This is a genomic window from Streptomyces sp. NPDC085460, from assembly GCF_044541975.1.
GTDB lineage: Bacteria > Actinomycetota > Actinomycetes > Streptomycetales > Streptomycetaceae > Streptomyces.
Map to the genome: position 1 here is coordinate 114,381 of NZ_JBITTO010000009.1, position 355,361 is coordinate 469,741.

The window sequence follows — 355,361 nt, forward strand, 5'->3', positions numbered from 1 at the left end:
GGAGCCGGGCGCGACCCGCACGATTCCCTCGGTGCCGGCCGCCCGCTCGATGCCGCCGCAGCCGACCTCGGGGAGCGCCACCCTCCGCGACGAGCCCCGCTCGCCCGCCTTCCCCAGCCCGCGCAACGGCTGACCTCGCGGAGCCGACGACCGGCCGCCACCCCCTGGCTCACGGGGGCGGCGGCCGTCGTCGTGTCCGGGTCGTCAGCCGATGTCCGGCGGGTCCACCCTGATCCGGACCGTGTCGCCGGTCCCCCGGGCCTGGCGGCTCGCCCGGGCGTGCTTGAGCGCCTGGGCGAGGGCCGCTCCGCTGCCCGGCGGCACCCGCACCAGGGCGCGGTCCCACCGCTCGCCGGGCGGCGGGTCCCCGGGCCGGCGGACGGCACCGGGCCGCACCACCGGCAGCGGCACCGGGCCCAGGACCTCCGCGTCCATGGGCAGCGCGGCCGCGGCCAGAAAGGTCTCCACCGCCTCGGGCGGCCCGCTCACCGCCGCCATCCGGGAGACCGGCGGGAAACCCAGCTCGGCACGCTCGGCAAGCTCCCGCTGGGCGTGCCCGACCGGGTCCCAGCGGACGAGCGCCTGCACGGGCCGGAGCGTCGGCTCGGCGACCACCACGACGGTGCCGCCCTCGGCCTGGCCCCGCACCAGCGAGGCCGCGTCCATCCAGCGGCGCAGCGCCTCCTCGCCGGCCCGCAGGTCGGGGCGGCCGAGCAGCGCCCAGCCGTCGAGCAGCAGCGCCGCCGCGTAGCCGCCGTCGGCGACGGGTTCGGCGCCGGGGGTGGAGACGACGAGGGCGGGCCTATCCGGCACCCGGTCCAGGACGTGGTCGCGTCCCGAGGTCCGTACCGGCACGGCGGGGAAGGCCCGGCCCAGCTCCTCCGCGGTCCTGCGGGCGCCGACGACCTGGGCGCGCAGCCGGGTGGAACCGCACGCCTCGCAGTGCCAGGCGGGCGCCTCCCGCCCGCACCAGCCGCAGTGCAGCTCGCGCTGGTCCGGGGCCTCCAGCGGCCCGGCGCAGTGCCGGCAGCGGGCGGGCGTCCGGCACTGCTGGCAGGCGAGCCGGGGCACGTACCCCCGCCGGGGCACCTGGATCAGGACCGGTCCGGCGCGCAGCCCGTCCCGCAGGGTCTCCCAGGCGAGCGAGGGCAGCCGGGCGGCGCGGGCGGCCTCGTCCCGGGCGAGGAGGTCGTCGCCGACGGTACGGACGAGGGGCGCGGCCCTGCGGACCTGTTCGCGGCTCGCGGCGAGCGGCCGGGCCCAGCCGGACTCGACGAGCTGGGCGGCCTCCACGGTGCAGCCGGTGGAGCCGAGCAGGAAGGCGCACCGGTCGTGGGCGGCGCGCAGCAGCAGCACCTCGCGGGCGTGCGGCTGCGGGGCGTGCGGGTCGCTGTGGCTGCCGTCGCCGTCGTCCCAGAGCACGACGAGGCCGAGGTCCCTGACCGGCGCGAACATGGCGGCGCGGGTGCCGACGACGGCCCGCACCGCGCCGCGCCGGACGGCGAGCCACTGCCCGTACCGCTTCTCGGGTCCGGCCTCGGCGGTGAGCACCGCGTGCCGCCCCTCCCCCAGGGCGGCGGTGAGCGCCGCGTCGACCCGCCCGACGGCCCGCCCGTCGGGGACGACGACGAGGGCGCCGCGCCCGGAGGCCAGGGTGGCGGCGACGGCGCGGGCGATCTCCTCGGCCCAGTACGGCCCCGGCAGCGCCGTCCAGACGGCCCGGGGCGCCCCACCGCGCGCAAGGGACTCCAGGAACGCCGGCCCTTGCTCGTACCGCCCCCAGGTGCCCGGCTCGGGCGGCGGGGGCGGCGGCAGCGGCGCGGGCGAGGGGCGGCGCTCGGCGGCGGCGCTGCGCGGCGGCACGGCGAGCTGGAGCACGTCCGCGAGGCTGCCCGCGTACCGGTCGGCGACGGCACGGGCGAGCGCCAGCAGCTCGGGCCCGAGCACGGGCTCGGGCGAGACCACGCCGGCGAGGGCGGCGAGCGGGCCGGAGTAGTCGGACGCGGCCCTCCGCTCGACGAGGAAGCCGTCGATCAGCCGCCCGCCCTCGCGCCGCCCGCCCCGCACCTGACCGGCCCCGGCCCCGAACCGCACCCGGACCCTGACCCCCGGCTGCGCGTCGGCGTCGAGCTCCTCGGGCACGGCGTAGTCGAAGAACTGGTCGAGGTGGAGCGCCCCCTTGTTCACCACCACCCGGGCCACCGGCAGCTCCTTGGCGAGCGCGGCGTCCCGCCAGGTCCGCGGCTTCGCCCGCGGCACCTTCGCCTTCCGCACGGTCTCCCGGATGAGCGCGAGCTGCTCGGGCCCCTCGGGATTCTCCTTCTCGCTGCTCACAGCCCCATACCTACCAGACGGCTCGGACAGCGGGCGGACGGCGGAAGCCCGGCACCCCGTGGGGGATGCCGGGCTTCCGTGGCCGGTGCGCCGCTTACAGGCCGGCGGCCTTCTTCAGCGCGTCGACGCGGTCGGTGCGCTCCCAGGTGAAGTCGGGCAGCTCACGGCCGAAGTGGCCGTAGGCGGCGGTCTGGGAGTAGATCGGGCGGAGCAGGTCGAGGTCGCGGATGATCGCGGCCGGGCGGAGGTCGAAGACCTCGCCGATGGCGTTCTCGATCTTCTCGGTCTCCACGGCGTTGGTGCCGAAGGTCTCGACGAAGAGGCCGACGGGCTCGGCCTTGCCGATCGCGTAGGCGACCTGGACCTCGCAGCGGGAGGCGAGGCCCGCGGCGACGACGTTCTTGGCGACCCAGCGCATGGCGTAGGCGGCCGAGCGGTCGACCTTTGACGGGTCCTTGCCGGAGAAGGCGCCGCCGCCGTGGCGGGCCATGCCGCCGTACGTGTCGATGATGATCTTGCGGCCGGTGAGGCCGGCGTCGCCCATCGGGCCGCCGATCTCGAAGCGGCCGGTCGGGTTGACCAGGAGGCGGTAGCCGTCGGTGTCGAGCTTGATGCCGTCCTCGACGAGCTCCTTCAGGACGTGCTCGACGACGAACTCGCGGATGTCGGGCGCGAGCAGCGAGTCGAGGTCGATGTCCGAGGCGTGCTGCGAGGAGACGACGACCGTGTCGAGGCGGACGGCCTTGTCGCCGTCGTACTCGATGGTGACCTGGGTCTTGCCGTCGGGGCGCAGGTACGGGATGGTCCCGTTCTTGCGGACCTCGGTGAGCCGGCGGGAGAGCCGGTGCGCGAGGTGGATCGGGAGCGGCATCAGCTCGGGGGTCTCGTCCGACGCGTAGCCGAACATCAGGCCCTGGTCGCCGGCGCCCTGCTTGTCCAGCTCGTCCTCGTCGCCCTCGACACGGGTCTCGTACGCCGTGTCCACGCCCTGCGCGATGTCCGGGGACTGCGACCCGATGGAGACCGAGACGCCGCAGGACGCGCCGTCGAAGCCCTTCTTCGAGGAGTCGTACCCGATCTCGAGGATCTTGTTGCGGACGAGGGTGGGGATGTCCGCCCACGCCTTGGTGGTCACCTCGCCGGCGACGTGCACGAGGCCGGTGGTGATCAGCGTCTCGACGGCGACGCGGGAGGTGGGGTCCTCCCGGAGCAGCGCGTCGAGGATGGTGTCGCTGATCTGGTCAGCGATCTTGTCGGGGTGTCCCTCGGTGACGGATTCCGAGGTGAACAGACGACGGGACACAACGCTCCCTGGGGTTGCAGCGGCTGCTGGCTGTCTCTTCGCGGACCGGCAGGGGGCTGCGCCCCGCGACGTTCCGAGGACAGTCTATCCGGCGAGGTCGGACCTTGGACCAGGTGTCTCGCCTGACGAATGCTCGCGGGTGGCCGGATTCGGCCCCGGACGGGCCCGGAGGGGGGCGCCGGATGGGGCGCAGATCACTTCGGTGACGGCGTTTCGCGCGCCGTCGGCGGGCCCCCCGGTGCCGTGCGGGGTGTCCGCGCGCGACGGGGGGCCGTTCGGGTGGGCGCTCAGGCGGAGGGCTCGCGCAGCCGCGGCAGGACGAGGTCCCAGACGGTCTCGGCGAGGGCTTCCTTCGGGCCGTACGGGACGGGGGTCTCGGTGCCGTCGGCGGCGAGGACCACGGCCTCGTTCTCCTCCGAGCCGAAGGTCTTGCGCTCGCCGACCTCGTTGACGACGAGGAGGTCGCAGCCCTTGCGGGCGAGCTTGGCGCGGCCGTTGGCGAGGACGTCGTCGGTCTCGGCGGCGAAGCCGACGACGACCTGGCCGGGCAGGGCGCGGTCGGCGGACAGCTCGGCGAGGATGTCGGGGTTGCGGACCAGCTCGATGGTCGGGGCGCCCCCGTCGTCGGTCTTCTTGATCTTCCCGGTGGCGTACGAGGCGGGGCGGAAGTCGGCGACGGCGGCGGCCATGACGACCGCGTCCGCGTCGGCGGCGGCCTTGAGGACGGCCTCGCGGAGCTGGAGGGCGGTGCCCGCGTGGACCACGTCGACCCCGGCCGGGTCGGGCATGCCGGTGTTGGCCTCGACGAGGGTGACCCGGGCGCCGCGCGCGGCGGCGGCCCTGGCGAGGGCGTACCCCTGCTTCCCGGAGGAGCGGTTGCCCAGGTAGCGGACCGGGTCGAGGGGCTCACGGGTGCCGCCGGCACTCACCACGACATGGCGTCCGGCGAGGTCGGGGGCGGTGACTCCGCGGGCCAGGACCCTGCGGCACACCTCGAAGATCTCGCCGGGGTCGGGGAGCCGGCCCTTGCCGGTGTCGACGCCGGTGAGACGGCCGACGGCGGGCTCGATGACGAAGGCGCCGCGGCGGCGGAGCGTGGCCACGTTCTCCTGGGTGGCCGGGTGCTCCCACATCTCGGTGTGCATGGCGGGGGCGAAGACGACCGGACAGCGCGCGGTGAGCAGCGTGTTGGTGAGGAGGTCGTCGGCGAGCCCGTGGGCGGCCTTGGCCAGCATGTCGGCGGTGGCGGGGGCGACGACGACGAGCTCGGCCGCCTGGCCGATGCGGACGTGCGGCACCTCGTGGACGGTGTCCCAGACCTCGGTGGAGACCGGGTTGCCGGAGAGCGCGGACCAGGTGGCGGCGCCGACGAAGTGGAGCGCGGAGTCGGTGGGGACGACGCGGACGTCGTGGCCCGACTCGGTGAGCCGGCGCAGCAGCTCGCACGCCTTGTAGGCGGCGATGCCGCCGCTCACGCCCAGAACGACCTTCGGCTTGGTCACGGCTGTCACTCCCCGCGCTCGTACGCGTACTCGGCTGCGTTACGACTCCAGTATCCGAGTCCATGAGACACCACAGGCCCGGCGGAAGGACCGCCGGGCCTGGAGTGACGAACGCAACGCTTACTGAACGGGGCCCTCGACGGCCTCGGAGGTCAGCAGACCCGCGTTGATCTCGCGCAGGGCGATCGAGAGCGGCTTCTCGTGGACGTGGGTGTCGACGAGGGGACCGACGTACTCCAGCAGGCCCTCACCGAGCTGCGAGTAGTACGCGTTGATCTGACGCGCGCGCTTGGCCGCGTAGATCACGAGGCTGTACTTCGAGTCAGTGGCCTCGAGCAGCTCGTCGATCGGCGGGTTGATGATGCCCTCGGGCGCGGTGATGGAAGAGGACACGCTCTACCTTCCGAAGATGGATAAAAGATCAGACTACGTGCATCAACGTTAGCAGCTCGCGCGCGACGTCCTCGACGGAGGTGTTGACGAGCGTGGTGTCGAACTCCGACTCGGCGGCGAGCTCGACCTTGGCGGCGGCGAGACGCCGCTCGATCACCTCGGGCGACTCGGTGCCGCGGCCGGTGAGCCGGCGGACCAGCTCCTCCCAGCTCGGCGGGGCGAGGAAGACCAGCCGGGAGTCGGCCATGGACTCCTTCACCTGGCGGGCGCCCTGGAGCTCGATCTCCAGGAGCACGGGCTCACCCTTCTCCAGGCGGTCGACGACCGCGCTGCGGGGGGTGCCGTAGCGGTTGCCCGCGAACTCGGCCCATTCGAGGAGCTCGCCGTTGGCGATCAGCTTGTCGAACTCGTCGTCCGAGACGAAGAAGTACTGGACGCCGTGCTTCTCGCCGGGGCGGGGCTTTCGTGTCGTGGCCGACACCGAGAGCCAGACCTCGGGGTGGACCTTGCGCATATGAGCGACGACCGTGCTCTTGCCGACCCCTGAGGGGCCGGAGAGCACGGTCAGCCGCGGACGTACCTCTGCTGCCATGCAGCGATTATTCCAGCATCGCCGGGGTGCCCGGGACGCTTGTCCCGGATCGGGCACCGGGCCGGACGACGGTCCGGACGCCGGATCAGGCGCCGGCGCCGCCGAACTCGCGCTCCAGGGAGGCGATCTGGTTGGAGCCGAGACCACGGACACGACGGCTCTCGGAGATGCCGAGCCGCTCCATGATCTGCTTGGCGCGGACCTTGCCGACGCCGGGGAGGGACTCAAGGAGGGCGGAGACCTTCATCTTGCCGATGACGTCGTTCTCCTGGCCCTGCTTGATGACCTCGTGGAGGGAGGCGCCGGAGTGCTTGAGTCGATTCTTGACCTCGGCCCGCTCCCGGCGAGCCGCGGCGGCCTTTTCGAGCGCGGCTGCGCGCTGTTCAGGGGTAAGGGGCGGAAGAGCCACGCCTACGTCACCTCGGATGTCGATCTGTCGGATACGGACCGGTGAGGGACCTGGTCGACCCACACCAGTGGAGCAACGTCCAACGACGTGACCGTTGGACGTCTGCCCTGCCCCGGAGACTAGCGGCCAAGGCCGCTCCAGTCAGCGAGAACAGCATAAAAGTCCTGGTCAGCCTCTGCCGACCAGGACTTTTCCGGCATAACGCCCCGGATTTCTGCCAAGATTTCGTCAAGTGGGACGACGATCGGCCGTCCGGGGCCGCCGTCCGCTCCCACCTGCGGGGATGCCGGGACGGCGGCGGGAGCCCGTCAGCCGCCGACGGCCGCCCGGATCTCGTCCGCGTAGCGCGTCGCCGCGTCCCGCAGGGCGGACGCGTCGGGTCCGGCGCGGAGCACGCCCCGGCTCACGTTCGGGACGACGTTGCGGACCGCGTCCCCGAAGACGACCGGGAGGTCGGCCGGGGTCGCGCCCTGGGCGCCGATGCCGGGGGCGAGGAGCGGGCCGTTGATGTCGAGGTCGAAGGAGGAGAGGTCGCCGAGGGTGGCGCCGACGACCGCCCCGAAGGAGCCCATCGGGGTCTCCCCCGCGTTCTCCTCGGCGAGGTGGGCGAGCATGGTCGCGCCGATGGTCCTGCCGTCCTCGCGCACCGCCCGCTGGACCTCGCCGCCCTCCGGGTTGGAGGTCAGCGCGAGCACGAAGAGCCCGGCGCCGGACTCGCGCGCCAGGTCGACGGCCGGCTTCAGGGAGCCGTAGCCCAGGTACGGGGAGACCGTGAGCGCGTCGGAGAAGAGCGGGGAGTCCTTCCGCAGGAACGCCTCCGCGTAGGCGGCCATGGTGGAGCCGATGTCGCCGCGCTTGGCGTCCATGACGACCAGGCCGCCGGCCGCGCGCAGGTCGGCGGTGGCACGCTCCAGGACCGCGACGCCCCGGGAGCCGAAGCGCTCGAAGAAGGCGGCCTGCGGCTTGAAGACGGCGACGGTGTCGGCCAGCGCCTCGACCACGGTGTACGTGAAGCGCTCCAGGCCCGCGATGTCGTCGGCGAGGCCCCAGGAGTCCAGCAGGGAGGCGTGCGGGTCGATGCCGACGCAGAGGGGGCCGCGCTCGTCCATGGCGGAGCGCAGACGGGTGCCGAAGGAGAGAGTCACGAGGTGGTGGCCTTTCGGTGGTCGGCGCCGACGGCTTCGGCGAGGGTGGCGTACGGGGAGGCCGCGAGGCGGGCGGCGAGGCCCTTGTGGATCGCGCGGGCGTAGAACGGCCCCTCGTAGATGAAGGCGCTGTAGCCCTGGATCAGGGTGGCGCCGGCCAGGATGCGCTGCCAGGCGTCCTCGGCGTTCTCGATGCCGCCGACGCCCACGAGGACGATCCGGTCGCCCACGCGCGCGTACAGGCGGCGCAGGACCTCCAGGGAGCGCTCCTTGAGCGGGGCGCCGGAGAGGCCGCCGGTCTCCTGGACGAGGGCCGGGGCGGAGGACAGGCCGAGGCCCTCGCGGGCGATGGTGGTGTTGGTGGCGATGATGCCGTCCAGGCCGAGTTCGACGGCGAGCTCGGCGACGGCGTCCACGTCGTCGTCGGCGAGGTCGGGGGCGATCTTCACCAGGAGCGGGACGCGGCGGTCGGTGACCGTGCGGTCGGCGGCCTCGCGGACGGCGGTGAGCAGCGGGCGCAGCGACTCGGTGGCCTGGAGGTTGCGCAGGCCGGGGGTGTTCGGCGAGGAGACGTTGACGACGAGGTAGTCGGCGTGGGCGGCGAGCCGCTCGGTGGACTTCACGTAGTCGGCGGCCGCGTCGGCCTCCTCGACCACCTTGGTCTTGCCGATGTTGACGCCGACGACGGTCCTGAAGACGGGCACGCGCGCGTGGAGGCGGGCGGCGACGGCGGCGGAGCCCTCGTTGTTGAAGCCCATGCGGTTGATCAGGGCCCGGTCCGGGACGAGGCGGAAGAGCCGCTTCTTCGGGTTGCCGGGCTGGGCCTCGCCGGTGACCGTGCCGATCTCGACGTGGTCGAAGCCGAGCATGGCCATGCCGTCGATCGCGACGGCGTTCTTGTCGAAGCCGGCGGCGAGGCCGAAGGGGCCGTGCATGCGGAGGCCCAGGGCCTCGGTGCGCAGCTCCTTGTACCGGGGCGCGAGGACGGCCGCGACGAAGGTGCGCAGGACGGGGACGCGGACCGCGAGCCGGATCCAGCGGAAGGCCAGGTAGTGGGCCTTCTCGGGGTCCATGCGCTGGAAGGCGAGCTGGAAGAAGAGCTTGTACATGGTGGTGTCCTCATGAAGAGGGGGACACCGTTTCCGGTGTCCCCCTCGGTGGCTGCTAGTCGCGGGCCGCGGTCAGGTGTTCGGCGTGTTCCTGGAGGGAACGGACGCCGACGTCGCCGTGGTTGAGGGCGTCGATGCCCTGCACGGCCGCGGCGAGCGCCTGGACCGTGGTGAGGCACGGGACGCCGCGGGCCACCGCAGCCGTACGGATCTCGTAGCCGTCGAGGCGGCCGCCGGTGCCGTACGGGGTGTTGACGATCAGGTCGACCTGGCCGTCGTGGATGAGCTGGACGATCGTCTTCTCGCCGTCCGGGCCCTCGCCCTCGCTGAGCTTGCGCACGACGGTGGCGTTGAGGCCGTTGCGCCGGAGGACCTCGGCGGTGCCGGAGGTGGCCATCAGCTCGAAGCCGTGGGCGACCAGCTCGCGGGCCGGGAAGATCATCGAGCGCTTGTCGCGGTTGGCGACGGAGATGAAGGCGCGGCCCTTGGTGGGCAGCGGGCCGTAGGCGCCGGCCTGCGACTTGGCGTAGGCGGTGCCGAAGACGGCGTCGATGCCCATGACCTCGCCGGTGGAGCGCATCTCCGGGCCGAGGACGGTGTCCACGCCGCGGCCGTGCACGTCGCGGAAGCGCGACCACGGCATCACGGCCTCCTTGACGGAGATCGGCGCGTCGAGCGGCAGGGTGCCGCCGTCGCCGGTCTTCGGCAGCAGGCCCTCGGCGCGCAGCTCGGCGATGGTCGCGCCCAGCGAGATGCGGGCGGCGGCCTTGGCGAGCGGGACGGCGGTGGCCTTGGAGGTGAAGGGGACGGTCCGGGAGGCGCGCGGGTTGGCCTCCAGGACGTAGAGGATGTCCCCGGCCATGGCGAACTGGATGTTGATCAGGCCGCGCACGCCGACGCCCTTGGCGATGGCCTCGGTGGAGGCGCGCAGCCGCTTGATGTCGAAGCCGCCCAGCGTGATCGGGGGCAGGGCGCAGGCCGAGTCGCCGGAGTGGATGCCGGCTTCCTCGATGTGCTCCATGACGCCGCCGAGGTAGAGCTCCTCGCCGTCGTAGAGGGCGTCGACGTCGATCTCGATGGCGTCGTCGAGGAAGCGGTCGACCAGGACCGGCCGGGTGGGGCTGATCTCGGTGGACTCGGCGATGTACGCCTCCAGGCGGGCCTCGTCGTAGACGATCTCCATGCCGCGGCCGCCGAGCACGTACGAGGGGCGCACCAGGACCGGGTAGCCGATCTCGTCGGCGATCTTCTTGGCGCCGGCGAAGGTGGTGGCGGTGCCGTGCTTGGGGGCCGGCAGGCCGGCCTCCTCCAGGACGCGGCCGAAGGCGCCGCGGTCCTCGGCGGCGTGGATGGCCTCCGGGGAGGTGCCGACGACCGGCACGCCGTTGTCCTTGAGGGCCTGGGAGAGGCCGAGCGGGGTCTGGCCGCCGAGCTGGACGACGACGCCGGCGATCGGGCCCGCGAGGGACTCGGCGTGGACGATCTCCAGGACGTCCTCCAGGGTGAGCGGCTCGAAGTAGAGCCGGTCGGAGGTGTCGTAGTCGGTGGAGACGGTCTCCGGGTTGCAGTTGACCATCACGGTCTCGAAGCCGGCGTCGCTCAGGGCGAAGGAGGCGTGGACGCAGGAGTAGTCGAACTCGATGCCCTGGCCGATGCGGTTGGGGCCGGAGCCGAGGATGATCACGGCGGGCTTGTCGCGGGGCGCGACCTCGGACTCCTCGTCGTAGGAGGAGTAGAAGTACGGCGTCTTCGCGGCGAACTCGGCGGCGCAGGTGTCGACGGTCTTGTAGACCGGGCGGACGCCGAGGGCGTGCCGGACCTCGCGGACGACGTCCTCGCGCAGGCCGCGGATCTCGGCGATCTGGGCGTCGGAGAAGCCGTGGCGCTTGGCCTCGGCGAGGAGCTCGGGCTCCAGCTTCTCGGCGCCGGCGAGCTCGTCGGCGAGCTCCTTGATCAGGAAGAGCTGGTCGACGAACCACGGGTCGATCTTCGTGGCGTCGAAGACCTCCTCCGGGGTGGCGCCGGCGCGGATCGCCTGCATGACGGTGTTGATCCGGCCGTCGGTGGGGCGGACCGCCTCGCGGAGCAGTTCGGCCTTGTCGCCGGGCTCGCCGGTGAAGGCGAACTGGCTGCCCTTCTTCTCCAGGGAGCGCAGGGCCTTCTGGAGGGCCTCGGGGAAGTTCCGGCCGATGGCCATGGCCTCGCCGACCGACTTCATGGTCGTGGTCAGCGTGGAGTCGGCGGAGGGGAACTTCTCGAAGGCGAAGCGGGGGGCCTTGACCACGACGTAGTCGAGCGTGGGCTCGAAGGACGCCGGGGTCTGCTCCGTGATGTCGTTCGGGATCTCGTCGAGCGTGTAGCCGACGGCGAGCCGGGCCGCGATCTTGGCGATCGGGAAGCCGGTGGCCTTGGAGGCGAGCGCCGAGGAGCGGGAGACGCGCGGGTTCATCTCGATGACGATCACGCGGCCGTCCTCGGGGTCGACCGCGAACTGGATGTTGCAGCCGCCGGTGTCGACGCCGACCTCGCGGATGATCGCGATGCCGACGTCGCGGAGGATCTGGTACTCGCGGTCGGTGAGCGTCATCGCCGGGGCGACGGTGATGGAGTCGCCGGTGTGGACGCCCATCGGGTCGAAGTTCTCGATGGAGCAGACGACCACGACGTTGTCGTGCTTGTCGCGCATGAGCTCCAGCTCGTACTCCTTCCAGCCGAGGATGGACTCCTCCAGGAGCACCTCGGTGGTCGGGGAGAGCGTGAGGCCCTGGCCGGCGATGCGGCGCAGCTCGTCCTCGTCGTGGGCGAAGCCGGAGCCGGCGCCGCCCATGGTGAAGGACGGGCGGACGACGACGGGGTAGCCGCCGAGCGTCTCGACGCCCGCGAGGACGTCGTCCATGGAGTGGCAGATGACCGAGCGGGCGGACTCGCCGTACCCGATCTTGGCCTTGACGGCCTCGACGACGCCCTTGAAGAGGTCGCGGTCCTCGCCCTTGTGGATGGCCTCGACGTTGGCGCCGATGAGCTCGACGCCGTACTTCTCCAGGACGCCCTGCTCGTGCATGGAGATCGCGGTGTTGAGCGCGGTCTGGCCGCCGAGGGTGGGCAGGAGGGCGTCGGGGCGCTCCTTGGCGATGATCTTCTCGACGAACTCGGGGGTGATCGGCTCGACGTAGGTGGCGTCGGCGATCTCCGGGTCGGTCATGATCGTGGCCGGGTTGGAGTTGACCAGGATGACCCGCAGGCCCTCGGCCTTGAGGACCCGGCACGCCTGGGTGCCGGAGTAGTCGAACTCGGCGGCCTGGCCGATGACGATCGGGCCGGAGCCGATGACCAGGACGGACTGGATATCGGTGCGCTTAGGCACGCTCGGCCTCCATGAGGGTCACGAAGCGGTCGAAGAGGTACGCGGCGTCGTGCGGGCCCGCGGCCGCCTCGGGGTGGTACTGGACGGAGAAGCCGGGCTGGTCGAGCAGCTGGAGGCCCTCCACGACGTTGTCGTTCAGGCAGACGTGGGAGACCTCGGCGCGGCCGAAGGGGGTCTCGGAGACCTTGTCGAGGGGCGCGTCGACGGCGAAGCCGTGGTTGTGCGCGGTGACCTCGACCTTGCCGGTGGTCCGGTCCTGGACGGGCTGGTTGATGCCCCGGTGGCCGTACTTCAGCTTGTAGGTGCCGAAGCCGAGCGCGCGGCCGAGGATCTGGTTGCCGAAGCAGATGCCGAAGAGCGGGGTCCTGCGCTCCAGGACGGCGGTCATGAGCGCGACCGGGCCGTCGGCGGTGGCCGGGTCGCCCGGGCCGTTGGAGAAGAAGACGCCGTCCGGGTTCACCGCGTACACGTCGTCGGCGGTGGCGGTGGCGGGCAGCACGTGGACCTCGATGCCGCGCTGGGCCATGCGGTGGGGGGTCATGCCCTTGATGCCGAGGTCGATCGCGGCGACGGTGAAGCGCTTCTCGCCGATCGCGGGGACGACGTACGGCTCCTTGGTGGCGACCTCCTCGTAGAGGCTGGCGCCCTTCATGTGCGGCTGGGCCTGCACCCGGGCGAGCAGCTCGGCCTCGGGGGCCAGGGCCTCGCCGGAGAAGACGCCGGCGCGCATGGAGCCGCGCTCGCGCAGGTGGCGGGTGAGGGCGCGGGTGTCGATGCCGGAGATGCCGACGACGCCCTGGGCGACCAGCTCGTCGTCGAGGCTGCGCTTGGCGCGCCAGTTCGACGGGATGCGGGCGGGGTCGCGGACCACGTAGCCGGAGACCCAGATGCGGCTCGACTCGTCGTCCTCGTCGTTCCAGCCGGTGTTGCCGATCTGGGGGGCGGTGGCGACGACGATCTGGCGGTCGTACGACGGGTCGGTGAGGGTCTCCTGGTAGCCGGTCATGCCGGTGGAGAACACGGCCTCGCCGAAGGTCTCCCCCACGGCCCCGTAGGCGCGGCCGCGGAAGGTGCGGCCGTCCTCCAGGACGAGTACGGCGGGAGCCTGGGCTCCCCTTGTGGAGGTCGTCATCGTGCGATGCCTTCCGTCGTGCTTACGGGGGTGATGGAGTTGATGGCCTCGACCCAGGCCGTGTGCTCGGCCGCGCGGTCGGAGCGGAAGCCGGAGTCGAGGAGGGTGGAGCCGTGCTCCCAGGTGACGACCAGGAGCCCGCCCTCGGCGAGGACCTTGCCGGCGATGCCCTTGTCGAGGCGGGCCTCGCGCAGGGCGGCGGCCGGGATCAGGAAGTCGTTCGCCCCGGGGCGGACGACCGTGATGCCGGCGTCGGTGAGCGTGAGCTCGGCGCGGCTGCGGGTGCCGAGGCCGTGGGCGACGATGCGGTCGAGCCACTGCCCGGCGGTGGTGGAGCCGTGGTAGCGCCCGTCCATCGTCAGCTTGGCCTCAGCGGGCGCGTCCGGCACCTCGGGGAGCGGCGGCAGGTCCGACTGGAGGCTGCCGCGCCACTTCCAGCCCTGGCGCATGAGCCAGTAAACGAAGGCGACGAAGAGCAGGAGGCCGACGACCCAGCCGATGCGGCCGGCCCAGTCGGTCACCTCCGCCGACTTCTGCTCCGCGGCGAGGGCCGCGCTTGCGATGTGGTGTGTCACGCCAACTTCCCGTCCATGACCGTTGCCCGGCCCCGCAGGAAGGTGTGGGTGACGCGACCCGGCAGCTCGCGGCCCTCGTAGGGGGTGTTGCGGCTGCGGGAGGCGAAGTCCGCGGGGTCCACGGTCCCACGGTAAGCCGGATCGACCAGGACCAGGTTGGCGGGCTCACCAGCCGAGACGGGTCGTCCATGGCCGGTGGCGCGGCCGATGCGGGCCGGGGTGGCGGACATCCGGTCGGCGACGCCGGCCCAGTCGAGGAGGCCGGTCTCCACCATCGTCTGCTGGACGACGGAGAGCGCGGTCTCCAGGCCGACCATGCCCATGGCGGCGGCGGCCCACTCGCAGTCCTTGTCCTCGTGCGGGTGCGGGGCGTGGTCGGTGGCGACGATGTCGATCGTGCCGTCGGCCAGGGCCTCGCGCAGCGCCATGACGTCGCGCTCGGTGCGCAGCGGCGGGTTGACCTTGTAGACCGGGTTGTACGTGCGGACCAGCTCGTCCGTGAGGAGGAGGTGGTGGGGGGTGACCTCGGCGGTGACGTCGATGCCGCGGGACTTGGCCCAGCGGACGATCTCGACGGAGCCGGCGGTGGAGAGGTGGCAGATGTGGACGCGGGAGCCGACGTGCTCGGCGAGGAGGACGTCGCGGGCGATGATCGACTCCTCGGCGACGGCCGGCCAGCCGCCCAGGCCGAGCTCGGCGGAGACGATGCCCTCGTTCATCTGGGCGCCCTCGGTGAGGCGGGGCTCCTGGGCGTGCTGGGCGACGACGCCGCCGAACGCCTTCACGTACTCCAGGGCGCGGCGCATGATCACGGCGTCGTCGACGCACTTGCCGTCGTCGGAGAAGACGGTGACGCCGGCGGCGGAGTCGTGCATGGCGCCGAGCTCGGCGAGCTTCTTGCCCTCCAGGCCGACGGTGACGGCGCCGATGGGCTGCACGTCGCAGTAGCCGGCCTCCTTGCCGAGCCGGTAGACCTGCTCGACGACGCCGGCGGTGTCGGCGACGGGGTGGGTGTTGGCCATGGCGAAGACGGCGGTGTAGCCGCCGGAGGCGGCGGCGCGGGTGCCGGTGAGGACGGTCTCGGAGTCCTCGCGGCCGGGCTCGCGCAGGTGGGTGTGGAGGTCGACGAGGCCGGGGAGCAGGATCCGGCCCTCGGCCTCGATCACGGTGGCGCCCTCGGCGGTCAGGCCGGTGCCGACCGCCTCGATGGTCTCGCCGGCGATGAGGACGTCCTGCGGCTCGCCGCCGAGCACCTTCGCACCACGGATAAGGATCTTGCTCATCTTTACTTGCTCTCCTCGGTACGGGTGGTGGCGGGGGCGACGGCGGGCTCGGAGCCGCCGAGCAGCAGGTAGAGGACGGCCATCCGGACGGAGACGCCGTTGGCGACCTGCTCGACGACCGTGCAGCGGTCGGAGTCGGCGACCTCGGCGGTGATCTCCATGCCGCGGACCATGGGGCCGGGGTGCATGACGATGGCGTGCTCGGGCATCTTCGCCATCCGGTCGCCGTCGAGCCCGTAGCGGCGCGAGTACTCGCGCTCGGTCGGGAAGAAGGCGGCGTTCATCCGCTCGCGCTGCACACGCAGCATCATGACCGCGTCGGACTTCGGCAGCACGCTGTCGAGGTCGTAGGAGACGTCGCAGGGCCAGGTCTCGACGCCGACGGGGACGAGGGTGGGCGGGGCCACCAGGGTGACCTCGGCGCCGAGGGTGTGCAGCAGGTCGACGTTGGAGCGGGCGACCCGGCTGTGCAGGACGTCGCCGACGAGGGTGATCCGCTTGCCGTCCAGGTCCTTGCCGAGCCCGGCGTCGCGGCCGACGAGGCGGCGGCGCATGGTGAAGGCGTCCAGGAGGGCCTGGGTGGGGTGCTGGTGGGTGCCGTCGCCCGCGTTGATGACGGGGGCGTCGATCCAGCCGGAGGTGGCGAGGCGGAAGGGGGCGCCGGAGGCTCCGTGCCGGATGACGACGGCGTCGACGCCCATCGCCTCCAGGGTCTGCGCGGTGTCCTTCAGGGACTCGCCCTTGGAGACGCTGGAGCCCTTGGCCGCGAAGTTGATGACGTCGGCGGAGAGGCGCTTCTCGGCGGCCTCGAAGGAGATCCGGGTCCGGGTGGAGTCCTCGAAGAAGAGGTTGCAGATGGTCCGGCCGCGGAGGGTCGGCAGCTTTTTGATGGGCCGGTCGGCCACCCGGGCCATCTCCTCGGCGGTGTCGAGGATCAGGACGGCGTCGTCGCGGGTGAGGTCGGCGGCCGAGATGAGGTGACGCATCATCGGGGTTTCTCTCCGGGGTGGGGAGGCGTGAGGGCATGCGGGGGCACACGGGGGTGCCGTGGTCCCGCGGGGTGGCCGGTCCGGCTAGGCGGACTTGCCGCCGAGCAGCACGGTGTCGCGACCGTCCTCCTCGGCGAGCTGGACCTTGACGGTCTCCCGCAGCGACGTGGGGAGGTTCTTGCCGACGTAGTCGGCGCGGATCGGCAGCTCGCGGTGGCCGCGGTCGACGAGGACGGCGAGCTGGACCGCGCGGGGGCGGCCGATGTCGCCGAGGGCGTCGAGGGCGGCGCGGATGGTGCGGCCGGAGAAGAGGACGTCGTCGACGAGGACGACGAGGCGGCCGTCGACGCCTTCCGCGGGGATGTCGGTGCGGCCGATGGCGCGCGCCGGCTTCAGCCGCAGGTCGTCGCGGTACATGGTGATGTCGAGGGAACCGACCGGGACCTTGGTGCCGGTGATCGATTCGAGCTTCTCGGCGAGCCTGCGGGCGAGGTAGACGCCACGGGTGGGGATGCCGAGGAGGACCACGTCGTCGGCGCCCTTGGCGCGCTCGACGATCTCGTGGGCGATCCGGGTCAGGACCCGGGCGATGTCGGGGGCCTCGAGAACGGGCCGCGCCTCACCGGTGTGCTCTTGCGTGTCCATGAAGAAAGGACCTCCTTCTCCGCCTCACGGGACGGCTCTTAAAGGACGTCGGATGTACGGCGTCCACTTTAGCAGGGCGGCTCGCACGGGCTTTCCCCGGTTCCCCCTCCCCCGCTCCGACCTGCGGCGGACCGTCCCCCGGGAGGGGGTGGCGAGCCCCTTTCGGCTTGACGGGAAAGAGTAACGCTGCGTAACCTCACAGTGAGTTACCAGCCGCGCGGCGCAGCCGCATGTCGTCACAGCGTCCGGGAGCGTTATGTCCAGCGAATACGCAAAGCAGCTCGGGGCCAAACTCCGCGCCATCCGCACCCAGCAGGGCCTGTCCCTCCACGGCGTGGAGGAGAAGTCCCAGGGCCGCTGGAAGGCCGTCGTGGTCGGCTCGTACGAGCGCGGCGACCGCGCCGTGACCGTGCAGCGCCTGGCCGAGCTGGCGGACTTCTACGGCGTGCCGGTGCAGGAGCTGCTGCCCGGCACCACCCCGGGCGGCGCCGCCGAGCCGCCGCCGAAGCTGGTCCTGGACCTGGAGCGCCTCGCCCACGTCCCGCAGGAGAAGGCCGGCCCGCTCCAGCGCTACGCCGCGACGATCCAGTCGCAGCGCGGCGACTACAACGGCAAGGTGCTGTCGATCCGCCAGGACGACCTGCGCACCCTGGCCGTCATCTACGACCAGTCCCCCTCGGTCCTGACCGAGCAGCTGATCAGCTGGGGCGTGCTCGACGCCGACGCGCGCCGCGCGGTCGCCCACGAGGAGAGCTGACCCCCGGGGCAACCGCCTTGCAGAAACGTGCCGCCGGGCCCGTGGACGTCATCCGACGCCACGGGCCCGGCGCTTTCGTACCCCCGCCCTTCACCCGTTCGGGCTAATCCAGGGAACGGGCCGGCTGCCCGGGGGAACGGCGGCCCGGGACATGCGAAGGGGCCCGCGGCACCGAGGTGCCGCGGGCCCCTTCGACGGGCCGTTCGGGACTAGGCGTCCACGTCCCGGCGCAGCCGGGGCTTCAGGTCCTTGAAGCGCCCGAGAAGGCCGTTGACGAAGGCCGGGGAGTCGTCCGTGGAGAACTCCTTGGCGAGCTGCACGGCCTCGTCGATGGCCACCGCGTCCGGGGTGCCGTCCTCCCAGATCAGCTCGTACGCGCCGAGGCGCACGATGCTGCGGTCGGCGGCCGGCATCCGGTCGAGGTCCCAGTCCACCGCGTAGGTGGCGATGAGCTCGTCGATCCGGGCCGTGTACCGGGCGTACCCCTCGACCAGCTCCATGGTGAAGTCACCGACCGCGGGCTGACGCTCGTCGGCGCGGTGGAGCCGGATCTGGTCCGCGAGGACCTCCTGCACCGAAGTGCCGCGCTGGTCGGCCTCGAACAGGATCTGGAAGGCCCGCCTGCGGGCCTTGCTCCGGGCGGCCACGGTTAGCTGTTCACCCGGCCGAGGTAGCTGCTGTCACGGGTGTCGACCTTGATCTTCTCACCGGTGGTGATGAAGAGCGGGACCTGGATCTGGTGACCGGTCTCCAGGGTGGCGGGCTTGGTGCCACCGGTGGAGCGGTCGCCCTGGACGCCCGGCTCGGTCTCGGCGATGGTGAGCTCGACGGCGGCCGGCAGCTCGACGTAGAGGACCTGGCCCTCGTTCTGCGCGACGAGCGCGGTGAAGCCCTCGATCAGGAAGTTGGCGGCGTCGCCCACGACCTTGCGGTCGATGTGCAGCTGGTCGTACGTGTCCATGTCCATGAACACGAAGTACTCGCCGTCCATGTAGGAGAACTGCATGTCGCGCTTGTCGACGTTCGCGGTCTCCACCTTCACGCCGGCGTTGAAGGTCTTGTCGACGACCTTGCCGGACAGCACGTTCTTGAGCTTGGTGCGCACGAAGGCCGGGCCCTTGCCGGGCTTGACGTGCTGGAACTCGACGACGGACCAGAGCTGGCCCCCGTCGAGCTTGAGCACCATGCCGTTCTTGAGGTCGTTCGTGGAAGCCACGGTTGCGGAATCTCCTGGACTGACGTGGGGACCGAGGAGGCGTACGCGCTCTACAGCGCGAGCAGCTCCTTGGTCGTGATGGTGAGTAGCTCGGGTCCGCCGTCCGCCTCCTGGCGCACGACGAGCGTGTCATCGATCCGGACCCCGCCCCGGCCCGGGAGGTGGACCCCCGGTTCGACGGTGACCGGCACACAAGCGTCCAGTTTACCCATGGCCGAGGGGGACAGCTGCGGGTCCTCGTCGATTTCGAGCCCCACACCGTGTCCGGTGAGGGGGACGGCGGTCCCCGCGTGCCCTCCGGCGTCGAGGATCTGGCGGGCCGCGCGGTCCACGTCACGGTACTCCGCGCCGGGCACGAGGGACTCCCGGCCGGCCCGCTGGGCGGCGAAGACGAGCTCGTACAGCTCGATCTGCCAGTCGGCCGGCGCGGTGCCGATGACGAAGGTCCTGCCGATCTCACAGCGGTATCCGCGGTAGTCCGCGCCGAGGCAGACCGAGAGGAAATCGCCCTCCTCGACCCGGCGGTCGGTGGGGCGGTGGCCGCGCCGGCCGGAGTGGGGCCCGGTGGCGACCGAGGTGGGGAAGGCGGCCCCGTCGGCCCCGTGGTCGACCAGCCGCCGCTCCAGTTCGAGGGCGAGGTGGCGTTCGGTCCGCCCGACCAGGATCGACTCCAGGAGCTCGCCGAGGGCCTGGTCGGCGATCTCGGCGGCGATCCGCAGACAGCCGATCTCGTCCTCGTCCTTGACCACCCGCAGCTGTTCGACGGCGCAGGCGAGGTCGGCGAGGCGGAGCCCGGGGGCGGCGGCGCCGAGGCTGCGGTGGCGGGCCACGGTCAGGTGGTGCTCCTCGACGGCGAGCCCGTCCGCGCCGGACCGGCGCGCGAGTTCGGCGGCGGTGACCGCCGGATCACCGCCGCCGAGCGGGAGCTGCTGCTGCCGGAGGAGTTCGTCGAGACGCCCGTCGAGCGGCTCGCCCTCGCTCGCGGTGGGCCGGATCAGCACGTCGGCACCCGGCTCGGGGCCGACCATCAGAACGGCCCCGGGCGGGGCGCCGCCGGCGAGATAGCGCACATTGGCGGGACGGGACACCAGGGCCGCCGCGCTGCCCGCTGCCGCGACCCGGTCGCGCAGCCTGACCCGGCGGTCCGCATACACCTGTGACATGTATCCGAGCCTACGAGCGCGGCCCCGCCCCGGCCTGTCGGCGGCGTCCGACCGGGGAACGCCCGCCGGTCAGCCGGCGGGCGGCGAGGCTATCGCCCGGGCCAGCGCCTCGTCGAGGAGCCGGGCGGTGGCCTCCACGTCGAGCGCGGAGTTGTCGATGATCGGCAGGCCGGAGCCGTACCAGCCGGCCATCCGGCCGTGGATGGCGGCGACCTCCTCGTCGGAGAGGCGCCGGTTTCCGGAGCGCTGGGCGTTGCGCTCCAGGACGACATCCAGGCCGGGCAGGAGGACCACGGGCAGCAGCCCGGGGCCGACGTGCCTCTTCCAGCCGCCGAGGCCGACGACCGGGCGGTCCGGGAAGACGGCGTCGTCGAGGATGCAGGAGATGCCGTTGGCGAGGAAGTTGCGGGCGGCGAAGCCGCAGGTGCGGCGGGCCAGCCGGTACTGCGCCTCGGAGTGCTCGTTCCACCCCGACTGGGGGTCGGCGAAGCCGGAGCACACCCACTCGCGGACGTCGTCGAGGCTGATGTGGGCGGTGGGGACGGGCCGCCGGCGCGCCCAGTGCCGGGCGACCGTGGTCTTGCCCGCTCCGGCGGGCCCGATCAGCAGGACGGCGAGGGTCGCGGTGCCGGTCCCGGGCCCCTGCTCGTACAGCGGCATCGGGGGCGCCAGCGGCACGGCCCCCGTGACGTGCGGGGACACGCCCGCGGGAACGGACGGCGGTACGGCTCCTGGCGCGCCGGGCGGTACGGCTCCGGAGGCGCCCCAGCCCGCGCCGCCGGGCCCCTGGGCGGGCGGTGGCGGCGGGGGCGGGCCCGGCTGCACGGCGGGGTGCACGCCGAGCCGCCCGCCGGGCGCGCCGGACGGCGGTCCCGGGTAGGGCGCGGCCTGTGGGGCCGGGGGTGCGGACCCGTGGCCGCCGGCCGTGATCGGGCCGGGCGTCGGGCCCGGCTGCTCGGGCGATGGCAGCGGTCCCCCCACTGCGTGCTGCATCCGGTGCCACTCCGTCTCGTCGGCCTGGTGCGTCGGTGTGGGCGGCCGGTCGGTGCCGCCGTCGGCCCGCTCCGGTCGCCCGGGGATGCCAAAACGTTACCGCCCCGTCCCCCCGCTCGGGGAACGGGCGGGACCCTACCGAAAGTGCCCGCCCCGCCGGGACCCCTCCCGGCCGGGCCCTCCCCCGCCGCGCGACGGGGCGGCCGCCGTGCCGGCGACCGCCCCGGGATCCCGCGTACCGCTCAGCCCTGGGCGTCGAGCTCCTCGGCGAGGGCGCGCAGGGCGAGCCGGTAGGAGCCGATGCCGAAGCCGGCGACCGTGCCGGTCGCGACGGCGGCCACCACGGAGGTGTGCCGGAACTCCTCGCGGGTGTACGGGTTCGAGATGTGCACCTCGATCAGCGGGGCGGTGCGCTGCGCCGCCGCGTCCCGCATGCCGTACGAGTAGTGCGTGAAGGCACCGGGGTTGAGCACGACCGGCACGCGGCCGTCGGCGGCCTCGTGCAGCCAGCGGATCATCTCACCCTCGTCGTTGGTCTCACGGACCTCGACGTCGAAGCCGAGCGTGGCGCCGAGCTCCCGGCAGGACTCGACGAGCCCCTTGTAGGAGGTGGCGCCGTAGATGTCCGGCTCGCGCGAGCCCAGCCGGCCCAGGTTGGGCCCGTTCAGCACCAGGACGCGGCGCACCTCGCTCATGCGGAGAGCTCCCCGTAGGCGGCGATGAGGACGGACGGGTCCGGGCCCTCCAGGACCGAAGGCTTGGCCAGCCCGTCGAGGACGATGAAGCGCAGCAGGTCGCCGCGGGACTTCTTGTCCACCTTCATCGTCTCCAGGAGCTTGGGCCACTGGTCGCCGCGGTAGGTGAGCGGCAGGCCGACGGACTCCAGGATCGCGCGGTGCCGGTCGGCGGTGGCGTCGTCGAGGCGGCCGGCGAGGCGGCCCAGCTCTGCGGCGAAGACCATGCCGACGGAGACGGCGGCGCCGTGGCGCCACTTGTACCGCTCGTTCTTCTCGATGGCGTGCGCGAGGGTGTGCCCGTAGTTGAGGATCTCGCGGCGGCCGGACTCCTTGAGGTCGCCGGAGACGACGTCGGCCTTCACCTGGATCGAGCGGACGATCAGCTCGGCGGTGTGCGGGCCGGCGGGCGTACGGGCGGCCTGCGGGTCCTCCTCGATGAGGTCGAGGATCACCGGGTCGGCGATGAAACCGGCCTTGATGATCTCGGCGAGTCCGCTGACGAAGTCGTGGACGGGCAGCGACTCCAGCGCGGCGAGGTCGCACAGGACCCCGGCCGGCGGGTGGAAGGCGCCGACGAGGTTCTTGCCCTCGGCGGTGTTGATGCCGGTCTTGCCGCCGACGGCCGCGTCGACCATGCCGAGGACGGTGGTCGGCACCGCGATCCAGCGCACGCCCCGCAGCCAGGTCGCCGCGACGAAACCGGCCAGGTCGGTGGTGGCGCCGCCGCCGACACCGACGATGACGTCGGTGCGGGTGAAGCCGGTCTGGCCGAGCGCCTTCCAGCAGTACGCGGCGACCTCGGCGGTCTTCGCCTCCTCGGCGTTCGGCACCTGGACGGCGACGGCCTCGTACCCCTGCTCGGCGAGGTCCTCGCGGAGCGCCTCGCCGGTCTCGGCGAGCGCCTCGGGGTGGATCACCGCGACCCGCTTCGCCCGGTCGCCGATGAGGGAGGGCAGTTCGCCGAGCAGCTGCCGGCCGACCAGCACCTCGTACGGATCCGTGCCCGCGCTGCCGCCGACGTGGATGCGGGTCACTTCCTGGTCCGTGCTCATGCGTCCTTCAGCTCCAGTGCGTCGAGGATCGCCGCGGCGACCTCTTCGGGGGTGCGCGCGTCGGTGGCGACCACGACACGGGCGACTTCTTCGTACAGGTGGCGCCGGGCGTCCATCAGCTCGCGCCACTGCCGGCGCGGGTTGACGGCGAGCAGCGGCCGGGCCGCGCCGAGCCCCACCCGCCGCACGGCCTCCTCGATGTCCATCGAGAGGTACGCGACGGGACGGCCGGCGAGGAGGGCGCGGGTGTCCGCGTCGAGGATCGCTCCGCCGCCGAGGGCGAGGACGCCGTCGTGCTCGGCGAGGGCCTTCGCGACGGCGGCCTTCTCCAGGGCGCGGAAGTGCTCCTCGCCGTCCTCGACGAAGATGTCGGAGATCTCGCGGCCCTCGGCGGCGACGATGTCGGCGTCGGTGTCCCGGTAGGGCGCGCCGAGCCGTTCGGCCAGGAGCGCGCCCACCGTGGACTTGCCGGAGCCCATCGGGCCGACGAGGACGACCAGGGGGCCGCCGGTCACCGGATGCGCAGGTTGTCGACGTAGCTCTGGACGTTGCGCCGGGTCTCGGGCACCGAGTCGCCGCCGAACTTCTCGACGACGGCGTCGGCGAGGACGAGGGCGACCATCGCCTCGGCGACGATGCCGGCGGCGGGGACGGCGCAGACGTCGGAGCGCTGGTGGTGGGCCGCGGCGGCCTCGCCGGTGGCGACGTCGACGGTGGCCAGCGCGCGCGGGACGGTCGCGATCGGCTTCATGGCGGCACGGACGCGCAGCAGCTCGCCGGTGGTGAGCCCGCCCTCGGTGCCGCCGGAGCGGCCGGAGGTGCGGCGGATGCCGTCGTCGGTCTTCACGATCTCGTCGTGGGCCTGGGAGCCGGGCACCCGGGCGAGCTCGAAGCCGTCGCCGACCTCGACGCCCTTGATGGCCTGGATGCCCATGAGCGCGGCGGCGAGCCGCGCGTCGAGCCGGCGGTCCCAGTGGACGTGCGAGCCGAGGCCGACGGGCACGCCGTAGGCGAGGACCTCGACGACGCCGCCGAGGGTGTCGCCGTCCTTGTGGGCCTGGTCGATCTCGGCGACCATCGCCTTCGACGCGTCGGCGTCGAGGCAGCGGACCGGGTCGGCGTCGAGCTTCTCGACGTCGGCGGGGACCGGGTAGACGCCGTACGGTGCCTTGGCGGCGGCCAGCTCGACGACGTGGCTGACGATCTCGATGCCCGCGGCCTCCTTGAGGAAGGAGCGGGCGACGGCGCCGAGGGCGACGCGGGCGGCGGTCTCCCGGGCGCTGGCGCGCTCCAGGATCGGCCGGGCCTCGTCGAAGCCGTACTTCTGCATGCCGGCCAGGTCGGCGTGACCGGGCCGGGGCCGGGTCAGCGGCGCGTTGCGGCCGGTCTCCTTGAGCTCGGACGGGTCGACCGGGTCGGCCGACATGACCTTCTCCCACTTGGGCCACTCGGTGTTGCCGACCATCACGGCGATCGGCGATCCGAGGGAGAGTCCGTGCCGGACCCCGCCCAGGAAGGTGATCTCGTCCTGCTCGAACTTCATCCGGGCGCCGCGCCCATAGCCGAGGCGCCGCCGCGCGAGGTGGTCCGCCACCAGCTCAGTGGTGACCGGGACGCCGGCGGGAAGACCCTCCAGCGTCGCGACCAGCGCGGGTCCGTGGGATTCCCCAGCGGTCAGCCAACGCAACCTGCTCAACGATGCTCCTCATGCTCGCGCCTGGGCACTGCGACGGCAGGGCCGGGCGCGCGGCCCTGATCCGCCACCCCCGATCCTCCCACGTCCGGGCCCTGGCCTCGGCCTCCGGTCCAGCTATCGGACGGGTGCCTCGTCCGCGTGGACACCGTCGGCGGCCCCGGGCGCGTCGGCGGATCGTTTCCGCAGCCAGCTCACGAAGCCGTACACCACGGTCAGCCCGAAGAGCGCGAGCACGGTGTACCGCGCCCACGGCGGCAGCGAGCTGAAGAAGCCCACGTACAGGAAGCGCACGACGTCGAAACCGAAGTCCAGCTTCGACGCGAGCGCCACGTCCGCGTCCATGTCCACGTTCATCCCGTTCCCCCTCGGGCGTCACGACGCCCCGGGGCCGCCGCGCGGGGTCAGTGCGCGGCGAGCGCGGCCTCGCCGGCGGCGCGCATGGCGGCCAGCGGGGCCTTCGGGGTGCCTGTCATCTGCTCGACCTGGAGGACCGCCTGGTGGACCAGGAGGTCCAGGCCGCCGATGATCTTACCGCCGCGTTCGGACCAGGCGGCGGCGAGCGCGGTGGGCCAGGGGTCGTAGAGGACGTCGAAGAGCGTGCCGGGGCGGTCGGGGACGGCCGCGGCGAGGGTGTCGGTGGTGCCCGCCGGGGTCGTGGCGATCACCAGCGGGGCGGCGAACGCCTCCGCCGCGTCGTCCCAGGCGGCGGTACGGACGTCCACGGCGAGCCGGTCGCCCCAGCCGCGCATCTCCTCCGCCCGCGCCTCGCTGCGCACGTACGCCGTGACCGGACCCGCGCAGACCTGCGCGAGCGCGGCGAGCGCGGAGGAGGCGGTGGCGCCGGCGCCGAGGATCGCCGCGGACTCCACCTTCTCGACGCCCCGCTCGCGCAGGGCGGCGATCATGCCGGGGATGTCGGTGTTGTCGCCGACCCGGCGGCCGTCCTCGCGGAAGACCACCGTGTTCACCGCCTCGACGGAGGCGGCCGTCCCGCTGATCTCGTCGAGCAGCGGGATGATCGCCCGCTTGAGCGGCATGGTCAGCGACAGACCGGCCCAGGAGGAGTCCAGCTCCGCGACGAAGCCGGGCAGGGCGGCCTCGTCGATCTCGAAGCGGTCGTAGGACCAGTCGTCCAGACCGAGCTCCGCGTACGCGGCCCGGTGCAGGACCGGGGAGAGCGAGTGCGCGATCGGCGAGCCGAGGACCGCGGCACGGCGGCCCGTGCCGCTAGTTCGTGCTGGCATTGAACTTGTCCTTGAGCTTGAGGAACTCGGCGTGGGTCTTGGCGAACTCGGTCTTGCTCATGCCGTCCGTGGCCACAAAGTAGACCCAGCCGTCGTTCGTCGGTTCGAGCATCGCGCCGAGCGCCTCGTTGCCCGGGTTGCCGATCGGTCCCGGCGGCAGCCCCTTGTGCTTGTAGGTGTTGTACGGGTCGGTGTTCGAGTTCGCCTCGTCCTCGGAGATCTTGATCTCGCTCTGGCCCTTGAGATAGTTGAGGGTCGAGTCGAACTGGAGGAGCTGGAAGGTCTCACGGTTGTCCGGCTGGAGACGGTTGTAGATGACCTCCGCCATCTTGCGGAAGTCGTCGTGCGTCTTGCCCTCGGCCTGGACGAGGCTGGCCACCGTGATGAGCTCCCAGGGGCTCTCCAGGCCGTGCTTCTTCGCCTGCGCCTCCAGGTCCAGCTTCGTGTACTCCTGGTTGGCGCGGCTCACCATCTTCTTGAGGGCCGCCTCCGGCTTCGAGCCCTTCGCGACCGGGTAGCTCGCCGGGAAGAGGAAGCCCTCCAGCGGGTCCTTGAGCTTGTCGTGGCCCTTGGCCCAGTCCGGCAGGCCGAGGGAGTCCGCCTGGTTGACGGCGATCTCCTTCGTGGTGCCGGGTTCGAGGCCGAGGCGGGTGTCGATCTGCTCGTACACCCAGGCGTTGCGCTTGCCCTCGGGGATGATCAGGTTGGCCTGGCTCGCCGGGTCGAGCATCAGCGCGACCGCGCTCTCCGCCGACATCTCCTTCTTCAGCGTGTAGGCGCCGGCCTGGATCGACCTGCCCTTGGCGTTCTGGTTCTGGGCCGCGACGAACGCGTCGACGCTCTTCACGACGCCGGCCTGCTTGAGGATGTTGCCGATCTCGTTGCCGAACGCGCCCTTGGGGATCTCGACCTGGACCTCGCCCGAACCGGTGCCCGCGTAGTCGGGCGCCTCGCCGAACTGGCCCTGCCAGAACTGGTAGCCGAAGTAGCCGATGCCGCCGACGCCGCCGACGAGGACCGCGGCGACGACCAGGCAGGCCATGCCGTTCTTGCCCTTGCGTTTCTTCTCCTTGCCGCGGCGCTCGCGGTCACGGTCGTCACCGCGGCCGCCCCGGCCGCGGCGCGGGGGCGGTGCGTCGTCCTCGTCGTCGTCACCGGTGAAGAAGGGGTGCGACTCCTCGGGCTCCTGCCGGGCGGCGAGCTCGGGCTCGGGCTCCGGTTCCGGCTCCCAGTCGATCACCGGCTCCGGCGGCTGCTGCCGCCGGCCGGGCGGCTGGGGCGGCGGGTACGCCTCGGGGGTGCCGTAGAGATCGGGCTGCCCTCCGCCGTACGGGTCGGCGGGCGGCGCGTTGTAGGCCATGGCGGCCTGGTCGGTCTGCCAGTTGCCGTCGTACGCCTGTCCGGGATGCCCGGGCGTGTCGTACCCCTGCTCCCAGCCGTTCTGACCGTACGCCTGTGCGGGGGCGTGGCCCTGGTCGCCGTACATCTGCGCCTGCGGGTCCACGTACCCCTGCTGCTGGTACTGCTGCTGGTACGCGGCCTGCTGCTGGTACGGGTCGGTCCCGTAGCCCTGCTGGGCATACGGGTCCTGGTACGGCTGACCTGCCTGGTCGTAGGGCATCGCCTGCTGCGGCTGCTGCGGCTGCTGGTGGTACTGCTGCTGACCTTCCCACCCCTGGTCCCCGTAGAGCGGGTCCGTGGGGTGCCACGGTTCGGAGCCCTGGCCCCGGCCATACTCAGTCATCGATCCCCAAACAGCCGCGAGGCTTCCGGACGATCCGCCTCTACGTAGTGCGGCAGCTGTTCGAACACGGCCGCATCGCGCGGAACGTTACCGTATCGCGATCAGATGACCACTTCGACGCCCTCACCGGGCGGATTACCTGATACCCGTTCGGACTCAAGAGCGTTCTGAAGGATGATCACAGCGGCGGCCTGGTCGATGACCGAGCGGCCCTTCTTCGCCTTCACCCCGGAGGCCCGCAGACCCTGGGTCGCCGTCACCGTCGTCATCCGCTCGTCGACCAGGCGGACCGGTACGGGGGCGATCCCCTTCGCCATCTCCCGGGCGAAGGCGCGGACCTTGGCCGCGGCCGGACCCTCCCGCCCGCTGAGCGAGCGGGGCAGGCCCACGACGACCTCGATCGGCTCGTACTCCTCGACGATCCGGCGGAGCCGCCGGTGGGCGGCCGGGACGTCACGTCCCGGCACGGTCTCCACCGGCGTGGCGAGGACCCCGTCGGGGTCGCACGAGGCGACCCCGATCCGGGCGTCCCCGACGTCGACCGCGATACGGCGGCCGCGGCGCATCGTCACGCCGTCTCCACCACGAGCCGCTCGACGGCGGCGATGGCCTCGCCGACGGCCTCCGGGTTCTGGCCGCCGCCCTGGGCGACGTCCGGCTTGCCGCCGCCACCGCCGCCGAGGGTCTTGGCGGCCGTGCGGACCAGCTCGCCGGCCTTGAGACCGCGCTCGCGGGCGGCCTCGTTGGTGGCGATGACCGTCAGCGGCTTGCCGTTGGCCGTGGTGAACAGGGCCACGACGGCCGGGCGGTCCGACGGGATCCGGCCGCGCACGTCGAGGACCAGCCTGCGCAGGTCGTCGGCGCCGGTGCCGTCCGGGACCTGACCGGTGACCAGGGCGAGGCCGCGGATGTCCTTGGCGGAGTCGACCAGGCCGGCGGCGGCCTGGAGGACCTTCTCCGCGCGGAACTTCTCGATCTCCTTCTCGGCGTCCTTCAGCTTGCCGAGCATGGCCGAGATCTTCTCCGGCAGCTCCTCCGAGCGGCCCTTGACCAGCTCCTGGAGCTGGGCGACGACCGTGTGCTCCTTGGCGAGGAAGTTGTACGCGTCGACGCCGACCAGGGCCTCGATGCGGCGCACGCCGGAACCGATGGAGGACTCGCCGAGCAGCTTCACCAGGCCGAGGGCGGCGGTGTTCTTGACGTGCGTACCGCCGCACAGCTCCTTGGAGAAGTCGCCGATGGTGACGACGCGGACCTGCTCGCCGTACTTCTCGCCGAACTCGGCGATGGCGCCCTGGCGCTTGGCCTCGTCGATCGGCATGACCTCGGCGTGGACCTCCAGCTCGCGCGAGAGGACCTCGTTGATCTTCTGCTCGACGTCCATCAGGACCGTGCCGGGGACGGCGTTCGGCGAGCCGAAGTCGAACCGGAAGCGGCCCGGCTGGTTCTCCGAACCGGCCTGGGCGGCCGTCGGGCCGAGGGCGTCGCGCAGCGCCTGGTGGGTCAGGTGGGTGGCCGAGTGGGCACGGGCGATGGCCTGGCGGCGGCGGACGTCGATGGTGGAGTAGGCGGTGGAGCCCACGGTCACCTCGCCGACCTGGACGGCGCCCTTGTGCACCGTGACGCCCGGGACGGGCTGCTGCACGTCGCGGACCTCGATGACGGCGCCGGAGTGCAGCCGGATGCGGCCCTGGTCGGCGATCTGACCGCCGCCCTCGGCGTAGAAGGGGGTGCGGTCGAGGACGACCTCGATCTCGTCGCCCTCCGAGGCGGCCGGCGACGGGACGCCGTTCACCAGCAGGCCGACGACCGTGGACTCGCCCTCGGTGTTGGTGTAGCCGGTGAACTGGGTGGCGCCCGAGGTGTCGGCGATCTCGCGGTAGGCGGAGACGTCGGCGTGGCCGGTCTTCTTGGCCTTGGCGTCGGCCTTGGCCCGGTCCCGCTGCTCCTTCATCAGGCGGCGGAAGCCGTCCTCGTCCACGGAGAGGCCCTGCTCGGCGGCCATCTCCAGGGTGAGGTCGATCGGGAAGCCCCAGGTGTCGTGGAGCAGGAACGCCTTCTCGCCGGCGAGGACCGTGCCGCCGGCGGCCTTGGTCTCGGTGACGGCGGTGTCGAGGATGTTGGTGCCGCCCTTGAGGGCCTTGAGGAACGCGGCCTCCTCGGCGAGGGCGACCGTCTCGATCCGCTTGCGGTCGGTCTCCAGCTCCGGGTACTGCTCGCCCATGGTCGAGATGACCGTGTCGACGAGCTGCCCGACGACCGGGCCGGTGGCACCGAGCAGGCGCATGTTGCGGACGGCACGGCGCATGATGCGGCGGAGCACGTAGCCGCGGCCCTCGTTGCCCGGGGTGACGCCGTCACCGATGAGCATGACGGAGGTACGCATGTGGTCGGCGACCACGCGCAGCGAGACGTCGCTGTCGTGGGCCTTGCCGTAGGCGACGCCGGTGAGCTCGGTGGCCTTGTCGATGACGACCTTGAGGGTGTCCGTCTCGTACATGTTCTGGACGCCCTGGAGGATCATCGCCAGGCGCTCCAGGCCGAGGCCCGTGTCGATGTTCTGGGCCGGCAGGTCGCCGAGGATCGGGAAGTCGTCCTTGCCCGAGCCCGCGCCCCGCTCGTACTGCATGAAGACCAGGTTCCAGATCTCCACGTACCGCTCGTCGTTGACGGCCGGGCCGCCCTCGACGCCGAACTCCGGGCCGCGGTCGTAGTTGATCTCGGAACACGGGCCGCAGGGGCCGGGGACGCCCATGGACCAGAAGTTCGGGCCCATGCCCAGGCGCTGGATGCGCTCGGCGGGGACGCCGACGACATCGCGCCAGATGCGCTCGGCCTCGTCGTCCTGCTCGTAGACGGTGATCCAGAGCTTCTCCGGCTCCAGGCCGTAGCCGCCGTGCTCGACCGAGGAGGTCAGCAGCTCCCAGGCGAGCTTGATGGCGCCTTCCTTGAAGTAGTCGCCGAAGGAGAAGTTGCCGCACATCTGGAAGAACGTGCCGTGGCGGGTGGTCTTGCCCACCTCTTCGATGTCCGGGGTACGCACGCACTTCTGCACGCTCGCGGCGCGCGCGAAGGGCGGCTTCACCTCACCCAGGAAGTAGGGCTTGAAGGGCACCATGCCGGCGGGAACGAGCAGCAGAGTCGGGTCGTCCGCGATGAGCGACGCCGAAGGGACGACGGTGTGCCCGCGCTCCTCGAAGAAGCTCAGCCAGCGGCGGCGGATTTCAGCCGACTCCATCAGTGGTCCTCATTCCGGTTGTACGAGATCGTGCGCGACGAAAACGTGGTCGTGGTCTTGTGCGGGTTCGGGCCGAGGGCGGCCCGGCGGCGGGGCGCCGGCAGCTCCCGGTCCGCGGGAGGCGGTGCGTCGAGGCCGAGCACCTCGCCCAGCTCGGCCTCCCGCTGGACCATGCCCGCCCTCACGTCGAGGGCGAAGTCCTTGAGCCGGTGGCCCGCCTCGACCGCCTTGTTCGCGGCCTGCGCCGCGAGGCTCTCGGGGGTCAGCTGCTGGATCTTGCGGTTGACCTTGGTGGTGGCCCAGACGCCGGCGGCTGCGCCGGCCGTGAACCAGAACGTGCGGCGGAACATCGCGGCACTCAGCCCTTCTGCTTCCGGCGCCGTGCGAAGGGCACGGTACGGCCGACGATCACAGTACGTCGCCCGGCGGCGGGCGGCACCTCCTCGCGCTCCCGGCCCCTGCCGAGCGCCCTGCGGACCCCGTAGCCGAACGCCGCGACCTTGACCAGCGGGCCTCCGAACGTGGAGGCGACGGTCGTCGAGAGCGCGGAGGCGTTGGCGGTGACCTCCTGGACGTCGGAGGCGATCGCGTCGACCCGGTCGAGCTGGGTCTGCGCCGACCGGACCGTGGCCGACGCCTCGGCGAGCAGGGGAACGGCCTGCTCGGTCACGTCCGCCACGAGCCTGGTGGTCGCCCGGAGCGTCTGCGCCAGCCTCGCCAGCACCACGGCGAGGAAGGAGACGAGGATCGCCCAGAACACGGCCACCAGGATCCCGGCAACCTCTCCACCGGTCACTGCGCACCGCTCTCTGCTGTCGTCATCGGTCGTTCGGTCATGCGAAAAGTCGTCCCCCGACCCTATCGCGCCCCGGCTGTCACGCCGTACCGCATTACCGCCCGTGGGGCGGGAGTTACGCGATCAGATTGTACGGAGCGCGCGCGGATGAGTACGCTCCGTGTCCCATGCGACGCAGCAATCTCCCGGCGGAGCTCAGCCTGTTCGTCGGACGGACCGAGGAGCAGGCCGAACTGGCCGCGCTCCTGGCCGAGTCACGCCTCGTCACGGTCCTCGGCGTGGGCGGGGTCGGCAAGACCCGGCTGGCCCTGAGGGCCGCGGCGGCCGTGCAGAAACGCTACGGCGAAGAGGTCCGGCTCGCGGAGCTGGCACCGCTGCGCGACCCGGCGCTCGTCGAGCACGCCCTCGTGGAGGCGCTCGGCCTGACCGACCACACCCTCCGCGGCCCCCGCGAGGTCCTCCTCGAACACCTCTCCGACCGCCGGCTCCTCCTCGTGCTCGACGGCTTCGAGCACCTGGTGGAGGTCTGCGCCCCGCTCGTCCGCGACCTGCTCGCGGCGGCGCCCGGACTGACCGTGCTCGCCACCGGCCGCCGGCCGCTGCGGGTGCCGGGCGAGGCGGTGCTGACGCTGGCACCGATGGACGAACCGGACGGGCTCGCGCTGCTCGCCGAGCGGGCCGCCCGGGCCGGCGCGCCCCCCGTCACGGACGACGCGGCGACGCGCGAGCTGTGCCGGCGGCTCGACGGCATCCCGCTCGCCCTCGAACTGGCCGCGGGCCGGCTCCCGCTGCTCTCCGTGGAGCAGCTGCTCGTCCGCCTCGACGACCGCTTCCGGCTGCTCGACGACGGCGGGCGCGGGGTGCTCCCCCGCCACCAGACGCTGCGCACCGCGATCGGCTGGAGCCACGAGCTGTGCACGCCGCGGGAGCGGCTGCTGTGGGCGCGGCTCTCGGTCTTCGCCGGCCCGTTCGACCTGGAGGCCGTGGAGTACGTGTGCGGGGGCTCCGGTCTGCCGCAGGAGGGGATCCTCGACGTGCTCGGCGGTCTGCTGGCCCAGTCGCTGGTGAGCCGGGAGGACACGGCGGCGGGCCCTGGCTACCGGATGCTCGACACGGTGGCGGCGTACGGGGCGGAGTGGCTGGCGGCGCTGGGCGACACCGAGCGGATGCGGCGGCGGCACCGGGACTGGTACATGGGCCTGGCGACCTGGTGCGAGCTGGAGTGGTTCAGCCCCCGGCAGGCGGAGGTGGCGGCCCGGACGACCGCGGCGCTGCCCAATCTGCGGGCCGCTCTCGATCTGTGCCTGGAGCTGCCGGAGGACGCCCATCTCGCCCAGCACCTGGCGGGGACGCTCTGGTTCGCGTGGGTGGGGTGCGGGCGGCTCTCGGAGGGGCGGCACTGGCTGGACCGGGCGCTGGCCCTGGAGTCCGAGCACGAGGAGGCCCGGCTGAAGGCGCTCTGGGTGCTCGGCTACGTGGCCGTGCTCCAGGGCGATCCGACCGCCGCGGTGGCCGCGCTGCACTCCTGCCGGGAGCGGGCGCGGGCGTCGCGGAACCGGCTGGCGGAGGCGTACGCGACGCACCGGCTGGGCTGTCTGGCGCTGCTCTCCGACGACTTCCCGCGCGCCGAGGAGCTGCTGGGCCGGGCGCTGGACGCGTACGCGGAGCTGGGCGAGCTGAACAGCAACGTGCTGATGGGCCGGGTGGAGCTGGCGATGGCGCGGGCCTTCCGGGGCGACCTCGAGGGCGCGACGGCGATCTGCCGGGAGGTGCGGGAGGTCTGCGAGGAGCGCGGGGAGCGCTGGTCGCGGGCGTACGCGCTGTACGTGCTGGCGTTCTCGGCGTGGACGCGGGGCGCGCTGCCCGAGGCGCGGGAGCTGCTGGTGGAGTGCGTGACGATCAACCACCTCTTCCGCGACCAGGTGGGGGTGGTACTGGCCATCGAGCTGCTGGCGCTGGTGACGGTGAGCGAGGGCGACCCGGTGGAGGCGGCGGTGCTCCAGGGCGCGGCGGTGCCGGTCTGGGACACGGTGGGGATCCGGCTCTTCGGGTCGGACTCCTTCGACGGGCCGCGGGCGCTGTGCGCGGGGCGGGCGGTGGAGGAGCTGGGCGCCGAGGTGTACGGGGAGTCGTTCCGGCTGGGGCAGGGCCTGTCGCTGGACGAGGCGGTGGAGCGGGCGGTGGCCGACCGGTCGGGCGGGGTCGTGGCCGGGCGGCCGGGCGCGGTGGCGCCGCGGCCGTTCCGTACGGCGCGTCCGGCGGTGGTGCCGGGAACGCGGAAGCCCGCCGGCTCCCCCACCGGCAAGGGCGGGGAAGCGGCGGGCTGAACACCGCGAGGGTGAGTCCTACGGCCGCTGGATCAGCGGGCGTAGTACTCGACGACCAGCTGCTCGTCGCAGATGACCGGGATCTCCTTGCGGTTCGGGTCGCGGTCCAGGCGGAAGGCCAGGGCCTTGAGGTTCACCTGGAGGTAGCGCGGGGTCTCGCCGTCGGGGGCGAAGCCACCCTCGCGGGCGACCTGGAACAGGGTCTTCGCGCGGGACTTCTCGCGGACCATCACGACGTCGTCGGGACGGACGCGGAAGGACGGCTTGTCGACCTTGCCACCGTTGACCTGGATGTGGCCGTGGACGACCATCTGACGGGCCTGGTAGATGGTGCGGGCGATGCCCGAACGCAGGACCAGGGCGTCGAGGCGGCGCTCGAGCTCGACGACCAGCGCCTCGCCCGTCTTGCCCTCGGCCTTCTTGGCGCGGTCGTAGGCGCGCGCCATCTGGCGCTCGCTGATGTCGTACTGGGCACGCAGACGCTGCTTCTCGAGCAGACGGACCTTGTAGTCCGAGTTCTGCTTGCGGCCGCGGCCGTGCTCGCCCGGCGGGTAGGGACGGGCCTCGAAGTACTTGACGGCCTTCGGCGTCAGCGCGATGCCGAGGGCACGCGACTTCTTGACCTTGGGGCGGGCCTGGTTCGCCATGAACCAACCTCTCTATCTGAACGAATACGGCTTCACCAGTGGTTAGGGAGGTCGCAATCCGCAGCCGGGAAAACCCTCCGGGTCCGCGAGGGACCCGTCGGGCAGCCGCTTCCCGGTCTGGGCACGTACGTGCAGCACGCGAACGACCCACCGCCGGTCCCGGGAACCCGGGGGGTGGTGGGTGGCACGCGACACCTTCGAGGTGCGCGACGCTCCTGGAGACCCTGCCCGGGGGCCGGGGCTCCTGCTGACTGTCCCGCTCTGGTGGTGCCGGCCTGGGCCGGACACGGGACGCAGCGATCCCGACCAGTGTACCGGCTCCCCGGAGCGCCGCGGCCCGGGGGCGGTCCCGGCTCAGCGGCAGCCGGCGAGCAGGGTCTGGAGCGCCTTCTTCTCGGGCGGGGAGACGCTCAGGGCGTACTTCGTCTTGATGCCGGTCCAGCGGCGGGCGTACGCGCACCGGTAGGCGGCGCGGGGCGGCAGCCACTTGTCGGGCGTCTTGCTGCTCTTGTCGAAGTTGGCGTCCTTGTCGGTGGCGAGCAGGACGTCGAGGTCGTTGGCGTAGGCGAGCCGGCGCTGCGGCGTCCAGGCCCAGGCGCCGGCCCGCCAGGCGGCGCCGAGGGCGACCACGTGGTCGGTCTGGATCCGGGACGCCTTGCGGTAGCTGTAGGGCAGCCGCTTGCCGGTGTACGGGTCGTGGAGCACACCGGACAGGACGACGCAGGGGTTGCGGTCGCCGACGCGCAGCTCGACGAGGTCGCGGCGCAGGACGTCGTCGCGGGTGTCGCAGCCGTTGCGCCCGCCGGGGGCGTCGGTGGCGTCGGACCAGCCGTCGCCGAACTTCTTCCGGTCGTACGTCTGCCAGCGCTCGCCCCAGGCCACCTTCAGTCCGGCGAGCTGGGCGCGGGCCCGCTCGGCGGCGGGCGGGAAGCCGGCGGAGAGCAGCGGTGCGACGGCCCGGGGCGCCGGGGTGGTCGCGGCCGGTGCCGCCCCGCCGGCGGCGCAGCCGGTGAGGGCGAGCGTCCCGAGCGCGAGGAGGCGGACCGTACGGAACCGGATCATGGTCCGAGGGTAGGAGGCGGCGGGGCGCTCCGCCCGTCAGCCGCCGTCGCCCTTCAGCCGCTCGCGGACCTTCTCGACGACGTCCGCGTAGCGGGCCTCGGCGCCGTAGCGGGTGGGCTCGTAGTAGCGCCTGCCGTGGAGGGCGTCGGGGGCGTACTGCTGGGCGGCGATCGCGCCGGGCACGTCGTGCGGGTAGACGTATCCCTGGGCGTGGCCGAGTTTGGCGGCGCCCTTGTAGTGGCCGTCGCGGAGGTGGGAGGGGACGGGGCCCGCGAGGCCGTTCCTGACGTCCTCGCGGGCGGCGAAGATCGCGTTGGTCGCCGCGTTGGACTTGGGGGCGAGGGCGAGGGCGATGGTGGCGTGGCTGAGGGTGAGGGCGGCCTCGGGGAAGCCGATCATGGCGACGGCCTGGGCGGCGGCGACGGCGAGCGGCAGGGCCTGCGGGTCGGCGAGGCCGATGTCCTCGCTGGCGGAGATCATCAGCCGGCGGGCGATGAAGCGGGGGTCCTCGCCCGCCTCGATCATGCGGGCGAGGTAGTGGAGGGCCGCGTCGACGTCGGAGCCGCGGATGGACTTGATGAGCGCGCTGGCGACGTCGTAGTGCTGGTCGCCGTCCCGGTCGTAGGTCACGGCGGCGCGGTCGACGGCCTCCTCGACGGTCTGGAGGGTGATCTCCCGCTCGCTCTTGGCGAGGGCGCCGCCGGCGGCGGCCTCCAGGGCGGTCAGGGCGCGCCGGGCGTCGCCGCCGGCGATCCGCAGCAGGTGGGCGCGGGCGTCGTCGGCGAGCTCGACGGCGCCGCCGAGGCCGCGCTCCTCGGTGACGGCCCGGTCCATGAGACCGCTGAGGTCCTCGTCGGTGAGCGGTTCCAGGGTGAGGAGCAGGGAGCGGGAGAGGAGCGGGGAGATCACCGAGAAGTAGGGGTTCTCGGTGGTGGCGGCGATGAGGGTGACCCAGCGGTTCTCGACGGCGGGCAGCAGGGAGTCCTGCTGGGCCTTGGAGAAGCGGTGGATCTCGTCGAGGAAGAGGACGGTCTCCTTGCCGTAGCCGCCGGAGGCGCGGCGGGCGCCGTCGATGACGGCCCGGACCTCCTTCACGCCGGCGGTGATCGCGGAGAGCTCGACGAAGCGCTTGTCGGTGGCCTTGGAGACCACGTACGCCAGGGTGGTCTTGCCGATGCCGGGCGGGCCCCAGAGGATCACCGAGGAGGCCCCGGCGGGGCCGCTGCCCTCGCCGACGAGCCGCCGCAGCGGTGAGCCGGGCTTGAGCAGGTGGCTCTGGCCCACCACCTCGTCGAGGGTGCGGGGGCGCATCCGGACCGCCAGCGGGCTGCTGGACGGGTCCTTCTCCTGGCGCTCTTCGGCGGCTGCGGTAAACAGGTCGGGCTCCACGTCCATGAAGCCTAGGTCACGCCACCGACAAGCCGGGCGGGAGCGAGTCCCGTCAGCTCGTCCAGAAGTCCCACCAGCGGGTGAGGATCAGCATGCCGATGATCCCGAGGTGCAGGACGGGCAGGACCCAGGTGAACTCGGCGAAGAAGGTGCGCAGCCCGGCCGGGGCGGGGATCACTCCGGAGCGCACGTTGTGCGAGGTCACGTACCAGAACATGACGATGGTGGCGGCCCAGGCGAGGCAGCACCACAGGCAGAGCGAGTTGATCTCGTACAGGGACTGCTGCATGAGCCAGGTGCAGAAGCCGACACCGAAGAGCGTGCCGGCGTTGAGGCCGAGCCAGTACCAGCGGCGGAAGCGGGCGCCGGCGAGGAGGGCGACGCCGATGGCGATCACCATGCCGTAGGTGACCAGGCCGAGCATGGGGTTGGGGAAGCCGAAGACCGACGCCTGCTCGCTCTTCATGATGTTGCCGCAGGACACGATCGGGTTGAGGCTGCACCCGGGGACGAAGTTCGGGTCCTCCAGGAGCTTGAACTTGTCGAGGGTGATGACCCAGGCGGCGAGCAGGCCGGCCACGCCGGTGATCACCAGGAGCCAGGCGAGGCCCTTGCTCGCGCCGACGGTCCCCGTCCGCTCCGTCGTCTGCGTACCGGCGTTCGTCATGCCTGCCTGTCCTCATTCCCTCGCGCGCGGGCCCGGTGGCCCCGGCCATTCTGCAACAAGGCGTACGCCTTCGGCCGTTCGCGGGGCATAAGGAAGGGCCCGGCCGCGGGTGCGGACCGGGCCCTTCCGGGGTTCGGGCGTCAGCCGAGCAGGCCCCGGACGGCGTCCAGGACCTCGTCCAGGGCGACCGCGCGCTGCTCGCCGGACGCCATGTCCTTGAGCTGGACGACGCCCTCGGCGAGGTCCCGCTCGCCCGCCACCAGGGCGAGGCGGGCGCCGGAGCGGTTGGCGTCCTTCATGGACCCCTTGAGCCCCTTGCCGCCGAAGGAGAAGTCCGCGGCGATCCCGGCCCGGCGCAGCTCGGTGACCTTGCCGAAGAGGACGCGCCGCGCCTCCTCGCCGAGGGCCACCGCGAAGACGCTGGTGGGGGCGGGCAGGTCCAGCTCGACGCCCTCCGCCTCCAGGGCGAGGACCGTACGGTCGACGCCGAGGGCCCAGCCGACGGACGGCAGCGCGGGGCCGCCGATCATCTCGGAGAGGCCGTCGTAGCGGCCGCCGCCGCCCACCGCGGACTGCGAGCCGAGGCCGTCGTGGACGAACTCGAAGGTGGTCCGGGTGTAGTAGTCGAGGCCGCGGACCAGCTTGGGGTCGTCCTCGAAGACCACGCCGGCGGCGGTGATCAGCTCGCGGACCTGCTCGTGGTACGCCTTGCAGGCGTCGCACAGGTAGTCGCGGAGCAGCGGCGCGTCGACGAGCTGCTTCTGCACGTCGGCCCGCTTGTCGTCGAGGACGCGCAGCGGGTTGATCTCGGCGCGGCGGAGGGTCTCCTCGTCGAGGTCGAGGCCGCGCAGGAAGGACTGCAGGGCCTCGCGGTAGACGGGGCGGCACTCCTTGTCGCCGAGCGAGTTCAGCAGGATGCGGTACTGGCGCAGGCCGAGGGAGCGGTACGCCTGGTCGGCCAGGATGATCAGCTCGGCGTCGAGCGCCGGGTCCTCGGCGCCGATCGCCTCGGCGCCGACCTGGGAGAAGTGGCGGTAGCGGCCGGCCTGGGCCCGCTCGTAGCGGTAGTACGAGCCGGAGTACCAGAGCTTGACCGGGAGGTTGCCCTGCTTGTGCAGGTTGGCCTGGAGGGCCGCGCGCAGCACGGAGGCGGTGCCCTCGGGGCGCAGCGCGAGCTGGTCGCCGCCCTTCGTGGTGAGGGTGTACATCTCCTTGGTGACGATGTCGGTGGACTCGCCGACGCCGCGGGCGAAGAGGTTCACGTCCTCGAAGCCGGGGGTCTCGACGTAGCCGTATCCGGCGTTCCTCGCCTGGGTGGAGATGGCGTCCCGGACCGCCAGGAAGACGGCGGAGCGGGGCGGGATCAGGTCGTACGTGCCCTTGGGGGCCTGAAAGGTGCTCACGAGAGTCTCGTCACATTCCTCGTCGGGGAGCGTCCGTGCTCCCGAGGCCGGAGGCCACCTGCCGCAGATACGGGTTGGTGGCGCGCTCCTGGCCGATGGTCGTCTGGGGGCCGTGGCCGGACAGGACGACGGTCGAGTTGTCGAGCGGCAGGACCACGCGGGTCAGCGAATCGAGCATCTCGGCCATGTCACCGCCGGGGAGGTCGGTGCGTCCGATGGAGCCGGCGAAGAGCAGGTCGCCGGAGAAGAACACGGAGGGGATCTCCGTGGTCTCCGGCGTCCGGAAGGTCACCGACCCCTTGGTATGCCCGGGCGCGTGCGCGACGGAGAACTCCATGCCGGCGAGGCTCAGCGCGGCCCCGTCGGTGAGTTCGTGCACGTCGTCCGGCTCGCCCACGGTCAGCTCGCCCATGAGCGGCATCCCGATGGAGCGGCCGAGGGCCTTCTCCGGGTCGCTCATCATGTACCGGTCGGCGGGGTGGATCCACGCGGGTACGTCATGGGCGCCGCAGACCGGGACGACGGAGGCGACGTGGTCGATGTGGCCATGGGTGAGGACCACCGCGACGGGCTTGAGCCGATGCTTCTTCAGCGTCTCCTCGACTCCCTGGGCGGCCTGGTGGCCCGGGTCGATGATGACGCACTCCTCGCCTGCGGCGGGGGCGACCACGTAACAGTTGGTGCCCCAGGCCCCGGCGGGGAACCCGGCAATCAGCACGATCGTCCTTCAGTGTCGTCCGGCAGTGGGCTGCGGCCTTGTGGAATGCAGCAGATCAGAGCCTACCGGCGGTGCGTATTCCACAGCCAACCCGTATACGGTACGGGCACCCAGGACAGGAACACACGAACGAGAGGGAGCGGACCCGGTGGTCACCAGCGATCAGCGGCGGCGGCAGCTCGCCAGGGACAAGTACGCGCGCCAGCAGCAGCGACGGGCGGAGGCTCAGCGCAGGACGAAGCGCCGCAACACCGTGATCGCCGCCTCCCTCGCGGTGGTCCTCGCCGCCGGCGGGGCGGTGTACGCCTCGGTGCAGTTCCTGGGGGACGACGACGCCAAGAGCACCGAGAACGAGGCCGCCACGGGCGAGCCGAAGATGGCCATCGAGGCCAAGGGCACGTACGCCTTCGCCCTGAAGACCAACGAGGGCGACATCACCGTCGAGATGGACGCGGCGAAGACCCCGCGGACGGTGAACTCCTTCAAGCACCTCGCCGACAAGAAGTACTTCGACGGGACGAAGTGCCACCGGCTCACGACCGCCGGGATCTTCGTGCTCCAGTGCGGCGACCCGGAGGGCACCGGCATGGGCGGCCCCGGCTACACCATCCCGGACGAGAACCTCGACGCCCTGGGCAAGCCCGGCGCCGACGGCAAGGTCACGTACAAGGCCGGCACGGTCGCCATGGCCAACACCGGTCAGCCGGGCACCGGCGGCTCGCAGTTCTTCCTCGTCTACAAGGACTCGAAGCTGCCGCCGCAGTACACGCCCTTCGGCACGATCGACGCGGCCGGCCTGAAGGCGGTGCAGAAGGTCGGCGCGGCCGGGGCCGACGGCGGGCAGGGCGACGGCGCCCCCAAGAAGCCGGTGAACATCGAGACGGCGACCGTCACCGCGGAGTAGGGGCGGGACGCTCGGCGGGACGGCGGCCCGGAGGTCCGCACGCACGTGACCGTGGAATTTCGGTCGCGCTGAGTGCGGACAGCCGGGCCGCCGTTCGCCTAGATTGGCGTTGTGCAGCGCGGTCCGATCCGTCGGCCGCGCGGCGGAAGGCGGGCGAGGCCCGCCCAGGAACTGTGGACGATGCCCGGGGGTCACCACCCCGCATGGGCATCATGGTGAGGAGGCGCTGTGAGCAGCGACCCGTGGGGCCGCGTCGACGAGACGGGCACCGTGTACGTGCGGACGGCCGAGGGTGAGAAGGTCGTCGGATCCTGGCAGGCGGGCACCCCCGAGGAGGCGCTGGCCTACTTCGAGCGCAAGTACGAGGGCCTGGTTGTCGAGATCGGCCTCCTCGAGAAGCGGGTGAAGACCACCGACCTCTCGGCGAAGGACGCCCAGACGGCGATCGAGCACATCCGGCACCAGGTCGACGAGCACCACGTCGTCGGCGACCTGGCCGCGCTCTCGGCCCGCCTGGACAAGCTGACGGAGACGGTGGAGTCGCGCCGCGAGGAGCGCAAGGCGCAGAAGGCGAAGCAGGCCGACGAGGCCCGCTCCGCCAAGGAGGCTCTGGTCACCGAGGCCGAGGAGCTGGCGCAGAGCGAGCAGTGGCGGGCGGCCGGCGAGCGGCTGCGGTCGCTGGTGGACACCTGGAAGGGCCTGCCCCGGCTCGACCGCAAGTCCGACGACGAGCTGTGGCACCGCTTCTCGCACGCCCGCTCGGCCTTCTCCAAGCGGCGCAAGGCGCACTTCGCCCAGCTCGACGCGCAGCGCGAGGACGCCCGCAAGGCGAAGGAGCGGCTGGTCGCCGAGGCCGAGGCCCTGCAGAACTCCAGCGACTGGGGTGCGACCGCGGCCCGCTACCGCGAGCTGATGGCCGACTGGAAGGCCGCCGGCCGGGCGCAGCGCGAGCACGAGGACGACCTGTGGAACCGCTTCCGCGGCGCCCAGGACGTCTTCTTCGCCGCCCGCTCCGAGGTCTTCGCCGAGCGGGACGCGGAGCAGACCGAGAACCTCAAGCTCAAGGAGGAGCTCGCCGGCGAGGCCGAGAAGCTGCTCCCGGTGACGGACCTGAAGGCCGCCCGTGCCGCCTTCCGCTCCCTCAACGAGCGCTGGGAGGCCATCGGCCACGTGCCGCGCGACGCCCGTCCGAAGGTGGAGGGCCGGATGCAGGCGGTGGAGCGGGCGATCCAGGAGGCCGAGGAGGCCGAGTGGCGCCGGACCAACCCGGAGGCACGCGCGCGTGCCGCGGGTCTGACCGGGCAGCTCCAGGACGCCGTCGAGAAGCTGCGCAAGCAGATCGACGCGGCCCGGGCGGCGGGCAACGACGCCAAGGCCGACAAGCTCTCCAGGGAGCTGCAGGGCCGCCAGGCCCTGCTCGACCAGGCGCTGAAGGGCCTGCAGGAGTTCGGCGGCTGACCTCGCCGTCGTACGGACACGGGAAGGGCCCCCGGCGGATGCCGGGGGCCCTTCCTCGTACCCGCGCGGCTACGGCCTGCGCGCGCTGGTCACGCGGTAGACGTCGTACACGCCCTCCACGCCCCGGACCGCCTTCAGGACGTGGCCCAGGTGCTTGGGGTCGCCCATCTCGAAGGTGAAGCGGGAGGTGGCCACCCGGTCCCGGGAGGTCTGGACGGCCGCCGAGAGGATGTTGACGTGCTGGTCCGAGAGGACCCGGGTGACGTCCGAGAGGAGCCGGGAGCGGTCCAGCGCCTCGACCTGGATCGCGACCAGGAAGACCGAGGACTGGGTCGGGGCCCACTCGACCTCCAGGATCCGCTCCGGCTCCCGGGACAGCGAGTCGACGTTGACGCAGTCGCTGCGGTGGACGGAGACGCCGCTGCCGCGGGTGACGAAGCCGATGATCGGGTCGCCGGGGACCGGGGTGCAGCAGCGGGCCAGCTTGACCCAGACGTCCTCGACGCCCTTGACGACGACACCGGGGTCGGCGTTGGAGCGGCGCTTCGAGCGGCCCCGGGTCGGCGGAGCGACCTCCTCGATGTCCTCGGTGGCCGCGTCCTCGCCGCCGAGCGCCTGCACCAGCTTCTGCACGATGGACTGGGCGGTGACGTGGCCCTCGCCGATCGCCGCGTACAGCGAGGAGATGTCGTTGTACCGCATCTCGTGGGCGAGGGTGACGAGGGAGTCGCCGGTGAGGATCCGCTGGATCGGCAGGTTCTGCTTGCGCATGGCCCGCGCGATGGCGTCCTTGCCCTGCTCGATGGCCTCGTCCCGGCGCTCCTTCGAGAACCAGGCGCGGATCTTGTTGCGGGCGCGCGGGGACTTGACGAAGCCGAGCCAGTCGCGGGACGGGCCGGCGCCGGCCGCCTTGGAGGTGAAGACCTCGACCAGGTCGCCGTTGTCGAGGGTGGATTCGAGCGGCACCAGCCGCCCGTTCACCCTGGCTCCTATGGTGCGGTGGCCGACCTCGGTGTGGACGGCGTAGGAGAAGTCGACCGGGGTGGCACCGGCGGGCAGCGCGATGACGTCGCCCTTGGGGGTGAAGACGAAGACCTCGTTGCGGGAGAGGTCGAAGCGGAGGGACTCCAGGAACTCGCCCGGGTCCTCGGTCTCCTTCTGCCAGTCGAGCAGCTGGCGCAGCCACGCCATGTCGTTGAGGTGGTCGTCCTTGCCGGTGTTCTTCGGCACGTCGGTGCGGACCTTGGAGGCGCCGGCGACGGCCTCCTGCTTGTACTTCCAGTGCGCGGCGATGCCGTACTCGGCGCGGCGGTGCATGTCGAAGGTGCGGATCTGCAGCTCGACCGGCTTGCCGTTGGGGCCGATGACCGTCGTGTGGAGCGACTGGTACATGTTGAACTTCGGCATCGCGATGTAGTCCTTGAACCGGCCGGGGACCGGGTTCCATCGCGCGTGGACGGTGCCGAGGGCCGCGTAGCAGTCGCGGACGGTGTCCACGAGGACGCGGATGCCGACCAGGTCGTAGATCTCCGCGAAGTCACGGCCGCGGACGATCATCTTCTGGTAGACGCTGTAGTAGTGCTTGGGGCGGCCGGTGACGGTGGCCTTGATGCGGGCGGCGCGCAGGTCGGTCTGAACCTCGTCGGTCACTATGGCGAGGTACTCGTCCCGCTTGGGGGCGCGCTCGGCGACGAGCCGGACGATCTCGTCGTACATCTTGGGGTAGAGGATCGCGAAGGCGAGGTCCTCCAGCTCCCACTTGATGGTGTTCATGCCCAGCCGGTGGGCCAGCGGGGCGTAGATCTCCAGGGTCTCGCGGGCCTTCTTCTCCTGCTTCTCCCGCTTGAGGTAGCGCATGGTGCGCATGTTGTGCAGGCGGTCGGCGAGCTTGATGACGAGGACCCGGGGGTCCTTGGCCATGGCGACGACCATCTTGCGGACGGTCTCGGCCTGCGCGGCCTCGCCGAAGCGGACCTTGTCGAGCTTGGTGACGCCGTCGACGAGGAGGGTGACCTGGTCGCCGAAGTCGCGGCGCAGGTCCTCCAGGCCGTACTCGGTGTCCTCGACGGTGTCGTGGAGGAGGCCGGCCATCAGGGTCGCCGGGTCCATGCCGAGCTCGGCGAGGATGGTGGTGACGGCGAGCGGGTGGGTGATGTACGGGTCGCCGCTCTTGCGCTTCTGGCCGCGGTGCCAGCGCTCCGCGACCTGGTAGGCCCGCTCGATCTGGCGCAAAGTGGCCGTTTCGATCTTGGGGTCGTTGGAGCGGACGATCCGGAGCAGGGGTTCGAGGACCGGGTTGTACGGCGACGAGCGCTGCACGCCGAGGCGGGCGAGGCGGGCGCGCACCCGGTTGGAGGAGCCGCCGGAACGGGAGGGCGCGGGGGCCGGGGCGGGAGCGGGCGCAGCAGGCTTCGGCCTGTTCTCCGCGGGCTTGTTCTGGGGCGTGCCGGTTCCCTGCGCGGCCTGGTCGGCCTTGGGGTCGGGCTGCGCGGCGGAGAGTGACTGGGCCTCGTCTGGCAAAGAGCGCTCCTCTGGGGTCCCCCCGGACGGGGTCTGGGGGAGGTTCCGGGTCCCCCGGTCAGGCCCGGAGGGGCCATCGTATCGAGCCATGACGCCGGGTGCTCACGCGGCCGGGGGACGGACGGGGGCCGAGGGGCTGCCGCCGGGGGGCGGCGAAGCCCTCCATGGGGGCATACCGGGGCAAACGCGAGGGGCGCCCCGGGAATTCCCGGGGCGCCCCTCGCCGGAATCCGATGGATCGGTTCCGGAACGGCTCAGACGGTGATCAGCGCGGTGAGCGGAGCGCCCTGGAGGGCGGGCTCCAGCCGGGCGCGGCCCGGGAGGAAGCCGAGCTCCATGAGGACCGCGACGCCCGCGACGTCGGCTCCGGCGCGCCGGATCAGCTCCAGCGACGCCTCGGCGGTGCCGCCGGTGGCGAGGACGTCGTCGATGACCATGACGCGGTCGCCCGCGGCCAGGTCCTCGGCGTGTACCTCGATCTCGGCGGTGCCGTACTCCAGCTCGTACGCCTGCCGCAGCGTGGCGCCGGGCAGCTTGCCGGCCTTGCGGACCGGGACGAAGCCCAGCCCCGCGCGGACGGCGACCGGCGCGGCGAGGATGAAGCCGCGGGCCTCCAGGCCGACGATCTTCGTCGCGCCCTGCGCGGAGCAGAGGGCGGCGAGCGCGTCGGTGAGGGCCGTGAACGCCTCCGGGTCCGCGAGCAGCGGGGTGATGTCCTTGAACAGCACGCCCGGCTTCGGGTAGTCGGGGACGTCGCGGATCCGGCTGAGGAGCAGGCCGGTGACGTCCTGGGACCCGGCCGTCATCCTCGGCGCTCCTGGGCGCGGCCGCGGCGGGCGGCGGCGCGCGGGCCGACGACCGCGGCCTCGCCCGCTTCCACGCCGTCCTCGGTGCCGTCCTCGCCGCGGCCGGCGGAGGCGCGCTTGGCCAGGATCCGCTTCTTCAGCGCCTTGATGGCCGGCTCGCGCTCCTTGAGGTCGGCGACGAGCGGGGTGGCGATGAAGATCGAGGAGTAGGCGCCGGCGGCCAGACCCACGAAGAGCGACAGCGAGATGTCGTTGAGCATGCCGGCGCCGAGGACACCGCCGCCGATGAAGAGCAGGCCCGCGACGGGCAGCAGCGCCACGACGGTGGTGTTGATGGAGCGGACCAGGGTGCCGTTGATCGAGCGGTTGGCCATCTCGCTGTAGGTGAAGCGGCTCTGCTTCGTGATGTCCTTCGTCTGTTCCTTGAGGGAGTCGAAGACGACGACGGTGTCGTACAGCGAATAGCCGAGGATGGTCAGCAGACCGATCACCGTGCCGACCGTGACCTCGAAGCCGACCAGTGAGTAGATGCCGACGGTGATCGTGAGGTCGTGGATCAGCGCGATCAGCGCCGCGACGGCCATTCTCCACTCGAAGGCGATGGCCAGGTAGATCACCACGAGGATCATGAAGACGCCGAGGCCGGTCCACGCCTTGTTGGCGATCTGCTCGCCCCAGCTGGGGCCGACCAGCTCGGCGGCGATCTTGTCCTCGGAGACGTTCAGGTCCTTGGCCAGCTCGGTGCGGACCTGGTCGGACTGCTCGGTGTCGAGGCCGCCGACCTGGATGCGCAGGGAGCCGTTGCCGAGCTGCTGGACGATCGCGTCGTGGCCGGACGCCTCTTCCGCGTAGTCCTGCGCCTGGCTGACGGTGACGTCCGTCTTCGGGGTGGTGAAGACGGCGCCGCCCTGGAACTCGATGCCCATGTTGAGGCCGCGGACGGCCAGGGCGACGATCGCCGTGATGGTGATCAGGACGGAGACGCCGTACCAGATCTTGCGGTTTTTGATGAAGTCGTATCCGACCTCACCGCGGTGGAGCCGGGCGCCGAGATCTCCGAGCTTCGACATCTCACGCCTCCTTCGGTTCGACGGTGCCGGCGGAGCCGGCTGCGGGGGCGGTACGACGGGCACGGCGCAGCGGCGGCTTGGCGCCCAGGCTCTTCGGGTCGAGGCCGGAGAGCTTGTGGCCGTTGCCGAAGAACTTCGTGCGGGCGAGCAGCGTCATCACCGGCTTGGTGAAGAGGAACACCACGACGACGTCGAGGAGGGTGGTGAGGCCGAGGGTGAAGGCGAAGCCCTGGACCTTGCCGACGGTGACGACGAAGAGCACCGCGGCGGCGAGGAACGACACGAAGTCGGAGACCAGGATGGTGCGGCGGGCGCGCGGCCAGGCGCGCTCGACGGCCGGGCGCAGGGTGCGGCCCTCGCGGATCTCGTCGCGGATGCGCTCGAAGTACACGATGAACGAGTCCGCTGTGATGCCGATGGCGACGATGGCGCCGCAGACGGCCGGCAGGTTGAGCGCGAAGCCGATGGCGGGGCCTAGCAGGGCCATGATCACGTAGGTGAGCAGGGCGGAGACGCCGAGGCTGAGGATCGCGATGAACGACAGGCCGCGGTAGTACACGACCAGGTAGATGATGACGAGCCCGAGGCCGATGGCGCCGGCGATGAGGCCGGCCTCCAGCTGCTCGCCGCCGAGGGCGGCGGTGACGGTGTCGACGCTCTGGGTGTCGAAGGTGAGCGGGAGCGCGCCGTAGGACAGGATGTTGCCGAGGTCCTGGGCGGACTGCTGGTTGAAGTTGCCGGAGATCTCCGCGCTGGCGCTCAGCGTCTGGCGGACCGAGGGGGCCGAGACGACGTTCCCGTCGAGGACGATCGCGAAGCGGTTCTGCGGGTCGGCCTGCTGGGAGAGCTTGCTGGTGATCGCCTGGAACTTCTTCGAGCCGGCCTCGGTGAAGTCCATGGTCACGATCCACATGCCGCGCTGCTGGTCGAGGACGCCCTTGGCGTCGTCGACGTCGCGGCCCTCGACCTCGGCGGGGCCGAGCAGGTACTTGGACCAGACGCCGGGCTCGTCCTCGCCGCAGGCCACGATGGGCTCGGTCGGCTTGGCGCCCTGGCCGGCGGCGGCGCGGGCCTTGGGGTCGAGGCAGTTCAGGGTGGTGAACTTCTGCTGGAGGGCCGCGGTGGCGGCGTCCGGCGTCGGGGTCGCCTGCGGGGTGCCGCTCGCCTTCGGCGTGGCGCTCGCCTTGGGGGTGCCGGTCGCCGTGGGCGTGGGCGTCCCGGTGGCGTTCGGGGCCTTGAGGGCTTCGGAGAGGGCGCGGCCCTGGGTGGACGCGGAGGCGGTCGGCGTGGCCGACTTCTTGTCGCCCGTGGAGGCGGACGCGGAGGGCTTCGGCGTGCCGGTGGAGTCGGCGGTGGGCGCCGGGTCGGGCGTCGCGGCGGCGACGCCGAGAACGGGCCGGAAGTAGAGCTGGGCGGTGGTGCCGACCTGCTCGCGGGCCTGCTTCTCGTTCGTCCCCTTGGGGATGTTCACGATGATGTTCTCGCGGCCCTGCGTCTGGACCTCGGCCTCGGAGACGCCGAGACCGTTGACACGGCGCTCGATGATGCCGACCGCCGTGTTCATGTTGGTCTCGTTGACCGCGGACTCCTGGCCGGGCTCAGCCTTGGCCTTGAGCGTGATCGACGTGCCTCCGGCGAGGTCGATGCCCAGGCGCGGGGTGGTGTGCCCCGACCAGAACATGCCTCCGGTGAGCGCGACCATGGCGATCAGAATCAATGCCAGGGCACGCCCGGGCCGGCTCTGTCCCCCCGCCGGCCCTCGGCCCTTCTTCGGTGCTGCCACCTGTCGTTTCTCCCTGTCCAAACCGTCCGTGGCGCCGGGTGGGCGCACGGAGGCCACGAAGTGTGTGTGGGGACCTTCCCCCGCAGACGTCGGACCGTGCCCGGCCGCGGCCCCGCCGGTTCGCGGGGGCCGCCGTGCCGGGGGCGCGTTACTTCGCCCCGGTCTCGCCGTCGGTCTTGCCGTCCTTCTCGACCTCGGCCTCGACCGCGTCCGACTTCTTCGTCAGATCGGCCTTGGGGGCCTCGTCGGCCTGGTCGGCCGTGTCGGTGAGGGAGGAGGCGTCGTCCGGGACGACGGTGTCGGAGCCGGCGGCGTCCTCGTCGGTGTCGCCGTGGACGATCCGGTTGTACTCGGCGTCGTCGAGGACGGCGCCGATGGAGTTCTTGGCGTAGACGGCGTGGACGCCGGGCGCGACCTCCAGCAGGACGGTCTCGTCCTGGATCTCCTTGACGGTGGCGTACATTCCCCCGATCGTGCGTACGCCGGTGCCGGGCTGCATCTGGTTGCGCATCTCCGCCGCCTGCTGCTGCTTCTTCTTGGCGGAACGGGTCATCAGGAACATCGCCCCGATGAGCACGATGAACGGGAGGAGCATGCCGATGTTATTCACGGGACGGAAATCCTTCGCACGGTCACGGAGAACCCGCGGCCTGATCTTCGGGGGTGGGTACGCCGACCAGAAAGGGCGGCATCGGCGGAGTCTAGGCGAGTCCGCATCGATGGAACAACGCCCAGCATGGCACCGTGGTTCCTGCTCGGGCGAGACTCCGCGCCGTCACCCGCCCGTCACACCGGCCTCAGGCGCCGAAGAGCCCCTGTTGTCCCGGTCCGCCTCCGTTTCCGGCCCCGGCCGCCCCCGTCGCCTGCGGCGGGACCAGTCCGAGGTGGTTCCACGCGGCGGGCGTGGCGACCCGGCCGCGGGGGGTGCGGGCCAGCAGTCCCTCCCGTACGAGGAAGGGCTCGGCGACCTCCTCGACGGTCTCGCGCTCCTCCCCCACGGCGACGGCGAGGGTGGAGAGGCCGACCGGTCCGCCGCCGAACAGCTTCAGCAGGGCCTCCAGGACCGCGCGGTCGAGCCGGTCGAGGCCGCGGCTGTCCACCTCGTACACGCCGAGGGCGGCGCCGGCGATCTCGCGGGTGATGACTCCGTCGGCCCTCACCTGCGCGTAGTCGCGGACCCGGCGCAGCAGCCGGTTGGCGATCCGGGGGGTGCCGCGGGAGCGGCCGGCGATCTCGGCGGCGCCGGCCGGGTCGATCGTCACGTCGAGGAGTCCGGCCGAGCGGGTCACGACCCGCTCCAGCTCGTGCGGCTCGTAGAACTCCATGTGGGCGGTGAAGCCGAAGCGGTCGCGCAGCGGCGGCGGCAGGAGTCCGGCCCGGGTGGTGGCGCCGACCAGGGTGAAGGGCGGGAGGTCCAGCGGGATGGCGGTGGCGCCGGGGCCCTTGCCGACGATGACGTCGACGCGGAAGTCCTCCATCGCCATGTAGAGCATCTCCTCGGCGGGCCGGGACATGCGGTGGATCTCGTCGAGGAAGAGGATCTCGCCCTCCTGGAGGGAGGAGAGGATCGCGGCGAGGTCGCCGGCGTGCTGGATGGCGGGTCCCGAGGTGATCCGGATCGGCGCGTTCATCTCCGCGGCGATGATCATCGACAGGGTGGTCTTGCCGAGGCCGGGGGCGCCGGAGAGCAGCACGTGGTCGGCGGTGGCGCCGCGCTGGCGGGCGGCCTTGAGGACGAGGTCGAGCTGCTGGCGGACCTTCTCCTGGCCGATGAACTCGCCGAGGTCCTTGGGGCGCAGGGCGGCCTCGACGGCCTGGTCGTCGCCCTCGGCGGCGGCGCCGACGATCCGCTCCTCGGAGCCGGATGCCGTCTCGTCGTCCCAGTTCACGGTGGTGTCTTCCTTCGTACGGGAGGGTCTGCGGGCGATCAGCGGGCGCGGCCCAGCGTCTGCAGGGCGGCGCGCAGCAGCTGGGGCACGGGGGCGGAGCCGGTCTCGGCGAGCGCCGCCTCGGCCTGCGGGGTGACGGCGGCGACGGCCTCCTCGGCGTCGCGGCTCGGGTAGCCGAGGCCGACGAGGGCGGCGGTCACCTGCTCGGTCCAGGGGGCGGGGCCGGTGGCGACGGCGCGCTGCTGGCCGACGAGTCCGCTGCTGCCGAGGGGCTGGCCGAGCTTGTCCTTCAGTTCGAGGAGCAGCTTCTGGGCGCCCTTCTTGCCGATGCCGGGGACGGCCGTGAGGGCCTTCTCGTCGCCGGTGGAGACGGCGAGGCGGAGCGCGTCGGGGCTGTGCACGCCGAGCATGGCCTGGGCGAGCCGGGGTCCGACGCCGCTGGCGGTCTGGAGCAGCTCGAAGACCTGGCGCTCGTCGTCGTCCGCGAAGCCGTACAAGGTGAGCGAGTCCTCCCGTACGACGAGGGAGGTGGCGAGCCGGGCCTGCTCGCCGACGCGGAGCCCGGCGAGCGTGTTCGGGGTGCACTGGACGGCCATGCCGACGCCGCCGACCTCGACGACGGCGGTGGTGGGCGCGAGGGCGGCCACGGGGCCGCTGACGAAGGCGATCATGACGTGCGGCCTTTCGAGGCGTGCAGGGCGACGGCCTGCTGGAGGCGGTTCTGGGCGGGGGCGCGCCAGATGTGGCAGATGGCGAGGGCGAGGGCGTCGGCGGCGTCGGCCGGCTTGGGCGGGGCGGCGAGCCGGAGCAGCCGGGTGACCATGGCGCCGACCTGTGCCTTGTCGGCGCGGCCCGAGCCGGTGACGGCGGCCTTGACCTCGCTGGGGGTGTGCAGGGCGACGGGGATGCCGCGGCGGGCGGCGCAGAGCATGGCGACGGCGCTGGCCTGGGCGGTGCCCATCACCGTGCGTACGTTGTGCTGGCTGAACACCCGCTCCACCGCGACGAGTTCGGGCTGGAAACGGTCGATCCACTCCTCGATGCCGCGCTCGATGCCGACGAGCCGGAGGCCGATGTCGGCGTCGGCGGAGGTGCGGACCACGCCGACTCCGAGCATCGTGAGCGGCCGGCCGGCGACGCCCTCGACGACGCCGACGCCGCACCGGGTGAGTCCCGGGTCCACCCCCAGTACGCGCACGCCGCCCCTCCCTGTCGTCGACCGGTCGCAAGTCTGTTTGTGCAGGCTATCCGGTGCCACTGACAACGCAGCGGGCCGACGGGGTGTGTCCCGTCGGCCCGCTGCGGTGGAGCGGCGTGGAGCGGCGCTCAGGCGTCGACCTTCTCCATGACCTCGTCGCTGACGTCGAAGTTGGCGAAGACGTTCTGCACGTCGTCGCTGTCCTCCAGCGCGTCGATCAGCTTGAAGATCTTGCGCGCGCCCTCCTCGTCGAGCTCGACCTGCATGGTCGGCACGAAGCTGGACTCGGCCGAGTCGTAGTCGAAGCCGGCCTCCTGGAGGGCGGTGCGGACCGCGACCAGGTCGGTGGCCTCGCTGATGACCTCGAAGGACTCGCCGAGGTCGTTGACCTCCTCGGCGCCCGCGTCGAGCACGACCTCCAGGACGTCGTCCTCGGACCGCTCGCCCTTGGGGAGCACGACGACGCCCTTGCGGTTGAACAGGTACGAGACGGAGCCCGGGTCGGCCATCGAACCGCCGTTGCGGGTCATGGCGACGCGGACGTCCGAGGCGGCGCGGTTGCGGTTGTCGGTGAGGCACTCGATGAGCACCGCGACGCCGTTCGGGCCGTAGCCCTCGTACATGATCGTCTCGTAGTCGGCGCCGCCGGCCTCGAGACCCGCACCGCGCTTGAGCGCGGAGTCGATGTTCTTGTTCGGGACCGACTGCTTCTTCGCCTTCTGGACGGCGTCGAAGAGCGTCGGGTTGCCGTCCAGGTCGGCGCCGCCGGTGCGGGCCGCGACCTCGATGTTCTTGATCAGCTTCGCGAAGAGCTTGCCGCGCTTGGCATCGATCACGGCCTTCTTGTGCTTCGTCGTAGCCCATTTAGAGTGGCCGGACATCTGCCTGTCTCCTTCGCGTTACCCACTACTTGAACGAACCCGAGAGATCCTACCGGGATCGTGTCACCGTTCCGCGCGCACCATGTCCACGAACAGCTCGTGGATGCGGTGGTCGCCGGTGAGCTCGGGGTGGAAGGAGGTCGCGAGGACCTTGCCCTGGCGGACGGCGACGATGTGGCCGTCGTGCTCCGCGAGCACCTCGACCCCGGCGCCGACGGACTCCACCCACGGGGCGCGGATGAAGACGCCCTCGACGGGCGTGTCGATCCCGGTCACGGTGACACCGGCCTCGAAGGACTCGTTCTGCCGCCCGAAGGCGTTGCGGCGCACGATCATGTCGATGCCGCCGAAGGTCTCCTGGCCCGAGCGCGGGTCGAGGATCTTGTCGGCGAGCATGATCAGGCCGGCGCAGGTGCCGTACACGGGCAGGCCCGCGGCGATCCGCTCGCGGATCGGCTCCATGAGGCCGAAGAGGGCGGCCAGCTTGGAGATGGTGGTGGACTCGCCGCCGGGGAGGACCAGGCCGTCGACCTCGGCGAGTTCTTCGGGGCGCCGGACCGGCCTGGCCACGGCGTCCGCCGCGGCCAGGGCGATCAGGTGCTCCCGTACGTCGCCCTGGAGGGCCAGGACTCCGATCACGGGGGTGGTGCTCATCGGTGCTTACCAGCCCCGGTTGGCGTAGCGCTCGGACTCGGGGAGGGTGTCGCAGTTGATGCCGACCATGGCCTCGCCGAGGTTGCGGGAGGCGTCCGCGATGATCTTCGGGTCGTCGTAGAAGGTGGTGGCCTTCACGATGGCGGCGGCGCGCTTGGCCGGGTCGCCGGACTTGAAGATGCCGGAGCCGACGAAGACGCCCTCGGCGCCGAGCTGGCGCATCAGCGCGGCGTCGGCGGGGGTGGCGACGCCACCGGCGGAGAACAGGACGACGGGGAGCTTGCCGAGCTCGGCGACCTCCTTGACGAGCTCGTACGGGGCGCGCAGCTCCTTGGCGGCGGCGAAGAGCTCGTTGTTGTCGTAGCCGCGCAGCCTGGCGATCTCGTTCTTGATCTGGCGCAGGTGGCGGACGGCCTCGACGACGTTGCCGGTGCCGGCCTCGCCCTTGGAGCGGATCATGGCCGCGCCCTCGGCGATGCGGCGGAGGGCCTCGCCCAGGTTGGTGGCGCCACAGACGAAGGGGGTGGTGAAGGCCCACTTGTCGGAGTGGTTGATCTCGTCGGCCGGGGTGAGGACCTCGGACTCGTCGATGTAGTCGACGCCGAGGGACTGGAGGACCTGGGCCTCGACGAAGTGGCCGATGCGGGACTTGGCCATCACCGGGATGGAGACCGCGCCGATGATCTCCTCGATCATGTTCGGGTCGGACATGCGGGCCACGCCGCCGTCCTTGCGGATGTCCGCGGGGACCCGCTCCAGGGCCATGACGGCGACGGCGCCGGCGTCCTCGGCGATCTTCGCCTGCTCGGCGTTGACCACGTCCATGATCACGCCGCCCTTGAGCTGCTCGGCCATGCCGCGCTTCACGCGGGCGGTGCCGGTCTCGGGGGTCTGGGGGGTGGTGGAGCTGGACACGGAAACCTCACTCGTGACAACGGGTTCAACGGGACGTTGACGACTAGAGCGAGGAAACAGTCCACGAGCGGTCCACAGCAAGGGCCAATGTGCAGGCTGTGGATCCTTTTGACGGGAATCCGAGGCCGCTGGGGCTCAGGACGGACGATCGGCCAGGGCCACCGGCGGTTCGTCGTCCATTTCGAAGGCCATCGGGAAGGGCGCGTGGCCCGCGAGGCGGAACCAGCGGACCTTGCGGTGGCGGCGCAGGGCGCGGGCGGCCCGGACGGCGTCGTTGTGGAAGCGGCGGGCCATGGGGACCCGGCGGACGGCGGCGGCCAGCTCGCCGGCGGCCTCGACCCCGCCGGGCGCCTCCTGGACGAGCTCGACCTGCTCGGGCTCTCCGAAGACGGCCCGCAGCGCCTGGCTCAGCTCGCTCTCGGCGACCTCGCGGTGGTCCTCCTCGGCCTGCCGGGCCGCGTGCGCCGCCTCGTACAGGACGATCGAGGCGGCCGGGTCGAGGACGCCGGAGGTGGCCAGTTCCTGGGCGACCGAGGCCCGCCGGAGCAGCTGGGCGTCGAGCGCCGCGCGGGCGGCGTCGATGCGGGTGTGCAGCCGGTCGAGCCGGCCGGCGGTCCAGCTGAGGTAGACGCCGATGAGGATCAGCGCGACGACGGTCCAGATCAGGGTTTCGGTCACGGGCGCACAGGCTACCCGGGCGGTGGCAGCACACCTTCCCAAAGGGTGTGGTCGTGGGCGAAGAGGACGCGGACCGGCCGCTCGCCGGCGAGCGCGGCGAGCCGTCCGATCCAGGGCCGGTACGGCGTCCCGAACTCGCCCGCCGTGTCGTACGCCTGCCCGGCGAGGACCGTCACGCGGTCGCCGTGGTCGAGGACGAGCGACTGGTGCCCGTCGACGTGTCCGGGCGTCGGCACGATCCGGATCCCGGGGGCGGGCTCGTGCTCACCGTCGATCTCCGTCCAGGCGACGCCGGGGAGGAGCGCGTCGATGGTGTAGCCGCCCGCCCGCGCGGTGGCGAGCTCGCCGCGCTGGACGAGGGCGGGGGTGCCGGGGAAGCGCTGGTTGCCGCCGATGTGGTCGAAGTGCAGGTGGCAGTTGACCAGGAGATCGACCTCGCCGGGCCCGACGGTGAGCGGCCGGCGGACGATCCGGTAGTGCGCGTCGGTCTCGGGCGATCCCTCGCCCATGCCGGTGTCGAACAGCACGGTGCCGCCCGGATGCCGGACGAGGTACGCGAACGTGTGCTCCACGCGCGCGTGGCTCCCGCCCCACTCCGCGGCGGGCCGCGTGAACCGGCCCAGGTCGAGCCGCTGGACGCTGATCATGCGCCCAGCGTGCGCCTCCGCCGCCTGTGGTGGGCGGGCGTTCCGCTGGGGGCGAACGGGGTCCCCCATCGCCCCGGCGGGACGCGTGCCCACAGGGCCGACGGGTGGGCCACGCCGGGATCGGCTACAGGCCCAGTCGGGCGCGGAGCCCGCCCGTCTTCTCGTCCGTGTCCACCGCCGCCGCCCCGTCCGTGACCGTCTCGTAGACGGCCAGGATGTCCGCGCCGACCGTGGCCCAGTCGAAGCGCCGGACGTGCGCCGAACCGCGCGCGCTCAGCTCCGCGCGGCGCGCCGGGTCGCCGAGCAGCCGGATCGCCGCCTCCGCCAGCGCGTCCGCGTCCTCGTTGGCGAACAGCTCGCCCGCCGCGCCCTGGTCGAGGACCTGCGCGAAGGCGTCCAGGTCGGCGGCGAGGACCGGCGCGCCGGCCGACAGCGCCTCGACGAGGATGATGCCGAAGGACTCGCCGCCGGTGTTGGGCGCCACGTACACGTCGACGCTGCGCAGCAGCCGCGCCTTGTCCTCGTCGCTGACCATGCCGAGGAACTCCACCCGGGACCGCATCTCGGGCGGCAGCGAGGCCACCGCCTCCTCCTCGTCGCCGCGCCCGGCGACGAGGAGCCGGGCGCCCGGCCGCTCCGTGAGGATCCGGGGCAGTGCCTTCATCAGGACCGGCAGGCCCTTGCGGGGCTCGTCGATCCGCCCGATGAAGCCCAGCGTCTCGCCCTGCCACGCCTCCTTCGGCTCCGCGCCCGCGAAGAAGTCGACGTCGACGCCGTTGGGGATGACGACCGCGTCGCCGCCCAGGTGCTCCACGAGCGTGCGCCGGGCGTACTCGCTGACCGCGATCCGGGCGCTGATCTTCTCCAGCGCGGGCTGGAGGATCGGGTAGGCGGCGATCATCGCCCGCGAGCGCGGGTTCGAGGTGTGGAAGGTGGCCACGATCGGGCCCTGCGCCGCCCAGCAGGTGAGCAGACCAAGGGAGGGCGAGGTCGGCTCGTGGATGTGGACGACGTCGAAGGTGCCGTCGTGCAGCCAGCGGCGGACCCGCGCGGCGGAGAGGAAACCGAAGCTGAGGCGGGCCACCGAGCCGTTGTACGACACGGGCACGGCCCGGCCGGCGGAGACGACGTACGGCGGTAGCGGGGTGTCGTCGTCGGCGGGGGCCAGGACGGAGACCTCGTGGCCGAGCCGGATCAGGTGCTCGGCGAGGTCGCGGATGTGGAACTGGACGCCGCCCGGTACGTCCCAGGAGTACGGGCAGACGATCCCGATCTTCACGGTGTGCGCTCCTCCAGGTCGGCCAGCCAGAGGCGCTGCAGCATGTGCCAGTCCTCCGGGTGGTCCGCGATGGCCCCGGCGAACACGTCCGCGAGGGCCTGTGTCATGAGGGACGCCTTTTCGCCGCGGGTACCTGACTCGGGTACCTCCACGGGCGCGTGTACCTCGCCCTTCATGACGTCGGTGTCGTCGTACCAGAGGGTCACCGGCAGCAGGACCGCGTCGGTCTGGAGGGCCAGCATGGCCGGCCCCGCGGGCATCCGGGTCGCCTCGCCGAAGAAGGAGACCTCGACTCCGGAGGCGGACAGGTCCCGGTCGGCGACGAGGCAGACCAGACCGCCGGCCCGCAGCCGCCGGGCCAGCGTCCCGAAGGCGGCGCCACCGGTGTGCGGCAGCACCTCCATGCCGAGGGACTCCCGGTAGGCGACGAAGCGGTCGTACAGCGACTCGGGCTTGAGCCGCTCGGCGACGGTGGTGAAGGGCGTGCCGAGGGCGCGGGTGACCCACACCCCGGCCAGGTCCCAGTTGCCCATGTGCGGCAGGGCGAGGATCACACCGCGGTCCGAGGCTATGGCTTCCTTGAGGACGTCCTCGCCCTTGATCGAGAAGCTGTTCGCGGCCCGCTCGCGGCTCCAGGTCGGCAGCCGGAAGGACTCCATCCAGTAGCGCATGTACGAGCGCATGCCGGCCTTCGACAGCGCGGCGAGCCGCTCGGGCGTCGCGTCCGGCACCACGCGCGCGAGGTTGGACTCGAGACGCAGCACGCCCTTGCCGCGCCGCTTCCACACGGTGTCCGCGATCTTCCGGCCGAGGGACCGGGCCACCGGCTCGGGAAGCTTCTTCACGGTCGCCCAGCCGAGCCCGTACAGACCGTCGGCGACCTTGTCCTTCAGCGCGCTCACGACACCGCCCCGCTCTCCCCGGCCGCCGTGGCGGCGTCCGCCTCCGCGGCCTCCCTGCGTACCGTCACCACCCGCTGCCCCAGCGTCACGGCCGAGCCGGCGGCGACGATCCACAGCGCGATCGGCAGCAGCACGTCGACACCGGGCACTCCGAACGCGTGCAGGCCGGCGAGACCGGCGGCGACCAGCGAGATCACCAGCCGCTCGGCCCGCTCGATCAGGCCGTTCACCGCGACCGGCAGGCCAATCGATTCACCACGCGCCTTGGTGTACGAGACGACCTGACCGCTCGCCAGGCAGAAGATCGACACCGCGCACAGCACGTTGTCGTCGCCCTGACCCGCGTACCAGAGCGCGAAGCCGCCGAAGATCGCCCCGTCGGCGACCCGGTCGAGGGTCGAGTCGAGGAACGCGCCCCAGCGGCTGGAGATCCCCGCCTGCCGCGCCATGTTGCCGTCGACGAGGTCGGAGAAGACGAAGAGCGTGATCACGATCGTGCCCCAGAAGAACTCGCCCCTGGGGAAGAAGACCAGCGCTCCGGCGACCACTCCCGCCGTGCCGATCAGCGTCACGGCGTCGGGGCTGACCCCCCGGCGGAGCAGAAACGCGGCGAACGGTGTGAGGACACGCGTAAAAAACGCACGCGCGTACTTGTTCAGCATGGCCTTCCCGAGGTTTCGGCGGGCCGCGCGGTCCCATGACCACCGGCTCACCCATCGTAGCCACGCGCGTGCCGCCGCACGGGAGCGCACCCGCCCCGTCGCGTCGGGACCCCCCTGGGGACCCACCGGTGTACGACGTATGGACGCGTCCCGGCGTCGGTGCAAAGCTCGAAGGAAAGCACCTCGCGGGCCCGCCGGAGCAGCGCCGCGACGCCGCTCCCCCGCGCCCGCTCTCACCTCACCGCCTCGCAGCCGGGAGGACATCATGGGCGACAAGGCGCACACCCCCGCCGGAGCCGCCGGCAGGGCACCGACGGCCGACCGGCCCTCGGAGGTACGGAACGTGGTGCTGGTCGGCCACAGCGGAGCGGGCAAGACGACCCTGGTCGAGGCGCTCGCCCAGACCGCCGGGGCGCTCGGGCGGCCCGGCCGGGTCGAGGACGGGGCGACCGTCTCCGACTACGACGAGATCGAGCACCGGCAGCACCGCTCCGTCCAGCTCTCCCTCGTGCCGGTCGGCTGGGACGGCTTCAAGATCAACCTGCTCGACACCCCCGGGTACGCCGACTTCGTCGGGGAACTGAGGGCCGGTCTGCGCGCGGCGGACGCGGCCCTCTTCGTCGTCTCGGCCGCCCAGGAGGCCGACGCGGTCGCCGCCTCCACCCGCGTGGTCTGGGAGGAGTGCGCGGCCGTCGGCATGCCCAGGGCCATCGTCGTCACCCACCTCGACACCGCCCGCACCGGCTACGACGAGCTCACCGGGGTCTGCGCCGGACTCTTCGGCCGCGACGACCCCGACGCCGTCCTCCCCCTCTACCTTCCGGTGCACGGCCCCGAGGGCACGGACGGCCACGCCCCCGCGACCGGTCTGATCGGCCTGCTCTCCGAGCGGGTCTTCGACTACTCCACGGGCGAGCGGCGCGAACTCCCGCCCGGCGACGCCGACCGCGACCTGATCGCCGCGGCCCGCGCCCGGCTCATCGAGGGGATCATCGCCGAGAGCGAGGACGAGACCCTGATGGACCGCTACCTCGGGGGCGAGGAGATCGACTTCGCGACCCTCGTCGGCGACCTGGAGAAGGCCGTCGCCCGGGGCGGCTTCCATCCCGTGCTCGCCGCCGCGCCCGCCGCCGCCGGCGGAGGCCAGGGCCTCGGCACCGTCGAACTCCTGGAGCTGATCACCCGCGGCTTCCCCTCCCCCCTGGAACACGAACCGCCCGCCGTCACCACCCCCTCCGGCGAACCCCGGCCGGCGCTCGCCTGCGACCCCGAAGGCCCGCTGGTCGCCGAGGTCGTGAAGACCGCCGCCGACCCCTACCAGGGCCGGATCTCCCTCGTCCGGGTCTTCTCCGGCACCCTCCGCCCCGACGAGACCGTGCACGTCTCCGGGCACGGACTCGCCGACCGGGGCCACGAGGACCACGACGTCGACGAACGGGTCGGCGCCCTCACCTCCCCCTTCGGCAAACAGCAGCGCCCGATGGCCCACTGCGTCGCCGGGGACCTCGCGTGCGTGGCCCGGCTCGGCCGCGCCGAGACCGGCGACACCCTCTCCGCCAAGGACGACCCGCTGCTGATCGAGCCGTGGCCGATGCCGGAGCCGCTGCTGCCGCTCGCCGTCGAGGCACACAGCAAGGCCGACGAGGACCGGCTCTCCCAGGGCCTCGCGAAACTCGTCGCCGAGGACCCGACCCTCCGCCTCGAACAGAACCAGGACACCGGCCAGGTCGTCCTCTGGTGCCTGGGCGAGGCCCACCAGGACGTCGTCCTGGAACGGCTGCGCGGCCGCTACGGCGTACGCGTCGACGCCGTCCCGTACCGGGTGCCGCTGCGCGAGACCTTCGGCGCCCCCGCCTCCGGGCGCGGACGGCACGTCAAACAGTCCGGCGGCCACGGCCAGTTCGCGATCTGCGAGATCGACGTCGAACCGCTCCCGCCGGGCAGCGGCATCGAGTTCGTCGACAAGGTCGTGGGCGGCGCCGTCCCCCGCCCCTTCATCGGCTCCGTCGAGAAGGGCGTACGGGCCCAGGCCGCGCGCGGTGTCGCCGCCGGCCACCCGCTGGTCGACGTCCGGGTCACCCTCAGGGACGGCAAGGCCCACTCGGTGGACTCCTCCGACGCCGCCTTCCAGACCGCCGGGGCGCTCGCCCTGCGCGAGGCTGCCGCCGAGGTCCCGGTCCACCTCCTGGAACCGGTCGCCGAAGTACGCGTCCTCGTCCCCGACGAATACGTCGGCGCGGTGATGAGCGACCTGTCCGGCCGGCGCGGCCGGGTCGTCGGCACCGACCAGGCCGGACCCGGCCGCACGGTCGTCCGGGCCGAGGTGCCGGAGATCGAGATCGGGCGGTACGCCATCGACCTGCGGTCCGTCTCGCACGGCACCGGCCGCTTCGACCGCAGCTACGCCCGGCACGAACCGATGCCCCCTCAGCTCGCCGAACGCGTGCGCGAACAGGTGGGAAAACGCGCCTAGTTCGGCGCGCGACCAGCCGTTCCCGGCCACCCGGTCCCCACCGGGCGGCCGGTTCCGGCCGCGGTCGTCCACAGCTTCCGGCCGCGGTTGTCCACAGCCGGTGACGCATACCACGCGGCCCGGTTACGCTGTGGTGCCCAGCCCGGCAGGTGTACCGGGCACGGCAGTCGGGAACAGCCCGCACAGGTACTCGCGGTGATGGGGGCGGAAGTGGCGATCGACGGTTTCGGACCGGGAGCACAGATCCCGCTCCAGGGCGGCAGCGGCCTGACCGGCGCGACCAACGCGCTGGCCTCGGCCGCGTACCGGGACAGCCCCCTGGAGACCATCCAGGACGCCGACAACGAGTACTACAAGACCACGCTCAAGAAGGGGAAGTGGGAGAAGCTCTTCCGCCCCGACCTCGGCGAGGCGTTCTCCCGCGCCGTGCAGGTCCGCATGCTCGGCGGCGGCCGCAAGCCCCTCATCCAGTCCTTCGGCGCCGAACCGCAGCCGGTCGTCGAGCACTGCCTCGCCGCCACCCACATCCGCCGCCGCCGCGACATCAAGCTGACCCTGATCACCTTCTTCTGCGGCGTCCTCTTCCTGCCCGGCCTGCTGCTCTGGCTCATCGTGATCCACCTGCGCCGCACCGCCGCCGGCTCCGACAACAAGCGCACCAGCCTCATCGGCACCGTCCTGCTCGTCGCCGTCGGCATCGTCGCCGTCCTGATCCTCCTCCGGCTCCCCTTCGACGGCCTCCTCCCCAACTACCTGCGGGCCATGCTCGTCGCCCCGGTCATCGGCTGGTACCTCGCGAGCCGCGTCTGCCTCAGCGCCGCCGTCGACCTCCGCGACCGCTGGACCGGCCTGCTCAGCGGCGGCGGCGTCGGAGCCCACGTCCCCGGGTCCGTGCCCACGGACCCCGGCGAGAAGTCCGCCGAGGAACTCCGCCTCAACCTGGAGAAGCTCTCCGCCGAGCAGCAGTCCAACGTGGTCTTCTACGCCGGCGGCAAGGGCATCCTCGGCCTCGGCACCCGCTGGGGCAGCTGGACCCTGGCCGAGGAACTGGTCCCCCTCGAAGGCCACGAGATGCACGACTTCCGCGCCTGGGACCTCGTCCGCAAGATCCACGACCAGCTCACCCTGCTCGAACGGGGCTCCCTGAAGACCGGCTTCCCCAAGCCCACCGTGAAGCACTGGATCGTCTCCCCGGTCGGAGAGACCGCCGACGAGGTCGCCCGCCCCGAGGGCGACGACATCGTCCACTACCAGGTCAAGCCGCACGAGATACAGCGCATCTGCAACGAGCAGCAGTTCGGCGCCGGCAACCGCCACTACCTGGGCGTCCAGTTCACCCTCTGGGACGGGAACGTGGTGCTCACCATGATGGTCACCGTCACCTCCCTGCTCCACACCCTGCGCATCGAGGTCACCGGCCACGCCCTGGGCCCCGTCCACGGCCTGTTCACCACCAAGCCCAAGGCGAAGACCAAGGAGGTCGCCAAGACCGTCCGCTTCTGGGAGACCAAGGAGATCGCGCAGCCGCTGCTCGGCACCGACGACATCGTCCGCCTCGCCGTCCGCGCCCCGCTCACCTGGTACCCGCCGGTCCTGGAGTTCCTCGGCGGCAAGATGAACCTGCCCGAGCCCTTCGGCCTCCGGCACGTCTGGGCCGGCCCGCTCTGGAAGAACCGCTTCATGGCCGACGACGCCCTCCGGATGGCCACGCCCGTGGTCCGCGCCGTCCACGCGGCGACCGTCCGCTTCCTCGACGCCCACAACGTGGACACCGAGCGCTTCGGCAACCGCACCCTCTTCATGAGCGGCATGCTCCAGGAACCCGCCCCGAGGAAGGCCGACGTCTACGACGCCTGACGTCCACCGCGCGGGTACGCCGACGGCCCCGGGGCGCGCGCCCCGGGGCCGTACCGACACGGAGGGTCAGAGCGTCGCCGGCCAGGCGTCGGCCAGCATCTTCCGGGTGTCCGCGAGCAGCTGCGGCAGCACCTTGGTGTGACCGACCACCGGCATGAAGTTGGTGTCCCCGCCCCAGCGCGGCACCACGTGCTGGTGCAGGTGCGCCGCGATCCCCGCGCCGGCCACCGCACCCTGGTTCATGCCGATGTTGAAACCGTGCGCCCCGGACGCCGCCCGCAGCGCGATCATCGCTCGCTTGGTGAAATCGGCCAGCTCCGCCGTCTCGGCCGCGTCCAGATCCGTGTAGTCGGCGACGTGCCGGTACGGGACGACCATCAGATGCCCGCCGTTGTACGGGTACAGGTTGAGGACCGCGTACACACTCGCGCCACGGGCGATCACCAGCCCGTCCTCGTCCGACTTCGACGGGATCGAGCAGAACGGACAGCCGTCGTCGGCCCCCGGCCCGGTCGGCTTGTTCTCGCCCTGGATGTACGCCATCCGATGAGGCGTCCACAGGCGCTGGAACGCGTCCGGCGCCCCCACTCCGATCTGCTGCTCCGGCTCAGTCGTCATGCTGTGCAGCATATTGCGTCGCCCGTTCGGAACGTGTCGGCGGGGCGAGGGAAGCCGTCCCGGGTGATCCTGATCCGATGAGCGACAGGCCCCCGAACCCGCCCCGCCAGGAACGCTGGGACCGCCGCATGGAGACGCCGCTCGCCGTCGCCTCCGTCGCCTTCCTCTCCGGATACGCGGTCCGGGTCCTCGCCCGCGACCACCTCCCGAAACTCGGGGTCGACCTCTGCGTCGGCGTCATCCTCGGCGCCTGGGCCGTCTTCGTCGCCGACTACGCGGTACGCCTCCGGCTCAGCGGCCTCCGCCCGCACCGCTTCGTCCGCACCCACCTCCTCGACACCGTCGTCCTCGTGCTCCCGCTGCTGCGCCCGGTCCGGATGGTGGCCCTCTACGACCGGGTCCAGCGCCGCCGCGGCCAGCCGCGGCTCAGCCTCTACGCCCGGGTCATGGTCTACTCCGGTCTCACGGTCTCCCTGCTGGGCTTCACCGCCGCGCTCACCGTCTTCCACCACGAGGCCGACGCCCCCGGCGCCACGATCCGCACGTTCGGGGACGCGATGTGGTGGGCCAGCGCGACCCTGGCGACGGTCGGCTACGGCGACGTGACCCCGGTGACGCCGATCGGCCGGGTGGTCGCGGTCGGCCTGATGGCGTGCGGGCTCGCGCTGCTGGGCGCGGTGACGGGTTCGTTCTCGTCGTGGCTGATCCAGGCGTTCAGGCGGGAGGACGAGAAGCCGGGGGACGAGGGGGCGTAGGACGACGAAGGTCCCCGGGGGAAACCCCCGGGGACCCGCTTCCCCGCTCACGCGGGGGAACACGTCACACCTGGACGCGCGTCTCGACCACCTCGACGAGCTTCGCCAGCGCCTCGTCGCGCGGGACGCCGTTCTCCTGCGAACCGTCGCGGTAGCGGAAGGAGACCGTGCCGGCGTTCATGTCGTCGTCGCCGACGATGATCATGAACGGGGTCTTGAGCTTCTGGTGGTTCCGGATCTTCTTCTGCATCCGGTCGGAGGAGGCGTCCACCTCGACCCGCAGGCCCTTCTTCTTCGCCTCGGCGGCGAACTCCTGGAGGTACTCGACGTGCGCGTCGCCGATCGGGATGCCGACCGCCTGGACCGGGGCCAGCCACGGCGGCATGGCGCCCGCGTAGTGCTCCAGGAGCACCGCGAAGAACCGCTCGATCGAGCCGAAGAGCGCACGGTGGATCATGACCGGGCGCTGACGGGAGCCGTCCGCCGCGGTGTACTCCAGGTCGAAGCGCTCCGGCAGGTTGAAGTCGAGCTGGACGGTCGACATCTGCCAGGTACGGCCGATGGCGTCCCGCGCCTGCACCGAGATCTTCGGGCCGTAGAAGGCGGCGCCGCCCGGGTCGGGGGTGAGCGGCAGGCCCTGCTTCTCGGCGACCTGCTGGAGGACCGCGGTGGCCTCCTCCCACACCTCGTCGGAGCCGACGAACTTCTCCGGGTCCTTGGTGGACAGCTCCAGGTAGAAGTCGCTCAGGCCGTAGTCGCGGAGCAGGTCGAGGACGAAGGTGAGCGTGCGGTCGAGCTCCTCCGCCATCTGCTCGCGGGTGCAGTAGATGTGCGCGTCGTCCTGGGTGAAGCCGCGGGCCCGGGTGAGGCCGTGCACGACGCCGGACTTCTCGTACCGGTACACGGTGCCGAATTCGAACAACCTCAAAGGCAATTCACGGTAGCTGCGCCCGCGCGCGTCGAAGATCAGGTTGTGCATCGGGCAGTTCATGGGCTTGAGGTAGTAGTCGGTACCACCGTCGAGCTGCATGGGGGGGTACATGCCCTCCGCGTACCAGTCCAGGTGGCCGCTCTTCTCGAAGAGGGCGCCCTTGGTGGCGTGCGGCGAGTAGACGAACTCGTAGTCGTGCTCCTCGTGCTTCTTGCGCGAGTAGTCCTCCATGACCCGGCGGATGATGCCGCCCTTGGGGTGGAAGACGGCGAGGCCGGAGCCGATCTCGTCCGGGATGGAGAAGAGGTCGAGCTCGTTGCCGAGCTTGCGGTGGTCGCGCTTCTCGGCCTCGGCGAGGAAGTCGAGGTGGGCCTTGAGCTCGTCCTTGGACGGCCAGGCGGTGCCGTAGATGCGCTGGAGCATGGGGTTCTTCTCGCTGCCGCGCCAGTACGCGGCCGCGTTCCGCATCAGCTTGAACGCCGGGATGTTCCGGGTGGTCGGCAGGTGGGGACCGCGGCAGAGGTCCTTCCAGCACAGCTCGCCGGTCTTGGCGTCCAGGTTGTCGTAGATGGTCAGCTCGCCGCCGCCCACCTCGACGTTCGCGCCGTCGTCGGTCGACGCGGAGCCCTTGATGCCGATGAGCTCCAGCTTGTACGGCTCGTCGGCGAGCTCCTCGCGGGCGGCCTCGTCGGAGACGACGCGGCGGGCGAACCTCTGCCCCCGCTTCTGGATCTCCTGCATCTTCTTCTCGATCGCCTTGAGGTCCTCGGGCGTGAACGGCTTCTCCACGTCGAAGTCGTAGTAGAAGCCGTCCCGGACCGGCGGGCCGATGCCCAGCTTGGCCTCGGGGAAGAGCTCCTGCACGGCCTGCGCCATGACGTGCGCGGTCGAGTGGCGCAGGATGTTCAGGCCGTCCTCGGAGGAGATCTCGACGCCCTCGACGACATCGCCCTCGGCGAGCTCGTACGAGAGGTCCTTCAGCTCCCCGGCGACGCGGGCGGCGATGACGGTGCGGTCGTCGGCGAACAGGGCGCCGGCCGTGGTGCCCGCGCTCACCGTCCTCTCCTCGGGTCCTGAGGCGGTCGGGACGGTCACACGGACTTCGGACACGGGTACTCCATGCATCGGGGCGCTGGCAGACACGAGGTGCCGGCGCCGGCGGCGCGCGGCAGAGACGAGGTGCCGCGTCCCTTCGATCTTACGGGCCCCGCCGAACCCCGCTCACCGCATTTCGTCCGGCCCGCTCACCGCTCCCCGTCCACCCCGCTCACCGCTCCTCGTCCGGCCCGCACGCCTCCTCGAAGAAATCAAGGTTCTCGTGCAGCGATTTCATCAGTCGGTCCCGCTCCGCCTCGTCCACCTGCACCGGAACCACGGAGGAGGGGTCGGCGAGGCGGCGGAAGCCGCCGCGGCTCTCCAGCCGGCCGACGACCCGGATCGGGAGGCCGACGAGGTGGGCGTGACCGGCGGTGCGGTACGCCTCCTCGTCGAGGGTGACCCGGACGTGGCCGACGTCGGCGCCGCCGAGCACCCGGAGCCTGACGGTGCCCTCGCCGCGCGGCCCGGAGCGGCGGAGCCGGACGACGGCGCCGGTGATCCGGACCGGGACGGAGGGCTCGTCGGTGAGGTAGCGGGCGCTCGCCTCGCGCAGCGCGGGCAGGTCGCCGGGCGAGAACTCGACGGGCTCGGGTCGGGCCGCGCATCCGTCGGGGACGCCGGCGGCGGGTGCCCAGGCGAGGGCGATGCGGGCGCCTTCCGTACCCCGTACGAGGGCGACGAGCGCTTCGGTGAGTTCGCGGCTGACGCCGGCCTCGACGGCGGAGTCGAAGGCGTCCATGCCCCCGGTGGCGCGCTGGTAGTCGACGGCCTCCCGGGCGGCGTGGAGCGCGTGGTGGAGCCGGACGGCGACTGGGCGGCCAGGCGGGACCGGCAGGAAGGCGGTGAGGGCACGGCCGCCGGGGTCGGTGCCGACGACGACGGATTCGAGGGCGGCCTGCGCGGCGGCGCGGTGCCGGGAGCCGTGGTAGCCGGCCCGGCCGCGCACGGCGAGGGCGCCGGCGAGGAGGATCTTGCGGGCGGCGGACCGGAGCCGCTCCTGCACGGGCCAGGGGACGGTGCCGGCCGGGCCCGGGGGCACCTCGCTCCACCAGCGGATCTCGTCGCTGGGGACGGCGAGTCCGGTGAGGACCTCGCGGGCGGAGGGGGTGCCGCTGCGGGCGAGGGCGGTGAGGGCCTCGCCGATGAGGTCCTCGCTGTCGGGGAAGGCGAGGCTGTCGGGGACGAGGAGGCTGGTGCCGCCACCGCCGGGCCCGCCGCCCGGCGGGGTCCAGCGGCCGTACCGGCCGGCGGCGCCGCCGCGGCGCTGCCAGCCGTGCCGGGCGAGGAGGGCGCCGAGGACGCGCGGGTCGACCCTGCCGGGGTCGGGCACGCCGTCACCGGCGGTCCAGGGCGCGGCGGGGTCGGCGGCGGGCACCGGGTGGGGCCGGTAGGGCGGGGGAACGGCGGCGGGCCCGCGCCCGGCCCCGCCGCCCGTCCCGTACGCGTCCCCCGTCCCGTACCCGTCCCCCGTCCCGTACCCGCCGCCCGCGCCGCGCCCGTCACTCGCCCCGTATCCGTCCCCCGTCCCGTGTCCGTGTCCGTCACTCGCCCCGTGTCCGGAGTCGTCGATCGGTCGGTGCATCAAGGTCTCCCTCCCCGGCCGACCCGGGTCATGATCTCGCGCAGCGCCCGGTCGTCGAAGATCCGCGCCGTGGGGACGCGCACGGTGGTCCGGCGGCGTCCGGTGACCGGCTGCCCGGCCAGGTTGGTCCAGTAGCAGCAGTGCCGCAGGTCGAGCCGGTCGTGGCTCGCTCTCAGCCAGTCCTCCGGGTCTCTCGGGACGATCATCACGACCAGGATCTTGTGCACCGCCACGGGGGTCCGGGCGAGCTTCACGAGGTGGTCGTTGTCGAGGGTGAAGGGGAAGGTGCTCCCCGTGGGGTGGGCGGGCAGTTGGTAGGTGCATTTGAGCTGCACCTTGATGGTGACCTCGTCGTCGACGGTGTGTCCGGGCGAGCCGTGGCTCACGTGCCAGTCGACGCCGTTGTCCGGGAAGGGCTGCGCGAGCGAGCAGCCCGCCGCGGCGGCGACGGCGTGCAGGTATCCCACCTGGAGGGTCTCCATGCAGGCGGTGGTGGCGAGTGAGCCGCGTGCCGGGGCCGCCCGCTGGGGCGGCAGCCCTCCCGACTCGGGCTGGGCGAGCGCCATGTGAACGTCCTTCCCCGTCACCAGTGTTGTGACCGGTCCGCGTACGCCGCAAACAGTGCGGGTATCACCGCTTCGGGGCAGGGGGTTGGCCATCTGCCGCGCGGGTGCGAGGAGTTCGGGTATGACGACGAACTGGTACGAAGGGCCCCTGGCCGCTTTCGACACGGAGACCACCGGAGTGGACGTCGAGCAGGACCGGATCGTGTCCGCCGCGCTGGTCGTCCAGGACGCGGCGGGGGCGAGGCCGCGGATCAGCCGCTGGCTGGTCAATCCGGGCGTTCCGGTGCCGGAAGGGGCCACGGCGGTACACGGACTGACGGACGATCACCTCCAGCGGAACGGCCGGTGGCCGTCGCCCGTGATGGAGGAGCTGGGGCGCGCCCTGGCGGAGCAGAACGCGGCAGGACGGCCGCTGGTGGTGATGAACGCGCCGTTCGATCTCACCATCCTGGACCGGGAGCTGAGGCGCCATCGGGCGTCGTCGCTGGGCCGGTACCTGGAGCACACCTCGCTGTGCGTGCTCGACCCCCGGGTGCTGGACAAGCATCTGGACCGGTATCGCAAGGGCCGCCGGACGCTGACGGACCTGTGCGCGCACTACGAGGTGGAGCTGGCGGGGGCGCACGACGCGGCGGCGGACGCCACGGCGGCGCTGGAGGTGGTGCGCGCGGTGGGGCGGAGGTTCGCGTCCCGGCTGGAGCGGCTGTCGCCGGCGGAGCTGCACACCCTCCAGGCGGTGTGGCACGCGGCGCAGGCGCGGGGCCTCCAGGCGTGGTTCAGCCGGCAGGGGACGCCGGAGCTGGTGGATCCCGCGTGGCCGCTCCGTCCGGAGCTGCGGAAGGCGGCGTGAGGCGGGCCGGAAACGGCTGAGGCCGGTCCGTCGTGATGACGGACCGGCCTCTCCCGGTGGGCGATACTGGGATCGAACCAGTGACCCCTTCGGTGTGAACGAAGTGCTCTCCCGCTGAGCTAATCGCCCGGGAACGGGTTGAACCATACAGGGCTCGCGGGCCGGGTTCCAAATTCATTCGGAGCGCAGGAGGGCGGCCAGCCCGCGGCGTCCGCCGCGCATCATCAGGGCGTGGTTGGCGCGGAAGAAGGGGCGGCCGGGGACCGCGAGGAGGCGGAGCAGCCGGGCGCGGACCTCGACCTCCTGCTCGTACAGGGCGTGGGTGCCGGCGCCGTCGGCGGTGAGGGTCCAGCGGGCCCAGCCCTCCAGGTCGCCGTGGAGCCGGACCTCCAGGACGAGGTCCTCGGGCGCGTGGGGCACGGCGCGGGCGGTGACGTCGAGGTCGTACGGGAGGAGCGAGCGGAAGCGGGCGGTGCCGGTGGTTTCGTCGCGCGGGACGACGGCCCGGACCTGGGGCCACCAGCGGGGGTACTCCTCGGCGCGGGCGAGGACGGCGTAGACGCGGGCGGGCGGGGCGGCGAGCCGCCAGACGCTGCGGAAGCGGTACCGGCACCAGTCCATGGGTCCAGTGTGGGTACTCGGGCGGGATCTGAGTAGCAGCGCGCATTCCCGGGGCGCGGGCGCGGCGCGACACTCCGGCCATGGACATGAAGTTGCCCCCGGTCGAGGAGCTGCGGCTCGTCGACGTCGAGCTGGCCCGGCTCGACGCCCGCCGTGCCGAGCTGCTGGCCCGGAGGGCGTGGCTGCTGGGCGTGCTGCACTCCCCCGTCGGGCGGGCGGCGGCGCCGTTCGGCGGCGGCGCGGCGCCGGCGGAGACCTCGCCGCGCGGGGCGCAGAACGTGCTGCTGACGCTGGGCGGGGTCCTGCTGGCGATCGCGGCGCTCGCGTTCACGCTGGTGAGCTGGGGCTCGATGGGCATCGCGGGCGTTCGGCGGTGCTGCTGGCGGTGACGGCGGCGGCGCTGGCCGCGCCGGTGGCGCTGCTGCGGCGGGGGCTGGTGTCGACGGCGGAGTCGGTGGGCGCGCTGGGGCTCGTCCTGACGGCGCTGGACGCGTACGCCCTGCACCGGGTGGCGCTGCCGGGGACGGACGGGACGGCGTACGCGGCGGTGGCCGCGGGGGTCCTGGCGGGGGTGTGGGCGGGGTACGGCGGGCTGCTGCGCGGCCTGCGGCTGCCGTTGCCGGCGGCGGTGGCGGCGGCGCAGTTCCCGCTGCCGCTGGGGGCGCTCGCGGCCGGCGGCGGTCCCGCCGCGGTGGCGTGGGCGGCGGTGCTGACGGCGGCGGCGGACCTGGTCCTCGCGGCGCGGCCGGGAGGGCTCGCGGTGCGGGTGACGGCGGGGGCGTCGGCGGGTGTCCTGGCGGCGGGGGCGCTGCTGACGGGCGGGTGGTTCTCGGTGACGGCCCCGTGGACGGGTGCGCCGCTGCTGGGCGGCTGCGCGGCGCTGTGCCTGTACGCGGTGCGGGTGGCGCGTGCGGCGGCGCCGGGGCTCGCGGCGGTGGCCGGTCTGGCGGGGGTGGCGGCCGCGGGCGGCCTGCTGCGGGCCGCGCTTCCGGTGGAGTGGGCGGTGCCGGCGTACGTGGTCTGCGGTCTGGCCGTGGCGGCGCTGTGGCGTCCGCTCCCGGCCGTACGGGTCCCGGCCGGGGTGCGGGCCGGGTTCGGGCTCGCCGGGGGCGGGGTCGCGGCGCTGGGCGTGGTGTGGGCGCTGCCGCCGGTGCCGGCCGGACTCCTGGGCCCCGCGGACCGGAGCGCGGGCGTGTGGTCCGGGGCGCACGCGGAGCCGCTGCTCGGCGGCTACCCGGCGACGGCGGCGGCGGTGCTGCTGCTCGGCGCGGTGGGGGCGGCGGCGTCCGGGCTGCTGTGGGGCCGGTGGGGCGGGGTGGTGCTCGGCTGGGCACTGCTCATGGCCCTGCCGGTCGTCCTGCAGCTGTCGCACGCGGCGGGGCTCGCGGTCCGGCTGGTGGCGACGGCGGCGGCGCTGGCGCTCGCGGTCCGGCCGGGGGTCGCGGCGCGGGGACTCGCGGGTCCCGCCCGGCCGGCCCGGGCGGCTACGGAGCGCCCGGCGGGGGCGTGGGGCGCGTCGTGGACGGCCGGTGCGGCGGCGGCACCGGTGGAGCCGGGCGCGCTGTTCGGCCTGACCGGTCTGGCGGCCGGGACGGCCTCGGCGGGCTCGGCCCTGCTCCTCTCGCTGGATGTGCGGGCGGCGACCTTCGCGGTCCTCGGGGTGCTGCTCGGTCTCTTCGTGGCGGCGGCGGTGCTCGGCGCGGGCGGGGTCCGTGCGACGGCGGCCGGTTGCGCGGTGCTCGCGGCGGCGGGCCTGGTGGGCGCCGGGGCCGCGGCGGCGGGGCTCGCCCCGTCCACGGCCGGGCTTGTGCTGCTGCTCGTCCCGGCGGGCACGGCGGCGCTCGCGGCCCGGTTCCGGTCGGCGACGGCGGCGGCGGTCGAGGTGACGGGGGTGGCGGTGGGCGCGGTGGCGCTGGCCCTCACGGTGCCCCGTCCTGCCGTGCTCGCCCTGGCGCTGGCGTCGGCCGGTCTGATCGCGGCGGGGACGGCGCTGCGGCCCGAGCGGCGGCGGGCGGGCGCCTGGGCGGCGGGGGCGCTGTTCCTGGCCGCGGCCTGGGTGCGGCTCGCGGTCTGGGGCGTGACGGTCCCGGAGGCGTACACGCTGCCGCTGACGGTGCCGGCGCTCGCCGTCGGCTTCCTGCGGCGCCGCCGGGATCCGTCGGCCTCGTCCTGGGTCGCGTATGGCCCGGGGCTCGCGGCGACGCTGCTGCCGAGTCTGGCGGCGGTCTGGGCGGCGCCGTCCGGGGCGCGCCCGCTGCTCCTGGGGGCGGGGGCGCTGGCGGTGACGCTCCTCGGGGCGCGGTTCCGGCTCCAGGCGCCGCTGCTCCTGGGCGGGACGGTGCTGGCCCTGGTGGGGCTGCACGAGCTGGCGCCGTACGCGGTGCGGCTGGTCGGCGCGCTGCCGCGGTGGCTGCCGCCGGCGGCGGCGGGGCTGCTGCTGCTCGCCGTGGGGGCCACGTACGAGCGGCGGCTGCGGGAGGCGCGGCTGCTGCGGGAGCGGCTGGCCCGGATGCGGTGAGGGGGAACGCGCCGAGGGCCCGGAGACGGTGATCGTCTCCGGGCCCTCGGTCCGGGTGGTGGGCGATACTGGGTTCGAACCAGTGACCCCTTCGGTGTGAACGAAGTGCTCTCCCACTGAGCTAATCGCCCGGGCGCACCGCAAACATTACCGCATGTCAGCGGGGCTCCCGAACCATCCCGGGGTCATTCTTCGATCTTCCAGGGCATGACGAGGCCGAACTTCCAGAGGTACCAGCCGCACAGCGCGGCGATGATCACCACGCCGATGACGGTGAGGGTGATGTTGCGGCGCCGGACCTTGGGGTCGAGGGCGCGCTGGGCCGCCTCGGTGACCTTGCGCTTGGTCCAGCGCAGGACGATCTGCGCCCAGACGAACTCGGTCGCCCAGATCGCCATGCCGGCGAAGATCACGAGCCAGCCCGGCCCGGGGAAGACGAGCATCAGGATGCCCGCCACGATCACGGCGAGTCCGACGATGAAGACGCCGACCTGCCAGCTCAGATGCAGCCCCCGCCGGGACTTGATGAACTCCGGTGCACGGGATCCCAGTTCGGCCTGGCCGTCGTTCTGGGTCTCGGGGGCGCGCTCGTCACTCTCCGCATTCATGGGGCCAATTTACCCGACTCACCAGCCCCACCGGTATGGCGGTATTACCCAAAGTTACATACCGCCGTCCGAGCTACCTGAACGATCACAAAACCGACAGAGGGGTTTACAACGGCACCGGAGGTGGGATGTCGATTTCGCCGACGTGCGAATCCCCGAGCGCACACTGAGCGAAAGGCCCTGGCGCTTATGAACACCGTGGTGAGCTGCGAGCTGCACCTGCGCCTCGTTGTGTCGAGCGAGTCCTCACTGCCTGTACCCGCGGGCCTGCGGTATGACACGGCGGATCCGTACGCCGTGCACGCCACCTTCCACACCGGAGCCGAGGAGACGGTCGAGTGGGTCTTCGCCCGCGACCTTCTCGCCGAGGGGCTGCACCGGCCCACCGGCACGGGCGACGTCCGGGTCTGGCCGTCCCGTAGTCACGGCCAGGGCGTCGTCTGCATCGCGTTGAGCTCGCCCGAGGGCGAGGCACTGCTGGAAGCCCCGGCGAGGGCCCTGGAGTCGTTCCTCAAGCGGACCGACGCCGCGGTCCCACCCGGCACCGAGCACCGTCACTTCGACCTCGATACCGAGCTCTCCCACATCCTGGCCGACAGCTGAGCCAGGCCAAGAGCCGTACGGCGCCGTCTTAACTCGGGGAGACGGCGCCGCGCGGGCGGTCACACAGCACGACCTCAGGCGCCCCCACCGCGCAGCCGGCGCGGTGAAGGGCGCCGTCGTGCTTTTCCGGGGCGCGCTAGAGTCGTCGGCAGTCCGCGGGCGCCCGCCCGCGGCCGGCCAGGGAGCGAAGCGTGCTCATCCCCCACGACACCCGGATCGCCCTCGACACCGTCGTCGATCTGATGAACACCGCCGCGCAGGGCGACCGTGAGGACACGCTCACGGACCTCGCCGCGCTGCGCGTCTTCGTGCGCGAGCACCGGATCAGCGGCGTGGGCGACCTGGACGCGGAGGACCTGCGGGCGGTCCGGGAGGTGCGCGAGCGCTTCGCGGCGGTCTTCTCCGCCCCCGACGCCAGGATCGCCGCCCCGCTGATCAACCAGCTGGTGGCCGCCGCGGGCACGACCCCGCAGCTCACCGACCACGACGGCTACGACTGGCACGTGCACTACTTCGCGCCGGGCGCCTCGGTCGCCGACCACCTGGCCGCCGACTGCGGAATGGCCCTCGCCTTCATCGTGGTCGCGGGCGAGCGCGAGCGGCTGCGCCGGTGCGAGGCGCCGGACTGCGGCCGCGCCTTCGTCGACCTCTCCCGGAACCGGTCCCGCCGCTACTGCGACAGCCGCACCTGCGGCAACCGTCTCCACGTGGCCGCCTACCGGGCCCGCCGCAAGGAGGCCGCCGGCTGATCCCGCGCCGCCCGGCCGCAGGACCGGCGCCTCACAGGACGTAGAGATCGTGCAGGGCCGCCATCAGGAGCAGGGCCCCGATCACCGCCAGGAAGATCATCAGCGGCGGCTGCGACAGCGCGAAGAGACAGCCCCTCGGTTCGTCGGCCGGAGGGTCGGCGGCGGGGACGGACTCGGCGGAGGCGGGGACGGGTTCCCGCGAGGTATCCAGCATCTCGGGGGGATGATCGCGCACCCCACGGGTGCGAAAGGCCGAAAAGTGCCGTACCGCGGGGCGGTTCATCCCTTCCCGTGGATCTCCGGATCACCGCCCGGTCGCGGCCCGGCAGGCAACGGCCAGAAGCGGTCAGATTCCGTGCTTCTTCAGAATCGCCTCGATGTCGCTGAAGTCCTCGGAGGTCGCGCCGGAAGAGGCCGCGCCCGACGGAGCCGCCGGTCCCGAGGCAGGCCGGGCGATGGCGTCCCTGGCCCGGGCCGGTGCGGACGCCCCGGGCGCCACCGCCGCGGGATCCGCTCCCCCGGCCGCCGCCTTCCGGCCACCCCGGCGCCGCTCGACGCCCCGGGTGGTCAGCAGGAGCAGCCAAGCCACGCCGAGCACGCCGAAGCCCACCCAGGCGACCGGACTGAAGACGGTGTCGAAGGCCCACTCGACGGCGCCGGTCATCACCAGGCCGAGCGGCACCAGCGCCCAGGCCGCGATCCGCGTCGCGGACAGGTACTTCTTGCGGTAGGCCGTGATCGCGGCGATCCCCAGGCCCGCCGCGGACACCGCGGAGCAGATGGTCTCGGCGAGCATGCGATCCTCCAGGTCCCGGGTGATACGTCCCTTCCATCCTGCACCGCACCGGCCGCCGGAGGCCACGCCCCCGGCCCGGTCTCAGGGAGATCTCCGGGTCCACCCGCACGGGATCTCCTCCTCAGGTCCCGGTCGGGCTCGGCCGAGGTGCCGATGCGGGGCACCGGCCGCCCGGCTGGAAGACTGCGGGGCATGACTGACTCCACCACCGAGACCTCCCCGGCCCCCGTCGTCCTGGAGGCGTGGTTCGACCTCCAGTGCCCGGACTGCTTCCAGGCCCTCGACGACGTCCACGCGCTGCGCGAGAAGTACGGCGACCGGCTCGACGTACAGCTGCGCCACTTCCCCCTGGCCAAGAACAAGCACGCCTACGCCGCCGCCCAGGCCGCCGAGGAGGCGGCCGACCAGGGGCAGGGCTGGACGTACGCGGAGGCCCTGCTCGCCCGGACCGCCGACCTGGCCGACCGGGGCGAGCCGGTCCTCCTTGAGGTGGCGGCCGGACTCGGCCTGGACGCCGAGGAGTTCGACACCGCGCTGATCGACGGCCGGCACCTGCTCACCGTCGACGCCGACCAGGCCGAGGGCCAGGCCCTCAAGGTCACCGGCACCCCGACCTACGTCATCGGCGGGGAGCGCCTCGACGGCGGCAAGAGCCAGGAGGGCCTGCGGGCCCGGATCGAGGAGATCGCCGACCGCCTGCTGGCCGGCTGACCTCCCGGCCGGCCCCGCGCCTCAGAGCAGCGGCTTGGCGCTGTTGACGAAGGTCGTGCGATAGCCCAGCGACTCGTAGAGGCGGACCGCCGGGGTGTTGTCCGCGAAGACGTGCAGCCCCAGCAGGGCCTGCCCGGCCTCCCGCGTCATGCGCTCGGCCACGAGCATCAGCGCCCGGCCGTACCCCCTGCCGCGCAGCTCCGCGTCGACCTCGACGCGGTAGACGTATCCGGCGCTCACGCCCGGCTCCAGCTCCCGCACCCCGGTCCAGACGTGACCCGCGATCCGGCCGTCGAGGACGGCCACCCGGATCGCGGTGCCCGGGGTGGCGAGCCCCCGGGGCAGCAGCTCGCGGTGGCTCGCCTCGGCCTTGGCGCGGGCCTGCGCCTCGGGGACGCCCCGGTCCGTCCAGCTGCGGGCGAAGGACTCCCGGGCCTCCGCCTCCCACCCGGCGTACTCCTCGTCCGTCATCGGGCGCGTCTCCACCCCGGCCGGCGGCGGGGGCGGCCCGCCGGCCAGTTCCTTCACCATGTTGCGGCTGCGCTCGGTGTAGCCGAGGGCGCGGGCGAGGGCGAGGGCGGGGCCCGCGTCGGCGGGGACCGATATCTGGATCTCCGAGCAGCCCCAGCCGCGCAGCACTTCCTCGGCGGCGAGCGCGGCCACGGTGCCCCGGCCCCGGCCGCGGTCCGGTTCGTCGACCCGCAGCCGTTGGATCAGCCCCGCCGCGGCCCCGAACTGGGGGTCGGTGGCGACGTGGACGGAGCCGACGCGGCGGCTGTTCACGCAGATGTCGTAGGTGCGCGACCGGCCGCCGCCGGCCGTGTGCTGGAGCGGCTCGGACGGCCGCAGGGTAGTGGTCATCAGGGGTGTTCTACCCATCCGGGAGACCCCCGTCATCCCGATTACCCGAGCTTCGGGTCCCGGTCGGCGGCGGCCCGCTCCTCGAAGATCCGCATGGCCTTGGCGGTGACCGGGCCGGGGGCGGCGGCGAGTTCGCGCCCGTCCACGCGGTGGACGGCCTGGACGTCGCGCAGGGTGGAGGTGAGGAAGATCTCCTCGGCGGTCTCCAGCACGTCGAGCGGCAGATCGGTCTCGACCGCGCCCGTCCACTGCGCGGCGAGGGCGCGGGTGATGCCCGCGAGGCAGCCGGAGGAGACGGGCGGGGTGTGGATCCGGCCGTCGAGCACGACGAAGACGTTGGAGCCGGTGCCCTCGCAGAGCCGGCCGACGGTGTTGCCGAAGAGGGCCTCGGTGGCGCCCCGCTCCCTGGCCCGGGCGAGGGCGACGACGTTCTCGGCGTACGAGGTGGTCTTCAGGCCCGTGAGCGCGCCGCGCTCGTTGCGGGTCCAGGGGACGGTGACCACGGCGGTGGTGTCGGGCCGGCGGGAGGTCTCGCCGACGGCGACGACCAGGCCGGCGCCGGCGTCGCCGCGCTCCGAGCCGAGCGGGGAGAGGCCGCCGGTGTAGGTGATGCGGAGCCGGCCGAGCTCCATCGGGTTGGCCGCGAGGACGGCGGCGCACGCCCGGCGGACCTCGTCGAGGTCCGGGTCGGGCAGGCCGAGGCCGCGGGCGGACCGGGTGAGCCGCTCCAGGTGCAGGGTGAGGGCAAAGGTTTCGCCGCGTTCGGCCTTGACGGTCTCGAAGACCCCGTCGCCGACGGTCAGCCCGTGGTCCAGGACGGAGACCCGGGCGGCCTCCTCGTCGTACAGCCCGCCGTTGACCCACAGTTTCATCGAGAGATGGCCTTTCCGCTCGCCCCAGGGACGTCCTCGTCCGGGGCGCCCGACTCGTAGGCGCCCGACGCTATCGCGACCAGCCGGGCGGCCTTCAGCTCGGTCTCCTCCCACTCCCGCTCGGGATCGGAGCCCCAGGTGATCCCGGCCCCGGTGCCGAAGCGCAGGAGCCCCTGCGGGCGGTCGATCCAGAAGGTGCGGATGCCGACGGCCAGCTCGCCGTGGCCGCTGTCGGCGTCCACCCAGCCGACGCCGCCGCAGTACGGGCCGCGGGGCGCGGTCTCCAGCGCCTCGATGATCCGCAGGGCGCTGGACTTGGGGGCGCCGGTCACCGAGCCGGGCGGGAAGGTGGCGGCGAGCAGTTCCGGCCAGCCGGCGTCCTCGCGCAGCACACCGCCGACGGTGGAGACGAGGTGGACGAGGCCGGGGTGCTCCTCGATCTCGCAGAGGGCGGGGACGGCGACGGAGCCGGTCTCGCAGACGCGGCCGAGGTCGTTGCGGACCAGGTCCACGATCATCACGTTTTCGGCGTGGTCCTTGGGCAGGAGGTCGGCGGCGGTCCGGCCGGTGCCCTTGATGGGGCCTGAGGAGACCCGGTCGCCCTCGCGCCGCAGGTACAGCTCGGGCGAGGCGGTGGCTATCTCCACGCCGTGCGCGGGCAGCCGGATCGTCCCGGCGTACGGGGCGGGGTTGCCGGCCGCGAGCAGCGCGGTCAGGGCGTCCACGTCGGCGGCGGCCGGGTCGGGCAGCGGCGCGCTCATCACCCGGCAGAGGTTCGCCTGGTAGACCTCGCCGCGCGCGATGTGCTCGCGGATCCGCCGTACCCCCTGGGTGTACGCGGCGCGGTCGAGCGACGACGTCCAGTCACCGGGACGGGGTCCTGACCAGGCGCCTGGGGTGGCGGCGGACACCGGGGCGCGGCGGACGTCACCGAAGCGGGCGCAGGTCAGCCGCCCCTCGAAGTCGGCGCAGACGGCCCAGAAGCCGGCGGAGTCCAGCGCCTCGGGGTCGTGGGTGACATCCCGGAGGTCGGTCGCGACGAGGCCGCCGAAGCGGGCCAGGGGGGCAAGGTCGTACACGGATCGAGTCTAGGTCGGCCCGGGCGGGAGCAGGGTCCCCCGGGCGAAGGGGCTCCGCGTCGCCCCGGGGACACGGCGGGTGAACGCCGTGCGAACCCTCCGCGCGGCTCGGCCGGGCGCCACGAAGGGCGTGCAGGTCAGCACGCTGCGGAAACGCGTTTTTGTACTGGCCCGGGAATCCGCTAGAGTTCAACACGTCGCCGGGACGCGCAAGCGGGCCGGAACCGACAAGCGGACGTGGCTCAGTTGGTAGAGCATCACCTTGCCAAGGTGAGGGTCGCGAGTTCGAATCTCGTCGTCCGCTCGATGTGGGGGATCTTCCCGAACCCCCGTATTCACTCCTGGTGGAGTGGCCGAGAGGCGAGGCAACGGCCTGCAAAGCCGTCTACACGGGTTCAAATCCCGTCTCCACCTCCAAGGACGATTAGCTCAGCGGGAGAGCGCTTCCCTGACACGGAAGAGGTCACTGGTTCAATCCCAGTATCGTCCACTGGACCCCCGGGTCCTGGATCTTCGGATCCCCGCGCGATTAGCTCAGCGGGAGAGCGCTTCCCTGACACGGAAGAGGTCACTGGTTCAATCCCAGTATCGCGCACCACATCTCTCGCACCCTCGGGTGCGTCCCGCGCGATTAGCTCAGCGGGAGAGCGCTTCCCTGACACGGAAGAGGTCACTGGTTCAATCCCAGTATCGCGCACAGGAAGACGAAGCCCCGGCCGACTGCGGCCGGGGCTTCGTCGTGCCCGCGGGCCGATGCGCGCACCGCGGCCCCGGATCCGCGCGGTGCGGATCCGGGGCCGGGGCGGGGCTCAGGAGGAGAACAGCATCCGGCCGAAGCCGCGCGGGCGGTGGTGGCCGTGGTGGCCGCCGTGCGGGGCACCCCAGGCGGGGGCGGCCGGGGCGGGCTGGGCCGGGTACGCGGCCGGCGGGGCGGGCGGGGCCTGCCACTGGGACTCCAGGCGGGTCAGGGCCTCCAGCTCGCCGTAGTCGAGGAAGATCCCGCGGCAGCCGCTGCACTGCTCGATCTGGACGCCGTTGCGGTTGTACGTGTGCATCGCCGCGTGACACTTGGGGCACTGCATGCTCGGCTCAACTCCCTGCCGTTGCCGTTCGAATGATGACCTCACTTTATGGGGACGCGGCGGAGGAGGGAGCGGTTCGGGTCCGCGCGATCCTGGCACAGGTGTCGATCATCACGCCCTCCACCTCGTCGAGTTCGCGTCCCTCCCCCGTGGACTTGGCGAGCGCCAGGGCGGCCGTCTGCACCGTCAGAGCCCTGGCCGGCAGGTCGAGCCGCGCCCACGGGTCCGCTCCGCAGGCCGGGCCCCCCGCCGCCTCGTACGCGCCGAGGAACCGCGTCCACACCTCCGCCGGGAGCAGCCCGGCGGCGAACCAGGCGGCGGGGCGGGCCAAGTCCCAGGCGGGGTCGCCGAGTCCGGCGTCGTCGACGTCGATGAGGCGCCACGCGCCGCGGAAGTCCCGGACGAGCTGGCCGAGATGGAAGTCGCCGTGGCACAGGTACGCGCGCGTGGCCCCGGTTCCGGGGGCGGATTCCCGGGCGGGGGCGGATTCCCGGGCGGGGACGGTTTCCCGGGCGGGGACGGTTTCCCGGGCGGGGACGGTTTCGCGGGCGGGGACGGCGGTGGGGTCGGTGGCGGTGACGGTGTGCCAGGCCGCGAGGACGGTGGCCGCCGCCGGATGGTGCCCGGCGGTACGGAGCATCCGGCCGACGGCCAGGGCGGCCTTCTCGGGGGCGCGCATCGCGGGCAGCGGGCCGGCGGGTCCGGGCGGCGGCGGGGTGCGGTGGAGCAGGGCGAGGAGGCGCGCGGCCTCCTCCCAGGGCGCCGCGTCGGGATCCTCCGGGTCGACCGGAGGACCGTACGGCCAGACCGTCACCGGTCGTCCGGCGACGCGCTCCCGGCGGGGGCCCGGGACCGGCGGGAGGAGGATCCCGCCCAGGTCCGGGTGGGCGGCGAGGGCCAGCCGGGCCGCGTGGGGGCCGTCGGCGACGCCGGGGGCGTGCGCCTTGGCGACAAGGCCGCCGTGGCGTACGACGGTCCCGTCCTCCCGGTCCGCCAGGACCCGTATCTCCCCGGGATCGCACCGGCAGGCTCCGCCGTCGTGCACGACGGCGCCGGCGATCCGGGCGAGCGCGCCCGGCACGTCACCGTCCGACGGCCGGGAGGTCTGCTGCGCGGTCTCTGCGTCCATCTGGCGAGCGTACGCGGCCAACGGAGGGCGGCGGGCTGAAGGGAGGGGCGGGTATGCGGCGGAGGGGAGGGCGGGGCGGGTACGCGGCTCAGGGAAGCGCGGCGGGCGGAGGGGGACGGGTGCGCGGCAGGCGGGAGGGGACGCGTACGCGGACGGCGGGAGGGACCTCGGCGGGCGGGAGAGGCCGCGTATGCGGAGGGCGGGAGGGGCCGCGGCGAGCGGGACGGGGCGGGTACGCGGAGGGGCCGGTCGGCTCCCCGGCCGACCGGCCCCTGCGCTGTCGTCCGCCGCACCCCCGTCCCCACGGGGCTGTCGGCCGATGTACCCGACCCGGGCCGCTCTCCCGGGTCCGGGGCGCCGCTCAGCGCCCCAGCATCACGCCCACGGACGACGCCTGTGTGACCACCGCTTCCCAGCCGCCGAAGACGACCACGAGCAGGGCCGCGAGAGGGAGGACCATGGCGGTGGCGACCAGGGGGTGACGGCGTCCCGCGGGGCGGGGGGTCGACCGGTGTGCCGTGAAGGCCATGGTCCTCTCCTGTCGGTCTCTGTTCGCTGCGATGGATTCCGGTGCGGTGGGCGCGTTTTCCTCGGGGGACGAGAGTCGCGCCCACCGCATGACCTCAACACTAGGGAGCGGGAGCGGCCGGGGCGTCATGCCCGCGTACCGGCTTTCGGGCCTACGGGAGGATGACGCCGCTCCTCCTGGAGTACTCCCCTGGGTGGAGACGGGGGGACACGGGTGAGGGTCTTCCCTGAGGGGGTGCCTCCGTGACGTGGATCACGTGCGGTGGCGGACGGGGCGGAAGGAGGGGTGTAGGGCCGCCGCGCGGGCGGGCGCGGGGCGGCCCGGAGCCGCCGGCCGCAGCCGTCAAGTGGGCTGGAAGGACAGGGGTGTTGAGGGAGGGGTGCGGCGCTGTGCTGGGGTGTCCTACCCCTCAGCACTGACAATCGATGCGGGCGGGAGGGCGCGGCCTATGAGCGCGCGGGGGCGGCACTACGTAAGCTGTGCCACGTCGAACGGACGAGGGGACGGACATGGCGATGATGCGGCTCCGGCGCGAGGACCCGCGGATCGTCGGGGCGTTCCGGCTCCACCGCAGGCTGGGCGCCGGAGGGATGGGGGTCGTGTACCTCGGCTCCGACCGGCGCGGTCAGCGGGTGGCCCTGAAGGTGATCCGGCCCGATCTCGCCGAGGACCAGGAGTTCCGGTCCCGCTTCGCCCGTGAGGTGTCGGCGGCTCGGCGGATCAGGGGCGGCTGCACCGCGCGGCTGGTCGCCGCCGATCTCGACGCCGAGCGGCCCTGGTTCGCCACCCAGTACGTGCCCGGCCCCTCACTGCACGACCGCGTCGCCGAGGAGGGCCCGCTGCGGGCCGCCGACGTGGCGTCGATCGGCGCCGCGCTCTCCGAGGGCCTGGTCGCCGTCCACGAGGCCGGGGTGGTGCACCGCGACCTCAAGCCGTCGAACATCCTGCTCTCCCCCAAGGGCCCCCGCATCATCGACTTCGGGATCGCCTGGGCCACCGGCGCGAGCACCCTCACCCACGTCGGCACCGCCGTGGGCTCGCCGGGCTTCCTCGCGCCCGAGCAGGTGCGGGGCGCGGCCGTCACCCCGGCGACGGACGTCTTCTCGCTCGGCGCCACCCTGGCGTACGCCTCGATGGGCGACTCCCCCTTCGGACACGGCAGTTCCGAGGTGATGCTCTACCGCGTGGTGCACGAGGAGGCCCAGCTCCAGGGCGTCCCCGACGCGCTCGCGCCGCTGATCCGGGCCTGTCTGGCGAAGGACCCGGAGGACCGGCCCAGCACGCTCCAGCTGTCGATGCGGCTCAAGGAGATCGCCGCCCGCGAGGCGCAGGGGCTGCCGTCCGCCCGGCCGCCGGCCCCGCGCGAGCGGGTGGAGGAGCGCGGCACGCTGCGACCGACCGAGCGGTACACGGAGCGGGACACCGCCCGGGGCCGGGAGGGGGAGCGCGCGGCCTCCCGGGGGCGCGGGACCGGGCCGGCCTCGCGGCCCTCGGCGCCCGCCCGCACCGGCGGCGGCTCCCGCAATCCGCAGTCGCGTCCCGGCACCCGCCCCGGGAACCGGACGACGTCCACCGGCCGCCGGCCGGCCAATCCGCGGCTGCTGCGCCAGCGGCTCGTCGTCTTCGTGGTGGTGACGCTGCTGGTGGCCCTGGGCATCGCCGCCGCCCAGGCCCTCCAGGGCTGAACCGGAGGCCCTCCGCTGCTTCAGGGCTGCACCGAAGGGCCCGCCCGGCCCTCCGGCCTGAACCGAAAGGCCCGCCCTACGCCTCGGGGCGGCCCGCCGTCACCGCGTAGAAGGCGACGGCCGCCGCCGCGCCGACGTTGAGCGAGTCGACGCCATGGGCCATCGGGATGCGGACCCATTCGTCGGCCGCGCGCAGCGCCTGGGTGGACAGTCCCTCACCCTCCGCGCCGAGCATCAGGGCGACCCGGTCGAGCTTGTGGGGGGCGGCCTCGTCCATCGAGGTGGCCTTCTCCGCCGGGGTGAGGGCGAGGAGCTTGAAGCCCGCCTCCCGCACCGCCTCCAGACCGCGCGGCCAGGTGTCCAGGCGGGCGTACGGGACGGAGAAGACGGCGCCCATGGAGACCTTCACCGAGCGGCGGTAGAGGGGGTCGGCGCAGTCCGGGGAGAGCAGGACGGCGTCCATGCCGAGGGCCGCGGCGCTGCGGAAGATGGCGCCGATGTTGGTGTGGTCGTTGACCGACTCCATGACCGCGACCCGGCGGGCGCCGGCGAGGAGTCCGGCGGCGTCCGGGAGCGGCTTGCGCTGCATGGAGGCGAGGGCGCCGCGGTGCACGTGGTAGCCGGTGACGCGTTCGGCGAGGTCGGGCTGGATCGCGTACACCGGGGCGGGCACCTCGTCGATGACGTCGCGCATGACGTCGACCCACTTGGCGGAGAGCAGCATCGACCGCATCTCGTAACCGGCCTGCTTGGCACGGCGGATGACCTTCTCGCCCTCGGCGATGAACAGGCCCTCGGCGGGTTCGCGGCGGCGGCGCAGCTCGACGTCGGTCAGGCCGGTGTAGTCGCTCAGGCGGGGGTCGTCGGGGTCGGTGATCGTGATGAGTTCGGCCACGGGGTGATACTGCCTTGTCCGGGGTGTGGTGCCAATGCGCGGGACGGACGGCGGTCGCCGCCGCCCGTCACCGCGCTCGTTCGGTGGGTGTCAGCGGGTGAGCTTGCCGGGGCCCTCCGCGACCACGGGGCCGATGACGATGACGGCGGGGGGACGGACGTCCTCGGCCTTCACCACGTCGGCGACGGTGGCGAGGGTGGCGTCCACCCGGCGCTGGGCGGCGGTGGTGCCCTCCTGGACGAGGGCGAGCGGGGTGTCGGGGGACTTGCCGTGGGCGACGAGCGCCTCGGCGATCTTCCCTATCTTGTCGACGCCCATGAGGATCACCAGGGTGCCGGTCAGCTTGGCCAGCGAGGCCCAGTCGACGAGCGAGCGCGGGTCGTCGGGGGCGACGTGGCCGCTGACCACGGTGAACTCGTGGGCGACACCGCGGTGGGTGACGGGGATGCCGGCGGCGCCGGGCACCGAGATCGAGCTGGAGATGCCGGGCACGACGGTGCAGGCGATGCCCTCCGCGGCGAGCGCCTGCGCCTCCTCCATGCCCCGGCCGAAGACGAACGGGTCGCCGCCCTTGAGGCGGACCACGGACTTCCCGGCCTTGGCGTGCTCGATCAGCGCGTTGTTGATGGCCTCCTGGGCCATGAAGCGGCCGTACGGGATCTTCGCCGCGTCGATCACCTCGACGTGCGGCGGCAGCTCGTCCAGGAGGTCGCGGGGGCCGAGCCGGTCGGCGATGACGACGTCGGCGGCGGCGAGCAGCCGGCGGCCCCGGACCGTGATGAGGTCCGGGTCCCCGGGGCCGCCGCCGACGAGGGCGACGAAGGGGGCGCGGGCGCGCTGGGCGGGGGCGGCGAGGGAGCCGTCGCGCAGGCCCTCCAGGATCGCGTCCCGGACGGCGGCCGAGCGGCGCGGGTCGTGGCCGGTGAGGACGGCGACGGTGACGCCGTCGCCGCGGCCGGTGGCCGGTGTCCAGGCGGTGGCGGCCTCGGCGTCGTCGGAGCGGACGCACCACACGCGGCGGCGCTCGGCCTCGGCGGAGGCGGCGGCGTTGGCGGCCGGGTCGGTGGTGGCGACGAGCGCGTACCAGGCGTCGGCCAGGTCGCCGTCCTCGTACCGGCGGCGGACCCAGGTGATCTCGCCGGTCTCGGCCATGGCCTCCACGGAGGGGGTGGCGGACGGGGAGATCAGGACGATGTCGGCGCCGGCCGCGATGAGGGCCGGGAGGCGGCGCTGGGCGACCGTGCCGCCGCCGAGGACGACGACGCGCCGGCCGGCGAGGCGGAGGCCGACGGGGTAGGCGGGGTGCTCGACGTGATCGGCCATGTGCGGGCGGCTCCTCAGAAGGGGCTTGCGGGGCCGCTGCGGCGGTGAAGCGGCTGGTGGGCGGGCGTACGGCCCGGGCACCACGATATCGGTGACCGGGGGTGGGCACCGTGTGACCCTGGTCCCTCCGGCCAGGGCCGGAAGGACGTGCCGGGGTGGGTCGGCCCGGCCGCCCTGCCCACCCCGGGGTCCGGCCGACCGGCCTGTCCGGCGCCGGGGGCCCGGGGCACGGCTCGGCCCCGGCGCCGCCTCCCCGGGGAGGGGCGGCGGTGCCGGGGCCGTGACGGCGGCTACTTCTCCGTGACGCCCGCGGAGTCGAAGGTCGCGACCTCGTGCATCGCGCGGGCCGCGCTCTGCACCAGCGGCAGGGCGAGCAGGGCTCCGGTGCCCTCGCCGAGGCGGAGGTCGAGGTCGACCAGCGGGCGCAGGCCCAGCTTGTTGAGCGCGGCGACGTGGCCGGGCTCGGCGCTGCGGTGGCCCGCGATGCAGGCGGCCAGCGACTCGGGGGCGATGGCGCGGGCGACCAGGGCGGCCGCGCCGGTGGAGACGCCGTCGAGGATCACCGGGGTGCGCAGCGAGGCGGCGCCCAGGATGAAGCCGACGAGGGCCGCGTGCTCCAGGCCGCCGATCTGCGACAGGACGCCGATCGGGTCCCGCGGGTCCGGCTTGTGCAGGTCGAGGGCGCGGCGGACCACGTCGACCTTGCGGGCGTGGGTCTCGTCGTTGATGCCGGTGCCCCGGCCGGTGACCTCGGCCGGGTCGACGCCGGTGAAGACGGAGATGAGGGCGGCGGACGCGGTGGTGTTCGCGATGCCCATCTCGCCGGTGAGGAGCGCCTTGTTGCCGGCCGCGACCAGGTCGCGGGCGGTCTCGATGCCGACCTCCAGGGCGGCGATCGTCTCCTCGCGGGTCATCGCGAGGCCGGTGGTGAAGTCGCCGGAGCCGGCGCGCACCTTGCGGGGCAGCAGCCCCGGGGTGGCGGGCAGCTCGGTGGCGACGCCCACGTCGATGACGCAGACCTCGGCGCCGACCTGGTTGGCGAAGGCGTTGCAGACCGCTCCCCCGCCGAGGAAGTTGGCCACCATCTGGCCGGTGACCTCCTGCGGCCAGGGCGTGACGCCCTGGGCGTGGACGCCGTGGTCGCCGGCGAAGATCGCGACGGCGGCGGGCTCCGGGATCGGCGGCGGGCAGGCCCGGGAGAGGCCGCAGAGCTGCGCGGAGATGATCTCCAGCATGCCGAGCGCGCCGGCCGGCTTGGTCATCCGCTTCTGCCGCTCCCACGCCTCGCCGAGCGCCTTGGCGTCCAGCGGGCGGATGGAGGCGACGGTCTCCTGGAGCAGGTCGTGCGGCTCCTCGCCGGGCAGGGCGCGGCGGCCGTACGTCTCCTCGTGGACGACCCAGGCGAGCGGGCGGCGCTTGGACCAGCCGGCCTGCATCAGCTCGGGCTCGTCCGGGAACTCGTCGACGTACCCGACGCAGAGGTACGCGACGACCTCCAGGTGGTCGGGGAGGCCGAGGGCGCGGACCATCTCGCGCTCGTCGAAGAAGCTGACCCAGCCGACGCCGAGGCCCTCGGCGCGGGCGGCGAGCCAGAGGTTCTCGACGGCGAGGGCCGAGGAGTACGGGGCCATCTGCGGCTGCGTGTAGCGGCCGAGGGTGTGGCGCCCGCCCCGGGTGGGGTCGGCGGTCACCACGATGTTGACCGGGGTGTCGAGGATGGCCTCGATCTTCAGTTCCTTGAACTGCTTCGCCCGGGCCTTCGGCAGCGACTTGGCGTACGCCTCGCGCTGGCGCTGGGCCAGTTCGTGCATGGTCTGCCGGGTCTCGGCGGAGCGGATGACGACGAAGTCCCAGGGCTGCGAGTGGCCGACGCTGGGGGCCGTGTGGGCGGCCTCCAGGACGCGGAGCAGCACCTCGTGCGGGATGGGGTCGGAGCGGAAGCCGTTGCGGATGTCGCGGCGCTCGCGCATCACGCGGAGCACGGCCTCGCGCTCGGCGTCGTCGTAGCCGGGGGCGGCGGGGCGGGGCTCGGCGTCCGGAGCCTCTTCGGACGGCTCCTGGGCGGACACCTCGGCGGGCTCGTCGGCGGCGTCCTCGGCGACGACCGGGATCTCGTCCGCCACGGCGACGACGGGTGCCTCGGCGGGCACCTCGGCGGCGGCGTCGGCGAACGCCTCGGCGGGGGCGGGCGCGGTCGACTCCTGCGCGACGGGCTCGGTGGACTCCTGCGCGACGAGCTCGGCGACGGGCTCCGTGGCGGCCTCGGCCACGACCGGCTCGGCGGTGGGCTCGGCGACGACCGGCTCGGCGGTGGGCTCGACGGCGGGCTCGGCCGGGGCCTCCACCGCCGGGACGGGCGCGGGCGCGGGCGTGACGGGCTGCTCGGGCGCCTGCGCCTCGGCGGCGGCGACCGGCTCCTCTACAGCGACCGGCTCCTCTGCCGGGACCGGCTCCTCCGCGGGGAGCTGCGGCTCCTCGGCCTGGGCCGGCGCGGCGGGCTGCTCGGCGGCGGCGTCGGCGGGGGGCACGGGCTCCGCGGCGGGCTGCTGCTCCACGGGCGCCTCGGCCATCGGGGCCTCCGGCTCCGCCACCGCCGCCGTCTCCGGCTCCGTCTCCGGCTCCACGGCCGTTTCGGCCGGTACGTCGGCGGGCGCGGGCGGCTCGGGGGTCTCGGGGGTCTCGGCCGCCGGCTCCTGGGGCTCCGCCGGGACCTGGGCCTCCGGCTGAGGGGGCTCGGCCGGCTGCTCGGCCACGGGCACGGGCGCCTCGGCGGGCGCGCCTGCCTCCGGAGCCGCGCTGTCGGCGGGCGCGGGCTCGGGCGCGGACGGCTCGGGGGCCTCGGCCACCGGCTCCTGGGGCTCCGCCGGGACCGGCGCCGCCTCGGCGGCGGGCTCGCCCTCGCGGGGCGCGGGGACGAGGACCTCGGGGGCCTGGGGCGCGGCGGCCTCGGCCCCGGCGGGCTCCGGCTCGACGACCGGGGTCCCGGCCGCCGGGGTGGGCGTCGGGGCCGGCTGCTCGGCGGTCGGGACCGAACCCTCGACCTGCACGAACTGGCCGCTCTGCGGAACGACCGTTTCTGCCGGGGCCTCGGCGGGCGCCAGGGGCTCCTGCGGCTGCGCGGTCCACGGCTCGGCGCCCTGCGGGGCCGTCTGCTGGTCCTGCGCGATCTCGAAGTACTCGGGGCCGGTGGTGGGCGGCCCGGGGGTGCGTACCGGCACGGGCGCGGGACCGGTGGCGACCAGGGGCTCCGGGGCGGGCGCCGGGACCGGCTGCGCGGCGGGCGCGGGGGCGGCCGGGCCACGGTCGGCGAGCGAGCGGACGACACCGCCGGTGGCGGCGTCCGGGACCGGCGGGCCCATGTGGAGCGGGCGGCGGGACGGCGCGGCGGGCGGGGGCACGCGGACGCCGCCGAGGTCCACGGAGCCGGAGTCGCGGCCGGCGGCCTCGTGGGCGCCGGTGTCGAGGATGCCGGGCTCGTAGCCGTGGGCGGGGGCGACGGGCTCCTGCGGGGCGAGGGGAACACCGTGCGCCGGGGTGGCCTGCGGGGGCTGCGGGGCGAGCTGCGCGCCCTGCGGCGGGGCGGCCGGGGCGGTCAGCTGGTCGGCGAGGACGAGGCCGTCGGGGAGCGGGCCGGTGAGGGGGTCCGGCAGCGGGTCGGTGAGCGGGTCGCCCAGCGGGGCGGCCTGCGGCACGGCGCCGGGGTCCATGCCCTCGGCGGCGCCCTGCGCGGGGACCGCGGGCGGGGCGGGGACGGCGATCGGCGGGGCGGGCACGGTGCCCGGGGCCTGCTCGCTCCAGGCGCCCTGGGCGCCCGGCATCAGGAGCATGTCGTCGTCCTCGGGGAGCTGCCCGGGAAGCGGGCCGGAGGGGTCCAGGTAGGTGTACGCGCCCGGAGCGGGGATGCCCGGCTGCTCGACCATGCCTGCGTTCTCCGGCAGTCCCTCGCCCGGGACCTGGCCGGTGTCCGTCATGCGTACCCCTCGCCCATCGTTGTGTTCGTTCAGAGCTGCGCCCGTCAACGAGAACGAGCGCGTGCGCCGCGCGGCACGGAGGCGCGCCGACACCCACACATTGTCGCGGCCCGCGGCCATCGTGGCAGGCGGATCCGCCACGGTGCGCTGTGGACTGCGCCACGTCGCGCGGTCCCCCCGGTGTGCCGCACGGCGGTGACCGTCGGGAACAGGTCAAGACGCTCGTCGTTTCAGGACATTGACGAACAACACGCCGAACGCCCCGTGCGGTACAACAATCGGCCAGCCTACCTGCCCCGCCGGGCGGGCGGGTCACGGGGCGCCGGTGGTCCGGCGGCCGGTGAGCAGGAAGACGACGGAGCGTTCGCGCTCGGTCCAGTCGGCGGGATCGAGGCCGACGGTCTGCAGGAGCACGGTCTCGACGGCGTAGCCGCCGGCGGTGAGGGCGGAGCCGATCGCCTCGGCCTCGTCGCGGGTGGTGGCGTGGGCGGCGATGCGTTCGGGGCGGCGGTCGGCGCAGGCGGTGACGACGGGGACGCCGCCGGCCCCGATCCGTACGACGTCGGGTTCGGGGAGGCTCTCCAGGACGTGCGGGGCGCGGCCGGTCACGGTCTGGAGGAGGACGCCGTGGCGGCGGGCGGCGGCCTCGGCGACGGTCTGGGCGGCGGGGTTCGCGTCGATCGCGAGGACGGCGGCGCCGAACCGGGCGGCCTCGACGGCGAAGGCCCCGCCGGAGCTGCCGACGTCCCAGACGAGGTCGCCGGACCGGGGGCCGAGACGGGCGAGCTGGACGGCGCGCAGCGTGGGGTCCTGGGCGATGTCGGGCCGCCCGTCGGAGTCGTACTCACCGCTCAGCTCGGCCCAGCCCCGGACGGACGCGGCGCCCGGGTCGTGGCCCATCAGCCAGGGGGCGGCGGAGGCGCCGGTGCCTCCGGCGCCTCCGATGACGAGGACGACGTTGGGGTCGCGCCAGGTGTGGTCGGCGGCCTTGTCGGAGGTGAGGACGGAGACCTGTTCGCGGGTGGTGCCCAGCTCCTCGCAGACGACGAAGGTGCGGTGGACGCCGTCGAGGAGGAGGGCGAGCTCGGCGGGGCCCGCGCCCGGGGAGGTGAGGACGGCGACCTTGGGGTGGGCGCGGCAGACGTTGACGGCGCGGCGCAGGGTGCGCTGGTGGGCGACGACGACGCGGGCGTCGTCCCAGGGCATGCCGGCCCGGGCGAAGGCGGCGGCGACCGAGGAGACGGCGGGGACGACCTCGACCTCCAGGCCGTGCTCGGGGGCGCGCAGGGTGCGGACCACGCCGAAGAATCCGGGGTCGCCGTCGGCGAGGACGACGGCGGTGCCGCGGTGTCCCGCGATGCGGCGGGCGGCGAGTCCGACGCTGCCGAGCCGGACGCGCTCGGCGCCGGGGGGCACCTCGGGGAGTGCCAGGTGGTGGGCGGCGCCGGCCACCAGGGTGGCGGCCGAGAGCGCGGACCGGGCCGCCGCGGTGAGGGGCGAGCCGTCCCAGCCGATCACCGTGACCCGGTCGGCCATCGCGTCTGTCTCCTGTTGTGTCGTCGCAGGTCGGAAGCGTGCCGAGCGTACCCCGGGCCGGTGCGTCCGGGGCTCAGCCCCAGTCCGTGTACGAGGAGTATCCGGCGTCGGCCAGCTGGTCGGCGACGCCGTCGAGGTCCTCGGGGAGGAGGCTCCACACGATGAGGTCGGTGCGGATGTCGGTCCACTCGCCGCTCTCGGTGAGGCTGCGCGCTATCCAGGCGTTGCGCAGGACGCCCTCGCTGATGCAGCCGATCTTCTGGGCGACCTGCTGGGAGGCGGTGTTGTCGGCGGCGGTGCGCAGCTGGAGGCGTTCGAAGCCGCGGTCGCGGAACAGCCACTGGGCGACGGCGAGGACGGACTCGGTGGCGTAGCCCTCGCCGCGGGCCCAGGGGGCGGTGACGTAGGCGACCTCGGTGGCGCGGACGCGCCAGTCGGTGTCGTGGAGGTGGACGGTGCCGACGAGGCGCTGGGTGAGGAACTCGGTGACGGCGAGGACGATGCCGCGGCCCTCGGTGCGCTCCGCCGGGGCGGCCGCGCGGATCCAGTCCTCCGCGTGGGCGCGGGTGTAGGGGTGCGGGACGGTGGTCCAGGCGGTGACGAGTTCGTCGTTCATCATCTCGACGAAGGCGGGGACGTCGGCCTCTTCGAGCGCGCGCAGCACCAGCCGGTCCGTGCTGATGGAGATGTCCGGAAAGGTGGTAGTCATGCGCAGCTCCGTACCGAGACCGTCCGTTGAGACCGTGAACGCACAGCATGCAGCATGGCACGCGCGGTGCGCATGGCCGGGTCGGACCTGCGGCGGGCGTGCGGAAGGCCCCGCGCGCCGGACGGGGCGGGCGGGGCCTTCCGCTCAAGGACTGTACCGGTGGCCTTACTTGGCGGCGCCGAACGCGGGGATGACGGAGCCCTTGTAGGTGTCCTCGATGTACTTCTTCACCTCGGGCGAGTTGAGGAGCTTCACGAGCTTCTGCACGCGGGCGTCCTTCTCGTTGCCCTCCTTGACGGCGAGGAAGTTGGCGTACGGGTTGCCCTCGGCCTTCTCCAGGACCAGGGCGTCCTTCGCCGGGGAGAGGTCGGCCTCGATCGCGTAGTTGCCGTTGATGACGGCGGCGTCGACGTCGTTCAGGGCGCGGGGGACGGTGGCCGCCTCCAGCTCCTTGAACTCCAGGCCCTTCTTGTCGGTGATGTCGGACAGCTTGGCGTCGGTGCCGACGCCGTCCTTGAGGGTGATGAGGCCGTTCTCGGCGAGGAGGTGGAGCGCGCGGCCCTCGTTGGTGGTGTCGTTGGGGACGGCGACGGTCTGGCCGGCCTTGATGTCCTTCACCGACTTCAGGTTCTTGGAGTAGAGGCCGAGCGGCTCCAGGTGGACGTTCACGACGGGGACGATGGTCGTCTTGTTCTTCTTGTTGAAGTCGTCGAGGTACGGCTTGTGCTGGAAGAAGTTGGCGTCGACCTGGCCGGACTGGGTGGCGGTGTTCGGCAGGACGTAGTCGGTGAACTCCTTCACCTCCAGCTTCAGGCCCTCCTTGGCGGCCAGGTTGTCCTGGACGAACTTGAGGATGTCGGCGTGCGGCGTCGGGGACGCGGCGACGACGAGCGGCTTGTCGGCGGAGGCGCCGTCCTTGGCGGAGGCCGGGTCCGAGGCGGTGCCGCAGGCGGTGAGGCCGAGGGCGAGGGCGGTGACGGACGCGAAGCCGGCGGTGAGCTTGATGTTCTTACGCACGAAGAGTGCCTCTTTCATGTGGAGCGGTGGACGCCTGGACAACAAGTCCTGGCTTTTTCCGGTGGTGGTCTGCGGTGCCGTCAGGCGGTGCGGCCCCGGCGGGCGAGGAGCCGTACGACGCCGTCGCCGACGAGCTGGACGATCGTGACGATCGCGACCAGGACGACGACGGTGACGAGCATGAAGGTGGTGTCGAAGCGCTGGTATCCGTAGGTGACGGCCTTGGAGCCGAGTCCCTCGCCGCCGACCGCGCCGGCCATCGCGGAGTAGCCGATGAGCACGATGACGGTGGTGGTGACGGCGGCGACGAGCGAGGGCAGGGCCTGCGGGAGCAGCACCTTGCGGACGATGGTCGGGATGCCGCCGCCCATGGACTGGACGGCTTCGACGAGGCCGTGGTCGACCTCGCGGATCGCGGTCTCGACGAGGCGCGCGAAGAAGGGGATGGCGCCGATGGCGAGCGGCACGATCATCGCGGTGGGGCCGATGAAGGTGCCGACGACGAAGGTCGTGAAGGGGATCAGGGCGATCAGCAGGATGATGAACGGCAGCGAGCGGCCGATGTTCACGATCGCACCGACGACCTTGTTGACGGGCCGGTTCTGGAGGAGTCCGCCCTTGTCGGTGAGGACGAGGAGGATGCCGAGCGGGAGGCCGCCGACGATGGTGACGACGGTGGCCCACAGGACCATGTAGAGGGTGTCGACCGTGCCCTGTTCGAGCAGGGGGCGCATCTCTTCCCAGGTCACTGGGCACTCTCCTTCACGAGCACGTGCTGCTGGGCGGGCACCGCGGGCGCGGTGTCGTCCCGCGGGTCTTCGACGCGTTCGACCTGGAGGCCCTGCTCGCGCAGGAAGCCGACCGGGACGACGTTCTCCTCGTACGGTCCGGGCAGTTCGATCCGCATGCGGCCGATCTGCTTCCCGCCGACGGTGTCCATCGCGGCTCCGAGGATGGAGATGTCGATGTTGTACGTGCGGGAGAGCTGGGAGATCACCGGCTGGGTGGCGGCCTCGCCGTGGAAGGTGACGTCGACGACGGTGCGGTCCGGGCCGCCCGCCTGTCCGCTGACCGGGAAGAGTTCGGCGGCGAGCTGGGAGCCGGGGGTGGCGAGGAGTTCGCTGACGGTGCCGGACTCGACGATCCGGCCCTTCTGCATGAGGGCGGCGGAGTCGCAGATGGTCTTGACGACGTCCATCTCGTGCGTGATGAGCAGGACGGTGAGGCCGAGCTGCCGGTTGAGGTCGCGCAGGAGCTGGAGGATGGAGCGGGTGGTCTCCGGGTCGAGGGCGCTGGTGGCCTCGTCGGAGAGGAGGACCTTGGGTTCGCCGGCGAGGGCGCGGGCGATGCCGACGCGCTGCTTCTGGCCGCCGGAGAGCTGGCCGGGGTAGTTCTTCGCCTTGTCGGCGAGGCCGACGAGGTCGAGGAGTTCGAGGGCGCGGCGGGAGCGTTCGGCGGCCGGGACGCCCAGGATCTCCAGGGGGAGCTCGATGTTGTCCTTGACGGTGCGCGAGGACAGCAGGTTGAAGTGCTGGAAGACCATGCCGATGCGGCTGCGGGCGCGGCGGAGGTCCTTGCCGGCGCGGCGGCCCTTGCCGGCGAGGGCGGTGAGGTCGACGCCGTCGACGGTCACCGTGCCGGAGGTGGGGCGCTCCAGGAGGTTGACGCAGCGGATCAGGGAGGACTTGCCGGCGCCGCTCTGGCCGATCACGCCGAAGACCTCGCCCTCGCGGACGTGGAGGTCGACGCCGTCCAGGGCGGTGACCTGGCGGCCGCGTGACTCGTAGACCTTGGTCAGGCCCGAAGTGGTGATCACAGGGTTTCCGTCACTGTCGAGTGCGCGACGCGTGGGTCCGCCGTGCACGGGGCATTCGTCTGTCGGACAGTCAGGCGCACGGGGGCCGCTCCGGCGGCAGGCCGGGGTGGCGGAGTGCGCGGGGCAGGCACGGTCCGGCGCCGGTGGGGCGGGCGGAACGGCTCGGCCGTCGGGTCTCGCTTCGGGGCGCGAGGCTCAGGCGGGGGCCCTCAGAAGGCGCACATTCGACACATACAACGAGCACCGGGCGTGGTCTTCGCCTCGGTCGCAAGGGTGCGGCTGCTCGTCGTGGTCATGGCTGCAAGTAAAGCATGCGCAGTCGCGAACGGAAGTCCGGTGTCCGCATTCCGGACGGGACTGAGACGCTGGGCGGACGGTGCGGGGACGGCGTCCGCCCCGTGCGGCCTGGGGCGTAAGGGGGCCGCGGGGAGGCGCGGGAGGAGGGCCCGCGCACGGCGAATGTGGCCAAGGCCACGGGCTCGCGGTACGGCGGGGGCGGGTCGTGGCGGGGGCGAGCGCATCGGGCCATTCGGGCCGTAATACCCTCGGGCGCATGCTTGACGCCCTCACGATCGCGGTTTCGGTGGCCGCGCTCGCCCTCGCCGCCTGGTGCGGCTTCGCCGCCTACCGGGACCAGCCGACCAAGGACTGGCACTTCATCGGCATGGCCGTGGTGACCTTCCTGGTCCTGGTCCAGCTGATCGTCGGCATCGTGCAGCTGGTCCGCGGCGAGAAGGCCGAGGAGGGCACGACGATCTTCGTCGCCTATCTGCTCGGCGCGCTGTGCGCGGTGCCGATCGCCGGCTTCATGTCGCTGGCCGAGCGGACCCGCTGGGGTTCGGCGACGGTCGCGGCGGGCGCGGTCGTGCTCGCGGTCCTCGAAGTGCGTCTCTTCGACATCTGGACGGTGGGCTGACCATGGCGGGGACGACGGAGCGGACGGAGACGGGCGCGCGGACCCGGCTCGTCAAGGGCCCGGGCATGCTGCTGCTGTGGCTGTACGGCGTGATGTCGGTGGGCGCGGCCTCGCGCTCGGTGTACGAGATCAGCGCCAAGTTCGACGAGGCGCCGCTCGCGTACACGCTCTCGGCGGTCGCGGCGGTCGTCTACGTCTTCATCACGTACACGCTGGTGCGCGGCGGGGAGACGGCCCGCAGGGCGGCGCTGGTGTGCTGCGCCGCCGAGCTCGCGGGCGTGCTGGTGGTGGGGACGTGGACGCTGGTGGAGCCGTCGGCCTTCCCGGACTCCACGGTGTGGTCGGAGTTCGGCTACGGCTACGTCTTCATCCCGGTGCTGCTGCCGCTGAGCGGCATCTGGTGGCTGCGCCGGTCGCGTACCGCCTGAGGGCCGGGCGGCCTCAGGCGGCCTTCTCCAGGGTGACCAGGGTGAGCCGGGGGCCGAGTTCGCGGGCGTCGACCTGGGCGTAGCCCTTGGCGCGGTACAGGCGGAGGTTGCCCTCGCTGCGGTGGCCGGTGAAGAGCTGGAAGCGCTTGGGGGCGGCGCCCGTCGCGGCGGGGTGGCGCTCGATGGCGTCGAGGAGCCGGCCGCCGATGCCGTGGCGGCGCATGCGCGGGTGGACGATGAGCTTGGCGATGTGCGCGGTGCCGTCCTCGTCGGTACGGGCGCGGACGGAGGCGATCACCTCGTCGCCGAGCCGGGCCACCAGGCCGTATCCCTCCGCCAGCTCGGCGCGGACGGCGTCGAGCGTCTGGGTGAGCGGCTCGATGGACCAGTCGCCGTAGAGCTCGGCCTCGCTCTGGTAGCAGAGGTACTGCAGCTTCAGGATCTGCTCCGCGTCGCGCGCGTCCGCCGCCGAGATGGTCACACTCAGGCCCATGTGCGCATGCCTCCCGCTCATCTGGTCACCGATCGGTACCCCGCACCCTTCCCCTTCGGCCGGACGCGGGAACCTCCGCCGCGAGCATTCTGCGCAGGCATCCCAGGCAACGGGAACGCATCGGCCCCAGACTGCCTTGTGAGATACCCAACGTTCCTGCGATTTCCCGGTAGGTGGGGTCCGCCGGGTCGAGCATCGCGTTCAGGAGGCGGGGGCAGCGGCCGGGGGTGCGGGTGACGGCGGCGCGGAGGGTGCGGCGGCGTTCGGCGGTGAGGGCGGAGCCCTCCGGAGAGCCGTGGTCCGGCTCCGGGCCGTGCGGCGTCTCCTCGTGGTACGGGCGTTCCCGGCCGCTGGTGCGGCGGGCGCGGCGGGCCTCGGCGCGGACGGCCCGGCGGAGCCAGTCGGCGGGGCGTTCGGGGACGTCGTCGGCGCGCAGCCGTTCCAGGAGCCGCAGCCAGACGGCCTGTTCGAGGTCGGCGGGGTCGACCCCGGCGGCCGCGGCCTCGGCCCGGGACTCGGCGGCGAGCAGCGGGGTGAGGGTGGCGAGGAGGGTTTCCGGGGAGGTCATGCCCGCCACGATGCGGCGGCGCGGGGGCGCGGTTGCGCTCCGGGCGGGGAACCACCCGGTCGGCGTACGCGGCCGACCGGGTGGCCCGGTCGGCGCCGTACGCCCGGGTCAGCGGTCGCGGAAGTCCGCCGCCGCCAGCAGGGCGGTGTCGGGGTTGTCGGAGAACACGCCGTCGATGCCGGTCTCGAAGTACCGCTTCAGCGCGCCGAAGGCGTCGCCGTAGGCGGCCGGGTCGGTGCCCCTGCGGAAGTCGGCCGGCAGGAAGGTGTTCTCGTTGCGCTGGGTGTACGGGTGGAGGATCAGGCCCCGCGCGTGGGCGTCCCGCACCAGGGTGGTCGGGGCGCCGAGCCGGCCGGCCGCGTCCTTGGGGATCACCAGGTCGAGGGTCGGGCCGATGCCCTGGGCGTACGAGGCGATCCAGCGGAGCCCGGCGGGGGTGACGAGGTCGGCGACGGTGCGCGGGTCGCCGGCCTCGACGAAGTCCCAGGGGCGGGTGGCCGCGCCGGAGAGCAGGACGACGAGCGGGGAGTCGACCAGCTTCGACAGGCGCTGGACGCTGCTGGGCTCGAAGGACTGGAGGAAGACGGCGGAGTGGGCGCGGTGGCGGCCGTAGCGGCGGAGCAGCCTGGCCAGGCGCTCCTCCAGGCCGAGGCCGATCGAGCGGAAGTACGAGGGGTGCTTGGTCTCGACGTGGAGCCAGATCTCGCGGCCCCGGCGGCGGCCCTCCTCGTCGGCCCAGCGCAGGACCTCCTCGAAGGTGGGGACGGTCCAGCGGCCGTCGTACAGGGTGTTCTCCTGGCGGGTGCCGGGGATGCACTCCTTGGCGCGGAGGGTCTTCAGCTCGGCGAGGGTGAAGTCCTCGGCGAACCAGCCGGTGTACGAGACGCCGTCCACCGACTTGGTGGTCCTGCGGGAGGCGAACTCGGGGTGGTCGGCGACGTCGGTGGTGCCGGTGATGTCGTTCTCGTGCCGGCAGACCAGGTGGCCGTCCTTGGTGGGGACGAGGTCCTGCTCGATGACGTGGGCGCCGAGGTCCAGGGCGTGCGCGTAGGAGCCGAGGGTGTGCTCGGGGCGGTAGCCGCTGGCGCCGCGGTGGGCGATGACGGTCGGGACGGGGAGCGAGCGGTAGCCGCGTCCGTGGCCCCGTCCGGCGCCCCGGCCCCGCGGGTCTGCGGTCTCGGCCGTCTCGGCAGCCTGGGCGGTGCCCGCGCCGGCGGCGAGGCCGGAGGCGGCGCCGAACGCGGCGGCGCCGGCCGCTCCGAGTACCGTGCGGCGGGCCGGGGTCCGGGGTGCGCCCTGGGTCATGGAGGTCCTCCTGTGTGTTGTCCCGCACCTGTCATCGGGGTGGTCCCGACGCTAGGCGCCGATCCCCTACGGGCGGCGGACCTGGGCCGAACATGGCGGAAACACGCGTCAACACCGTGTATCCGTTCGGTGAACCCGATGTGCGCGGGGCCGTGACCCGCGAGTATCGTCGCGTGCTGCACCGTCGGCTCCCCCGAGCCGCCCGCCCGACACCGGAGGAACCGTTGTCCCGTCTCGCGATCGTCAAGGCCACTCTCGGTCCGGTCCTGCGCCTGATGTTCCGCCCTCGCGTCGAGGGAGCCGAGAACGTCCCCGGGACCGGTCCGGTGATCCTCGCGGGCAACCACCTCACCTTCATCGACTCGATGATCATGCCGATCTGCCTGGACCGCCCGGTGTACTTCATCGGCAAGGACGAGTACGTGAAGGGCAAGGGCCTGAAGGGCCGGCTGATGGCCTGGTTCTTCACCAGCGTCGGCATGATCCCGGTGGACCGGGACGGCGGCCGGGGCGGTGTCGCGGCGCTGATGACGGGCCGCCGGGTGCTGGAGGAGGGGAAGATCTTCTCGATCTACCCGGAGGGCACCCGCTCCCCCGACGGCCGGCTCTACCGGGGCCGTACGGGCGTGGCCCGGCTGACGCTGATGACCGGCGCGCCGGTGGTGCCGTTCGCGGTGATCGGCACGGACAAGGCGCAGCCGAGCGGTGCGGGCTTCCCGCGCCCGGCCCAGGTGACGGTCCGCTTCGGCGAGCCGCTGGAGTTCTCCCGGTACGAGGGCATGGACCGCGACCGGTACGTGCTCCGGGCGGTGACGGACTCGGTGATGGCGGAGGTCATGCGGCTCTCGGGCCAGGAGTACGTGGACATGTACGCCACGAAGGCGAAGGAAGCCGCGTAGGGGCCGGTCGGCCGTACGCGGTCTCGGCCGGGCGCCGGGCGTCCCGCCGTACGCGCGAAGGGCGCCCCCGGAGTCGTTCCGGGGGCGCCCTCGTGCGTGGGGTCAGTGCTCCACGTGGTCCGCGAGCTTCTGGTTCCTGAGGAGGAACCAGGCGGCCACGGCGGTCGCGAGGAGGACGGCGGCGCCGACGCCCGCGGCGATCCGCAGGCCCTCGACGAAGGCGTCCTGGGCGGCCGTCACGAGCGCTTCCGCGCGGGCGGGGTCGAGGGCCCCGGACGCCTCGACCGCGCCGCCGAGCGAGTCGTGGGCCGCGGCGGCGACGTCGGACGGGACTCCGGCCGGGACGGTGAAGCCCCGGTAGACGCCGGTCACGATGGAGCCGAGGACGGCGATGCCGAGTGCGGCGCCGAGCTCGTACGCCGTCTCGGAGACGGCGGACGCGGATCCGGCCTGCTCCTTGGGGACGCTGGAGAGGATCACGTCGGCGGTGACGGTGAAGGCGAGTCCGGCGCCGACGCCGACGACGAGCAGGCTCGCGCCGAGCAGCGGGTAGCCGGTGGACCGGCCGATCACGGTCAGGACCGCGAGGGCCAGACCGATGGCGGCGAGACCGCCGGCGACGGCCGAGCGGACCGAGAACCGGCGGGCGAACCGGCCGGCGAGCAGACCGGCCGTCACCGAGCCGATGGCGGCGGGCAGTTCGGCGAGTCCGGCCTCCAGCGGTGCCCGGCCCTGGACCAGCTGGAAGAACTGGGACAGGAAGAACACCAGCCCGGCGAGGCCGAGGATGGTCAGCAGGTCGGCGAGGACGGCGCCGGAGAAGCCGCGGTTGCGGAACAGGCGCATGTCCAGGAGCGGGGCCGGCAGGGTGAGCTGACGGCGGACGAACCAGGTGAGGCCGCCCGCGCCGACGAGCACGGCGACGGCCACGTCGAGGGTGAGGCCGTGCGAGGCCAGTTCCTTGACGGCGTAGACGACGCCGATCATGCCGACCAGGGAGAGGCCGACGCTGGGCAGGTCCCACGGGCCCGGGTTCGGGTTCTTCGACTCCGGGATGAACTTGACGCCGACGAGGACCAGGACGGCCATGACGGGCAGGTTGATGAGGAAGACCGAGCCCCACCAGAAGTGCTCCAGGAGGAAGCCTCCGACGACCGGGCCGACGGCGGCACCGGCCGAGGCCATGGCGCCCCAGATGCCGATGGCGAGGCTGCGCTCGCGCGGGTCGTGGAAGAGGTTCCGGATGAGGGCCAGGGTGGAGGGCATCAGGGTCGCGCCGGCGACACCGAGCAGGGCGCGGGCGGCGATCATCATCTCGGGGCTGGTCGCGTAGGCGTTCAGGACCGAGACGGCGCCGAAGGCGACGGCACCGATCAGGAGCAGCTTCTTGCGGCCGATGCGGTCGCCGAGGCTGCCCATGGAGACCAGCAGACCGGCGATGACGAAGGAGTAGACGTCGCCGATCCAGAGCAGCTGGCTGCCGGAGGGCTTCAGGTCCTCGGAGAGGAACGGGGTCGCCAGGCCGAGCACGGTGGCGTCCACGGCCACGAGCAGCACGGCCAGGACGAGCGCGGCGAGGGCGAGCCACCGGCCGGGACGGCGCACGCCCTCGATATGGCTCTCGTGCTGAACGGTTTCGGTGATCACTTCTCCACGCTCCTGCGCGCTCCGCCGAGCAGCAGCTCGGCGATCATGTAAGAAAAGTCGTTGGCGGCGACCCGCCCGTCGGCGACGGCCCATGCGCCCGAGCCGATCAGCCCGTAGAACGCCTCGCAGAGCCAGGCGGGTGTCAGGTCGATCCGGAAGGTGCCCTCCTCCTGGCCGCGCCGGAAGAGGTCGACGAGCCGGGCGTCGAGCCGGGACCAGCCCTCGTTCTGCCCCTCGCCCTCGAACAGCTGGTTCTCGGTGACGAGGAAGGCGAGCAGCGGGGCGGCGGGCTGGGAGGCGGTGACGAGGCGGCGGACCGCCTCGTCGGCGGGGCCCTCCTCGATCCGGGCCGCGTCGAGCGCGGCCTCGGCCTCCTCGATGCACAGTTCTTCGAGGGCCCGCACGAGCGTGTCCCGGCCGGCGAAGTGCCGGTGCAGGGTCGCCCGCCCGATGCCCGCGGCCCGCGCGACCTCGTCCATGGTGGCGGTCGCCTTGCGGGAGAGCAGGGCGGCGGCGGCGCGGAGTACCTGGGCACGATCGACTGACATGAGACGACCATACACCAAGTGAGACATCTTTGTCTCATGCGGGACTCTGGCAACCCGGCAACCCATCGGCCCGCGGGCACGCGAAACGCCGGAAGGCCCCTTGCGGGGCCTTCCGGGAGACGGGACGGGGAGGGGGCGGCTACTTCCTGGCCGCTCCTCGGCTGCCTCTCGGCTACCTCTCGGTTACTTCTTGGCGTCCGCCCAGGCGTGCTGGACGACCAGGTCCGCCTTGACCTCGACGAGCTGGACGGCGACGGCGGAGGGCGCGGTGCCGCCGCGGCCGTTGCGGGAGGCGAGGGCGCCGGGGACGTCGAGGACCGTCCGGACCTCGGGGGTGAGGTGCTCGGAGATCTTGGCGAACTGCTCGTCCGTCAGCTCGTCCAGCTCCTTGCCCTCGGACTCGGCGACCTTCACGCACTCGCCGGCGACCTCGTGGGCGACGCGGAAGGGCACACCCTGCCTGACCAGCCACTCGGCGATGTCGGTGGCGAGCGAGAACCCGGCCGGGGCCAGCTCCTCCATGCGCTCCCGGTTGACGGTGAGCGTGGCCATCATGCCGGTGAAGGCGGGGAGCAGGACCTCCAGCTGGTCGCAGGAGTCGAAGACCGGCTCCTTGTCCTCCTGGAGGTCGCGGTTGTAGGCGAGCGGCAGCGCCTTGAGGGTGGCCATCAGGCCGGACAGGTTGCCGATGAGGCGGCCGGACTTGCCCCGGGCGAGCTCGGCGATGTCCGGGTTCTTCTTCTGCGGCATGATCGACGAGCCGGTGGAGAAGGCGTCGTGGAGGGTGACGAAGGAGAACTCCTTCGTGTTCCAGATGATGATCTCCTCGGCGATCCGGGAGAGGTTGACGCCGATCATCGCGGTGATGAAGGCGAACTCGGCGACGAAGTCACGGGAGGCCGTGCCGTCGATCGAGTTGCCGGACGAGCCGCGCTCGAAGCCGAGGTCCTTGGCGACCGCCTCCGGGTCGAGCCCGAGGGAGGAGCCGGCGAGGGCGCCGGAGCCGTACGGGGAGACCGCCGTCCGGGTGTCCCACTGGCGCAGCCGCTCGGCGTCCCGGGAGAGGGACTGGGCGTGGGCGAGCACATGGTGGGCGAAGAGCACCGGCTGGGCGTGCTGGAGGTGGGTCCGGCCGGGCATGGCGACGTCCGGGTGCGCCTCGGCGAGGCCGACGAGCGCGTCCTGGAGGTCGGCGACGAGCCCGCCGATGATCCGGGCGTGGTCCCGGAGGTACATCCGGAAGAGGGTGGCGACCTGGTCGTTGCGGGACCGGCCGGCCCGCAGCTTGCCGCCGAGCTCGGCACCCAGGCGCTCCAGGAGGCCGCGCTCCAGGGCGGTGTGGACGTCCTCGTCGGCGATGGTGCCGACGAAGGAGCCGTCGGCGACGTCCGCCTCCAGCTGGTCCAGACCGGCTAGCATCCGGGTCAGCTCGTCCTCGGTGAGCAGTCCCGCCTTGTGGAGCACGCGCGCGTGGGCCCGGGATCCGGCGATGTCGTAGGGGGCGAGGCGCCAGTCGAAGTGGACCGAGGCGGAGAGCTTCGCGAGGGCCTCGGCCGGACCGTCGGCGAAGCGGCCGCCCCAGAGCCGGACGTCACCGTTGTTGCTGCTCACTTCTGGTTGCTCCTCGCCTTGATGAAACCGGAACGCTGATGCATGAGTATGCAGAACTCCGCATGATTCGTCAATCGGATCCCCGCACCACCCGCGCGGGGACAACGTCTCCCGCACGGCGAGGACACGGCGACCAGGAAATCCGGGGGCGTGCGCGGGCCGGTGACCTCTACCCTCCGCGCATGAGGAACGAGGCGGAGGCGAGGCAGGCGGCGGTGCGGCGGGTGGGGCGGGGGCTCCCCCTGGAGCGGGCGCTCGACGGGACGCGGCCGAAGGCGTGGGCCGATCTGGACGAGGACATCCGGCGGGCGGTCGTCCACGGCCATGTGCAGCCCTCGCACGCGTGGCTCACCGGAGAGTCCGGGCCGGGATGGCGGCGGCTGTGGCGGAGGACCTCCGCACCCTCGCCGGCGGCGCCCTCCGGGGCACGGCTCGCGCTCGCCCTGTGCGACCCCGACGGACGGATCCGGGAAGCGGCGCTGCCGTACGCGGCGGGGCGGCCGGAACTGCTCCCGCTGGTCGTGATCCGGGCCACGGACTGGGCGGAGCCGGTACGCGCGCGTGCCCTGGCCCTGCTGCGGGCGGAGCTGCCCACCGCCTCGCACGAGAGTCTGACCGTCACGGCGCCCGTGATCCTGCGGCTCGCCGGCCGGCTGCGGGGCGGGGAGGCCGTCGAGCTGCTGGACGCGCTGCTGCGGGACGGGCCCGGCGCGGCCGTCACCGCGCTGCTCCTCGGCTGCCGCGACGCGGCCACCCGACGGGCCGCGCTCACGGTCGCGCTCGACCGGCGGCTGTACGACGGCCTCGGCCTGGCCCTGGTCGCGGCCGGGGACCACGACCCCGTCGTTCAGGAACGGGCCGCCTCCGCGGCGGTGGCGGCCGGCGAGCCGGATGCGACCGTCCCGGTCCTGCTGGGCGCGCGGTCCGGACGGGTGCGGGCGGCGGGCGTCACGGCGCTGCGCGGGGCCGGCCGGCACGCGGAGGCGGAACCGTATCTCTTCGACCGGTCGGGGCGGACACGGGCCTGCGCCCGGTGGGTGGTGCGCCAGGGCGGGGGCGATCCGGCGAGCGTGTACCGGACGGCCTGCGCGGGGGCGGACGTGCCGGACCGGGCGCCGCTCGGACTCGGCGAGTGCGGGACGCGGGCCGTGGACGGCGCCGCGCTGCGGAAGCTGACGGAGCATCCGAACGGCCGGGTGCGGGCCTCGGCGGTGGCCGGGCTGCGGCTGCTCGACCTGGTGGACCCGCGCCGCATGCGGGAGCTGCTGGACGACCCCGAGCCCGGGGTCGTACGGGAGGCGGGGCGCGCCCTGCGCCCGTGGACCGGCTGAGCGGGCCCGCTGTGAGACGGGGCGTCACCGCGGGGCCGCCTCGGCGGAGAATGACCCCATGGGAAAAACGTATGAGCGTATCGATGGGCGGCTGCGTGCCTTCATCGAGGACCAGCCCGTCTACTTCACCGCCACCGCGCCCCTGTCCGGCGACGGCCACGTCAACCTCTCGCCCAAGGGGCGGAAGGGAACCCTCGTCGTCCTCGACGAACTGACCCTGGCCTACATCGACTTCGGGGGCAGCAGCGCCGAGACCGTCGCCCATCTGCGCGAGCCCGGCAACGGGCGGATCACCCTCATGTGGACGGCCTTCTCCGGCCCGCCGACCGTGGTGCGGGTGCACGGCGACGGCGAGGCCGTGCTGCGCGACGACCCGCGCTGGCCCGAACTCTTCGCCCGCTTCCCCGAGGAGGCGGTCAAGGACCAGATCAGCGCGCGGGCGATCGTCCTGGTGCACGCGCGGCGGGTCAGCGACTCCTGCGGGTTCGCCGTGCCGGTGATGGAGTACCGGGAGGAGCGGACGCTGCACGCCGAGTTCTTCAACCGGAAGACGGAGGACGAGTTCAACACGTACTGCGAGGGCAAGGAGCACATCGCCAGCAGCCTCGACGGGCTGCCCGCGCTGCCGCTGCCGCTGCCGCCGCTCCCCCACTCGGCCCAGTAGCCTGGCCCGCTGCCGCCCGGCGCCCTAGCCTCGCCGCCATGCGTACCCTTCTCGCGCTCGGCGCCACGCTGCTCTGCCTGGCCTCGGCCCCGGCTCCCGCCCCGGCTTCCCCGGTGGTCCCGCTGCCCGCGCTGATGGCGGACACCGGCGGCGGCTCGCAGCTGATCACCGCCGTCGCCGCGGACACCCGGGCCACCACCGGCACCGTCACCTGGTGGGACCGGCGCGGCGGGCGGTGGGTGCGGGCGGGTTCGGCGCCGGCCCGGTTCGGCGCGAAGGGGCTGGTGGAGGGGGCCGCACGGCGGCAGGGCACGAACACGACGCCGACCGGCCTCTTCGACCTGCCGTACGCCTTCGGGATCCGGGCCGCGCCGCCGGGCACGGAGTACCGGTACGTGCGGGCCACCCGCGACTCGTGGTGGTGCCAGGACAACGACTCGCGCGCGTACAACCACTGGGTCGAGGGGCTGCCCGCGGACTGCCGGGCCGCGGAGGCCGAGCACATCGTCGCGTACCGGACGCAGTACGCCCACGCGCTCGTCATCGGCTTCAACTACGCCCGCCCGGTACGGATGCGCGGCGCCGGGATCTTCCTGCACGTGAACGGGGCCGGGGCGACCGCCGGCTGCGTCTCCGTGCCGGCCGACGCGATGCGGGCGATCCTCGCCTGGGCGGAGCCGGACCGGCGGCCGCACATCGCCGTCGGCACCCGGCAGGGGGCGACGGCGATCACGCGGTACTGAGCGCGGCTCAGTTGCCCTTCTGCGCCAGGCGCAGCAGGTGGTCGGCGAGGGCCTGGCCGCCGGTCGGCTCGCGGGAGATCAGCAGCAGGGTGTCGTCACCGGCGATGGTGCCGAGGATGGCGTGGAGTTCGGCCTGGTCGATGGCGGACGCGAGGAACTGGGCGGCGCCCGGAGGGGTCCGCAGCACCACCAGGTTGGCGGACGCCTCGGCGGAGATGAGGAGTTCGCCGGAGAGGCGGCGCATGCGCTCCTCCTTGGCGGACTCGCCGAGCGGGGCCTGCGGGGTGCGGAAGCCGCCTTCGCTGGGGACCGCGTAGATCAGCTCGCCGCCGGTGTTGCGGATCTTCACCGCGCCGAGCTCGTCGAGGTCGCGGGAGAGCGTCGCCTGGGTGACGCTCAGCCCGTCGTCCGCGAGGAGCTTGGCGAGCTGGCTCTGCGACCGCACCGGCTGCCGGTTGAGGATGTCGACGATCCTGCGGTGGCGTGCGGTGCGGGTCTGCGGGACCGACGGCCCTCCGGGCTCGTTCCCCTGCGCGTCGGTCATCGTCGCCTCATTCTCCGGTTCGTCCTTGCCCGTTCACCTCGTCGAGAACGGCCGGCAGGGCCTGGAGGAAGGTGTCCGCCTCGGCGTCGGTGAGGACCAGCGAGGGCATGATCCGTACGACGTCGGGGGCGGGCGCGTTCACCAGGAGGCCGGCGTCCTGAGCCGCCTGCTGCACCTGGGGCGCGAGGGGCTCGGTGAGCACGATACCCAGCAGGAGGCCCGCGCCACGGACGTGGGAGACCAGCGGGTGCCCGAGAGCCTCGATTCCGGAGCGCAGCCGCTCGCCGACGGACTTGACGTGGTCGAGGGCCGCGTCGGCGGCGAGGGTGTCGAGGACGGCGAGGCCGGCGGCGCAGGCGACCGGGTTGCCGCCGAAGGTGGTGCCGTGGTGGCCGGGGGCGAAGAGCTCGGCGGCGGCGCCGAAGGCCACGGTGGCGCCGAGCGGGAGGCCGCCGCCGAGGCCCTTGGCGAGGGTGACGACGTCGGGGTCCACGCCCTCGTGGGCCTGGTGCTCGAACCAGTGGCCGCAGCGCCCGATGCCGGTCTGCACCTCGTCGAGGACGAGGAGGGCCCCGGCGGCGCGGGTGATCTCCCGGGCGGCCTTGAGGTAGCCGGTGGGCGGGACGACGACGCCGATCTCGCCCTGGATGGGCTCGATGACGACGAACGCCGTCTCCTCGGTGACGGCGGCGCGCAGCGCCTCCACGTCGCCGTACGGGACGTGGGTGACGTCGCCGGGCAGCGGCAGGAAGGGGGTCCGCTTGCCGGGCTGGCCGGTGAGGGCGAGGGAGCCCATGGTCCGGCCGTGGAAGCCGCCGTCGGTGGCGACCATGTGGGTCCGGCCGGTGAGCCGGCCGATCTTGAAGGCGGCCTCGTTCGCCTCGGCGCCGGAGTTGCAGAAGAAGACCTTGCCGGGGCGGCCGAAGAGCGACAGGAGCCGCTCGGCGAGGGCGACGGGCGGTTCGGCGACGAAGAGGTTGGAGACGTGGCCCAGGCTCTGGATCTGCCGGGTGACGGCCTCGACGACGGCCGGGTGGGCGTGGCCGAGGGCGTTGACGGCGATGCCGCCGACGAAGTCGAGGTACTCCTTGCCGTCGGCGTCCCACACCTTGGCGCCCTCGCCGCGGACCAGGGCCAGGCGCGGGGTGCCGTAGTTGTTCATGAGCGAGCCCTGCCACCGCTCGGTCAGCTGTCCGTTGCTCATCGTTCCCCCTGTCCGTCCGGCACGACCATCGTGCCGATGCCCTCGTCGGTGAAGATCTCCAGCAGGATGGAGTGCTGGACGCGCCCGTCGATGACGCGGGCGGTGGTGACGCCGTTGCGGACGGCGTGCAGGCAGCCCTCCATCTTGGGGACCATGCCGCTGGAGAGGTCGGGCAGCAGCTTCTCCAGCTGGGTGGCGGTGAGGCGGCTGATGACCTCGTCGCTGTGCGGCCAGTCCTCGTAGAGGCCCTCGACGTCGGTGAGGACCATCAGCGTCTCGGCGCCCAGCGCCGCAGCGAGTGCCGCAGCCGCCGTATCAGCATTGACGTTGTAGACATGTCCGTCGTCCTCGGAGCGGGCGATGGAGGAGACGACCGGGATGCGGCCGTCGTCCAGGAGCGCCTGGATGGCGCCGGTGTCGATGGCGGTGATCTCGCCGACACGGCCGATGTCGATCCGTTCGCCGTCGATCTCCGGCCGGTGCTTGGTGGCCGTGATGGTGTGGGCGTCCTCGCCGGTGAGGCCGATGGCGAGCGGGCCGTGCTGGTTGAGCAGGCCGACGAGCTCGCGCTGGACCTGCCCGGCGAGCACCATGCGTACGACGTCCATCGCGTCCTCGGTGGTGACCCGGAGGCCCGCCTTGAACTCGCTGACGATGCCGTGCCGGTCGAGGGCCGCGCTGATCTGGGGGCCGCCGCCGTGCACGACGACCGGCTTGAGGCCGGCGTGGCGCAGGAAGACGACGTCCTGGGCGAAGGCGGCCTTCAGCTCCTCGTCGATCATGGCGTTGCCGCCGAACTTGATGACGACGGTCTTGCCGTGGTGGCGGGTGAGCCAGGGCAGGGCCTCAATCAGGATCTGGGCCTTGGGGAGGGCGGTGTGCTTCCGCGTGGCATTGGTCATGACGAGTAGGCGCTGTTCTCGTGGACGTAGTCGGCGGTCAGGTCGTTGGCCCAGATCACGGCGGACTCGGAGCCGGCGGCGAGGTCGGCGGTGATGACGACCTCCCGGTAGCGCATGTCGACGAGGTCGCGGTCCTCGCCGACGGAGCCGTTCCGGCACACCCAGACGCCGTTGATGGCGACGTTCAGCTCGTCGGGCTCGAAGGCGGCGGCGGTGGTGCCGATGGCGGAGAGCACCCGGCCCCAGTTGGGGTCCTCGCCGTGGATGGCGCACTTGAGGAGGTTGTTGCGGGCGATGGAGCGGCCCACCTCGACGGCGTCGTCCTCGGTCGCCGCGTTGATCACCTCGATGCGGATGTCCTTGCTGGCGCCCTCGGCGTCGCCGATGAGCTGGCGGGCGAGGTCGGCGCAGACCTCCCGGACGGCCTCGGCGAAGTCGTCCTGGGCCGGGGTGACGCCGGAGGCGCCGGAGGCGAGGAGGAGGACGGTGTCGTTGGTCGACATGCAGCCGTCGGAGTCGACCCGGTCGAAGGTGAGCCGGGTGGCGGAGCGCAGGGCGGCGTCGAGGCCCTTGGCGTCGACGTCGGCGTCGGTGGTGAGGACGACGAGCATGGTGGCGAGGCCGGGGGCGAGCATGCCCGCGCCCTTCGCCATGCCGCCGACCGTCCAGCCGTCCTTGCCCGCCACGGCGGTCTTGTGGACGGTGTCGGTGGTCTTGATGGCGATGGCGGCCTTCTCGCCGCCGTGCGCGGAGAGTTCGGCGGCGGCCTTCTCGACGCCCGGGAGGAGCTTGTCCATGGGCAGGAGGACGCCGATGAGGCCGGTGGAGGCGACGGCGACCTCGCCGGCGCCGACCTCCGCGCCCTGTGCGCTGAGGACCTCGGCGACCTTCTCGGCGGTGGCGTGGGTGTCCTGGAAGCCCTGGGGGCCGGTGCAGGCGTTGGCGCCGCCGGAGTTGAGGACCACGGCGGTCAGCTCGCCGTCGGCCAGGACCTGCTGGGACCAGGTGACGGGGGCGGCCTTGACGCGGTTGGACGTGAAGACTCCCGCGGCGGCGCGGCGGGGCCCGGTGTTGACCACGAGGGCCAGGTCCGGGTTGCCGTTCTGCTTGATCCCGGCGGCGATGCCCGCCGCCGTGAATCCCTGCGCTGCGGTGACGCTCATGGAGCGACTCCAATCGTGGAGAGTCCGGTGTCCTCGGGCAGGCCGAGGGCGATGTTCATGCTCTGCACCGCGCCGCCGGCGGTGCCCTTGGTGAGGTTGTCGATGGCGCTGATCGCGATGATCCGGTGCGCGTTCGCGTCGTACGCGACCTGGACGTGAACGGCGTTGGAACCGTGGACGGACGCCGTCGCCGGCCACTGCCCCTCGGGGAGGAGGTGGACGAACGGCTCGTCCGCGTACGCCTTCTCGTAGGCGGTGCGGACGGCCTCGGCGGTCACGCCGGGCTGGGCGGCGGCGGTGCAGGTGGCGAGGATGCCGCGGGGCATCGGGGCCAGGGTCGGGGTGAAGGAGACGGTGACCCGCTCGCCGGCCGGGCCGCTGAGGTTCTGGATCATCTCGGGGGTGTGCCGGTGGCCGCCGCCGACGCCGTACGGGGTCATGTTGCCCATGACCTCGCTGCCGAGCAGGTGCGGCTTGAGGGCCTTGCCGGCGCCGGAGGTGCCGGACGCGGCGACGATCACGGCCTCGGGGGCGGCGAGCCCGTCCGCGTACGCCGGGAAGAGGGCGAGCGAGACGGCGGTGGGGTAGCAACCGGGCACCGCGATGCGCTTGGACCCCTCCAGCGCGGCGCGGGCGCCCGGCAGTTCGGGGAGGCCGTAGGGCCAGGTGCCGGCGTGCGGGGAGCCGTAGTACGTCTCCCAGTCGGCCGGGTCCTTCAGCCGGAAGTCGGCGCCCATGTCGACGACGAGGACCTCCGGGCCGAGCTGCTCCGCGACGGCGGCGGACTGGCCGTGCGGCAGCGCGAGGAAGACGACGTCGTGACCGGCGAGCTCCTCGGCGGTGGTGGGCGCGAGGACGCGGTCGGCGAGCGGCAGCAGGTGGGGCTGGAGGCCACCGAGCTTCTGGCCGGCGTTGGAGTGGCCGGTCAGGGTGCCGATCTCGACGTGGGGGTGGGCGAGGAGAAGGCGCAGGAGTTCCCCTCCCGCGTATCCGCTCGCGCCTGCCACTGCTGCTCGTACCGTCATCGAAACCCTCCTCATGGATGGCATGACTATACGTGGCCTCGTAGTTTTATGCAACGACCGTGGAGGGGGGGTGTGGCGCGGCCTTCTACTCCAGGGTGCCGGGTGGGCGGCGGGGGGCTCTCGACCCGGGCGGCGGGGTGGGTCTCGACCGGGGCGGCGGGGCGGCTCTCGTTTAGTAGCCATGGATATAGTAGCCATGTACTCTATTCGACATGAGCAAGGGTTTTCCCGGCCCCTCGGCCGGATTTCTGGTGTGGCGGCTCGCCAACAAGTGGCGGGTCGCGGTCGACCGCGCGGTGGGGCCGCTGGGCCTCACCCACGCGCAGTACTCGCTGGTCGCGTCGCTGTACGGCATGCGGCGCACCGGCGAGCGGCCCAGTCAGCGACAGCTCGCCGACCACACCGGCATGGAGGCGCTGTACGTCTCGAAGCTGGCCCGCTCCCTGGAGTCGGCCGGCCTGATCGAGCGCACCCGCGACCCCCGCGACCCGCGCGCCGTCCAGCTCTCCCTCACCGAGGAGGGCGTGACCGTCACGCGGCAGGCCGTCGACGTGGTCCAGGACCTCCTGGAACAGCTCCTCGAACCGCTGGGGGGACGGGGCGGGGCGCGGACCCACGCGTTCACCGAGGAGCTGAGGACCCTGCTCGACGTCCCTCTCCTCCCGCCCGCACCGGGGACACCACCGGCACGACCGCAGACCCGACCGCAGACCTGACCGCGGACCCGGCCGCAGATTCGGCCGCGGACCCGGCCGCGGACCCGACCACCGGCACTTCCACCGGCCCGAGCGCCGGCACGACCACTCAGGGGCAACACCATGAGCACGACCACCACCACCGCAGCCGCCGCGCCCGCCGACGCCCGCATGCTCGGCCTGGCCCACTACGCCGCCCGGGGCCTGCTGGAGCATGTCCTGGCCCGGCACGGCGCCACCTTCCTGGAGCAGGTCACGCTCCGCACGGCCGTCACCGCGGGGGCGCCGCTCAGCCAGGAGGAGCTGGTCGCCGGGGTCCGCGCCTCCCTGAAGGGCTCCCCCGCCGACACCCTCGCGGCACTCGCCTCCCTGCGGGCGAAGGGCCTCCTCGTCGCCGACGGCCCCCGCCTTCTCCCCACCGACGCCGGCCGCGAGCTGCTCGCCGCCGTGGGCGCCGAGACCGCGCCCGTCTCCGCCCGCGTCTGGGCCGACATCCCGGAGGAGGACCTGGCGGCCGCCGGCCGCGTCCTCGCCCTCGTCGCCGAACGCGCCGACCGGGAACTCGCCGCGCTGGAGCGCGCGGCGGCGGAGAGCCCGACGCCGGAGAGCTGACGGCCGGGGAGTTGACGGCCGGTGAGCCGAGGGCCGGTGAGCCGGCGGCCGGAGAGCCGAGGGTCGGCGAGCTGGCGGCCGGAGAGCCGAAGGTCGGCAAGCTGGCGGCCGGAGAGCCGAAGGTCGGCGAGCTGGCGGCCGGAGAGCCGAAGGTCGGCGAGCTGGCGGCCGGACGGTCGAGGGCCCGGGAGCCGATGGCCTTGAGCTGGGCGCCGGGCAGTCGGGCGCTGGAGAGCCGGCCGTCGGCGCCGGACGGCGGCCGGCCCTGTGCCGGTGCCGGAACTGTGGGCTCCGTCACGGTCGTTCGGCGGACGGGGATGATGGGGTCGGCCGCATGACGCTCCTCGTGCTGCTCGTCCTCCTGCCCGTCGTCGGCATCGGATTCGCCGGATACGGTTTCGGCCGGCTCGGGCGGACCGGCGTGCGGCGGGCCGACCGGGAGACCCGGCTGCGGTGCGGGGCCGCGCTGGCGGTGGCCGCCGCCGTGGGGCTGTACACCTGGGGGCTGTTCCTCGTCGGCCTGGCGGTGCTCGACACGGACGACAGCGGCACCGACGCCTTCCCCGCCCGCCCGTGCCGGGTGGCGGGCGAGCCCGGCGCCGCCGCCGATGTGGTGGGCCACCGGGTCGCGTACCTGCCGCCCCGGTACGTGTGCGAGCTCAGCGGCGGCGGGAGCCGCGCGACCGACGACGGTCCCGGTTACGTGGGTCCGGGGGTGCTGGTGCTCGCAGGCGTCGCGGCCGTCTGTCTCGTCCTCGCGGAGACCGGGCCGGCGCCCTCGGCCCGGAAGACCTCCAGCGGGTGACCCAGCCGGGCGGCCAGCTCCAGCGCCTCGCCGAGTCCCGCGTCCGGCCCGTCCAGGCGGACCGCGGCGAGACCCGCCGGCGGGCCGCCCGCCTGGAACAGGGCCGCCCACTGCCGCCGCTCCAGCGCCAGATACCGCAGTCCCGGCAGCGCGGCGAGGACCGCGGGGTCGGCGAGCGGGACCGCGCTCAGGTCGAGGCCGCACAGGGCGGGGAGCGTACGGAGCGGGGCCAGGTCCACGGGGGCGTCGGCGCCGGTCAGGCGGAGCGCGCGGAGCCGGGGATGGCCGGCCAGCGGGGCGAGGGCGGTGCCGGTGACGGCGGTGGTCAGCGATTCGACCGGGGTCTCCCGCAGCGGCGCGAGGTCCCGCGCGGCCGCGCCGCCGTACAGGCCCACCTGGCGCAGCGCGGGGGCGCCCGCGAGGGCGGCGAGGTCGACCGGGCCGTCCTCCTGGCCGTGGTGCAGGACTTCCTGGACCTCCGGGCCGGGGCGGTCCCCCACCGCCCCGGGGCGCGGCGGGCGCGCGGCGCCCCGGAGACCGCTGTCGAGCCAGACGTTCCCGTCCTCGACCTCGTACGCGCCCCGCTCCAGCTCGGCGAGCACGCGCCGCAGCAGCTCCGTGACCGACTCCGCGAGGTACGCGGCGCCGTGGGCGTGGTCGCGGCCGATGCCGATGACCTGCCCCGGGTGGCCGCGCCGGGCCGGAGCCAGGTCCACCGCCACGTAATTGCCGTCCTCGCCGGTGAGGAACGGGATCCTGGTCGGGTCGCCGGTGCAGCGCCGCACCCGCCCCGGCGGATCGGCGTCGAGGATCACCGCGTTCCACGCCAGGCTCCAGCCCGTCCAGTCCGGCCGCCGCTGGTGCCCGTGCACGGCGACCACCCGGTCGAGGCTGAGCCAGCCGCCCTCGCCCAGGAGCCAGCGGTGCGGGCCGTCGGCGCTGTCGCCGTCGGCGAGGGCGTACAGGGCGCGGAGGTCGGCGGGCAGCCGGGCGCCGAGCCGCCGCTCCGCCGCCGCGATCGCGCTCTCGGTGGCGGGCGCGGGCAGCGGCTCGGGGCCGCCGAGGAGCCCGGCCCGGCGCGCCGTGATCGCGCGGAACAGCGCGACCGCCTCCGCCGGGTCCCCGGCCGGTGGCGCCGTGCCGGTCTCCTCCTCGCCCCCGGGCTCGGGCAGCCGGGCGTCCGGGTCCAGGACGATCAGATAGCCGCCCGGGCCTCCTCTGACACCCGTGCCGGGGGTGACGACGAGGCGGTACGCCCCTCCCGGCGCGCACACGAGTTCGCCCGTGCCGCCCGGGGGCCCGCCCGGCGCCCTCAGCACCCGGGCCGGTGCGGCGATCGAGCTGTACGCCCCACGGCCCGTCATGGGCTGCCAGGGGCCGTCCCCCGTCCTGAACTCGCCCCTGTGTCCGAGGCTGTGGTCGTCCTCCGTCCAGGTCAGCCGCGCCTCGGTCCAGCCCTCCGGCGCCGACTGGAGAAACCCCTCGACGAGTTCCTCCGCCGCCCGCTCCCGCTCCGCCCTCACAGCGCCTTCCCTCCACGTCCGCCCCGCGACGTCCCGCGTCCGTCCTCGCCGTCGATCGTGACACCCGGCACCGACAACGCCCCTCCCGGCCCACGTCACAACGGCCGCGGCGGGCCCGTCAGTACGGTGACGGAACCTGACGGGAAGTGGGACCCCATGCACGACGACGCTGTGGTGACCGCGCTCTGCGCGCGGTTCGACGCCGACGAGGAACGGCTGCGGGGCGTCGCCCTGCGACTGCTCGGCGCGGAGGCGGAACGGGAGGCGGAGGCCGCGCTCGAACGGGTGCGGGCCGAACTGGCCACGGGTGCCCCGGAGATGGCGCGGCTCTGGCTGACGGCGCTGGTCGCCCGTGACTGCCTCGCCGCCACCGCGCGGCCGCGCACGGCGGCGGAGTCGGGCCGGCCGGAGCCGGTCGCGGAGGCCCTGGACGAGAGTGTCCTCCTGGGCTTCCTCGGCGTACTGGACCGGCTCGGGGCCCGGCAGCGGCTCGCGTACCTCCTCCACGACGTCTTCGGGCTCGCCCCCGCCGAGACCGCCCGGGTCATGGGCGGCACCGCCACCGAGGCCGCTCGCGGGGCACGCCGGGCGCGAGAGCGGCTGAGGGGCGGCGGCGCGGCGAGCGCGGGCGCGGGCGCAGGCGCGTGCGACGATCCGGTGCGGCAGCGGACGCTCGTGGACGCCTTCCTGGCCGCCGCACGCGCGCGTGACGCCGTCACGCTCGCCGCGATGCTCGACCCGGAGGCCGTCGTGTACACGGAGGGGGGCCCGGTGCACGGAGCCGCGGCCGTCGCGGCTGCCGCCGCGGCCGCCCTGCCTGGCCCACCCGGGGCCGTGATCCGGCCGGCGCTGGTCGAGGGGGCCGCCGGACTCGTCGCGTACGCGGCCGGGACTCCCGTCGCGGCGGTGGCGTTCACCTTCCGCCGCGAGCGGATCGTCGGTCTCGACATCACCACCGAGGCGGAGCGCCTTCGCGCTCTGGAACTGGTCTTCCCGGAGGTGTGAGGGCCCGGAATTCCGAATCCAGGATCCTGGATCCAAGACCTTGGATCCAGGAGGTTGGATCCAGGAGGTTGGATCCAAGACCCTGGAGCCAGGAGATTGGATCCAAGACGCTGGATCCAGGAGGTTGGGTCCCGAGTATTGGATCCACGATCCTGGATCCAGGCCGCGCCGGCGCTCCCCTCCAGTCCCCTCCCTGACCGTCAGCGTCTGACGGCCCGGAGCACCACGAACTTCGGTTCGCTCGCGACGAGTTCGCTGTTGCCGAAGATGCGGCGGAGGGTGACGTGGTAGCCGAGGTGGCGGTTGCCCACGACCCACAGTTCGCCGCCGGGGCGCAGCGCGCGCCGGGCGTCGGAGAACATCCGGCGGGCGGTGCGGTCGGTGGTGGCCTGGTGGCTGTGGAAGGGCGGGTTGTTGAGGACGAGGTCGAGGGAGCCGGCGGGGACGTCCGCGAGCCCGTCGCCCACCGTGAACTCGGCCTTGCGGCCGTCGCCCGCGTGGGCGTGGAAGTTCTCCTCGGCGGAGGCGACGGCCTGGTACGACTCGTCGGTGAAGAGCAGTTCGGCGTCGGGTTCGGCGAGTGCCACCGCGAGGCCGACGACGCCGTTGCCGCAGCCGAGGTCGGCGACGCGGGCGTGGCCGATTCCGGTCGGCAGGTGGCCGAGGAGGAAGCGGGTGCCGATGTCGAGGCGGTCGGCGCAGAACACGCCCGCGTGGTTGGTGACCGTGCGGCCGGCGAGGACGGGCGCGGGGGTGTCGGCCGGGAGGGCGTACCGGTGGGGCCACGGGTTGGGCCCGGGTGCGGCGGACGGGTCGGGGGTGGTGTGGATCAGCCGGGCCTTCTTCACCGCGAGCGAGGTGCGGGTGGGGCCGAGGATCCGCTCGAAGAGGGTCAGGGTGGAGGTGTGGATCTCCTTGACCATGCCGGTGCCGACGATCACCGTGCCCTCGTGGACGGCGGGGGCGAGCCGGTGCAGCTGGTCCTCCAGGAGCGCGAGGCTCTTGGGGACGCGGACGAGGAGGACGTCGATCCGCGCGGGCGGCGGGTCCTGGGTGGTGAGGAGGCGGACGGCGCCGGGCGCGGCGCCGGCGCGCGCGAGGTTGGCGCGGGTGGCCTGCCGGCCGAGGTATGAGTCGGAGATCTGGACGAGCGCCGTGCCTGCGGCCTCTCCCGCAGCTCCGGTCACTCCCCCGGCACCGGCCCCTGCACCAGCGCCCGCGCCCGCCCCGGCGGTCGACAGCGCGGTGACGAGGGCGCCCCAGCGGTCGCCGAGGACGGCGACGGTGCCGGAGAGGTCGGTGCCGGTCTCGGCGAGGTGGTTCAGCAGGTACTCGTCGGCCGCGTCCCAGGCGCGCAGCGGGTCGCGCGGGTCCTCGGGGTGGCGGGTGAGCGTGACGTCGCCCCATGACGTGGTCAAACGGTTCATCGTGTCCCCAGGCTAGCCGCTCCGCCGCCGCCGGCCCGCCGGTCCCCGCCGGTCAGCTCGGGTCCCCCCGCCGGTCGGCTGCGCTCAGCGCAGCGCGGGCGCGTCCAGGTGGAGGTGCCAGGCGCCGGGGCGGCCGACGAGGGTGACGGTGGAGAGGGGGCGGACGTCGACGCTCCAGTAGGTGGCGGGGGCGGCCCGGAGGGCGTAGACGAGGGCGGCGCGGACGACGGACGGTTCGGCGACGGCGACGACCGTGACGTCGGCGGCGGTGAGATCGTCGGCGGGGCGGGTGTCGAGCCAGCCGCCTATGCGGGAGATGAAGGCGAGGAGGGGTTCGCCGCCGTGCGGGGCGGAACGGGCGTCGGCGAGCCAGGCGTCGACGGCGGCCGGTTCGAGGGCGGCGACCTCGGCGAGGGTGAGCCCGCGCCAGCGGCCCATGTCGCAGTCCCGGAGGGCAGGCTGGGCGAGCGGCGCGTAGCCGAGGGCGGTGCCGGTGGCGCGGCTGCGCGGGGTCGGGGAGCAGTAGCGGAGTTCGGCCGCGCCGAGGCCGAGGAGCGCGGGCGCGGCTTGCTGCACCTCGTACCAGCCGGCCTCGTCGAGCGGCCGGTCGTCGTCGAAGCGTTCGGCGAGCAGGGAGGAACTGCGCGCCGCCGCGACCAGCGTGACCCGAAGACCCATGGCCGCGATCGTGAGGCCGGTGGGGCGCCGGGTCAAGGGGCGGGTACGGGGGACCGGGAGGCCCCGGTTCACTGCTGTCCGAGAGCCATCCACTTGTCCGGATTCCGCAGTGGCGTGAAGCCGACCTTCTCGTAGACGCCGTGGGCGTCGGCGGTGGCGAGCATGATCCGGCGGAGCCCGTACGGCTCCAGGTGGTCGCGGACGGCGACGACGAGTGCGGTGCCGAGGCCGGTACCGCGCGCCGGCCGGTCGACGTAGACGTCGCAGAGCCAGGCGAAGGTGGCGTAGTCGGTGACCACGCGCGCGTAGGCGGCGATCTCGCCGGTGTCGCGGTGGTAGGCGCCGAAGTTGAGCGAGCCGGCGATGGCCCGGTCCTGCTTCTCCCGAGGCCGGCCGAGGGCCCAGTACGCGTCCGTGGAGAGCCAGTGGTGGACGCGGGCGGGGTCGAGGCGGGCCGGGTCGGCCGAGATCTCGTACGTCCCGTGGAGGACGACGGCTTCGGCGGCGGGTACGGCGCTGGTGGTCTCGCTCATGGCCGCAGGATGCCAGCGGGCCGGGCAGGTGTCAGGCGGGTTTCCGGGCCGGCCCGCCGCGTACGTGTCAGCCCGGCCCACCCCGCCCCGCCCCGCCGCGTACGTGTCAGCCCGGCCCACCCCGTACGCCGGCCCCGCTCCGCCGCGTACGTGTCAGCCCGGCCCACCCCGTACGCCCGCCCCGTGTCAGCGAAGGAGTTCGTCCATGGCGGTTCTGAGCCTGCGGACGCCCTCGGCGATCTCCGTGGGGCCGGCGACACCCGCGAAACTCAGCCGGATGTGGCCGGCCGGGGGCTCGGCGCAGAAGTAGGGCCTGCCGGGTGCCGCGGAGACGCCCGCGCGGAGGGCGGCGGCGACGAGGGCGGCTTCGGGGAGGGTGTCGGGGAGGCGGAGCCAGAGGTGGTAGCCGCCGGAGGGCACCTGGGGCAGGGCGAGTTCGGGGAGGCGGAGGGCGACGGCGGCGGTCAGGGTGTCGCGACGGGTCTTCAGCTCCTGCGAGACGGTCCGCAGGTGGCGGGGCCAGGCCGGGGAGCCGACGAGTTCGAGGGCGGCCTCCTGGAGGGGGCGGGGGACGAAGAAGCTGTCGACGACCTGGATGGCGCGGAGGCGTTCCAGGACCGGGCCGCGGGCCGCGAGCGCGCCGACGCGGAGACTGGCCGAGGTGATCTTGGTGAGCGAGCAGACGTGGACGACGACGCCGTCGGGGTCGTCGGCGGCGAGCGGCGGCGGGAGCGGTGCCGCGTCCTCGTGGACGAGCCGGCGGGCGAAGTCGTCCTCGACGACGAAGGCCCCGGCGGCGCGGGCGATGCGGACGACCTCGCGGCGGCGGTCGGGCGGGAGGAGGGCGCCGGTGGGGTTCTGGAAGAGCGGCTGGCAGACCAGGACCCGGGCGCCGGTCGCGCGGAAGGCCGCTTCGAGGAGGTCGGGGCGGATCCCGTCGGCGTCGGTGGGCACCGGCACCGGGCGGAGTCCGGCGGCGCGGGCGACGGCGAGCATGCCGGGGTACGTGGGCGACTCGACGAGCACGGGTGTGCCGGGCGCGGCGAGGGCGCGCAGGGCGGTGGTGAGGGCGGACTGACCGCCGGCGGTGATGAGGATCTCGGCGCCGGTGACGCCGCCGCCGATCTCGCGGGCGAACCATTCGCGGAGTTCGGTGAGGCCGTCGGTGGGCGGGCGGCCCCAGGCACCGGGGCGGCGGCCGGCCCGGGCGAGGGCGGCGGAGAGGGCCCGCTCGGGCTGGAGCGACGGGTGGAGGTAGCCGCCGTTGAACTCGACGACGCCGGGCGGGGGCGCGGCGAGGGTGACGAGGACGCCGGAGGCGTCCACGGCGCGGGGGACGAGTTCGGCGGCGGCGTCGGCGCTGAGGGCCAGCTGCTGCCAGGAGGTGTCGCCCGTCGCGGCGGCGGCACGGGCCTCGGCCTTGAAGGCGCCGGCGCCGGGGCGGGTGACGACGAGCCCTTCGGCGGCGAGCTGGGCGAGGGCGCGGGTGACCGTCACCGGGGAGACCCGGTAGCGCTCGACCAGGGTCCGGCTCGACGGCAGCTTTCCACCTGGGGAGTAGCGGTCGAGCTCCGCTTTCAGGGATTTCGCCAGTTCGGCCACGCTGCTACGCTCATGCATGAGAGCACAGAATAGCGCTACTGCGTCGACGACGATAGCGGTCGGCACCCCGGCGGGAAGCACCGCGAGGTCCGCCGCCGAGTCCGCAGCGAGGTCCTCCGCCGGCACCGCCCCCGCCGACGCCCGGGGCACGCTGCTCGCCCTCCTCGGCGTGGTCGCCTTCTCGCTGACCTTCCCGTCGACGGTGTGGGGCCTGGAGAGCTTCGGCCCCTGGTCCCTGGTGGCGGTCCGCTCCACCCTCGCCGCGCTGATCGCGGGCGCCTTCCTGCTGCGGGGCCGTGTGCCGCTGCCCGAGCGCCGCCACTGGGCCGGGCTCGCCGTGGTCGCGGGCGGGGTGGTCATCGGCTTCCCGCTGCTCACCACGCTCGCCCTCCAGACGTCGACGACCTCGCACGCCGCCGTGGTCGTCGGCCTGCTGCCGCTCACCACGGCCGCCTTCGCCGCCGTACGGACCGGCCGCCGCCCGTCCCGCACCTTCTGGATCGCGGCCCTCGCCGGCGCCGGCGTCGTCATCGCCTTCACCGTCCAGCAGAGCGGTGGCGCGCTCTCGACGGGCGACCTCTACCTCTTCGGCGCGCTGCTCGTCTGCGCCGCCGGCTACACCGAGGGCGGGCGGCTCGCCCGGCTCATGCCGGGCTGGCAGGTCATCGGCTGGGCGCTGGTGCTCTGCCTGCCGCTGATGGTCCCGGCCTCCGCGGTGGCGCTCGCCCTCGAACCGGCGCACCTCACCGCCCACGGCGTGATCGGCCTGGTCTGGGTGGCGGCCGGCTCCACCTTCTTCGGCCTGTACGTCTGGTACCGGGGCATGGCCTCGATCGGCATCCCGCGCGCCAGCCAGCTCCAGCTCGCCCAGCCGCTGCTCACGCTGGTGTGGTCGGTCCTCCTGCTCGGCGAGTCCCTGCCGCCGGCCGCGCCGGTCGCCGCCGTCGGCGTGCTGGTGTGCATCGCGGTCACCCAGCGCGCCAAGGGCTGACGCGACGGGCGGCCATGACCTGCGTCACAATGGCAGGCAGAGGCCCTACGCGCGCGAGGAGGTCCCGCGATGCAGGCGAGTGTGGGCGACAAACTGCTGGTACACGGCCGTACGGTCGGTCAGCACGACCGTACGGCCGAGGTCATCCAGGTACTGGGGGAGAACGGCACTCCCCCGTACCGGGTCAAGTACGACGACGACGGTCACGAGGCCCTGATGTCGCCCGGCCCCGACACCGTCGTCCGCCACCCGGGACAGCGGCGCTAGCCGAAAAGGCGCCGGCCACGACAGCGCCACCCGCAGCGCCACCCGCGACAGCGGCGCCTGCCGGGCACAGCGGCGGCGCTAGCCGTTCGCCGGCCGGGCGGGCCGCCGGGCGGACCCGTCCGGCGGCGGGTAGTGGTCGGCCACGGCCGTGGCGAAGGCCCCGATCCGGTCCTCGGCGACCTCCTTCGCCGCGAAGAAGCAGTGCCCGCCGACGCCCGGCCGCCCCGCGGCGAGCGCGAGGTGCCGTGACAGTTCCTCCGGGTCCTGCCACGCCGCCGGCTGCGCGGGGTCGCCCGCCTTGTACAGCGCCTCGCCGATCCGGAGCCGGACGCCCGTCCCCCGTACCGCCGCCTCCCACCAGTCGAGGAGCGTGGCGTAGTCGGTGGACGGGTGGCCGACGTGCCAGTACAACTGCGGCACCACGTGGTCGATCCAGCCCTCCCTGACCCACTTGCGGGTGTCCGCGTACAGGTCGTCATAGGTCGCCAGGCCGCCCGCGGTGTCGGAGCCCTCGGGGTCGTCGGCGCCGTTGCGCCACACCCCGAACGGGCTGACGCCGAAGGCCACGCCGGGTTTGGTCTCCCTGACGCGCGCGGACATCTCCGAGACCAGCAGATCGGTGTTGTGCCGCCGCCAGTCCGCGCGGTCGGGGAAGTCCGCGCCGTGGCGGGCGTACGAGGCGTCGTCCGCGAAGCGCTCCCCCGCCACCGGGTACGGGTAGAAGTAGTCGTCCCAGTGGACCGCGTCGATGTCGTAGCGGCGCACCGCGTCGAGCATGGCGTCCTGGACGAACCGCCGGACCTCGGGCAGGCCCGGGTCGTAGTACAGCCTGCCGCCGTAGGGCACGGTCCAGCCGGGGTGGCGCCGGGCCGGATGGGAGGCGGTGAGCCGCTCCGGATCCGTGTGATTCGCCACTCGGTACGGGTTGAACCAGGCGTGCAGTTCGAGGCCCCGCGCGTGGGCCTCCGCGACGGCCGTGCCCAGCGGGTCCCAGCCGGGATCCTTGCCCTGCGTGCCGGTGAGGCACTCGGCCCAGGGCTCGTGCGGCGAGGGCCACAGGGCGTCGGCCGTGGGCCGCACCTGGAGCACGACGGCGGTGAGCCGGCGGTCCACCGCCCGGTCCAGGTGGGCCAGCAGCTCGGCCCGCTGCGCGGCGGCCGAAAGACCGCTGCGCGACGGCCAGTCGCGGTTGAAGACGGTCGCCACCCACATGCCGCGGAAGGCGTACGGATCCGCGGCCCGCGCCCCTTCCCGCGCGCGTTCCGGCTCCCGCTCCCGCCGCGCCGCCGACGGCGTCCCGGCGGCGGCCCCGGAGTCCCCCGCCCCCAGAGCGGCGAATACCGCTCCCGTGGCGGTCGTCACAAACCCTCTTCTCCCGATAGGCCGCACTTGTACCTCTCCGCTGTCGGATACGTCACAACGCCTGCGGACAGCATGCCCGTCCCGACCGATCGATCATCGCGCGATTCGGAGTAACGTCATGGGGTCGAGGCGTGCGCACCGGAATCACACGGGGGCCCGCCGCCAGAGAAGAGCGAAAGGCACGAGGTGACGGACTCCATGGCCGACATTGAGCGCGTCGGAGTGGTGGGCTGCGGCCAGATGGGCGCGGGCATCGCAGAGGTGTGTGCCCGGAGCGGTCTCGAGGTGAAGGTCGCCGAGACCACCGGCGAGGCGCTGGAGATCGGCCGCACCCGGCTGCTGAACTCGCTGACCAAGGCCGCCGAACGCGGCAAGATCAGCGAGGAGGAGCGGGACGCGGCCCTCGCGAAGCTGTCCTTCACGACCGACCTGGGCGAGTTCGCCGACCGTGACCTCGTGATCGAGGCGGTCGTCGAGAACGAGCAGGTCAAGACCGAGATCTTCCAGGTCCTCGACCAGGTCCTGACCCGGCCCGACGCCATCCTGGCCTCGAACACCTCCTCGATCCCGCTGGTGAAGCTGGCCGTGGCGACCTCCCGCCCCGACCACGTCATCGGCATCCACTTCTTCAACCCGGCCCCGGTGCAGAAGCTCGTCGAGCTGATCCCGGCCCTCACCACCTCCGAGGGCACCATCAGCCGGGCGCAGGCGTTCGCCGAGAAGCTGCTCGGCAAGCACGCGATCCGCGCCCAGGACCGCTCCGGCTTCGTCGTCAACGCGCTGCTCGTCCCGTACCTGCTCTCGGCGATCCGGATGTTCGAGTCGGGCATCGCGAGCCGCGAGGACATCGACAACGGCATGGAGTACGGCTGCGCCCACCCCATGGGCCCGCTGAAGCTCTCGGACCTGATCGGCCTCGACACGATCGCCTCGATCGCCGACTCCATGTACTCCGAGTTCAAGGAGCCGCTGTACGCCGCTCCCCCGCTGCTCCAGCGGATGGTCGACGCGGGCCGGCTCGGCCGCAAGACGGGCTCCGGCTTCTACGTCTACCCCTGACGCCACGGCGTCCCACGAATGTCGCTCTCCGCGACCGGAACGGCCCGTACCCCCGCACAGGTACGGGCCGTTCGCCTTTCCCGTGCCCCGGCTCTCAGCCGAGCCGCAGGTGGTGCAGCATCAGCAGGCCGGCCGCCATGTTCGCGGCCGGGATCTCGCCCCGGGCGATCAGCTCCGGGACCTCCTTCAGCGGCACCCAGGCGCGCCGCGAGGACTCGAAGCCGTCCACCGGCGGTCCGGTCCAGTCGGCCCGGTCGGCCCAGTAGAGGTGGTGCCGGGCGTCGCTGAGCCCGTTGGAGGGCTCGACGGTGAGGAGGTGGCGCAGCGGCCCCGGCCGCCAGCCGGTCTCCTCCTCCATCTCGCGGGCGGCGGCGGCCTCGGGGGTCTCGCCGTCCTCGACGACGCCGGCGGCCAGCTCCCAGCCCCAGCTGTCGGTGATGAAGCGGTGGCGCCAGAGCATCAGGACCTCGTCGGCGTCGTTCACGACGGTGGCGACGGCGACGGGGCGGAGTCGGATCAGATAGTGGTCGAGGTGGCGGCCGTCCGGGAGTTCGACGTCCGCGAGGTTCACTCGGAACCAACGGTTTTCATAGACGGAGCGTTCACTCAGTTTCGTCCACTGCACGTTCTTGCCACCTTCCGACTGGTAGGCGCGTGTTCGGTGGCAATATCGCATCAGTTCGACGGTCAGAGCGGAACGCGCAACGCCCCGTCGATCAACTCCGCCGCCTTCCGGGCGTCCCCCGCGTCACTGGCGAGGAGATGCTCCCGGGCCTGCCGCAGCCGGTCCCTCAGCCGCCGGGACTCCATCCCGCGCGCCCGCTCGGTCATCTCGACCGCCGTCCGCGCCGCCGAGTCCGCCTCGCCCTGCCGCAGTTCGACCTGGCAGAGCAGCGCGAGCCGGTGCACCCGGCCCCGGTCGTGCGAGGGCGTGCCCACCGCGCGCGCCGCGTGTTCGTACGCCCCCGCGAGATCACCCAGACTGAGGAGGGCTTCCGCCACCTGTACGTTGACGAGGCCCGGTTGCACGTACCCGGTCTCTGCCGGCTCCGCCGCCGGCGCGATCCGGTCGGCCGCCGTCTCGGCCCGCCGGATGCAGTCGAGCGCCGCCGCCCCGTCCCCCAGCCGGGCGTACGCCTTCGCCTGCATCGCCCGCAGATCGGCCGCGAGCGCCGGGGTGATGGTCCCGTCCGAGGCCCGCAGCGCCGCCTCGGCGAACGCCACCGCCTGCCGGAACTCCCCGAGGAGCAGCGACTGGTTGACCATCAGCGCGATCACATAGGCCCCGAACGCCCGGTCCCCGCTGGCCTTCGCCAGCCGCAGCGCCTGCTGGAAGTAGCGCTGCGCGAGCCCGTGCGCGTCGGCGTCGTAGGCGCAGATCCCGGCCACCGCGACCAGTCCCCCGGTGGCCCGGTGCAGCGAGCGCCCCAGCGCGTCGCTGTAGGAGCCGCGCAGCCGGGGCGCGGCCTCGGTCGTGAGGAAGCCGACGATCCGGGCGCGGGTCGCGATGCCGCCGGCCTTGCGGTACATCTGCTCGTAGTGCGCGCGGGCCGCCCGGAGCAGGGCGATGTCGGCCGGCTCCACCCGGGTCAGACCGGTCCGGGAGACGTCGGTGTCCTCCGGCGGGTTCTCCCACTCCCACACCGGCATCACCGCCGGGGTGCCGGTCACCGCGGGAGCGGCCGCGAGGAACGGGCGCTGCTGCTCGTCCGAGCGCCACAGCGCGGTGGCCCGGTCGACGAAGCCGGAGAGCGGGGTGCCGGGCGACGCGGGCGGACCTCCGCCGGGCACGCCGAGCCCGATGTCGTCGAGGGTGACGGGCCTGCCGAGCCGGGCGGCGAGCACCTCGCAGATCAGGTCGGGCACCTGGCCGCGCGGCCGCTGGCCCTTCAACCACCGCGCCACCGCGGTGTGTTCGTACCGCAGGGCAAGGCCCCTGGCCCGTCCGGCCCGGTTCACACGGTCGGCGAGCCCGGCGTTGGAGACGCCCGCCTCGTCCAGGAGGGCGTCGAGCAGGGTGTTGGGCTGCATGGCCCCTCCGGTCGCTCGGTGAACTCAGCGTAGCGGTGGCCGAATTCGTACGGTGCGATTTCGCACGGGGTGTGAATGAAGTACCCGTTGTTCCGGTCCACGCGCGCTGCCGCCGGTGGAGCCGTACCGCTTGACTGGGCTCCTCGCCGGCAAGGCGAGAGACCGGGCCGCCGGCTCCCCCTCGTACAGTGCGGCCGCCCGGTCCGCGCCGCCCGCCCCGCTGATCTGCCCGACACTCCGTGGCGGGGCGGGCGGCGCCCGTATCTCCGGTCCCTCCGCTCAGCAGTGGGTGGAGGGAGCGGGCCGGGGACGGCGCAGCCCGGGTTCGGCGGGCTGCGCCGGTACGCGGACGCGGTCGTTGCGGACGACGAGCAGGGCCACGTCGTCGTCGAGCCGGCCGCCGGTGTGGTGCAGCAGCGCCTCGTGCGTCTGCCGGACGACGGTCCCGGGCGGCCGTCCCGCGCTCCGGGCCAGCGCCGCTTCCAGGCCGAAGAAGCGCCCGCGCCGGTCCCGCGCCTCCTCCGCCCCGTCGGTGTGCAGCACCAGCGTCTCGCCGGGCAGCAGCCGGGCGGCGGTGTACGGGACGAGGACGGCCGGCAGCGGCAGCACGCCGAGCGGTGGCAGCGGCTCGCCCACCGGCAGCCGCTCCACCCCCGCGCCGATCCGGTACGGGGCGGGGTGACCGCAGTCGAGGACGGCGAGCCGCCCGTCGGCGCGGACCTCCAGGAGCAGCAGCGTCACGAACTCCTCGGCCACCGGGTGCTCCGGCTCGCCCCCGCCGCCGGCCGGGTGCTCCGCGCGGGCCCGCTCCCGCAGGTGCCGCTGGAGCGCCCGTTCGAGACGGCGCAGCACGCCGCCGAGCTCGGGCTCGTCGTGGGCCGCCTCGCGGAAGCTCCCCAGCACCGCGACGACCGCGCCCAGGGCGGCGAGCCCGTGACCGCGCACGTCCCCGACGACGATCCGCACCCCGAACGGCGTCGCCACCGCCTCGTACAGGTCTCCGCCCACCGAGGCGTCCCGGGTGGCCGACAACTGGCCCGCGGCCAGGGCGAGTCCGTCGAGCCGGGCGGGCGGCGGGCGGAGCAGCACCCGCTGTGTCGCCTCCGCGACGGCCCGCACCCGCGCCGGCTCCCGCCGCAGCTGCCGGCGCACGCCGAGCACCAGGCCCGTGCCGACGGTCAGGAAGACGATGCTGGTGGCGATCCGCATCGGCAGCCCCGGCTGCCGGGCCAGCGGGCACCCGAACTTCCACGCCACCGCGACCGCGCCCCAGCCGACGGGGAGCGCGAGCGGGGCCGACCGGCGGAGCCGGGAGGCGAGGGCGGTGCCGGTGGCGCTCGAACGGAGGCGGTGTGCACGGCTGGTACGGATCATGTACGGCCCTTCCCGAGCCCCCGGCAGCACCCTGGGGTCCTGCGGCGCACAGGCCCGCCCCTGTGGCCGCGTCGATTCTGCCGACCGTACGGACCACGGGGGAACAGCCGCCGTCGATCTCACCCGAAGGAGTGAGCGCCCCCGGCGCGCCGCCCCGCGCCGGACCCGCGCCACCCGCACAGACGCGGGAGGTCCGCACGGGTGACCAGACAAGGGGCGCGCGGCCGTCAGGCGTGCGCCGCCTCGCGCCGCTCCGCGACGCTCCCGGAGCGCGGGTGCGTCACCAGGTGGCGTACGACGTACTCGGCGTCCCGGCCCGCGCCGCCGACGAGCATGGAGGAGAAGGCGTACTGGAAGGCGAGGCCGACGAAGTACAGACCAGGCGCGGTGTCGACGACTCCGCGGTGCTCCAGGGGCCAGCCGTCGTCGCCCGTGACGGGCAGGTGGATCCAGGAGAAGTCCTGGCGGAAGCCGGTGCACCAGACGACGTTGGCGACGTCGGGGACCCGGCCGCCGTCGAGGACGGGCAGCCCGTCGCGCACGCCGACGGTCCGCTCCGGGACGAGTTCGACCCCGGCGCCGGTGAGGTCGGCCTTCTTGACCCGGATCAGCGGGCCGCCGTGCTTCCTGATGTCGGGGCGCAGCTTCCGGCCGATGGGCGTCCGCAGGTTCAGCACGTGCCGGGCGAGGAACCACAGGACCGGGAAGAGCGCGTGCGCCGCCCGGCCGTGGATGTCGAAGGGGACCTCGCCGTGGATCGGGCCGCTCAGCACCGTCGGGTGGCCGGCCTTCCCGGCCTCGTACGCGATGTCGCCGCCGGAGTGCGAGGCGCCGACCACGAGCACCCCGCCGGGGCTCAGCTGCCCGGGGTTCTTGTAGGCGCTGGAGTGCAGCTGGGTGACGCGCGGGTCGAGCCCGGCGGCGAAGCCGGGGACGTACGGGGTGCGGCCGAAGGTGCCGGAGGCGACGACGACGTGGTCGCAGACGTACGTGGTGGTGCCGGTCTCGACGACGTACCCGCCGTCCGTTTCGGCGAGGCGGGTGACGCGCTCGCCGGTGCGGACCGGCAGGCCGAAGGTCTCGGCGTACGTCTCCAGGAAGTCGGCCATCTCGTCCTTGGTGGGGAAGGACATCGGCGGCGCCGGGAAGCGCATCCCGGGCAGGGCGGCGAGCTTCGCCGGGCTGTACAGCCTCAGTGAGTCCCAGTGGCAGCGCCAGTTGTCGCCGACGCGGGCGCCGCCGTCGAGGACGACGAACGGCCGACGGTGCCGGGCGAGGTGGTAGCCGGTGGCGAGACCGGCCTGACCTGCGCCGATGACGACCGTCTCGATGTGTTCCATCCTGCCGGTGGGGTTCATCGCGGGCCTCCTCGTCCGTGTCCGAGCCCGACTGCTTCCGCACTCCCGACCCTAGGGATCAGCGGGGCGGCGGCGCTTCGGGAGAACGGCCCAATCTCCTGGCGCGGCGGCGATGGGTCATTCTGCCCATCGCCGGCCGACCAGATCGTGCTCGTAGGCGTACGCGGTGGCCGCCGCGCGGGAGGAGAGGCCGAGCTTGCCGAAGATGTTGCTCAGGTGCCGGGCCACGGTCTTCTCGCTGAGCACCAGGTCGGCGGCGATGGCGTGGTTGGTGCGGCCGGTGGCGACCAGCCGCAGGACCTCGACCTCCCGGGGGCTGAGCCCGGTGGCGGTCTCCGGCTCCCCCCGGGCCGGCACGTCGAGCCGGGCCAGGTCGGGGGCGGCACCGAGCTCCCGGAACGCCCGGCGGGCCGCGTCCAGTTCCAGCCGCGCGGTGCCCTCGTCGCCGAGCCGCCGCCGGGCGAGCCCCAGGAGCACCCGGGTGCGGGCCCGGTCGTACGGGGCGTCGATCTCGTCCCAGATCCCGCCCGCCTCCACGAGGGCGTCCAGGGCCCCGGCGGGCTCGCCCTCCGCCAGGAGCACGGCGCCGCGGGCGTGGGCGGCGACCGCCGCGAGGAGCGGGGCGCCGAGCTCTCCGGCGGTGCGCGTCAGCTCGTCGGCGGCCTCCCGGGCGGCCGGCACGTCCCCGGCCGCCAGCATGATCTCCGCGTACGGGGCGAGCAGCCGCGCCCGCCGCAGCCGGTCGGGCGTCTCCGCCAGGGCGCCGCGGATGGCGGCGGCCGCCGCGTCGACCCGGCCCTGGGCCAGCCACATCAGGGCGAGGCCCGGCTGCGCCCGGTGCCCGCACTCGCCCGCCTGCCGGTACGCCTCCTCGGAACGGGCGAAGGCGCCGCGCACCCGGTGCAGCTCGGCCTCCTGGTACAGCGCCGTGCCGAGGACCGCCCGGCCGGGCGTCCCGGCGAGCCGTTCGCGGGCCCGGCGCGCCTCGTCCAGGGCGTCCGGCCAGGCGCCGTGCGTCATCAGGACGTGGGAGCGGTGGACCAGGCACTGGCCCCGGTAGGGCACGAGGTCCGGCTGGGCGGAGCACCAGTGGGAGAGCGCCGCCGTCCACTCCCGGGCCCGCCGCAGGTCGAAGAGCTCCTCGCACGCCTCGATGACGCTGCAGTAGACGAGGCCGGTGACGAGCGGGGAGAGCCGGCCGGAGCTGACCGCCACCATGGCCTCGTCGAGCAGGGCCGTCCCCGCGGCGATCTCACCCGCGTAGACCAGCGCCCTGCCCTGCCCGTGCCGGGCCAGCGTCACCAGGTCCTGGTCGCCGAAGCGCTCGCCGATCGCGGCGGCCTCGCCGAAGAGGGCGTGCGCGGCCCGGGGGTCCTTGTGGACGATCCGCAGGCCCTGCGGGAAGAGCAGGTAGCCCCGCTCCACGCAGTCGAGCCCGCCGTCCTCCAGGAGCCGCGCGGCGCGGGCGAGCCAGCCGCCGCCGCGGGCCGTCTCGCCGCGCAGCAGCAGCGGCACCGCCGCCCAGAAGGCGCAGCGCACGGCGGGCCCGGTCGCGCCGAGGCCGAGGTAGGCGTGGTGGGCCCGCTCGGTGGCGGCGCCGCTCTCGGTGTCGCGGCCCACCAGATAGGCGGCGGTGGCGAGGCGGACGAGGTCGTCGGGGCCGAGGGGCTCCGCGCGGTCGGCCTCCGCGAGCGCGCGGTAGGCGTCCGACCACGCCTGACGGTCGAAGGCGTCCCGGGCCCGCTCCACTTCCACGGCCACGTCCATGACGGCTCCCACCACCATTGCACCGCATGCCCTCGGACTTGTCAGGCCGGGCGGGAAGGGCGGGCGGCCGCCCCGGGAACGGCTCCCCCGGCGGGAACGGCGTACGGCCGCCCCGGGAAACGCCTCCCCCGGCGGGAACGGCGGAGGGCCGCCCCGGGAACGGATCCCGGGGCGGCCCTCCGTGGCGTACGCCGTCGGCGTCAGGCGCCGCGCAGCACGGCGCCCGTGTGCTCGGCGGCCAGGGCGACCGCGGCGTCGCGGGCGGCGGTGGCCTCCTCGACGGTCAGGGTCCGGTCCGTGGCGCGGAACTTCAGCGCGTACGCCAGGGACTTCTTGCCCTCGCCGACCTGGTCGCCGGTGTAGACGTCGAACAGGCGGATGGACTCCAGGAGTTCACCCGCGCCGCCGGCCAGGTAGGACTCGACCGCGGCGGACGGCACGTCCTGGTCGACGACCAGGGCGACGTCCTGGGTGGCGACCGGGAAGGCGGAGATGCGCGGGGCCTTGACCGGTCCCTCGCCCGCCTTCTCCAGCACGTCGAGGTCCAGCTCCATCGCGCAGGAGCGGGCCGGCAGGCCCAGCGCCTTCACGACGCGCGGGTGGAGCTCGCCGCCGTGGCCGGCGAGGGTCTTGACCCCGTCGATCACCACGTGGAAGGCGGCGCAGCGGCCCGGGTGCCACGGGGCGTGCTGGTCGGCGTCGATCAGCAGCTCCGCGCCGGACTCGGCGGCCACGATCCGGGCGGCCTCGATCGCGTCGGCCCAGTCGGCCGGGCGGCCCTTGCCCCACCAGCCGGACTGCTCGCGGGCGCCGGCGAGGACGACGGCGGCGCGGCGCGGCTGCGCGGGCAGCGCGGCGTTGACGCCGGCGATCTCCTCGTCGGTGGGACGGCGGTCCACCGGCAGGCGGACCGCGGCCTTCGGCTCGCCCTCGGGGCGGAAGACCAGGCCGGTCTCGAAGAGGGCCAGGTCGTGGCTGCCGCGGCTGTCGTTCCGCCGCAGCGCGGCCAGCAGGCCGGGGAGCAGCGTGGTGCGGAGCGCGGGCTCCTCGTCGGAGAGCGGGTTGACCAGGGTGACGACCGCGCGGCGGGCGTCGTCCGCGTCGAGGCCGAGCTGGTCGAGCGCCTGCTGCCCGATGAACGGGTAGTTCAGGGCCTCGACGTAGCCGGCGCCGGCCAGCGCGCGGCCGACCCGGCGGTGGACGCGCTGGCGCTCGGTGAGGCCGCGGCCGGCCGGGGGCTTCGGCAGCGTGGAGGGCAGGTTCTCGTAGCCCTCGAGCCGGATGACCTCCTCGGCGAGGTCGTTCGGCTCGTTCAGGTCGGGGCGCCACGAGGGCACGGTGACGACGAGCTCGTCCTGGCCGTAGACGTCGCAGCCGACCTCCTGGAGGCGGCGGACGACGGTCTCGCGGCCGTACGCCACGCCCGCGACCTTGTCGGGGTGGTTCGCCGGCATGGCGATCGTGCGGGGCGCCGACGGGGCGGCGATCTCGGTGACGCCGGCCTCGGCGGTGCCGCCCGCGAGCAGCACGAGGAGGTCGACCGTGCGCTGCGCGGCGGCTGCGGCGGCCTGCGGGTCCACGCCGCGCTCGAAGCGCTTGGACGCCTCGGAGGACAGCTTGTGGCGGCGGGCCGTGCGGGCGATCGAGATGGCGTCGAAGTGCGCGGCCTCGATGACGACCTCGGTGGAGCCGGTGACGGCGCCGGTCTCGGGGTCGGTCACCGGGTCGGCGATCTCGGTGTGGGCGCCGCCCATGACGCCCGCGATGCCGATGGGGCCGCGGTTGTCGGTGATGACCAGGTCCGCGGCGTCGAGGACGCGCGCGGTGCCGTCGAGGGTGGTGATCTTCTCGCCGGCCTCGGCGCGGCGGACCCCGATGGGGCCGTCGAGCCGGGTGCGGTCGTAGGCGTGCAGCGGCTGGCCGAGCTCCAGCATCACGTAGTTGGTGATGTCGACGGCGAGCGAGACCGTGCGCATGCCGGCCTTCTGGAGGCGGCGCTGGAGCCAGATCGGCGACCGGGCCTCGGGGTCGAGCCCGACGACGGTGCGCGCGGTGAAGCGGTCGCAGCCGATCGGGTCGGTCACCTGGACCGGGTAGCCGTACGAGTTCGGCGCGGGCACGTCGAGGAGCGCCGGGTCGCGCAGCGGCAGCCCGTACGCGATGGCGGCCTCGCGGGCGACGCCGCGCATCGAGAGGCAGTAGCCGCGGTCCGGGGTGACGGCGATGTCGAGGACCTCGTCGTACAGCTCCAGGAGGGCGGTGGCGTCGAGGCCGACCTCGTGCTCCGGCGGCAGGATGATGATCCCGTGGTTCGGGTCCTCGCCCATGCCCAGCTCCTCGCTGGAGCAGATCATGCCGCGCGAGACCTTGCCGTACGTCTTGCGCTCGGCGATGCGGAAGTCACCGGGGAGGACGGCGCCGGGCAGGGCCACGACGACCTTGTCGCCGACGGCGAAGTTCCGGGCGCCGCAGATGATCTCCTGGGGCTCGCCGGTGCCGTTGGCCTGGCCGACGTCGACGGTGCAGAAGCGGATGGGCTTCTTGAACTCCGTCAGCTCCTCGATGGTGAGGACCTTGCCGACCACCAGCGGGCCGGTGAGGCCGGCGCCGAGCTGCTCGACGGTCTCGACCTCGAGGCCGGCGGTGATGAGCTTGGCCTGGACGTCGCGGCCGGTCTCCGTCGCCGGCAGGTCGACGTACTCCCGCAGCCAAGAAAGCGGGACCCGCATCAGATCTCCATCCCGAACGGCCGGGTGAACCGGACGTCACCCTCGACCATGTCTCGCATGTCTTCCACGTTGTGCCGGAACATCAGCATCCGCTCGATGCCGAAGCCGAAGGCGAAGCCGCTGTACTTCTCCGGGTCCACGCCGCAGGCGATGAGCACCTTCGGGTTGACCATGCCGCAGCCGCCGAGCTCGATCCAGCCCTCGCTGCCGCAGGTGCGGCAGGGACGGTCGGGGTCGCCGACGGACTCGCCGCGGCAGACGTAGCAGAGCATGTCCATCTCGGCGGACGGCTCGGTGAACGGGAAGAAGTTCGGACGGAGCCGGGTCTTCATGTCCGCGCCGAAGAGCGCCTGGACCATGTGGTCGAGGGTGCCCTTGAGGTCGGCCATGGTGAGGCCCTCGTCGACCGCGAGCAGCTCGATCTGGTGGAAGACCGGGGTGTGCGTGGCGTCGAGCTCGTCGGTGCGGTAGACGCGGCCGGGGCACACCACGTAGACCGGGGGCTCCCGGTCGATGAGGGTGCGGGCCTGGACCGGCGAGGTGTGGGTGCGGAGCACGACACCGGACTCGTCGCCCGTGGTGCCCTCCGGACCCTGGACGAAGAAGGTGTCCTGCATCTGCCGCGCCGGGTGGTCCGGCACGAAGTTCAGGGCGTCGAAGTTGAACCACTCGGCCTCGACCTCGGGGCCCTCGGCGACCTCGTAGCCCATCGACACGAAGACGTCGGCGACGCGCTCCATGAGGGTGGTCAGCGGGTGGCGGGCGCCGGCCGGGATCCGGTCGTACGGCAGGGTGACGTCGACGGCCTCCTCGACGAGGACGCGCGCGTCGCGCTCGGCCTCCAGCTCGGCCTGGCGGGCGGCGAGCGCCTTGGAGACGACACCGCGGGCCTGGCCGACGAGCTTGCCGGCCGCGGCCTTGGCCTGCGGCGGCAGCGCGCCGATCTCGCGGTTGGCGAGGGCCAGCGGCGAGGTGCCGCCGGTGTGCGCCGTCTTGGCGTGCGTGAGCGCGTCGAGGTCGCCGGCGGCGGCGAAGGCGGCGAGCGCCTCGTCCCGCATGCGCTCGATCTCTTCCGGTTTCAAGGCTTCGACCTCGACCGGGTCGTACGACTTATTGGGTGCCGACATCTCTTCCCGTGCTTCCGTTGGGCTGGCTGGGGCGACCCCGGTTCGACGACAGACGACAAGGGCGCAAACGTGCCAAAGGTCGAGTCTAACGGGGTGGGGACACGCTGATGAGCCCGTGGGGGCCCCGGTGGCTCTCGATCCCGTCGGGTCTCGGTGGGTGAGACGTCAGACGAGATGGGCCGGGGCGCCGACGGGCAGGATAAATCGGAACTCGGCGCCGCCGCGCGGGCCGCGTCCAACGGTGATGGTGCCGCCGTGGGCCTCGACGAGGCCCTTGACGATATAGAGGCCGAGTCCGGTGCCGCCGCGCTTGCTGCCGCGCCAGAAGCGGGTGAAGACGCGGTTCATGGACTCCTCGGGGATGCCCGGGCCCTCGTCGCTCACGGTGACCTCCGTCCCCTCCTCGGTGCCGTCGTCGCCCGCGGTGCGGGGCGCCACCTCGATGGTGACGGTTCCGGCGCCGTGGCGCACCGCGTTTTCCAGGAGGTTGCCGAGGATCTGGTCGATCTTGTCGGGGTCGGCCCAGAGCGCGGGCAGTCCGGGCCGGGTGCGGACGAAGAAGCGGTCGGGGGCCTGGCCGCCGGTGGTGTGCACCTGGACGTGCCGGCCGATGGCGGCGGCGATGTCGACGGGCTGGCGGCGCACCTCCAGGCGGCCGGAGTCGATCCGGGAGATGTCGAGGAGTTCGGCGATGAGCCGCTTGATGCGGCCGGCGTCGGCGTCGACGGTCTCCAGCATGAGCCGCTTCTGCTCGTCGGTGAACCGCTCCCACTTGCTGAGGAGGGTGGCGGTGAAGCCCTTCACGGAGGTGAGCGGGGAGCGCAGTTCGTGGGCGACGGTGGCGATGAGCTCGGCGTGGCTGCGCTCGGAGCGGCGGCGGGCCTCTGTGCCGCGCAGCGAGACGACGACCCTGTGCACGGGGCCCGTGGGGTGCTCGCGGACGTACCGGGCGGAGACGAGGACCTCGCGGCCGCCGGGGAGCAGCAGGTTCCGCTCGGGCTGGCCGCGCCGGGTGGCGAGGCCGCCGTACGGGTCGGTGAGGGTCCACCAGCGGTGGCCCTTGAGGTCCTCCAGGGGGAGGGCCTCGTGGAGCGGGCGGCCGAGGGCCTCGGGGGCGGGGACGGCGGTGAGGCGGCTGGCGGCGGCGTTGAAGCAGACGACGAGGCCGGTCTCGTCGGCGACGACCAGTCCGTCGGGCAGGTCGTCGGGGTCGATCCCGGGCCACGGCGCGGGCGGGCGCGCCCCGTCGTCGCGTCGCCGCGCGGTCCGCGCGGGACTGTCCGTGCCGGCCGTCATCCCCGTCTCCCACCCCTCCGTGTACCGCAGTGGGCCCCCGAGTGCGTCACTCTACTGGGCGAGGGTGACCGGCGGGAGTCGGAAGACCACACCGGGTGGCCGAAACACGACGGTGCGGTGCGGCGGGGGTGCGGTCAGGCGGTGCGGCGGGGGCGCTGGGCGCGGGCGGAGGCGTAGAGGCAGACGGCGGCGGCGGTGGCCAGATTGAGGCTCTCGGCCTTGCCGTGGATGGGGACGCGGACGACGGCGTCGGCGAGCGCGCGGGTCTCCTCTGGCAGCCCCCACGCCTCGTTGCCGAAGATCCAGGCGGTGGGGCCGCCCATGGTGCCGGCGTCGAGCTCGTCGTCGAGGTCGTCCTGGCCTGCGCCGTCGGCGGCGAGGATCCGGACCCCGGCGCCCTTGAGCCCGGCGACGGCCTGCTCGACGGGGACGCCGACGGCGACGGGGAGGTGGAAGAGGGAGCCGACGGAGGCGCGGACCGACTTCGGGTTGTACAGGTCGACGGAGGCGTCGGTGAGGACGACCGCGTCGGCGCCGGCGGCGTCGGCGCAGCGGAGCACGGTGCCGGCGTTCCCGGGGTCGCGGACGTGGGCGAGGACGGCGACCAGCTTCGGCCGGGCGGCGAGGATCGCGTCGAACGGCGAGTCGAGGAAGCGGCAGACGCCGACGAGGCCCTGCGGGGTGACGGTCTGGGAGACCTCGGCGAGGACGGCGTCGGAGGCGTGGTGGACGCGGGCGCCGGCGGCGCGGGCGGCCTCGACGATGGGCGCGTACCGCTCGGCGGCCTCGACGGTGGTGAAGAGCTCGACGAGGGTGGGGACGCCGTCCGGGCCCCGGTGCGCGACGGCCTCGCGGACGGCCTGGGGGCCCTCGGCGAGGAAGAGGCGGTCCTTGCCCCGGAAGTTGCGCTTGGCGAGCCGCCGGGCGGCGACGACGCGCGGGGAACGCGGGGAGATCAGCTCGGGGGTGGACATGTGCCTGCGGCTCTCTGTCTCTGTCTCGGTCTCGTCGGGGGGCGCCGTGAGGGGTCGGTCAACGCGCCGGACCCGCAGGCGCGGGGCCTGCGGGTCCGGTCGGAAGCACTGCGGCCTGGAGGATCAGGCGGCGGCCTTCGGGGCGTTGACGTCGGCCGGGAGGGCCTTCTGCGCGACCTCGACCAGCGCGGCGAACGCGTTGATGTCGTTGACGGCCAGCTCGGCGAGGATCTTGCGGTCCACCTCGATGTTGGCGGCCTTCAGACCCTGGATGAGGCGGTTGTACGTCATGCCGTTCTGGCGGGCAGCGGCGTTGATGCGCTGGATCCACAGCTGACGGAAGTCGCCCTTGCGCTTCTTGCGGTCGTTGTAGTTGTAGACCAGCGAGTGGGTGACCTGCTCCTTGGCCTTGCGGTACAGGCGCGAACGCTGACCGCGGTAGCCGGAAGCCTGCTCGAGGATCGCCCGGCGCTTCTTGTGGGCGTTGACTGCCCGCTTGACGCGTGCCACTTCTTACTCCTTGTAGCGGGGCCGTGGTGTCTTCACACGACCCGGAAAACGGATGGGTCCCGGTCTTGGCCGGATGCCCTCGACGGCCGAGGGCGGGAGATCAAGCTCAGATGCCCAGCATCTTCTTGATCTTGGCGGCGTCACCCGGGGCCATCTCGGCGTTGCCGGTGAGGCGACGCGTCAGCTTGGACGACTTGTGCTCCAGCAGGTGGCGCTTGCCGGCGCGCTCGCGCAGGATCTTGCCGGAGCCGGTGACCTTGAAGCGCTTCTTGGCACCGGAGTGCGTCTTGTTCTTCGGCATGGCGCCGTTATCTCCTCGTCAGTGGCGCTCCCCCGGTGCGGGCACCGGAGAACCGGGAGCGTCAATTCTTCGTGTGGTGGTGCCGGGCGGGACCCGGGGGCTGCCGGGGCAGCCCCGTCGGATCACGCCTCGGCGTTCTCGGCCGACGTGTCGGCCGAAGCCTCCTCGGCACCGGCCGCCGGAGCCGCCTCGGGCGCGGTGCCCTGACGCTCCGCCTTGCGCGCGGCCTGGGCCTCGCGCGCCTCGGCCATGGCCTCGGTCTTCTTCTTGTGCGGGCCCAGAACCATGATCATGTTCCGGCCGTCCTGCTTCGGGTTGGACTCGATGAAGCCAAGCTCCTGGACGTCCTCGGCGAGGCGCTGCAGCAGGCGGTAACCGAGCTCGGGCCGGGACTGCTCACGACCACGGAACATGATCGTGATCTTGACCTTGTCGCCCTGCTTGAGGAACCGGACGACGTGACCCTTCTTGGTGTCGTAGTCGTGCGGGTCGATCTTCGGCCGGAGCTTCATCTCCTTGATGACCGTGTGCGCCTGGTTCTTGCGCGCCTCACGGGCCTTCATGGCCGACTCGTACTTGAACTTCCCGTAGTCCATGAGCTTGCACACGGGCGGACGGGCGTTCGCCGCGACCTCGACAAGATCGAGGTCGTACTCCTGTGCGAGCTCCAGGGCCTTGGCAAGGGGGACGATGCCCACCTGCTCGCCGCTGGGGCCGACAAGACGCACCTCGGGAACGCGAATCCGCTCGTTGATGCGGGGCTCGGCGCTGATGGATCCTCCTCGGTAGCACCACGCGACCGCCTTGGCGGACGGACACGTCACGTCAAATCACTGAGACCAACCGAGGGGGCATACAAAAAATGCCCCGGACGGGACACAGGCGGGGCTCCAACGCAAACCGGAGCACCACCACGGTGGACCGCGGGGCGCAACATCGGGCGGCTCCATCGTCCGTACGGAACGATGGGCGCCACCTGACCGGTGACCCGCCGCCCGTGAGGGCGGTCAGGTGGGAGATCGGAGCCTCCACTTGTGGGCCGGGCACACACGTGTCCGGCCGGTCGTTACACAAGGTTAGCAGGACCCGGCGGTCGGCGCGAACCGCCGGCCCGCTTATCGTGTGGGGCATGAGCGAGACCCCCCAGAACGAGTCCACGAACACCCCCGGCGCCTCCGCCGACAGCCCCGACTTCGAGGCCATGACCCGCGACATCGCGGAGGTCCCCGCGGTCGAGGTGATCGTGACCGTCGCCGTGAATCTGATGAGCGCCGCCGCGGTCAAGCTCGGCCTCACCGAGGAGGGCGACGCGCACAAGGACCTCGACGAGGCGCGCAAGCTGATCCACGCGCTCGCGGGTCTGCTCGACGCGAGCACGACGGAGATCTCGTCCTTCCACGCGGCCCCGCTGCGGGACGGCCTGAAGTCCCTCCAGCTCGCCTTCCGCGAGGCGTCCATCGTCCCGGACGAGCCGGGCCAGGGCCCGGGCGAGAAGTACACGGGGCGGGTGTTCGGCTAGGACGCGGAGTTCGGTCCCGTACGACGCGGAGTTCAGTCCCGTACGTAGAAGGGCTCGCCCGGGGGCGTGGCCTCGGCCGGCAGGAGTGCCAGGTCGAGGCCCCGCACCAGGCGGGCCCTCAGTGTTTCGTCGGCGGCGAGGGCGCCGGCCACCCGCCGGGCGGTCTCGGCGGGGGCGGCGTCCGCGGCGAGGACCAGGGCGAGGGTGCCGTCGGCGGTGCCCCGGCCGAGGTGGGCGCGGAGGACGGCGGGCTCGGCGGCGACGGCGGCGCGGACCGCGTCCCGTACCGCCGGGTCGTCGAGGGGGTCGGTGCTGGTGCGGCCCTCGGCGAGGGCGAGCAGGGCGGAGCCGCTCACCTGGTACGGCACGGGGCCCGCCATGTCGAGGACGAGGGTGTCGGCCTTCTCGTGGACGAGGGCGGCGAGCGCCTGCCGGAGCGGGACGGCGACGGGCCGGGCGGCCGGGTCCCACAGGGCGAGCGCGGCGGTCGAGGTGAAGGCGGGGAGCCCGCGCCGGTCGCCGGCGGTGAGCGTCGGCACCGCCATGTCGCTGGTCTTCTCCCGCTTCAGCCCGGTCTCCGGGTCGGTCTCCACCTCGCCGAGGACGGCGACGACGGGGACGAGGAGCCGGGCGCCGCGGAGCGCCTCCAGGACGGGGCCGTGGGCGGTTCTGTCCTGCGCCCAGGCGGCGAGGGCCTCGGCGAGCGCCGGGTCGGCGGTGCCGTCGTCGTCGGAGAAACCGGGGTCCGGGATGTTCTTGAGCTCCACGCCCCGAGCCTAACCGGCCGGGCCGGGCGCCCCGGCCGCCGGGCGCCGGTCGGCGGGTGCGGCGGTCGGCGGGTGCGGCGGTCAGCGGGTGCGGCCGGCCCGGTGGAGGACGAGGGCGGTCAGCAGGAGGAGGGCGCCGAGGCCGCCGGCGAGGGGGGCGAGGAGTCCGGGGGCGGTGTCCTCCTCGGCGGCGGGCAGGGGGCCGGGGCCGAAGTACTGGCCGCGGTGGCCCGCGGTGGCGTTCTTCGGGTCGCCGCCCTTCAGCGCGGCGCCGGCCTCGATGGCGGCGGCCGGGTCGACGGTGCCGTACCCCTTGTCGTCGCTGCGGCCGCCCTCGGGCCGGTCGCGTGCGGTGTCCACGAGGAGCTTCTTGACCTGGGCGGGGGTCAGTTCGGGGTGGGCGGAGCGGACGAGGGCGACGGCGCCGGAGACGAACGCGGCGGCGGCGCTGGTGCCCCAGCCCTCGTAGTACTTGCGGTCCGGGTCGGCGATGACGATGTCGACGCCGGGGGCGCTGACCGTGGCGTACCAGCGGCGGGTGGAGAAGGGGGCGCGGGTGCCGTACCGGTCGACGGCGGTGACCGCGATGACGCCGGGGTAGGCGGCCGGGTAGGAGATGTGGTCGCCCTTCTCGCCGCCGTTGCCGGCGGAGGCGACGACGGAGACGCCCTTGGCGAGCGCGTACTGGACGGCGGCGTCCTCGCCGGGGTCGGGGTGGGCGGACTTGGAGTCGTCGCCGAGGGACAGGTTGATGACGTCGGCGCCGTGGTCGGCGGCCCAGCGGATGCCCTGGGCGAGGGCGGTGCCGCGGGTCTTCCTGGCCTTGTCGCGGGCCTTGTCCTTGCCTTCGAGGATGACCCGGACGGGCAGGATGCGGACGCCGGGGGCGATGCCGAGGACGCCGCTGTCGTCGGCCCAGCCGTGGCCGTGCCCGGCGATGATCCCGGCCATCGCGGTGCCGTGCCGGGCCCAGGTGGCGTCGCCCTTCGAGGCGCCGAAGCCGATGAGGTCGTGGCCGGGCAGGACGGAGCCGGCGAGGTCGGGGTGGTCGGCGTCGACTCCGGTGTCCAGGACGGCGACGGTGACCCCCTCGCCCTTGGTGGTGCGCCACGCCTCGGCGGTGCGGAGGGTGTCGTGGCCCCACTGGCGGTCGCGGATGGCGTCGGCGTGCGCGGGCGTGGCGGCGGGGAGCACGGCGAACGCGGCGGCGAGCAGGACGGCGGCGGGCGCGGTGGCCGCGGCGCGGGTACGCGCGCGCGTGCGGGTACGGGGCCGGGTCACCGCTGGTCCTCTTCCTTGGCCGCGTTCAGGGCGGTGGTGCGGAGCTGCTGCTCCAGGCGTCCGGCGATGCCGAGGGCCTCGTGGCCCAGGCCGGACTGGGCCACGGCGTCCGCGCGGCCCTTCTTCATGGCCTGGTCGGCGGGGACCGCGCGGCCGACGGCGCGGCCGTCGGCGAAGCCGGAGACGGCGGTGACGACGACGGGCAGGTCGGTGGGGGCGGTCACCCACCAGGCGGCGCGCTGGGCCGGGCCGAAGCCGGCGGCGACGGTGCCGGGCCCGGCGAGCGCGGGCGGCACGTCCTGGCCGAGGCGGGCGGTCAGTTTCGCTCCGTCCAGGGCGCGCTGGGCGGTGACGTCGGCGCGGGTGAAGACGAGGCCGACGGTGAGGACGCTGCTGGCGGTGGCGTCGGTGTACGTGGCGCGCAGCACGCGCTCGCAGCCGAGCGGGCGCAGGGCGGTGAGCAGCTTGGGGGCGAGGGAGGCGGGGGCGCAGGACGCGTCGGGGGCGACGACGATCCGGGTCCAGGTACGGGCGGAGGGGCCGGGGCCCGCCTGGGGGGCGGTGAGGGTGCGGGGGAAGAGGGTGTCGACGGGCGCGTTGTGCCAGAGCTCCTTGGCGACGGCGTATCCGGCGGGTTCGGCGGGCTTCCCGCCGCCGGAGGCGGCGAGCCAGACCCCGGCGAGCGCCCCGCCGACGAGTCCGATCCCGAGCACGACACAGGCGCCGACGGCCAGGGTCCTCCCCCGCCGCCGCTCCCGTATGGGCCGCAGCCGGGTGGTCGTCTCGACCGGCGTCTCGTCCGTCCCGTACGCCGGCACCCGCACGGGCCGGAGCCGGGTGGTGGTCTCGACGGGCGCGACGGGCGCGGCGGGCGGGTGCGGGGCCCGTGCCGGGGGCAGCGGGGCGGAGGCGCCGCCGGACGCGCGGGAGCCGGCACGCTCGGCCCCGCCGCCGGGCCCGGAGCCCGCCGGGCGGGACGGGGCGGCCGCCGGCGCGGAGGTACGGGTCGCCTGCGCGGCGGCCGGGCGCGGCGGGGTCGCCGGGCGGGAGGGCGGTGCCGTGGCCGGGCGGGAGGCCGGTGCCGTGGCCTGGGGCGGCAAGGGGGCGCCGGACCGGTGCGGCGGAGTGGCCGGCGGGCGGGTGGGCGGGGTGGCCGTCGAGGGGGCGGGAGACGCCGGCGAGGGGGTGGGAGGGGTGGCCGTCGGGGGCTGCGCGGGGCGGGCCGGGGGTGGGGCGCCCTGGCCGGTCGCGGTGCCTGGGGCTGTCGCGGTACCCGGGGCTGTCGCGGGCGGCGCGGTGGGCGGCCGGTGCGGGGCGCGGGGCGGCGGGGCGGTCGCGGGGCGCGGAGGCGTGGCCGGACGCGGAGGCGCGCCGGACGCGGGGCGCGCGGCCGGAGCCGTACCGGACGAAGAGCGCGGGGGCGCGGACGTGCCGGGCGCCGGGCTCGGGGTCGTACCGGAGGAAGAGCGCGGGGCCGGGGCGGTACCGGACTCCGGGCGCGCGAGCGTGCCGGACGCGGAGGTCGGGGCCGTACCGGACGCGGGACGCGGGGGCGTGCCGGACGCGGAGTGCGGGGGCGCGGCCGTGCCGGACTCCGGGCGCGGGGGCGTGCCGGACGCGGAGGCCGGGGCCGTACCGGACGCGGGACGCGGGGGCGGGGCCGTACCGGTCGAAGGAACCGCGACAGGGGCCGTGCCGGGCTCCGGGCGCGGGGCCGTACCGGACGTGGGACGCGGGGGCGGTGCCGTACCGGACTCCGGGTGCGGGGTCGCTGCGGGGGCCGGCGGGGGGGTGTCGGAGGTTGGGCGGGCCGGTGGGGTGAGGTGGGTGGTGAGGGAGGAGAGGGCGCTGGTGGGGGTGGTGGCGGGGGGCGGGAGGGTCTCGGTGACGCGGGGCGCGCGGGGGTTGTGCTCGCTGGTCATCCCGCCCCCTGCTCCTGCCGACAATGCCCGCCACTCTACGGGCTGTTCCCCGCTGCGCGGGAACCCAGGGGTACCCACCCCCCTGACGGTCTGGCAAGCTCGGGCCATGACTCCCCGTGCCGCCGACAGGGCCCGGTACGACCGGGCCACCGCCGCTCTCGACGCGCCGCTGGCGCTCGTCGATCTGGAGGCTTTCGACGCGAACGCGGACGATCTGGTGCGGCGGGCCGGCGGCAAGCCGGTCCGGGTGGCGAGCAAGTCGGTGCGGTGCCGTGCGCTCCTGGAGCGGGTGCTGGCGCGGGACGGCTTCGCCGGAGTCATGTCGTTCACGCTCGCCGAGTCGCTGTGGCTGGCGCGCGCCGGTTTCGAGGACGTGCTGCTCGCCTATCCGTCCGTCGACCGGGCGGCGTACGCGGAGCTGGCGCGGGATCCGAAGCTCACCGCCGCCGTGACGGTGACGGTCGACGACGTGGCGCAGCTGGAGCTGATCGACGCGGCACGGGCCGGCGGCACCGAGGAGGTGCGGGTCTGTCTGGAGATGGACACCTCGCTGCGCCTGCTCGGCGGCCGGGTCCGGATCGGCGCGCGGCGGTCCCCGCTGCGGACGCCCGCGGAGCTGGCGGAGCTGGCCCGCTCGGTGGTGCGCCGGCCGGGGTTCCGGCTGGTCGGCCTGATGGCGTACGAGGGTCATGTGGCGGGTGTCGGGGACGCGGTGGCCGGCCGGCCGCTGCGGTCGCGGGCGGTCAGGGCGATGCAGGCGGCGGCCCGCCGTGAGCTGGCCGGGCGGCGGGCGGCGGTGGTCGCGGCCGTACGGGCGGTGGCGCCGGACCTGGAGTTCGTCAACGGCGGCGGCACCGGCAGCGTGCAGCACACCGCCGCGGAGGCGGCCGTCACCGAGATCGCCGCCGGGTCCGGTCTCTACGTGCCGCGGCTCTTCGACGACTATTCGTCCTTCAGCGGCCGGCCCGCCGCGCTCTTCGCGCTGCCCGTGGTGCGGCGGCCGGGCGTCGGGGTCGTCACCGTGCTGGGCGGCGGCTATCCGGCGTCCGGAGCGGCGGGGCGGGACCGGCTGCCCGTCCCGTACCTGCCGGAGGGGCTGCGGTACGACCCGCGGGAGGGGCCCGGCGAGGTGCAGACGCCGCTGCTGGGCTCGCCGGCCGACGATCTGCGGATCGGCGACAAGGTGTGGTTCCGGCACGCGAAGGCCGGCGAGCTGTGCGAGCGGTTCGAGGCGCTGCGCCTGGTGGAGGGGGACCATGTGGTGGACACGGTCCCGACCTACCGGGGCGAGGGACGCACCTTCCTCTGATTCCCTACAGCGGGGTCACGTAGGCGCCCGAGATGCCGCCGTCGACGAGGAAGTCGGAGGCGTTGACGAACGAGGAGTCGTCGCTGGCGAGGAAGGCGACGGCCGCCGCGATCTCGTCGGCCTCGGCGAACCGGCCGACCGGGATGTGGACGAGCCGGCGGGCGGCCCGCTCCGGGTCCTTGGCGAACAGCTCCTGGAGGAGCGGGGTGTTGACCGGGCCGGGGCAGAGCGCGTTGACCCGGATGCCCTCACGGGCGAACTGGACGCCGAGCTCGCGGGACATGGCGAGGACGCCGCCCTTGGAGGCGGTGTACGAGATCTGGCTGGTCGCCGCGCCCATGATCGCGACGAACGAGGCGGTGTTGATGATGGAGCCCTTGCCCTGGCGCCGCATGTAGGGCAGGGCGGCCTTGCAGCACAGGTAGACGGAGGTGAGGTTGACGTCCTGGACGCGCTTCCACGCCTCCAGGCCGGTCTCCAGGATGGAGTCGTCGTCGGGCGGGGAGATGCCCGCGTTGTTGAAGGCGATGTCGACGGAGCCGTAGGTCTCGAAGGCGACGCGGAAGAGCGCCTCGACCTCCTCCGGGTCGGTGACGTCGACCTTGACGAAGGTGCCGCCGACGGCCTCGGCGGCGGCCTTCCCCGCCTCCTCGTCGATGTCGCCGCAGACGACGTGCGCGCCCTCGGAGGCGAGCCGGCGGGCGGTGGCGAGGCCGATGCCGCTGCCGGCGCCGGTGATGACGGCGGTGCGGCCGACGAGGCGGCGGCAGACGATCTCTTCGCTGGTCGGGTTGGTGCTCACAGTGCGGGGCCCTCCGTGCTGATGAAGACGTTCTTGGTCTCGGTGAAGGCGGTCAGGGCGTCGGGGCCGAGTTCCCGGCCGAGTCCGGACTGGCGGAAGCCGCCGAACGGGGTCCAGTAGCGGACGCTGGAGTGGGAGTTGACGGAGAGGTTGCCGGCCCGGACGGCGCGGGCGGCGCGCAGGGCGCGGCCGACGTCCCGGGTCCAGATGGAGCCGGCCAGGCCGTACGGGGTGGCGTCGGCGAGCCGGAGCGCGTCGGCCTCGTCCTCGAACGGGAGGACGACGGCGACGGGTCCGAAGATCTCCTCGACGGCGCAGGGGGCGTCCTCGGCGACGCCGGTCAGGACGGTCGGCGGGAACCAGAAGCCGGGCCCCTCGGGCGCCTTGCCGCGGATGGCCTCGGCGTCCTCGGGGACGTAACCGCGGACCCGGTCGAGCTGGGCGCGGGAGATCAGCGGTCCCATCTGGGTGCGCGGGTCGAGCGGGTCGCCGACGACGATCTCCTCGATCGCCGGGGTGAGGAGCTCCATGAAGCGGTCGTACACGCCGCGCTGCACGAGGATGCGGGTGCGGGCGCAGCAGTCCTGGCCGCTGTTGTCGAGGAACGCCATGGGGGCGGCGGCGGCGGCCGCCTCGATGTCCGCGTCGGCGAAGACGATGTTGGGGCTCTTGCCGCCGAGTTCGAGGGTGAGCCGCTTCACCTGGTCGGCGGCCCTGGCCATGATCCGCTTGCCGGTGCGGGTGGAACCGGTGAAGACGATCTTGGCGATGCCGGGGTGGGTGACGAGGGCCTCGCCTGCGACGGCTCCCTCGCCGGGGAGGACCTGGAAGAGGTGCTCGGGGAGGCCGGCCTCCAGGGCGAGTTCGGCGAGACGGAGGGCGGTGAGGGGGGTGGTCTCGGCCGGTTTGAGGATGACGGCGTTGCCGGCGGCCAGGGCGGGGGCGGTGGCCCAGGCGGCGATCGGCATGGGGAAGTTCCAGGGCGCGATCACGCCGACGACGCCGAGGGGTTCGAGGATCGTGAGGTCGATGCCGCCGGGGACGGGGATCTGGCGTCCGTTCAGGCGCTCGACTCCCCCGGCCGCGTAGTCGAGGAGGTCGCGGACGTTTCCGGCCTCCCAGCGGGCGTTGCCGAGGGTGTGCCCGGCCTCGCGGACCTCCAGGAGGGCGAGTTCCTCGGTGTGCGCGTCGACGACGGAGGCGAAGCGGCGGAGCAGCCGGGCGCGGTCCGCGGGGGCGGCGGCGGCCCACGCGGTCTGCGCGGCGGCGGCCCGGGTGACGGCGGCGTCGACGTCGGCGGGCCCGGCGGCGGGGACGGTGGCGACGTGTTCCTCCGTCGCAGGGTTCAGTACCTGGAGCTCGGTGGGCAAGACTCGGTCCTCTCGGGGGTGTGCAGAGGCGTCCGGGGGGGCGGAGGCGGCGGCGGTCGGGGGCAGAGGTATCCGGGGGGGTGCGGCGGCGGTCGGGGGCAGGGGCGCCCGGGGTGCTTGGAGGTGCGGCGGCGGTCGGGGGTTTCAGAGGCGTTCGAAGGAGCGGCGCAGTTCCCAGTCCGTGACCGCCGCGTCGAAGGCGGCGAGTTCGACGCGGGCCATGTTGCGGTAGTGGGCGACGACCTCGGCGCCGAAGGCTTCCTTGGCGATCTCGCTGGTCTCCCAGAGCTCGGCGGCCTCGCGCAGCGTCGTGGGGACGTGGGCGTGGTCGGCCGCGTAGGCGTTCCCGGTGCAGGGCGGCGGGAGTTCGAGGCCGTGCTCGATGCCGTGGAGGCCGGCCGCGATCATCGCGGCGACGGCGAGGTAGGGGTTGACGTCGCCGCCGGGCAGCCGGTTCTCGAAGCGGGTGGAGCGCCCGTGTCCGACGATCCGCAGCGCGCAGGTGCGGTTGTCGGGGCCCCAGGCGACGGCCGTCGGGGCGAAGGAGCCGGGCTGGAAACGCTTGTAGGAGTTGATGTTGGGGGCGTAGAGAAGGGAGAAGTCCCGCAGGGCGGCCAGCTGTCCGGCGAGGAAGCGGCGCATGACCTCCGACATCCCGTGAGGGTCGTCCCCGGCCATCACGTTGGCGCCGGCCTCGTCCTGGAGGGAGAGGTGGATGTGGCAGGAGTTGCCCTCGCGCTCGTTGTACTTGGCCATGAAGGTGAGCGAGACGCCTTCCTGGGAGGCGATCTCCTTGGCGCCGGTCTTGTAGACGGCGTGCTGGTCGCAGGTGACGAGGGCCTCGTCGTAGCGGAAGGCGATCTCGTGCTGGCCGGGGTTGCACTCGCCCTTGGCGGACTCGACGGTGAGGCCGGCGGCGGCCATCTCGTTGCGGATGCGGCGCAGCAGGGGCTCGATGCGGCCGGTGCCGAGGACGGAGTAGTCGATGTTGTACTGGTTGGCCGGGGTGAGGTCCCGGTAACCGGAGTCCCACGCCTGCTCGTAGGTGTCCCGGAAGACGATGAACTCCAGTTCCGTGCCGACGTGGGCGGTGAGGCCGTGGGCGGCGAGCCGCTCCAGCTGCCGGCGGAGGATCTGGCGGGGCGCGGCGACGACGGGCGAGCCGTCGGCCCAGGTCAGGTCGGCGGTGACCAGGGCGGTCGCCTCGTTCCACGGGACGCGGCGGAGGGTGGCGAGGTCGGGGCGCATGGCGAAGTCGCCGTAGCCGCGGTCCCAGGAGGACATCGCGTAGCCGTCGACGGTGTTCATCTCGGTGTCGACGGCGAGGAGGTAGTTGCATCCCTCGGTGCCGTGGGCGAGGACCTCGTCGAGGAAGAAGGGGGCGGCGAACCTCTTCCCCTGGAGCCGCCCCTGCATGTCGGGGAAGGCCAGGACGACGGTGTCGATCTCACCGCCGGCGACGAGGGAGCGCAGTTCCTCGACGGTCAGCGGGGGTGTGCGGTCTGCCACGGGACGCTTCTCCTCGTTCGGCCTGCCGGGAGTCATAAGGTATGGGGAGAGACCATTGCTTGGGAAGTGCCAGGGGAAGGGGCGACGAGAAGTGATCCGTACGAGTGAACCGGCCGGTCCCGCCGACCGGTTGACGCCGGTGCTGCGCCCGGTCCGGGCCGGCAACGGCTTCGAGGAGGCGCTGGAGCAGGTCCTCCAGGTGGTCCGCCTGGGTCTGGTCCCGGCCGGCGAGCGGCTGCCCGCCGAGCGGGAGCTGGCCGAGCGGATGGGGATCAGCCGGGTGACGCTGCGCGAGGTCCTGAAGGTGCTCCAGGAGCAGGGCCTGGTGGAGAGCCGGCGCGGCCGGTACGGCGGAACGTTCGTGCTGCCGCGCCCGCAGGACCCGGACGAGGCGGAGCTGCGCCGCCGGGTCGCCGCGGTCGACATGGAGGACGCGCTGCGCTTCCGCGAGGTCCTGGAGGTGGGGGCGGCCGGGCTGTGCGCGGCGCAGGGCCTGGACGCGGCGGGCGGGGAGCGGCTGCGGGCGGCGCTCGCGGCGACCCGTGACGCGCCGCCGGCCGACTACCGCCGCCAGGACACGCTGCTCCACCTCACGCTGGCCGAGCTCGCCGGCTCGCCGAGCCTGACGGCCCAGTACGCGGCGGTCCGCGCGACCGTCAACGACCTGCTCGACTGCATCCCGCTCCTGGTCCGCAACCTGGAGCACTCCCAGCACCAGCACGCGGCCCTGGTGGACGCGGTCCTGGAGGGCGACGCGGACGCGGCCCGCGAGGTGATGCGGGAGCACTGCGCGGGGACGGCGGCGCTGCTGCGCGGCTTCCTGGCCTGAAAGGTATGTCAGCGGTCCATTGAGGCGCGCGGCGGCCTAGAGTCGGCAGTGATCCGCACCTACCTGGAGGCAGCCACGTGACCGAGCCGCTCATCGGTGTGACGACCTATCTCGACCGGGCGCGCTGGAGGGCCTGGGACATGCCGGCGGCGCTGCTGCCCGCGCAGTACCCGCGCTACGTGCGGGAGGGCGGCGGTCTCGTGGTGATGCTGCCGCCGGACGAGCCGGCCGCGGCGGCGGCGGTCCTCGCCCGCCTCGACGGTCTGATGGTGGCGGGCGGGGCGGATGTGGAGCCCGTACGGTACGGGGCCGAGCCCGATCCGAGGACCGGCCCGCCGGCGCGGGAGCGGGACTCCTGGGAGCTGGCGCTGATCGACGCGGCGCTCGCCTCCGGCACGCCGCTGCTCGGCATCTGCCGGGGCATGCAGCTGCTCAACGTGGCGCTGGGCGGCACGCTGACGCAGCACCTGGACGGGCACGTGGAGGCGGAGGGGGTGATGGGGCGGCACCCGGTGAAGCCGGTGCCGGGGACGCTGTACGCCTCGCTCGTCCCGGAGCTCGCCGACGTGCCGACCTATCACCACCAGGCCGTGGACCGGCTGGGGGCGGGCCTGGTGGCCTCGGCGTACGCGGAGGACGGCACGGTGGAGGCGGTGGAGCTGGCGGAACCGGCCTGGGCCCTCGGAGTGCAGTGGCACCCGGAGATGGGCGAGGACCGGAGGGTCGTACGGGGGCTCGTCCGGGCGGCGGCGGCCGTACGGAGGTGAGCGGGCGGGTGCGCGAGCGGGTGCGCGGGGCGGCCGGGGTGGGCGGTCCGGCCGCCCCGCGGTTCGTGGGGCCGCGCGGTTCGTGGGGCCGCGCGGGTCGGGGGCCGCGCGGGTCGTGACGCCGCGCGGTCCGAGGGCCTCGTGACGCCGGGGTCGCGCCGTCAGGCCGTGGGGACGGCCGGGGGGAGGGTGGCGGCGACCGGGCGGCGGCCGAGGAGCAGGTAGAGGGCGGTGGCGACGGCCATGCCGACCGGCAGCGAGAGGTCCATGCCGACGGCGGCGGCGACCGGCCCCGTGTAGACGCTGTCGACGCACAGCGCGCCGGCCGCGACACCGCCGAGCAGGGCGGTCACGCCCGCCGGGTTGAACCCGCCGGTGTACCAGAAGGGGCTGCCGGGGGTCTCGTCGGAGAGGGCGGCCGCGTCGTACCGGTTGCGGCGGAGCAGGATGTCCGTGGCGTAGACGCACATCATCGGGCCGGTGAGGACCGTGATCACCTGGAGGGCGTTGCTGACGGTGTCCAGGAAGTCGGAGACCAGCAGCCCGTAGAGGGTGAGGGCGACGGCGACGGCGCCGTCGATGAGGACGCTGACCGTGCGACGGACGCGCAGGCCCACGGCCTGGAGGGCGAGTCCGGCGCTGTACGCGGTGAGGGCGTTGATCGCGATGGTGCCGAGGACCAGGGCGAGCAGGAAGACCGGCACGAACCAGCCCGGCAGGATGCCCTGGAGCGCCGTCTGCGGGTCGGACATGTCGACGACGGTGGCGGCGAGGGCGCCGAGCGAACAGACGACGACGCTCGGCACGAACGCGCCCAGCGCGTTCCACAGCACGATGGCGCGCGGGGAGCTGTCGCGGGGCAGGTAGCGGGAGAAGTCGGCGCTCGTGGTGTACGAGAGCGGGCCCGAGGCGATCATCGTGACGCCCGCGAGCAGCAGGGCCCACAGGGCGACGCCGGAGTGCGACGCGGCCGGGGTGTACGAGAAGTCGGCGTGCCGGAGGACAGCGAGGGCGACGACGGCGAACGCGGCGCTCAGGACCAGCGTGACCGGCAGGTAGAGCCTGATGATCAGCGCGTGCCCGTAGACGCTGATGGCCAGCGTGAGCGCGGCGATGACCACGATGACCACGACCCGCGTCGGGGTGCCGGCCGGGAGCCCGGCCCTCTCGACGAGCGCGAAGGCGGCGGTCGCGGCGGCGGCCAGGTTGAGGGCGAAGTAACAGACGGAGACGAGCCAGCCGCCGACGGCGTTGTTCACGCGGTTGCCGAGGACGCCGTAGAGCGCGCGGGTGACGACCTCGCTGGGGACGCCGGCGGCGGGTCCCGAGGTGGCGAGGACGCCGGTGAGGACCCAGAAGAGGTTGCCGACGACGATCACGCCGATGGCCTGCCCGAGCGTGAGGCCCATGAGGACCAGCGCTCCGCCGATGACGAGGCTGAGGTAGTTGACGTTCGCCGCGGCCCAGACGGAGAAGAGCTCACGGGGGTGGCCGTGGCGCTCGCCGTCCGGGATGTGGTCGATGCCGTGGGCCTCGACGCGGCCGGGCCGGTCACCGGCCGGCAGGGGTGCCGACGCGCGCTCTGTCCCGGAGCGCGGGTCGGGGATCGTGGAAGCCATGCGGCCCTCCGGTGCGTGATTGCCCACCTGGTTGCTTATTGGTCGCACACTCAATAGCATCACCGGTATGTCGTCAAGCGTCCAGCGCAAGCGCGTTCGGAAAACACCCGAGGCCCGGCGGGCGGAGATCGTGGCGACCGCCGCCCGGATCGCCCTGACCGAAGGTCTGGAGTGCGTCACCCTGCGGCGCGTCGCCGAGGAACTCGCCGTCCGGCCCGGCCTGATCAGCCACTACTTCCCCTCCGCCGAGGACCTGGTGGCCGAGGCGTTCTCCGTCGCGGCCCTCGGCGAGCTCGACGCGCTGCTGCCCGCCGAGCGCCCGGACGGCACCCCCGCGCAGTACCTCGCCCGGTACTTCGCGCTGTCGTCCGGCGACGCCTACGACGACATCAGCCGCCTCTGGATCAACGCCCGCCACCTGAGCCGCTACCGGCCCGTGTTGCGGGAGGTGGTCACCCGCATGGAGCTGGCCTCCGACGACCGTCTCGAGGAGCTGATCCGCGACGGCGTCGCCCGCGGCGAGTTCCGCACCGAGGACCCCCGGTCCGCGGCGATCCAGGTACTGGTCGTCCTGGACGGCCTCGGCGCCCACGCCAACTCCGACCGCACCGACCGGCCCGCGGCCGTCACCCGCCTCGCCCTCAGCACCGCGGAACGCGCCCTCGACCTCCCCCACGGCACCCTCGACGCCCCGGGCGCGACGGGCACCCTCCCCCTCACCTTCTCCCCCACGGAGGCCGCCGCGGCGGCCGTGCCGCGCCTGGCCGCCGCGGCCCTCGGCGACCCGCCGACGCCCACGGGCTGACGGGACGAGCCCCCCGCCGGCCGCCCTGACCTCCTCGGCCGTACGCCTGTGGGGACGCGCCACCGCCGACCACAGCCGCCCCCCCCCAGCCGCCCCCGGCCGCCCCCCGCCGCCCACCGTCCGTCCGGTGGACGGACCGGCGGCGCGGCGGCGCGGCGGCGCGCGGAAGGGCTCTCCCGCCGTACCGCGCCCACACTTCTCGTACCACCACCGCTAGGAGCACCCTCGTGTCCACCCGACTCGTCCTCCACTCCGCCCGTCTGCTCGACCCCGCCACCGGCGGCTTCCTCCCGGCGAGCGCGCTCGCCGTGGGCGAGGACGGGCGGATCGCCGCGCTCGGCGACGACCGCGAGGTGCGCGAGCTCGCCGGGCCCGCGACGAGGGTCGTCGACCTGAAGGGCGCCGTGGTCACCCCCGGTCTCGTGGACGGACACGTCCACCCCGTGACCGGCGCCGAGCTCACCGGCGGTCTCGACCTCTCCCCCTGCGCCGACCTCGCCGACGTACGGGAGGCACTGGCGCGCGAGGTGCGCGGGCTCGGCCGGGGCGACTGGCTGTTCGCCTGGGGCCTCGACCCGAACGTCTTCGGCGGCGAGCCGGTCGGCGTCGCCCCCTTCGACACCGTCCTCGACGGGGTCCCCGCCTTCCTGCTGCTCTTCGACGCGCACTCCGCGCTCGCCTCCCGCCGCGCCCTCGAACTCGCCGGGATCGACGGCCCCCGCGCCTTCGCCCAGGCGTCCGCCGAGATCGTCTGCGACGCCGACGGACGCCCCACCGGACTGCTCCAGGAGGACGCCGCCTGCGAGCTGGTCGAACGCGTCGCCCCCCGGCCGACCAGCGCCGAGCGCCTGGAGCGGCTGGCCACGGCCCTGGACGGGATGGCGGCGGCGGGCCTGACCGGCGGGCACGTCATGGACGCCAACGGCGACAGCCTCGACCTCTTCGCCGCGCTGGACGCCGCCGGCCGGCTGCCGCTGCGGCTGCGGGTGGCCCCCTGGTGCCAGCCGGGCACCGACGAGGCCGGGGTGCGGGAGCTGATCGGCCTCCAGGGACGCGGCGGCGCGCTCTGGCGGGTCGCCGGCGTGAAGCTCTTCATGGACGGCACCATCGACAACGGCACCGCGTGGCTGGAGAAGCCCGACTGCCACGGCGAGTCCACCCACGCCTTCTGGCCCGACCCGGAGGCGTACACCGAGGTCATCGGCGCGCTGCACCGCGCCGGGGTGCCGACGGCGACCCACGCCATCGGCGACGCCGCCGTACGGCACGTCCTCGACGCCGTCGAGAAGGCCCGCGCGACCGGCGGCGACCCCGGCGTACGCCACCGGGTCGAGCACATCGAGACCGTCCCGGACGACACCCTCGGCCGCTTCGCCGAGCTGGGCGTCATCGCCTCCATGCAGCCCACCCACTGCTGCGACTTCACCCGCGCCGACCACACCGACAACTGGTCCCGCCGGCTCGGCGAGGAGCGCGCCGGACGCGCCTGGCGCTGCCGGGACCTGGTCGACTCCGGGGCGACCGTGGTGCTCGGTTCGGACTGGCCGATCGCGCCGTTCCCGCCGCTCGGCGTGCTCGCCGGCGCCGTGCACCGCCGCCCCTCCCGCGACCTCGCGCAGCCGCCGCACGGCCCCGAGCAGGCGCTGACCGCGCTGGAGGCGCTGCGCGGCCTGACGACGGGCGCGGCCTACGCGGCGGGCGAGGAGCGGATCTCCGGCCGGCTCGCGCCGGGCCACCGCGCCGACCTGACCGTCCTCGCCGCCGACCCGCTCACCACGCCCGCGTCGGAACTCCCCGACGTCCCGGTGCTCCTGACGGCGGTCGACGGCCGCGTCACCCACCAGGCCCCGCAGCTGTAACAGCCCTGAGGCACGGGGGCTCAGGGGCGTCACAGCCCTGAGGCACGGGGTCTCAAGGCGTCACTGCCCTGAGGCGCGGGGGCCTCAGCCGCCCGGCCGCGCCCTCGTCAGGGAGAGGAGGTCGCGGGCCGGGCCCGTGGGGCGGTGGCCCGTCGGCCAGACCGCCCGCAGGTCGCGGGCGAGCCGGGCGCCCGCCACCGGCACGGCGACCAGACGGCGCGAGGACAGCTCCTCCGCGATCGCCAGCTCGCTCAGGACCGCCGGGCCCGCGCCGCTGACCGCCGCCGCCTTCACCGCGGTGGTGGAGGCCAGTTCGAGGAGCGGCCGGGCGAGCCCGCCGTGCCCGGCGAGGGCCGCGTCGAGGACCTGCCGGGTGCCCGAACCGTGCTCCCGCAGCACCAGCGGCGTGGCCGCCAGCTCCGCCGGTTCGATCGGCGTGCGGCGGCGCGCCCACGGGTGGGAGGGCGCGGTCACGACCACGAGCCGGTCGTGGGCGACGACCGTGCCGTCGAGCCCGTCCGGCACCGCGAGGCCCTCCACGAAGCCCAGGTCCGCCTCCCCCGCGAGCAGCCGCTCGGCGACCACCGCCGAGTTCCCGGCCTGGAGCGACACCGCGGTGTCCGGCCGCTCGGCCCTCAGCGCGATCAGCCAGCCCGGCAGCAGGTACTCGGCGATCGTCATCGACGCCACCACCCGCAGCCGCGAGTCCCGGCGGCCCCGCAGCGCCTGCACCCCCGCGTCGAACGCCTCCGCCGACTCCACGATCCGCCGCGCCCAGTCGGTGACCAGCGCGCCCGCGTCGGTGAGCCGCGAGCCGCGCGGCGAACGGTCCACGAGCGCCACGCCGAGCTGCCGCTCCATGGAACGGATCCGGCTGCTGGCCGCCGGCTGCGTGATGCCGACCTCGCGGGCCGCGGCCCCGAGACTGCCGTGCCGGGCGACGGCGAGGAGCAGTTCGAGGGCGCCGAGGTCGGGCACCCGGTGCGAGAGGTGCGCGGTCACCGTTCCGCGCGCGTGCCCCTCACCCGCGCCTGCCGCCGCACCGCCTCCGGCCGCGGTACCGCCTCCGGCCCCCGTACCGCCTCCGGCCGCCGTACCGCCTCCGGCCTCCTTACCGCCTCCAGCCGCCGTACCCCTTCCGGCAGCCACGATCGCCGCCACGGCCGTCCTCCTTCCGGGGCCCCGTCCGGCGCTCCGTCCGGCGTCCCGGGCGCGCCCGGCGCCCGCGGTCTGCCCCGCATCCCCGGCCCGTCCGTCATCCCCGGCGCGCCCGGCGTCCGCGGTCTGCCCCGCATCCCCGACCTGCCCCGCGTTCCCGACCTGCCCCGCGTCCCCGACCCGCCCGCCGTCGGCCTGTCCCGCATCCCCGGCCCGTCCGCCACCCCCAGCCCGTCCGCCACCCCCGGCGCGCCCGGTACCCCCGCCCGTGCCCCGCCGCTCCGCCCCCGTGTCGCCGTCCTGCTCCCTGCTCATAAGGCCAGCTTATGACGTCATAGCCTCATGATCCCTGGTGGGGGCCGTGACCAGCGGCGACGGTGGAGGCATGGCAAGCCTCGCACCCTCCCGCCCCCTCCTCGGCGCCTCCACCCCGCGCGCCCGCGTGACCCGGTCGGTCCGTCACCTCGGTCCGAACTGGTACGCCTCCGTGATGGGCACCTCCGTCGTCGGCACGGCCGGCGCCGCGCTCCCCGTCACCGTGCCCGGTCTCCGTACCGTCTGCACCGCCGTCTGGGCGCTCTCCCTCGCGATGCTGCTGACCCTGCTCACCGCCCGGGCCGCGCACTGGCACCGCCACCGCGACCAGGCCCGCGCCCACCTCCTCGACCCGGCGGTGGCGCCCTTCTACGGCTGTCTCTCGATGGCGCTGCTCGCCGTCGGCGGCGGCACCCTGACGCTCGGCAAGGACTGGATCGGCCTCCCCGCGGCCGTCGCCCTCGACACCGTCCTCTTCACCGCCGGCACGGCCGTGGGACTGGCCGCCGCCGTCACCGTGCCGTACCTGATGGTGGTCCGGCACCGGATCGACCAGGCGTCCCCCGTCTGGCTGCTGCCCGTCGTGGCGCCCATGGTCTCCGCCGCCCTCGGCCCGCTGCTCCTCCCCCACCTGCCCGAGGGCCAGCCCCGGCAGACCCTCCTGATCGCCTGCTACGCGATGTTCGGCATCAGCCTGCTCGCCACCCTGGTGATGCTGCCGCTGGTCTTCGGCCGGCTCGTCCTCGACGGCCCGCTGCCGCTCGCGCTCACCCCGACGCTCTTCCTCGTCCTCGGCCCGCTCGGCCAGTCGACCACCGCCGCCAACGCCTTCGCCGACTCCGCCGCCGGCGTGCTCCCCGGGACGTACGCGCACGGCTTCGCCGCCTTCGCCGTCCTCTACGGCGTGCCGGTCATGGGGTTCGCGCTGCTGTGGCTGGCGCTGGCCGGGGCGATGGTGGTGCGGGCCCGGCGGGCCGGCATGGGCTTCGCGATGACCTGGTGGGCCTTCACCTTCCCGGTCGGCACCTGCGTCACCGGCGCCGAGGGGCTGGCCCGCCACACCGGCCTGGACGCCTTCCGCTGGCTCGCGGTCGCGCTGTACGTGTTCCTCGCCGCGGCCTGGCTGGTGGCCGCGGTCCACACCACGCGCGGTCTGGTCAGCGGAGCGCTGCTCGCAGGTCCCGCGCCAGCAGCCGCGGAGCCGTCGCGAGCGACGGCCCGTACCACGTGAGCATCCGCCCGTCGACGAGCGCGGCGGCGGCCCCGGGGAACGCCTCGGGGCCGTCGTCGGCGGTGAAGCGGTACGGCTCGTCGGGGAGGACCACCAGGCGCGGCCCGGCGCCGTTCAGCTCGGCGAGCGGCACCTTCGGGTAGCGCTCGGCGTGGTCGGCGTACAGGTTGCGGACGCCGAAGCGGGCGAGCAGGTCGCCGGCGAAGGTGTCCCGGCCGAGGACCATCCAGGGCCGCCGCCAGATCGGCACGACGGCGGTGACCCCGTCCGCCACCGGCTCCACGGCCGCCCACGCCTCCTCGGCCTCGGCCAGCCAGCGCGGGCGGCGGGGCGCGCCGCAGGCGGCGAGGACGTCGCCGAGGGCGGTCAGGCCCTGGTCGAGGGTGCGGATCTCGGTGACGAGGACCTCCGCGCCGCCGTCCCGCAGCGCGTCGAGGTCGACGGCCCGGTTCTCCTCCTCGTTGGCGAGGACCAGGTCGGGGCGGAGGGCGAGGATCGCGGGCACGTCCGGGTTCTTGGTGCCGCCGATCCGGGCGACGTCGAGCCCGGCGGGGTGGGCGCACCAGTCGGTGGCGCCGACGAGCAGTCCCGGCGCGGTGACGGCGACCGCCTCGGTGAGCGAGGGCACCAGGGACACGACCCGCGGGGCCGGGCCTCTCAGCTGCGTCATTCTTCCTCCACCTCGACGTGGTCGGCGACGGCGACGACGAGGAGGCGGGTGCCCGGTTCGGTGGCGCGCCAGCGGTGCCGGACGCCGCCGGAGAGGTACAGGGAGTCGCCGCGGCCCAGCCGGTGGGCGCGGCCCTCGGCCTCCACCTCGGCGGCGCCGTCGGCGACGTACAGCAGTTCGTCGTTGCGGTGCTGGAACTCCCGGCCCGCGTCCTGCTCGCCCGTGAACTCCAGGGCGTGCAGCTGGTGCCGGCCGCGCACCAGGCGCCGTACGCCGTCCGGCATCGCGGTGGTGCCCTCGTCGGCGCGGACGACGTCGACGGTGCGGGCGGCCTCGGCGACGGCGAGGAGTTCGGCGGCGGTGGTCTGGAGGGCCTCGGCGACCAGTTCCAGGGAGCGGCGGCTGGGGCGCGCCCGCTCGTTCTCGATCTGGCTGAGGAAGGGCACGGAGAGGCCGCTGCGGGAGGCGACGACGGCCAGGGTGAGCTGGAGGGCCCGGCGGCGCCTCTTCACGGCCGCGCCCACCCGGGGCGCTTCCTTCTCGTCCACGGCGGCTCCCTCCCTCTGCTGGCTGCCTCGTCGCGTACCGGCCGGTTACCTGCACCTTACGCAGCTTTGGGCCGAGGTTTCGCGTCGTGACGGAAAGGGGGCCGGAAAGGGCACGGGAGAGGGCAGTGGGGAGGGCACCGAGGAGGGCACGGGACGCGACAGCGGGGAGGAGACGGGGCAGGGCGCCGGGGAGGGGGACAGCGGAGAGGGGTGGCCGCCGATCACGATCGGCGACCACCCCTCTCCGGCGGGTCCGGTCCGGCCTCAGCGCGGGCGAGCCGCGCCGTAAGGCGCCGTCACGGCACCGCGCCCCGCACCGGCCGTCACTGCGGGGCCAGCTGCTCCGCGAGGCCCGGCTGGGCGTCCAGCCAGGTGCGGACGGCCTCCTGCTCCTTGCCCTTGCCGGTCTCCTGGATCTGCTGCTCCAGGCCGGTGAGCTGCTTCTCCGTGAGCTTGAAGTCCTTCAGCCAGGCGCCCACCTCGGGGTTGTCCTCGCTGAAGCCCTTGCGGGCCAGGGTGTGCACCCCGTCGCCCTTGCCCCAGACGCCCTTCGGGTCGGCGAGCTTCGTCAGGTCGTGGGCGGAGTAGGCCCAGTGCGGCGACCAGAGGGTGACGACGACCGGCTCCTCGCGCTCGTACGCCCGCTTGAGCTCGGCGAGCATGCCGGGCGTGGAACCGTCCACGACCTCGTACTCGCCCTCCAGGCCGTACTCCTTCAGGACCTTGTCCTTCAGGATGCCCATCATCCCGGCGCTGGGCTCGATGCCCACGATGCGGCCCTTGAAGCGGTCGCCCTTGCCCTTGAGGTCGGCGAGGGACTTCACGTCCTTCACGTACGAGGGGACGGACAGCTCCAGGGAGGTCGGGCCGTACCAGGAACCGAGGTCCTCCAGCTTGTTCCCGTACTTCTCCAGGTACGAGGCGTGGGTGACGGGCAGCCAGGCGTCGGTCTGGAAGTCGAGCTGCCCGCCGGCCAGGCCGGTGTAGAGCGCGCCGGCCTCCAGCTGCTTGGTCTCGACCTCGTAGCCCCGGCGCTCCAGCAGCTCCTTCCACAGGTAGGTGGAGGCGATGCCCTCGTCCCACGGGATGTAGCCGATGCTGATCTTCTTGCCGTGGCCGGAGCCCGCGCCGGCGGCCGTGGTCGAGGTGGCGCCGGAGCCGCCGAGGAAGCCGGAGCCACCCGCGACGAGCGCGAGGACGACGATGCCGACGAGCGCGGTGACCGGCTGCGGGCGGTGCGCCCACAGCTGCGCGGTGCGGCGGCGCGCGGTGACCGCGCGGGCCTTGGCGAGGGCGCGGCGGCCGAGCGGGGAGACCTGGCGGCCCAGGGCGCCGGTCATCCGGTCGAGGTACATGGCGAGGACGACGATGGAGACGCCGGCCTCGAAGCCGAGGCCGATGTCGACGTTGCCGATGGCCCGGTAGACGGCGCCGCCGAGGCCGCCGCCGCCGACCATGCCGGCGATGACGACCATGGACAGGCCCAGCATGATGACCTGGTTGACGCCGGCCATGATCGTCGGGACGGCGAGCGGCAGCTGCACCCGCAGCAGGGTGTCGCGCGGGGTGGTGCCGAACGCCTCGGCGGCCTCGACGAGTTCGCCGTCGACCTGGCGGATGCCGAGCTCGGTCATGCGGACGCCGGGCGGCAGGGCGAAGACGATGGTGGCGATGATGCCGGGGACGACGCCGACGCCGAAGAAGATGATGCCGGGGATGAGGTAGACCATCGCCGGCATGGTCTGCATGAAGTCGAGGACGGGCCGCAGCACCGCGCTGACCGTCTTCGAACGTGCCGCCCAGATGCCGAGCGGCACGGCGATCACCAGGGTGACGAGGGTGGCGACGAGGACCAGCGAGAGCGTCGCCATCGCCTCGTCCCACAGCTGCACGGAGTCGACGAGCGCGAACCCGGCGAAGGCGAGGACACCGGCGGCGAGGCCGCGCAGCCACCAGGCCACGACGGCGAGGATGCCGGCGAGCAGCAGCGGCTGCGGCGCCGACAGGACGGCGTCGATGCCGTCGTACAGGCCGGTGATGCCGGAGCTGACGGCGTCGAACAGCCAGGAGAACTGCGCCTGGAGCCAGTCGACGGAACGGTCGACCCACTGGCCGAGGGGAAGCCTAGGCACCGACGGTCACCTCCTCGGCCGCGAGCCCGCCGAGCACGGCGAGAAGCTTTTCCTTCTGTACGACTCCGAGGGTGGAGCCGCCGGCGTCCTGGACGGTCACCGGGTGCGGGCCCGAGGCCGCGAGGGCGCACAGGTCGGCGAGGAGCGTGTCCGGGCCGACGACCGGCGCGTCCGGGTCGGCCGGGCCCTCGGCGTCGGTCATGACCGCGGAGGCGGTGAGCACCCGGGAGCGGTCGACGTCCTGGATGAAGGAGGCCACGTAGTCGTCGGCGGGCCGGACCAGGATGTCCTCGGCGGTGCCGAGCTGCACGATCCGGCCGCCGCGCATGACGGCGATGCGGTCGCCGAGGCGCATGGCCTCGTTGAGGTCGTGGGTGATGAAGACGATGGTCTTCTTCAGCTTCTTCTGGAGCACGAGGAGCTGGTCCTGCATGTCGCGGCGGATCAGCGGGTCGAGCGCGCTGAACGACTCGTCCATGAGGAGCAGGTCGGCGTCGGTGGCGAGCGCCCGGGCCAGGCCCACGCGCTGCTGCATGCCGCCGGACAGCTCGTCGGGCCAGGACTTCTCCCAGCCGGCCAGGCCGCACAGCTCCAGCGCCTCGGCGGCGCGCTTCTCGCGCTCGGCGCGCGGGACGCCCTGGACCTCCAGGCCGTAGCCGGCGTTCTCCAGGACGGTGCGGTGCGGGAAGAGCGCGAAGTGCTGGAAGACCATGCTGATGCGGCGGGAGCGGACCTCGCGCAGCGCGCGGGGGGAGAGCGCGGTGAGGTCGTCGCCGTCGTATAGGACGCGGCCCGCGGTCGGTTCCAGCAGGCCGTTGAGCATGCGCAGGAGGGTCGACTTGCCGGATCCCGAGAGGCCCATGACCACGAAGATCTGACCCGGTTCGACCACGAAGGAGGCGTCGACGACGGCGGCGGTGACGCCGTTCTCGCGCAGCTCGTCGCGGTCGGCGCCCGCCACGAGGGCGCGGACGGCGTCGGATTCCTCGGCGGGGCGTCTGCCGAACACCTTGAACAGGTGGTCGGCCTGGAGCCTGGACACATTCACCTCACGGGTAGCAGGGAAAAACGGCCCGCCACCCCCGCGACCGGGCCGTGGAGCGCGACGGGATCTGCCCGCACACCCGTCGCGTACGGGGCCCACTGCTCGGGGCCCCTTACCGGGTCCGCTCCGGGCACGCGCCTGCCCCGGCCCTCCGCACACAAACGCAAAGGTGACGGGGGTCACGGAGGCCGAGGAGGCGGGCGGTTCCGGAAGCCGGCGAGAGAGCGCCGGGGACGCGTCAGGGGCGGCGCTCGCGGGCGGGGCATGGGCGGCGCTCGCGGCTGGGGTGCGGGCGGCGCTCACGGCCGGGGCATGGGCGGCGCTCGCGGCTGGGGCGCGGCGGCGCTCACGGCCGGGCGCGGGCGGCTCCGCCCCGCTGTCGGTGGGGTGGGGCATGATCGGAGGGTGACGCGACGCCTGATGCTCCTGGACACCGCCAGCCTCTACTTCCGCGCGTACTTCGGCGTGCCGGACTCGGTCCGGGCCCCGGACGGGACGCCGGTGAACGCCGTGCGGGGACTGCTCGACTTCATCGGCCGGCTGGTCCAGGACCACCGGCCGGACGACCTGGTGGCCTGCTGGGACGACGACTGGCGGCCGCAGTGGCGGGTGGACCTGATCCCCTCGTACAAGGCGCACCGGGTGGCCGAGGAGACGGAGACCGGCCCGGACGAGGAGGAGATCCCGGACACCCTCTCCCCCCAGGTCCCGGTGATCGAGTCCGTCCTCGCGGCGCTCGGCATCGCCCGGATCGGGGCGGCGGGCTTCGAGGCGGACGACGTGATCGGCACACTGTCGGAGCGGGCGAAGGGCCCGGTGGACATCGTCACCGGCGACCGCGACCTCTTTCAGCTCGTCGACGACGAGCGGGCGGTCCGGGTGCTGTACCCGCGCAAGGGCGTCGGCGACTGCGACCTCGTGGACGACGCACTGATCCGCGCGAAGTACGGGGTCCGCCCCGACCAGTACGCCGACTTCGCCGCCCTCCGCGGCGACGCCAGCGACGGCCTGCCCGGCGTGAAGGGCATCGGCGAGAAGACCGCCGCGCAGCTCATCACGGAGTACGGCGACCTGGCCGGCGTCCGGGCCGCCGCAGAGGACCGCACCTCGAAGCTCACCCCGGCCAAGCGGCGCGGGATCGTGGAGGCGGCGGCCTACCTGGACGTGGCGCCGACCGTGGTCCGGGTCGCGAGGAACGTGACACTCCCGGAGTTCGACCCGGCGCTCCCCGCGGCCCCCCGGAACCCGGCGGCGCTGGAGGAGCTGGCGGCCCGCTGGAACCTCGGCGGGGCGGTGGCCCGGCTGTTGCCGGTGCTCGCGGGCGCCCGCACCGGGACGTGACCGGCCGAGGATGCTAGCTTAGGCATACCTAAGTCCCGGGGGTGCGGCTTGGCGCGCCACCCGCGGACAGCCAGGCCCCCACCCAGTCAGGAGAGTCCCGCCGTGGCAGAGCAGCCGGCCCGCAAGGCCCCCAGCGCCACCGAAGCGCAGGTGGTGCGCACCGAGCGGATCACCCCGCACATGGTCCGGGTCGTCCTCGGCGGCCCCGGCCTGGACGGCTTCGACGCCGGCACCTACACCGACCACTACGTGAAGCTGCTGTTCGCCCCCGAGGGGGTGACCTACCCGGAGCCGTTCGACATGGAGCGGATCCGGTCCGAGCGGCCCCGCGAGGAGTGGCCGACCACCCGCACGTACACCGTGCGCGCCTGGGACCCGGTCCACCGCGAGCTGACCCTCGACTTCGTGGTCCACGGCGACGAGGGCCTGGCGGGCCCGTGGGCGGCCCGCGCCCGCGTCGGGGAGACGGTCAGGTTCCTCGGCCCCGGCGGTGGCTACACCCCGGACCCGGCGGCCGACTGGCACCTCCTGGTCGGCGACGAGAGCGCGCTGCCGGCGATCGGGGCGGCGCTGGAGCGGCTGCCCGCCGGGGCGACCGTGCACGCCTTCGTCGAGATCGAGGACGCGGCCGACGAGCAGAAGTTCGCGACCGAGGCCGGCGTCGAGGTGACCTGGCTGCACCGCGCCGGCCGCCCGGTCGGCGAGGCGCTCGTCGAGGCCGTGCGCGGCCTGGACTTCCCGGCGGGCGACGTGCACGCCTTCGTGCACGGCGAGGCCGGCTTCGTGAAGGAGCTCCGCCGCCACCTGCGGATGGAGCGCCAGGTGGATCGCGCGCGGCTGTCCATCTCCGGCTACTGGCGCCTGGGCAAGACGGACGAGGCGTGGCGCGCGATCAAGCGCGAGTGGAACGAGCAGGTGGAGCGGGAGCAGGAGCCCCAGCAGACCGCCTGACCCACCAGAACCGCCGAGGGAGGGGGGACGGGGCCTTGTCGGCCCCGTCCCCCCTCCCCCGTCTCACTCCGCCCGTTCCTTCCCGCCCCCGAAGAGGCGGGACGAGGCGTCGATCTGGGCGAGACGGCGGAGCGCGCCGAAGAGCGCGTCGCCGAGGACCGTGCCGACGGCCACGCTCTCCACCAGCTCCTCGCGGGCCACATGACGGGCGACGTACTCCAGGTCGGCCCGGGCGACCCGCTCGGCCGCGTCCGCGTACGCGCCGAGGACCTCACCGAACCGCTCGTGCCCGACGGACTCCAGCGCGGCGAGCGCCACGGCCAGCGCCTCGGCCGCGGGACTGCCGGGGTGGCAGCGCCACTCCCGCTCGCCGATGAGCTCGCCGACCCGCTCGCGCGCCGCGACCAGCGCCCCCTCCCCCTCCTCGCCCGCGGCGGACTCGCCGCCGTACCGCGGCACCAGGCGTTCGGCCGCCTCGCCGAGGAGGCGGTGCACGGGCCGCTCGTGGTCGTCCACGGCGGCGATCACCTCACCCACGGCCGCCACGGACAGCCCGCCCACATCGATGAGGGCGCGGATCAGGCGGAGCCGCCGCACATGCGTCTCCTCGTACGCGGCCTGGTTCGGGCTCGTCAGCCGACCGGCCGGGAGCAGGCCCTCCCGTACGTAGAACTTGATCGTGGGCACCGAGACCCCGGTCCTGCGGCTCAACTCACCGATGCGCACCGCGCGTTCACCTTTCCCCTGCATTTCCGGCCTGCCGGGCTCCCCTCCATCATAGATAGTGGCACTATCAGATAGCGGCAAGCGCCACTATCCATATCTCGTACGGGGGGATCCGTATGTCCACAGGCACACCCATGCCCGACTCCGCCTCCACCGCCCCGCCCCCGAACGGCCGCCTGCACCGGCCGCTCGTCTGGTTCGCGGCCTCGATGGCCGTGTTCGCCCTCGTCAGCGCGGGCGGGATCCTGTTCGACGACCGGACCCTGGTCGGCGCCCCGATCTGGTCCAAGCCCTTCAAGTTCGCCGTGTCGTTCGTCGCCTACTCGCTGTCGCTCGCCTGGATGCTGAGCCTGCTGCCGCGGGGGCGCCGGACGGGCTGGTGGGCCGGGACCGTCGTCGCCGCCGCCAGCGCCCTGGAGATGGTCCTGATCACCGTCCAGGTCGTGCGTGGCCGGCAGAGCCACTTCAACCAGGAGACCGCGTTCGACGCCGCCGTCTTCCAGGTCATGGGCCTCACCGTGGCCATCCTCTGGCTGGCCGCCCTGGTCATCGCGGTCCTCCTGCTGCGCGCCCGCATCCTCGACCGGGCCACCGCCTGGGCGGTCCGCCTCTCCTCACTGATCGCGCTCGCGGGCGCCGCCGTCGGCTTCCTGATGGTCCAGCCCACCCCCGACCAGCGCGCCGCCTCCGAACCGCCGATCGTCGGCGCCCACAGCGTCGGCGTCCCCGACGGCGGCCCCTCCCTGCCCGTCACCGGCTGGGCCGCCACCGGCGGCGACCTCCGCGTCGCCCACTTCTTCGGCATGCACGCCCTCCAGCTCCTCCCCCTGGTCCTCCTCGTCCTGACCGCCCTGGCCCCCCGCTTCCCCCGCCTCGCCGACCCCGGCCTCCGCCTCCGCCTCGTCCTCACCGCCTCCGCCGCCTACGCCGCCACCTTCGCCCTCCTCACCTGGCAGGCCCTCCGAGGCCAGCCCCTCCTCCACCCCGACGCCACCACCCTCACGACAGCCGCCGCGATCGCCACCCTCACCACCACCGCCACCCTCCTCACCCTCCGGGGGGCTCCCCCCTCCCCCACCCTCCCCACCCCCTCCCACCCCACCCCCGACCCCACGCCCACGCCCACACCCGCACCCGCACCCGCACCCGCACCCCAGGCCCAGGCCCTGGCCCAGTCCCAAAAACCCGGCTCCGGCCCCGCGCCCCAGCCGCCTACCCTGACGCCATGACCACGACCCCGTCCGACCGCGCCGTGGGCGCCGTCCTCGGCTCCGCCGTCGGCGACGCCCTGGGCGCGCCCTTCGAGTTCGGCCCCGCCGGCATGTTCCGCGCCCGATTCCCTGACGGCGTCGGGGAGTTGTGCGGGGGTGGCGGCTGGGATCCGGGTGAGGCCACGGACGACACCCAGATGGCCGTGCTCGTCGGCGAGTCGCTGCTCGAACGGGGCGGGCTCGATCTGCCGGACGTCTTCGACCGCTTCCGGCGCTGGGCGGCGGCCGATCCGAAGGACATCGGCCTCCTGACGGAGCGGGTGCTGCTGGGCGGCGAGTCGTGGGACAGGGCGGCGGCCCTGGACTTCCAGGTGGAGGGCCGCGGCGCGGGCAACGGCTGCCTGATGCGGGCCTCCACGTCAGCCGTCCACTTCGCGCCCCGTGGCCGTGCGGCCACGATGGAGGCGGGCCGCCTGCTCGCCGCCTTGACCCACGGGGACAGGGCCGCGTGGGAGGGCACCGCCCTCCTGCACGAGCTGATCCGGGTCGCCCTGCTCGGCGAGGATCCCCTGGCCGTGATCCCGGATGTCCTGGCCGAGGTGGACCCGCCGCACCGGGGGCGCTGGGCCGCCGTCCTGGCGCCCGGCTGGCGGCCGGAGGACGCGACGGAGTTCAACGGCGCCGTCTGGCCCTGCCTCGGCTCCGCCGTGTGGGCGCTGCGTACCACCGGGACCTTCGAGGAGGCCCTGGTGGCCGCCGTGGACCTGGGCGGGGACACGGACACCGTGGCGGCCGTCACCGGCATGCTGGCGGGAGCCGTCCACGGCTCCGGGGCGATCCCGGACCGCTGGACGGCCGCGCTGCGTGTCCCTCTCCCCGGATTCGGCGACCGGGTGCCCGGCGCGGACGAGCTGCGTGCCCTGGCAGACGCGCTGACCGTCTGACCGTCTGACCGTCTGACCGTGACCGGGCTACCGCCTCGTCATCCCCGCCCCCGTCCCCGCGCGCGGACCGTGGCGCGTACCTCGCGGTCCGGCTGGAGGGTGAGGCTCGGGACGGGGCGTATCTCCTCGGGGTCCACGTCCAGGTCGTAGCGGCGGGCGAGGACGGCGAGGACGAGGACGGCTTCGACGAGGGCGAAGCGGGTGCCGAGGCAGACACGGGGGCCGCCGCCGAACGGGTACCAGGCGTATTCGGGGATCCGCTCCGCCGGCCGGTCCTCGGCGTCGGTGAGCCAGCGCTCGGGGCGGAACGCGCCGGCGTCGGCGTACCAGCGGGGGTCGCGGTGGGTGGCCCACTGGCTGGACCAGACGCGGGTGCCGGGCGGGATCGGGGTGCCGCCCAGGGTGGCGCCGTCCTTGGCGATGCCGGTGAGGAGCCAGATCGTGGGGTAGAGGCGGAGGGTCTCCTTGACCACGGCCTGGGTGTAGGTGAGGGAGGCGTAGTCGTCGTAGCCGGGGTCGTGGTCGGCGAGGACCCGGTCCAGCTCGTCGGTGAGGGCGCGTCGGGCCGTCTCGTTGCGGGACAGCAGGTACCAGGCCCAGACGAGGGTGGAGCTGGTGGTCTCGTGGCCGCCGATGTAGAGGGTGACGGTCTCGTCGCGGATCTCACGGTCGGAGAGCTGGGCGCCGGTGTCGTCGCGGGCGGTGAGGAGCCGGCTGAGGAGGTCGGGGCGGTCCTCGCCCGCGTCGCGGTGGCGGGAGACGATGCGGGCGACCTCGGCGTCGATGACGGCGGTGGCCCGTTTGACGCGGGCGCGGCCGGGGGTCGGGATCCAGTCGGGCAGGAGGGCTCCGATGCCGCTGAGTTCGGCCCCGATCTCCTGCTGGGCGATGTCCATGGCCCGGCCGATGGTCTCGGCGTCGGCGGCGGTGTCCGTGCCGAAGATGGTGCGAACGGCGATGAGCTGGGTGAGGGCCGCCATCTCCTTCTTGATGTCGATCCGCCGGCCGTCGGTCCAGCCGTCGGCGAGGGCGACGGTGCACTCCGTCATCGTGGCCGCGTAGGAGCGGACCTGCTTGGGGCGGACGGACGGCTGGACGAGGGAGCGCTTGCGGCGCCAGTCGCGGCCCTTGGCGACGACCACGCCGTTGCCGAGGAGGGTGCGGATGGCGATGCCCAGGTCGGGCTGGTCGAAGGCGTTCTCGACCTCGGTGAGGAGTTCGCCGATGGTGTCCGGGTGGGCGATGAAGAGGGCGGGGCTGGGGCCGAAGCGCCAGCGGACGAAGTCGCCCCTGTCGCGGAGCTGTTCGAAGAAGGCGAGGGGGTCCTTGCCGAAGGCGGGGAGGTTGCCGAGGAGCGGCACTCCGCGTGGTCCCTCGGCGATGGTGATCCCGGTGTCGGCGCCGGCGTGCGTGGTCACGTGCTGCGTCCCCTCCCCCAACTCGCTTTCCCTGTGTGCGAGTCCATGCAAGCGGAAGACGACGGAAGCGCGCCACCCCTGTGGACAGCCGCCTGTGGACAACTCGCCACGTGCGCGACGAGTTTGGCGTTCCGGCGGTCTAGGCGTTCGCGGCGGTCCAGAAGTTCACGACGCACGCGGCAGACCCGAAAAGGGGCCCGTGGTGTCCCCACCACGGGCCCCTCTCCTCCGGTCTGAGGGCGGCCCGTCAGCCGACCGAGCTGTAGGCGACCACGCCGCGCAGGAGCGCGTCGACGGCCTTGCGGGCGTTCTTGGCGACCGTGCTGTTCTCCTTGGGTGCCGCGGCGGCGATCTGTCCGAGGACGTCGATGACCTGCTTGCACCAGCGGACGAAGTCGCCGGCGGGCATCTCGGCCTCTCGCAGGACCTCGTCGAGGCTCTTGTCGGAGGCCCACTGGTAGGCGGCCCAGGCGAAGCCGAGGTCGGGTTCGCGCTGGCCGACGCCCTCCGCCTGGTTGATCTTGAACTCTTCTTCCAGGGCGTCGAGGCGGCCCCAGATGCGGACCATCTCGCCCAATGCGGCCTTGGCCTGGCCGCCGGGCACCTTCGGGGCCACGGCGTCGTCGGCCTGCCGGGCCTCGAAGACGAGGGCGGAGACACAGGCGGCGAGTTCGGCGGGGGCGAGCCCCTCCCAGACGCCTTCACGGAGGCATTCGCTGGCGAGCAGGTCGAGTTCGCCGTAGAGGCGGGCGAGCCGCTTGCCGTTGTCGGTGACCTCGTCGGCGCGGAGGTAGTCGAGCTCGGTGAGGAGGGCGACGATCCGGTCGAAGGTGCGGGCGATGGTGTTGGTCCGGCCCTCGATGCGCCGCTCCAGCTGCTTGGTGTCGCGCTGGAGGCGGTGGTAGCGCTCGGCCCAGCGGGCGTGGTCCTCGCGCTCGTCGCAGCCGTGGCAGGGGTGGGCGCGGATGGCCGTGCGCAGGCGGGCGATCTCGCGGTCGTCGGCGGCGCCGGAGCGTTGCTTGCGGTGCCGGTCGGGGTTGATGTGCCCGGCCTTGGAGCGCAGCGCGGAGGCGAGGTCGCGGCGGGACTGCGGGGAGCGGGGGTTGAAGGTCTTGGGGATGCGCATCCGCTCCAGGGCTTCCACCGGGACGGGGAAGTCGATGGAGGCGAGGCGCTTGACCTGTCGCTCGGCGGTGAGGACGAGGGGCCGGGGCCCGTCGTGGTGTTCGAAGCCGCGGTGGCCGTTGGTGCGGCCTGCGGGGATGCCGGGGTCGAGGACGAGGGCGAGGCCGGCGAACTTGCCGGTGGGTACGTGGATGACGTCGCCGGGCTTGAGCTTCTCCAGGGAGGCGGCGGCCTGGGCGCGCCGCTGGGCGGCGCCCTGCCGGGCGAGGTCGGTCTCGCGGTCCTTGAGGTCGCGGCGGAGCCGCGCGTACTCCTCGAAGTCGCCGAGGTGGCAGGTCATGCCCTCGCGGTAGCCCTCCAGGCCCTCCTCGTTGCGCTGGACCTGGCGGGAGATGCCGACGACGGAGCGGTCGGCCTGGAACTGGGCGAAGGAGGTCTCCAGGAGCTCCCGGGAGCGGTGCCGGCCGAACTGGTCGACCAGGTTGACCGCCATGTTGTAGGAGGGGCGGAAGCTGGAGCGAAGGGGGTAGGTGCGGGTGCCGGCGAGGCCGGCGAGGTGGTCGGGGTCGAGTCCGCGCTGCCAGAGGACGACGGCGTGGCCCTCGACGTCGATGCCGCGGCGGCCGGCGCGGCCGGTGAGCTGGGTGTACTCGCCGGGGGTGATGTCGGCGTGCTGTTCGCCGTTCCACTTGACGAGCTTTTCGAGGACGACCGACCGGGCGGGCATGTTGATGCCGAGGGCGAGGGTCTCGGTGGCGAAGACGGCCTTGACGAGGCCGCGGACGAAGAGCTCCTCGACGACTTCCTTGAAGGTGGGGAGCATGCCGGCGTGGTGGGCGGCGATGCCGCGCTCCAGCGCCTCCAGCCACTCGTAGTAGCCGAGGACGTGCAGGTCCTCGTCGGGGATGGAGGCGGTGCGGGCCTCGACGATCTCGCGGACGCGGAGGCGGCCGGCGTCGTCGTTGAGCCGGAGGCCGGCGTAGAGGCACTGCTGGACGGCGGCCTCGCAGCCGGCGCGGCTGAAGATGAAGGTGATGGCGGGGAGGAGGCCCTCGGCGTCGAGCCGCTCGATGACCTCGGGGCGCCCGGGGGTCCAGATGCGGGAGCGCTGGCGGCGCTCGCGCTCGCGGTCGGCCTCGCGGATCATCTTGCCGCGGCGCCGCTCGCGGGGGTTGTACGTGCGCGAGTTCTCGGTGCGGGCGAGGCGGAGGAGGTCGGGGTTGACCTCGCGGCGGGAGGCGCCGCGGCCGCCGTGGTCGGTCTCCTCCTCGAAGAGGTCGTACATCCGGCGGCCGGCGAGGACGTGCTGCCAGAGGGGGACGGGCCGGCTCTCGGAGACGATGACCTCGGTGTCGCCGCGGACGGTGTCGAGCCAGTCGCCGAACTCCTCGGCGTTGGAGACGGTGGCGGAGAGGGAGACGAGGGTGACCGACTCGGGGAGGTGGATGATCACTTCCTCCCAGACGGCGCCGCGGAAGCGGTCGGAGAGGTAGTGGACCTCGTCCATGACGACGTAGCCGAGGCCGGAGAGGGCCTGGGACCCCGCGTAGAGCATGTTGCGGAGGACCTCGGTGGTCATGACGACGATGGGCGCGTCGCCGTTGACGCTGTTGTCGCCGGTGAGCAGGCCGACCTTGTCGGGGCCGTACCGCTTGACGAGGTCGGCGTACTTCTGGTTCGACAGCGCCTTGATGGGGGTCGTGTAGAAGCACTTGCGGCCCTGGGTGAGGGCGAGGTGGACGGCGAACTCGCCGACGATGGTCTTGCCGGAGCCCGTGGGTGCGGCGACGAGCACGCCCTTGCCCGCTTCGAGAGCCTGGCACGCCTCGATCTGGAAGGGGTCCAGTCCGAATGCGTACATCTCTCGGAAGGGGGCCAGTGCGGTGGCCTGCTCTGCGTTGCGCGCGCGTGCGGCCGCGTACGCCTCGGCTGGGGTGAGGTCCTCTGTCATCTTGTCATCGAGCCTACCCGCCCCCTCTGACAGTGACGCGATCTTTATCGGGGTCCTCGCAGCGGGCGGTGGCGGGGCCCGGGGCACGGGGTGTGGCGGGGGGGACGCGGAAGGTGAGGGGGCCGGGCATGACGAAGGCCCCCGGACTCGGGTCCGGGGGCCTTCGTGGCCGGATCAGGTGATGTCGTCGTAGCCGCCGGTGCGGTGGGCGCGTGCTCCGTCGGTGTCGCCGGTGGCCTGCTCGGGCAGGGCGTGGGCGGCGGGGACGGGGTCGAGGGCGCCGACGGGCTCGGGGGTGTGGTCGAGTACCGATGCCTCGTCGTCGGCGAGGGCGGCGTCGGGGTTGTTCCGGGCGCGCCGCCTGTCGTTCAGCATCGAGAAGCCGACCGCGATGAAGTACAGGACGATGATCGGTCCGGCGAGGGCGATCATGCCCAGCGGGTCCGTGGACGGGGTGGCGACGGCTCCGAAGACGAAGGTGCCCATCACCATGGCGCGCCACCAGCCGGCCATGCGCTTGCCGGTGACCACGCCGGTGAGGTTGAGCATGATCAGCAGCAGGGGCAGTTCGAAGGCGACGCCGAAGACGAGCACCATCCTGGTGGTGAAGTCCAGGAGGTCGTCGAGGGAGAGGAAGTTCGAGGCGACCTCGGGGGTGATGCTGATGAGGACGCGGATGCTCACCGGCATGATCAGGTACGCCGTGTAGGCGCCGGCCGCGAAGAGGGGGACGGCGACGGCGGCGAACCAGTAGGTGTACTTCTTCTCGCTCCGGTGGAGGCCGGGGGCGATGAAGGCCCAGAGCTGGTACAGCCAGACCGGGCTGGACGCGATGAGGCCGGCGAGCATGACCACCTTCACCGTCGAGGTGAAGGGGGAGAGCATGGTCTGGTAGGCGAGGACGACGCAGCGTCCGCCGGTGTTGTCGGCCAGGGGGCTGTCCGGGGGGCACTTCGGCACGGGGGACGACAGGAAATCCATCAGCTGCTGGCTGTAGAACACCGCCACCACGGAGGCGATGACGAGCGCCAGCATCGCCTTGGCGAGGCGATTGCGCAGCTCACGGAGGTGATCGGCGAGTGGCATGCGCCCCTCGGGATCCTTCTCCTTCTTCATGCGGGCAGACTTCGGCAACCCACGTCCTCATCTCGTGCGGGCAGGCCGCTGGGCGGCGTACGTGCGGGGCGGGCGGATCAGCGCTGGGTGGTGTCCGACGCCTCGGTCACGGGGCGTCCGCCGGTGACGTCGCCGGGGGCGGCCTTGATGGTGCGCTGGGCGGTGGGGGCGGCGGCCTGGTCGGCCGGGGCCTCGGCGGGAGCGGCGGCGGCGTCCTGGTTCTCCGACTTCATGGCCTTGGCCTCGCTCTTCAGGATGCGGGCCGACTTGCCGAGGGAGCGGGCCATCTCCGGGAGCTTCTTGGCGCCGAAGAGGAGCACGACGACCAGCAGGATGAGGCTGATCTCAAGGGGACCGATCTGACGGAACATGGCTGGTCTCTCTTCTCACCGAGGGCGGCTTGGGTGCGTGCCCGGGCGGTCGGACAGGCGTCCGGCCACCGCGCTGTCTGCGATCGTAACCCGCAGGAGTAAACGTCGGGCAATGCCCGTGCATACTCCCGATTGCGTCCGTGGAGCCCTGATCAGGCCCGATCGGGGCAGCGTACGGCAGTGGACTCAGGGCAGGGAACGGCTGGTTCGGGCCAGTCCCCCGGCCGCGTTCTCCAGGTCGTCGGCGGCGCGCTGGATGCGCTGTGTGGTGACGGCCACTTGACGGGCGAGGCGCCGGACCTCCAGGAAGACCTTGACGGCGAGGACGCCGAGGACGGCGAGGCCGAGGAAGCCGAGGGCGATCGCGAGCATGGGCCAGAACATGGGCCGAGCCTAGTCCGTGGGGCGGGAGGTGGGGTGCGGCGGTGGGGTGCGGCGGTGGGGTGCTCGCTGCTGGGCTGCTCGCTGCGGGGTGCGGACGGAGACCGGGGTGCGGACGGAGACCGGGGTGCGAACGGGTCCGGGTGGGCCTCAGGCGGTGGTGTGGAGGCGGAGGGTGCGGACGCCGCCGCCGGTGAGGAGTTCGACGATGCGTTCGCCCGCGGGTTTGCGGACGGCGCTGCCGCACTCGGGGCAGGTGAAGGAGTAGAAGGTGGTGCGGCGGCTGGCTCCGATGGCCAGGCGCAGCGCGCCGGCGGCGAGTTCGAAGCGGCAGCGGCAGTCGGGGCAGGCGGCTTTGAAGAGGACCGGGGCCACCGACAGACCGGGCATCACGGACATTTCGCTCAACTCTCCCTGCCTCGAACTCCCTGGACCTTCCCGGCGCCCGCCCCGCCCGCCACCGTACGAGGACGGCTCACGCGCCCTCGTACGCCGCGAGCGCGGCGGTCGCCGCCGCCCGGGCGCTGTCCGCGAGACCGGTCGGCGAGACGATCCGCCCGTCGCTGCCGAGTCGCAGCGCGAGCCGCTTCAGCGAAGCCGGGTCGGGAGTGCGCAGGGTGATCCGGAGGCAGCCGTCGGGCAGTTCCTCGGCCCGGTCGTGCGGGTAGTACTCGGCGACCCAGCGGCCGCCGGGGCCGACCTCGACCACCACCTCGGGATCGTCGGCCGAGGGCTGCACCAGACCCTCGGACAGGTCCCGCAGCTCCAGCTCCGGCGGCGCGGCGGCCTCCTCCAGGATCCGGATCTCGGCCACCCGGTCGAGACGGAAGGTGCGGCGCGCCTCGGAGAGGCGGCACCACGCCTCCATGTAGGTGTGGCCGACGGCGAAGAGGCGGATGGGGTCGACCTCGCGCTCGGTGAGCTCGTCGCGGGCGGGCGAGTAGTACCGCACCCAGAGCCGCTTGCGCTCGGAGATGGCCCGGTCGACCTCGGCGAAGACGCCGCCCTCGGACTCGAAGGTGACCGAGAGGCGGGCGCTGGCGCCGGCGGCCTCCCCGGCGGCGGCCTCCAGCTTGGCGGTGGCGCGCAGCAGCGCGTCCCGGTCGCCCTCGCGGAGTCCGGGCAGGGTGGCGACGGCGCGGGCGGCGACGAGCAGGGCGGTGGCCTCGTCGGCGGCGAGCCGGAGGGGCTCGGCGACGTCGTCCGGGTTGTGCCACCAGATCCGGTCGCCGTCGGTGTCGATGTCGAGCAGGTCGCCGCCCCGGAAGCTGGTGCCGCACATGGGCAGCACGTCCAGGTCGGAGATCAGCTCGTCCTCGGTGATGCCGAAGGCGCGGGCCACGTCGGCGACGTGGGCGCCGGGGCGCTCGCGGAGGTAGGTGACGAGGGAGAGCATCCGCCTCGTCTGGTCGATCGCGTTGGCAGCCATGCGGTTCGTCTCCCCCTCAGCCCTTGGCGACGGCGCGCAGCCGCTCCACCACGTCGGCCCGCAGGTCGGCCGGTTCCAGTACGACGACGTCGGGGCCGAACTCGACGAGCCAGGCGTCGAGGCCGTGCCCGTACGGGATCTCCAGCTCGTCCCACCCGTCGGCGCCCTCGCGCACCTCGGTGGCGCGCCCCCGCAGCGGGTAGCCGCAGCCGGTCCGGAGGCGGATGCGGGCGGAGCGGGTGGCGGTCTCCCCCGCCCAGCTCTCCACGGTCTCGCGGACGGTGACGGCGTCGGGCACGGGCGCGGTGAAGGCGCCGGCCCGGGAGCGGACCTTGCCGGTGATGCGGGAGAGGCGGAAGACGCGCTCGGCGCCGCGGTCGCGGTCCCAGCCGGCCAGGTACCAGTGGCCGCGCCAGCACTCCAGCGTCCAGGGCTCGACCTGGCGGGGCTCGGGGCGGGCGGCGTTGGCCTTGCGGTACTCGAAGACCACGGGGCGCCGGTCGCGGCAGGCGAGCATCAGCGGCTCGAAGGCGGCCTCGTGGACCGGGATGCGGGGTTCGAGGGCGCTGGGCTGGATCTCGTACGTGTCCTCGGCCTCGGGCATGCCGGCGGCGCGCAGCTTCTGGAGGGCGCCGCTGGCGGCTCCGGCGAGGCGGGCCTGCTGCCAGACCCGGGCGGCGAGGCCGAGTGCGGCGGCCTCCTCGGCGTCCAGGGTGATGGGCGGGAGGCGGTTGGAGTCGCGGCGGGCGAGGTAGCCGGTCTCGCCGTCGAGGTTCTCGACGGTCTCGATGACCAGGCCCAGCTCGCGGAGGTCGTCCTTGTCCCGCTCGAACATGCGGTTGAAGGCTTCGTCTCCGCTGGCCTCCAGGTACGCCTCGATGGAGCCGCGCAGTTCGCGCTTGCTGAGCGCGCGGCGCGTCCCGAGCAGGCACAGCGCGAGATTCATGAGCCGCTCGGCCTTGGCAATCGCCATGGACGCCCTGCACCCTCTTCCCCGGTTCCGTTCTCGGACGTCCGACCGTACCGCCCCGGGGTGTCCGGACAAAAGCCGAGGGCCCCCGCCGCGGAGGCGGGGGCCCTCGGCCGGGCGCGAGGGGCCGGTCAGCCCTTCTTCACGGAGACCAGGTCGCAGACGAAGATCAGCGTCTCGCCGGGGCCGATCTTGGCGCCGGCGCCGCGGTCGCCGTACGCGAGGTGCGCGGGGATGATCAGCTGGCGGCGGCCGCCGACCTTCATGCCCTGGACGCCCCTGTCCCAGCCCTGGATGACCATGCCGGCACCGAGGGGGAACTCCAGCGGCGTGCCGCGGTTCCAGGAGGCGTCGAACTCCTCGCCGGAGTCGAAGGAGACACCGACGTAGTGGACGTTGACCGTGTCACCGGCTTCGGCGGTCGCGCCGTCGCCCTCCCAGATGTCCTTGATCTCCAGGTCGGCCGGCGGCTCGCCGCCCGGGAAGTCGACCTCGGGCTTCTCGATGCTCACTGCAGTGTGCTCCTCATACGGTTGAACCGCGCGGACGATGGCCCGCGCGACCCGGACAACCTATCGCGCGGCGGGCCGGGTCGCGCGGGAAGCGGCTACTGCTTGGCGAGGATGTCCACGGTGAAGACCAGGGTCGAGTTGGCCGGGATCTTCTCCCTGGCCTGGTCGCCGTAGCCGTCGGCCGGCGGGACGACGAGGAGGACACGGCTGCCGATCTTCTTGCCCTCCAGGCCCTTCGTCCAGCCCGGGATGACGTTGGCCAGCGGGAAGGTGGCCGCGGCGCCGCGCGAGTAGGAGCTGTCGAACGGCGTGCCGTTCCAGAGCACGCCCTGGTACTGGACCGTCAGCGTGTCGGTGGCCTTGACGGCCTCGCCCTTGCCCTCGATGACGTAGTTGGAGACCAGCTTCTTCGGGGCGTCGGTCTTCGGGACGGTCAGCGAGGGGGCCTTGCCGTCGGTGTTGGTGCCGACCTTGGGCAGGTCCTTGTTGTCCTGGGCGACGACGGTGCCCTCGGCGGACTTCGGGATGGTGGTCGCCTTCAGGATGTCCACGACGAAGACCAGGGTGGCGCCGCCCTTGATGGCCGGCGGGGAGCCCTGCTCGCCGTAGCCGAGCTCCGGCGGGATGCCGATCTCGACGCGGCTGCCGACCTTCTGGCCCTTCAGACCCTGGTCCCAGCCCTTGATGACCTGACCGGCGCCGAGGGTGAGCGCGAAGGGCTCACCGCGGTCGAAGCTGTTGTCGAAGGGGGTCGTCGAGTCCCAGGTCTGACCCAGGTAGTTGACCTCGAGGGCGTCGCCGTCCTTGGTGACCGGCCCGTCGCCCTCGCTGATGACGTTGACCTTGAGTTCCTTCGGCGGGTCGCCCTCGCCCTTGGAGAGGGTCGGCTTCTCGCCGAACTTCTGGCCCGCGGTGATGGCGGGCAGCCCGTTGGTCATCGAGGCGTTATCGGAGCCCTTGGTGTCGTTCCCGCACGCCGCTGTGGAGAGCAGCAGCAGCGGGACGACGAGAAGGCCGGCAAGTCGGCGCACGTGTTCCTCAGATCTCAGACGGCACAGTAGTTGTCCGGACACTCTAGGGGACCGTGCTGTGACGTCCAGGGCCCCGCGCGTCGCACGCGCGGGGCCCCGACCTGCTCTTGTGATCGTCCTACATACCGGCGATCAGCTTCTCCACCCGGTCGTCGACCGAACGGAACGGGTCCTTGCACAGGACCGTCCGCTGCGCCTGGTCGTTCAGCTTGAGGTGGACCCAGTCGACGGTGAAGTCCCGGCGCTGCTCCTGGGCGCGGCGGATGAAGTCGCCGCGGAGCCGGGCCCGGGTGGTCTGCGGGGGCACGGACTTGCCCTCGAAGATCTTCACGTCGTTGCAGATCCGCGCCGCCTGCCCGTTCTTCTGGAGCAGGTAGTACAGCCCCCGGCGCCGGTGGATGTCGTGGTAGGCGAGGTCTATCTGGGCGACCCGCGGGTTCGACATGGTCATGTTGTGCTTGGCGCGGTAGCGCTCGATGAGCTTGTACTTCATCACCCAGTCGATCTCCGTCTGGATGCGGTCCAGCTCCTCCTGCTCGATGGCGTCGAGGGTGCGCTCCCACAGTTCGAGGACCTGGGCGACCACGCCGGAGCGGATGCCGCGCCGGTCGACGAAGTCGGACGCCTTCTCGAAGTACTCGCGCTGCACCTCCAGGGCGGACGCCTCGCGGCCACTGGCCAGGCGCACCTTGCGCTGGCCGGTGATGTCGTGGCTGACCTCGCGGATGGCCCTGATCGGGTTCTCCAGGGTCAGGTCGCGCATCACCGTGCCGGCCTCGATCATGCGCAGCACGAGGTCGGTGGCGCCGACCTTGAGCAGCATGGTCGTCTCCGACATGTTCGAGTCGCCGACGATGACGTGGAGGCGGCGGTAGCGCTCGGCGTCGGCGTGCGGCTCGTCCCGGGTGTTGATGATGGGCCGGGAGCGGGTGGTGGCGGAGCTGACGCCCTCCCAGATGTGCTCGGCGCGCTGGGAGACGCAGTAGACGGCGCCGCGCGGGGTCTGCAGGACCTTGCCCGCGCCGCAGATCAGCTGACGCGTGACCAGGAACGGGATGAGGATGTCCGCGAGGCGGGAGAACTCGCCGTGGCGGGCGACGAGATAGTTCTCGTGGCAGCCGTAGGAGTTTCCGGCGGAGTCGGTGTTGTTCTTGAAGAGATAGACGTCGCCCGCGATTCCCTCCTCGTGCAGGCGGCGTTCGGCGTCCACGAGAAGACCTTCGAGAATGCGCTCGCCTGCCTTGTCGTGGGTGACGAGTTCGATCACGTCGTCACATTCCGGTGTGGCGTATTCCGGATGCGATCCCACGTCGAGGTACAGGCGGGCGCCGTTCCGCAGGAAGACGTTGCTGCTGCGGCCCCATGACACGACTCGGCGGAAGAGGTACCGCGCCACTTCGTCAGGAGACAGTCGGCGCTGTCCCCTGAACGTGCACGTGACGCCGTACTCGTTCTCCAGCCCGAAAATGCGGCGGTCCATGACTGAACATTACGCCTGACGGCGTGTGCTGAAACCGGGTTGGACGTTCCCGTTTCGATCATTTTCCGATCAGAGGGCGTTCTTTTCGCTGTGCACGGGGGCGGCGGCGCCCCCGCTCGCGGCGTGTCGCGTGCGGCGGCCGGGCGCGTCGGGATCGTTCAGGACCCGGCCGGTGGCGAGCAGCACCAGCAGGGCGGCGAGGCCGCCCGCGCCGGCCACGGCGAATCCGGCGACGGTCCCGGAGAGTTCGACGGCGGGTCCGGCGGCGGCCGAGCCGAGGGCCGCGCCCACGCCAAAGGTGGTGACCAGCCAGGAGAACGCCTCGGTGACGGTGCCGGCCGGGGCGTGCCGGTCCACCACGATGAACGCGCAGGCGAGGACGGGGGCGAGGAAGACGCCGGCGAGGGCGGAGAGCGCGGCCATGGCGACCGGTCCCGGGGTGAGCGTCAGGGGCAGGTAGCAGAGCGCGAGGAGGGCCACCAGGACGCGCAGCCTGCGCTCGGGGGCGCCCGCCCACCGCCGGGCGCCGTAGAACATGCCGCCGAGGAGCGCGCCGAGGCCGAGGGCGGCCATCAGCCAGCCGTAGACGGACGGGGTGCCGCGGTCGTCGGCGTAGGCGATGGCGGCCACCGTGATGGAGCCGAGGGCGAGGCCGACGAAGAAGAAGGAGCCGAGCAGGGCGAGGAGCCCGGGCGAGCGCAGCGCGCCGAGCCAGTGGGCCTCCCGGGGCGCGGAGCGCCAGGCCCGGGACGGCTCGGAGAGGACCACGGAGAGCGCGCCGAGGACGCCGAGGACGTTGATGACGAGGAGGGCGGCGGCGGGCGACTGCACGGCGACCAGGAGGGTCACCAGGAGCGGGCCGACGGTGAACATGATCTCCTGCGCGACGGCGTCGAGGGCGTACGCGCGGTGGACCCGGTCCTCGCGGCCGAGGACGCTCGGCCACAGCGCCCGCAGGCCGCCCTCCAGGGGCGGCGTGAAGAGCCCGGCGAGGACCACGGCGGCGTAGGCGAGGGGGAGGTTGCCGATGCCGGCGAGCGCGAAGAGCGCCATGCCCAGGGCGGAGAGGACGGCGGCGGGGAGCTGGACGCGCGGCTGGCCCTTGAGGTCGACGGCCCGGCCGAGGAGCGGCTGCCCGACGGCGTTGGCGACGCCGTACGCGGCGACGAGGCCGCCCGCGAGGGTGTAGCCGCCGCCCTCGTCGCGGACGAAGAGGGTCATGGCGACGGGGCCGGTGCCGTTGGGCAGCCGGCCGACCAGGGTGCCGGTGAGCAGGCGGAGCGCGTGCGGCGCCCGCAGGATGTCGCGGTAGCCGCCGTGTGCCGTGGCCTCGGTGGCCATGCGGGTCTCCCCTCCGTCGGCTCACGCCGAGGTTTTACGTATAACTTCCGTCGTCATACGTACCATGGCGGCGTGACGCGGGTCCACCCCGCGCCCGCTCCCCACCGACCAGCGCCCCACCGACAGCGTCCGACGCGGAGGCCCCGTGCAGACCACCGAAACCCCCGGCGCCCCCCGTCCGACCAGCAGGGACGTGGCCCGGGCGGCGGGCGTCTCGCAGGCCACCGTCTCCCTCGTCCTCGGCGACAAGTGGCGGGGCCGTGTGTCGGAGCGCACGGCCGGCACCGTCCGGGACGCCGCCCGCGCGCTCGGCTACCGGCCCAACCTCGCCGCCCGCAACCTGCGCCTCGGCCGCACCCGCACCGCCCTGCTCGTGGTGCCCGCGCTCACCAACGAGTTCTTCGCGCACGTGTACACCGGCGCGGCGGCGGTCGCCGCCGAGCACGGCTTCGGCGTCGTCCTCTACCCCTCCCCCGACGGCGTCGGCCCCGCCCGCGACCCCTTCGCCTCCGCGCAGGCGGCCCTGGACGGCGTCCTGGCCTCCTCGATGGCCACCGAGGCCCTCGACGCCTTCCGCGACAGCGACCTGCCCCTCGTCATGCTCGACAGCGACCCCGCGGGCGCCGGCGCGGCCGCCCGCGTCAACCTCGACGTCGCCGAGGGCATGCGGCTGGTCACCGCCCATCTCCTCGGCCTCGGCCACCGCCGCTTCCTGCACCTGGCGTCGGCGGCCCCCTCCTGGACCTTCGACGTCCGGGCCGCGACGCTCGCGCACGCCCTGGCGGGCGCCGAGGTGCGCACCGTGCGGTCGCCGCTCACCGTCGCGGCGGCGCGGGCCGCGGCCGGGGAGGCGCTCGCCGCCCCGGGGCCCCGCCCCACGGCGGTCATCTGCGACGACGACATCCTCGCGGCCGGCGTCTGCAAGGCCGCCCTCCGGCTCGGCCTGCGCGTCCCGGAGGACCTGTCGGTCACCGGCTTCGACGACATGGCCCTGGCCACGGCGGTCGAACCGGAGCTGACCACGGTCCGCCTGCCCGCCGAGGAGTTCGGCCGCCGGGGCATGGAGGCGCTGCTCGCCGTCCTGGCGGGCGAGCCGGCCCGCTCGGACGTCCTGCCCGTCGCGCTGGTCCCGCGCGGCTCCACGGGCCCGGCACCGGCCGCCTGAGCCCCGGAACGCGCGGAGGGGCCCGGTCCTGCTGGACCGGGCCCCTCCGCGTACGGGTGACTACTGCTCCTCGGGCGCCTCGTCCGAGGGCTCGTCCGTCTTCGCCGCCGCCGCGTTGTCCGCCTCCAGGAGGCGGGACAGCTGCCGGCCGACGATCCGCTTGAACTTCCGCTGCTGCGGACGCGTCCGGTCCAGGACCGCCACCTCCAGGCGCTCGGCGGGGATCTCCCGCTCCGTGCCGTTGGTGTCCCGGGACAGCGCCTGCACGGCCAGCTTCAGGGCCTCCGCGAGCGACATACCGTCCCGGTGCCGCTGGTCCAGGAAGGAGCTGATCTGCTCCGCGTTGCCGCCCACCGCGACCGAGCCGTGCTCGTCCACGATGGAGCCGTCGTGCGGCAGCCGGTAGATCTGGTCGCCGGACGGCTCGGTGCCGACCTCGGCGACGACCAGCTCCACCTCGTACGGCTTCTCGCCGGCGCTGGAGAAGATGGTGCCCAGCGTCTGCGCGTAGACGTTCGCCAGACCGCGCGCGGTCACGTCGTCCCGGTCGTAGGTGTAGCCGCGCAGGTCGGCGTAGCGGACGCCGCCGATGCGGAGGTTCTCGTACTCGTTGTACTTGCCGGCGGCGGCGAAGCCGATCCGGTCGTAGATCTCGCTGAACTTGTGCAGGGCGCGGGACGGGTTCTCGCCGACGAAGACGATGCCGTCGGCGTACTGGAGGACCACGAGGCTCCGGCCGCGCGCGATGCCCTTGCGGGCGTACTCCGCGCGGTCGGCCATGGCCTGCTGGGGTGAGACGTAGAACGGCGTGGACACCGGCGCTCGTCCCTTTCTTCTGGGCTGTGAGGGGGCGACGTACGGATCAGAGCAGGGCGGCGCGCGGTCCGTCCGGCTGCTCCAGACGCCGCTCGGTGACCGAACGGGCGAGCTCGGACGACTCCGCCTCGGAGAGCCTGCGGAAGCCCTCGTCGGTGATGACGGTGACGATCGGGAAGATGCGGCGGGCCAGGTCCGGGCCGCCGGTCGCCGAGTCGTCGTCCGCCGCGTCGTACAGCGCCTGCACGACCAGGGTGGTCGCCTGCTGCTCGGTGAGGTCCTCGCGGTACAGCTTCTTCATGGAGCCGCGGGCGAAGATCGAACCCGAGCCGGTGGCGGCGTAGCCGTGCTCCTCGGAGCGGCCGCCGGTCACGTCGTACGAGAAGATCCGGCCCTTCTCGCGGCCCTCGTCCCAGCCGGCGAAGAGCGGGACGACGGCGAGGCCCTGCATGGCCATGCCGAGGTTGCTCCGGATCATGGTGGAGAGGCGGTTCGCCTTGCCCTCCAGGGAGAGCGTGGCGCCCTCGACCTTCTCGAAGTGCTCCAGCTCCAGCTGGAAGAGCTTGACCATCTCGACGGCGAGGCCGGCGGTGCCGGCGATGCCGACCGCGGAGTACTCGTCCGCCGGGAACACCTTCTCGATGTCCCGCTGGGCGATCATGTTGCCCATGGTGGCCCGCCGGTCACCCGCGAGCACCACGCCCCCCGGGAACGTGGCGGCCACGATGGTGGTGCCGTGCGGAGCCTCGACGACCCCGTCCGGCAGCTTCCGGTTGCCCGGCAGCACCTCCGGCGAGTGACTCGCCAGGAAGTCCAGGAACGAGGAGGAGCCCGGCGTCAGGAAGGCAGCCGGTAGGCGCCCGGTCCGATCAAAATTGGCTTCCACGGCTGTCCCTCCAGATATGAGATGGCCCGACGGAGAGCGTCGGGATCGTCTCCCAACTTGCCGATGGCCGAGTTGCAGTTGAAGCACAGTACGCCACGGACCCTACCCGTCCCGTGACGGTGATCCACATGGATCGGACGCGCGGCCGGACGGATACGGCAGAGCCCGCCTCGGGAGGCGATCATCCCGTCCCGCTCGGCTTCGGTGGTGCCGCACTGACGCTTCGGACGGCCGGCGCGCCCCTCTGCCCCACCGGCGCTGCTGGTGATGGTCGGCCGCGCACGGCCCGCGGTGACACCGCAGGCCGTGCCGCATGGCCTTGTTCGAAGCGAACGCCTCGCGAGGCTTCACCTGCGAACACCGCGGACACTGCTTGCCGTCCGCAGATCAAGCCCCCCAGCAGTGCCTACGCTTCGAATCGAAGGCGAAGCGGGCCTACTGGCCACCCTTTTGAACGAAGGACCGCACGAACTCCTCGGCGTTCTCCTCGAGCACGTCGTCGATCTCGTCGAGGACGGAGTCCACGTCGTCGCTCAGCTTCTCCTGGCGTTCCTTGAGGTCGGAGCTCGCCTCCGTGGTGGTCTCCTCGACCTCCTCCGTGGAACGCGTCGCCTTCTGCTGTCCGCCGCCGGTGTCCTTGGTCGCCATATCCCTCACCCCGCTCGAATCGGCCCGCTCGGTTGAGTCCGTTACAAGATCAGACCCTACAATCCGGGTCCGACTTCGGCCTCATGATTTCCTGGTTTCTCTCCCGTATCCGGGCGCTGATCCCATCATTCCCAGCGCCCGGCCGTTTCAGGCCCGCATTCGGGCGCGGAATCATCCGCCCGAAAGGACGCGGACCAGTTCCTCCGCGGTGCGGCAGCGGTCCAGGAGCGCCGCCACATGGGCCTTGGTGCCGCGCAGCGGCTCCAGGGTCGGGACGCGCTGGAGCGAGTCGCGGCCCGGCAGGTCGAAGATCACCGAGTCCCAGGAGGCCGCGGCGACGTCGTCGGCGTACTGCTCCAGGCACCGGCCCCGGAAGTAGGCCCTGGTGTCCTCCGGGGGCGCCGTCTCGGCCCGCTCCACCTCGGTCTCGTCCAGGAGCCGCTTCATCCGCCCCCGGGCCACCAGACGGTTGTACAGGCCCTTGTCGGGGCGTACGTCCGCGTACTGGAGGTCCACCAGGTGCAGTCGGGCCGCGTCCCAGTCCAGGCCGTCGCGGCTCCGGTACCCCTCCATGAGCTCCCGCTTGGCGATCCAGTCCAGCTCGCCGGCGAGGCTCATCGGGTCGTTCTCCAGCCGGCCCAGCGTGTCCTCCCAGCGGGCGAGGACGTCCTTGGTCTGCTCGTCGGCGTCCGCGCCGTACCGCTCGTCCACGTACTTCCTGGCCAGCTCGAAGTACTCCATCTGCAGCTGGACCGCGGTGAGTGTCCGGCCGCTGCGCAGCGTGACGAGGTACTGGAGCGTGGGGTCGTGGGAGACGTGGTGGAGGGTGCGGACGGGCTGGTCGACGGCGAGGTCGACGGTGATGAAGCCGTCCTCGATCATGGAGAGGACGAGGGCGGTGGTGCCCAGCTTGAGGTAGGTGGAGATCTCGGAGAGGTTGGCGTCCCCGATGATCACGTGCAGCCGGCGGTACTTCTCCGCGTCGGCGTGCGGTTCGTCGCGGGTGTTGATGATGGGCCGCTTGAGGGTGGTCTCCAGGCCGACCTCGACCTCGAAGTAGTCGGCGCGCTGGCTGATCTGGAAGCCGTTCTCGCGGCCGTCCTGCCCGACGCCGACGCGGCCCGCGCCGGTGACGACCTGGCGGGAGACGAAGAAGGGCGTCAGGTGGCGCACGATGTCCGAGAAGGGGGTCTCCCGCTTCATCAGGTAGTTCTCGTGCGTGCCGTAGGAGGCGCCCTTGTTGTCGGTGTTGTTCTTGTAGAGGTGGATGGGCTGGGCGCCGGGGAGCTGGGCGGCGCGCTCGGCCGCCTCGGCCATGATCCGTTCGCCGGCCTTGTCCCAGAGGACGGCGTCGCGCGGGTTGGTGACCTCGGGGGCGCTGTACTCGGGGTGGGCGTGGTCCACGTAGAGCCGGGCGCCGTTGGTGAGGATCACGTTGGCGAGGCCGATGTCCTCGTCGGTGAGCTGGCTGGAGTCGGCGGCCTCGCGGGCGAGGTCGAAGCCGCGGGCGTCCCGCAGCGGGTTCTCCTCCTCGAAGTCCCAGCGGGCGCGGCGCGCCCGGTGCATCGCCGCGGCGTAGGCGTTGACGATCTGGGACGAGGTGAGCATGGCATTGGCGTTCGGGTGTCCGGGGACGGAGATTCCGTACTCCGTCTCGATGCCCATTACTCGCCGTACGGTCATGCGGCCCTCCTTGCCCGGCGGCGCTCAGTGCGCGACTCGGCGGTACCGAAGAGCCTAGAGCGGCTCCGCGCTGGTGGGGAGATCACTTGCGGTATTTCCCGGTGATGGCCGGGAGTTTTCCGGTGCGAATGCGACGGCTGCGGATGCCCGGTTTCCGGACATCCGCAGCCGGTGTGCGCTTTTACAGGTACTGGCCGGTGTTGGCCACCGTGTCGATGGAGCGTCCGGTGTCCGCGCCCTGCTTTCCGGTGACGAGGGTGCGGATGAAGACGATCCGCTCGCCCTTCTTTCCGGAGATTCGGGCCCAGTCGTCGGGGTTGGTGGTGTTGGGCAGGTCCTCGTTCTCCTTGAACTCGTCCACGCACGCCTGGAGGAGGTGGGAGACCCGGATGCCCTTCTGGTTGTGGTCGAGGAATGCCTTGATGGCCATCTTCTTGGCCCGGTCGACGATGTTCTGGATCATCGCGCCGGAGTTGAAGTCCTTGAAGTAGAGGACTTCCTTGTCGCCGTTGGCGTACGTGACTTCGAGGAAGCGGTTCTCCTCGGATTCGGCGTACATCTGCTCGACGACGGACTGGATCATTCCGTTGGCGGCGGCGGCCTTGGAGCCGCTGTGCTCGGAGACGTCGTCCGTGTGGAGCGGGAGGTTGGCGGTGAGGTACTTCGCGAAGATGTCCTTCGCGGCCTCGGCGTCCGGGCGCTCGATCTTGATCTTCACGTCGAGCCGGCCGGGGCGGAGGATCGCGGGGTCGATCATGTCCTCTCGGTTGGAGGCGCCGATCACGATCACGTTCTCCAGGCCCTCGACGCCGTCGATCTCGGCGAGGAGCTGGGGGACGATGGTGTTCTCGACGTCGGAGCTGACGCCGCTGCCGCGGGTGCGGAAGAGCGACTCCATCTCGTCGAAGAAGACGATGACGGGGGTGCCCTCGCTCGCCTTCTCACGGGCCCGCTGGAAGACCAGGCGGATGTGCCGCTCGGTCTCGCCGACGTACTTGTTGAGGAGCTCGGGGCCCTTGATGTTGAGGAAGTAGGACTTCCCCGCGGGCTGGCCGGTGACCTCGGCGACCTTCTTGGCCAGGGAGTTGGCGACGGCCTTGGCGATGAGCGTCTTGCCGCAGCCGGGCGGCCCGTAGAGCAGGATGCCCTTGGGCGGCCGCAGTTCGTGCTCCTTGAACAGGTCGGGGTAGAGGTACGGAAGCTCGACCGCGTCGCGGATCAGCTCGATCTGGTTGCCCAGACCGCCGATCTTGTCGTAGTCGACGTCCGGGACCTCTTCGAGGACGAGCTCCTCGACCTCGCTCTTGGGCACGACCTCGTACACGTAGCCCGACCGGGAGTCGAAGAGCAGGGCGTCGCCGGCGCGGATGGTGACGTCCAGCAGAGGCTCGGCGAGCCTCACCACCCGCTCCTCGTCGGTGTGCCCGACCACCAGGGCGCGCTCGCCGTCCTCGAGGATCTCCTTGAGGGTGACGATGTCCCCGGCGCGCTCGAACTCCATGGCCTCGACCACGTTGAGCGCTTCGTTGAGCATGACTTCCTGGCCACGCCGGAGCTCTTCGAGCTCGACGCTGGGGCTCACGTTCACCCGGAGCTTGCGGCCCCCGGTGATGATGTCGCACGTGCCGTCCTCGTTCGCCTGCAGGAAGACACCGAAGCCGGCCGGCGGCTGTGCGAGCCGGTCGACCTCCTCCTTGAGGGCCACGATCTGGTCGCGTGCCTCACGGAGCGTGTTCGCCAGCCTTTCGTTCTGCGCGGACACGCCGGCCAGGTTCGTCTGCAGCTCGACGATCCGCTCTTCGAGAATCCTCGTGTGTCGCGGAGAGTCGGCGAGCTTGCGGCGCAGGACGGCGATTTCCTGCTCGAGATAGGCAACCTGGCCGGCAGGGTCTTCAGACCCCCGCCCCGGCCGGATGCCGCGGTTGATGTCGTCGTCGTGGGCTGCCACGGTCCTCACCTCCTCCAAGGGGAGCTGGACGCATCCTGACCCTACCTGCGTGGGTGATGATTGAAACCCCTAGATCAAAAAGACTCCGGGGCGTGTCCGATCTTCACCCTTGCGCTTCCCCTCTCGCCAGTGGAATACCCACCCTTCACGCTCCGAAAGCGGGCAGTTGTATCGTCGTGAGGGGTCAACACCCGCGGGTCGCGGCCTGAATTGTCCGCGCGGAGCAGAAACGGCAGATGAGATGAGCGTGCAGCACGAGGCGCCGGCCGAAGGGGCCGAGGAGGCCCTGGAGGTCTGGATCGATCAGGACCTGTGCACCGGGGACGGGATCTGCGCGCAGTACGCCCCCGAGGTCTTCGAGCTGGACATCGACGGGCTCGCGTATGTGAAGAGCGCGGACGACGAGCTGCTCCAGGACGTGGGGGCGACGACGCCGGTGCCGCTGCCGCTGCTCCAGGACGTGGTGGACTCGGCGAAGGAGTGCCCGGGCGACTGCATCCATGTGCGGCGGGTCCGGGACCGGGTCGAGGTGTACGGCCCCGACGCGGAGTAGCTCAGACGCCGCGCGCCTCCGCGCCCGTGGTGCGGACGAAGGCGCCGCCGGTCCACTCCCAGCCGACCTGCTCCTTCTCGTCGGGGCAGCAGCTGGGGACGTCGGGGGACGAGTAGCCGAGCAGGGTGGCGCGGACGGCTCCGTCGCGGATCGCGAGGCCGGTGACGCTGCGCTGCTCGCGCGGGTCGACGAGGGTGGCCACCACGCGCGCGGGGGGCGTGCCGCCGCGCCCGAGGGTGAGGACGTACAGGCCGGCGGGAGGGGTTCCGGATCCGGCTTCGCAGTGTACGACCGCAACGGTCTCGGGGTTCTTGTCGCCGTCCAGGTCGCCGCTGACGCGCTGAACGATCCGGTGGTCGGCTCCCCCGCACCGGAGGGGGTAGGAGGCCGTGTCGGCGTCGGGGGCGGCGGCCGGGCCGGGGGCTTCGGGGGCGGGTGCGGCCGTGGTGGCGGGGCCGGCCTCGGCGGCCGGGGGCGCGAGGGCGCCGGCGAGGGCGACGACCGCGGCGGTCGCGGTGGCGGTGGCCAGCCAGTGCAGCGGCCGGGCGTGGGTGTGTGCGAGGTCCACGGGGTCCGGGGCGGCGGAGGGCTGCACGCGAGACGTCTCCTGTGAGGGTCGTGCCGAGGGGTTGCGGGCATCGTGCCATACGTCACAGGGCGGCGGAACAGCCGGGGGGTGTCGAACAGGGGTGCCGAACGCGGCGACGCCGCCGCCCGGTTCCCCGCGGTGCGGGGGTGGTGGGGCGGCGGCGTCGGCCGGGGTGCTGTCGGAGTGTCAGCCCTTGTTGGGGCCGTCGTAGTCCTCGCCGTAGGCGCCCTTGGCGGGGCGGCGGCGGCGCATGGGGGGCTCGACGCCGTCCGCGAGGCGGCGGGCGGTGACGAGGAAGCCGGTGTGGCCGATCATGCGGTGATCGGGGCGGACGGCCAGGCCCTCGACGTGCCAGTTGCGGATCATGGATTCCCAGGGCTGCGGCTCGGCGTAGCAGCCGATCTCGCGGATGGACTCCACGGTGCGGGCGAGCTGGGTGGTGGTGGCCACGTAGCAGCAGAGGATGCCGCCCGGGACGAGCGACTTGGAGACGGCCTCCAGGCACTCCCAGGGGGCGAGCATGTCGAGGATGACCCGGTCGACGTCGGTGTCGGTCAGGTTGTCCTGGAGGTCGCCGACGGTCAGCTGCCAGGCCGGGTGGGGGCCGCCGAAGTAGCGCTCGACGTTGCCCTTCGCGATCTCGGCGAAGTCCTCGCGGCGCTCGTAGGAGTGCAGCATGCCGCTGTCACCAATGGCGCGGAGCAGGAAGCTGCTGAGCGAGCCGGAACCCACGCCGGCCTCCACGACGCGCGCGCCGGGGAAGATGTCGGCGAAGGCGAGGATCTGTCCCGCGTCCTTCGGGTAGACCACGGCGGCGCCGCGGGGCATGGACAGGACGTAGTCGGGGAGCAGGGGGCGCAGCGCGAGGTAGGCCACGTTTCCGGTGGTGCGGACAACGCTGCCCTCGGGAGCGCCGATCAGCTCGTCGTGCGGGAAGGAACCCTTGTGGGTGTGGAAGTTCTTTCCCTCTTCGAGCGTGAACGTGTAGTGGCGGCCCTTGGGGTCGGTCAGCTGAACCTGGTCCCCGACCTTGAAGGGCCCGCGTCGGCGGGCGGCACCGGTCGGTTCGGACATGTGAACAAGAGTACCGGGCTCACGAGGAGGGTCGTGCCATGGCCTTCACGAAGGCGCGCTCGACGTCCGTGGTGGCGAGGACGCCGTAGATCTCGCCGGTGTCCTCGACGACGAGGTATTCGGTGGCGGGGGTGGCGCGGAGGTGGTCGAGGAGGGGCTGGCCGGTGAGTTCGGCGGGGACGCGCATGCCGGGGGTGAGGTCCTGGGCGAGGGTGGTGACGGCGACCCAGGGGCGGCGGTGCTGGGGGACGGCGGCGATGGCGGCCTCGCGGACGATGCCGGTGGGGCCGCCGGTGCCGTCGACGACGACGAGGGCGCGGGCGCCGGCCTCGTTGGCGCGGCGGAGGGCTTCGGAGAGGGGGGTGTCGGGTTCGACGGGGATGGCGCGGCGGGTGAGGGCGCGGGCGCGGAGGTCGGGGAGGTGTTCGCGGAGGCGGGCCATGCGGAGGCTGTTGCCGGCGCCGGTCCAGATGATGGCGGCCAGGATGGCGGCGAGGAGGGCGTCGGTGACGGTGGTGACGCCGTCGATGGCGGCGGTGGAGTTGCCGAGCCAGCCGGTGCGGGTGAGGAGGGGGAGGCCGATGAGGACGGTGACGGCGAGGGCGCGGCCGACCCAGGCGGCGGCGACGGTGCCGCTCATGGGCTTGCCGGTGATCTTCCAGACGACGGCGCGGAGCATCCGGCCGCCGTCGAGGGGGAGGCCGGGGAGGAGGTTGAAGATCGCGACGATGAGGTTGGAGATCATCAGGCCGGCGAGGAGGACGCCGGGCACGGTGCCGGGCTCGACGGCGTGCATGGCGAGGTAGAAGAGGCCGGCGAGGACGAGGGAGAGGAGGGGGCCGACGAAGGCGAGGACGAATTCGCGGCCGGGGGTCTCGGATTCCTTCTCGATCTCGGAGACGCCGCCGAAGAACTGGAGCTGGATGCGGCGCACGGGGAGCTTGAAGCGGAGGGCCGCGATGGTGTGGGCGAGCTCGTGGACGAGGACGGAGGCGTAGAAGGCGACGGCGAAGAAGAGGGAGACGAGGTAGCGGGCGGCGCCGAGTTCGGGGAGGACCCGTTCGATCTGGTCGCCGAAGACCCAGGTGATGAGGGCGGCGACGAGGAACCAGCTGGGGGCGACGTAGACGGGCACGCCGAAGGGTCGGCCCATGAGGATCCCGCCGCCGGGTTCCTCGGTCCGCTGCGGCTTGGGCTCGTCCTGGTTCACGGGTTCCTCTCGTCGCCGGGGTGACCGCGTCGGTGTGTCACGGGTCGATCATGCAGCGCGACGGGTCATGGGTCGATGGTATGCGGCTCGCTGTCGGTGGCGGGCCGTAGGGTCTGTGTCATGAGTACGAGCGAGCGGCTCCCGGAGGGGCCCCGGGCGCCCATGTCGCTGTCGCCGTCGCGGGCGAGCGACTTCATGCAGTGTCCCCTGTTGTACCGGTTCCGGGTGATCGACCGGCTGCCGGAGAAGCCGAGCGCGGCGGCGACGCGGGGGACGCTGGTGCACGCGGTGCTGGAGCGGCTCTTCGACGATCCGGCGGCGGAGCGGACGGCGCCGCGGGCGAGGGCGATGGTCCCGGGCCAGTGGGACCGTCTCCTGGAGTCGCGTCCGGAGCTGGGCGAGCTGTTCGCGGACGATCCGGCGGGCGAGCGGCTGGGGCAGTGGCTGGAGGAGGCCGGGGCGCTGGTGGAGCGGTGGTTCACGCTGGAGGATCCGGCGCGTCTGGAGCCGGCCGAGCGCGAGCTGTTCGTGGAGACGGAGCTGGAGTCGGGGCTGCGGCTGCGCGGGGTGATCGACCGGGTGGACGTGGCGCCGTCGGGCGAGGTGCGGATCGTCGACTACAAGACGGGGAAGGCGCCGCGGCCGGAGTACAGCGAGGGCGCGCTGTTCCAGATGACGTTCTACGCGCTCGTGGTGTGGCGGCTGAAGGGGGTGATCCCTCGCCGGCTCCAGCTGGTGTATCTGGGCAGCGGTGACGTGCTGACGTACGACCCGGTGGAGGCGGATCTGCGGCGGGTGGAGCGGAAGCTGCACGCGCTGTGGGACGCGATCCGGACGGCGACGGAGACGGGTGACTGGCGGCCGCGGCCGACGAAGCTGTGCGGCTGGTGCGATCACCGGGCGGTGTGTCCCGAGTTCGGGGGGACTCCCCCGGTGTATCCGCTGGAGATCGTTTCCGCGCGCCCGCCGGAGTCGGGCGAAGAGGCGCAGGGCAGAATGGGCGGGGACCGGCCCGCTTCGTGAAGGAGCCCTTGTGACGATTCGCGTCCTCCTGGTGGACGACCAGCCGCTGTTGCGCACCGGCTTCCGGATGATTCTGGAGGCGGAGCAGGACCTGACGGTGGTGGGCGAGGCCGGTGACGGTCTGCAGGCGCTGGACCAGGTGCGGGCGCTCCAGCCGGACGTGGTGCTGATGGACATCCGGATGCCGCGGATGGACGGGGTGGAGGCGACCCGGCAGATCACCGGGCCGGGCCGGGACGGGCCGGCGAAGGTGCTGGTGCTGACGACGTTCGATCTGGACGAGTACGTGGTGGAGGCGCTGCGCGCGGGGGCGAGCGGCTTCCTGCTGAAGGACGCTCCGGCGAACGAGCTGGTGCAGGCGATCCGGGTGGTGGCGGCGGGCGAGGCGATGCTGGCGCCGTCGATCACGAGGCGGCTGCTCGACAAGTACTCGGCGCATCTGCCGACGGGCGAGGAGCAGGTGCCGGACACGCTGAGCACGCTCACCGACCGTGAGGTGGAGGTGCTGAAGCTGGTGGCCCGCGGGTTGTCGAACGCGGAGATCGCGGCGGATCTGTTCGTCAGCGAGACGACGGTGAAGACGCATGTGGGTCATGTGCTGACGAAGCTGGGGCTGCGCGACCGGGTGCAGGCGGCGGTGTACGCGTACGAGAGCGGTCTGGTGCGCCCGGGCGGCAACGGCCAGTAGCGGAGTGGGCGGTGACGGGAAGGGCCCGGTGCGTTCGGTGCGCACCGGGCCCTTTTCCGTACCTGTGGGGGGTCAGCTCTTGCGGATCTCCCAGAAGCGGAAGACGGTCGAGGCGTCGAGGGTCCATTCGAGGCCGGTGACGCCGTCGCGGGTGACGGCGTACTGCTTGCCCTGCCAGAGCGGGAGGAAGGGGACCTGCTCGGCGACGGCGTCCTGGATGGCGCCGTACTCCTCGTCGGTGGCGGCGCGGTCGGCGGTGGCCGCGGTCTTCGGCAGGAGGGTGCCGGTGATCTTCTTGTTGTCGTAGTGGTTGGCGAGGACGTTGCCCTCGCCGAAGAAGGGGGCGGTGAAGTTGTCGGCGTCGGGGTAGTCGGGGACCCAGCCCTTGACGTAGACGCCGTACTTGCCGTCGGCGATGTCCTTCTCGTACTGGTCGAAGGCGACGGACTTCACGTCGGCGTCGAAGAGGCCGCTGGCGTTGAGCTGGGCGGCGATGGCCTTGAGCTCGGCGTCGGTGGAGGGGCCGTAGCGGCTGGGGGTGGACCAGAGGGTGAGGGTGACCTTGTCCTTGATGCCGGCACTGCGGAGGGCCTTCTTGGCCTTGGCGGCGTCGGGGGCGCCGTAGGTGTCGAAGAAGGCGGTGTTGTGGCCGTTGATGCCGGCGGGGACGATCGAGTAGAGCGGCGTGGCGGTCGACTTGTAGACGTCCTCGACGAGGGCGTCGCGGTCGACGAGGTGGGCTATCGCCTTGCGGACGGCGGCCTTGCCGGCGACGGGGTCCTTCATGTTGAAGACGAGGTGCTGGACCTCGGCGCTGTTGCCCTGGACGATCTGGACGTCGCGGTCCTCGGTGGAGGTCTCCAGCTCGGAGATGTCGGTGGCGGAGAGTCCTCGGTAGGCGACGTCGAGCTCGCCGTCCCTGAACGCCTTGGCGAGGGCGGTGCGGTCGCCCTGGTAGAGCTTGAGGGCGACGCGGTCGTTGCGGCGGTCGGCGGTGCCCTGGTAGCCGGTGTTGGCGGAGAAGACGGCCTCGGTCTCGCTGAAGGAGTCCAGCTTGTACGGGCCGGAGCCGACGGCCTTGCCGTCGGTGCGCAGCGCGTCGGCGGCGTACTCGCGGTGGTCGACGATGGAGCCGGCGCCGGAGGCGATCTTGCTGGGGAAGGTGGCGTCCGGGACCTTGAGACGGAAGACGACGGTCCGGTCGTCGGGGGTCTCGATGGTGTCGATGGTGGAGAGCAGGGGTGCCGGGCCGGAGGGGTCGGCGATCTTCAGGGCGCGCTCGAAGGAGAACTTGACGTCCTCGGAGGTGAGCGGGTTGCCGTTGGAGAACTTCAGGCCGGGGCGGAGGGTGCAGGTGTAGACGGTGCTGCCGTCGCCGAAGCCGCACTGTTCGGCGGCTTCGGGCTCGGGCAGGGAGCCGCCCTTGGGGAAGGCGAGGAGGGACTGGAAGACGTTGTTGAACAGCAGCCAGGAGCCGGGGTCGTAGCCGGCGGCCGGGTCGGTCGCCAGGATCTCGTCGGACATGCCGACGCGGATGGCGTCGGCGCCGTCGGAGCCGCTTCCCTGCTCGGTGCCGCAGCCGCCGAGGAGGGCGGCGGAGAGGCCCGCGGCGAGTGGGGCGGTCAGCCACTTGTGGTGCGTCTTCACAGAACTTGCCTCGTGATCTCTTGCCAGGCCGGCCGCGCGTGGCTGCGCGGCCGGTACAACGAAGGGGTCAGGCGGTGGTGCCGCGGCTCAGTTCCCAGAGCAGCAGGTCGGAGGAGGTGTTGAGGGCGTACTCGACTCCGTTGATGTCGTCGCGGGCGGCGACGTACTGCTTGCCCTGCCAGAGCGGCAGGACGGGCACGTCCTGGGCGACGATCTTCTGGATCTGCTGGTAGAAGGGGCCGGCGGCGGTGCGGTCGGCCTCGCGGCGGGAGCTCGGGATGAGCCGGTCGCGGACGGTCTTGTTGACGTAGGGGGTGCCGAGGAAGTTGTCGCTGTCGAGGAAGGGCGCGACGTAGTTGTCGGGGTCCGGGTAGTCGGGGAACCAGCCGAGGCCGTAGACGGCGTAGTCGCCGCGGCGCTGGGCGGGGCGGAACTCGGACCAGGCGGTGCCCTTGACGGTGACGTCGAAGAGTTCGCTGGCGATGAGCTGGTTCTTCAGCGTCGCGAACTCCTGGGCGGTCTCGGCGCCGTAGTGGTCGGTGGTGTAGTGGAGGGTGAGCTTGACCGGGGTCTTCACGCCGGCCTTGCGGAGGATGGCGGCGGCGCGGTCGGGGTCGCCCTCGCCGTACTCCTCGTAGAAGGGGGTGGTGTGGCCGGTGATGCTGGAGGGGATGAGCGAGTAGAGCGGCTCGGCGGTGGGGCCGTAGACCCGGTTGACGAGCGCGCCGCGGTCGACGACGGCCGCCATGGCCTGGCGGACGGCCTTCTCCTCGACGGCGGGGGCCTTGGTGTTGAAGCCGAGGTAGCGGATCTCCAGGCCGGGGACCTCGGAGACGCGGATGCCCTCGGAGGGGGTCTCGGTGAGGTCGCGGATCTGCTGCTGGGAGAGGGAGCGGGCCATCATGTCGATGTCCTTGCTCTCCAGGGCCTTGCCCATGGCGCCGGCGTCGGCGAAGGCGCGGAGTTCGACCTGCTCGTTGCGGGGGGCGATGTCGCCCTTGTAGCGCGGGTTGCGGGAGAAGACGAAGCGGGTGACCTGGTCGCCGTCCTGCTCGGCCTTGAGGGTGTACGGGCCGGAGCCGTCCACCTGGAAGCCCTCGCGGAGCGCGTCGGCGGCGTACTTGTCCTTGCTGAGGATGCCGGCGACGGGGGTGGAGAGCTTGTACGGGAAGGTGGCGTCGGGGGCGTTGAGGTGGAAGACGATCTCGCGGTCGCCCTTGGTCTCGACGGTGTCGACGGTCGACAGGAGGGCGGCGGCGCCGTTCTCGGACTTGATCGTCCGGACCCGGTCGATGGAGTACTTGACGTCCTCGGCGGTGACGGGGGTGCCGTCGGCGAAGGTGAGGCCGGGCCGCAGGACACAGCGGTAGCTCTCGCTGGCCTTGTCGGTGAAGCCGCAGGTCTCGGCGGCCTCGGGGACGGGGTGGCCGCCGCCGCGGGGGACGTGGACGAGGGTCTGGACGGTCTGGCGGAGGACGTTCCACGCGCCGGTGTCGTAGGCGTAGGCCGGGTCGAGGGGGGCGGGGGCCTCCTCGGTGGCGACGAACTGGTCGGTGGTTCCGACGACGATGGCTCTGCCGTCCTCGCCCGTGCCGCAGGCGGCGAGCAGCGGGGCGAGCAGTCCGGCCACGGCCGGCAGCACCAAGGTCTTGCGGTTCATCAAGGGACGTTCTCCTCAGCCGGCCTGGGGTACAGCGGTCATGACGAAACTCCGCCGCCTGCCGCCCGGTCGGGGCGGGAGCGATCGGGCCGGGAAGTTGCGATCGGTCCTGTGTTCTCGGCGACTTGGGTATGCGCCGGCGCACGCGGTGATAGCGGCGAAGTACTCGCGAAAGATTAGTGGGCGGCGCCGCTATTGCCGGACGGGGTGGCCGGTGGACGATAAGCGCAGGGTGATCATGAATACGGGCGCTTCGATAGTCATGCGGTGCGCGAGGCGGACGGTACCGAGCGAATCGGGACACAAAGGTGCGGCGGATGTCCGCATTCCGGGCGGCGAACGGGGTCAGGCCACCCCTCGGCGAGCACGCTGAGTGACCAAGGTCACGCGGCTGCAATCCGGGAGGTGGCCTGAACCAATTGCGCGGAAGACGTGCGCGGGTGGGCGGGAGAGCGTCACGTAAGACGGCCTCCGTGAATACCCGGGGTAATCCTCAGAGAAAGCTCAAATGCGTCGGGGATTCCGCTCAGATTCCGGAGACGAGGGTCCTCAGGAAGGGGACGTCCACTTCTTCGAGGGAGCGGACGACGACCCGGCCGGGCAGGGCGGGGATCGGCGCGACGGAGGGCACGGCGACGACCCGGCAGCCGGCCGCCTCGGCGGCGGCGACACCCGTCGCGGTGTCCTCGATGACGGCGCAGAGGGCGGGGTCCGCGCCGACGCCGCGCGCGGCGGTCAGATAGGGCTCCGGGTGCGGCTTGGTGCGGGCGACCTCGTCGCCGGCGACGGTGAGGTGGAAGCGGTCGCGCCCGACGGATTCCAGGACGCGGTCGATGATCCGCCGGTGGGAGGCGGAGACGAGGGCGGTGGGGATGGAGTGCCGCGCCAGTTCGGCGAGCAGCCGCTCGGCGCCCGGCATGAGGGGGACGCCGCGGTCGATGCGCTGCTCGAACTTGTCGTTGAGCAGCACGGTGAGCTCGGCGAGGGTGATGTCGGCGCCGGTGGACTCGATCAGGTAGCCCGCGCTGCGGGTCATGGGGCCGCCGACGACGATGTCCCGCCATGCCTCGTCGAGCCGGTGGCCGAGGTCGGCGAAGACCTCGACCTCGGCGTCCCACCAGAAGCCCTCGGTGTCGACGAGGGTCCCGTCCATGTCGAGGAAGACCGCCTGCAGGGCGGAGCTTCCGTTGGCGCGGAACAGGGACGCGGGGACCGTACTGGTCATCCGGCACACCTCCATGGAGGGACGGAAAGGCCGGCCCCCACTCCCGGTACGGGGAGGAGGACCGGCCTGCACTGGACCGACCAGTGTACGTCCCGATCTCCGCCGGCGCCGATATTTGGCGTCCGGCGTCAGCGCGCGGTCACCCGACGGTCACCGGGCGTTGAAGTACTTCGCCTCGGGGTGGTGGATGACGATGGCGTCGGTGGACTGCTCGGGGTGGAGCTGGAACTCCTCCGAGAGGTGCACGCCGATCCGCTCCGGCCGGAGGAGTTCGGCGATCTTGGCGCGGTCCTCCAGGTCGGGGCAGGCGCCGTAGCCGAGGGAGAACCGGGCACCGCGGTACTTGAGGGCGAACATGTCCTCGACGGCCTCCGGGTCCTCGCCGGCGAAGCCCAGCTCGGCGCGCACGCGCGCGTGCCAGTACTCGGCGAGGGCCTCGGCGAGCTGCACGGAGAGGCCGTGCAGCTCCAGGTAGTCGCGGTAGGAGTCGGAGGCGAAGAGTTCGGCGGTGGCCTCGCCGATCCTGTTGCCCACGGTGACGACCTGGAGTCCGACGACGTCGGTCTCGCCGGACTCCTCGGGGCGGAAGAAGTCCGCGAGGCAGAGGCGGCGGCCGCGGCGCTGGCGGGGGAAGGTGAAGCGGGTCCGCTCGTTGCCGGAGTCGTCGAGGATGATCAGGTCGTCGCCCTTGGAGACGCACGGGAAGTAGCCGTGGACGACGGCCGCCTCCAGCAGGTTCTCGGTGTGCAGGCGCTCCAGCCAGCCGCGCAGCCGCGGCCGGCCCTCGGTCTCCACCAGCTCCTCGTACGTCGGTCCGTCGCCGGCCCGGTTCTGCTTGAGGCCCCACTGGCCCTTGAAGAGGGCGCCCTCGTCGAGCCAGGAGGCGTAGTCCTTGAGCGGGATGCCCTTGACGACGCGGGTGCCCCAGAACGGCGGGGTGGGGACGGGGTTGTCGATGGCGACGTCGGAGCGGCCGCCGGGCTCGGGCTCTTCGACCTGGAGCGCGGCGGCGCCCTTGGCGACCCGGCGCTGCTTCAGCTCGGGGAGCGTGGCTCCGGGGACGCCGCGCTTGACGGCGACGAGGGCGTCCATGAGGCGCAGGCCCTCGAAGGCGTCGCGGGCGTAGCGGACCTCGCCCTGGTAGATCTCGTGGAGGTCCTGTTCGACGTAGGCCCTGGTCAGGGCGGCGCCGCCGAGGATCACCGGGTACTTGGCGGCCAGCTCGCGCTGGTTCAGCTCCTCCAGGTTCTCCTTCATGATCACGGTGGACTTCACGAGGAGGCCGGACATGCCGATGACGTCCGCCTTGTGCTCCTCTGCCGCTTCGAGGATCGCGGAGACGGGCTGCTTGATGCCGATGTTGACGACGTTGTAGCCGTTGTTGGAGAGGATGATGTCGACGAGGTTCTTGCCGATGTCGTGGACGTCGCCGCGGACGGTGGCGAGCACGATCGTGCCCTTGCCCTCGGCGTCGGACTTCTCCATGTGCGGTTCCAGATGGGCCACCGCGGTCTTCATGACCTCGGCGGACTGGAGCACGAAGGGCAGCTGCATCTGGCCCGAGCCGAACAGCTCGCCGACGACCTTCATGCCGTCGAGGAGGATGTTGTTGACGATGTCGAGGGCCGGGGTGGTGGTCAGGGCCTCGTCGAGGTCGGCCTCCAGGCCGTTCTTCTCGCCGTCGATGATCCGGCGCTTGAGGCGCTCGTCGAGCGGCAGCGCGGCCAGTTCCTCGGCCTTGCCGGCCTTGAGGGACTTGGCGGTCGCGCCCTCGAAGAGGGCCATCAGCTTCTGGAGCGGGTCGTAGCCCTCGGCGCGCCGGTCGTAGATGAGGTCGAGGGCGGTGGTGACCTGCTCCTCGTCGAAGCGGGCGATGGGGAGGATCTTGGAGGCGTGGACGATGGCCGAGTCCAGGCCGGCCTTGACGCACTCGTCGAGGAAGACCGAGTTGAGCAGGATGCGGGCGGCCGGGTTGAGGCCGAAGGAGATGTTGGACAGGCCGAGCGTCGTCTGCACGTCGGGGTGGCGGCGCTTGAGCTCGCGGATCGCCTCGATGGTGGCGATGCCGTCCTTGCGGGACTCCTCCTGGCCGGTGCAGATGGTGAAGGTCAGGGTGTCGATGAGGATGTCGGACTCGTGGATGCCCCAGTTGCCGGTGAGGTCGTCGATGATCCGCTCGGCGATGGCGACCTTGTTCTCGACGGTGCGGGCCTGGCCCTCCTCGTCGATGGTGAGGGCGATCAGCGCGGCGCCGTGCTCCTGGGCCAGACGGGTGACCTTGGCGAAGCGGGAGTCGGGTCCGTCGCCGTCCTCGTAGTTGACGGAGTTGATGACCGCGCGGCCGCCCAGCTTCTCCAGTCCTGCCCGGATGACCTCGACCTCGGTGGAGTCGAGGACGATGGGGAGGGTGGAGGCGGTCGCGAAGCGGCCGGCCAGCTCCTCCATGTCGGCGACGCCGTCCCGGCCCACGTAGTCCACGCACAGGTCGAGCATGTGCGCGCCCTCGCGGATCTGGTCCCGGGCCATCTCGACGCAGTCGTCCCAGCGGGCCTCCAGCATGGCCTCGCGGAACTTCTTCGACCCGTTGGCGTTCGTCCGCTCGCCGATCGCCATGTACGAGGTGTCCTGCCGGAACGGGACGGTCTGGTACAGCGAGGCGGCGCCGGGCTCCGGGCGGGGGTCGCGCACGGTCGGCGTGAGGTCCTTGACGCGCTCGACGACCTGGCGCAGGTGCTCGGGGGTCGTACCGCAGCAGCCGCCCACGAGGGAGAGGCCGTACTCGCGGACGAAGGTCTCCTGGGCGTCGGCGAGCTCGGCCGGGGAGAGCGGGTAGTGGGCGCCGTCCGAGGTGAGGACGGGCAGGCCGGCGTTGGGCATCACCGAGAGCGGGATGCGGGAGTGCCGGGCCAGGTAGCGCAGGTGCTCGCTCATCTCGGCGGGGCCGGTGGCGCAGTTGAGGCCGATCATGTCGATGCCCAGCGGCTCCAGGGCCGTCAGGGCGGCGCCGATCTCGGAGCCGAGGAGCATGGTGCCGGTGGTCTCGACGGTGACGGAGACGATGAGCGGCACGTCGGCGCCGAGCGCCGCGAGGGCGCTGCGGGCGCCGATGACGGACGCCTTGGTCTGGAGGAGGTCCTGGGTGGTCTCGACGATCAGGGCGTCGGCGCCGCCGGCGAGGAGGCCCTCGGCGTTCTGCTGGTAGGCGTCGCGCAGGACGGTGTACGGGGCGTGGCCGAGGGTCGGGAGCTTGGTGCCGGGGCCGATGGAGCCGAGCACCCAACGCTGCCGGCCGTCGGCGGCGGTGAACTCGTCGGCGACCTCGCGGGCGACGCGGGCGCCGGCCTCGGAGAGCTCCAGGACGCGGTGGGCGATGTCGTACTCGCCGAGGGCCGCGTGGTTGGCGCCGAAGGTGTTGGTCTCGACGCAGTCGACGCCCGCGGCGAAGTACTCGCGGTGGACGTTGGCGACGATGTCGGGCCGGGTGAGGCTGAGGATCTCGTTGCAGCCTTCGAGGTTCTCGAAGTCCTCCAGGCTGGGCTCCTGCGCCTGCAGCATGGTGCCCATGGCTCCGTCGGCGACGACCACGCGGGTGGCGAGGGCCTCGCGGAGGGCGGCGGCGCGGCTCCGGCTGTCGGCGGAGACGGAAGGGGTCGGCAACGAGGCCATGAAGGGGCTCCCTGGGATGCGACGGCTGTCGGCTTTGCACCCTGGGCACAGGGTGCACGGGGTCAGCGTAACCGCGGATCGTCCGGGGCGGACACGGTGTCCCACGTGGCGGACGGCATCCTGTGTGCGAGGACTCCCGGTACGGCCCCTTCTTCGAGGACACTGTCAGGTGCGAGGCAAGGTCGGCATCGACCGATAGTGTTCAGCATTGTCGAACGTCGGATGTGTGCGTACGTGAGGGAGAAGGGCCGGGCGATGGCGAAGAACATCCAGTCGCTTGAACGGGCGGCGGCCATGCTGCGACTGCTCGCGGGTGGCGAGCGCCGGCTCGGACTGTCCGACATCGCGTCCTCGCTCGGGCTGGCCAAGGGCACCGCCCACGGCATCCTGCGCACCCTCCAGGCGGAGGGCTTCGTGGAGCAGGACGCGGCCTCGGGGCGGTATCAGCTGGGGGCGGAGCTGCTGCGGCTCGGCAACAGCTATCTGGACGTGCACGAGCTGCGGGCGCGGGCGCTGGTGTGGACCGACGACCTGGCGCGGTCCAGCGGGGAGAGCGTGCACCTGGGCGTGCTGCACCAGTCGGGCGTGCTGATCGTGCACCACGTCTTCCGGCCCGACGACAGCCGGCAGGTCCTGGAGGTGGGGGCGATGCAGCCGCTGCACTCCACGGCGCTGGGCAAGGTCCTGTCGGCGTACGACCCGGTGGCGCACAGCGAGGTCGTGGAGGTGGAGCGGGAGCCGTTCACGCCGCGTACGGTCACCGGGCTCACGGAGTTCGAGTCGCTGCTCGACATGACGCGGGCGCGCGGCTGGGCGGCGGACGTGGAGGAGACCTGGGAGGGCGTGGCGTCGGTGGCGGCGCCGATCCACGACCGGCGCCGGATGCCGGTGGGCGCGGTGGCGGTCACCGGCGCGGTGGAGCGGCTCTGCCCGGCCGGGGAGCTGCGCCAGGAGCTGGTGGCGGCGGTGCGGGACTGCGCCCGGGCGGTCTCCCGGGACCTGGGGGCGGGCCGCTTCTGAGCCCGCTCCGGAAGGGCCGGTGACCTGGTCCGCACGGAGAGCGAACCCGTCGGTAACGATCGCGTTATCGGCGGGTTTTTCGTTTCCCAGACCCTTGACGTGCTGTTAACCCCGGGGCAAAACTTCCGTTCATCGGTCGGCATTGTCGAACACCTACCGGCAATACACGTTAGAGTGTGGCCAGTGCCAAGGGCCGTGGACGCCCTCACACGAGGGCGCGGACCACCGGGGCCATCCGGGGTCCGCCATCCCCTGGACGAAGGACAAAGGAGTCGCGGGTGTCCAGCTCCGACATCTTCCTCGGCGAGACCATCGGTACCGCCGTACTCATCCTGCTCGGCGGCGGCGTGTGCGCCGCCGTCACGCTCAAGAGCTCCAAGGCCCGTGGCGCGGGCTGGCTCGCGATCACCTTCGGGTGGGGCTTCGCCGTCATGACGGCGGTCTACATGACCGCTTCCCTCTCCGGAGCCCATCTGAACCCCGCCGTGACCGTCGGCATCGCCGTCAAGGACGGCGCCTGGGGAGAAGTGCCGGTCTACATCGCCGGCCAGCTGCTCGGCGCGATGATCGGCGCCGCCCTGGTCTGGGTCGCCTACTACGGCCAGTTCCGGGCCCACCTCACCGACCCGGAGACGCTCGGCGAGACGCCGGCCGAGGGCCCCGGCCCCGTGCTCGGCATCTTCTCCACCGGCCCCGAGATCCGGAACACCTGGCAGAACCTGGCCACCGAGATCATCGGCACGGTCGTGCTCGTCCTCGCCGTGCTCACCCAGGGTCTCAACGACAGCGGCAAGGGCCTCGGCGTCCTCGGCGCCCTGATCACGGCCTTCGTCGTGGTCTCGATCGGCCTCTCGCTCGGCGGCCCGACCGGTTACGCGATCAACCCGGCGCGCGACCTCGGCCCCCGCATCGTGCACGCCCTGCTGCCCCTGCCGAACAAGGGCGGCTCCGACTGGAGCTACGCCTGGATCCCGGTCGCCGGTCCGCTGATCGGTGGAGCCCTCGCGGCGGGTATCTACAACATCGCGTTCGCCTGATCCGTACCCCCGTACCCGTCACGCCGAAGAGCACGAGCCGTCCTTCCCAGACTTCCCCAGGAGCACACCGTGACCGACGCCCACACCGCCGGCCCCTTCATCGCCGCCATCGACCAGGGCACCACCTCCTCCCGCTGCATCGTCTTCGACAAGGACGGCCGGATCGTCTCGGTCGACCAGAAGGAGCACGAGCAGATCTTCCCGAAGCCGGGCTGGGTCGAGCACGACGCCACCGAGATCTGGACCAACGTCCAGGAGGTCGTCGCCGGTGCCATCGTCAAGGCCGGCATCACCGCCGCCGACGTCAAGGCCATCGGCATCACCAACCAGCGCGAGACCACGCTGATGTGGGACAAGAACACCGGCGAGCCCGTCCACAACGCCCTCGTCTGGCAGGACACCCGCACCGACGGCCTCTGCAAGGAGCTGGGCCGCAACGTCGGCCAGGACCGCTTCCGCCGCGAGACCGGCCTCCCGCTCGCCTCCTACTTCTCCGGCCCCAAGGTCCGCTGGCTGCTCGACAACGTCGAGGGCCTGCGCGAGCGCGCCGAGCGCGGCGACATCCTCTTCGGCACCATGGACTCCTGGGTCATCTGGAACCTCACCGGCGGCACCGAGGGCGGCGTCCACGTCACCGACGTCACCAACGCCTCCCGCACCCTCCTGATGAACCTCCACGAGATGGCCTGGGACGAGCGCATCCTCCAGTCCATCGACATCCCCGCCGCCGTCCTCCCCGAGATCCGCTCCTCCGCCGAGGTGTACGGCACGGTCAAGGGCGGCGTCCTCGACGGCGTCCCGGTCGCCTCCGCGCTCGGCGACCAGCAGGCCGCCCTCTTCGGCCAGACCTGCTTCGCCGAGGGCGAGGCCAAGTCGACGTACGGCACCGGCACCTTCATGCTGATGAACACCGGTGACAAGATCATCAACTCCTACAGCGGCCTGCTGACCACGGTCGGCTACCAGATCGGCGATGCCAAGCCGGTCTACGCCCTGGAGGGCTCCATCGCCGTCACCGGCTCGCTCGTCCAGTGGATGCGCGACCAGATGGGCCTGATCAAGTCCGCCGCCGAGATCGAGACCCTGGCCTCCTCCGTCGAGGACAACGGCGGCGCCTACTTCGTGCCCGCCTTCTCCGGCCTCTTCGCCCCGTACTGGCGCTCCGACGCCCGCGGCGTGATCGCCGGCCTCACCCGGTACGTCACCAAGGCGCACATCGCCCGTGCCGTCCTGGAGGCCACCGCCTGGCAGACCCGCGAGATCACCGACGCCATGACGAAGGACTCCGGCGTCGAGCTGACCGCGCTCAAGGTCGACGGCGGCATGACCTCCAACAACCTGCTGATGCAGACCCTCTCGGACTTCCTGGACGCCCCCGTGGTGCGCCCCATGGTCGCCGAGACCACCTGTCTCGGTGCCGCCTACGCCGCCGGCCTCGCCGTCGGCTTCTGGCCCGACACCGACGCGCTGCGCGCCAACTGGCGCCGTGCCGCGGAGTGGACCCCGCGCATGGACGCCGACAAGCGCGACAGCGAGTACAAGAACTGGCTCAAGGCCGTGGAGCGCTCCATGGGCTGGCTCGAAGAAGAGAAGTGACGAGGAGTAGACCGAGATGACCACCCCGCAGACCGTTCCCGCCCTCGGAACGCACACGGCCGCCGGCTCGCTTCCGACCCGCGCCGAGACCAGAGAGCAGCTTGCCAAGGCGACGTACGACCTCCTGGTGATCGGCGGCGGCATCCTGGGCATCTCCACCGCCTGGCACGCCGCGCAGTCCGGTCTGCGGGTGGCCCTGGTGGACGCCGGCGACTTCGCCGGCGCCACCTCCTCGGCCTCCTCCAAGCTCCTCCACGGCGGCCTGCGCTACCTGCAGACCGGCGCCGTGAAGCTCGTCGCCGAGAACCACTTCGAGCGGCGCGCCGTCTCCCGGCAGGTCGCCCCCCACCTGTCCAACCCGCTCACCTTCTACCTGCCCGTCTACAAGGGCGGCCCGCACGGCGCCGCCAAGCTGGGCGCCGGCGTCTTCGCCTACTCCGCGCTCTCCGCCTTCGGCGACGGCGTCGGCCACCTCCTCTCCCCCGCCAAGGCGGCCCAGGACGTGCCCGAGCTGCGCACCGACAACCTCAAGGCCGTCGCCGTCTACGGCGACGACCAGATGAACGACGCCCGCATGGCGCTCATGACGGTCCGCGCGGCCGTCGACGCCGGCGCCGTCGTCCTCAACCACGCCGAGGTCACCGGGCTCCGCTTCACCAAGGGCCGGGTCACCGGCGCCGAGCTCCGCGACCGCATGTCGGGCGACGAGTTCGGCGTCACCGCGCGGCTCGTCCTCAACGCCACCGGCCCCTGGGTCGACCACCTGCGCCGGATGGAGGACCCCAACGCGGCCCCCTCGATCCGCCTCTCCAAGGGCGCCCACCTCGTCCTCAAGCGGACCGCCCCGTGGAAGGCCGCGCTCGCCACCCCGATCGACAAGTACCGCATCACCTTCGCCCTCCCCTGGGAGGACATGCTCCTGCTCGGCACCACCGACGAGGAGTACGAGGGCGACCCGGGCGAGGTCGCGGTCACCGAGAAGGACACCGCCCAGATCCTCGACGAGGCCGCCTTCTCCATCCGCGACCAGCAGCTCGACCGCTCCCTCATCACCTACGCCTTCGCCGGCCTCCGGGTGCTCCCGGGCGGCCCCGGCGACACCTCCAAGGCCAAGCGCGAGACGGTCGTCACCGAGGGCCGCGGCGGAATGCTGTCGGTCGCCGGCGGCAAGTGGACCACCTTCCGCCACATCGGCCGCACCATCATGAAGAAGCTGGAGGCGCTCCCCGGCCACCCGCTGGGCGAGGACTACGAGTCGGTCTCCACGCTCCCGAAGCGGCTGCCTCTCCCCGGCATCGCCAACCCGAACGCGGTCGCCCACCGGCTCCTCGTCGACGGCCCGGCCCCCGGCCCGCGGATGGCCGCCGACACCGCCAAGCACCTGGCCACGCACTACGGTTCGCTCTCCTTCGACATCGCCCGGATGGCGAACGAGAACCCCGAACTCGCCCGCCGGATCCACCCGGACGCCCCGGAGATCTGGGCGCAGGTCGCCTACGCCCGCGACCACGAGTGGGCCGAGACGGCCGACGACGTGCTGCGCCGCCGCACCACCCTGACCATCCGCGGCCTCGCCACCGACGAGATCCGCGCCGGGGTCGACGCGATGCTGCGCGCCGGGTAGTCGCCCGCGCCACGAGCCGAGGGGCGGTCCACTCCGGGGAGGGTGTGGACCGCCCCTCACGCGCGCCGTGTGCGGGGCCCCGATCCTGGGTAGTCGATCAAGGCCGCACGGGTTTTCGGGCGTGCCCGAGGGCTGCGGCCGGACGACCCGGAAGCCGTAAGGTTGCTCCGTACGACACGAACTTCGATGAAGGAGGCGCTGGGTGATCGAGCTCGAGGGGGTACCCGAGCTGATCGACCCGGTCATGGTGGCCGCGTTCGAGGGCTGGAACGACGCCGGCGACGCCGCCTCCACCGCGGTCGCTCATCTGGACCGGGAATGGAAGGGCGAGGTCTTCGCGGCGCTCGACGCCGAGGACTACTACGACTTCCAGGTCAACCGTCCGACGGTGTTCCTGGAGAACGGCGTCCGGAAGATCACCTGGCCGACGACCCGGCTCTCCGTGGTCCGGATCGGCGGCGAGAAGCCGCGCGACCTGGTCCTGGTCCGGGGCATCGAGCCCTCGATGCGCTGGCGCTCCTTCTGCAACGAGCTGCTGGGCTTCGCGCACGAGCTGGGCGTGGAGATGGTGGTGATCCTGGGCGCGCTGCTCGGCGACACCCCGCACACCCGGCCGGTGCCGGTCAGCGGCGTCACCTCCGACCCCGACCTGGCGCGGACGATGGACCTGGAGGAGACCCGGTACGAGGGCCCGACCGGGATCGTCGGGATCCTCCAGGAGGCGTGCACCCACGCGGGCGTGCCGGCGGTGAGCCTGTGGGCGGCGGTGCCGCACTACGTGTCGCAGCCGCCGAACCCGAAGGCGACGCTGGCGCTGCTGAACCGGCTCGAGGACCTGATCGGGCTGCGGATCCCGCTGGGCGAGCTGCCCGAGGACGCGCGGGCGTGGCAGCTGGGGGTGGACCAGCTGGCGGCGGAGGACAGCGAGGTCGCCGAGTACGTCCAGACGCTGGAGGAGGCGCGGGACACCGCGGAGCTTCCGGAGGCGTCGGGCGAGGCGATCGCCCGCGAGTTCGAGCGCTATCTGCGACGGCGCGACCCGGGCCAGGGGCCGGGACCCGGCGGTCCCGGGGTGGCGACGGAGAGCGGGGACACCTCGTACCTGCGGGATCCGGGCACTGGCCGGACCCGCCCGCCCAAGCCGGAGCGCGAGCCGGAGCCGGAGGCCGAGGCCGAGGCCCCCGAGGAGTCCGGCGACAGCGGCGACAGCGGCGACGAGGACTGAGACGCGGCGGGAACGAGTGAGGAGGGGGACGGCCGGCGGCCGTCCCCCTCCTCACGTGTTCCCGCCTTCGTCCCGCCGCTACAGGGCGACGCCGAGCAGCGCGTCGACCGTGCGGGAGACCAGGCCCGGGGCGGACTCGTCGGCGCCGCCCTCCGCCTCCTGGCGGGCGGCCCAGCGGTCGACCGCGGCGAGCGCGGCCGGGGTGTCCAGGTCGTCGGAGAGCGCCTCGCGGACCTCCTCGACGAGGGCGTCGGCGGACGGGCCGTCGGGCCGGGAGACCGCGGCGCGCCAGCGGTCGAGGCGGGCGACGGCGTCGGCGAGGACCTGGTCGGTCCACTCCCAGTCGGCGCGGTAGTGGTGGGCGAGCAGGGCGAGCCGGATGGCGGCCGGGTCGACGCCCTCGCGGCGCAGCGCGGAGACGAAGACCAGGTTGCCCTTGGACTTGGACATCTTCTCGCCGTGCAGGGCGACCATGCCGGCGTGCACGTACGCCTTGGCCATGGGGAACTCGCCGGTGAGGGCCTGGGCGTGCGAGGCGCCCATCTCGTGGTGCGGGAAGATCAGGTCGGAGCCGCCGCCCTGCACGTCGAAGCCCATGCCGAGGTGGTCGAGGGCGATGGCGACGCACTCGATGTGCCAGCCGGGGCGGCCGGGGCCGAGGCTGCCGCCGTCCCAGCTGGGCTCGCCCTCGCGCGCGGCCATCCACAGCATCGGGTCGAGCGGGTTCTTCTTGCCGGGGCGCTCGGGGTCGCCGCCGCGCTCGGCGGAGAGGTGCCGCATGAGGTCGGTGTCGTAGTGCGAGACCTCGCCGAAGCGCGGGTCGGCCTCGACGGAGAAGTAGACGTCGCCGTCGAGCTCGTAGGCCGCGCCGGAGTCCCGGAGCCGCTCCACCAGCGGGATGATGGACGGTATCGACTCGACCGCGCCGACGTAGTGGCGCGGGGGCAGCATCCGCAGAGCGGTCATGTCCTCGCGGAAGAGGGAGGTCTCGCGCTCGGCGAGGGCGGTCCAGTCGATGTCGTCGCGGAGGGCCCGCTCCAGGAGCGGGTCGTCCACGTCCGTCACGTTCTGGACGTAGTGCACCTGCCGCTTGGTGTCGAGCCACACGCGCTGCACGAGGTCGAACGCGTTGTAGGTCGCCGCGTGACCCATGTGGGTCGCGTCGTAGGGCGTGATGCCGCAGACGTAGATACGGGCGACGGGACCGGGGGCGAGGGTCACTCGTCCGCCGGTCGCGGTGTCGTGGATCCGGAGGTCGCGGCCCTTGCCGGGAAGGGCGGGGACCTCGGAAGCGGGCCAGGCATGCATGACCCGAGCGTAACCGGACAGCTGTTTCGGATACGAACCGGATCCGGAATCTTGTCCGATCATGCGCCCTTGCGGGTGAGCGGCGTGTATGCATACCCCCCAGGGGTGCGGCGGGGGCCCGGAGGACGGATCGGGCGTGGCCGAAACCGTACGGCTCCTAGACCGGCGGCCAGGGGATGGCCGGCCACTGCCCCGACGGCTCCGGGTGGCGCCCGGAGGACAGCAGCGCCGTCACCCGCTCCCGTACGGCGGACACCTCGGCGGTCGTGAGCAGTTCCCCCAGCCGGGTGGCGAGGGGGGCTCCGGGAGCCAGCGCGCGGTCGAGCCGGCCGAGGACCTCGGTGGCCTCCGGGAGCAGCTCCTGGCCCGCCCAGCCCCACAGCAGGGTGCGCAGCTTGTCCTCGACGTGGAAGGAGACGCCGTGGTCGATGCCGTACAGCCGGCCGCCGGGCGCGGGCAGCAGGTGGCCGCCCTTGCGGTCGCCGTTGTTCATCACCGCGTCGAGGACCGCGAGCCGGCGCAGGCCGGGCGTGTCGGCGTGGACGAGGAGCGCGGTGCGGCCCTCCCCCACCTCGGCGGGGCCGATCGCCTTCCAGCCCTCGCCGGCCTCCTCGTTCTCGGTGAGCGCGAGCAGCCGGGCCTCGGGATCGGCCTCGACCCAGAGCTGGACCATGCCCTCGCCGTACGGCCCGTCCCGCAGCACCGTCGGCGGGACCAGGCCCCAGCCGGTGGCCTCGGAGAGCTCGTACGCGGCGACCTCGCGCTCGGCGAGGGTGCCGTCGGGGAAGTCCCACAGGGGGCGCTCCCCCGCGACCGGCTTGTAGACGCAGACGGCTTCCCGGCCCTCGTACGCGACCGTGCAGTAGAGCACCGCGTTGGACGCCTCGCGGACCTGCCCGCGCACGGTCAGCTCACCGCGGGCGAGCAGCTCGGTGTCCTGCGGGAACTCGGGGCTGCTGCTCATGCTCCGCGGCGGTATCCGTTCTGGCGGGGGCAGACGTGGCCCTCCGGGTCCAGGGGGAGGCTGCACAGCGGGCACGGCGGGCGGCCGGCGTTGACCACGTCCAGGGCCCGCTTGGCGAAGGCGCGGGCCTGGGCGCCGCTCAGCCGGACGCGGAGCATCGGCGGGCCGTTCTCCTCGTCCTGGAGCAGCCGCTCCTCGGCCGCGGCGAGGTCCTCCTCGGACTCCGCGTCGAGTTCGACGAGGGCCTGGGCCTCGACGATCATGCGCTGCTCCTCGCCGTCCCACGCGAGCGCCATGGTGCCGACCCGGAACTCCTCCTCGACGGGCGTGTCGAGGGGGGCGGTGTCGGCGATGTCGGCGGGGGCGACGGCGGGCACCGGGGCGTTGCCCCCGGTGCGGCGCAGCACCTCGTCGAGGAGTTCGTCCATGCGCTCGGCGAGCGCGGCGACCTGGGTCTTCTCCAGGGCGACGCTGGTGACCCGGCCGGAGGCGGACGCCTGGAGGAAGAACGTCCGGCGGCCAGGCAGCCCGACCGTGCCGGCCACGAAACGCTCCGGCGGGTCGTAGAGGAACACCTGACGGGACACGCTTCCGGCTCCCTTGACTGTCGACTGTCGTACTGCAACGGCGAGTCCACCCTACTGCGCGGGAGGATCACGGTGCGCCCGCACCACCCCCGACCTCGGCCGTCCCGCTGGTGTCGGGAGCCTCGCGGGGGGCCAGGGCGGCGAGGTCGCCGGTGTCGCCGAGGCGGACCAGGAAGGGGCGCAGCCGGGTGTAGCGGATGACCGTGAGCGAGCAGGGGTCGACGTGGACGCGCTGGAAGAGGTCGAGGTGGAGGCCGAGGGCGTCGGCGACGAGGGACTTGATGATGTCGCCGTGGGAGCACATGGCGTAGACGGCGTCCTCGCCGTGCTCGGACTCGATCCGGGCGTTCCAGTCGCGGACCGCCTCGACGGCCCTGGCCTGCATGGCGCGCAGGGACTCGCCACCGGGGAAGGCGGCGGCGGAGGCGTGGCCCTGGACGACCTCCATCAGCGGTTCGTCGTTGAGCTCGGCGAGCTTGCGGCCCGACCAGTCGCCGTAGTCGCACTCGTTGATCCGGTCCTCGACGTGGAGCGGGAGGTCCGGGCGGGCGTCCAGGAGCGGCTGGAGGGTCTCGCGGCAGCGCTGGAGGGGGCTGGAGACGGCGGCGGCGAGCGGGATGCCGGTGAGGCGGCCGGGCAGGGCGGCGGCCTGGGCGGCGCCGCGCTCGTCGAGCGCCACGCCGGGCGTGCGCCCGGCGAGCAGCCCGGAGGTGTTGGCGGTGGAGCGTCCGTGCCGGACGAGGATCAGCGTGGCCATGCCGGCCAGCCTACGGCGCACGCGCGCGTGTGCGGCGGTCCTCCGCGGGTAGGCGGGCGTGCGGGACCGGACGTACGGAGGGAGAATACGGCGCGTGATCGTCGACTCTGCCCTGTACCGCGACGGCCGCCGGACGGAGTGCGGCGGCGACCTCTCACGGTCCCTGGCGGAGGCGCGCGCCTCCGGGCACGCCTTCCTGTGGGTGGGCCTGTACGAGCCGACGGAGTCCGAGTTCGACCACGTCTCCTCGGAGTTCGCGCTGCATCCGCTGGCGGTCGAGGACGCCCTGAAGGCGCACCAGCGGCCCAAGCTGGAGGTCTACGACGACTCCCTCTTCGTGGTGCTGAAGCCGGTGCTGTACGAGCCGGAGAGCGACCGGGTGTCGACCGGGGAGCTGATGCTCTTCCTCGGCGACTCCTTCGTGGTGACGGTCCGGCACGGCGAGGGGGCGCCCCTGGCGGCCGTGCGCAAGCGCCTGGAGACCCATCCGGAGGTGCTGCGGCACGGGCCGACGGCGGTGCTGTACGCGGTGAGCGACGCGGTGGTGGACCACTACCTGGAGGTGGCGGGCGAGCTCCAGGTGGACCTGGAGGAGCTGGAGGCCGACGTCTTCGCCCCGGGCGGGTCGGGGACGGCGAACACGGCGGAGCGGATCTACACGGCGAAGCGGCAGGTGCTGGAGTTCCGGCGGGCCTCGGGGCCGCTGGCGGCGCCGATGGCCCGGCTGACGGCGGGCGCGGTGCCGTTCGTCAACGAGGAGTCGCAGCCGTTCTTCCGGGACGTCAACGACCATCTGCTGCGGGCCAACGAGCAGGTGGAGGGGTTGGACCGGCTACTGTCGGACGTGCTGTCGGCGCACCTCGCGCAGATGGGCGTGCGACAGAACGACGACATGCGGAAGATCTCGGCCTGGGCGGCGATGGCGGCGGTGCCGACGATGGTCGCGGGGATCTACGGCATGAACTTCGACCACATGCCGGAGCTGCACTGGGGGTGGTCGTACCCGGCGGTGATCCTGGTGATGGCGGGGATCGAACTGGCCCTGTACCGCCTGTTCAAGCGGCGCGGCTGGCTGTGAGCCGGCCGCGCCGGTCGGTCGTCAGAAGGCCGGGGCGGGGACGGCGGGGCCGCCGAGGGCGTCGAGCCGTTCGGGCATCCGCAGGCTGATCATCTGGTGCCAGCCGGCCGCGCGCTCGTAGGCGTACACGCCGTGGATGCCGGCGGCGAGGGCCGCGGCCTTGGGCTTCGGCCAGCCCAGGATGCCGCCCATGTGGCGCATGACGGCGAGGCTGACGTCGCGGTAGACCTGGATCTCGGCGAGGGCGGAGTCGCGCAGCGTGCGCTGGATGAGCCGGCCGTGGCCGGCGCGGGCGAGCCGGAGCAGCTCCTCGTGGCAGTAGGCGAGGTGGTTGTCCTCGTCGGCGCAGATCATGCGGATGGCCTTGCCGAGCTCCGGGTGGTCGCCGAAGTACTTCACGAGCAGCCGCATCTGGGCGGCGGCGCGTTCCTCGGTGACCCGGCTGTGGGCGAGGTAGACGACGACGTCCTGCTCGGTCAGCGGTTCGTCGCGGCGGAGCTTGTCGTGGGCGAGTCCGATCCCGCGCCGCTCCAGGAGCATCGTGTAGTCGGTGTCCGGGGGGACGGGGACGGGTTCGAGGCCGCGCTTGCGCAGCAGGGCGTTGAAGATCCGCCCGTGCTTGTCCTCGTCGGCGCCGTGCCGGGTGATCTTCGGGGTGAGGTCCCGCATGCCGGGCGCGACGAGGGCGGCGATCCGGGCGTTCTCCCAGCCGCCCTGCGACTCGCCGCTGGCGGCGATCGAGCAGAAGAGCTGGAAGGCCCCGTCGTCGTCGATGATTTCCTGGAACAGGCTCTTGGCCGTGAGCATCACTGCCACCTCCGTGCGGACGGCCGCGCGCTCCGCGGGTCCGGGAGACCGAGTCAAATGCGGTCCGCGACGGGGGGCAACAGGAGGGGTCGGCGGTGTCGGCCGAAAGAGTGAGAGCCGGGGCCGTAACCGGGGGCGCGGTGGCGCGTTGAACGGCATGACGGCCGTGGCGGGGAAGACCCCCGAGCCCCCACCACGGCCGCGGAACGTTCCTTCGAACCCCGCCCGGGCTTCGACGCCCCGGGCTTCGCTCCCCTACGCCAGGTTCGCCCGCTCCAGGGCGTCCACGCCCGCGCGCAGGGCGGTCAGGCGCTCGTCGAGGGTGAAGCCGGCCGGGGCCAGCGTCAGGGTGGTGACACCGGCCTCCGCGTAGGCGGTCATGCGGTCCGCGATCCGGTCCACGGTGCCGAGCAGGGCGGTCTGGTCGATCAGGGAGCGGGGCACGGCGGCCGCGGCGCCCGTCTTGTCGCCGGCCAGGTACTTGTCCTGGATCTCCGCGGCCTCCTTCTCGTACCCCATGCGCCGGGCGAGCTGGTTGTAGAAGTTCTGCTTGCGGCTGCCCATGCCGCCGACGTACAGGGCGGTGTACGGGCGGAAGACGTCGGCCAGCGCGTCGACGTCCTCGCCGAGGGCGAGCGGCAGCGTCGGGCAGACGTCGAAGCCGTCCATCGTCAGGCCGGCCTTCTCGCGGCCCGCCCGCAGCGGGCGCAGGGCGGTCTCCTCCAGGTGCTCGGCGGAGGGGAAGATCAGCAGGGCGCCGTCGGCGATCTCGCCGGTCTGCTCCAGGTTCTTCGGGCCGATCGCCGCGATGTAGAGCGGGATGTGCTCGCGCTGCGGGTGGACGGTGAGCTTGATCGGCTTGCCGGGGCCGCCGGGCAGCGGCAGCGTCCAGTGCTCGCCCTCGTGGGTCAGGCGCTCGCGGGACATCGCCTTGCGGACGATCTCCACGTACTCGCGGGTGCGGGCGAGCGGCTTGTCGAACTTCACGCCGTACCAGCCCTCGGAGACCTGCGGTCCCGAGACGCCGAGGCCGAGCCGGAACCGGCCGCCGGAGAGCGAGTCCAGGGTGGCGGCGGTCATCGCCGTCATGGCCGGCTGGCGGGCCGGGATCTGCATGATCGCCGAGCCGACGTCGATCCGCTCCGTCTTCGCGGCGACCCAGGAGAGCACCGTCGGCGCGTCCGAGCCGTACGCCTCCGCCGCCCAGCACACGTCGTAGCCGAGGCGGTCGGCCTCCTGGGCCACGGCCAGATTGTCGCCGTCCATGCCGGCGCCCCAGTAGCCGAGGTTGATGCCGAGCCGCATGTCCACACACCCCTTACCCATGAGTAACGTCTCTCGGTCGGGACTCTAGCGCGCGCTTCCCCGATCCGTCAGGAGCCGGACGCCACGCCGTCGTCCACAGGTTCTGTCCACAGGGTCTCTCCGCGTCGTGCCCTGGCCAGTAATGTCCCGCCCATGGAGCAGAGGCATCTCGGACGTACCGGCCTGCGCGTCTCGCGCATCGGGCTCGGCACGCTCACCTGGGGGCGGGACACCGACGAGCACGACGCCGCCGAGCAGTTGAAGGCGTTCTGGGACGCGGGCGGCACACTCGTGGACACCGCCGACGTGTACGGCGGCGGCGAGGCGGAGTACCTGCTCGGCCGGCTCATGGAGCGGCTGGTGCCGCGCCAGGACCTGGTCCTGTCCACCAAGGCCGGCAGCGTCCCGGACCCGGACCGCCGCACCGACGGCTCGCGCGGCCACCTCCTCGCCGCCCTCGACGCCTCCCTGGCCCGGCTCGGTACCGACCACGTGGACCTCTGGCAGCTGCACGCCTACGACCCGTACACGCCGCTGGAGGAGTCGCTCCAGGCGCTCGACATCGCGGTACGCAGCGGGCGGGCGCGGTACGCGGGCGTGGCCAACTTCTGCGGCTGGCAGCTCGCCAAGGCCGGCACCTGGCAGCTGGCGGGCGACCGCACCCGGCTCGCCGGCGCCCAGCTGGAGTACTCGCTGCTCCAGCGGGGCGTCGAGCGGGAGGTGCTGCCCGCCGCGATCGACCTCGGCATAGGTCTGCTGCCCTCCTCCCCGCTCGGCCGCGGGGTGCTGACCGGCAAGTACCGGAGCGGCACGCCGTCCGACTCCCGGGGCGCGTCGGAGGCGCTGGCGCCGTTCGTGGAGCCCTACCTCGACGAGGCCGCGAGCCGGATCGTGGAGGCGGTCAGCACCGCCGCCGACGGACTCGCCACGAGCCCGCTGCACGTCGCGCTCGCCTGGGTCAGGGACCGGCCCGGCGTCGCCGCCCCGATCGTCGGCGCGCGCACGGCGCGGCAGCTCACGGCCGCGCTGTCGGTGGAGGGCCTTAGTCTTCCTGACGAGATCTGCCGGGCTCTGGACGATGTGTCCGCGCCCGTGCACCGCTATCCGGATCACGACTGGAGCACCTTGTGACCGAGCCTTCCGGGGAGACCGCGCCCGAGGCGTCCGAGGACCTGGCCCACGCGGACGTGGCGCCGCCCGACGGGACCGACACCGCACCCGACGGGACCGACACCACCGAGGAGGCCGGCACCGTCGAGGAGGCCGGCACCGTCGAGGAGGCCGGCACCGTCGACACACCCGGGACCACGGAGGATGCCGGGGCCGACGGGGCTGCCGGGGCCGAAGAGGATGCCGGGGCCGGCGGGGATGCCGGGGCCGGCGGGGATGCCGAGGCCGATGGGGCCGCTGAGACCTCCGAGGCCGGCGAGGGCGCGGCGCCGGAGTTGAGCGAGGCGCAGGCGGAGCTGGCGGCGCAGCGGGAGCTGCGGGCCAAGATCGAGTTGCGGAAGGCCGAGAAGGCCGGGCCGGTCACGAGCGGCGCGAAGCTGAGCGGGACCGCCGCCGATCTGCTCGCCGCCGTACGGGCCGTGGAGGGCGGCGCCACGTCCGGCGGCGCCTTCTTCGAGCCGTCGCCGGAGCCGCCCCGCGCACCCCGGCCGCCCGAGACCACCGTCCGGCCGCCCGCCCCGGCGGCCCCGCCCGCGCCGACGGCCGGGGCGCTGGCCGGGGTCGGCGAGGTGCTGGCCCGCGGCGGCGCGCCCGAGTCGCTGGCGGGGCAGGTCGCCGCCGCGCTGGGCGAGCGGGCCGCCGAGGCGCTGACCGAGGACCCGTGGCGGCTGCTGGCCGTCGCCGGGGTGCGGCCGGAGCAGGCCGACGGCTTCGCGCGGGCGCTGCTCGGCGGGGCCTGCGGCCCCGACGATCCGCGCCGGGCCGTCGCCCTGACCGTGTGGCTGCTCGACCGGGCCGCCCTCCAGGGCCACACCGCGCTCACCCTGGACGAGGTCCGCGCCGGACTCGCCCGGCACGAGGTCCCCGACCCGGAGAAGGCGGTCGAGACCGCGGTCTCCGAGGGCGCCGTCCTGGTCTTCCAGGAGGAGGACGCCGCCGGGGACGAGGAGACGGAGGAGGGCGAGGAGCCCGTGGAGGGCGAGGGCGCCGCTGCCGGCCCCGAGGAGCCCCCGCTGCTCGGCCTCGACCGGTACGCGCTCGCCGAGGAGAGCCTCGCGGACGGACTGGCCCGGCTGGTGCGCACCGTCACCGCGGCGGAGTGGGACGGCGGCGAGCTGGAGCGGGCCGTGGGCGGCCACGGCCTGGTGCTGCACACCGGAGGTGAGGCCGCCCGCGAGGAGCCGCTGGCCCTGGCCGCCGCCGCGCGGGAGCGCGGGCTGCGCGTCCTGGTCACCGTGCACTCCCCGGAGCGGCCGGGCGAGGAGGACCGGGCCGCCGGGACGGTGGTGCCGCTCGCCGCGCTGCTCTCCGGGACGGCCGGCCCCGGCCGGGACGAGGAGGGCGCGCTCGCCCTGGACCTGCTGGTGGTGCTGGACGCCCCGCAGCTGGACGTGGAGACGGGCGCCATGCTCGTCGAGGCCCTGCCGGACGGCTGCCGGCTCGTCCTCAGCGGCGATCCGGACGTCCTGGGGCCGGCCGGTCCCGGTGCGGTCTTCGCGGACGCGCTCGCGGCCCGCGTCTGCCCCCGCGTGGCCTCCCGCCGCCCCGACCCGGGCCCGCTGGGCGAGCTGGTCTCGGGCATCGGCGTCGGCGAGCTGAACCAGGTCGAGGCCCCCGGCAAGGAGGTCGTGATCGTCCCCGTGCGGGACGCCGGTGAGGCCGTGCACCGCACGGTCCAGCTGGTCGCGGACTCGGTGCCGCGCGCCTTCGGTCTGTCCCCCGAGCAGACCCGGGTGATCACGGTCGGCCACGGCGGTTCGGCCGGGACCCGCGCGCTGAACACGGCCCTCAAGCAGCGACTCAACCCGGGCCCCGGCCGCTTCGGCGGCTTCGACCCGGGTGACCGGGTGGCGTACGCGCCGGTGCCGGGCCGCACGGTGACCGGCACGGTCCTCGGGGCGGACGCCGAGGGGCTGCGGCTGGGCACCGCCGACGGCGAGGTCGTCGTACCGAAGGAGCGGGTGGAGTCGGCGCTGCGGCACGGCTGGGCGCTGACCGCGCACCAGGCGGCCGGCGGGCGCTGGCCGGCGGTCGTCGTGGTGCTGCCCGGCGACGCCGCGCCGGGGCTGAGCCGGCCGTGGGTCTACACGGCCTTCGGCCGTGCGGAGCGGCATCTGTCGGTGGTGCACGGAGTGGACCAGGCGCTGCCCCGGGCGGTCGCCGAGGTCCTCGCCCCGGCGCGGACGACGCGGCTGCGGCCGCTCCTGACCGGCCTGCTCGCCACCCCCGACGAGGAGTGAGGGCGCCCCGACCGGAACGCCGGAGGGCCGGTACGTCCACGGTGGACGTACCGGCCCTCCGGCGTCCTCCCCGACGCCTCTCAGCGGCCGGCGTCCCGGCCCTTCCCCGCACCGGCCGCCTCGGCCCCGTGGAGCGCCCCGGTCCCGCCGGCGCCCTCGGCCCCGTCGTCGTCCTCGTCGTCGAAGACGGCGCTGATGTCGAAGCGGCAGACGATCCGCTCCGGGTCGGCCTGCTCGAAGGGGGCGGCGAGCCACTCCCCCGCCTCCGGGAGTTCCCCGGCGGCGGTGACCCAGAGCGTGGAGTCGCCCTCCTCCAGGCCGAACTCCTTGTGACGGGAGGCGATCTCGTCGGGTTCGTACTCCCCGAAGAGGACCCCGAGCGCCGCGGCCGTGCCGCGGGGCCCTTCCTCGTCGTGGTCGAGGTCGGCGACGCGCCGGGCCTGGGCCACGAGCCGGCGCGGCTCGGCCACGGCGTAGTCGCGGCGGATGAGCACGCTGAGGGCGTGCGGTTCGTCAGGTCCCGCGTAGGGCGGCAGGCCGTCGTCGGCCCCGGGGATCTCGAAGGGGGTCACCTCGTCGTAGCGGTCGTAGAGGAGTTCGTCATAGGTCTCGGCGGCCGCGGCGAGGGCGTTGAACGCCTCGTACACGGCCGTGTCGTCGTCCCCCGTGCGGCGTTCGACCGCCGCGAGGTGGCGGTCCAGTGCGGTCTTGACCGCCTCTGCGGCGGCACGTACCTCGGCAGCGGTGGGCTGCGCAGCATCAGACATGGGACAGACGCTATCCGTACCGGGCCGGTGCCCGCACAATAGATGCGATGCCGGAATACGAATTTGTCGACGTGTACGTGCCGCGTGGCGTCTCCCGCAAGGAGACCGCGCGGCTTCTTACCGACCATGCCGAGTACGGGCACTGGGAGTTGGACCGACTCACCCTGCGGCGGGACGGGAGCCGCAGAGTGCGGCTGAAGCGGCGGATCATCCGTCAGATCCGCGCCACCTGGTGACGGACGCGAAAGGGGCCCCGCCTGGTGCGGGGCCCCTTCGCTTTCCGGCCGGTCCGGTGATCGGTCCGGTTCAGGCGCCGCGGCGGGAGCGGCGGTAGACCAGCGCGCCGCCGAGCAGCAGGCCCGCGGCGGCCGGCACGATCACGCCGAGCGGCGCGGAGGAGCCGGTCTCGGCGAGCTCCTCGGGCGTGGCCGGCGGCGGCGAGAGCTGCGGACCGGGGTGGTTCGTCCCCCCGTCCGAGCCGGGCGGCACACCGGGGGTGCCGGGCGTACCGGGCGTGCCGGGCGTGCCCGGAGTGCCGGGGGTACCAGGCGTACCGGGAGTCCCGGGCGTACCCGGAGTACCCGGAGTGCCCGGAGTCCCCGGCGTACCCGGAGTGCCGGGGGTACCTGGCGTACCAGGAGTACCCGGCGTACCAGGAGTCCCGGGCGTACCCGGCGTGCCGGGCGTCCCGGGGGTGCCCGGAGTGCCAGGGGTCTCGGGCTCCTCGCCGTAACCGCCCGGCTCCTCGCCGTAACCGCCGGGCTCCTCCTCGCCGTAACCGCCGTCGGGCTTCTCGCCGTTCGCGCAGTCGTTGCCCGCGGCGGGGTTTCCGAGGCCGATGCCAGTGACGCTGTTGCCGCACGCGTTCACGGGCACGTCGACCGGCACCACCACGGTGTTGCCGGAGGCCACGCCCGGGGAACCGGTCGCCCGCGCGTGGCCGGACGAGCCGGGTCCCGCCTGCGAGGGGATGTTGGCGCAGGAGTTGCCCATCGCCGGGTTGAGCACCCCGACGACGTTCACGGTGTTGCCGCACGCGTTGACCGGCGCGTGGACCGGGACCTGCACGGAGTTGCCGGACGCGATGCCCGGTGAGTTCGCGGCCGTGCCGCTCGCGGCGGAATCCGCCTGCGCGATGCCTCCGCCGAGCGCGAAGACGCCGCCGGCCGCCGCGACGGTGATGATGCTCTTGCGCGTGACCTGTCGCATAGCTTGCTTACCTGCCTTCTCGGCAATTCGCCTGATCGGCGTGGGATGAGGGCCACCGGGCCCGTGCCCGGGGCGGAATCGCCACCGGCCCCGGAGTGCATGGCACGCACTCCGGGGCCGGACGGCTCACGCCCTCAAGGGGCGGGGCACAACGTCAGGCGTTGACGCAGGTGTTGCCGAAGGCGGGGTTCAGCAGACCGATCACGGAGACCGTGTTGCCGCAGACGTTCACGGGAACGTGAACCGGGACCTGCACGACGTTGCCCGAGAGGACACCGGGGGAACCGATGGCCGCACCCTGGGCACCCGCGTCGGCGACGGCCATGCCCGCACCCGCGAGAACGAGACCGCCAGTGGCAGCCGCAGCAGCGACGACCTTCTTGATCATTATTCCTCCTAGTTGACAAGTGCGGCCCCAGCCGCGGACCGCAACACCTGTAACGAGGGGGAAGGGAGGGGGCTACGAGCCCCCCGGGTCATTCACTCTTTCCGGTCAGGGCCAAACGCGCGGCCGAATTCGGCGGCGCGTCCGGCCGTCCGGTCAGCAGGCGTCGATGAAGCGGTCCAGGACGCGCACGCCGAACTTCAGGCCGTCGACCGGGACGCGCTCGTCCACGCCGTGGAACATGCCGGCGAAGTCCAGCTCCGGCGGCAGCTGGAGCGGGGCGAAACCGAAGCAGCGGATGCCGAGGTCGTCGAAGGACTTGGCGTCGGTGCCGCCGGAGAGCATGTACGGGACGGCGCGGGCGATCGGGTCCTCGGCGCGCAGGGCGACCTGCATGGCGTCGACGAGGGCGCCGTCGAAGCTCGTCTCCAGGGCCTTGTCGCCGTGGACGTCCTCGCGCTTGACCCGGGGGCCGAGGATCCGGTCGAGGTCGGCCAGGAACTCCTGCTCGTACCCGGGGAGGAAGCGGCCGTCGACGTGGGCGGTGGCCTGGCCGGGGATCACGTTCACCTTGTAGCCGGCGCCGAGCATGGTCGGGGCGGCGGAGTTGCGCAGGGTGGCCCCGACCATCTTGGCGATGCCGCCGAGCTTGGCCAGCGTGGCGTCCATGTCCTCGGGGTCGAGCGGGGTGCCGAGGGCGTCGGACAGTTCGTCGAGGAAGCTGCGGACGGTCTTGGTGACGCGGACCGGCCACTGGTGGCGGCCGAGCCGGCCGACGGCCTCGCACAGCTCCGTGATGGCGTTGTCGGAGTTGGTCATCGAACCGTGGCCCGCCGTGCCCTCGACGGTGAGCCGCATCCAGTGCATGCCCTTCTGGGCGGTCTCGACCAGGTAGAGGCGCAGGTTCTCGTTGACGGTGAAGGAGAAGCCGCCGACCTCGCCGATCGCCTCGGTGACGCCGTCGAAGAGGTCGCGGTGGTGGTCGACGAGGTGGCGGGCGCCGTAGGTGCCGCCGGCCTCCTCGTCGGCGAGGAAGGCGAGGACGATGTCGCGCGGGGGCTTGCGGCCGCTGCGCAGCCGGTCGCGGACGACCGCGAGGGTCATCGCGTCCATGTCCTTCATGTCGACGGCGCCGCGGCCCCAGACGCAGCCGTCGGCGACCTCGCCGGAGAAGGGGTGGTGGGTCCAGTCGTCGGCGTCGGCCGGGACGACGTCGGTGTGCCCGTGGATGAGCAGGGCGGGCCGGGACGGGTCCTCGCCCTCGATGCGGGCGACGGTGGAGGCGCGGCCCTTGTGCGACTCGATGATCTTCGGGTCGAGGCCCACCTCGGCGAGCTTCTCGGCGACGTACTCGGCGGCGGCCCGCTCGCCGGGGCCGGAGTGGTCGCCGTAGTTGCTGGTGTCGATGCGGATGAGGTCCCGGCAGAGGTCGACGACCTCGTCCTCACCCGAGACGGTCCGGCCGGTGTTCGACTCGCTCACGCTGCTTCCTCCCACGACGTGCCCCACATGCTTGCTGGTGGTCGCTCCCATCCTCCCGCGCCCACGCCCCGGCGGCGCAAGGGCGTCCACCCGCCGACACGTCTCCGACACATGCCGAGACGGGACGTCCCGGCGGGGCGGGAGGGGCCGGTGGGGCTGCTGGGGCGGGTGAGGGGGTGGTGATCGGTCACCCGAATGTTTGCTATGGTTTTCCTCGTCGGAACGGCCCAGGGCCGCGAGACACACACCCTGTCCGGGTGGCGGAATGGCAGACGCGCTAGCTTGAGGTGCTAGTGCCCTTTATCGGGCGTGGGGGTTCAAGTCCCCCCTCGGACACCAGAGGAAGTCCCGGTCGAGATCTCTCGACCGGGACTTTCGCGTATGTCGGATCCTTGCGGGGCGGATCCCTGGTTGTCGGATCCCCGGATGTCGGATCCCTGGAGGACGGTGAGGCGGAGCGGTGCGGAGGAAGCGGGTGCCGGTCGCGCCGCTGGCGCAGCGGGACGGGATCGATCCGGTGCGGCTGCGGCTGCCGCCGGACCCGGAGGGGGCCTGGCCGACCGTGGGGGCGTATCTGCTCGGGCGGTACGGGGGCGCCGTGGGCACGGAGCGGGTCGGCGCGATGCTGGACGCGGGGCGCTTCGTCGGGGCCGACGGGCGGGCGGCGGCGGCCTCGGAGCCGTACGAGCCGGGGCGGTGGCTCTGGTTCCACCGGGATCCGGTCGCCGAGGAGCGGGTGCCGTTCGAGATCGGGGTGGTGTACCGGGACGAGCGGATCCTGGTGGCGGACAAGCCGCACTTCCTGGCGACGACCCCGCGCGGGCGGCACGTGACGGAGACGGCGGTGGCGCGGCTGCGGGCCGGGCTCGGGCTGCCGGCGCTCCAGCCGGCGCACCGGCTCGACCGGCTCACGGCGGGTCTCGTGCTGTTCGTGGTGCGGGCCGAGGACCGGGGGGCGTACCAGCTGCTGTTCAAGGAGCGGCGGGTGCGCAAGGAGTACGAGGCGGTGGCGGCGTACGACCCGGCGGTGGAGCTGCCGGTGACGGTGCGGAGCCGGATCGAGAAGGAGCGGGGGGTGCCGGCCGCGCGGGAGGTGCCGGGCGAGCCGAACGCCGTGAGCCGGATCGAGCTGGTGGAGCGGCTGGGCGCGTTCGGGCGGTACCGGCTGCTGCCGGAGACCGGGAAGACGCATCAGCTGCGGGTGCACATGAACGCGCTGGGGCTGCCGATCCTGGACGATCCGCTCTATCCGGTGGTGCGTGAGGACGGGCCGGAGGACTACCGGCGGCCGCTGCGGTTGCTGGCGCGGACGCTGGAGTTCACCGACCCGTTCACGGGCGAGGAGCGGCGGTTCGGGACCCGCCTGTCGCTCAGTGGCCCCTGCTGATCCACTCCTCCAGGTGCGGTGCCTCCGCGCCGATGGTGGTGGCGTCGCCGTGGCCGGTGCGGACGACCGTGTCCGGCGGGAGGGTCAGGAGCTTCCCGCGGATCGAGTCGACGATCGTGGGGAAGTCCGAGAAGGACCGGCCGGTGGCGCCGGGGCCGCCCTGGAAGAGGGTGTCGCCGGTGAAGACCGTGCCCAGGTCGGGGGCGTACAGGCAGACGGCTCCGGGGGCGTGGCCGGGGGTGTGGAGGACCTTCAGGTCGGTGCCCGCGATGGTGAGGACCTGGCCGTCGGCGAGTTCTCCGTCGGGGGTGTGGTCGGGGTGGGTGAGCTTCCACAGCGGCTGGTCGGCGGGGTGGAGCAGGATGCGGGCGCCGGTGGCGGCGGCGAGCGCGGGGGCCGCGCCGACGTGGTCGTCGTGGGCGTGGGTGCAGACGATGGCGCGCAGGGTGCGGCCGTCGAGGGCGGCGAGGATCGCGGTGGCGTCGTGGGCGGCGTCGATGACGATCGCCTCGGTGTCGTCGCCGACGATCCAGACGTTGTTGTCGACGTCCCAGGTGCCGCCGTCGAGGCTGAAGGTGCCGGAGGTGACCAGGTGGTCGACGCGGGCGGTCATCACAGCACCACCACCGAGCGCAGCACGTCGCCCTCGTGCATGCGGGCGAACGCCTTCTCGACCTCGTCGAGGGCGATGGTCTCGGTGACGAAGGCGCCGAGGTCGATGCGGCCCTGCCGGTGCAGGTCGATGAGCATGGGGAAGTCGCGGGACGGCAGGCAGTCGCCGTACCAGGAGGACTTGAGGGAGCCACCGCGGCCGAAGACGTCGAGGAGCGGCAGTTCGAGCCGCATCTCGGGGGTGGGGACGCCGACGAGGACGACGGTGCCGGCCAGGTCGCGGGCGTAGAACGCCTGCGCGTACGTCTCCGGGCGGCCGACGGCCTCGATAACGACGTCGGCGCCGAAGCCGTCGGTGAGCGCGCGGATCGCCTCGACGGGATCGCCGGTGCGGGAGTCGACGGTGTGGGTGGCGCCCATCTCCTTCGCCTTGGCCAGTTTTCGCTCATCGATGTCGACGGCGATGACCTTCGCGGCCCCGGCGAGGCGGGAACCGACGATGGCGGCGTCGCCGACGCCTCCGCAGCCGATGACGGCGACGGTGTCGCCGCGGGAGACGTTGCCGGTGTTGATCGCGGCGCCGATGCCGGCCATCACGCCGCAGCCGAGGAGGCCGGCGATCTCGGGGGCGACGGCGGGGTCGACCTTGGTGCACTGGCCGGCGGCGACGAGGGTCTTCTCGGCGAAGGCGCCGATGCCGAGGGCCGGGGAGAGTTCGGTGCCGTCGAGCAGGGTCATCCTCTGCCGGGCGTTGTGGGTGTCGAAGCAGTACCAGGGGCGGCCGCGCCGGCAGGCCCGGCACTGGCCGCAGACGGCCCGCCAGTTGAGGATCACGTAGTCGCCGGGGGCGACGTCGGTGACGCCCTCGCCGACCGACTCGACGGTGCCGGCCGCCTCGTGGCCGAGGAGGAAGGGGAACTCGTCGTTGATCCCGCCCTGCTTGTAGTGCAGGTCGGTGTGGCAGACGCCGCACGCCTGGACGCGGACGACGGCCTCGCCGGGGCCGGGATCGGGGACGACGACGGTCTCGATCCGCACGGGCTCGTTCCGGCCGGGGGCGATGACCCCCCGCACGTGCTGTGGCATCGCTGACTTCCCTTCGACCGAGAGGATCTTGTAAGCCTCCTGCGTACCACTATCTCCTGATAAAAGGCGAGACCCCCGCAGGCCGTGCCTGCGGGGGTCCGCCGCTCCCGTGGGGGGAGTTCGGGGGCGGGCCGGGTCAGTCCTGCTTGCCGGCGGTCTCCCGGACCCGGCCGCGGACCAGGAACCAGCCGCCGACGAGGGCCGCGGCGATCAGCGGCAGACAGTTCACGGTGGTGCGGCCGATGCCGCCGTCCATCCACATGAGGACGATGACGGAGGCGAGGAAGACCAGGGTCACGATCTGCGTGTACGGGGCCCAGGGCAGCCGGTAGGCGGGGCGGACGAGCCTGCCCTGCTCGGCGCGGCGGACGAAGAGCAGCGAGCAGAGCATGATCATGGCCCAGGTGCCGATGATGCCGATGGAGGCGAAGTTCAGCACCAGCTCGAAGGCGTCCTCGGGCATCACGAAGTTGAGGAAGACGCCGGCGACGCCGAAGGCGGCGGTGAGCAGGATGCCGCCGTAGGGCACGCCGCCCTTGTTCATGACGCCGGTGAACTTCGGCGCGGAGCCGGCCAGCGACATGGAGCGCAGGATGCGGCCGGTGGAGTACAGGCCGGAGTTGAGGCTGGAGAGGGCGGCGGTGAGGACGACGAGGTTCATCACGCCGGCGGCGCCGGGGATGCCCAGCTTGTCGAAGACGGTGACGAAGGGGCTCTGGTCGCCGGAGTAGGCGGTGTACGGGAGGATCAGCGCGAGCAGGACGACGGAGCCGACGTAGAACAGGCCGACGCGCCACATGATCGAGTTGATCGCCTTCGGCATGATCTTCTCGGGGTTCTCGGTCTCGCCGGCGGCGACGCCGCAGAGCTCGACGGAGGCGTAGGCGAACACGACGCCCTGGATGAGCAGGAGCATCGGCATCATGCCGTTGGGGAAGATGCCGCCGTTGTCGGTGATGTTGGCGAGGCCCGGGGTGGAGCCGCCGACGTCGTGCGAGGTCACGATGAGGAAGATGCCCACCAGCATGAAGACCACGAGGGCGGCGACCTTGACGATGGCGAACCAGAACTCCATCTCGCCGAAGTACTTCACGGAGATGAGGTTGGCGGCGAGCACGATCGCGAGGGCGATCAGGGCGAGGATCCACTGGGGGACGTCGCTGAACAGCGACCAGAAGTGGGCGTAGGTGGCCGCGGCGGTGATGTCGGCGACGGCGGTGGTCGACCAGTTGAGGAAGTAGAGCCAGCCGGCCGTGTAGGCGCCCTTCTCGCCCATGAACTCGCGGGCGTAGGAGACGAACGCGCCGGAGGACGGGCGGTAGAGCACCAGCTCGCCGAGGGCCCGGACCACGAAGAAGGCGAAGACGCCGCAGACCGCGTACGCGATGAAGAGCGAGGGGCCGGCGCTGGCCATCCGGCCGCCGGCGCCGAGGAAGAGCCCCGTGCCGATGGCACCGCCGATGGCGATCATGTTGATGTGCCGGGACTTGAGGTCCTTGCGGTATCCGGCGTCGCCGGCGTCGACGTGGGGGGAGGCGGGCGCGTTCGCCGGTGCGGCGGACAGCGGCTCGGCCGCGGTGACGCGGTCACTCATGGAGTTGTTCGCCTTCGTGAGGGGGTGGGGGCTGTGCGGTCCCGGCCGAGTCCCGGAGGTCCCTTCGTGGGGGTCGCCCCGGCACGGCCAGCCGACATCCTCACGGCAAGGCCCGCTCACTGACTGTGAGCGAATTCACTGAACGCCCGGATTTGAGCTAGTTCAGAGCTTACGCAGCGCTGTACGGCGTACGACCGTCACGGGGCGGGCGGGTGCCGTCACGGGGCCGTACGACCGCTGCCGGGCGGCGGGCGCCGTCACGGGGCGAGGACGTCCAACTCCTTGAGCGCGCCGACGGCGATCTCGCGGGTCAGCGCCTCCGCCCGGGCCGCGTCCCGCTCCCGTACGGCCTCCGCGACTTGGACGTGGAGGGTGACGGCCGCCGGGTCGGGGTCCTCGAACATCACGTGGTGGTGGGTGCGGCCGGTGAGGACCTCGGCGACGACGTCGCCGAGGCGGGCGAACATCTCGTTGCCGGAGGCGTTGAGGACGACCCGGTGGAAGGCGATGTCGTGGACGAGGTACGCCTCCAGCTGCCGGCCGCGCGAGGTGGCGACCATGCCGAGCGCCTGCTCGGTGAGCTCACGGCACTGGGCCGGCGTGGCGTTCAGCGCGGCGAGGCCGGCGGCGACGGGCTCGACGGCGGAGCGCAGCACGGTGAGCGAGCGGAGCTGGCGGGGGCGGTCGGCGCCGGCGAGGCGCCAGCGGATGACCTGGGGGTCGTACACGTTCCAGCTCGCGGTGGGGAGCACCGTGACGCCGACCCGGCGCCGCGACTCCACCAGGTGCATCGACTCCAGGACGCGGACGACCTCACGGACGACGGTGCGGGAGACGTCGAAGTTCTGGGCGAGTTCGTCGGTGCGCAGCACCGTGCCGGGCGGGTACTCCCCCGCCGTGATGGCCAGGCCCAGGGTGGCGAGCACGTGCGAGTGGAGCCCCTGGGCCGATGTCGTCATGGTGCTCAGCCTATGCGGGGCCGGGCCGGTGATCACACCGGAGCGGCGCGGGACAGGGGGTCGGGGCGGGCGGGGGAACGCGGCCGGGGCCGGCGAGGTGCCCGGCCGGGGCGGGCGGGGTACCACGCACGGGAATTAAAAGTATGACTTTTATGTCACAGGCTCTTGAATACGTCGTACTCAATGGGTTTCATGACGCTCGACGGATCGATGTCGAAGAAGACAGCGAGGCACCCCCTCATGCGCTCCACCCCCCACACCGCCGCTCCCCCGGTCGTCGTCGTCATGGGCGTCGCCGGGACCGGCAAGACCACGATCGGCCCGCTCGTCGCCGAGGCCCTCGGCCTGCCGTACGCGGAGGGCGACGACTTCCACCCGGCGGCGAACGTCGCCAAGATGTCGGCCGGCGTACCGCTGGACGACTCCGACCGGGAGCCGTGGCTCGACGCCATCGGCGCCTGGGCGCACGGCAGGGCCGGGCACGGCGGGGTGGTGAGCAGCTCCGCGCTGAAGCGGATCTACCGGGACCGGCTGCGCGCGGCGGCCCCCGGGGTCGTCTTCCTCCACCTGACCGGTGACCGGGAGCTGATCGAGGGCCGGATGGCGGCCCGCAAGGGGCACTTCATGCCCACCGCGCTGCTCGACTCGCAGTTCGCCACGCTCCAGCCGCTGGAGGAGGACGAGGCCGGCGTCGCCGTCGACGTCTCCGGCACCCCGGCGGAGATCGCGGCGCGGGCGGTGGCGGCGCTGCGCGCCTTCACCCGGCCCGTTCCGCTCTTCTGAGTCCTTTCCCTCCTTCCGTCCCCTTCCTGCCTTCCCCCCTCAACCCCCAAGGGACCCACCGTGACCAGTCTCAGCGTCGAGATGCTGGCAGCGGACGCCGCCGAACCGATCACCTCGGCGGGCAACGCGCAGCTGGGCATCGCCGTGCTCGCCGGCATCGCCGTCATCGTCCTGCTCATCACCAAGTTCAAGCTGCACGCGTTCCTGGCGCTGACCATCGGCTCGCTCGCGCTCGGCGCGTTCGCCGGGGCGCCGCTCGCGGACACCATCAAGGCGTTCAGCACCGGGCTCGGGAACACCGTGGCGGGCGTCGGCGTGCTGATCGCGCTCGGCGCGATCCTCGGCAAACTGCTCGCCGACTCCGGTGGCGCCGACCAGATCGTCGACACGATCCTCGCGAAGGCGAGCCGGCGCTCCATGCCGTGGGCGATGGTGCTGATCGCCTCGGTGATCGGCCTGCCGCTCTTCTTCGAGGTCGGCATCGTGCTGCTGATCCCGGTGGTCCTGATGGTCGCCAAGCGGGGCGACTACTCCCTGATGCGGATCGGCATCCCGGCCCTCGCCGGCCTCTCCGTGATGCACGGACTCATCCCGCCGCACCCCGGCCCGCTCGTCGCGATCGACGCCGTCGGCGCCAACCTCGGCGTCACCCTCGCCCTCGGTCTGGTCGTCGCGATCCCGACCGTGATCATCGCGGGCCCGGTCTTCTCCCGGTACGCGGCCCGCTGGGTCGACATCCAGGCGCCCGAGCACATGATCCCGACGCGCCCCTCCGAGGACCTGGAGAAGCGCCCCGGCTTCGGCGTCACGGTCGCCACCGTCATGCTGCCGGTCGTCCTGATGCTGGTGAAGGCGCTCGTCGACATCGTGGTCGACGACCCCGAGAACGCCGTGCAGAAGGTCACCGACGTCATCGGCTCGCCGCTGATCGCGCTGCTCGCCGCCGTCATAGTGGCCCTGTTCACGCTGGGCCGCGCGGCCGGCTTCACCAAGGAGCGGCTCTCCTCCACGGTCGAGAAGTCCCTCGCCCCGATCGCGGGCGTGCTGCTGATCGTCGGCGCGGGCGGCGGCTTCAAGCAGACGCTGATCGACATCGGCGTCGGCCAGATGATCCTCGACTTCTCCGAGAACTGGTCGATCCCGGCCCTGCTCCTCGCCTGGCTGATCGCGGTGGCCATCCGGCTCGCGACGGGCTCCGCCACGGTCGCGACGATCTCGGCGGCCGGCCTGGTGGCTCCGCTGGCCGCGGGCATGTCGACCGGTGAGACGGCGCTCCTGGTGCTGGCGATCGGTGCCGGTTCGCTCTTCTTCAGCCACGTCAACGACGCCGGGTTCTGGCTGGTGAAGGAGTACTTCGGCATGACCGTCGGCCAGACGATCAAGACCTGGTCGGTCATGGAGACCATCATCTCGGTGGTGTCCCTGGTGTTCGTGCTGCTGCTGTCGCTGGTGATGTAGCGACGGCCTGCGAAGGGCCCGGGCCCCGGAGCGCGTGCGCGCTCCGGGGCCCGGGCCTTTCTCGCGCCTGGCGGCCGGCGGCGCTACGCCGTCGCCGCGGCCGCCGCGCGGCCCGCCGCGCGCCCGGAGAAGATGCAGCCGCCGAGGAAGGTGCCTTCGAGGGAGCGGTAGCCGTGCACGCCGCCGCCGCCGAAGCCGGCGGCCTCGCCTGCCGCGTACAGGCCCGGGAGGATGTCGCCGGTGTCGGTGAGGACGCGGGAGGACAGGTCGGTCTGGAGGCCGCCGAGGGACTTGCGGGTGAGGATGTTGAGGCGGACGGCGATCAGCGGGCCGGCCTTCGGGTCGAGGATGCGGTGCGGGGCGGCGGTACGGATCAGGCGGTCGCCCAGGTAGCCGCGGGCGCCGCGGATCGCGGTGATCTGGAGGTCCTTGGTGAAGGGGTTGGCGATCTCCCGGTCGCGGGCGGTGATCTCGCGCCGCAGGGCGGCCTCGTCGACGAGGTCCTGGCCGGTGATCCGGTTCATGCCGCGGACCAGGGCTCCGAGGTCGTCCTCGACGACGAAGTCGGCGCCCTTGTCCATGAACGCCTGCACGGGGCCCGGGACGTCGGCGCGGGCGCGGCCGAGGACGTCGCGGACGGACTTGCCGGTGAGGTCGGGGTTCTGCTCGGAGCCGGAGAGGGCGAACTCCTTGCCGATGATCCGCTTGTCGAGCACGAACCAGGTGTGGTCGTGGCCGGTCCGCATGATGTGTTCGAGGGTGCCGAGGGTGTCGAAGCCGGGGAAGAGCGGCACCGGGAGCCGCTTCCCCGTGGCGTCGAGCCACAGGGAGGAGGGGCCGGGCAGGATGCGGATGCCGTGCCGGGCCCAGATGGGGGCCCAGTTCTCGATGCCCTCGGTGTAGTGCCACATCCGGTCGCGGTTGACGTGGTGGGCGCCCGCCTTCTCCGCGATGCCGAGCATCAGGCCGTCGACGTGGGCGGGGACGCCGGAGAGGAGCTTCGCGGGCGGGGTGCCGAGCCGGGCGGGCCACTGGGCGCGCACCAGGTCGTGGTTGCCGCCGATGCCGCCGCTGGTGACGATCACGGCCTGGGCCCGCAGCTCGAAGGTGCCCGTCGCGGTCCTGCCGCTGGCGGTGCCGCGCTCGGCGTCCGACGGCTCCAGGACCTCGCCGGAGACCGTGTCGAGGACGCCTCCGGTGCGGCCCAGGGCGGTGACGCGGTGGCGGAAGCGGAAGGTGACGAGGCCCCGGGCGACGCCCTCGCGGACCTTCGCCTCGAAGGGGGCGACGAGGCCGGGGCCCGTACCCCAGGTGATGTGGAAGCGGGGGACGGAGTTGCCGTGCCCGGTGGCGTCGTAGCCGCCGCGCTCGGCCCAGCCGACGACCGGGAAGAAGCGGACCCCGCGCGCGTGCAGCCAGGAACGCTTCTCGCCGGCCGCGAAGTCGACGTACGCCTCCGCCCAGCGGCGGGCCCACTCGTCCTCGGGGCGGTCGAAGCCCGCGGTGCCCGCCCAGTCCTGGAGGGCGAGCGCGTGGCTGTCCTTGATGCGCAGCCGGCGCTGTTCGGGCGAGTCGACGAGGAACAGCCCGCCGAAGGACCAGTGGGCCTGGCCCCCGAGGGACTGTTCGGGCTCCTGGTCCAGGAGGATCACGGACCGGCCGGCGTCGACCAGTTCGGCGGTGGCGACGAGACCGGCGAGGCCGGCCCCGATCACGATCACATCGGCGTCGTAGGGCATGGACCGCATCTTGGATACACGGATGTATCGAGTCAACCGTCCGGGACCGGAGGAGCCCCTCCCGTTTTTTAATGTCGGGCATTAATATGGACGTATGGCAAGGACGTCAGGACCCGAGACCCGGGAGAAGCTGATCCGCGCGGCGGAGGAACTCTTCGCCGCCCAGGGCGTCGACGGCGCGCAGCTGCGGGACATCACGCGGCTCGCCGGACAGGCCAACCCCTCCGCCGTCCAGTACCACTTCGGCTCGCGCGCCGGACTCCTGGACGCCGTCATGGCCGGCCGGCTGGCCCGTACCGAGCGGGTGCTCGTCGCGCTGCCGGCCGTCCCCCGTGACGCGGGCGTACGCGAGCTGATCACCGCCCTCGTCACGGCCGAGGCGAGCGAACTGGGCACCGAGCGCGGCTGCCGCTGTCTGCGGGTCTCCGCGCAGCTCAGCCACGAGAGCGGGGTCCGCGCCCGCACCCCCCACCCCACCCTCGCCGGCACCGCCTACTGGGCGCTGATCGAGCGGATCGCCGCGCGGCTCGCCGACGACGGGCTGCCCGAGCCGCTGCTCCTGGAACGGCTCGACCTGGCCCTCACCGTGGTCGGCGCGGCGCTCGCCGACCGGGCCCGGCAGTACCTCGACGGGGCGGAGCCGCTCACGGACGAGCCGCTCTTCCTCGCCGACCTCGTCGAGACCACCACCGCACTGCTCCGGGCCGCACAGCCCCGGAGGACCCGATGAACGGCACCACCCCGATGCCGGGCACCGCACTGGACGGAATCCCCATGAACGACCTCACCGGCAAGACCGTCCTCGTCACCGGCGGCGCGCGCGGCCTGGGCGCCGAGGCGGCCCGCCAGGCCGTCGCCGCCGGGGCGAACGTGGTCGTCACCGACGTCCTCGACGAGGACGGCGCGGCAACCGCCGCGCGCCTCGGCGAGCGCGCCCGCTTCTTCCACCACGACGTCACGTCCGAGGAGGAGTGGGCCGCCGCCGTCGCGTACGCCGTCGCCGAGTTCGGCGGTCTGCACGGCCTGGTGAACAACGCCGGCATCTCCACCGGCGCCCTCCTGGAGACCGAGAGCGTCGAGCACTTCCGCAAGGTCCTCGACATCAACCTCACCGGTGTCTTCATCGGCATGAAGGCCGCCGTACCGGCAATGCGGGAGGCCGGCGGCGGCTCCATCGTCAACATCTCCTCCGCGGCCGGCCTGATGGGGCTCGCGCTCACCGCCGGCTACGGCGCCTCCAAGTGGGGCGTGCGCGGTCTCACCAAGATCGGCGCGGTGGAGCTCGGCACCTCGCGCATCCGCGTCAACTCGGTCCACCCGGGCATGACCTACACCCCGATGACCGCCTCGGTCGGCATCCAGCGCGGCGAGGGCATGTACCCGAACACGCCGATGGGCCGGGTCGGCGAGGCCGACGAGATCGCCGGCGCGGTCGTCTTCCTGCTCTCGGACGCCGCCTCGTACGTGACGGGCGCCGAGCTCGCCGTGGACGGCGGCTGGACCACCGGCCCGACGGTCAAGTACGTCATGGGGCAGTGAGCCGGCGGCGGTCCCGCTGGTTTCATGGGGCGCATGAGCGCTTCCGATGAGGTACGGGACGAGGCACGGGACGGGGTACCGGACGGGGTACGGGACGGAGTACGGGACGAGGTGCTCGACGTCGTCGACGAGCAGGACCGGGTGATCGGGCAGGCCCCGCGCGGCGAGGTGTACGCGCGGGGCCTGATCCACCGCTGCACCTTCATCCGGGTCCGGGACGCCGAGGGGCGGATCTTCGTCCACCGCAGGACGCCGTCGAAACTGGTCTTCCCCTCGCTGTACGACCTGTTCGTCGGCGGCGTCGTCGGCGCCGGCGAGTCCTACGACGACGCGGCGCTGCGCGAGGCCGAGGAGGAGCTGGGCGTCTCCGGACTGCCCCGCCCCGACTTCCTGTTCCGGTTCCTGTACGACTCCGGGGGCGTGGCCGGCAAGTGGTGGTCCGCCGTGTACGAGGTCCGCTGCGACCTGCCGGTACGGCCGCAGCCGGAGGAGGTGGCCTGGCACGCCTTCCTGACCGAGGACGAGCTGCGCGCGCGGCTGCCGGGGGCGGCCGGGGCGTGGGAGTGGGTGCCGGACGGGCTCGCCGCGTACGAGCGGCTGACGGCGGACCGGGGCCGGTAGGGGTGGGCCGCCCACGTGCCCGTTAGAGTGCCGGGGTGAGGCAATTCGCGCAGAGTCTGCGGCTGTGGTTCGCGCCGCAGCGGATCCGGGACGAGGGGGACACCCCCGACTACCGCTTCTCCCTCGCCAACGAACGCACCTTCCTCGCCTGGATCCGCACCGCCCTCGCCCTCATCGGCGGCGGCTTCGCCGTCGACCAGTTCCTGCCCGACCTCCGCTGGGCCGTCCGCGTCGGCCTCGCGCTCGCCCTCCTCGCCGCCGGCGTGCTCTGCGCCCTGCGCGCGGTCAACCACTGGATCCGCTGCGAACGCGCCATGCGCCGGGGCGAGGACCTGCCCGTCTCCCGCTTCCCCGCCGTCCTCAGCCTCACCGTCGCCGTCGTCGCGGTCGCGATGGTCGTCCTCGTCGTCTTCGGCCGGGCCGGCTAGTGGCCGGCGAGCCCGGACCACCGGCCGAGACCCGCGACCCCGGGCTCCAGCCGGAACGCACCCGGCTCGCCTGGCGCCGCACGACACTGTCCTGGACCGTCGTCGCCGTCCTCGCCGTCAAACTCGCCCTCATCGACGGCGCCACCGCCGCCGGACTGACCGGTCTCGCGCTCGCCGCCCTGCTCTGGATCGGCTTCCTCGCCGTCACCCACCGCCGCATCCGCTCCCTGGACACCCCCCGCCCCCAGGTCCTGTCGGCTCGCGGCGCGCTGCTCGCGACGGGGTGCACGGTGGCACTGGCGGTGTGCGGGGCGGCGCTGATCTGGTGATCTGGGAGGCTGGATCCAAGATCCAGGAGGTTGGATCCAAGATCCAGGAGGTTGGATCCCGGATCCAGGATGTTGGGTCCCGGATGTTGGATCCAACATCCGGTCGCCTCTCGGCCCGCCCCGGCCCGACCCGGCCCGGCTACGGGACGGTGACCACGACCTTGCCCTGCAAGCCCCCCTCCGCGTTGGCGCGCTGCGCGTCCGCCGCGCGTTCCAGGGGGAAGGTCCTGGCGACGCGGACGTCGAGGACGCCGTCGTCGGCGAGGTCGGCGAGGGCGTTCAGGTCGGCGGCGTCGGGGCGGACCCAGTAGTAGCGGCCGCCGAGGGCGAGGGCTTCGCCGTCGGCGATGGAGGCGAGCCGGCCGCCGGGGGCGAGCAGTTTGGCGGCGTGCTGGAGGAAGGGGCCGCCGAGGGTGTCGAGGAGCGCGTCGACGCCGCCGGGGGCGAGTTCGCGGACCTGGCGGGTGAAGGTCGCCTCGTCGAGCAGGACGGGTTCCGCGCCGAGCGCGGTCACCCGCTCCCGTCCGGACTCACGGGCGGCGCCGAGGACCCGGCAGCCGAGGTGCCGGGCGATCTGCACGGCCATGGAGCCGACCCCGCCGGCCGCCGCGAGGACCAGTACCGTCTCGCCCCGCCGTACCGAGAGCGCGGTGTGCAGGGCCTGGTAGGCGGTGAGGCCGGCCAGCGGCAGCCCGGCGGCCTCCTCGAAGGAGTACGCGCGGGGCTTGCGGCCCAGGGTGCGGACGGGCGCGGCGACGTACTCGGCGAAGGTGCCGTGGGAGAGGACGTCCTCGCGGACGTACCCCATGACCTCGTCGCCCGCCGCCCACTCGGTGACGGAGACGCCGGGACGGACGACGACGCCGGAGACGTCCCAGCCGGGGACGACCGGGAAGACCGCGTCGATCATGCCGTCGAGATAGCCGGCCTGCGCCTTCCAGTCGACCGGGTTGACCGCCGCCGCGCGGACCTCGACCAGGACCTCGTCGGGCCCCACCTTCGGGTCGGGCAGCTCGCCGTACTCCAGGACCTCGGGGCCGCCGTACCGACGGTAGCTGATCGCCTTCATGGTTCCGACCCTCGACGGGGGCGGGGGGCCGCGCAAGCCGGACGGGCCAGGCGGGGCGGTGCGAGCACCCCCCGGCGTCCGGAAGCGGCACCCGGAAGGGGTGTCCGGAGGAGCGGCACCCGGACGAGCGGTGTCCGGAAGCGGCCCCCCGGCCGGCCCTCCGGTGGCAGGCTTCACCTGTCTCGTCGATCTTCTGCCCGGGGAGCCCTGTGCCTGCCACCGACCCGTACGTGGTCACGCTCGCGCCGCACGTCCACGCCTATGTCCAGCCCGACGGCGGCTGGTGTCTGAACAACGCCGGTTTCCTCGGCGACGCGGGCGAGTCGCTGCTCGTCGACACCACCGCCACCGAGCGCCGCGCCCTGCTGCTGCGCGAGGCGGTGCTCGCCGCCGGGCTGCCGCTGCCGCTCACGGTCGTGAACACCCATCACCACGGCGACCACACCTACGGCAACGGGGTCTTCCGTCCCGAGGCGCGGATCGTCGGGCACGCGAACTGCCGCTCCGAACAGCTGGGCGCCGGGCACCAGCTGCACCTGCTGTGGCCGCAGACCGACTTCGGCCGCGTCGAGATCACCCCGCCCGACGTGACGTACCACGACCGGATGACGGTGTACGTGGGCGGGATCGAGGTGCGGGTGGTGCACCCGGGTCCCGCGCACACCACCGGCGACTCGATCGTGCACCTGCCGGAGCAGGGGGTGGTGTTCACCGGTGACCTGGTCTTCCAGGGCGGGACGCCGTTCCTGCCGATGGGCTCGCTGGCCGGTTCGCTGCGCGCGCTCGACGTGCTGCGGTCGCTGGACGCGGAGCGGGTGGTGCCGGGGCACGGGCCGGTGACGGACCCGGGCGCGTACGACGCCACCGAGCGGTATCTGCGGTGGGTGGCGGAGCTCGCCGCCGAGGGGCACACGAAGGGGGACCCGCCGCTGGAGACCGCCCGCCGGGCCGAGCCGGGAGAGTTCGCCGCCTGGCGGGAGAGCGAGCGGCTGGTGGCCAACCTGCACCGGGCGTACGCGGAGCTGGACGGGCTCCCCGAGGCGCACCCGCTCGACCCGGTGGCGGTCTTCGGCGACATGGCGGCGATGAACGGCGGGGTGCCGGTGGCCTGTCACGCCTGAGCCGCGCGCGGAGCCGTGTGACACCGGCACCGATGAGCGGTGTGAACGCCAGGGGGACCCGGGGTGGAGCCCGGGTCCCCCTGGCGTTTCCGGGACCCCTCTGGCTGGCGTTTCCGGGACCCCTCTGGACGACATACCGACTGGTCGGTCATCATGAGTGCCGACCGACCCTCCGGAGGTATGCCCGATGAGCCACACCGCCCCACCGCCCGGCCTCGACCCCGAGCGTCTGCGCCGCCATCTGGACCGCGAGCGGCCGGGCCTGGTCTCCGGGCCCCTCGAAGCCCGGCTGATCGAGGGTGGGCGCTCCAACCTCACGTACGCCGTCACCGACGGCACCGGCAGCTGGGTGGTGCGCCGCCCGCCGCTCGGGCACGTCCTCGCCACCGCCCACGACATGAGGCGGGAGCACCGGGTCATCAGCGCCCTGGGCGGGACCTCGGTGCCGGTGCCGGGCACGGTCCTGCTCTGCGAGGACGAGGAGGTGCTCGGCGCGCCCTTCTACGTGATGGAGTTCGTCGAGGGGACCCCGTACCGCTCCGCCTCCCAGCTGGCCCCGCTCGGCCCGGAGCGCACCCGCTCCGTCGTCCTCGGCCTGGTCGACACCCTCGTCGACCTGCACGCGGTGGAACCGGAGGCCGTCGGACTCGGCGACTTCGGCCGGCCTGAGGGCTTCCTCGACCGTCAGCTGCGCCGCTGGGGCAAGCAGCTCGCCGCCTCCCGGGGCCGCGAGCTGCCCGGCATCGAGGAGCTGCACGCCGCCCTCGGCCGCGCGCTGCCCGGCTCTCCCCCGCCGACCGTCGTCCACGGCGACTACCGGCTCGACAACGCGCTGGTCGGCGACGACGACCGGATCAGGGCGGTCCTCGACTGGGAGATGTCCACGCTCGGCGACCCGCTGACGGACCTGGGCCTCCTCGTCATGTACAGCACCCCGCTGGACCTGCCCGGCTCACCGATCTCGACCACGGCGACCGCCGCCGGCCACCCCACCGCCGCCGAGCTGGTCGAGCGGTACGCCGCCCGTTCCGGCCGGGACGTCTCCGCCCTCGCCTGGTACACGGCCTTCGCCTGGTTCAAGCTCGCCGTGATCCTGGAGGGCATCCACTACCGCTACACCCTCGGGCAGACCGTCGGCGCCGGCTTCGACCGCATCGGCGACCTCGTCCCCGTCTTCATCGAGCACGGCCTGACCACCCTTCAGGAGGGCTGAACCGCCATGGACTTCTCCTACGACGCCCGCACCGAGGAGCTCCGCTCCCGGCTGCTCGCCTTCATGGACGAGCACGTGTACCCCGCCGAGGCCGTCGCCGAGGAGCAGCGGGCCTCGCTCGCCTCCCCGTGGGACGAGCCGCCGGTGGTGGCGGAGCTGAAGGCCGAGGCCAAGCGCCAGGGCCTGTGGAACCTCTTCCTTCCCGACGAGGAGTACGGGGCGGGGCTGACCAACCTCCAGTACGCGCCGCTCGCCGAGATCACCGGCCGCAGCCCGCAGCTCGCGCCGACCGCCCTCAACTGCGCGGCCCCGGACACCGGGAACATGGAGCTGCTCGCCCAGTTCGCCGACGAGACGCAGAGGAAGCAGTGGCTGGAGCCGCTGCTCGCGGGCGAGATCCGGTCCGCCTTCGCGATGACCGAGCCCGAGGTGGCCTCATCGGACGCGACCAACATCGAGACCCGGATCCGGCGGGACGGGGACGCGTATGTGATCGACGGGCGCAAGTGGTACATCTCCGGGGCGATGAACCCCGACTGCAAGGTCTTCATCGTGATGGGGAAGACCGACCCGGACGGGCCGGACCTCCGCCGCCAGCAGTCGATGATCCTCGTCCCGCGCGACACCCCGGGCGTCGAGGTGCGCCGGGCGATGCGGGTGTACGGCTACGAGGACCACTACCACGGCGGTCACGCCGAGGTGGTCTTCGACGGGGTGCGGGTCCCCGCCGCGAACCTGATCGGCGAGGAGGGCGGCGGCTTCGCGATCGCCCAGGCGCGGCTCGGCCCCGGCCGCATCCACCACTGCATGCGGCTGATCGGCATGGCCGAGCGGGCGGTGGAGCTGACGTGCCGGCGGGCCGTCTCCCGTACCGCCTTCGGCAAGACCCTCGCCCAGCAGGGCGTGGTGCAGAACTGGATCGCGGACGCGCGGGTGACGATCGAGCAGCTGCGGCTGCTGGTGCTCAAGACGGCCTGGCTGATGGACACCGTCGGCAACAAGGGCGCCCACACCGAGATCCAGGCCATCAAGATCGCCACCCCGCGCGCGGTGGTGGACATCATCGACAAGGCGGTGCAGGCGCACGGCGCCGGCGGCGTCTCGCAGGACTTCCCGCTCGCCGAACTGTGGGCGGCGGCCCGGACCCTGCGGCTCGCGGACGGGCCGGACGAGGTGCACCAGCGGTCGCTGGCCCGCCGCGAGCTGAAGCGCTACCTCTGACGGCTCACGGGCGCAGGGCCCGCAGCAGGAGGTCGGCCAGGTGGTCGGCGACCTGCTGCGGGGTCAGCGGGCCGTCCGGGCGGTACCACGTGGACAGGTGGTGCACGGAGCCGAAGTGGTAGTCCACGACGAGGTCGGCGGGTGTGGCGGAGGAGAAGACGCCCGCCCGCTGACCTTCCTCGATCAGGGCGCGGAAGCGCTCGTGGTAGCGGCGGCGCTCGGCGCGGACCTGCTTGTTCTTCTCCGGGCTCAGGTGGTGCATGGAGCGGAAGAAGATCGAGGCGTCGTCGAGGTTCTCGATCGTGGTGACGACGACGTCGGCGGCGGCGCCGCGCAGCCGGTCCTCGACGGGCGCGTCGGAGCCCGCGAAGTCGTCGAGCCGCTCCTGCTGGAGGCGGAGCACGCGCGCGTACACCTCCTGGAGGAGGTCCTCCTTGGAGCCGAAGTAGTGGTAGAGCGCCCCCTTGGTGACGCCCGCCGCCTCGACGATCTCCTGGACGGAGGTGCGGTCGTAGCCCTGCTCCGCGAAGAGCCGGGTGGCGGCGGCGAGGAGCCTCTGGGGGACGGGAGAGCCGTCCCCGTCCGTCGTCCTGGCCATGCTCCGCCGCCTTCCGGTCCGCTGCCCCGTCCCTGGCGTCCGGGGGCTGTCGTCGGTAGATCTTCCCATTCCCCGCCGGGTGCGCTACCGCGCGCCCGCCTCCCAGTGCCGCTGGAGCTTGTTCATGCCGCCGATCCACCGGTCGGGGTCGTCCGCGCGGTTCCGGTAGTAGTCGGCGACCTCCGGGTGCGGCAGGACGAGGAAGCGGTCCTCCGCGATGGCGTCGAGGAGGGCGTCGGCGACGGTCTCGGGCTCGACGGCGGTCGGGACCAGGACGAGGTCGCCGGCCGAGCCGGTGGCGGCGAGCATGTCGGTGCGGACGCCCTGCGGGCAGATGGCGTGGACCTTCAGGCCCCGGTGGCGGTAGGTGAGGGAGAGCCATTCGGCGAAGGCGTAGGCGCCGTGCTTGGAGACGCTGTACGGGGCCGCGCCGATCATGGTGAGCAGGCCGGCGGCGGAGACGGTGGAGACGAAGCGGCCGGTGCCGCGCTCCAGCCAGTCGGGGAGCAGGGCGCGGGCGGCGCGGACGTGGGCCATGACGTTGACGTCCCAGGCGGCGGCCCAGACGGCCTCGTCGGCGAAGGCGTCGCCGGCGGAGGCGAGTCCGGCGTTGGCGCACCAGACGTCGACGGTGCCGCCGAGGGCGTCGCGGGCCTCGTCGACGATCGCGGAGGCGTCGCCGGGGACGGCGAGCGCGCCGATCTCCCCGGCGACGGCTTTGGCGCGGACGGGGTCGAGGTCGTTGACGACGACGCGGGCGCCTTCGGCGGCGAAGCGCCGGGCGAGGGCGGCGCCGATGCCGCCGCCCGCTCCGGTGACGACGACGCCGGCGCCACGGAGTTCGCGCGTGTCCGCGTTCATGGACCCCTCCAGGAGGTTCGGTTCGGTTCGGTTCGTTTCGGTTCGCTTCGGTCCGGGTCACGGTTCCGGTGGCACCGTCACGGTTCCGGTGACACCGGGCAGACTAACCGGTCGGTATGGAAGGGCGGAAGACCCGGAGGGGCGGCTCGCCGCCTTCGCACGCCTCGTTCCCCCGGGGCGTCAGGAGCGCTAGCCTGCGTGCCCATGTCACGCATGAGGCGGATGAAACTGTCGCGTCGGGATCTGCTGGCGGCCGGAGGGGCGCTGAGCGCGGGAGGCGCGCTCGCCGCGACGGCCTCCCCCGCCGCGGCCGGCCCCGGGCGGGGGCACGCGCGCGTACGGACCGGTTTCGAGCGGCTGGCGGCGGACGGGTACGCCCTCCTGGCCGGCGAGCGGGTCGGCGTCGTCACCAACCCGACCGGGATCACCCGGGACGCCCGGCACCTGGTGGACGTCATGCACGCCGACGAACGGGTGGATCTGGTGGCCGTGTTCGGCCCCGAGCACGGGTTCCGGGGCACCGCGCAGGCGGGTGGTTCGGAGGGCCGGTACGACGACCCGGCGACCGGGCTGCCGGTCTACGACACGTACCTGAAGAGCGGGCAGCCGCTGGCGGACGTCTTCACCGCCTCGGGCGTCGACACCGTCGTCTTCGACATCCAGGACGCGGGCGCCCGCTTCTACACGTACATCTGGACGCTGTACGACTGCATGGTGGCGGCCGAGCTGGCCGGGAAGCGGTTCGTGGTCCTGGACCGGCCGAACCCGGTGAGCGGCCGGGCCGCCCTCGGGCCCGTCCTGGACCGGGCCTTCGCCACCTTCGTCGGGCGCGAGCCGATCGCGCAGGCGCACGGCATGACGGTGGCGGAGCTGGCCCTCCTCTTCAACGCCGAGTTCCTGGCCCGGCCGGTGGAGCTGGAGACGGTCCGGATGACGGGCTGGCGGCGGTCGGACTTCTTCGACGCGACGGGGCTGCCGTGGGTGCCGCCGAGCCCGAACATGCCGACCCCGGAGACCGCGCTCGTCTACTCCGGCACCTGCCTCTTCGAGGGGACCAACCTCTCCGAGGGCCGGGGCACCACCCGTCCCTTCGAACTCCTCGGCGCGGAGGGCGTCGACCGCCGCTGGGCGGAGGCGGCGAACGCCCTGGAGCTGCCCGGGATCCGCTTCCGCGAGGCGTACTTCGCCCCGACCTTCTCCAAGTTCCAGGGCCGCACCGTGGGCGGCGTCCAGCTCCACGTCCACGACCGCGAGTCCTTCGACCCGGTCCGCACCGGCATCGCCCTCCTGGTCACCGCCCGCTCCTCGTGGTCCGGTTTCGCCTGGCGCCCCGACCACTGGATCGACAAGCTCACCGGCTCCACGCGCGTGCGTACGCTCGTCGACGCCGGAGCCGGGACCGACGAGGTCGTGGGCGCCTGGTCCGACGATCTGGCGGCCTTCCGGGCGGTGCGGCGGGAGTATCTGCTCTACCGGTGACGGGGGGGTATCCCTCCCTGCCGGCCCGGGGGGCGGCAGGATGTCCCGGCACGGGACCCGGCGGAAAGGATGACGGCATGAAGATCGCCTCGCTTCGCCGCCTGCCCGTCGTCGGGCTCCTCACCGCCCTCTGCCTCGCCTCCGTCGCCCCCGGCGCCGCGGCCGCCGTCCGGACCGACCCGGATCCCGGGCCCGCGCGTGAACTCGCCCGTTCCGCCGCGCCCCTGGACGACGAGCGGGCCCTCGACCGGCTGATCGGGCCGGCCAAGGTCGTCGGCATCGGCGAGGCCACGCACAGCTCGGCCGAGTTCTTCACGGTGAAGCACCGGCTCTTCGCCCACCTCGTCGAGAAGGAGGGGTTCACCACCTTCGCGCTGGAGGCGAGCTGGTCCACGGGGCTCCTCGTCGACCGCTGGGTGACGACCGGCGAGGGCGACATCGAACGGATCATGCGGGACGAGTTCCAGGAGTCGTACCGGCTCTGGAACACCGAGGAGTACCTCGACCTCTTCCGCTGGATGCGCCGCCACAACCTGGCGCACCCGGACCGCCAGGTGCGCTTCATGGGCAACGACCTCGGGTACGCCGGGCGGAACCTGTTCGACACCGTCACCGCGTACGTGGGCCGCAACCACCCGGAGCTCCTCCCCCGGTTCCGGGAGCTGTACCGGGCGTCCCGGCCCACCGGCGGGGTGGAGGACTGGATGAAGGAGTACATGGCCAGGCCGCTCGCCGAGCGGCGGGCGATGGCCGGCGACGTGAACCGGGCCCTGAGGCTCCTGGAGACGCAGCGGCCGGGCAAGGGCGCGGCGGCCCGCGAGGCGCATCTCTGGGCGGTGCAGCACGCCAGGGCCGTCGCCCAGGTCGGCACGGAGTACGCCCACGACTTCGCGACGCAGGACGGCGTCGCGGCGGCCATGCTCTACCGGGACCGGATCATGGCCGAGAACACCGCCTGGTGGCAGCGGCGCACCGGCGACCGGATGGTCCTCTCGGCCCACAACGGGCACGTGTCGTACGAGTCCCTCATGCCCGCCCACTACCCGCGCACGCAGGGGGCGTTCCTGCGGGACCTCCTCGGCCGGGGGTACGTGACGATCGGAGCCTCCTTCGGGCGGGGCTCCTTCAACGCGCACGACACGGAGGCTCCCGGGGAGCCCCTGCGCGTCTTCACCGTGGACCCGCAGGCGCCGGGCGGCGCGGCGCACACACTGGACCGGGTGGCATCCGGTCCCTTCCTCCTCGACCTGCGGCGGGTGGCGCCGGCCGCACGGGGCTGGCTCGCGGAGCCGCGGCCGGTCTGGAACATCGGCACCGCCTACCCCTGGCCCGGCGCGACGCCCTCGGTGCGGCTCTCCGCCGCGTACGACGGCCTGATCCACTTCCCGGTGGTCACGGCGGCGCGGCTGCGCTGACGCGCTTCCGGCGGCCGTCGGAGGTCTGACGGTGGCCGGATCCGGGCATGCTGCCCAGGGGTTGCGGGACGCGGACCCCTGGGCGCTTCCTCGACGGGGAGGGACGGGCGGGCCGTGAGCGGGATGAGTGTGGATCCGTACCGGGAGATCGTCTTCGACAAGGACGGGGACGGTCCGGCCGGGCAGGGGGCCGAACTGGTCGCGCTGGCGCGGCGGGGGGTGACGGATCTGGTGGTGTTCGCCCACGGGTGGAACAACTCGCCGTCCGGCGCGACCCGGCTGTACTCGGACTTCTTCGCGCCCTTCCCTGGGCTGCTGGCCCCGGGGGTGGAGGCGGCGTACGCGGGCGTGGTCTGGCCCTCGATGATGTTCACGGACGAGCCGGTCCCGGACTTCCGGGCGCTGGTGACGACGCTGCCCGAGAAGGAGCGGACGATCGTCCGGCTCACCGAGCTGGTGGCGACGGCGCCGGCCGAGGAGGCCGCGTTCGCGGAGTTCGGGGCGCTGCTGCGGGACCTGGCGGACGTGGACGGCACGGGGTTCGCCGGGGACCGCGCGGTGCCGGATTTCCTGCTGGCGGATCCGGTGGAGACTTGTGCCGTGTTCACCGCCGCGCTGACGGGCACCGTCCCGGCGGCGGTGCTCGGCGGCGGGCTCGGAGGGCTGTGGCAGGGCGGCCGGGAGGCGCTGCGGCAGGCCGCGTACTACGTGATGAAGAAGCGGGCCGGGCACGTGGGCGAGCGGGGGCTCGGGCCGCTGCTGGCCGAGGTGGCGCGGGCGGCGCCGGGGCTGCGGGTGCACCTGGTGGGGCACAGCATGGGCGCCCGGCTCGTGGCGTACGGGCTCCGAGGGCTGCCGGGGGCGCTGCGGCCGGTCCGGTCGATGACGCTGCTCCAGGGCGCCTTCTCGCACTACGCGTTCGCGGCCCGGCTGCCGCACGATCCCGGCCGTTCGGGGGCGCTGAAGGACATGCAGCTGCGGGTGCGGGGCCCGGTGGTGGCCTGTCACTCGCGGCACGACACGGCGCTCGGCGTCCTCTACCCGCTGGCCTCCCGCGCGGCCCGGGACTCGGCCTCGCTGACGGAGTCGCCGGCGCGGCTGCTCGCGCGTGATCCGCGGTGGGGGGCGATCGGCTGGGACGGCGTCCACGGCGTGCCGGGGGCGGCGCGGCGGACGCTGGCGACGGTGCTGCGGGACGGGGTTCCGGCCTCGGGCTGCGTGAGTGTGGACGCGGCGGACGCGGTCCGCTCGCACAGTGACATCCGGCGGCCGGAGCTGGCCCGGGTGGTGGTCTCGGCGGCCCGGACGGGCCGCCGGTAGAACCCGCGCCGGTGGCGAGTTCCCGCCAAGGAGCGGGGTGTTCCGGGTCCGGGCGGAACACGGCGGCGCCGTCGTTCGTCCCTCTGGTACCGCGGATGCGCGAACGACCAGCGACGGAGGTGGCGACCGATGGCCGGTTTCCGGAGTCTCGCGAGACAGGTGCGTGACCAGGGGTGCGACACGGCACTGCGCAGGTACTCGCTGCGCAAGTGCCTGGAGCGGTTCGCCCCCTACGGGCACCGGGCGACCTGGGACCACCTGTGCCGGAGGCACGGGTTCGGACCCGACGACCGGGAGCTCGATCCGGCGCGGCTGGTGGCCGCCCTGGAGGAGCTGGAGGAGGCACGGACGGTCTGGCTGGCGTACGAGGAGGAGTTCGCCGCCCGGCGCCGGCGCGAGAAGCACGGCGGGGTGCGGGCCCTGCGGGCGCTGGACGACTGGCACCGGGACGTGTGGGGTGGCAACGGGGTGGTGCGGTGCGGCGATCCGGCCGTCCACCCGACCGATCCGCTGCCCGAGGTGGTGCGGCGGCTGGTCACGGCGCTTGAGCACGGCCCGGTCGAGGCGTGCCCGGTCTGCACGGGGGCGCGGATCGCGTGGGACGGCGGCGCCGGTGACGAGCGGTGGTACGGCCCGGTGTGCGCCGACTGCGGCGTGGAGGTCCCCCGCGCGGTCCTCACCCCCGACGCCCTGGCCCGAGCCCGCGAGGAACGCGGCCGGCCACTGGTGCCGGCGGCTTGAGACGGGGCGGCGGCTTGAGACGGGCGGCGCCGGGAGCCGGTGACGCGCGGGACGGCTGACGTACGAGCAGCCCGTGGCGTACGTGACGTACGGGGAGACCGTGACGCGCGGGGAGACCGTGACGTGCGGGGAGTCGGTCACGTACGGCGAGACCGTGACGCACGGCATAGCCGTGACGCGCGGGAAGGCGGTGGCGTGGGTCGGCAGGGGGGTGTGCCGCTTCAGGCGGCGCTGAACGGCACGTGGGGGCCCGGGGAGTCGGCGGTGGTGCCGCGTGATCCGGTGGCGCTCGCGGAGGCCGCGGCCAGCGCGGTGGCGGCGGGGGCCGACGAGGTGCGGATCCGGCCCCGTACGCCCTGCGGCGGCGGCTCGCTCTCGCCCCGCGTGGTGGGGCCCGCCCTGGCGGCGGTGCGTGAGCGCGTCCGCGTCCCCGTGTCGGTGCCGGCGGACGCGTGGGCCGAGCCCGATCCGGAGCGGCGGGTGGCGCGGGTCCGGTCCTGGGAGGTCCTGCCGGAGCTGGCGTGCGTGGCCTGGCACGAGCCGGGCGCCGAGGAGACGGCGGCCGAGCTGCTCGCGCGCGGGGTGGCGGTGGAGGCGGCGCTGCGGGCCGGCACGACGGGCCCGGCCCTGTTCGCCCGCTCCCCTCTGGCCGCCCGGGTGCGGCGGATCGTGGCCGAGGTGCCGCGGGCCGGCGCCGATGCCTGGGTGAGCGGCCTGCGGGCCGCGCACGGGGACGTCCCCGTCCTGCTCTGCGGGACCGGCGCGGCGGCGTGGCCCGCGCTGCGGCTGGCCCGGCGGCTGGGCGTGGCCTGCCGGATCGGCCTGGAGGACACCCTCCTCCTGCCCGACGGAGCCCGCGCCCGCTCCACGGCGGAGCAGGTACGGGCCGCGCTGCGGGACGCGCGCTAGGGCGTGTCTGACAATTGGCGTCGGATCAGCGCGTGCCGGGCGGGCCGGACCCGACGGGAATGGTCAGACACGCCCTAAGGGGTCTCCTCCTGCTCCTCGCGGCGCAGCGGCAGCAGCCGGGAGCCGGCCATGCGGGCGCCGAAGGCGTCGTCCGGGTTGGACAGGACGCAGGTCTCCAGGGAGAGGCAGCCGCAGCCGATGCAGTCCGTCAGGTGGTCGCGGAGGCGGCCCAGCTGCTTGATGCGGTCGTCGAGTTCGGTCCGCCAGGTGGCGGAGAGCCGGGACCAGTCCTCGCGGGTCGGGGTGCGCTCCTCGGGCAGTTCGGAGAGGGCGTCGCGGATGGTGGCGAGGGGGATGCCGACGCGCTGGGCGGCGCGGATGAAGGCGACCCGGCGCAGCGCGTCGCGCCCGTAGCGGCGCTGGTTGCCCGCGGTGCGGCGGCTGCCGATGAGCCCCTTGGCCTCGTAGAAGTGCAGGGCGGAGACGGCCGCGCCGCTGCGGGCGGAGAGCTGGCCGACGGTGAGCTCGTGGATCTTCTCTGGAATCTGCGGCACCCCTCGAACCCTACTGGTCCGTTGACAGCGCGACCCCCACCCCACATGCTGAGCAAGCGCTTAGATACAAACCGTTGGGTATGTCGTGCGAGAAGGGACCAGGGACATGGCCGAGCCGAGGATCTTCACCTCCGCCGAGGAGCTGCGCGCGGGGGTCGGCGAGCAGCTGGGGCACAGCGACTGGCTGGAGGTCGACCAGAAGCGGATCGACCTCTTCGCCGACGCCACCGGCGACCACCAGTGGATCCACGTGGACCCCGAGCGCGCCGCGTCCGGTCCCTTCGGCTCGACCATCGCGCACGGTTACCTGACCCTCTCGCTGCTGCCGCTGTTCGTGCCGCAGGTGCTGCGGGTCGAGGGCATGAAGATGGGCCTCAACTACGGCACGGAGAAGGTGCGTTTCCCCGCGCCGGTGCCGGTCGGCTCGCGGCTGCGCGCCACGGCGGTCCTCACGAAGGTGGAGGAGGCGGGCGGCGGCGTACAGGTCACGGCGAAGGTGACCGTGGAGCGCGAGGGCGGCGACAAGCCGGTGTGCGTGGCCGAGTCGGTCTCGCGCTACTACTTCTGAGCACCCCGCCCCGGTTCCCGCCCCCGGTACTACCGCTGAGCCCGGTGGCCCACCATGCGGAGCACGAGGTCGGCGTAGAACGCGCCGACCTCGTCGGGCGTCCGGCGTCCCTGGACGTTGAACCAGCGGGCCACGTCGATGCACAGCGAGAGCACGGCGACGGTGGTGCCGGACGGGTCCGCCACGTCGAACTCGCCGGCCGCCACGCCCTCCTCGATGATCCGGCGCACGGTCGCCTCGGTCTCCCGGCGCAGCTCCACGATCTCGGTGCGGTGCTCGGGGCCGAGCGCGTCCAGCTCGTACTGGACGACCCGGGCGGTGGTGTGGCGCTCGGCGTGCCAGCGGACGAAGGAGCGGACGGCGTCCGCGAGCCGGTCGGAGGGGGCGCCGTCCCGCAGCTCGGCGGCCCGGAGGATCTCCAGGGCCCGGTCGTGCCCGATGCGGCTGATCCGGTGGAGCAGCTCTTCCTTGGTCTTGTAGTGGATGTAGAGCGCGGCCGGGCTCATCCCGGCGCGGCCGGCGATGTCGCGGGTGGTGGTGGCGTGGTAGCCGCGTTCGGCGAACGCCTCGACGGCCGCGACCAGCAGCCTCCGCGCGGCCTCGGGCGCGACCTCGCTCCAGGCCACGTCCTCGCCGCCGGGCGTCTGCTCCGCCGTGCTCATCCCACACTCCTCCTCGGACCGGTCAGGACGAACACCATACAACGAAGCTGAGCAAGCGCTTAGAGATCGCGGGCGCACTCCGTCCGGGCGGACGGCGCTCAGAGCTTCTGCTGGAAGGGGTCGTGCTCGGCGAGGAGCTTCTCCAGGCGGGCCTGGTCCACCCGGCTGACGATCCGATCGGACTCCTGCCGGTCGCGGACCACCTTGGCGAGGGTGAAGGCGGAGGTGGTGAGGTAGAGGACGGAGACCGCCAGGAAGGCGCGCACCCAGGCGCTCGCCTCCAGCTGGTAGATCCCGATCGCGACGGCGGCGAGGGCGATCGCGAAGGAGATGACGGCCTGCGCGTGGTAGGCGTTGGTGTTCTGCTGCTTGACCTGTGACTCGCTCATGCCCACAGCATCGGGCGGATGTGGCCGGCGCCACATCCGCCCGGGTACTCATGGCCGTACTCAGCCCCGCTCCGCGCAGCGGCTCAGTCAGGCTCCGCCCCACCCGGCGTCGCGGCTCGGCCCAGCCCCGCCCGGGGCACAGCGGCTCAGCTCCGCTTCAGGCGCGGCGGCTCAGCCCCGCCCGGGGCACAGCGGCTCAGCCCCGCTTCAGGCGCGGCGGCTCAGAAGGCGGAGACCCCGGTGAGCGCCCGCCCGATGATGAGCTTCTGGATCTGGCTGGTGCCCTCGTACAGGGTCATCACGCGGGCGTCCCGCAGCAGCTTCCCCACGGGGTACTCGTCGATGTAGCCGTAGCCGCCGAAGACCTGGAGGGCGTTGTTGGCGGAGCGTACGGCGGCCTCGGAGGCGAACAGCTTGGCCTTCGACGCGGCGGTGGCGAAGTCCTCGCCCCGGTCGACCAGATCGGCGACCCGCCAGGTCAGCAGCCGGGCCGCGTCCACGTCGACGGCGATGTCGCTGATGAGTTCCTGCACGAGCTGGTACGAGGCGATGGGCTTGCCGAACTGCTCGCGCTCCCCCGCGTACCCGACGGCGGCGTCGAGGGCGGCCTGGGCGATGCCGACACAGCCGGCCGCGACCGACATGCGGCCCTTGGCGAGGGCGGACATGGCGACGGAGAAGCCCTTCCCCTCGGGGCCGAGCATCGCGGAGGCCGGGACGCGGACGCCTTCCAGGGCGAGTTCGGCGGTGGCCTGGCCGCGCAGGCCGAGCTTGCCGTGGATGGTGTGGCGGGTGAGGCCGGGGGTGTCGGCGGGGACGAGGAAGGCGGAGACGCCCTTGTGGCCGGGGGTGTCGTTCGTCCGCGCGAAGAGGAGGACGACGTCGGCCCAGGTGCCGTTGGTGATGAACATCTTGGCGCCGTCGATCACGTAGTCGCCGCCGTCGCGGACGGCCCTGGTGCTCAGGTTGCCCGCGTCGGAGCCGGTGCCCGGCTCGGTGAGGCCGAAGCAGCCGAGGGCGTCGCCGGAGGCGAGCCGGGGCAGCCAGGCCCGCTTCTGCTCCTCGGTGCCCCAGGAGGCGATGGTCTTGGCGACCAGGCCGAGGGAGACGGAGACGATCCCGCGCACGGAGGAGTCGCCGCGCCCGAGCTCCTCGGTGACGAGGCAGTACGCGAGGTGGTCGCCGCCCGAACCTCCGTACTCCTCCGGGACGGTGAGCCCGAGGAAGCCGACGGAGCCGAGCTTCTTCACCAGCCCCCGGTCGACGTTCTCCGCCTGGTCCCACTCGACGACGTACGGCGCCACCTCGCGGGCGACGAAGTCGGCCGCCAGCCGCCGTACGGCCTCCTGCTCCTCGCTCAGTCCCAGATCCACCGCGACGTCACCTCACCCGGTCCGCCCGGCGTTCGCGCGGAACGCCCGGCACGCTCAGCATTTAATTACCACTGCTAGTTTTCTTGGTACGGGCCTACTATGTGCGCCATGGCCCGACCGCGCAAGCCCCTGCTCAGCCGAGAACGCATCGTCGAGACGGCGGGCGCGCTCGTGGACGCGGAGGGCCTGGACGCCCTCTCGACCCGGCGGCTCGCGGCGGAGCTCGGGGTGAGCGGGCCCTCCCTCTACAACCACTTCCGCACCAAGGACGAGATCCTGGACGCGGTCGCGGACGCGGTGAGCGCCAAGATCGACCTGTCGATGTTCGAGGCGGACGACCCGCGCGACTGGCGTACGGCCCTGCACGACTGGGCGCTCTCCTACCGGGCCGCCCTCGCCGACCACCCGCACATCGTCCCGGTCCTCGCCCAGGGACCCGGGCGCCGCCCGGCGGGCCTCAAGGTCGCCGACGCGGTCTTCGGCGCGATGGTCCGGGCCGGCTGGCCGCCCGCCCAGGCCACCCACATCGGCGCCCTCATGCGGTACTTCGTCACCGGCTCCGCCCTCGGCTCCTTCGCGCGCGGCTTCGTCGACGACGAGACGGCGTACGACCCCGCCGACTACCCCCATCTCGGCCAGGCGCACCGCCTCGCGGAGCACCGCGAGAAGGTCGACGAAGGCGCCTTCGCCACCGGCCTGCGCGCCCTGCTCGACGGCCTGGGCACGCAGTACGCCGGCCTGCACGGGCGCCACGCCGAGCCGGGCGTCCATGAGCCGGGCGGCGCTCGCGACCCGGGCGGCACTCACGCCTCGGGCGGCGCGCACGCTACGGGCGCTGACGCCTCGGGCGGTCACGTCTCGGGCGCTCGCGCCTCGGGCGGTCACGTTTCGGGGCGGGCCGAAGCGTGAGCGGGGGATGCTGGGGACATGGCAGCCAGTGATCTCGCCGCGTTCGCGGCGCTCTTCGCGGAGGAGAGCAGGGCCGCGATGCTGCTCGCCCTGCTCGACGGGCGGGCCTGGACCGCCGGGGAACTCGCCCGGCACGCGCGCGTGGCGCCGTCCACCGCGACGGAGCACCTGGGGAAGCTGGTCGCGGGCGGCGTGCTCACCGAGGAGCGGCAGGGCCGGCACCGGTACGTGAGGCTCGCCGGGCCCGGGATCGCGCAGCTCGTGGAGGAGCTGGCCGCCCTCGCGGGTCCGGCTGCGGACGAGCCGCGCCGGTCGCTGGCCGCCGTGAACGCCGGACGGGCGCTGGCCAGGGGCCGTACCTGCTACGACCATCTCGCCGGGCGACTCGGCATTGCCGTCACGGACGCCCTGACCGCGCGCGGACTGCTGCGGCAGGACACCGGGTTCGCCCTCACGGACCGGGGCCTGGAGTGGTTCGCGGACGTCGGCATCCCCCTGGTGGCGAAGGGACGGCGGCCGCTCGCGCGCGGCTGCCTGGACTGGACCGAGCGGCGGCCGCACCTCGCGGGCGTCGCCGGAGCGGCGTTCTGCGCGCACGCGCTGGACAGCGGCTGGTGCGTACGGATCGGATCCGAGCGCGCGGTGAAGGTCACCCCGGCCGGCGAGCGCGCGCTCCTCCAGGAACTCGGCATCACGGCGGACGCCCTGCGGTGACCCGACTGGTGGCTGGCGAGCGGCGTCCCTCCGCGCGACGGAAGGGGCGGCGCGGGGCGAGCGCCCGGGGGCCTGGGGGCGGGGGGCCGGGGGGCCCGGTGCCCCGGGGGGCCCGGTGGCCCGGGGCCGGTGACCCGGTGACCCGGGGCCGGGGGCAGGTGGCCGGTGGCGGGTGGCCCGAGGCCCGGTGGCGGTGGCCCGGGGGCCCAGTGGCCCGGGGCCGGGTGGCCGGTGGCAGGTGGCCCGAGGCCCGGTGGCGATGGCCCAGAGCCGGGGGCCCGAGGCCAGCGGCCCGAGGCCCGGTGGCGATGGCCCAGGGCCGGTGGCCCGAGGCCCGGTGGCGGTGGCCCAGGGGCCCAGTGACCCGCGGCCGGTGACCCGGGGCCGGGGGCGGGTGGCCGGTGGCCCGAGGCCCGGTGGCGGTGGCCCAGGGCCGGCGGCCCGAGGCCAGTGGCCCGGTGACCCGGGGCCCGGTGGGCCCTGCGGCCCGGGGCCCGGCGGTCCGAGGCCAGTGGCCCGGTGGTGGCCCACTGGCCCCGGTAGCCAGGGGCCCGGCGGCCCGTTGGCCCGGCGCCTGTGGCGTTATTGCGGTGTGGGCCGAAGCGTGGGGGTCATACCGTCGGGGTATGCCGAAATCCGCCGCCTCCGCATCCGGCTCCCCCGCCGTCTCCCCCACCACCGGCCGACTCGCGCTCGCCGCCGCCGGGGTCACCGTCGTCCTGTGGGCGTCGGCCTTCGTCTCCATCCGCAGCGCCGGGGCCGCGTACTCCCCCGGCGCGCTCGCCCTCGGGCGGCTGCTCGCCGGGGCGCTGGTCCTCGGGGCCGTCCTCCTGGTCCGGCGCGAGGGGCTGCCGTCCCGGGCCGCCTGGCCGGGGATCCTCGTCTCCGGGCTGCTCTGGTTCGGGGTGTACATGGTGGCGCTGAACTGGGGCGAGCAGGAGGTGGACGCCGGAACGGCCGCGATGCTCGTCAACATCGGCCCGATCCTCATCGCCCTGCTCGGCGCCCGCTTCCTGGGCGAGACCCTGCCCCCGCGACTGCTGGCCGGGATGGCGGTCTCCTTCGCCGGCGCCGTGGCCGTGGGCCTGTCGATGTCCGGCGAGGGCGGGCACGCCTCGGTGCTGGGCGTCGCGCTCTGCCTGCTGGCGGCCGTCGCGTACGCCGGCGGGGTCGTCGCGCAGAAGCCGGCGCTGGCCCACGCGAGCGCGCTCCAGGTGACGACCTTCGGCTGCGCGATCGGCGCGGTCGCCTGTCTGCCGTTCGCCGGACAGCTGGTGTCCGAGGCGGCCAGGGCGCCGCTGTCGGCGACCGCGAACATGGTCTACCTCGGCGTGTTCCCGACCGCGCTCGCCTTCACGACCTGGGCGTACGCGCTGGCGCGGACGACCGCGGGACGGATGGGCGCGACCACGTACGCCGTGCCCGCCCTCGTGGTCCTGATGGCCTGGGCGCTGCTGGGCGAACTGCCCGCGGCGCTGACGCTGGTGGGCGGCGCGCTGTGCCTGGCGGGCGTCGCGGTCTCCCGCTCCCGCCCCCGCGCGTCCGCTCCCGCGCGGGCGGGAACGGCCGCCGGCAGGGAGGACGCGGCCGCAGGCCCGGAGAAGACCGCGGGTCCAGACGGGGCCACCGGCCCGGAGGGAGCCACCGGCCCGGAGGGAGCCACCGGTCCGGAGGGGGCCGCAGGTCCGGAGGGGGCCGCAGGTCCGGAGGGGGCCGCAGGCGAGCGGCGCGGGTGAGGCCCCGGCCACCCGCTTGCGCGGCCCTCGGCGGGACGAGGGCGTCCCGCCGCGGGCCGGCGCCCGCTCCGTACCGCGCCGGGAAGCCCCGTACCGCTCCGTAAGGCGTCAGAAGACGACGAGGGCGCGGCCGCCCTTGCCCGCGAGCATGGCGTCGAAGGCGCCGGGGATGCCGTCCAGGGTGATCCGCTCGGTGACGAGCGCGCCCAGGTCGAAGCTGCCGTCCCGGATGTGGCCGGCGATGACGGGCAGGTCGGCGGCCGGATCCGAGTCGCCGTACACGCAGCCCGCCAGCGTGCGGCCCCAGTGGAAGATCTCCAGCGCGTGGAAGGAGACCTCCTGGTCCTTGCCGCCGATGCCGACGACGGTGGTACGGCCGCCGCGCCGGGTGGACTCCCAGGCGGTACGGATGGTGACGGCGCGGCCGACGCACTCCACGGCCACGTCGACGCCGTGCCCCCCGGTCAGCTTCCGGATCTCGCGGGCCGTGGTCTCCGAGGCCACGACGTACTCGGTGGCTCCGGCGGCCCGCGCCAGCTCCTCCTTCTCCCGCGAGACGTCCACGGCGACGATCGTGGACGCCCCGGCGATCCGGGCGGCCTGGAGGGTGGCGAGGCCGACGCCTCCGACGCCGAAGACGGCGACGGTCTCGCCCGCCCTGACCCGGGCGGAATGGTGCACGGCGCCCCAGCCGGTGAGGACGGCGCAGCCGAGGAGCGCCGCGTCGGTGAGCGGTACGCCCTCCGGGACGGGCAGCAGGCACGCCTCGGAGACGACGGTCTCCTCGGCGAAGGCGGCCACGTTGAGGCCCGGGTGGAGCTCGCGCCCGTCGGCGGCGCGGGCGTGCACGTTCGCCGCGCCGTTGAGCGCGTTGACGCAGAGCCACACCTCGCCGAGCGAGCAGGGGTGGCAGGCGCCGCAGGCCGGCGCCCAGTTGAGGACCACCCCGTCGCCGGGGGCGACCGTGGTCACCCCCTCGCCGACGGAGACGACGGTGCCCGCGCCCTCGTGGCCGAGGACGGCGGGGACGGGGAGGCGCATGGTGCCGTTGGTGAGCGAGAGGTCGGAGTGGCAGACCCCGGCGGCGGCGAGCCGGACCCGCACCTGGCCGGGGCCGGGCTCCGGCAGCTCGATGTCGGTGATCTCCAGCGGGGCTCCGACGGCGGGCAGGACGGCGGCACGGATCACGGGTGTCTCCTTACTGCGGGCGGGCGGGAGTGCGAGCGGACGGGACCGCGGGCGGGGGGACTGCGGGCGGGGGCGGGACCGCGGCCGGGCGGGACTGCGGGCGGGGGCCTCGGGGCTCAGAACTGGAGGGACTTGGTCTGGAGGTACTCGGTCAGACCGTGCGCGCCGAGCTCCCGGCCGACGCCGGACCGCTTCCAGCCGCCGAAGGGGGCGAGCGGGTTGAACCGGCCGCCGTTGATGTCGACCTGGCCGGTCTCCATCCGGCGGGCGAAGGCGACCGCCTCGCTCTCCTCGCCCCAGACGGCCCCGCCGAGGCCGTACTCGGTGCCGTTGGCGAGGGCGAGGGCCTCCTCCTCGTCCTCGTACCGCAGGATCGAGAGGACCGGTCCGAAGATCTCCTCCCGCGCGATGGCCATGTCGGGGGTGACGTCGGCGAAGACCGTCGGAGCGACGTAGTAGCCGGTCTCCAGCGGTGCCTCGGGGCCGCCGGCGACGAGGCGGGCGCCCTCCTCGATCCCCTGCTCGATGTAGCCGCGGACCCGGTCGCGCTGGCGGGCGCTGACCAGCGGGCCGAGGCGCTCGCCGGGGGTGTACTTGGCGGCGGCCTCGGCGGCGAGGGCGACGGCCTCCTCGTACCGCTCGGCGGGGACCAGCATCCGGGTCCAGGCGCTGCACGTCTGGCCGGAGTTGGCCATGACGTTGCCGACGCCGACGGCGACGGCCTTGGCGAGGTCGGCGCTGGGCAGGACGACGTTGGCGGACTTGCCGCCGAGTTCGAGGGCGACCCGCTTGACCGCGCCGCCGGCGAGGGCGCCGATACGGGCGCCGACGGCGGTCGATCCGGTGAAGGAGACCAGGTCGACGCCGGGGTGCTCGGCGAGGGCCTGGCCGGCGACCGTGCCGTAGCCGGTGACCAGGTTGAAAACACCGGCCGGGATGCCCGCCTCGTGGACGGCCTCGGCGAAGAGCTGGGCGGTCAGCGGGGTGTTCTCGGCGGGCTTGAGGACGGTGGTGCAGCCGGCGGCGAGGGCCGGGGCGACCTTGGCGACGATCTGGTGGAGCGGGTAGTTCCAGGGGGTGATGGCGGCGACGACGCCGACCGGCTCCGCGTAGACGGTGGAGTTGCCGACCTTCTCCACGAAGGGGTGGGTGGCCGCGAGTTCGGCGTACGTGCCGGCCACCGTGACCGGCAGTCCCGCGTGCACCGCGGCGGCGATCTTGGGCGGGGCGCCGAGTTCGGCGGTGACGGTGGCGGCGATCTCCTCGGCGCGGGCGGCGAGCGCGTCGCGCAGCGCGGCGATCCGGGCGGCCCGCTCGGCGGGGGGCGTGGCGGACCAGCCGGGCAGCGCGGCGCGGGCGGCCCGCACGGCGGCGTCGACGTCCTCCGCGGTGCCGGCCGGCACCTGGGCGATGACCCGCTCGGTGGCGGGATCGACCACGGGGATCGTCTCGGAGGAGGCCGCGGGGCGCCACTCCCCATCGATGTACATCGCGTCGTGGGCCTTCATCAGCGCTTCCCCATTCCCGGTCCGCTCGACCGCTCGCCTGCGGCGGAGCCGATCCGCTCGGCCCCGCACCCCCGCCAGCCCAAACTAGCGCTGTTAGTTTTAGGGCGCCAGGGGGTGCCGGAGTGGGGCGGGTCTCATCACGGTCCAGGCCGCCCTGCCCGGCGGAGTGGGGCGGGGCGCGGCGGGGCGGGGCGGGGCGGGTGGGGTGGGGCGGGTGGGGCGGGTGGGGCGGAGCTGGGGGTTGGGCGGGGGTACGCGGAACGGCCCCGCACCGGGGCCGTCCGGCGCCGTCGGGCGACGGTATCCGACGGGGGGCCGGTACGGGGCGGCCGGTGCGGGGCGGCCGGTGCGGGGCCAGCGCGGGGCGGGGCCGGTGAGGGGCAGGGCCGGTGAGGGGCAGGGCCAGTGCGGTCCTCGCGGTTCAGATCTGCGTGTCGACATCGGTGAGGTGGGCGAAGACGACGATGTTGGCGTCGTACCCGGCACCCCGGTCGTAGGCTCCGCCGCAGGTCAGCAGGCGCAGTTCGGGCCGGCCCGTGGGGCCGTACACCTCCTTGTCGGGGAAGGCGGACTTCGGGTAGGTGCGCACCTTGTCCACGGTGAAGACGGCGACCCGGCCGTCGGCGCGGGCGACCCGGACGGTGTTCCCGGGGCCGAGCGAGTCGAGGTCGAGGAAGACGGCCGGCCCGGTGGTGGTGTCCCGGTGCCCGACCACCACGGCCGTGCCGCGCTCGCCGGGCGCGGGGCCGGCCGCGTACCAGCCGACCTTCTGCGGGTCGTCGACCGGTGGCACGTCGAGGCGCCCCTGCCGGTCGAGCCCGATGTCCAGGACGGGCGCCTCGGTGGTGATCGCGGGCACGGCGACCAGGGTGGGGCGGGAGCGGGAGAGCGGGGCGTGCGGCGGCGACACGGGGGTCCGCGCCGCGCGGGCACCGGCGGGGCCGGCGGGGGCGGTACGGGGCCGGGCGGCGTCGGTACGGGGGCCGGCCGCGTGGGCGCCGGGTCGGGCCGCGTCGGCGCGACTCCCGGCCGCGTCCGTACCGGGCCGGGCAGCGTCCGTACCGGGCCGGGTCGCATCCCCGGCGGCGGTGCGGGGGCCGGCGCCGGAGGTGGTGGCCCCGTCGCCTTGGCCGGGGCCGCGCGCCTCGGCCCGAGCCGCCGCGTCGGACTTGGCGTCGGCTCCGGCGACGGGCTGCGGGTCGGCGGGGTCCCCGCTCCCGCTCCACCACACGCCCCCGGTCACCAGGACCGCGGCCACCGCCACGGTCCTGGTGAGCCGGATGAGCCGTCGCTGCCGACGCGTGAGACGGGCGTTACGCCGCGCCATCGTTGCGGCGGCGCGAACGGCGGATCAGCACCAGGCCGACGGTGCCCGCGAGGCCGGCGGCGACAGCCGCCCCCACACCGAAGGTGGAGCCGTCCTCGGCTGCGGCGATCTCGGCGCTGCCGCCACCACCGGCACCGACCGGACCCTGCGGGGGCCGCTGGCCGTTGCCTCCGCCGCCGCCGTTCCAGCCGTTCCCTCCGTTGCCGTTGCCTCCGTTGCCGTTCCAGCTGGTGCCGCTCTCGCTGTTACCGCTCTCGCTGCTGCCTCCGCCGCCGTTGCCTCCGTTGCCGTTTCCTCCGTTGCCGTTGCCTCCGCCGCCGTTCCAGGTGTTCGAGCTCTCGCTGTTGCCTCCGGTGCCGTTGGCACCGTTGCCACCGCCCCCGTTGCTGTTGCCGTTGCCGTTGCCGTTGCCGTTGGCGCCGGTGCCGTTGACGCCGTTGCCGGCGGCTCCGTTGCCGCCGTCGGGGCAGTCGACCTGGAAGACCTTGTTCTTACCCGCTCCCTGAGCCCCCGCGAAGGTCCACGTGAGCCTGTACGTGCCGTCGGGCAGGGCGAGCCGGTCGGTGTGGCCGGTGCCGCCTGCGAGCCTGAGGCTTCCGGCCAGGTCGGGGCCGTCCGCCCTGTCTGGCTGGGGAGCGATCGTCCACCGCACCCTCTGGACGCTGTCGAAGTTGAAGGCGGCGAGGTAGAAGTTGCAGACCTTGGACTCGTTGCGCTGGTCGGCGAAGGGCGTGCCGACCTCGTGGATCTTCACGTCACCGTTGTCGCCGGGGGCGGCGTACGCGGCCGGGGCCCCGCCGGCGAGGGCGAGGCCCGCGACGGCGAGACCGGAGACGGCGGCGAGGGGGCGGGCGGTGCGGGCGAGCATGCGGATTCCTCCACGGGGATGTCGTCGGGCAGTTGACCGATAATCCGACTATCCGTCACATCTTGGACACACACGGTAGCGACATGCGCGGCGGCCCGTCCCCGTCCCCCGTCCGGCGGAGGAGGTCAGACGATCCCGAAGAGGACCGCGGCGGCGAGGACGACCAGCGAGGTCAGGGCCGCCCACTTCACGGTGAACCGGGTGTGGTCGCCGAACTCCACCTTCGCCATGCCGACCAGCACGTACACGGCCGGGACCAGCGGGCTCGACATGTGCAGGGCCTGGCCGACGAGCGAGGCGCGGGCGATCTCCAGAGGGGAGACCCCGTGGGCGGCGCCGGCCTCGGCGAGGACGGGCAGGACGCCGAAGTAGAAACCGTCGTTCGACATGAAGTAGGTGAGCGGCAGGCTCAGCACCCCGGTCACGAGCGCCATGTGCGGACCCATCGCGTCCGGGATGGCGCCGACCAGCCAGTCCGCCATGTGCTTGACCATCCCCGTGCCGGTGAGGACGCCGGTGAAGACCGCGGCGGCGAAGACCATGCCGGAGACGTTGAGGACGTTCTCCGCGTGGGCGGCCAGGCGCTCCTTCTGGTCGGCCGGGCGGGGGTAGTTCACGGTGAGGGCGAGGGCCGCGCCGATGAGGAAGAGGACCGGGATCGGCAGCACTTCGAGGATCATCGCGGTGAGCAGCGCGACGGTGAGCGCGGCGTTGAACCAGTACAGACGGGGGCGGAGGGTGGCGCGGTTCGGGTCGAGGCCCTGGAAACCGGGGGCGGCGGGCTCCTCGTCCGGCGTACCGGCGGGCGCTCCGCCCGCGGCCGGGACACCGGCGGAGGCGCCGCTCGCCCGCTCGGCCCGGCCGCCCGCGCCCTGGGCCCTGCCAGCGCCCTCGGCCGTGTTCTCGCCCGCTCCGCCCCCGCCCCCGGCACCGACGAGGACGGTGCCGGTGCCGGCGTCGGCGTCGGTCCCGGTGGCGAGCGCCTCGTCGAGGGTGAGGTAGCCGATCCGCTTCCGCTCGCGGCGGCCGAGGACGTACGCGAGCGCGATCACGAAGAGCAGGCCGACGGCGAGGGCCGGGATCATCGGGACGAAGATGTCGCCGGCGTCGAGCTTGAGCGCGGTCGCGGCTCGGGCGGTGGGACCGCCCCAGGGCAGGGTGTTCATGACGCCGTTGGCCGTGGCCGCGACGCCGGTGAGGACGACGAGGCTCATGCCGAGCCGCTTGTAGAGCGGGTACATCGCCGAGACGGTGATCATGAAGGTGGTGGAGCCGTCACCGTCGAGGGAGACGATCGCGGCGAGCACCGCCGTGCCGACCACCACGCGGACCGGGTCGGCCTTGCAGAAGCGCAGGATGGCCCGGACGATCGGGTCGAAGAGTCCGACGTCGATCATGACGCCGAAGTAGACGATCGCGAACATCAGCATCGCCGCGGTGGGGGCCAGCTTGCTCACGCCGTCGATGACGTAGTCGCCGAGCTGCGCGCCCTGTCCGACGGCGACGCAGAAGAGGGCGGGGATCAGGACGAGCGCCGCGATCGGCGACATCCTCTTCATCATGATCAGGACCAGGAAGGTCGCGATCATGGCGAAGCCGAGGACGGTCAGCATGGAGGCACCTCACGTTCACCGTTGAACAGCCGCCGAGCGGCGGTCCGGATGACCGTAGGTGCCTCCTTCCGGCCTCAACAAGGGGTCGACGCGTGAGCAATACGAGCAAAACCCCAGGTCACAGCCGTGACGCTGGTGCCGCCGGGGTCACCTCCACCGGGAAGCCGTTGAGGACGGCGGTCCCGGAGAGCGGGTCGAGCAGCGAACCGTCGAGAAGCTGGTTGACGTTGACGCCGGGGCGGACGGCGGCCACGGTGAGCCGGGTGCCGGGGCGGTCGTGGCCCCAGCCGTGCGGGAGGCTGACGACCCCGGGCCGCACCGTGTCGGTGACCTCGACCTCGGCCGTGAGCTCGCCGCCGTCGCCCTTGATGCGGGCGGGGGCGCCGTCGGCGAGCCCGAGCCGGCCGGCGTCGTCCGGGTGCACCTGGAGGGTGCAGCGGTTCGAACCCCCGGTGAGGGCGGGGGTGTTGTGCAGCCAGCTGTTGTTGGAGCGCAGGTGGCGGCGGCCCACCAGCTGGAGGGTGCCGGGCTGCGGTACGGCGGTGAGGGCGGCCCGCAGCCGGGGCAGGTCGGCGGCGATGGGCGCGGGGAGGAGTTCGATCCGCCCGCTGCGGGTCCTCAGCACCTCGTCCAGGCGCGGCTTGAGCGGTCCGAGGTCGATGCCGTGCGGGTGGGCCTTGAGCTCGTCGAGGGTGAGGCCGTACGGCCCGAGCCGCAGCATCAGGTCGAGCCGGCGCTCGGCCCCGTTCTCGCCGGTGAGGGCGGCGGCGAACTCCTTGGGATCGGCGCCGTACGCGGGCGAGTGCGGCTGGGTCACCGCCTTGGCGACGAGGGCGTCGACGGCGAAGTCGTCCACGGCGGAGGGCGGCGCCCCGTGCATGCCGGACGCGGCGAGGACCAGCCGGGCGTGGATCTCGCACTCGTCCATGTCGCCGGCCTCCAGGGGGACGGCGGCCGGGGTGAAGCGGGCCTGGTCGCGGACGGCGAGGCCGTTGAAGGCGAAGTCGAAGTGGGCGCTCCGGGAGGGCGGCGGCGGGGGCAGCAGGACGTCGGCGTGGCGGGTGGTCTCGTTGAGGTAGGGGTCGACGCAGACGAGCAGGTCGAGGCCGGCGAGGGCGGCGTCGAGCCGGAGCCCGTCGGGGGCGGAGAGGACGGGGTTGGAGGCGATGGTGATCAGCGCCCGGACGCGACCCTCCCCCGGGGTGTCGATCTCCTCGGCGAGCGCGGCGAGCGGGAACTCCCCCTTGACCTCGGGGTGCCCGGAGACGCGGCTGCGCCGGCGGCCGAGGGCGAAGCCGCGGCCGGGCCCGGCGGGCCGGGGCGCGGGGGCGGTGGCGGAGCGGGGGAAGAGGACGCCGCCGGGGCGGTCGAGGTTGCCGGTGAGGACGTTGAGCACGTCGACGAGCCAGTTGGCGAGGGTGCCGTGGGCCACGGTGGAGCTGCCCATCCGCCCGTAGACGGCGGCGGTGGGCGCGGCGGCGAGCTCCCGGGCGACGGCGCGGATCGTGCCGGGGTCGAGCTCGCAGACGGGGGCGACGGCCTCGGGGGTGAACTCCCGTACGGCGTCCCGGACCTGGCCGATGCCCTCGGTGCGGTCGGCGAGGGCGCCGGGGGCGGTGAGGTCCTCGGCGAAGAGGGTGTGGACGAGCGCGGCGAGGAGGAGGGCGTCGGTGCCGGGCCGGGGGGCGAGGTGGCGGTCGGCGAGGCGGGCGGTGCGGGTGCGGCGGGGGTCGACGACGGTGAGGGTGCCGCCGCGGCGGCGCAGCGCGGCGAGCCGGCCGGGGAAGTCGGGGGCGGTGCAGAGACTTCCGTTGGAATCCAGCGGGTTGGCCCCGATGACCAGGAGGTGGTCGGTGCGGTCGAGATCGGGCACGGGGATGGCGAAGGGGTCGCCGAAGAGGAGGCCGCTGGAGACGTGCTTGGGCATCTGGTCGAGCGTGGAGGCGGTGAAGAGGTTGCTCGTGCCCGTGGCGCGGAGGAGGAGGGGCGGGTAGAGCGCTCCGGCCATCGTGTGAACGTTGGGGTTGCCCAGGACGATGCCCAGGGCGTCGGGGCCGTAATCCTCGACCAGCGGGCGGATTCTCGCCGCGATCGTGTCGAAGGCCACCTCCCAGCTCGCCTCCCGCAGCCGGCCGTCCTCCCGGACGAGCGGGGTGCGCAGACGGTCCGGGTCGGAGTCGACCTGGGGGAAGGCGGCGCCCTTGGGGCAGACGAAGCCTCGGCTGAAGACGTCGTCGCGGTCCCCGCGGACGCCGGTGACCCGGCTGCCGTCGAGGGTCAGGACGAGTCCGCAGGTCGCTTCGCAGAGGGGGCAGATGCGCGGGGCCGTGGTCATGACGTCTCCCGTGGACGGCGGCGGTACGGCGGACGGCGGTGCGGCGATGGGCGATGGGGGGCGGCGATGGGGGGCGAGGAATCAATGAATCGACGCGAGCATACCGACCGGTAGGCATGTCGGGGAGGGGTGCGAGGGTGCCGCGTCCGGGCGGTCAGGGCGCGAGGGAGGGAGCGAGGTAGGCGTGGAGGAGCTGCCGGGTCTCGTCGATGAGGGCGGGGTCGCCGTCGGCGTGGGCGCGGAAGGCGAGGCGGACCAGGGTGTCGGCGGTCTCGACGCCGACCAGGACCTTGCGCCGCAGCGTCTCGTCGGAGACGCGGCCGAGGTGGGTGGCGAGCAGGCCGCAGATCCGCTCGGCGACCAAGCCGTTGGGGTCCTCGGCGGCCGCCCCTCCCGCCTCCTCGGCGGCGGGGACGCCGAAGTCGACGAGGGCGAAGCCCGGCACGCTCCGCTTCATCGCGATGAACTCGTCGAGGACGCCGTCGATCGCGGAGTGCGCGTCGAGGACGGGGGTCCGCTCGAAGCGGGCGGAGATCCGCTCGGCGTACCGGTCGAGGTTGCGGTGGGCGAGGGCGGCGACCATGGCCCGCTTGTTGCCGAAGAAGCGGTAGACCGAGCCGATCGGGACGCCGGCGCGGACGGCGACGGCCCGGGTGCTCAGCTGCTCGTAGCCGGTCTCGTCGAGGAGCCCGGCACAGGCGTCGAGGATGCGGGCGAGCCGCTCGGCGCTGCGCTGCTGGACGGGGGTGCGGCGGAGCGCGGGCGGCGGGCCGTGCGGGCGGGTCTGGGGCACGGGGTCCATGATGCCGTTCCGATCCCTTTCAGGCGATGAGCAGGCCGATGCCGCCGAGGGTGTACACGATCATCAGCGCGAAGAGCGGGAGTTGGCCGGCGACGGCTCGGGCGGGCGGGAAGAGGCGGACGGACCGGTCGTGGGCGGCGACGACGCCGAGGACGTGACCGGTGACGATCGCGGAGATCTGGAGGACGGCGAGGCCCCCGGGGCCCAGCGGTGGAGCGGGCGAGGGGGCGTTGTCAGTGCCCACTGCCATCATGACGGTACGTGGCCCTTCGACCGCGAGGAGTGAGAAGTAGTGGGCGGCGAGATAGCCGAGGGCGATGGGCAGCAGCGGGTGGGCGAAGGAGGTGAGGGGCGTGGTGAGGGCACGGTTCAGGAGGCGGAGAGCGCCGGCGCAGAGTCCGTAGCAGGCGGCGGCGAGGGCGACGGCGGCGAGGAGGCCGAGGGTGGCGGTGACGGTGGGGCCGAGGGAGGAGGTCTGGAGGGAGGTGATCCAGCGGGGGTTGTCGGAGAGGCCGTCGTAGGCGGTGGTGCCGAGGAGGACGCAGACGGTGGCGACGAGTCCGGGGGTCTCGGGGGTGGAGTCGAGGCCGTCGAAGGGGGAGCGGAGCACGAGCCGGCCGTCGGCGCGGCGGCCGAGCGGGGAGAGCCGGGCGAGGAGGGAGGAGTAGACCTCGAAGGGGTCGGCGTGGGCGAACCAGGCGGCGCCGTAGCGGGCGGCGCCGAGGAGCTGGACGGCGAGGTGGACGGCGAGGGCGGCCAGGAGGACGGGACGGGAGGTGTTGTCGGGGGCGACGAGTTCGAGCCAGGCGAAGAGGAGGAGGCCGGCGGCGGCGGGGCGGATGCCGACGGCGGCGGGTATCGGCAGGGGCGCGCGGGGCGGCCGGAGGGAGAGGAGGGCGCGGAGCGGATTGAGGAGGCGCCAGACGGGGCCGAGGAGGAGGGAGGCGGGGACGAGTCCGACCCAGAGGAGGACGTAGAGGGCGCCGGGTGCGGGGTTCCGGTCGGGGTCGTCGGGGCCGAGGAGGAGGTGGGCGAGGAAGAGCAGGGCGAGCGCGGCGCCGAGGAACCGGAGGGCGGTGCGGGTGGCGGGGGCGTCGGCGAGGCGCTGGAAGGAGGCGGGCAGGGGGCGGCCGGCGCGGTCGCCGCGGAAGCGGGAGGTGGACCAGAGCAGGGCGAGGCCGAGAAAGGAGACGAGGAGGGCCGTGAAGGCACCCGCGTAGGCGTAGAAGGGAGAGAGCGGCAGGTCGTGCTGGGCGCCGACGCCGTGGGCGAGCTGGAGGGGCGGGGCCGCCTGGACGGCGGTCACCGGACCACCAGTTGGGTGAGCACGAGTCCGGACTCGTGCGTCTCCACCTCGAAGAGCCCGGTGCGGTCCGCGGTCAGGGTGAGGGTGCCTGGGGTGCCGGGGGTGAGGGTCGCCTCGCGGTCGTAGCCGTGGACGTGGAGGGTGTCGGCACGGTCCGAGGTAACGCGGAGGGTGACCCGCTCCCCCTTCTTCACCTCGACGCGGGAGGGCGCCGGGGTGACGGTCGATCCGGAGACCCGGATGTCGAGGGTGCGGCCGGCGGGGGCGGGGTCCGGGGCGGGGTTCGAGGTGGAGGAGGGGGTTGCGGGAGGGGTGGAGGGAGCGGTGGAGGGAGGGGTGGGCGCGGCGGTGGGCGTGAGGGAGGCGGACGGGGAGGGGACGGGGGTGAGGGCGAGGGTGGTCTGGACGGGCTTGCCGGCGACCGCCCAGACGGTGTGGTCGTCGGCGTGGAGGCGGACCGTGAGGGTGCGGGCGCCGGACGGGAGGTGGAACCAGGGGCCGTAGGCGCGGGCGGTCTCCCGCCCGTCGACGAGCAGGCGGGCGTGGCCGCGGCCGGTGAGGGCGGCGCCGCCGGTGGACTCGGGGGTGAAGCGGAACCTCTCCACGGTGAGGTGGACGTTCCAGCCGCCCTCGCTGTCCGGGCGGGCCTCGGCGCGGACGGAGGGCGCGTCGGCGGCGGGGAGTTCGCGGAGGCGGTGGCCGGACGCGTCGCGGGCCGCGAGCACGGTGCCGTGGGACCCGGCGTCCTGCTCGTGGCTGGTGCCGGGCTTGTGGTGGGTGGTGGCCCGGCCGCCGCACCCGGCGGCCAGGAGCAGGACGGCGGCCACGGCGACCGCCGCGAGCGGGGCCGTACGACGGCGGGCGGAAGACACGGCGGCGGGAGTCGAGGGGGTCATGCGGGGAACTCCTCAGGGCGGTCGCCGGGGTGATCCCCGGGGCGGTCGTCGGAGCGACCCTCTGGGCGGCCCTCCGGGTGATCCTCGGCCGGGCGCTCAGGGTCGGGGGTGGGCGCGGGGACGGGCGCGGGGGCGGAGCCAGGCGCGGGCACGGAGGCGGAGCCAGGGGCGGGGGCGCCAGGGGCGGGGGCCGAGCCAGGCGCGGGCGCCGAGCCTGGAGCGGAGGCCGAGCCAGGGGTGGGGCGGGGGGTGGCGGCGGTGACGGCCCAGAGGACCCAGACGACGCCGAGGAGGAGGCGGAGCCAGGCCGGGCTGACGGGGATGCCGGGGATCATCAGGACGGCCTTGTCGAAGGCGTCGAGGAGGGTGAGGAGGCCGAGGGCGACCGTGGTCCAGGCGAAGACGGGGCGGGTGGGGCGCAGCAGGAGGCCGGTGACCGTCCACCAGGCGCCGGTGAGGAGGAGGGCGAGGGCGGGGACGTAGGTGGAGGAGAGGGTGAGGGTGGCGCCGGCGACGTCGAGGGCGAGTCCGGCCAGGCCGGTGGCGAGGGCGGCGGCGGCGAGGCGGCGGCCGCGCAGGCGGCGCCACCAGAGGGCGGTGCCGACCAGGGCCAGGAGGAGGGAGGCGGCGAGGGCGATCTGGGTCTCGACGCGCTGGAGGCCGCGGGCGCCGTACCAGTCGCAGCCGGCCGGGAGGCGGCGGGCCTGCACGTTGTAGTCGGCGCAGACGAGGAGCTGGGCGAGCTTCACGGGCTCGCCGACGAGCCGGGCGGTGGCGCCGGAGACCTCGCCGCGGGCCGCACCGCAGGCGGGCAGGGTGCGGGGGCTGGAGGCGCCGGTGTCGTCCTGCCAGCAGTTCGCGCGGCCCTGGCCGTCCCACCAGACGTCGGTGCGGTTGGGGCGGGAGTTGCCGGCCCTGTCGATGCCGAGGCGGTTGTTCGCGTAGCGGTTGTGATGGGAGGTGTCGGTCTGCTTGGACCAGGCGGACTCGCCGCGGATGAAGGCGGGGACGGCGTTGAGGTAGAAGCCGGTGCGGTCGTGGCCGTAGATCCAGTTGTCCTCGTAGAGGTTCCAGTTGCCGCCCGCGGTGATGATGCCGCTGCCGGGCGGCATCGAGATCTGGGGGCAGACGACGCCGTTCTCGTAGCCGCGCTCGGCGGGCGGCCGGGCGCAGGTGCCGTCGGCGACGTGGCGGTAGTAGTCCTGGTTGTTGTCGTGGATCAGGTTCCGCTCGAACTTCGCGTGGTTCTGCGGGAGTCCGGGGTGGCCGGGGAAGGCGGAGTCCATGGAGGCGCCGCCCATGTTGTGGTCGAACTCGTTGTCGTGGACCCAGACGGAGTCCCCCGCGGTGCCGGAGTAGCCGACCATGTTGTGGTGGCTGCGGCAGCCGGTGATCTCGATGGAGTAGCGGGGGACGTCGTAGCCGCGCCCGTCGTTGATGTTCGAGGCCGAGCCGGGGTAGATGCCGGAGTCGCCGTTGCCGTAGGACTCGCAGTTCTTGTAGAGGCCGTGGTCGGAGGCGAAGGTGAGGAAGCCGTACTCGTCGTTCCAGCGGGTGAGGACGTCGTCGATGACGAAGCCGTCGGCGGCGAGGACGTACAGCGAGTTGAAGGTGGTGCGCTGGGCGGTGAAGTTGCGGAAGTAGATCCCGTCGGACTTGTCGGCGCGGATGGCGTTCAGCTTGGTGTACTTCGCGTCGATGACGACGTCGAGGCGGGAGGCGCCGGTGCCCTCGATCTGGAGGTCCTTCTTGCCGAGGATGGCGACCAGGTTCTGGTTGTGCGGGCACTGGGCCTGCTGCTCGTACGACAGGATCTGGTAGCCGAAGGAGGACGTCGGGGCGTCCAGGGAGGCGCAGGCGCCGGCGGGGGCGGGCAGCGAGGGCTCCTCCTCGTACAGGCCGGGCAGGATCGCGATGGTGGTGCCGGGGCGGTCGACGGCGTCGACGGCCTGCTGGAGGTGGCGGAAGCCGGAGCGGCCGCAGCGGGCGAAGAGGTCGAGGTTGCGGGCCTTGAGGGCGGCGGGGAAGGCGGCGATCCGGCGTTCGAAGTCGGCCCGGTCCGTCTTGCAGACGAGGAGGTCGGGTTCGCCGGTGCGGAGCTTCGGCACGCTGCCGGAGCCGTCGGGGAAGGTGACGGGCCGCTCCTCGTGCGCCTGGGCGCCGGGGGCGGTGAGCAGGGCCGCGGCGAGCACCGCGAGCACGACCGAGAGCACGGAGACGAGCCTTCTGGTCCACGACATGGCCGCGAGAGTAGAGCATTGTTCATCTTTTTGACCCCGTCGTGCGCGAACCGGTCGCGAGCCCTTCGGCGTCGCCCCGTTGACGGGAGCGTCGCGGAATCCTACGGTCATCCATAGGATTCCTTTCGGGACAGGTTCAGGACAGGAGCGGGCGATGACGACCGAGCAGGCCAGGAAGACGGCCGAGGCCCTCACCTACAGCACCGGATTCGGCAACGAGCACGGCTCGGAGGCGCTCCCCGGCGCCCTGCCGGAGGGCCGCAACTCGCCGCAGCGCGCCCCGCTCGGGCTCTACGCCGAGCAGCTCAGCGGCAGCGCGTTCACCGAGCCGCGGGCGCACAACCGCCGCTCGTGGCTGTACCGGATCCACCCGTCGGCGGCCCACCCGCCGTTCGTCCGGGCCGACAACGGCGCCGTCCGCACCGCTCCCTTCACCGAGAGCGTCGCCGACCCCAACCGGCTGCGCTGGAACCCGCTGCCCGACCCCGCGCCCGGCACCGACTGGCTGGCCGGTCTGTGGACCCTCGGCGGCAACGGCGACGCGACCCAGCGCACCGGCATGGCCGTGCACCTCTACCACGCCGACACCTCCATGGAGCGGGTCTTCGGCGACTCCGACGGCGAGCTGCTGATCGTCCCCGAGCGCGGCGGCCTCCTCCTCCGTACCGAGCTGGGCCTGCTCGCCGCCCACCCGGGCGAGGTGGCGCTGATCCCGCGCGGGGTCCGCTTCCGCGTGGAGCTCCTGGACGAGACCGCGCGCGGCTACGTCTGCGAGAACTACGGCGCCCCGTTCCAGCTCCCCGACCTCGGCCCGATCGGCGCCAACGGCCTGGCGAACGCCCGGGACTTCCGCGCCCCCGTCGCCGCCTACGAGGACGTCGAGGGCCCCGTCGAGGTGGTCAACAAGTTCTGCGGCAACCTCTGGACGGCGACGTACGCCCACTCGCCGCTCGACGTCGTCGCCTGGCACGGCAACCACACCCCGTACGTCTACGACCTGCGCCGCTTCAACGTCATCGGGACGATCTCCTACGACCACCCCGACCCGTCCATCTTCACCGTCCTCACCTCGCCCTCCGACACCCCCGGCCTGGCCGGCGTCGACTTCGTGGTCTTCGCCCCGCGCTGGCTGGTCGGCGAGGACACCTTCCGGCCGCCGTACTTCCACCGGAACGTGATGAGCGAGTACATGGGCCTGATCGAGGGCGCGTACGACGCCAAGGCCGAGGGCTTCGTACCGGGCGGCGGCTCGCTGCACAACATGATGTCCGCGCACGGCCCCGACCGGGAGACCTTCGACCGGGCGAGCGCCGCCGAGCTGAAGCCGCAGAAGATCGACGACGGCCTGGCCTTCATGTTCGAGACCCGCTGGCCGGTGACGGCGACCGCGCAGGCGGCCAGGGCCGACCACCTCCAGCGCGGTTACGACGACGTATGGCAGGGTCTGGAGCGTCATTTCCGGCCGTAGAGTCCTGCCTCAGCCGCCCCACCCCGTCGTCGTACGGAGAACGCCGTGACCGCCTTCGCTCCCGACTCGCTGGTCCTGAACCGCAAGCTCCCGCTGTGGTACCAGGTCTCGCAGTCCCTGCGCGCCTCCATACTGGGCCGCACGCCCGACGCCTCGCTGCGGCTGCCCACCGAGGAGCAGCTCGCCGCGCACTACGGCGTCAGCGTGCTGACCATGCGGCAGGCGCTGAAGGAGCTGGAGGAGGAGGGGCTGATCAGCCGGCACCGGCGGCGCGGCACCTTCATCGAGCCGGGCGCCCGGCGCTCCACCCCGCGCCGGCTGCTCGGCTCGATCGACGCGATCGTGGCCCAGCAGTCCGGCGAGCGGACCACCGTCCTCGGCCACGGCCCGGAGCCGGTGCCCGGCGAACTCGCCGAGTACTTCCCGGACGTGGCCGAGGTCACCACGTACCGCCGGCTGCGCTCCGACGGCGAGAGCGACGAGCCGACGAACTGGGCGGAGAACGCGGTGCGGCCGGAGTTCGCCGCCGCGATCGACCCGGCGGACCTGGAGCGCTGGCCGATGACGAAGGTCCTCCGGGACGTCGTCGGGGTGCGGATCAGCCGGATCACCGACACCGTCGAGGCCCGGCTCGCCGACCCGGAGACCGCCGAACTCCTCAAGGTCCCGCTGCTGTCGCCGATCCTCCACTACACCGGCGTCACCTACGCCGAGGACGGCCGGGTTGTCGACGTCGCCCGCATCCGCTACCGCGGCGACCGCTTCTCCTTCACGGTGACGGTCGAGGCGCACTGACCCCGGGGCGGGGGCCCGCGTCCGCCGGGCTGAGGCCGCCGGGCCCGCGCCTGCCGGCCCGTGTCTGCCGGAACACGTCCACCAGGCCGCGTCTGCCGGGCTCCGGCAGACGACGCGCCCGCGCGCTGCCCGGCTCCCCCCTTCCCCCGCGCACCCGTGCCGGAGAGACTGGCCCCGGGGGGATCACATGAGACACAAGCCTTTCTTCCGGTGGGTGCTGACGCTCGGTTTCGTGCTGTCCGCGTGCGGGGTGGGCATCTCCACCGTCCAGCCGGAACCGAAGCCCGTCGCGACGCGCCAGATCGACCTCGCGGTGGTCGAGGAGAAGCCCGACGGCGCCTGCCGGGTCCGGTGGAGCGACCCGTACGCGCAGAGGGTCCGGGAGGAGCCGTACCGCTGCGACCCCACCCGGAGCAGCCTCCTCAAGGCCCCGAACTGGGGCGACAGCCGCGGCTACGGGTGGCAGTCCGCGTTCATGTACACGGAGGGTCCTGACCAGGGGGACCTGGAGGATCCCGACGCGGGGGTGGCGTTCGAGAACGACGGCGACCCCGGCGGGATCGTCCTGGCGTGGGGGATCCTCGCCATCGCGGTGGGGCTGGTGGGCGGGAACCTCCGGGCCCTCCCCCGCACCCTCGGCGTGGAGGCACGGCTCGTGCGCCGCGCCACCGCACTGGCCGAGGCGGCGGGGTGGACCGCCCGGGACCACGAGCGGGCGATGGAGGCGGCGCGGGGCGCCGGACGGCAGGGGGAGTTCGGCGCGGCGCCCGACCCCGAACTGGTCCGCGCCCTGTGGGTGCTGCGGGAGGCCGGGCCGGAGAGCCGGCGCACGGCACAGGCGGCGCGGGAGCTCTCGGACCGGCTGGCGGTGCTGCTGGAGGAGGCCGCCCCCGCGGCCGGACTGGGGAACAGGCTCCGGTCCGGGCCCGCCGCCCGCGCCGCGGCCGAGACCGCCGTCGCCGAACTGCGCCGGCTGCTCGCCGAAGCCGAACGGGACGGCCTCCAGGAGCGGTTCGCGCAGACCTCCGTCGACCTGCTCCGGGGCCAGGACTCCGAACGGGCCGCCCTCGCTTCCGGGGCGGACTTCGAGCGGGACCCCGAGGCGTACCGCCGCCTGTTCGAGGAGCTGGCACCGCGCGAACCGGCGGCCCTCCCCGAGCCCCGCCGCTGAACGGTGCCCGCCTGTGCGCTGGCCCCGCGCGGAGGGTGCTCGTTAGCATGCGGGGCGTGACGGACGCGGACGACACCCCTCTTCTGGACGAGTTGATGCCGTGGTCGGTGGCGCCGCTGCGGTTCGGGCGGGCGTGGGTGGTGGCGCCCGACGCGCGGACGCTGCGCGGGCGGTGGGACCGGCTGGTCGCGGCCGAGGGCGGCGAGCGCGAGGCGCTGTTCCGGCCGAGCCGGGCGCGTACCACGGCCACGGCGGTGGCGGCGCTGCCGGGGCAGCGGACCGGGACCGGCCGGTTCGCCCGCGAGAGCGGGCCGTGCCCCGCGCCGGTGCGGGTGCTGGCCGGGCCCTTCGACGAGCAGTGGCTCCTGCCCGACCACCGGCTGATCGACACCGCCCGCCCCGAGCTGTGGCGCGTGGCGGACGATCCGCAGCTCTTCGCGGTGGAGCAGGGGCAGGTGCCGGGGGCGGCAGGGCCGGCGCTGCTCGTGAGCGGGGCGCTGCCGGAGGGGCGGTCCCCGGCGGGCCGTCCGGGCCGGATCCGGCCGCTGTTCCGGCGCCCGGGCGGCGCGGAGCCGAACCTGGCTCCGGGGCTGACCGGCTTCCTGCGCGAGCGGTACGGGGATGCCGACCCGGTGCGGTGGCTCGCCTGGACCGTCGCGGCGGCGGTCCCCTCCCCCGCCGGGTGCCGGGTGCCGCTGCCCGCCGACCCGGCCGTGTGGGTGGCGGGCGTGGCGCTGGGGCGGGAGCTGTTGGACATCCAGCTGCGGGGCGCGCTGACGGGGACGCGGCCGCGGTTGCCGGGCGGGCGCCGTCCCTATGTGCGGGCGGCGCTCCCGCCGCGCCCGGAGTCGCTCGCGTACGACCCCGAGGGCGAGGTCCTGAGCGTCGGCGAGGGCCGCGTCTCGCCGGTTCCCGAGGCGGCCTGGGAGTACCGGGTGGGCGGGGTGCGGGTCCTGGAGCAGTGGTTCGCCCGCCGTACCGCGCCGGCGGAGCCGGGCACCCTGGAGGCGATCGGACCCGCCGCCTGGCCGCAGGAGTGGACCTCCGAACTCCTCGACCTGGTCACGGTCCTCGCGCTCCTCGGCGCGCGCGAGGCGGAGCGCGCGCCGTTCACGGCGGGCGGCGGGCCCGGCAGGGCGGCGCTGCGCGCGGCCGGAGTGCTGCCGGTGCCGGACCCGGCCCGGCGGCCGGCGTCGGTCCTCGACCATCGGGAGGAGGGCCCGGAGGGCCAGTTCACGCTGGTGTGACGGACCCCCCGGCCGGACCCCCAGCCGGTCCCCCGGCCTGATCCCCCGCCGGTCCCCCTGCCGGATCCCCCGCCGGTCCCCCCGCCGCGAAGGAGTCCAGCAGCCGCGCGATGGTCATCGCGAAGATCTCGTCCGCGTCGACGGGGGCGGCGGACTCGGCGAGCAGCGCGGCGAGGTGCGGGTAGCGGCCGGTGGCCACCTGACCCGTCAGGTAGGCGCCGCGCACGGCCTGTTCCTCCTCCTCGGACCAGGGCAGGCCGCGGGCGCGTTCGGCGATGGCCTGTTCGTTGCGGACGGTGGCCATCACGGTGCCGTTGACCATCGCGATGAGCTGCATCTTGAGCCCGCCGGGCACGTCGAGGGGTTCCAGGCAGCCGAGGCACCACTCCAGGTAGCGCAGGGCGTGGGGGCTGAAGCCGTAGGCGGTGGTCATCACGCGGGAGAGCCACAGGTGCCGGTGCATGATCGCCCGGGTCTGGTGGGCCAGGTCGGTCATGTCGGCCCGCCAGTCGCCGCTGGGGCGCTCCGGGAGGACGTACTCGGCGCTGACCGCGTCGACCATCAGCTCGTACAGGTCCTCCTTGCGGGGGACGTAGTTGTACAGCGACATGGTGCCGCAGCCGAGGTCGGCGGCGACGCGGCGCATGGAGAGCGCGTCGATGCCGTCGGCGTCGGCGATGCGGACGGCGGCGGCGACCACGTCCTGCCTGCTGAACGCGGGTCTGGGGCCGCGGCCCGCGCGCTCGGGGCGCGTCCAGATCACTTCGGGTTCGGCCGCTCGGCCCGCCATCTCATCACCTCGCCCCCCATCCTAGTTACGTACACCGTACGTAGTGCGGTACGGTGCCGCCATGACTACTACGTACGCTGTACTTAGTGAGGGTCTGGAGAAGCGGTACGGCGAGGTCCACGCGCTGCGCGGGCTCGACCTCGCGGTCCCCGAGGGCACCGTCTGCGCCGTCCTCGGCCCCAACGGCGCCGGCAAGACCACCGCCGTCCGGATCCTGACCACGCTCCTCGCGCCCGACGCCGGCAGCGCCCGGATCGCCGGGCACGACCTGGTCCGCGACCCCGCAGGGGTGCGCCGGCGGATCGCCGTCACCGGCCAGTACGCCTCCGTCGACGGGGACCTCACCGGCGCCGAGAACCTGCGCCTCTTCGCCCGGCTGCTCCGCCTGCCGCGCTCCCGCGCCGACGAACTCCTGGAGGAGTACGGCCTGGCCGAGGCCGGCGACCGGCTCGTCCGCACCTACTCCGGCGGCATGCGGCGCCGCCTCGACCTCGCGGCCGGCCTGCTGGCCCGCCCCTCGGTCCTCTTCCTCGACGAGCCGACCACCGGCCTGGACCCGCGCAGTCGCGGCGCTGTCTGGGACGCCGTCCGCGGGCTCACCGGACAGGGCACCACCGTGGTGCTCACCACCCAGTACCTGGAGGAGGCCGACCGGCTCGCCGACGACATCGTCCTCATCGAGGACGGCCGGGCCGCCCACCGCGGCACCCCCGCCGAGCTGAAGGCGCTGGTGGGCAGCCGCGCCGAGGTCGTCGTCGCCGGCCCGGGTCCGCTGGAGCCCGCCGCGGCGGTGCTCGACCGGCTGACCGGCTCGACGCCGGTCCTGGACACCGAGCGCCGCACCGTCGGCGCGGTCACCACCGACCCCACCCTCACCCTGCCCCGGCTCGTCCGCGAGATCGACGCCGCCGGGATCCACATCGTCGACGCCGCGCTGCGTCCGCCCACCCTCGACGAGGTGTTCCTGCGCCTCACCGGACGGAAGGAGACCGTCGCGTGAACGCCCTCGCCCTCGAAGGCTCCGCCCTGGTCGGCCGGCACCTCCGGCGGATCCGGCACGCCCCCGCCATCGCCGTGATGACCCAGACGATGCCGATCGTCTTCCTGCTCTTCTTCGGGTACGTCCTCGGCGGCGCCCTCGCCATGCCCGGCGCCGAGTACCGCTCCTTCCTCGTGCCGGGCCTGCTGGTCGCGACCGCCGCCGGCGGGCTGATGACCGGCATGTTCCAGGCGGCCCAGGACACCCACCGGGGCGTCACCGACCGCTTCCTGACCCTCCCCGTGGGCCGCGCCGCCGTCCCGGTCGCGCAGGCCGTCGCCGACCTCGTCGTCTGCGCCGTCGGCACGGTCCCGCTGGTCCTGGTCGGGTTCGCCATGGGGTGGCGGATCGAGGGGACCGCCCTCGAAGCCCTCGGCGCGTTCGGGCTGCTGCTGCTCTTCCGGTTCGCCGCGACCTGGGTGGGCATCCTGCTCGGCCTCGCCTCCGAGAGCGAGGAGGCGGCCGGACAGCTCGGCAGCGCCACCTTCATGCTGCCGCTGCTCTCCAACGCGTACATCCCGACCGACGGGATGCCGGGCTGGCTGCGCACGACCGCCGAGTGGAACCCGATCTCCGCCGTCACCACCGCCGTGCGGGAGCTCTTCGGCAACGCCCCCGTGCCCGCGGACGCCGCCTGGCCGGTCGCCCACCCGGTCGCCGGCTCGCTGCTCTGGTCCCTCGCCCTGATCGCGGTGTTCGCCCCGCTCGCCGTCCGTCGGTACGCGCGCCGCTGAACCGGCGGTGCGGGCGCCGCCGAGCCGGCCGTGCGGGCCTGCCGTGTGGACCGGCCGTGTGGACCGGCCGTGCGGGCCTGCCGTGTGAACCGGCCGTGCGGGCCTGCCGTGTGGAGCGGCCGTGCGGGCCTGCCGTGTGGAGCGGCGGTGCGGAGCCGCCGGTGTGAGCCGGCTCCTGATGACAGGGCCCCGCCGGGCGCGGTAGGCAGGCGGACATGAGCACTCAGCCACTCCCCCTGGACGGGATCACCGTCGTCTCCGTCGAGCAGGCCGTCGCCGCCCCCTTCGCCACCCGGCAGCTCGCCGACCTCGGCGCGCGGGTCGTCAAGGTCGAGCGCCCCGACGGCGGCGACTTCGCCCGCGGCTACGACACCGCGGCCCGGGGCCTGGCCTCGCACTTCGTCTGGTGCAACCGCGGCAAGGAGTCGGTCGCCGTCGACCTGAAGGAGCCGCGCGGGCGGGAGCTGGTGGGGCGGCTCGTCGCGGACGCCGACGTCTTCGTGCAGAACCTCGCGCACGGGGCGGCGGCCCGGCTCGGCCTCGACGCGGCCACGCTCTGCGCCGCGCACCCGAGGCTGATCGCCGTGGACGTCTCCGGGTACGGGCCGGACGGCCCCTACGCCCACCGGAGGGCGTACGACATGCTCGTGCAGTGCGAGACCGGGCTCGTCTCGGTCACCGGCACCCCCGGACAGCCCGTCAAGTCCGGCATCCCGGCCGCCGACATCGCGGCCGGGATGTACGCGTACGCGGGCGTCCTCGCCGCCCTCGTCCGGCGCGGCACGACGGGGCGGGGCGGGCCGGTGGAGGTGTCGCTGTTCGACGCGCTCGCGGAGTGGATGGGGCACCCGCTGCACCACGGGGCGCACGGAGGGACGGCCCCGGCGCGCACGGGGCTCGCGCACGCGGTAATCGCGCCCTACGACGCCTATCCGACGGCGGACGGGGGCCTGGTGCTGCTCTCCGTGCAGAACGACCGGGAGTGGCGGCGGCTCGCCGAGCGGGTCCTGGAGCGGCCGGAACTCGCCGGTGACCCGTCCTTCGCGACCAACGCGGCCCGGGTCGCGGGCCGGACGGCGACGGACGCGGCCGTGGGGGCGGCGCTCGCCGCGCTGCCGGCGGACGAGGCGGTACGGCGCCTGGACGCGGCCGGCATCGCCTGCGCGCGGCTCAACTCGGTGGCGGAGCTGGTGGACCACCCGCAGCTGGCGGCCCGGGACCGCTGGCGCCCGGTGGACTCCCCCGTCGGACCGCTGCCGTCACTGCTGCCGCCGGTCGGCTTCCCCGGCTCCCCGGAGGCGCCGATGGGCCGGATCCCGGCCCTCGGCGAGCACACCGACTCGGTCCTCGCGGAGCTGGGCGTCCCGGCGGCGGAGGTGGGGAACCTGCGGGCCGCGGGCGTGATCGCCTGACCTGGGCCCGGGTGCGGGTACGACGGAGCGCCGGACGGGCGGGGACGCGTCCGGCGCTCTCGATGTGCGGGTGGTCACGGGCGGCGGGTCCGGGCGGCGGGCCACGTCGGGGACGCGGCGCCCGGAGCGCGCGGAACGGTCAGTGGCGGGCGCCGAACAGGGTCCGGCGCAGACGGCGGAGCGGGGCGAAGAGCGAGACCCGCGCACGGTCGCCGTGCCGGCTCGGGACCGGCGTCTCGTGGCGACGCGTCGTCAGTTCCCGCATGAGCAGGGTCGCCTCGGCCACCTCGCGCTGGGGCACGGCGGGACCGCCGAGCACCGCGAGATGGCGGTCGAGGCGCGAACTGGTCGCGCTGCTCCCGCAGGTGATGGCAGGCACACGCGGCCTGCTCCGCATCGTTATCTGTTCCATGTCACTCCCCACCCGTACGAGGGCACCCGGCCCGGGCAGGTTAACCCTATCGCCCCACAGTGACACGCGTGTATCCCACCGCCCGGATCGACTGCACTCGTACGGGGGTTGACGGTCACGCTACGAATCCATCTGATTCCAGGGCGAGTTGGACAGGGTTCGAACACCTGCCGAACCGTCACGAACCATCCTGCACCCCGGCCGTCCACCTGCGGCTCCGGAGGCCGGTGTGATCTACGACACCGAGGTCCGTTCGAGTGGCTCGCCACCCGGCGGGGGCGCGGCTACCGTGGGTCCATGACGCTGATCGCGGGCCGTTACCGGCTGCTGGACGCCCTCGCGGAGGGCGCGGCGGGGATCGTCTGGCGCGCCAGGGACGAGACGCTCGGCCGCGAGGTGGCCGTCAAGGAGGTGCACGCCCCGCCGGGAACGCCCGAGGCGGAGGAGCGGCTGCTGTACGCGCGGGTCGAGCGCGAGGCGCGGGCCGCGGAGGCGATCCGGGGTCCCGGTGTGGCCGAGGTGTACGACGTGGTCGTGGAGCGCGGCCGGCCGTGGATCGTGATGGAGCTGGTCCGCGGGCTGACGCTGGCGGAGACCCTGGAGGCGGACGGGCCGCTGCCCGACCGGGAGGCGGCGCGGGTGGCGCTCGGGGTGCTGGCGGCGCTGCGGGCGGCCCGGGAGGCGGGCGTCCCCTACCGCGGGCTCGCCCCCGACCGGGTGCTGCTCGCGAACGACGGGCGGGTGGTCGTGACCGGCGTGGCCACCGGGACCTCGGTGCCGGACGCCCCGCCGCCGGGGGCGGAGGAGGACCTGCGGTCGCTGGGCGCGCTGCTCGGCGCGATGGTCGCCGATACGCGGTCGGGACCGCTGGCAGCGGTGGCCGCGGGGCTGGCCGACCGGGACGCGGGGGTGCGGGCCTGGGCCGTACGGGAGCTGGAGCGGACGGCCGGCGCCGGGGAGCGGCCTCGTGGGAGCACGCCGGCGGACGGGGCGCCGGAGCGCGGGCCGGTGAGCGGGCCGGAGCGCCGGGAGCACTCGGAGCATCGGGAGCACGACGGCGCGGCGGGGTTGCGCGGGGGGCGTGCGGAGGAGCCCGCGCGCACCGGTGCGCGGCGGCGGGGCCCGGGCAGAGGCGTGGTCCTCGTGGCCGGGATCGCGGGGGCGCTGGTAATCGTGGCGGCGCTGGTCTGGCAGGCCGTCAGGGGGTAGGGCGTGTCTGACGACACGCCCTCGCGCGCCTTCGAGGGTGCGGGCGCCGGTGCGGGCGGGGGCGGGGCGTCGAGCACCGCTCCTGCCGTTCCCGGCGCCGCGGGTACGGGTGCGGAGGACGGGGGACCCGCCGCTACGCCGCGTTCCTGAAGCTGGGCAGGTAGCCGCCCGACTGGCCGTTGGCCGTCGGGTGGTAGGACTCCCCGATGTTGAGCCAGTTGACGCTGTGCAGCCAGGCCGAGCCGGAGCAGATCTCGTGGCCGGTGAAGGCCGGGACGACACTGGCGAAGGTGAAGCCGTGGTCGGCGGCGCGCTTGGCGACGGCGGCGTTGAGGTGGTCGGAGGCGCCGTTGATCGCCTTGCGCTCGTTCTCGCTGAGGCCGGCGACGCAGGAGCCGTTCAGCTGGTAGAAGCGCGGGTAGCCGAGGACGACGACCCGGGCGGCGGGGGCCTTGGCGCGGATCGCGTTGTACACCGCGTCGAGCCGGGCGGGCAGGGTGGTGTCGACGTAACCCTTCGCCTGGTTGACCCGGTTGACGCAGGTGGACTCCGACTGGAGCACACAGGTCGTCATGACGTCGGCGAAGCCGGCGTCGTTGCCGCCGATGGTGATCGAGACGAGGTCGGTGGCGGCCGAGAGGGGGCCGAGCTGCTTGCCGGTGACGTCGGTGGTGACCGCGCCGGAGCAGGCCGTGAAGGCGAAGGAGGAGGGGGAGTTGGCGTTGGCCCAGAGGCGCGGGTACGCCTTGGTGGAGCGCTTGCAGTCGCCGCTGGCGCTCTCGTAGCTGCCGGCGCCGACGCCGGAGGAGTACGAGTCGCCGAGGGCCACGTAGTCGACGGCGGCGCTCTCCGCGGCCTGCGCGGCTCCCGCCCCGGTCAGGGCGAGGACGGCGCCGAGCAGGAGCGAGGACGCGAAGGCCGCGCATCGCGACAGTTTCATGGAACCTCCCTGGAGCAGGATCTCTGCGCTACCAGGAAGTAGCATCGGATCCGCCGCTCCGGAAGTGTTCATGTCAAAGTTGCCGCTGACGAGTGAATGATGCCGCCTCATGGCGCAACGCTTTTCGGCCACCTGAGGAACCGGAGGTTCCGATCCCGGTTCCTGTCCGAACGGGATCGCGACACATCCGCACAACCCTGCACAGAAGTGCGGCGGATCCACCCTGTCCTCATAGCGGAAACGGATTGGTCGAATCCGATCAAGAAGACAGCGCTTTCGATCACGGTTCCTTCGTCAAAGTGCCAGAAACCGGGCCGTACAAGCGGCACTTGCCATACAGTCCCATTCATCAATACCGTCGTACATCTCACCCGCATCGGTTCACCGGCACAGCGGCTCAGGGGAGAGCCGCAGCAGTCCCGGCGACACCGGAGCGGGGCGCGGTAGGGGGGTGCCGTGCTCGGTGTGTCCGTCTGCGCCGAGTCGCGGGTACCGCGCGGCCAGTCATGCCAACTCACCGATCCCGCAAGGCGATCGCTTCCGTGCGGGGATGGCGAGAACCCCCCTTTCGAACCGGATACACGATCGGGCCGCCCAGGGGTGGGCGGCCCACCGGACGAGAGGGAAACCGACCCATGAGCTCGTTCCTGCGCCCGGCCGTCACGGGCCAAGAATTCACCGAGCCGAGTCGAATAGCGGCCCAGTACCGGGCCATCACGTCCCATCTGGCGATCACTCCACCGGTGAGCGTCGTCATTCCCGCGATGAATGAGGCGGAAAATCTTCCGTACGTGTTCAAGTCGCTGCCGGAATGGATTCACGAAGTCGTCCTCGTCGACGGAAATTCGACGGACGACACCGTGGAAGTGGCGCGCGGACTCCGGCCCGACGTGAAGGTCGTCAAACAGGTCGGCAAGGGCAAGGGCGACGCCCTGATCAGCGGCTTCGCCGCCTGCACCGGCGACATCATCGTGATGGTCGACGCCGACGGCTCGGCGGACGGCCAGGAGATCGTCTCCTACGTCTCCGCCCTCGTCGGCGGCGCGGACTTCGCCAAGGGATCGCGCTTCGCCAACGGCGGCGGCACCGACGACATGACCGGCATCCGCCGGCTCGGCAACTGGGCGCTCTGCGCCCTCGTCAACCGGAAGTTCGGCGCCCGCTACACCGATCTCTGCTACGGGTACAACGCCTTCTGGAAGCACTGCCTCGACAAGATCACCCTCGACTGCACCGGCTTCGAGATCGAGACCCTCATCAACATCCGGGTCGTCAAGGCCGGCCTGAAGGTGCAGGAGGTCCCGAGCCACGAATACCTGCGGATCCACGGCGTCAGCAACCTCAACGCGGTGCGCGACGGCATCCGCGTGCTCAAGGTGATCCTCCGCGAGAAGCGCGTCACCAAGGCCGCCCGGGCGCTCCGCCGGCCCGCCGCCTTCTCCGTCAACGTCCCCCGGGGAGAGGTGTCTTGAGCGACCGCACGGCCCCGCCCCGCTTCTCCGTGGTGATCTGCGTCTACACGGAGGAGCGGTGGGGGGACATCCTCGCCGCCGTCGACTCCGTCCGGAAGCAGTCGCTGGCCCCGCTGGAGACCCTGCTCGTCGTCGACCACAACGAGCGCCTCCTGGACCGGCTCACCGAGGAGTACGCGGACGCGCGCGGCCGCGAGGAGGTGCGGGTGCTCGCCAACGCGGGCCCCCGCGGCCTCTCCTCCGGCCGCAACACCGGGATCGCCGCCGCCCGCGGCGAGTTCGTCGCCTTCCTCGACGACGACGCCGTGGCCGAGCGCGACTGGCTCCACCACTTCGCCGCCGGCTACCGGGACCCGGAGGTCGTCGCCGTCGGCGGGCGCACCCTGCCCGCCTGGGGCTCCGGCCGCCGGCCCGTCTGGTTCCCCGAGGAGTTCGACTGGGTCGTCGGCTGCACCTACCGGGGGCTGCCCCCGGGCCGGGTCCGGGTCCGCAACGTACTCGGCGGCAACGCCTCCTTCCGGCGCACCGCCTTCGACGCGGCCGGCGGCTTCGCCACCGGCATCGGGCGGGACGGCGACCGGCGGCCGCTCGGCTGCGAGGAGACCGAACTGTGCATCCGGCTCGCGAACGCGGTGCCGGGCGCGGTCCTGCTCATCGACGACCGGGCGGTCATCCACCACAAGGTGCCCGCCCCGCGCGAACGCTTCGCCTACTTCCGCACCCGGGTCTACGCCGAGGGCCTGTCCAAGGCCCTCGTCGCCCAGAGCGTCGGCGCGGGCAAGGGCCTGGAGTCCGAACGGCGCTACACCAGCCGGGTCCTCCCCGCCGGGGTGGTGCGCGGCCTGCGGGACGCGCTGCTCGGCCGGCCGGGCGGCGCGGGCCGGGCCGGGGCCATCGTCACGGGCGTGGCGCTCGCCGCCGGCGGCTACGCCCTCGGCACCCTCCGCGCCCGCCGCGGGCGCTCCCCCTCCTTCTCGTGGGGGCCGATCGAGCCGCGGGCCGTCCCCGGCGAGGACCGGGACGCCGGGGCGAAGGAGGCGGTCGCGTGAGCGCCTCCCCCGCCCCCGTGCCGATCCTCATGTACCACGCGGTCGCCCCCGATCCGGCGCCCGCGACGCTCGGGCTCTCCGTGACCCCCGAGGCGTTCGCCGCGCAGATGGACGCGGTGGCCGAGCGGGGCTTCACCCCGGTCACCACCGCCGCGCTCGCCGCCGCCTGGCGGACCGGCGCCGAGCTGCCCGCGCGGCCGGTGCTCGTCACCTTCGACGACGGCTACGAGGGCGTGCACCGGTACGCCCTGCCGGTGCTCGCGAAGCACTCCTACGTCAGCACCGTCTTCGTCACCAGCGGCTGGCTGCCCGGCCGGCACGACACCGGCGGCGCCCTCGACACCATGCTGAGCTGGCAGCAGGTCCGCGAACTCGCCGCCGCGGGCACGGAGATCGGCGGGCACAGCCACAGCCACCCGCAGCTGGACCAGCTCGACGCGCGGCGGCTGCGGTTCGAGGCGCTGCGCTGCCGGGAGCTGGTTGCCGAGGAGCTCGGCACCGCGCCGGACTCCTTCGCCTACCCGTACGGCTACTCCAGCCGGCGGGTGCGGACCGCCGTCCGGGAGGCCGGCTTCGGCCAGGCGCTCGCCGTCGGCAACGCGCTCGCCCGGCGCCGGCAGGGGCCCTACGCCCTGGAGCGGGTGACCGTACGCCGCTCCACCACGGTCGAACAGTTCGTCCGGCACCTCGAAGGCGGCTCCGTCGCCCGGGACTTCGCCGTCGACCGGGCCCTGACGAAGGGGTACGCGCTCGCCCGCCGGGCCCGGGGAGCGGTGCGCGGGCACTGGATCTGACCCGCCCGCTGGGAGCGCGGGCACTGGATCCGGCCCGCCCGCCGGGCGCGCGGGCACTGGATCTGACCCGCCCGCCGGGTGCGCGGGTCGCCCGGGGCAAAACCCCGTGCGCGGCCCGGCCGGCCGGTGGATCATGGCGAGCATGCCAGACACCCCCGCCGTACCGCCCGGGCCGCGCGAGCCGCTGCCGGTCGTGGTCAACCTCGACGACAGCGACTCGCCGAGCGACGTCATGGACGCGCTCTTCCTCGACCGCTTCACGACCGGGTCGCAGCCGCACGCGCACGGACTCACCCTGGACCGGGCGCGGTCCGACGCGACGCTGCTGCCGCCGGGGGCCCGGGTGCTGTGGGGGGCGAAGGAGGAGGACCGCAGCTCCGTGCTCGCCGAGGGCGAGGGGTGGACGATCCTGGCCTCCCGCTGGAAGCACCGCGCCGACGTCACCGTGACGGCGACCGACCCGGAGCTCGCCGCGCGGATCCTCGCCGAGGCCACCGACGGCGCCAAGGACGAGCCCGAGCCGGAGCCCGAGGACGTCACCATGGGCTTCTGGTACCTGGCTCCGCAGCGCGGGCCGCGCCGGATGACCCGCCCGATCAGCGCGGCCACCTGGGAGGAGGCCCGCCCCAACTACACGGCGCCGGTGGCCGAGTCGATGGACCGGCTGATGAAGCTGACCCCCGAGGACGTCACCGGGCGGCTCCTGCTGCTGCACGGCCCGCCCGGCACCGGCAAGACCTCCGCGCTGCGCACCCTCGCCCGGTCCTGGCGGGAGTGGTGCCAGGTGGACTGCGTGCTGGACCCCGAGCGGCTCTTCAACGACATCGGGTACCTGATGGACATCGCGATCGGCGAGGACGACGGCACCGAGAAGGAGCGGTGGCGGCTGCTGCTCCTGGAGGACTGCGACGAACTGATCCGGGGCGGCGCGAAGGAGGCCACGGGCCAGGCGCTCTCCCGGCTGCTGAACCTGACGGACGGTCTGCTCGGCCAGGGGCGGAACGTGCTGGTGGGCCTCACCACCAACGAGGACCTGGAGCGGCTCCACCCGGCCATCGTGCGCCCCGGCCGCTGCCTGGCGCGGATCGAGGTCGGGCCGCTGACCCGGGCCGAGTCGGCGGCCTGGCTGGGCCGCGAGGACGGGGTGCCGGCCGGGGGCGCCACGCTGGCGGAGCTGTTCGCGCTGCGGCGCGGCGCCTCCCCCGCCGAGCTGCCGGAGCAGCGCAGCCCGGCGGCCGGGCTGTATCTCTGACCCGCGATCCCGGCGGCCGGGCTGCCTCTCCGAACCGTGATCCCGGCGGCCGGGCTGCCTCTCCGAACCGTGATCCCGGCGGCCGGGCTGCCTCTCCGAGCCGTGTCGGGTCCGCCGGGGCGCCCGGCACATCCGTCACGTCAGGTCACGGCGTACAGGTCACTCGGAGTCGTACGCGGCCCGCAGCGCGTCCCCCACGGCGGCCTCCGCCTCGTCCCGGGTGAGGCCCAGGCGGTACGCCTCCTCGGCGTACTGGGCGGCGGCCGACGCGGCCCGGCGGCTGGCGGCGTCGCCGGCCGCCGCGACGAAGGTGCCGTGCCGGCCGCGGGTCTCGATGACCCCGTCCGACTCCAGGGCCTTGTACGCCTTGGCGACCGTGTTCGCGGCGAGCCCCAGCTGCTCCGCGAGTCCCCGGACCGTCGGCAGCTTGTAGCCGACCGGGAGTCTGCCCGACCGGGCGCGCTCCGAGATCTGGGCGCGCAGCTGTTCGTAGGGGGCGGTGGTGGACTGGTGGTCCACGGCGAGTGTCAGTGTCACCCGCCCGATTCTGCCCCCACCCCACCGGAAAATGGGAGGCGGCGGCGTGGGCCCGGCCGTAGCGTGCGGCCCCATGACTGTGATCGTCCGTGACGTACGGCCCGAGGACGCCGAGGGTTTCGCCCGCGTCCGTCGCGCCGCCCTCCCCTGCATGCTGGCCACCGCCGAGCAGCTGACGTTCGACTGGGCGCACGCGCATCCCGACGCCCACCAGCGGCCGCTGGTGGCGGTGACCGAGGACGGCGAGGTGATCGGGACCGCCCAGGTGTCCGTCGCCCACGACTCCCCCGAGCCCGGCATCGGCCGGCTCAACGTGTACGTGGATCCGGCCCGCCGGAGCCTCGGCGCGGGATCGCTGCTGGTCCGCACGGCCGAGGAGCACCTGGTCGAACGGGGGGCGACGACGCTCTACAGCTGGGTCCTCGACGAGCCGGCGAACCGGGCCTACGCCGAGCGGCGGGGGTACGCGCCGAGCCGGTCGGCGCACTTCCTGCGGCTGGACCTGACGGCGGGGCTGCCGCCGCTCCAGGCGCCGCCGGCCGGTGTCGAGCTGCTGTCGGCAGCGGAGTTCGCGGCGGATCCGCGGACGGTCTTCGAACTGGACGCGGCGACCACCGCCGACGAGCCGAGCGACGTGCCGGTCGAGATGGACGACTACGCGCACTGGCTGGAGACCACCTGGAACCATCCGCTGCACGACCGTTCGCTGACGACGGTGGCGGTGGTGGACGGGGTGCCGGCCGCGTTCAGCGCCGCGCAGACCGACGGGCTCGGGCGGTACTCCTCGGGGATGACGGGGACGGCCCCGGCCTTCCGCGGGCGCGGTCTCGCCAAGCTCGCCAAGAACGCGTCGCTGCACCGGGCGCGGGCGGCGGGCTGTACGGAGGCGTTCACCGGGAACGACGCCGGCAACGGGCCGATGCTGGCGATCAACGAGTGGTTCGGGTACGCGATCGAGGCGACGGAGGTACGCCATGTCAGGACGCTCGGTTGAGGTGGCGCTGTGGAAGGCGGGGCGGCTGAAGATCCGCTATCCCGCCGAGGTAGTGACCGAGACGGCGACGCGGCTCTCGGTGCGGGCGCCGTGGGCGGCGGAGGGGGTGCGGGACTTCGGGTTCGTGCGCTTCGAGCCGGGTGACGTCTTCGTCGAGCACTACTGGTCGGACCGCTGGTTCACCGTCAAGGAGGTGTGGTCGGCAGAGGGCCGGCTCAAGGGCTGGTACTGCGACATCACCCGGCCGGCCGAGTTCGGGGCGGCCGGGGTGACGGTCGAGGACCTGGACCTGGACCTGTGGGTGTCGGCGGACGGCAGCGAGGTGCTCCGGCTCGACGAGGACGAGTTCGCGGCGAGCGGGCTCGCCGCCGCCGATCCGGAGGCGGCCGGGCGGGCCGTGGCCGCCCTCGACGAGCTGGAACGGCTGGGCCGGCACGGGCTGGTGGCCCTGCTCGGCCGGCCCGCTCCCGCCGCCTGAGCCGGCGGCCGGCCGCTCCCGCCGCCTGAGCCGGCGGGCGGCGCGCTCTAGCCGAGGGTGACGGGGGCGTCCTCGACGGCGAGGAAGCCGGGAGCGGGGAGGCCGAGGTCGCCCTGGGGGGTGAGCTGCATCAGGGTGGCCTCGACGCGGGCGTCGCCCGGCTGGTAGGCGGGGTCCTTCACCACCGCGGTGTTGGTCCAGGTGTGGAGGGCGCCGTCGCAGACGGCGCGGGTGCCGCCGATCCCGGCGGAACGGTCCTGCTGGCGCAGGGTGGAGCTGACGAAGACCGGTCCCGCGCTGTCGTCGAGGCAGCGGTAGGTGCCGGAGAGGGTGACCGTGCCGTCGGCGCCGAGGAGGCCGGCGCGGTCGACCGTGAGGAGGTCCGCGAACCCTCCGGACGGCACGGCCGTGCGGCCGTCCGTCCCTCCCGCGTGGGCGAGAGGGGCGGCGGCCGCGGCGAGGAGGGCGGTGGCGGCGAGGGCGAGTCGGACGCGCATGGGGGGTGTCCCTTCGAGTGGGGGGGAGACTACGCCCGCCAGGGATACCGGATCCCGCCGCCCGTTGTCCGAAACTCACTCCTTCATCGGCGCGTTGGCCGGACCTCGCCCCTACCGTCGTATCGTCGTACGCCCCCGGGCTCACGCCTCGGTCCCGCGGCGGGTCACCGCCTTCCGCAGCAGCGGCCACACCAGCAGGAGCAGCACGATCGCGTAGACGGTCACCGAGAACGGGGTGTTCACCAGGCCGGTGACGGAGCCGTCGCTGATCTGGAGGGCGCGGCGCAGCTGCTGTTCGGCGGCCGGGCCGAGGATGACGCCGATGACGGCCGGCAGCACCGGCAGGCCGTAGCGGCGCATGCCGAGGCCGAGGAGGCCGACCACCAGGAGGACGACGAGGTCGAGGGCCTCGCCGCCGACCGCGTACGCGCCGACGGCGGCGAAGAACAGGATGCCGGCGTAGAGGTACGGGCGCGGGATGCGCAGCAGCTTCGCCCAGACGGGCGCGAGCGGCAGGTTGAGCGCGAGCAGCAGGACCATGCCGACGAAGAGCGAGGCGATCAGGCCCCACACCAGCTCGGGCTCCCGCTCGAAGAGCAGCGGTCCCGGCTGGATGCCGTACTGCTGGAAGGCGGCGAGCATCACGGCGGCGACGGCCGTCGTCGGCAGGCCGAGCGTCAGCATGGAGACGAGGGTGCCGGCGGCGGAGGCGGAGGCGGCCGACTCGGGTCCGGCGACGCCCTCGATGGCGCCCTTGCCGAACTCGTCCCGGTGCTTCGAGAGCCGCTTCTCCGTCACGTACGACAGGAAGGTCGGGATCTCGGCGCCGCCGGCCGGGATCGCGCCGAACGGGAAGCCGAGGAACGGGCCGCGCAGCCACGGCTTCCAGGTGCGCCGCACGTCCTCGCGGCCCAGCCACGGGCGGCCCACCGGGACGGGCCGGCCGGCGGTGCGGCGCAGGTGGGCGGCGACCCAGAGGGCCTCGCCGATGGCGAAGAGGCCGACCGCGACGATGACGACGTCGATGCCGTCGGCGAGCTGGAGCGAGCCGAAGGTGAGCCGCTGCTGGCCGGTGAGCTGGTCGAGGCCGACCAGACCGATCGTGAGGCCGATGAGCAGGGAGGCGACACCGCGGATCCGGGAGGAGCCGAGGACCGAGGTCACCGCGATGAACGCGAGGACCATCAGGGCGAGGTAGTCGGGGGCGCCGATGTCGACGGCGAGCGCCGCGACGGCCGGGGCGAGGGCGACGAGCAGGACGGTGCCGATCATGCCGCCGGTGAAGTGGCCGATCGCGGCGGCGGCGAGCGCCTGGGCGCCCCGCCCCGCCTTGGCCATCGGGTGGCCTTCCATGGCGGCGACGACGGCCGCGCTCTCGCCCGGGGTGTTGAGCAGGATCGAGGTGGTGGAGCCGCCGAACATGGCGCCGTAGTAGATGCCGGCGAACATGATGAAGGCGCCGGTGGGTTCGAGGCCGTACGTCACCGGGAGCAGCAGGGCGACGGCCATGGCGGGGCCGATGCCGGGCAGCACGCCGATCGCGGTGCCGAGGAGCACGCCGACGGCGGCCCACAGCAGGTTGACCGGGGTGAGGGCGGTCCCGAAGCCGTCCATCAGGGAGTTGAGGGATTCCATGGGTCAGAGCACTCCCATCAGCGGCCCGCCGGGCAGCGGAACGCCCAGCAGGCGGTCGAAGACGCCGTAGGTGAGGAGGGAGAGGACGGCCGCGATCAGCGGGTCGCGGGCGGGGTGGCGGCTGCCGAGGGCGTAGGCCGCTCCCCAGAAGAGGAGGGCGCCGGCGACGGGGAAGCCCAGCGGGCCGATGAGGACGGCGAAGCCGAGGAAGACGCCGACGAGGAGCAGGACGGTGCGCCAGTCGGCGGGGGCGTCGAGGTCGACGTCCTCCCCGCCCTCGGCCTCGCCGCGTCCGCCGTGGAGCACGTCGAGGGCGAGGAGGAGGGCGACGACGAGGAGGCCGCAGCCGACGACGAGGGGGACGGTCGCCGGGCCGACGGGGCCGCGGGCGGTGACGTCGACGTCGAGGGTGAGGGCGTCGGTGAGGACGAGGACGCCGAGGAGGAGCAGCAGGGCGCTGACGCCGAGTTCGGAGCGGTCCTTGAGCCATGCCTTCGGATCGGTGGTCACAGTCCGAGCTCCTTCAGCACCGTGTCGACGCGGGTGTTCTGTTCGGTGAGGAAGGCGCCGAACTCCTCGCCGGGCAGGAAGGCGTCGGTCCAGCCGTGGGTCTTCAGGGACTCGCGCCACTGGGGCGAGTCGTGCAGCTTCGTGACCAGGGTGACGAGCTTGTCCCGTTCGGCGTCGGTGAGGCCGGGCGGGGCGACGATGCCGCGCCAGTTGGTGAACTCGGTGTCGAGGCCGGCCTCGCGGAGGGTGGGGGCGTCGAGGCCGGGGACGCGCTCGGCGCCGGTGACGGCGAGCAGGCGCAGTTCGCCGGCCTTGATCTGGTCGAGGTACTCGCCGACGCCGGAGACGCCGAAGGCGACCTTGTCGCCGAGGATGGAGGCGAGGAGTTCGCCGCCGCCGTCGAAGGGGATGTAGTTGACCTCCTTGGGCGGGATGCCGGCGGCCTGGGCCATCAGCATCGGCGCGAGGTGGTCGGGGCCGCCGGGCGAGGAGCCGCCGCCGACGGGCAGCTTGCCGGGCTCCTTCTTCCAGGCCGCGAGCAGCTCCTGGATGGTCCGGTACGGGGAGTCCTTGGAGACGACGACGATGTCCTGCTCCTCGGTGAGCCGGGCGATCGGGGTGGTGTCGGCGAGGGTCCTCGGGGTCTTGTTGGTGTGGACGGCTCCGACGACGCCGAGCCCCATCGACATGGCGACGCGGCCGTCGCCGCGCTCGCCAACGAGCCGGGTGAGGCCGACGGTGCCGCCCGCGCCGGGCAGGTTGAAGACCTCGATGTCGCCGGTGAGGCCGGCTTCCTCGGCGTTCTTCGCGGCGGTGCGGGCGGTGATGTCGTACCCGCCGCCGGGTGTGTTGGGGACCATGAACCGCAGGCCGGGGATGTCGGTGCCGGTGCCGGAGCCGCTGCCGGGGGTGAGCAGCGGCGGCCCCACGAGCACCAGCAGCGCCGCCCCGAGCAGGGCGAAGGGGGTGCGAAGACGCAACGCGGCCGCCTCTCGGTGGTTGGGTGGGTTCCGGGACGGGCCCGGGGGAGGTGAAGTGGGCCACATGTTGCCTCCGCGTGAGGAAGCTGTCTCTCTTCCGCAACCAACGGACGTTGTGGTCCTTGTGGTCGCGACCTACCGTGTCCGGCGTGACGAAGGTGCTGGTGGTCGACGACGACTTCATGGTGGCCAAGCTGCACAGCCGCTACGTGTCGGCCGTGCCGGGCTTCTCCGTCGTCGGTGTCGCGCACACCGGCGCGGAGGCGCTGCGGGCCGCGCACCGGCTGCGGCCCGATCTGGTCCTGCTCGACATCTTCCTGCCGGACATGGACGGCATCGGGGTGCTGCGGGAGCTGCGCGGGGCGGGTCTGGCGGTGGACGCGCTCTTCATCACGGCGGCGCGGGACGCGGGGATGGTCCGGGCGGCGCTGCGGGCCGGCGCGCTGCACTACCTGATCAAGCCCTTCAACCAGGCGGCCCTCCACGAGCAGCTGCGGCACGTGGCCTCGCTGCGCACCCGGCTCGACGGTCTGGACGAGGCGCGGCAGGAGGACGTGGACCAGATCTTCGGGACCCGTCCGCGTGGTTCCCGCGAGCTCCCGAAGGGGCTGGCGGCGCACACGGCGGAGCTGGTGGAGGGCATCCTGCGGGCCCATCCGGAGGGCCTGTCGGCCACGGAGTGCGCGGAGGCGGGTTCGCTGTCGCGGGTCAGCGCGCGGCGCTATCTGGAGCACTTCGCGGTGACGGGCCGGGCCGAGGTGACCCTCCGGTACGGCGGCACGGGGCGCCCGGAGCGGCGGTACCGCCCGGCGGGCTGAGGGCTTCCTGAGGGGGCTCTTTCCTGGACCTTAAAGCGGCCCTAAGAATCGCCTTCTCGCCTTCTCCCGGGCCTGCTTCGGGGATTTTCCGGGCTAGCGTGCGGGGCATCCCCCCACGCCACCCTCGTTCCAGGAGTGTTCCCCCATGACGTCTCGTCGTACGGTCGCGGTCGCCGCCACCGCTCTGGTCCTCGCCGGGCTCGCCGGTTCCCCCGCCTTCGCGCACGGCTCGATGACCGACCCGGTGAGCCGGGTGGCGGCCTGTTACGCGGAGGGGCCCGAGTCGCCGTCGTCGGCGGCGTGCAAGGCGGCGGTGGCGGCGAGCGGGGCGCAGGCGTTCTACGACTGGAACGCGGTGAACATCGCGAACGCGGCCGGGCAGCACCGGCAGCTGATCCCGGACGGGAAGCTGTGCAGCGCGGGCAACGACAAGTACCGGGGGCTCGACCTCGCCCGCGCGGACTGGCCGGCGTCGAAGCTGGCGGCCGGCAAGCACACCTTCCGGTACAAGGGGACGGCGCCGCACAAGGGGTCGTTCGCGCTGTACGTGACGAAGGACGGGTACGACCCGTCGCAGCCGCTGAAGTGGTCGGACCTGGAGGCGCAGCCGTTCGTGACGGTGACCGACCCCGGGATGCAGAACGGTGACTACGTCTTCGAGGGGACGGTGCCGGAGAAGTCGGGCCGGCACCTGATCTACTCGATCTGGCAGCGGTCCGACTCCCCCGAGGCGTTCTACACCTGCTCCGACGTGGTGTTCGGCGCCGACAACGGCGGGGCGGCGCCGTCCGCCTCCGCGCCGAGCGACGGTCAGATCGAGGCCGGGAAGGACGAGTCCTCCGTCGAGCACGGCGGGCACGGCGACCACGACGCCTCGACGGGGGCGGAGGTCACGGAGGCGGCGCCCGAGCCGACCGCCGAGCCGTCCGCGGAGGCGAGCGCGCGGCCGGCCGAGCCGACCGCTGAGGCGAGCGCGGGACAGGAGCCGGAGCCGACCGCGGAGGCGACGACGGCGCAGGCCGCGCCCGCGCCGGCCGCCGCCGGTGAGGCCGTGGAGCTGGCCGAGACCGGCGGGGACAGCAGCACGCCGTACCTCGCGCTGGGCGGGGCCGGCGTGCTGGCGGCCGGCGCGGCGGTGCTGTTCGCGGCCACCCGGCGGACGCGGCGCGGCTAGCCGATCACCGACAGGCAGGTGGTCGGGGTGGCGCGGGCCGGGTCGAGGGCGTTGGCCACCTCGTGGAAGGCGATCCGATCCACCGTGCCGATGGCCACGTGCTCGGAGAGGTCGAGCGCGCACTTGTCCTGGATGAGGACGTTGGTGACGTTCGGCCCGGAGAGGAACTGCGAGCGGTACGGCGTGACGACCTCGTCGTACCGGGTCGCGATGACGTGGTAGCGGACGCCGGGCACGGTGTCGCCGCCCTCGTTGAGCTTCGTCAGGAAGGGGGAGCCGGCGATCTGGTCGGCGAGGCCCGGCGTGGTCGCCCTGATCAGGTCCTCGGCGCCGGGGAAGTACGGCAGGAGCCTGGTGAGGCCGAGCAGGGTGGTGCCGTGGTTGTCGGGGGCGATGCCGACGAGCGCGTTCACCTTCTCGGCCCCGCCGAGGAACTTGAGGTACCAGCGGGGCATCATGCCGCCCTGCGAGTGGCCGACGAGGTCGGCCTCGGGGGCGCCGGTGGCGGCGAGGACCCGGTCGACGAAGACGTCGAGCTGGCCGGCGGACTTCTCGATGGGGCCGAGGCCGTGGAAGAAGGGCACGTTCGGCAGCTGACCGTAGTCGAGCGAGTAGACGCAGTAGCCGCGGTTCACCAGGTAGGGCGCGAGGGCGAGCCAGTTGTCGACGGAGTTCCCGAGGGTTCCGTGGACGAGGACGACCGGGCGCGGGTGGGCGGCGGAGGGCTTGCAGGACCAGTCGTTCCAGCCGCGGCTCGGCGCGGCCTGGGCGGCGGTGGTGGGGGCGAGGACGGCGGCGACCGTCAGGAGCAGGACGGACAGCGCTCTGGCGAGGTTCTTCCAGGGGTTCGGGGGCAGCATCGGACGATCTCCTTGCGGCTCAAGGGGATGGTGGGGGTGCTGTGCCCTGCGGCCCGGACCACAAGTGGGGATGCTCTTCCGGCCACGTTACGCACGGGTGTTACCGGCTGGGAAGTTACGTGCCGGTAAAAACTGGTGCCCCGTCAAGGTCCTTTTCGGCTGCGGCCGTTCACGCGGCGAGGGAGCCCGGGAGGATCGCCCGCGGCCCGAACTTGGCGCGGGCCCGGTCGGCCACCGCCTCGATCCGCCGGGCCTTCTCGTCCGCCGGGTCGAAGGTGAGCTGGTGCGCGGCCCGTTCGGCCGGCCCCAGGCCCTCGGCGCGCAGCGCGACGCCCCGCACCCGGGCCCGCTGGAGGCCGAGGGAGTCGTGGAGCGCGTACGCGAGGGCGGTGAGCGCCGCGGTGTGGGCGGTCGGTTCGGGCAGGGTACGGCTCCGGCTCGTGGTGCTCCGGTCGGCGTACCGCACGGTGAGCGCGAGGGACCGGCAGACCTGGTTCCCGGTCCGCAGCCGGGCGCCGAGTTCGGCGGCGAGCGAGAGCAGCGCCCGGCGCTGTTCCGTGCGGTCGGTCTCGTCGTGCGGGAAGGAGCGCTCGGCGGCGAGCGAGCGGGCGGCGGCGTTCGGCACGACGGGGGTCCGGTCGATGCCCCGGGCCCGTTCCCACAGTTCGCGGCCGGCCTTGGCGCCGACGAGCCGCTGGAGCACGGCGAGCGGGGCGTCGGCGACCCGGCCCGCGGAGTCGAGGCCGTAGCCGCAGAGGGTGCGGGCGGTGGCGCGGCCGACGCCGTCGAGCGCCACGACGGGGCGGTCGCGCAGGAAGGCCGCCGGGTCGTCGACGGTCAGGGTGAGGCCGGGCCGGGCCTCGCGGGCGGCCATGCGGGCGAGCATCGGATTGGGCCCGGCGCCGATGACGCAGTCGACGCCGTACAGGGCGAGGGCGCGGACGCGGATCACGGCGGCGAGTTCGGCGGGGGTGCGGTCGAAGTAGCGCAGCGCGCCGCGCACGTCGGCGAGGGCCTCGTGGGGCGGGGCGGCCTCCACGACGGGGGTGAACTCGCCCAGCAGGTCGACGAGCCGGGGCAGGAACGACTCCCCCGCCTCCGGTCCGCACCGTACGCAGAGGATCATCCGGCGCTCCCGGGGCTGCTGTGCCAGAGCTTCCGCGCCGGGGTGGCGGCGCCGTCGCCGGCCGGCCTGAGGTCGGCCCAGGGGTTCAGCTCGTAGCCGGTCTCCAGGCGGATCCTGCGGCCGTCGTCGGTGCTCCTTCCGGGGGCGGACGCCTCTTCGGCGAGCCGTTCGCCCACCGCGTCGAGACCGCCGGTGGCCCGCAGTTCGGCCAGTTCGGCGAGGTTCCAGGCGGCGGCGCCGACGACGCTGACGCTGCGCGGGCCGCGCCGCTGCACCACGCCCCTGACCAGGAGCAGCCAGGAGTGGAAGACGGTGTGGGCGCACCGCTCGTGGGCGTCGTCGAAGAAGGCGAGGTCGACGAGGCCGGTGCCGTCGTCGAGGGTGGTGAAGATGACGCGTTTGCCGGAGCGGATCGGCGGGGTCTGGGTGGCGGCCTTGGCGCCCGCGACGAGGACGGTCCTGCCGTGCGGGGTGGAGCGGAGCCGGTCGGCGGAGACGACGCCGAGTTCGCGGAGGAAGGCGTGGTGGTCGCCCATGAGGTGGCGGGAGGCGTCCATGCCGAGGATGCCGAGTTCGGCGCTGAGGCGCTCCGACTCGTCGAGGTCCGGCAGGCCGACGGGGGCGGTCTTGCGGCCCTTGGCGAGCGGGAGCTGGCCGCCGTAGGAGGCGGCGCCGCGCTGGGTGCGGTGGAGTTCGGTGAGGTGCAGCAGGAGGTCGCGGCGGTTGGCGCCGAAGGCGTCGAGGGCGCCGACCTGGGCGAGGCGTTCGGCGACGGGTTTTCCGGGGCGGGCGCGCTCCCAGAAGTCGAGCAGGGAGGCGTAGGGGCGGCCGGTCTCGATGCGGGCGGACTCGGCCTCGCTGATGCCGTGGACGTCGGTGAGGCCGAGCCGGAGTCCCCACACCGGAGGCTCCTTGGACACCAGTTCGATACGGTGGGCGACCGCCGACCGGTTCACGTCCAGCGGCAGCACCGGCACCCCGCGCCGCCGGGCGTCGGCGAGCAGCAGCCGCTTGGGGTACATGCCGGGGTCGTGGGTGAGCAGCCCGGCGTAGAAGGCGGCCGGGTGGTGGGCCTTGAGCCAGGCCGACTGGTAGGTGGGCACGGCGAAGGCCACCGCGTGCGCCTTGCAGAAGCCGTACGAGCCGAACGCCTCGACGATCTCCCAGGTGCGGGCGACGACCTCGTCCGCGTACCCCCGGCGCTGCGCCAGCTCGGCGAACCACGCCTTGATGCGGCCCTGCTCCTCGGGGTGCGAGAGCCCGCGCCGCACCTGGTCGGCCTCGGCCCGGTCGCAGCCGGTCATGATCCGGACGATCTCGATGATCTGCTCGTGGAAGACGACCACGCCGTACGTCTCGCGCAGGGGTCCCTCCAGGTCGGGGTGGGGGTAGCGGACGGGGGCGCGGCCGTGCCGGGCCTCGATGAAGGGCCGGACCATGTCGGCGGCGACCGGTCCGGGGCGGAAGAGCGAGATGTCCACGACGAGGTCGTGGAAGGTCGCGGGCTGGAGCCGGCCGACCAGGTCGCGCTGGCCGGGGGACTCGATCTGGAAGCAGCCGAGGGTCTCGGTGGAGCGGATCAGGGCGTACGTGTCGGGGTCGCCGGCCGGGACGGCGTCGACGTCCGGGCGGGTGCCGGTGGCGCGTTCGACCTCGGCGACGGCGTGGGCCATCGCGGACTGCATCCGCACGCCGAGCACGTCGAGCTTGAGCAGTCCGAGCTCCTCCACGTCGTCCTTGTCGAACTGGGACATGGGGAAGCCCTCCCCGCTGGTGGGCATCACGGGGGTGCGGGTGAGCAGCGAGGCGTCCGAGAGGAGCACGCCGCAGGGGTGCATGGCGATGCCGCGCGGGAGCGCGTCGAGGGCTTCGACCAGCTCCCAGAGGCGGCCGAACTTCTCGCGCTCGCCCGCGAGTTCGCGCAGTTCGGGGAGTTCGTCGAGGGCGGCGAGGGCGTCCCGGGCGCGGATGTGGGGGAACGCCTTGGCGATCCGGTCGGTCTCGGCGGGGTCGAGGGAGAGGGCGGCGCCGACGTCCCGGACGGCGTGGCGGACCCGGTAGGTCTCGGGCATGGAGACGGTGGCGACCCGTTCGGCGCCGAAGCGGCCGATGATCGCCCGGTAGACCTCCAGGCGGCGGGCGGACTCGACGTCGATGTCGATGTCGGGCAGGGCGGTGCGGCGCTTGGAGAGGAAGCGCTCCATGAGCAGGCCGTGCTCGACGGGGTCGGCGTGGGCGATGCCGAGGAGGTGGTTGACGAGGGAGCCGGCGCCGGAGCCTCGGGCGGCCACCCGGATGCCCATGGCGCGGACGTCGTCGACGACCTGAGCGACCGTCAGGAAGTAGGTGGCGAAGCCGTGGTGGGCGATGATGTCGAGTTCGCGGTGCATCCGGTCCCAGTAGGCGCCCCGCTTCTCGTACCCCTTGAGGACCATGCCGGCGGCGGTCCGGGAGGCGAGGACGCGCTGGGCGGTGCGGTGCGCGGCGCCGACGAGGTGCGGTTCCGGGAAGTGGGCGGAGCCGATGCCGAGGTCGTCCTCGGGGTCGACCAGGCAGCCGGCGGCGGCCTCGGCGGTCCGGTCGAGGAGCCGGCGGGCGGCGTCGGGGCGGAAGCCGGCGGCCTCGACGATCCGCTCGGCGGCGGCGGTCATCCCGGCGGTGTCCTTGAGCCACGCCTCGCCGCTGTCGAGGCCCTTGCGGGGGTCGACGGGGACGAGCCTGCGGGCGGCGTCGAGGACGTCGGCGACCGGGCCCTGGCCGGGGTCGGCGTAGCGGACGGCGTTGGTGAGGACGGGCGGGACGCCCTGTTCGGCGGCGAAGCCGACGGTGCGGGCGGCGAGCCGCAGGGAGCCGGGGCCGGTGCCGGGGCGCCGGTGGTCGACGGCGGCGAGGCGGAGCGCGTCGCCGTACCGGTCGCGCCAGGGGGCGAGCAGCCGGGCGGCGCGGTCGGGGCGGCCGGCGGCGAGGGCGCGGCCGACGTCGGAGTCGGGGCCGAGCAGGACGAGGAGGCCGGTGCCGGGGTCGGCGGAGGCGGGCAGCAGGGGGCGGCGGTCCTCCCCGGTCCGGGCGTGGGCGGCGGTGACGAGGGCACAGAGGGAGGCCCAGCCGGCCCGGGAGCGGGCGAGGAAGACGGCCCGGGGCGCGGACTCGTCGACGAAGGCGCCGCCGCGCACGGGGACCCGGCGGGCGGAGGTGACCCCGTCAACCGGGCCGCCCGGGCCGCCCGGGCCGTCGGGGCCGGCCGGGGCGAGCAGGGGCTCATGGGCGAGGTCCACGCCGAAGAGGGGGCGGACGCCCGCCTTCTCGCACGCCTTGGCGAAGCGGATCGCGCCGCCGAGGCTGTCGCGGTCGGTCAGGGCGAGGGCGTCCAGGCCCCGCTCGGCGGCGCGGGCGGCGAGGGCGTCGGGGTGGGAGGCGCCGTACCGGAGGGAGTGCCCCGAGGCGGCGTGCAGATGGGTGAAGCCCGTCATGGCGCACCTCCCGCGTTCCTGCTCCGGCGGTGCTCTCCCGCACCGGTATTCGTACAGACGTTCCCACCCCCACACACCACCCTAGCTCATTTCGAACGTGCGTACGATAAGCGTCGCGCACCTGCTTCCGTCAGCCGTTCGGCCCCCTCCCACCTGCGCGAACGCCCCCTCCCCCGGAGCCTGGGGGGCATGAGTCTCGTCGACGAACTGAAAAGCGCCGTCACCCCCCGAGCCGCCCTGCTCGTCGTCGGGGTCTTCGCCCTCCAGCTCCTCTTCATCACCTCGTACGTCGGGGCCCTGCACAACCCGAAGCCGTCGGACGTGCCCTTCGGCGTGGTCGCGCCCCCGCAGGTGTCCGCCACCCTCCTGGCCGAGCTGGAGAAGCTGCCCGGGGACCCGCTCGACCCGCGGGTGGTGGCCGGCGCGGACGAGGCCAGGGGCAAGATCATGAACCGGGAGATCGACGGGGCCCTGGTCGTGAACCCGGCGAGCCGCACCGACACCCTGCTCGTCGCCTCCGGCGGCGGCACCGTGCTCTCCTCCGCGCTGGAGAAGATCTTCACCCAGGTGGAGGCGGCCCAGGGCCGGCAGGTGCGGACGGTCGACGTGGCCCCCGCCTCGCCGCAGGACTTCGACGGGCTCTCCGCCTTCTACCTCGTCGTCGGCTGGTGCGTCGGCGGCTACATCTGCGCCGCGATCCTCGCCATCAGCGCCGGCTCCCGGCCGGCCAACCGCGAGCGGGCGATCATCCGGCTCGGCGTCCTCGCGCTCTACTCCGTCCTCGGCGGTCTCGGCGGCGCGGTCATCGTCGGTCCGATCCTGGGCGCCCTGCCCGGCTCGGTCGCCGCCCTGTGGGGCCTGGGCACCCTGGTCGTCTTCGCCGTCGGCGCGGCCACCCTCGCCCTCCAGTCCGTCTTCGGGATCGTCGGCATCGGCCTGGCGATCCTGCTCGTGGTCGTCCTGGGCAATCCGAGCGCGGGCGGCGCCTTCCCCGCGCCGATGCTGCCGCCGTTCTGGAAGGCGATCGGCCCGGCCCTGCCGCCGGGCGCGGGCACCTGGGCGGCGCGCTCGATCGCGTACTTCAAGGGCAACGACATGACCGCCTCGATGCTGGTGCTCTCCGCCTGGGCGGTGGTCGGCGCCGCGGTCACGCTGGTGCTGTCCTCGCTGAAGCGCAAGCCCGAGGGCGAGCCGATCGCGGCGGAGGTGGGCGAGCCCCGCGCCTGACCCCGGCCGGCGTACGGGAAGCGCGAGGAGGCCCCCGCCGCCGCGGGGGCCTCCTCGCGTCCCGGGCCTACTCGCCGTAGTACGCCCGGACCATCAGCTCCTTCATCTCGTCGATCATCGGCATCCGCGGGTTGGCCGGGGCGCACTGGTCGGCGTAGGCGTTCATCGCCTGCCGCGGCAGGGCCTCCATGAAGGCCGCCTCGTCGACGCCCGCGGCCTGGAAGCCCGCCGGGATCCCGCACCGCTCGCGCAGCTCCTCGACGGCCCGGGCGTAGGACTCCACGCCCTCCTCAGGGGTCGCGGCCGGCAGGCCCAGCGTCCGGGCGAGCTCCTGGTAGCGCTCGGGCGCCCGGTAGACCTCGGCCTTGGGCCACGGCACGGCCTTGTGGGTGACCGTGCCGTTGTGCCGGATCACGTGCGGGAGGAGCAGCGCGTTGGCGCGTCCGTGGGCGACGTGGAAGGTGTTGCCGAGGGTGTGGGCCATGGCGTGGACCAGGCCGAGGAAGGCGTTGGCGAAGGCCATGCCGGCGATGGTCGACGCGTTGTGCATCCTCTCGCGCGCCTCGGGCGCCCGCGCGCCCTCCTTCACGCAGGTCTCCAGGTTCCCGAAGATCAGCCGGATCGCCTGGAGGCACTGGCCGTCGGTGAAGTCGTTGGCGTAGGCCGAGACGTACGCCTCGGTGGCGTGGGTGAGGGCGTCGAAGCCGGAGTCGGCGGTGACGGTCGGCGGGAGGTGCAGCGGGAGCACCGGGTCGACGATCGCCACGTCCGGGGTGAGCGCGTAGTCGGCGAGCGGGTACTTCTGGGCGGTCTCCGGGTCGGAGATGACGGCGAAGGGGGTGACCTCGCTGCCGGTGCCCGAGGTGGTCGGGATCGCGACCAGCTTCGCCTTCTCGCCGAGCTTCGGGAACCGGTAGGCCCGCTTGCGGATGTCGAAGAACTTCTCCTTGGTGTCGGCGAACTCCACCTCGGGCCGCTCGTACATCAGCCACATGATCTTCGCCGCGTCCATCGGGGAGCCGCCGCCGAGCGCGACGATGGTGTCGGGCCGGAAGGCGCGCATCGCGGCGGCGCCGGCCCGCACGGTGGCGAGTTCGGGGTTGGGCTCGACGTCGTCGATCACCTGGATCGCGACGGGCTCGGCCCGTCCGCCGAGGATGTCGGTGACCTTGGCGACGAAGCCGATCTCGCCCATGGTCCGGTCGGTGACGATCGTGACCCGGTGGACGTCCTCCATCTCGCCGAGGTAGCGGATCGCGTTCCGCTCGAAGTAGATCTTCGGCGGGATCTTGTACCACTGCATGTTGGTGGTGCGCCGTCCGATCCGCTTGACGTTGATCAGGTTCACCGCGGAGACGTTGTCCGAGACCGAGTTGTGGCCGTACGAGCCGCAGCCGAGGGTGAGGGAGGGCAGGAAGGCGTTGTAGACGTCGCCGATGCCGCCGAAGGTGGAGGGGGAGTTGACGATGACCCGGATCGCCTTGACCCGCTTGCCGAACTCCTCGGCCAGCGCCTCGTCCTCGGTGTGGATGGCGGCGCTGTGCCCGAGGCCGTGGAACTCGACCATGGCGGCGGCCAGTTCGAGCCCGTGCTCGGTGGAGTCGGCCTTGAGGGCGGCCAGGACCGGGGAGAGCTTCTCGCGGGTGAGGGGTTCGTTCTCGCCCACCTCGGCGCACTCGGCGAGCAGGATCGAGGTGCCCTCGGGGACCTCGAAGCCGGCCTGTTCGGCGATCCACGCCGGGGACTTGCCGACGACGGCCGCGTTGAGCTTGGCCCCGCCGCAGTTCGTGCCGTAGGCGGTGGCACCGAAGAGGTACTCCTCCAGCTTGGTCTTCTCGGCGGCGGTGACGACATGGGCGCCGAGCCGCGCGAACTCGGCGAGGCCCGCCTCGTACACCTCCGCGTCGAGGATGACGGCCTGCTCGGAGGCGCAGATCATGCCGTTGTCGAACGCCTTGGAGAGCACGATGTCGTGGATCGCGCGCCGGAGCTTCGCGTCCTTCGCGACGTACGCGGGGACGTTGCCCGCGCCGACGCCGAGGGCGGGCTTGCCGCACGAGTAGGCGGCCTTCACCATCGCGTTCCCGCCGGTGGCGAGGATGGTGGAGACGCCCTCGTGGCGCATGAGGAGGCCGGTGGCCTCCATGGAGGGCTCCTCGATCCACTGCACGCAGCCCTCGGGGGCGCCGGCGGCCACGGCGGCGTCGCAAACGATCCGGGCGGCCTCGGCGGAGCACCGCTGGGCGGAGGGGTGGAAGGCGAAGACGATCGGGTTGCGGGTCTTGAGGGCGATCAGCGCCTTGAAGAGCGTGGTCGAGGTGGGGTTGGTGACCGGGGTCATCGCGCAGACGACGCCGACGGGTTCGGCGATCTCGGTGATGCCGCTCAGTTCGTCGCGGGAGATGACACCCGCGGTCCTCAGGCCGGCCATCGAGTTCGTCACGTGCTCGCAGGCGAAGAGGTTCTTGACGGCCTTGTCCTCGAAGAGACCGCGGCCGGTCTCCTCGACGGCGAGGCGGGCCAGCTCGCCGTGAGCGGCGAGCGCGGCGAGCGACGCCTTCCTGACGATGTGGTCGACCTGCTCCTGGTCGAGGGTCTCGAACTCCGCGAGCGCCCCGAGCGCCCGGCCGACGAGTCCTTCCACCATCTCCTTGGCCGCCATGACGGGCCTCCTTCACCGGTCCCTTATGCCTTCGATGTCTCCATTCGACACCCGATGACCTGCGGAAAGGAGCGCGGAAAGACCCTTGGGACGGGGCCGGAAGTCCTTTTGTGAACGGATTCACAAGATCTTGGGAGGGGTGCCTCCCGGCGCCCGACGGCCGGGGGCACGGGCGGTCTGCGAGACGGCCAGGAGGTCGGGCGGTCAGGAGGTCAGGCGGTCAGGAGGTCAGGCGGTCAGGCGGTCAGCACCCGCCGCTCCCCCGCCTCGACCGCGAGCTCCAGCGTGTTCCCGGGCGGCGGGAAGGGGCAGATGAAGTGGTCCACGAAGGCGCACGGCGGGAGCAGCGCCCGGTTGAGGTCCACCGTCACCGACCCGTCCTCCGCCGGCGCCGCCGGCCGCAGGAACCGGAAGCGGATGGTGGAGTCGCCGCTGGTGGCGTCCGCGAAGACCGCCCACAGCGTGCCGTCCGCCTCCACCGCCACCTGGAGCGTGTGCACCCGCCCGTCGAGCTCGAAGACGAGCTGCCCGGAGAGGCCGAGCCCGCGCTCCTTGCCGTCCGCGTTCGCCACCCGGACGCTGCGCTCCTCCTCGTACGGCCGGTAGACCCCCGGCACCACCCAGCGCGGGTCGTACGGCGTGGCCTCGATGCCCCGGAAGGCCCGCCGCGCCGCCGAGCCGGGGTCGAAGTCCCGTACCGCCCACAGCCCTTCGCGGCGCATCACCACGATCCGGCGGCCCGCCGACTCGACCCGGGACTCGTGGATCGGCGCGTGGTCGGCGCCGAGCCGCACGACGCCGGTGAACGGCTTGCCGTCGACGGTGATCCCGTCCTCGGCGCCCGCCGTCAGGACGACCTCGTCGCCGTCCTCCCGCCACTCCCCCGGCAGGTCCGGCAGCCGCCCGCCGGGGTGGTCGGCGAGCCAGTGGGTGCCGGTGAGGGAGAGCGGGCCGTACGAGGAGGCCACCGCCGCCTCGCGCTGCTCGTGCCAGTGCCGCCACTCCCCGGCGGCGTCGGCGGTCTCGGTGTTGCGCGTGGTGTCGCTCATGGTGTTCCACCCTTCCACACCGGCGCCGGAAGCCCGGGGTGCGAACGGAGCGTCGTGCCCGTGTACTCCGTACGGAAGACGCCGCACTCCCGGAGCGACCCGGCCGACGCGTTCGTCCGGACCGCCCAGGAAGAGGCTCGATTCCGATGATCCCCGGACGGTGCGTCAGCAGCCGTCGCAGGGGCAGCAGCAGTCGCAGCCGTCACATCCGTCGCAGTCCCGGCAGCAGCCCTCGCGCTTCTTCCGGGACCAGGGGCCCTCGTACTCCTTGGCGCAGCAGATCTGGCAGGTGCAGAAGAGCCAGGTGAACATGGCGCAACCGGCGAGGAAGCCGCGCGGCTTGGGCGCCTGCGGGGCGCCGCCGCCGAACTGCGGCGGCAGCCCGCCGGGGCCGCCCGGGCCGCCCGGCGCGCCGCCGCCGTAGGGGTTCTGCCCGTACGGGCCGTACGGCCCCTGCGCCCCGCCCGCGTACGGGTTCCCCGGCACCGGCCCCTGCCCCGCGCCGGGCGCCCCGTGCGCGCAGGTGGTGGTGCCGAAGGCGCGGTCGACCGAGACGCGCAGCTCGTGCGCGAGGAGCCGGTGCACGAGCTTGCCGTCGGTGAACTCGGCGTCCCGCAGCGCCAGCCGGATGCCGTGCAGGGCGTCGTCGGCGAGCCTGCGGGCCTCCTCGCGGGAGGTCCCGGTGGCGGTGAGCGGGTTCCAGGCGCCGCTCTCCGCGTCGGCGGCCTGGTCCTCGACGGCGTCGAGGAGGTGGGCGAGGCGGCCGAAGAGCCGGCCCGCCTCGGCGAGCGGTCCGGCGTTCCCGGGGCGGCCCGCGAGGAGCGCGGTGTGCGCGAAGGCGGCGGCGGTGGCGGTCTCGGTGGGTTCGGTGACGACGAGGAGCGGGGTGCCGGGGCCGGCCAGGGACTCGATCCCGGTCTGCCGGTCCACGGCGTCGACGAGGACGGCGGTGTCGAAGCCGACGGCCCGGCCCGCGCGGGCCCCCGCCTTGTCCCAGGAGCGGGCGACCCGGCGGGCCGCGGCGGCGACCGGCCGGCGTGCCAGCAGGCCGTCCCGGTCGGCGACGTGGTCGCGGACCTTGGCCGAGGCGAGGACGAGCGAGACCGCTCCGGCGAGCCGGGCGCCCTCGCCGCGGGCGACCGGCGCGGTGCGCATGGCCCGCAGCGGGCAGGGGCCCGCGGTGCGGCGGCCCGCGTCGGTGACGCCGGTCTGAGCCTCCGTCAGAACCGAGACGATGAGCCCGTCGTAGTTGGTGACGACCCGCGCGAACTGGCCGTGGTCGGCGCGCAGCGCCAGACACAGACCGCAGAGGTGGGCCATCCACTGGGTCTTCAGATGGTCGGTGAGCCGGTGCGTGCAGGGCCTGACGATTCCGAACATTTCCATCCCCCGTGGTGCGGTGCGAGAACAGGCCGTCCGACGGCCTCGCGGCATGGTAGCGAGGGCGCGTTCACCCGTACGCGCCCGACGTCACCCTTCTGGACCGACTTTCATATTTTCAGCAACATGGCCCTCCGTCAGGCCCCGCATACCCCAAGTTTCCTGACGAATCGCCAGAAACAGGGCCTCACGTTCTGCACCAGTACCGTCACGAATCCCCTGCGCGGCGCGTATCCACTTGGCGCGCGATCCGCATCATGGACGACGATAGGGATATGCGGAACCACAAGTGACCGCAGTGACCGCGTGAAAGGAGGCGTCCATGGGATCGGTGCGCAAGGCGAGCGCCTGGCTGGGACTCGTCGAGGACAACGACGAGCGTTACTACGACGACGAGTACGCCGACGGTGCCGAGAGCGGCGACGCCTGGGTGACGGACCCCCGGGTCCGGGTCGCCACGGACACCGCCGAGGACCGGGGCCGCCGGATCGCGACCGTCTCGCCCGACAGCTTCCGGGACGCCCGGGCCATCGGCGAGCTCTTCCGGGACGGCGTGCCGGTGATCGTGAACCTGACCGCCATGGAGCCGAACGACGCGAAGCGGGTCGTCGACTTCGCCGCCGGTCTCGCCTTCGGGCTGCGCGGCTCGATCGAGCGCGTCGCGACCCGGGTCTTCCTCCTGACCCCCGCCGACACGGAGATCGTCAGCGAGTCCGGCCGTCGTCGGCAGGACGGTTTCTTCAACCAGAGCTGACCCCTCCGGCTTCTCGGACCAGAGCCGACCCTCCGGCTTCTTCGACCAGAGCCGACCCCTCCGGCGCCGCACCGCGCCACCCCGGATCGCGAACCGATCCCGACCGACGCCACCCCGGCCCGGACCCGCCCCGCGGATCCGGGCCGGCCGCGTCGGAACCCCGCGTCACCGCCCCCGGGTCACCGCGCCGCTCATCGTCCCCGCCGGGCCGGCGTCCGGCCTCGGCCGGGGCGCGGTCGCCGCGCCCGTCTCGCCCGGGGAACCGACGGACTGCCCGGGCACCATGCCCGGCCCGGCGAGCCCGGCCCGCTCCCCCGCCGCCGCGCGTACGGCATCGGCCGTGACGCCGCCGGGCTCCCCGGACACCGTCTTCCCTGCCCCCGGCCCCGCCGTCCCGGCCACGGGCCCGGACTCCTCGGCGTCGCCGGAAGCCCCGGAGTCCCCGGACCGCGCGTCCGCGGTTCCCGCCCGCGCCGCCTCGGCCTCGGCCGCCGCCTGTGCCGCCGCCTCCTCGACCGCCGCCTCGACGTCCACCGGGCACTCCATCACCCGGGGCAGCCGCACGGCCATCGCGGCGCCCGCGAGGAGCAGGCCCGCGCTCACGAAGAGGGTGAGGTGCAGTCCGTCGACGAAGGCGTGCCGCGCGGCCGTGTGCAGGGCCTGGCCGGCCTCTCCGCCGAGCCGCCCCGCGACCTGGTACGCCTCGCCCAGCGAGTTCGCCGCGGCCTCGCTCGCCGCCGCCGGCACCCCGGGCACGCCGGCCAGACCGGGGGCGTACGCCGCGTTCATGACGCTGCCGAGCAGGGCGATGCCCATGCCGGCGCCGAGCTGGTACGAGGTCTCGCCGATCGCCGCCGCCCCGCCCGCGCTCCGCGGCGGCGCCTCGCTGAGCATCGACTCGTACGCGGAGAAGAGGGTGGTCTGGAGGCCGAAGCCGAGCAGCACGAAGCCGGCGGTGAGCAGCAGCGGCCGGTCGTGCTGGCCCATGAGCGTGAGCAGCAGCACCGCGCCGGCGGTGAGCAGGAAGCCCCAGCCGACCATCCGGCGGGGTCCGAGCCGGCGCAGGGTGTACGAGCCGGTGGCGCCGGCCGCCATGGCGGCGAAGGTGAGCGGGAGGAGCCGCAGCCCGGTCTCCAGGGGGCTGAGCCCGAGGACCAGCTGGAGGTACTGGACGGCGATGAGCTCCAGGCCGACGAGGGCCAGCATGGCGAGGACGATGCAGCCGACGGAGGTCGTGAAGGCCGGCCGGGAGAAGAGCCGCATGTCGATCAGCGGGTGCCGCCTGCGCCGCTGGCGCCGTACGAAGAGGACGAGCAGCAGCGCGCCGGCGAGCAGCGGCCCCGCGGTGGCCGGGGCGAGCAGCGGCTCGCCGGAGCCCGCGCGCTTCACTCCGAGCACGCAGCCGAGGACGCCGGCGGCTGCCATCAGCGCGCCCAGGACGTCCCAGGGCCCTTCGGCGGCGCCCCGGGACTCGGGCAGGAGCCGGCGGGCGAGCGGCAGGATCAGCGCCATCAGCGGGATGTTGATGAGGAAGACCGAACCCCACCAGTAGTGCTCGACGAGGAAGCCGCCGAGCACCGGCCCCGCGGCGGCGCCGATCGCGGCCACCGCCGTCCAGATGCCGATCGCGGTGGCGCGCTCGCGGCGGTCGGGGAAGACCGTCCGGATGATGGAGAGGGTCGCCGGCATGATCATGGCGCCGCCGACGCCGAGCAGGGCGCGGGCCGCGATGAGGACCCAGGGCTCGGTGGCGAGGGCGGCGACGGCCGAGGCGACGCCGAAGATCCCGTAGCCGAGGAGGAGCACCTTGCGGCGGCCGATCCGGTCGCCGAGCGTGCCGAAGAGGATCAGCAGCGAGGCGCAGACCAGCGGGTAGGCGTCGACGATCCAGAGCAGCTCGGTGGAGCCGGGGCGCAGGTTCTCGGTCAGCGAGGGGACGGCGACGTGGAGGATGGTCGCGTCGAGGGCGACCAGGAGGAGGCTGACGCAGAGCACGACGAGGACGGCCCAGCGGTTCGCGCCGCCGGCGGCACGCCGCCCCGCCGGTGCCGTGATCGTCCGCGACATGTACGTACCTCCAAGTGACGCTCTCGCGCTCGGCAGGCGCCGCCGACCAGGGCTGATGTGCGTGCGGCGGCGCGGCGATGAGGGGCGAGTGAGCCGTCAGCGTACGCGAGGACGAGCCCCGGGAGGGTGGCGCACCTCTCACCCCGGCGAGGCTCCCGGTGTGGCGTACGCCACTCGGATCGGCCCGCGCGTCGCATGGAATTCCGCACGGACGGGTGTTTGAAGTAATTCCGTGCCACACGGACAGACTTCCGGATTCACCTCCCGCGGCAATAGGGCTGAAGGTCATCGGATTTTCCGACGGGAGTCCGGAATAGCCGGGCCGCTGAGACCCACTCCACATCACATCGTCATCACGAAGGGAGCGGATCGCGCGGGTCGTCTCCTCACCCCCTGTAACGTCCATTGGGTGCGTACCGACATCTTTGCCCGGCTGGACCGGGAGCCGGTCCCGCCGAAGATAGAGGTCCCGCGGATGACCCGGACGCGTCTCGCCCTCTTCGGCGGGACGTCGGCGTTCTATCTGATCGTCGTGGTGGCGGTGCTGCTGTCCACCTGGCTGGTGACCCTCGACTGGAAGATCATGCTCTTCCGTCCCTACCAGCAGTGGCCGGAACTGCACGCCTTCCTGGACTACTACGTCGTCCTCGGCCAGCGCGGCCCGACGGCGGTGATGGTGGCGGCCTGGCTGGGCTGGCGCTCCTGGCGCCAGCACACCCTGCGGCCGCTCCTCTCCCTCGGCGCGGCGCTGCTGCTCCTCAACGTCACCGTCGGCGCGGTGAAGCTCGGACTCGGCCGGCTCGGCCCCCACTACGCGACACAGGTCGGCTCGGCCGAGCTGTTCGCGGGCGGCGACATATTCCCCTCGGGTCACACCGCGAACGCGGTGGTGACCTGGGGCATCCTGGCCTACCTCGCCACCACCCCGAGGGCCCGGCGCTATCTGTCGGCGCTCTCCGCCGTGGTCGCCCTCGGCGTCGGCCTCACGACGGTCTACCTCGGGACGCACTGGCTGAGCGACGTGCTCCTCGGCTGGGCCGCCGGCCTGCTGATCCTGCTCGCGCTGCCGTGGTGCGAGCCGGTCATCGCCGTGGTCGAGGCATGGATCCTGGACCGGCGGGACCGGGTCGGGGAGCGGCTGCGGGCCCGGCGGCGCCTGGTGCCCTCGCTGCCGGTGGCGTCCGGCGGACCGCGCCTCTTCCCGGCTCCGGCCGCCCAGGAGAAGCCGTCGCGGGAGACCGTGGGGGCCGCCGCGAGTCACGCCCGCGCGGCGCGGAGCAGGCCGTCCTCGGACCGGCTCACCGCCTGACCCCCGAGCCTCCTTCGCACGGAAGGGCCCCGGCCACCCGGCCGGGGCCCTTCCCCGTGTCCGGCCTCAGCCGATCCAGCAGCGGGTGACGGTGTCGTCCTCGACCTCCAGGTTGAGGCGCCCGTCGAGGTACTCCATGGTGACGATCGCACCGGGCGGGAGGGTCCTGACGACGCGCCAGCCACGGGTCCTGGCGAGCTGGGCGGCGCCGTCCGCGTCGAGGCCCAGATAGGACTCGGGCGCGTCTCGGGGCGGTTCGGGGATGCGCGGTTCGGGTGCCATGGGGTTCACGTTAGTACCCCGGCGGTCACGCTTGCGTCACAACTTCCCGACGGTCGGCGTGGTGACGGAGCGCACACCGGAAGGGATGGTCCCGGTTCAATTCTCCGGTATTTCGAAAAGTCGGCCGGAGCTTCGCACAAACCGTTCGGAAAGGTTTCGCGGCCCGGCCGAATTCCGGCCGGGCGGGGCCGACCGGAGAATTGTGCGCGGGCCCGCGCGCGGCTCCCTCACCGTTCCCTTACACAATGCTTACGCTGTCCGGATGCCGGAGAACCGGAACACGGGGCGGAGACACCGATGACCACCGAGGCGGCGACCACCACGGCCGAATCCGCACGGCAGCGACATGGCCGGATCTTGATCGACTGGCTGACCACCACCGATCACAAGAAGATCGGTCACCTCTACCTGGTGACCTCGTTCGTCTTCTTCCTCTTCGCCGGTCTGCTGGCGATGGCGATGCGGGCGGAGCTGGCCAGACCCGGGATCCAGTACCTCTCGAACGAGCAGTTCAACCAGGCGTTCACCCAGCACGGCACGATCATGCTGCTGCTCTTCGCCACCCCGACCTTCGCCGGCTTCGCCAACGAGCTGGTGCCGCTCCAGATCGGCGCGCCCGACGTCGCCTTCCCGCGCCTCAACATGTTCTCGTACTGGCTGTTCCTGCTCGGCGGGCTGATGGTGGTCGGCTCCTTCCTCACGCCGAGCGGCCCGCCCGACTTCGGCTGGACCGCCTACGCCCCGCTGAACAGCGCCGAGCGCTCCCCCGGGATCGGCGCCGACCTGTGGATCATGGGGCTCGCGCTCTCCGGCTTCGGCACGATCCTCACCTCGGTGAACTTCCTGGCCACCATCATCGCGATGCGGGCCCCCGGCATGACCATGTTCCGGATGCCGATCTTCACCTGGAACGTGCTCTTCACCGCGATCCTGGTGCTGGTCGCCTTCCCGGTGCTCGCCGCGGCGCTGCTCGCGCTCGAGGCCGACCGGCGGTTCGGGGCGCTGACCTTCGCCCCCGGCAACGGCGGGGCGCTGCTCTGGCAGCACCTCTTCTGGTTCTTCGGCCACCCCGAGGTCTACATCATCGCCCTGCCGTTCTTCGGCATCGTCAGCGAGATCCTCCCGGTCTTCGCCCGCAAGCCGATCTTCGGGTACCTGAGCCTGGTCGCCGCCACCATGACGATCACCGGCCTGTCGGTGGTGGTCTGGGCGCACCACATGTTCGCGACCGGGGCGGTGCTGCTGCCGTTCTTCTCCTTCCTCTCCTTCCTGATCGCGGTGCCGACCGGGGTGAAGTTCTTCAACTGGACGGGGACCATGCTGCGCGGCTCGCTCTCCTTCGAGACCCCGATGCTGTGGGCGACCGGCTTCCTGGTGTCCTTCCTCTTCGGCGGTCTGACCGGGGTGATCCTGGCCTCGCCGCCGATGGACTTCCACGTCACCGACTCGTACTTCGTCGTCGCCCACTTCCACTACACGGTCTTCGGCACCGTGGTCTTCGCGACCTTCGCCGGCTTCCACTTCTGGTGGCCCAAGTTCACCGGCAAGCTGCTCGACGAACGGCTCGGCAAGATCCACTTCTGGACCCTCTTCACCGGCTTCCACCTGACCTTCCTCGTCCAGCACTGGCTGGGCGCGGAGGGCATGCCCCGGCGGTACGCGGACTACCTGGCCGCCGACGGCTTCACCGCGCTCAACACCGTGTCGTCGGTCGGCGCCTTCCTGCTCGGGATCTCCACCCTGCCGTTCCTCTACAACGTGTGGCGGACCTGGCGGTACGCGCCCCGCGTCGAGGTGGACGACCCCTGGGGCTTCGGGCGCTCCCTGGAGTGGGCCACCTCCTGCCCGCCGCCCCGGCACAACTTCGCGGCGGTGCCCCGGATCCGCTCCGAGTCCCCCGCCTTCGACCTGCACCACCCGGAGTTCGCCGACTACGAGCGGATCCGGGTCGCAGGACCGCCGCCGGCCCGGCGGGAGCGGCGGGACCTCCCGTAGCGCCCCGTCAGCGCAGCCCGAGGCGGCGCAGCGTACGGCCGGCGGCGGCCTTGGCGGTGTAGACCGCGTCGATGCCCCGGCCGGTCCAGGAGTGCCACGCCTCGGCGGCCGGGGAGTGGGCGCGGCGGGGCGCGGGGCGGTCGAGGAGGCCGGCCCACAGCTCCTCGTGGCACACGGCGATCCGCGCCGGGTCGAAGCGCTCCGCCGCCGCGAGCGCCGCCCTCCCGGCCTTGGCCCGCAGCTCCTCGTCGTCCATCAGCTCGCGCAGCGCCCTGGCGACCGCCCCCGGGTCGCCGACGGGGACGAGCCGGCCGTCCACACCGTCCTCGACGATCTCGCGCGGTCCGTGCGGGCAGTCCGCGGCGACCACCGGAAGGCCGCACCGCATCGCCTCCACGATCGTCATGCCGAACGCCTCCCGCTCGGAGGTGACCGCCGCGACGGACCCCTTCGCCCACTCCGGCTCCATGGACTGGACCTGGCCCATCAGCCTCACCTGCCCGCCGAGCCCGCGGGCCTCGATCTGCCGGGCCAGCGCGCCCCGCAGGTCCTGCGCGGCGTCCCCGCTGCCGTAGATCCGCAGGCTCCAGTCCGGGTGGTCGGCGGCGAGCTCGGCGAAGGCGTCGATCAGCACGTCGAACCGCTTGACCCGGGTGAGCCGGCCGGCCGCGACGACCACCCGGGCGGACGGGTCGGCGGGCGGGACGGTGGCGGCCGGCACGCTGTTCGGCACGGACGCGACGCGGACCGCGTCCGGCAGGCCGAGCCGCCGGTAGGCGCGGGCGTCGGCGTCGGTGACGGTGGTGACCAGGTCGAGCAGCGCGTACTCGTGGGCGATGTCCCGGCGCAGCCGGCGGCTGTGCCCGTCGAGGATCAGGTGTTCCTGGGCGACCCGCACGGGCCCCGGCCCGGCCTGCCGGGCCAGGTGCACGTTGAGCCCCGGCCGGGTGCCGACGAGGACGTCGGCCTCCACCCCGCGCAGGTACGCGCCGATCCGCGCGTCGGTCAGCGCGCTGTACTGCTTCCAGCGCCCGTCGCCGCGCGGGAAGACCCGGGCGGGGAGGTGGAAGTCGGGGTGGTCGCCGTCGTACCCCGGTCCGTTCTCACGGAGGTCGACGAGGTGACGGAGGGTCACTCCGGAGGGGAGGCCGAGGAGGGGGCTGTCGCGGTGGCGGAAGACCGAGACGATCTCGACCTCGTGACGTTCCGCCAGTTGTTCGGCGAGGGTGAAGGTGGTCCGGATCGTTCCGCCGTAGTGGTAGCCGTTGTGGAGCAGGAAGGAGATGCGCATCTACCGGTTCCCCCCGGTCGGTCGGTCGGTCCCGGCGACTGTACTGCTCCGGCGGCGGCCGCCCTCACGGCCGGTAACCGAGCTGGGGGACGGCCGCGCAGTTACGGGTCATCTCGCCCTGGCTCTCCCAGCCTTCGCCGTCCCGCCAGCGGGCCACGGAGAGACAGGTCTCGCGGGTGGCGGGCGGGCGCTCCAGGTGCTCGAAGCGCACGGGCAGCAGCAGCCCCCGGGCGGTGTACGGCTCGGGGCGTTCCAGGTACGCCTCGACGCACGTTCGGGTGAGTCCGCCCCGGTCGGGGCGGTCGAGGCAGGAGCGGGCCGCGTCGGTGAACCACATGGCGGCGGCCCATCCCTCCAGCTGCCACTGGGACAGCTCCCGCTCCCCCATGGCGGCCCGGAAGGCCCGGACCTCCGGGTGGGAGGTGTCGTCGAAGTTGCGGCTCGACCCGGTCACCCAGAGCGCCTCGCGGCACCCCGGCGCGCGGGCGTAGGCGCGCTCCACGGAGGAGGACCAGTTCTGCACGTTCGTCACCTTGGCGTCGACCCGGACGCCGAGCGCCTCCATCGCCTCGCACAGCCGGGTGTTGCCGTGCGCGTCCAGCGCGTCGAAGACCAGGTCCACCCGGCGCTCGCGCAGATCGGCCGCGACGGCCCGGAAGTCGGGGAGGACGAAGTCGACCCGTTCGGTCACGACCCGGTACCCCTCCGCGCGCAGCCCCTGGGTGACGAGCCGAGCGTAGGCGGCGGAGGCCGGCTGGTCGTACGCGACGACGGCGGCGGTCCGCGCGCCGCGCTCGCGGGCGAACCACCGGTAGACCTCGGTCCCGCCGTACAGGGTGCCGTCCCAGCCGGGCGAGGCGCCGGTGCGCGGGGCGGAGCTGCCGTAGAGGGAGTAGAGGTGGGGGTAGGTGTCGTAGGCGGGGGTGAGGGGCTGGCCGCCGATGTCGGGGACCCCGGCGCGGGCGACGAGCCGGGCGCCGGCGTAGTCGAGGGCGGTGGTGGCGACGAGGGCGAAGACCTTCCGCTCGTCGAGGAGTTCACGGACGCAGGCGGTGTTGCCGACGCCGCTGCCGCCGTCGTCGCAGGTCTCGACCTCGATCCGGCGCCCGTCGAGGCCGCCGGCGGCGTTCAGGGCGTCGAACCAGGCGACGGCGCCGTCGCGCGGGCCGGTCAGGGCCTCGCCGCCGACCGGGCTGGTGGCGCTGGTGATGATGCCGACGCGGAGCGGCTCACCGCCGGAGGGGTGGGCGGTGGGCCGCGTCTCGAAGGCGCGTTCCGGGAGCCGGCTGCCGCACCCCGCGAGGAGGGCGAGGAGGAGGGCGAGCAGCAGCGCCGGGAGCCGCGCCGCGGCGGTCTCAGCAGCCTTCGACGGTGACACCGCTGAGTTTCACCAGGCCGCACAGGGTCTTCACGGAGACCTTCCAGGTGTCGTCCTGGAGCACCGAGGTGCCCCGGGAGTCCGGCAGCAGCGGGTTGCCGCCGACGAGCAGGTCGTAGGTGACGTCGGCGCCGCTCGCGGAGGTGAAGGTGACGCCGGTGACCTTCGCGGTGGTCGCCGCCGCCTGCGGGTTGCCGGCGAAGGCGGCGAGGACCTCCCGCATCTCCTCGCCGTTCTCCAGCAGCTTCACGCGCTCGGCGGCCGGGGTGTCCGCGGCGAAGAAGGCCGCCCAGTTCCGGGTGATCTCCGCCTTCGCGGCGGCCGGGTCGGCCGGTCCGTCGGCCGGGGGCGGCGTCGTGGACGTCCGCACCGGCGGCAGGGTGGAGGTCACCCCGTTGCCGGTCGCGGGCCCGTCGTCCGAGCAGGCCGCGACGGCCGGGGTGAGGAGCAGCACCGCCGTGGCCGCCAGGGCGGTCGCTCGTCGCCTGAGAAGCATCTGGCTCACCACCGGGTGTGCGTGGGGGCCGTACGGCCTGATGGTTCCAGGGTGGGACGATACGGGGCAGAGCGCAAGGATACGGGGCATAGTCGAGTAAAGGACCCCGGGGGGAGAGTGGCGAGGGAGGCCCCTCGTGCCGACGGCGCGGTTCCTGCTGTGGTGCGGTCTCGTGGCGGCCGTCGGAGGCGCGGTGCTGTGCGTCCTCGGCTGGTACGGGATCTCCGGCGAGCGGTTCGCCGAGCGCCAGCTGCCCTACCTGGCCTCGTGCACGGTCCCGGGGGCGGCGCTGCTCGTGGCGGGCGCGGTGCTGGTCGCGGCGGCGGCGCGGGCCGACCCGCCGCCCTCCCCGGACACGGAGCCCGCCCCGGACACGGAACCCGCACCGGACACGGCCCTCCCTCCCCCGCCGTCCTCCGGCGGCCCGCCGCTGCGCGTGCCCGGCGGCACGCTGGCCCACCGCCCGGACTGCCCCCTGGTGGCGGACCGCCCGGACGCGGTGCCCGCCGCCGGGGACCCCGCCCTCGCGCCCTGCCCGGTGTGTGAGCCGTGGCCTCCCTGACGTACGAGCTGACGCTGGCCGGCCTCGCGGTCGGCGGCGCGGCGGCCCTCACCGGCATCGGCCTGATCGTCACCCACCGGGCGACCGGGGTGCTGAACCTGGCGCACGGCGCGGTCGCCATGGTCGTCGCGTACGCGCTCCGCCAGCTGGTGGTCGTGTGGGGGTGGCCGCTGTGGCCGGCCGCGCTGGTCGCCCTGCTCGTCGTCGCCCCCGGTCTCGGGCTCCTCCTCGACCGGGCCGTCTTCCGCCCCCTGGCCCGCTCCGGCACCGACCCGGCCCGCGCCCTGGTCGCCTCGACGGGCGTCTTCGTCCTCCTCGTCGGCGCGGCGGTGCTGCTCTGGGGCGGCGGGGCCAGGACCGACGCGCCGGTGCTGCTCGGCGACGACCCGTGGCTCCTGCTCGGCGCGGTGGTGGCGGTGGCCTGCCTGGTGACGGCGGTGACCCGGTGGACCCGGTTCGGGCGGGAGCTGCGGGCCGTGGTCGACAACCGGCGCCTCGCCGTCCTCGCCGGGGTGGACGCGGACCGGATCGCGGCGGCCGGCTGGGCCTTCGGCGCCTTCACAGCCGGGCTGACGGGCGTCCTCCTCGCCCCGTACGTCCGGCTCGACCCGTACGGGCTGCCGCTGCTCGTGGTGGAGGTGATGGCGGTCGCGGTGATCGCCCGGATGCGGTCGCTGCCGGTCGCGATCGGCGCGGCGCTGCTCATCGGCGTGACCCAGGCCCAGCTGACCCGCTTCCACCCGGAGGGCTGGGCGGAGCCGCTGGTCCGGGCGGTGGGCGCCAACCTGTTCGTGATCGCGCTGCTGGTCGCGGCGCTGGTGCTGCCCGGCATCGGCGGCAAGGGCGGCGACGCGCTCCCGCCGCCGCCCCGCGCGGGCCGCACCCCGCCGGCGGTATGGGCGCTCGCCGCCGGCTGTCTGCTGCTGCCCCCGGCCGTCGCGGGCCCCGACCTGCGGACGGCGGTGCAGGTCCCGGCGCTGGCGATCGTCCTGCTCTCGCTGGTCGTGGTCACCGGCCGGGCCGGCCAGATCGCCCTGGGCCAGGCGGCCTACGCGGGCCTCGGCGCGCTCTTCACCGTGCTGCTCACGGCGGCCGGACTGCCCGCCCTCGGGGCCCTGGCGCTCGCGGTGCCGCTGGCCGGCGCGGCGGGTCTCGTCACGGCCGGACCGGCGATCCGCCGCCACGGCCTGGCCCTGGCGCTCGCGACCCTCGCGGTCGGGGTGGCGGTGAGCCGCTTCGTCCTCACCCAGCCGTACGCGACGGCCGGCCTGCCTCCACCGGCCCGCCCGGCGGGCTTCACCTCCGACCGCGCCTTCTACCTCCTGGAACTGCTCCTCCTCGCGGCCGCCCTGCTCCTGGTGGCGGGGCTGCGCCGGGGCCGCGCCGGACGCGCCCTCGCGGCCCTGCGCGACCACGAGCGGGCCGCGGAGGCCGCCGGCATCGCCTCGACCGCGCTCAAGCTGCTGGCCTTCACCCTGGCCGCAGCCCTGGCGGGGCTGGGCGGCGGCCTCCTCGCCATGGGCGTCCAGGCCCTCGACCCGGCCGCCTACGACCCGCTCCGGGGCCTCCTCTGGTTCGCCGCGGTGGTGACCCTCGGCGCGGACCACCCGCTCACCCCGCTCCTGGCGGCCCCTCTGCTGCTGGCCCTCGACGCGGCCGGGCCCGCCGGCGCGGCGGCGGTGGTGGTCGGTCTCCTGGCCACCCAGACAGGCCGCCTCCCGCCCCTGACCTCCCTCCTCACCGTCCCGCACCCGACCGGACGCACGGCCTCCCGACCGACCGGGCGCACGCCCGGACGCACCTTCCGCCGGACCGGCACCCGCACCCCCGCCCGAACCCCCGGCACCACGAAGGACACCCGCTCCTCCGCCACCACGAAGGACACCCGCGCGTCCGACCCCCGGTCCGCCCGGCTCGGCGCGGAGGGCCTGTGGTTCACGCACCGGGGCGGGGTGACGGCCCTCAAGGACGTCGGGCTCGCCCTGCCGCCCGGCCTGGTCACCGCCGTGGTCGGGGCGAACGGCGCGGGGAAGAGCACCCTCTTCGACTGTCTCGCCGGCGCGGCCCGGCCCGACCGCGGCCGGGTCCTGCTGGACGGCGCGGACATCACCGGCCGCCCCGCGCACGCCCGGGCCCGCCTGGGCATCGCCCGCACCTTCCAGCAGCCGGCGCTCTTCCCGTCCCTCTCCGTGGAGGAGAACGTCCGTGTGGGCGCCGAGCACGGCCACCGGCGCGACCGGCCCGCCGCCGCCACCGAACGCGCCCTGCTCCTGACCGGCCTCGCCGGCCCGGTGCGCGCCCTGCCCGCCGCGGACCTCCCCACCGGCACCCTGCGCCGGGTCGAGCTGGCCCGCGCCCTGGCCGGCGGGCCGCACACGCTGCTCCTGGACGAGCCCGCCGCCGGTCTCGACGCGGCCGAGGCGGAGGCCCTCTCCCGGCTGCTCGCCGCGCTCGCCGCCGACGGCCTGACCGTCCTGGTGGTCGAGCACGACCTCGACCTCGTCGCGGCCACCGCCGGCGCCGTCCACACCATGGAAGGGGGGCGGCTCCGGTCATGAGCCTGGCGACCGAACTGCGCGAGGCACGGGTGCGCTACGGCCCCCTGGAGGCCCTGCACGGCCTCGACCTGCCGGTCCCGGCGGGCACGGTGACCGTCCTGACGGGCCGGAACGGCGCGGGCCGCACGACGGCGCTGCGCGCCCTGGCCGGGACGGTACGGCTCGCCGCGGGCCGGGTCCTGTGGCGCGGCGAGGACGTGACCGGGCTGCCGCCGCACGAACGGGCCCGCCGCGGGCTCTGCTTCGTACCGGACCGGGGGGCGGTGTACGAGGGCCTGACCGTCGCCGAGAACCTGGCGCTCGCGGGGCCGGACTCCCCGGCCCCGTACCCCGAGCTCCTCCCGCTCCTCGCGCGCGCGGCGGGGACGCTGTCCGGCGGCGAGCGGCGGATGCTGGCGGTCTCGCGGGCGCTGCTGCGTCCGGCGCGGGTGGTGCTGGTGGACGAGCCGGTGCTCGGCATGGCGCCGCCGGTCGCGGCCCGGACGTACGCGCTGCTCGCCGCGCTCGCCGTGCGGGACGGGGCGGCGGTGGTGCTGGCCGAGCAGCGGGTGCCGGACGGCCTGCCGCCCGGCACCCTGGTGCACGAGCTCCGGCGCGGCGCCCGCGTCTTCAGCGGCGAGGCTGCGGAGCGGCGGGGCGCCTGACGGGTCAGAGCGGCGCGATCCGCAGCATCATCCCGGCGTACAGCCGGTTCGGGTCCGGACCGATGACGCTCTTGTTCGCCTCGTACAGCCGCTGCCAGCCGCCCTTGACCGCGAAGCGGCGGGCGACGGCCGCGAGGGTGTCGCCGGCCTGCACGGTGTGGACGCGTCCGCTCAGCCCGTACCGCTTGGAGCAGACGGGCCAGGCGCCCCAGCCCTGCACCCGCAGGACGTCCTCGGCGACGGTGATCTGCTGCTGCCGGGTGGCCAGGTCGGCGCGGCGGGCGTACTTCAGACCGCCGTAGTCGATCCAGGTCGGCTGCCAGAACTGGAGCCCGCCGTAGTAGCCGTTGCCGGTGTTGACGTCCCAGCGCCCGCTGCTCTCGCACTCGGCGACGCACCCCCACGGCCACTGGTCCTCGGCGCAGGGGTACGCGGGCACGCCGGCCGGTCCCGGCGAAGGCGGCGGGGGTACGGCCCCGGTCGCGCCGCCCTTGGCCGCCTCGACGGCCGCCGCGGCGGCGGCGAGGGCGTCGGCGGCGGCCGCGAGCCCGGACTCGGCGGCGGTGCCGGCCACGTCCGGCAGCCCCGGTACGCCGGGTGCTCCGGGCGCTCCCGCGGCACCGGGCCCGTCGTCGCCGGGCGCGGCCGTCGCGGCGGGCGCCTGGTGGAGGGCGAGCAGCGCCGCCGCGGAGGCCGCCGCGAGCGAGCCGGCTGTCCAAAATCGGATCATCGACATCGCCGCAGGCTAGGTCGGCCTCCGGGTGCCCGGCTCCGTGCCGCGCGGAACGCTGTTCACTTCCCACCCGGTCGGAGTCACCGGCGCCGCCCCGTCCGGCCCGCCCCCGTCCGGCCCGCCTCCGCACGCGCCAGTGGCAACTTGCCTGCCTTCCGCGCGTGACCCCGCCCGCGCCTGACCCGTTGAACTCGTCATGAGACGCCCGGGAAAGGCCCGGGGTCCGTCCGTACCGACTCCAGGGAGCCCTCCGTGCCGCGCATGCTCGACGTCAGCGAGGACGTACGCGCCGAGATCGGCGACGAAGAAGCCGACCGGCTGCTCGCCGGCGACAACGCCCCGGGCAGCTACGACTGCACCTCCTGCCGCACGCCGGGCGACTCCGAGCAGGAGCGCACCAGCACGGTGCTGTTCGTCGGCGAGGAGACCGCGGTCCTCGCGTTCGCCCACGCCGAGTGCATCCCGTCGCAGGTCGTCAAGGTCGCCGAGGCCCAGCTCCAGGGCGCCGTCGCCTCCATCGCGGCGGCCGACGCCGCCGACGCGCTCTCGGCCGCCCACCCCGAGCAGGCCGTGCTCGGCGTCACCAGCGGTCTCGTCCTGATCGACGGCGAGCTGCACCCGGCGCTGGTCGTGGAGCCGACCGCGCCGGTGGCCCGGCCGGGCTCCGGCGGGCTGACCGACGAGTTCCTGTCGCTCCTCACCGAGCAGGGCTTCCAGCCGGTCGCCGACCTGAACACGGCGCCGGCCGCGCTGCCCGGCTGGTCGGTCCTGGTCGCCATGGGCCAGCTGCACTCGGTGCTCCAGCCCGGCGCCGGCGGCGCGGGCCAGACCGCCTGGTGGCAGGCGCACCAGCCGCTCCAGGTCACCGAGGGCTGGCGCGCGGCGGCCAACAAGTCGCACACCGTGCTCGTCTTCGCGGCGCCGGTCGGCTCCATCGGCCAGCAGCCGCGCGAGGACCTGCTCCGCGACGCCCTGGAGAAGGCCGCGGTGAACGGGCGCCTGGTCGCGGCCGCGATGCCGCTGGCCGGCACCTGATGGCCGACGGGCGCCCGGGGATAGGGCCGGGGGTGCCGACCGTGCCGCGCCCCCGGCGGGCCCCTCTTTCGGAGAGCCGCCCGCATCCGACGGTCGGCGGGGTCGTTGGCACCTACGTGCACCCATACGACCCTTTCCCCCAGCCGTATCCGAGTCCGATCCCCGCCATGCGCCCGGCGCAGGACCTTCCGGCCGGGTATTCGACGACGCCGATCTTCGATGCCCTGTACTCGGAGTACCGCCGGTCGTTCCGCACGCTTCCGGGTGACCGCAGCGGCGAGGAGGAGCTGGCGTTCCGGGCGTTCGGCACGGCGCGGAGCACGGGCCTCTCGGGTTTCTCGGCGGGGCTCTACGGCCAGCAGCACGCGGCGTACCCGCCGGTCTGGCAGGCCCAGCACCATCCCCCGCAGGCGGCGCTGCCGCCGGGGCCCCGCAGAAGTCTCTGAGCGCGGTCCGGACACATCGGGAAACGGCCGGGGGCCGGAGTCGTACGGAACGACTCCGGCCCCCGGCCGTGTGCGGGGAGCGGGTTACTTCTTGCGGCCGCGCTTCTCGCGGACCCGGACCGAGATGTGGATCGGGGTGCCCTCGAAACCGAACTCCTCGCGCAGCCGGCGCTCGATGAAGCGGCGGTAGCCGGCCTCCAGGAAGCCCGAGGCGAAGAGCACGAAGCGCGGGGGCTTGGTGCCGGCCTGGGTGCCGAAGAGGATGCGGGGCTGCTTGCCGCCGCGGATCGGGTGCGGGTGGGCGGCGACCAGCTCGCCCAGGAAGGCGTTGAGCCGGCCGGTGGGGACGCGGGTCTCCCAGCCGGCGAGGGCGGTCTCGATCGCCGGGACCAGCTTCTCCATGTGGCGGCCGGTCTTCGCGGACACGTTGACCCGGGGCGCCCAGGAGACCTGCTGCATCTCGGTCTCGATCTCGCGCTCCAGGTAGTAGCGGCGCTCCTCGTCGAGCTCGTCCCACTTGTTGTAGGCGATGACGATGGCGCGGCCGGACTCGACGGCCATCGTGATGATCCGCTGGTCCTGGACCGAGATGTTGTCGGTGGTGTCGATGAGGATGACCGCGACCTCGGCCTTCTCGACGGCGGCGGCCGTGCGGAGGGAGGCGTAGTAGTCGGCGCCGGCCTGGAGGTGGACCTTCTTGCGGATGCCGGCGGTGTCGACGAACTTCCAGGTCACGCCGCCGAGCTCGATCAGCTCGTCGACCGGGTCGCGGGTGGTGCCGGCCAGCTCGTTGACGACCACGCGGTCCTCGTTGGCGACCTTGTTGAGCAGGGAGGACTTGCCGACGTTGGGGCGGCCGATGAGGGCGATGCGGCGGGGACCGCCGACGGCCTGGCCGAAGCTCTGCTCGGGGGCCTCGGGCAGCTTCCGCAGGACCTCGTCGAGGAGGTCGCCGGTGCCGCGGCCGTGCAGCGAGGAGACGGGGAACGGCTCGCCGAGGCCCAGCGACCAGAGCGTGGCCGCGTCGGCCTCGCCGGACTGGCCGTCCACCTTGTTGGCGGCGAGGACGACGGGCTTGCCCGCGCGGCGGAGCAGCTTGACGACGGCCTCGTCGGTGTCGGTGGCGCCGACGGTGGCGTCCACGACGAAGAGACAGGCGTCGGCGGCCTCGATGGCGTACTCGGCCTGGGTGGCGACGGAGGCGTCGATGCCGAGGACGTCCTGCTCCCAGCCGCCGGTGTCGACGACCTTGAAGCGGCGGCCGGCCCATTCGGCCTCGTAGGTGACGCGGTCGCGGGTGACGCCCGGCTTGTCCTCGACGACCGCCTCGCGGCGCCCGATGATGCGGTTCACCAGGGTCGACTTGCCGACGTTCGGGCGGCCGACGACGGCGAGGACGGGGAGCGGCCCGTGGCCGGCCTCCTCGATCGCCTCCTCGACGGCCTCGACGTCGAAGCCCTCTTCCGCGGCGAGCTCCATGAACTCCGCGTACTCGGCGTCGCCAAGTGCCCCGTGGTCGTGCTGGTCGTTCATGAAGTCCGTTCCTTGATCATTCGTGGTCGGTGGTCCCGGCCGGCCGGAGCCGAGGGCCCACTACTGAGAGTGTCGCTCAGCGCCCGGTGAGGCGCCTGGCGTTTTTCAGGTGGTCGGTGAGGTGCTCCTGGATCCGGAGCGTGGCCTCGTCCAGCGCCTTCCGGGTCCGCCGCCCGCTGCCGTCACCGGCGTCGAAGGCGTCCCCGAAGACGACGTCCACCCGGCTGCGGAGGGCCGGCAGCCCCTTCACGAGGCGTCCGGGGCGGTCGGTGCTGCCGAGCACCGCGACCGGGACGATCGGGGCGCCGCTGCGGACGGCGAAGTAGGCGAGACCGGCGCGGAGCGAGGCGAAGTCGCCCTCGCCCCGGGTCCCCTCGGGGAAGATCCCGAGGAGCCCGCCCTGCTCCAGCACGCCGAGCGCGTTGCCGATCGCCGTCCGGTCGGTGGAGTGGCGGTCGACCTTGACCTGCCCGATGCCCTCCAGGAAGCCGCCGAGCGGGCCGACGAACGCTTCCTTCTTGATGAGGAAGTGCACGGGGCGCGGGGCGGTGCCCATGAGCATGGGGCCGTCGATGTTGTGCGCGTGGTTCACGGCGAGGATGGCGGGACCGGAGGCCGGGACCCGCCAGGCGCCGAGCACGCGCGGCTTCCAGAAGCCGTACATCAGCCCGATGCCGATGCGACGGCCGACGGCGGCCCCCTTCGCGGAGGGCTGGGTCACTTGGCGCCCGCCCGCTTCTCCTCCACCAGGGTGACGACGCACTCGATGACCTGGTCGAGGGTGAGCTCGGTCGTGTCCACCTCGACGGCGTCGCCGGCCTTGGCGAGCGGGGAGGTCTTGCGGCTGGAGTCCGCCGCGTCCCGCTTGACCAGGGCCTCCTGGGTGGCCCGTACGTCGGCGCCCTTGAGCTCGCCGGAGCGGCGGGCGGCGCGGGCCTCGGGCGAGGCGGTGAGGAAGATCTTGAGGTCGGCGTCGGGCAGGACGGTGGTGCCGATGTCCCGGCCCTCGACGACGATGCCCTGCTCGGCCTCGCGGGCGATCGTCCGCTGGAGCTCGGTGATGAGCGCGCGGACCTCCGGGACGGCGCTGACCGCGCTGACCTTGGAGGTGACCTCCTCGGTCCGGATCGGACCGGCGGCGTCGGCGCCGTCGACCGTGATGGTCGGGCGGGACGGGTCGGTGCCGGAGACGATGGAGGGCTTGCCCGCGGCGGAGGCCACGGCGTCGGCGTCGTGGACGTCCACCCCGTTGGAGATCATCCACCAGGTGATGGCCCGGTACTGTGCGCCGGTGTCCAGGTAGCTCAGCCCCAGCTTGGCGGCGACCGCCTTCGAGGTGCTCGACTTGCCCGTGCCGGAGGGGCCGTCGATGGCGACGATCACGGATTCCACGGTGAGGGGGACCTTCCTGGGTGGGCGGCGGCCCCGGCGGCAGTGCGGGACCCCTACAAGGTTACCGAGTCCCCGCACCCGTCCGGCCCGGCGTCCTCCGGCCCCGGCCCGCCCCCGCTCCCCCCGGGGGTCAGGGGGTGCGGAGGGACCAGCCCTGGGCCTGGAGGGCCTGGGAGAGGGCGGGGGCCGCCTTGGGGTCGACGCTCAGCTGGACGAGGCCCGCCTGCTGCCCGGTCGCGTGCTCGATGCGGACGTCCTCGATGTTGACCCCGGCCCGGCCGGCGTCGGCGAAGATGCGGGCCAGCTCGCCCGGCCGGTCGCTGATGAGCACCGCCACCGTCTCGTACGCGGTGGGGGCGGCGCCGTGCTTGCCGGGGACCCGCGCCCGCCCCGCGTTGCCGCGCCGGAGCACGTCCTCGACCCCGGAGGCGCCGTCCCGCCGCTTCTCCTCGTCGGCGGACTGGAGCGACCGCAGCGCGCGGACGGTCTCGTCGAGGTCGGCGGCGACGCCGGAGAGGACGTCGGCGACCGGCCCGGGGTTGGCGGAGAGGATCTCGATCCACATGCGCGGGTCGGACGCGGCGATCCGCGTCACGTCCCGGATGCCCTGGCCGCAGAGGCGTACGGCCGACTCCTCGGCCTCCTCCAGGCGCGCCGCGACCATCGAGGAGACCAGCTGGGGGGTGTGGGAGACGAGCGCGACCGCGCGGTCGTGGGCGTCGGCGTCCATGACGACGGGCACGGCGCGGCAGAGCGCGACGAGCTCCAGCGCGAGGTTGAGGACCTCGGTGTCGGTGGTCCGGGTCGGGGTGAGCACCCAGGGCCGGCCCTCGAAGAGGTCGGCGGTGGCGGCGAGCGGTCCCGAGCGCTCCTTGCCGGACATCGGGTGGCTGCCGATGTACGGGGTGAGGTCGAGGCCCAGTCCTTCCAGCTCCCGCTGCGGGCCGCCCTTGACGCTGGCCACGTCGAGGTAGCCGCGGGCGGCCCCGGCGCGCATGGCCTCGGCGAGGGTGGCGGCGACGTGCGCCGGCGGTACGGCGACGATCGCGAGGTCCACCCGGCCCTCGGGCTCGGTGTCGGTGCCCGCGCCGAGCGAGGCGGCGGTCCGGGCGCTCGCCGGGTCGTGGTCGCGCAGGTGGACCGTGACGCCCCGGCCGGCGAGGGCGAGTGCGGCGGAGGTGCCGATCAGTCCGGTTCCGATGACGAGCGCTGTTCTCACGGGGGAAGTCCTTGGGGCGCGGGGCGGTAAGGACCCAGCCTAGTCAGCCGTCGCGGGCACACGCGCGTGCGCCCGCCCTGCGAGACGCGGGGCGGGCACGCGCGCGCGTGGCGCGGGGGTTCGGGAGCCGCAGCGTCTCAGAGCTTCTGCGCGCGGATGATGTCCTCCAGCGACCCCTGCGGCATCGAGCCCTGCGGGGTCAGCTTGTCGACGGCCTGCGGCAGCTCCTGCGCGATCTGGTCGGCGGCCTGCTGCGGGGTGACCCCGGCGTCCTGCGCGACCTTCTGGAGGGTCTCGTCGGGGAGCGCCTGGGCGATCTGGGTGCCGTCGACGGGCTTGTTCTCTCCGGTGCCGATCCAGGACTGGGCCTGGTCGGCGAGGCCGGACCTGGTGAGCATGTCGAGCAGCCCGCCGAGGGGGTTCTGGCCGCCGGCGGCCGCCGCGCCGCCCCCCTGGCCGCCGCCGCCCATGAGGGCGCCGAGGAGCGAGCCGAGGATGTTGCCGCCGCCACCGCCGCTCTGGCCTCCGCCCCCGCCGAGCAGGGAGCCGAGGAGACTGCCGAGGTCGTTGCCCGCCATGGTTCTGCCTTTCGTCCGGGTTGGGGAACAGCATCAATCTCACCCATACCGGGGCATTCCGCCACCCGGAGTAGGCACGGCCGGGCGGTCCGGAGGAGCCGGGCGCGGAGGCGGGTGCGGAGACGGGCCGGGCCGGGCGCGGAGCCGAGCGGGTAGCGGGTAGAAAGGGCGGATGCTGCTCCATGTCATCCCCTTCGACGAGTGGGCCGAGTGGTCCGCGCACCCCGGTCTCCCCTACGCCCCGCCGTCGCTCGCCGCGGAGGGCTTCGTGCACTGCTCGGCGGACGAGCGGGCGGCCCTCGCGATCGCGGACGCCCGCTACCGGGACCTGCCGGGCCCGCTCCTGGTGCTGGTGATCGACGAGACCCTGCTGTCCGGGGAGGTCCGCTGGGAGGGCACGGAGGACCGGCTCTTCCCGCACGTGTACGGCCCGGTCGAGCGGTCCGCGGTGACCGCCGTCCTGGAGGTGGTGCGGGACGCGGACGGCCGTGCGAGGGAGTTGGCGCCCCGGGTGTAGGCCGGGTCCGGCGTGTTGCGGGGGCCGCGCGGCGCGCGGGGCGAAGCTGGGCCGTATGACTTCACGGACGACACCCCGCCGGACGGTCCTGCTGGCCGCGGCGGCCCTCACGACGACGACCGCGGCGGCCACCGGCTGCGGCTCGGACGGCGACGGAGGCGACGGAGGTACGGAGTCGGGCGCCCCGGCCACCACGCGGCCCACGGACGGCGCGACCGCGACCGGCCCGGCCGGCACCCCGCTGGCGAGCACCTCGGAGATCCCGGTGGGCGGCGGCACGATCTTCAAGGACCGCAAGGTGGTGGTGACGCAGCCGTCGGAGGGCGAGTTCAAGGCGTTCTCGGCGGTCTGCACCCACCAGAACTGCCTGGTGAGCAAGGTCGCGGACGGCACGATCGACTGCCCCTGCCACGGCTCGAAGTTCGCCATCGCCGACGGGGCGGTGGAGGCCGGGCCCGCGCCGCGGCCGCTGCCCGCCGAGCAGATCACCGTCTCCGGAGGGACGATCACCCTCGCGTAGCCTGGCCGCCATGGACATGTCCCCCGAGGCACTGGTGCGCGAGCACACCGTCTACGCCTGCGTGATGGGCTCGCGCGCCTTCGGTCTGGCGACCGAGGACAGCGACACCGACGTACGGGGCGTCTACCTCGCCCCGACCCCGCTCTTCTGGCGGTTCGACAAGCCCCCGGCCCATGTGGAGGGCCCCGCCCCGGAGCAGTTCAACTGGGAGCTGGAACGCTTCTGCGAGCTCGCCCTGCGCAACAACCCCAACGTCCTGGAGTGCCTCCACTCCCCGCTCGTCACCCGCACCACCGCGTGGGGCGACGAGCTCCTCGCGCTGCGCGGCGCCTTCCTCTCCCGGCAGGCCCACGGCACCTTCGTCCGGTACGCCGGCGGCCAGCGCCGCAAGCTGGAGGCGGACGTCCGCCAGTACGGGCATCCGCGCTGGAAGCACGCCATGCACCTGCTGCGGCTGCTGACCAGCTGCCGTGACCTGCTCCGCACCGGCGAGCTGCGGATCGACGTGGGCGAGGACCGGGAGCGGCTGCTCGCGGTCAAGCGCGGCGAGCTCACGTGGCCGGAGGTCGAGTCCTGGATGAACCGCCTCCAGGACGAGTCCGACGGCTCGCTCGCCGCCTCCCCGCTCCCGCCCTCCCCCGACCACGCGCGCGTGCAGGACTTCCTGGTCCGCGCCCGCCGCTCCTCGGCCCTCCTGGAGCCCTAGGGCGTGTCCAGCCGGGCCCGGACCACCAGGTCGTGGAGGGCGTCGGCGGCCCGGACCGCGTCCGGAAGCCCCGAGGCCGCCTGGGCCGCGTCGAGGACCCCGTGCAGGGCCTCCACCTCGGCCCGCGCCTCCTCCGCCGCCACCTCGGCGGCACCGTGCTCGGCGGCGGCCTTCGCGGCGACCAGGCCGGGGATCCGCGCGGGGGCCTCCGGCACCTCCCCGACGAGCGTCGGCAGATGGGCCTGGACCTCGCCGGAGCGCATCAGATGGATCCCGGTGAGCAGCGCCCGGTAGGTGTAGAGCAGCGGCTTCAGCTCGCCGCTCCGCTCGAAGAGCCGCCACTGGGTGGCGGCGAAGCCCCGGTAGTGGTGGGCGTGGTGGGTGGTGAGCACCCCGGGCACGAGGGCGGTGAGCTCGGCGTGGACCGGGGTGGTGTGCACGACCAGCGGCGAGGTCAGCTGCTCCAGGACGTAGCCGTTGCGGCGCAGCATCAGCCGGGCGAACTTCCGCAGGTCGTGCGTGACGAGGTCCATCTCGACGCCGTCGCGGTCCCACATCCGGTCCCGGGTCTCCTCGGGCTCGCGGAGCCCGACCAGCGCCTCCGCCGGGAGCAGGTGGACACCGCGCAGGTCCACGTCGGAGTCGCGGGAGGGGAACCCGTACAGGTGGGCCCCGGAGACCGTGGCGAAGAGGAGGGGGTCCGGTTCCCCGGCCACCACGGAGGTCAGGTCGGCCTTGTGGGCCTCAAGGGTGAGCGTCATGGGCCCACAGCCTCCCAGACTCCGCTCACGCGTCCCAGAGGGCCCCGAGGGCCAGCAGCTCGTCCCGGTGCTCGATCCGCGCGGTCCACTCCTCCGGCCAGGCGGCGGCGCCGAGGTGCGCCCCCGCGAAGGCGCCGGCGAGGGCGGCGATCGAGTCGGAGTCGCCCCGGGTGCAGGCGGCCCGGCGCAGGGCGGTCAGCGGCTCGCCGGGGAAGAGCAGGAAGCAGAGCAGCCCGGTGGCGAGCGCCTCCTCCGCGATCCAGCCGTCGCCCGTGTACGCACAGGGGTCGAGCTCCGGGTCGGCGGTGCGCTGCACGGCGTCGAGCCGTTCGAGCACGGCGAGGCACTCGTCCCAGCCGCGCCGGACGAAGTGGAGGGCGTCGGGGTCCTGGGAGCTGGTCCACAGGTCGCCGAGCCAGCGCTCGTGGTACCGGTCGCGGTTCTCGTACGCGTACGAGCGCAGCTGTCCGACGAGGCCGGTCGGGTCCGCGCCCCGGGCGAGCAGCCACACGGCCCGCGCGGTGAGGTCGGAGGCGGCGAGCGCGGTGGGGTGCCCGTGGGTGAGCGCGGCCTGGAGCTGGGCGGCGCCGGCGGCGGCCTCGCCGTACTCGGGCAGCAGGCCGAGGGGCGCGACCCGCATGTTGGCGCCGCAGCCCTTGGAGTGGATCTGGCTGGCGTCCTGCCAGCGGCGGTCGCCGTCGAGCAGGGCGCAGGCGCGGAGGCAGGTGTTGCCGGGGGCGCGGTTGTTCTCGGGCGAGTGGTACCAGGTGACGAACTCGCGGCGGAGGGTGTCGGCGAACCGCTCGGGGCCCGCGACTCCCCGCTCCCGGACGGACCGCAGGGCGCGGGCGACGGCGAGGGTCATCTGGGTGTCGTCGGTGATCTTGCCGTCGTCGGGCAGCGCCAGCTCCCGCCAGGGCCCGTACAGGCTGATGATCATCGGTACGTCGGAGAACTCCGTGCGGCGGCCGAGCGCGTCGCCCAGCGCCAGCCCCATCAGCGTCCCCGTGGCGGCCTGCTTGGTCATGCGGAGGGTCATGCGGATCGTCCTTCCGGTCGGAGCAGTGGCGGGTGGAGGGCCGTGGCCTCTCCCGCCCGGTAGAGCGCGGCCGGTTTCCCCCGTCCGCCGGTGCGGCGCGGCGGCCCTTCCACGGCCTCGACGAAGCCGGGCGTGGTGAGGACCTTGCGCCGGAAGTTGGGGCGGTCCAGCGGGACGCCCCAGACCGTCTCGTACACCTGCCGGAGCTCGCCGAGGGTGAACTCGGGCGGGCAGAAGGCGGTGGCGAGGCAGGTGTACTCCAGCTTGGCGCCGACGCGCGTCCGGGCGTCGGCGAGGATGCGGTCGTGGTCGAAGGCGAGCGCCGGGACCTCGTTGTAGGGCAGCCAGCGGGCCTCGGCGGCGTCGCCGCCGCCGCGCGGCTCGGGCAGGTCGGGGAGGAGCGCCGTGTACGCGACCGAGACGACCCGCATCCTGGGGTCGCGGTCGGGTTCGGTGTAGGTGCGGAGCTGTTCGAGGTGGAGCCCGGCGACGGTGGCGCCGGACAGTCCGGTCTCCTCGGCGAGTTCGCGGCGGGCCGCGGCGCCGGCGGACTCGCGGGGCAGCACGAAGCCGCCGGGGAGCGCCCAGGCGCCCGCGTACGGCTCCTGGCCGCGCTGGACGAGGAGGACGTGCAGCCGGCCGGCGCGGACGGTGAGGACGGCGAGGTCGACGGTGACGGCGAAGGGCTCGAAGGCCCGGGGGTCGTACCCCTCGGGGCGCGGCGGGGTGCTGTTCATCGGCGCTCCGGGAGGGGGTCGGTGAAGTGCCAGCCCTCGGCGAGCAGTGCGTCGACGGCGGCGACGGCGGTGGCGAGGCGCTCCTCGTGGGGTCCGGTGAGGACGACGGTGCGGCGGCCGCTGTGGGCGAGCTGGGTGAGGAAGCGGGCGGTCATCCAGGGCCGGAGGTGTTCGCCGTCGCGGAGGCCGTCGTCCTCGAAACCGACGCCCCGGTGGTCGGTGAGCAGCCACAGGTGCTGCCGGCCGCGGGCGGCGATCTCGCCGGTGGCGGCGCTGGCGGTGCCCAGGTACCGCTCGTGCCAGATGGTGGTGGCGAAGGCGTCCGTGTCGCAGACGAGGACGGGCGAGCCGTCGCGGGCGGCCTCCTCCTCCAGCTCGGCCTGGCGCTGGGCGATGACGGGGAAGTCGGAGGTGTGGAAGGCGACCTCGGACCAGTCGGCGCCGGGGCGCACGGCCCGCAGTTCGGCGAGCTTGAGTTCGCTGTACTCGCGGCCGTACTCGGGGACGTACCGGGTGCGCGCCCAGATCCCGCCGCGCCGCCGGTAGTGGTCGGCGAGGGCGAGCGCCATGGTGGTGGTGCCGGTGGACTCGGCGCCGAGGACGACGACGCGGCGGGTGAGCGCGGCCCGGACGGGCGCGGCGAGGAAGTCCCAGCAGCCCGCGGGGTCGGCGCGGACGGCGGTGCCGGAGACGGGGAAGGCGGCCCGGTCGGGGTCGACGAGGACGGACACGGCGCCGAAGCGGCGGGCGAGCTCCTCGCCGTACGGCTCCGAGGTGAAGACGGCGTCGACGGCCTCGGGGACGGCGGCCCGGAAGACGGCCATGTGGGCGTCCCAGACGGCGGGGTCGGTGAGGTCGACGGGGATGTCGTCGACGGCGCCGACGACGAGGGCGTCGGGGTGGACCTCCCGCATCCAGGCGACCCGCTCCTCCAGCGGCACGGACTCGGCGGAGGAGGCGCAGACGAGGACGGTGACGCGCGCGCAGTCGGCGAGGGCGCGGCGGACCAGGTGGTGGTGTCCCGCGTGCGGCGGGTAGAACTTGCCGAGGACGAGGCCGTGGCCGTGGCGGGTGCTCACGCGGCCGCCTCCAGCGGGCGCCGTCCGGCGGCGAGGCCGCGGCTCCAGCCGCGCAGCCCGGCCACGCAGAGGGCCAGGAAGCCGACGTACAGCAGCGAGGTCAGGTAGAGGCCCTTGTGGGCGTACAGGGGGATGTAGACCACGTCGGCGGCGATCCACAGCCACCAGGACTCCAGGCGCTTGCGGCACTGGCCGTAGGTGGCCATGAGGGAGAGGCCGGTGGTGAGGGCGTCCCAGAAGGGGACGGTGGAGTCGGTGGCGCGGTCGAGCAGGAGGGTGAGGGCGAGGGTCCCCACCGTCCCCGCCGCGAGCAGCCAGGCCCACTCGGTGCGGGTGGTGCGCCGCACCGGCAGGGCCTCGGAGGAGCCTGGTCCACCCCCGTGGGTCCAGGTCCACCAGCCGTAGGCGGCGAGGACGATGAAGACGATCTGGAGGCCGGCGTCGGCGTAGAGGCCGGCCTGGGTGAAGAGCAGCACGAAGAAGAGGTTGTTGGCGATGCCGACCGGCCAGTTGGCGAGGTGCTGCCGGGCGACGAGCCAGACGCACAGGGCGCCGCTGCCGAAGCCGAGGACCTCGGTCCAGGCGACCGGGGTGTCCAGCAGCGTGAAGAGCGGCCGCTGGAGGGGTTCGAGTACGTCCGCGAGGCTCACGCCCGCCTCCTTAAGAGTCACCCTGACTATAAAAGGTGCGGGGGCCGCGCACAAGACGGTCGCGGGGCCGCGCACAAGACGGAGAACGCGAAGGGCCCCGTCTCCGCGGCGCGGAGACGGGGCCCTTCCGGTCAGGAGGCGGGTCCTACAGACCGACTTCCTTCATCAGCATGCCGACCTCGGTGTTGGACAGGCGGCGCAGCCAGCCCGACTTCTGGTCGCCCAGGCCGATCGGGCCGAAGGCGGTGCGGACCAGCTTCTCGACCGGGAAGCCCGCCTCGGCGAGCATCCGGCGGACGATGTGCTTGCGGCCCTCGTGGAGCACGACCTCGACCAGGTAGTTCTTGCCGGTCTGCTCGACCACGCGGAAGTGGTCGGCGCGGGCGTAGCCGTCCTCCAGCTCGATGCCGTCCTTGAGCCGCTTGCCGACCTCGCGGGGCAGCGGGCCGGTGATGGCGGCCAGGTAGGTCTTCTTCACGCCGTACTTGGGGTGGGTGAGACGGTGGGCCAGCTCGCCGTGGTTGGTGAGCAGGATGATGCCCTCGGTCTCCGTGTCGAGCCGGCCGACGTGGAAGAGCCGGGTCTCGCGGTTGGTGACGTAGTCGCCCAGGCACTGACGGCCGTCCGGGTCCTCCATGGTGGAGACCACGCCGGCCGGCTTGTTCAGCGCGAAGAACTGGTACGACTGCGTGGCGACGGTCAGGCCGTCGACACGGATCTCGTCCTTCTCCGGGTCCACGCGGAGGCCCTGCTCCAGGACGATCTCGCCGTTGACCTCGACGCGGGCCTGCTCCACCAGCTCCTCGCAGGCGCGACGCGAGCCGTAGCCGGCGCGGGCCAGCACCTTCTGCAGCCGCTCGCCCTCCTGCTCGGCGCCCGGGAAGGTCTTCGGGGTCTTGACCTGGGGCTTGTTCGCGTACCGCTCGCGGTTGCGCTCCTCGGTCCTGGCCTCGTACTCGCGCGAGCGCGCCGGGGCCGTGCGGCCGCCGCCCCGCTGCGGCTGCTGCTTCGGGGACTGCCGGGGACCGCCCTTGGCACCGCCCCGGGCGGTGTCGCCGCGGCCCTTGCGGGGGGCCGAGCCGCCCTTGGCGCCGTCCGAGGGCATGCTCACGTCGTAGCTGCGCTCCTCGGGGCGGGCCTTGCGGGGGCGGCCGGCGCTCTGGCCGCGCTCGTCGCGGCCGTTGCCCGCGCCCCGGTAGTTGTTGCCGCGGCCGCCGCTCTTGGCACCACGGCTCCCGCCGTTGCTTCCGCTGTTCCTGCCGCTGCTGCTTCGCATCACGCTTCCGTCGTCTCTTGGTCCGCTGGTTCGTCCCTGTCGGGATCGAACGACGGAACGCCTTCCAGGGAGTCCGGTTCGACCGCGTCCGCCTCGGGGAGGAAGGGCGCGAGCTCCGGGAGCTCGTCCAGGCCGCGCAGGCCCATCCGCTCCAGGAAGTAGTTCGTCGTCCTGTACAGGATCGCACCTGTTTCGGGTTCCGTGCCCGCCTCCTCCACCAGACCCCTCTGGAGGAGGGTCCGCATCACGCCGTCGCAGTTGACCCCTCGGACGGCGGAGACCCGGCTGCGGCTGACCGGCTGGCGGTACGCGACCACCGCCAGGGTCTCCAGCGCGGCCTGGGTCAGCCGGGCCTGCTGCCCGTCGAGGACGAACGCCTCGACGGCGGCGGCGTGGGCGGGCCGGGTGTAGTAGCGCCAGCCGCCGGCGACCCGGCGCAGCTCGAAGCCGCGCCCGTCGGCGGTGTACTCGTCGGCCAGCTCGTGGAGGGCGTCGGCGACCTCGCGCGGGGCGCGGTCGAGGACCTTGGCGAGGTGGGCCTCGGTGGCGGGCTCGTCGACGACCATGAGGACGGCTTCGAGGGCGGGCTTGAGGTCGCTCATGCGGGCTCCGGTGCTTCCTGGTCGAACTCTGCCGTGACGCGGGTCTCACCGTCGCCGCCGGTCCAGGAGACCGAGAGCTCGCCGAGCGGGTCCTCCTGGTCGAGGGCGACGGCCTTCTCCCGGTAGAGCTCCAGGAGGGCGAGGAAGCGGGCGACGACGGTGAGGGTGTCCCCGGCGTCCTCGACCAGCTCCCGGAAGGAGGCGGTGCCGCGCTCGCGCAGCAGGGCGGCGACGATCCCCGCCTGCTCCTGGACGCTGACCAGCGGGGCGTGGATGTGGTCCACGTACACCCGCGGCTCCGCCTTGGGCTGCATCGCCTTCACGGCGAGCTTCGCGAAGCCCTCGGCGCCGATGGAGAGGACGACCTCGGGCAGCAGCTCGGCGTGGTGCGGCTCCAGGCCGACGGTCCTGGGGTGACGGCGGCCCTCCGCCTCCCAGCGCTCGGCGAGGATCTCGGCGATCCGCTTGTACGCGCGGTACTGGAGGAGCCGGGCGAAGAGCAGGTCGCGCGCCTCCAGGAGGGCGAGGTCGGCCTCGTCCTCCACCTCGGCGGCGGGCAGCAGCCGGGCGGCCTTCAGATCGAGCAGGGTGGCGGCGACGACCAGGAACTCGGTGGTCTGGTCGAGGTCGCCGTCGGGCCCGAGGTTCCTGATGTGGGCCATGAACTCGTCGGTGACCTGCGAGAGGGCGACCTCGGTGACGTCCAGCTTGTGCTTGGTGATCAGCTGGAGCAGCAGGTCGAACGGCCCCTCGAAGTTCGCGAGCCGCACCTTGAACCGCCCGTCCCCGGCGTCACCCACGGGAACGGCTTCGGGGGCGGGAGCGGTCTGCGGGGCGGGAACGGCCTCCGGGTCCGGAACGACCTCCGGAGCGGGAACGGCCTCCGGGGCGGGAGCAGCCTCCGGGTCCGCAGCAGCCTCCGGGGCGGGAACGGCCTCCGGTACGCCCTCGGGCTCCTCGGCCGACACGGCCCCAGGCTCTTCGCCCGGTACGCCCCCGGGCAGCCCGCCGCCCCGTCCCAGCGTGCGGCGGCGCGGTGGGCGGGACGTTTCGTCAGCGTGCGGGTGCATCGGGGGCGGTTCCAGGGGTACGGGGGCGGTGCCGCCCGCAGGCTACCCTCAGCGGCCGCGCAGACGGCGGACGAGGATGCTCGCGTCGCCGCGGGACTCCAGGTCCGCCAGGACCACGGCGACCGCCTCGCGGACGATCCGCCCGCGGTCGACGGCGAGGCCGTGCTCGCCGCGCAGCACCAGCCGCGCGTGCTCCAGGTCCATCAGCTCCTCGGCGGAGACGTAGACCGTGATCTTCTCGTCGTGGCGCTCCCGTCCGCTGGGGCGCCGGTTGGTGGTCCGGCCCCGGCGCCGCGCGGGCGCCGCCGCCTGAGCGGCGGGCTTCGCGGGGGCGGGCTGCTGCGCGGGGGCCTGCTCGGTCTCCCGGGCGCGCGGCCCGTCCGCCTCGGGCTCGGCCGCGGCGTGCTCGGCGGAGCCGGAGGCACCGCCGTCCGCGCCGGCCGCCGTGTCGCTCTCGCCCGCCGGAGCGGGAACGGTTCGGCGGGGCGAGGACGCCTGTAGCGCCATCCCCCCGGTCGTACGGAAGAGTTCGTCGGCTCCGGGCAGACTCACTCGGCGTGACACCGGGCGAGCACCTCCCTGGCGAGCTGGCGGTAGGCGGCGGCGCCCACGGAGTTGGAGGCGTACGTGGTGATGGGCTCGCCGGCGACCGTGGTCTCCGGGAAGCGCACCGTCCGGCCGATCACCGTGTGGTAGACGTGCTCGTCGAACGCCTCGACGACCCGCGCGAGCACCTCACGGGAGTGCACGGTCCGGGAGTCGTACATCGTGGCGAGGATGCCGTCGAGCTCCAGCTCGGGATTGAGCCGCTCCTGCACCTTCTCGATGGTCTCCGTCAGCAGCGCGACACCGCGCAGGGCGAAGAACTCGCACTCCAGCGGGACGATGACCTTGTGAGCCGCCGTCAGGGCGTTCACGGTCAGCAGGCCGAGCGAGGGCTGACAGTCGATCACGATGTAGTCGTAGTCGTTCATCAGCGGCTTGAGGGCGCGCTGGAGCGTGGACTCGCGCGCGACCTCGGAGACCAGCTGCACCTCGGCGGCGGAGAGGTCGATGTTGCTCGGCAGCAGGTCCATGTTGGGGACCGCCGTCTTGAGCAGCACCTCGTCCGCCGACATGCCCCGCTCCATGAGCAGGTTGTAGACGGTGAGGTCGAGCTCCATCGGGTTCACGCCGAGGCCGACCGACAGGGCGCCCTGCGGGTCGAAGTCGACGAGCAGCACCCGCCGTCCGTACTCGGCCAGCGCGGCGCCCAGGTTGATGGTCGACGTGGTCTTGCCGACGCCGCCCTTCTGGTTGCACATCGCGATGATCTTGGCGGGGCCGTGGTCGGTCAGCGGGCCCGGGATCGGGAAGTACGGGAGCGGCCGTCCGGTGGGGCCGATCCGCTCGCGGCGCTGGCGGGCAGCGTCGGGCGCGAGGGTGGCCGCGTACTCCGGGTCGGGCTCGTACTCGGCGTCGGGGTCGTAGAAGTGCCCCTCGGGCAGCTCGTCGTAGGCGGCGAAGTGGGTGGACTCTCGGCCCATCTCGTTGCCGGCCGTGGCGTTCACGTGTAGGCCGTCCATCGTCTTCAGCGTGTGGGTTGTCGTCATGGGCTGGTGCGTCGCGAAGGTCCGCACCGCGACGGAGCCGACCGGGGCACCTGGCGCACCGCTCCCGGGAGTAAATGTCGACTCATTCACAAGTCGTCTTACCTCCTTGGATGTGACCAGGAACATTTATCGATCTGTCAGCGTGGCACCATGCCGACGGTTGGCGACTCTATGGCGTGTCACCGCTCCGCAGCAACACAATCGCCCGGACCCGGCCCGTTGTGTCGGCGACCGAACACGCCTCTGTCAAGGGTGCGCGGCCACGCATCCACACGTTTCAGGGGTGTGCGAAACGGTTAAAGGGTTACGTTCGACGCGAGTTGACCGAACGTTTTGGCGTGGCCGGAGACACAGCCGGCCGGACCTTGTCGAACAAGGTCCGGCCGGGTGTGTGACATTGACGGTGGGGTTGACGGGGCCGCCGTCGGACCGTCGGTCGGGGCGCCCGAGGGTCAGCCGATGAGGGTGCTCAGCTCGACGTGCTCGTAGCCGTGCGCCTCGGCGACCTCCTTGTAAACCACCTTGCCGTCATGGGTGTTGAGGCCCAGGGCGAGGGCGGAGTCACGGCGGAGCGCCTCGGCCCAGCCGTTGTTCGCCAGCGACACGATGTAGGGCATCGTGGCGTTGGTGAGGGCGTAGGTGGAGGTGTTCGGGACCGCGCCGGGCATGTTCGCCACGCAGTAGAAGACCGAGTTGTGGACCTGGAAGGTCGGCTCGGCGTGGGTGGTCGGGTGCGAGTCCTCGAAGCAGCCGCCCTGGTCGATCGCGATGTCGACAAGGACACTTCCGGGCTTCATCTTGGCGACGAGCTCGTTGGTGACCAGCTTCGGGGCCTTGGCGCCCGGGATGAGGACGGCGCCGATGACGAGGTCGGCCTCGACGACGGCCTTCTCCAGCTCGTAGGCGTTGGAGACGATCGTCTGCACCTTGGTGCCGAAGATCTTGTCGGCCTCGCGGAGCTTGTTGATGTCGCGGTCGAGCAGGGTCACGTGGAAGCCCATGCCGACGGCGATCTGGGTGGCGTTCCAGCCGGAGACGCCGCCGCCGATGACGACGGCCTTGCCGGCGTGGGTGCCGGGGACGCCGCCGGGGAGGACGCCGCGGCCGCCGGCCGAGCGCATCAGGTGGTAGGCGCCGACCTGCGGGGCCAGGCGGCCCGCGACCTCGGACATCGGGGCGAGCAGCGGGAGCGCGCGGTTCGCGGTCTCGACCGTCTCGTACGCGATGGCGGTGGTGCCGGACTCCAGGAGGGCGTCCGTGCACTCCTTGGAGGCGGCGAGGTGCAGGTAGGTGAAGAGCGTCTGGTCCTTGCGGAGGCGGTGGTACTCCTCCGCGATCGGCTCCTTGACCTTGAGGAGCAGGTCGGCGGTGGCCCAGACCTCGTCGGCGGTGGCGAGGATCTCCGCGCCCGCGGAGACGTACTCCTCGTCCGTGATCGAGGAGCCGACGCCGGCGTTCTGCTCGATGAAGACCTGGTGGCCGTTGCGGACGAGCTCGTGGACACCGGCGGGGGTGATGGCCACGCGGAACTCGTTGTTCTTGACCTCGCGGGGGATGCCGACCTTCATCGTCGATCACGGTCCTTGAATCAGGGGGATAACTGGTGCACTGCGATACATACCCGGATGCACTGCGGCACACCGAGGCAGACCACGTTCGAACGCGGCGGAACCAGTCTAATGAAGGAGTTCCCGCTGTCTAGCCTTTCAAAGTACTAATCTTCTGCGGAGCCACTGCGGATTTCGTAGGCAAAGCGTTCGGTTTCCAGCAGACGATCAGCCGCGGCCCGGTGCAGCCGGGCCGCCGCGGGGTCGCCGAGCCGGTCGAGGGTGTCGGCGAGCCGGAGCTGGAGCGCCGCCTGGAGCCGGGTGTCCCGGGCCCGGCGGGCCCACTCGACCGCCTCCTCGCAGGTCCGCAGCGACTCCTCGGGCCGGCCGGCGTACTCCTGCACGCGGGCCGCCTCGCTCAACGCCCGCGCGTGGCCCGGGAGATCGCCGAGCCTGCGGTACCCGGCCGCGGCCGCCCGCCAGTGCCGCAGCGCCTCCCCGTACCGCCCGGCATAGGTCTGGACGGCGCCGAGACGGGCATACAGGCGCGCCTGGTCGGCCCGCTCGTCATGGGCGAGGCGCTGGGCGAGGGCGCGGCCGTACCAGTCGCCGGCCCGCTGCCAGTCGCCGAGCTCCTGGTAGCTGCCACCTACGGATTCCATTGCGCGACCGGTGGCGTACGGGTCATTTGCTTGCCTTCCGGCCTCCCACGCCAACCGATATCGCAGCAACGCGTCCTTCGCGCGGCCCGTCCGGGCGTCGAGGTCGCCGAGGTTCAGGAGGGCCGCGGCGCGCTCCCGGTGAAGCCCGCGCCGCTCGGCGACATCGAGGACGAGCCGGTGCAGCCCATAGAGGTCGGGGGCAGCGGCCTCGGCGCCGCCGTGCGCGGTGAGCGCCCGGACCAGGGAGGCGATGAGCCGGCGGGCGAGGGTGTCCAGCTCCCCGTCGGCGACGGCGAGCCGGGCGCATGCGAGCAGCGCCGGTCTGCGGGCGGACAGCCAGCGGGCGGCGTCCTCGGGGGTGGGGAAGCGCAGGGCGCGCGGCAGGCCGGCGAGCTTGCGCCGGGCCGGGGAGCCCTCGGGTTCGGTGACCGCACGGCAGGACTGGAGGAGCCGTACGGTCCGCTCCAGCATCCGGGCCCGGGCGAGCTGCACCTCGGCGGGCCGGTCGCGCTCCTCCAGCTGGGCGCGGAGCAGGGGGACGAGATGGCCGGGGGCCTCGTACTCCCCGTCCCCGGTCTCGGTGACCAGGCCCAGGCGGGCGAAGTCCGCGAGGGTGGCGGCCGCCGCCGAGACCGAGCAGCCGGCCAGGGCGGAGGCGGTGTGGGCGTCGGCCCGGCCGAGCGGGGCGAGCGCCAGGAAGCGCAGTATCCGGGCGGCCGGCTGGGGCAGCGCCTCGTGGGCGAGGAGGAAGGTACGGGTGAGCGGGTCGCCGTTCAGGCCGCGGAGCCGTTTGGCGAGGTCGGCGACGGAGGTCTCGGGCCGGCCGGCCAGCCAGCCGCCGGCCAGCACCACCGCGCCGGGCAGTCCGCCGCACTCCTCGACCAGCGCCTCGGCGGCCTGCGGGTCGACGGTGATGCGGACCGAACCGGTGGCGGAGGTCAGCAGCTCGATGGCCGACTTGGGGTCGAGCCCGCCGAGGGTGCAGGGCCGTACGTCCGGGATTCCGGTGAGCGGCCCCCGGGCCACCGCGACGACGAGGGCGTCGGGGTTGTCCGGGAGCAGCGGATCGGCCTGCTCGGCGTCGACGGCGTCGTCGAGGAGCAGCACCGCGCGGCGCTCGCCGAGCGCCGCGCGGACCAGTTCGGTCAGCTCGTCCTCGGCGGCGCCGGGGGGTTCGGCGACCCCGAGGTCGCGGAGGAGTTCGCGGGCGGCGCGGGCGGTGGGGACGGGCTCGCCGCCGGGCTCGGTGAGCCGGGCCCGGTAGACCCCGTCGGGGTAGCGGCCGGCGAGCGAGGCGATCAGTTCCTCGGCGAGTGCGGTACGGCCGGAGCCGGGCCGGCCCGCGACGAGGAGGACGCGCGCGCGGGGTTCCTTGCGTCCGGTGAGGGTGTCGAGACCGGTCCGCTCGATGTCGGCGCGGAGGGCCTTCAACTCCCGCTGCCGGCCGTAGAACTGCCGGCTGCCGGCCGCTGCCACCGCCTGATCCGTCACGGGCCACGCTCCCGTCCACCTGCGCATTAGCGATCCCGCCGGGGACTCCGCACGGGCGTGTACGAGCGTAGTTCAGCCCCCCGGGCGTCCCCGGCGGAGCGCGGCGGACACATCCCCCGATCGGATCAGCAGACAGTCACACCGGCCCCGCCCCGTTGCGGGCGGGCGCGCGAACCGCGACGCAGGCGCTACGCCTCGAACGGCCGGGCCGGCCACGGCGCGTCGGCCGGCCGGAGCGCGTCGACCCCGTCGCCCGCCCGCGCCGCGACCAGCGACAGGACGCCCACCACGAGGCAGTTGTTGTGCAGCTCGCCGGCGAGGACCCCGCGCACGAGCTCGTCCAGCGGGACCCGGGCCACCTCCATGTCGGCCTCCTCCTCGGAGACCGCGTACCGCTCCCCCTCCGCCTCGGCGAGGTCGCGCGCCAGGAAGATCCGTACGGCCTCGTCGCAGCCGCCCGGGGTGGTGTACACGTCCGCGAGGACCCGCCACTCCCCCGCCTTGGCGTGCGCCTCCTCGTACAGCTCGCGCTGGGCGGCGTGCAGCGGGTTCTCACCGGGCACGTCGAGGAGTCCCGCCGGGATCTCCCAGAGCTTCTGCCGCACCGGGTGACGGTACTGGCGCAGCACCAGCACCCGGTCCTGCTCGTCCACGGCCAGGACGGCCACGGAGCCCGGGTGGACCTGGTAGTCGCGCCGGACGACCGTGCCGTCCGGCATCACGACGTCGTCCGTGCGGACACTCGTCTTGTTGCCCGTGAAGGGGGTCGTGGTGGCGACGACCCGCCACTCCTCCGGGGTGTCCTGCACCTGCATGCCTGCGTCCTCCCACACACGAAACACACGAACCACTCGAACCACACGAACCACACGAACCACATACGAAACCGGGGTACCGGTCCGTCAGGACCCGTACCCCGGCAACGTTAACGCCTTACTGCTTCTTGCCGGTCTTGCGCTCGACGGCCGCCTTGACCAGGCCCGCGAAGAGCGGGTGCGGGCGGGTCGGGCGGGACTTCAGCTCCGGGTGCGCCTGGGTGGCGACCAGGTAGGGGTGGATCTCCTTCGGGTACTCGACGAACTCGACGAGCTTGTTGTCCGGGGAGGTGCCGGAGAAGACCAGACCGGCCTTCTTCTCCAGCTCGGCGCGGTACGCGTTGTTCACCTCGTAGCGGTGACGGTGGCGCTCCTCGACGTACGGCTCGTCGGCGTAGGCCGCGCGGACGACCGAGCCCTCGGCGAGCTTCGCCGGGTAGAGGCCCAGGCGCATCGTGCCGCCCAGGTCGCCGGCGCCCTCCACGTAGGCGAGCTGCTCCTCCATCGTGGAGACGACGGGGTGCGCGGTGGCCGGGTCGAACTCGGTGGAGTTCGCCTCGGGGATGCCCGCCAGGTTCCGGGCCGCCTCGATGACGATGCACTGGAGGCCGAGGCAGATGCCGAGCAGCGGCACCTTGTGCTCGCGGGCGTACTGGATGGCGCCGACCTTGCCGGAGACGCCGCGGTCGCCGAAGCCGCCGGGGATGAGGATCGCGTCGCAGTCGCCGAGCTGCTTCTCGGCGTCCGCCGGGGTCTTGCAGTCGTCGGAGGTGACCCACTTGACCTTGACCCGCGCCTTGTTGGCGAAGCCGCCGGCGCGCATGGCCTCGGTGACCGAGAGGTAGGCGTCGGGCAGGTCGATGTACTTGCCGACGAGCGCGACGGTGACCTCGTGCTCCGGGTTGTGGACGCGGTCCAGGAGGTCCTCCCAGACGGTCCAGTCCACGTCGCGGAAGGGCAGGTCGAGCTTGCGCACCACGTAGGCGTCGAGGCCCTCGGAGTGCAGCACCTTCGGGATGTCGTAGATCGACTTGGCGTCGATGGCGGCGACCACGGCGGCCTCGTCGACGTCGCACATCAGCGAGATCTTGCGCTTGATGGCGGTGGGGACCTCGCGGTCGGCGCGCAGCACGATCGCGTCGGGCTGGATGCCGATGTTGCGCAGGGCGGCGACCGAGTGCTGGGTCGGCTTGGTCTTCAGCTCGCCCGAGGGGCCGATGTAGGGCAGCAGCGAGATGTGGACGACGAAGACGTTGTCGCGGCCGACCTCGTGGCGGACCTGGCGGACGGTCTCCAGGAAGGGCAGCGACTCGATGTCGCCGACGGTGCCGCCGACCTCGGTGATGACGACGTCGACGTCGTCGGTGGCCATGCGGCGGATCCGCGACTTGATCTCGTTGGTGATGTGCGGGATGACCTGCACGGTGTCACCGAGGTACTCGCCGCGCCGCTCCTTGGCGATGACCTGCGAGTAGACCTGGCCGGTGGTGACGTTGGCCGAGCCGTCGAGGTCGACGTCGAGGAAGCGCTCGTAGTGGCCGATGTCCAGGTCGGTCTCGGCGCCGTCGTTGGTGACGAACACCTCACCGTGCTGGAAGGGGTTCATCGTGCCCGGGTCGACGTTCAGGTAGGGGTCGAGCTTCTGCATCGTGACCCGCAGGCCCCGGGCCTTGAGGAGCGCACCCAGGCTGGAGGCGGTCAGGCCCTTGCCGAGGGAGGAGGCGACACCCCCGGTGACGAAGATGTGCTTGGTCGTCGTGGTGTTGGGCGGCATCGCCAAGAGGGGGCTCCCGTGGTCGCGTTCTGGAGGTGCGAAGCGGCTGGTCCTCCGGAAGAATCGGGGGTGCCGTCGCTGCGGTTTCGGGGGTTTCGGCTGGCGCCGTTTCCCACCGGTCCACGGGGTACCAGGGTATCAGTGACAGCAGGAGACCGCTTCCGGCCACACGGTCGGCACACCGGCGGACCGCGCGGACCGGGCCCCGGCGGGGCCGTCCGGGGGATCCGGCGGACCGCGGGATTCCGCCCGCGCGGGGCGGCGGACCGGGTCGCCGGCGGGGCCGCGGCCGGGTCGGGGGAAGGGAGGAGGCCCAGGGGAAACGTTCGGGCAAACGTCCGGGGAACACCTGGTTCACCCATGTGGAGCAGTGCGCTACCCGGGCGATGATCACGGTCACTAGGGTGCGGACCATCCCGCCCGGCCTCGTCCCCGGGCGGCCGGACGCCGGCGCCACCCCCGCCCGTGGAACCGGACCGGGAGCCCGTGTCGCTTCCCCCTCGACCCGCTGCCGGGGCCGGCCATCCCGCACACTGGCACCGCGGGCACCTCTCGCAACTCGCAACCCGCAAGCATTGCCGCACGCGCCCCGAGGGGCGGACAGGCCGTACGACTGGAGTGAAGCACGTGGCCGGGCGTATCGAGGATTACGCACTCATCGGAGACATGCAGACCGCGGCGCTGGTCTGCCGGGACGGCAGCGTCGACTGGCTCTGCCTGCCCCGCTTCGACTCGCACGCGGTCTTCGCGGGGCTGCTCGGCACCGAGGAACACGGATTCTGGAGAGTGGGACCGGCCGGCCCGGCCGACGCCGAGCCCGCCCCCGCCGACCGCCGCCGCTACCGGGGCGACTCGCTGGTCCTCGAATCCGAGTGGGACACCCCGCGCGGCACAGTCCGCGTGACCGACTTCATGCCGCCGCGCGACGGCGCGCCCCAGCTGATCCGGATCGTGGAGGGGATCAGCGGCCGGGTGCGGATGCGGTCCGCGCTGCGGATGCGGTTCAGCTACGGCCGGATCGTGCCCTGGGTCCACAAGGTCGGCGAGCGCACGGTCGCGGTGGCCGGGCCCGACTCCGTCTGGTTCGACACCGAGGCCGAGACCCACGGCGAGGACCTCACCACGTACTCCGAGTTCACCGTCACCGCCGGCGAGCGGATCGCCTTCACGCTCTCCTGGCAGCCCTCGCACAAGGACGCGCCGCCGCTGCCCGACCCGGAGGGCTCGCTCACGGCGACCACCGACTTCTGGCGCGACTGGGTGAGCCACTGCACCTACCACGGCCCCTACCGGGAGGCCGTGGTCCGCTCGCTGATCACCCTGAAGGCCCTGACGTACGCGCCCACCGGCGGGATCGTCGCCGCGCCGACGACCTCCCTGCCGGAGGAGATCGGCGGCGTACGGAACTGGGACTACCGCTACACCTGGCTGCGGGACGCGGCCATCACCCTCTCCTCGATGCTGCGCACCGGCTACCGCGAGGAGGCCCGCGCCTGGCGGGACTGGCTGCTCCGGGCGGTCGCCGGCGACCCGGAGAACCTCCAGATCATGTACGGCATCGCGGGCGAGCGGGAGCTCGGCGAGGCGGAGCTGGACTGGCTGCCGGGGTACGAGAACTCCGGCCCGGTCCGGGTCGGCAACGGCGCCGCCAGCCAGCTCCAGCTCGACGTGTACGGCGAGGTCACCGAGGCCCTGCACCTGGCCCACATGACGGGCCTGTCCCGCAACGACTACGCGGCCCTGCTCCAGATCAAGCTGATCAACTACCTGGAGAAGAACTGGAACCAGCCCGACGAGGGCATCTGGGAGGTCCGCGGCCCGCGCCGGCACTTCACCCACTCCAAGGTGATGGCCTGGGTGGCGGTGGACCGCACCATCAAGCTGATCGAGTCCGGCGACGCGGACGGACCCCTGGAGCGCTGGCGCGAGCTGCGCGACGAGATCCACCGGGACGTCTGCGAGAAGGGCTACGACAAGGAGCGGAACACCTTCACCCAGTCGTACGGCTCCAAGGAGCTGGACGCCTCGCTGCTGCTGATCCCGCAGATGGGCTTCCTCCCGCCGGACGACAAGCGGGTGATCGGCACCATCGAGGCGATCCAGCGGGAGCTGTCCACCGAGGACGGCTTCGTGCTGCGCTACCCCACGGCCGGCGAGGAGGCGGGCGTCGACGGCCTGGAGGGCGACGAGGGCGCCTTCCTCGCCTGCTCCTTCTGGCTCGCCGACGACCTGGCGATGATCGGCCGGGTCGACGAGGCCCGCACCCTCTTCGAGAAGCTGCTCTCGCTCCGCAACGACCTGGGGCTGCTCGCCGAGGAGTGGGACCCGCGGCTCCAGCGGCAGGTGGGCAACTTCCCGCAGGCGTTCAGCCACGTGCCGCTGATCGACACCGCCCTGCGGCTGACCGCGAGCGGCGCCTACGGCGGCTGAGCGGCCGAGCGGCGTGTCCCGGGGGCCGGACCTACCATGAGAGTGTCCCGGCCCCCGTACGAAAGGGGGGCACCCGATGGCTCCCCAGCTCACCGTTCCGGACACCGCCCTGGCCGGCCTCCGCGAGGACCTGGCCGGAGAGGTCCTCGTCCCCGGCGATCCGGGCTACGACGAGGCCAGGCGCATCCACAACGGCATGATCGACCGCCGCCCGGCGGTCATCGCCCGGTGCGCGACCCAGGCCGACGTGGCCAACGCGGTCCTCTTCGCGCGGGAGACGGGGCTGACCGTCGCCGTGCGCGGCGGCGGCCACAGCGTCGCCGGCACCTCCGCCGTCGACGGCGGCCTGGTGATCGACCTGCGCCCGATGCACGCCGTGGTCGCGGATCCCGAGCACATGACGGTACGGGTCCAGGGCGGCGCCCTGATGAGCCACCTCGACCGGGCCACCCAGCCCTTCCACCTGGCCACCACCGGGGGCAGGGCCTCCACCACCGGCGTCGCCGGCTTCACCCTGGGCGGCGGCTCCGGCTGGCTGGAGCGGAAGTTCGGGCTCGCCTGCGACAACCTGCTGTCCGCCGAGCTGATCACCGCCGAGGGCAGGCACGTGGTCGCGAGCGCCGAGGAGAACCCGGAGCTGTTCTGGGCGCTGCACGGCGGCGGCGGCAACTTCGGCGTGGCGACCTCGCTGACGCTGCGGCTGCACGAGCTGCCCGCGATGAGCTTCGCGCTGATGCTGTTCCCGCCGTCCGCCGGACCCGCGGTGGTGGAGGCGTACCGCGCGATGGCGGAGACCATGCCGGACGAGGCGAGCGGCGGCGTGCTGTACTTCCCCGCCCCGCCCGAGCCCTTCGTGCCGCCGCACCTGGTGGGCGAGCTCGTGGTGGCCGGTCTGGTCACCTTCGCCGGGCCGGTGGCGGGCGTACGGCACCTGGCGGGCCGGCTCTCCGCGCTGCGGCCCGTGGTGGAGCTCGTCCAGGACATCCCCTACGCGGACCTCCAGTGCATGCTGGACGACCCGCCGGGGCTGCGGAACTACTGGTCGGCGGAGTACCTGGGGTCGCTCCCCGACGAGGCCGTGGAGGTGTTCTGCGCCCGCGGGGAGCGGATCCCGGCCGGCACCGCCACCCAGCACGTGCTCTTCCCGCTGGGCGGCGCGGCGGCCCGGGGACCGTCCGACTACCCGCTGCCGTGGCGTACCGCCCCCTGGGTCGTGCACCCCTTCGCCACCTGGCAGGACCCCGCGCTCGACGGGGCCGCGATCCAGTGGGTGCACGACGTGCGGACCGACATGCGGCCGTGGACGACGGAGGCGGTGTACCTCAACTTCATCGGCGCGGAGGGCGAGCAGCGGGTCGTCGCCGGGTTCGGCGCGGGCAACTGGTCCCGGCTCGCCGCGGTGAAGGCCGCGTACGACCCCGACAACGTCTTCCGGCTCAACCACAACATCACCCCGGCCGCCGCGGCCTGACCCCTCAGGGGTGACGCAGGCCACACCGGACAGGTGGCCGGACAATTCACGCATCGCCACGACGAGTTGTCGCCCCGTTGTACGAAGTGTCGGGTCCCGTGACCATCAGGTGATACCCCGGAAAGACCACGGGCGATACCGTCCGCCCATGGACACGCAGGGCGGCATCACCGTACAACGGGCACTCGAACTCCCGGGGCTCCGCAGTGGTCTCCCGGAGGTCGTCGCCGGCGCCGACCGGCTCCAGCGGACCGTGCGGTGGGTGCACGCGGGAGAGGTGCCCAACATCGCGTCCCTGCTCAAGGGCGGCGAGCTGCTGCTGACCACCGGTCTCGGCCTGGGCACCCGCCCGGCCGAGCAGCGCGCCTTCGTGCGGCGCCTCGCCGACCGGGGCATCGCGGCCCTCGTGGTCGAGCTCGGCCCGCGCTTCGCCCGCCTGCCGGCGACGATAGTGGAGACCGCCCGCGCCACCGGGCTGCCGCTCGTCCAGCTCCACCGCGAGGTGCCGTTCGTCGCGGTCACGGAGGAGATCCACACCGAGATCGTCAACGGCCACTACGCGCTCCAGCGGCGGGCCGAGGAGGTCCACCGGCAGTGCACCGAGGCGCTGCTCGGCGGCGGCGGGGTCCCCCAGGTGCTCCGGATCCTCTCCGACTTCGCCGCGAACCCGGTCTTCCTGGAGACCGCCGACGGACAGCTGCTGTACGCGGCGGGCACCGAGTCCGGCCCGGCCGACCCGCTCCAGGTCTGGGACGGGCTCCGCGGCCAGCGCGCGGCCCGCGAGTCCGGCCCGCCGACCGGCACCGTCCTCGTCGACGTCCCCGGCGGAGGCCCCGGTACGGGCTCGGTGCGGGCCCGCCTGGTGCTCCTCGCGGTCTCCGGCGCCCTCGCCCCCGTCCACCGGATGGCCGCCGAGCGGGCCGCGGGCCTCCTCGCGGTCGTCCTGATGCAGGCCCGGCAGGAGGAGGAGCTGGCGGCCCGTGGCCGCGGCGACTTCCTCACGGACCTCGCGGAGGGCCGGATCACCGCCGAGGACGCCCCCGCGCAGGCCCGCGTCCTCGGCTTCCGGCCCGGCGACGGCCCGCTCCTGCCCGTCGTCATGCGGCTCGCCCCCGAGCTCTCCCCGTCCGGCAGCTGGGCGCTGCTCGCCCGCGCCGTCCACGAGGAGCTGGCCTCCGTCGGCGTCCCCGCGCTCCTCGGCGTCCGCCCCGTCGAGGGCCGGGTCCCGCTCCTGCTGGGCCTGCGCTCCGAGTCGGAGCGGAACGCGGTCGCCGACCGGGTCGCGGCGGCGCTGCGGGCCGGCGTCGAGCGGGCCAGCCTCGAAGGCGCCGGGGCGCACCCGCCGGTCGTGGTGGTCGGCATGGCCGGCGGCTGGGCGGCGGCGTCGGCGGGGCTGCGGCACGCGGCCGAGACGGCCACGGCGGCGCAGGGCCTCACCGACCGGCCCTGGTACGACGCCCGGCGCCTCGACATCGACCTGCTGCTGTGGCGGCTGCGCGACCACCCGGACCTGGCCGCCTTCGTCGACCGGGCGATCGGCCCGCTCCGCGACCACGACCGCGCCTCCCGCCCGCCGCTGCTCCCCACCCTGGAGACGTATCTGGCGCACGCGGGCCGCAAGGCCGAGACGGCCCGCGAGCTCCACCTCAACCGGCAGACCCTCTACAACCGCCTGGCGCGCATCTCCGAACTCCTCGGCACGGACCTGGACGACCCGCAGACGGTCCTGGCGCTGTCGCTGGCCCTCCGGGCCCGCCGGCACGCCCCGTGAGTCAGCGGGCGGACAACTCGTCGTAGACGCTCAGGACGTGGGCGATGGTGTCGTCCTCCGTCGGCCACGTCCCGGCCTGGACGCGCCCCGCCGCCGCCAGGTCCATCCGCCGCTCCTCGTCCTCCAGGAGCCCCCGGACGGCCGCCGCGAGGGCGCCCGCGTCGCCGTACGGCACCAGCTCGGCCGCGTCGCCGACGAGTTCCGGCACGCCGCCGACGGCGGTGGCGACCAGCGGGACACCGAGCCGGAGCGCCTCCTGCGCCAGCAGGGACCGCGCCTCCCAGCGGGACGGCAGCACGGCCACGTCGGCGGCGGCGAGGAGTTCGGCGACGTCGTCGCGGCGCCCGGCGATCCGGACGGCGAGCCCCTCGGCGACGATCCGCCGCTGGAGCGCGGCCCGCTCGCGTCCCTCGCCCGCGATGACGAGCAGCGGCTGCGGGTCGAGCTCCCGCCACTCCCGGGCCGCGTCGAGGAGCGTCCCGTACCCCCGGCCGGGTTCGAGGGCGCCGACGGCCATGACCAGCGGCCGGTCGACGGCGCCGAGTTCGGCCCGGGCCTTGCCGTCGTGGAGGCAGACGGGCCCGCGCGCGGGAGGCACGGTGACGGGGGCGAGCCGCGCGTCCCTGGCCCCGCGCCGCCGGGCCCGGTCCACGAGTTCGGACGAGGTGCCGAGGACGACGGCGGCGGCGCGCGCGGTGCGGCGCTCCAGGAGCCGTACGAGCCCGCCCATGGCGCCGTCGGTGCGCGGCCGGCCGTGCCAGGTGGTGACGAGCGGGGTGCGGGCGAGCCCGACGCCGCCGGAGACCGCGAGCGCGGCGCGTACGGAGGCGTGCAGCCCGTGCGCGTGGACGACGTCGGCGCCGATGCAGGCGTTGCGGAGCAGGCCGACGGTCGCCGGGTCGTTGCGGCGGGGCAGCGGCACGACGTGCGCGCCGGCGCCGGAGTAGTCGTAGAGACGGTCGAGTTCGGCCGGGGCGCACACGGTCACCCGAACACCCCTCGCCACCAGCCCAGAGGCGAGTGATCTGACGTGAGCGCTGCTGCCCGCGCTGCCACCGCCCAGCACCTGGACCGTACGGAGCTGTGTCACGCGCCCAAGGATGCCAGCCCCGGCCCCCACCCGTACGCACGTTCCGCCACCGACACCGCATCGTGCCCTTGCCGGGCGGGGACGGGCGGCACCGCCCCGCCCCCGACTTCACCCGTCCGGGCGAGCGCACGCCTCACACCCGCGCGCCCCCGCGCCGGTTCAGGCGTCCGCCCTGGCGGTGGCCAGGAGTTCCTCCGCGTGCGCGCGGGCCGTCTCGGAGTCCTCCTGGCCGGCGAGCATGCGGGAGAGCTCACGGACCCTCTCCTCGCCCTCCAGGACGGTGACGCCCGAGCGGGTGACCGAGCCGTCGTTGGTCTTCTCGACGAGCAGCTGCCGGTCGGCGAAGGCCGCCACCTGGGGCAGGTGCGTGACGACGACGACCTGCGCGGTGCGGGCGAGCTTGGCGAGCCGGCGACCGATCTCCACGGCCGCCTTGCCGCCGACGCCCGCGTCGACCTCGTCGAACAGGTACGTCGGCACCGGGTCGACCCCGGCGAAGACGACCTCGACGGCGAGCATCACACGGGACAGCTCACCGCCGGACGCGCCCTTGGCGATGGGCCGCGGCGGCGCGCCGGGGTGCGGGGCGAGCAGCAGCTCGACCTCGTCGGCGCCGGCCGGCCCGTACGCGACCCGCCGCCCGCCGACCTCGACGCCCGACGCCTCGTCGGGGGCCTCGGACTGCCGGATGTCGAAGGACACGCGCGCGTGCGGCATGGCGAGCGAGGCCAGCTCGGCGGTGACCGCCTCGGCGAACCGGGCCGCCGCCTCCACCCGCGCGTCGGTGAGCCGCTGCGCGAGGACGGACAGCTCGTCGCGGAGCCGGTCCCGCTCGGCGGTCAGCTCCCCCACCCGGTCGTCGTCGCCGTCCAGCTCCCCGAGCCGCTCGGCGCTCTCCTCCGCCCACGCCAGGACGGCCCCGACGGACTCGCCGTACTTCCGGGTCAGCTGGGTGAGCGCGGCCCGCCGCTCCTCGACCGCCGCGAGCCGCAGCGGGTCGGCGTCCAGGTCGTCGGCGTACCCGGCCAGCTCCTGCGCCACGTCGGCGAGGAGGATCGAGATCTCCCCCATCCGGTCAGCGAGCGCCGCGAGCGCCGGATCGTGCGCCCGCACGCCCTCGAGCGCCCGGCCCGCCCCGGCGACCAGGGTGGTCGCGTCGACGGACTCGGGGTCCTCCGGGTTCCCGGCCAGCGCCGCGTGCGCGAGCGCGGCGGCCGAGGCGAGCGCCTCGGCGTGGCCGAGCCGCTCGGCCTCCGCCGCCAGCTCGGTGTCCTCGCCGGCCCGCGGCGCCACCGCCTCGATCTCGGAGAGCCCGAACCGCAGCAGATCGGCCTCCTGGGCTCGCTCACGTGCCCGGGTGGTGATCTCGTCCAGCTCGACGGTGACGGCCCGCAGCCTCCGGTACACCTCGCCGTAGGCGGCGAGCGGCCCGGACACCGCCTCGCCCGCGTACCGGTCGAGCGCACCGCGCTGCCGGGCGGGCTTCAGCAGGCCCTGCTGGTCGGTCTGGCCATGGACGGCGACGAGTTCGTCGGCGAGCTCCGCGAGCAGCCCGACGGGCACCGAACGCCCGCCCAGGTGCGCCCGCGAGCGGCCCTCCGCGGAGACCGTACGGGTCACGAGCAGGGCGCCCTCGTCGAGCTCCGCCCCGGCCTCCTCGGCCCGCAGCGCGGCGGGCGCCCCGGGCGGCAGACTGATCCGCCCCTCGACGACCGCCGAACCGGCCCCGATCCGTACCAGGGCCGGGTCCGCCCGTCCGCCGAGCAGCAGCCCCAGGCTCGTGACGACCATGGTCTTGCCCGCGCCGGTCTCACCCGTCACCGCGGTGAAGCCGGGCGACAGCTCGACCACCGCGTCGTCGATGACCCCGAGCGACCGTATCCGCATCTCCTCCAGCACGCCCCAGACCATACGAGGTTTCCGTGCCGCGACGCGACATCACCCCCGCCGCGAAGGTCGCGGGGAGGGCCGCGGGGAGGTCAGTGGGGCGCGCCCCGCCACCCCGAGACCGGCAGGGCGAACTTGGCGACGAGCCGGTCGGTGAAGGACGCGTGGTGGAGCCGGGCGAGCCGCACCGGGACGGCACCGCGCCGCACCTCGACCCGGGCACCGGCCGGCAGCTCGACGGTCCGCCGCCCGTCGCACCACAGCACCCCGTGCGGGGTGTGCGGCTCGACCTCGACGGCGAGCACCGAGTCCGGGGTGGTGACGAGCGGCTTGGCGAACAGCGCGTGCGCCCCGATCGGCACCATGAGCAGCGCCTCCACCTCGGGCCACACGACCGGGCCGCCGGCCGAGAAGGCGTACGCGGTCGAGCCGGTCGGCGTCGCGCAGATCACCCCGTCGCAGCCGAAGCCGGTGACGGGCCGCCCGTCGATGGCGAGGACGACCTCCAGCATCCGCTCCGGGGAGACCTTCTGCACGGCGGCCTCGTTGAGCGCCCAGTCGCGGTGCAGGGCGTCGCCGTTCTGGTAGACGGCAACGTCCAGGGTCATCCGCTCCTCGACCTCGTACGCCTTGGTGACGACCCGGTCGACGACCTTGTCGAGGTCGTCGCGCTCGGCCTCGGCGAGGAAGCCGACCCGCCCCAGGTTGACGCCGAGCATCGGCACGCCGGAGGCGCGGGAGAACTCGGCGCCGCGCAGCAGCGTCCCGTCACCGCCGAGGACGATGATCAGCTCGCAGCCGTCGAGCGCCTCGGGGCAGTCGTCGGGGATCTTCTCCACGGACGGCGGCAGCGGCAGGTCCGCCGCCTCCGCCTCCAGGACGCGGACGCCGATGCCGCTGCGCAGCAGCCCCAGGACGACGAGTTCGGCGCTGCGCACGGCGGCCGGCCGGCCGGTGTGCGCGAGCAGGAAGACGGTGCGTGGTGCCTGTGGTGCCGCTGTCGCTGTCAACGAGGTCCCTCCGCCACGGCGCGGTCGACGTCCGCCGGATCGAGTGCGGGCGCGCCGGCCCGCAGCCACAGAAAGTACTCGACGTTCCCGGACGGCCCGGGCAGCGGGCTCGCGGTGACGCCCGCCACCCCGAGCCCCAGCCCGGCCGCCTGCCGGGCCACGTTCTTCACGGCGTCGGCGCGCAGCTCGGCGCTGCGCACGACACCGCCGGAGCCGAGCCGCTCCTTGCCCACCTCGAACTGCGGCTTGACCATCAGGACGAGGTCCGCGTCCGGCGCGGTGCAGGCCACCAGGGCGGGCAGCACGAGCCCGAGCGGGATGAAGGAGAGGTCGCCGACGACGAGGTCGGCGGGGACGCCGTCGATCGCGTCGAGGGTCAGCTCGCGCACGTTGGTACGGTCCTTGACGGTCACCCGCTCATCGCTCTGCAGCGACCAGGCGAGCTGTCCGTAGCCGACGTCGACGGCGACGACGTGCCCGGCGCCGGCGCGCAGCAGCACATCGGTGAAGCCGCCGGTCGAGGCGCCCGCGTCGAGCGCCCTGCGGCCCTCCACCGTCAGCCCGAGGGGGACGAAGGCGGCGAGGGCGCCGGCGAGCTTGTGGCCGCCCCGCGAGACGTAGTCGGGGTCGGAGTCGTCCTGGGCGACGACGATCGCGGCGGCGGTCTCGACCTGGGTGGCGGACTTGGTGGCGACCGTCTTGCCGACGGTCACCCGGCCGGCCGCGATCAGCTGGCCGGCGTGCTCGCGCGAGCGGGCGAGTTTGCGCCGGACCAGCTCGGCGTCGAGGCGGCGGCGTGCCACTCCTGCCACGTTGGGTTCAGCTCCTGGGGTCGTGCGGACGGGGTGCGGGGGCGGGGCGCGCGTCGAGCGAGGTCAGCTCGGCGCGCAGTCCCTGGTGTACATCCTCGTACACCGCGAGGTGTCCGTCCGCCGGGAGGTGGTCGGCCTCGGCGAGACGCGCGACGAGCGCGTCCACCGAGGGCAGCCCGGTGGGCTCCCGGGGGACCCCCAGCGGGGCGGCCGCCGCGGGCTCGGCGGCCTCCGCCCGCGCACCGCCGGTCACGGGGTCCGTACCGGCCTCCGCCTCCGTGATCGCATCGTTCATGCCACGACGCTATCGCGAAGCCCTGGGGTACGGTCGACGGCGATGGCGACGATCACGGAGTGCCGCGACGCACTCGACAAGCTGGCGGACAACCTCGCGGGGGCGGACGGCTCGGTCCGGGGCGCGGCGGCGCTCGACCGCACCCTGAGCTGCCACCTCACGGACCTCGACACGACCTTCACCGGCCGGCTCACCGGCGGCCGGATGGTCGTGGAGTCGACGGTGACAGGCCCGCCGCCGGAGAAGGCCCAGATCCGGCTGGCGATGACCGGCGACGACCTGGTCGCGCTGGTGGGCGGACGGTTGAACTTCGCGAAGGCGTGGGCCTCCGGCCGGGTCAGGCTGGAGGCCGGCTTCCGCGATCTGCTGCGGCTGCGGTCACTTCTGTAGGGCCGGTTCGGGCACCGGACCGGACCGCCTGGCCCGCGCCTCCCGCCCGGCCGGGACGACGAGCGGGGTGCCCGTCTGCGGGTCGTCGATGACCTGGCAGCGCAGCCCGAAGACCCGCTCGACCAGCTCGGCGGTGACCACCTCGGACGGCGGGCCCTCCGCGACGACCTCGCCGGCGCGCACCGCGATGAGGTGGGTGGCGTACCGGGCCGCGTGGTTGAGGTCGTGCAGGACGGCCACGAGCGTCCGCCCCTGGGTCTCGTGCAGCTCGGCGCACAGGTCGAGGACGTCGATCTGGTGCTGGATGTCGAGGTACGTGGTCGGCTCGTCGAGCAGCAGCAGCGGCGTCTGCTGGGCGAGGGCCATCGCGATCCACACCCGCTGGCGCTGGCCGCCGGAGAGCTCGTCGACGAACCGGTCGGCGAGCTCGGCGACGCCGGTGGACTCCATGGACTCCTGGACGACCCGCTCGTCCTCGGGCGACCACTGGCGCAGCAGACCCTGGTGCGGGTAGCGGCCGCGGGCGACGAGGTCGGCGACGGTGATGCCGTCGGGCGCGACGGACGACTGCGGCAGCAGACCGAGGGTCCTGGCGACCTTCTTCGCCGGCAGCGAGTGGATCGACTGCCCGTCGAGCAGCACCCGGCCCTGGGCGGGCTTGAGCATCCGGGAGAGGGCGCGCAGCAGGGTGGACTTGCCGCAGGCGTTGGGCCCGACGATGACGGTGAACGAGTGGTCGGGGATCTCCACGGACAGGTCGCGGGCGATGACCCGCTGCTCGTACGCGAGGGTGACCGACTCGGCCCCGAGGCGCTGCTGCTGCCGATCGCTCATGGGCGTGCTCCTGTCGTCCTGGTCCGTGGTGCTGTTGCTCGGGGTGCTGTGGCTCGTGGTGCTCTTGCTGGTGGTGCTCTTGCTCGGGGTGCTCTCGCCGGTGGTGTGCTTGCTCGGGGTGCTCTTGCCGGTGGTGTGCTTCTCCGGGGTCATATCCGGCCCGCCTTGCGTTCGCTGACCAGCAGCCAGAGCAGGTAGCAGCCGCCCAGGATGCCGGTGATGACCCCCACGGGCAGCGTGCGCTCGCCGAAGGCGTTCCCGGCGATCCAGTCGGCCCCGAGCAGCAGCGCGGAGCCCAGGACGGCGGAGACCGCCAGATTGGGACCGGGCGCGCGGGTGAGCCGGCGGGCCAGCTGCGGGGCGCTGAGGGAGACGAAGACGATGGGCCCGGCCGCCGAGGTGGCGACGGCGACGAGCAGCACCGCCGAGGCCATGAGGACGATCCGGGTCCGCTCGACCTTCACGCCGAGCGCGTACGCGGCGTCGTCGCCCATCTCCAGCATCCGCAGCGCCCTGCCGTGGCCGAGGACCAGCGGCACCAGCACGCAGCAGACCGCGAGCAGCGGCCAGAACTGGGTCCAGTCGCGTCCTTCGAGGGAGCCGGTCATCCACACGGTGGCGCGGGTGGCGTCCACCAGGTCGGCCTTGGTGATGAGGTAGTGGATGACGGAGGTCAGCATCGCGGCGGCGCCGATGCCGACGAGCACCAGCCGGTATCCGTGCACCCCCCGCTTCCAGGCGAGCAGGTAGATCGCGGCGCCCGTGACGACACCGCCGGCGACGGCGCCGAGCGCGGTGGCGACGGCGCTGCCCTGGAAGAGGACGATGACGGTGAGCGCGCCGACGGTGGCGCCCTGTCCGAAGCCGATCACGTCGGGGCTGCCGAGCGGATTGCGGGAGATCGACTGGAAGACGGCCCCGCCGAGCGCGAGCGCGCCGCCGACGAGGATCGCGACCAGGACCCTCGGCAGCCGCAGCTCCATCACGGCGAACTCCTGGAGGACCGTGCCCCGGCCGAGGAGGGTGTCGACCACCTCGGCCGGCGTCATCGGGAAGTCGCCGGTGCCGACGAGGACGACGCCGAGCCCGAGGGTGAGCAGGATCAGCCCGAGACCGCACAGCGCGGCCCGCGGCACGTACCGTACGGAGACTCCGCCGCCGGTCCGCAGGGTCTTGGTGGTCACAGCTGGGCCATCCTCTTGCGGCGTACGAGTCGGATGAAGACGGGCCCGCCGACGAGCGCCGTCACGATGCCGACCTGGAGTTCGGCGGGCCGGGCGACGATCCGGCCGAGGACGTCGGAGCCGAGCAGCAGCACGGGCGCGAGGACCGCCGCGTACGGCAGGATCCACCGCATGTCGGGACCGGTGATCGCCCGGACCATGTACGGCACCATCAGGCCGAGGAAGACGATCGGCCCGCAGGCGGCGGTCGCGGCCCCGCACATCAGGGTGACGGCGACCATGGCGACGATCCGGGTCCGGTTGACGCTGACGCCGAGGGCGCGCGCGGAGTCGTCACCCATCTCCATGGCGTTGAGCGGCCGGGCGATGGCCAGCGCCAGCACGGCGCCGACGAGGATGAACGGCGCGACCCGGCGGACGGTGTCCAGGTCGGCCGAGGCCAGCGAGCCGACGGTCCAGAAGCGGAGCCGGTCGAGCGCGGCCGAGTTCAGCAGCTGGACGGCGTTGACGTAGCCGTACAGGGCGGCGGTCGCGGCCGTACCGGCGAGCGCGAGCCGCACCGGCGTGGCGCTGCGGCTGCCGCCGAGCACGTACACGACGACGGAGACGACGGCGGCGCCGACGAAGGCGAACCACACGTAGTCGCTGACGTCGGTGACGCCGAGGAACGCGATGGCCGACACCACGGCGGCGGCCGCGCCCGCGTTGACGCCGAGCAGTCCGGGCTCCGCCAGCGGATTGCGCGTCAGCCCCTGCATCACCGCGCCGGCCAGTCCGAGCGCCAGGCCGACGAGCACCCCGAGCAGGGTGCGCGGCACCCGCACGTCGTGGATGACGACGTCGTTGCCGACGCCGCTGTTGTGGAACAGCCCGTGCCACACGTCGCCGATCGGCACCGGCTTGGCACCGATCATGACGCTGAGGACACAGACAAGCAGCAGGGCACCGACGGCCGCCAGCAGTCCGACGGCACGCACGGTGTTCCGGCGCCTCGGGGACCGCTCGGCCTTCGCCGGCTCCGCGCTCGAACGGGAGGGACTCTCGACCAACACCCGGTTAGGTTAGCCTACCCAATATTCGCCGAGCAGAGGTCGGCGGCCCTCGGCTCCCGGGACCACCGACTCCCCACCGGGGACCTACAGCCCGAGCCGGGCCAGCGCCTTCCCCGCGTCCAGCGCACACGCCCCGGAGCCGGCCCGCGTCCACGCCGCCCCGCACAGCGCCCGCACCCCGTCGAGCGCGTCGGATCCGTCCGCGCCGTCCAGCACGAGCGCGTCCCCGCTCACCGAGGCCCGCCACCCGCCGCACCGGAACCCGCCGTCGCCGTCGGCCAGGACCTCCGGCTGCGCGACGAGCAGCCCCCGCAGATCGGCCGCCACGTACGTCGGCCGGTGCTCCGGCACGGCGGCGAGCAGCGTCGCCACGTCCGTGACCCCCGTCAGCACGAGCAGCGAGTCGACGCCGCCCTCGAACGCGCCCTCGATGTCGGTGTCCAGCCGGTCACCGACGACCAGCGGCCGCTCCGCCCCGGTCCGCAGCACCGTCTCGCGGTGCATCGGCGGCCGCGGCTTCCCGGCGACCTTCGGCTCGAACCGCCCGCCGGTCGCGATCCGCACGACCTCGACGGCGGCCCCGTTCCCGGGCCCGATCCCGCGCGTACCGGGGATCGTCAGGTCGGTGTTGGACGCGTACCAGGGCACTCCCCGCCCGACCGCGTACGCCGCCTCCGCGAACCGGCCCCAGCCCAGCTCCGGGCCGCCGTATCCCTGCACGACGGCCACCGGCCCGTCGTCCGCCGACTCGACCGGTACGAGCCCCCGCTCGCGCAGCGCGACCCGCAGCCCCTCGCCGCCGACGACGAGGACCCGGGCTCCCGCGGGCACGTCCTCGGCGATGAGCCGCGCCACCGCCTGCGCGGAGGTGACGACGTCGTCGGCGGCGGCCGGCACCCCCAGCTCGGTGAGGTGCGCGGCCACCGCGTCCGGCGTCCGCAGCGCGTTGTTCGTCACGTACGCCAGCCGCATCCCGCCGTCCCGCGCCGCGCCGAGCGCCTCCACGGCGTACGGGATCGCCGCCCCGCCCGCGAAGTACACGACCCCGTCGAGGTCGAGCAGCGCCGTGTCGTACGCCGCGCTCAGCGCGACCGCGCTGCCGCCGGGCCGACTCCGTTCCGTCCGCCGCTCCTGGCCGTCTCGCGCCATGACCACCCGCTCCTCACTCACCGCCGGTACTCCCCCGCTCCCCCGATCATCGCTCATGGCCACCGCGCGCCTACCATGACGAGATGAACTCCTCAGGTCACGCGGCCATCGACGTCCGCGACGACACCGCGGGGCTGCGTCTGCATCCGTTCCGCGGCATCCGGTACGTCCCCGAGCGGGTCGGCAGCCTCGCGGCCGTCACCTCCCCGCCCTACGACGTCGTCGTACGACCTGACGGACTGCTCCACCTGGAGTCGGCCGACCCGCACAACATCGTCCGGCTGATCCTCCCCCAGGCCGTCACGGCGGGCACCCGCCACCGCAAGGCGGCGGTGACGCTGGACCGCTGGCTGGCCGACGGCGTCCTCGCCCCCGACCCGTGCCCCGCGCTGTACGTGTACGAGCAGCGGGGCGACGGCATCCTCCAGCGCGGCATCATCGGCGCCCTCGAACTGAGCACGCCCGACGAGGGGGTCGTCCTCCCGCACGAGGACGTCATGCCGCACGTCGTCGAGGACCGCGCCGCCCTGATGCGCACCACGGCCGCCAATCTGGAGCCGCTGCTCCTCACGTATCCGGGCACCGGCGACGGCGCGGACGCGGTCGTGGAGCGCGCGATCCTGCGCGAGCCGCTCCTGTCGACGACGACGGAGGACGGTTTCCACCACCGTCTGTGGGCGGTGACGGACCCGGACGAGCTGGCGGCGGTCACCACCGAACTCGCCCGCCACCAGGCGCTGATCGCCGACGGGCACCACCGCTGGGCGACGTATCTGCGGCTGCGTGACGAGCGGCCGTCGCCCGGCCCGTGGAACCAGGGCCTGGTGCTGCTCATCGACACGGTCCGCTATCCGCTGCGGGTGCGCGCGATCCACCGCCTCCTGAGCCGGCTGCCGTTGGCGGACGCGCTGGAGGCCGTCGGGGATGCCTTCCGGGTCCGCCGGATCGAACGCCCGCTGCCGGAGGCGCTGGAGGCCCTGTCCGAGGCGGCCGCCGACGGCAACGCGTTCCTCCTGGCCGGCGACGGCGCGTTCCACCTCCTGGACCGCCCGGATCAGGCCCTGCTGGCCCGCACGGTCCGCGCCGACCGCCCGGAGGCGTGGCGCACCCTGGACGCGACGGTCCTCCACGCCACGCTCCTGGAGCACGTCTGGCACGTGCCGGACGCTCCGGAGGACATCGCCTACATCCACGACACGGCGGCGGCCGTCGCCCAGGCCGAGCGCCGGGGCGGTACGGCGGTGCTGATGCATCCGGTACGCGAGGAGGTCGTCCGGGACCTGGCCCGCCAGGGGGTGACGATGCCGCGCAAGTCGACGTCGTTCGGCCCCAAGCCGGCGACGGGCCTGGTCCTCCGCAGCCTCGCCCTCGACTGAAGGGGATACGAAGAAGGGCGGCACCCTCGGGGTGCCGCCCTTCCTCATGTCCTCATGTCACGGAGCCTCAGCGCCGCTCGTCGTCCTCGGCGTCGTCGGCCGAGTCACCGTCGGCGTCATCGCCCTCGACGTCGGTGTCGGCGTCGGCGCCGGGCGCGTCACCGGACGCGTCCTCGTCCTCGGCGTCCTCGAAGGCGTCGACGAACTCGACCCCGTCCAGCTCGGCGAGCCGGTCGGAGGCGTCCGTGGCGCCGTCCTTGTCGGCCTCCAGTGCCTTGGCGAACCACTCCCGGGCCTCCTGCTCCCGCCCGGCGGCGAGGAGGGCGTCGGCGTAGGCGTACCGCAGTCGCGCGGTCCACGGGTGGTGGGCGCTGGACGCGAGCTCGGGGCTCTGCAGGGTCACGATGGCGGCTTCCAGCTGCCCCATGTCCCGGCGGGCGCCGGCGGCGACGAGTCGCATCTCGACCTGCCCGGCCTTGTCGAGCTTCTGCACCTCGGGCTCGCCGGCCATGGCGAGGGCCCGCTCGGGCCGGCCGAGACCGCGCTCGCAGTCGGCCATGACGGGCCACAGGTCCACGCCACCGCTCATCCGCCGCGCGGCCCGGAACTCGGCCAGCGCCTCGGAGTACTTCTGGTTGGCGTACGCGGCGAAGCCGGCGGCCTCGCGGACGGCGGCGACGCGCGAGGCGAGCCGCAGCGCGACGCGGGAGTAGCCGTACGCCTTCTCCGGGTCCTCGTCGATGAGCTGCGCGACCATGACGAGGTTGCGGGCGACGTCGTCGGCGAGCCCCTTGGGCAGGCTCATGAGCTCCTGGCGCACATCGGCGTCGATCTCCTCACCGGTGACCTCCGGCGGGATCGGCAACCGCTTGATCGGCGCGCGGTCGCTCCGCTCGCCGCGGTCGTCGCGGCGCCCGTAGCCACCCCGGTCGTCACGCCCGCGGTACCCGCCCCGGTCGTCCCGGCCCCGGTCGTCCCGGCCCCGGTAGCCGCCACCCCGGCTGTCGTCACGGCGGAACCCACCGCCGCCGCCACGGTTGTCATCACGCCGGAACGAGGAGGGACGCTCGTCCCGCCGGTCGTCCCGACGGAACCCGCCACCGCGGTTGTCGTCACGGCGGTCGTCACGCCGGTCGTCGCGGGGGAAGGAGGGACGGTCGTCCCGGCGGAACGACGACGGACGCTCGTCCCGCCGGTCGTCACGACGGAACCCACCGCCACGCTGGTCGCCACCACGGTCGTCCCGACGGAACCCGCCGCCACCGCGGTTGTCGTCACGACGGAACCCACCACCGCGCTGGTCGCCACCGCGGTCGTCACGGCGGAAGCCGCCACCGCCACGGTTGTCATCACGACGGTCATCACGCCGGTCATCACGGCGGTCGTCACGGGGGAAGGACGGCCGGTCGTCCCGACGGTAGCCACCGCCACGCTGGTCGCCACCACGGTCATCGCGACGGAACCCGTCGCGGCGGTCGTCGCGGGGGAAGGAGGGACGGTCGTCCCGGCGGAACGACGACGGACGCTCGTCCCGCCGGTCGTCCCGACGGAACCCGCCGCCACGCTGGTCGCCACCACGGTCGTCACGACGGAAGCCGCCGCCACCACCGCGGTTGTCGTCCCGACGGAACCCACCACCGCGCTGGTCGCCACCACGGTCGTCACGGCGGAAGCCGCCGCCGCCACGGTTGTCATCACGACGGTCATCACGGCGGTCGTCACGGCGGTCGTCACGGGGGAAGGACGGCCGGTCGTCCCGACGGTAGCCGCCACCGCGCTGGTCGCCACCACGGTCATCGCGACGGAAGCCGCCGCCACCGCGGTTGTCGTCCCGGCGGAACCCACCGCCGCGCTGGTCCCCGCCCCGGTCGTCCCGGCGGAAGCCGCCACCCCGGTTGTCGCCACCTCGGTTGTCTCCACCGCGGTCGTCGCGGCGGTAACCGCCGCCGCCACCCCCGCGGTTGTCGTCGCGACGGAAGCCGCCACCACGGTTGTCGTCGCGACGGGGCCCACGGAAGCCGCCCCGGTCGCCACCGGCACCATCCCGGCGACGCGGCTCGCGCTCCGGACGGTCGTCGGGAGAGTTGGTGGACATCGGTGTGACTCCTGTCTTCGGGTACTGCAGTCATTCTCGCGCAGCCGGCACCCGGCCGCGCCTCGGAAAAAGTCAAGCAAAAAACAAAAGGACCCCTGGTCCCAGCGTGAACGCTGGGACCAGGGGTCCTGAAGAATTGTTCGGCGGCGTCCTACTCTCCCACAGGGTCCCCCCTGCAGTACCATCGGCGCTGAAAGGCTTAGCTTCCGGGTTCGGAATGTAACCGGGCG

The 355,361-nt window shown here is 73.6% G+C and carries 327 protein-coding genes, 8 tRNA genes and 1 rRNA gene (1 of these 336 only partly in view); 111 read left to right on the top strand and 225 right to left on the bottom strand.

The genetic code is table 11. The features are described 5' to 3' along the window. Nucleotides 1-133: the end of a hypothetical protein gene (locus tag ACIGHB_RS23910; protein WP_360320118.1), read on the top strand. 383 nt of this gene lie to the left of the window's left edge; 133 of the gene's 516 nt are visible here — the last part of the coding sequence; the start codon falls outside the window, past its left edge; the stop codon is at nucleotides 131-133. A gap of 71 nt (nucleotides 134-204) precedes the next feature. Here the strand turns inward: ACIGHB_RS23910 and ACIGHB_RS23915 are convergent, their stop codons facing one another. The 14 genes from ACIGHB_RS23915 to pyrR all read right to left on the bottom strand — a co-directional run bounded on the left by ACIGHB_RS23915 (nucleotide 205) and on the right by pyrR (nucleotide 16,775). Then, nucleotides 205-2,334, bottom strand: a complete 2,130-nt coding sequence (locus tag ACIGHB_RS23915; RefSeq protein WP_399915774.1) for a primosomal protein N' — start codon at nucleotides 2,332-2,334, stop codon at nucleotides 205-207. Between the two features lie 94 nt (nucleotides 2,335-2,428). Continuing rightward, nucleotides 2,429-3,637, bottom strand: coding sequence for a methionine adenosyltransferase (gene metK / locus ACIGHB_RS23920; RefSeq protein ID WP_360320112.1), 1,209 nt, complete (start codon nucleotides 3,635-3,637; stop codon nucleotides 2,429-2,431). A 287-nt stretch (nucleotides 3,638-3,924) separates the two neighbouring features. Further along, the gene (gene coaBC / locus ACIGHB_RS23925; RefSeq protein ID WP_399915777.1) at nucleotides 3,925-5,139 is read right to left on the bottom strand and encodes a bifunctional phosphopantothenoylcysteine decarboxylase/phosphopantothenate--cysteine ligase CoaBC; all 1,215 of its coding nucleotides are present in this window, start codon (nucleotides 5,137-5,139) and stop codon (nucleotides 3,925-3,927) included. Nucleotides 5,140-5,259: 120 nt separating this feature from the next. Then, the gene (gene rpoZ / locus ACIGHB_RS23930) at nucleotides 5,260-5,532 is read right to left on the bottom strand and encodes a DNA-directed RNA polymerase subunit omega (RefSeq protein ID WP_030493615.1); all 273 of its coding nucleotides are present in this window, start codon (nucleotides 5,530-5,532) and stop codon (nucleotides 5,260-5,262) included. Between the two features lie 28 nt (nucleotides 5,533-5,560). Then, a complete protein-coding gene (gene gmk / locus ACIGHB_RS23935; RefSeq protein ID WP_360320106.1) occupies nucleotides 5,561-6,124 on the bottom strand; it encodes a guanylate kinase in 564 nt (187 codons plus the stop codon). Between the two features lie 85 nt (nucleotides 6,125-6,209). Then, entirely contained in the window at nucleotides 6,210-6,533 is a 324-nt protein-coding gene (locus tag ACIGHB_RS23940; RefSeq protein WP_030493613.1) for an integration host factor, read from the bottom strand. Nucleotides 6,534-6,841: 308 nt separating this feature from the next. Beyond that, nucleotides 6,842-7,678 carry an orotidine-5'-phosphate decarboxylase gene (gene pyrF / locus ACIGHB_RS23945; protein WP_360320103.1) on the bottom strand — a complete coding sequence of 279 codons (837 nt, stop codon included), beginning with the start codon at nucleotides 7,676-7,678 and terminating at the stop codon, nucleotides 6,842-6,844. Then, complete coding sequence (locus ACIGHB_RS23950) at nucleotides 7,675-8,787, bottom strand: quinone-dependent dihydroorotate dehydrogenase (protein WP_399915780.1); 1,113 nt, start codon at nucleotides 8,785-8,787, stop codon at nucleotides 7,675-7,677. Before ACIGHB_RS23950 ends, pyrF begins: the two co-directional genes overlap by 4 nt. A 55-nt stretch (nucleotides 8,788-8,842) precedes the next feature. After that, complete coding sequence (gene carB / locus ACIGHB_RS23955) at nucleotides 8,843-12,151, bottom strand: carbamoyl-phosphate synthase large subunit (RefSeq protein WP_399915782.1); 3,309 nt, start codon at nucleotides 12,149-12,151, stop codon at nucleotides 8,843-8,845. After that, nucleotides 12,144-13,283: a glutamine-hydrolyzing carbamoyl-phosphate synthase small subunit gene (gene carA, locus ACIGHB_RS23960; RefSeq protein ID WP_360320094.1), complete on the bottom strand. Its 1,140-nt coding sequence runs from the start codon at nucleotides 13,281-13,283 to the stop codon at nucleotides 12,144-12,146. The genes carB and carA overlap by 8 nt, the downstream gene beginning before the upstream one ends. Further along, entirely contained in the window at nucleotides 13,280-13,858 is a 579-nt protein-coding gene (locus ACIGHB_RS23965; RefSeq protein WP_360320091.1) for a hypothetical protein, read from the bottom strand. The genes carA and ACIGHB_RS23965 overlap by 4 nt, the downstream gene beginning before the upstream one ends. Further along, entirely contained in the window at nucleotides 13,855-15,141 is a 1,287-nt protein-coding gene (locus ACIGHB_RS23970) for a dihydroorotase (protein WP_399915784.1), read from the bottom strand. The genes ACIGHB_RS23965 and ACIGHB_RS23970 overlap by 4 nt, the downstream gene beginning before the upstream one ends. Before the next feature lie 2 nt (nucleotides 15,142-15,143). Continuing rightward, the gene (locus tag ACIGHB_RS23975; RefSeq protein WP_360320085.1) at nucleotides 15,144-16,130 is read right to left on the bottom strand and encodes an aspartate carbamoyltransferase catalytic subunit; all 987 of its coding nucleotides are present in this window, start codon (nucleotides 16,128-16,130) and stop codon (nucleotides 15,144-15,146) included. Nucleotides 16,131-16,214: 84 nt separating this feature from the next. Then, complete coding sequence (gene pyrR, locus ACIGHB_RS23980) at nucleotides 16,215-16,775, bottom strand: bifunctional pyr operon transcriptional regulator/uracil phosphoribosyltransferase PyrR (protein ID WP_360320082.1); 561 nt, start codon at nucleotides 16,773-16,775, stop codon at nucleotides 16,215-16,217. A gap of 256 nt (nucleotides 16,776-17,031) precedes the next feature. Between pyrR and bldD the strand changes: the two genes are divergently transcribed. After that, on the top strand, nucleotides 17,032-17,532 hold the full coding sequence (gene bldD / locus ACIGHB_RS23985) for a transcriptional regulator BldD (RefSeq protein ID WP_005319862.1): 501 nt from the start codon (nucleotides 17,032-17,034) through the stop codon (nucleotides 17,530-17,532). 209 nt (nucleotides 17,533-17,741) lie between these two features. Here bldD and nusB read toward each other — a convergent pair whose 3' ends face one another. The 15 genes from nusB to ACIGHB_RS24060 all read right to left on the bottom strand — a co-directional run bounded on the left by nusB (nucleotide 17,742) and on the right by ACIGHB_RS24060 (nucleotide 31,411). Next, nucleotides 17,742-18,179, bottom strand: coding sequence for a transcription antitermination factor NusB (nusB, locus tag ACIGHB_RS23990; protein ID WP_360320079.1), 438 nt, complete (start codon nucleotides 18,177-18,179; stop codon nucleotides 17,742-17,744). Between the two features lie 2 nt (nucleotides 18,180-18,181). After that, nucleotides 18,182-18,748, bottom strand: coding sequence for an elongation factor P (efp, locus tag ACIGHB_RS23995; RefSeq protein ID WP_360320076.1), 567 nt, complete (start codon nucleotides 18,746-18,748; stop codon nucleotides 18,182-18,184). Nucleotides 18,749-18,798: 50 nt separating this feature from the next. Next, the gene (locus ACIGHB_RS24000) at nucleotides 18,799-19,902 is read right to left on the bottom strand and encodes a M24 family metallopeptidase (protein WP_360320129.1); all 1,104 of its coding nucleotides are present in this window, start codon (nucleotides 19,900-19,902) and stop codon (nucleotides 18,799-18,801) included. A 78-nt stretch (nucleotides 19,903-19,980) separates the two neighbouring features. Continuing rightward, on the bottom strand, nucleotides 19,981-20,904 hold the full coding sequence (locus ACIGHB_RS24005) for an AAA family ATPase (RefSeq protein ID WP_399915788.1): 924 nt from the start codon (nucleotides 20,902-20,904) through the stop codon (nucleotides 19,981-19,983). Between the two features lie 242 nt (nucleotides 20,905-21,146). After that, complete coding sequence (gene aroQ / locus ACIGHB_RS24010; protein WP_360317387.1) at nucleotides 21,147-21,599, bottom strand: type II 3-dehydroquinate dehydratase; 453 nt, start codon at nucleotides 21,597-21,599, stop codon at nucleotides 21,147-21,149. Further along, the gene (gene aroB, locus ACIGHB_RS24015; protein ID WP_360317389.1) at nucleotides 21,596-22,693 is read right to left on the bottom strand and encodes a 3-dehydroquinate synthase; all 1,098 of its coding nucleotides are present in this window, start codon (nucleotides 22,691-22,693) and stop codon (nucleotides 21,596-21,598) included. The genes aroQ and aroB overlap by 4 nt, the downstream gene beginning before the upstream one ends. Further along, nucleotides 22,690-23,208, bottom strand: coding sequence for a shikimate kinase (locus ACIGHB_RS24020; protein ID WP_360317391.1), 519 nt, complete (start codon nucleotides 23,206-23,208; stop codon nucleotides 22,690-22,692). The genes aroB and ACIGHB_RS24020 overlap by 4 nt, the downstream gene beginning before the upstream one ends. Beyond that, entirely contained in the window at nucleotides 23,205-24,389 is a 1,185-nt protein-coding gene (gene aroC, locus ACIGHB_RS24025; protein WP_360317393.1) for a chorismate synthase, read from the bottom strand. The genes ACIGHB_RS24020 and aroC overlap by 4 nt, the downstream gene beginning before the upstream one ends. Before the next feature lie 114 nt (nucleotides 24,390-24,503). Beyond that, nucleotides 24,504-24,743: a hypothetical protein gene (locus tag ACIGHB_RS24030; protein ID WP_360317395.1), complete on the bottom strand. Its 240-nt coding sequence runs from the start codon at nucleotides 24,741-24,743 to the stop codon at nucleotides 24,504-24,506. A gap of 47 nt (nucleotides 24,744-24,790) precedes the next feature. Beyond that, nucleotides 24,791-25,633 (bottom strand): shikimate dehydrogenase, encoded by an 843-nt coding sequence (locus ACIGHB_RS24035; protein WP_399915792.1) that lies wholly within the window; start codon nucleotides 25,631-25,633, stop codon nucleotides 24,791-24,793. Beyond that, on the bottom strand, nucleotides 25,617-27,377 hold the full coding sequence (gene mltG, locus ACIGHB_RS24040; RefSeq protein ID WP_399915794.1) for an endolytic transglycosylase MltG: 1,761 nt from the start codon (nucleotides 27,375-27,377) through the stop codon (nucleotides 25,617-25,619). The genes ACIGHB_RS24035 and mltG overlap by 17 nt, the downstream gene beginning before the upstream one ends. A gap of 101 nt (nucleotides 27,378-27,478) precedes the next feature. Further along, entirely contained in the window at nucleotides 27,479-27,943 is a 465-nt protein-coding gene (gene ruvX / locus ACIGHB_RS24045; protein WP_360317472.1) for a Holliday junction resolvase RuvX, read from the bottom strand. Between the two features lie 2 nt (nucleotides 27,944-27,945). Further along, nucleotides 27,946-30,615: an alanine--tRNA ligase gene (gene alaS / locus ACIGHB_RS24050; RefSeq protein WP_399915796.1), complete on the bottom strand. Its 2,670-nt coding sequence runs from the start codon at nucleotides 30,613-30,615 to the stop codon at nucleotides 27,946-27,948. Further along, nucleotides 30,615-30,965, bottom strand: a complete 351-nt coding sequence (locus ACIGHB_RS24055) for a DUF6167 family protein (RefSeq protein WP_360317403.1) — start codon at nucleotides 30,963-30,965, stop codon at nucleotides 30,615-30,617. The genes alaS and ACIGHB_RS24055 overlap by 1 nt, the downstream gene beginning before the upstream one ends. Before the next feature lie 8 nt (nucleotides 30,966-30,973). Continuing rightward, nucleotides 30,974-31,411, bottom strand: coding sequence for a DUF948 domain-containing protein (locus ACIGHB_RS24060; protein ID WP_399915798.1), 438 nt, complete (start codon nucleotides 31,409-31,411; stop codon nucleotides 30,974-30,976). Nucleotides 31,412-31,578: 167 nt separating this feature from the next. Here ACIGHB_RS24060 and ACIGHB_RS24065 point away from each other — a divergent pair, with 167 nt between their 5' ends. Further along, nucleotides 31,579-33,738 (top strand): ATP-binding protein, encoded by a 2,160-nt coding sequence (locus ACIGHB_RS24065; protein WP_399915800.1) that lies wholly within the window; start codon nucleotides 31,579-31,581, stop codon nucleotides 33,736-33,738. 32 nt (nucleotides 33,739-33,770) lie between these two features. On the opposite strand, the gene rpsD is transcribed toward ACIGHB_RS24065, so the two are convergent. From rpsD to ACIGHB_RS24095, 6 genes are all read right to left on the bottom strand, one after another. Further along, complete coding sequence (rpsD, locus tag ACIGHB_RS24070; RefSeq protein WP_360317409.1) at nucleotides 33,771-34,385, bottom strand: 30S ribosomal protein S4; 615 nt, start codon at nucleotides 34,383-34,385, stop codon at nucleotides 33,771-33,773. Between the two features lie 354 nt (nucleotides 34,386-34,739). Next, nucleotides 34,740-35,447: an HNH endonuclease family protein gene (locus tag ACIGHB_RS24075; protein ID WP_399915802.1), complete on the bottom strand. Its 708-nt coding sequence runs from the start codon at nucleotides 35,445-35,447 to the stop codon at nucleotides 34,740-34,742. A 36-nt stretch (nucleotides 35,448-35,483) separates the two neighbouring features. Next, complete coding sequence (locus ACIGHB_RS24080; RefSeq protein WP_399916126.1) at nucleotides 35,484-36,836, bottom strand: replication-associated recombination protein A; 1,353 nt, start codon at nucleotides 36,834-36,836, stop codon at nucleotides 35,484-35,486. A 52-nt stretch (nucleotides 36,837-36,888) separates the two neighbouring features. Beyond that, nucleotides 36,889-37,503 (bottom strand): vitamin K epoxide reductase family protein, encoded by a 615-nt coding sequence (locus ACIGHB_RS24085; protein ID WP_399915804.1) that lies wholly within the window; start codon nucleotides 37,501-37,503, stop codon nucleotides 36,889-36,891. A gap of 140 nt (nucleotides 37,504-37,643) precedes the next feature. Then, nucleotides 37,644-38,906 carry a histidine--tRNA ligase gene (gene hisS / locus ACIGHB_RS24090; protein WP_399915806.1) on the bottom strand — a complete coding sequence of 421 codons (1,263 nt, stop codon included), beginning with the start codon at nucleotides 38,904-38,906 and terminating at the stop codon, nucleotides 37,644-37,646. A 10-nt stretch (nucleotides 38,907-38,916) separates the two neighbouring features. Continuing rightward, nucleotides 38,917-39,624: an MBL fold metallo-hydrolase gene (locus tag ACIGHB_RS24095; RefSeq protein WP_360317417.1), complete on the bottom strand. Its 708-nt coding sequence runs from the start codon at nucleotides 39,622-39,624 to the stop codon at nucleotides 38,917-38,919. Between the two features lie 148 nt (nucleotides 39,625-39,772). On the opposite strand from ACIGHB_RS24095, the gene ACIGHB_RS24100 reads away from it, so the two are divergent. Next, nucleotides 39,773-40,528 (top strand): peptidylprolyl isomerase, encoded by a 756-nt coding sequence (locus ACIGHB_RS24100; protein ID WP_360317419.1) that lies wholly within the window; start codon nucleotides 39,773-39,775, stop codon nucleotides 40,526-40,528. 228 nt (nucleotides 40,529-40,756) lie between these two features. Next, a complete protein-coding gene (locus tag ACIGHB_RS24105) occupies nucleotides 40,757-41,986 on the top strand; it encodes a DUF349 domain-containing protein (protein ID WP_399915808.1) in 1,230 nt (409 codons plus the stop codon). Between the two features lie 69 nt (nucleotides 41,987-42,055). Here ACIGHB_RS24105 and ACIGHB_RS24110 read toward each other — a convergent pair whose 3' ends face one another. From ACIGHB_RS24110 to pgsA, 16 genes are all read right to left on the bottom strand, one after another. After that, nucleotides 42,056-44,506: a RelA/SpoT family protein gene (locus tag ACIGHB_RS24110; protein WP_399915810.1), complete on the bottom strand. Its 2,451-nt coding sequence runs from the start codon at nucleotides 44,504-44,506 to the stop codon at nucleotides 42,056-42,058. A 254-nt stretch (nucleotides 44,507-44,760) separates the two neighbouring features. Beyond that, a complete protein-coding gene (locus ACIGHB_RS24115) occupies nucleotides 44,761-45,312 on the bottom strand; it encodes an adenine phosphoribosyltransferase (protein ID WP_360317425.1) in 552 nt (183 codons plus the stop codon). Continuing rightward, a complete protein-coding gene (secF, locus tag ACIGHB_RS24120; protein ID WP_360317426.1) occupies nucleotides 45,309-46,382 on the bottom strand; it encodes a protein translocase subunit SecF in 1,074 nt (357 codons plus the stop codon). Before secF ends, ACIGHB_RS24115 begins: the two co-directional genes overlap by 4 nt. Before the next feature lies 1 nt (nucleotide 46,383). Continuing rightward, nucleotides 46,384-48,165, bottom strand: coding sequence for a protein translocase subunit SecD (gene secD / locus ACIGHB_RS24125; protein WP_360317428.1), 1,782 nt, complete (start codon nucleotides 48,163-48,165; stop codon nucleotides 46,384-46,386). Between the two features lie 148 nt (nucleotides 48,166-48,313). Next, nucleotides 48,314-48,760 (bottom strand): preprotein translocase subunit YajC, encoded by a 447-nt coding sequence (gene yajC / locus ACIGHB_RS24130; protein WP_360317476.1) that lies wholly within the window; start codon nucleotides 48,758-48,760, stop codon nucleotides 48,314-48,316. A gap of 202 nt (nucleotides 48,761-48,962) precedes the next feature. Beyond that, nucleotides 48,963-50,054, bottom strand: coding sequence for a Holliday junction branch migration DNA helicase RuvB (gene ruvB, locus ACIGHB_RS24135; protein WP_360317430.1), 1,092 nt, complete (start codon nucleotides 50,052-50,054; stop codon nucleotides 48,963-48,965). 38 nt (nucleotides 50,055-50,092) lie between these two features. Continuing rightward, the gene (gene ruvA / locus ACIGHB_RS24140) at nucleotides 50,093-50,725 is read right to left on the bottom strand and encodes a Holliday junction branch migration protein RuvA (protein ID WP_360317432.1); all 633 of its coding nucleotides are present in this window, start codon (nucleotides 50,723-50,725) and stop codon (nucleotides 50,093-50,095) included. Further along, entirely contained in the window at nucleotides 50,722-51,252 is a 531-nt protein-coding gene (ruvC, locus tag ACIGHB_RS24145; protein WP_360317434.1) for a crossover junction endodeoxyribonuclease RuvC, read from the bottom strand. The genes ruvA and ruvC overlap by 4 nt, the downstream gene beginning before the upstream one ends. 128 nt (nucleotides 51,253-51,380) lie before the next feature. Further along, nucleotides 51,381-52,133, bottom strand: a complete 753-nt coding sequence (locus tag ACIGHB_RS24150) for a YebC/PmpR family DNA-binding transcriptional regulator (protein WP_200428255.1) — start codon at nucleotides 52,131-52,133, stop codon at nucleotides 51,381-51,383. Between the two features lie 63 nt (nucleotides 52,134-52,196). Next, nucleotides 52,197-52,787 carry a pyridoxal 5'-phosphate synthase glutaminase subunit PdxT gene (gene pdxT / locus ACIGHB_RS24155; protein ID WP_360317438.1) on the bottom strand — a complete coding sequence of 197 codons (591 nt, stop codon included), beginning with the start codon at nucleotides 52,785-52,787 and terminating at the stop codon, nucleotides 52,197-52,199. Nucleotides 52,788-52,793: 6 nt separating this feature from the next. Continuing rightward, nucleotides 52,794-53,702 carry a pyridoxal 5'-phosphate synthase lyase subunit PdxS gene (gene pdxS / locus ACIGHB_RS24160; RefSeq protein ID WP_360317440.1) on the bottom strand — a complete coding sequence of 303 codons (909 nt, stop codon included), beginning with the start codon at nucleotides 53,700-53,702 and terminating at the stop codon, nucleotides 52,794-52,796. A 135-nt stretch (nucleotides 53,703-53,837) separates the two neighbouring features. Further along, nucleotides 53,838-54,380 carry a hypothetical protein gene (locus ACIGHB_RS24165; protein ID WP_360317443.1) on the bottom strand — a complete coding sequence of 181 codons (543 nt, stop codon included), beginning with the start codon at nucleotides 54,378-54,380 and terminating at the stop codon, nucleotides 53,838-53,840. A gap of 11 nt (nucleotides 54,381-54,391) precedes the next feature. Next, nucleotides 54,392-55,027 (bottom strand): MBL fold metallo-hydrolase, encoded by a 636-nt coding sequence (locus ACIGHB_RS24170; protein WP_399915814.1) that lies wholly within the window; start codon nucleotides 55,025-55,027, stop codon nucleotides 54,392-54,394. Between the two features lie 124 nt (nucleotides 55,028-55,151). Next, nucleotides 55,152-56,306: a glycosyltransferase family 4 protein gene (locus ACIGHB_RS24175; protein ID WP_360317447.1), complete on the bottom strand. Its 1,155-nt coding sequence runs from the start codon at nucleotides 56,304-56,306 to the stop codon at nucleotides 55,152-55,154. Continuing rightward, complete coding sequence (locus ACIGHB_RS24180; RefSeq protein WP_399915816.1) at nucleotides 56,303-57,208, bottom strand: phosphatidylinositol mannoside acyltransferase; 906 nt, start codon at nucleotides 57,206-57,208, stop codon at nucleotides 56,303-56,305. The genes ACIGHB_RS24175 and ACIGHB_RS24180 overlap by 4 nt, the downstream gene beginning before the upstream one ends. After that, nucleotides 57,205-57,870 carry a phosphatidylinositol phosphate synthase gene (gene pgsA, locus ACIGHB_RS24185; RefSeq protein ID WP_360317451.1) on the bottom strand — a complete coding sequence of 222 codons (666 nt, stop codon included), beginning with the start codon at nucleotides 57,868-57,870 and terminating at the stop codon, nucleotides 57,205-57,207. The genes ACIGHB_RS24180 and pgsA overlap by 4 nt, the downstream gene beginning before the upstream one ends. A gap of 265 nt (nucleotides 57,871-58,135) precedes the next feature. Here pgsA and ACIGHB_RS24190 point away from each other — a divergent pair, with 265 nt between their 5' ends. Further along, entirely contained in the window at nucleotides 58,136-60,343 is a 2,208-nt protein-coding gene (locus tag ACIGHB_RS24190; RefSeq protein WP_399915819.1) for an elongation factor G-like protein EF-G2, read from the top strand. A 198-nt stretch (nucleotides 60,344-60,541) separates the two neighbouring features. Further along, a complete protein-coding gene (locus ACIGHB_RS24195) occupies nucleotides 60,542-62,200 on the top strand; it encodes a hypothetical protein (protein WP_360317456.1) in 1,659 nt (552 codons plus the stop codon). A gap of 66 nt (nucleotides 62,201-62,266) precedes the next feature. Here the strand turns inward: ACIGHB_RS24195 and ACIGHB_RS24200 are convergent, their stop codons facing one another. Further along, nucleotides 62,267-62,830: an HIT domain-containing protein gene (locus tag ACIGHB_RS24200; protein ID WP_360317458.1), complete on the bottom strand. Its 564-nt coding sequence runs from the start codon at nucleotides 62,828-62,830 to the stop codon at nucleotides 62,267-62,269. A 65-nt stretch (nucleotides 62,831-62,895) separates the two neighbouring features. Here ACIGHB_RS24200 and ACIGHB_RS24205 point away from each other — a divergent pair, with 65 nt between their 5' ends. Beyond that, nucleotides 62,896-63,573: an ion channel gene (locus ACIGHB_RS24205; RefSeq protein WP_360317460.1), complete on the top strand. Its 678-nt coding sequence runs from the start codon at nucleotides 62,896-62,898 to the stop codon at nucleotides 63,571-63,573. A gap of 64 nt (nucleotides 63,574-63,637) precedes the next feature. On the opposite strand, the gene thrS is transcribed toward ACIGHB_RS24205, so the two are convergent. The 3 genes from thrS to ACIGHB_RS24220 form a co-directional block, all read right to left on the bottom strand. Beyond that, on the bottom strand, nucleotides 63,638-65,614 hold the full coding sequence (gene thrS / locus ACIGHB_RS24210) for a threonine--tRNA ligase (protein WP_399915822.1): 1,977 nt from the start codon (nucleotides 65,612-65,614) through the stop codon (nucleotides 63,638-63,640). 157 nt (nucleotides 65,615-65,771) lie between these two features. Continuing rightward, complete coding sequence (locus ACIGHB_RS24215) at nucleotides 65,772-67,184, bottom strand: hypothetical protein (protein ID WP_399915824.1); 1,413 nt, start codon at nucleotides 67,182-67,184, stop codon at nucleotides 65,772-65,774. Further along, nucleotides 67,184-67,750 (bottom strand): DUF4365 domain-containing protein, encoded by a 567-nt coding sequence (locus ACIGHB_RS24220; protein WP_360317466.1) that lies wholly within the window; start codon nucleotides 67,748-67,750, stop codon nucleotides 67,184-67,186. Before ACIGHB_RS24220 ends, ACIGHB_RS24215 begins: the two co-directional genes overlap by 1 nt. A gap of 121 nt (nucleotides 67,751-67,871) precedes the next feature. Here ACIGHB_RS24220 and ACIGHB_RS24225 point away from each other — a divergent pair, with 121 nt between their 5' ends. Then, on the top strand, nucleotides 67,872-68,600 hold the full coding sequence (locus ACIGHB_RS24225; protein WP_388872806.1) for a 3'-5' exonuclease: 729 nt from the start codon (nucleotides 67,872-67,874) through the stop codon (nucleotides 68,598-68,600). 57 nt (nucleotides 68,601-68,657) lie between these two features. Here the strand turns inward: ACIGHB_RS24225 and ACIGHB_RS24230 are convergent. Together ACIGHB_RS24230 and ACIGHB_RS24235 are read right to left on the bottom strand one after the other, a co-directional pair. Further along, a tRNA-Val gene (locus ACIGHB_RS24230) sits at nucleotides 68,658-68,729 on the bottom strand. Nucleotides 68,730-68,774: 45 nt separating this feature from the next. Next, nucleotides 68,775-69,221: an SRPBCC family protein gene (locus ACIGHB_RS24235; RefSeq protein WP_399915826.1), complete on the bottom strand. Its 447-nt coding sequence runs from the start codon at nucleotides 69,219-69,221 to the stop codon at nucleotides 68,775-68,777. A gap of 80 nt (nucleotides 69,222-69,301) precedes the next feature. Between ACIGHB_RS24235 and ACIGHB_RS24240 the strand changes: the two genes are divergently transcribed. Together ACIGHB_RS24240 and ACIGHB_RS24245 are read left to right on the top strand one after the other, a co-directional pair. Beyond that, nucleotides 69,302-69,610 carry a hypothetical protein gene (locus tag ACIGHB_RS24240; protein ID WP_399915828.1) on the top strand — a complete coding sequence of 103 codons (309 nt, stop codon included), beginning with the start codon at nucleotides 69,302-69,304 and terminating at the stop codon, nucleotides 69,608-69,610. Continuing rightward, nucleotides 69,595-71,739 (top strand): SCO7613 C-terminal domain-containing membrane protein, encoded by a 2,145-nt coding sequence (locus tag ACIGHB_RS24245; protein ID WP_399915830.1) that lies wholly within the window; start codon nucleotides 69,595-69,597, stop codon nucleotides 71,737-71,739. The genes ACIGHB_RS24240 and ACIGHB_RS24245 overlap by 16 nt, the downstream gene beginning before the upstream one ends. Nucleotides 71,740-71,795: 56 nt before the next feature. Here ACIGHB_RS24245 and ACIGHB_RS24250 read toward each other — a convergent pair. Then, nucleotides 71,796-71,870, bottom strand: a tRNA-Val gene (locus ACIGHB_RS24250). A 54-nt stretch (nucleotides 71,871-71,924) separates the two neighbouring features. Beyond that, a complete protein-coding gene (locus ACIGHB_RS24255; protein WP_360322078.1) occupies nucleotides 71,925-72,347 on the bottom strand; it encodes a TIGR02611 family protein in 423 nt (140 codons plus the stop codon). Nucleotides 72,348-72,536: 189 nt separating this feature from the next. Between ACIGHB_RS24255 and ACIGHB_RS24260 the strand changes: the two genes are divergently transcribed. Continuing rightward, nucleotides 72,537-72,950 (top strand): SsgA family sporulation/cell division regulator, encoded by a 414-nt coding sequence (locus ACIGHB_RS24260; RefSeq protein WP_030493555.1) that lies wholly within the window; start codon nucleotides 72,537-72,539, stop codon nucleotides 72,948-72,950. A gap of 191 nt (nucleotides 72,951-73,141) precedes the next feature. After that, the gene (locus ACIGHB_RS24265; RefSeq protein ID WP_360322081.1) at nucleotides 73,142-73,699 is read left to right on the top strand and encodes a CGNR zinc finger domain-containing protein; all 558 of its coding nucleotides are present in this window, start codon (nucleotides 73,142-73,144) and stop codon (nucleotides 73,697-73,699) included. Between the two features lie 31 nt (nucleotides 73,700-73,730). Here ACIGHB_RS24265 and ACIGHB_RS24270 read toward each other — a convergent pair whose 3' ends face one another. Both ACIGHB_RS24270 and ACIGHB_RS24275 read right to left on the bottom strand, forming a co-directional pair. After that, entirely contained in the window at nucleotides 73,731-73,913 is a 183-nt protein-coding gene (locus ACIGHB_RS24270) for a hypothetical protein (RefSeq protein ID WP_360322084.1), read from the bottom strand. A 132-nt stretch (nucleotides 73,914-74,045) separates the two neighbouring features. Next, nucleotides 74,046-74,495, bottom strand: a complete 450-nt coding sequence (locus ACIGHB_RS24275) for a hypothetical protein (RefSeq protein WP_399915833.1) — start codon at nucleotides 74,493-74,495, stop codon at nucleotides 74,046-74,048. Between the two features lie 192 nt (nucleotides 74,496-74,687). Between ACIGHB_RS24275 and ACIGHB_RS24280 the strand changes: the two genes are divergently transcribed. Beyond that, on the top strand, nucleotides 74,688-75,206 hold the full coding sequence (locus ACIGHB_RS24280; protein WP_360322090.1) for a DsbA family protein: 519 nt from the start codon (nucleotides 74,688-74,690) through the stop codon (nucleotides 75,204-75,206). Nucleotides 75,207-75,227: 21 nt separating this feature from the next. On the opposite strand, the gene ACIGHB_RS24285 is transcribed toward ACIGHB_RS24280, so the two are convergent. From ACIGHB_RS24285 to ACIGHB_RS24295, 3 genes are read right to left on the bottom strand one after another with little or no spacing between them, the layout of a single operon-like run. Further along, nucleotides 75,228-76,067, bottom strand: a complete 840-nt coding sequence (locus ACIGHB_RS24285; protein WP_399915835.1) for a GNAT family N-acetyltransferase — start codon at nucleotides 76,065-76,067, stop codon at nucleotides 75,228-75,230. A gap of 41 nt (nucleotides 76,068-76,108) precedes the next feature. Continuing rightward, entirely contained in the window at nucleotides 76,109-76,939 is an 831-nt protein-coding gene (locus ACIGHB_RS24290) for an aminotransferase class IV (protein ID WP_399915837.1), read from the bottom strand. Next, complete coding sequence (locus tag ACIGHB_RS24295; RefSeq protein ID WP_399915839.1) at nucleotides 76,936-78,018, bottom strand: chorismate-binding protein; 1,083 nt, start codon at nucleotides 78,016-78,018, stop codon at nucleotides 76,936-76,938. Before ACIGHB_RS24295 ends, ACIGHB_RS24290 begins: the two co-directional genes overlap by 4 nt. 231 nt (nucleotides 78,019-78,249) lie before the next feature. On the opposite strand from ACIGHB_RS24295, the gene ACIGHB_RS24300 reads away from it, so the two are divergent. The 5 genes from ACIGHB_RS24300 to ACIGHB_RS24320 all read left to right on the top strand — a co-directional run bounded on the left by ACIGHB_RS24300 (nucleotide 78,250) and on the right by ACIGHB_RS24320 (nucleotide 78,715). Further along, nucleotides 78,250-78,322, top strand: a tRNA-Gly gene (locus tag ACIGHB_RS24300). 39 nt (nucleotides 78,323-78,361) lie between these two features. Then, nucleotides 78,362-78,435 (top strand) — tRNA-Cys (locus tag ACIGHB_RS24305). 1 nt (nucleotide 78,436) lies between these two features. Further along, a tRNA-Val gene (locus ACIGHB_RS24310) sits at nucleotides 78,437-78,508 on the top strand. A gap of 33 nt (nucleotides 78,509-78,541) precedes the next feature. Beyond that, a tRNA-Val gene (locus ACIGHB_RS24315) sits at nucleotides 78,542-78,616 on the top strand. Between the two features lie 27 nt (nucleotides 78,617-78,643). Next, a tRNA-Val gene (locus ACIGHB_RS24320) sits at nucleotides 78,644-78,715 on the top strand. A gap of 112 nt (nucleotides 78,716-78,827) precedes the next feature. Here ACIGHB_RS24320 and ACIGHB_RS24325 read toward each other — a convergent pair. The 3 genes from ACIGHB_RS24325 to ACIGHB_RS24335 form a co-directional block, all read right to left on the bottom strand. Further along, nucleotides 78,828-79,100 (bottom strand): zf-TFIIB domain-containing protein, encoded by a 273-nt coding sequence (locus tag ACIGHB_RS24325; protein ID WP_360315425.1) that lies wholly within the window; start codon nucleotides 79,098-79,100, stop codon nucleotides 78,828-78,830. 46 nt (nucleotides 79,101-79,146) lie between these two features. After that, nucleotides 79,147-80,229: a phosphotransferase gene (locus ACIGHB_RS24330; RefSeq protein ID WP_399915841.1), complete on the bottom strand. Its 1,083-nt coding sequence runs from the start codon at nucleotides 80,227-80,229 to the stop codon at nucleotides 79,147-79,149. Between the two features lie 361 nt (nucleotides 80,230-80,590). Beyond that, a complete protein-coding gene (locus ACIGHB_RS24335) occupies nucleotides 80,591-80,758 on the bottom strand; it encodes a hypothetical protein (RefSeq protein WP_031005464.1) in 168 nt (55 codons plus the stop codon). A gap of 509 nt (nucleotides 80,759-81,267) precedes the next feature. On the opposite strand from ACIGHB_RS24335, the gene ACIGHB_RS24340 reads away from it, so the two are divergent. Continuing rightward, the gene (locus ACIGHB_RS24340; protein WP_360315429.1) at nucleotides 81,268-82,443 is read left to right on the top strand and encodes a serine/threonine-protein kinase; all 1,176 of its coding nucleotides are present in this window, start codon (nucleotides 81,268-81,270) and stop codon (nucleotides 82,441-82,443) included. A gap of 76 nt (nucleotides 82,444-82,519) precedes the next feature. Here ACIGHB_RS24340 and ACIGHB_RS24345 read toward each other — a convergent pair whose 3' ends face one another. The 8 genes from ACIGHB_RS24345 to ACIGHB_RS24380 all read right to left on the bottom strand — a co-directional run bounded on the left by ACIGHB_RS24345 (nucleotide 82,520) and on the right by ACIGHB_RS24380 (nucleotide 93,710). Continuing rightward, the gene (locus tag ACIGHB_RS24345) at nucleotides 82,520-83,338 is read right to left on the bottom strand and encodes an RNA methyltransferase (protein ID WP_360315431.1); all 819 of its coding nucleotides are present in this window, start codon (nucleotides 83,336-83,338) and stop codon (nucleotides 82,520-82,522) included. Between the two features lie 90 nt (nucleotides 83,339-83,428). Continuing rightward, nucleotides 83,429-84,661 (bottom strand): uroporphyrinogen-III C-methyltransferase, encoded by a 1,233-nt coding sequence (cobA, locus tag ACIGHB_RS24350; protein ID WP_391081689.1) that lies wholly within the window; start codon nucleotides 84,659-84,661, stop codon nucleotides 83,429-83,431. Nucleotides 84,662-84,951: 290 nt separating this feature from the next. Beyond that, the gene (gene cobT, locus ACIGHB_RS24355) at nucleotides 84,952-88,632 is read right to left on the bottom strand and encodes a nicotinate-nucleotide--dimethylbenzimidazole phosphoribosyltransferase (RefSeq protein ID WP_399915845.1); all 3,681 of its coding nucleotides are present in this window, start codon (nucleotides 88,630-88,632) and stop codon (nucleotides 84,952-84,954) included. A gap of 312 nt (nucleotides 88,633-88,944) precedes the next feature. Beyond that, the gene (gene cbiE / locus ACIGHB_RS24360; protein WP_399915846.1) at nucleotides 88,945-90,168 is read right to left on the bottom strand and encodes a precorrin-6y C5,15-methyltransferase (decarboxylating) subunit CbiE; all 1,224 of its coding nucleotides are present in this window, start codon (nucleotides 90,166-90,168) and stop codon (nucleotides 88,945-88,947) included. A gap of 73 nt (nucleotides 90,169-90,241) precedes the next feature. Beyond that, entirely contained in the window at nucleotides 90,242-90,877 is a 636-nt protein-coding gene (locus tag ACIGHB_RS24365; RefSeq protein ID WP_360315439.1) for a GNAT family N-acetyltransferase, read from the bottom strand. 165 nt (nucleotides 90,878-91,042) lie between these two features. Beyond that, entirely contained in the window at nucleotides 91,043-91,894 is an 852-nt protein-coding gene (locus ACIGHB_RS24370; RefSeq protein WP_399915849.1) for a MetQ/NlpA family ABC transporter substrate-binding protein, read from the bottom strand. An 80-nt stretch (nucleotides 91,895-91,974) separates the two neighbouring features. Next, nucleotides 91,975-92,643 (bottom strand): methionine ABC transporter permease, encoded by a 669-nt coding sequence (locus ACIGHB_RS24375; protein WP_360315443.1) that lies wholly within the window; start codon nucleotides 92,641-92,643, stop codon nucleotides 91,975-91,977. Next, the gene (locus tag ACIGHB_RS24380; RefSeq protein ID WP_360315445.1) at nucleotides 92,640-93,710 is read right to left on the bottom strand and encodes an ATP-binding cassette domain-containing protein; all 1,071 of its coding nucleotides are present in this window, start codon (nucleotides 93,708-93,710) and stop codon (nucleotides 92,640-92,642) included. The genes ACIGHB_RS24375 and ACIGHB_RS24380 overlap by 4 nt, the downstream gene beginning before the upstream one ends. 553 nt (nucleotides 93,711-94,263) lie before the next feature. Here ACIGHB_RS24380 and ACIGHB_RS24385 point away from each other — a divergent pair. Together ACIGHB_RS24385 and ACIGHB_RS24390 are read left to right on the top strand one after the other, a co-directional pair. Further along, nucleotides 94,264-94,626, top strand: coding sequence for a hypothetical protein (locus ACIGHB_RS24385; protein WP_030493535.1), 363 nt, complete (start codon nucleotides 94,264-94,266; stop codon nucleotides 94,624-94,626). A gap of 2 nt (nucleotides 94,627-94,628) precedes the next feature. Continuing rightward, nucleotides 94,629-95,054, top strand: coding sequence for a hypothetical protein (locus ACIGHB_RS24390; RefSeq protein WP_399915852.1), 426 nt, complete (start codon nucleotides 94,629-94,631; stop codon nucleotides 95,052-95,054). Nucleotides 95,055-95,067: 13 nt separating this feature from the next. On the opposite strand, the gene ACIGHB_RS24395 is transcribed toward ACIGHB_RS24390, so the two are convergent. The 3 genes from ACIGHB_RS24395 to ACIGHB_RS24405 form a co-directional block, all read right to left on the bottom strand. Beyond that, entirely contained in the window at nucleotides 95,068-95,547 is a 480-nt protein-coding gene (locus tag ACIGHB_RS24395) for a GNAT family N-acetyltransferase (RefSeq protein ID WP_399915854.1), read from the bottom strand. A gap of 25 nt (nucleotides 95,548-95,572) precedes the next feature. Then, complete coding sequence (locus ACIGHB_RS24400) at nucleotides 95,573-96,115, bottom strand: sigma-70 family RNA polymerase sigma factor (protein ID WP_360315451.1); 543 nt, start codon at nucleotides 96,113-96,115, stop codon at nucleotides 95,573-95,575. Nucleotides 96,116-96,223: 108 nt separating this feature from the next. After that, a complete protein-coding gene (locus tag ACIGHB_RS24405; protein WP_399915856.1) occupies nucleotides 96,224-97,420 on the bottom strand; it encodes a glycerophosphodiester phosphodiesterase in 1,197 nt (398 codons plus the stop codon). A 224-nt stretch (nucleotides 97,421-97,644) separates the two neighbouring features. Between ACIGHB_RS24405 and ACIGHB_RS24410 the strand changes: the two genes are divergently transcribed. Then, nucleotides 97,645-98,319 (top strand): lysophospholipid acyltransferase family protein, encoded by a 675-nt coding sequence (locus ACIGHB_RS24410; RefSeq protein WP_360315455.1) that lies wholly within the window; start codon nucleotides 97,645-97,647, stop codon nucleotides 98,317-98,319. A gap of 102 nt (nucleotides 98,320-98,421) precedes the next feature. Here ACIGHB_RS24410 and ACIGHB_RS24415 read toward each other — a convergent pair whose 3' ends face one another. The 3 genes from ACIGHB_RS24415 to argH form a co-directional block, all read right to left on the bottom strand. Further along, on the bottom strand, nucleotides 98,422-99,966 hold the full coding sequence (locus ACIGHB_RS24415; RefSeq protein WP_360315457.1) for an MFS transporter: 1,545 nt from the start codon (nucleotides 99,964-99,966) through the stop codon (nucleotides 98,422-98,424). After that, nucleotides 99,963-100,514, bottom strand: a complete 552-nt coding sequence (locus tag ACIGHB_RS24420; protein ID WP_360315458.1) for a helix-turn-helix domain-containing protein — start codon at nucleotides 100,512-100,514, stop codon at nucleotides 99,963-99,965. Before ACIGHB_RS24420 ends, ACIGHB_RS24415 begins: the two co-directional genes overlap by 4 nt. Before the next feature lie 183 nt (nucleotides 100,515-100,697). Continuing rightward, nucleotides 100,698-102,125: an argininosuccinate lyase gene (gene argH / locus ACIGHB_RS24425; protein ID WP_388872739.1), complete on the bottom strand. Its 1,428-nt coding sequence runs from the start codon at nucleotides 102,123-102,125 to the stop codon at nucleotides 100,698-100,700. Nucleotides 102,126-102,307: 182 nt separating this feature from the next. On the opposite strand from argH, the gene ACIGHB_RS24430 reads away from it, so the two are divergent. From ACIGHB_RS24430 to ACIGHB_RS24440, 3 genes are read left to right on the top strand one after another with little or no spacing between them, the layout of a single operon-like run. Further along, complete coding sequence (locus ACIGHB_RS24430) at nucleotides 102,308-103,456, top strand: hypothetical protein (RefSeq protein WP_399915858.1); 1,149 nt, start codon at nucleotides 102,308-102,310, stop codon at nucleotides 103,454-103,456. A 58-nt stretch (nucleotides 103,457-103,514) separates the two neighbouring features. Then, nucleotides 103,515-104,120, top strand: coding sequence for a pyridoxamine 5'-phosphate oxidase family protein (locus ACIGHB_RS24435; protein ID WP_360315464.1), 606 nt, complete (start codon nucleotides 103,515-103,517; stop codon nucleotides 104,118-104,120). Nucleotides 104,121-104,158: 38 nt separating this feature from the next. Next, nucleotides 104,159-104,863, top strand: coding sequence for a L,D-transpeptidase (locus ACIGHB_RS24440; protein ID WP_399915861.1), 705 nt, complete (start codon nucleotides 104,159-104,161; stop codon nucleotides 104,861-104,863). A gap of 7 nt (nucleotides 104,864-104,870) precedes the next feature. Here ACIGHB_RS24440 and ACIGHB_RS24445 read toward each other — a convergent pair whose 3' ends face one another. The 5 genes from ACIGHB_RS24445 to argC are packed head-to-tail and all read right to left on the bottom strand — an operon-like array spanning nucleotide 104,871 to nucleotide 109,701. Continuing rightward, the gene (locus ACIGHB_RS24445; protein WP_360315468.1) at nucleotides 104,871-105,407 is read right to left on the bottom strand and encodes an arginine repressor; all 537 of its coding nucleotides are present in this window, start codon (nucleotides 105,405-105,407) and stop codon (nucleotides 104,871-104,873) included. Between the two features lie 7 nt (nucleotides 105,408-105,414). Next, the gene (locus ACIGHB_RS24450) at nucleotides 105,415-106,611 is read right to left on the bottom strand and encodes an acetylornithine transaminase (RefSeq protein WP_360315470.1); all 1,197 of its coding nucleotides are present in this window, start codon (nucleotides 106,609-106,611) and stop codon (nucleotides 105,415-105,417) included. After that, nucleotides 106,608-107,513 carry an acetylglutamate kinase gene (argB, locus tag ACIGHB_RS24455; protein WP_360315472.1) on the bottom strand — a complete coding sequence of 302 codons (906 nt, stop codon included), beginning with the start codon at nucleotides 107,511-107,513 and terminating at the stop codon, nucleotides 106,608-106,610. The genes ACIGHB_RS24450 and argB overlap by 4 nt, the downstream gene beginning before the upstream one ends. After that, on the bottom strand, nucleotides 107,510-108,676 hold the full coding sequence (argJ, locus tag ACIGHB_RS24460) for a bifunctional glutamate N-acetyltransferase/amino-acid acetyltransferase ArgJ (protein WP_360315474.1): 1,167 nt from the start codon (nucleotides 108,674-108,676) through the stop codon (nucleotides 107,510-107,512). Before argJ ends, argB begins: the two co-directional genes overlap by 4 nt. Continuing rightward, the gene (gene argC, locus ACIGHB_RS24465; RefSeq protein ID WP_399915866.1) at nucleotides 108,673-109,701 is read right to left on the bottom strand and encodes an N-acetyl-gamma-glutamyl-phosphate reductase; all 1,029 of its coding nucleotides are present in this window, start codon (nucleotides 109,699-109,701) and stop codon (nucleotides 108,673-108,675) included. Before argC ends, argJ begins: the two co-directional genes overlap by 4 nt. A 212-nt stretch (nucleotides 109,702-109,913) precedes the next feature. Here argC and ACIGHB_RS24470 point away from each other — a divergent pair, with 212 nt between their 5' ends. The 3 genes from ACIGHB_RS24470 (at nucleotide 109,914) to ACIGHB_RS24480 (ending at nucleotide 111,813) form a co-directional block, all read left to right on the top strand. Continuing rightward, nucleotides 109,914-110,417 carry a MarR family winged helix-turn-helix transcriptional regulator gene (locus tag ACIGHB_RS24470; protein WP_399915869.1) on the top strand — a complete coding sequence of 168 codons (504 nt, stop codon included), beginning with the start codon at nucleotides 109,914-109,916 and terminating at the stop codon, nucleotides 110,415-110,417. Between the two features lie 102 nt (nucleotides 110,418-110,519). Then, nucleotides 110,520-111,008 carry a MarR family transcriptional regulator gene (locus ACIGHB_RS24475; protein WP_399915871.1) on the top strand — a complete coding sequence of 163 codons (489 nt, stop codon included), beginning with the start codon at nucleotides 110,520-110,522 and terminating at the stop codon, nucleotides 111,006-111,008. Nucleotides 111,009-111,342: 334 nt separating this feature from the next. Next, the gene (locus ACIGHB_RS24480; protein ID WP_399915873.1) at nucleotides 111,343-111,813 is read left to right on the top strand and encodes a hypothetical protein; all 471 of its coding nucleotides are present in this window, start codon (nucleotides 111,343-111,345) and stop codon (nucleotides 111,811-111,813) included. Here ACIGHB_RS24480 and ACIGHB_RS24485 read toward each other — a convergent pair. Next, nucleotides 111,708-113,336, bottom strand: a complete 1,629-nt coding sequence (locus ACIGHB_RS24485; RefSeq protein WP_399915875.1) for an SMI1/KNR4 family protein — start codon at nucleotides 113,334-113,336, stop codon at nucleotides 111,708-111,710. The genes ACIGHB_RS24480 and ACIGHB_RS24485 overlap by 106 nt on opposite strands. Nucleotides 113,337-113,492: 156 nt before the next feature. Between ACIGHB_RS24485 and ACIGHB_RS24490 the strand changes: the two genes are divergently transcribed. Beyond that, entirely contained in the window at nucleotides 113,493-114,341 is an 849-nt protein-coding gene (locus tag ACIGHB_RS24490) for a DUF4440 domain-containing protein (RefSeq protein ID WP_399915877.1), read from the top strand. A gap of 200 nt (nucleotides 114,342-114,541) precedes the next feature. Here the strand turns inward: ACIGHB_RS24490 and ACIGHB_RS24495 are convergent, their stop codons facing one another. From ACIGHB_RS24495 to ACIGHB_RS24510, 4 genes are all read right to left on the bottom strand, one after another. After that, nucleotides 114,542-115,768: a methyltransferase gene (locus ACIGHB_RS24495; protein WP_399915879.1), complete on the bottom strand. Its 1,227-nt coding sequence runs from the start codon at nucleotides 115,766-115,768 to the stop codon at nucleotides 114,542-114,544. An 84-nt stretch (nucleotides 115,769-115,852) separates the two neighbouring features. Beyond that, on the bottom strand, nucleotides 115,853-116,446 hold the full coding sequence (locus ACIGHB_RS24500) for a phosphoglycerate mutase family protein (protein ID WP_360315490.1): 594 nt from the start codon (nucleotides 116,444-116,446) through the stop codon (nucleotides 115,853-115,855). 68 nt (nucleotides 116,447-116,514) lie between these two features. Further along, a complete protein-coding gene (locus ACIGHB_RS24505) occupies nucleotides 116,515-116,979 on the bottom strand; it encodes a GNAT family N-acetyltransferase (RefSeq protein WP_399915881.1) in 465 nt (154 codons plus the stop codon). A 186-nt stretch (nucleotides 116,980-117,165) separates the two neighbouring features. Continuing rightward, on the bottom strand, nucleotides 117,166-118,599 hold the full coding sequence (locus ACIGHB_RS24510) for a PLP-dependent aminotransferase family protein (protein WP_360315494.1): 1,434 nt from the start codon (nucleotides 118,597-118,599) through the stop codon (nucleotides 117,166-117,168). Between ACIGHB_RS24510 and ACIGHB_RS24515 the strand changes: the two genes are divergently transcribed. Both ACIGHB_RS24515 and ACIGHB_RS24520 read left to right on the top strand, forming a co-directional pair. Continuing rightward, a complete protein-coding gene (locus tag ACIGHB_RS24515; RefSeq protein WP_399915883.1) occupies nucleotides 118,598-119,572 on the top strand; it encodes a DMT family transporter in 975 nt (324 codons plus the stop codon). The two genes, ACIGHB_RS24510 and ACIGHB_RS24515, sit on opposite strands and share 2 nt — an antisense overlap. 69 nt (nucleotides 119,573-119,641) lie before the next feature. After that, nucleotides 119,642-119,839: a DUF1918 domain-containing protein gene (locus ACIGHB_RS24520; protein WP_360315498.1), complete on the top strand. Its 198-nt coding sequence runs from the start codon at nucleotides 119,642-119,644 to the stop codon at nucleotides 119,837-119,839. A gap of 78 nt (nucleotides 119,840-119,917) precedes the next feature. On the opposite strand, the gene ACIGHB_RS24525 is transcribed toward ACIGHB_RS24520, so the two are convergent. Then, the gene (locus tag ACIGHB_RS24525) at nucleotides 119,918-121,201 is read right to left on the bottom strand and encodes a glycoside hydrolase family 10 protein (protein ID WP_399915884.1); all 1,284 of its coding nucleotides are present in this window, start codon (nucleotides 121,199-121,201) and stop codon (nucleotides 119,918-119,920) included. 198 nt (nucleotides 121,202-121,399) lie between these two features. On the opposite strand from ACIGHB_RS24525, the gene ACIGHB_RS24530 reads away from it, so the two are divergent. Next, the gene (locus ACIGHB_RS24530; protein ID WP_360315502.1) at nucleotides 121,400-122,260 is read left to right on the top strand and encodes a 3-hydroxybutyryl-CoA dehydrogenase; all 861 of its coding nucleotides are present in this window, start codon (nucleotides 121,400-121,402) and stop codon (nucleotides 122,258-122,260) included. Between the two features lie 94 nt (nucleotides 122,261-122,354). Here the strand turns inward: ACIGHB_RS24530 and ACIGHB_RS24535 are convergent, their stop codons facing one another. From ACIGHB_RS24535 to infC, 12 genes are all read right to left on the bottom strand, one after another. Beyond that, a complete protein-coding gene (locus ACIGHB_RS24535; RefSeq protein ID WP_360315504.1) occupies nucleotides 122,355-122,885 on the bottom strand; it encodes an NUDIX hydrolase in 531 nt (176 codons plus the stop codon). A 62-nt stretch (nucleotides 122,886-122,947) separates the two neighbouring features. Continuing rightward, nucleotides 122,948-124,291, bottom strand: coding sequence for a transcriptional regulator (locus tag ACIGHB_RS24540; RefSeq protein ID WP_360315506.1), 1,344 nt, complete (start codon nucleotides 124,289-124,291; stop codon nucleotides 122,948-122,950). 279 nt (nucleotides 124,292-124,570) lie between these two features. Beyond that, on the bottom strand, nucleotides 124,571-125,665 hold the full coding sequence (locus ACIGHB_RS24545; protein WP_399915888.1) for a PP2C family protein-serine/threonine phosphatase: 1,095 nt from the start codon (nucleotides 125,663-125,665) through the stop codon (nucleotides 124,571-124,573). Nucleotides 125,666-125,892: 227 nt separating this feature from the next. Further along, nucleotides 125,893-127,023 (bottom strand): flavin-containing monooxygenase, encoded by a 1,131-nt coding sequence (locus ACIGHB_RS24550; RefSeq protein ID WP_399915890.1) that lies wholly within the window; start codon nucleotides 127,021-127,023, stop codon nucleotides 125,893-125,895. A gap of 117 nt (nucleotides 127,024-127,140) precedes the next feature. Continuing rightward, on the bottom strand, nucleotides 127,141-128,790 hold the full coding sequence (locus tag ACIGHB_RS24555) for a LuxR C-terminal-related transcriptional regulator (RefSeq protein ID WP_399915892.1): 1,650 nt from the start codon (nucleotides 128,788-128,790) through the stop codon (nucleotides 127,141-127,143). A gap of 200 nt (nucleotides 128,791-128,990) precedes the next feature. Then, the gene (gene pheT / locus ACIGHB_RS24560) at nucleotides 128,991-131,519 is read right to left on the bottom strand and encodes a phenylalanine--tRNA ligase subunit beta (RefSeq protein WP_399915894.1); all 2,529 of its coding nucleotides are present in this window, start codon (nucleotides 131,517-131,519) and stop codon (nucleotides 128,991-128,993) included. Beyond that, nucleotides 131,519-132,646 (bottom strand): phenylalanine--tRNA ligase subunit alpha, encoded by a 1,128-nt coding sequence (gene pheS / locus ACIGHB_RS24565; protein WP_360315516.1) that lies wholly within the window; start codon nucleotides 132,644-132,646, stop codon nucleotides 131,519-131,521. Before pheS ends, pheT begins: the two co-directional genes overlap by 1 nt. Nucleotides 132,647-132,811: 165 nt before the next feature. Next, nucleotides 132,812-133,942 (bottom strand): ATP-binding protein, encoded by a 1,131-nt coding sequence (locus ACIGHB_RS24570; protein WP_360315518.1) that lies wholly within the window; start codon nucleotides 133,940-133,942, stop codon nucleotides 132,812-132,814. Nucleotides 133,943-134,076: 134 nt separating this feature from the next. Then, nucleotides 134,077-134,916, bottom strand: coding sequence for an RNA methyltransferase (locus ACIGHB_RS24575; RefSeq protein WP_360315520.1), 840 nt, complete (start codon nucleotides 134,914-134,916; stop codon nucleotides 134,077-134,079). 123 nt (nucleotides 134,917-135,039) lie between these two features. Further along, nucleotides 135,040-135,426: a 50S ribosomal protein L20 gene (rplT, locus tag ACIGHB_RS24580; RefSeq protein ID WP_030493496.1), complete on the bottom strand. Its 387-nt coding sequence runs from the start codon at nucleotides 135,424-135,426 to the stop codon at nucleotides 135,040-135,042. A gap of 106 nt (nucleotides 135,427-135,532) precedes the next feature. After that, entirely contained in the window at nucleotides 135,533-135,727 is a 195-nt protein-coding gene (rpmI, locus tag ACIGHB_RS24585) for a 50S ribosomal protein L35 (RefSeq protein WP_015032399.1), read from the bottom strand. Nucleotides 135,728-135,849: 122 nt separating this feature from the next. Then, entirely contained in the window at nucleotides 135,850-136,551 is a 702-nt protein-coding gene (infC, locus tag ACIGHB_RS24590; RefSeq protein ID WP_360315523.1) for a translation initiation factor IF-3, read from the bottom strand. Between the two features lie 305 nt (nucleotides 136,552-136,856). On the opposite strand from infC, the gene ACIGHB_RS24595 reads away from it, so the two are divergent. After that, complete coding sequence (locus tag ACIGHB_RS24595; protein WP_399915897.1) at nucleotides 136,857-137,246, top strand: DUF1844 domain-containing protein; 390 nt, start codon at nucleotides 136,857-136,859, stop codon at nucleotides 137,244-137,246. 32 nt (nucleotides 137,247-137,278) lie between these two features. Here the strand turns inward: ACIGHB_RS24595 and ACIGHB_RS24600 are convergent, their stop codons facing one another. The 3 genes from ACIGHB_RS24600 to ACIGHB_RS24610 all read right to left on the bottom strand — a co-directional run bounded on the left by ACIGHB_RS24600 (nucleotide 137,279) and on the right by ACIGHB_RS24610 (nucleotide 140,394). Next, complete coding sequence (locus tag ACIGHB_RS24600) at nucleotides 137,279-138,013, bottom strand: SseB family protein (RefSeq protein WP_399915899.1); 735 nt, start codon at nucleotides 138,011-138,013, stop codon at nucleotides 137,279-137,281. A gap of 81 nt (nucleotides 138,014-138,094) precedes the next feature. Next, nucleotides 138,095-139,294 carry a type VII secretion-associated serine protease mycosin gene (gene mycP / locus ACIGHB_RS24605; RefSeq protein WP_399915901.1) on the bottom strand — a complete coding sequence of 400 codons (1,200 nt, stop codon included), beginning with the start codon at nucleotides 139,292-139,294 and terminating at the stop codon, nucleotides 138,095-138,097. Then, nucleotides 139,291-140,394, bottom strand: coding sequence for a hypothetical protein (locus ACIGHB_RS24610; RefSeq protein ID WP_399915903.1), 1,104 nt, complete (start codon nucleotides 140,392-140,394; stop codon nucleotides 139,291-139,293). The genes mycP and ACIGHB_RS24610 overlap by 4 nt, the downstream gene beginning before the upstream one ends. Nucleotides 140,395-141,322: 928 nt before the next feature. Here ACIGHB_RS24610 and ACIGHB_RS24615 point away from each other — a divergent pair. After that, nucleotides 141,323-142,525, top strand: coding sequence for an amino acid deaminase/aldolase (locus ACIGHB_RS24615; protein WP_399915905.1), 1,203 nt, complete (start codon nucleotides 141,323-141,325; stop codon nucleotides 142,523-142,525). A gap of 4 nt (nucleotides 142,526-142,529) precedes the next feature. Here ACIGHB_RS24615 and ACIGHB_RS24620 read toward each other — a convergent pair whose 3' ends face one another. From ACIGHB_RS24620 to ACIGHB_RS24630, 3 genes are all read right to left on the bottom strand, one after another. After that, nucleotides 142,530-143,327 carry a 3-oxoacyl-ACP reductase gene (locus tag ACIGHB_RS24620; protein ID WP_360314194.1) on the bottom strand — a complete coding sequence of 266 codons (798 nt, stop codon included), beginning with the start codon at nucleotides 143,325-143,327 and terminating at the stop codon, nucleotides 142,530-142,532. Further along, nucleotides 143,324-144,697, bottom strand: coding sequence for an aldehyde dehydrogenase family protein (locus tag ACIGHB_RS24625; RefSeq protein ID WP_399915907.1), 1,374 nt, complete (start codon nucleotides 144,695-144,697; stop codon nucleotides 143,324-143,326). The genes ACIGHB_RS24620 and ACIGHB_RS24625 overlap by 4 nt, the downstream gene beginning before the upstream one ends. 144 nt (nucleotides 144,698-144,841) lie before the next feature. Further along, nucleotides 144,842-146,206: a glutamine synthetase family protein gene (locus tag ACIGHB_RS24630; RefSeq protein ID WP_399915909.1), complete on the bottom strand. Its 1,365-nt coding sequence runs from the start codon at nucleotides 146,204-146,206 to the stop codon at nucleotides 144,842-144,844. A 94-nt stretch (nucleotides 146,207-146,300) separates the two neighbouring features. On the opposite strand from ACIGHB_RS24630, the gene ACIGHB_RS24635 reads away from it, so the two are divergent. Both ACIGHB_RS24635 and ACIGHB_RS24640 read left to right on the top strand, forming a co-directional pair. After that, a complete protein-coding gene (locus ACIGHB_RS24635) occupies nucleotides 146,301-147,035 on the top strand; it encodes an FCD domain-containing protein (RefSeq protein ID WP_360314302.1) in 735 nt (244 codons plus the stop codon). A gap of 77 nt (nucleotides 147,036-147,112) precedes the next feature. After that, nucleotides 147,113-147,802 (top strand): gamma-glutamyl-gamma-aminobutyrate hydrolase family protein, encoded by a 690-nt coding sequence (locus ACIGHB_RS24640; RefSeq protein WP_399915911.1) that lies wholly within the window; start codon nucleotides 147,113-147,115, stop codon nucleotides 147,800-147,802. A gap of 161 nt (nucleotides 147,803-147,963) precedes the next feature. On the opposite strand, the gene ACIGHB_RS24645 is transcribed toward ACIGHB_RS24640, so the two are convergent. After that, nucleotides 147,964-149,421: a purine-cytosine permease family protein gene (locus tag ACIGHB_RS24645; protein ID WP_399915913.1), complete on the bottom strand. Its 1,458-nt coding sequence runs from the start codon at nucleotides 149,419-149,421 to the stop codon at nucleotides 147,964-147,966. A gap of 67 nt (nucleotides 149,422-149,488) precedes the next feature. On the opposite strand from ACIGHB_RS24645, the gene ACIGHB_RS24650 reads away from it, so the two are divergent. Together ACIGHB_RS24650 and ACIGHB_RS24655 are read left to right on the top strand one after the other, a co-directional pair. Continuing rightward, nucleotides 149,489-150,226, top strand: a complete 738-nt coding sequence (locus tag ACIGHB_RS24650; protein WP_399915915.1) for a TetR/AcrR family transcriptional regulator — start codon at nucleotides 149,489-149,491, stop codon at nucleotides 150,224-150,226. 227 nt (nucleotides 150,227-150,453) lie between these two features. Then, complete coding sequence (locus ACIGHB_RS24655; RefSeq protein WP_399915916.1) at nucleotides 150,454-152,085, top strand: amidohydrolase; 1,632 nt, start codon at nucleotides 150,454-150,456, stop codon at nucleotides 152,083-152,085. Nucleotides 152,086-152,169: 84 nt separating this feature from the next. On the opposite strand, the gene ACIGHB_RS24660 is transcribed toward ACIGHB_RS24655, so the two are convergent. Continuing rightward, entirely contained in the window at nucleotides 152,170-153,087 is a 918-nt protein-coding gene (locus ACIGHB_RS24660; protein WP_360314208.1) for a LysR family transcriptional regulator, read from the bottom strand. Between the two features lie 541 nt (nucleotides 153,088-153,628). Between ACIGHB_RS24660 and ACIGHB_RS24665 the strand changes: the two genes are divergently transcribed. Further along, a complete protein-coding gene (locus ACIGHB_RS24665; RefSeq protein WP_399915918.1) occupies nucleotides 153,629-154,789 on the top strand; it encodes a TDT family transporter in 1,161 nt (386 codons plus the stop codon). On the opposite strand, the gene ACIGHB_RS24670 is transcribed toward ACIGHB_RS24665, so the two are convergent. From ACIGHB_RS24670 to ACIGHB_RS24685, 4 genes are all read right to left on the bottom strand, one after another. Beyond that, nucleotides 154,716-155,459: a helical backbone metal receptor gene (locus tag ACIGHB_RS24670; RefSeq protein ID WP_360314212.1), complete on the bottom strand. Its 744-nt coding sequence runs from the start codon at nucleotides 155,457-155,459 to the stop codon at nucleotides 154,716-154,718. The genes ACIGHB_RS24665 and ACIGHB_RS24670 overlap by 74 nt on opposite strands. After that, the gene (locus tag ACIGHB_RS24675) at nucleotides 155,456-156,007 is read right to left on the bottom strand and encodes an XRE family transcriptional regulator (protein WP_360314214.1); all 552 of its coding nucleotides are present in this window, start codon (nucleotides 156,005-156,007) and stop codon (nucleotides 155,456-155,458) included. Before ACIGHB_RS24675 ends, ACIGHB_RS24670 begins: the two co-directional genes overlap by 4 nt. A gap of 323 nt (nucleotides 156,008-156,330) precedes the next feature. Further along, a complete protein-coding gene (locus ACIGHB_RS24680) occupies nucleotides 156,331-158,139 on the bottom strand; it encodes an ABC transporter permease/substrate binding protein (RefSeq protein ID WP_360314216.1) in 1,809 nt (602 codons plus the stop codon). Then, nucleotides 158,132-159,181 (bottom strand): betaine/proline/choline family ABC transporter ATP-binding protein, encoded by a 1,050-nt coding sequence (locus tag ACIGHB_RS24685; RefSeq protein WP_360314218.1) that lies wholly within the window; start codon nucleotides 159,179-159,181, stop codon nucleotides 158,132-158,134. Before ACIGHB_RS24685 ends, ACIGHB_RS24680 begins: the two co-directional genes overlap by 8 nt. 423 nt (nucleotides 159,182-159,604) lie before the next feature. Between ACIGHB_RS24685 and ACIGHB_RS24690 the strand changes: the two genes are divergently transcribed. Beyond that, nucleotides 159,605-160,525, top strand: coding sequence for a 5'-3' exonuclease H3TH domain-containing protein (locus ACIGHB_RS24690; protein WP_399916129.1), 921 nt, complete (start codon nucleotides 159,605-159,607; stop codon nucleotides 160,523-160,525). A 102-nt stretch (nucleotides 160,526-160,627) separates the two neighbouring features. After that, entirely contained in the window at nucleotides 160,628-161,476 is an 849-nt protein-coding gene (locus ACIGHB_RS24695; protein ID WP_399915921.1) for a siderophore-interacting protein, read from the top strand. A 63-nt stretch (nucleotides 161,477-161,539) separates the two neighbouring features. Here ACIGHB_RS24695 and ACIGHB_RS24700 read toward each other — a convergent pair whose 3' ends face one another. Next, nucleotides 161,540-162,202, bottom strand: a complete 663-nt coding sequence (locus tag ACIGHB_RS24700) for a MerR family transcriptional regulator (protein ID WP_399915923.1) — start codon at nucleotides 162,200-162,202, stop codon at nucleotides 161,540-161,542. A 209-nt stretch (nucleotides 162,203-162,411) separates the two neighbouring features. Between ACIGHB_RS24700 and ACIGHB_RS24705 the strand changes: the two genes are divergently transcribed. Further along, entirely contained in the window at nucleotides 162,412-163,431 is a 1,020-nt protein-coding gene (locus tag ACIGHB_RS24705; RefSeq protein WP_399916131.1) for a hypothetical protein, read from the top strand. Then, complete coding sequence (locus ACIGHB_RS24710) at nucleotides 163,428-164,357, top strand: ADP-ribosylglycohydrolase family protein (RefSeq protein ID WP_399915924.1); 930 nt, start codon at nucleotides 163,428-163,430, stop codon at nucleotides 164,355-164,357. Before ACIGHB_RS24705 ends, ACIGHB_RS24710 begins: the two co-directional genes overlap by 4 nt. A gap of 38 nt (nucleotides 164,358-164,395) precedes the next feature. Here the strand turns inward: ACIGHB_RS24710 and ACIGHB_RS24715 are convergent, their stop codons facing one another. The 12 genes from ACIGHB_RS24715 to ACIGHB_RS24770 form a co-directional block, all read right to left on the bottom strand. Then, nucleotides 164,396-165,775 carry a cytochrome P450 gene (locus ACIGHB_RS24715; protein ID WP_399915926.1) on the bottom strand — a complete coding sequence of 460 codons (1,380 nt, stop codon included), beginning with the start codon at nucleotides 165,773-165,775 and terminating at the stop codon, nucleotides 164,396-164,398. Between the two features lie 247 nt (nucleotides 165,776-166,022). Next, the gene (locus ACIGHB_RS24720; protein ID WP_360314230.1) at nucleotides 166,023-168,851 is read right to left on the bottom strand and encodes a DEAD/DEAH box helicase; all 2,829 of its coding nucleotides are present in this window, start codon (nucleotides 168,849-168,851) and stop codon (nucleotides 166,023-166,025) included. 174 nt (nucleotides 168,852-169,025) lie between these two features. Next, the gene (gene tatC / locus ACIGHB_RS24725; protein WP_360314305.1) at nucleotides 169,026-169,937 is read right to left on the bottom strand and encodes a twin-arginine translocase subunit TatC; all 912 of its coding nucleotides are present in this window, start codon (nucleotides 169,935-169,937) and stop codon (nucleotides 169,026-169,028) included. A 107-nt stretch (nucleotides 169,938-170,044) separates the two neighbouring features. Beyond that, nucleotides 170,045-170,338 carry a Sec-independent protein translocase subunit TatA gene (tatA, locus tag ACIGHB_RS24730; protein ID WP_360314232.1) on the bottom strand — a complete coding sequence of 98 codons (294 nt, stop codon included), beginning with the start codon at nucleotides 170,336-170,338 and terminating at the stop codon, nucleotides 170,045-170,047. A 186-nt stretch (nucleotides 170,339-170,524) separates the two neighbouring features. Continuing rightward, entirely contained in the window at nucleotides 170,525-170,722 is a 198-nt protein-coding gene (locus tag ACIGHB_RS24735) for a hypothetical protein (protein WP_360314234.1), read from the bottom strand. A 147-nt stretch (nucleotides 170,723-170,869) separates the two neighbouring features. Next, entirely contained in the window at nucleotides 170,870-171,118 is a 249-nt protein-coding gene (locus ACIGHB_RS24740; RefSeq protein WP_388872593.1) for a hypothetical protein, read from the bottom strand. Between the two features lie 76 nt (nucleotides 171,119-171,194). Beyond that, nucleotides 171,195-172,148 carry a helix-turn-helix transcriptional regulator gene (locus ACIGHB_RS24745; protein WP_399915929.1) on the bottom strand — a complete coding sequence of 318 codons (954 nt, stop codon included), beginning with the start codon at nucleotides 172,146-172,148 and terminating at the stop codon, nucleotides 171,195-171,197. A gap of 16 nt (nucleotides 172,149-172,164) precedes the next feature. Beyond that, nucleotides 172,165-173,121, bottom strand: a complete 957-nt coding sequence (locus tag ACIGHB_RS24750) for a WYL domain-containing protein (protein WP_360314238.1) — start codon at nucleotides 173,119-173,121, stop codon at nucleotides 172,165-172,167. A gap of 128 nt (nucleotides 173,122-173,249) precedes the next feature. Beyond that, a complete protein-coding gene (locus ACIGHB_RS24755; protein WP_399915931.1) occupies nucleotides 173,250-173,630 on the bottom strand; it encodes an FKBP-type peptidyl-prolyl cis-trans isomerase in 381 nt (126 codons plus the stop codon). Between the two features lie 95 nt (nucleotides 173,631-173,725). Then, a complete protein-coding gene (locus ACIGHB_RS24760) occupies nucleotides 173,726-174,661 on the bottom strand; it encodes an FKBP-type peptidyl-prolyl cis-trans isomerase (protein WP_360314242.1) in 936 nt (311 codons plus the stop codon). A 118-nt stretch (nucleotides 174,662-174,779) separates the two neighbouring features. Beyond that, nucleotides 174,780-176,141: a Pup--protein ligase gene (pafA, locus tag ACIGHB_RS24765; protein WP_360314244.1), complete on the bottom strand. Its 1,362-nt coding sequence runs from the start codon at nucleotides 176,139-176,141 to the stop codon at nucleotides 174,780-174,782. A 69-nt stretch (nucleotides 176,142-176,210) separates the two neighbouring features. Then, complete coding sequence (locus ACIGHB_RS24770) at nucleotides 176,211-177,482, bottom strand: MFS transporter (RefSeq protein WP_360314246.1); 1,272 nt, start codon at nucleotides 177,480-177,482, stop codon at nucleotides 176,211-176,213. A gap of 145 nt (nucleotides 177,483-177,627) precedes the next feature. On the opposite strand from ACIGHB_RS24770, the gene ACIGHB_RS24775 reads away from it, so the two are divergent. Continuing rightward, nucleotides 177,628-178,647 (top strand): LacI family DNA-binding transcriptional regulator, encoded by a 1,020-nt coding sequence (locus tag ACIGHB_RS24775; protein ID WP_399915934.1) that lies wholly within the window; start codon nucleotides 177,628-177,630, stop codon nucleotides 178,645-178,647. 60 nt (nucleotides 178,648-178,707) lie between these two features. On the opposite strand, the gene prcA is transcribed toward ACIGHB_RS24775, so the two are convergent. The 6 genes from prcA to arc all read right to left on the bottom strand — a co-directional run bounded on the left by prcA (nucleotide 178,708) and on the right by arc (nucleotide 184,628). After that, nucleotides 178,708-179,463 carry a proteasome subunit alpha gene (gene prcA, locus ACIGHB_RS24780; RefSeq protein WP_360314250.1) on the bottom strand — a complete coding sequence of 252 codons (756 nt, stop codon included), beginning with the start codon at nucleotides 179,461-179,463 and terminating at the stop codon, nucleotides 178,708-178,710. Between the two features lie 46 nt (nucleotides 179,464-179,509). Further along, nucleotides 179,510-180,349 (bottom strand): proteasome subunit beta, encoded by an 840-nt coding sequence (gene prcB / locus ACIGHB_RS24785; protein ID WP_360314252.1) that lies wholly within the window; start codon nucleotides 180,347-180,349, stop codon nucleotides 179,510-179,512. Further along, nucleotides 180,301-180,534, bottom strand: a complete 234-nt coding sequence (locus ACIGHB_RS24790; RefSeq protein WP_399915937.1) for an endonuclease VII domain-containing protein — start codon at nucleotides 180,532-180,534, stop codon at nucleotides 180,301-180,303. The genes prcB and ACIGHB_RS24790 overlap by 49 nt, the downstream gene beginning before the upstream one ends. A gap of 250 nt (nucleotides 180,535-180,784) precedes the next feature. Then, complete coding sequence (locus ACIGHB_RS24795) at nucleotides 180,785-180,997, bottom strand: ubiquitin-like protein Pup (RefSeq protein ID WP_360314256.1); 213 nt, start codon at nucleotides 180,995-180,997, stop codon at nucleotides 180,785-180,787. 171 nt (nucleotides 180,998-181,168) lie between these two features. Further along, a complete protein-coding gene (gene dop / locus ACIGHB_RS24800) occupies nucleotides 181,169-182,680 on the bottom strand; it encodes a depupylase/deamidase Dop (RefSeq protein WP_399915939.1) in 1,512 nt (503 codons plus the stop codon). A 181-nt stretch (nucleotides 182,681-182,861) separates the two neighbouring features. After that, nucleotides 182,862-184,628 carry a proteasome ATPase gene (gene arc, locus ACIGHB_RS24805; RefSeq protein WP_360314260.1) on the bottom strand — a complete coding sequence of 589 codons (1,767 nt, stop codon included), beginning with the start codon at nucleotides 184,626-184,628 and terminating at the stop codon, nucleotides 182,862-182,864. 241 nt (nucleotides 184,629-184,869) lie between these two features. Here arc and ACIGHB_RS24810 point away from each other — a divergent pair, with 241 nt between their 5' ends. Continuing rightward, nucleotides 184,870-185,181: a ferredoxin gene (locus tag ACIGHB_RS24810; protein ID WP_360314262.1), complete on the top strand. Its 312-nt coding sequence runs from the start codon at nucleotides 184,870-184,872 to the stop codon at nucleotides 185,179-185,181. Nucleotide 185,182: 1 nt separating this feature from the next. Here ACIGHB_RS24810 and ACIGHB_RS24815 read toward each other — a convergent pair whose 3' ends face one another. The 3 genes from ACIGHB_RS24815 to ACIGHB_RS24825 form a co-directional block, all read right to left on the bottom strand. Continuing rightward, on the bottom strand, nucleotides 185,183-185,776 hold the full coding sequence (locus ACIGHB_RS24815) for a hypothetical protein (protein WP_399915942.1): 594 nt from the start codon (nucleotides 185,774-185,776) through the stop codon (nucleotides 185,183-185,185). A 180-nt stretch (nucleotides 185,777-185,956) separates the two neighbouring features. Continuing rightward, nucleotides 185,957-186,844 carry a tRNA (adenine-N1)-methyltransferase gene (locus ACIGHB_RS24820; protein WP_031013975.1) on the bottom strand — a complete coding sequence of 296 codons (888 nt, stop codon included), beginning with the start codon at nucleotides 186,842-186,844 and terminating at the stop codon, nucleotides 185,957-185,959. 19 nt (nucleotides 186,845-186,863) lie between these two features. Then, on the bottom strand, nucleotides 186,864-187,997 hold the full coding sequence (locus tag ACIGHB_RS24825) for a site-2 protease family protein (RefSeq protein ID WP_360314309.1): 1,134 nt from the start codon (nucleotides 187,995-187,997) through the stop codon (nucleotides 186,864-186,866). Between the two features lie 177 nt (nucleotides 187,998-188,174). Between ACIGHB_RS24825 and ACIGHB_RS24830 the strand changes: the two genes are divergently transcribed. Together ACIGHB_RS24830 and ACIGHB_RS24835 are read left to right on the top strand one after the other, a co-directional pair. Further along, nucleotides 188,175-189,077: a RecB family exonuclease gene (locus tag ACIGHB_RS24830; RefSeq protein WP_399915944.1), complete on the top strand. Its 903-nt coding sequence runs from the start codon at nucleotides 188,175-188,177 to the stop codon at nucleotides 189,075-189,077. Nucleotides 189,078-189,087: 10 nt separating this feature from the next. After that, complete coding sequence (locus ACIGHB_RS24835; protein WP_360314268.1) at nucleotides 189,088-189,765, top strand: response regulator transcription factor; 678 nt, start codon at nucleotides 189,088-189,090, stop codon at nucleotides 189,763-189,765. A 72-nt stretch (nucleotides 189,766-189,837) separates the two neighbouring features. Here ACIGHB_RS24835 and ACIGHB_RS24840 read toward each other — a convergent pair whose 3' ends face one another. The 4 genes from ACIGHB_RS24840 to metH all read right to left on the bottom strand — a co-directional run bounded on the left by ACIGHB_RS24840 (nucleotide 189,838) and on the right by metH (nucleotide 197,963). After that, a complete protein-coding gene (locus ACIGHB_RS24840; protein ID WP_399915946.1) occupies nucleotides 189,838-191,412 on the bottom strand; it encodes an ABC transporter substrate-binding protein in 1,575 nt (524 codons plus the stop codon). 67 nt (nucleotides 191,413-191,479) lie between these two features. Further along, nucleotides 191,480-193,072: an ABC transporter substrate-binding protein gene (locus tag ACIGHB_RS24845; RefSeq protein ID WP_360314272.1), complete on the bottom strand. Its 1,593-nt coding sequence runs from the start codon at nucleotides 193,070-193,072 to the stop codon at nucleotides 191,480-191,482. 526 nt (nucleotides 193,073-193,598) lie between these two features. Beyond that, nucleotides 193,599-194,297 (bottom strand): HAD family phosphatase, encoded by a 699-nt coding sequence (locus ACIGHB_RS24850; RefSeq protein WP_360314274.1) that lies wholly within the window; start codon nucleotides 194,295-194,297, stop codon nucleotides 193,599-193,601. A gap of 150 nt (nucleotides 194,298-194,447) precedes the next feature. After that, nucleotides 194,448-197,963: a methionine synthase gene (gene metH, locus ACIGHB_RS24855; protein ID WP_360314276.1), complete on the bottom strand. Its 3,516-nt coding sequence runs from the start codon at nucleotides 197,961-197,963 to the stop codon at nucleotides 194,448-194,450. Between the two features lie 255 nt (nucleotides 197,964-198,218). Between metH and ACIGHB_RS24860 the strand changes: the two genes are divergently transcribed. The 5 genes from ACIGHB_RS24860 (at nucleotide 198,219) to ACIGHB_RS24880 (ending at nucleotide 204,465) form a co-directional block, all read left to right on the top strand. Next, nucleotides 198,219-198,983 carry an IclR family transcriptional regulator gene (locus ACIGHB_RS24860; protein WP_360314278.1) on the top strand — a complete coding sequence of 255 codons (765 nt, stop codon included), beginning with the start codon at nucleotides 198,219-198,221 and terminating at the stop codon, nucleotides 198,981-198,983. Between the two features lie 278 nt (nucleotides 198,984-199,261). Further along, nucleotides 199,262-200,020, top strand: a complete 759-nt coding sequence (locus ACIGHB_RS24865) for an MIP/aquaporin family protein (protein WP_399915950.1) — start codon at nucleotides 199,262-199,264, stop codon at nucleotides 200,018-200,020. A 69-nt stretch (nucleotides 200,021-200,089) separates the two neighbouring features. After that, on the top strand, nucleotides 200,090-201,616 hold the full coding sequence (gene glpK / locus ACIGHB_RS24870) for a glycerol kinase GlpK (protein WP_360314282.1): 1,527 nt from the start codon (nucleotides 200,090-200,092) through the stop codon (nucleotides 201,614-201,616). A 16-nt stretch (nucleotides 201,617-201,632) separates the two neighbouring features. Further along, the gene (locus ACIGHB_RS24875; RefSeq protein WP_360314284.1) at nucleotides 201,633-203,240 is read left to right on the top strand and encodes a glycerol-3-phosphate dehydrogenase/oxidase; all 1,608 of its coding nucleotides are present in this window, start codon (nucleotides 201,633-201,635) and stop codon (nucleotides 203,238-203,240) included. A 202-nt stretch (nucleotides 203,241-203,442) separates the two neighbouring features. Then, nucleotides 203,443-204,465 (top strand): PAC2 family protein, encoded by a 1,023-nt coding sequence (locus tag ACIGHB_RS24880; protein WP_399915953.1) that lies wholly within the window; start codon nucleotides 203,443-203,445, stop codon nucleotides 204,463-204,465. Between the two features lie 78 nt (nucleotides 204,466-204,543). Here ACIGHB_RS24880 and mshC read toward each other — a convergent pair whose 3' ends face one another. The 4 genes from mshC to ACIGHB_RS24900 all read right to left on the bottom strand — a co-directional run bounded on the left by mshC (nucleotide 204,544) and on the right by ACIGHB_RS24900 (nucleotide 208,081). Further along, the gene (gene mshC / locus ACIGHB_RS24885) at nucleotides 204,544-205,773 is read right to left on the bottom strand and encodes a cysteine--1-D-myo-inosityl 2-amino-2-deoxy-alpha-D-glucopyranoside ligase (RefSeq protein WP_360314288.1); all 1,230 of its coding nucleotides are present in this window, start codon (nucleotides 205,771-205,773) and stop codon (nucleotides 204,544-204,546) included. 157 nt (nucleotides 205,774-205,930) lie between these two features. After that, the gene (locus tag ACIGHB_RS24890; protein ID WP_399916134.1) at nucleotides 205,931-206,770 is read right to left on the bottom strand and encodes an SCO1664 family protein; all 840 of its coding nucleotides are present in this window, start codon (nucleotides 206,768-206,770) and stop codon (nucleotides 205,931-205,933) included. Continuing rightward, the gene (locus tag ACIGHB_RS24895; protein WP_360314292.1) at nucleotides 206,734-207,324 is read right to left on the bottom strand and encodes a DUF3090 domain-containing protein; all 591 of its coding nucleotides are present in this window, start codon (nucleotides 207,322-207,324) and stop codon (nucleotides 206,734-206,736) included. Before ACIGHB_RS24895 ends, ACIGHB_RS24890 begins: the two co-directional genes overlap by 37 nt. 67 nt (nucleotides 207,325-207,391) lie before the next feature. After that, a complete protein-coding gene (locus ACIGHB_RS24900; RefSeq protein WP_360314294.1) occupies nucleotides 207,392-208,081 on the bottom strand; it encodes a histidine phosphatase family protein in 690 nt (229 codons plus the stop codon). Between the two features lie 85 nt (nucleotides 208,082-208,166). Here ACIGHB_RS24900 and corA point away from each other — a divergent pair, with 85 nt between their 5' ends. Further along, nucleotides 208,167-209,159 carry a magnesium/cobalt transporter CorA gene (gene corA / locus ACIGHB_RS24905; RefSeq protein WP_360314311.1) on the top strand — a complete coding sequence of 331 codons (993 nt, stop codon included), beginning with the start codon at nucleotides 208,167-208,169 and terminating at the stop codon, nucleotides 209,157-209,159. A 21-nt stretch (nucleotides 209,160-209,180) separates the two neighbouring features. Here the strand turns inward: corA and ACIGHB_RS24910 are convergent, their stop codons facing one another. Further along, nucleotides 209,181-209,966 (bottom strand): ferritin-like domain-containing protein, encoded by a 786-nt coding sequence (locus tag ACIGHB_RS24910; protein WP_399915956.1) that lies wholly within the window; start codon nucleotides 209,964-209,966, stop codon nucleotides 209,181-209,183. Nucleotides 209,967-210,221: 255 nt separating this feature from the next. Further along, nucleotides 210,222-211,271: an LLM class F420-dependent oxidoreductase gene (locus ACIGHB_RS24915; RefSeq protein WP_360314298.1), complete on the bottom strand. Its 1,050-nt coding sequence runs from the start codon at nucleotides 211,269-211,271 to the stop codon at nucleotides 210,222-210,224. Between the two features lie 153 nt (nucleotides 211,272-211,424). On the opposite strand from ACIGHB_RS24915, the gene ACIGHB_RS24920 reads away from it, so the two are divergent. Together ACIGHB_RS24920 and ACIGHB_RS24925 are read left to right on the top strand one after the other, a co-directional pair. Beyond that, entirely contained in the window at nucleotides 211,425-212,402 is a 978-nt protein-coding gene (locus tag ACIGHB_RS24920) for an aldo/keto reductase (RefSeq protein ID WP_360314300.1), read from the top strand. After that, nucleotides 212,399-214,681 carry a helix-hairpin-helix domain-containing protein gene (locus tag ACIGHB_RS24925; RefSeq protein ID WP_399915959.1) on the top strand — a complete coding sequence of 761 codons (2,283 nt, stop codon included), beginning with the start codon at nucleotides 212,399-212,401 and terminating at the stop codon, nucleotides 214,679-214,681. Before ACIGHB_RS24920 ends, ACIGHB_RS24925 begins: the two co-directional genes overlap by 4 nt. 80 nt (nucleotides 214,682-214,761) lie before the next feature. Here ACIGHB_RS24925 and ACIGHB_RS24930 read toward each other — a convergent pair whose 3' ends face one another. Further along, nucleotides 214,762-215,448, bottom strand: a complete 687-nt coding sequence (locus ACIGHB_RS24930) for a hypothetical protein (protein WP_360318907.1) — start codon at nucleotides 215,446-215,448, stop codon at nucleotides 214,762-214,764. A 47-nt stretch (nucleotides 215,449-215,495) separates the two neighbouring features. Between ACIGHB_RS24930 and ACIGHB_RS24935 the strand changes: the two genes are divergently transcribed. Continuing rightward, nucleotides 215,496-215,684, top strand: a complete 189-nt coding sequence (locus ACIGHB_RS24935; RefSeq protein WP_319013159.1) for a DUF5703 family protein — start codon at nucleotides 215,496-215,498, stop codon at nucleotides 215,682-215,684. A 70-nt stretch (nucleotides 215,685-215,754) separates the two neighbouring features. Here the strand turns inward: ACIGHB_RS24935 and ACIGHB_RS24940 are convergent, their stop codons facing one another. The 3 genes from ACIGHB_RS24940 to ACIGHB_RS24950 all read right to left on the bottom strand — a co-directional run bounded on the left by ACIGHB_RS24940 (nucleotide 215,755) and on the right by ACIGHB_RS24950 (nucleotide 218,524). After that, nucleotides 215,755-216,657, bottom strand: coding sequence for a chaplin (locus ACIGHB_RS24940; protein WP_399915961.1), 903 nt, complete (start codon nucleotides 216,655-216,657; stop codon nucleotides 215,755-215,757). 154 nt (nucleotides 216,658-216,811) lie between these two features. Next, nucleotides 216,812-217,045 (bottom strand): chaplin ChpH, encoded by a 234-nt coding sequence (gene chpH / locus ACIGHB_RS24945; RefSeq protein ID WP_015032475.1) that lies wholly within the window; start codon nucleotides 217,043-217,045, stop codon nucleotides 216,812-216,814. 153 nt (nucleotides 217,046-217,198) lie between these two features. Next, nucleotides 217,199-218,524: a M20/M25/M40 family metallo-hydrolase gene (locus ACIGHB_RS24950; RefSeq protein WP_360318903.1), complete on the bottom strand. Its 1,326-nt coding sequence runs from the start codon at nucleotides 218,522-218,524 to the stop codon at nucleotides 217,199-217,201. Between the two features lie 251 nt (nucleotides 218,525-218,775). On the opposite strand from ACIGHB_RS24950, the gene ACIGHB_RS24955 reads away from it, so the two are divergent. Next, a tRNA-Leu gene (locus tag ACIGHB_RS24955) sits at nucleotides 218,776-218,863 on the top strand. Nucleotides 218,864-218,999: 136 nt separating this feature from the next. Then, complete coding sequence (locus tag ACIGHB_RS24960) at nucleotides 219,000-219,911, top strand: pseudouridine synthase (protein WP_399915963.1); 912 nt, start codon at nucleotides 219,000-219,002, stop codon at nucleotides 219,909-219,911. On the opposite strand, the gene ACIGHB_RS24965 is transcribed toward ACIGHB_RS24960, so the two are convergent. The 4 genes from ACIGHB_RS24965 to ACIGHB_RS24980 form a co-directional block, all read right to left on the bottom strand. Beyond that, nucleotides 219,895-220,524: an MBL fold metallo-hydrolase gene (locus ACIGHB_RS24965; protein WP_399915965.1), complete on the bottom strand. Its 630-nt coding sequence runs from the start codon at nucleotides 220,522-220,524 to the stop codon at nucleotides 219,895-219,897. The two genes, ACIGHB_RS24960 and ACIGHB_RS24965, sit on opposite strands and share 17 nt — an antisense overlap. Beyond that, nucleotides 220,524-221,609, bottom strand: a complete 1,086-nt coding sequence (locus ACIGHB_RS24970) for an S-(hydroxymethyl)mycothiol dehydrogenase (RefSeq protein WP_399915967.1) — start codon at nucleotides 221,607-221,609, stop codon at nucleotides 220,524-220,526. Before ACIGHB_RS24970 ends, ACIGHB_RS24965 begins: the two co-directional genes overlap by 1 nt. A 136-nt stretch (nucleotides 221,610-221,745) precedes the next feature. Next, complete coding sequence (locus ACIGHB_RS24975; protein WP_399915969.1) at nucleotides 221,746-223,203, bottom strand: amino acid permease; 1,458 nt, start codon at nucleotides 223,201-223,203, stop codon at nucleotides 221,746-221,748. A 257-nt stretch (nucleotides 223,204-223,460) separates the two neighbouring features. Then, nucleotides 223,461-224,162 carry an FCD domain-containing protein gene (locus ACIGHB_RS24980; protein ID WP_391081513.1) on the bottom strand — a complete coding sequence of 234 codons (702 nt, stop codon included), beginning with the start codon at nucleotides 224,160-224,162 and terminating at the stop codon, nucleotides 223,461-223,463. 240 nt (nucleotides 224,163-224,402) lie between these two features. Here ACIGHB_RS24980 and ACIGHB_RS24985 point away from each other — a divergent pair, with 240 nt between their 5' ends. Next, the gene (locus ACIGHB_RS24985; RefSeq protein WP_360318918.1) at nucleotides 224,403-224,945 is read left to right on the top strand and encodes a gluconokinase; all 543 of its coding nucleotides are present in this window, start codon (nucleotides 224,403-224,405) and stop codon (nucleotides 224,943-224,945) included. Nucleotides 224,946-225,005: 60 nt separating this feature from the next. Continuing rightward, a complete protein-coding gene (locus ACIGHB_RS24990; RefSeq protein WP_399915971.1) occupies nucleotides 225,006-226,403 on the top strand; it encodes a GntP family permease in 1,398 nt (465 codons plus the stop codon). An 83-nt stretch (nucleotides 226,404-226,486) separates the two neighbouring features. Here the strand turns inward: ACIGHB_RS24990 and ACIGHB_RS24995 are convergent, their stop codons facing one another. Further along, on the bottom strand, nucleotides 226,487-228,142 hold the full coding sequence (locus ACIGHB_RS24995; protein WP_399915974.1) for an FAD-binding dehydrogenase: 1,656 nt from the start codon (nucleotides 228,140-228,142) through the stop codon (nucleotides 226,487-226,489). Nucleotides 228,143-228,236: 94 nt separating this feature from the next. Between ACIGHB_RS24995 and ACIGHB_RS25000 the strand changes: the two genes are divergently transcribed. Genes ACIGHB_RS25000 through ACIGHB_RS25020 form a run of 5 tightly spaced genes read left to right on the top strand, consistent with a single transcriptional unit; the run spans nucleotide 228,237 to nucleotide 231,059 of the window. Then, nucleotides 228,237-228,872, top strand: coding sequence for a TetR/AcrR family transcriptional regulator (locus tag ACIGHB_RS25000; RefSeq protein ID WP_399915976.1), 636 nt, complete (start codon nucleotides 228,237-228,239; stop codon nucleotides 228,870-228,872). A 44-nt stretch (nucleotides 228,873-228,916) separates the two neighbouring features. Further along, nucleotides 228,917-229,681 carry a glucose 1-dehydrogenase gene (locus ACIGHB_RS25005; protein ID WP_399916136.1) on the top strand — a complete coding sequence of 255 codons (765 nt, stop codon included), beginning with the start codon at nucleotides 228,917-228,919 and terminating at the stop codon, nucleotides 229,679-229,681. A 33-nt stretch (nucleotides 229,682-229,714) separates the two neighbouring features. Beyond that, nucleotides 229,715-230,302: an NUDIX hydrolase gene (locus ACIGHB_RS25010; RefSeq protein ID WP_399915978.1), complete on the top strand. Its 588-nt coding sequence runs from the start codon at nucleotides 229,715-229,717 to the stop codon at nucleotides 230,300-230,302. 35 nt (nucleotides 230,303-230,337) lie between these two features. Further along, entirely contained in the window at nucleotides 230,338-230,730 is a 393-nt protein-coding gene (locus tag ACIGHB_RS25015; protein WP_360318874.1) for a DUF202 domain-containing protein, read from the top strand. Continuing rightward, nucleotides 230,730-231,059 (top strand): DUF202 domain-containing protein, encoded by a 330-nt coding sequence (locus ACIGHB_RS25020; protein WP_399915980.1) that lies wholly within the window; start codon nucleotides 230,730-230,732, stop codon nucleotides 231,057-231,059. Before ACIGHB_RS25015 ends, ACIGHB_RS25020 begins: the two co-directional genes overlap by 1 nt. A gap of 139 nt (nucleotides 231,060-231,198) precedes the next feature. Here the strand turns inward: ACIGHB_RS25020 and ACIGHB_RS25025 are convergent, their stop codons facing one another. Beyond that, a complete protein-coding gene (locus tag ACIGHB_RS25025) occupies nucleotides 231,199-232,128 on the bottom strand; it encodes an NADP-dependent oxidoreductase (protein WP_360318868.1) in 930 nt (309 codons plus the stop codon). Between the two features lie 209 nt (nucleotides 232,129-232,337). Here ACIGHB_RS25025 and ACIGHB_RS25030 point away from each other — a divergent pair, with 209 nt between their 5' ends. The 3 genes from ACIGHB_RS25030 to ACIGHB_RS25040 all read left to right on the top strand — a co-directional run bounded on the left by ACIGHB_RS25030 (nucleotide 232,338) and on the right by ACIGHB_RS25040 (nucleotide 235,683). Next, nucleotides 232,338-233,249, top strand: coding sequence for an MBL fold metallo-hydrolase (locus ACIGHB_RS25030; RefSeq protein WP_399915983.1), 912 nt, complete (start codon nucleotides 232,338-232,340; stop codon nucleotides 233,247-233,249). Between the two features lie 187 nt (nucleotides 233,250-233,436). After that, nucleotides 233,437-234,462 (top strand): phosphotransferase family protein, encoded by a 1,026-nt coding sequence (locus ACIGHB_RS25035; protein ID WP_399915985.1) that lies wholly within the window; start codon nucleotides 233,437-233,439, stop codon nucleotides 234,460-234,462. A gap of 6 nt (nucleotides 234,463-234,468) precedes the next feature. Beyond that, on the top strand, nucleotides 234,469-235,683 hold the full coding sequence (locus tag ACIGHB_RS25040; protein ID WP_399915987.1) for an acyl-CoA dehydrogenase family protein: 1,215 nt from the start codon (nucleotides 234,469-234,471) through the stop codon (nucleotides 235,681-235,683). Between the two features lie 4 nt (nucleotides 235,684-235,687). Here the strand turns inward: ACIGHB_RS25040 and ACIGHB_RS25045 are convergent, their stop codons facing one another. Together ACIGHB_RS25045 and ACIGHB_RS25050 are read right to left on the bottom strand one after the other, a co-directional pair. Next, nucleotides 235,688-236,281, bottom strand: a complete 594-nt coding sequence (locus ACIGHB_RS25045) for a TetR/AcrR family transcriptional regulator (RefSeq protein ID WP_360318856.1) — start codon at nucleotides 236,279-236,281, stop codon at nucleotides 235,688-235,690. An 84-nt stretch (nucleotides 236,282-236,365) separates the two neighbouring features. Continuing rightward, nucleotides 236,366-237,142: an SDR family oxidoreductase gene (locus ACIGHB_RS25050; RefSeq protein ID WP_388872449.1), complete on the bottom strand. Its 777-nt coding sequence runs from the start codon at nucleotides 237,140-237,142 to the stop codon at nucleotides 236,366-236,368. 222 nt (nucleotides 237,143-237,364) lie between these two features. Between ACIGHB_RS25050 and ACIGHB_RS25055 the strand changes: the two genes are divergently transcribed. The 5 genes from ACIGHB_RS25055 (at nucleotide 237,365) to ACIGHB_RS25075 (ending at nucleotide 243,006) form a co-directional block, all read left to right on the top strand. Continuing rightward, nucleotides 237,365-238,621 (top strand): exo-beta-N-acetylmuramidase NamZ domain-containing protein, encoded by a 1,257-nt coding sequence (locus ACIGHB_RS25055; protein WP_399916138.1) that lies wholly within the window; start codon nucleotides 237,365-237,367, stop codon nucleotides 238,619-238,621. A 77-nt stretch (nucleotides 238,622-238,698) separates the two neighbouring features. Beyond that, on the top strand, nucleotides 238,699-240,036 hold the full coding sequence (locus ACIGHB_RS25060; protein WP_399915990.1) for an erythromycin esterase family protein: 1,338 nt from the start codon (nucleotides 238,699-238,701) through the stop codon (nucleotides 240,034-240,036). Between the two features lie 123 nt (nucleotides 240,037-240,159). Further along, nucleotides 240,160-241,356 (top strand): serine-threonine protein kinase, encoded by a 1,197-nt coding sequence (locus ACIGHB_RS25065; RefSeq protein WP_399916140.1) that lies wholly within the window; start codon nucleotides 240,160-240,162, stop codon nucleotides 241,354-241,356. Nucleotides 241,357-241,485: 129 nt separating this feature from the next. After that, nucleotides 241,486-242,097 carry a hypothetical protein gene (locus tag ACIGHB_RS25070; protein ID WP_360318848.1) on the top strand — a complete coding sequence of 204 codons (612 nt, stop codon included), beginning with the start codon at nucleotides 241,486-241,488 and terminating at the stop codon, nucleotides 242,095-242,097. 213 nt (nucleotides 242,098-242,310) lie between these two features. Next, entirely contained in the window at nucleotides 242,311-243,006 is a 696-nt protein-coding gene (locus ACIGHB_RS25075) for a 3-keto-5-aminohexanoate cleavage protein (RefSeq protein ID WP_399915992.1), read from the top strand. Between the two features lie 74 nt (nucleotides 243,007-243,080). Here the strand turns inward: ACIGHB_RS25075 and soxR are convergent, their stop codons facing one another. After that, a complete protein-coding gene (gene soxR / locus ACIGHB_RS25080; protein WP_360318843.1) occupies nucleotides 243,081-243,560 on the bottom strand; it encodes a redox-sensitive transcriptional activator SoxR in 480 nt (159 codons plus the stop codon). Nucleotides 243,561-243,666: 106 nt separating this feature from the next. Here soxR and ACIGHB_RS25085 point away from each other — a divergent pair, with 106 nt between their 5' ends. Continuing rightward, complete coding sequence (locus ACIGHB_RS25085; protein WP_360318841.1) at nucleotides 243,667-244,128, top strand: MaoC family dehydratase; 462 nt, start codon at nucleotides 243,667-243,669, stop codon at nucleotides 244,126-244,128. A gap of 29 nt (nucleotides 244,129-244,157) precedes the next feature. On the opposite strand, the gene ACIGHB_RS25090 is transcribed toward ACIGHB_RS25085, so the two are convergent. From ACIGHB_RS25090 to ACIGHB_RS25100, 3 genes are all read right to left on the bottom strand, one after another. Next, complete coding sequence (locus ACIGHB_RS25090) at nucleotides 244,158-244,790, bottom strand: TetR/AcrR family transcriptional regulator (protein ID WP_360318838.1); 633 nt, start codon at nucleotides 244,788-244,790, stop codon at nucleotides 244,158-244,160. Nucleotides 244,791-244,888: 98 nt separating this feature from the next. Further along, nucleotides 244,889-245,179 carry a YiaA/YiaB family inner membrane protein gene (locus tag ACIGHB_RS25095; RefSeq protein WP_169092536.1) on the bottom strand — a complete coding sequence of 97 codons (291 nt, stop codon included), beginning with the start codon at nucleotides 245,177-245,179 and terminating at the stop codon, nucleotides 244,889-244,891. A gap of 221 nt (nucleotides 245,180-245,400) precedes the next feature. Further along, a complete protein-coding gene (locus ACIGHB_RS25100; protein WP_399915995.1) occupies nucleotides 245,401-246,552 on the bottom strand; it encodes an acyl-CoA dehydrogenase family protein in 1,152 nt (383 codons plus the stop codon). 108 nt (nucleotides 246,553-246,660) lie between these two features. Here ACIGHB_RS25100 and ACIGHB_RS25105 point away from each other — a divergent pair, with 108 nt between their 5' ends. The 3 genes from ACIGHB_RS25105 to ACIGHB_RS25115 all read left to right on the top strand — a co-directional run bounded on the left by ACIGHB_RS25105 (nucleotide 246,661) and on the right by ACIGHB_RS25115 (nucleotide 249,911). After that, nucleotides 246,661-247,461, top strand: a complete 801-nt coding sequence (locus ACIGHB_RS25105) for a TetR/AcrR family transcriptional regulator (RefSeq protein ID WP_399915997.1) — start codon at nucleotides 246,661-246,663, stop codon at nucleotides 247,459-247,461. An 18-nt stretch (nucleotides 247,462-247,479) separates the two neighbouring features. Then, nucleotides 247,480-248,175 (top strand): ArsR/SmtB family transcription factor, encoded by a 696-nt coding sequence (locus tag ACIGHB_RS25110; protein ID WP_399915999.1) that lies wholly within the window; start codon nucleotides 247,480-247,482, stop codon nucleotides 248,173-248,175. 626 nt (nucleotides 248,176-248,801) lie between these two features. Further along, complete coding sequence (locus ACIGHB_RS25115) at nucleotides 248,802-249,911, top strand: DMT family transporter (protein WP_399916001.1); 1,110 nt, start codon at nucleotides 248,802-248,804, stop codon at nucleotides 249,909-249,911. Nucleotides 249,912-250,019: 108 nt separating this feature from the next. Here the strand turns inward: ACIGHB_RS25115 and ACIGHB_RS25120 are convergent, their stop codons facing one another. From ACIGHB_RS25120 to ACIGHB_RS25165, 10 genes are all read right to left on the bottom strand, one after another. Beyond that, entirely contained in the window at nucleotides 250,020-251,099 is a 1,080-nt protein-coding gene (locus ACIGHB_RS25120; protein WP_399916003.1) for a Zn-dependent alcohol dehydrogenase, read from the bottom strand. A gap of 116 nt (nucleotides 251,100-251,215) precedes the next feature. Beyond that, on the bottom strand, nucleotides 251,216-252,607 hold the full coding sequence (locus ACIGHB_RS25125; protein ID WP_399916005.1) for an aldehyde dehydrogenase family protein: 1,392 nt from the start codon (nucleotides 252,605-252,607) through the stop codon (nucleotides 251,216-251,218). Between the two features lie 421 nt (nucleotides 252,608-253,028). Beyond that, the gene (locus tag ACIGHB_RS25130) at nucleotides 253,029-253,865 is read right to left on the bottom strand and encodes a class F sortase (protein ID WP_399916007.1); all 837 of its coding nucleotides are present in this window, start codon (nucleotides 253,863-253,865) and stop codon (nucleotides 253,029-253,031) included. A gap of 55 nt (nucleotides 253,866-253,920) precedes the next feature. Then, nucleotides 253,921-254,802 carry a hypothetical protein gene (locus ACIGHB_RS25135; protein ID WP_399916010.1) on the bottom strand — a complete coding sequence of 294 codons (882 nt, stop codon included), beginning with the start codon at nucleotides 254,800-254,802 and terminating at the stop codon, nucleotides 253,921-253,923. A gap of 125 nt (nucleotides 254,803-254,927) precedes the next feature. Continuing rightward, entirely contained in the window at nucleotides 254,928-256,415 is a 1,488-nt protein-coding gene (locus tag ACIGHB_RS25140; protein WP_399916012.1) for a CitMHS family transporter, read from the bottom strand. A 118-nt stretch (nucleotides 256,416-256,533) separates the two neighbouring features. After that, nucleotides 256,534-258,750 carry a molybdopterin oxidoreductase family protein gene (locus ACIGHB_RS25145; RefSeq protein WP_399916014.1) on the bottom strand — a complete coding sequence of 739 codons (2,217 nt, stop codon included), beginning with the start codon at nucleotides 258,748-258,750 and terminating at the stop codon, nucleotides 256,534-256,536. Nucleotides 258,751-258,904: 154 nt separating this feature from the next. After that, nucleotides 258,905-259,552, bottom strand: a complete 648-nt coding sequence (locus ACIGHB_RS25150; protein ID WP_360315661.1) for a TetR/AcrR family transcriptional regulator — start codon at nucleotides 259,550-259,552, stop codon at nucleotides 258,905-258,907. Nucleotides 259,553-259,571: 19 nt separating this feature from the next. Beyond that, nucleotides 259,572-260,858: a hypothetical protein gene (locus ACIGHB_RS25155; RefSeq protein WP_399916016.1), complete on the bottom strand. Its 1,287-nt coding sequence runs from the start codon at nucleotides 260,856-260,858 to the stop codon at nucleotides 259,572-259,574. Beyond that, the gene (locus ACIGHB_RS25160; protein WP_399916018.1) at nucleotides 260,855-261,754 is read right to left on the bottom strand and encodes a hypothetical protein; all 900 of its coding nucleotides are present in this window, start codon (nucleotides 261,752-261,754) and stop codon (nucleotides 260,855-260,857) included. Before ACIGHB_RS25160 ends, ACIGHB_RS25155 begins: the two co-directional genes overlap by 4 nt. Then, nucleotides 261,751-263,994, bottom strand: a complete 2,244-nt coding sequence (locus ACIGHB_RS25165; protein ID WP_399916020.1) for a right-handed parallel beta-helix repeat-containing protein — start codon at nucleotides 263,992-263,994, stop codon at nucleotides 261,751-261,753. Before ACIGHB_RS25165 ends, ACIGHB_RS25160 begins: the two co-directional genes overlap by 4 nt. Before the next feature lie 154 nt (nucleotides 263,995-264,148). On the opposite strand from ACIGHB_RS25165, the gene hmgA reads away from it, so the two are divergent. From hmgA to ACIGHB_RS25185, 4 genes are all read left to right on the top strand, one after another. Then, nucleotides 264,149-265,462, top strand: a complete 1,314-nt coding sequence (gene hmgA, locus ACIGHB_RS25170; RefSeq protein WP_399916022.1) for a homogentisate 1,2-dioxygenase — start codon at nucleotides 264,149-264,151, stop codon at nucleotides 265,460-265,462. A 45-nt stretch (nucleotides 265,463-265,507) separates the two neighbouring features. Next, nucleotides 265,508-266,257: a GntR family transcriptional regulator gene (locus ACIGHB_RS25175; protein ID WP_360315669.1), complete on the top strand. Its 750-nt coding sequence runs from the start codon at nucleotides 265,508-265,510 to the stop codon at nucleotides 266,255-266,257. A 187-nt stretch (nucleotides 266,258-266,444) separates the two neighbouring features. Then, nucleotides 266,445-267,428 (top strand): hypothetical protein, encoded by a 984-nt coding sequence (locus ACIGHB_RS25180; RefSeq protein WP_399916025.1) that lies wholly within the window; start codon nucleotides 266,445-266,447, stop codon nucleotides 267,426-267,428. Between the two features lie 47 nt (nucleotides 267,429-267,475). Continuing rightward, a complete protein-coding gene (locus tag ACIGHB_RS25185; RefSeq protein WP_399916026.1) occupies nucleotides 267,476-268,675 on the top strand; it encodes a type ISP restriction/modification enzyme in 1,200 nt (399 codons plus the stop codon). Here ACIGHB_RS25185 and ACIGHB_RS25190 read toward each other — a convergent pair. Beyond that, complete coding sequence (locus ACIGHB_RS25190; RefSeq protein WP_399916029.1) at nucleotides 268,662-269,465, bottom strand: TetR/AcrR family transcriptional regulator; 804 nt, start codon at nucleotides 269,463-269,465, stop codon at nucleotides 268,662-268,664. The genes ACIGHB_RS25185 and ACIGHB_RS25190 overlap by 14 nt on opposite strands. 61 nt (nucleotides 269,466-269,526) lie before the next feature. Here ACIGHB_RS25190 and ACIGHB_RS25195 point away from each other — a divergent pair, with 61 nt between their 5' ends. The 3 genes from ACIGHB_RS25195 to ACIGHB_RS25205 all read left to right on the top strand — a co-directional run bounded on the left by ACIGHB_RS25195 (nucleotide 269,527) and on the right by ACIGHB_RS25205 (nucleotide 272,650). After that, nucleotides 269,527-270,465, top strand: coding sequence for an ATP-binding cassette domain-containing protein (locus ACIGHB_RS25195; protein ID WP_360315675.1), 939 nt, complete (start codon nucleotides 269,527-269,529; stop codon nucleotides 270,463-270,465). Continuing rightward, nucleotides 270,462-271,238: an ABC transporter permease gene (locus tag ACIGHB_RS25200; protein WP_360315677.1), complete on the top strand. Its 777-nt coding sequence runs from the start codon at nucleotides 270,462-270,464 to the stop codon at nucleotides 271,236-271,238. The genes ACIGHB_RS25195 and ACIGHB_RS25200 overlap by 4 nt, the downstream gene beginning before the upstream one ends. 215 nt (nucleotides 271,239-271,453) lie before the next feature. Next, nucleotides 271,454-272,650, top strand: coding sequence for a CaiB/BaiF CoA-transferase family protein (locus ACIGHB_RS25205; protein ID WP_360315679.1), 1,197 nt, complete (start codon nucleotides 271,454-271,456; stop codon nucleotides 272,648-272,650). Nucleotides 272,651-272,789: 139 nt separating this feature from the next. Here ACIGHB_RS25205 and ACIGHB_RS25210 read toward each other — a convergent pair whose 3' ends face one another. Further along, on the bottom strand, nucleotides 272,790-273,062 hold the full coding sequence (locus tag ACIGHB_RS25210; RefSeq protein WP_360315681.1) for a hypothetical protein: 273 nt from the start codon (nucleotides 273,060-273,062) through the stop codon (nucleotides 272,790-272,792). A 297-nt stretch (nucleotides 273,063-273,359) separates the two neighbouring features. Between ACIGHB_RS25210 and ACIGHB_RS25215 the strand changes: the two genes are divergently transcribed. After that, nucleotides 273,360-274,271, top strand: coding sequence for a protein kinase (locus ACIGHB_RS25215; RefSeq protein WP_399916032.1), 912 nt, complete (start codon nucleotides 273,360-273,362; stop codon nucleotides 274,269-274,271). A gap of 133 nt (nucleotides 274,272-274,404) precedes the next feature. Here ACIGHB_RS25215 and ACIGHB_RS25220 read toward each other — a convergent pair whose 3' ends face one another. Beyond that, nucleotides 274,405-275,211, bottom strand: a complete 807-nt coding sequence (locus tag ACIGHB_RS25220; protein WP_360315685.1) for an SGNH/GDSL hydrolase family protein — start codon at nucleotides 275,209-275,211, stop codon at nucleotides 274,405-274,407. A gap of 635 nt (nucleotides 275,212-275,846) precedes the next feature. Between ACIGHB_RS25220 and ACIGHB_RS25225 the strand changes: the two genes are divergently transcribed. The 4 genes from ACIGHB_RS25225 to ACIGHB_RS25240 all read left to right on the top strand — a co-directional run bounded on the left by ACIGHB_RS25225 (nucleotide 275,847) and on the right by ACIGHB_RS25240 (nucleotide 279,778). Continuing rightward, entirely contained in the window at nucleotides 275,847-276,683 is an 837-nt protein-coding gene (locus tag ACIGHB_RS25225) for a glycosyltransferase family 2 protein (protein ID WP_360315687.1), read from the top strand. Beyond that, a complete protein-coding gene (locus tag ACIGHB_RS25230) occupies nucleotides 276,680-277,732 on the top strand; it encodes a glycosyltransferase family 2 protein (protein ID WP_399916035.1) in 1,053 nt (350 codons plus the stop codon). The genes ACIGHB_RS25225 and ACIGHB_RS25230 overlap by 4 nt, the downstream gene beginning before the upstream one ends. 29 nt (nucleotides 277,733-277,761) lie before the next feature. Beyond that, a complete protein-coding gene (locus ACIGHB_RS25235; RefSeq protein ID WP_399916142.1) occupies nucleotides 277,762-278,526 on the top strand; it encodes a polysaccharide deacetylase family protein in 765 nt (254 codons plus the stop codon). Between the two features lie 133 nt (nucleotides 278,527-278,659). Then, on the top strand, nucleotides 278,660-279,778 hold the full coding sequence (locus tag ACIGHB_RS25240; protein ID WP_399916037.1) for a DUF5925 domain-containing protein: 1,119 nt from the start codon (nucleotides 278,660-278,662) through the stop codon (nucleotides 279,776-279,778). A gap of 159 nt (nucleotides 279,779-279,937) precedes the next feature. Here the strand turns inward: ACIGHB_RS25240 and ACIGHB_RS25245 are convergent, their stop codons facing one another. Further along, the gene (locus tag ACIGHB_RS25245) at nucleotides 279,938-280,315 is read right to left on the bottom strand and encodes a GntR family transcriptional regulator (protein ID WP_360315693.1); all 378 of its coding nucleotides are present in this window, start codon (nucleotides 280,313-280,315) and stop codon (nucleotides 279,938-279,940) included. 73 nt (nucleotides 280,316-280,388) lie between these two features. Between ACIGHB_RS25245 and ACIGHB_RS25250 the strand changes: the two genes are divergently transcribed. Further along, on the top strand, nucleotides 280,389-281,309 hold the full coding sequence (locus tag ACIGHB_RS25250) for a GNAT family N-acetyltransferase (protein WP_399916039.1): 921 nt from the start codon (nucleotides 280,389-280,391) through the stop codon (nucleotides 281,307-281,309). Continuing rightward, a complete protein-coding gene (locus ACIGHB_RS25255; RefSeq protein ID WP_399916041.1) occupies nucleotides 281,290-281,787 on the top strand; it encodes a DUF402 domain-containing protein in 498 nt (165 codons plus the stop codon). Before ACIGHB_RS25250 ends, ACIGHB_RS25255 begins: the two co-directional genes overlap by 20 nt. Before the next feature lie 47 nt (nucleotides 281,788-281,834). Here the strand turns inward: ACIGHB_RS25255 and ACIGHB_RS25260 are convergent, their stop codons facing one another. The 4 genes from ACIGHB_RS25260 to ACIGHB_RS25275 form a co-directional block, all read right to left on the bottom strand. Beyond that, nucleotides 281,835-282,284: a DUF6299 family protein gene (locus ACIGHB_RS25260; protein WP_360315699.1), complete on the bottom strand. Its 450-nt coding sequence runs from the start codon at nucleotides 282,282-282,284 to the stop codon at nucleotides 281,835-281,837. Between the two features lie 141 nt (nucleotides 282,285-282,425). Then, a complete protein-coding gene (locus ACIGHB_RS25265) occupies nucleotides 282,426-283,919 on the bottom strand; it encodes a tripartite tricarboxylate transporter permease (protein WP_360315701.1) in 1,494 nt (497 codons plus the stop codon). 3 nt (nucleotides 283,920-283,922) lie between these two features. Further along, entirely contained in the window at nucleotides 283,923-284,429 is a 507-nt protein-coding gene (locus ACIGHB_RS25270; protein WP_360315703.1) for a tripartite tricarboxylate transporter TctB family protein, read from the bottom strand. After that, a complete protein-coding gene (locus tag ACIGHB_RS25275; RefSeq protein ID WP_360315705.1) occupies nucleotides 284,426-285,409 on the bottom strand; it encodes a tripartite tricarboxylate transporter substrate binding protein in 984 nt (327 codons plus the stop codon). The genes ACIGHB_RS25270 and ACIGHB_RS25275 overlap by 4 nt, the downstream gene beginning before the upstream one ends. A 149-nt stretch (nucleotides 285,410-285,558) precedes the next feature. Between ACIGHB_RS25275 and ACIGHB_RS25280 the strand changes: the two genes are divergently transcribed. Then, entirely contained in the window at nucleotides 285,559-286,227 is a 669-nt protein-coding gene (locus tag ACIGHB_RS25280; protein ID WP_399916045.1) for a response regulator, read from the top strand. Between the two features lie 145 nt (nucleotides 286,228-286,372). Then, the gene (locus tag ACIGHB_RS25285) at nucleotides 286,373-287,401 is read left to right on the top strand and encodes a lytic polysaccharide monooxygenase (protein WP_399916047.1); all 1,029 of its coding nucleotides are present in this window, start codon (nucleotides 286,373-286,375) and stop codon (nucleotides 287,399-287,401) included. Here the strand turns inward: ACIGHB_RS25285 and ACIGHB_RS25290 are convergent. From ACIGHB_RS25290 to ACIGHB_RS25300, 3 genes are all read right to left on the bottom strand, one after another. Then, a complete protein-coding gene (locus ACIGHB_RS25290; protein WP_399916049.1) occupies nucleotides 287,398-288,261 on the bottom strand; it encodes an esterase/lipase family protein in 864 nt (287 codons plus the stop codon). The genes ACIGHB_RS25285 and ACIGHB_RS25290 overlap by 4 nt on opposite strands. 169 nt (nucleotides 288,262-288,430) lie before the next feature. Then, nucleotides 288,431-289,387, bottom strand: coding sequence for a DNA polymerase thumb domain-containing protein (locus ACIGHB_RS25295; protein WP_399916051.1), 957 nt, complete (start codon nucleotides 289,385-289,387; stop codon nucleotides 288,431-288,433). After that, on the bottom strand, nucleotides 289,384-292,857 hold the full coding sequence (locus ACIGHB_RS25300; protein ID WP_399916053.1) for a DNA polymerase III subunit alpha: 3,474 nt from the start codon (nucleotides 292,855-292,857) through the stop codon (nucleotides 289,384-289,386). Before ACIGHB_RS25300 ends, ACIGHB_RS25295 begins: the two co-directional genes overlap by 4 nt. Before the next feature lie 189 nt (nucleotides 292,858-293,046). Between ACIGHB_RS25300 and ACIGHB_RS25305 the strand changes: the two genes are divergently transcribed. After that, nucleotides 293,047-294,084, top strand: a complete 1,038-nt coding sequence (locus tag ACIGHB_RS25305) for a DUF3533 domain-containing protein (RefSeq protein WP_399916055.1) — start codon at nucleotides 293,047-293,049, stop codon at nucleotides 294,082-294,084. A gap of 67 nt (nucleotides 294,085-294,151) precedes the next feature. Here the strand turns inward: ACIGHB_RS25305 and adhE are convergent, their stop codons facing one another. The 3 genes from adhE to ACIGHB_RS25320 form a co-directional block, all read right to left on the bottom strand. Next, complete coding sequence (gene adhE, locus ACIGHB_RS25310; RefSeq protein ID WP_399916057.1) at nucleotides 294,152-296,746, bottom strand: bifunctional acetaldehyde-CoA/alcohol dehydrogenase; 2,595 nt, start codon at nucleotides 296,744-296,746, stop codon at nucleotides 294,152-294,154. Between the two features lie 236 nt (nucleotides 296,747-296,982). Beyond that, on the bottom strand, nucleotides 296,983-297,795 hold the full coding sequence (locus ACIGHB_RS25315) for a DUF1684 domain-containing protein (protein ID WP_399916059.1): 813 nt from the start codon (nucleotides 297,793-297,795) through the stop codon (nucleotides 296,983-296,985). Nucleotides 297,796-297,960: 165 nt separating this feature from the next. After that, nucleotides 297,961-299,175: a DUF5685 family protein gene (locus ACIGHB_RS25320; protein WP_360315723.1), complete on the bottom strand. Its 1,215-nt coding sequence runs from the start codon at nucleotides 299,173-299,175 to the stop codon at nucleotides 297,961-297,963. Nucleotides 299,176-299,497: 322 nt separating this feature from the next. Here ACIGHB_RS25320 and ACIGHB_RS25325 point away from each other — a divergent pair, with 322 nt between their 5' ends. Next, nucleotides 299,498-299,929, top strand: a complete 432-nt coding sequence (locus ACIGHB_RS25325; RefSeq protein ID WP_360315725.1) for a cell division protein SepF — start codon at nucleotides 299,498-299,500, stop codon at nucleotides 299,927-299,929. 165 nt (nucleotides 299,930-300,094) lie between these two features. Here ACIGHB_RS25325 and ACIGHB_RS25330 read toward each other — a convergent pair whose 3' ends face one another. Next, nucleotides 300,095-301,996, bottom strand: coding sequence for an MFS transporter (locus ACIGHB_RS25330; protein WP_399916061.1), 1,902 nt, complete (start codon nucleotides 301,994-301,996; stop codon nucleotides 300,095-300,097). 475 nt (nucleotides 301,997-302,471) lie between these two features. On the opposite strand from ACIGHB_RS25330, the gene ACIGHB_RS25335 reads away from it, so the two are divergent. Next, nucleotides 302,472-303,305: a phosphatase PAP2 family protein gene (locus ACIGHB_RS25335; RefSeq protein ID WP_399916063.1), complete on the top strand. Its 834-nt coding sequence runs from the start codon at nucleotides 302,472-302,474 to the stop codon at nucleotides 303,303-303,305. A gap of 66 nt (nucleotides 303,306-303,371) precedes the next feature. Here the strand turns inward: ACIGHB_RS25335 and ACIGHB_RS25340 are convergent, their stop codons facing one another. Then, on the bottom strand, nucleotides 303,372-303,587 hold the full coding sequence (locus ACIGHB_RS25340) for an I78 family peptidase inhibitor (RefSeq protein WP_360315731.1): 216 nt from the start codon (nucleotides 303,585-303,587) through the stop codon (nucleotides 303,372-303,374). 297 nt (nucleotides 303,588-303,884) lie between these two features. Here ACIGHB_RS25340 and ctaD point away from each other — a divergent pair, with 297 nt between their 5' ends. Then, nucleotides 303,885-305,582: a cytochrome c oxidase subunit I gene (gene ctaD, locus ACIGHB_RS25345; protein ID WP_399916066.1), complete on the top strand. Its 1,698-nt coding sequence runs from the start codon at nucleotides 303,885-303,887 to the stop codon at nucleotides 305,580-305,582. Nucleotides 305,583-305,589: 7 nt separating this feature from the next. Here the strand turns inward: ctaD and ACIGHB_RS25350 are convergent, their stop codons facing one another. The 3 genes from ACIGHB_RS25350 to ACIGHB_RS25360 all read right to left on the bottom strand — a co-directional run bounded on the left by ACIGHB_RS25350 (nucleotide 305,590) and on the right by ACIGHB_RS25360 (nucleotide 308,747). Beyond that, nucleotides 305,590-306,873 (bottom strand): glycosyltransferase, encoded by a 1,284-nt coding sequence (locus ACIGHB_RS25350; protein ID WP_399916068.1) that lies wholly within the window; start codon nucleotides 306,871-306,873, stop codon nucleotides 305,590-305,592. A 64-nt stretch (nucleotides 306,874-306,937) separates the two neighbouring features. After that, nucleotides 306,938-308,251, bottom strand: a complete 1,314-nt coding sequence (locus tag ACIGHB_RS25355) for an ABC transporter substrate-binding protein (RefSeq protein WP_399916070.1) — start codon at nucleotides 308,249-308,251, stop codon at nucleotides 306,938-306,940. Further along, nucleotides 308,229-308,747: a hypothetical protein gene (locus ACIGHB_RS25360; RefSeq protein ID WP_360315739.1), complete on the bottom strand. Its 519-nt coding sequence runs from the start codon at nucleotides 308,745-308,747 to the stop codon at nucleotides 308,229-308,231. The genes ACIGHB_RS25355 and ACIGHB_RS25360 overlap by 23 nt, the downstream gene beginning before the upstream one ends. Nucleotides 308,748-308,883: 136 nt before the next feature. Between ACIGHB_RS25360 and ACIGHB_RS25365 the strand changes: the two genes are divergently transcribed. Genes ACIGHB_RS25365 through ACIGHB_RS25375 form a run of 3 tightly spaced genes read left to right on the top strand, consistent with a single transcriptional unit; the run spans nucleotide 308,884 to nucleotide 312,511 of the window. Continuing rightward, nucleotides 308,884-309,309, top strand: coding sequence for a hypothetical protein (locus tag ACIGHB_RS25365; RefSeq protein ID WP_360315741.1), 426 nt, complete (start codon nucleotides 308,884-308,886; stop codon nucleotides 309,307-309,309). Further along, nucleotides 309,297-311,867 carry an ATP-binding cassette domain-containing protein gene (locus tag ACIGHB_RS25370; protein ID WP_399916073.1) on the top strand — a complete coding sequence of 857 codons (2,571 nt, stop codon included), beginning with the start codon at nucleotides 309,297-309,299 and terminating at the stop codon, nucleotides 311,865-311,867. The genes ACIGHB_RS25365 and ACIGHB_RS25370 overlap by 13 nt, the downstream gene beginning before the upstream one ends. Next, the gene (locus ACIGHB_RS25375; protein ID WP_399916075.1) at nucleotides 311,864-312,511 is read left to right on the top strand and encodes an ATP-binding cassette domain-containing protein; all 648 of its coding nucleotides are present in this window, start codon (nucleotides 311,864-311,866) and stop codon (nucleotides 312,509-312,511) included. The genes ACIGHB_RS25370 and ACIGHB_RS25375 overlap by 4 nt, the downstream gene beginning before the upstream one ends. A gap of 4 nt (nucleotides 312,512-312,515) precedes the next feature. On the opposite strand, the gene ACIGHB_RS25380 is transcribed toward ACIGHB_RS25375, so the two are convergent. Further along, nucleotides 312,516-313,247 (bottom strand): transglycosylase family protein, encoded by a 732-nt coding sequence (locus ACIGHB_RS25380; RefSeq protein WP_388872288.1) that lies wholly within the window; start codon nucleotides 313,245-313,247, stop codon nucleotides 312,516-312,518. 249 nt (nucleotides 313,248-313,496) lie between these two features. Between ACIGHB_RS25380 and ACIGHB_RS25385 the strand changes: the two genes are divergently transcribed. Both ACIGHB_RS25385 and ACIGHB_RS25390 read left to right on the top strand, forming a co-directional pair. Further along, nucleotides 313,497-314,279: a hypothetical protein gene (locus ACIGHB_RS25385; protein ID WP_360318399.1), complete on the top strand. Its 783-nt coding sequence runs from the start codon at nucleotides 313,497-313,499 to the stop codon at nucleotides 314,277-314,279. Between the two features lie 167 nt (nucleotides 314,280-314,446). Continuing rightward, nucleotides 314,447-314,725: a hypothetical protein gene (locus tag ACIGHB_RS25390; RefSeq protein WP_360318397.1), complete on the top strand. Its 279-nt coding sequence runs from the start codon at nucleotides 314,447-314,449 to the stop codon at nucleotides 314,723-314,725. 84 nt (nucleotides 314,726-314,809) lie between these two features. Here ACIGHB_RS25390 and der read toward each other — a convergent pair whose 3' ends face one another. The 5 genes from der to ACIGHB_RS25415 all read right to left on the bottom strand — a co-directional run bounded on the left by der (nucleotide 314,810) and on the right by ACIGHB_RS25415 (nucleotide 319,447). Next, nucleotides 314,810-316,258, bottom strand: a complete 1,449-nt coding sequence (der, locus tag ACIGHB_RS25395; RefSeq protein WP_360318395.1) for a ribosome biogenesis GTPase Der — start codon at nucleotides 316,256-316,258, stop codon at nucleotides 314,810-314,812. Between the two features lie 76 nt (nucleotides 316,259-316,334). After that, nucleotides 316,335-316,922 (bottom strand): lysophospholipid acyltransferase family protein, encoded by a 588-nt coding sequence (locus tag ACIGHB_RS25400; RefSeq protein ID WP_399916143.1) that lies wholly within the window; start codon nucleotides 316,920-316,922, stop codon nucleotides 316,335-316,337. 53 nt (nucleotides 316,923-316,975) lie between these two features. Further along, entirely contained in the window at nucleotides 316,976-317,650 is a 675-nt protein-coding gene (cmk, locus tag ACIGHB_RS25405) for a (d)CMP kinase (RefSeq protein ID WP_399916079.1), read from the bottom strand. A 130-nt stretch (nucleotides 317,651-317,780) separates the two neighbouring features. Next, nucleotides 317,781-318,869, bottom strand: a complete 1,089-nt coding sequence (locus tag ACIGHB_RS25410) for a prephenate dehydrogenase (RefSeq protein WP_360318391.1) — start codon at nucleotides 318,867-318,869, stop codon at nucleotides 317,781-317,783. Between the two features lie 137 nt (nucleotides 318,870-319,006). Next, nucleotides 319,007-319,447: a YidB family protein gene (locus tag ACIGHB_RS25415; protein ID WP_360318389.1), complete on the bottom strand. Its 441-nt coding sequence runs from the start codon at nucleotides 319,445-319,447 to the stop codon at nucleotides 319,007-319,009. A gap of 172 nt (nucleotides 319,448-319,619) precedes the next feature. Between ACIGHB_RS25415 and ACIGHB_RS25420 the strand changes: the two genes are divergently transcribed. The 3 genes from ACIGHB_RS25420 to ACIGHB_RS25430 are packed head-to-tail and all read left to right on the top strand — an operon-like array spanning nucleotide 319,620 to nucleotide 321,190. Beyond that, nucleotides 319,620-319,964, top strand: coding sequence for a DUF952 domain-containing protein (locus ACIGHB_RS25420; RefSeq protein WP_360318387.1), 345 nt, complete (start codon nucleotides 319,620-319,622; stop codon nucleotides 319,962-319,964). 55 nt (nucleotides 319,965-320,019) lie between these two features. Then, nucleotides 320,020-320,484 (top strand): Rieske (2Fe-2S) protein, encoded by a 465-nt coding sequence (locus ACIGHB_RS25425; protein WP_399916082.1) that lies wholly within the window; start codon nucleotides 320,020-320,022, stop codon nucleotides 320,482-320,484. A gap of 16 nt (nucleotides 320,485-320,500) precedes the next feature. After that, nucleotides 320,501-321,190 (top strand): DNA polymerase beta superfamily protein, encoded by a 690-nt coding sequence (locus ACIGHB_RS25430; RefSeq protein ID WP_360318407.1) that lies wholly within the window; start codon nucleotides 320,501-320,503, stop codon nucleotides 321,188-321,190. Here ACIGHB_RS25430 and ACIGHB_RS25435 read toward each other — a convergent pair. From ACIGHB_RS25435 to ACIGHB_RS25500, 14 genes are all read right to left on the bottom strand, one after another. After that, nucleotides 321,187-321,951 (bottom strand): DNA polymerase beta superfamily protein, encoded by a 765-nt coding sequence (locus ACIGHB_RS25435; RefSeq protein WP_399916084.1) that lies wholly within the window; start codon nucleotides 321,949-321,951, stop codon nucleotides 321,187-321,189. The two genes, ACIGHB_RS25430 and ACIGHB_RS25435, sit on opposite strands and share 4 nt — an antisense overlap. A 25-nt stretch (nucleotides 321,952-321,976) precedes the next feature. Next, nucleotides 321,977-322,990, bottom strand: coding sequence for an ADP-ribosylglycohydrolase family protein (locus ACIGHB_RS25440; protein ID WP_399916086.1), 1,014 nt, complete (start codon nucleotides 322,988-322,990; stop codon nucleotides 321,977-321,979). After that, nucleotides 322,987-323,727: an NUDIX hydrolase gene (locus ACIGHB_RS25445; RefSeq protein WP_399916088.1), complete on the bottom strand. Its 741-nt coding sequence runs from the start codon at nucleotides 323,725-323,727 to the stop codon at nucleotides 322,987-322,989. Before ACIGHB_RS25445 ends, ACIGHB_RS25440 begins: the two co-directional genes overlap by 4 nt. Next, entirely contained in the window at nucleotides 323,724-324,806 is a 1,083-nt protein-coding gene (locus tag ACIGHB_RS25450) for an AAA family ATPase (RefSeq protein WP_360318377.1), read from the bottom strand. Before ACIGHB_RS25450 ends, ACIGHB_RS25445 begins: the two co-directional genes overlap by 4 nt. Next, nucleotides 324,803-325,456 carry a nicotinamide riboside transporter PnuC gene (gene pnuC, locus ACIGHB_RS25455; RefSeq protein WP_360318375.1) on the bottom strand — a complete coding sequence of 218 codons (654 nt, stop codon included), beginning with the start codon at nucleotides 325,454-325,456 and terminating at the stop codon, nucleotides 324,803-324,805. The genes ACIGHB_RS25450 and pnuC overlap by 4 nt, the downstream gene beginning before the upstream one ends. Nucleotides 325,457-325,601: 145 nt before the next feature. Then, the gene (locus tag ACIGHB_RS25460; RefSeq protein ID WP_360318373.1) at nucleotides 325,602-326,732 is read right to left on the bottom strand and encodes a pseudouridine synthase; all 1,131 of its coding nucleotides are present in this window, start codon (nucleotides 326,730-326,732) and stop codon (nucleotides 325,602-325,604) included. Next, on the bottom strand, nucleotides 326,732-327,334 hold the full coding sequence (scpB, locus tag ACIGHB_RS25465) for an SMC-Scp complex subunit ScpB (RefSeq protein ID WP_360318371.1): 603 nt from the start codon (nucleotides 327,332-327,334) through the stop codon (nucleotides 326,732-326,734). Before scpB ends, ACIGHB_RS25460 begins: the two co-directional genes overlap by 1 nt. Beyond that, on the bottom strand, nucleotides 327,331-328,404 hold the full coding sequence (locus ACIGHB_RS25470; RefSeq protein ID WP_399916091.1) for a segregation and condensation protein A: 1,074 nt from the start codon (nucleotides 328,402-328,404) through the stop codon (nucleotides 327,331-327,333). The genes scpB and ACIGHB_RS25470 overlap by 4 nt, the downstream gene beginning before the upstream one ends. Nucleotides 328,405-328,452: 48 nt before the next feature. After that, nucleotides 328,453-328,968 carry a hypothetical protein gene (locus ACIGHB_RS25475; protein WP_399916093.1) on the bottom strand — a complete coding sequence of 172 codons (516 nt, stop codon included), beginning with the start codon at nucleotides 328,966-328,968 and terminating at the stop codon, nucleotides 328,453-328,455. Continuing rightward, complete coding sequence (locus ACIGHB_RS25480; RefSeq protein WP_399916096.1) at nucleotides 328,953-329,996, bottom strand: ParA family protein; 1,044 nt, start codon at nucleotides 329,994-329,996, stop codon at nucleotides 328,953-328,955. The genes ACIGHB_RS25475 and ACIGHB_RS25480 overlap by 16 nt, the downstream gene beginning before the upstream one ends. Nucleotides 329,997-330,448: 452 nt before the next feature. Then, nucleotides 330,449-331,564 carry an alanine dehydrogenase gene (gene ald / locus ACIGHB_RS25485; protein WP_360318365.1) on the bottom strand — a complete coding sequence of 372 codons (1,116 nt, stop codon included), beginning with the start codon at nucleotides 331,562-331,564 and terminating at the stop codon, nucleotides 330,449-330,451. A 146-nt stretch (nucleotides 331,565-331,710) separates the two neighbouring features. Then, on the bottom strand, nucleotides 331,711-333,723 hold the full coding sequence (locus ACIGHB_RS25490; RefSeq protein WP_399916098.1) for an AAA family ATPase: 2,013 nt from the start codon (nucleotides 333,721-333,723) through the stop codon (nucleotides 331,711-331,713). Nucleotides 333,724-333,884: 161 nt separating this feature from the next. Beyond that, nucleotides 333,885-334,511: an NUDIX domain-containing protein gene (locus tag ACIGHB_RS25495; RefSeq protein WP_388872237.1), complete on the bottom strand. Its 627-nt coding sequence runs from the start codon at nucleotides 334,509-334,511 to the stop codon at nucleotides 333,885-333,887. A gap of 118 nt (nucleotides 334,512-334,629) precedes the next feature. Continuing rightward, on the bottom strand, nucleotides 334,630-336,285 hold the full coding sequence (locus ACIGHB_RS25500; protein ID WP_388873250.1) for a CTP synthase: 1,656 nt from the start codon (nucleotides 336,283-336,285) through the stop codon (nucleotides 334,630-334,632). 627 nt (nucleotides 336,286-336,912) lie between these two features. On the opposite strand from ACIGHB_RS25500, the gene ACIGHB_RS25505 reads away from it, so the two are divergent. The 3 genes from ACIGHB_RS25505 to ACIGHB_RS25515 all read left to right on the top strand — a co-directional run bounded on the left by ACIGHB_RS25505 (nucleotide 336,913) and on the right by ACIGHB_RS25515 (nucleotide 341,957). Then, the gene (locus tag ACIGHB_RS25505) at nucleotides 336,913-338,715 is read left to right on the top strand and encodes a glycoside hydrolase family 15 protein (RefSeq protein ID WP_360318356.1); all 1,803 of its coding nucleotides are present in this window, start codon (nucleotides 336,913-336,915) and stop codon (nucleotides 338,713-338,715) included. A 76-nt stretch (nucleotides 338,716-338,791) separates the two neighbouring features. Continuing rightward, nucleotides 338,792-340,186, top strand: coding sequence for an FAD-binding oxidoreductase (locus ACIGHB_RS25510; RefSeq protein WP_399916101.1), 1,395 nt, complete (start codon nucleotides 338,792-338,794; stop codon nucleotides 340,184-340,186). 148 nt (nucleotides 340,187-340,334) lie between these two features. Beyond that, a complete protein-coding gene (locus ACIGHB_RS25515; RefSeq protein WP_399916103.1) occupies nucleotides 340,335-341,957 on the top strand; it encodes a PucR family transcriptional regulator in 1,623 nt (540 codons plus the stop codon). Between the two features lies 1 nt (nucleotide 341,958). On the opposite strand, the gene ACIGHB_RS25520 is transcribed toward ACIGHB_RS25515, so the two are convergent. The 5 genes from ACIGHB_RS25520 to ACIGHB_RS25540 form a co-directional block, all read right to left on the bottom strand. Continuing rightward, nucleotides 341,959-343,047, bottom strand: a complete 1,089-nt coding sequence (locus ACIGHB_RS25520) for a glycosyltransferase family 4 protein (RefSeq protein WP_360318350.1) — start codon at nucleotides 343,045-343,047, stop codon at nucleotides 341,959-341,961. 159 nt (nucleotides 343,048-343,206) lie between these two features. Further along, on the bottom strand, nucleotides 343,207-344,958 hold the full coding sequence (recN, locus tag ACIGHB_RS25525; protein WP_360318348.1) for a DNA repair protein RecN: 1,752 nt from the start codon (nucleotides 344,956-344,958) through the stop codon (nucleotides 343,207-343,209). Between the two features lie 68 nt (nucleotides 344,959-345,026). Further along, entirely contained in the window at nucleotides 345,027-345,944 is a 918-nt protein-coding gene (locus tag ACIGHB_RS25530) for an NAD kinase (protein ID WP_360318346.1), read from the bottom strand. Continuing rightward, on the bottom strand, nucleotides 345,941-346,756 hold the full coding sequence (locus ACIGHB_RS25535) for a TlyA family RNA methyltransferase (RefSeq protein ID WP_360318344.1): 816 nt from the start codon (nucleotides 346,754-346,756) through the stop codon (nucleotides 345,941-345,943). Before ACIGHB_RS25535 ends, ACIGHB_RS25530 begins: the two co-directional genes overlap by 4 nt. Before the next feature lie 7 nt (nucleotides 346,757-346,763). Continuing rightward, complete coding sequence (locus tag ACIGHB_RS25540; protein ID WP_360318342.1) at nucleotides 346,764-347,051, bottom strand: hypothetical protein; 288 nt, start codon at nucleotides 347,049-347,051, stop codon at nucleotides 346,764-346,766. A gap of 42 nt (nucleotides 347,052-347,093) precedes the next feature. Between ACIGHB_RS25540 and ACIGHB_RS25545 the strand changes: the two genes are divergently transcribed. Next, the gene (locus ACIGHB_RS25545; RefSeq protein WP_360318340.1) at nucleotides 347,094-347,441 is read left to right on the top strand and encodes an SCP2 sterol-binding domain-containing protein; all 348 of its coding nucleotides are present in this window, start codon (nucleotides 347,094-347,096) and stop codon (nucleotides 347,439-347,441) included. Here the strand turns inward: ACIGHB_RS25545 and ACIGHB_RS25550 are convergent. The 4 genes from ACIGHB_RS25550 to ACIGHB_RS25565 form a co-directional block, all read right to left on the bottom strand. Then, entirely contained in the window at nucleotides 347,430-348,275 is an 846-nt protein-coding gene (locus ACIGHB_RS25550) for an ABC transporter ATP-binding protein (RefSeq protein WP_399916146.1), read from the bottom strand. The two genes, ACIGHB_RS25545 and ACIGHB_RS25550, sit on opposite strands and share 12 nt — an antisense overlap. Nucleotides 348,276-348,424: 149 nt before the next feature. Then, the gene (locus ACIGHB_RS25555) at nucleotides 348,425-349,459 is read right to left on the bottom strand and encodes an iron chelate uptake ABC transporter family permease subunit (protein WP_360318338.1); all 1,035 of its coding nucleotides are present in this window, start codon (nucleotides 349,457-349,459) and stop codon (nucleotides 348,425-348,427) included. Then, the gene (locus ACIGHB_RS25560; protein WP_399916107.1) at nucleotides 349,456-350,511 is read right to left on the bottom strand and encodes a FecCD family ABC transporter permease; all 1,056 of its coding nucleotides are present in this window, start codon (nucleotides 350,509-350,511) and stop codon (nucleotides 349,456-349,458) included. Before ACIGHB_RS25560 ends, ACIGHB_RS25555 begins: the two co-directional genes overlap by 4 nt. Before the next feature lie 84 nt (nucleotides 350,512-350,595). After that, the gene (locus ACIGHB_RS25565) at nucleotides 350,596-351,660 is read right to left on the bottom strand and encodes an HAD hydrolase-like protein (protein ID WP_399916110.1); all 1,065 of its coding nucleotides are present in this window, start codon (nucleotides 351,658-351,660) and stop codon (nucleotides 350,596-350,598) included. A gap of 83 nt (nucleotides 351,661-351,743) precedes the next feature. Here ACIGHB_RS25565 and ACIGHB_RS25570 point away from each other — a divergent pair, with 83 nt between their 5' ends. Continuing rightward, nucleotides 351,744-353,036, top strand: coding sequence for a DUF1015 domain-containing protein (locus ACIGHB_RS25570; RefSeq protein ID WP_399916112.1), 1,293 nt, complete (start codon nucleotides 351,744-351,746; stop codon nucleotides 353,034-353,036). 67 nt (nucleotides 353,037-353,103) lie between these two features. Here the strand turns inward: ACIGHB_RS25570 and ACIGHB_RS25575 are convergent, their stop codons facing one another. The 3 genes from ACIGHB_RS25575 to rrf form a co-directional block, all read right to left on the bottom strand. Then, entirely contained in the window at nucleotides 353,104-353,901 is a 798-nt protein-coding gene (locus ACIGHB_RS25575) for a tetratricopeptide repeat protein (protein ID WP_399916114.1), read from the bottom strand. Beyond that, nucleotides 353,838-355,070, bottom strand: a complete 1,233-nt coding sequence (locus tag ACIGHB_RS25580) for a hypothetical protein (protein ID WP_399916116.1) — start codon at nucleotides 355,068-355,070, stop codon at nucleotides 353,838-353,840. The genes ACIGHB_RS25575 and ACIGHB_RS25580 overlap by 64 nt, the downstream gene beginning before the upstream one ends. Nucleotides 355,071-355,269: 199 nt before the next feature. Then, a 5S ribosomal RNA gene (gene rrf / locus ACIGHB_RS25585) occupies nucleotides 355,270-355,361 on the bottom strand; the annotation flags it as partial.

What these genes read in the sequence shown, in the direction of transcription:
- gmk (WP_360320106.1), bottom strand. Translation starts at nt 6,124, where the DNA reads ATGGCAGCAGAGGTACGTCCGCGGCTGACCGTGCTCTCCGGCCCCTCA.
- ACIGHB_RS23950 (WP_399915780.1), bottom strand. Translation starts at nt 8,787, where the DNA reads ATGTACAAGCTCTTCTTCCAGCTCGCCTTCCAGCGCATGGACCCCGAG.
- carA (WP_360320094.1), bottom strand. Translation starts at nt 13,283, where the DNA reads ATGACGACCTCCACAAGGGGAGCCCAGGCTCCCGCCGTACTCGTCCTG.
- ACIGHB_RS23970 (WP_399915784.1), bottom strand. Translation starts at nt 15,141, where the DNA reads ATGAGCAAGATCCTTATCCGTGGTGCGAAGGTGCTCGGCGGCGAGCCG.
- ACIGHB_RS23975 (WP_360320085.1), bottom strand. Translation starts at nt 16,130, where the DNA reads ATGATGCGTCACCTCATCTCGGCCGCCGACCTCACCCGCGACGACGCC.
- pyrR (WP_360320082.1), bottom strand. Translation starts at nt 16,775, where the DNA reads ATGGACACGCAAGAGCACACCGGTGAGGCGCGGCCCGTTCTCGAGGCC.
- bldD (WP_005319862.1), top strand. Translation starts at nt 17,032, where the DNA reads ATGTCCAGCGAATACGCAAAGCAGCTCGGGGCCAAACTCCGCGCCATC.
- ACIGHB_RS24005 (WP_399915788.1), bottom strand. Translation starts at nt 20,904, where the DNA reads ATGCAGCACGCAGTGGGGGGACCGCTGCCATCGCCCGAGCAGCCGGGC.
- aroQ (WP_360317387.1), bottom strand. Translation starts at nt 21,599, where the DNA reads ATGAGCGAGGTGCGCCGCGTCCTGGTGCTGAACGGGCCCAACCTGGGC.
- aroB (WP_360317389.1), bottom strand. Translation starts at nt 22,693, where the DNA reads ATGAGCACGGACCAGGAAGTGACCCGCATCCACGTCGGCGGCAGCGCG.
- ACIGHB_RS24030 (WP_360317395.1), bottom strand. Translation starts at nt 24,743, where the DNA reads ATGAACGTGGACATGGACGCGGACGTGGCGCTCGCGTCGAAGCTGGAC.
- ACIGHB_RS24035 (WP_399915792.1), bottom strand. Translation starts at nt 25,633, where the DNA reads ATGCCAGCACGAACTAGCGGCACGGGCCGCCGTGCCGCGGTCCTCGGC.
- mltG (WP_399915794.1), bottom strand. Translation starts at nt 27,377, where the DNA reads ATGACTGAGTATGGCCGGGGCCAGGGCTCCGAACCGTGGCACCCCACG.
- ruvX (WP_360317472.1), bottom strand. Translation starts at nt 27,943, where the DNA reads ATGCGCCGCGGCCGCCGTATCGCGGTCGACGTCGGGGACGCCCGGATC.
- alaS (WP_399915796.1), bottom strand. Translation starts at nt 30,615, where the DNA reads ATGGAGTCGGCTGAAATCCGCCGCCGCTGGCTGAGCTTCTTCGAGGAG.
- ACIGHB_RS24055 (WP_360317403.1), bottom strand. Translation starts at nt 30,965, where the DNA reads ATGTTCCGCCGCACGTTCTGGTTCACGGCCGGCGCAGCCGCCGGCGTC.
- ACIGHB_RS24065 (WP_399915800.1), top strand. Translation starts at nt 31,579, where the DNA reads ATGCGACGCAGCAATCTCCCGGCGGAGCTCAGCCTGTTCGTCGGACGG.
- rpsD (WP_360317409.1), bottom strand. Translation starts at nt 34,385, where the DNA reads ATGGCGAACCAGGCCCGCCCCAAGGTCAAGAAGTCGCGTGCCCTCGGC.
- ACIGHB_RS24075 (WP_399915802.1), bottom strand. Translation starts at nt 35,447, where the DNA reads ATGATCCGGTTCCGTACGGTCCGCCTCCTCGCGCTCGGGACGCTCGCC.
- ACIGHB_RS24085 (WP_399915804.1), bottom strand. Translation starts at nt 37,503, where the DNA reads ATGACGAACGCCGGTACGCAGACGACGGAGCGGACGGGGACCGTCGGC.
- ACIGHB_RS24115 (WP_360317425.1), bottom strand. Translation starts at nt 45,312, where the DNA reads ATGACGGCCGGGTCCCAGGACGTCACCGGCCTGCTCCTCAGCCGGATC.
- secF (WP_360317426.1), bottom strand. Translation starts at nt 46,382, where the DNA reads ATGTCGAAGCTCGGAGATCTCGGCGCCCGGCTCCACCGCGGTGAGGTC.
- yajC (WP_360317476.1), bottom strand. Translation starts at nt 48,760, where the DNA reads ATGCTCCTCCCGTTCATCGTGCTCATCGGGGCGATGTTCCTGATGACC.
- ruvA (WP_360317432.1), bottom strand. Translation starts at nt 50,725, where the DNA reads ATGATCGCCTTCGTCAGCGGCCCCGTGGCCGCCCTCGCGCCCACCACC.
- ACIGHB_RS24150 (WP_200428255.1), bottom strand. Translation starts at nt 52,133, where the DNA reads ATGTCCGGCCACTCTAAATGGGCTACGACGAAGCACAAGAAGGCCGTG.
- pdxT (WP_360317438.1), bottom strand. Translation starts at nt 52,787, where the DNA reads ATGAGCACCACCCCCGTGATCGGAGTCCTGGCCCTCCAGGGCGACGTA.
- ACIGHB_RS24170 (WP_399915814.1), bottom strand. Translation starts at nt 55,027, where the DNA reads ATGATCAGCGTCCAGCGGCTCGACCTGGGCCGGTTCACGCGGCCCGCC.
- pgsA (WP_360317451.1), bottom strand. Translation starts at nt 57,870, where the DNA reads ATGCTGAACAAGTACGCGCGTGCGTTTTTTACGCGTGTCCTCACACCG.
- ACIGHB_RS24190 (WP_399915819.1), top strand. Translation starts at nt 58,136, where the DNA reads ATGGGCGACAAGGCGCACACCCCCGCCGGAGCCGCCGGCAGGGCACCG.
- ACIGHB_RS24195 (WP_360317456.1), top strand. Translation starts at nt 60,542, where the DNA reads ATGGGGGCGGAAGTGGCGATCGACGGTTTCGGACCGGGAGCACAGATC.
- ACIGHB_RS24200 (WP_360317458.1), bottom strand. Translation starts at nt 62,830, where the DNA reads ATGCTGCACAGCATGACGACTGAGCCGGAGCAGCAGATCGGAGTGGGG.
- ACIGHB_RS24205 (WP_360317460.1), top strand. Translation starts at nt 62,896, where the DNA reads ATGAGCGACAGGCCCCCGAACCCGCCCCGCCAGGAACGCTGGGACCGC.
- ACIGHB_RS24215 (WP_399915824.1), bottom strand. Translation starts at nt 67,184, where the DNA reads ATGCACCGACCGATCGACGACTCCGGACACGGGGCGAGTGACGGACAC.
- ACIGHB_RS24220 (WP_360317466.1), bottom strand. Translation starts at nt 67,750, where the DNA reads ATGGCGCTCGCCCAGCCCGAGTCGGGAGGGCTGCCGCCCCAGCGGGCG.
- ACIGHB_RS24225 (WP_388872806.1), top strand. Translation starts at nt 67,872, where the DNA reads ATGACGACGAACTGGTACGAAGGGCCCCTGGCCGCTTTCGACACGGAG.
- ACIGHB_RS24235 (WP_399915826.1), bottom strand. Translation starts at nt 69,221, where the DNA reads ATGGACTGGTGCCGGTACCGCTTCCGCAGCGTCTGGCGGCTCGCCGCC.
- ACIGHB_RS24240 (WP_399915828.1), top strand. Translation starts at nt 69,302, where the DNA reads ATGGACATGAAGTTGCCCCCGGTCGAGGAGCTGCGGCTCGTCGACGTC.
- ACIGHB_RS24255 (WP_360322078.1), bottom strand. Translation starts at nt 72,347, where the DNA reads ATGAATGCGGAGAGTGACGAGCGCGCCCCCGAGACCCAGAACGACGGC.
- ACIGHB_RS24260 (WP_030493555.1), top strand. Translation starts at nt 72,537, where the DNA reads ATGAACACCGTGGTGAGCTGCGAGCTGCACCTGCGCCTCGTTGTGTCG.
- ACIGHB_RS24270 (WP_360322084.1), bottom strand. Translation starts at nt 73,913, where the DNA reads ATGCTGGATACCTCGCGGGAACCCGTCCCCGCCTCCGCCGAGTCCGTC.
- ACIGHB_RS24275 (WP_399915833.1), bottom strand. Translation starts at nt 74,495, where the DNA reads ATGCTCGCCGAGACCATCTGCTCCGCGGTGTCCGCGGCGGGCCTGGGG.
- ACIGHB_RS24280 (WP_360322090.1), top strand. Translation starts at nt 74,688, where the DNA reads ATGACTGACTCCACCACCGAGACCTCCCCGGCCCCCGTCGTCCTGGAG.
- ACIGHB_RS24285 (WP_399915835.1), bottom strand. Translation starts at nt 76,067, where the DNA reads ATGACCACTACCCTGCGGCCGTCCGAGCCGCTCCAGCACACGGCCGGC.
- ACIGHB_RS24290 (WP_399915837.1), bottom strand. Translation starts at nt 76,939, where the DNA reads ATGAAACTGTGGGTCAACGGCGGGCTGTACGACGAGGAGGCCGCCCGG.
- ACIGHB_RS24325 (WP_360315425.1), bottom strand. Translation starts at nt 79,100, where the DNA reads ATGCAGTGCCCCAAGTGTCACGCGGCGATGCACACGTACAACCGCAAC.
- ACIGHB_RS24330 (WP_399915841.1), bottom strand. Translation starts at nt 80,229, where the DNA reads ATGGACGCAGAGACCGCGCAGCAGACCTCCCGGCCGTCGGACGGTGAC.
- ACIGHB_RS24335 (WP_031005464.1), bottom strand. Translation starts at nt 80,758, where the DNA reads ATGGCCTTCACGGCACACCGGTCGACCCCCCGCCCCGCGGGACGCCGT.
- ACIGHB_RS24340 (WP_360315429.1), top strand. Translation starts at nt 81,268, where the DNA reads ATGGCGATGATGCGGCTCCGGCGCGAGGACCCGCGGATCGTCGGGGCG.
- cobA (WP_391081689.1), bottom strand. Translation starts at nt 84,661, where the DNA reads ATGGCCGATCACGTCGAGCACCCCGCCTACCCCGTCGGCCTCCGCCTC.
- cobT (WP_399915845.1), bottom strand. Translation starts at nt 88,632, where the DNA reads ATGACGGACACCGGCCAGGTCCCGGGCGAGGGACTGCCGGAGAACGCA.
- cbiE (WP_399915846.1), bottom strand. Translation starts at nt 90,168, where the DNA reads ATGGCCGACCGGGTCACGGTGATCGGCTGGGACGGCTCGCCCCTCACC.
- ACIGHB_RS24365 (WP_360315439.1), bottom strand. Translation starts at nt 90,877, where the DNA reads ATGACTACCACCTTTCCGGACATCTCCATCAGCACGGACCGGCTGGTG.
- ACIGHB_RS24385 (WP_030493535.1), top strand. Translation starts at nt 94,264, where the DNA reads ATGCTTGACGCCCTCACGATCGCGGTTTCGGTGGCCGCGCTCGCCCTC.
- ACIGHB_RS24390 (WP_399915852.1), top strand. Translation starts at nt 94,629, where the DNA reads ATGGCGGGGACGACGGAGCGGACGGAGACGGGCGCGCGGACCCGGCTC.
- ACIGHB_RS24395 (WP_399915854.1), bottom strand. Translation starts at nt 95,547, where the DNA reads ATGGGCCTGAGTGTGACCATCTCGGCGGCGGACGCGCGCGACGCGGAG.
- ACIGHB_RS24400 (WP_360315451.1), bottom strand. Translation starts at nt 96,115, where the DNA reads ATGACCTCCCCGGAAACCCTCCTCGCCACCCTCACCCCGCTGCTCGCC.
- ACIGHB_RS24405 (WP_399915856.1), bottom strand. Translation starts at nt 97,420, where the DNA reads ATGACCCAGGGCGCACCCCGGACCCCGGCCCGCCGCACGGTACTCGGA.
- ACIGHB_RS24420 (WP_360315458.1), bottom strand. Translation starts at nt 100,514, where the DNA reads ATGTCAGTCGATCGTGCCCAGGTACTCCGCGCCGCCGCCGCCCTGCTC.
- ACIGHB_RS24430 (WP_399915858.1), top strand. Translation starts at nt 102,308, where the DNA reads ATGAGGAACGAGGCGGAGGCGAGGCAGGCGGCGGTGCGGCGGGTGGGG.
- ACIGHB_RS24435 (WP_360315464.1), top strand. Translation starts at nt 103,515, where the DNA reads ATGGGAAAAACGTATGAGCGTATCGATGGGCGGCTGCGTGCCTTCATC.
- ACIGHB_RS24440 (WP_399915861.1), top strand. Translation starts at nt 104,159, where the DNA reads ATGCGTACCCTTCTCGCGCTCGGCGCCACGCTGCTCTGCCTGGCCTCG.
- ACIGHB_RS24445 (WP_360315468.1), bottom strand. Translation starts at nt 105,407, where the DNA reads ATGACCGACGCGCAGGGGAACGAGCCCGGAGGGCCGTCGGTCCCGCAG.
- ACIGHB_RS24450 (WP_360315470.1), bottom strand. Translation starts at nt 106,611, where the DNA reads ATGAGCAACGGACAGCTGACCGAGCGGTGGCAGGGCTCGCTCATGAAC.
- argB (WP_360315472.1), bottom strand. Translation starts at nt 107,513, where the DNA reads ATGACCAATGCCACGCGGAAGCACACCGCCCTCCCCAAGGCCCAGATC.
- argJ (WP_360315474.1), bottom strand. Translation starts at nt 108,676, where the DNA reads ATGAGCGTCACCGCAGCGCAGGGATTCACGGCGGCGGGCATCGCCGCC.
- argC (WP_399915866.1), bottom strand. Translation starts at nt 109,701, where the DNA reads ATGACGGTACGAGCAGCAGTGGCAGGCGCGAGCGGATACGCGGGAGGG.
- ACIGHB_RS24470 (WP_399915869.1), top strand. Translation starts at nt 109,914, where the DNA reads ATGAGCAAGGGTTTTCCCGGCCCCTCGGCCGGATTTCTGGTGTGGCGG.
- ACIGHB_RS24475 (WP_399915871.1), top strand. Translation starts at nt 110,520, where the DNA reads ATGAGCACGACCACCACCACCGCAGCCGCCGCGCCCGCCGACGCCCGC.
- ACIGHB_RS24480 (WP_399915873.1), top strand. Translation starts at nt 111,343, where the DNA reads ATGACGCTCCTCGTGCTGCTCGTCCTCCTGCCCGTCGTCGGCATCGGA.
- ACIGHB_RS24490 (WP_399915877.1), top strand. Translation starts at nt 113,493, where the DNA reads ATGCACGACGACGCTGTGGTGACCGCGCTCTGCGCGCGGTTCGACGCC.
- ACIGHB_RS24495 (WP_399915879.1), bottom strand. Translation starts at nt 115,768, where the DNA reads ATGAACCGTTTGACCACGTCATGGGGCGACGTCACGCTCACCCGCCAC.
- ACIGHB_RS24500 (WP_360315490.1), bottom strand. Translation starts at nt 116,446, where the DNA reads ATGGGTCTTCGGGTCACGCTGGTCGCGGCGGCGCGCAGTTCCTCCCTG.
- ACIGHB_RS24505 (WP_399915881.1), bottom strand. Translation starts at nt 116,979, where the DNA reads ATGAGCGAGACCACCAGCGCCGTACCCGCCGCCGAAGCCGTCGTCCTC.
- ACIGHB_RS24515 (WP_399915883.1), top strand. Translation starts at nt 118,598, where the DNA reads ATGAGAGCACAGAATAGCGCTACTGCGTCGACGACGATAGCGGTCGGC.
- ACIGHB_RS24510 (WP_360315494.1), bottom strand. Translation starts at nt 118,599, where the DNA reads ATGCATGAGCGTAGCAGCGTGGCCGAACTGGCGAAATCCCTGAAAGCG.
- ACIGHB_RS24520 (WP_360315498.1), top strand. Translation starts at nt 119,642, where the DNA reads ATGCAGGCGAGTGTGGGCGACAAACTGCTGGTACACGGCCGTACGGTC.
- ACIGHB_RS24530 (WP_360315502.1), top strand. Translation starts at nt 121,400, where the DNA reads ATGGCCGACATTGAGCGCGTCGGAGTGGTGGGCTGCGGCCAGATGGGC.
- ACIGHB_RS24540 (WP_360315506.1), bottom strand. Translation starts at nt 124,291, where the DNA reads ATGCAGCCCAACACCCTGCTCGACGCCCTCCTGGACGAGGCGGGCGTC.
- ACIGHB_RS24545 (WP_399915888.1), bottom strand. Translation starts at nt 125,665, where the DNA reads ATGATCCGTACCAGCCGTGCACACCGCCTCCGTTCGAGCGCCACCGGC.
- ACIGHB_RS24550 (WP_399915890.1), bottom strand. Translation starts at nt 127,023, where the DNA reads ATGAACCCCACCGGCAGGATGGAACACATCGAGACGGTCGTCATCGGC.
- ACIGHB_RS24555 (WP_399915892.1), bottom strand. Translation starts at nt 128,790, where the DNA reads ATGGACGTGGCCGTGGAAGTGGAGCGGGCCCGGGACGCCTTCGACCGT.
- pheT (WP_399915894.1), bottom strand. Translation starts at nt 131,519, where the DNA reads ATGCGGGTCCCGCTTTCTTGGCTGCGGGAGTACGTCGACCTGCCGGCG.
- pheS (WP_360315516.1), bottom strand. Translation starts at nt 132,646, where the DNA reads ATGTCGGCACCCAATAAGTCGTACGACCCGGTCGAGGTCGAAGCCTTG.
- ACIGHB_RS24570 (WP_360315518.1), bottom strand. Translation starts at nt 133,942, where the DNA reads ATGACGGCCGGCACGGACAGTCCCGCGCGGACCGCGCGGCGACGCGAC.
- ACIGHB_RS24575 (WP_360315520.1), bottom strand. Translation starts at nt 134,916, where the DNA reads ATGTCCACCCCCGAGCTGATCTCCCCGCGTTCCCCGCGCGTCGTCGCC.
- rpmI (WP_015032399.1), bottom strand. Translation starts at nt 135,727, where the DNA reads ATGCCGAAGAACAAGACGCACTCCGGTGCCAAGAAGCGCTTCAAGGTC.
- ACIGHB_RS24595 (WP_399915897.1), top strand. Translation starts at nt 136,857, where the DNA reads ATGAGCGAGACCCCCCAGAACGAGTCCACGAACACCCCCGGCGCCTCC.
- ACIGHB_RS24615 (WP_399915905.1), top strand. Translation starts at nt 141,323, where the DNA reads ATGACTCCCCGTGCCGCCGACAGGGCCCGGTACGACCGGGCCACCGCC.
- ACIGHB_RS24645 (WP_399915913.1), bottom strand. Translation starts at nt 149,421, where the DNA reads ATGGCTTCCACGATCCCCGACCCGCGCTCCGGGACAGAGCGCGCGTCG.
- ACIGHB_RS24650 (WP_399915915.1), top strand. Translation starts at nt 149,489, where the DNA reads ATGTCGTCAAGCGTCCAGCGCAAGCGCGTTCGGAAAACACCCGAGGCC.
- ACIGHB_RS24665 (WP_399915918.1), top strand. Translation starts at nt 153,629, where the DNA reads ATGGCAAGCCTCGCACCCTCCCGCCCCCTCCTCGGCGCCTCCACCCCG.
- ACIGHB_RS24670 (WP_360314212.1), bottom strand. Translation starts at nt 155,459, where the DNA reads ATGACGCAGCTGAGAGGCCCGGCCCCGCGGGTCGTGTCCCTGGTGCCC.
- ACIGHB_RS24690 (WP_399916129.1), top strand. Translation starts at nt 159,605, where the DNA reads ATGCTCCTGGACACCGCCAGCCTCTACTTCCGCGCGTACTTCGGCGTG.
- ACIGHB_RS24705 (WP_399916131.1), top strand. Translation starts at nt 162,412, where the DNA reads ATGGCCGTGTTCGCCCTCGTCAGCGCGGGCGGGATCCTGTTCGACGAC.
- ACIGHB_RS24710 (WP_399915924.1), top strand. Translation starts at nt 163,428, where the DNA reads ATGACCACGACCCCGTCCGACCGCGCCGTGGGCGCCGTCCTCGGCTCC.
- ACIGHB_RS24720 (WP_360314230.1), bottom strand. Translation starts at nt 168,851, where the DNA reads ATGACAGAGGACCTCACCCCAGCCGAGGCGTACGCGGCCGCACGCGCG.
- tatC (WP_360314305.1), bottom strand. Translation starts at nt 169,937, where the DNA reads ATGCCACTCGCCGATCACCTCCGTGAGCTGCGCAATCGCCTCGCCAAG.
- tatA (WP_360314232.1), bottom strand. Translation starts at nt 170,338, where the DNA reads ATGTTCCGTCAGATCGGTCCCCTTGAGATCAGCCTCATCCTGCTGGTC.
- ACIGHB_RS24735 (WP_360314234.1), bottom strand. Translation starts at nt 170,722, where the DNA reads ATGTTCTGGCCCATGCTCGCGATCGCCCTCGGCTTCCTCGGCCTCGCC.
- ACIGHB_RS24740 (WP_388872593.1), bottom strand. Translation starts at nt 171,118, where the DNA reads ATGTCCGTGATGCCCGGTCTGTCGGTGGCCCCGGTCCTCTTCAAAGCC.
- ACIGHB_RS24745 (WP_399915929.1), bottom strand. Translation starts at nt 172,148, where the DNA reads ATGGCTGCCAACGCGATCGACCAGACGAGGCGGATGCTCTCCCTCGTC.
- ACIGHB_RS24750 (WP_360314238.1), bottom strand. Translation starts at nt 173,121, where the DNA reads ATGGCGATTGCCAAGGCCGAGCGGCTCATGAATCTCGCGCTGTGCCTG.
- pafA (WP_360314244.1), bottom strand. Translation starts at nt 176,141, where the DNA reads ATGGACCGCCGCATTTTCGGGCTGGAGAACGAGTACGGCGTCACGTGC.
- ACIGHB_RS24770 (WP_360314246.1), bottom strand. Translation starts at nt 177,482, where the DNA reads ATGGCCACCGAGGCCACGGCACACGGCGGCTACCGCGACATCCTGCGG.
- ACIGHB_RS24790 (WP_399915937.1), bottom strand. Translation starts at nt 180,534, where the DNA reads ATGATCGCCTCCCGAGGCGGGCTCTGCCGTATCCGTCCGGCCGCGCGT.
- ACIGHB_RS24795 (WP_360314256.1), bottom strand. Translation starts at nt 180,997, where the DNA reads ATGGCGACCAAGGACACCGGCGGCGGACAGCAGAAGGCGACGCGTTCC.
- dop (WP_399915939.1), bottom strand. Translation starts at nt 182,680, where the DNA reads ATGACCGTACGGCGAGTAATGGGCATCGAGACGGAGTACGGAATCTCC.
- ACIGHB_RS24810 (WP_360314262.1), top strand. Translation starts at nt 184,870, where the DNA reads ATGAGCGTGCAGCACGAGGCGCCGGCCGAAGGGGCCGAGGAGGCCCTG.
- ACIGHB_RS24820 (WP_031013975.1), bottom strand. Translation starts at nt 186,844, where the DNA reads ATGTCCGAACCGACCGGTGCCGCCCGCCGACGCGGGCCCTTCAAGGTC.
- ACIGHB_RS24825 (WP_360314309.1), bottom strand. Translation starts at nt 187,997, where the DNA reads ATGGGCCGACCCTTCGGCGTGCCCGTCTACGTCGCCCCCAGCTGGTTC.
- ACIGHB_RS24830 (WP_399915944.1), top strand. Translation starts at nt 188,175, where the DNA reads ATGAGTACGAGCGAGCGGCTCCCGGAGGGGCCCCGGGCGCCCATGTCG.
- ACIGHB_RS24845 (WP_360314272.1), bottom strand. Translation starts at nt 193,072, where the DNA reads ATGAACCGCAAGACCTTGGTGCTGCCGGCCGTGGCCGGACTGCTCGCC.
- ACIGHB_RS24850 (WP_360314274.1), bottom strand. Translation starts at nt 194,297, where the DNA reads ATGACCAGTACGGTCCCCGCGTCCCTGTTCCGCGCCAACGGAAGCTCC.
- metH (WP_360314276.1), bottom strand. Translation starts at nt 197,963, where the DNA reads ATGGCCTCGTTGCCGACCCCTTCCGTCTCCGCCGACAGCCGGAGCCGC.
- ACIGHB_RS24860 (WP_360314278.1), top strand. Translation starts at nt 198,219, where the DNA reads ATGGCGAAGAACATCCAGTCGCTTGAACGGGCGGCGGCCATGCTGCGA.
- ACIGHB_RS24875 (WP_360314284.1), top strand. Translation starts at nt 201,633, where the DNA reads ATGACCACCCCGCAGACCGTTCCCGCCCTCGGAACGCACACGGCCGCC.
- mshC (WP_360314288.1), bottom strand. Translation starts at nt 205,773, where the DNA reads ATGCATGCCTGGCCCGCTTCCGAGGTCCCCGCCCTTCCCGGCAAGGGC.
- ACIGHB_RS24900 (WP_360314294.1), bottom strand. Translation starts at nt 208,081, where the DNA reads ATGGCCACGCTGATCCTCGTCCGGCACGGACGCTCCACCGCCAACACC.
- ACIGHB_RS24910 (WP_399915956.1), bottom strand. Translation starts at nt 209,966, where the DNA reads ATGCTCACGGCCAAGAGCCTGTTCCAGGAAATCATCGACGACGACGGG.
- ACIGHB_RS24915 (WP_360314298.1), bottom strand. Translation starts at nt 211,271, where the DNA reads ATGCGGCTCGGCATCAACCTCGGCTACTGGGGCGCCGGCATGGACGGC.
- ACIGHB_RS24920 (WP_360314300.1), top strand. Translation starts at nt 211,425, where the DNA reads ATGGAGCAGAGGCATCTCGGACGTACCGGCCTGCGCGTCTCGCGCATC.
- ACIGHB_RS24930 (WP_360318907.1), bottom strand. Translation starts at nt 215,448, where the DNA reads ATGTCTGATGCTGCGCAGCCCACCGCTGCCGAGGTACGTGCCGCCGCA.
- ACIGHB_RS24935 (WP_319013159.1), top strand. Translation starts at nt 215,496, where the DNA reads ATGCCGGAATACGAATTTGTCGACGTGTACGTGCCGCGTGGCGTCTCC.
- ACIGHB_RS24940 (WP_399915961.1), bottom strand. Translation starts at nt 216,657, where the DNA reads ATGCGACAGGTCACGCGCAAGAGCATCATCACCGTCGCGGCGGCCGGC.
- chpH (WP_015032475.1), bottom strand. Translation starts at nt 217,045, where the DNA reads ATGATCAAGAAGGTCGTCGCTGCTGCGGCTGCCACTGGCGGTCTCGTT.
- ACIGHB_RS24965 (WP_399915965.1), bottom strand. Translation starts at nt 220,524, where the DNA reads ATGACCGCCCGCGTCGACCACCTGGTCACCTCCGGCACCTTCAGCCTC.
- ACIGHB_RS24970 (WP_399915967.1), bottom strand. Translation starts at nt 221,609, where the DNA reads ATGCCACAGCACGTGCGGGGGGTCATCGCCCCCGGCCGGAACGAGCCC.
- ACIGHB_RS24975 (WP_399915969.1), bottom strand. Translation starts at nt 223,203, where the DNA reads ATGAGTGACCGCGTCACCGCGGCCGAGCCGCTGTCCGCCGCACCGGCG.
- ACIGHB_RS24980 (WP_391081513.1), bottom strand. Translation starts at nt 224,162, where the DNA reads ATGACGACATCGGCCCAGGGGCTCCACTCGCACGTGCTCGCCACCCTG.
- ACIGHB_RS24985 (WP_360318918.1), top strand. Translation starts at nt 224,403, where the DNA reads ATGCGCTCCACCCCCCACACCGCCGCTCCCCCGGTCGTCGTCGTCATG.
- ACIGHB_RS24995 (WP_399915974.1), bottom strand. Translation starts at nt 228,142, where the DNA reads ATGCCCTACGACGCCGATGTGATCGTGATCGGGGCCGGCCTCGCCGGT.
- ACIGHB_RS25000 (WP_399915976.1), top strand. Translation starts at nt 228,237, where the DNA reads ATGGCAAGGACGTCAGGACCCGAGACCCGGGAGAAGCTGATCCGCGCG.
- ACIGHB_RS25005 (WP_399916136.1), top strand. Translation starts at nt 228,917, where the DNA reads ATGAACGACCTCACCGGCAAGACCGTCCTCGTCACCGGCGGCGCGCGC.
- ACIGHB_RS25010 (WP_399915978.1), top strand. Translation starts at nt 229,715, where the DNA reads ATGAGCGCTTCCGATGAGGTACGGGACGAGGCACGGGACGGGGTACCG.
- ACIGHB_RS25025 (WP_360318868.1), bottom strand. Translation starts at nt 232,128, where the DNA reads ATGAAGGCGATCAGCTACCGTCGGTACGGCGGCCCCGAGGTCCTGGAG.
- ACIGHB_RS25035 (WP_399915985.1), top strand. Translation starts at nt 233,437, where the DNA reads ATGAGCCACACCGCCCCACCGCCCGGCCTCGACCCCGAGCGTCTGCGC.
- ACIGHB_RS25040 (WP_399915987.1), top strand. Translation starts at nt 234,469, where the DNA reads ATGGACTTCTCCTACGACGCCCGCACCGAGGAGCTCCGCTCCCGGCTG.
- ACIGHB_RS25045 (WP_360318856.1), bottom strand. Translation starts at nt 236,281, where the DNA reads ATGGCCAGGACGACGGACGGGGACGGCTCTCCCGTCCCCCAGAGGCTC.
- ACIGHB_RS25050 (WP_388872449.1), bottom strand. Translation starts at nt 237,142, where the DNA reads ATGAACGCGGACACGCGCGAACTCCGTGGCGCCGGCGTCGTCGTCACC.
- ACIGHB_RS25055 (WP_399916138.1), top strand. Translation starts at nt 237,365, where the DNA reads ATGAAACTGTCGCGTCGGGATCTGCTGGCGGCCGGAGGGGCGCTGAGC.
- ACIGHB_RS25060 (WP_399915990.1), top strand. Translation starts at nt 238,699, where the DNA reads ATGAAGATCGCCTCGCTTCGCCGCCTGCCCGTCGTCGGGCTCCTCACC.
- ACIGHB_RS25065 (WP_399916140.1), top strand. Translation starts at nt 240,160, where the DNA reads ATGAGTGTGGATCCGTACCGGGAGATCGTCTTCGACAAGGACGGGGAC.
- ACIGHB_RS25070 (WP_360318848.1), top strand. Translation starts at nt 241,486, where the DNA reads ATGGCCGGTTTCCGGAGTCTCGCGAGACAGGTGCGTGACCAGGGGTGC.
- ACIGHB_RS25085 (WP_360318841.1), top strand. Translation starts at nt 243,667, where the DNA reads ATGGCCGAGCCGAGGATCTTCACCTCCGCCGAGGAGCTGCGCGCGGGG.
- ACIGHB_RS25090 (WP_360318838.1), bottom strand. Translation starts at nt 244,790, where the DNA reads ATGAGCACGGCGGAGCAGACGCCCGGCGGCGAGGACGTGGCCTGGAGC.
- ACIGHB_RS25095 (WP_169092536.1), bottom strand. Translation starts at nt 245,179, where the DNA reads ATGAGCGAGTCACAGGTCAAGCAGCAGAACACCAACGCCTACCACGCG.
- ACIGHB_RS25105 (WP_399915997.1), top strand. Translation starts at nt 246,661, where the DNA reads ATGGCCCGACCGCGCAAGCCCCTGCTCAGCCGAGAACGCATCGTCGAG.
- ACIGHB_RS25110 (WP_399915999.1), top strand. Translation starts at nt 247,480, where the DNA reads ATGGCAGCCAGTGATCTCGCCGCGTTCGCGGCGCTCTTCGCGGAGGAG.
- ACIGHB_RS25115 (WP_399916001.1), top strand. Translation starts at nt 248,802, where the DNA reads ATGCCGAAATCCGCCGCCTCCGCATCCGGCTCCCCCGCCGTCTCCCCC.
- ACIGHB_RS25125 (WP_399916005.1), bottom strand. Translation starts at nt 252,607, where the DNA reads ATGAAGGCCCACGACGCGATGTACATCGATGGGGAGTGGCGCCCCGCG.
- ACIGHB_RS25135 (WP_399916010.1), bottom strand. Translation starts at nt 254,802, where the DNA reads ATGCTCGCCCGCACCGCCCGCCCCCTCGCCGCCGTCTCCGGTCTCGCC.
- ACIGHB_RS25140 (WP_399916012.1), bottom strand. Translation starts at nt 256,415, where the DNA reads ATGCTGACCGTCCTCGGCTTCGCCATGATCGCGACCTTCCTGGTCCTG.
- ACIGHB_RS25145 (WP_399916014.1), bottom strand. Translation starts at nt 258,750, where the DNA reads ATGACCACGGCCCCGCGCATCTGCCCCCTCTGCGAAGCGACCTGCGGA.
- ACIGHB_RS25150 (WP_360315661.1), bottom strand. Translation starts at nt 259,552, where the DNA reads ATGGACCCCGTGCCCCAGACCCGCCCGCACGGCCCGCCGCCCGCGCTC.
- ACIGHB_RS25160 (WP_399916018.1), bottom strand. Translation starts at nt 261,754, where the DNA reads ATGACCCCCTCGACTCCCGCCGCCGTGTCTTCCGCCCGCCGTCGTACG.
- ACIGHB_RS25165 (WP_399916020.1), bottom strand. Translation starts at nt 263,994, where the DNA reads ATGTCGTGGACCAGAAGGCTCGTCTCCGTGCTCTCGGTCGTGCTCGCG.
- hmgA (WP_399916022.1), top strand. Translation starts at nt 264,149, where the DNA reads ATGACGACCGAGCAGGCCAGGAAGACGGCCGAGGCCCTCACCTACAGC.
- ACIGHB_RS25180 (WP_399916025.1), top strand. Translation starts at nt 266,445, where the DNA reads ATGAGACACAAGCCTTTCTTCCGGTGGGTGCTGACGCTCGGTTTCGTG.
- ACIGHB_RS25185 (WP_399916026.1), top strand. Translation starts at nt 267,476, where the DNA reads ATGCGGGGCGTGACGGACGCGGACGACACCCCTCTTCTGGACGAGTTG.
- ACIGHB_RS25190 (WP_399916029.1), bottom strand. Translation starts at nt 269,465, where the DNA reads ATGGCGGGCCGAGCGGCCGAACCCGAAGTGATCTGGACGCGCCCCGAG.
- ACIGHB_RS25195 (WP_360315675.1), top strand. Translation starts at nt 269,527, where the DNA reads ATGACTACTACGTACGCTGTACTTAGTGAGGGTCTGGAGAAGCGGTAC.
- ACIGHB_RS25205 (WP_360315679.1), top strand. Translation starts at nt 271,454, where the DNA reads ATGAGCACTCAGCCACTCCCCCTGGACGGGATCACCGTCGTCTCCGTC.
- ACIGHB_RS25210 (WP_360315681.1), bottom strand. Translation starts at nt 273,062, where the DNA reads ATGGAACAGATAACGATGCGGAGCAGGCCGCGTGTGCCTGCCATCACC.
- ACIGHB_RS25215 (WP_399916032.1), top strand. Translation starts at nt 273,360, where the DNA reads ATGACGCTGATCGCGGGCCGTTACCGGCTGCTGGACGCCCTCGCGGAG.
- ACIGHB_RS25220 (WP_360315685.1), bottom strand. Translation starts at nt 275,211, where the DNA reads ATGAAACTGTCGCGATGCGCGGCCTTCGCGTCCTCGCTCCTGCTCGGC.
- ACIGHB_RS25225 (WP_360315687.1), top strand. Translation starts at nt 275,847, where the DNA reads ATGAGCTCGTTCCTGCGCCCGGCCGTCACGGGCCAAGAATTCACCGAG.
- ACIGHB_RS25235 (WP_399916142.1), top strand. Translation starts at nt 277,762, where the DNA reads ATGTACCACGCGGTCGCCCCCGATCCGGCGCCCGCGACGCTCGGGCTC.
- ACIGHB_RS25240 (WP_399916037.1), top strand. Translation starts at nt 278,660, where the DNA reads ATGGCGAGCATGCCAGACACCCCCGCCGTACCGCCCGGGCCGCGCGAG.
- ACIGHB_RS25250 (WP_399916039.1), top strand. Translation starts at nt 280,389, where the DNA reads ATGACTGTGATCGTCCGTGACGTACGGCCCGAGGACGCCGAGGGTTTC.
- ACIGHB_RS25255 (WP_399916041.1), top strand. Translation starts at nt 281,290, where the DNA reads ATGTCAGGACGCTCGGTTGAGGTGGCGCTGTGGAAGGCGGGGCGGCTG.
- ACIGHB_RS25260 (WP_360315699.1), bottom strand. Translation starts at nt 282,284, where the DNA reads ATGCGCGTCCGACTCGCCCTCGCCGCCACCGCCCTCCTCGCCGCGGCC.
- ACIGHB_RS25265 (WP_360315701.1), bottom strand. Translation starts at nt 283,919, where the DNA reads ATGGAATCCCTCAACTCCCTGATGGACGGCTTCGGGACCGCCCTCACC.
- ACIGHB_RS25285 (WP_399916047.1), top strand. Translation starts at nt 286,373, where the DNA reads ATGACGTCTCGTCGTACGGTCGCGGTCGCCGCCACCGCTCTGGTCCTC.
- ACIGHB_RS25290 (WP_399916049.1), bottom strand. Translation starts at nt 288,261, where the DNA reads ATGCTGCCCCCGAACCCCTGGAAGAACCTCGCCAGAGCGCTGTCCGTC.
- ACIGHB_RS25295 (WP_399916051.1), bottom strand. Translation starts at nt 289,387, where the DNA reads ATGATCCTCTGCGTACGGTGCGGACCGGAGGCGGGGGAGTCGTTCCTG.
- ACIGHB_RS25300 (WP_399916053.1), bottom strand. Translation starts at nt 292,857, where the DNA reads ATGACGGGCTTCACCCATCTGCACGCCGCCTCGGGGCACTCCCTCCGG.
- ACIGHB_RS25305 (WP_399916055.1), top strand. Translation starts at nt 293,047, where the DNA reads ATGAGTCTCGTCGACGAACTGAAAAGCGCCGTCACCCCCCGAGCCGCC.
- adhE (WP_399916057.1), bottom strand. Translation starts at nt 296,746, where the DNA reads ATGGCGGCCAAGGAGATGGTGGAAGGACTCGTCGGCCGGGCGCTCGGG.
- ACIGHB_RS25315 (WP_399916059.1), bottom strand. Translation starts at nt 297,795, where the DNA reads ATGAGCGACACCACGCGCAACACCGAGACCGCCGACGCCGCCGGGGAG.
- ACIGHB_RS25320 (WP_360315723.1), bottom strand. Translation starts at nt 299,175, where the DNA reads ATGTTCGGAATCGTCAGGCCCTGCACGCACCGGCTCACCGACCATCTG.
- ACIGHB_RS25325 (WP_360315725.1), top strand. Translation starts at nt 299,498, where the DNA reads ATGGGATCGGTGCGCAAGGCGAGCGCCTGGCTGGGACTCGTCGAGGAC.
- ACIGHB_RS25330 (WP_399916061.1), bottom strand. Translation starts at nt 301,996, where the DNA reads ATGTCGCGGACGATCACGGCACCGGCGGGGCGGCGTGCCGCCGGCGGC.
- ACIGHB_RS25335 (WP_399916063.1), top strand. Translation starts at nt 302,472, where the DNA reads ATGACCCGGACGCGTCTCGCCCTCTTCGGCGGGACGTCGGCGTTCTAT.
- ACIGHB_RS25340 (WP_360315731.1), bottom strand. Translation starts at nt 303,587, where the DNA reads ATGGCACCCGAACCGCGCATCCCCGAACCGCCCCGAGACGCGCCCGAG.
- ctaD (WP_399916066.1), top strand. Translation starts at nt 303,885, where the DNA reads ATGACCACCGAGGCGGCGACCACCACGGCCGAATCCGCACGGCAGCGA.
- ACIGHB_RS25350 (WP_399916068.1), bottom strand. Translation starts at nt 306,873, where the DNA reads ATGCGCATCTCCTTCCTGCTCCACAACGGCTACCACTACGGCGGAACG.
- ACIGHB_RS25360 (WP_360315739.1), bottom strand. Translation starts at nt 308,747, where the DNA reads ATGCTTCTCAGGCGACGAGCGACCGCCCTGGCGGCCACGGCGGTGCTG.
- ACIGHB_RS25375 (WP_399916075.1), top strand. Translation starts at nt 311,864, where the DNA reads ATGAGCCTGGCGACCGAACTGCGCGAGGCACGGGTGCGCTACGGCCCC.
- ACIGHB_RS25380 (WP_388872288.1), bottom strand. Translation starts at nt 313,247, where the DNA reads ATGTCGATGATCCGATTTTGGACAGCCGGCTCGCTCGCGGCGGCCTCC.
- ACIGHB_RS25390 (WP_360318397.1), top strand. Translation starts at nt 314,447, where the DNA reads ATGCGCCCGGCGCAGGACCTTCCGGCCGGGTATTCGACGACGCCGATC.
- der (WP_360318395.1), bottom strand. Translation starts at nt 316,258, where the DNA reads ATGAACGACCAGCACGACCACGGGGCACTTGGCGACGCCGAGTACGCG.
- ACIGHB_RS25400 (WP_399916143.1), bottom strand. Translation starts at nt 316,922, where the DNA reads ATGTACGGCTTCTGGAAGCCGCGCGTGCTCGGCGCCTGGCGGGTCCCG.
- ACIGHB_RS25415 (WP_360318389.1), bottom strand. Translation starts at nt 319,447, where the DNA reads ATGGCGGGCAACGACCTCGGCAGTCTCCTCGGCTCCCTGCTCGGCGGG.
- ACIGHB_RS25420 (WP_360318387.1), top strand. Translation starts at nt 319,620, where the DNA reads ATGCTGCTCCATGTCATCCCCTTCGACGAGTGGGCCGAGTGGTCCGCG.
- ACIGHB_RS25425 (WP_399916082.1), top strand. Translation starts at nt 320,020, where the DNA reads ATGACTTCACGGACGACACCCCGCCGGACGGTCCTGCTGGCCGCGGCG.
- ACIGHB_RS25430 (WP_360318407.1), top strand. Translation starts at nt 320,501, where the DNA reads ATGTCCCCCGAGGCACTGGTGCGCGAGCACACCGTCTACGCCTGCGTG.
- ACIGHB_RS25435 (WP_399916084.1), bottom strand. Translation starts at nt 321,951, where the DNA reads ATGACGCTCACCCTTGAGGCCCACAAGGCCGACCTGACCTCCGTGGTG.
- ACIGHB_RS25440 (WP_399916086.1), bottom strand. Translation starts at nt 322,990, where the DNA reads ATGACCCTCCGCATGACCAAGCAGGCCGCCACGGGGACGCTGATGGGG.
- ACIGHB_RS25445 (WP_399916088.1), bottom strand. Translation starts at nt 323,727, where the DNA reads ATGAACAGCACCCCGCCGCGCCCCGAGGGGTACGACCCCCGGGCCTTC.
- ACIGHB_RS25460 (WP_360318373.1), bottom strand. Translation starts at nt 326,732, where the DNA reads ATGCGAAGCAGCAGCGGCAGGAACAGCGGAAGCAACGGCGGGAGCCGT.
- scpB (WP_360318371.1), bottom strand. Translation starts at nt 327,334, where the DNA reads ATGAGCGACCTCAAGCCCGCCCTCGAAGCCGTCCTCATGGTCGTCGAC.
- ACIGHB_RS25470 (WP_399916091.1), bottom strand. Translation starts at nt 328,404, where the DNA reads ATGCACCCGCACGCTGACGAAACGTCCCGCCCACCGCGCCGCCGCACG.
- ACIGHB_RS25480 (WP_399916096.1), bottom strand. Translation starts at nt 329,996, where the DNA reads ATGACGACAACCCACACGCTGAAGACGATGGACGGCCTACACGTGAAC.
- ald (WP_360318365.1), bottom strand. Translation starts at nt 331,564, where the DNA reads ATGAAGGTCGGCATCCCCCGCGAGGTCAAGAACAACGAGTTCCGCGTG.
- ACIGHB_RS25490 (WP_399916098.1), bottom strand. Translation starts at nt 333,723, where the DNA reads ATGCGCAGGTGGACGGGAGCGTGGCCCGTGACGGATCAGGCGGTGGCA.
- ACIGHB_RS25495 (WP_388872237.1), bottom strand. Translation starts at nt 334,511, where the DNA reads ATGCAGGTGCAGGACACCCCGGAGGAGTGGCGGGTCGTCGCCACCACG.
- ACIGHB_RS25500 (WP_388873250.1), bottom strand. Translation starts at nt 336,285, where the DNA reads ATGCCGCCCAACACCACGACGACCAAGCACATCTTCGTCACCGGGGGT.
- ACIGHB_RS25510 (WP_399916101.1), top strand. Translation starts at nt 338,792, where the DNA reads ATGGCTCCCCAGCTCACCGTTCCGGACACCGCCCTGGCCGGCCTCCGC.
- ACIGHB_RS25515 (WP_399916103.1), top strand. Translation starts at nt 340,335, where the DNA reads ATGGACACGCAGGGCGGCATCACCGTACAACGGGCACTCGAACTCCCG.
- recN (WP_360318348.1), bottom strand. Translation starts at nt 344,958, where the DNA reads ATGGTCTGGGGCGTGCTGGAGGAGATGCGGATACGGTCGCTCGGGGTC.
- ACIGHB_RS25540 (WP_360318342.1), bottom strand. Translation starts at nt 347,051, where the DNA reads ATGAACGATGCGATCACGGAGGCGGAGGCCGGTACGGACCCCGTGACC.
- ACIGHB_RS25545 (WP_360318340.1), top strand. Translation starts at nt 347,094, where the DNA reads ATGGCGACGATCACGGAGTGCCGCGACGCACTCGACAAGCTGGCGGAC.
- ACIGHB_RS25550 (WP_399916146.1), bottom strand. Translation starts at nt 348,275, where the DNA reads ATGAGCGATCGGCAGCAGCAGCGCCTCGGGGCCGAGTCGGTCACCCTC.
- ACIGHB_RS25565 (WP_399916110.1), bottom strand. Translation starts at nt 351,660, where the DNA reads ATGGCGCGAGACGGCCAGGAGCGGCGGACGGAACGGAGTCGGCCCGGC.
- ACIGHB_RS25570 (WP_399916112.1), top strand. Translation starts at nt 351,744, where the DNA reads ATGAACTCCTCAGGTCACGCGGCCATCGACGTCCGCGACGACACCGCG.